At 57.3% G+C, this 458,197-nt stretch carries 505 protein-coding genes, 15 tRNA genes, 1 other RNA gene, 2 pseudogenes, 2 riboswitches and 1 other annotated feature (2 of these 526 only partly in view); of the genes and pseudogenes, 448 read left to right on the top strand and 75 right to left on the bottom strand.

Going from position 1 to position 458,197, the window contains the following annotated elements; translation table 11 throughout:
* From Q4T40_05510 to Q4T40_05530, 5 genes are all read left to right on the top strand, one after another.
* Positions 1-93, top strand: partial view of a histidine phosphatase family protein gene (locus Q4T40_05510; protein MDT8900697.1) — the 3' end only. The gene continues 519 nt to the left of window position 1, outside the view; only the last 93 of its 612 coding nucleotides appear in the window; the start codon falls outside the window, past its left edge; it ends in the stop codon at positions 91-93.
* A gap of 17 nt (positions 94-110) precedes the next feature.
* Entirely contained in the window at positions 111-542 is a 432-nt protein-coding gene (locus Q4T40_05515; GenBank protein ID MDT8900698.1) for a C-GCAxxG-C-C family protein, read from the top strand.
* Between the two features lie 159 nt (positions 543-701).
* Positions 702-1,997: an amidohydrolase gene (locus Q4T40_05520; protein ID MDT8900699.1), complete on the top strand. Its 1,296-nt coding sequence runs from the start codon at positions 702-704 to the stop codon at positions 1,995-1,997.
* Between the two features lie 236 nt (positions 1,998-2,233).
* Positions 2,234-3,016, top strand: coding sequence for an enoyl-CoA hydratase-related protein (locus Q4T40_05525; protein ID MDT8900700.1), 783 nt, complete (start codon positions 2,234-2,236; stop codon positions 3,014-3,016).
* Between the two features lie 246 nt (positions 3,017-3,262).
* Positions 3,263-3,820, top strand: a complete 558-nt coding sequence (locus Q4T40_05530; GenBank protein MDT8900701.1) for a hypothetical protein — start codon at positions 3,263-3,265, stop codon at positions 3,818-3,820.
* 52 nt (positions 3,821-3,872) lie between these two features.
* On the opposite strand, the gene Q4T40_05535 is transcribed toward Q4T40_05530, so the two are convergent.
* A complete protein-coding gene (locus tag Q4T40_05535) occupies positions 3,873-4,916 on the bottom strand; it encodes a L,D-transpeptidase (protein MDT8900702.1) in 1,044 nt (347 codons plus the stop codon).
* A 285-nt stretch (positions 4,917-5,201) separates the two neighbouring features.
* Here Q4T40_05535 and glgA point away from each other — a divergent pair.
* Positions 5,202-6,611, top strand: a pseudogene (glgA, locus tag Q4T40_05540) (glycogen synthase GlgA).
* Positions 6,612-6,627: 16 nt separating this feature from the next.
* Positions 6,628-9,153 carry a glycogen/starch/alpha-glucan phosphorylase gene (locus tag Q4T40_05545; protein ID MDT8900703.1) on the top strand — a complete coding sequence of 842 codons (2,526 nt, stop codon included), beginning with the start codon at positions 6,628-6,630 and terminating at the stop codon, positions 9,151-9,153.
* A gap of 49 nt (positions 9,154-9,202) precedes the next feature.
* On the opposite strand, the gene Q4T40_05550 is transcribed toward Q4T40_05545, so the two are convergent.
* Entirely contained in the window at positions 9,203-9,952 is a 750-nt protein-coding gene (locus Q4T40_05550) for a DUF421 domain-containing protein (GenBank protein ID MDT8900704.1), read from the bottom strand.
* Between the two features lie 160 nt (positions 9,953-10,112).
* On the opposite strand from Q4T40_05550, the gene Q4T40_05555 reads away from it, so the two are divergent.
* The 4 genes from Q4T40_05555 (at position 10,113) to Q4T40_05570 (ending at position 14,962) form a co-directional block, all read left to right on the top strand.
* The gene (locus Q4T40_05555) at positions 10,113-10,838 is read left to right on the top strand and encodes a DUF421 domain-containing protein (GenBank protein ID MDT8900705.1); all 726 of its coding nucleotides are present in this window, start codon (positions 10,113-10,115) and stop codon (positions 10,836-10,838) included.
* 8 nt (positions 10,839-10,846) lie between these two features.
* Positions 10,847-11,212 (top strand): hypothetical protein, encoded by a 366-nt coding sequence (locus Q4T40_05560; protein MDT8900706.1) that lies wholly within the window; start codon positions 10,847-10,849, stop codon positions 11,210-11,212.
* Between the two features lie 33 nt (positions 11,213-11,245).
* The gene (gene malQ, locus Q4T40_05565; protein MDT8900707.1) at positions 11,246-14,485 is read left to right on the top strand and encodes a 4-alpha-glucanotransferase; all 3,240 of its coding nucleotides are present in this window, start codon (positions 11,246-11,248) and stop codon (positions 14,483-14,485) included.
* 159 nt (positions 14,486-14,644) lie between these two features.
* Entirely contained in the window at positions 14,645-14,962 is a 318-nt protein-coding gene (locus Q4T40_05570; GenBank protein MDT8900708.1) for a carbohydrate-binding protein, read from the top strand.
* 77 nt (positions 14,963-15,039) lie between these two features.
* On the opposite strand, the gene Q4T40_05575 is transcribed toward Q4T40_05570, so the two are convergent.
* Both Q4T40_05575 and Q4T40_05580 read right to left on the bottom strand, forming a co-directional pair.
* The gene (locus tag Q4T40_05575; protein ID MDT8900709.1) at positions 15,040-16,989 is read right to left on the bottom strand and encodes a PAS domain S-box protein; all 1,950 of its coding nucleotides are present in this window, start codon (positions 16,987-16,989) and stop codon (positions 15,040-15,042) included.
* Positions 16,990-17,264: 275 nt separating this feature from the next.
* Complete coding sequence (locus tag Q4T40_05580; GenBank protein MDT8900710.1) at positions 17,265-17,399, bottom strand: hypothetical protein; 135 nt, start codon at positions 17,397-17,399, stop codon at positions 17,265-17,267.
* 122 nt (positions 17,400-17,521) lie between these two features.
* Between Q4T40_05580 and metF the strand changes: the two genes are divergently transcribed.
* From metF to Q4T40_05600, 4 genes are all read left to right on the top strand, one after another.
* Positions 17,522-18,385, top strand: coding sequence for a methylenetetrahydrofolate reductase [NAD(P)H] (gene metF, locus Q4T40_05585; protein MDT8900711.1), 864 nt, complete (start codon positions 17,522-17,524; stop codon positions 18,383-18,385).
* A 126-nt stretch (positions 18,386-18,511) separates the two neighbouring features.
* Positions 18,512-19,012, top strand: coding sequence for a DNA starvation/stationary phase protection protein (locus Q4T40_05590; protein MDT8900712.1), 501 nt, complete (start codon positions 18,512-18,514; stop codon positions 19,010-19,012).
* A 164-nt stretch (positions 19,013-19,176) separates the two neighbouring features.
* Positions 19,177-20,388, top strand: coding sequence for an HD domain-containing protein (locus Q4T40_05595; protein ID MDT8900713.1), 1,212 nt, complete (start codon positions 19,177-19,179; stop codon positions 20,386-20,388).
* 33 nt (positions 20,389-20,421) lie between these two features.
* Positions 20,422-21,600, top strand: coding sequence for a PIN domain-containing protein (locus tag Q4T40_05600; protein ID MDT8900714.1), 1,179 nt, complete (start codon positions 20,422-20,424; stop codon positions 21,598-21,600).
* Between the two features lie 604 nt (positions 21,601-22,204).
* On the opposite strand, the gene Q4T40_05605 is transcribed toward Q4T40_05600, so the two are convergent.
* The 5 genes from Q4T40_05605 to Q4T40_05625 all read right to left on the bottom strand — a co-directional run bounded on the left by Q4T40_05605 (position 22,205) and on the right by Q4T40_05625 (position 25,013).
* The gene (locus Q4T40_05605; GenBank protein MDT8900715.1) at positions 22,205-22,810 is read right to left on the bottom strand and encodes a hypothetical protein; all 606 of its coding nucleotides are present in this window, start codon (positions 22,808-22,810) and stop codon (positions 22,205-22,207) included.
* 380 nt (positions 22,811-23,190) lie between these two features.
* Positions 23,191-24,174, bottom strand: a complete 984-nt coding sequence (locus Q4T40_05610) for a hypothetical protein (protein ID MDT8900716.1) — start codon at positions 24,172-24,174, stop codon at positions 23,191-23,193.
* A 122-nt stretch (positions 24,175-24,296) separates the two neighbouring features.
* The gene (locus Q4T40_05615) at positions 24,297-24,476 is read right to left on the bottom strand and encodes a hypothetical protein (GenBank protein ID MDT8900717.1); all 180 of its coding nucleotides are present in this window, start codon (positions 24,474-24,476) and stop codon (positions 24,297-24,299) included.
* A gap of 31 nt (positions 24,477-24,507) precedes the next feature.
* On the bottom strand, positions 24,508-24,639 hold the full coding sequence (locus Q4T40_05620) for a hypothetical protein (protein MDT8900718.1): 132 nt from the start codon (positions 24,637-24,639) through the stop codon (positions 24,508-24,510).
* 116 nt (positions 24,640-24,755) lie between these two features.
* Positions 24,756-25,013, bottom strand: coding sequence for a hypothetical protein (locus tag Q4T40_05625; protein ID MDT8900719.1), 258 nt, complete (start codon positions 25,011-25,013; stop codon positions 24,756-24,758).
* 164 nt (positions 25,014-25,177) lie between these two features.
* On the opposite strand from Q4T40_05625, the gene Q4T40_05630 reads away from it, so the two are divergent.
* Genes Q4T40_05630 through Q4T40_05640 form a run of 3 tightly spaced genes read left to right on the top strand, consistent with a single transcriptional unit; the run spans position 25,178 to position 30,250 of the window.
* Positions 25,178-26,014 carry a flavodoxin family protein gene (locus tag Q4T40_05630; GenBank protein MDT8900720.1) on the top strand — a complete coding sequence of 279 codons (837 nt, stop codon included), beginning with the start codon at positions 25,178-25,180 and terminating at the stop codon, positions 26,012-26,014.
* 28 nt (positions 26,015-26,042) lie between these two features.
* Entirely contained in the window at positions 26,043-27,191 is a 1,149-nt protein-coding gene (locus Q4T40_05635; GenBank protein ID MDT8900721.1) for an exonuclease SbcCD subunit D, read from the top strand.
* Positions 27,188-30,250 carry an AAA family ATPase gene (locus tag Q4T40_05640; GenBank protein MDT8900722.1) on the top strand — a complete coding sequence of 1,021 codons (3,063 nt, stop codon included), beginning with the start codon at positions 27,188-27,190 and terminating at the stop codon, positions 30,248-30,250. Before Q4T40_05635 ends, Q4T40_05640 begins: the two co-directional genes overlap by 4 nt.
* On the opposite strand, the gene Q4T40_05645 is transcribed toward Q4T40_05640, so the two are convergent.
* Positions 30,231-31,115, bottom strand: coding sequence for a DMT family transporter (locus Q4T40_05645; GenBank protein ID MDT8900723.1), 885 nt, complete (start codon positions 31,113-31,115; stop codon positions 30,231-30,233). The two genes, Q4T40_05640 and Q4T40_05645, sit on opposite strands and share 20 nt — an antisense overlap.
* Before the next feature lie 153 nt (positions 31,116-31,268).
* Between Q4T40_05645 and Q4T40_05650 the strand changes: the two genes are divergently transcribed.
* The 11 genes from Q4T40_05650 (at position 31,269) to Q4T40_05700 (ending at position 42,394) form a co-directional block, all read left to right on the top strand.
* Entirely contained in the window at positions 31,269-31,631 is a 363-nt protein-coding gene (locus tag Q4T40_05650) for a hypothetical protein (protein MDT8900724.1), read from the top strand.
* 370 nt (positions 31,632-32,001) lie between these two features.
* The gene (locus tag Q4T40_05655; GenBank protein MDT8900725.1) at positions 32,002-33,141 is read left to right on the top strand and encodes an ATP-binding protein; all 1,140 of its coding nucleotides are present in this window, start codon (positions 32,002-32,004) and stop codon (positions 33,139-33,141) included.
* A gap of 142 nt (positions 33,142-33,283) precedes the next feature.
* Positions 33,284-34,513, top strand: coding sequence for a L,D-transpeptidase family protein (locus Q4T40_05660; protein ID MDT8900726.1), 1,230 nt, complete (start codon positions 33,284-33,286; stop codon positions 34,511-34,513).
* A 191-nt stretch (positions 34,514-34,704) separates the two neighbouring features.
* Entirely contained in the window at positions 34,705-37,329 is a 2,625-nt protein-coding gene (gene polA / locus Q4T40_05665; protein ID MDT8900727.1) for a DNA polymerase I, read from the top strand.
* 13 nt (positions 37,330-37,342) lie between these two features.
* Positions 37,343-38,167 (top strand): bifunctional DNA-formamidopyrimidine glycosylase/DNA-(apurinic or apyrimidinic site) lyase, encoded by an 825-nt coding sequence (mutM, locus tag Q4T40_05670; GenBank protein ID MDT8900728.1) that lies wholly within the window; start codon positions 37,343-37,345, stop codon positions 38,165-38,167.
* Positions 38,168-38,179: 12 nt separating this feature from the next.
* Positions 38,180-38,770 carry a dephospho-CoA kinase gene (gene coaE / locus Q4T40_05675; protein MDT8900729.1) on the top strand — a complete coding sequence of 197 codons (591 nt, stop codon included), beginning with the start codon at positions 38,180-38,182 and terminating at the stop codon, positions 38,768-38,770.
* 67 nt (positions 38,771-38,837) lie between these two features.
* Positions 38,838-39,404, top strand: a complete 567-nt coding sequence (locus tag Q4T40_05680; GenBank protein MDT8900730.1) for a lytic transglycosylase domain-containing protein — start codon at positions 38,838-38,840, stop codon at positions 39,402-39,404.
* 130 nt (positions 39,405-39,534) lie between these two features.
* Positions 39,535-41,151 (top strand): peptide ABC transporter substrate-binding protein, encoded by a 1,617-nt coding sequence (locus Q4T40_05685; GenBank protein ID MDT8900731.1) that lies wholly within the window; start codon positions 39,535-39,537, stop codon positions 41,149-41,151.
* A 77-nt stretch (positions 41,152-41,228) separates the two neighbouring features.
* Positions 41,229-41,314 (top strand) — tRNA-Leu (locus Q4T40_05690).
* Between the two features lie 26 nt (positions 41,315-41,340).
* A tRNA-Leu gene (locus Q4T40_05695) sits at positions 41,341-41,426 on the top strand.
* Positions 41,427-41,593: 167 nt separating this feature from the next.
* Complete coding sequence (locus tag Q4T40_05700) at positions 41,594-42,394, top strand: hypothetical protein (protein MDT8900732.1); 801 nt, start codon at positions 41,594-41,596, stop codon at positions 42,392-42,394.
* 21 nt (positions 42,395-42,415) lie between these two features.
* Here the strand turns inward: Q4T40_05700 and Q4T40_05705 are convergent, their stop codons facing one another.
* Together Q4T40_05705 and Q4T40_05710 are read right to left on the bottom strand one after the other, a co-directional pair.
* On the bottom strand, positions 42,416-43,084 hold the full coding sequence (locus Q4T40_05705; protein ID MDT8900733.1) for a hypothetical protein: 669 nt from the start codon (positions 43,082-43,084) through the stop codon (positions 42,416-42,418).
* Between the two features lie 63 nt (positions 43,085-43,147).
* A complete protein-coding gene (locus Q4T40_05710) occupies positions 43,148-44,380 on the bottom strand; it encodes a diguanylate cyclase (protein MDT8900734.1) in 1,233 nt (410 codons plus the stop codon).
* 18 nt (positions 44,381-44,398) lie between these two features.
* Between Q4T40_05710 and Q4T40_05715 the strand changes: the two genes are divergently transcribed.
* Complete coding sequence (locus tag Q4T40_05715; protein ID MDT8900735.1) at positions 44,399-44,566, top strand: hypothetical protein; 168 nt, start codon at positions 44,399-44,401, stop codon at positions 44,564-44,566.
* Positions 44,567-44,692: 126 nt separating this feature from the next.
* Here the strand turns inward: Q4T40_05715 and Q4T40_05720 are convergent, their stop codons facing one another.
* The 3 genes from Q4T40_05720 to Q4T40_05730 all read right to left on the bottom strand — a co-directional run bounded on the left by Q4T40_05720 (position 44,693) and on the right by Q4T40_05730 (position 47,627).
* Positions 44,693-46,261, bottom strand: a complete 1,569-nt coding sequence (locus Q4T40_05720; GenBank protein MDT8900736.1) for an IS1182 family transposase — start codon at positions 46,259-46,261, stop codon at positions 44,693-44,695.
* 74 nt (positions 46,262-46,335) lie between these two features.
* Positions 46,336-46,749, bottom strand: a complete 414-nt coding sequence (locus Q4T40_05725) for a hypothetical protein (GenBank protein ID MDT8900737.1) — start codon at positions 46,747-46,749, stop codon at positions 46,336-46,338.
* 11 nt (positions 46,750-46,760) lie between these two features.
* The gene (locus Q4T40_05730) at positions 46,761-47,627 is read right to left on the bottom strand and encodes a substrate-binding domain-containing protein (GenBank protein ID MDT8900738.1); all 867 of its coding nucleotides are present in this window, start codon (positions 47,625-47,627) and stop codon (positions 46,761-46,763) included.
* Between the two features lie 231 nt (positions 47,628-47,858).
* Here Q4T40_05730 and Q4T40_05735 point away from each other — a divergent pair, with 231 nt between their 5' ends.
* Positions 47,859-48,326 (top strand): hypothetical protein, encoded by a 468-nt coding sequence (locus tag Q4T40_05735; protein MDT8900739.1) that lies wholly within the window; start codon positions 47,859-47,861, stop codon positions 48,324-48,326.
* A gap of 58 nt (positions 48,327-48,384) precedes the next feature.
* Here the strand turns inward: Q4T40_05735 and bfr are convergent, their stop codons facing one another.
* The 3 genes from bfr to Q4T40_05750 all read right to left on the bottom strand — a co-directional run bounded on the left by bfr (position 48,385) and on the right by Q4T40_05750 (position 50,128).
* A complete protein-coding gene (bfr, locus tag Q4T40_05740; GenBank protein ID MDT8900740.1) occupies positions 48,385-48,849 on the bottom strand; it encodes a bacterioferritin in 465 nt (154 codons plus the stop codon).
* A 114-nt stretch (positions 48,850-48,963) separates the two neighbouring features.
* Positions 48,964-49,530, bottom strand: a complete 567-nt coding sequence (locus Q4T40_05745) for a hypothetical protein (GenBank protein MDT8900741.1) — start codon at positions 49,528-49,530, stop codon at positions 48,964-48,966.
* A 136-nt stretch (positions 49,531-49,666) separates the two neighbouring features.
* Positions 49,667-50,128, bottom strand: coding sequence for a hypothetical protein (locus tag Q4T40_05750; protein MDT8900742.1), 462 nt, complete (start codon positions 50,126-50,128; stop codon positions 49,667-49,669).
* 399 nt (positions 50,129-50,527) lie between these two features.
* Here Q4T40_05750 and Q4T40_05755 point away from each other — a divergent pair, with 399 nt between their 5' ends.
* On the top strand, positions 50,528-51,745 hold the full coding sequence (locus tag Q4T40_05755; protein ID MDT8900743.1) for a GGDEF domain-containing protein: 1,218 nt from the start codon (positions 50,528-50,530) through the stop codon (positions 51,743-51,745).
* Positions 51,746-51,795: 50 nt separating this feature from the next.
* On the opposite strand, the gene Q4T40_05760 is transcribed toward Q4T40_05755, so the two are convergent.
* Both Q4T40_05760 and Q4T40_05765 read right to left on the bottom strand, forming a co-directional pair.
* Entirely contained in the window at positions 51,796-52,020 is a 225-nt protein-coding gene (locus tag Q4T40_05760; GenBank protein ID MDT8900744.1) for a hypothetical protein, read from the bottom strand.
* Positions 52,021-52,175: 155 nt separating this feature from the next.
* On the bottom strand, positions 52,176-52,436 hold the full coding sequence (locus tag Q4T40_05765; GenBank protein MDT8900745.1) for a hypothetical protein: 261 nt from the start codon (positions 52,434-52,436) through the stop codon (positions 52,176-52,178).
* 254 nt (positions 52,437-52,690) lie between these two features.
* On the opposite strand from Q4T40_05765, the gene dcuC reads away from it, so the two are divergent.
* The 3 genes from dcuC to Q4T40_05780 all read left to right on the top strand — a co-directional run bounded on the left by dcuC (position 52,691) and on the right by Q4T40_05780 (position 56,377).
* Positions 52,691-53,977, top strand: a complete 1,287-nt coding sequence (dcuC, locus tag Q4T40_05770) for a C4-dicarboxylate transporter DcuC (GenBank protein ID MDT8900746.1) — start codon at positions 52,691-52,693, stop codon at positions 53,975-53,977.
* A gap of 22 nt (positions 53,978-53,999) precedes the next feature.
* Complete coding sequence (locus Q4T40_05775; protein MDT8900747.1) at positions 54,000-55,313, top strand: amidohydrolase; 1,314 nt, start codon at positions 54,000-54,002, stop codon at positions 55,311-55,313.
* Between the two features lie 200 nt (positions 55,314-55,513).
* Positions 55,514-56,377, top strand: coding sequence for a DMT family transporter (locus Q4T40_05780; GenBank protein MDT8900748.1), 864 nt, complete (start codon positions 55,514-55,516; stop codon positions 56,375-56,377).
* Between the two features lie 61 nt (positions 56,378-56,438).
* Here Q4T40_05780 and Q4T40_05785 read toward each other — a convergent pair whose 3' ends face one another.
* Positions 56,439-57,677 (bottom strand): M20 family metallopeptidase, encoded by a 1,239-nt coding sequence (locus Q4T40_05785; GenBank protein MDT8900749.1) that lies wholly within the window; start codon positions 57,675-57,677, stop codon positions 56,439-56,441.
* Positions 57,678-57,936: 259 nt separating this feature from the next.
* Between Q4T40_05785 and Q4T40_05790 the strand changes: the two genes are divergently transcribed.
* The 24 genes and pseudogenes from Q4T40_05790 to Q4T40_05905 all read left to right on the top strand — a co-directional run bounded on the left by Q4T40_05790 (position 57,937) and on the right by Q4T40_05905 (position 84,953).
* Positions 57,937-59,109, top strand: a complete 1,173-nt coding sequence (locus Q4T40_05790; GenBank protein MDT8900750.1) for a M23 family metallopeptidase — start codon at positions 57,937-57,939, stop codon at positions 59,107-59,109.
* Positions 59,110-59,201: 92 nt separating this feature from the next.
* Positions 59,202-60,008: a hypothetical protein gene (locus Q4T40_05795; GenBank protein ID MDT8900751.1), complete on the top strand. Its 807-nt coding sequence runs from the start codon at positions 59,202-59,204 to the stop codon at positions 60,006-60,008.
* 139 nt (positions 60,009-60,147) lie between these two features.
* Positions 60,148-61,494, top strand: a pseudogene (locus tag Q4T40_05800) (IS1182 family transposase).
* Positions 61,495-61,825: 331 nt separating this feature from the next.
* A complete protein-coding gene (locus Q4T40_05805; protein ID MDT8900752.1) occupies positions 61,826-62,266 on the top strand; it encodes a hypothetical protein in 441 nt (146 codons plus the stop codon).
* A gap of 24 nt (positions 62,267-62,290) precedes the next feature.
* Positions 62,291-63,175 carry a hypothetical protein gene (locus Q4T40_05810; protein MDT8900753.1) on the top strand — a complete coding sequence of 295 codons (885 nt, stop codon included), beginning with the start codon at positions 62,291-62,293 and terminating at the stop codon, positions 63,173-63,175.
* 237 nt (positions 63,176-63,412) lie between these two features.
* Positions 63,413-64,870 (top strand): hypothetical protein, encoded by a 1,458-nt coding sequence (locus Q4T40_05815; GenBank protein MDT8900754.1) that lies wholly within the window; start codon positions 63,413-63,415, stop codon positions 64,868-64,870.
* Positions 64,871-64,997: 127 nt separating this feature from the next.
* Positions 64,998-65,657 (top strand): hypothetical protein, encoded by a 660-nt coding sequence (locus Q4T40_05820; GenBank protein MDT8900755.1) that lies wholly within the window; start codon positions 64,998-65,000, stop codon positions 65,655-65,657.
* Between the two features lie 214 nt (positions 65,658-65,871).
* Positions 65,872-66,339 carry an IS200/IS605 family transposase gene (gene tnpA, locus Q4T40_05825; protein MDT8900756.1) on the top strand — a complete coding sequence of 156 codons (468 nt, stop codon included), beginning with the start codon at positions 65,872-65,874 and terminating at the stop codon, positions 66,337-66,339.
* Positions 66,340-66,674: 335 nt separating this feature from the next.
* Entirely contained in the window at positions 66,675-67,922 is a 1,248-nt protein-coding gene (locus Q4T40_05830) for a hypothetical protein (GenBank protein ID MDT8900757.1), read from the top strand.
* Positions 67,923-67,953: 31 nt separating this feature from the next.
* The gene (locus Q4T40_05835) at positions 67,954-69,027 is read left to right on the top strand and encodes a hypothetical protein (protein MDT8900758.1); all 1,074 of its coding nucleotides are present in this window, start codon (positions 67,954-67,956) and stop codon (positions 69,025-69,027) included.
* Positions 69,028-69,247: 220 nt separating this feature from the next.
* Positions 69,248-70,474, top strand: a complete 1,227-nt coding sequence (locus Q4T40_05840; protein MDT8900759.1) for a hypothetical protein — start codon at positions 69,248-69,250, stop codon at positions 70,472-70,474.
* A 115-nt stretch (positions 70,475-70,589) separates the two neighbouring features.
* Positions 70,590-71,483, top strand: a complete 894-nt coding sequence (locus Q4T40_05845) for a hypothetical protein (GenBank protein ID MDT8900760.1) — start codon at positions 70,590-70,592, stop codon at positions 71,481-71,483.
* Complete coding sequence (locus Q4T40_05850; protein MDT8900761.1) at positions 71,484-71,981, top strand: lysozyme inhibitor LprI family protein; 498 nt, start codon at positions 71,484-71,486, stop codon at positions 71,979-71,981.
* 134 nt (positions 71,982-72,115) lie between these two features.
* Positions 72,116-72,502, top strand: a complete 387-nt coding sequence (locus tag Q4T40_05855; protein ID MDT8900762.1) for a hypothetical protein — start codon at positions 72,116-72,118, stop codon at positions 72,500-72,502.
* Positions 72,492-74,057: a DUF87 domain-containing protein gene (locus Q4T40_05860; protein MDT8900763.1), complete on the top strand. Its 1,566-nt coding sequence runs from the start codon at positions 72,492-72,494 to the stop codon at positions 74,055-74,057. The genes Q4T40_05855 and Q4T40_05860 overlap by 11 nt, the downstream gene beginning before the upstream one ends.
* Positions 74,058-74,528: 471 nt before the next feature.
* On the top strand, positions 74,529-75,485 hold the full coding sequence (locus tag Q4T40_05865) for an aspartate carbamoyltransferase catalytic subunit (protein ID MDT8900764.1): 957 nt from the start codon (positions 74,529-74,531) through the stop codon (positions 75,483-75,485).
* On the top strand, positions 75,466-76,758 hold the full coding sequence (locus tag Q4T40_05870; protein MDT8900765.1) for a dihydroorotase: 1,293 nt from the start codon (positions 75,466-75,468) through the stop codon (positions 76,756-76,758). The genes Q4T40_05865 and Q4T40_05870 overlap by 20 nt, the downstream gene beginning before the upstream one ends.
* Entirely contained in the window at positions 76,755-77,819 is a 1,065-nt protein-coding gene (gene carA, locus Q4T40_05875; GenBank protein ID MDT8900766.1) for a glutamine-hydrolyzing carbamoyl-phosphate synthase small subunit, read from the top strand. The genes Q4T40_05870 and carA overlap by 4 nt, the downstream gene beginning before the upstream one ends.
* Before the next feature lie 2 nt (positions 77,820-77,821).
* A complete protein-coding gene (carB, locus tag Q4T40_05880) occupies positions 77,822-81,043 on the top strand; it encodes a carbamoyl-phosphate synthase large subunit (protein MDT8900767.1) in 3,222 nt (1,073 codons plus the stop codon).
* Positions 81,044-81,089: 46 nt separating this feature from the next.
* Positions 81,090-81,806 (top strand): dihydroorotate dehydrogenase electron transfer subunit, encoded by a 717-nt coding sequence (locus Q4T40_05885; GenBank protein ID MDT8900768.1) that lies wholly within the window; start codon positions 81,090-81,092, stop codon positions 81,804-81,806.
* Complete coding sequence (locus Q4T40_05890; protein MDT8900769.1) at positions 81,803-82,714, top strand: dihydroorotate dehydrogenase; 912 nt, start codon at positions 81,803-81,805, stop codon at positions 82,712-82,714. Before Q4T40_05885 ends, Q4T40_05890 begins: the two co-directional genes overlap by 4 nt.
* Positions 82,715-82,875: 161 nt before the next feature.
* Positions 82,876-83,589, top strand: coding sequence for an orotidine-5'-phosphate decarboxylase (gene pyrF, locus Q4T40_05895; GenBank protein ID MDT8900770.1), 714 nt, complete (start codon positions 82,876-82,878; stop codon positions 83,587-83,589).
* 1 nt (position 83,590) lies between these two features.
* Complete coding sequence (gene pyrE, locus Q4T40_05900; GenBank protein ID MDT8900771.1) at positions 83,591-84,163, top strand: orotate phosphoribosyltransferase; 573 nt, start codon at positions 83,591-83,593, stop codon at positions 84,161-84,163.
* Positions 84,164-84,314: 151 nt separating this feature from the next.
* Positions 84,315-84,953 carry a hypothetical protein gene (locus Q4T40_05905; GenBank protein MDT8900772.1) on the top strand — a complete coding sequence of 213 codons (639 nt, stop codon included), beginning with the start codon at positions 84,315-84,317 and terminating at the stop codon, positions 84,951-84,953.
* A gap of 64 nt (positions 84,954-85,017) precedes the next feature.
* Here the strand turns inward: Q4T40_05905 and Q4T40_05910 are convergent, their stop codons facing one another.
* From Q4T40_05910 to Q4T40_05920, 3 genes are all read right to left on the bottom strand, one after another.
* Positions 85,018-85,818, bottom strand: a complete 801-nt coding sequence (locus tag Q4T40_05910; GenBank protein ID MDT8900773.1) for a nitroreductase family protein — start codon at positions 85,816-85,818, stop codon at positions 85,018-85,020.
* A gap of 83 nt (positions 85,819-85,901) precedes the next feature.
* Positions 85,902-86,492 carry a TetR family transcriptional regulator C-terminal domain-containing protein gene (locus tag Q4T40_05915; protein MDT8900774.1) on the bottom strand — a complete coding sequence of 197 codons (591 nt, stop codon included), beginning with the start codon at positions 86,490-86,492 and terminating at the stop codon, positions 85,902-85,904.
* 180 nt (positions 86,493-86,672) lie between these two features.
* A complete protein-coding gene (locus Q4T40_05920; protein MDT8900775.1) occupies positions 86,673-87,086 on the bottom strand; it encodes a GNAT family N-acetyltransferase in 414 nt (137 codons plus the stop codon).
* Positions 87,087-87,321: 235 nt separating this feature from the next.
* On the opposite strand from Q4T40_05920, the gene Q4T40_05925 reads away from it, so the two are divergent.
* Positions 87,322-88,890 (top strand): IS1182 family transposase, encoded by a 1,569-nt coding sequence (locus Q4T40_05925; protein ID MDT8900776.1) that lies wholly within the window; start codon positions 87,322-87,324, stop codon positions 88,888-88,890.
* Positions 88,891-88,978: 88 nt separating this feature from the next.
* Here Q4T40_05925 and Q4T40_05930 read toward each other — a convergent pair whose 3' ends face one another.
* Together Q4T40_05930 and Q4T40_05935 are read right to left on the bottom strand one after the other, a co-directional pair.
* Positions 88,979-89,176: a hypothetical protein gene (locus tag Q4T40_05930; GenBank protein ID MDT8900777.1), complete on the bottom strand. Its 198-nt coding sequence runs from the start codon at positions 89,174-89,176 to the stop codon at positions 88,979-88,981.
* 206 nt (positions 89,177-89,382) lie between these two features.
* On the bottom strand, positions 89,383-89,997 hold the full coding sequence (locus Q4T40_05935) for a DNA-3-methyladenine glycosylase (GenBank protein MDT8900778.1): 615 nt from the start codon (positions 89,995-89,997) through the stop codon (positions 89,383-89,385).
* 202 nt (positions 89,998-90,199) lie between these two features.
* Between Q4T40_05935 and Q4T40_05940 the strand changes: the two genes are divergently transcribed.
* The 4 genes from Q4T40_05940 to Q4T40_05955 all read left to right on the top strand — a co-directional run bounded on the left by Q4T40_05940 (position 90,200) and on the right by Q4T40_05955 (position 91,230).
* Positions 90,200-90,276 (top strand) — tRNA-Asp (locus Q4T40_05940).
* Between the two features lie 3 nt (positions 90,277-90,279).
* A tRNA-Gly gene (locus Q4T40_05945) sits at positions 90,280-90,354 on the top strand.
* A 5-nt stretch (positions 90,355-90,359) separates the two neighbouring features.
* Positions 90,360-90,435, top strand: a tRNA-Trp gene (locus Q4T40_05950).
* A gap of 168 nt (positions 90,436-90,603) precedes the next feature.
* Positions 90,604-91,230, top strand: a complete 627-nt coding sequence (locus Q4T40_05955; protein MDT8900779.1) for a CBO0543 family protein — start codon at positions 90,604-90,606, stop codon at positions 91,228-91,230.
* Positions 91,231-91,258: 28 nt separating this feature from the next.
* Here Q4T40_05955 and Q4T40_05960 read toward each other — a convergent pair whose 3' ends face one another.
* Complete coding sequence (locus tag Q4T40_05960) at positions 91,259-91,714, bottom strand: CBO0543 family protein (protein ID MDT8900780.1); 456 nt, start codon at positions 91,712-91,714, stop codon at positions 91,259-91,261.
* A 198-nt stretch (positions 91,715-91,912) separates the two neighbouring features.
* Here Q4T40_05960 and Q4T40_05965 point away from each other — a divergent pair, with 198 nt between their 5' ends.
* The 4 genes from Q4T40_05965 to Q4T40_05980 all read left to right on the top strand — a co-directional run bounded on the left by Q4T40_05965 (position 91,913) and on the right by Q4T40_05980 (position 94,883).
* Positions 91,913-92,980: a hypothetical protein gene (locus Q4T40_05965; protein ID MDT8900781.1), complete on the top strand. Its 1,068-nt coding sequence runs from the start codon at positions 91,913-91,915 to the stop codon at positions 92,978-92,980.
* A 418-nt stretch (positions 92,981-93,398) separates the two neighbouring features.
* Positions 93,399-94,253: an IS3 family transposase gene (locus Q4T40_05970; GenBank protein ID MDT8900782.1), complete on the top strand. Its 855-nt coding sequence runs from the start codon at positions 93,399-93,401 to the stop codon at positions 94,251-94,253.
* Between the two features lie 221 nt (positions 94,254-94,474).
* Positions 94,475-94,690, top strand: a complete 216-nt coding sequence (locus tag Q4T40_05975; GenBank protein MDT8900783.1) for a hypothetical protein — start codon at positions 94,475-94,477, stop codon at positions 94,688-94,690.
* Positions 94,691-94,706: 16 nt separating this feature from the next.
* Complete coding sequence (locus Q4T40_05980) at positions 94,707-94,883, top strand: hypothetical protein (protein ID MDT8900784.1); 177 nt, start codon at positions 94,707-94,709, stop codon at positions 94,881-94,883.
* A 54-nt stretch (positions 94,884-94,937) separates the two neighbouring features.
* On the opposite strand, the gene Q4T40_05985 is transcribed toward Q4T40_05980, so the two are convergent.
* Both Q4T40_05985 and Q4T40_05990 read right to left on the bottom strand, forming a co-directional pair.
* Positions 94,938-96,005 (bottom strand): radical SAM protein, encoded by a 1,068-nt coding sequence (locus Q4T40_05985; protein ID MDT8900785.1) that lies wholly within the window; start codon positions 96,003-96,005, stop codon positions 94,938-94,940.
* 26 nt (positions 96,006-96,031) lie between these two features.
* The gene (locus tag Q4T40_05990; GenBank protein MDT8900786.1) at positions 96,032-96,415 is read right to left on the bottom strand and encodes a putative zinc-binding protein; all 384 of its coding nucleotides are present in this window, start codon (positions 96,413-96,415) and stop codon (positions 96,032-96,034) included.
* 121 nt (positions 96,416-96,536) lie between these two features.
* On the opposite strand from Q4T40_05990, the gene Q4T40_05995 reads away from it, so the two are divergent.
* The 4 genes from Q4T40_05995 to pheA all read left to right on the top strand — a co-directional run bounded on the left by Q4T40_05995 (position 96,537) and on the right by pheA (position 99,642).
* On the top strand, positions 96,537-97,034 hold the full coding sequence (locus tag Q4T40_05995) for a MarR family transcriptional regulator (GenBank protein MDT8900787.1): 498 nt from the start codon (positions 96,537-96,539) through the stop codon (positions 97,032-97,034).
* Between the two features lie 36 nt (positions 97,035-97,070).
* Positions 97,071-97,520 carry an Lrp/AsnC family transcriptional regulator gene (locus Q4T40_06000; protein MDT8900788.1) on the top strand — a complete coding sequence of 150 codons (450 nt, stop codon included), beginning with the start codon at positions 97,071-97,073 and terminating at the stop codon, positions 97,518-97,520.
* Between the two features lie 184 nt (positions 97,521-97,704).
* Positions 97,705-98,637 (top strand): EamA family transporter, encoded by a 933-nt coding sequence (locus Q4T40_06005; protein ID MDT8900789.1) that lies wholly within the window; start codon positions 97,705-97,707, stop codon positions 98,635-98,637.
* 120 nt (positions 98,638-98,757) lie between these two features.
* Positions 98,758-99,642, top strand: a complete 885-nt coding sequence (pheA, locus tag Q4T40_06010; GenBank protein ID MDT8900790.1) for a prephenate dehydratase — start codon at positions 98,758-98,760, stop codon at positions 99,640-99,642.
* Positions 99,643-99,686: 44 nt separating this feature from the next.
* Here pheA and Q4T40_06015 read toward each other — a convergent pair whose 3' ends face one another.
* Positions 99,687-100,577: a DMT family transporter gene (locus Q4T40_06015; protein ID MDT8900791.1), complete on the bottom strand. Its 891-nt coding sequence runs from the start codon at positions 100,575-100,577 to the stop codon at positions 99,687-99,689.
* 156 nt (positions 100,578-100,733) lie between these two features.
* Between Q4T40_06015 and Q4T40_06020 the strand changes: the two genes are divergently transcribed.
* The 3 genes from Q4T40_06020 to Q4T40_06030 are packed head-to-tail and all read left to right on the top strand — an operon-like array spanning position 100,734 to position 102,293.
* Positions 100,734-101,228: a DUF134 domain-containing protein gene (locus tag Q4T40_06020; protein ID MDT8900792.1), complete on the top strand. Its 495-nt coding sequence runs from the start codon at positions 100,734-100,736 to the stop codon at positions 101,226-101,228.
* A gap of 1 nt (position 101,229) precedes the next feature.
* Complete coding sequence (locus tag Q4T40_06025; GenBank protein ID MDT8900793.1) at positions 101,230-101,439, top strand: hypothetical protein; 210 nt, start codon at positions 101,230-101,232, stop codon at positions 101,437-101,439.
* Between the two features lie 11 nt (positions 101,440-101,450).
* Positions 101,451-102,293, top strand: a complete 843-nt coding sequence (locus Q4T40_06030; protein MDT8900794.1) for an MBL fold metallo-hydrolase — start codon at positions 101,451-101,453, stop codon at positions 102,291-102,293.
* Positions 102,294-102,658: 365 nt separating this feature from the next.
* On the opposite strand, the gene Q4T40_06035 is transcribed toward Q4T40_06030, so the two are convergent.
* Positions 102,659-103,036, bottom strand: a complete 378-nt coding sequence (locus tag Q4T40_06035) for a helix-turn-helix transcriptional regulator (protein MDT8900795.1) — start codon at positions 103,034-103,036, stop codon at positions 102,659-102,661.
* A 229-nt stretch (positions 103,037-103,265) separates the two neighbouring features.
* On the opposite strand from Q4T40_06035, the gene Q4T40_06040 reads away from it, so the two are divergent.
* From Q4T40_06040 to Q4T40_06050, 3 genes are read left to right on the top strand one after another with little or no spacing between them, the layout of a single operon-like run.
* Positions 103,266-103,493 (top strand): hypothetical protein, encoded by a 228-nt coding sequence (locus Q4T40_06040; GenBank protein ID MDT8900796.1) that lies wholly within the window; start codon positions 103,266-103,268, stop codon positions 103,491-103,493.
* Positions 103,490-103,672: a hypothetical protein gene (locus tag Q4T40_06045; protein ID MDT8900797.1), complete on the top strand. Its 183-nt coding sequence runs from the start codon at positions 103,490-103,492 to the stop codon at positions 103,670-103,672. Before Q4T40_06040 ends, Q4T40_06045 begins: the two co-directional genes overlap by 4 nt.
* Positions 103,673-103,691: 19 nt before the next feature.
* A complete protein-coding gene (locus Q4T40_06050; protein ID MDT8900798.1) occupies positions 103,692-103,823 on the top strand; it encodes a hypothetical protein in 132 nt (43 codons plus the stop codon).
* Positions 103,824-103,879: 56 nt separating this feature from the next.
* Here the strand turns inward: Q4T40_06050 and Q4T40_06055 are convergent, their stop codons facing one another.
* The gene (locus tag Q4T40_06055; GenBank protein ID MDT8900799.1) at positions 103,880-104,260 is read right to left on the bottom strand and encodes a hypothetical protein; all 381 of its coding nucleotides are present in this window, start codon (positions 104,258-104,260) and stop codon (positions 103,880-103,882) included.
* 29 nt (positions 104,261-104,289) lie between these two features.
* On the opposite strand from Q4T40_06055, the gene Q4T40_06060 reads away from it, so the two are divergent.
* On the top strand, positions 104,290-104,682 hold the full coding sequence (locus Q4T40_06060; GenBank protein ID MDT8900800.1) for a hypothetical protein: 393 nt from the start codon (positions 104,290-104,292) through the stop codon (positions 104,680-104,682).
* A gap of 128 nt (positions 104,683-104,810) precedes the next feature.
* Positions 104,811-105,683, top strand: a complete 873-nt coding sequence (locus Q4T40_06065) for an EamA family transporter (protein MDT8900801.1) — start codon at positions 104,811-104,813, stop codon at positions 105,681-105,683.
* An 82-nt stretch (positions 105,684-105,765) separates the two neighbouring features.
* On the opposite strand, the gene Q4T40_06070 is transcribed toward Q4T40_06065, so the two are convergent.
* Positions 105,766-106,359, bottom strand: a complete 594-nt coding sequence (locus Q4T40_06070; GenBank protein MDT8900802.1) for a cupin domain-containing protein — start codon at positions 106,357-106,359, stop codon at positions 105,766-105,768.
* A 172-nt stretch (positions 106,360-106,531) separates the two neighbouring features.
* Entirely contained in the window at positions 106,532-107,080 is a 549-nt protein-coding gene (locus Q4T40_06075; protein MDT8900803.1) for a hypothetical protein, read from the bottom strand.
* Between the two features lie 263 nt (positions 107,081-107,343).
* On the opposite strand from Q4T40_06075, the gene Q4T40_06080 reads away from it, so the two are divergent.
* A complete protein-coding gene (locus tag Q4T40_06080) occupies positions 107,344-107,916 on the top strand; it encodes a flavin reductase family protein (GenBank protein MDT8900804.1) in 573 nt (190 codons plus the stop codon).
* Between the two features lie 269 nt (positions 107,917-108,185).
* Here Q4T40_06080 and Q4T40_06085 read toward each other — a convergent pair whose 3' ends face one another.
* The gene (locus Q4T40_06085) at positions 108,186-109,178 is read right to left on the bottom strand and encodes a type II asparaginase (GenBank protein ID MDT8900805.1); all 993 of its coding nucleotides are present in this window, start codon (positions 109,176-109,178) and stop codon (positions 108,186-108,188) included.
* A 226-nt stretch (positions 109,179-109,404) separates the two neighbouring features.
* Positions 109,405-109,683 carry a hypothetical protein gene (locus Q4T40_06090; GenBank protein ID MDT8900806.1) on the bottom strand — a complete coding sequence of 93 codons (279 nt, stop codon included), beginning with the start codon at positions 109,681-109,683 and terminating at the stop codon, positions 109,405-109,407.
* Positions 109,684-109,848: 165 nt separating this feature from the next.
* Here Q4T40_06090 and Q4T40_06095 point away from each other — a divergent pair, with 165 nt between their 5' ends.
* Positions 109,849-110,937, top strand: a complete 1,089-nt coding sequence (locus Q4T40_06095) for a zinc-binding dehydrogenase (protein ID MDT8900807.1) — start codon at positions 109,849-109,851, stop codon at positions 110,935-110,937.
* Positions 110,938-110,956: 19 nt separating this feature from the next.
* Positions 110,957-111,805 carry a GNAT family N-acetyltransferase gene (locus Q4T40_06100; GenBank protein ID MDT8900808.1) on the top strand — a complete coding sequence of 283 codons (849 nt, stop codon included), beginning with the start codon at positions 110,957-110,959 and terminating at the stop codon, positions 111,803-111,805.
* Between the two features lie 46 nt (positions 111,806-111,851).
* Here Q4T40_06100 and Q4T40_06105 read toward each other — a convergent pair whose 3' ends face one another.
* Positions 111,852-112,178, bottom strand: a complete 327-nt coding sequence (locus tag Q4T40_06105) for a DUF1992 domain-containing protein (GenBank protein ID MDT8900809.1) — start codon at positions 112,176-112,178, stop codon at positions 111,852-111,854.
* A 270-nt stretch (positions 112,179-112,448) separates the two neighbouring features.
* Here Q4T40_06105 and Q4T40_06110 point away from each other — a divergent pair, with 270 nt between their 5' ends.
* From Q4T40_06110 to Q4T40_06120, 3 genes are all read left to right on the top strand, one after another.
* Complete coding sequence (locus Q4T40_06110; protein ID MDT8900810.1) at positions 112,449-112,718, top strand: hypothetical protein; 270 nt, start codon at positions 112,449-112,451, stop codon at positions 112,716-112,718.
* Positions 112,667-113,620 (top strand): GntR family transcriptional regulator, encoded by a 954-nt coding sequence (locus Q4T40_06115; GenBank protein ID MDT8900811.1) that lies wholly within the window; start codon positions 112,667-112,669, stop codon positions 113,618-113,620. The genes Q4T40_06110 and Q4T40_06115 overlap by 52 nt, the downstream gene beginning before the upstream one ends.
* Before the next feature lie 162 nt (positions 113,621-113,782).
* Complete coding sequence (locus tag Q4T40_06120; protein MDT8900812.1) at positions 113,783-114,112, top strand: DHCW motif cupin fold protein; 330 nt, start codon at positions 113,783-113,785, stop codon at positions 114,110-114,112.
* 54 nt (positions 114,113-114,166) lie between these two features.
* Here Q4T40_06120 and Q4T40_06125 read toward each other — a convergent pair whose 3' ends face one another.
* A complete protein-coding gene (locus Q4T40_06125) occupies positions 114,167-115,141 on the bottom strand; it encodes a zinc ABC transporter substrate-binding protein (protein MDT8900813.1) in 975 nt (324 codons plus the stop codon).
* Positions 115,142-115,160: 19 nt separating this feature from the next.
* Positions 115,161-115,589 carry a Fur family transcriptional regulator gene (locus Q4T40_06130; GenBank protein MDT8900814.1) on the bottom strand — a complete coding sequence of 143 codons (429 nt, stop codon included), beginning with the start codon at positions 115,587-115,589 and terminating at the stop codon, positions 115,161-115,163.
* Between the two features lie 198 nt (positions 115,590-115,787).
* On the opposite strand from Q4T40_06130, the gene Q4T40_06135 reads away from it, so the two are divergent.
* The 15 genes from Q4T40_06135 (at position 115,788) to Q4T40_06205 (ending at position 129,140) form a co-directional block, all read left to right on the top strand.
* On the top strand, positions 115,788-116,090 hold the full coding sequence (locus Q4T40_06135; GenBank protein ID MDT8900815.1) for a hypothetical protein: 303 nt from the start codon (positions 115,788-115,790) through the stop codon (positions 116,088-116,090).
* A gap of 43 nt (positions 116,091-116,133) precedes the next feature.
* Entirely contained in the window at positions 116,134-117,189 is a 1,056-nt protein-coding gene (locus Q4T40_06140; GenBank protein MDT8900816.1) for a hypothetical protein, read from the top strand.
* A gap of 159 nt (positions 117,190-117,348) precedes the next feature.
* Positions 117,349-118,455, top strand: coding sequence for a BMP family ABC transporter substrate-binding protein (locus Q4T40_06145; GenBank protein MDT8900817.1), 1,107 nt, complete (start codon positions 117,349-117,351; stop codon positions 118,453-118,455).
* Between the two features lie 83 nt (positions 118,456-118,538).
* Entirely contained in the window at positions 118,539-120,077 is a 1,539-nt protein-coding gene (locus tag Q4T40_06150) for an ABC transporter ATP-binding protein (GenBank protein ID MDT8900818.1), read from the top strand.
* Positions 120,061-121,140: an ABC transporter permease gene (locus Q4T40_06155; protein MDT8900819.1), complete on the top strand. Its 1,080-nt coding sequence runs from the start codon at positions 120,061-120,063 to the stop codon at positions 121,138-121,140. The genes Q4T40_06150 and Q4T40_06155 overlap by 17 nt, the downstream gene beginning before the upstream one ends.
* Positions 121,133-122,065 carry an ABC transporter permease gene (locus Q4T40_06160; protein MDT8900820.1) on the top strand — a complete coding sequence of 311 codons (933 nt, stop codon included), beginning with the start codon at positions 121,133-121,135 and terminating at the stop codon, positions 122,063-122,065. The genes Q4T40_06155 and Q4T40_06160 overlap by 8 nt, the downstream gene beginning before the upstream one ends.
* A gap of 15 nt (positions 122,066-122,080) precedes the next feature.
* The gene (locus tag Q4T40_06165; protein ID MDT8900821.1) at positions 122,081-122,650 is read left to right on the top strand and encodes a xanthine phosphoribosyltransferase; all 570 of its coding nucleotides are present in this window, start codon (positions 122,081-122,083) and stop codon (positions 122,648-122,650) included.
* 154 nt (positions 122,651-122,804) lie between these two features.
* On the top strand, positions 122,805-123,278 hold the full coding sequence (locus Q4T40_06170) for a peptidylprolyl isomerase (protein MDT8900822.1): 474 nt from the start codon (positions 122,805-122,807) through the stop codon (positions 123,276-123,278).
* A complete protein-coding gene (locus tag Q4T40_06175) occupies positions 123,268-123,555 on the top strand; it encodes a GIY-YIG nuclease family protein (GenBank protein MDT8900823.1) in 288 nt (95 codons plus the stop codon). Before Q4T40_06170 ends, Q4T40_06175 begins: the two co-directional genes overlap by 11 nt.
* 99 nt (positions 123,556-123,654) lie before the next feature.
* Entirely contained in the window at positions 123,655-124,398 is a 744-nt protein-coding gene (locus Q4T40_06180; protein ID MDT8900824.1) for a DUF169 domain-containing protein, read from the top strand.
* A 67-nt stretch (positions 124,399-124,465) separates the two neighbouring features.
* Positions 124,466-125,128 carry a lactate utilization protein gene (locus tag Q4T40_06185; protein MDT8900825.1) on the top strand — a complete coding sequence of 221 codons (663 nt, stop codon included), beginning with the start codon at positions 124,466-124,468 and terminating at the stop codon, positions 125,126-125,128.
* Between the two features lie 207 nt (positions 125,129-125,335).
* Entirely contained in the window at positions 125,336-126,148 is an 813-nt protein-coding gene (locus Q4T40_06190) for a polysaccharide deacetylase family protein (protein MDT8900826.1), read from the top strand.
* 37 nt (positions 126,149-126,185) lie between these two features.
* Entirely contained in the window at positions 126,186-127,139 is a 954-nt protein-coding gene (locus Q4T40_06195) for a phosphodiester glycosidase family protein (protein ID MDT8900827.1), read from the top strand.
* A 12-nt stretch (positions 127,140-127,151) separates the two neighbouring features.
* On the top strand, positions 127,152-128,021 hold the full coding sequence (locus tag Q4T40_06200; protein MDT8900828.1) for a hypothetical protein: 870 nt from the start codon (positions 127,152-127,154) through the stop codon (positions 128,019-128,021).
* A gap of 315 nt (positions 128,022-128,336) precedes the next feature.
* Complete coding sequence (locus Q4T40_06205) at positions 128,337-129,140, top strand: hypothetical protein (GenBank protein MDT8900829.1); 804 nt, start codon at positions 128,337-128,339, stop codon at positions 129,138-129,140.
* Positions 129,141-129,328: 188 nt separating this feature from the next.
* On the opposite strand, the gene Q4T40_06210 is transcribed toward Q4T40_06205, so the two are convergent.
* Complete coding sequence (locus Q4T40_06210) at positions 129,329-129,712, bottom strand: YkvA family protein (GenBank protein ID MDT8900830.1); 384 nt, start codon at positions 129,710-129,712, stop codon at positions 129,329-129,331.
* A 55-nt stretch (positions 129,713-129,767) separates the two neighbouring features.
* Between Q4T40_06210 and Q4T40_06215 the strand changes: the two genes are divergently transcribed.
* From Q4T40_06215 to Q4T40_06340, 26 genes are all read left to right on the top strand, one after another.
* Positions 129,768-130,247 carry a terminase small subunit gene (locus Q4T40_06215; protein MDT8900831.1) on the top strand — a complete coding sequence of 160 codons (480 nt, stop codon included), beginning with the start codon at positions 129,768-129,770 and terminating at the stop codon, positions 130,245-130,247.
* Positions 130,234-130,749 (top strand): hypothetical protein, encoded by a 516-nt coding sequence (locus Q4T40_06220; protein ID MDT8900832.1) that lies wholly within the window; start codon positions 130,234-130,236, stop codon positions 130,747-130,749. Before Q4T40_06215 ends, Q4T40_06220 begins: the two co-directional genes overlap by 14 nt.
* Complete coding sequence (locus tag Q4T40_06225; GenBank protein ID MDT8900833.1) at positions 130,740-130,886, top strand: hypothetical protein; 147 nt, start codon at positions 130,740-130,742, stop codon at positions 130,884-130,886. The genes Q4T40_06220 and Q4T40_06225 overlap by 10 nt, the downstream gene beginning before the upstream one ends.
* A 313-nt stretch (positions 130,887-131,199) precedes the next feature.
* Positions 131,200-132,015 (top strand): hypothetical protein, encoded by an 816-nt coding sequence (locus Q4T40_06230; protein MDT8900834.1) that lies wholly within the window; start codon positions 131,200-131,202, stop codon positions 132,013-132,015.
* A gap of 92 nt (positions 132,016-132,107) precedes the next feature.
* Positions 132,108-132,740: a hypothetical protein gene (locus Q4T40_06235; GenBank protein ID MDT8900835.1), complete on the top strand. Its 633-nt coding sequence runs from the start codon at positions 132,108-132,110 to the stop codon at positions 132,738-132,740.
* Positions 132,741-132,909: 169 nt separating this feature from the next.
* Entirely contained in the window at positions 132,910-133,728 is an 819-nt protein-coding gene (locus tag Q4T40_06240) for a hypothetical protein (GenBank protein ID MDT8900836.1), read from the top strand.
* Positions 133,729-133,917: 189 nt separating this feature from the next.
* The gene (locus Q4T40_06245) at positions 133,918-134,949 is read left to right on the top strand and encodes a D-Ala-D-Ala carboxypeptidase family metallohydrolase (GenBank protein ID MDT8900837.1); all 1,032 of its coding nucleotides are present in this window, start codon (positions 133,918-133,920) and stop codon (positions 134,947-134,949) included.
* Between the two features lie 264 nt (positions 134,950-135,213).
* Positions 135,214-135,885 (top strand): hypothetical protein, encoded by a 672-nt coding sequence (locus tag Q4T40_06250; GenBank protein MDT8900838.1) that lies wholly within the window; start codon positions 135,214-135,216, stop codon positions 135,883-135,885.
* Between the two features lie 252 nt (positions 135,886-136,137).
* The gene (locus Q4T40_06255) at positions 136,138-136,596 is read left to right on the top strand and encodes a hypothetical protein (protein ID MDT8900839.1); all 459 of its coding nucleotides are present in this window, start codon (positions 136,138-136,140) and stop codon (positions 136,594-136,596) included.
* Positions 136,593-137,009 (top strand): hypothetical protein, encoded by a 417-nt coding sequence (locus tag Q4T40_06260; protein MDT8900840.1) that lies wholly within the window; start codon positions 136,593-136,595, stop codon positions 137,007-137,009. Before Q4T40_06255 ends, Q4T40_06260 begins: the two co-directional genes overlap by 4 nt.
* A gap of 148 nt (positions 137,010-137,157) precedes the next feature.
* Positions 137,158-138,003: a hypothetical protein gene (locus Q4T40_06265; GenBank protein MDT8900841.1), complete on the top strand. Its 846-nt coding sequence runs from the start codon at positions 137,158-137,160 to the stop codon at positions 138,001-138,003.
* A 431-nt stretch (positions 138,004-138,434) separates the two neighbouring features.
* On the top strand, positions 138,435-139,220 hold the full coding sequence (locus tag Q4T40_06270) for a hypothetical protein (protein MDT8900842.1): 786 nt from the start codon (positions 138,435-138,437) through the stop codon (positions 139,218-139,220).
* A gap of 74 nt (positions 139,221-139,294) precedes the next feature.
* A complete protein-coding gene (locus Q4T40_06275; GenBank protein MDT8900843.1) occupies positions 139,295-140,161 on the top strand; it encodes a hypothetical protein in 867 nt (288 codons plus the stop codon).
* Positions 140,162-140,294: 133 nt separating this feature from the next.
* On the top strand, positions 140,295-142,256 hold the full coding sequence (locus Q4T40_06280) for a hypothetical protein (GenBank protein ID MDT8900844.1): 1,962 nt from the start codon (positions 140,295-140,297) through the stop codon (positions 142,254-142,256).
* Positions 142,249-142,497 (top strand): hypothetical protein, encoded by a 249-nt coding sequence (locus Q4T40_06285; GenBank protein ID MDT8900845.1) that lies wholly within the window; start codon positions 142,249-142,251, stop codon positions 142,495-142,497. The genes Q4T40_06280 and Q4T40_06285 overlap by 8 nt, the downstream gene beginning before the upstream one ends.
* Positions 142,498-142,601: 104 nt before the next feature.
* The gene (locus tag Q4T40_06290; protein ID MDT8900846.1) at positions 142,602-143,486 is read left to right on the top strand and encodes a hypothetical protein; all 885 of its coding nucleotides are present in this window, start codon (positions 142,602-142,604) and stop codon (positions 143,484-143,486) included.
* A 303-nt stretch (positions 143,487-143,789) separates the two neighbouring features.
* Positions 143,790-144,389, top strand: coding sequence for a hypothetical protein (locus Q4T40_06295; GenBank protein MDT8900847.1), 600 nt, complete (start codon positions 143,790-143,792; stop codon positions 144,387-144,389).
* A 429-nt stretch (positions 144,390-144,818) separates the two neighbouring features.
* Positions 144,819-145,064: a hypothetical protein gene (locus tag Q4T40_06300; protein MDT8900848.1), complete on the top strand. Its 246-nt coding sequence runs from the start codon at positions 144,819-144,821 to the stop codon at positions 145,062-145,064.
* Between the two features lie 97 nt (positions 145,065-145,161).
* Positions 145,162-145,374, top strand: a complete 213-nt coding sequence (locus Q4T40_06305) for a hypothetical protein (GenBank protein ID MDT8900849.1) — start codon at positions 145,162-145,164, stop codon at positions 145,372-145,374.
* Between the two features lie 104 nt (positions 145,375-145,478).
* Positions 145,479-146,699 (top strand): hypothetical protein, encoded by a 1,221-nt coding sequence (locus Q4T40_06310; GenBank protein MDT8900850.1) that lies wholly within the window; start codon positions 145,479-145,481, stop codon positions 146,697-146,699.
* Between the two features lie 60 nt (positions 146,700-146,759).
* Complete coding sequence (locus tag Q4T40_06315) at positions 146,760-147,209, top strand: hypothetical protein (GenBank protein MDT8900851.1); 450 nt, start codon at positions 146,760-146,762, stop codon at positions 147,207-147,209.
* Between the two features lie 224 nt (positions 147,210-147,433).
* A complete protein-coding gene (locus Q4T40_06320; protein ID MDT8900852.1) occupies positions 147,434-148,219 on the top strand; it encodes a hypothetical protein in 786 nt (261 codons plus the stop codon).
* Positions 148,220-148,330: 111 nt separating this feature from the next.
* Positions 148,331-148,597 (top strand): hypothetical protein, encoded by a 267-nt coding sequence (locus Q4T40_06325; protein ID MDT8900853.1) that lies wholly within the window; start codon positions 148,331-148,333, stop codon positions 148,595-148,597.
* Between the two features lie 11 nt (positions 148,598-148,608).
* Positions 148,609-148,839 carry a hypothetical protein gene (locus Q4T40_06330; protein ID MDT8900854.1) on the top strand — a complete coding sequence of 77 codons (231 nt, stop codon included), beginning with the start codon at positions 148,609-148,611 and terminating at the stop codon, positions 148,837-148,839.
* A 5-nt stretch (positions 148,840-148,844) separates the two neighbouring features.
* A complete protein-coding gene (locus Q4T40_06335; GenBank protein ID MDT8900855.1) occupies positions 148,845-149,132 on the top strand; it encodes a hypothetical protein in 288 nt (95 codons plus the stop codon).
* 15 nt (positions 149,133-149,147) lie between these two features.
* Entirely contained in the window at positions 149,148-149,663 is a 516-nt protein-coding gene (locus Q4T40_06340; protein MDT8900856.1) for a hypothetical protein, read from the top strand.
* 116 nt (positions 149,664-149,779) lie between these two features.
* On the opposite strand, the gene Q4T40_06345 is transcribed toward Q4T40_06340, so the two are convergent.
* From Q4T40_06345 to Q4T40_06355, 3 genes are read right to left on the bottom strand one after another with little or no spacing between them, the layout of a single operon-like run.
* Positions 149,780-150,577 carry an ABC transporter ATP-binding protein gene (locus tag Q4T40_06345; protein ID MDT8900857.1) on the bottom strand — a complete coding sequence of 266 codons (798 nt, stop codon included), beginning with the start codon at positions 150,575-150,577 and terminating at the stop codon, positions 149,780-149,782.
* A gap of 17 nt (positions 150,578-150,594) precedes the next feature.
* The gene (locus Q4T40_06350; protein ID MDT8900858.1) at positions 150,595-151,365 is read right to left on the bottom strand and encodes an ABC transporter permease; all 771 of its coding nucleotides are present in this window, start codon (positions 151,363-151,365) and stop codon (positions 150,595-150,597) included.
* Between the two features lie 25 nt (positions 151,366-151,390).
* Positions 151,391-152,467 carry an ABC transporter substrate-binding protein gene (locus Q4T40_06355; GenBank protein MDT8900859.1) on the bottom strand — a complete coding sequence of 359 codons (1,077 nt, stop codon included), beginning with the start codon at positions 152,465-152,467 and terminating at the stop codon, positions 151,391-151,393.
* 130 nt (positions 152,468-152,597) lie between these two features.
* On the opposite strand from Q4T40_06355, the gene Q4T40_06360 reads away from it, so the two are divergent.
* From Q4T40_06360 to Q4T40_06410, 11 genes are all read left to right on the top strand, one after another.
* Positions 152,598-153,278, top strand: coding sequence for a hypothetical protein (locus Q4T40_06360; GenBank protein ID MDT8900860.1), 681 nt, complete (start codon positions 152,598-152,600; stop codon positions 153,276-153,278).
* Positions 153,275-154,087, top strand: coding sequence for a bifunctional hydroxymethylpyrimidine kinase/phosphomethylpyrimidine kinase (gene thiD, locus Q4T40_06365; GenBank protein MDT8900861.1), 813 nt, complete (start codon positions 153,275-153,277; stop codon positions 154,085-154,087). Before Q4T40_06360 ends, thiD begins: the two co-directional genes overlap by 4 nt.
* Positions 154,088-154,295: 208 nt before the next feature.
* A tRNA-Asp gene (locus Q4T40_06370) sits at positions 154,296-154,372 on the top strand.
* Between the two features lie 14 nt (positions 154,373-154,386).
* Positions 154,387-154,462: transfer RNA gene (locus tag Q4T40_06375), tRNA-Phe, on the top strand.
* Between the two features lie 5 nt (positions 154,463-154,467).
* Positions 154,468-154,542, top strand: a tRNA-Gly gene (locus Q4T40_06380).
* Positions 154,543-154,548: 6 nt separating this feature from the next.
* Positions 154,549-154,623, top strand: a tRNA-Cys gene (locus tag Q4T40_06385).
* 34 nt (positions 154,624-154,657) lie between these two features.
* The gene (locus Q4T40_06390) at positions 154,658-155,869 is read left to right on the top strand and encodes an HD domain-containing phosphohydrolase (protein ID MDT8900862.1); all 1,212 of its coding nucleotides are present in this window, start codon (positions 154,658-154,660) and stop codon (positions 155,867-155,869) included.
* Positions 155,870-155,990: 121 nt separating this feature from the next.
* A tRNA-Leu gene (locus tag Q4T40_06395) sits at positions 155,991-156,079 on the top strand.
* A gap of 446 nt (positions 156,080-156,525) precedes the next feature.
* Positions 156,526-157,380: an IS3 family transposase gene (locus Q4T40_06400; GenBank protein ID MDT8900863.1), complete on the top strand. Its 855-nt coding sequence runs from the start codon at positions 156,526-156,528 to the stop codon at positions 157,378-157,380.
* A 254-nt stretch (positions 157,381-157,634) separates the two neighbouring features.
* The gene (locus Q4T40_06405) at positions 157,635-158,795 is read left to right on the top strand and encodes a M48 family metallopeptidase (protein MDT8900864.1); all 1,161 of its coding nucleotides are present in this window, start codon (positions 157,635-157,637) and stop codon (positions 158,793-158,795) included.
* Between the two features lie 20 nt (positions 158,796-158,815).
* A complete protein-coding gene (locus Q4T40_06410; protein ID MDT8900865.1) occupies positions 158,816-160,006 on the top strand; it encodes an ABC transporter substrate-binding protein in 1,191 nt (396 codons plus the stop codon).
* A gap of 52 nt (positions 160,007-160,058) precedes the next feature.
* Here Q4T40_06410 and Q4T40_06415 read toward each other — a convergent pair whose 3' ends face one another.
* Genes Q4T40_06415 through Q4T40_06425 form a run of 3 tightly spaced genes read right to left on the bottom strand, consistent with a single transcriptional unit; the run spans position 160,059 to position 162,458 of the window.
* The gene (locus Q4T40_06415; GenBank protein MDT8900866.1) at positions 160,059-160,256 is read right to left on the bottom strand and encodes a hypothetical protein; all 198 of its coding nucleotides are present in this window, start codon (positions 160,254-160,256) and stop codon (positions 160,059-160,061) included.
* 25 nt (positions 160,257-160,281) lie between these two features.
* The gene (locus Q4T40_06420) at positions 160,282-160,851 is read right to left on the bottom strand and encodes a DUF2284 domain-containing protein (GenBank protein MDT8900867.1); all 570 of its coding nucleotides are present in this window, start codon (positions 160,849-160,851) and stop codon (positions 160,282-160,284) included.
* 17 nt (positions 160,852-160,868) lie between these two features.
* A complete protein-coding gene (locus Q4T40_06425) occupies positions 160,869-162,458 on the bottom strand; it encodes an amidohydrolase (protein ID MDT8900868.1) in 1,590 nt (529 codons plus the stop codon).
* A 456-nt stretch (positions 162,459-162,914) separates the two neighbouring features.
* On the opposite strand from Q4T40_06425, the gene Q4T40_06430 reads away from it, so the two are divergent.
* The 11 genes from Q4T40_06430 (at position 162,915) to Q4T40_06480 (ending at position 173,085) form a co-directional block, all read left to right on the top strand.
* Entirely contained in the window at positions 162,915-164,810 is a 1,896-nt protein-coding gene (locus tag Q4T40_06430; GenBank protein MDT8900869.1) for a glutamine synthetase, read from the top strand.
* 120 nt (positions 164,811-164,930) lie between these two features.
* Positions 164,931-165,365, top strand: a complete 435-nt coding sequence (locus Q4T40_06435; GenBank protein MDT8900870.1) for an Lrp/AsnC family transcriptional regulator — start codon at positions 164,931-164,933, stop codon at positions 165,363-165,365.
* Positions 165,366-165,673: 308 nt separating this feature from the next.
* Complete coding sequence (locus Q4T40_06440) at positions 165,674-167,410, top strand: ABC transporter ATP-binding protein (GenBank protein ID MDT8900871.1); 1,737 nt, start codon at positions 165,674-165,676, stop codon at positions 167,408-167,410.
* Positions 167,407-169,179, top strand: coding sequence for an ABC transporter ATP-binding protein (locus tag Q4T40_06445; protein MDT8900872.1), 1,773 nt, complete (start codon positions 167,407-167,409; stop codon positions 169,177-169,179). The genes Q4T40_06440 and Q4T40_06445 overlap by 4 nt, the downstream gene beginning before the upstream one ends.
* Positions 169,180-169,247: 68 nt before the next feature.
* Positions 169,248-169,742 carry a ferritin family protein gene (locus Q4T40_06450; protein MDT8900873.1) on the top strand — a complete coding sequence of 165 codons (495 nt, stop codon included), beginning with the start codon at positions 169,248-169,250 and terminating at the stop codon, positions 169,740-169,742.
* Positions 169,743-169,758: 16 nt separating this feature from the next.
* Positions 169,759-170,025, top strand: a complete 267-nt coding sequence (locus Q4T40_06455; GenBank protein MDT8900874.1) for a glutathione S-transferase N-terminal domain-containing protein — start codon at positions 169,759-169,761, stop codon at positions 170,023-170,025.
* Between the two features lie 51 nt (positions 170,026-170,076).
* Positions 170,077-170,238 (top strand): hypothetical protein, encoded by a 162-nt coding sequence (locus Q4T40_06460; GenBank protein MDT8900875.1) that lies wholly within the window; start codon positions 170,077-170,079, stop codon positions 170,236-170,238.
* Between the two features lie 72 nt (positions 170,239-170,310).
* The gene (locus Q4T40_06465; protein MDT8900876.1) at positions 170,311-170,442 is read left to right on the top strand and encodes a hypothetical protein; all 132 of its coding nucleotides are present in this window, start codon (positions 170,311-170,313) and stop codon (positions 170,440-170,442) included.
* A gap of 139 nt (positions 170,443-170,581) precedes the next feature.
* Positions 170,582-171,808, top strand: coding sequence for a Zn-dependent hydrolase (locus Q4T40_06470; GenBank protein ID MDT8900877.1), 1,227 nt, complete (start codon positions 170,582-170,584; stop codon positions 171,806-171,808).
* A gap of 8 nt (positions 171,809-171,816) precedes the next feature.
* On the top strand, positions 171,817-172,533 hold the full coding sequence (locus tag Q4T40_06475) for a 2-phosphosulfolactate phosphatase (protein MDT8900878.1): 717 nt from the start codon (positions 171,817-171,819) through the stop codon (positions 172,531-172,533).
* A 93-nt stretch (positions 172,534-172,626) separates the two neighbouring features.
* Positions 172,627-173,085: a hypothetical protein gene (locus Q4T40_06480; protein MDT8900879.1), complete on the top strand. Its 459-nt coding sequence runs from the start codon at positions 172,627-172,629 to the stop codon at positions 173,083-173,085.
* 564 nt (positions 173,086-173,649) lie between these two features.
* Here the strand turns inward: Q4T40_06480 and Q4T40_06485 are convergent.
* Complete coding sequence (locus Q4T40_06485; protein ID MDT8900880.1) at positions 173,650-174,852, bottom strand: DHHA1 domain-containing protein; 1,203 nt, start codon at positions 174,850-174,852, stop codon at positions 173,650-173,652.
* A 138-nt stretch (positions 174,853-174,990) separates the two neighbouring features.
* Between Q4T40_06485 and Q4T40_06490 the strand changes: the two genes are divergently transcribed.
* The 8 genes from Q4T40_06490 (at position 174,991) to Q4T40_06525 (ending at position 179,893) form a co-directional block, all read left to right on the top strand.
* Entirely contained in the window at positions 174,991-175,701 is a 711-nt protein-coding gene (locus tag Q4T40_06490) for a L,D-transpeptidase family protein (GenBank protein MDT8900881.1), read from the top strand.
* 76 nt (positions 175,702-175,777) lie between these two features.
* A riboswitch (cyclic di-AMP (ydaO/yuaA leader) is annotated at positions 175,778-175,913 on the top strand.
* A gap of 56 nt (positions 175,914-175,969) precedes the next feature.
* Positions 175,970-176,563: a peptidoglycan-binding protein gene (locus Q4T40_06495; protein ID MDT8900882.1), complete on the top strand. Its 594-nt coding sequence runs from the start codon at positions 175,970-175,972 to the stop codon at positions 176,561-176,563.
* Between the two features lie 90 nt (positions 176,564-176,653).
* A complete protein-coding gene (locus Q4T40_06500) occupies positions 176,654-176,797 on the top strand; it encodes a hypothetical protein (GenBank protein ID MDT8900883.1) in 144 nt (47 codons plus the stop codon).
* Complete coding sequence (locus Q4T40_06505) at positions 176,794-177,222, top strand: PaaI family thioesterase (GenBank protein MDT8900884.1); 429 nt, start codon at positions 176,794-176,796, stop codon at positions 177,220-177,222. The genes Q4T40_06500 and Q4T40_06505 overlap by 4 nt, the downstream gene beginning before the upstream one ends.
* On the top strand, positions 177,194-177,982 hold the full coding sequence (locus Q4T40_06510; protein MDT8900885.1) for an alpha/beta hydrolase: 789 nt from the start codon (positions 177,194-177,196) through the stop codon (positions 177,980-177,982). Before Q4T40_06505 ends, Q4T40_06510 begins: the two co-directional genes overlap by 29 nt.
* Positions 177,983-178,042: 60 nt before the next feature.
* Positions 178,043-178,495, top strand: coding sequence for a DMT family transporter (locus Q4T40_06515; protein MDT8900886.1), 453 nt, complete (start codon positions 178,043-178,045; stop codon positions 178,493-178,495).
* A gap of 108 nt (positions 178,496-178,603) precedes the next feature.
* On the top strand, positions 178,604-179,740 hold the full coding sequence (locus Q4T40_06520) for an acyl-CoA dehydrogenase family protein (GenBank protein MDT8900887.1): 1,137 nt from the start codon (positions 178,604-178,606) through the stop codon (positions 179,738-179,740).
* Between the two features lie 76 nt (positions 179,741-179,816).
* Positions 179,817-179,893 (top strand) — tRNA-Val (locus tag Q4T40_06525).
* A 76-nt stretch (positions 179,894-179,969) separates the two neighbouring features.
* Here Q4T40_06525 and Q4T40_06530 read toward each other — a convergent pair.
* The 3 genes from Q4T40_06530 to Q4T40_06540 are packed head-to-tail and all read right to left on the bottom strand — an operon-like array spanning position 179,970 to position 181,676.
* Complete coding sequence (locus tag Q4T40_06530; GenBank protein MDT8900888.1) at positions 179,970-180,251, bottom strand: hypothetical protein; 282 nt, start codon at positions 180,249-180,251, stop codon at positions 179,970-179,972.
* 5 nt (positions 180,252-180,256) lie between these two features.
* A complete protein-coding gene (locus Q4T40_06535; GenBank protein MDT8900889.1) occupies positions 180,257-180,502 on the bottom strand; it encodes a hypothetical protein in 246 nt (81 codons plus the stop codon).
* Positions 180,489-181,676 (bottom strand): site-specific integrase, encoded by a 1,188-nt coding sequence (locus Q4T40_06540; GenBank protein MDT8900890.1) that lies wholly within the window; start codon positions 181,674-181,676, stop codon positions 180,489-180,491. Before Q4T40_06540 ends, Q4T40_06535 begins: the two co-directional genes overlap by 14 nt.
* Before the next feature lie 200 nt (positions 181,677-181,876).
* Between Q4T40_06540 and Q4T40_06545 the strand changes: the two genes are divergently transcribed.
* The 24 genes from Q4T40_06545 (at position 181,877) to Q4T40_06660 (ending at position 197,507) form a co-directional block, all read left to right on the top strand.
* Complete coding sequence (locus Q4T40_06545; protein ID MDT8900891.1) at positions 181,877-182,080, top strand: helix-turn-helix domain-containing protein; 204 nt, start codon at positions 181,877-181,879, stop codon at positions 182,078-182,080.
* Positions 182,081-182,096: 16 nt separating this feature from the next.
* Entirely contained in the window at positions 182,097-182,279 is a 183-nt protein-coding gene (locus Q4T40_06550) for a hypothetical protein (protein MDT8900892.1), read from the top strand.
* A 106-nt stretch (positions 182,280-182,385) separates the two neighbouring features.
* Complete coding sequence (locus tag Q4T40_06555) at positions 182,386-183,138, top strand: Rad52/Rad22 family DNA repair protein (GenBank protein MDT8900893.1); 753 nt, start codon at positions 182,386-182,388, stop codon at positions 183,136-183,138.
* A gap of 314 nt (positions 183,139-183,452) precedes the next feature.
* Positions 183,453-183,797, top strand: coding sequence for a hypothetical protein (locus Q4T40_06560; protein MDT8900894.1), 345 nt, complete (start codon positions 183,453-183,455; stop codon positions 183,795-183,797).
* A gap of 4 nt (positions 183,798-183,801) precedes the next feature.
* Complete coding sequence (locus Q4T40_06565) at positions 183,802-185,862, top strand: DnaB-like helicase C-terminal domain-containing protein (protein ID MDT8900895.1); 2,061 nt, start codon at positions 183,802-183,804, stop codon at positions 185,860-185,862.
* Positions 185,831-186,028 (top strand): hypothetical protein, encoded by a 198-nt coding sequence (locus Q4T40_06570; protein MDT8900896.1) that lies wholly within the window; start codon positions 185,831-185,833, stop codon positions 186,026-186,028. The genes Q4T40_06565 and Q4T40_06570 overlap by 32 nt, the downstream gene beginning before the upstream one ends.
* A gap of 110 nt (positions 186,029-186,138) precedes the next feature.
* A complete protein-coding gene (locus Q4T40_06575; protein MDT8900897.1) occupies positions 186,139-186,942 on the top strand; it encodes a PD-(D/E)XK nuclease family protein in 804 nt (267 codons plus the stop codon).
* Positions 186,939-187,601 (top strand): hypothetical protein, encoded by a 663-nt coding sequence (locus tag Q4T40_06580; GenBank protein MDT8900898.1) that lies wholly within the window; start codon positions 186,939-186,941, stop codon positions 187,599-187,601. Before Q4T40_06575 ends, Q4T40_06580 begins: the two co-directional genes overlap by 4 nt.
* A 42-nt stretch (positions 187,602-187,643) precedes the next feature.
* A complete protein-coding gene (locus tag Q4T40_06585) occupies positions 187,644-188,183 on the top strand; it encodes a hypothetical protein (protein ID MDT8900899.1) in 540 nt (179 codons plus the stop codon).
* A 120-nt stretch (positions 188,184-188,303) separates the two neighbouring features.
* A complete protein-coding gene (locus Q4T40_06590) occupies positions 188,304-188,840 on the top strand; it encodes a hypothetical protein (protein ID MDT8900900.1) in 537 nt (178 codons plus the stop codon).
* 107 nt (positions 188,841-188,947) lie between these two features.
* A complete protein-coding gene (locus Q4T40_06595; GenBank protein ID MDT8900901.1) occupies positions 188,948-189,103 on the top strand; it encodes a hypothetical protein in 156 nt (51 codons plus the stop codon).
* A 12-nt stretch (positions 189,104-189,115) separates the two neighbouring features.
* A complete protein-coding gene (locus Q4T40_06600) occupies positions 189,116-189,400 on the top strand; it encodes a hypothetical protein (GenBank protein MDT8900902.1) in 285 nt (94 codons plus the stop codon).
* On the top strand, positions 189,400-189,792 hold the full coding sequence (locus Q4T40_06605; protein MDT8900903.1) for a hypothetical protein: 393 nt from the start codon (positions 189,400-189,402) through the stop codon (positions 189,790-189,792). The genes Q4T40_06600 and Q4T40_06605 overlap by 1 nt, the downstream gene beginning before the upstream one ends.
* Positions 189,793-191,505: a ribonucleoside triphosphate reductase gene (locus tag Q4T40_06610; protein ID MDT8900904.1), complete on the top strand. Its 1,713-nt coding sequence runs from the start codon at positions 189,793-189,795 to the stop codon at positions 191,503-191,505. It abuts the gene before it with no gap.
* Positions 191,489-191,611: a hypothetical protein gene (locus Q4T40_06615; GenBank protein MDT8900905.1), complete on the top strand. Its 123-nt coding sequence runs from the start codon at positions 191,489-191,491 to the stop codon at positions 191,609-191,611. Before Q4T40_06610 ends, Q4T40_06615 begins: the two co-directional genes overlap by 17 nt.
* 2 nt (positions 191,612-191,613) lie before the next feature.
* Positions 191,614-192,192 (top strand): hypothetical protein, encoded by a 579-nt coding sequence (locus Q4T40_06620; protein MDT8900906.1) that lies wholly within the window; start codon positions 191,614-191,616, stop codon positions 192,190-192,192.
* 90 nt (positions 192,193-192,282) lie between these two features.
* Entirely contained in the window at positions 192,283-192,561 is a 279-nt protein-coding gene (locus Q4T40_06625; GenBank protein ID MDT8900907.1) for a hypothetical protein, read from the top strand.
* A 5-nt stretch (positions 192,562-192,566) separates the two neighbouring features.
* Positions 192,567-192,692 (top strand): hypothetical protein, encoded by a 126-nt coding sequence (locus Q4T40_06630; GenBank protein ID MDT8900908.1) that lies wholly within the window; start codon positions 192,567-192,569, stop codon positions 192,690-192,692.
* A 10-nt stretch (positions 192,693-192,702) separates the two neighbouring features.
* Positions 192,703-193,137 (top strand): 4Fe-4S cluster-binding domain-containing protein, encoded by a 435-nt coding sequence (locus Q4T40_06635; protein MDT8900909.1) that lies wholly within the window; start codon positions 192,703-192,705, stop codon positions 193,135-193,137.
* Positions 193,138-193,656 (top strand): hypothetical protein, encoded by a 519-nt coding sequence (locus tag Q4T40_06640; GenBank protein MDT8900910.1) that lies wholly within the window; start codon positions 193,138-193,140, stop codon positions 193,654-193,656.
* Between the two features lie 393 nt (positions 193,657-194,049).
* A complete protein-coding gene (locus Q4T40_06645; GenBank protein ID MDT8900911.1) occupies positions 194,050-194,631 on the top strand; it encodes a sigma-70 family RNA polymerase sigma factor in 582 nt (193 codons plus the stop codon).
* Complete coding sequence (locus tag Q4T40_06650) at positions 194,589-195,374, top strand: hypothetical protein (protein MDT8900912.1); 786 nt, start codon at positions 194,589-194,591, stop codon at positions 195,372-195,374. The genes Q4T40_06645 and Q4T40_06650 overlap by 43 nt, the downstream gene beginning before the upstream one ends.
* Entirely contained in the window at positions 195,319-197,244 is a 1,926-nt protein-coding gene (locus Q4T40_06655) for a DNA N-6-adenine-methyltransferase (protein MDT8900913.1), read from the top strand. Before Q4T40_06650 ends, Q4T40_06655 begins: the two co-directional genes overlap by 56 nt.
* 17 nt (positions 197,245-197,261) lie before the next feature.
* On the top strand, positions 197,262-197,507 hold the full coding sequence (locus Q4T40_06660; GenBank protein MDT8900914.1) for a hypothetical protein: 246 nt from the start codon (positions 197,262-197,264) through the stop codon (positions 197,505-197,507).
* 663 nt (positions 197,508-198,170) lie between these two features.
* Here the strand turns inward: Q4T40_06660 and Q4T40_06665 are convergent.
* The 5 genes from Q4T40_06665 to Q4T40_06685 all read right to left on the bottom strand — a co-directional run bounded on the left by Q4T40_06665 (position 198,171) and on the right by Q4T40_06685 (position 202,683).
* Complete coding sequence (locus Q4T40_06665) at positions 198,171-198,398, bottom strand: hypothetical protein (GenBank protein MDT8900915.1); 228 nt, start codon at positions 198,396-198,398, stop codon at positions 198,171-198,173.
* A 343-nt stretch (positions 198,399-198,741) separates the two neighbouring features.
* The gene (locus Q4T40_06670) at positions 198,742-199,782 is read right to left on the bottom strand and encodes a M28 family peptidase (GenBank protein MDT8900916.1); all 1,041 of its coding nucleotides are present in this window, start codon (positions 199,780-199,782) and stop codon (positions 198,742-198,744) included.
* Positions 199,783-199,785: 3 nt separating this feature from the next.
* A complete protein-coding gene (locus tag Q4T40_06675; protein MDT8900917.1) occupies positions 199,786-201,225 on the bottom strand; it encodes a hypothetical protein in 1,440 nt (479 codons plus the stop codon).
* Between the two features lie 74 nt (positions 201,226-201,299).
* Positions 201,300-202,196 carry a zincin-like metallopeptidase domain-containing protein gene (locus tag Q4T40_06680; GenBank protein ID MDT8900918.1) on the bottom strand — a complete coding sequence of 299 codons (897 nt, stop codon included), beginning with the start codon at positions 202,194-202,196 and terminating at the stop codon, positions 201,300-201,302.
* 160 nt (positions 202,197-202,356) lie between these two features.
* Complete coding sequence (locus Q4T40_06685) at positions 202,357-202,683, bottom strand: hypothetical protein (protein ID MDT8900919.1); 327 nt, start codon at positions 202,681-202,683, stop codon at positions 202,357-202,359.
* Positions 202,684-203,233: 550 nt separating this feature from the next.
* Here Q4T40_06685 and Q4T40_06690 point away from each other — a divergent pair.
* The 4 genes from Q4T40_06690 to Q4T40_06705 all read left to right on the top strand — a co-directional run bounded on the left by Q4T40_06690 (position 203,234) and on the right by Q4T40_06705 (position 205,286).
* Positions 203,234-203,659 carry a terminase small subunit gene (locus Q4T40_06690; protein MDT8900920.1) on the top strand — a complete coding sequence of 142 codons (426 nt, stop codon included), beginning with the start codon at positions 203,234-203,236 and terminating at the stop codon, positions 203,657-203,659.
* Between the two features lie 493 nt (positions 203,660-204,152).
* Positions 204,153-204,437, top strand: coding sequence for an AAA family ATPase (locus tag Q4T40_06695; GenBank protein ID MDT8900921.1), 285 nt, complete (start codon positions 204,153-204,155; stop codon positions 204,435-204,437).
* Between the two features lie 10 nt (positions 204,438-204,447).
* Positions 204,448-204,921, top strand: coding sequence for a DUF5662 family protein (locus Q4T40_06700; GenBank protein MDT8900922.1), 474 nt, complete (start codon positions 204,448-204,450; stop codon positions 204,919-204,921).
* 128 nt (positions 204,922-205,049) lie between these two features.
* Complete coding sequence (locus Q4T40_06705) at positions 205,050-205,286, top strand: hypothetical protein (protein ID MDT8900923.1); 237 nt, start codon at positions 205,050-205,052, stop codon at positions 205,284-205,286.
* 5 nt (positions 205,287-205,291) lie between these two features.
* On the opposite strand, the gene Q4T40_06710 is transcribed toward Q4T40_06705, so the two are convergent.
* A complete protein-coding gene (locus tag Q4T40_06710) occupies positions 205,292-205,573 on the bottom strand; it encodes a hypothetical protein (protein ID MDT8900924.1) in 282 nt (93 codons plus the stop codon).
* Positions 205,574-205,649: 76 nt separating this feature from the next.
* Between Q4T40_06710 and Q4T40_06715 the strand changes: the two genes are divergently transcribed.
* The 8 genes from Q4T40_06715 to Q4T40_06750 all read left to right on the top strand — a co-directional run bounded on the left by Q4T40_06715 (position 205,650) and on the right by Q4T40_06750 (position 208,017).
* Positions 205,650-205,725: transfer RNA gene (locus Q4T40_06715), tRNA-Glu, on the top strand.
* Between the two features lie 6 nt (positions 205,726-205,731).
* Positions 205,732-205,805, top strand: a tRNA-Trp gene (locus Q4T40_06720).
* A 2-nt stretch (positions 205,806-205,807) separates the two neighbouring features.
* Positions 205,808-205,882: transfer RNA gene (locus Q4T40_06725), tRNA-Thr, on the top strand.
* 3 nt (positions 205,883-205,885) lie between these two features.
* Positions 205,886-205,977 (top strand) — tRNA-Tyr (locus tag Q4T40_06730).
* A gap of 46 nt (positions 205,978-206,023) precedes the next feature.
* Positions 206,024-206,275 (top strand): hypothetical protein, encoded by a 252-nt coding sequence (locus tag Q4T40_06735; protein ID MDT8900925.1) that lies wholly within the window; start codon positions 206,024-206,026, stop codon positions 206,273-206,275.
* A complete protein-coding gene (locus tag Q4T40_06740; protein MDT8900926.1) occupies positions 206,275-206,877 on the top strand; it encodes a ferredoxin-thioredoxin reductase catalytic domain-containing protein in 603 nt (200 codons plus the stop codon). Before Q4T40_06735 ends, Q4T40_06740 begins: the two co-directional genes overlap by 1 nt.
* Positions 206,878-206,978: 101 nt before the next feature.
* The gene (locus tag Q4T40_06745) at positions 206,979-207,437 is read left to right on the top strand and encodes a hypothetical protein (GenBank protein ID MDT8900927.1); all 459 of its coding nucleotides are present in this window, start codon (positions 206,979-206,981) and stop codon (positions 207,435-207,437) included.
* Entirely contained in the window at positions 207,427-208,017 is a 591-nt protein-coding gene (locus Q4T40_06750; protein MDT8900928.1) for an MmcB family DNA repair protein, read from the top strand. Before Q4T40_06745 ends, Q4T40_06750 begins: the two co-directional genes overlap by 11 nt.
* A gap of 86 nt (positions 208,018-208,103) precedes the next feature.
* Here the strand turns inward: Q4T40_06750 and Q4T40_06755 are convergent, their stop codons facing one another.
* Positions 208,104-208,766, bottom strand: coding sequence for an outer membrane beta-barrel protein (locus Q4T40_06755; GenBank protein MDT8900929.1), 663 nt, complete (start codon positions 208,764-208,766; stop codon positions 208,104-208,106).
* 320 nt (positions 208,767-209,086) lie between these two features.
* On the opposite strand from Q4T40_06755, the gene Q4T40_06760 reads away from it, so the two are divergent.
* Complete coding sequence (locus tag Q4T40_06760; GenBank protein ID MDT8900930.1) at positions 209,087-210,532, top strand: hypothetical protein; 1,446 nt, start codon at positions 209,087-209,089, stop codon at positions 210,530-210,532.
* Between the two features lie 11 nt (positions 210,533-210,543).
* On the top strand, positions 210,544-212,775 hold the full coding sequence (locus Q4T40_06765; GenBank protein ID MDT8900931.1) for a hypothetical protein: 2,232 nt from the start codon (positions 210,544-210,546) through the stop codon (positions 212,773-212,775).
* On the opposite strand, the gene Q4T40_06770 is transcribed toward Q4T40_06765, so the two are convergent.
* Positions 212,762-212,947 carry a hypothetical protein gene (locus tag Q4T40_06770; GenBank protein ID MDT8900932.1) on the bottom strand — a complete coding sequence of 62 codons (186 nt, stop codon included), beginning with the start codon at positions 212,945-212,947 and terminating at the stop codon, positions 212,762-212,764. The two genes, Q4T40_06765 and Q4T40_06770, sit on opposite strands and share 14 nt — an antisense overlap.
* A gap of 465 nt (positions 212,948-213,412) precedes the next feature.
* Here Q4T40_06770 and Q4T40_06775 point away from each other — a divergent pair, with 465 nt between their 5' ends.
* The 25 genes from Q4T40_06775 (at position 213,413) to Q4T40_06895 (ending at position 240,572) form a co-directional block, all read left to right on the top strand.
* Positions 213,413-214,522: a hypothetical protein gene (locus tag Q4T40_06775; GenBank protein ID MDT8900933.1), complete on the top strand. Its 1,110-nt coding sequence runs from the start codon at positions 213,413-213,415 to the stop codon at positions 214,520-214,522.
* A 17-nt stretch (positions 214,523-214,539) separates the two neighbouring features.
* Entirely contained in the window at positions 214,540-215,418 is an 879-nt protein-coding gene (locus Q4T40_06780) for a DUF5309 family protein (GenBank protein MDT8900934.1), read from the top strand.
* A gap of 137 nt (positions 215,419-215,555) precedes the next feature.
* Positions 215,556-215,768, top strand: coding sequence for a hypothetical protein (locus tag Q4T40_06785; GenBank protein ID MDT8900935.1), 213 nt, complete (start codon positions 215,556-215,558; stop codon positions 215,766-215,768).
* A 13-nt stretch (positions 215,769-215,781) separates the two neighbouring features.
* Complete coding sequence (locus Q4T40_06790) at positions 215,782-216,030, top strand: hypothetical protein (GenBank protein ID MDT8900936.1); 249 nt, start codon at positions 215,782-215,784, stop codon at positions 216,028-216,030.
* A 129-nt stretch (positions 216,031-216,159) separates the two neighbouring features.
* Entirely contained in the window at positions 216,160-216,867 is a 708-nt protein-coding gene (locus Q4T40_06795) for a hypothetical protein (GenBank protein MDT8900937.1), read from the top strand.
* A complete protein-coding gene (locus Q4T40_06800) occupies positions 216,867-218,534 on the top strand; it encodes a pyocin knob domain-containing protein (protein ID MDT8900938.1) in 1,668 nt (555 codons plus the stop codon). The genes Q4T40_06795 and Q4T40_06800 overlap by 1 nt, the downstream gene beginning before the upstream one ends.
* Positions 218,535-219,228: 694 nt before the next feature.
* Positions 219,229-219,879 carry a hypothetical protein gene (locus tag Q4T40_06805; GenBank protein MDT8900939.1) on the top strand — a complete coding sequence of 217 codons (651 nt, stop codon included), beginning with the start codon at positions 219,229-219,231 and terminating at the stop codon, positions 219,877-219,879.
* Between the two features lies 1 nt (position 219,880).
* On the top strand, positions 219,881-220,462 hold the full coding sequence (locus Q4T40_06810; protein MDT8900940.1) for an SPRY domain-containing protein: 582 nt from the start codon (positions 219,881-219,883) through the stop codon (positions 220,460-220,462).
* A gap of 12 nt (positions 220,463-220,474) precedes the next feature.
* Positions 220,475-220,891 (top strand): hypothetical protein, encoded by a 417-nt coding sequence (locus Q4T40_06815; GenBank protein ID MDT8900941.1) that lies wholly within the window; start codon positions 220,475-220,477, stop codon positions 220,889-220,891.
* A gap of 61 nt (positions 220,892-220,952) precedes the next feature.
* Positions 220,953-222,311 (top strand): radical SAM protein, encoded by a 1,359-nt coding sequence (locus tag Q4T40_06820; GenBank protein MDT8900942.1) that lies wholly within the window; start codon positions 220,953-220,955, stop codon positions 222,309-222,311.
* Positions 222,295-222,834 carry a hypothetical protein gene (locus tag Q4T40_06825; GenBank protein MDT8900943.1) on the top strand — a complete coding sequence of 180 codons (540 nt, stop codon included), beginning with the start codon at positions 222,295-222,297 and terminating at the stop codon, positions 222,832-222,834. Before Q4T40_06820 ends, Q4T40_06825 begins: the two co-directional genes overlap by 17 nt.
* On the top strand, positions 222,834-224,000 hold the full coding sequence (locus Q4T40_06830) for an SPASM domain-containing protein (protein ID MDT8900944.1): 1,167 nt from the start codon (positions 222,834-222,836) through the stop codon (positions 223,998-224,000). The genes Q4T40_06825 and Q4T40_06830 overlap by 1 nt, the downstream gene beginning before the upstream one ends.
* Before the next feature lie 13 nt (positions 224,001-224,013).
* Positions 224,014-224,991 (top strand): radical SAM protein, encoded by a 978-nt coding sequence (locus tag Q4T40_06835; GenBank protein ID MDT8900945.1) that lies wholly within the window; start codon positions 224,014-224,016, stop codon positions 224,989-224,991.
* A complete protein-coding gene (locus tag Q4T40_06840; GenBank protein MDT8900946.1) occupies positions 224,991-226,106 on the top strand; it encodes a hypothetical protein in 1,116 nt (371 codons plus the stop codon). The genes Q4T40_06835 and Q4T40_06840 overlap by 1 nt, the downstream gene beginning before the upstream one ends.
* Entirely contained in the window at positions 226,106-226,543 is a 438-nt protein-coding gene (locus Q4T40_06845) for a hypothetical protein (protein ID MDT8900947.1), read from the top strand. The genes Q4T40_06840 and Q4T40_06845 overlap by 1 nt, the downstream gene beginning before the upstream one ends.
* Before the next feature lie 10 nt (positions 226,544-226,553).
* Positions 226,554-228,326 (top strand): hypothetical protein, encoded by a 1,773-nt coding sequence (locus Q4T40_06850; GenBank protein ID MDT8900948.1) that lies wholly within the window; start codon positions 226,554-226,556, stop codon positions 228,324-228,326.
* Positions 228,326-228,514 carry a hypothetical protein gene (locus tag Q4T40_06855; protein MDT8900949.1) on the top strand — a complete coding sequence of 63 codons (189 nt, stop codon included), beginning with the start codon at positions 228,326-228,328 and terminating at the stop codon, positions 228,512-228,514. The genes Q4T40_06850 and Q4T40_06855 overlap by 1 nt, the downstream gene beginning before the upstream one ends.
* Positions 228,507-228,848, top strand: coding sequence for a hypothetical protein (locus tag Q4T40_06860; protein MDT8900950.1), 342 nt, complete (start codon positions 228,507-228,509; stop codon positions 228,846-228,848). The genes Q4T40_06855 and Q4T40_06860 overlap by 8 nt, the downstream gene beginning before the upstream one ends.
* Positions 228,848-230,044 carry a Hint domain-containing protein gene (locus tag Q4T40_06865; protein MDT8900951.1) on the top strand — a complete coding sequence of 399 codons (1,197 nt, stop codon included), beginning with the start codon at positions 228,848-228,850 and terminating at the stop codon, positions 230,042-230,044. Before Q4T40_06860 ends, Q4T40_06865 begins: the two co-directional genes overlap by 1 nt.
* On the top strand, positions 230,022-231,137 hold the full coding sequence (locus Q4T40_06870) for a hypothetical protein (protein MDT8900952.1): 1,116 nt from the start codon (positions 230,022-230,024) through the stop codon (positions 231,135-231,137). The genes Q4T40_06865 and Q4T40_06870 overlap by 23 nt, the downstream gene beginning before the upstream one ends.
* A gap of 16 nt (positions 231,138-231,153) precedes the next feature.
* Positions 231,154-238,251 (top strand): D-Ala-D-Ala carboxypeptidase family metallohydrolase, encoded by a 7,098-nt coding sequence (locus tag Q4T40_06875; GenBank protein ID MDT8900953.1) that lies wholly within the window; start codon positions 231,154-231,156, stop codon positions 238,249-238,251.
* Complete coding sequence (locus tag Q4T40_06880) at positions 238,251-238,571, top strand: hypothetical protein (protein ID MDT8900954.1); 321 nt, start codon at positions 238,251-238,253, stop codon at positions 238,569-238,571. Before Q4T40_06875 ends, Q4T40_06880 begins: the two co-directional genes overlap by 1 nt.
* 284 nt (positions 238,572-238,855) lie before the next feature.
* On the top strand, positions 238,856-239,464 hold the full coding sequence (locus Q4T40_06885; GenBank protein ID MDT8900955.1) for a hypothetical protein: 609 nt from the start codon (positions 238,856-238,858) through the stop codon (positions 239,462-239,464).
* Positions 239,465-239,469: 5 nt separating this feature from the next.
* The gene (locus Q4T40_06890) at positions 239,470-239,895 is read left to right on the top strand and encodes a hypothetical protein (protein MDT8900956.1); all 426 of its coding nucleotides are present in this window, start codon (positions 239,470-239,472) and stop codon (positions 239,893-239,895) included.
* Between the two features lie 26 nt (positions 239,896-239,921).
* The gene (locus tag Q4T40_06895) at positions 239,922-240,572 is read left to right on the top strand and encodes a PhoH family protein (protein MDT8900957.1); all 651 of its coding nucleotides are present in this window, start codon (positions 239,922-239,924) and stop codon (positions 240,570-240,572) included.
* Positions 240,573-241,190: 618 nt separating this feature from the next.
* Here Q4T40_06895 and Q4T40_06900 read toward each other — a convergent pair.
* The 4 genes from Q4T40_06900 to Q4T40_06915 are packed head-to-tail and all read right to left on the bottom strand — an operon-like array spanning position 241,191 to position 242,889.
* Positions 241,191-241,595, bottom strand: coding sequence for a 3D domain-containing protein (locus Q4T40_06900; protein ID MDT8900958.1), 405 nt, complete (start codon positions 241,593-241,595; stop codon positions 241,191-241,193).
* A 54-nt stretch (positions 241,596-241,649) separates the two neighbouring features.
* Positions 241,650-242,012 (bottom strand): hypothetical protein, encoded by a 363-nt coding sequence (locus Q4T40_06905; GenBank protein MDT8900959.1) that lies wholly within the window; start codon positions 242,010-242,012, stop codon positions 241,650-241,652.
* A 2-nt stretch (positions 242,013-242,014) separates the two neighbouring features.
* Entirely contained in the window at positions 242,015-242,539 is a 525-nt protein-coding gene (locus Q4T40_06910; protein ID MDT8900960.1) for a metallophosphoesterase family protein, read from the bottom strand.
* Complete coding sequence (locus tag Q4T40_06915; GenBank protein ID MDT8900961.1) at positions 242,539-242,889, bottom strand: hypothetical protein; 351 nt, start codon at positions 242,887-242,889, stop codon at positions 242,539-242,541. The genes Q4T40_06910 and Q4T40_06915 overlap by 1 nt, the downstream gene beginning before the upstream one ends.
* Positions 242,890-243,337: 448 nt before the next feature.
* Here Q4T40_06915 and dnaE point away from each other — a divergent pair, with 448 nt between their 5' ends.
* The gene (dnaE, locus tag Q4T40_06920; protein MDT8900962.1) at positions 243,338-246,826 is read left to right on the top strand and encodes a DNA polymerase III subunit alpha; all 3,489 of its coding nucleotides are present in this window, start codon (positions 243,338-243,340) and stop codon (positions 246,824-246,826) included.
* Between the two features lie 41 nt (positions 246,827-246,867).
* Here dnaE and Q4T40_06925 read toward each other — a convergent pair whose 3' ends face one another.
* Entirely contained in the window at positions 246,868-247,278 is a 411-nt protein-coding gene (locus tag Q4T40_06925; GenBank protein ID MDT8900963.1) for a hypothetical protein, read from the bottom strand.
* Between the two features lie 650 nt (positions 247,279-247,928).
* Between Q4T40_06925 and Q4T40_06930 the strand changes: the two genes are divergently transcribed.
* From Q4T40_06930 to Q4T40_07025, 20 genes are all read left to right on the top strand, one after another.
* Positions 247,929-248,246 carry a hypothetical protein gene (locus tag Q4T40_06930; protein ID MDT8900964.1) on the top strand — a complete coding sequence of 106 codons (318 nt, stop codon included), beginning with the start codon at positions 247,929-247,931 and terminating at the stop codon, positions 248,244-248,246.
* A gap of 269 nt (positions 248,247-248,515) precedes the next feature.
* Positions 248,516-248,845 (top strand): hypothetical protein, encoded by a 330-nt coding sequence (locus Q4T40_06935; protein MDT8900965.1) that lies wholly within the window; start codon positions 248,516-248,518, stop codon positions 248,843-248,845.
* A 128-nt stretch (positions 248,846-248,973) separates the two neighbouring features.
* Positions 248,974-249,876, top strand: coding sequence for a putative sporulation protein YtxC (gene ytxC, locus Q4T40_06940; protein ID MDT8900966.1), 903 nt, complete (start codon positions 248,974-248,976; stop codon positions 249,874-249,876).
* A gap of 297 nt (positions 249,877-250,173) precedes the next feature.
* The gene (gene thrS, locus Q4T40_06945) at positions 250,174-252,084 is read left to right on the top strand and encodes a threonine--tRNA ligase (GenBank protein ID MDT8900967.1); all 1,911 of its coding nucleotides are present in this window, start codon (positions 250,174-250,176) and stop codon (positions 252,082-252,084) included.
* A gap of 68 nt (positions 252,085-252,152) precedes the next feature.
* Positions 252,153-252,274, top strand: a sequence feature (ribosomal protein L20 leader region).
* A 25-nt stretch (positions 252,275-252,299) separates the two neighbouring features.
* On the top strand, positions 252,300-252,821 hold the full coding sequence (gene infC / locus Q4T40_06950; GenBank protein MDT8900968.1) for a translation initiation factor IF-3: 522 nt from the start codon (positions 252,300-252,302) through the stop codon (positions 252,819-252,821).
* Between the two features lie 14 nt (positions 252,822-252,835).
* Complete coding sequence (gene rpmI, locus Q4T40_06955) at positions 252,836-253,033, top strand: 50S ribosomal protein L35 (protein ID MDT8900969.1); 198 nt, start codon at positions 252,836-252,838, stop codon at positions 253,031-253,033.
* Positions 253,034-253,071: 38 nt separating this feature from the next.
* On the top strand, positions 253,072-253,428 hold the full coding sequence (rplT, locus tag Q4T40_06960) for a 50S ribosomal protein L20 (protein MDT8900970.1): 357 nt from the start codon (positions 253,072-253,074) through the stop codon (positions 253,426-253,428).
* Positions 253,429-253,655: 227 nt separating this feature from the next.
* The gene (locus Q4T40_06965; protein ID MDT8900971.1) at positions 253,656-254,504 is read left to right on the top strand and encodes a class II fructose-bisphosphate aldolase family protein; all 849 of its coding nucleotides are present in this window, start codon (positions 253,656-253,658) and stop codon (positions 254,502-254,504) included.
* Between the two features lie 171 nt (positions 254,505-254,675).
* Positions 254,676-256,037 (top strand): TrkH family potassium uptake protein, encoded by a 1,362-nt coding sequence (locus tag Q4T40_06970; GenBank protein ID MDT8900972.1) that lies wholly within the window; start codon positions 254,676-254,678, stop codon positions 256,035-256,037.
* A gap of 12 nt (positions 256,038-256,049) precedes the next feature.
* A complete protein-coding gene (locus Q4T40_06975; GenBank protein ID MDT8900973.1) occupies positions 256,050-256,715 on the top strand; it encodes a TrkA family potassium uptake protein in 666 nt (221 codons plus the stop codon).
* Positions 256,712-257,524, top strand: a complete 813-nt coding sequence (locus tag Q4T40_06980) for an RNA methyltransferase (GenBank protein ID MDT8900974.1) — start codon at positions 256,712-256,714, stop codon at positions 257,522-257,524. The genes Q4T40_06975 and Q4T40_06980 overlap by 4 nt, the downstream gene beginning before the upstream one ends.
* Before the next feature lie 432 nt (positions 257,525-257,956).
* Positions 257,957-258,979, top strand: a complete 1,023-nt coding sequence (gene pheS / locus Q4T40_06985; GenBank protein MDT8900975.1) for a phenylalanine--tRNA ligase subunit alpha — start codon at positions 257,957-257,959, stop codon at positions 258,977-258,979.
* Positions 258,980-258,991: 12 nt separating this feature from the next.
* The gene (pheT, locus tag Q4T40_06990; GenBank protein MDT8900976.1) at positions 258,992-261,421 is read left to right on the top strand and encodes a phenylalanine--tRNA ligase subunit beta; all 2,430 of its coding nucleotides are present in this window, start codon (positions 258,992-258,994) and stop codon (positions 261,419-261,421) included.
* Positions 261,422-261,586: 165 nt separating this feature from the next.
* The gene (locus Q4T40_06995) at positions 261,587-262,987 is read left to right on the top strand and encodes an amino acid permease (protein MDT8900977.1); all 1,401 of its coding nucleotides are present in this window, start codon (positions 261,587-261,589) and stop codon (positions 262,985-262,987) included.
* Between the two features lie 106 nt (positions 262,988-263,093).
* Positions 263,094-263,345 (top strand): cell division protein ZapA, encoded by a 252-nt coding sequence (zapA, locus tag Q4T40_07000; GenBank protein MDT8900978.1) that lies wholly within the window; start codon positions 263,094-263,096, stop codon positions 263,343-263,345.
* Positions 263,346-263,407: 62 nt separating this feature from the next.
* Positions 263,408-264,070: a DUF421 domain-containing protein gene (locus Q4T40_07005; GenBank protein ID MDT8900979.1), complete on the top strand. Its 663-nt coding sequence runs from the start codon at positions 263,408-263,410 to the stop codon at positions 264,068-264,070.
* A 59-nt stretch (positions 264,071-264,129) separates the two neighbouring features.
* On the top strand, positions 264,130-265,047 hold the full coding sequence (locus Q4T40_07010; protein ID MDT8900980.1) for an alkaline phosphatase family protein: 918 nt from the start codon (positions 264,130-264,132) through the stop codon (positions 265,045-265,047).
* Positions 265,040-267,535 carry a DUF3656 domain-containing protein gene (locus Q4T40_07015; protein MDT8900981.1) on the top strand — a complete coding sequence of 832 codons (2,496 nt, stop codon included), beginning with the start codon at positions 265,040-265,042 and terminating at the stop codon, positions 267,533-267,535. Before Q4T40_07010 ends, Q4T40_07015 begins: the two co-directional genes overlap by 8 nt.
* A 45-nt stretch (positions 267,536-267,580) precedes the next feature.
* Complete coding sequence (locus Q4T40_07020; protein ID MDT8900982.1) at positions 267,581-269,947, top strand: endonuclease MutS2; 2,367 nt, start codon at positions 267,581-267,583, stop codon at positions 269,945-269,947.
* A gap of 18 nt (positions 269,948-269,965) precedes the next feature.
* Positions 269,966-270,493: a DUF2148 domain-containing protein gene (locus Q4T40_07025; protein MDT8900983.1), complete on the top strand. Its 528-nt coding sequence runs from the start codon at positions 269,966-269,968 to the stop codon at positions 270,491-270,493.
* A gap of 43 nt (positions 270,494-270,536) precedes the next feature.
* On the opposite strand, the gene Q4T40_07030 is transcribed toward Q4T40_07025, so the two are convergent.
* The 3 genes from Q4T40_07030 to Q4T40_07040 form a co-directional block, all read right to left on the bottom strand.
* Positions 270,537-271,721, bottom strand: a complete 1,185-nt coding sequence (locus Q4T40_07030) for a PLP-dependent aminotransferase family protein (GenBank protein MDT8900984.1) — start codon at positions 271,719-271,721, stop codon at positions 270,537-270,539.
* Between the two features lie 201 nt (positions 271,722-271,922).
* The gene (locus tag Q4T40_07035; protein MDT8900985.1) at positions 271,923-272,489 is read right to left on the bottom strand and encodes a hypothetical protein; all 567 of its coding nucleotides are present in this window, start codon (positions 272,487-272,489) and stop codon (positions 271,923-271,925) included.
* A gap of 12 nt (positions 272,490-272,501) precedes the next feature.
* The gene (locus Q4T40_07040; protein ID MDT8900986.1) at positions 272,502-272,825 is read right to left on the bottom strand and encodes a YbaB/EbfC family nucleoid-associated protein; all 324 of its coding nucleotides are present in this window, start codon (positions 272,823-272,825) and stop codon (positions 272,502-272,504) included.
* A 135-nt stretch (positions 272,826-272,960) separates the two neighbouring features.
* Here Q4T40_07040 and Q4T40_07045 point away from each other — a divergent pair, with 135 nt between their 5' ends.
* A complete protein-coding gene (locus Q4T40_07045; protein ID MDT8900987.1) occupies positions 272,961-273,305 on the top strand; it encodes a hypothetical protein in 345 nt (114 codons plus the stop codon).
* An 888-nt stretch (positions 273,306-274,193) separates the two neighbouring features.
* Here the strand turns inward: Q4T40_07045 and Q4T40_07050 are convergent.
* On the bottom strand, positions 274,194-276,323 hold the full coding sequence (locus Q4T40_07050) for a penicillin-binding protein 1A (GenBank protein ID MDT8900988.1): 2,130 nt from the start codon (positions 276,321-276,323) through the stop codon (positions 274,194-274,196).
* Between the two features lie 260 nt (positions 276,324-276,583).
* On the opposite strand from Q4T40_07050, the gene tyrS reads away from it, so the two are divergent.
* The 4 genes from tyrS (at position 276,584) to Q4T40_07070 (ending at position 280,446) form a co-directional block, all read left to right on the top strand.
* The gene (gene tyrS, locus Q4T40_07055) at positions 276,584-277,804 is read left to right on the top strand and encodes a tyrosine--tRNA ligase (GenBank protein MDT8900989.1); all 1,221 of its coding nucleotides are present in this window, start codon (positions 276,584-276,586) and stop codon (positions 277,802-277,804) included.
* A 102-nt stretch (positions 277,805-277,906) separates the two neighbouring features.
* Complete coding sequence (gene pxpB / locus Q4T40_07060; GenBank protein MDT8900990.1) at positions 277,907-278,656, top strand: 5-oxoprolinase subunit PxpB; 750 nt, start codon at positions 277,907-277,909, stop codon at positions 278,654-278,656.
* Complete coding sequence (locus Q4T40_07065) at positions 278,653-279,681, top strand: biotin-dependent carboxyltransferase family protein (protein ID MDT8900991.1); 1,029 nt, start codon at positions 278,653-278,655, stop codon at positions 279,679-279,681. The genes pxpB and Q4T40_07065 overlap by 4 nt, the downstream gene beginning before the upstream one ends.
* 3 nt (positions 279,682-279,684) lie before the next feature.
* Entirely contained in the window at positions 279,685-280,446 is a 762-nt protein-coding gene (locus Q4T40_07070) for a 5-oxoprolinase subunit PxpA (GenBank protein ID MDT8900992.1), read from the top strand.
* 72 nt (positions 280,447-280,518) lie between these two features.
* Here the strand turns inward: Q4T40_07070 and Q4T40_07075 are convergent, their stop codons facing one another.
* Positions 280,519-280,887 (bottom strand): small, acid-soluble spore protein, alpha/beta type, encoded by a 369-nt coding sequence (locus tag Q4T40_07075; protein ID MDT8900993.1) that lies wholly within the window; start codon positions 280,885-280,887, stop codon positions 280,519-280,521.
* A 143-nt stretch (positions 280,888-281,030) separates the two neighbouring features.
* On the opposite strand from Q4T40_07075, the gene yunB reads away from it, so the two are divergent.
* The 92 genes from yunB to Q4T40_07535 all read left to right on the top strand — a co-directional run bounded on the left by yunB (position 281,031) and on the right by Q4T40_07535 (position 364,351).
* Positions 281,031-281,699 carry a sporulation protein YunB gene (gene yunB, locus Q4T40_07080; protein MDT8900994.1) on the top strand — a complete coding sequence of 223 codons (669 nt, stop codon included), beginning with the start codon at positions 281,031-281,033 and terminating at the stop codon, positions 281,697-281,699.
* A 180-nt stretch (positions 281,700-281,879) separates the two neighbouring features.
* A complete protein-coding gene (locus Q4T40_07085; GenBank protein MDT8900995.1) occupies positions 281,880-283,874 on the top strand; it encodes a methyl-accepting chemotaxis protein in 1,995 nt (664 codons plus the stop codon).
* 135 nt (positions 283,875-284,009) lie between these two features.
* Complete coding sequence (locus Q4T40_07090) at positions 284,010-284,261, top strand: (2Fe-2S) ferredoxin domain-containing protein (protein MDT8900996.1); 252 nt, start codon at positions 284,010-284,012, stop codon at positions 284,259-284,261.
* Positions 284,258-285,943 carry a [Fe-Fe] hydrogenase large subunit C-terminal domain-containing protein gene (locus tag Q4T40_07095; GenBank protein MDT8900997.1) on the top strand — a complete coding sequence of 562 codons (1,686 nt, stop codon included), beginning with the start codon at positions 284,258-284,260 and terminating at the stop codon, positions 285,941-285,943. The genes Q4T40_07090 and Q4T40_07095 overlap by 4 nt, the downstream gene beginning before the upstream one ends.
* The gene (locus tag Q4T40_07100; GenBank protein MDT8900998.1) at positions 285,943-287,094 is read left to right on the top strand and encodes a SpoIIE family protein phosphatase; all 1,152 of its coding nucleotides are present in this window, start codon (positions 285,943-285,945) and stop codon (positions 287,092-287,094) included. The genes Q4T40_07095 and Q4T40_07100 overlap by 1 nt, the downstream gene beginning before the upstream one ends.
* Positions 287,095-287,108: 14 nt before the next feature.
* Positions 287,109-287,345 carry an NAD(P)H-dependent oxidoreductase subunit E gene (locus Q4T40_07105; GenBank protein ID MDT8900999.1) on the top strand — a complete coding sequence of 79 codons (237 nt, stop codon included), beginning with the start codon at positions 287,109-287,111 and terminating at the stop codon, positions 287,343-287,345.
* A 14-nt stretch (positions 287,346-287,359) separates the two neighbouring features.
* Complete coding sequence (locus Q4T40_07110) at positions 287,360-288,856, top strand: 4Fe-4S dicluster domain-containing protein (GenBank protein MDT8901000.1); 1,497 nt, start codon at positions 287,360-287,362, stop codon at positions 288,854-288,856.
* An 84-nt stretch (positions 288,857-288,940) separates the two neighbouring features.
* Positions 288,941-289,684: a YebC/PmpR family DNA-binding transcriptional regulator gene (locus Q4T40_07115; protein ID MDT8901001.1), complete on the top strand. Its 744-nt coding sequence runs from the start codon at positions 288,941-288,943 to the stop codon at positions 289,682-289,684.
* A 143-nt stretch (positions 289,685-289,827) separates the two neighbouring features.
* On the top strand, positions 289,828-290,403 hold the full coding sequence (locus Q4T40_07120) for a BofC C-terminal domain-containing protein (protein ID MDT8901002.1): 576 nt from the start codon (positions 289,828-289,830) through the stop codon (positions 290,401-290,403).
* A gap of 208 nt (positions 290,404-290,611) precedes the next feature.
* Complete coding sequence (locus Q4T40_07125) at positions 290,612-291,187, top strand: phosphate propanoyltransferase (protein ID MDT8901003.1); 576 nt, start codon at positions 290,612-290,614, stop codon at positions 291,185-291,187.
* A gap of 47 nt (positions 291,188-291,234) precedes the next feature.
* Entirely contained in the window at positions 291,235-292,305 is a 1,071-nt protein-coding gene (buk, locus tag Q4T40_07130; protein MDT8901004.1) for a butyrate kinase, read from the top strand.
* A 125-nt stretch (positions 292,306-292,430) separates the two neighbouring features.
* Positions 292,431-292,928 carry a crossover junction endodeoxyribonuclease RuvC gene (gene ruvC, locus Q4T40_07135; GenBank protein ID MDT8901005.1) on the top strand — a complete coding sequence of 166 codons (498 nt, stop codon included), beginning with the start codon at positions 292,431-292,433 and terminating at the stop codon, positions 292,926-292,928.
* Positions 292,925-293,527: a Holliday junction branch migration protein RuvA gene (gene ruvA / locus Q4T40_07140; protein ID MDT8901006.1), complete on the top strand. Its 603-nt coding sequence runs from the start codon at positions 292,925-292,927 to the stop codon at positions 293,525-293,527. The genes ruvC and ruvA overlap by 4 nt, the downstream gene beginning before the upstream one ends.
* 6 nt (positions 293,528-293,533) lie before the next feature.
* Positions 293,534-294,562 (top strand): Holliday junction branch migration DNA helicase RuvB, encoded by a 1,029-nt coding sequence (ruvB, locus tag Q4T40_07145; protein MDT8901007.1) that lies wholly within the window; start codon positions 293,534-293,536, stop codon positions 294,560-294,562.
* Between the two features lie 5 nt (positions 294,563-294,567).
* Positions 294,568-295,149 (top strand): epoxyqueuosine reductase QueH, encoded by a 582-nt coding sequence (locus Q4T40_07150; GenBank protein ID MDT8901008.1) that lies wholly within the window; start codon positions 294,568-294,570, stop codon positions 295,147-295,149.
* Entirely contained in the window at positions 295,113-295,340 is a 228-nt protein-coding gene (locus tag Q4T40_07155) for a DUF2905 domain-containing protein (GenBank protein ID MDT8901009.1), read from the top strand. Before Q4T40_07150 ends, Q4T40_07155 begins: the two co-directional genes overlap by 37 nt.
* A gap of 15 nt (positions 295,341-295,355) precedes the next feature.
* Entirely contained in the window at positions 295,356-296,678 is a 1,323-nt protein-coding gene (locus Q4T40_07160; GenBank protein MDT8901010.1) for a SpoIID/LytB domain-containing protein, read from the top strand.
* Between the two features lie 11 nt (positions 296,679-296,689).
* Complete coding sequence (queA, locus tag Q4T40_07165; GenBank protein ID MDT8901011.1) at positions 296,690-297,709, top strand: tRNA preQ1(34) S-adenosylmethionine ribosyltransferase-isomerase QueA; 1,020 nt, start codon at positions 296,690-296,692, stop codon at positions 297,707-297,709.
* 32 nt (positions 297,710-297,741) lie between these two features.
* On the top strand, positions 297,742-298,854 hold the full coding sequence (gene tgt / locus Q4T40_07170) for a tRNA guanosine(34) transglycosylase Tgt (protein MDT8901012.1): 1,113 nt from the start codon (positions 297,742-297,744) through the stop codon (positions 298,852-298,854).
* A gap of 58 nt (positions 298,855-298,912) precedes the next feature.
* Positions 298,913-299,191, top strand: a complete 279-nt coding sequence (gene yajC / locus Q4T40_07175; protein MDT8901013.1) for a preprotein translocase subunit YajC — start codon at positions 298,913-298,915, stop codon at positions 299,189-299,191.
* A 2-nt stretch (positions 299,192-299,193) separates the two neighbouring features.
* Positions 299,194-299,781: a 5-formyltetrahydrofolate cyclo-ligase gene (locus tag Q4T40_07180; GenBank protein MDT8901014.1), complete on the top strand. Its 588-nt coding sequence runs from the start codon at positions 299,194-299,196 to the stop codon at positions 299,779-299,781.
* 35 nt (positions 299,782-299,816) lie between these two features.
* Complete coding sequence (locus Q4T40_07185) at positions 299,817-300,521, top strand: PP2C family protein-serine/threonine phosphatase (protein MDT8901015.1); 705 nt, start codon at positions 299,817-299,819, stop codon at positions 300,519-300,521.
* A 12-nt stretch (positions 300,522-300,533) separates the two neighbouring features.
* Complete coding sequence (locus Q4T40_07190) at positions 300,534-300,914, top strand: hypothetical protein (GenBank protein MDT8901016.1); 381 nt, start codon at positions 300,534-300,536, stop codon at positions 300,912-300,914.
* Positions 300,874-301,539, top strand: a complete 666-nt coding sequence (locus tag Q4T40_07195) for an HD domain-containing protein (GenBank protein ID MDT8901017.1) — start codon at positions 300,874-300,876, stop codon at positions 301,537-301,539. Before Q4T40_07190 ends, Q4T40_07195 begins: the two co-directional genes overlap by 41 nt.
* A 91-nt stretch (positions 301,540-301,630) precedes the next feature.
* On the top strand, positions 301,631-302,836 hold the full coding sequence (secD, locus tag Q4T40_07200) for a protein translocase subunit SecD (GenBank protein ID MDT8901018.1): 1,206 nt from the start codon (positions 301,631-301,633) through the stop codon (positions 302,834-302,836).
* An 18-nt stretch (positions 302,837-302,854) separates the two neighbouring features.
* Positions 302,855-303,763 (top strand): protein translocase subunit SecF, encoded by a 909-nt coding sequence (gene secF, locus Q4T40_07205; protein MDT8901019.1) that lies wholly within the window; start codon positions 302,855-302,857, stop codon positions 303,761-303,763.
* A gap of 131 nt (positions 303,764-303,894) precedes the next feature.
* Entirely contained in the window at positions 303,895-304,911 is a 1,017-nt protein-coding gene (locus tag Q4T40_07210) for a hypothetical protein (GenBank protein ID MDT8901020.1), read from the top strand.
* 36 nt (positions 304,912-304,947) lie between these two features.
* The gene (locus Q4T40_07215; GenBank protein MDT8901021.1) at positions 304,948-305,415 is read left to right on the top strand and encodes a DUF456 family protein; all 468 of its coding nucleotides are present in this window, start codon (positions 304,948-304,950) and stop codon (positions 305,413-305,415) included.
* 149 nt (positions 305,416-305,564) lie between these two features.
* Entirely contained in the window at positions 305,565-306,899 is a 1,335-nt protein-coding gene (locus Q4T40_07220; GenBank protein MDT8901022.1) for a magnesium chelatase, read from the top strand.
* The gene (locus Q4T40_07225) at positions 306,892-308,646 is read left to right on the top strand and encodes a VWA domain-containing protein (protein ID MDT8901023.1); all 1,755 of its coding nucleotides are present in this window, start codon (positions 306,892-306,894) and stop codon (positions 308,644-308,646) included. The genes Q4T40_07220 and Q4T40_07225 overlap by 8 nt, the downstream gene beginning before the upstream one ends.
* A gap of 152 nt (positions 308,647-308,798) precedes the next feature.
* A complete protein-coding gene (locus tag Q4T40_07230) occupies positions 308,799-309,119 on the top strand; it encodes a LapA family protein (GenBank protein ID MDT8901024.1) in 321 nt (106 codons plus the stop codon).
* A gap of 39 nt (positions 309,120-309,158) precedes the next feature.
* Positions 309,159-311,672 (top strand): single-stranded-DNA-specific exonuclease RecJ, encoded by a 2,514-nt coding sequence (gene recJ / locus Q4T40_07235; protein MDT8901025.1) that lies wholly within the window; start codon positions 309,159-309,161, stop codon positions 311,670-311,672.
* Between the two features lie 37 nt (positions 311,673-311,709).
* Entirely contained in the window at positions 311,710-313,917 is a 2,208-nt protein-coding gene (locus tag Q4T40_07240; protein ID MDT8901026.1) for a bifunctional (p)ppGpp synthetase/guanosine-3',5'-bis(diphosphate) 3'-pyrophosphohydrolase, read from the top strand.
* A complete protein-coding gene (gene dtd / locus Q4T40_07245) occupies positions 313,914-314,363 on the top strand; it encodes a D-aminoacyl-tRNA deacylase (GenBank protein ID MDT8901027.1) in 450 nt (149 codons plus the stop codon). The genes Q4T40_07240 and dtd overlap by 4 nt, the downstream gene beginning before the upstream one ends.
* 14 nt (positions 314,364-314,377) lie before the next feature.
* Entirely contained in the window at positions 314,378-315,001 is a 624-nt protein-coding gene (locus Q4T40_07250) for an MBL fold metallo-hydrolase (GenBank protein ID MDT8901028.1), read from the top strand.
* A 157-nt stretch (positions 315,002-315,158) separates the two neighbouring features.
* Complete coding sequence (locus Q4T40_07255; GenBank protein ID MDT8901029.1) at positions 315,159-316,190, top strand: AI-2E family transporter; 1,032 nt, start codon at positions 315,159-315,161, stop codon at positions 316,188-316,190.
* 20 nt (positions 316,191-316,210) lie between these two features.
* Positions 316,211-316,660, top strand: coding sequence for a Fur family transcriptional regulator (locus Q4T40_07260; GenBank protein ID MDT8901030.1), 450 nt, complete (start codon positions 316,211-316,213; stop codon positions 316,658-316,660).
* Positions 316,650-318,161, top strand: a complete 1,512-nt coding sequence (gene hemZ, locus Q4T40_07265; GenBank protein MDT8901031.1) for a coproporphyrinogen dehydrogenase HemZ — start codon at positions 316,650-316,652, stop codon at positions 318,159-318,161. Before Q4T40_07260 ends, hemZ begins: the two co-directional genes overlap by 11 nt.
* A gap of 15 nt (positions 318,162-318,176) precedes the next feature.
* Positions 318,177-319,442 carry a histidine--tRNA ligase gene (gene hisS / locus Q4T40_07270; GenBank protein ID MDT8901032.1) on the top strand — a complete coding sequence of 422 codons (1,266 nt, stop codon included), beginning with the start codon at positions 318,177-318,179 and terminating at the stop codon, positions 319,440-319,442.
* A gap of 1 nt (position 319,443) precedes the next feature.
* A complete protein-coding gene (aspS, locus tag Q4T40_07275; protein ID MDT8901033.1) occupies positions 319,444-321,231 on the top strand; it encodes an aspartate--tRNA ligase in 1,788 nt (595 codons plus the stop codon).
* 152 nt (positions 321,232-321,383) lie between these two features.
* Positions 321,384-321,563: non-coding RNA, 6S RNA (gene ssrS / locus Q4T40_07280), on the top strand.
* Between the two features lie 310 nt (positions 321,564-321,873).
* Positions 321,874-322,911 carry a GntG family PLP-dependent aldolase gene (locus Q4T40_07285; protein ID MDT8901034.1) on the top strand — a complete coding sequence of 346 codons (1,038 nt, stop codon included), beginning with the start codon at positions 321,874-321,876 and terminating at the stop codon, positions 322,909-322,911.
* Between the two features lie 17 nt (positions 322,912-322,928).
* Complete coding sequence (locus tag Q4T40_07290; GenBank protein ID MDT8901035.1) at positions 322,929-324,251, top strand: replication-associated recombination protein A; 1,323 nt, start codon at positions 322,929-322,931, stop codon at positions 324,249-324,251.
* A gap of 158 nt (positions 324,252-324,409) precedes the next feature.
* Positions 324,410-324,832 (top strand): Rrf2 family transcriptional regulator, encoded by a 423-nt coding sequence (locus Q4T40_07295; GenBank protein ID MDT8901036.1) that lies wholly within the window; start codon positions 324,410-324,412, stop codon positions 324,830-324,832.
* Positions 324,833-324,842: 10 nt separating this feature from the next.
* Positions 324,843-326,051: a cysteine desulfurase NifS gene (gene nifS, locus Q4T40_07300; GenBank protein ID MDT8901037.1), complete on the top strand. Its 1,209-nt coding sequence runs from the start codon at positions 324,843-324,845 to the stop codon at positions 326,049-326,051.
* Positions 326,052-326,072: 21 nt separating this feature from the next.
* On the top strand, positions 326,073-326,447 hold the full coding sequence (gene nifU / locus Q4T40_07305) for a Fe-S cluster assembly scaffold protein NifU (GenBank protein MDT8901038.1): 375 nt from the start codon (positions 326,073-326,075) through the stop codon (positions 326,445-326,447).
* Between the two features lie 4 nt (positions 326,448-326,451).
* Entirely contained in the window at positions 326,452-327,540 is a 1,089-nt protein-coding gene (gene mnmA / locus Q4T40_07310) for a tRNA 2-thiouridine(34) synthase MnmA (GenBank protein ID MDT8901039.1), read from the top strand.
* A 179-nt stretch (positions 327,541-327,719) separates the two neighbouring features.
* Positions 327,720-328,244 carry a PRC-barrel domain-containing protein gene (locus tag Q4T40_07315; GenBank protein MDT8901040.1) on the top strand — a complete coding sequence of 175 codons (525 nt, stop codon included), beginning with the start codon at positions 327,720-327,722 and terminating at the stop codon, positions 328,242-328,244.
* Entirely contained in the window at positions 328,244-328,483 is a 240-nt protein-coding gene (locus tag Q4T40_07320; protein MDT8901041.1) for a hypothetical protein, read from the top strand. The genes Q4T40_07315 and Q4T40_07320 overlap by 1 nt, the downstream gene beginning before the upstream one ends.
* A gap of 207 nt (positions 328,484-328,690) precedes the next feature.
* The gene (locus Q4T40_07325; protein MDT8901042.1) at positions 328,691-329,716 is read left to right on the top strand and encodes an AI-2E family transporter; all 1,026 of its coding nucleotides are present in this window, start codon (positions 328,691-328,693) and stop codon (positions 329,714-329,716) included.
* A 177-nt stretch (positions 329,717-329,893) separates the two neighbouring features.
* Complete coding sequence (gene alaS, locus Q4T40_07330; GenBank protein MDT8901043.1) at positions 329,894-332,518, top strand: alanine--tRNA ligase; 2,625 nt, start codon at positions 329,894-329,896, stop codon at positions 332,516-332,518.
* Between the two features lie 127 nt (positions 332,519-332,645).
* Complete coding sequence (locus Q4T40_07335; GenBank protein MDT8901044.1) at positions 332,646-332,900, top strand: IreB family regulatory phosphoprotein; 255 nt, start codon at positions 332,646-332,648, stop codon at positions 332,898-332,900.
* Positions 332,901-333,845: an aldo/keto reductase gene (locus Q4T40_07340; GenBank protein ID MDT8901045.1), complete on the top strand. Its 945-nt coding sequence runs from the start codon at positions 332,901-332,903 to the stop codon at positions 333,843-333,845.
* A gap of 21 nt (positions 333,846-333,866) precedes the next feature.
* Complete coding sequence (gene ruvX / locus Q4T40_07345) at positions 333,867-334,295, top strand: Holliday junction resolvase RuvX (protein ID MDT8901046.1); 429 nt, start codon at positions 333,867-333,869, stop codon at positions 334,293-334,295.
* 55 nt (positions 334,296-334,350) lie between these two features.
* Positions 334,351-334,689 carry a DUF1292 domain-containing protein gene (locus Q4T40_07350; protein MDT8901047.1) on the top strand — a complete coding sequence of 113 codons (339 nt, stop codon included), beginning with the start codon at positions 334,351-334,353 and terminating at the stop codon, positions 334,687-334,689.
* 90 nt (positions 334,690-334,779) lie between these two features.
* Complete coding sequence (gene mltG / locus Q4T40_07355; protein MDT8901048.1) at positions 334,780-335,796, top strand: endolytic transglycosylase MltG; 1,017 nt, start codon at positions 334,780-334,782, stop codon at positions 335,794-335,796.
* A complete protein-coding gene (locus Q4T40_07360; protein MDT8901049.1) occupies positions 335,797-336,405 on the top strand; it encodes an O-methyltransferase in 609 nt (202 codons plus the stop codon). It abuts the gene before it with no gap.
* Positions 336,392-337,621, top strand: coding sequence for a U32 family peptidase (locus tag Q4T40_07365; GenBank protein ID MDT8901050.1), 1,230 nt, complete (start codon positions 336,392-336,394; stop codon positions 337,619-337,621). The genes Q4T40_07360 and Q4T40_07365 overlap by 14 nt, the downstream gene beginning before the upstream one ends.
* Positions 337,614-337,832, top strand: a complete 219-nt coding sequence (locus Q4T40_07370; GenBank protein MDT8901051.1) for a DUF4911 domain-containing protein — start codon at positions 337,614-337,616, stop codon at positions 337,830-337,832. The genes Q4T40_07365 and Q4T40_07370 overlap by 8 nt, the downstream gene beginning before the upstream one ends.
* Positions 337,833-337,966: 134 nt before the next feature.
* A complete protein-coding gene (locus Q4T40_07375; protein ID MDT8901052.1) occupies positions 337,967-339,625 on the top strand; it encodes a penicillin-binding transpeptidase domain-containing protein in 1,659 nt (552 codons plus the stop codon).
* A gap of 51 nt (positions 339,626-339,676) precedes the next feature.
* Positions 339,677-341,017: a TldD/PmbA family protein gene (locus Q4T40_07380; protein MDT8901053.1), complete on the top strand. Its 1,341-nt coding sequence runs from the start codon at positions 339,677-339,679 to the stop codon at positions 341,015-341,017.
* Positions 341,018-341,099: 82 nt separating this feature from the next.
* On the top strand, positions 341,100-341,555 hold the full coding sequence (gene aroQ / locus Q4T40_07385) for a type II 3-dehydroquinate dehydratase (GenBank protein MDT8901054.1): 456 nt from the start codon (positions 341,100-341,102) through the stop codon (positions 341,553-341,555).
* Entirely contained in the window at positions 341,552-342,610 is a 1,059-nt protein-coding gene (locus tag Q4T40_07390) for an aminopeptidase P family protein (protein ID MDT8901055.1), read from the top strand. The genes aroQ and Q4T40_07390 overlap by 4 nt, the downstream gene beginning before the upstream one ends.
* Positions 342,611-342,643: 33 nt before the next feature.
* Positions 342,644-343,201 carry an elongation factor P gene (efp, locus tag Q4T40_07395; protein ID MDT8901056.1) on the top strand — a complete coding sequence of 186 codons (558 nt, stop codon included), beginning with the start codon at positions 342,644-342,646 and terminating at the stop codon, positions 343,199-343,201.
* Positions 343,202-343,330: 129 nt separating this feature from the next.
* Entirely contained in the window at positions 343,331-343,759 is a 429-nt protein-coding gene (locus Q4T40_07400; GenBank protein ID MDT8901057.1) for an AraC family transcriptional regulator, read from the top strand.
* Between the two features lie 105 nt (positions 343,760-343,864).
* Positions 343,865-344,860, top strand: a complete 996-nt coding sequence (gene spoIIIAA / locus Q4T40_07405) for a stage III sporulation protein AA (protein MDT8901058.1) — start codon at positions 343,865-343,867, stop codon at positions 344,858-344,860.
* On the top strand, positions 344,851-345,372 hold the full coding sequence (locus tag Q4T40_07410; protein ID MDT8901059.1) for a stage III sporulation protein AB: 522 nt from the start codon (positions 344,851-344,853) through the stop codon (positions 345,370-345,372). The genes spoIIIAA and Q4T40_07410 overlap by 10 nt, the downstream gene beginning before the upstream one ends.
* A 16-nt stretch (positions 345,373-345,388) precedes the next feature.
* Positions 345,389-345,586: a stage III sporulation protein AC gene (gene spoIIIAC, locus Q4T40_07415; GenBank protein ID MDT8901060.1), complete on the top strand. Its 198-nt coding sequence runs from the start codon at positions 345,389-345,391 to the stop codon at positions 345,584-345,586.
* 9 nt (positions 345,587-345,595) lie between these two features.
* Complete coding sequence (spoIIIAD, locus tag Q4T40_07420) at positions 345,596-345,982, top strand: stage III sporulation protein AD (protein MDT8901061.1); 387 nt, start codon at positions 345,596-345,598, stop codon at positions 345,980-345,982.
* Positions 345,983-345,992: 10 nt separating this feature from the next.
* Positions 345,993-347,144 carry a stage III sporulation protein AE gene (gene spoIIIAE, locus Q4T40_07425; GenBank protein ID MDT8901062.1) on the top strand — a complete coding sequence of 384 codons (1,152 nt, stop codon included), beginning with the start codon at positions 345,993-345,995 and terminating at the stop codon, positions 347,142-347,144.
* 16 nt (positions 347,145-347,160) lie between these two features.
* Positions 347,161-347,754, top strand: coding sequence for a stage III sporulation protein AF (spoIIIAF, locus tag Q4T40_07430; GenBank protein MDT8901063.1), 594 nt, complete (start codon positions 347,161-347,163; stop codon positions 347,752-347,754).
* Positions 347,755-347,769: 15 nt separating this feature from the next.
* Entirely contained in the window at positions 347,770-348,372 is a 603-nt protein-coding gene (locus Q4T40_07435) for a hypothetical protein (protein MDT8901064.1), read from the top strand.
* Between the two features lie 12 nt (positions 348,373-348,384).
* The gene (locus tag Q4T40_07440; GenBank protein ID MDT8901065.1) at positions 348,385-348,912 is read left to right on the top strand and encodes a SpoIIIAH-like family protein; all 528 of its coding nucleotides are present in this window, start codon (positions 348,385-348,387) and stop codon (positions 348,910-348,912) included.
* A 178-nt stretch (positions 348,913-349,090) separates the two neighbouring features.
* Entirely contained in the window at positions 349,091-349,486 is a 396-nt protein-coding gene (locus Q4T40_07445) for an Asp23/Gls24 family envelope stress response protein (GenBank protein ID MDT8901066.1), read from the top strand.
* Between the two features lie 12 nt (positions 349,487-349,498).
* A complete protein-coding gene (gene amaP / locus Q4T40_07450; GenBank protein ID MDT8901067.1) occupies positions 349,499-350,038 on the top strand; it encodes an alkaline shock response membrane anchor protein AmaP in 540 nt (179 codons plus the stop codon).
* Between the two features lie 12 nt (positions 350,039-350,050).
* Entirely contained in the window at positions 350,051-350,278 is a 228-nt protein-coding gene (locus Q4T40_07455) for a DUF2273 domain-containing protein (protein ID MDT8901068.1), read from the top strand.
* A gap of 19 nt (positions 350,279-350,297) precedes the next feature.
* Positions 350,298-350,711 (top strand): transcription antitermination factor NusB, encoded by a 414-nt coding sequence (gene nusB, locus Q4T40_07460; GenBank protein MDT8901069.1) that lies wholly within the window; start codon positions 350,298-350,300, stop codon positions 350,709-350,711.
* Complete coding sequence (locus Q4T40_07465; protein ID MDT8901070.1) at positions 350,708-351,649, top strand: O-sialoglycoprotein endopeptidase; 942 nt, start codon at positions 350,708-350,710, stop codon at positions 351,647-351,649. Before nusB ends, Q4T40_07465 begins: the two co-directional genes overlap by 4 nt.
* Before the next feature lie 55 nt (positions 351,650-351,704).
* Positions 351,705-351,842 carry a hypothetical protein gene (locus tag Q4T40_07470; protein MDT8901071.1) on the top strand — a complete coding sequence of 46 codons (138 nt, stop codon included), beginning with the start codon at positions 351,705-351,707 and terminating at the stop codon, positions 351,840-351,842.
* Between the two features lie 86 nt (positions 351,843-351,928).
* Positions 351,929-353,170 carry an exodeoxyribonuclease VII large subunit gene (gene xseA, locus Q4T40_07475; GenBank protein MDT8901072.1) on the top strand — a complete coding sequence of 414 codons (1,242 nt, stop codon included), beginning with the start codon at positions 351,929-351,931 and terminating at the stop codon, positions 353,168-353,170.
* Positions 353,133-353,390: an exodeoxyribonuclease VII small subunit gene (gene xseB, locus Q4T40_07480; GenBank protein ID MDT8901073.1), complete on the top strand. Its 258-nt coding sequence runs from the start codon at positions 353,133-353,135 to the stop codon at positions 353,388-353,390. Before xseA ends, xseB begins: the two co-directional genes overlap by 38 nt.
* Entirely contained in the window at positions 353,384-354,256 is an 873-nt protein-coding gene (locus tag Q4T40_07485; protein ID MDT8901074.1) for a polyprenyl synthetase family protein, read from the top strand. Before xseB ends, Q4T40_07485 begins: the two co-directional genes overlap by 7 nt.
* 9 nt (positions 354,257-354,265) lie before the next feature.
* On the top strand, positions 354,266-354,721 hold the full coding sequence (locus tag Q4T40_07490) for a divergent PAP2 family protein (GenBank protein ID MDT8901075.1): 456 nt from the start codon (positions 354,266-354,268) through the stop codon (positions 354,719-354,721).
* Between the two features lie 81 nt (positions 354,722-354,802).
* Positions 354,803-356,689: a 1-deoxy-D-xylulose-5-phosphate synthase gene (gene dxs, locus Q4T40_07495; protein ID MDT8901076.1), complete on the top strand. Its 1,887-nt coding sequence runs from the start codon at positions 354,803-354,805 to the stop codon at positions 356,687-356,689.
* On the top strand, positions 356,689-357,495 hold the full coding sequence (locus Q4T40_07500; GenBank protein MDT8901077.1) for a TlyA family RNA methyltransferase: 807 nt from the start codon (positions 356,689-356,691) through the stop codon (positions 357,493-357,495). Before dxs ends, Q4T40_07500 begins: the two co-directional genes overlap by 1 nt.
* Positions 357,496-357,512: 17 nt before the next feature.
* On the top strand, positions 357,513-358,382 hold the full coding sequence (locus tag Q4T40_07505) for an NAD(+)/NADH kinase (protein MDT8901078.1): 870 nt from the start codon (positions 357,513-357,515) through the stop codon (positions 358,380-358,382).
* Positions 358,369-358,944 (top strand): class I SAM-dependent methyltransferase, encoded by a 576-nt coding sequence (locus Q4T40_07510; GenBank protein ID MDT8901079.1) that lies wholly within the window; start codon positions 358,369-358,371, stop codon positions 358,942-358,944. The genes Q4T40_07505 and Q4T40_07510 overlap by 14 nt, the downstream gene beginning before the upstream one ends.
* On the top strand, positions 358,941-359,390 hold the full coding sequence (gene argR / locus Q4T40_07515) for an arginine repressor (GenBank protein ID MDT8901080.1): 450 nt from the start codon (positions 358,941-358,943) through the stop codon (positions 359,388-359,390). The genes Q4T40_07510 and argR overlap by 4 nt, the downstream gene beginning before the upstream one ends.
* A gap of 26 nt (positions 359,391-359,416) precedes the next feature.
* On the top strand, positions 359,417-361,132 hold the full coding sequence (gene recN, locus Q4T40_07520) for a DNA repair protein RecN (protein MDT8901081.1): 1,716 nt from the start codon (positions 359,417-359,419) through the stop codon (positions 361,130-361,132).
* A gap of 153 nt (positions 361,133-361,285) precedes the next feature.
* The gene (gene spoIVB / locus Q4T40_07525; protein MDT8901082.1) at positions 361,286-362,653 is read left to right on the top strand and encodes a SpoIVB peptidase; all 1,368 of its coding nucleotides are present in this window, start codon (positions 361,286-361,288) and stop codon (positions 362,651-362,653) included.
* Positions 362,654-362,753: 100 nt separating this feature from the next.
* Entirely contained in the window at positions 362,754-363,524 is a 771-nt protein-coding gene (gene spo0A, locus Q4T40_07530; GenBank protein MDT8901083.1) for a sporulation transcription factor Spo0A, read from the top strand.
* A gap of 140 nt (positions 363,525-363,664) precedes the next feature.
* Complete coding sequence (locus tag Q4T40_07535; GenBank protein MDT8901084.1) at positions 363,665-364,351, top strand: hypothetical protein; 687 nt, start codon at positions 363,665-363,667, stop codon at positions 364,349-364,351.
* Positions 364,352-364,372: 21 nt separating this feature from the next.
* On the opposite strand, the gene Q4T40_07540 is transcribed toward Q4T40_07535, so the two are convergent.
* Positions 364,373-364,495 carry a hypothetical protein gene (locus Q4T40_07540; protein ID MDT8901085.1) on the bottom strand — a complete coding sequence of 41 codons (123 nt, stop codon included), beginning with the start codon at positions 364,493-364,495 and terminating at the stop codon, positions 364,373-364,375.
* A 62-nt stretch (positions 364,496-364,557) separates the two neighbouring features.
* Here Q4T40_07540 and Q4T40_07545 point away from each other — a divergent pair, with 62 nt between their 5' ends.
* From Q4T40_07545 to Q4T40_07640, 20 genes are all read left to right on the top strand, one after another.
* The gene (locus Q4T40_07545) at positions 364,558-365,091 is read left to right on the top strand and encodes an NUDIX hydrolase (protein ID MDT8901086.1); all 534 of its coding nucleotides are present in this window, start codon (positions 364,558-364,560) and stop codon (positions 365,089-365,091) included.
* A complete protein-coding gene (locus Q4T40_07550) occupies positions 365,088-366,275 on the top strand; it encodes an endonuclease Q family protein (GenBank protein ID MDT8901087.1) in 1,188 nt (395 codons plus the stop codon). The genes Q4T40_07545 and Q4T40_07550 overlap by 4 nt, the downstream gene beginning before the upstream one ends.
* A gap of 68 nt (positions 366,276-366,343) precedes the next feature.
* Positions 366,344-366,985 (top strand): stage II sporulation protein M, encoded by a 642-nt coding sequence (gene spoIIM / locus Q4T40_07555; GenBank protein ID MDT8901088.1) that lies wholly within the window; start codon positions 366,344-366,346, stop codon positions 366,983-366,985.
* A 152-nt stretch (positions 366,986-367,137) separates the two neighbouring features.
* The gene (locus tag Q4T40_07560; protein MDT8901089.1) at positions 367,138-367,344 is read left to right on the top strand and encodes a hypothetical protein; all 207 of its coding nucleotides are present in this window, start codon (positions 367,138-367,140) and stop codon (positions 367,342-367,344) included.
* Positions 367,345-367,482: 138 nt separating this feature from the next.
* Positions 367,483-368,370, top strand: a complete 888-nt coding sequence (xerD, locus tag Q4T40_07565; protein ID MDT8901090.1) for a site-specific tyrosine recombinase XerD — start codon at positions 367,483-367,485, stop codon at positions 368,368-368,370.
* A 31-nt stretch (positions 368,371-368,401) separates the two neighbouring features.
* Entirely contained in the window at positions 368,402-369,577 is a 1,176-nt protein-coding gene (locus Q4T40_07570) for a phosphopentomutase (protein ID MDT8901091.1), read from the top strand.
* Positions 369,578-369,583: 6 nt separating this feature from the next.
* Positions 369,584-370,912: a thymidine phosphorylase gene (locus Q4T40_07575; protein MDT8901092.1), complete on the top strand. Its 1,329-nt coding sequence runs from the start codon at positions 369,584-369,586 to the stop codon at positions 370,910-370,912.
* Positions 370,913-371,090: 178 nt separating this feature from the next.
* Positions 371,091-372,713 carry an oligosaccharide flippase family protein gene (locus tag Q4T40_07580; protein ID MDT8901093.1) on the top strand — a complete coding sequence of 541 codons (1,623 nt, stop codon included), beginning with the start codon at positions 371,091-371,093 and terminating at the stop codon, positions 372,711-372,713.
* 87 nt (positions 372,714-372,800) lie between these two features.
* Positions 372,801-373,979 carry a D-alanyl-D-alanine carboxypeptidase family protein gene (locus Q4T40_07585; GenBank protein MDT8901094.1) on the top strand — a complete coding sequence of 393 codons (1,179 nt, stop codon included), beginning with the start codon at positions 372,801-372,803 and terminating at the stop codon, positions 373,977-373,979.
* A gap of 137 nt (positions 373,980-374,116) precedes the next feature.
* On the top strand, positions 374,117-374,452 hold the full coding sequence (gene spoIIAA / locus Q4T40_07590) for an anti-sigma F factor antagonist (protein MDT8901095.1): 336 nt from the start codon (positions 374,117-374,119) through the stop codon (positions 374,450-374,452).
* A gap of 11 nt (positions 374,453-374,463) precedes the next feature.
* Positions 374,464-374,895: an anti-sigma F factor gene (gene spoIIAB, locus Q4T40_07595; protein MDT8901096.1), complete on the top strand. Its 432-nt coding sequence runs from the start codon at positions 374,464-374,466 to the stop codon at positions 374,893-374,895.
* Positions 374,896-374,905: 10 nt separating this feature from the next.
* Positions 374,906-375,637: a SigF/SigG family RNA polymerase sporulation sigma factor gene (locus tag Q4T40_07600; GenBank protein ID MDT8901097.1), complete on the top strand. Its 732-nt coding sequence runs from the start codon at positions 374,906-374,908 to the stop codon at positions 375,635-375,637.
* 311 nt (positions 375,638-375,948) lie between these two features.
* Entirely contained in the window at positions 375,949-376,149 is a 201-nt protein-coding gene (locus Q4T40_07605; protein MDT8901098.1) for a dodecin family protein, read from the top strand.
* Positions 376,150-376,246: 97 nt separating this feature from the next.
* Entirely contained in the window at positions 376,247-376,711 is a 465-nt protein-coding gene (gene spoVAC, locus Q4T40_07610) for a stage V sporulation protein AC (protein ID MDT8901099.1), read from the top strand.
* A gap of 12 nt (positions 376,712-376,723) precedes the next feature.
* Entirely contained in the window at positions 376,724-377,728 is a 1,005-nt protein-coding gene (gene spoVAD, locus Q4T40_07615) for a stage V sporulation protein AD (GenBank protein ID MDT8901100.1), read from the top strand.
* A gap of 28 nt (positions 377,729-377,756) precedes the next feature.
* Complete coding sequence (gene spoVAE, locus Q4T40_07620; GenBank protein ID MDT8901101.1) at positions 377,757-378,095, top strand: stage V sporulation protein AE; 339 nt, start codon at positions 377,757-377,759, stop codon at positions 378,093-378,095.
* Between the two features lie 9 nt (positions 378,096-378,104).
* Complete coding sequence (locus tag Q4T40_07625) at positions 378,105-378,494, top strand: hypothetical protein (protein MDT8901102.1); 390 nt, start codon at positions 378,105-378,107, stop codon at positions 378,492-378,494.
* Positions 378,495-378,509: 15 nt separating this feature from the next.
* Positions 378,510-379,250: a hypothetical protein gene (locus Q4T40_07630; GenBank protein MDT8901103.1), complete on the top strand. Its 741-nt coding sequence runs from the start codon at positions 378,510-378,512 to the stop codon at positions 379,248-379,250.
* Between the two features lie 9 nt (positions 379,251-379,259).
* The gene (locus Q4T40_07635) at positions 379,260-379,850 is read left to right on the top strand and encodes a stage V sporulation protein AE (protein ID MDT8901104.1); all 591 of its coding nucleotides are present in this window, start codon (positions 379,260-379,262) and stop codon (positions 379,848-379,850) included.
* Entirely contained in the window at positions 379,834-381,351 is a 1,518-nt protein-coding gene (locus tag Q4T40_07640; protein ID MDT8901105.1) for a spore germination protein, read from the top strand. The genes Q4T40_07635 and Q4T40_07640 overlap by 17 nt, the downstream gene beginning before the upstream one ends.
* 24 nt (positions 381,352-381,375) lie before the next feature.
* Here the strand turns inward: Q4T40_07640 and Q4T40_07645 are convergent, their stop codons facing one another.
* Positions 381,376-382,119, bottom strand: a complete 744-nt coding sequence (locus Q4T40_07645; protein MDT8901106.1) for a hypothetical protein — start codon at positions 382,117-382,119, stop codon at positions 381,376-381,378.
* A gap of 112 nt (positions 382,120-382,231) precedes the next feature.
* Positions 382,232-382,415: riboswitch (Lysine riboswitch) on the top strand.
* Positions 382,416-382,517: 102 nt separating this feature from the next.
* On the opposite strand from Q4T40_07645, the gene lysA reads away from it, so the two are divergent.
* From lysA to ytfJ, 8 genes are all read left to right on the top strand, one after another.
* Positions 382,518-383,852 (top strand): diaminopimelate decarboxylase, encoded by a 1,335-nt coding sequence (gene lysA / locus Q4T40_07650; GenBank protein ID MDT8901107.1) that lies wholly within the window; start codon positions 382,518-382,520, stop codon positions 383,850-383,852.
* A gap of 108 nt (positions 383,853-383,960) precedes the next feature.
* Positions 383,961-385,091, top strand: coding sequence for a hypothetical protein (locus tag Q4T40_07655; protein MDT8901108.1), 1,131 nt, complete (start codon positions 383,961-383,963; stop codon positions 385,089-385,091).
* Positions 385,091-385,711 carry a site-2 protease family protein gene (locus tag Q4T40_07660; protein MDT8901109.1) on the top strand — a complete coding sequence of 207 codons (621 nt, stop codon included), beginning with the start codon at positions 385,091-385,093 and terminating at the stop codon, positions 385,709-385,711. The genes Q4T40_07655 and Q4T40_07660 overlap by 1 nt, the downstream gene beginning before the upstream one ends.
* A gap of 16 nt (positions 385,712-385,727) precedes the next feature.
* Positions 385,728-386,714 carry a tryptophan--tRNA ligase gene (gene trpS / locus Q4T40_07665; protein ID MDT8901110.1) on the top strand — a complete coding sequence of 329 codons (987 nt, stop codon included), beginning with the start codon at positions 385,728-385,730 and terminating at the stop codon, positions 386,712-386,714.
* A gap of 3 nt (positions 386,715-386,717) precedes the next feature.
* On the top strand, positions 386,718-387,437 hold the full coding sequence (locus tag Q4T40_07670; protein MDT8901111.1) for a segregation/condensation protein A: 720 nt from the start codon (positions 386,718-386,720) through the stop codon (positions 387,435-387,437).
* Complete coding sequence (scpB, locus tag Q4T40_07675) at positions 387,437-387,985, top strand: SMC-Scp complex subunit ScpB (protein MDT8901112.1); 549 nt, start codon at positions 387,437-387,439, stop codon at positions 387,983-387,985. Before Q4T40_07670 ends, scpB begins: the two co-directional genes overlap by 1 nt.
* 72 nt (positions 387,986-388,057) lie before the next feature.
* On the top strand, positions 388,058-388,753 hold the full coding sequence (locus tag Q4T40_07680) for a DUF2953 domain-containing protein (protein MDT8901113.1): 696 nt from the start codon (positions 388,058-388,060) through the stop codon (positions 388,751-388,753).
* Positions 388,726-389,178, top strand: a complete 453-nt coding sequence (gene ytfJ, locus Q4T40_07685) for a GerW family sporulation protein (protein ID MDT8901114.1) — start codon at positions 388,726-388,728, stop codon at positions 389,176-389,178. The genes Q4T40_07680 and ytfJ overlap by 28 nt, the downstream gene beginning before the upstream one ends.
* Positions 389,179-389,272: 94 nt before the next feature.
* Here the strand turns inward: ytfJ and Q4T40_07690 are convergent, their stop codons facing one another.
* On the bottom strand, positions 389,273-389,461 hold the full coding sequence (locus tag Q4T40_07690) for a rubrerythrin family protein (GenBank protein MDT8901115.1): 189 nt from the start codon (positions 389,459-389,461) through the stop codon (positions 389,273-389,275).
* 128 nt (positions 389,462-389,589) lie between these two features.
* Here Q4T40_07690 and Q4T40_07695 point away from each other — a divergent pair, with 128 nt between their 5' ends.
* The 4 genes from Q4T40_07695 to Q4T40_07710 all read left to right on the top strand — a co-directional run bounded on the left by Q4T40_07695 (position 389,590) and on the right by Q4T40_07710 (position 393,113).
* Positions 389,590-390,732 (top strand): D-alanyl-D-alanine carboxypeptidase family protein, encoded by a 1,143-nt coding sequence (locus Q4T40_07695; GenBank protein MDT8901116.1) that lies wholly within the window; start codon positions 389,590-389,592, stop codon positions 390,730-390,732.
* 89 nt (positions 390,733-390,821) lie between these two features.
* Positions 390,822-391,412: a nucleoside recognition domain-containing protein gene (locus Q4T40_07700; GenBank protein MDT8901117.1), complete on the top strand. Its 591-nt coding sequence runs from the start codon at positions 390,822-390,824 to the stop codon at positions 391,410-391,412.
* Positions 391,413-391,466: 54 nt separating this feature from the next.
* Positions 391,467-391,958 carry a spore maturation protein gene (locus tag Q4T40_07705; protein ID MDT8901118.1) on the top strand — a complete coding sequence of 164 codons (492 nt, stop codon included), beginning with the start codon at positions 391,467-391,469 and terminating at the stop codon, positions 391,956-391,958.
* A 111-nt stretch (positions 391,959-392,069) separates the two neighbouring features.
* Positions 392,070-393,113 (top strand): FAD-dependent oxidoreductase, encoded by a 1,044-nt coding sequence (locus tag Q4T40_07710; GenBank protein ID MDT8901119.1) that lies wholly within the window; start codon positions 392,070-392,072, stop codon positions 393,111-393,113.
* A 41-nt stretch (positions 393,114-393,154) separates the two neighbouring features.
* On the opposite strand, the gene Q4T40_07715 is transcribed toward Q4T40_07710, so the two are convergent.
* A complete protein-coding gene (locus tag Q4T40_07715) occupies positions 393,155-394,621 on the bottom strand; it encodes a recombinase family protein (protein MDT8901120.1) in 1,467 nt (488 codons plus the stop codon).
* A gap of 21 nt (positions 394,622-394,642) precedes the next feature.
* Positions 394,643-395,263 carry a hypothetical protein gene (locus tag Q4T40_07720; GenBank protein MDT8901121.1) on the bottom strand — a complete coding sequence of 207 codons (621 nt, stop codon included), beginning with the start codon at positions 395,261-395,263 and terminating at the stop codon, positions 394,643-394,645.
* Positions 395,264-395,615: 352 nt separating this feature from the next.
* Between Q4T40_07720 and Q4T40_07725 the strand changes: the two genes are divergently transcribed.
* A complete protein-coding gene (locus tag Q4T40_07725; GenBank protein ID MDT8901122.1) occupies positions 395,616-395,771 on the top strand; it encodes a hypothetical protein in 156 nt (51 codons plus the stop codon).
* On the opposite strand, the gene Q4T40_07730 is transcribed toward Q4T40_07725, so the two are convergent.
* On the bottom strand, positions 395,752-396,216 hold the full coding sequence (locus Q4T40_07730) for a helix-turn-helix transcriptional regulator (protein ID MDT8901123.1): 465 nt from the start codon (positions 396,214-396,216) through the stop codon (positions 395,752-395,754). The genes Q4T40_07725 and Q4T40_07730 overlap by 20 nt on opposite strands.
* A 135-nt stretch (positions 396,217-396,351) precedes the next feature.
* Here Q4T40_07730 and Q4T40_07735 point away from each other — a divergent pair, with 135 nt between their 5' ends.
* Positions 396,352-396,585 carry a helix-turn-helix transcriptional regulator gene (locus Q4T40_07735; GenBank protein ID MDT8901124.1) on the top strand — a complete coding sequence of 78 codons (234 nt, stop codon included), beginning with the start codon at positions 396,352-396,354 and terminating at the stop codon, positions 396,583-396,585.
* On the opposite strand, the gene Q4T40_07740 is transcribed toward Q4T40_07735, so the two are convergent.
* On the bottom strand, positions 396,582-396,776 hold the full coding sequence (locus Q4T40_07740) for a hypothetical protein (protein MDT8901125.1): 195 nt from the start codon (positions 396,774-396,776) through the stop codon (positions 396,582-396,584). The two genes, Q4T40_07735 and Q4T40_07740, sit on opposite strands and share 4 nt — an antisense overlap.
* Positions 396,777-396,937: 161 nt before the next feature.
* Here Q4T40_07740 and Q4T40_07745 point away from each other — a divergent pair, with 161 nt between their 5' ends.
* The 76 genes from Q4T40_07745 to Q4T40_08120 form a co-directional block, all read left to right on the top strand.
* Entirely contained in the window at positions 396,938-397,087 is a 150-nt protein-coding gene (locus Q4T40_07745) for a hypothetical protein (GenBank protein MDT8901126.1), read from the top strand.
* A gap of 150 nt (positions 397,088-397,237) precedes the next feature.
* A complete protein-coding gene (locus Q4T40_07750; GenBank protein ID MDT8901127.1) occupies positions 397,238-397,360 on the top strand; it encodes a hypothetical protein in 123 nt (40 codons plus the stop codon).
* Complete coding sequence (locus Q4T40_07755) at positions 397,357-398,109, top strand: Bro-N domain-containing protein (protein ID MDT8901128.1); 753 nt, start codon at positions 397,357-397,359, stop codon at positions 398,107-398,109. Before Q4T40_07750 ends, Q4T40_07755 begins: the two co-directional genes overlap by 4 nt.
* A 279-nt stretch (positions 398,110-398,388) precedes the next feature.
* Positions 398,389-398,553, top strand: coding sequence for a hypothetical protein (locus tag Q4T40_07760; protein MDT8901129.1), 165 nt, complete (start codon positions 398,389-398,391; stop codon positions 398,551-398,553).
* A 91-nt stretch (positions 398,554-398,644) separates the two neighbouring features.
* On the top strand, positions 398,645-399,115 hold the full coding sequence (locus tag Q4T40_07765; protein ID MDT8901130.1) for a helix-turn-helix transcriptional regulator: 471 nt from the start codon (positions 398,645-398,647) through the stop codon (positions 399,113-399,115).
* Between the two features lie 45 nt (positions 399,116-399,160).
* Positions 399,161-399,352 (top strand): hypothetical protein, encoded by a 192-nt coding sequence (locus tag Q4T40_07770; GenBank protein ID MDT8901131.1) that lies wholly within the window; start codon positions 399,161-399,163, stop codon positions 399,350-399,352.
* Positions 399,349-399,678: a hypothetical protein gene (locus Q4T40_07775; protein ID MDT8901132.1), complete on the top strand. Its 330-nt coding sequence runs from the start codon at positions 399,349-399,351 to the stop codon at positions 399,676-399,678. Before Q4T40_07770 ends, Q4T40_07775 begins: the two co-directional genes overlap by 4 nt.
* Positions 399,675-401,657, top strand: a complete 1,983-nt coding sequence (locus Q4T40_07780) for a hypothetical protein (protein ID MDT8901133.1) — start codon at positions 399,675-399,677, stop codon at positions 401,655-401,657. Before Q4T40_07775 ends, Q4T40_07780 begins: the two co-directional genes overlap by 4 nt.
* Complete coding sequence (locus Q4T40_07785) at positions 401,658-402,728, top strand: recombinase RecT (GenBank protein MDT8901134.1); 1,071 nt, start codon at positions 401,658-401,660, stop codon at positions 402,726-402,728.
* On the top strand, positions 402,728-403,426 hold the full coding sequence (locus Q4T40_07790) for an MBL fold metallo-hydrolase (GenBank protein MDT8901135.1): 699 nt from the start codon (positions 402,728-402,730) through the stop codon (positions 403,424-403,426). Before Q4T40_07785 ends, Q4T40_07790 begins: the two co-directional genes overlap by 1 nt.
* 10 nt (positions 403,427-403,436) lie before the next feature.
* On the top strand, positions 403,437-403,619 hold the full coding sequence (locus Q4T40_07795) for a hypothetical protein (protein MDT8901136.1): 183 nt from the start codon (positions 403,437-403,439) through the stop codon (positions 403,617-403,619).
* A gap of 4 nt (positions 403,620-403,623) precedes the next feature.
* Positions 403,624-403,962 carry a hypothetical protein gene (locus Q4T40_07800; GenBank protein ID MDT8901137.1) on the top strand — a complete coding sequence of 113 codons (339 nt, stop codon included), beginning with the start codon at positions 403,624-403,626 and terminating at the stop codon, positions 403,960-403,962.
* The gene (locus tag Q4T40_07805; GenBank protein ID MDT8901138.1) at positions 403,959-404,108 is read left to right on the top strand and encodes a hypothetical protein; all 150 of its coding nucleotides are present in this window, start codon (positions 403,959-403,961) and stop codon (positions 404,106-404,108) included. Before Q4T40_07800 ends, Q4T40_07805 begins: the two co-directional genes overlap by 4 nt.
* Before the next feature lie 12 nt (positions 404,109-404,120).
* A complete protein-coding gene (locus tag Q4T40_07810) occupies positions 404,121-404,534 on the top strand; it encodes a hypothetical protein (protein MDT8901139.1) in 414 nt (137 codons plus the stop codon).
* Positions 404,535-404,808: 274 nt separating this feature from the next.
* Positions 404,809-405,342, top strand: coding sequence for a hypothetical protein (locus Q4T40_07815; GenBank protein MDT8901140.1), 534 nt, complete (start codon positions 404,809-404,811; stop codon positions 405,340-405,342).
* A complete protein-coding gene (locus Q4T40_07820; GenBank protein MDT8901141.1) occupies positions 405,343-406,137 on the top strand; it encodes a radical SAM protein in 795 nt (264 codons plus the stop codon).
* Positions 406,119-406,319 carry a hypothetical protein gene (locus tag Q4T40_07825; protein ID MDT8901142.1) on the top strand — a complete coding sequence of 67 codons (201 nt, stop codon included), beginning with the start codon at positions 406,119-406,121 and terminating at the stop codon, positions 406,317-406,319. The genes Q4T40_07820 and Q4T40_07825 overlap by 19 nt, the downstream gene beginning before the upstream one ends.
* Entirely contained in the window at positions 406,319-406,693 is a 375-nt protein-coding gene (locus tag Q4T40_07830) for a hypothetical protein (GenBank protein ID MDT8901143.1), read from the top strand. Before Q4T40_07825 ends, Q4T40_07830 begins: the two co-directional genes overlap by 1 nt.
* Positions 406,690-408,462: a DEAD/DEAH box helicase gene (locus tag Q4T40_07835; protein MDT8901144.1), complete on the top strand. Its 1,773-nt coding sequence runs from the start codon at positions 406,690-406,692 to the stop codon at positions 408,460-408,462. The genes Q4T40_07830 and Q4T40_07835 overlap by 4 nt, the downstream gene beginning before the upstream one ends.
* Positions 408,463-408,537: 75 nt before the next feature.
* Complete coding sequence (locus tag Q4T40_07840) at positions 408,538-411,081, top strand: DNA methyltransferase (GenBank protein ID MDT8901145.1); 2,544 nt, start codon at positions 408,538-408,540, stop codon at positions 411,079-411,081.
* On the top strand, positions 411,078-412,136 hold the full coding sequence (locus Q4T40_07845; GenBank protein ID MDT8901146.1) for a radical SAM protein: 1,059 nt from the start codon (positions 411,078-411,080) through the stop codon (positions 412,134-412,136). The genes Q4T40_07840 and Q4T40_07845 overlap by 4 nt, the downstream gene beginning before the upstream one ends.
* Positions 412,121-412,360 (top strand): hypothetical protein, encoded by a 240-nt coding sequence (locus tag Q4T40_07850; protein MDT8901147.1) that lies wholly within the window; start codon positions 412,121-412,123, stop codon positions 412,358-412,360. The genes Q4T40_07845 and Q4T40_07850 overlap by 16 nt, the downstream gene beginning before the upstream one ends.
* Before the next feature lie 114 nt (positions 412,361-412,474).
* Positions 412,475-413,308 carry a hypothetical protein gene (locus Q4T40_07855; GenBank protein MDT8901148.1) on the top strand — a complete coding sequence of 278 codons (834 nt, stop codon included), beginning with the start codon at positions 412,475-412,477 and terminating at the stop codon, positions 413,306-413,308.
* A complete protein-coding gene (locus Q4T40_07860) occupies positions 413,301-413,666 on the top strand; it encodes a RusA family crossover junction endodeoxyribonuclease (GenBank protein ID MDT8901149.1) in 366 nt (121 codons plus the stop codon). The genes Q4T40_07855 and Q4T40_07860 overlap by 8 nt, the downstream gene beginning before the upstream one ends.
* On the top strand, positions 413,663-414,058 hold the full coding sequence (locus Q4T40_07865; GenBank protein MDT8901150.1) for a hypothetical protein: 396 nt from the start codon (positions 413,663-413,665) through the stop codon (positions 414,056-414,058). The genes Q4T40_07860 and Q4T40_07865 overlap by 4 nt, the downstream gene beginning before the upstream one ends.
* Before the next feature lie 86 nt (positions 414,059-414,144).
* On the top strand, positions 414,145-414,348 hold the full coding sequence (locus tag Q4T40_07870) for a hypothetical protein (GenBank protein ID MDT8901151.1): 204 nt from the start codon (positions 414,145-414,147) through the stop codon (positions 414,346-414,348).
* Between the two features lie 392 nt (positions 414,349-414,740).
* Complete coding sequence (locus Q4T40_07875) at positions 414,741-415,148, top strand: ASCH domain-containing protein (GenBank protein ID MDT8901152.1); 408 nt, start codon at positions 414,741-414,743, stop codon at positions 415,146-415,148.
* Positions 415,149-415,206: 58 nt separating this feature from the next.
* On the top strand, positions 415,207-415,635 hold the full coding sequence (locus Q4T40_07880) for a hypothetical protein (GenBank protein ID MDT8901153.1): 429 nt from the start codon (positions 415,207-415,209) through the stop codon (positions 415,633-415,635).
* A gap of 160 nt (positions 415,636-415,795) precedes the next feature.
* Entirely contained in the window at positions 415,796-416,230 is a 435-nt protein-coding gene (locus Q4T40_07885; GenBank protein ID MDT8901154.1) for a GIY-YIG nuclease family protein, read from the top strand.
* Positions 416,231-416,302: 72 nt separating this feature from the next.
* Positions 416,303-416,509 carry a hypothetical protein gene (locus Q4T40_07890; GenBank protein ID MDT8901155.1) on the top strand — a complete coding sequence of 69 codons (207 nt, stop codon included), beginning with the start codon at positions 416,303-416,305 and terminating at the stop codon, positions 416,507-416,509.
* A 27-nt stretch (positions 416,510-416,536) separates the two neighbouring features.
* Positions 416,537-417,400, top strand: a complete 864-nt coding sequence (locus tag Q4T40_07895; protein MDT8901156.1) for a terminase small subunit — start codon at positions 416,537-416,539, stop codon at positions 417,398-417,400.
* Positions 417,401-417,405: 5 nt separating this feature from the next.
* The gene (locus Q4T40_07900) at positions 417,406-418,665 is read left to right on the top strand and encodes a PBSX family phage terminase large subunit (GenBank protein MDT8901157.1); all 1,260 of its coding nucleotides are present in this window, start codon (positions 417,406-417,408) and stop codon (positions 418,663-418,665) included.
* Positions 418,666-418,676: 11 nt separating this feature from the next.
* Positions 418,677-420,185, top strand: coding sequence for a phage portal protein (locus Q4T40_07905; GenBank protein ID MDT8901158.1), 1,509 nt, complete (start codon positions 418,677-418,679; stop codon positions 420,183-420,185).
* 308 nt (positions 420,186-420,493) lie between these two features.
* A complete protein-coding gene (locus Q4T40_07910; protein ID MDT8901159.1) occupies positions 420,494-421,174 on the top strand; it encodes a hypothetical protein in 681 nt (226 codons plus the stop codon).
* A complete protein-coding gene (locus Q4T40_07915) occupies positions 421,161-421,286 on the top strand; it encodes a hypothetical protein (GenBank protein MDT8901160.1) in 126 nt (41 codons plus the stop codon). Before Q4T40_07910 ends, Q4T40_07915 begins: the two co-directional genes overlap by 14 nt.
* A gap of 130 nt (positions 421,287-421,416) precedes the next feature.
* A complete protein-coding gene (locus tag Q4T40_07920) occupies positions 421,417-422,034 on the top strand; it encodes a DUF4355 domain-containing protein (GenBank protein ID MDT8901161.1) in 618 nt (205 codons plus the stop codon).
* A 25-nt stretch (positions 422,035-422,059) separates the two neighbouring features.
* A complete protein-coding gene (locus tag Q4T40_07925; protein MDT8901162.1) occupies positions 422,060-423,028 on the top strand; it encodes a phage major capsid protein in 969 nt (322 codons plus the stop codon).
* A gap of 57 nt (positions 423,029-423,085) precedes the next feature.
* The gene (locus tag Q4T40_07930; GenBank protein MDT8901163.1) at positions 423,086-424,045 is read left to right on the top strand and encodes a hypothetical protein; all 960 of its coding nucleotides are present in this window, start codon (positions 423,086-423,088) and stop codon (positions 424,043-424,045) included.
* Between the two features lie 42 nt (positions 424,046-424,087).
* Positions 424,088-424,279: a hypothetical protein gene (locus tag Q4T40_07935; GenBank protein MDT8901164.1), complete on the top strand. Its 192-nt coding sequence runs from the start codon at positions 424,088-424,090 to the stop codon at positions 424,277-424,279.
* Positions 424,276-424,602 carry a hypothetical protein gene (locus tag Q4T40_07940; protein ID MDT8901165.1) on the top strand — a complete coding sequence of 109 codons (327 nt, stop codon included), beginning with the start codon at positions 424,276-424,278 and terminating at the stop codon, positions 424,600-424,602. The genes Q4T40_07935 and Q4T40_07940 overlap by 4 nt, the downstream gene beginning before the upstream one ends.
* Positions 424,586-424,885, top strand: a complete 300-nt coding sequence (locus Q4T40_07945; protein MDT8901166.1) for a hypothetical protein — start codon at positions 424,586-424,588, stop codon at positions 424,883-424,885. Before Q4T40_07940 ends, Q4T40_07945 begins: the two co-directional genes overlap by 17 nt.
* Positions 424,873-425,265: an HK97 gp10 family phage protein gene (locus Q4T40_07950; protein ID MDT8901167.1), complete on the top strand. Its 393-nt coding sequence runs from the start codon at positions 424,873-424,875 to the stop codon at positions 425,263-425,265. Before Q4T40_07945 ends, Q4T40_07950 begins: the two co-directional genes overlap by 13 nt.
* Positions 425,262-425,621 carry a hypothetical protein gene (locus Q4T40_07955; protein MDT8901168.1) on the top strand — a complete coding sequence of 120 codons (360 nt, stop codon included), beginning with the start codon at positions 425,262-425,264 and terminating at the stop codon, positions 425,619-425,621. Before Q4T40_07950 ends, Q4T40_07955 begins: the two co-directional genes overlap by 4 nt.
* Positions 425,622-426,551: a hypothetical protein gene (locus Q4T40_07960; GenBank protein ID MDT8901169.1), complete on the top strand. Its 930-nt coding sequence runs from the start codon at positions 425,622-425,624 to the stop codon at positions 426,549-426,551. It begins immediately after the preceding gene.
* 49 nt (positions 426,552-426,600) lie between these two features.
* Positions 426,601-427,059: a hypothetical protein gene (locus Q4T40_07965; protein MDT8901170.1), complete on the top strand. Its 459-nt coding sequence runs from the start codon at positions 426,601-426,603 to the stop codon at positions 427,057-427,059.
* 194 nt (positions 427,060-427,253) lie between these two features.
* Positions 427,254-429,518, top strand: coding sequence for a phage tail tape measure protein (locus tag Q4T40_07970; protein MDT8901171.1), 2,265 nt, complete (start codon positions 427,254-427,256; stop codon positions 429,516-429,518).
* Between the two features lie 12 nt (positions 429,519-429,530).
* Complete coding sequence (locus Q4T40_07975) at positions 429,531-430,283, top strand: phage tail family protein (GenBank protein ID MDT8901172.1); 753 nt, start codon at positions 429,531-429,533, stop codon at positions 430,281-430,283.
* Positions 430,283-431,485, top strand: a complete 1,203-nt coding sequence (locus Q4T40_07980) for a hypothetical protein (protein ID MDT8901173.1) — start codon at positions 430,283-430,285, stop codon at positions 431,483-431,485. The genes Q4T40_07975 and Q4T40_07980 overlap by 1 nt, the downstream gene beginning before the upstream one ends.
* Before the next feature lie 10 nt (positions 431,486-431,495).
* Positions 431,496-433,325 (top strand): hypothetical protein, encoded by a 1,830-nt coding sequence (locus Q4T40_07985; protein MDT8901174.1) that lies wholly within the window; start codon positions 431,496-431,498, stop codon positions 433,323-433,325.
* Positions 433,325-433,852, top strand: a complete 528-nt coding sequence (locus Q4T40_07990) for a DUF4376 domain-containing protein (protein MDT8901175.1) — start codon at positions 433,325-433,327, stop codon at positions 433,850-433,852. Before Q4T40_07985 ends, Q4T40_07990 begins: the two co-directional genes overlap by 1 nt.
* Positions 433,853-433,872: 20 nt before the next feature.
* The gene (locus Q4T40_07995) at positions 433,873-434,124 is read left to right on the top strand and encodes a hypothetical protein (GenBank protein MDT8901176.1); all 252 of its coding nucleotides are present in this window, start codon (positions 433,873-433,875) and stop codon (positions 434,122-434,124) included.
* The gene (locus Q4T40_08000) at positions 434,124-434,417 is read left to right on the top strand and encodes a hypothetical protein (GenBank protein MDT8901177.1); all 294 of its coding nucleotides are present in this window, start codon (positions 434,124-434,126) and stop codon (positions 434,415-434,417) included. Before Q4T40_07995 ends, Q4T40_08000 begins: the two co-directional genes overlap by 1 nt.
* Complete coding sequence (locus Q4T40_08005) at positions 434,398-434,967, top strand: N-acetylmuramoyl-L-alanine amidase (GenBank protein ID MDT8901178.1); 570 nt, start codon at positions 434,398-434,400, stop codon at positions 434,965-434,967. The genes Q4T40_08000 and Q4T40_08005 overlap by 20 nt, the downstream gene beginning before the upstream one ends.
* Positions 434,967-435,542, top strand: a complete 576-nt coding sequence (locus tag Q4T40_08010) for a hypothetical protein (protein ID MDT8901179.1) — start codon at positions 434,967-434,969, stop codon at positions 435,540-435,542. The genes Q4T40_08005 and Q4T40_08010 overlap by 1 nt, the downstream gene beginning before the upstream one ends.
* Positions 435,543-435,603: 61 nt before the next feature.
* Positions 435,604-435,894 (top strand): hypothetical protein, encoded by a 291-nt coding sequence (locus Q4T40_08015; GenBank protein ID MDT8901180.1) that lies wholly within the window; start codon positions 435,604-435,606, stop codon positions 435,892-435,894.
* A 12-nt stretch (positions 435,895-435,906) separates the two neighbouring features.
* Positions 435,907-436,884: a hypothetical protein gene (locus Q4T40_08020; GenBank protein MDT8901181.1), complete on the top strand. Its 978-nt coding sequence runs from the start codon at positions 435,907-435,909 to the stop codon at positions 436,882-436,884.
* A gap of 20 nt (positions 436,885-436,904) precedes the next feature.
* Positions 436,905-437,636, top strand: coding sequence for a pseudouridine synthase (locus Q4T40_08025; protein MDT8901182.1), 732 nt, complete (start codon positions 436,905-436,907; stop codon positions 437,634-437,636).
* 106 nt (positions 437,637-437,742) lie between these two features.
* Positions 437,743-439,014 carry an NAD(P)/FAD-dependent oxidoreductase gene (locus Q4T40_08030; protein ID MDT8901183.1) on the top strand — a complete coding sequence of 424 codons (1,272 nt, stop codon included), beginning with the start codon at positions 437,743-437,745 and terminating at the stop codon, positions 439,012-439,014.
* Between the two features lie 33 nt (positions 439,015-439,047).
* A complete protein-coding gene (locus Q4T40_08035) occupies positions 439,048-439,575 on the top strand; it encodes a hypothetical protein (protein ID MDT8901184.1) in 528 nt (175 codons plus the stop codon).
* Positions 439,576-439,656: 81 nt separating this feature from the next.
* Positions 439,657-440,694 (top strand): 3-deoxy-7-phosphoheptulonate synthase, encoded by a 1,038-nt coding sequence (gene aroF, locus Q4T40_08040; GenBank protein ID MDT8901185.1) that lies wholly within the window; start codon positions 439,657-439,659, stop codon positions 440,692-440,694.
* The gene (gene aroA, locus Q4T40_08045; protein MDT8901186.1) at positions 440,691-441,998 is read left to right on the top strand and encodes a 3-phosphoshikimate 1-carboxyvinyltransferase; all 1,308 of its coding nucleotides are present in this window, start codon (positions 440,691-440,693) and stop codon (positions 441,996-441,998) included. Before aroF ends, aroA begins: the two co-directional genes overlap by 4 nt.
* Positions 441,995-442,672, top strand: coding sequence for a (d)CMP kinase (gene cmk, locus Q4T40_08050; GenBank protein MDT8901187.1), 678 nt, complete (start codon positions 441,995-441,997; stop codon positions 442,670-442,672). Before aroA ends, cmk begins: the two co-directional genes overlap by 4 nt.
* Positions 442,662-443,267 (top strand): lysophospholipid acyltransferase family protein, encoded by a 606-nt coding sequence (locus Q4T40_08055; protein MDT8901188.1) that lies wholly within the window; start codon positions 442,662-442,664, stop codon positions 443,265-443,267. The genes cmk and Q4T40_08055 overlap by 11 nt, the downstream gene beginning before the upstream one ends.
* A gap of 5 nt (positions 443,268-443,272) precedes the next feature.
* Positions 443,273-444,970, top strand: a complete 1,698-nt coding sequence (locus Q4T40_08060; protein ID MDT8901189.1) for a sensor histidine kinase — start codon at positions 443,273-443,275, stop codon at positions 444,968-444,970.
* Positions 444,967-445,734: a LytTR family DNA-binding domain-containing protein gene (locus tag Q4T40_08065; GenBank protein MDT8901190.1), complete on the top strand. Its 768-nt coding sequence runs from the start codon at positions 444,967-444,969 to the stop codon at positions 445,732-445,734. The genes Q4T40_08060 and Q4T40_08065 overlap by 4 nt, the downstream gene beginning before the upstream one ends.
* 237 nt (positions 445,735-445,971) lie before the next feature.
* On the top strand, positions 445,972-446,328 hold the full coding sequence (locus Q4T40_08070; GenBank protein ID MDT8901191.1) for a hypothetical protein: 357 nt from the start codon (positions 445,972-445,974) through the stop codon (positions 446,326-446,328).
* A 39-nt stretch (positions 446,329-446,367) separates the two neighbouring features.
* Positions 446,368-447,972 carry a carbon starvation protein A gene (locus Q4T40_08075; protein MDT8901192.1) on the top strand — a complete coding sequence of 535 codons (1,605 nt, stop codon included), beginning with the start codon at positions 446,368-446,370 and terminating at the stop codon, positions 447,970-447,972.
* 230 nt (positions 447,973-448,202) lie between these two features.
* Positions 448,203-448,652, top strand: coding sequence for a hypothetical protein (locus tag Q4T40_08080; protein ID MDT8901193.1), 450 nt, complete (start codon positions 448,203-448,205; stop codon positions 448,650-448,652).
* 46 nt (positions 448,653-448,698) lie between these two features.
* Positions 448,699-450,303, top strand: coding sequence for a carbon starvation protein A (locus Q4T40_08085; protein ID MDT8901194.1), 1,605 nt, complete (start codon positions 448,699-448,701; stop codon positions 450,301-450,303).
* A gap of 288 nt (positions 450,304-450,591) precedes the next feature.
* A complete protein-coding gene (locus Q4T40_08090) occupies positions 450,592-452,451 on the top strand; it encodes a carbon starvation protein A (protein MDT8901195.1) in 1,860 nt (619 codons plus the stop codon).
* Positions 452,452-452,582: 131 nt separating this feature from the next.
* Positions 452,583-454,553, top strand: coding sequence for a bifunctional 4-hydroxy-3-methylbut-2-enyl diphosphate reductase/30S ribosomal protein S1 (locus Q4T40_08095; GenBank protein ID MDT8901196.1), 1,971 nt, complete (start codon positions 452,583-452,585; stop codon positions 454,551-454,553).
* A gap of 14 nt (positions 454,554-454,567) precedes the next feature.
* Positions 454,568-455,629 carry a type 2 isopentenyl-diphosphate Delta-isomerase gene (fni, locus tag Q4T40_08100; protein MDT8901197.1) on the top strand — a complete coding sequence of 354 codons (1,062 nt, stop codon included), beginning with the start codon at positions 454,568-454,570 and terminating at the stop codon, positions 455,627-455,629.
* A gap of 117 nt (positions 455,630-455,746) precedes the next feature.
* Positions 455,747-456,499 (top strand): DUF1614 domain-containing protein, encoded by a 753-nt coding sequence (locus Q4T40_08105; GenBank protein MDT8901198.1) that lies wholly within the window; start codon positions 455,747-455,749, stop codon positions 456,497-456,499.
* On the top strand, positions 456,492-457,658 hold the full coding sequence (locus Q4T40_08110) for a stage II sporulation protein P (GenBank protein MDT8901199.1): 1,167 nt from the start codon (positions 456,492-456,494) through the stop codon (positions 457,656-457,658). The genes Q4T40_08105 and Q4T40_08110 overlap by 8 nt, the downstream gene beginning before the upstream one ends.
* The gene (locus Q4T40_08115) at positions 457,655-458,068 is read left to right on the top strand and encodes a hypothetical protein (protein ID MDT8901200.1); all 414 of its coding nucleotides are present in this window, start codon (positions 457,655-457,657) and stop codon (positions 458,066-458,068) included. Before Q4T40_08110 ends, Q4T40_08115 begins: the two co-directional genes overlap by 4 nt.
* Positions 458,065-458,197: the 5' end (the start) of a DUF3189 family protein gene (locus tag Q4T40_08120; protein MDT8901201.1), read on the top strand. 326 nt of this gene lie beyond the right edge of the window; 133 of the gene's 459 nt are visible here — the first part of the coding sequence; it begins with the start codon at positions 458,065-458,067; the stop codon falls past the right edge of the window. Before Q4T40_08115 ends, Q4T40_08120 begins: the two co-directional genes overlap by 4 nt.

Raw genomic sequence — 458,197 nt, forward strand, 5'->3', positions numbered from 1 at the left:
CTCGGCCAGGATTACGCCTGCCTCAACATCATCCAGTGCGGCGGCACCGGCTACCGGCTCAAACTCGTCAACCACCGCGACACCCGAAGCTAACAGGGGAGGGGATCACCATGGCCGACGAAATGGCCCGCATAACAAAACTGCGGGCGGAAGGCTTTCACTGCAGCCAAATCCTCATCATCCTGGGCCTCGAGCGCCAGGGCAAAACCAACCCGGACCTCGTGCGCGCCATGCACGGCCTCGCGAACGGCCTGGGCGACTGCGGCCGAATCTGCGGCGTACTCACGGGAGCGGTCTGCCTGCTCGGCCTCTACGCCGGCCGAGGCGAGCCGCAAGAACAGGAAAACCACCTCCTCAACGTCATGGCCCAGAACCTCGTGGACTGGTTCGAGGACAAATACGTCCAAGCCTACGGCGGCACCGACTGCCGCACCATCCTCAACGACGACCCCTGGAACAAAATGCTCCGTTGCCCCACGATGGTCATCGAAACCTACGCACGAGCCATGGAACTCCTCGAAGACAACGGCTTCCTCAAGTAAACACCGCGCCCGCAGGCAAGGGCCGCCGCCCCAAGAAGGCTTCCGAAAACAGCGGGAGCCTTTTTTCTCGCCCCGCGGCAGGTTTTTCCACCCCGGCGGACAAATATACAAACAACGGCCAAAAGCCTACCACACCAATTCCCGAAAGGAAGTGTCCCCATGACCGACTCCATCGCCGCCAACAAAGCCGCCGCCATCGAATGGCGCCGCGCCCTCCACCGCTGTCCCCAGCCCGCCTGGCTCGAACTCTTCGCCACCGCCTTCATCGCCGAAAAACTCGCTGCCTGGGGCTACGAAATAAAAATGGGCCGCGACATCATCCCCCCCGACAAACAATTCATGCCGCCCGACGCCGACCTACTCGCCCGGGCTTACGCCCAGGCCGTCGCCGCCGGCGCCAGCGAAAAATACCTCGCCCCCGCCAAACAAGGCCACACCGGCGTCATCGCCATCCTCAGAGGCGCCCTCCCCGGCCCCACCGTCGGCTTCCGCTTCGACATCGACGCCAACGAAACCCCCGAAACCGCCGACCCCGCCCACCGGCCCGTCCGCGAAGGCTTCGCCTCCGCCAACCCCGGTTGCGCCCACATGTGCGGCCACGACGCCCACGCCGCCATCGGCCTCCTCCTCGCCAAACACTTTGCCGACAACCGCGCCACCCTCCGCGGCACCGTCAAAATAATCTTCCAGCCCAACGAAGAAAACCTCGGCGGCGCCGCCGCCATCATCGCCAGCGGCCTCATCGACGACCTCGACTACCTCTTCAGCGGCCACATCGGCCTTGCCGTCAAAGAAACCGGCCACATCTGCCTCAACGTCCACAGCTTCATGGCCCTCAACCGCTTCGAAGTCACCTACACCGGCCGGCCCATCCACGCCGCCCTCCGCCCCGACCAGGGCAACAACGCCCTCCTCGGCTCCTGCGCCGCCATCACCAACCTCTACGCCATCGCCCGCCACGGCCTCGGCGCCAGCCGCATCAACGTCGGCTACCACACCGCCGGCACCACCTGGAACGTCATCCCCGACAAAGCCTACTTCCGCTTCGAAACCCGCGGCGTCACCAACGAAATCAACGCCTACATGGTCGAAAAAGCCCATGAAATCATCAACGGCGCCGCCCAAATGTACGGCCTCGGCGTCGAAATCAACCCCGCCGCCGTCGCCAGCGTCGCCGAAAACACCCCCGCCATGATAACCCTCGCCGAAAAAATCGCCGCCAGCCTCCCCAGCGTCAAACACATCGTCCCCTCCGTCGCCTTCAACGCCTCCGAAGACGTCACCCTCCTCATGCAGCACATCCAGGACCGCGGCGGCCAGGCCCTCGTCGCCCTCTTCGGCACCCCCGTCGGCGGCGGCCACCACAACGCCGCCTTCGACATTGACGAAGAAGTAATCCCCAACGCCGCCGAATTTCTTGCAGCAATGTATCAGGCGGTACAAGGGGACCGTTGATAAGGCCCCATCTGCGTTGCACCAGCAAGGGGTAGGCCGTCCCTCTAACCGCTAAAGCGCTAAGAGGGACGCACTTGGTCCTGCGCGTGCTTGCTAGCGTACGTTCGAGTACGCGTCGCTGCCCATGCTCGGCCCGCCTAGCATCTGGGACCTTCTGAACGGTCCCGGCAACACAAAGAAGAACGATAATAGGGGAGGGGAGACGCCCCTCTCATCCATAAAAAGGAGGCAAAAAAATGGCCAGCGAACCCGTCCTCGTCACCCGCGACGGCGGCGTCGCCACCCTCACCCTCAACCGGCCCGAAGTCTTGAACGCCCTGAACCGCGACCTCGTCGACAGCCTCGCCGCCGCCCTACGCGCCCTGGAGGCCGACCCCGCAGTTAGATGCATAATCCTCACCGGCAGCGGCAAAGCCTTCTGCGCCGGCGGCGACCTCGCCTTCCTCTCCTCCCTCGCCGACAAAATCGCCTTCCGCCGCTTCATCAAAGACACCGGCAACCTCGCCGCCCTCATCATGGGCCTCGAAAAACCCGTCATCGCCATGGTCAACGGCGTTGCCGCCGGCGCCGGCTTCAACCTCGCCCTCGCCTGCGACATCGTCATCGCCTCCCGCGCCGCCCGCTTCGCCCAAAGCTTCGCCAAAGTAGGCCTCGTCCCCGACTGCGGCGGCATGTACCTATTGCCGCGCCTCGTCGGCCCCCACAAAGCCAAAGAACTCATGTTCACCGCCGACCTCATCGACGCCGACACCGCCCTCGCCCTCGGCCTCGTAACCCGTCTCGCCGACCCTGACAGCCTCGCCGCCGTCGCCGGCGAATTCGCCGCCCGCCTCGCCGCCGCCGCCCCCGTCGCCCTCGGCTGCATGAAAAAAATCATCGGCCGCAGCTTCGACCTCGACCTCGACGCCGTCCTCGAATACGAAGCCGACCTCCAGACCGTGTGCGCCGCGACCGAAGATCATAGGGAAGGGGTACTTGCCTTCCAGCAAAAACGCCCCCCGGTGTTTTCCGGCAAATAACAGGGGAGCCGCCCTAAGCACCCATCTGCGGCGTTGCTCCTCGGCTGCCATCCTCAGCGTACGTTCGTGTACGCTTCCGGTGTCATCCTCCGGTGCGCCTTGCATCTGGGCACTTCTGAACGGCTCCGGCATTCCAGGGACAGGGGAGCGGGCACGCCCGGCGATAATTGGCGAAAAAGAGGAAATTGCCTTATTTTGTCAAAATATTAAACTAAATGGAATGCGGTTTTTAAGAGGTTAAACGGCATGAGAATCGTCAAGTGTGCGCTCCTTACCTTGCTTGTTTTATTCTGCTTCGGCGGTGTTGCCTTCGCAGAGGACGCGCTCATTGTTCACGGCAAGGACTTTGCCTTCAAAGTAACCGAGCCGTCCGGCTGGGAAGGAATAACCAACGACGCCAACCGCTACCGGGTTAACGTCTATTTCCGCATGCCCGGCTACGATTTCAACTCCTCCCCAGCCCTTATGTATATTCGGGTTCTCGCCAAGAACGGCCTCACCGTCTCCCAGCACATCCAGGCCGATATGGACGCCTTTTCCCAGAAGAAAAAAAGGATAGCCTTCGAAGCCTTTGATATCTCCAACCTCAAATACGAGCATGCTTCAAGAAAATACATTATTAACGACAATCAGATCGACTTCCTCTGCTATATCGATCCCGGTGAAAAATGGAATAACTATGTAATTCTTGCCCTAACCGCCCCCAGGGACCTGGCCGAAAAGAATTGTGACGTTTTCATCTCGCTGGTACGGTCTTTTCTTTGGGTAAGGGCTATAGAGCATAAAAGTGTAAATCAACAATAACCGGACAAAATGAAACCTGGCCGATTGGCCAGGTTTCATTTTGTCACCGCCATCATCTCAGATCGTTACCGCTAAGTTTTGCCGGCCCGTTAATCACAACCAAGCGTACTTTGTTGCCCTGGCCGATAATACGCCGGCTAAGATCTGTACCGTCAGCGTTTTGCATTCTTAGACAGCCGTGTGTAGGTAACAATTCGTGGTTTGGGGCGTATGGATCGTCTAGCCCTGTTCCGCCGCCGTGTATATCCCTGCCGCGGGGGTCGCCGGTAGTGATGTAGAATGTGCCGTACGCAGGGCCATACTTGCCGTCCGAGATTTCCGCAGACACCTCATATGTCCCAATAGGTAACGATTCTCGCGGTACGCCATTTTCATTCACTCCGGGAACGAACTTATTGCTGCCTGCCCATGAATTGACAACTGTTCCAGTCTGCCCATTAATCCAGTAAAAACGTTGATCTTCCTGACTGTAGAGGATGTAATGATCTCCGGATTCTTTGGTTTGGCCGCTGTCATCCACATCCTTATTAGTCCCGCCATCTCCGCCCTTCATATGCACCCCCGCGTCATGTCCGCTTGGTTCGTAACTATACTGAGTATACATATTATCTCGGGTGGGATGCACCGAGCTATTCTGCTCCGGAAAAGTGGTAAGCGGCTTCAGATATGGCTCAAAAATATTACCGTTGCTCTGGCTCCCCTTCAGCACCGTATCCCAATAATTGAGCGGCTCTTCCGGACGCTTCATTCCGCCACCCAACGGATTCAACATATCCGGCGCAGGTTTCTTCTGCAATCTGTACTCATCCTCCCCGTTGTCCCAACCGTTGAGATAAAACTCCTGCCCCTTGGGGATGGCGCTCTCGTCGTACGGCTGGCCGAACATGCGAAGTATCCGCGCCTTCAGGCCGGGGTCCACGGGGCGGTACACCGTCCGCAGCGGCTGCTCAGGGGGCGGCTCCCGCCTCCGGTCGGCCTCCTCCATCTTGCCGAGTTCCCACTTGATGTCGTCGTCGTCCATCCCCCTTAAATCCGGTTCATACCCCAGCGCCTTCATCCTCCTTAGATACTCTTCCTCTCTGGTTTTCGCGTTCATACTCTCTCCTCCTTGCCGTTTTCCGGCATAAAAATAAGAAAACCGCCTTTCCGGCGGTCTTCTTGACGATACCATCATATCACGCTTTTTTGTCAAACCGTCCACTAAAAGTCCACTTTTCGTCCAAAGTGGCTTTTTTGCCAAAAAAATTTTGCGTCCGGCCTATCCATCCCCGCCCATCGCGGGCTTTTTTCTTTTCCCGGCCGCATAAACATACCCGCCGGCGGCATACAATAATCCCGACGTGCCAAAAAACCACCACGAAAGAAGGGACGACAACCGCCCATGACAAACGTGCTGTTCGCCGCCGCCGAAGCCGCCCCCTTCGCCAAAAGCGGCGGTCTGGGCGAAGTCGTCGGCTCCCTGCCGGGAGCGCTCCGGCGGCTGGGTGTCGACGCCAGAGTCATCATGCCGCTGTACGCCTCCATTCCGCCCGGCCTGCGGGCCGAAATGGCCCTCATAAAAGAGACGACCGTTCCGGTCGGCTGGCGGCGGCAGTACTGCGGCCTCCTCGCCTACAGGCACCGTGACGTGCCTTTTTATTTTATCGACAACCGCTACTACTTCGACCGTCCGTACCTTTACGGCCACTACGACGAAGCCGAGCGCTACGCCTACTTCGCCCGCGCCGTCCACGCCGCCCTGCCCCACCTCGGCTTCAGGCCCGACATCATCCACTGCCACGACTGGCACGCCGGCCTCATCCCCGCCTACCGCGCCGCCCACGGCGGCACCGCCCGCACCGTCTTCACCATCCACAACCTCAAACACCAGGGCGTCTTCCCCAAAACCGTCATGGGCGACGTCGTCGACCTCGGCTGGGACCACTTCACCGCGGACGGCCTCGAATTCTACGACCAGGTCAGCTTTATGAAAGCCGGCATCGTCTACGCCGACCGCGTCACCACCGTCAGCCCCAGTTACGCCGAAGAAATCCGCCACCCCTTTCACGGCGAAATGCTCGACGGCCTCCTCAGGCGGCGGAGCGGCGACCTCACCGGCATCCTCAACGGCATCGACTGCGAAAGCTACGACCCCGCGGTCGACCCCCATATCTTCCGCCGCTACGAACCGGACGGCTGCCTGGAAGGAAAACGCGACAACAAACTCAGGCTCCAGGAAGCCCTCGGTTTGGCCGTCAGGGCCGAAACGCCGCTCGTCGCCGTCGTCGCCCGGCTCGTCCGCCAGAAAGGCTTCGACCTCATCATCCGCGTCGCCGAAGAAATCCTCGCCATGGACCTGCAGCTCGTCGTCATGGGCGACGGCGAAGACTGGTATCGAGCCTTCTTCCGGGACCTCGCCTTCCGCCATCCCGGCCAGGCCACCGTCCTCCCCTTCGACGACGCCATGTACCGCCGCATCCTCGCCGCCGCCGACCTCTTCCTCATGCCCTCCCTCTTCGAGCCCTGCGGCCTCGCCCAGCTCACCGCCATGCGCTACGGCGCCCTGCCGCTCGTCCGCGAAACCGGCGGCCTGCGCGACACCGTCCGCCCCTACAACCGCTACACCGGCGAAGGCAACGGCTTCAGCTTCGCCAACTACAACGCCCACGACATGCTCCACACCCTGCGCTGGGCGCTCTCCCACTACAGCGACCGGCCCGTCTGGCGGTCCCTCGTTAAAACCGCCATGAGCGGCGACTACGGTTGGGAACGGTCGGCGCAGCGCTACCTCGCACTATATGATCAACTCGTCGTCAAGGAGGTCGCCCATGAACATCGACAAAGAAGAATTCCAACGGCAGTACCTGGACAAAGTGGCGAAACTGCACGGCAAACCGCTCGAAGAGACCTCCGACGGCGAGAGGTACCAGGCCCTCAGCAGCCTGATCCGGGACTATATTGGCCAGCGGTGGCTGCTGTCGCGCCGCAGGCAGCGGCAGGGGAAGCAGGTCTACTACCTGTCTATTGAATTCCTCCTCGGCCGCCTCACCGACATGTACCTCATCAACCTCGGCCTTCGCGACACCGTCGCCGCCGCCTTCTTCGACCTCGGCGTCGATCTCGCCGCCATCCTCGAAAGCGAAGAAGACCCCGGCCTCGGCAACGGCGGCCTCGGGCGCCTCGCCGCCTGCTACCTCGACTCGATGGCCGCCGAAAGCCTTCCCGGCCACGGCTGCGGCCTAAGATACCGCTACGGCTTCTTCGAACAAGACTTCGTCAACGGCCGCCAGATCGAAGTCCCCGACGACTGGCTCAAAACCGGCTTCATCTACGAATTCCGCCGCTCCGACGAAGCCGTCGAAATCCGTTTCGGCGGCACCGTCACGCCTGAGCTCAACGGCAAACTCCGCTACCGTCACGAAAACTACGAATCGGTCCTGGCCGTCCCCTACGACGTCCCCGTCGTCGGCCACCTGAACGACACCGTCAACACCCTCCGCCTCTGGAGCGCCGAACCGCACCGCACCGACTTCGTCTGCTCGGCCACCAACCGCAACGACTGCCTCAAAACCATCGAATACAAAAACGACGTCGAAGCCATCACCAGCGTCCTCTATCCCGACGACTCCACCCGCGACGGCCGGGTGCTCAGGCTCAAGCAGCACTACTTCCTCACCAGCGCCAGCCTCCAGGCCATCCTCGCCGACCTCGCGCGCCGCGACATTCCCCTCACCCGTCTCAGCGACCACGTCGCCGTCCACATCAACGACACCCATCCCGCCTTAGCCGTCCCCGAACTCATGCGCCTCCTCATCGACGAGCACGGCATGGGCTGGGACGAAGCCTGGAGCCTCACAGTCGCCACCATCTCCTATACCAACCACACCATCATGCCCGAAGCCCTCGAGACCTGGCCGGTCGACCTCTTCCAGGCCTTGTTGCCGCGCATCTTCGTCATCGTCAACGAAATCAACGAACGGTTCTGCCGCGAACTGTGGCAGCGCTACCCCGGCGACTGGGACCACATCCGCGCCATGGCGGTCATCGCCGACGGCACCATCCGCATGGCCCACCTCGCCATCGCCGGCAGCCACAGCGTCAACGGCGTCGCCCAGCTCCACACCCGTATCCTCAAGGAACGGGTCATGAGCGACTTCCACCAATTCTACCCCGACAAATTCAACAACAAAACCAACGGCGTCACCCACCGCCGCTTCCTCATCAAAGCCAACCCCCAGCTCGCCGCCCTCCTCGGCGAAACCGTCGGCGAGCAATGGGTCCAGTACCCCTGCGACCTCCTCGGCCTGCTGCCCCACGCCGCCGACCCCGCCTTCCAGGACAAACTCGCCGCCATCCGTCGCTGGCACAAAAGCAAGCTGGCTGCCCAAATCCTCGACGCCACCGGCGTCAGAATCGACCCTGACTCGATCTTCGACACCCACGTCAAACGCATCCACGGCTACAAACGTCAGACCCTCAACGCCTTCCACATCATGCACCTCTACAACCGCCTCAAAGCCGACCCCGGCATGGACCTCACCCCCCGGACCTTCATCTTCGGCGGCAAAGCCGCCCCCGCCTACCGGCTCGCCAAGCTGACGATCAGATTCATCAACGCCCTCGCCGACAAAATCAACCGCGACAAAACCATTAACGACAAAATCAAAGTCGTCTTCCTCGAAAACTACAACGTCTCCCTCCTCGAAAAACTCCTCCCCGCCACCGACGTCAGCGAACAGATTCCCACCGCCAGCCGCGAAGCCTGCGGCACCGGCAACATGAAATTCATCATGAACGGCTCGGTAATCATCGGCACCCTCGACGGCGGCAACATCGAAATCAGAAACGCCGTCGGCGAGGACAACATCATCACCTTCGGCCTCACCGCCGACGAAGTCCTCAACATCTACGAGCGCGGCGGCTACAACCCCTGGGACATCTACTGCGGCGACGAACGGGTAAAGACCGTCCTCGACCAGCTTGTCAACGGCTTCCTGCCCGGCGGCCCCGACGAATACCGCCCCATCTTCGACTCCTTCCTCCACCATGGCGACCACTTCCTCGTCCTCAAGGACTTCGCCGCCTACGTCGACGCCCAGAAGGAACTCGAACGCCGTTACCGCGACCGCCGGCACTGGCTCTCGATGTCCGTCCGCAACATCGCCCACTCCGGCAAATTCTCCGGTGACCGCACCTTCACCGAATACGCCGTCGACATCTGGCGGCTGCGCCCCGAAGCCCCCGTCCGCTGCTACTGCAGCGCCGACGAAGACTTCGCCCGCGCCGAAGGCGGCTGCACCCTCTCCCGGCGTCCGGCCCTCCAGGCCACCCTCTCCAACGCCACGTACAATTAATTCTTGATAACTGAAAAAGCAAGCCGCCCTGCCGAGGGCGGCTTGCGCATCATAGCAACTTGTCCTGGTTCTTCAACCCCTCCCGTTCGCCGTCCTTCTTTTTGTCCACGTACAGCGTCCCGTCCGGCAGGCCGGCGGCCACCAGAACCTCCCGCACATCGTTGACCCCTTGCGCCGCCAGCCTCTTAAGCAGCTCCTCCTCGGTCAGGCCGGAAAACCGCAAATTTTTGCGGAGGACTTGACCGTCGACGATCAGCTCCATGCCGGCCAGCAGGGAGCCTGGCTGCGGCTTGGGGGAAATATTGATATCCTGGTTGGTCACGTTCTGAAACTGTGACTTTTTCAGGATACTCAGCGTGCCGTTCGCCTCCATCAGCGCCAGCTCGACCTGTTTGGGATCGAAAATGTTCTCGTTTCTGAGCTGCATCAGCACATCGTTGACATTATAGTAGCGCCGGCCGAGATTTTCCTCGAGAATCTTGCCGTTATGGATGACCACGATCGGCTCCCCGTCGATAATCTTGCGGGCCGGCAGACTTCTCAGCGTCAGGAGGTTGGTCGCCATCACCCACGCGCCCCAGACCGCCGTGCTCAAAATACCGTACCACATCGGACTGTCGGGGTCCATCGCGATGTTGGCGATGATCGAGCCGATCGTTATCGCGTTGACGAAGTCGAAAAAGGTGAGCTGGGAAATGTCCTTCCTTCCGAGCATACGGGTCACGAACAGCAGAAAAACGTAGCTTACACTAGTGTTGACCGTAATAATCAGGGCGATTTCCCCCGCCGACCGCTCCAAACCTATCCCCCCTACTGGTATTCTGCTTCAAAGGCCTCTCACGGGACTATTGTGAGACGCAATCGGCCGATTTATCCAGGCGAATAGGGGCCGCCGGTCGCGGGGAAGATATAACATCCTGCCGGACTCCGGCCGGAGCAAGGACACCGGGGGGTTGACAATGAACGAAGCGTTGGTCGAAATGGTCAGAGGCCTGATAGGCTTCTTTTCGCTGCTGATTTTCGCCCGCCTGCTCGGCAAGCAGCAGGTAAGCCAACTGACCTTCTTCGACTATGTCCTGGGCATCACCGTCGGCTCGACGGCCTCGTCGCTGACCACCGACCTCACCAGCCGGGCCTGGCCCCATTGGGTCGGGCTGGTAACCTGGATAGTATGCGTCCTCATCCTCCAATACATCACCCTCAAGTCTCGCTACGCCGCCAAATACATCAGCGGCGAGCCCACCATCCTCGTCATGAACGGCAACATCATGGAAGGCGCCATGCGCACCATGCGCTACCGGGCGACCGACCTTCTCGAACAGCTCAGGGAAAAGGGCGTGTTCGATCTCAGCCAGGTGGCCTACGCGGTACTGGAAACTGACGGGCAATTGTCGGTGCTGAAGAAGGCCCAGCACCAGCCGGTCACCCCCCAGGACCTCAACATGACCCCCCAGTACGGGGGAATGTGCGTCGAAATCATTTACGACGGCAAAGTGATGACCCAGAACCTCCGCGACCTCGGCAAAGACCACGGCTGGCTCCGGGCCGAGCTCGCGGCGCGCGGCTACCGGGGTCCGGAGGAAATCTTCATGCTGCTCGTCGACCCCCAGGGGCAGCTATTCATCGATCCCTACAAAGACAGGGTGAAAATAACCGACCCGGGCGATTTTCCCGGGCCGAGCTAGGAGTACTTATGATCAGATTCTTTTACTACGCCGTCCCGGTCGTGGTGCTGGTCCTGTTCGTCGCCGTCATGCAGAGCGGCCTCTACCTTAAGCTGCCCACCGGCGAAGACGACGACGTCCCGCGCTATATCCAGAAGATCGCCGCCGACGTCGGCGCCGACGACTGGGACGCCGCCCGCCAGGATGTCGAGAAACTCGACAAAGCGCACCGCATCCTCACCAAACGCATCCAGTTCAGCGTCGAACGCGACGACATCCAGGGCTTGGGCCTAAGCATCGCCAGGGCCAAGGGCATGATCGAGGCCAGAGATAAAGCAGGCACACTGTCGCAGATGTACGAAGCCTATGCCTACTGGAACGACTTTGGGAAATAGCGGCCCCAGCTAATTCATGAGCGCAGGTGAAGCATGGACAACGACTGGCTCCTCCACGATTCGCACAATCAGTTCTACCGCAGCCCTTTCGGGGCTGTTTCCTGTCGCACCCCCGTCACCCTGCGGCTCGCCGTCCGCACCCCCGACCGGCCTGACGCCGCCGTCCTCCGCCTCTGGCGGGACGCCGGGGGCGAAGAGGACATCCCCATGGCCCTGTGGCGCGAAGAAGGCGACCACAGAGTCTATCAGGCCGAAATCGTCGCCCCCGCCGACCCCGGCCTGCTGTGGTACTCCTTTGTCCTTCACCGCCACGGCCGCACCTTCCGCTACGGCAATAACTCCGCCCGCCAAGGCGGCTGCGGCCAACTCTACGACCACACCCCGGCCGCCTGGCAGATAACCGTTCACCGGCCGGGAGCCACAACGCCGCAGTGGCTCAAAGACGCCGTCATCTACCAGATCTTCGTCGACCGCTTTTATAACGGCAACCCCGGCGGCGCGATAGTGAACCCCCCGCGCAACAGCCTCATCCACCCCTACTGGGACGCCATCCCCTTCTACGTCCGCGACCCGCGCACCGGCGCAATTTTCGCCTACGACTTCTTCGGCGGCAACCTCCGCGGCGTCCTGGCCAAACTGCCCTACCTCAAGGACCTCGGCGTCACCGTCCTCTACTTCAACCCCATCTTCGAATCGCCCAGCAACCACAAATACGACACCGGCGACTACAAGGCCATCGACCCGATGTTCGGCGACAACGCCCTGTTCGCCGCCCTGTGCGCCCGCGCCGGCGAACTCGGCATGAAGGTCATCCTCGACGGCGTCTTCAGCCACACCGGCAGCGACAGCCGCTACTTCAACCGTGACGGCCGTTATCCGGAGCTTGGGGCCTACCAGTCGCGCGAATCCCCCTGCTACGACTGGTACCGCTTCAGCCGCTGGCCCGACGAATACGAATCCTGGTGGGGCATCGGCACCCTCCCCAACGTCAACGAACTCGAGCCCTCCTACGTCGACTTCATCATCGAAGGACGGGACAGCGTCGCCCGCCACTGGGCGCGGGCCGGCGTCAAAGGCTGGCGCCTCGACGTCGCCGACGAACTGCCCGACGAATTCATCCGCCGCCTGCGGGCCGTGCTCAAAGAGGAAGACCCCGACGCCGTCCTCATCGGCGAAGTATGGGAAGACGCCTCCAACAAGGAAAGCTACGGCGCCCGGCGGCGATACTTCCTCGGCGACGGCCTCGACGCCGCCACCGGCTACCCTTTCCGGGCCGTCCTCCTCGACTTCGCCCTCGGCCGCCGAGACGCGGGCGAGGTCCACGCCGCCCTCATGAGCCTGTACGAGAACTACCCCCGTGAAAACTTCTACGCCTCGATGAACCTCCTTGGCAGCCACGACGTCCCACGCGCCCTCACCCTCCTCGGCGAGGCGCCCGACCCGGAAAGAATGTCGATCATCGACCAGGCCCGCTACCGGCTGCCGCCTGCCCAGCGACGCCTGGGTCTGGCGCGCCTCAAGCTCCTCGCCCTCTTCCAGATGACCTTCCCCGGCGCCCCCTGCGTCTACTACGGCGACGAGGCCGGCATCGAAGGCTACACCGACCCCTTCAACCGCGGCACCTATCCCTGGGGAGGGGAAGACGGCGACCTCCTCGCCTGGTACCGCAAGCTCACCGCCCTCCGCCATCGCCACGCCGTCCTTCGCGGCGGCGAATGGCTGCCGCTGTATGCCCAGGGCGACGTTTACGGCTACCTCCGCCGCATCGGTCGCGGCCAGGACGCCTTCGGCCGCCCCGAAAAGGCCAACACCGCCGTCGTTCTTTTGAACCGCTCGCGTCACGAGCCCGTCCGCCTTGACCTCGACCTCGGCCACTACGCCGACGGCGAGCTCTACAACGCCCTCGCCGACTACTCGCCTGTTCCCGTTCGCGACGGTAAACTAAGCCTTGTCCTCGGTCCGCTGTCCGGCGCCCTCCTCCTCAAGCGCCGCGAAGACCCGCCCGCCTTTGCGCGGGCCGCCGGCGTCCTCCTGCACCCCACCTCGCTGCCCGGCGGCGACCTCGGCCCGTCCGCCTACCGCTTCGTCGACTGGCTGGCCGCCGCCGGCCAGAAATGGTGGCAGATACTGCCCCTGAACCCTCCCGGCCTCGGCGCGTCCCCCTACCAGAGCGCCTCGGCCTTCGCCGGCAACCCCGCCCTCATCTCGCCGGCGATCGCCGTCGACGAAGCGGGCTACCAAGCCTTTCTGGCCGAAAACGCCCTGTGGCTCGACAACTACGCCCTTTACGCCGCCCTTAAAGACCGCTTCGGCGGCCTGCCCTGGACGGAGTGGGAGCCGGGCGCGGCTGAGCGCTACGGACCGTTGCTGGCCGACGACCTCGAACGACGCCGCCGCGAACAGTACCGCTTCTTCGCCCAGTGGCGCGCCCTCAAGAACTACGCCAACGCCAAAGGCGTCAAGCTCATCGGCGACCTGCCCATCTTCGTCGCCCACGACTCGGCCGACGTGTGGGCCAACCGTCACCTCTTCCGCCTCGACGCCGCCGGCCGCCCGCTGGCCGTCGCCGGCGTCCCCCCCGACTACTTCAGCGCCACCGGCCAGCTGTGGGGCAACCCCCTCTATGACTGGGACGCCATGGCCGCCGACGGCTACCGCTGGTGGCGGGAGCGGCTCGCCCAGGCGCTCAGGCTGGCCGACGCCGTCCGCATCGATCACTTCCGAGGCTTCGAGGCCTTCTGGGCGGTACCCTACGGCGAAGCGACCGCCGAGCGGGGCGAATGGGTCAAAGGCCCCGGCGCGCCCTTTTTCGACACCCTGGAAAAGCACTTCGGCCGTCTGCCCGTCATCGCCGAAGACCTCGGCGTCATCACCCCGGCCGTCGAAAGCCTGCGCGACAAATTCGCCCTTCCCGGCATGAAGATCCTCCAGTTCGCCCTGGAGGGCGGCGACTGGCCGGACGGCGAGGACAACGCCGTCGTCTACACCGGCACCCACGACAACGACACCATCCTCGGCTGGCACCGGGCGCGCACCGGCGACAGCGACGCGGACGGCGACGTCTGCTGGCGGTACATCGAAACCGCCTACCAGGCGACCGCCTGCCTGGCGATCATCCCCCTCCAGGACATCCTCTGCATCGGCGGCGAGGCGCGCATGAACACCCCCGGCACGGTCGGCGGCGGCAACTGGGCCTGGCGCTATGAGGAAGGCGACATAACGCCGGAAACCGCCGCCAAACTGGCCGCCCTGGCGGAAAAATATGGCCGTTAACCCAATTGGCAGGAAAAAAGCATTAGTTCTGACGGCAAAATCTGGCCGGTAGCAATCCGGCCGGCGGTGGGCATACTAAATGTCAGAAGCCTGCAAGGGCGAAATGCCAGAAAAACGTACGCTAATGCCAGACAATGCCAGAAGGGGAGGATGACCGCCATGACCCGTCGCATCAACCGTAAATACGCCGCCAACGGCCTGTTGGTCCGCCCCGCCTTCCCGTCCAAAGGCGAAACCGTCCACGTCGCCTACAGCGGCCTTCTCGCCAGTAACGGCGCGGATCGGCTGTATGTCCGCTTCGGTTTCGGCGATGCCTGGGAAGGGTCGCTCGACTACAAAATGGTGCGCACCGCCAATGGCTTCTCGGCCGCCGTTCCGGTGGCCGCGGCCGATTCGCTCAACCTTTGTTTCCACGACAGCGCCGGCCACTGGGACAACAATTCCGGCGCCAACTATGCGATCGAGGTGACCCGGTGAAGAAATTACGCCGGGAACGGGAAAAGCTTCCGGATAATATCCGGAAGCTTTTCATATTTTGGAGCGGCGGAGGGCGGTTAGTCCTGGGCGATCAGGCGGGTGAAACGCTCGACGAGGTCCGGGTCGAACTGGCTGCCGGCGCAGCGTTCGATTTCGGCCAGCGCTTCAGCCGGTGGCATGGCTTTGCGGTAAGGGCGGTCGTTGGTCATGGCGTCGTAGGCGTCGGCGATGGCGAGCATGCGGCATTCGAGCGGGATTTTCGCGCCTTTGAGGCCGAGCGGGTAGCCTTTGCCGTTCCACCATTCGTGGTGTTTGAGGATCCAGTCGGCGATCGGTTCGAGGTCGGGGGTGGAGACGGCGATGCGGTGGCCGATTTCGGCGTGACTGCGCATAACCTTGAGTTCCCCCGGAGTAAGGTGATCGGGTTTGAAGAGGATATGGTCGGGAATACCGACTTTGCCGATGTCATGGAACTCGGCGAACAGGCGTAGGTCGGTGTGTTTATAGTCGGGGAAGCCGCAGGCTTTCGCCAGTCGGAGGGTGAGGTCGCGCAGGCGGGTGGCGTGACCTTCGGTTACGAAGTCGCGTACTTCGAGCGCCTTTTTGAGAGCCTGGACGACTGAGCTGCGGCTGGAGTGCTGGCTCAAAAGTTTTTCCCGGTACATGGAGTTGTCGGCTTCTTTGAACAGGCCGTTGATGCTCAGCGTGGGGCCGGTGATGGCAATGCCGACCGAGACGCAGAGAGGGATGGTCGGGTTTTTGCCGTTGTAGGCTTCGATGCCGGCGGTGATGCGTGCGCGGGCGGCGGTCAGCGAGGCTTCGTCGGCGTTGGGGAGGATGATGGCGAACTCGTCGCCGCCGATGCGGGCGACGACTTCGTTGTCGTTGAAGGGGTCGCGGATGAGCTCGGCGAGGTTGGCCAGGAGTTGGTCGCCGGCGTCGTGGCCGAGGGTGTCGTTGATGTATTTGAGGCCGTCGAGGTCGCAGATGATCAGGCCGACGGGGTGGAGGGCGGGATCGGCCAGGCGGGCCATCTCGATCTCGAAGTAGGTGCGGTTGTGAAGGCCGGTGACTGGGTCGCGGATGGCCTGGTATTTGAGCTGCTGCTCAATGCGCTTGCGGCTGGTGACGTCCCGGCAGCAGGTGACCGTTCCCAGGATATTGCCCTGTTCGTCAGCTATGCTTTTGGAGATGCTCTCCGCCCACACCCAATGGCCGGCGGCATGGCGCACCCGGTACTGGGCGCCGACCGGCGCGCCGGTGGTCAGTATTCGCCGAAAGTCGGCGTCGACGACTTCGACGTCGTCGGGGTGGATGAAGTCGACAATGCGTTTGCCGAGAACGGCGGAGGGCGGGTAACCGAGCATGGTGTGGCAGGAGGGGGTGACGAACTTGATTATGCCGGCAGGGTCGACCTGGAGGACGGTATCGAGCATGTTGTCGGTGAGGAGGCGGAGCTGCCGCTCTTTATCGGCCAGCGCTTCTTCGGCGACGGCGCGTTCGAGGATTTCCGCCTGGAGCTGACGGTTGATGTCCATCAGTTCGGCGGTACGCTGGGAAACTTCGGCTTCGAGGCCTTTCAGGAGATGTTGCCAGGCGCCTTCCAGGCTCTGGCGGTCGGCGATGTCGCGGCAGATGCCCAGGATGACTTTCTTGCCCCGGTAGTGGATCAGGTCGGCGTTGAGTTCGGTCGGTATCGTCACGCCGTTTTTCGCGACGAGGACCAGTTCTTCCCGCACGGCTTCCCCTTCCAGGAGCCTGGACCGCACGGACGGCAGCTTGGCTGCCGTTGCGGGAGTCATGATGCCTCCGGGGTAGAGGTCCGCCAGTTCCCGACGGGAGTAGCCTAGCCTTTCGCAGGCGATATCGTTGACTTCCAGGAGGACAGCCGGATTGTCTGGTCCGCGGTATTCGATGACGAAGAGGAAGTCACGGCTGGTGTGGAAGAGGAATTGGAGCAGTTGGTTATGGAACCCTGCCCGGAGCCTCGTGACTACGTGCTTGTCGGCGGCGAGTTGATGCTGCATATTTACCCCCTGAAGGCGGGATCACGCTTATGTAAATTTCCTTCGACATAAACCAACATATTCCTTTGCGGAGTTGAAAACAGAACGGGGCGGCCCAGGCCGCCCCGTGGGAGAGACTATTTTTCCTTGGGGGATTCTTTTTTCTGGGGGGATATGTCGCTCGACAGCTCGACGCGGCTGTTTTTGGCCTTGGCGTTCTGGCCGCCTGGCAGGTCCTTGAAGCCCATGTTATCACCTCCGCTATTGTCTCGTTAAAATGCGCCCGGGCCCATGCTTCAGGAAGGCTTTTTGCCGTTTTTGCCCACCCCCGCCTTGAACTGGGCCGGTTCCGGGTTGCCGGCGCCGTAGCCTTCCTGCGCGTTGGCCCTGACGGCCGCGGGGTCTTTTTCCGGGTTGCGGGGTTTTACCATTTTGCCACCTCCTCAGTTTTCCTGTTGGCGTTTTTTAGCGTAGAGCGTATTGACAAACTGACGGTCGCGGGTTATTATTCCCCTATTACATATTTATTTACAGTAGGGACGGGGGCTTTACGATGAAGATTCGCGATTTGTTTACCGGCAAGCCGGTTATTTCGTTCGAGATTTTTCCGCCCAAGCCCGATTTCCCGCTTGATACCGTTTTTGCCACGCTGGAGGAGCTGAAGGGGCTCAACCCCGCCTATATCAGCGTGACTTACGGGGCGGGGGGATCGAGTTCGGCGCGGTCGATAGAGATCGTCGATAAGGTCAAGAATCATTACGGCATGGAGACGGTGGCGCACCTGACGTGCGTGGGGGCGACGCCGGCGACGATCGACACCGTTCTCGACCGCCTGCAGGCGCTGGGGGTGGAGAATATCCTCGCGCTGCGCGGCGACCCGCCGGCAGGGGATAGCCCGTTCATACCGCCCGCGGACGGCTTTCCGTACGCCAAGGACCTTGTCAGGCATGTGCGGGGGCGCGGTTTTTTCAGCGTGGCGGCCGCGGCTTATCCCGAAGGGCATCTGGAGTGCCGCGATATCGACCAGGATGTGGAGTATCTGCGGCTGAAGGTGGAGCAGGGGGTCGATCTGCTTATTACTCAGCTATTTTTCGACAATGCGACTTTTTACGGTTTCCTGGACAAGATCAGGGGACGGGGGATTGCCTGCCCGGTGATCGCCGGCATCATGCCGGTGCTGAGCGCGTCGCAGATAAAAAGGATAACGTCGCTGTGCGGCTCGGCCATCCCGGCAAAGCTGCAGCGGCTGATGGACAAATACGGCGGCGTGCCGGCCGATATGGAGAAGGCGGGCATCGAGTACGCCTCGGAGCAGATTGTCGACCTCTTAGCGAATAAGGTGGACGGCATCCATCTATATACGATGAACAAGGCGAAGCAGACAAAGCAGATTATGGAGAATATCGGCAGGAATTAGCGAGTGGGGCGGAGGAATCCGCCCCACTTTAATGTTTGCAGGCCGGTCCGCCGCCCCACACAGATAAGAAAAAGTATGCATATTATGTAAAAGAGTATTGTCTGGATTGATGAAAGGAGCGTTATAGTGAAAGAGAACTGTTGCCCCGATGGATACTGCCCCAACGGACTCAAGCCCGAGCAGACGAGGAGAATCGTCGAAGGGCTGAATATTTACCTCGCGAACCTGAACATCCTTTATATCAAGCTGCACAATCTTCACTGGAACGTGACGGGTACGGGCTTTTTCCCGCTTCACGCAAAGACGCAGGAGCTTTATGAGGCGGTCGCGGAAAAGCTGGACGAGGCGGCGGAGAGGATAAGGGCGCTCGGCTGCGTGCCGCTGGCCTCGATGCGGGAGTATCTGGCCGCGGGGACGATATGCGAGCTGCCCGGCGACGAGTATCCGTCGCCCTTTGTGGCGAAGACAATTATCGAGGATTTTTGCACCATGCTTGAAATGGTGAGGAAGATCGAGGCGGTCGCGAGCGAAACTTCTGATCAGTGCACTGTCGGACTGCTGGCCGAGGCGATGTGCTTTTTCGAGAAGCAGATGTGGATGATGGGCGCCTATCTGACGAGGTGCTGACGCTTTTCCGGCAGACGGTCAGCATCTTATAAATAGAAATTATTGTCGAAACTCCTGCCCGAATCGTAGAATCTGGCAGGAGTTTCGTAGCTTCTCTGGGAACTATACAAATAGTTTCTCCTAGATTGTGAACTGGATTACGACATTCGCTAAAGAGGTGTAGCATGGCGAATTACTTACAACTTAGTAAAGAATTACAAGAAAAAATTAAAAATGACATTGCAGAGGATAATAAACCTAAGATCGCTTTTGAAAACAGTAAAGCCATTAGGAGAGATAATAAAAAAGATTTTAATACTATATGGCGCCCTTCATTCACGAGAGATATAGATAAAATAATGCATAGTGCATTCTATAATAGATATGCTGATAAGACGCAGGTGTTTTCATTTTATAAAAATGACGATATAACACGTAGAGCGTTGCACGTTCAGTTGGTTTCTAGGATAGCAAGAAATATTGGACAAGTATTAGGTCTTAACTTAGATTTAATTGAAGCAATTGCTCTTGGTCATGATCTTGGACACACACCTTTCGGACACGCGGGCGAAGACTTTCTTAAGGAATTGTACCTTAATAATACAGGGCGATATTTTAACCATAATGTGCATAGCGTACGAGTACTTGATGGGATTTTCCCATATAATATTAGTCTTCAAACCCTAGATGGTATTCTTTGTCATAATGGTGAATTTGAATTGAAAGAGTATCGTCCTAGCGGATTAAACGATTTTCAATCCTTTGATGCGATGTTGGAACAAGCATATTTTGATGAAACATCAATCAAAAAGATGATACCGGCGACATTAGAAGGTTGCGTTGTGCGCGTTTGCGATATGATTGCATATATAGGTAAGGATAGACAGGATGCTTTTAGAGCTAAACTTATTTCCTCAGATGCCATATTTAATCAAGGTTCGTTAGGAAAACGCAATGCAGAAATTATTAATAATCTGGTCGTAAATATTATTGAAAATAGTTATGGAAAAGATTACATAAAATTAGATGAAGAATATTATACTCAGCTTAAATTGTCTAAGAACCAGAATTATGAGGTCATATACAAAAATCCAGAGGTCAGAGAAAAATATAACAAAAGCATTAGACCCATGTTTGAGCAGATTTACCAAAAATTATTTTCCGATTTAAAGAACAATTGGAAAAAATCCGTTGTTTTTAAACATCATATTGGGTTTGTGGATAACATAAGAAAAGGTTTAAATTATAAAGCGCCATATCAAGAAGAAGAGCCAAACCAGATAGTGGTTGATTATATAGCAAGTATGACAGACGACTATTTTATTGACTTATATGATTACTTATTTCCGGAAGGCCAATATAAAGTTGATTACGTGTCTTATTTTAATGATCTCTAAGTTGATAACATAACTAGAAAAGGAGCCGCTGTTATGCGAAGTTGTTTCCCGGGTTATTTACCAAAAAGCGAGAAAGATTTTGACTTATTATGGGAGAACGGTATCTTTGTGTTCGATACTAATATCTTATTGAATATGTATAGATATAGTCGAGAAACTCAAAATGTCTTTTTTACAATATTAGATAGGATCAAAGAGAGAGTATGGCTGCCCCATCAAGTTGTAAAGGAGTTTTTTAAAAATCGCATTAAGGTTATTACGGATCAAGATAAACTATATAAAACTATTATTGATGAGATGAAGTTTGATGCGATAAAGAATCAGCTAAACCAATATAAGGATAGGCATGTTGCAATAAAAATATCTAATATATTAGAGATAATTGAAAAAACTGAGAAAGATATAAAGCGTGAATTGAACAAATCAAAGAATGAAGATATAGACTATTTGAAGAACGATGTTGTGCTGGAAAAATTACTTATATTTTTTGATGGAAGGGTCGGGAAGCCTTATAATGATGAGTCGTTGAATGGCTTATACAAAGAAGCTCAAAATAGATATAAGCATAAAATTCCACCGGGGTATAAAGATGAAGCAAAGGAAGAACCTGAAAAGTATAATGATTTTATAATTTGGTCTCAGATTATTGAATATGCAAAAGGAAATCATACAAACATAATATTAGTTACAGATGATAATAAAGAGGATTGGTGGCAGCCAAAATATGAGGGAAAAACTATAGGCCCCAGATTAGAACTATTGGACGAAGTTTATAAAAAAGCGGGAATGCATTGTCATATTTATAATACTAGAACATTTTTGGATGTCGCAAAGACAAAGTTTGTAGCCATTCTTGAAGGAACCTTGGTAGATACTGCGATAGGCGAAGTTGAGTCAGTTAATAAGAACTCCATTGCTGAATCTTCAATTAAAGACTTAAACGCTTTAGGGTATTCTTTAGAGGATATGCGGAAAATAATTAATGAGCTTCTGCGAAGTGGTAGTGGAAGTTTTAGCACAATGGATGTTGTGGAAAAGTTAACTGGCAAATATCATGTTGGTGACCCTATCAATCGAACTATTGGAGTAATATTAAGCGAATTACAAGAAGATATATTTTCTATTGTTCCAGATGGAAGAATCAGTTGTCTGGATAATAGAGGTAGAAATACTACATCGGCTTGTTGGAAACGGCCAGACAATAAAGAATGAGTTGTAAACCTATACAGTGAATATATCTGTACAGGTTTTTTCATAATATAAGCATAGCCTTTTATAATGCTCCCCTACGTCAAGGAGAATGGAGAAAACTAAGTTATGCTCCCTTCGAGTCTGTAAAATAAATTAATTTCTGATTCGGCAAAAAAGCCGCCCTGCGGAGGTTTCTTGACGATATCAATCATATCACGCTTTTTTGTCAAACAGTCCACCAAAAGTCCACTTTTCGTCTAGGTGGTGTTTATGTGAAAAAATATTTTCGAAGGAGCAACATAGGCGGCGGAGAATGCAGGCTTACTGCGCCGTTGCGGAGGTCGTTACCGCGCCGTTGGGCTCGAAGGCCGGGAACACGAACGTACGCCCGGCCATGGACGGCCGGGCGAGGAGCCATCAGTCACGGAGACTGTTGGCGACGGTACGGCTGTGTCGGCCCGAGCCTTACGGCGCGTTCGGCCGGAGCTTCGGCGCAAAGCCTGCGCTCTCCGCTAGCAAGGTAAGGCACGGTGGCGTATGGTGGACCAAATAAAAAATCCCGGACAAAGTCCGGGATTTTACTGCGATAGCTCATTTTTTGTCCTGCCGCTCGGAAAATATCTTGCTAGAGACGGCTTTCACCGTAGTACCAATAATCCTGCAACTTTATCCGTTTGCCAAATAGGTGGCCGCAGTCGTATTCCCCGAAAACGTTGTCCGAGACGTACGCAAAGCCCGCAGACATCAAGATGCCGCGGTGAGAATAGAAAAACACGGTAACACGATCAGGTACTTTGAAAACAGCGATTTCGCCGCCGGCGGACAAGTAAGAAAGCCTGTCCGGCAAAACAACTTTTCCTCGCAGATCGGTGTCTGCCAGTTCACCTGCACGCACCATCGCGACCACCTGTTCCCGGGCGACGAGATTTACGCGAAAATTCGCCTCCCTGACGAATTCACTCATCGGAGCCAACCACGCAACCGCAAAAGCCGTAGCTAATATAATCGCCGGCGCGGCAGCCATGAGCCGCTTTTCCCGAAGTTTATCCGCAAAATAGTAAACTGCCCAAAGAGCCGCCGCCCCAAAAGCCGCCCAGATTACAATCCTGACAACCGATACGGATATTGGGCCAAGCACCTCGATCATATGCCACTCCAGCACCTTGGCGCTGATTAGCACGCCACCCATTATCAGCGCCGTGCCAAACACTTGATGTCCTTTTTTCTGCATACTACCTCTCCCGAGGGTTTCCCTACTTCGTGAATATCACATCTGTCGAATATTTCGTCATGGGAATATCAATTTCCTTTATTATCCATTGAGCTCGGTGCAAGGCAAAACTCCATTGTTACCCGTAGGTTTTTCAGAAATGTTTCATTTAAGAATAAAAAAACCGCCTTTGGCGGTCTTATTTAAGACGGGGAATGCATAGGCGAGCGTTCCGGCATTGGGTGCAGCCCACTTCAAGCGGAAACGTCGGCCTTGCTAGCAGGGCAACAGCGAACCGAAAGTTCACTTTCGCGTGACCCAAACAATCCAGGCGATTTTTCGCAAGCTCATGCATGCCACCCCCGGAATTTGAATTGTTAATGGGCAGCCATTAATGAATTTTATTTGGCGGATGACGATCGTTCCGACGCGAATTCCTCGATCAGCTCGGGCAGGAGTACGAAGCCTTGCGGGAAGCGCAATACTTGGCCGTCCTTGGCCGTCACCTTCACCTGGAAGATTCCTCGCTCTATTGCGGCGACGTCGCCGAACTTCAGGCGGTGTTCAACTAGGTTTTCACCCTTTAGTATAATAGTGCCGCCTAAGACTGACATTTCAACTTCGCGAAAAACGTTCAGGAATTTAAAGAATAACCAATAACATACTCCCGCCGCCATGGCGGCAAGACTTACATTTTGCAGGCCACACAGATAACCGAGAAAAACAACCGCGGTCGAGAGGTTAACAACGAAAAAGTCAAGATTACCTCTATATAAGCAATATTTTCCCCGTGGCGCATAATTAATTTTTAGAGATTGTCCAGCTTCTCCAGGGGTTACGGTAATCATCTTGCCGTCAACCGCCCATTGGTTTAGAGTTGTTCCGGCGAGTTCGGCAAGTTCGCGGTCAGCTATTTTGCGTTGCTTTTCGCCAGTTGCCGTGGTGATTATCACGGGATCATAATCATTATCTCGATCGATACGGATAACGGACTCAAAGGGTATGAAAGACCCGTCGTCTTCCTCCAGACCGACCGTACTCACCGTGACCTTGTTAACTTTGCGCAGATACCATCCGAGAATGAACAACAGTGCTGCGATAAAAACAAGACTGCGAATCCAATCCCCTTGTTTGATTCCCGTGATAACAAGCACGATTGAAGGGAATACCCATAGCCGAGGGTGTCCCCGCACTTCGATCATCTCCCGAAAGTTGATTCCTACCGAACGTCTATTCGGCGAATGGCCGTTATTTTCCTTTTTTGCATAATAGTAGTATGGGGAGCTTGGCGGACTTAGCGGCGAAGTTCCGGGAAATAAAGGCATAAAAATAAGAAGGCCGCCTTTGGCGGTCTTCTTGACGATATCAAATGTCGGGGACGCCATTTAGCAACCGTTATTTCGTCCTTTGCCCGATTTTCCTGTTCCCGGCGTTTTTTACCAGGGTCGAGGCGCGGCTGGATTCCTGGCCGTCTTTGTCGTGCTGTTCGCCGCTGTTTTTCATGTCGTTATCCCTCGTCGCTTTCGGTGGTATTTTCCTTGGGCACGGCGGTCACTTTTTCGGTGGGCGGGAAGACGGCGGTTGCCTTGGGATTTGACAGCAGGTCGGCCTGCTTGCCGCCCCAGGGGGCGTGCTGCGGCTGTTTGCCGTCGCGGCGGTGCTTGTCGGTGATGTTGACGTCGACCATTGCGTTCACCTCCGGTGGTATTTGAGCGGGATTATGGTTCTGTTCTGTTGACGAAGTCTACGCTGGGATACAGGGTCGGGGTGGAGTTTTGTGTTTTGCGGTTGGTGGTCGTGACGGCCAGCGGGTCGTCCTGGGCTGGGGTGGCCGGATTTTTGTCGTCCATTGTCGTTCCTCCCGGCGATGTTGTGCGGAGGCGGTTCGGCCGCCTTCCGGTGTTAGTTTCCCCAGAATGCGGCGAGACATGAAAAAAACCGGCGCGCTTTGCGCCGGTTTTTGCTATTATGGGCGGCCTTTGAACATGCTTATGACGTATTGCGCGGCGAAGGTGAAGCCATACAGGAAGGCGAGCATGAGGACGGCGGGGAGAAGGCCTTCGCGCAGGAGGACGGGGAGGGCGCCGAGGGCGTAGCCGATGACGCGGAAGGCGTTGGCGTGGCGCTCGGTTTTGCAGATGGGGGTGAGGGCGGCGAGGTGGAAGAGGGCGCCGTAGATGAAGTAACGCCACCAGTAGTCGGAGGAGGGGATGAATTCCAGCATGGGGAGCCTCCTTTGGTCGGAGATGACACAATAATTGTACTATGGGTGCGGCGGGACGGGCAAGGGGACAAATGGCGGGAGGGGGACAAGGAAGAAGGCGGGGCGGGGGCGAAATAAGCGGCTAGGAACGGAAACCTGGATAGTTGAAATTGGAGGAAGAATTTATGAGGGTGTTGGCGCTTGTGGGGTCCCCCCGCAAACTTGGCAATTCGGAGATATTGGCGCGTGAGATGCTGGCGGCGCTGCCGGCGGATACGGACCGGGAGATGATCCGCCTGACGGAGCTTGATATCGGGCCGTGCCGGGCGTGCTACGCGTGTCTGCCGGCGGATAAGGGCTGCGTGATCGAGGACGATCTGGCGTTTTTGCTGGCGAGGATAAAGGCGGCGGATGCGGTGATAATCGCGGCGCCGGTGTATTTCCTCGGCGCCCATACGAGCGTGAAGGCGGTGGGCGACCGGCTGATTTCGATTTTGGCCGATAACGCCGCGTTCGCCGGCAAGCGGTGTGTGGCGGCGGTGTCGTACGGCATCCCGGGCTGGGAGGGATACGGCCGGGAGATGGTGCTGAATTTCGCCCGGTTCCTCCATCTGGAGGTGGCGGGGTGCATGCTGGTGCGGGCCGCCAGCCCGGGGGAGGCGGCGCGGCCGGAGGTGCTGGCCGAGGCGCGGGCTTTGGCCGGGAGACTTATGGGGGGCGAGGCCGAGCTGTCGCTGCCGGGGGTGCATACCTGCCGGGAGTGCGGCAGCAGCTTGCTGCAGATCGCGCCTTCGGGGGCGGTGCGGTGCGTGATGTGCGACGCCCGGGGGGAGCTTAAGGCGCAGGACGGCAAGGTGGCGATCGAGTTCGCGGCCCGCGGCCACGGGCGGTTTTCGCCGGCGGGCAAGGCGGAGCACGCGGCGCTGCTGGAGGAGATAAAGCGGCGCTATATCGCGGAGCGGGAGGAGCTTTTCCGTATCCGCAAGCCGTACGGGACCCCGGACTGGTGGGTAAGGCGATGAGGGGGCGCGGGAGCGCGGAGGTGGCGCGGTGAGGTTTTTGCATACGGCGGACTGGCATTTGGGACGCATTTTTTATAATCTTCATCTGACGGACGATCAGGCGTATGTGCTGGAGCAGTTCGTGGCGCTGGCGCGGGAGGCGAGGCCGGACGCGATCGTGATCGCGGGCGACGTGTACGACCGGGCGGTGCCGCCGCCGGAGGCGGTGAGCCTGCTGGGCGAGACGCTCTCAAGGCTGGCGCTGGACTGCAAGGTGCCGGTGATCGTGATCGCGGGCAACCACGACAGCCCGGAACGGCTGGGCTTCGGCGGGCGGGTGCTGGCGCGGCAGAGGCTGCATGTGGTGGGCCAGGTGGCTGCGGAGGCGGCGCCGGTGGCGGTGGCCGACGAGCACGGCCCGGTGTATTTCTGCCCGATTCCTTACGCCGAGCCGGCGGTGGTGCGCGAGCGGCTGGGGGTGGAGGCGGCGGGTCACGAGGCGGCGCTGACGGCGCTGACGGCGCGGGCCTGCGCGGCTGTGCCGGCCGGCGCCCGCAAGGTGGCGGTGGCGCACGCGTTCGTGACCGGCGGGGTGGCGAGCGAATCGGAGCGGCCGCTGGCGGTGGGCGCGGTGCCGACGGTGGGGGCGGCGGTGTTCGCCGGGTTCGATTATGTGGCGCTGGGGCATCTGCATCAGGCGCAGCAGGCGGGCGGGGCGCATATCCGCTACGCGGGGTCGCCGCTGAAGTATTCGTTCGCCGAGGCGGGGCACCGCAAGTCGGTGGCGCTGGTGGAGCTGGACGCGGCCGGGCAGGCGGCGGTGGAGGAGGTGGCCCTGACGCCGCGGCGGGACGTGCGCTGTGTGGAGGGTTTTTTGGAGGAGCTTATCGCCGGCGGGGCGACCGATGCGCACGCCGATGATTATATCGCGGTGAAGCTGAAGGATGCCGGGGCGCTGCTCGATCCGATGGGCAAGCTGCGCCGGGTGTATCCGAATGTGCTTCACCGTATTTTCGAGGAGCCGGCTCTGGCGGCGGCGGCCGCGACGCGGACCGACCACCGCCGCCAGAGCGAGGCGGAGTTGTTCGCGGCCTTTTTCGCCCAGGTGACGGGCCGGGGGCTGAGCGAGGCGGAGGCGGCCGCGGCCGCCGGGCTTATCGAGGCGTTCGGCCGCCGGGAGCGGGAGGTGGGGGCATGAGGCCGCTGACGATTACGATGACGGCGTTCGGCTCTTACGCCGGGACGGAGAAGGTGGATTTCGGCCGCCTGGGGGACCGGGCGCTGTTTCTTATCCACGGCCCGACGGGGGCGGGGAAGACGACGATCCTGGATGCGATGTGTTTCGCGCTGTTCGGCAGGACGAGCGGGGCGGAGCGCGACGGCCGCCAGATGCGGAGCGATTATGTGGAGCCGTCGGTGGCGACGGAGGTGACGTTCGATTTCGCGCTGGGGGCGGAGGTGTATCGCGTGCGCCGCGCGCCCGAGCAGGAGGTGCTGAAGCGGCGCGGGACGGGGACGACGAAGCTGCCGCCGGCGGCGACGCTGTGGAAGCGGACGGGGCTGGCGGACGGCGAGGCGGAGGGCGCGGTGGTGGCGAGCGACTGGCGGCGGGTGACGGAGGCGCTGGAGGGGCTGCTGGGTTTTAAGTATGAGCAGTTCCGTCAGGTGGTGGTGCTGCCGCAGGGCGAGTTCCGCCGGTTGCTGCTGGCCGATTCGGCGGAGCGGGAGAAGATTTTGGCGACGCTTTTCCGGACGGAGCTGTACCGCCGGATCGAGGAGTATTTCAAGCAGGCGGCCAAAGGGGTGGAGGAGGCGGCGCGGGAGCTGGCCCTCCGCCGCGAGTGGCTGCTGCAGGAGTCGGCGGCGGAGTCGGCGGCGGAGCTGACGGTGCGGCTGGCGGGCGATACGGCCCGGCTTTTGGCGCTGACGGCGGAGACGGCGGAGGCGCGGCGGAAGCTGCAGACGGCCCAGGAGGGGCTGGCGGCCGCCAGGCGGCTGGAGGAGCAGTTCGCCGAGCGGGAGAGGACGGAGGCCGCGTTGTCCGGGCTTGTGGCGCAGGCGGCGGCGATGGAGGCGAGGCGGGCGGAGCTAGCGGGGGCCAATCAGGCCGCGCTGCTGGCGGGTGCGTACGAGTCTTTGGCCGGACGCCGCCGGGAGGAAGAGCGGGCGGCGGCGGATTTGGCGGCGGCGGAGGCTGCTTTGGCCGGCGCGCTGGCGGCGAAGGAGGGGGCCGAGGCCGCTTATGCGGCGGAAAGGCAGCGGGAGGCGGAGCGGCAGGCTGCCGAGGCCGCCGTGGCGGAGTTGGCCGGGATGGGCGATAAATGCGCCCGGTTGAACGAGGCTGTTGCTGTTTGCGCCAGGACCGAGGAGACGGCGGCCGCGGCGGCCGTGGGCCACGAGGCGGCCAAGGCCGCGCGGGAGGCTGCGGCGGGCCGGCTGGGGGCGGCGCGGGAAGAGCGGGAGAGGCTGCTGGCCGAGGCGTATAAGGCGCCGGCTTTGGAGGGCGCCGTGAAGGAGGCGGAGCAGTTTGTCGCCAACCATGAGCAGTTGACGGCGATGCGGGGCGAGTGGCAGGCTGTGTCGCGCCGCCACGCCGCGCTCGCCGATGGGGTGGCGGGGCTGGAAAAGGAACTGGCGGTGGCCCGCGACGACTACGGGCGGCTGGAGATTCGCTGGCGGCAGGGGCAGGCGGCGCTATTGGCGCGGGAGCTGGCGCCGGGCGAAGCGTGCCCGGTGTGCGGTTCGCCGCATCACCCGGCGCCCGCACGCGGGGCGGCGGATATGCCGGAGACGGCGGCGCTGGAGGCCGAGCAGGCCAGGGTCCGCAGGCTGGAGGACGAGCTGACGGGCAGGCGGCGCGCTTTGACGGAGGCCGCCCAGGCTTTGGGCGAGGTGACGGCGCGGGGCAATAAGCTGAAGGAGCTGCTTGGGGAGCGGGCGAAGGAGAGCGGCGAAAGTCTGCGCGAGGCCGCGGACGGGCTGGCGGCGGAGCTGGAGCGGAGCCGGGCGGCCGCCGCTGATTTGGCGCGGCGCGAGCAGGAAATTCTGCTTTTGGAGAAGGAGGCCGGCGAGCGGGAAAAGGCGCTCAGGGATGCGGAGACGGCGTTTATGGAGGCCCAGGCGGCCGTACGGGAGGCGAAGGCGCTGCTGGCGGAGCGGGAGAAGGCGGTGCCGGCCGGGTTTAGGGCGCCGGGCAGCCTGGAGGCGGCGATGGAGCAGGCTGTGGCCCGCCGTGATAAGCTGGCAGCATCTTTGGAGAAGGCGCGTACGGCGGCCGAGGAGGCCGGCAGGCGGGTGGCGGCGGCGAAGGCCGCCCGCGCGGCGGCGGGCGAGGCGCTGGCGGCTGTGGGCAGTAAGCTGGGCGAGGAGCGGGAGAAGTTGGCACTGCGCTTCGCGGCGGCGGGCTTCGCCGGCGAGGAGGATTTTCTGGCGGCGGGCCGGCCGGATGAATGGCGGCGCGCGGCGGAGGATGATTTGGCCGGGTACGGCCGGGAGCTGGCGGTGGCCCGCGACCGGGCGGAAAGGGCGGCTGCTGCGGTGGAAGGCCTTGGCCGGCCGGACGTGGCGGGGGCGGAGGCGTTCGCCGCGACGTCCGGGGAGGTTTGCGACAATTTGCTGAGCGAGCAGACCAGGCTTCAGGAGGGCGTGAGGAAGCAGGAGGCCTGGCTGAAGGAGCTCGACCGCCTGGCGGCGGAGACGGCGGCGATGGAGGAGGAGTACGCGGTGCTGGGCCGGTTGGCCCAGGTGGCGAACGGGCAGAATCAGCAGCGGGTGAGTTTCCACCGCTTTGTGCTGCAGGCGCTGCTGGACGAGGTGACGGGGGTGGCGAACGCCCGGCTGAAAAAAATGAGCCGCGGGCGCTATGCGCTGCGGCGGATGGACGACCCTATTCACAGGGGGAAGGCCGGGGGGCTCGATATCGAGATCGAGGACGCGTGGACGGGGGTGGCCCGTCATGCGGCGACGCTGAGCGGGGGGGAGACTTTCCTGGCGTCGCTGGCGCTGGCCCTCGGCCTGGCGGATGTGGTGCAGGGGTTTTCGGGGGGCGTTCACCTTGACACGATTTTCGTGGACGAGGGGTTCGGGACGCTTGACCCGGAGGCTCTGGATATGGCGATGCAGGCGCTGGTGGAGCTGCAGACGGGCGGACGGCTGGTGGGGATAATTTCCCACGTGCCGGAGCTGAAGGAGCGTATCGAGGCACGGCTGGAGATCGTGCCGACCGACCGCGGCAGCACTACGCGCTGGAGCGTTTAGCGAGGAAGACGCCGGCCATGGCTACGGCGGCGCCAATGCCCTGGAGAAGGGTGATTTTTTCGCCGATGGTGAAGGCGGCGATGGTTATGGCGACGGGGGTAATCAGGTACATGTAGATCATGACCTGGTTGGCCCCGATTTTTTCTATGGCGTGGTACCAGCCGACGAGGGCGATGACGGTGACGGGGACGGCGGCGTAGAGGAGGGAGGCCCAGCCGGCCCAGGTGACGGCGGCCCAGTCGGCGGCGAGTAACTCGGGGGCGGCGAGGGCAAGGAGGACGGCGGTGCCGGCGAGGGAGGAGTGGCCGGTGACCCAGAGGGCGGAGCGGGTTTTGAGCAGAGGGGTGGCGAGGATGGGGTAGAGGCCCCAGAGGAGGCCGGCGGCAAGGGCGAGGAGGTCGCCGATGGGGGTGTGGAGGCCGAAGGCGGGGGCGCCGGGGCTTTGACTGATGACGAGGAAGAGGCCGGCGAAGGCGGTTAGGCAGCCGGCGAGCACCGGTCGGGTGAGTTTTTCCCGGCCGAGGGCGGCGCCGAGGAGGGCGGTGAAGATGGGGGATACGCCGAGGGCGAGGGAGACGGTGGCGACGGTGGTGTATTTGACGGCGGCGATGAAGGCGGTCTGGTAGAAGGCGATGCCGACGACGCCGACGAGGATGACGCGGGGCAGGGCGGCGCGGGAGAAGCGGAGGCCGCCTTCGCGGGCATGGAGGAGAAGGAGGATGAGGGGGGTGGCGATGGTGAAGCGGAGGGCGGTGAAGAGGAGGGGGGAGAATTCCCGCATGCCGAATTTGCCGATGGTGTAGTTGCCGGCCCAGATGAGGACAACCAGCCAAAGCAGTAGTTCGATGAGGAAGCTATGTCGCATTTTGTTTCTCCTGGGGCAATTTTTGGCGGCTGGGGCCCGCGATTTTTGTTGTTTCTACACGGGGGCGGGTTTTTCCTGGCGGGACGGGACGCATAACCGGAGCGGCGGCGGGTCATAATTTTTATGGACAATGACTAGAGAGGTGGGGCCGGGATGAGCATGAAGATGAGCCGGGTGCCGGTGAGCGGGGTGTTTCTCGACAGCCGCGCGCCGGCGGTGACGGGCGAGTACGAGTTTACGGTGGACTGCGGGGCGGTGTATTTCGGGGCGGTGTACGACGGCGACGGCAGCCTGCTGACGGTCGACCAGTATTTTTACAGCGAGGATTTTTCCCGCGACGATATGGAGGAGGCGCTCGATACCGCCGAGCTGATGTTCGTCGACGACCGGGATTTTCCGGCGAAGACGTATCTGCTGACGAAGGGGGAGGCCGGGAGCGAGTGGCTGCGGTTTCACGCGGTGGTGCCGGATGGGATCGATCCCGGGTATTTCAGGCAGAAGTATATCGGGGAGTAGCTTGGGGGGCTCGGCGTCGGCCGGGCCTTTTTATTATGTATTTAAGGCTCGCGGTGCGACGTTTTTTGTCGAATGGCGCGAGGGTGGCTGCATATAAAGGGGCTGCGGATGATGTAGTGCTGAAAAAAGTCGAATAATGATGAATAATATACGCATTATGTCGAATTAAAGAGGCGATAACTGGTAATTATGGCCTTGACAGATAAGGGCTTAATTGGTTTTTGCTATGATTTTCCCCGAGAGCAAATGAATTTTATGTCGTATTTTTACGAAAACTATTTCTTTGCCTTTTGCAGGAAATACAAATATTTACAAGAATGATTATCATGAATTGGACAAGCAGATGTTGCATGAGGAGGTCGACTAGTCGGTGCATTCGGCGGAGGCTTGGGACAACAAGGTTGTTTATTTGGGAAGGGAAGAGGATTACCGCGATTTTTTCGAGACCGGCAAAGCGGGAATCATGTATTTGGACGCGACGCTGCAGGTGAAGAATATCAACCGCGAGGCGGAGCGCATTTTCAGCCTGGAGCGTTCCCAGGTTTTGGGCAAGCGGGCGGAGGAGGCTTTTAGCCACTGCGGCGATAAGTTTCTGCGGGCGTTCGCCGTGTCGGAATACGAAGATTTTTATGCCGCCAACGTCATGCTGACGAAACGCGACCACACCTCGTACGTCCACGTGGACAGCCTCAAGCTGCGCGACGGCGAGGGCGGGGTGAACGGAGTCATCGTCATCGTGCAGGATATTTCGGCGATGAAGGCGACGCTCAAGCAGATCCAGACGACGCAGATGCTGATGTCGCTGGGGGAGCTGGCGGCCGGGGTCGCCCACCATGTGCGGGCGCCGCTGACGACGCTCAGCGGCTATTTGCAGATAATGATGAACAGGGTGGAGGACGACCGTTGCAGCGTGCGCCGCGAGGTGCTGGAGATGCTGCTGGGGGAAGTTTCGTACATCAATAATGTGGTCAAGGAGCTTGTGCTGTTCGCCAAGCCGCCGGTCAGCAAGGCGCCGGGGGTTAATGTTAACAGGCTGCTGGAGGAGGCGCTGCTGCTGGTCTTCAAGCAGATGGGCGGGGAGAGCGTGGCGATCGACAAGCAGCTTGCCGAGGGTTTGCCGACTTTGACCGCGGACGGTAATCTGCTGAAGCAGGCGTTGGTTAATATCCTCCAGAACGCGATGGAGGCGATGCCGGAGGAGGGGACGCTGACGCTGAGGTCGTGGCTGAACGCGGAGCTTAACATGCTGGTGGTGGGGATCGCCGATACGGGCGCAGGGGTCGGTCCGCAGCTATTGGCGCGGGTGTTCGAGCCTTTTTACACCACAAAGCTCGACCGTATGGGACTGGGCCTGCCGACCGCCCACCGGATCGTGACCGAGCACGGCGGGTTTGTCAATATCAGTTCGGATGAGAAGGTGGGCACGCGGGTGCATGTGTATCTGCCTATTTTCGATAACCGCGCGAAGCGAGTGTCCGGCGTACGTCAGCAGATCCTGAATTTGCATTAGAAGCCGAAGGGGGCAGCGGCCGGCGGGCTGCTGCGCTCTTGGCGGAGGTGCTGCGGACGGGGTTTATAGTGGTTGAAAAAGTGGAATATCGGCCAAGGGACCCTTCATATACAGTTAGTGGTCACTAACTTTTGGGGAAGGGATGCCCTTGGCTTTGTTGCGTGTATCAGCGCTGACGGCGCTGTTCGTTTTCGCCGTCCTGGCGCCGGCGGCCGCCGGGCTTAACCCCGATCTTGCGTCGCCGAGCATCGTGCTCAATCTGCCTAGCCGGACGCTGGAGTTTTACGCGGGCGGAGAGCTGGTAAAGACGTACCCGGTCGCCATCGGGAAACCGTCGACGCCATCGCCGCTCGGCAACTTCGCGATTTTCGAGAAGGAGGTGGATCCATGGTGGTTTCCTCCCCGCACGGGGGAGGTGGTTCCTTCGGGACCTCATAATCCGCTGGGCTACCGCTGGATGGGTTTCGCGCCTATGTACGGCATCCACGGCACCAACGCCCCTTGGGCGATCGGCCTGGCCGTGTCGAACGGGTGCATCCGGATGCGCGAGGCGGATGTGGAGGAGCTTTACGAGGTGGTGCCCTGCGGGACGCCGGTGAGGGTGACCTACGACCGGTTCAAGCTTCGGGTGGAAGGGACCGGGGAGGTTTCGCTGGGGGTTTATCCCGATATTTACGGTCGGCGCGAGCTGACGGCGGGCGAGGTGAGCGACGCGCTGGCGGCCCGCGGACTTGGCGGCCTGCTGACGGACGGCGAACTGGCAGCGATGATCGCCGAGGAGGCCGACCGCCAGGTGGTGTTCGCCCGCGTCCACAATGTGCGGGTGAACGGCAGGATGCTGGCGGAGCGGGCGGTGACGCTGAAGGGTGTTATGTATGTGCCGCTGTTGGCGGTGGCGGGCGCCCTGGAAGCAAAGGTGTCCTGGGACGGAGCCAACGGTATGGCGCGGGGAGCGAAGAGGGCCGTGCCGGTGGCTGTTATCGGCGACAAGGTTTACGTTGCGGCGAACGACGCCCAGGCGCTGTTCGGGGGGCAGCAGGTTTTCCGCGAGGAGGAGAACGTGCTGGCGGTAGATGTGGTGAGCTTGTTCCTGAACGGCCGGCCGCTGGCGGGCGACGTGCAGGTGGTGGAGGGCGTGCTGGCGGTGCCGGTGACGGCGGTGGCGGAGGCTGTCGGCCAGAAGGTGGCGCGGGGAGCCGACGGGTCGCTGAGCGTCCGGGGAACGAAGGTGCCGGCGTCGCTGGTAGGAGGGGAGGCGTACATCCAGCTTACTAAGGTTTACGACGTTTTCCGGGCGTACGTGTATTGGAATCAGGAGGCCAGGAGCATAGAATTAACATATCCGTTTATCGAAAGGGGCGGGAACGATTAGTTCCCGCTTTTGGTTGTGCGCCGGGATAACCGCCCCCTGGAAAGATTAAGCTGGCGGGAGAGGGAAATCTGAGAGGGATTTGTGGGAGACTAGCCAATACTATAACAGTTAAAGAAATAAAAAGACTAAAGGTTGCCGGGAAGGTCCCAAGGGGCCTTGTCGGCAGCCGTGAATTCAAGGGTGGTGGCGATATGCCCGGTAAGTTTGTGATAATCGACGGCAGCAGCCTGGTGCACCGGGCGTTTTACGCGCTGCCGCTGCTGGCTACGGCGGCCGGACAGTATACGAACGCGGCGTACGGGTTCACGACGATGCTGGTGAAGCTGCTGGCGGACGTGAAGCCGGACGCGGTGGCGGTGGCGTTCGACAAGGGCCGGGTGACGTTCAGGAACGAGCAGTACGCCGAGTACAAGGCCCAGCGCAAGGCGACGCCGACCGAGCTGGCCGAGCAGTTCCCGCTGGTGCGCGAGCTGCTGGCGGCGATGGGGATCGCGGTGCTGGAGGAGGCGGGCTTCGAGGCGGACGATATCATCGGCACGCTGGCCTGCCGGGCGGCGACGGGCGGCTATGAGGTCATCATCGTGACCGGCGACCGCGACGCGTTGCAGTTGATCGGCCCGGCGACGAAGGTGATGCTGACCCGCAAGGGGATTTCGGAGATGGCGCTGTTTGACCACGAGGCGCTGTACGCCCAGTACGGGGTGACGCCAGAGCAGGTCGTCGACCTGAAGGGCCTGATGGGGGACACGTCGGATAATATCCCCGGGGTGCCGGGGGTGGGCGAGAAGACGGCCACGAAGCTGATCGCGGAGTTCGGGTCGGTGGAGAATGTGCTGGCGAATATCGACAAGGTACCGGGGGCGAAGCTGCAGGAGAAGCTGCGCGATAACGCCGAGCTGGCGGTGCTGTCGAAGAAGCTGGCGACGATCGAGTGCAATATGCCGCTGCCGGACGCGCCTGAGGATTATACGCCGGCTCCCGATGCGGCGAAGGTGCGGGAGCTGTTTACGAAGTTCGAGTTCAAGAGCCTGCTGGCGAAGCTTGACACGATAATCCCCGGGGCCGGACCGGCGCAGGCAGCGGCACCCGCCGCGCCGCCGGCGGCCCAGGTGGCGGACAAGCCGTCGATGGTTGCGGAGCTTGTGGCCGCCGTCCGCCGCGAGGGGCTGCTGCGCTGCCACGCGGTGACGAGCGGCCAGGTGCCGGCGGTGGCGTTCGCGGGCTTGGGCGTGGCCGCGGGGGACCGCGCGGTTTTCGTGCCGGCGGGAACGGAGGGCTGGGACGAGGTGCTGGCCCTGTTGGCCGACGGAAATGTGGGCAAGATAACGTATGACGGCAAGACACTGACGAGCGCCTGCCTGGCGGCCGGGAAGCCGCTGGCGGGGCTGGCGTTCGACGTTTTTCTGGCCGCGTACCTCCTTGATCCGACGGCGAGCGATTACCCGCTGACGGGGCTGTCGGAGCGGTACCTGGGGAAGGCGGCCGCCTGGCCGGAGAAGGAGTGGCGCAGCCACCCCGACTACGCGGCCTGGGCGGCTACGGCGGCGGGAGAGCTTAAGCCGGTGCTGGACGGGCTGCTTAAGGAGACGGCCGCGGACAGGCTGTATTACGATATCGAGCTGCCGCTGGTGGAGGTGCTGGCGGTGATGGAGCAGACCGGCATCAGGGTGGATACGGACGGTCTGGCGACGATGGCGGGCGAGATCGGCCGCAAGGTGGACAGCCTGCTGGCCGATATCTACCGGATCGCCGGCGAGGAGTTCAACGTGAATTCGACCAAGCAGCTCGGCGTTATTTTGTTCGAGAAGCTGAAGCTGCCAGTGCAGAAGAAGACGAAGACGGGGTATTCGACCGACGCCGAGGTGTTGGAGAAGCTGGCCGGCGAGCACCCGCTGATCGATAAGCTGCTGGAGTACCGGATATTGACGAAGCTGAAGTCCACTTATCTGGACGGGATGGCGGCGCTGGTGAATCCGGCGAGCGGCCGGGTGCACACGAGCTTCAACCAGACGGTGACGGCGACGGGCCGCCTGTCGAGCTCCGACCCCAATCTGCAGAATATCCCGGTGCGTACCGACGCGGGCCGCAAGATCCGCGAACTGTTCGTGCCGGATGCGGGCTATGACGTGCTGCTGTCAGCCGATTATTCGCAGATCGAGCTGAGGATTCTTGCCCATATGTCGGGCGACGCCGGGCTTATCGAGGCTTTCAGGGTCGGCAAGGATATCCATACGGCGACGGCGGCCGAGGTGTTCGGGGTGAGCGAGGCCGAGGTGACGCCGCTGATGCGTTCGCGGGCCAAGGCGGTGAATTTCGGCATCGTTTACGGCATCAGCGATTACGGCCTGTCGCAGGGGCTGGGCGTAAGCCGCAAGGAGGCGGGCGAGTATATCGACAGTTATTTCGCCCGTTATCCGGGGGTGAAGCGCTATATCGACGCGATGATAGAGGATGCCCGCGAGAAGGGATATGTGACGACGCTGTTCGGGCGGCGACGCTATCTGCCGGAGATCCACAGCACGAATTTCAACCAGCGGTCGTTCGCCGAGCGGACAGCGATGAACACGCCCATCCAGGGAACGGCGGCGGATGTGATCAAGAAGGCGATGGTGGAGGTTTCCGGCCGCCTGAGGGATGCCGCCATGAAGAGTCGCGTGCTGCTGCAGGTCCACGACGAGCTGGTGCTTGAGGTGGCGTCGGCGGAGCGGGATAAGGTGGCGGAAATCGTCCGCGAGGCGATGGAGGGCACGGTGGACTTGTCGGTGCCGTTGACGACCGACGTCAAGTACGGGAAAAACTGGGCGGAAGCCAAGTAGACGGAGGATTTATATGCCGGAGATGCCGGAGGTCGAGACTATACGCCGCACGCTGACGGATAAGGTGACGGGGCGACTGATCGCTGATGTGAAGCTGCTGCTGCCGCGGCTGGTGAAGTGGCCGTCCCCGGAGGAGTTCCGGGCGGCGGTGACGGGTTCGGTCGTCACGCGGCTGGACCGCCGCGGCAAGTATCTGCTTTTTCATCTGGACAACGATAAGGTGATGGTGGTGCATCTGAGGATGACGGGGCGACTTTATCATGTCGCGCCGGGGGCGCCGCCCGACCGTTTCACGCGGGTGGTTTTCACGCTGGACGGCGGCGATGCGCTGCTGTACGCGGACAGCCGCACGCTGGGGACGCTGTATGTTTTGCCGGCGGACGAGCTGTGGCGCATTTCGGGGCTGGCAACCATGGGGCCCGAGCCGCTGTCGCCGGAGTTTACGCCGGAGTATTTCCGGGAGAGCCTGGCCGGCCGGCGGGTGACGATCAAGGGGCTGCTGCTCAATCAGAAGCTGATTGGCGGGCTGGGCAACATTTATGTGGATGAGGCGCTGGCGCTGGCGGGCATTCTACCGGAGCGGCCGGCGGCCAGCCTGACGGACGAGGAGGCGGCGCGGCTTTACGGGGCTGTGAACGCCGTCATCGCCCAGGGTATCGAGCATGGAGGGACGACTTTCCGCGATTACCGCGACGGTGCGGGCCAGAAGGGCAGCAACCAGCATCACCTGAGGGTATACGGGCGGAAGAACGAGGCGTGCAGCGTGTGCGGCACGCCAATCGCCCGCTCCGAGGTGGCCGGGCGCGGCACGCATTATTGCCCGCATTGCCAGCACTAGGAGGAGACGGGAGTGCGCGTGATCGGACTGACAGGCGGGATCGCCAGCGGCAAGAGCACGGTGAGCGGCATGCTGCGCGAGCTGGGGGCGCGGGTGATCGACGCCGACGCTATCGCCCGCGAGGTTGTGGAGCCCGGCCGGCCGGCCAGAGACGAGATCGTCGCCTGGCTGGGCCGGGATATTCTGCTGGCCGACGGTTCGCTGGACCGCAGGAAGCTCGGCGAGCTGGTGTTTGGCGACAGTAAGGCGCGGGCCGTCCTGGAGGGCATTACCCATCCGCGGATTACGGCGGCGGCGAAAGAGGCGCTGGCGGCGGCGGAGCGGGAAGGCTGCGCGGCGGCGGTGCTGGATGTGCCGCTTTTGTATGAGGCCGGCTGGGACGCGTATGTGGACGAGGTTTGGGTGGTGTACGTGGATGCGGCCACTCAGTTAAGACGTCTGATGGAGCGGGATTCCCTTACGGAGGGGCAGGCGGCGGCTCGTGTCGCCGCCCAGATGAGCCTGGAGGAGAAGGCCCGCAGGGCCGATATCGTTATCGACAACAGCGGCGCCCCGGAAAGCACCGCCGCGCAGGTGGCGGCGGCCTGGCGCCGGCCGGCGTGAGATAGGCGACATTAATCGGTGGTACTGCACATAGTTTATAAGGAGCATGGATGACGGAGTGATTGTGTTGCGCAAGACCACCCTGGCCGTGCTGGCGCTGCTCGCCGTGCTGGCGGCGGCGGCCGGCTTTATCGTGTACCAGAGCGACTGGTTCCAGCGGGAGTATATTTATCCTTTCCCTTACCGGGAAAAGGTGTTTTACTATGCGACCGAGTATGAGGTCGATCCTTTCCTGATTGCGGCCGTTATCCGCACAGAGAGCAAATTTATCGTCAACGCCCGTTCACCGAAGGGGGCGATGGGACTTATGCAGATGATGCCCGAGACGGGGCAGTGGGTGGCGAGCCAGGTGGAGCAGGAGGGGTTTTATCCCGGGATGCTCAACAACCCTGATACGAGCATCCGTTTCGGGGCGTGGTATCTGGCGTCGCTGAAGAAGGAGTTTAAGGAGAACGAGATTCTGGTGCTGGCGGCGTATAACGGCGGCCGCGGCAACGTGAGCCAGTGGATGCGCCAGCTGGGCTGGGATCGCGGTTTCCGCGACATCGACAGGATCCCGTATAAGGAGACGCGGGAGTATGTGAAGAAGGTGCTGGCGGCGAGGGAGCATTACCGCTTGCTATACGGCAGGTAACGGGGGAAGCGGTTTGTTAGGGTCGTCCGCGGCGGTGTTCCTCGGATGGCCCGCTTGGTGGAGACGATGGGGGAAGTTGTTTGGGGAGGTAGGGTTTTTGAGGTACGGGAGATTAGGGGTTGCGGTATTATTGATATTTGCGCTGCTTGCCGTGGGGTGCGGGCGCGATAAGGCGGGAAAGCCAGGGGCGCCGGAGGCGCCCGCGCCGGCGAAGATGGTGCCAGGCGGGCAGCTTATTTATGGCAGTCTGTTGGAGCCGAATACGCTTAACCCGCTGCTCTCCGATCTGGTGGCGACCGCCGAGGTGGGCAGCCTGATTTTCAGCGGCCTGGTGCAGGTGAACGATAAGGGCGAGTGGCAGGCCGATCTGGCGAGCGAGGTGCCGACGCTGCGGAACGGGGGCGTAAGCCCGGATGGTCTGACGGTGACGTATCGCCTGCGCCCGGGGGTAACCTGGCACGACGGGGCGCCTTTTACGTCCGCGGATGTGAAGTTTACGTGGGAGACGATCATGAACCGGCGGGTGAATGTGGTTTCGCGCGACGGCTATGATATGATAAGCGCGGTGGATACTCCGGACGCCAATACGGTGGTGGTGCGGTTCCGGCAGTATTACGCGCCTTACCTGACGTTGTTCACGACCATTCTTCCCCGGCATCTGCTGGCGAACGCGGAGGATATCGGCAAGGCGTCGTTTAACCGCGGGCCGGTGGGGACGGGGCCGTTCAGGTTTAAGGAGTGGCGTCTGGCGGAGGCGATCGTGCTGGAGGCCAATCCGGCGTATTTCAAGGGCCGCCCGAATCTGGACAGCATTGTTTACAAGATCATTCCGGACAGCAATATCATGCTTACCCAGCTTAAGGCGGGCGAGGTCGATATCGTGAGCAACGTGGGCATCGCCAATCTGGAGCAGGTGAAGGCGGTGGGCGGGGTCCGGGCGGTGATGACGCCGAATATGATCTGGGAGCATCTGGACTTCAATCTGGATAACGCGCTTTTCAAGGATGCGAGGGTGCGGCGGGCGGTTGCGCTGGCGCTCGACCGGCAGGCGATCGTGAATAGTGTGGTGAAGGGTGCGGCCAGCGTGGCGGTGGGCGATCAGTCGCCGCTGTCGTGGGCGTATAATCCGGTGCTGAAGCCGCCGGCCCGCGATGTTGGCGCGGCGAGGGAGCTGTTGGAGCAGGCGGGTTTCAAGCCGGGAACGGACGGGGTTTATGTCAGGGATGGACAGCGCCTGGCTTTCAATCTGGTGACGACGACGGGGAACAAGACGCGGGAGGCGGTGGCCCGCGAGGTGGCGCAGCAGCTTAAAGAGGCGGGCGTGGAGGCAACCGTTCGGCTGGTGGACGCGCCGGTGTTTTTCGGGGACGTGCTGCGATCCCGCCGTTTCGAGGCGGCGATGTTTGCCTGGGTGGCGGGGCTCGATCCCGATAACGCCAGTCTGTGGCATTCGCGCAATATCCCGTCGGCGGGCAATAGGTATCAGGGGCAGAATTACGCCGGTTGGCGCAATCCCGAGGTGGACGGCCTTATCGAACAGGGGGCGCGGCTGGTGGATGTGGAGGCGAGGAGGCAGGCGTATCTCCGTATTCAGGAGCTGATCGCGCAGGAGGCGCCGGTGATTCCGCTTTATTTCCGTTCGAATGTTGACGCGGTGCGCGATACGGTGGTAAACTATAAACCGAACCCGACCCAGGCGGGCAACCTCTGGAACGCCCGCGAGTGGGGGTTGACCAAAAAAAGGTAGTGGACAAGGTATTGACTGAGACTGGGGCTTGTGGTAAGATAATTTTGTCGCCAAAAACGGCGGCACAATGATGATACGCGGTCGTGGCGGAACGGCAGACGCGCTAGCCTCAGGAGCTAGTGGGGGCAACCTCGTGGTGGTTCAAATCCACTCGACCGCACCATCAAACCTCAATACCCTCCAAACTATGCGGTAGTGGCGGAACGGCAGACGCACCAGCTTGAGGGGCTGGCGGGGGCAACCTCGTGGTGGTTCAAATCCACTCTACCGCACCATAAGAAAGACGGAACCCGCAGGCGAATGAGCCTGCGGGTTTTTTGCGCGTGACAGGGAGGAGATAAATGCCATGTGTGGAATTTTACATATATTGTTAGCGGTCCGCGCCGGTGCTATATCAGTAGTTTTCCGGCGGCGGGCGATCAAAAGGGAACGGGGTGTTGTTGTGAGAGTTGTTTTTTCACGGGTGCTGGCCGGCGCGGCGCTGGCGGTTCTGCTGGTTATGGGGAATAATGCGGGGGCCGACGCGGCGCAGGTTACCAGGACGCTGGAGGAGAACACGCGGATAACGCCGCCGGGGGTGATTGTGGCCAAGCGGAGCGAGATTCCGATGTTCAAGAAGGGGACGGTCGTTACGCTGAACGAGTACGGCGAGGTGCTGGAGGGGACTTTGGCGGAAGACATAAGCCTACCGTACGAGACGGGTAAATCCGAGGGGGCCGCCAGGATGTCGTATACGCCGCCGACGTATATGTATGTGCCGATGTATGTCGATTCGGGGCCGCGCTACCGGATTCTGCCCTTCAAGGGCGATACGCGGGTCGTGTTCAACGACCGGGGCGAGGTTGTTTTCGGGACGATCTCCGGGGCCGCCCAAAGCATCATGCTGGATTATTCGAATCATATTCTGGTGGCCGACGGCGAGATCAGTTTTCACAAGAACGGGATGCTGGCGAGCTGTACGCTGAATGATGATAGTTTTCTGCGGCCGGCGGGCTGGCAGCAGTTGTTGAACGATAATTTCAAGGATAACGTTGCCTGTCCGGGGTATGTGGAGTTTAAGGGCAAGAAGCCGGTGAAGCTGAACGAGAAGGGTGAGGTGCTCTTTGGCACGCTGGACAAGGACACGAAGCTGCCCGGTTATAATAAGTTTGCGACAGGCGTTGTCGCCAAGCTGCTTTATGAGGCCGGCACGGAGGTGGAGCTGGACGGCAAGGGGGTTGTGGTGAAGGCGACGAAAAAGTGAGCGGGTTGTTATAGCACGGTATTATTGTTGAGTGAGGAGCGTCGTGAGACGCTGGAATTGGGGGAAGTTGCCGAATACGATCGGGTTTAGGTCGGCGCTGCCGCCGACCGCGGCGGCGGTGTTGATGCGCCAGCGCGCGTTGTGTCTGTGTCCGTCGGTCGCGTATTGGCACCAGCCGCTTGTTCCCTGCCGGTCGGAGAGGTAGAGCCATTGGTTTTCCGCTTCGCGGATTTCTTTGCGGTTGGGTGGTAGTTCGACGCCCAGCGCCTCGACGGCGATGATTTCGCCCCGGTGATATACGGCGAGGGCGTCGCCGCCGTATATGGATATGTAGCCTACCGTTTCTCCCGGTTGGAGGGTTTTCGTTCCGTCGGGGGAGGATAGGGGTTGCCTGATTGTAACGGGATGCAGACCGGGATGGGCGATGTAGCAGAGGGCGAGGAGGGTGGCTTCTTTGCCCGGGGGCAGGGTGCCGACGATTCGGCTGGCGGCGTCGCGGTCGGCATGGAGGGCTACTGGCTGGGCGGGGATGACGGTGTAGCCGGCGCCGGGCGTTTTGTCCGCCAGGAATCCGTTGTAGTACCAGAAGCCGTCGAGGGCGACCGAGGGCGGCATTTCGGTCGCCGCTGCGCCGCCTCCCAGGGGCAGCAGCAGGATGAGGACGAGCGACAGGATTGTTTTCGTTGACAAGTTGGTTCAGTCCTTTCGGCACAGTGTTAGCAGGAGGAAGGATAAAGACAGGTCCCCGTGGGCTCAGGCCCCGGGGACCGTTTTGATTTCCCGCATGCGGCGTGCGTCGGCGACGGCTGGGAGGACGCAGGAGGCGAGGATGCCGAAGACGGCGACGATGCCGGGGTCGAATTGGGTTTGGGCGTTGCGGCGGATTTCGGCGACGATGGCTGCGGGGGAGAGGGCTTTGCGGTAGGGACGGTCTTCGGCCATGGCGGCAGCGGCGTCGGCGACGGCGCAGATGCGCGCGAGGAAGGGTATCTGGGTGCCTTTGAGGCCGTAAGGGTAGCCTTCGCCGTCCCAGCGCTCGTGGTGGTAGAGGATGATTTTGTTGGCGGCGTCGAGGTGGTTGTTGTTTTTGAGGAGATCGTAGCCGAAGGTGGGATGGAGCTTGACGGCTTCGTATTCTTCGGGGGTCAGTTTGCCGGGCTTGAGCAGGAGGGAGTCGGCTATGGCGAGTTTGCCGATGTCGTGGAGGAGGGTGCCCCAGTTGAGCTGGAGAAGTTCTTGGTCGGACAGGCCCATGTTTTGGCCGATGGATATGGCGATTTTGTTGACGAGGAGGGAGTGCTGGGCGGTGTCGCTTTCATGGGTTTCGAGGACTTTGAGGAAGCTCATGAGGGTGGCGACATGGGCGGAGGGGATCTGACGGCGGGAGGCGTTTTCGAGTTCTGTGAGGAACTGGCCGATGGACTGGTTGGCGAAGGCGATGTCGGCGATGCGGATGATTTTGTCGCCGTCTTTGGTGAAGGAGTGGCCGTCGCTGATGCAGACCTGGTTGCGGCCGGCTTCTTTGGCGGCGTACATGGCGTTGTCGGCATGGTGGATCAGTTGCTCGGCGGTCATGCCGGACTTGTAGGTGACGATGCCGACGCTGACGGTGATTCGGCCGCCGGGCTGGCTGTCTTCGCCGGGGAAGCCGTGGGTGGAGACGGCCCGCTGGAGGCGGAAGGCGGCTTCGCGGGCTTCGTCCGGGCCGGCGCCGCGCATGAGGAGCAGGAATTCTTCGCCGCCGAAACGACCGAGGGTGTCGCGGTTGCCGGTGAGGCGAGCGAGTAGTTCGGCGAGCCGGCTTAGAAGGGCGTCGCCCTGAATGTGGCCGTATTTGTCGTTGTATTTTTTGAAGTAGTCGATGTCGAACATGAGGAGGGAGAAGGGGGCGCCGCCATCTGCAGCCTGGCTGATCTCGGTTTCGATCTGGTCCATCATGTAGGCGGTGTTGTAGAGGCGGGTTTTGGCGTCGCGGTTGGCGAGCAGGCGCAGGTCGTCGCAGGAGTGTTCGAGTTCGTCGACGACGCCGAAGATTTTCCGCTCGGCGGCGAGGACGATGCCCAGGGGAAAGCGGTAGATGGTGTAGGCGAGGGCGGCGCCGAGGAGGGTGAAGACGCACAGGGAGAGGAAGGAGGAGAGGAAGAGGTGATCGATGCTTTCGACGATTTCTAGGAGAGTGTTTCGAAACCCCTGTATACTGTGGCCATTGAGTACCCATCATGGTTAAAAAGGCGGCCCGTCACCTCAATTTAGGGATATGCCGGAAAGAATAACGTTTGATTCTATCCCCTATGGCCCTTACTGACCCACCAGGACCGCTGGGAGCCCGACCGATGGGCAGACTTGGTCCCGGGTAAGTGTATAGAGCCGTTTGATATTCACCACTGCTGCGGTAAACGCGACCTGAAGGAGCGTTTTGGTTCTGCCTATATATCTGGCTTGACGCATTCCTTTGCGAATCAGGTGCGCCACTTTTCGCTCCACCTTGGCCCGCTTCACGTACAGCGTTCGGAATTCTTCTGTGGCCATCTCGGCCAGAATCTCCCGCCGCCGCTCTTCCTGCGAATGCAGCTCAATCGTCTTTCCCTTGCCGTGACGGGTGCACTGGTCCCGGAACTTACAACGGTTGCAGGTCGCTTTGGGGAAAACAAACACATCAATGCCGCCCTTGCGATGCCGGACCGTGGCCGTGATTTCTCCCGCCGGACACCAGCAGATTCCTTGCCCAAAATCGATGGTAAAGTCCTGTTTGCCAAACCGTTTCTTCGGGGCGTGAGCCCCTGGCAGCGGCGCCACCGGCGTTACTTGATGTTTAGCCATCTGATCGCGGGCTTCGAGTGTGCCGTACGCGGTATCCCCGAGCAGCTTGCCAGGCTTGACGAGGGTTCCCGCCAACAAGGGATCGACCGACTCGCCATCCGGCCGGTTTCCGGCAGTGATATCGATGCCGGTAATAAGTTCACTGGCTTCGTCCATGAGAATCTGGCTCTTATGGCCGTTGAACCTGCCGCTTGAGGTTTTGTGTCCGTGCCTCATGTCCGGGTCCGTTACCGAAAGAATGCGGTCAGGAGCCACGCCCTGTTTGAGATGGATACCGGTGTCATCGGTGACAATATCCTGCTCGGTGACATTACCCAGGAGTTCCATGGCCGTCTTTTCGTCCGCCGTCAATTCGGCCCCCTTGAGCGCATCCAAGATGGCGCGACCGTCGCCGACCAACTGGCGGAGGAGCTGGGTTCTGGCTTCAGCATCATCCCACCGGATCTTCTCCTTGCCGTTTTGGCTGTAATCCAAGGACAAAGAAAGGGCGTTCAACCGGTCCCGTGCCGTACCGCCGGCATGACTGCTTACGGCGAACATCTTCTGGATGGCCTTTTTAATTAAGGTGTAGGTGTCCTGGAGAGCGCCCGCTCCCAGCACCTGGGTGGAGTCAAGAATCTGCAGTCCCCGGTCCTTCAAGATCCCCGTTTCTTTGGCGAGGCGGACAAATCGTTCAAAAACCAGCTTCTGTTGCTTATTGAGCAGCAGCCGGGTACGAAACCGGCACAGGGCCGTATGGTCGAAGCCCGTTTCGTTCAGGCCCAGACCCAGCGCTTTTTTCCAGCGCAGGTCATAGCGGGCGCGCTGTTCCGCTTCCCGATCCGAAACGTTGTCATGATACATCAACAACAGCACTTTCGACAGCAGAGCCGGAGAAACCGAAGGCCGGCCAACGGCACTGTACAGGTCGGCAAAGTCTTCTTCCCGGATGAGGCGCTCGCCCCACCGGGCAAACAGTCCGTAAATGCTATCGGGATCGACCAGCGGACCATCCAGCCACGCTTCTAAATCCAATAAGCTGGTCTGTTTATCTTGGCTTCCTAACACGGCGTTCACCTCTACAGGTAAATTCGCCGTCAGGCCTTGATTTCCCTGGTTTCAAGGGAATCTCCGGTTTGATTTCAATGGGTTTTGCAACACACTCCTAGGGTGCCGTAGACGCGGTTGTTGTATTTGATGGTGGTGCGGGTGGTCATGTCGAGGATGGCCGCCGGTCCCGGCTTGCCTTCGTAGGCGAGCCGGCCGGTGTCTGTATAGACCCGGAAGGAGACGATGGGCTCGGCTTCGGGGAAGCGGTGGGCGACTTCGACGAAGCGCGGGATGTCGTAGTACCAGAGTTCGGGGTTGTCGTGAATGGCGAGCCTGATTGTTTCGGCGAGCAGCCGGCCGCGCAGTTCGGCGGCCTGATGGCGTTCGTCGTAGCTTAGCGTAAGGTAGGTGACGGGCATGGCAACGCTGATGACGAGCCATGTCATCAGCGCGAGGATGCGCATTCGGTTGGCGAATTGTCTGGAGAAGCCGATTTTGTTTATCACGTGGTCCTCACCTATTGCGGCGGTGTGCCGCCGTTTTCGGATATGACGGCCTGACCTTCGCGCGAGGCGACGAAGGCGATGAAGGCTTTGGCGCGCTCGGTAAGGGTACCTTTGTAGATGAAGGAAAGGGGTTTGACGTAGGGGTAGCGGCCGCTTCTGATGTTGTCGTCGGTGGAAGCGACGCCGTTTATGGAGAGGGGTTTGATGCCGCCGTTGATTTTGATTTCGGTGGAGTCGGTGTGCCCGAAGGCGCCCTGTTTGGTGCGGAGGCTGTTGGCCATGTCGATGTCGTGATACATTACCTGCCAGCGTTTCTGGCTAACTGAGTCCTTTATGGCGTCGGCGAAGCCGGGTATGAGCTTGAAGAGGGTCAGGTTGGAGCTGTCGTGAAGGCCGCGAATGAGGACGATGATGGGCCGACCGTCGCTCCAGGCGGTTTTCTCGCCGCGATGGATCCTGACAATGTCGTCGAGCGTGACGTCATTGTCGGGTACGTCCGGATGGGCGGCGAAGATGATGGCCACTTTGGCGTAGGGGATTTCGTTGAGGCCGGAGGCTTTTTCACCGGCGGTGAGGGAGCGGGAGACAAGGCCGAGTTCGAGGGCGCCTTCCTGGACGGCTTTGATTGCTCCGCTGGTGCCGATGCTTTTCGGCACTTCGACAACGGTGTTGCCCGCTTTTTTATTGTAGGCGGCGGCGAGTTTTACGGTTATGGGCAGGTTGGTGCCCGAGCCGGCGACGATGAACCGCCCGGTTCCGGCCGGTTTGGCGTCAGCGGCGGGCTTGGTGGGCGACGGGCCGCTGCCCGGGCCGGAGCAGCCGGCGGCGAGGATGAGGCATAGGATGGCGGCGAGCATGGCGTTACGGGGGATGAGCATGTTCTTGCCTCCGTGTCGGGCGATATTTCGACAAATTGGGTAGATAATGAACGAACGCGCCTGTTTTCGAGTTAATTCGACGTTTTGGACGATTATCCTGCAACTGGATTAATTATCCAGGGGAGGGATGGGTCGGCGCGGCCTTGCGCTTTTTCGTCGATGGCCGCCGGGTCGTACTAAAATGCGGCTGCGGCGTATAGGATAGTGGTAAAAAACGGAGAGGTGATGGGTGTGAAAAGATTGCTGGTTGTGGCGGCGTTTGTGGCGGCGCTGGTGCTTGCGGGCGGGACGGCGCTGGCATGGCACGCGCCGGCGGAGGGGGTGCCGGCGGCTCTGCGGCAGGGGGCGGAGCGGGGGTATTTCATCTGGCACGATGGCGACGGGCTTCATCTGCGTGTTCATGCGCGGGTGTCGACGAGGCCGTTCAGCGGTTCTATCAGAACGGACGGACATTTTGCGGCGGTGCATGGCAGGAAGCTGGAGTACGGGGATCATTACCGGCTGGACAACGATAAGAAGACGATCCGTTTTCAGTTCCGCACGGCCGGAGCGATGGACGGGCTGGATTTTCGGGTGGCGGGCGGCAGCTATGTGGCGTTCACCTTGATGGTCGACGGCGCGCAGGCGAATCCGGACGGGATTTTTATCGGCCACGAGGGCTGGCGGCCATCGTCGCACCGTTTCACGCTGCGCCGGTAAAGGGCCGAGGCGCAAAAAAACTCCCGAAGCCAGAGCTTCGGGAGTTTTTTTGCGGGGGTTATATTTGGGTGGTGAGGAAGATCGGCAGGGTCATGTGGCCGACTTGGTCTTGGAGTTCCTCGATTTTGTCGATATGTTCGTCTTCGTCTTTGAGGATCGACTCAAGGATTTCCCGGGTGGCGAAGTCGTTGACTTCGCCGGCGAGCTGGATGGCGGCGTTGTAGGCGGCGATGGCTTCCGCTTCGGCGGCGTGATCGTTGGCGAGTTGTTTGGGGATGTCGGCGCCGATGTGGATGGGGTTGAGTTTGGTGACGATGGGGGTGCCTTCGAGGAAGAGAATACGGGCGATAAGCATTTCGGCGTGCTTCATTTCGCCGATAGCCCGTTTCTCGAATTGGTCGTGGAGTTTGTTGTAGCCCCAGTTGGCGCACATCTCGGAGTGGACGATGTACTGGTTGATGGCCGTCAGTTCGTCGGCGAGAAGCGAGTTGAGGGTTTCGATGAGTTTGGGATTACCTTTCATGATAAGCCCTCCTTTTCGGTGTTATATTTATACTATTATGCGGGCGACCTGGAAAAACCTCCTTGAAAAGTTTTTCTTTGGCTTTAATTTATAAATGATGTTTTTTGATAGGCGTTATTGTTGTGGTGGAGTCACCGGCTGGAGGTCGACGAGTTTCATTATCGCCATTACCTGGCGGACGGCGTTTTCGAGGGGACCGGTGTTCTTGACGACGTGGTCGGCGATCTGCCAGTTGTCGAATTCCCCGGCGGCTTTGGCGTAGTCGATTTTTGCCCGGACGGCTGCGAGGTCGCCCCCCTGCGCGATCACGCGGTCGATGACGGTGCCTTCGTCGATGAGGATGAATATCGATATAACCCGCTGACCGAGAAGTTTTTTGAGCTGCTCGAGGCCGTTGCGGTCGACGCCGACGACGGAGACGGGGTTTTTCTCGATGATGTTCAATACGTCTTTTTTGCCGAGGCCGTAAAAATGGCCCGAGTAGGCGATTTTTTCGATTAGTTCGGTTTTGGCGAAGGTGTCTTTGTCGATGAAGCGGTAGTCGACGCCGTCCTGTTCGCCGGGGCGCGGGGGGCGGGTGGTGTAGCTGACGATTTCCGGAACGCCGTATCGGGAGAGTTCTCTGGCGATGGTGGATTTGCCGCAGGCGGGCGGGCCGATAAGGGCGTAGACGATGTTCACGTGTGATCGCCTCCGTTTGTGGTTTTATCTAAAAATTCTGTATAATGCGAAGAAAATCCTTTTTAGCCGCAAAAAGGAAAGGGGAAGGCAGTCGGCCTTCCCGAAGGGGAATGGTTTTTGGAGGGGAAAAGAATCGTCAGCGCCTGTTCCACCAGGAGATGAAGAAGCTGTCGCGGTTTTCGTAGTCGGTGTTGTCATCGCGGATGAAGATGAAGGCGCCGTTGTGCATGAAGCCGATGCTGACCAGTTCGTCGGCGTCGTTGTAGAAGAATACGCCTTCGGTAACGCGATGACCGCGGTACCAGAAGCCTTCGCTATGCCGGTCGTGCCAGCGATAGGCGCGCAGGCCGGGGAAGCGGTCGTGCCAGCCGCGGTCATGGATGCGCTCCATGCGGTATCTGGCCGGCGGGTAATAATTGCGGTGCTGGTGCCAGGAGATGGTTATTTCGCTGTGGCGGGTATGATGCCAGCTGCTGTTGCGGTACTTGGCGTGGGACCAGTCGTGGTTGCGCCCGGGATGGTGTCTGGCGTCGGCGCTCGCGGTCGCCGTCAGGGATATTACCAGTACGATGAGAGACATGAGGAAAAATTTCTTCACTTTGCCGCCCCCTTTCCTTTGTTACTAATTGTAACCAGCATTTGTGACAAATTTATGACAAAGTATCGATGAGTGTAATACGATTAACATAATTTATCTTACAAATTACTGCGGCGGATGCCGATGCGCCTCTCCGCCGCAGGAGACGCGGCGGAGGGGTAAAGGGGGCGGCAGCGACGCGCCGCCGGGAGGAACCTTCTCGGGCGGGCAGGTAATTGGCCCGGTTACGCAGAAAAAATAAAGGAACAAAACAAACTTCGGGATGAAGCTTGTCACGGTGCTGGGCAGGGAAAAGGATGTTCCCGCCCGGCGCGTGGATATTGTGTTTCCTTCTTTACTGCAGAGATCGGTGTGTAGTACCGGTTGGCAGACGGTTTTTCCCGGGAGATGCGAGGATATATGAGGATTGCTAATAACCGCCGGCGGGCGGACGTGAAACGGAGCAGGTGGCGGGAGCTGGCGGGGCGGTTTTTGACCATGCCGCTGGCGCTGTTGGCGACGGCGGCGCTGGTTTTCTGGCAACGGGCGGCGCTGCCGGCGGCGGCTTCGGGGATGTTGACGATGGCTTCCTATATCCTGGCGGCGGTGGGGATGGCGCTGAGCGCCGGCTTCAACCGCAGCCGGGTTTTTGTTGTGCTGCTGCTGCTGGCGCTGGTGGAGACGGTGTTGAATCTGCCGGTTCCGGCCGGTTTCGACGCCCGACTGTATCAGGCCGCGGTTTTTTATTGCGCGGCGGTTTTGTTGCCGTTGAATATCCTGCTGGTTTCGCTGCTGGGGGAGAAAGGGCTGGTTACGCCGGCAGGGCGGGCCAGGCTGGCGGCGGTGGCTGCGGAGATTTTGGTGGCGGCGGTGCTGATCGCCTCCCAAGACAGGGACGTGGCCGCGTTCATCGGTCGCGATTCGCTGGCGTTGGCGGGGATTACGGCGTTGCCGCGAACGGCGGCGGCGCTGACCGTGGCGGCGGCCATAGTGCTGGCGCTGAAGAGAATAAGGCGCCCGGCGCCGGTGGAGGGCGCGCTTTTGTATGTGTTGCCGGCGGTGGCGGCGGCGTTCCATTTCCGCGAGCCGGCGGCGCTACCGCTTTTCTTCGCGGCTGCGGCGGCGATGCTGACGGTGGCGGCGATCCAGGATTCGTATTCGATCGCGTATCGCGACGAGCTGACGGGGCTGCCGTCGCGACGGGCGCTGCAGGAGGAACTGTCCCGGCTGGGGGACCGGTTTACGGTCGCGATGGTGGATGTCGACTTTTTCAAGAAGCTGAACGACAAATACGGCCACGACGTGGGCGACGATGTACTGCGGCTGGTGGCGGCGATGGTGATGGAGGTGCCCGGAGGCGGGCGGTCGTTCCGCTATGGGGGCGAGGAATTCGTGGTCGTGTTTCCGGGGATGGGCCTGGAGGAGGCGCGGCCATGCCTGGAGGAGGTGCGGCAGCGGATCGCGGCGCGGGCGTTCGTGGTCCGCGGCACGGGGGCGGCGAAGCGGGTTGCGGTGGCGGTGAGCATCGGGGCGGCGGAGGGCGGGGGGCGGCAAGGGACGCCGGCCGAGGCGCTGAAGAAGGCCGACGAGGCTCTGTATCGCGCGAAGGAGCAGGGACGCAACCGGGTGTGTACGTAGAAAAGCCGTTCCTAATATGGAACGGCTTTTGTCTGATAGACAGCCGCAGGCTATATTCCCGGATGGTCGAGGCGCTCGCCGACCAAAGGCTGACCGTCAAGCTCGATGTTGGAGCCGATGGTCCAGCCCTGGCCGTGGACGTGGTAGCTGTTGAGCAGGCCGCGGAGGTCGTCGGTGAAGGCGGTGATGTCGATGCCAGGGTCGGGGTAGATGACGATGTAGGCGGTGTCGGGATCGCCGATTTTGCTTTCCAGGCTGCGCTGGTCTTTGCGCATGGCGTCACATCCTTTCACCGGATATTATGGCGGGGCGGCGGGGCGGTTATTCCGGTGAAGGCGGCAAAGGGCCGGTGCCGTGCGCCGAAACGCGGGCTCGTTCGATCGTCGGATGCAGCGCGGCCTGACCGGCTAAAGGATCGACGGGCGTAGGCCTAGCCAGCGGTGGGGAGGCAGGCGCGGCGGGGATAGCAGATGTGAGTGGGGGTGCAGGACCGATAGGGGTAGCAGCGGTATGGGTAGCAGCCGTAGGGGTAGCAGCCCTGGCGGGGCCGGCATAAGGCTACGGCGCCGACGATGCCGATGGTGCCTATGGCGATGATGGGGAAGCAGCGGGGGGCGTATTCGTCAGGGTAGTTTTCACGCCATTCGTCGATTTCGGGGTCTTCCCAGAGGGGATAGGGGCGCTGGTACAAGGTAAACACCTCCTTTGCGGCGACTGTCTTTTTTTACATAATATGCTTACTTTAGGAGGGAGGTTCCGGTGCGGTTGGAATGGTCATCAATAGACTGATTTGCCGCGTAAAAGCCCAACTTTACAATCGTTTACATTATATTACATAATATGTTAGTGGATTTTGTTCGGTGCCGGGGAAGGGAGAAGAAGGAATCGCCTCGGTCCGCTTGAATATATAAGAGTTGCAAGGCCGATAAATTTAGGAGGTGTAGTATGGTCTGGCTTGGCGGATTGATTGTAATTCTTACGTTCGTGGCAATCATCAAGCGGTACGAGACAAGGATGGTACTCTTTTTGTCCGGGGTGTTGATGGCGTTGTTGTCGCAACAGCCGTGGGCGGCGTTTGCCGCTTTCCAGAAGGCGATGGTCAACGGCGGTCTGGTGCCGGTAATCTCTACGGTAATGGGTTTCGCGTTCGTGATGAAGTATACGAAGTGCGACGCGCATCTCGTTCATCTGCTGGCGGCGCCGCTGACAAAGGCGCGGGCAGTTTTAATCCCCGGCGCGGTGCTGGTGACTTTCCTGATCAATATCGCTCTGCCGAGTGCGGCGGGTTGCGCGGCGGCGGTGGGGGCGATTCTGATTCCGACGCTGATGGGCGCCGGCGTGCATCCGGCGATCGCGGCCAGCGCGGTGCTGGCCGGCACGTGGGGCAGCGCGTTCAATCCCGGCAATATGCACAATCCGTATATCGCGAAGTTGGCCAATATTTCCGATCCGATGGTGGTCATCGGCGGGCACACTACAGCGGCGCTGGCCGGGATGGTGGTGGTCGCCGTGGTGCTGACTGCGGTGGCGATGCTGCGCAAGGAGGACCGCGGCTATGAGGGCGCGGCTCTTGCCGTGGGCGGCGTGGATGATTTTAAGGTTAATATAGTTAAGGCTATTGTGCCGGTCGTTCCTTTGCTGATGCTGGTGGCGGGCAGCCTCGGCAAGCTGGTTCCCTCCGTGCCGGCTTTCAAGTTGATCCATGCCTTTACGGTGCCCGAAGCGATGATTATCGGCGTATTCCTCGGTTTCCTGGTAAATTTGCGGACCGCTACCTCGCAGGATACTTCCAAGCAATTTTTTGCCGGTATGGGCGAGGCGTACGCGAGTGTTATCGGCATTATTATCGGCGCGGCGGTGTTCAACGAGGGGATGAAGCTCATCGGCCTCACGGGCGCGCTGATCGATTTCATGAAGCATTCGGAGAGTATCGCGAAGATTGCGGCGACTTTCGGGCCGTTCATCGTGGCGGTGCTGTCCGGCTCGGGGGATGCGGCGACGCTGGCGTTCAACGGGGCGATTACGCCGCATGCCAAGCAGTTCGGTTTCGATATTCTGCCGATGGGATCGACGGCTTTCCTGACCGGCGCACTGGGACGGTCGATGTCGCCGGTGGCTGGTGCGGCGATCGTGTGCGCGGGGCTGGCCGGCATCAATCCGATGGAGATCACGCGCCGCAACTGGCCGGCGATGGTGCTGGCAGCGATCGTGGTAATGTTTATTTTGCTGTAAGCGATAAGAAAGGGGCCCGACGATGGACAGGAAGATCATCGAGTTGTCGAATAAGCTGAAGGATAAGATGATTGAACGGCGGCGCGATTTCCACCATTACGCCGAGGTGGCCTGGACGGAGTTCCGCACTGCGTCCAAGGTGGCTGAAGCGCTGACTGAGCTGGGCTATGAGGTGAAGGCCGGCGACGAGGTGATGGCGGCCGGGAGCATGATGGGCCTGCCGAGTGCCGCGGAGCTGGAGCGCCAGGCGGAGCGGGCGCTGGCCCAGGGGGCTGACCCCGCCTGGGTGGCGAAGATGAAGGGCGGCAAGACCGGTGTGGTGGGGACGATGAAGTTCGCCAAGCCGGGGCCGACGGTGGCGCTTCGTTTCGATATGGACGCCAACGACGCGGTGGAGGCGGAGGAGGACGGACACCGGCCGTACCGCGAGGGTTTCGCGTCGGTAAATAAGGGCGCGATGCACGCCTGCGCGCATGACGCTCACACGGCCGTGGGCCTGGCGGTGGCCGAGGTGCTGGCCGCGCTGAAGGGTGAGCTGCCGGGTTCGGTGAAGCTGATTTTCCAGCCGGCCGAGGAAGGGGTCCGCGGCGCGAAGGCGATGATGGACGCCGGTGTGGTGGATGACGCGGATGTAATTTTCGGCATGCATCTGGGCGTTAACCTGCGGAAGACCGGCCAGATGGCCTGCAATACTGTCGGGTTCCTGGCGACGACGAAGCTGGACGCGGCGTTCACCGGGGTGCCGGCCCACGCGGGGGCGGCGCCGGAGACGGGCAAGAACGCTCTGCTGGCGGCGGCGACGGCGGCCCTTAATCTGCACGCGATTTCCCGCCACAGCGAAGGGGCTTCGCGGGTGAACGTGGGCGTGCTGCAGGCCGGGACGGGCCGCAATGTCATTCCCGCGAACGCGGTGCTGAAGCTGGAGACGCGGGGAACGACGAGCGCGATAAACGAGTATGTGTTCGCGGAGGCGGTGCGGATCGTCAAGGCCGCGGCTGCGATGTACGATGTGAAGGTGGCTATGACCGAGATGGGCGGCGCGGCCGGCTGCGAGAGCGACGCGGCGCTGGTTGAGCGCGTGCGCGAGGTGGCTGTGCGCAGCGGGCTGTTTGCCGAGATTTTGCCGGCCGGTAATATCGGCGGCAGCGAGGATTGCACGTTTCTGATGGAGCGGGTGCAGAAGCGCGGCGGCCTGGCGGCGTATGTGATGGTCGGGACCGAACTGGCGGCCGGACATCACGATTTCCGCTTCGATATTAACGAGGAGGCGCTGCCGCTGGCGGCGGCGCTGATGGCGTGCCTGGCGGCCGATACGCTGGCGAAGCCGCTGAAGTAAGGTTTAACGAGAAAGCCGCAACTGACGTTGCGGCTTTCTCGTTCGGCTGTGAGGGGGAGAATGTTTGGCGGGGCGCAGGGTAAGGCGGCCGGGGTGTGGAAGTATATGTGAGCCGCCTGACGGGCGAAGGTAAAATGATACAGGGGTGAACGAGTCTGGACGCTAAGCGGACGAATTGCGGAATTTTCCTGCTGCTGGCCATGGTGGCTACGCTGTGGGGAGTAAATGTGATAATGATCAAGTATCTGACGAAGTTTTTTCCGCCGCTCGCGCTGGCGCCGATCCGTCTGACGCTGGCGGTGCTGCTGCTGTTTCCGGTCGTGATGTATAGGCACGGGTATCATAGGCTTTCGCGCGAGGCGTGGTTGATGGCTGGCGGGTCGGCGGTCTTCACGATTTTCCTTCACCAGACTACGATGTCGTGGGGGGTGTCGGTGACGAGCGGTACCCACGCGGCGCTCATCCTCGGATTGAGCCCGCTGTTCGTGGCGCTGCTGGCGAGCCGCCTTTTGCACGAGCCCTTTACCTGGCAGAAGGTGCTGGGGATTGTGCTGGGGTTCGGTGGGGTGGTGCTGGTGGTGGGCGGCGATACGCGGGGGACGGCGAGTCTGGCCGGCGATATGGTGATGTTCGGGTCGATGCTGGCGTTTGTGACCGGGACGCTGTTTATCAAGCGCGGCACGGCGCTGGTTTCGCCGCTGCTGGTGACGGCCTACAGTATGTTGATGGGGTCGGGCTTGCTGATTGTGCTCGGCCTGTTCGTGAATGACGCGTGGTATTACGAGGGGGCGTTTGCGCCGGCACCGGTGGCTGTGCTGCTGTTTTCGAGTTTCGTGAATACCGCTCTGGGCGCGGTATGGTGGAATATGGGGATCAAGCAGGCAGGGGCGTCGACTACGACGCTGTTCCAGAACGGCATCCCGGTGGTGGGGGTGTTTACGGCGGCGCTGTGGCTGGGCGAGGATTTGCAGTGGAATCACCTGGTGGCGCTGGTGCTGGTGCTGGCCGGGGTCAGCCTGGGAACGGGGGTAGTGAGCCTCAGCAGGGCGGAGGAAAAGGGATAGGAACGGTTATCGGGGAAAGAGGAAGGCGGGGGGAGTCCCCGCCTTTAGCTGTTTTGGCCGGTTAGTTTTGGGGCGCTTTGGTGGCCGCGAATTCGGCTTTGATTTTTTTGAGGAGTTCAGGGTCGGTTATGAGGTCGTAGCCTGACGCCGCAAGCGTTTTGGCGGCGACGACTACGGCTTCGTGGCCCGCGGGGGTGGCGCCGGCCTGGACGTAGGCCTGGGAGTGGGCGGGGGTGCCGACGGGTACGAAGGCGATGCCAAGTTCGGCGCCGGGGACGCGGAAGGTTACGGAGCCGAAGTCGGTGGAGCCGGTGCTCTGGGGCGGGGGTAGGATCTGCCTGGCGCCGGCGGCTTTGGCGTTTTCGAGGAGGAGTTCGCTGAGGCTTTCGAGGATGACTTTGTTGTCGTAGGCTTTGATTTGTTTGATGGTTACTTTGGTGCCGGTGATCATGGCCGCGCCGTTGGCGATGTTGTGGACGCGCTCGACGACGGTGTCGAGATAGCCGCGGTCGGCGCTGCGGACGTAGAAGCGGGCGGCGGCCCGCTCGGGGACGATGTTGGCGGCGGCGCCGCCGTCGGTGACGATGCCGTGGATGCGGACGTCGGAGCGGACGTGTTCGCGCAGGTATTCGATGCCGTTGAAGAGCATCATGACGCCGTCGAGGGCGCTGATGCCTTTTTCGGGCGAGGCGGCGGCGTGGGAGGCTTTGCCTTCGAAGATGAAGTCGATGAGGTTGAGGGCAAGGGATTTGGCGCCTACGGTGGTGCGGTCGCCGGGGTGGGTCATGAGGGCGACGTCGAGCCTGTCGAAGAGGCCGGCGGCGACCATGGGGAGTTTGCCGCTGGTGGTTTCTTCGGCGGGGGTGCCGTAGACGACGATGGTGGCGGGGCGGTCGCCGAGGCTTTTGGCGAGGGCGATGCCGGCGCCGACGCCGGCGGAGGCGATGATGTTGTGGCCGCAGCCGTGGCCGAGTTTGTCGAGGGCGTCGTATTCGCAGATGAAGCCGATGGTCGGGCCGCCGGTTTTGTTGACGTAGGTGGCTACGAAGGCTGTTTCGAGGCCGGCGACGCCGGTTTCAACCTTGAAGCCGTTTTGTTCGAGCGTCCGGGTGAGAAGGTTGGCGGCTTTAAATTCCTTGTTGCCGGTCTCGGGATTGTCGTGGATGAAGTCGTTGATTTCCAGGAGCTTTTGCTGCAGGGCGTCGACGTTGACGTAGACGTCCTCTTTCCCGGCAGCGAGGCATGTGCCGGCCGATAGGATAACGAGGGCCAGTGCGACGATCAGCACTTTTTTCCACACGGTCATTTCCCCCTTTTCGTGGTAAGTTTATATACATATTTTACCATTTGGATGAAGCGGGGGATAGGGGCGGGGCTGAAGTTTGCCCTAGACCAGCCAAGAAAAAATTTTTTCATTAAATCGTTTTGGACGAAAAGTGGACTTTTAGTGGACTGTTTGGGCGAAATGGTGTGATATGATGGTAGCGTGAAGAAGACCGCCAAGGGCGGTCTTCTTAATTTTACGCCGTAAAACGGCGAGGAAACGAGGAGGAGATGCCATGAGGACGAGAGAGGAAGAGTATTTGAGGAGGATGAGGGCGCTGGGGTATGAGCCGAGTCTGGCGGGGATGGACGACGGGGACATTGAGTGGGAGCTTGCGAAGATGGAGGGGGGTGACCGGCGGCGGGCGGCGGAGTGGCGGCAGCCGGTGTACCGGCCGGTTGACCCCGGGCTGAAGGCGAGGATTCTGCGCATGTTCGGCCAGCCGTATGACGAGAGCGCGATCCCCACGGGGCAGGAGTTTTATCTCAACGGCTGGGATAACGGGGAGGATGAGGAGGAATGGCCTAGAATGCGACCTGAGCCGAGGGTGTCCGCGCCGCCTGGGGGATGGAAGATGAAGCCGGATTTGCAGGGTATTACGTATGACCCGGAGACAAGGACGATTACGACTAATGAAAACGGCGGTTTCGAAATTAAAGGGTCGAAGGTGCCAGGGCAGTCACCATTATGGAAAAGCATCGGTGATATATTTTCTCCCAGCCGGGGAGATGCGTATAGGCCGCTGAGCTACACGGCAGGCGTGAATGATGGGGAGACGGGATTGCAAGAGGGTATTGGCACAGATGGAAAATATGTCTTTGAGCCGAAACTCCAGAGTAAATATCAAGAGCCGAAGCCGCCTGATACTAAGCTTCAGGATAATTTTCAATCTTTGCACAAATCGTCTCATGAAGCGGGAGCATTGTCACCCTACGGGTTGCAGAGACCAATAGCATCCGGTACGGAAGCCGGGTATATTTCGGATAGCGGTCTGGATATAAGCGCTCCAGTCTCAACTCCGGTTTTAGCTGCAGCCGGGGGAAAAGTAATTTACGCTGAGGCAGGACATACCAAATGGCAGAGACACGATCCAGCGACGGGGGAACCAATCGACACTCCTTACAGTGTGTTAATTGAACTTGATACGCCAATCACCTATAAAGATGGAAGGCAAGCGAAGTATATATGGTATACCCATATGTCTAAACTTGCCGTTGAAAAAGCAGACGGAGACGGACAGATAATCAGAATAGAGCCAGGACAGGTAATCGGTTACAGCGGGACAGCAAACGATTCTCCCCACCTACATTTTGGGGTATTGATTAACAGAGCGCAGGACGAAGGTGACTATTTTACTCCGGCCGAGGTAAGAGAGATGCTCGGAATCAAGGAACGGGACAAGTGGTAAATAGTGTGAGGACTAAAGGACTTTAGCTCTATGTATGGAATTGGTAAATATGGCTGTTATTACATCCGGAAATATCATAAGGATGTGAGGCCGTGTTTACCAAATTCCGGTCTTATTTATTGTTTTTCTTGCTAATTGCCTTATTATCTCTCGGCAGCTTAGGCCAAAGCACCGCCTTGGCCGGTGATTCATATTCCCAAAAGATCGAAGCGCTGCGGGCGGAATTGGGCGGTTACCATTCTTCGCTGCGCCCGAACGAGAGGTACGGCGTCGGCGAAAGGATAAACGCCGCCTTGCTTGCCGCCCTTCAGGAGGAAGACAGCCTGACGGCCAAGCCGGAAGATATACTCGGCGGCGGCGGACAATTCGCACTTGTTTTCGGCGATTGGGTCGGCGCGGGAGAAATACGCCACCGGCTTATAATCTTGCGCCCATACCAAATCGACATGGGCGCAATGACGACCGTTTTCGCCCAGACTCGGTCCGGCGACAAGGTGAGTATGGCGGAAAAACTGCATTTCCTGGTGCAGACAACCGCGATCGGCCAGCTTGTGTACGCCGAGATAATCGCTGCCGGGGATGGTCTTTTTGTCCCGCTTGTCGAAAAGCGCTACGGTCCCGAGCATAAATACATCAAAATATACACATGGAAACTGGCGGACGGCGGTTGGCAAGTATATTCGCGCCCGCCTGGCGCCGCGGAAAAAGGCGAATGGGCAACCCGGAACGGCCCCAAAGGCTTCGTTATTACCCATTCCTCGCTGGGCTGGAAATCGCAAAACGATTATATGATAAATGCATCGCGGGGTGAAATCGAAATACAGGCCGTGGACAAAGACAATACCCCATTCGACAGCATAACGGTACGCCTCGTCGACGGCACGTGGGTGATAAAGTAGGAAAGCTCCCGGAGAAATCCGGGAGCTCAGGCTGTCGACAAAGTATTGTCGGCAGCCCTGTTTTATGCCACGAAAGGCCCTAAGCACCCGGTTTTTGCGGTAAAATATAGGTAGAAGACAAGCGCCGGGAGTGATGAGGATGCTGAAAAAGAAAAACCGGATGGCAACCAACCAGGTCGAATTCGTCTGCATCAGTGAACTGGTTCCCGAGAATCATCTTTTGCGGGCAGTAAACGACAGCATAAACTTCGACTTTATCTACGAAGAAGTAAAAGATTTATACAGCCACAGAACCGGCAGACCTAGCATCGACCCGGTGGTCTTAATAAAGCTGCTTATGCTGCAAGTCTTGTACGTTATAAGGTCCATGCGTCAAACCATCAGCGAAGCGCAAATGAATATTGCCTACCGCTGGTTTTTGGGCTACGGCTTTCAAGAGAAGATTCCCCACTTCTCGACCTTCGGTAAAAACTACGAAAGACGCTTCAAAGAAAGCGACCTGTTTGAGAAGATATTCGTAAAAATCCTGACGGAAGCCATCGAATGCGGCTTTATCCGCGCCGACGCGGCCTTTATCGATGCCACCCATGTGAAAGCCAGCGCCAATAAGAACAAGTACATAAAGAAGATGGCGCAGCACCGGGCGCACAAGTATAAACGCGACCTGTTCATCGAGATCAATGAAGACCGCCAGGAACAGGGAAAAGAGCCCTTTGACGACGACGATAACGACCCTGGCGGCGAAGCTACTGAACAGAAAGAAGTCAAAGAAAGCACCACCGACCCGGAAAGCGGCATGTTTCATAAGGGTGATAAAGAACGCTGCTTTGCCTATACCGCCTCGGTAGCCTGTGATCGGAACAACTTTGTTCTTGGCGTCAAGGCCGCACCGGGGAATGTACATGATAGCCAGATGTTTTCCGAAATATTCGAGGATGTAGCCGAAAAGTTCGAAGAGATAGAAGCGGTTGTCGTAGACGCGGGCTACAAGACCCCCGGGGTATGCCGCGAAATCGTCAAGGCCGGCAAGCTGCCCGTCATGCCCTATAAGCGGCCGATGACCAAGAAGGGCTACTTCAAGAAATACGAATATGTCTATGACGAATTTTATGATTGCTATCTGTGCACGAACAATCAGGTGCTAAAGTACGCCACCACTAACCGGGACGGATATCGTGAGTACAAAAGCGATCCGCAGGTTTGCGCCGGATGTTCCGATCGGCTACGGTGCACGCAAAGCAAAAACCGTACTAAGGTGGTAACCCGGCATATCTGGGAAAGCTATGTGGAGATTGCCGAAGACGTCCGGCACACGCCAGATGGCCAGGACTTATACCGGATGCGGGGGCAGACCATCGAACGGGTCTTTGCCGACGCGAAAGAGAAGCATGGGATGCGCTACACGCGCCACCGGGGCTTGAGGAAAGTACAGCATTACCTCACGCTTGTTTTCGCCTGCATGAATTTAAAGAAACTGGCGATGTGGAAGAGAAAGCGGGGGATGCTGCCGCCTATTCCCACTGTTTTTCCTGCCCTGTCTTCCAAACTTAGTAAAATCTTTGCGGCATGTCTAAGCCCGCTTCCTGGCCTTGCGGCCTGAAAGCGGGCTTTGTCTACAAGCTGAGCTCCCGGAGAAATCCGGGAGCTTTTATGTAAGAGGTGCTTTCTCGGTTTCTTTCCGACGCCGGGCGGCGTCTCCGACATTGGGGCAAACCCACCGTGAAGAGCGAGGAGTGCGTGCCCGGCACGAAAGCCCATCCGGGGCCGTCGCTGCAGTGTGGGTGCCACAATGCCGGGTATCACGTTGGAGTTTCTCCGTGTCTGGAGAAAAGATGGAGGAGGGTGACCGGAGGCGAGAGGCGGAATGGCGGCAGCCGCAGCCGCTGCAGCCGATGCGGACGGTGTACCGGCCGGTGGACCCTGGGCTGAAGGCGCGGATTCTGCGCATGTTCGGCCAGCCGTACGACGAGAGCGCGATCCCCAAGGGGCAGGAGGTTTATCTCAACGGCGGGGATAACGGGGAGGGTGAGGAGGAATGGCCTAGAATGCGACCTGAGCCGAGGGTGTCCGCGCCGCCCGGGGGCTGGAAGATGAAGCCGGATTTGCATGGGATTATGTATGACCCGGCGACAAGGACGATTACGCCGAATGAAAACGGCGGATTTGAGATTAAAGGGTCGAAGGTGCCAGGGCAGTCACCATGGGCTGGTTTGTATGGTATAATGATACAAACCAGCCCGATTTTCCCTTTATTTTAGTATTTTTTTTGGGAGGGCAACCGCGTGAGGATCAACAATATCCTCGTCGTTACGATTTTTTTAATACTGGCATTACTGACCGGGGCCAGCGGAGGCATGAAAGAGGCGGTAAGTGCCGGGGTGAGCACGGTGCCGGATGCGAAAACCGGGTCGGTGGCGCAACAAGACCTCAAGAGGAATGATGAGAAGTGGCGCGCCGACAAGTCGGTAACTTGGCCGACGAAATATCAGATAATCACCGAAACATATATAACTTACAATGACACAATGGATATAGCCATTCGGTACCCGCAGATCGTCAACCTGGGCGATGAAGAGCGACAGATCAGAATCAACGACTTGATAAGAAGTGAGGCAGTACCAGGCCAGTTTCACGATTACACGGATAATAGGCTATTCACGCTACCGATCGACTTTAAAATTACCTGGCAGAGCGACAACCTGCTTAGCATCCAATACAGCGGGATGGGATACGTTAAAGGAACGCCGCACCCGAACCATTTCTTCTATACGACCAACATCGATATTGCCCAGGTGAAAAAGGTAATACTGAAGGATATTGTGCGGATAGACGAGGATTTTGTGGAGAAATTCCGGCACGAGAATATAAAAACCGTCAGCCCCCACCCCGGCGCACTGTCCGGGAAAAAGATTCTGATCGACAGTACGCCATTCAATAAGGTCGACGACACAATCAGACATTTCTACGAAGCGGACGAAGTGGACCAGAAAGGGCGACTGCCAAGCAATTATTGCTATTTTACGCCCGATTCCCTTGGCATTAGTGTGTATGCGCCTCACTTCATGGGGGGCCACGCGGAGTTCGAAATCAAGTATGAGGATATAGCAGAGAATATTAAAGCAGAGAATGCGGTGTGGAGGGACTTTTTCCCGAGGACGGGGAAGTAGTTGTCCAATAAAAACTCCAGGAGTAATCCGGGAGTTTTTCGTTTTTATTTGCTTGCTCCTAGCTCCTCGGGGGGCAAGCAAAAATATTTTATATAAAAATGCTGTTTTGGACGAAAAGTGGACTTTTAGTGGACTGTTTGGGCGAAAAGGTGTGACATGATGGTATCGTGAAGAAGACCGCCAAGGGAGCGGCCTTCTATTTTTATGCCGGAAAACGGCAAGAAGGGTGGAGTGAAGATGAACGCGAGAAACAGAGAGGATGAGTATTTGAGGAGAATGAAGGCGCTGGGGTATGAGCCGAGTTTGAATGGTATGGATGACGAGGATATTGAGTGGGAGCTTGCGAAGATGGAGGAGGGTGGCCGGAGGCGGGAGGCGGAATGGCGGCAGCCGCTGCGGACGGTGTACCGGCCGGTGGACCCTGGGCTGAGGGCGCGGATTTTGCGCATGTTCGGCCAGCCGTACGACGAGAGCGCGATCCCCAAGGGGCAGGAGTATTATCTCAACGGCTGGGACAACGGGGAGGATGAGGAGGAATGGCCTAGAATGCGACCTGAGCCGAGGGTGTCCGCGCCGCCCGGGGGCTGGAAGATGAAGCCGGATTTGCAGGGTATTACGTATGACCCGGAGACAAGGACGATTACGACTAATGAAAACGGCGGTTTCGAAATTAAAGGGTCGAAGGTGCCAGGGCAGTCACCATTATGGAAAAGCATCGGTGATATATTTTCCCCCAGCAGGGGAGGAGCGTATAGGCCGCTGAGCTACACGGCAGGCGGGAATGACGTTAACACCGGTGGGCGAGGTACGAATACGGCAGCCGCAAATCCCTACGCGGGCGGGTATGCGGACGGCGGGGCATATGGGGATATGACACTGCCGGGCGGGAATGCCAATAATCAAGGGCAAGGTACGAACACCGATCAAAATCGTCCGCCGCAGATTGCCGGCGGGGAGCATTTAGGGTATCTTAGTGCAAATGGAGAATCAAGCGGCAACCCTGGCGTTGTATCTGGAGGACAAGGCGACCCGGGCGGAAAATCTTACGGAGCGTTCCAGTTTTCGTCAAAGAACAATGTACCGACAGAATTCGTGACGTGGCTAGCTGCCAATAATCCGGACGTCCATACAAGGCTGCAGAGAGCCTATAATGCCGACGGCAAAGATTACGGCCCGGCCTTCGACGCCGAATGGCAAAAGATAGCCGCCGAGAATCCGGATGCATTTCTCAATTTGCAGTATGCGTTCACGAAGCAAAAGTATTACGACCCGGCGGTGGCGGCTATCAAGAAGGAGACGGGCTTCGATTTTGACGGCAAGAGTTATGCACTGAAAAATGTTCTATGGTCGCGAGCGGTGCACCATGGTGCAAAGGGGGCTGTGGATGTCGTTAAGAACGCTTTCAAGTATGTCGATCTAAATAACGAAGATCCAGAGGAGATTATTAAGGCGATATACAGAGAAAGCGGCAGCACGGAAAGCAAAACAGGGCCATACATTACCGAAGAAGCTATTAGGTCTTTCTTCAGTCCAGAAGAAGCAGAGGAACGCCTAAATTTCGCACGTAAGCATAATCTTATCGGCAAACCATTAAAGTATCTTGGCGCGTCGATCGATCAACTGCTCGGTGTTTGGACCCGGCTGAACATTGACGAACCGCAGGCTGCGCTCGAACTGCAGAGGAAGCACAAGTAAAAGGGGAGCATCGCTCCCCTTTTCTTTTTTTGTCGCATAATCAATTACCTGAATGCGATTTACATTATATTGCCGGAATGGTAAATTTAGTATATGCAGCGACGTTGTCATTAAGGAGTGATTTGCGGTGGCGAGGGTTGGTCTTTTTATGGTCCTATGCGTTGCAGCGGTAATGTTCGCCGGCTGCGGGACGAGGCAAGAGGCGCCGCCTGCGACGCCGGCCGAGGCACAGAAACAGAGTGGGCCTTCTGTCCCAGTGACTGCGCCGGCCGCTTGGCCAGTGTCCCCGCTTGAAAGATTTGTTATTATAGAGAGAAGAGCAGATAGTACCAAAGCATATAATTTTTATGTAGATGAGGTAGCGCAACGTTATGTGAAGACTTTGGAGGAGGCGGTCAAACATCCGGACGGGTTCCGGTGGGTATCGGCCTACCTCGACTCCAGCCGACCGGTGTATGCGGCCGAGAAGAAACGTATAGAGGAATGCTACGCCCAGGGGATAAAGCTGCGCCTCGTCGAATGCGAATTAGCCAGCTCTACCAAGAAGGGACGTATCCTCGAAGAAAAACCCTATTACATTCTGACTGAGCTAAAGGTCCATGTAAAGTACATTATGGAATACACTTATCCCGACAACTGGATAGTAAAGAGAGCGGAGCGGAAAGTGTTCACACTGGAACAGGCGTATATATCCGAGCGTAAAGAGGGCAAGAACTTCGAGCACAAAAGAGAGGTGGTAATCACTGCTATCGAAGATGATACTGAACCGCCAGGCGAGGGAAGCTAACTATATTGAGGATAAGGTGGCGAGCGAGGAGATTGTCCTCGATTAGAAAATTCCCGGAGAAATCCGGGAATTTTTCGTTTTGCGTAAGCGGCAACCACCTGCTAAGCAGGTGGTATCAAAAAGCTTATAGCTATGCGGAGGAAAGAAAAGCCTCCTTTGTTAAAATATATGCAGGTTTGCCGACCGCATAAATAACAAAGGAGGCGCATCCAAAATGGATACTCAAAGTCTATCACACAGCAAATGGCGCTGTAAATACCACATAGTTTTCGCTCCAAAATACAGAAGGCAGGTCATCTACGGCAAAATTAAGGCGGATATAGGGGTGATACTCAGAAAGCTTTGTGAGTATAAAGGGGTAGAAATACTCGAAGCCAATGCATGCCCGGACCACATCCATATGCTAGTAAGCATACCGCCCAAAATCAGTGTAGCGTATTTCGTGGGGTACTTAAAGGGCAAAAGCTCGCTTATGATATTCGATAGGCATGCGAACTTGAAATACAAGTATGGTAATCGACAATTTTGGTGTCGGGGATACTTTGTAGATACAGTAGGGCGAAATAAAGAGGCGATTGAGAAGTATATCAGGGAGCAATTGCAAGAGGATATAGTTGCCGACCAACTGAGCCTTAAAGAATTGATTGACCCGTTCACGGGTGAACCGGTAAAAAGGTCATAAAAAAGCCAGCCCCTTAAGGGGCTGACTGAGAACGCTATGCGGTTGGCAAACTTTCAGTGAGTCTTGAGACTCAGCTAGTATCATGCCCTTTCAGGGCTAACCCGAGCCACCCGTTTAACGGGTGGCTCGGTGACTTATTTTTTTGCTTGCTCCTACTCCTTGGGGGGCGAGCAAAAATATTTTATATTTAAATGCCGTTTTGGACGAAAAGTGGACTTTTAGTGGACTGTTTGGGCGAAATGGTGTGATATGATGGTATCGTGAAGGAGACCGCTGAAGGGCGGTCTTCTTAATTTTGCGCCGTTAACCCGGCGAGGAAACGAGGAGGAGAGGCCATGAGGACGAGAGAGGAAGAGTATTTGAGGAGGATGAAGGCGCTGGGGTATGAGCCGAGTTTGAATGGCATGGACGATGAGGACATCGAGTGGGAGCTTTCGAAGATGGATGAGGGCGGCCGAAGGAGGGAGGCGGAATGGCGGCAGCCGGTGTACCGGCCGGTGGACCCGGGGCTGAGGGCGCGGATTCTGCGGATGTTCGGTCAGCCGTACGACGAGAGCGCGATCCCCAAGGGGCAGGAGTTTTATCTCAACGGCTGGGATAACGGGGAGGATGAGGAGGAATGGCCTAGAATGCGACCTGAGCCGAGGGTGTCCGCGCCGCCCGGGGGATGGAAGATGAAGCCGGATTTGCATGGGAATACGTATGACCCAGAGACAAGGACGATTACGACTAATGAAAACGGCGGTTTCGAAATTAAAGGGTGGGAGCTGCCGGGGCAAAGGCCGTTTTGGAAAAACGCTGCCGATATATTTTCTCCAAGCCGGGGAGGGGCGTATAGGCCGCTGAGCTATACGTCAGGCGGGAATGACGTTAACACCGGTGGGCGAGGTGCGAATACGGCAGCCGCAAATCCCTACGCGGGCGGGTATGCGGACGGCGGGGCATATGGGGATATGACACTGCCGGAGGGTGCGCGGCAGACGATTGGCAACAGCACCGCTGGAGGAGGTACAGAGGATGCGAGTACCAACCGAGGTTTGGCAGGGTATTTGTACAAACTGGGTGAGAGGGAATCAAGCAACAACTATAAAGCTAAAAATGAATTTAGCTATCTCGGCAAGTATCAGTTGGGTGCCGCAGCGTTGATAGACGCCGGGTTTTATAACTACGGGGAAGGTGAGGAGAAAAGCGGCGAAAACCTATATAACGGGACGTGGACGGACAAGGCAAAAGCGTACGGGGTCAATTCGTACGAGGATTTTCTCAATAGCCCGGGGGCACAGGAGGAAGCTATCAGAGAGTACAACAAGAAAATCTGGGGCTATATCTGCGATGGAGGATACGATAAGTACATCGGGCAAAAAATCCACGGTGTTGAGGTTACTGCATCGGGATTATTAGCGGCGTGCCACTTAGGCGGAATTGACAGGATGCCGCAGCTTTTCGGAAAGCCAGGGCAATATAAAACGGATAAAAGAGGTGTTCCTGTCGACGGCAATGGAAAACCAATGGACCATTACTTAAGTGATATGGGAGGTCTTGATTTGACGGAACTATTGGGATATAATCCAGATAAAGAATGACAAAAATAGGAAGTTGAGCGAGGGATGTGTCGTGAAAAGGGGCATCGTCGTCGTTATTGTCATCGTGGCAATGGGAGCGGTGCTCCTTTTTGTCGCGCAGGGCATGGACAAGGCCCTTGCAGCGGCTGGGAAGCAGGAAGCCGTCGTCAACGAGGCGGCAGCTAAAAGCAAACCCGAGCTTCCAGACTACTCGGCCATTATCCGGGCTGAGTCTATGAAAATTTACGGGGATAAAATCGAGTGGCTGGTTTTTTCGACGACGGATTTCGCTGAAGAGAGAGGCTTGATAAGGAAACACTTCGCAGATAGCTTCGAAAAGGCGGAAGCGATTACGAAGCAGACTGTCCATATAGCGATAGCCAAGGCGGATCTCAACAACGATGGTAGGCAGGATTTGGTTTGGAAACTAATCCACCCGTTCTATCATGGCGCGAGCACGTCGGCAACCCTGGGGATTTCTTATTATGATGATAGCGATAGGTTGAATCATGTCGGGCATTTTGTGATCAAGGGGGCCCCGGTCGGTGTGCGGGCCAGCGATATTTCTCCATGGAAAGAACTGATAGTAGATTTAAAATTGTACAGATGGGACGGTAAAAGTTACAAGCTGATAGTCATACCGGTCGAAACATTGGCGGACGAAAAGCATTTCAAGGTGACGAAGGACGTAGACGACCGCTATACGATCAGAATTTTCGACGAGGAAAAGGAAGAAATCTACTTTGACCGACCCTTGACCAGGCCGACGGTTACGATGTACAACGACAATATCGTGCGAATCCGCAAGGTATACCACCCCGGAAACAGCAGCAGCGAGTATTATGATATCAAAGCTAAGAAACGCTCGGACATGTATGATGAAGTATTGGCCGAGAACGGCAATCGGGTCGTTTATATTTCGTTCGGGTATCGTTTAATAATACGTGATATCTTTGACGACAAGGGCTATTTTAAGGCGGTAATACGCGACTTCACCCCGTTACCGCCAGAGGAGCACCGAAAAGCGTTTCTGAAGGTGGAGTGGGAAAAGCCCGGCGCCATTGTCGTGCAGTACCTGGCCGGCCCGGAGCGCCGCGTGGTGACGGAGGAGATTGTCCTTGATTAGAAAACTCTTGTGGCGTATCGCTAATAATGAAGGAAAAGCTCCGGAGTAATCTATTTTGAAAAAAGTTTCCCACAAATGTCGTTTTGGACGAAAAGTGGACTTTTAGTGGACTGTTTGGGCGAAAAGGTGTGATATGATGGTATCGTGAAGAAGACCGCCGGAGGAGGGCGGTCTTCTTAATTTATGCCGAATAACGGCGAGAAGGCGAGGAGGAGAGGACATGAGGACGAGAGAGGAAGAGTACTTAAGGAGGATGAAGGCGCTGGGGTATGAGCCGAGTTTGAACGGCATGGATGACGAGGACATCGAGTGGGAGCTTTCGAAGATGGATGAGGGCGGCCGAAGGAGGGAGGCGGAGTGGCGGCAGCCGGTGTACCGGCCGGTGGACCCGGGGCTGAAGGCGCGGATTCTGCGCATGTTCGGCCAGCCGTACGACGAGAGCGTGATTCCCAAGGGGCAGGAGTTTTATCTCAACGGCTGGGACAACGGGGAGGACGAGGAGGAATGGCCTGCGCTGAAACCTGAACCGCGCGTGCCTGCGCCGCCCGGCAGCAGGACGATGAAGCCGGATTTGCATGGTATTACGTATGACCCGGAAACAGGGCAGATTACGCCGAATGAAAACGGCGGTTTCGAAATTAAGGGGTCGAAGGTGCCAGGGCAGTCACCATTTTGGAAAAACGTTGCCGATATTTTCTCCCCCAGCCGGGGAGGGACGTATAGGCCGCTGAGCTATACGGCAGGCGGGAATGACGTTAACACCGGCGGGCGAGGGGCGAACACGGCAGCCGCCAACCCCAACGCGGGCGGGTATGCGGACGGCGGGGCATATGGGGATATGCTTTTCGGGGTTACGGGAGTTACGCCGCAACAGCCGAAACAGTATGTTAGCGCAGACCAGCTCAAGGCATTCGGCTGGCAGAACGTTAACGATGACATGGTCAAAGACCTGAACAACGTACTGGGGAAGTACGACATAACAACTCCGGCGCGGATAAGGCATTTCCTCGCGCAGTGCGCGAAAGAGACGAATAAAGGAGAGGCCTACACCGAACTGGATTATGGAGATAAGACATACTTTGATCGGATGTATGAAGGCAGAAGAGGAATCGGAAATATATATCCAGGAGACGGCAAAAAGTTCATCGGCGGTGGGGCTATCCATATTACAGGAAGAGACGAGTATCAAGACTTCGCTGATTATGTCGGCGACCAGAAGGTAATGGAAGGCGGCGCGGAATATGTAGCGAGAAAATACCCGTGGGTTGCGGCCGGCCGGTGGTGGGAAAAGAATCGTATGAACGCGTTAGTCGACAGTCTGAGAGGAGAGGACCACGACGCAGACGTGGACAAAATAACTGACGTCGTAAACCGTTGGGATAAGGACGAGGCCCGCCAGGAAAGAAAAGATCGACATAGGGAGATTCGGGGGATAATCAAAGATTAACAAAAACCGAGCAAAATGGCAGAATATGTTTTTCGGGCTGGTTTGTATGGTATAATGATACAAACCAGCCCGATTTTCCCTTTATTTTAGTATTTTTTTTTGGGAGGGCAACCGCGTGAGGATCAACAATATCCTCGTCGTTACGATTTTTTTAATACTGGCATTACTGACCGGGGCCAGCGGAAGCATGAAAGAGGCGGTAAGTGCCGGGGTGAGCACGGTGCCTGATGTGAAGACCGGGTCGGAGGCGCAAGAAGTCCTTAAGAGGAACGATGATAAGTGGCCCGCCGACAAGTCGGTAACTTGGCCGACGGAATATCAGATAATCACTGAAACATATATAACTTACAATGACACAATGGATATAGCCATTCGGTACCCGCAGATCGTCAACCTGGGCGATGAAGAGCGACAAATCAGAATCAACGACTTGATAAGGAGCGAGGCAGTACCAGGCCAGTTTATCGATTACACGGATAAAAGGCTATTCACGCTGCCGATCGACTATAAAATTACCTGGCAGAGTGACAACCTGCTGAGCATCCAATACAGCGGGATGGGATACGTTAAAGGAACGCCGCACCCGAACCATTTCTTCTATACGACCAACATCGATATCGTCCAGGTGCAAAAGGTAAAGCTTAAGGATATTGTGCGGATAGATGAGGATTTTGTGGAGAAATTCCGGCACGAGAATATTAGAACCGTCAGTCCCCACCCCGGCGCATTGTCCGGGAAAAAGATTCTGATCGACAGCACCCCATTTAATAAGGTCGACGATACAGTCAGACATTTCTACGAAGCGGACGAAGTGGACCTGAAAGGGCGACTGCCAAGCAATTATTGTTATTTTACGCCCGATTCCCTTGGCATTAGCGTGGATGCCCCTCACTTCATGGGGGGCCACGCGGAGTTCGAAATCAAGTATGAGGATATTGCGGAGAATATAAAAGCCGAGAATGCGGTGTGGAGAGATTTTTTTCCGAGGACGAGAGCTGGGAGTATTTAAATGAGAAATACAGTTTTCCTACTGGTTTTGGTTTTGGGTTTTACTCTGCCTCTGGGCGGCGTTGCCGAGGGGTATTACACTTATGCCATGACAGGCCAATTACGAGAAACGCTTGAAAGCAATCCCCTTGACCGGGATTACAAGCGTGACATGCTCAACCCGGAGAACGGCACTACCTACGGTATGGCTGACGTTAATAAGAAATATATCAAGTTATGGGACCGGGAACTGAACGTCATTTACCAGAAGCTGCTGCTTAAACTTAACGACGAGGAGAAGGAACTGCTTATCGAAGCGCAGGTCGGGTGGCTGCAATACCATGAGAACGAACAACGCCTCACGAGCAAGGCGCTAAGCAAGAATTCCGGGACAATCTTCATCGTGCAGCAAGGCAGCGCTTACCGCTACCGGTTGCGGGAGAGAACGCTGCAACTGATGGCATATTATCACCGCCTCGGCGGCGAGGTCGAGTTCGAGTACAAGGGGAATGCGGAATAGGGAATAGGACGGACAACCTCCCGGAGTAATCCGGGAGCCTTTTGTTATATATGCGTGATTTTGTCAAAGATTAGAAAGGTATTCGACAAATTACGAAGAAGATGCAAAATATATTAATGAGGTGGTGAAATAATGTGACTAAGCCACTTAGGGTAATTTATTCTGCAATCTTCTTCTTTATTCTGGAATGTATTAACTACTATATAACAGGCGACATAAACGTTCCGACCGATAACAATTTAATTTGGTTTGAGGCAGGTTTCTTATCTCTTGTATTCGGCGTCTTTCTTATAGAACATATTCAGACAAAACCTACTGATGCAATTATTTCTGCGGTAGCCTTGTTTTTTACCACATACACACTTAAGAATCCACCTTATATAGAGTGGTGGCAAGTTCTTCAATGGTTATGTGGTATTGTTTTTTTATTATCCATTCTCCTGATGTCAATAGAAAAAAGCACCTTCGAAACGAATCCTATAATTAGAAGAGTTAGCCGTACTGCTTTATTTGATTATTAAAGATCTGGGAAGTGCAAAAATACTTTGCACTTTTGCTTTTGTCCTTGGAATACTGTCATTTGTCGAGCCAGGTAAACAAGGCGTGCCGTTAATTGGCTGGATATTTTTATTTTTAACAGTCTTAATGAAGCCTCATAATATAATCGCGGCAATCATTAATTTATGGAGTCCCAGTAATTCTACTCCAGAATACTGTGGATTTGTAACTGGCTTTGAAGGGCCTAGTGTTGTAATAATCGAGCTAAATTGCAAGGTAAATAGATCAAGCGTTATTGGCATATGCCCCGAGCCCGTATTTAATCAATCAAAAGTTCTTTATTTGGTCGTTTTACACATCTTCCAAGGGAATAATCAACTTATGGCCAGAGCAATTATTTTAGACCGGCAAGCATCATTCTGGGATGGACAGAAGTATGCTTTTATTATTAATGACGTATCTAAAGTAAAAGAATCGTATATCTACAGTAGAAGAAACGAAATAATAGGCGTTGTAGGTCGAGGCTCAGAAATAGGGAAGTTAATCGTATGTTTATATTATGATGATGGAGCCATTCAGAACCAAGACATTATCCAAGTGGATTATAGAAACAACGGTATACTTTACCAGATTGTAAATGCTGTTGACCACGAGGAGAAAGTAAGTAAAGATGTACTTGGTTATACGCAGGCTATTGCGGTTCAAGTAGGAACTTGGGATACTACAACTCACTGTTTTGAGGATTTTAACTGGGTTCCACCTATTAATAGTTTAGTTTACAAGGCCGAAGCATTTCCTGAGGGTGCTGCATGTACTTCGGCCAATGACAGCGGGCAAATGATTGTTGGAACATTTAATACCGGTCACCCAATTTTAATTGATAAAGCAGATTTAGTAACACATAACGCGGCCATTTTAGGTGTGACAGGAAGTGGTAAATCTTGTTTGGGATATTCAATTATTGAAGAGTTGATTCGTGGTGGGATAAAAGTAATATGCATAGACAATACTGGCGACTATTTGAGACACGTTCAAAAAGAAAAACCAGCACACATAATTGCTAATGACAATGAAATTGATGTATTTTTAGCCTCTCTCGATGAATTTGCCGTTGCTACTGCTACAAGTGTCAAAAGTGCACTTCTAATTATTAGAAGGACTTATGAATGGGCGCAAAGGCAATACGACCCAGCGCAGACTGAGATTATTCCCAAGGTCTGCGTAGTAATAGAAGAAGCACATTCATTAATCCCTGAATGGAACAGCACGGTGAATCCAACCGACCGTGACCTAGTAAATCAAATTAGCAAGTATGTAATGCAGGGCCGAAAGTATGGGTGCGGGGTTGTTGTCGTTACTCAAAGGACTGCAAATGTTACAAAGAGTATTTTGTCTCAGTGTAATACTATAATTTCTTTTCAAGCATTTGATAAAACAAGTAATGACTTTCTAAGCAGTTTTATGGAAGAAGAGTATATAAATAATATTTGCCGACTAAATACAGGACATGCAATAATTGCTGGAAAGGCATTAATCTCTGGAAGACCAGTTGCAATTATGACTACCAGGAGAACGTAATTTCGATATTACGTTCTATGTCCTTAGAATGAGTTGCCGGAAGGCGTTTCAAAAGCTCCAGATGCAAGGCGCACCGGAGGATGACACCGGAAGCGTACACGAACGTACGCTGAGGATGGCAGCCGAGGAGCAACACAGCAGATGGATTTTTGAGACGCCTTCCCCTGTTGACACGAATAGCCAAGGGGTGGTAGAATATTGACAATAACATATAGCCTTTAAGCTGGTCCTGTGAGACCGGGAAGGATTTTGAAGCCGAGGTTTTTGGCCTTCTTGCGTTCTCACACGCGAGGAGGCTATTGTGATAATATGGTACCTTTAAGCTGGTCCTGCGAGGCCGGAAGGGAACTATACGTGAGGTTGTGTATGGCCTTCTCGCGCCTTGGTGTGCCGAGAAGGCTTTTATTTGTCCGGCAAACGGGCGGCCTGGCTGGGTATCATAAGGGAGAGAGAACGGGAGGAGTGAGGCCGATGACGAAAAGCCAGGTTTCGCTGCGCGGCAGGGACATTCTGGAGCTGCAGGGCATGAGTGTGCCCGAGATGGAGCTGATTCTGGACACGGCCCGGGAGATGAAGAATGTTATCGACCGGGATATAAAGAAGGTGCCGACGCTGAGGGGCAAGTCGGTTGTGAATCTGTTTTTCGAGCCGAGCACCCGGACGCGCACTTCCTTCGAGCTGGCCGGCAAGTATCTGGGGGCGGACGTGGTGAATATCACGACGAGCGCTTCGAGCGTGGTGAAGGGCGAGAGCCTGAGGGACACGCTGCTGACGGTGGAGGCTATGGGGGTGGACGTGATCGTGATGCGCCACGAGGCCGAGGGGTCGTCGCACTACGCGGCCAAGGTGGTGAAGCCGGTGATCGTGAACGCCGGCGACGGGCAGCACGAGCATCCGACCCAGGGTCTTTTGGATATGTTTTCGATCAAGGAGAAGAAGGGCTCGATCGCCGGGCTGAAGGTGGCGATAATCGGCGATATCCTCCACAGCCGGGTGGCGCGCTCGAATATCTGGGCGCTTCTGAAGCTGGGGGCCGAGGTGCGGGTGGCTGGCCCGCGGACGCTGCTGCCGCGCGATATGGACAGGATGGGTGTGCAGGTGTATGACCGGGTGGAGCCGGCGCTGGAGGGGGCGGATGTGGTGAATATCCTCCGCATCCAGAAGGAGCGGCAACAGAAGGGGCTTTTCCCGACCGCCCGCGAGTACGCGCGCCTTTTCGGGATTAACAGGGCGAGGCTTGATCTGGCCAAGCCGGACGCGCTGGTTCTGCACCCCGGCCCGATGAACCGGGGCCTGGAGATCGCGCCGGATGTGGCCTATAGCGATCAGTCGGTGATCCAGGAGCAGGTGAAGAACGGCCTGGCGATAAGGATGGCGATTCTGTTCCTTGTGCTGATGGGAGGGACGAATGTTGAAACTAGTGCTTAAGGGCGGCCGGATAATCGATCCGGCGCAGAAGATCGATAAGGTCGGCGATGTGCTGATCGAGGATGGCGTGATCGCGAAGGTCGGCGGCGATATTGACGCGGCGGGGGCGGAGGTTTTCGACGCCCGCGGCCTGGTGGTGGCGCCCGGTTTTATCGATATGCACGCGCATCTTCGTGAGCCGGGCCAGGAGGCGAAGGAGGATTTCGCCTCAGGGACGCGGGCGGCGGCGGCCGGCGGTTTTACGACGGTGTGCACGATGCCGAACACGCGGCCGGCGGTGGACGACGCGGTGCTGGTTAATGGCCTGATCCGCCGCGCCGAGCTGGAAAGGCTGGTGAACGTTAAGATTATCGGCGCGGTGACGAAGGGCCAGGAGGGCAAGGAGCTGGCCGAGGTGGGCGATATGCTGCAGGCCGGTGCGGTGGCGCTATCGGACGACGGCCGCCATGTGGCGAACGCCAAGATACTGCGGACTGGTTTCGAGTACGCGGGGATGTTCGGCGGGCTGATAATCTCGCACGCCGAGGAGGCGTCGCTGGTGGAGGACGGCTTTATGCACGAGGGCGCGGTGTCGGCGATGCTGGGGCTGAAGGGCCGGCCGGCGGTGGCCGAGGATATTGCGGTGGGCCGCGATGTCATGCTGGCCGAGTATACCGGCGGGCGGCTGCATGTGGCCCATGTGAGCACGGCCGGGGCGGTGGAGCTTATCCGCCGGGCCAAGGCGCGGGGCGTTAAGGTGACTGCCGAGGCGACGCCGCACCACCTGACGCTGACCGACGAGGCGGTGATCGGCTACGACCCGGCGACGAAAGTCAACCCGCCGCTGCGGTCGCAGGAGCATGTCGATGCGCTGGTGGCCGGGCTGAAGGACGGGACGGTCGACTGCATCGCGACCGACCACGCGCCGCACGCTTTCGAGGAGAAGGATGTGGAGTTCCGCTACGCGCCGAGCGGGTTCACCGGCCTGGAGACGGCGGTGGGCGTGGTGCTGACGGGGCTTTACCATAGCGGGAAGCTGACGCTGCCTGAGGTGATCGAGAAGCTGGCGGCGGCGCCGGCGCGCGTGCTGGGCCTGGAGGCGGGCAGCCTGAAGGCCGGCGCGGCGGCGGATGTCACGGTGCTCGATCCCGCGGCCGAATGGACGGTGGACAGCGCAAAGTTTTATACGCGGGGCAAGTGCACCCCGTTTGAAGGGAAAAGGCTTAAAGGCAGGGCGGTGGCGACGATTGTCGGCGGACGCTTTGTGATGAAAGACGGGGAGGTGTGCGGATGATAGGGAAACTGATTCTGGAGGACGGCAGCGTTTTCGCCGGCGAGGTGATAAGCCGCGAGCGGGCGGTGGGCGAGGTTGTGTTCAACACGGGCATGACCGGCTACCAGGAGGTGCTGACCGATCCTTCGTATTGCGGGCAGATCGTGACGATGACGTATCCGCTGATCGGGAACTACGGGACGGCGGCGGTTTACGACCAGGCGATAAAGTCTTATGTGCGCGGGTTCGTGATCAGCGAGCTGGCCGGCGACCCGAGCAACTGGCAGGCGGAGTGCAGCCTGCCGCAGTATCTGCTGAGCCGCGGGATACCGTGCATCCATGGGGTGGATACGCGGGCGGTTACGCGCCGCATCCGCTCGGCGGGCACGATGAAGGGAATAATCGTTCCCGCGGAGGCGGGGGCGGAGGAGATAAAGGAATTGTTCGGCCGGCTGCCGGAGATCGAGGTGGTGGCCGAGGTGACGCCGAAGGAAGTGTACCGCATGCCGGCCGAGGGGCCGCGGGTGGCGGTGTTGGACTACGGTATCAAGCGCAATATATTGAATTCGCTGGCGAAGGCGGGCTGCGACCTGACGGTCTTCCCGGCCGACACGCTGGCGGCGGATATTCTGGGCCGCGATTTCGCCGGGGTGTTCCTGTCGAACGGGCCGGGCGATCCCAAGGATGTGCCGAAGTCGATCCAGACGGTGAAGGAGCTGATGGGCAAGAAGCCGATCTTCGGCATTTGCCTGGGCCATCAGCTGCTGGCGCTGGCGGCCGGGGCGGATACGTACAAGCTGAAGTTTGGCCACCGCGGCGCAAATCATCCGGTGAAGGATCTGGCGACCGGCCGGGTGTACATCACGTCGCAGAACCACGGTTATGCGGTGGATGAGGCGACGCTGGACGGCAGGGATTACGTCGTTACCCACCGGGCGGTGAACGACGGGACGATCGAGGGGATGAAGCACCGGCAGCTGCCGATCTTCTCGGTGCAGTACCACCCCGAGGCGGCGCCTGGACCGGACGACAACACATATTTGTTCGACGAGTATATGACGCTGCTGCGGAAGGAGGGGTAAGGGTGCCGAAGAATACCAAGCTGAAGAAGGTAATGGTTATCGGGTCGGGGCCGATCGTGATCGGCCAGGCGGCCGAGTTCGACTACGCCGGCACCCAGGCCTGCCGCGCCCTCAAGGACGAGGGCATCGAGGTGGTGCTGATAAATTCCAATCCGGCGACGATCATGACGGACGCGAATGTCGCCGACCGGGTGTATATCGAGCCGATCACCCCCGAGTTCGTGGCCGAGGTTATCGATAAAGAGCGGCCGGACGGGCTGCTGCCGACCCTCGGCGGCCAGGTGGGGCTGAATATGGCGGTGGAGGTGGCCAAGCGCGGCGTGCTGGACAAGTACGGCGTGGTGCTGCTGGGGACGCCGCTGGAGGCGATCCGCAAGGCCGAGGACCGCGAGCTTTTCAAGCAGACGATGGAGGAGATCGGCCAGCCGGTGCCGGAGAGTATTATCTGCGAGGATCTGGCGAGCGCGCAGGCGTTCGCGGCCGAGATCGGCTTTCCGCTCATCATCCGTCCGGCGTATACGCTGGGCGGCACGGGCGGCGGCATCGCGGCCAACGAGGCGGAGCTTAAGGATATCGTCATCCGCGGCCTGAAGCACAGCCCGATCGGGCAGGTGCTGGTGGAGCGGAGCGTGGCCGGCTGGAAGGAGATCGAGTACGAGGTGATGCGGGACGCGAACAATACCTGCATCACGGTTTGCAATATGGAGAATTTCGACCCGGTGGGCATCCACACGGGCGACAGCATCGTGGTGGCGCCGTCGCAGACGCTGACCGACTACGAGTACCAGATGCTGCGGACGGCGTCGCTGACGATCATCAGGGCGTTGGGCATCGAGGGGGGCTGCAACGTGCAGTACGCCCTCGACCCGCACAGCACGAAATACTATGTCATCGAGGTCAACCCGCGGGTCAGCCGCTCGTCGGCGCTGGCCTCGAAGGCGACGGGCTACCCGATCGCCAAGGTGGCGAGCAAGATCGCCATCGGCTACCACCTGGACGAGATCGTGAACGCGGTGACGGAGAAGACGAAGGCGTGCCATGAGCCGACGCTCGATTACTGCGTGGTGAAGTTCCCGCGCTGGCCGTTCGATAAGTTCAATTTCGCCGACCGCATTCTCGGCACGCAGATGAAGGCGACGGGCGAGGTGATGGCGATCGACCGCAGCTTCGAGGGGGCGCTCTTGAAGGCGGTCCGCTCGCTGGAGATCGGCCTTCATCGCCTCCATATCCCGGAGATCGCGGCGCTGGAGACCGAGAAGGTGCGCGAAAATCTCAAGCTGGCCAACGACGAGCGGGCGTTCGTGATCGCCGAGGCGCTGCGCCGCGGTATAAGCGTGGAGGAGATCTGCCGGGTGACGGCGATCGACCGCTGGTTTATCGATAAGATCGCCGCCATCGTGGCGATGGAGAAACGGCTGACGGAGCAGAACCTGACCGGCGAGCTGGTGGCGGCGGCCAAGAAGATGGGGTTCGCCGACCGCTCGGTCGCCGAGCTGACTGGCTGCACGGCCGACTATATCCGCCAACTGCGCAAGGACAAGGGGATCGCGCCCTGTTATAAGATGGTGGATACCTGCGCGGCCGAGTTCGAGGCGGTGACGCCTTACTATTACTCGACGTACGCCCAGGAGGACGAGGTGGCGACGACCGACCGCCGCAAGGTGATGGTGCTGGGGTCGGGTCCGATCCGCATCGGTCAGGGGATCGAGTTCGACTACTGCTCGGTCCATTCGGTGTGGGCGCTCCGCAAGATGGGCTTCGAGTCGATAATCGTGAACAATAATCCGGAGACGGTAAGCACCGACTTCGACACGTCGGACCGGCTGTATTTCGAGCCGCTGACGGCCGAGGATGTGCTGAACATCATCGATAAGGAGCAGCCGGAGGGGGTTATCGTTCAGTTCGGCGGCCAGACGGCGATCAATCTCGCCGGTCCGCTGGCCAAGGCCGGGGTGCCGATTTTCGGCACGACGGTGGGCGATATCGACCAGGCGGAGGACCGCGAGAAGTTTGACGCGCTGCTGGAGAAGCTAAATATACCGCGGCCGCGGGGCATGACGGTGACGAGCGCCGATGAGGCGGTGGCCGCCGCCGAGAAGGTGGGCTTCCCGGTGGTGGTGCGTCCGTCGTATGTGCTGGGCGGCCGGGCAATGGAGATCGTCTACAATGTCGCCGAGCTGAGGGATTATATGCGCTACGCCGTGAAGGCGTCGGCCGAGCATCCGGTGCTGGTGGACCGCTATATGATGGGCACCGAGGTGGAGGTGGACGCGATCGCCGACGGGGCTGAGGTGCTGATCCCCGGCATCATGGAGCATGTGGAGCGGGCCGGGGTGCACTCGGGCGACAGCATCGCGGTGTATCCGCCGCAGACGCTTTCGCAGGCGGTCATCGACATGATCGTCGATTACACCAACCGGCTGGCCCTCGGTCTGAAGGTGAAGGGGCTGATCAACATCCAGTACGTGGTGGTGGATGAGGTTGTGTACGTGCTGGAGGTCAACCCGCGCTCGAGCCGCACCATCCCCTTCCTGAGCAAGGTGACGAACGTGCCGATGGTCGAATTGGCGACCAAGGCGGCGATGGGGATAACGCTCAAGGAGATGGGTTACGCGGGCGGGCTGCTGCCCAACCAGGAGTACACTGCGGTGAAGGCGCCGGTGTTCTCGTTCGCCAAGATGCAGCAGGTGGATATATCGCTGGGGCCGGAGATGAAGTCGACCGGCGAGGTTATGGGGGTGGATTTCAACTACGCCCGGGCGCTTTATAAGGCGATAACCGCCGCCGGCATGAACATTCCCGCCGCCGGCACGGTGCTGTTCACCGTCGCCGACAAGGACAAGGAGGAGGCGGGCGAGCTGGCGGAAAGCTTCGCCAGCCTCGGCTACGAGCTGATCGCGACCGAGGGGACGGCCAAGTACCTACGGGGCCTGGGCCTGGAGGTCGAGACGGTCTTCAAGGTGCATGAGTCCGGCCCGAATATCATCGATCTCATCAAGGCCGGCAAGATAAATATGGTTATCAATACCCTGACCCACGGCAAGGTGCCGGAGCGGGACGGTTTCCGCATCCGCCGGGCGACGGTGGAGCACGCTATTCCCTGCCTGACGTCGATCGATACGGCCCACGAGGTGCTGCGGGTGCTGGAGGTAATGCGGGAGCGGCGGCTGGTGTATGTGCTGGCCCTCCAGGATTACGTGGGGGGAGGAGACGCACTTGTCTAAGACTGTGGCTGACGGCATCGTCATCGAGCATTTCAGCCTCGCGCCGATGATCAAACGCCTGACCCTCGGCGCGCCGGCGATCGCCAGGACGGCCCAGCCCGGCCAGTTCGTGCACGTGAGGGTGGGGGAGAGCTACCACCCGCTGCTGCGCAGGCCGCTGAGCATCGCCGAGGTGGACCGCGAGGTGGGCAATATCACGGTCATCTACCGCGTGGTCGGCAAGGGGACGGCGCTGCTGGCGTCGCTGCCGCCGGGCGAGTTCGTGGATTGCATGGGCCCGCTGGGCAACGGCTTTGATATGAATACCGAGCGGCCTTTGTTGGTGGGGGGCGGCATGGGCCTGGCGCCGCTGCTGTTCCTCGCCAAGGCGCTTTGCCCCAAGCCGGTGACGGCGCTGATGGGCGGACGCACCAAGGAGGAGCTGTGGTGGCGGAACGTTTTTCTCGGCACCTGCCGCAGCATCCACGTGACGACCGACGACGGCTCGATGGGACGCAGGGGGTTTACGATCGACCTGTTGCCCGAGCTGCTGGAGAATTGCAAGTATGACCGCATTTACGCCTGCGGCCCCCTGCGGATGATGGAGGGGGTGGCGCGGCTGGCGAGGGATAAGGGCATCCCATGCCAGATTTCGTTCGAGGATCATATGGCCTGCGGCGTGGGGGCCTGCCTGTCCTGCACGTGCGCCGGCACCGACGGCAAGCGCCGCAAGGTTTGCAGCGACGGCCCGGTGTTCTGGGCTGAGGAGGTGTTGGAGCTGTGACGCTGGCGGTGGAGATTGCGGGCATCAAGATGAAGACGCCGGTGATGACGGCGTCGGGGACGTTCGGCTCGGGGCCGGAGTACGCCGATTTCGTCGATCTGAACAAGATCGGCGCCATAGTTGTAAAGGGAACGACTCTTACGCCTCGCGACGGCAACAAAGGGCGGCGAATCGCCGAGACGCCGGCCGGGATGCTCAACTGCATCGGGCTGGAAAATCCGGGCGTGGATGAGTTCGTGAGCCGCATTCTGCCGGGTCTGGCCGCGTACGACGTGCCGATCATCGTCAATATCGCCGGCGCGACGACGGACGAGTTCGCCGAGCTGGCGAGACGGCTGAGCGTGCCGGGAGTGGCGGGCCTGGAGCTGAATATTTCCTGCCCCAACGTGAAGGAGGGCGGCATCGCTTTCGGCACCGACTGCATGAGCGCCGCCGCCGTTGTGACGGCGGTGCGCAAGAACACGGTCCTGCCGGTGATCACCAAGCTGTCGCCGAATGTGACCGATATCGTGAGCATCGCCAGGGCGGCCGAGGACGCGGGCAGCGACGCCGTTTCGCTCATCAACACGCTGCTGGGCATGTCGATCGATATCCACCGGTGGCGGCCGGAGCTGGGCAACGTGGTGGGCGGCCTGTCGGGGCCGGCGATCAAGCCGGTGGCTTTGAGGATGGTGTGGCAGGTGGCGCGGGCGGTTAAGTGCCCGGTGATCGGCCTGGGCGGCATCATGACGGCGGAGGACGCGATCGAGTTTCTGCTGGCCGGAGCGAGCGCGGTGGCGGTGGGTACCGCCAACTTCGTCAACCCGCGGGCGAGTGTGGAGATCGCCGAGGGAATCCAGGATTATCTGGTGGAGCGCGGGCTGAAAAGTGTGCGCGATATAGTCGGACGGGTTAACGATAGTATTTAGACATTTATACTGTGGCAGGCTGTTGATAGCGCCATCTGCTGCGTTGTTCCTGCGGGCGCTTGCTAGCGTACTAGCGTGTACGCTAGCAAGCGTCCTCGGAGCCGCCTTGCATCTGATCGCTCTGAACAGCCTGCGTATATAAGGGCGATGGAGTGATTAATTTGAGCGATAATCGTCTGATTGTGGCGCTTGATTTTCCCGATATGGACAAGGTCCAGAGGCTTGTGGCCGAGCTGGGCGACGCGGTGGGGCATTACAAGGTGGGGATGGAGCTTTTCTACGCCGTGGGCGGCGAGGCGGTCCGCTGCCTGCGCGCGGCCGGCAAGGAGGTCTTTCTCGACCTTAAGCTGCACGACATCCCCAACACGGTGAGCCAGAGCGCCAAGGTTTTATCCATGATGGGGGCGACGATGATTAACGTCCACGCTTCCGGCGGGCTGGCGATGATGAAAGGGGCTGCGACGGCGGCCGTGGAAACGGCGGCGACGAGCGGCCGGCCCAGGCCGAAGCTGGTCGCGGTGACGGTACTTACAAGCATGGACGAGGCCGAGTGGTCGAGGTTGAACTGCGCCCTGCCGATCAGGACCCAGGCGGTCCGGCTGGCGGAGATGGCGAAGGAGGCCGGGCTGGACGGGGTGGTGGCGTCGCCGCAGGAGGCGGCCGCTATCCGCGAGGCGTGCGGGCCGGAGTTTCTCATCGTTACGCCGGGGGTGCGACCGGCCGGCAGCGCGGTTAACGACCAGAGCCGGGTAGCTACGCCGGCCGGGGCTTTGAGGGCCGGGGCCAGCCATCTGGTGGTGGGCCGGCCGATAACCGCCGCGCCCGACCCGCGGGCGGCGGCGCTGGCGATTTTGCGGGAGATGGAGGCGGTTTGACATGGAGGAAGCTACGGTAAGGAAGCTGCTGACCGATACGGGGGCGGTCCTGGAGGGGCATTTCCTGCTGACCTCGGGGCTGCACAGTCCGCTGTACGTGGAGAAGTTCCAGGTGCTGCAGTGGCCGGAGCATACCGCCAGGATGTGCGCGGCGCTGGCCGAGAGGTTCAGGGATGCCGGGATACAGGTGGTGGTCGGGCCGGTGACGGGCGGCATCATCCTCGCCCATGAGGTGGGCAAGAATCTTGGTACGCGCGCCATTTTCACCGAGCGGGAGAATGGCAAGATGACGCTCAGGCGCGGGTTCGCCATCGCCCCCGGCGAGAAGGTGCTGGTGGTGGAGGATATCGTCACGACCGGCGGCTCGGTGCATGAGGTGCTGGAGGTGGTGAAGGAGCAGGGCGGCGAGGTCGCCGGGGTGGCGCTGCTGGTCGACCGCAGCGGCGGCAAGGCCGATTTCGGAGTGCGGACGGAGGCGCTGCTGACGCTGGAGGTACAGACGTATCAGCCCGACGCCTGCCCGCTTTGCCAGGCCGGGGTGCCGATCACCAAACGGGGCCGGACGGGAAAATAGATAATTAAATTATTATGTAGAGTGTTAAATGCGGCGGCGAGTGAATAGTTACGCTTATTCATTCGCTTTTTTATTTACATAAAATTATTTTTTCGTGCATGTTCCCGCAAGGCGGAGTATAATCAATATATCAACTTTCGGGAGGACAGGCATGAGAAGGGTATTGCTGCTGACCGCCGGTCTGCTGGCCGCCATGACCGCCACCGCTTTCGCCGCCGTCCCCGATCCGGGCATCCGGGAGGGGCAGGCGATCGTGGGGCTGTCGATGTACAATTTGGACCGGACAAGCAATATGGACGGTAATTGGGGGGACACGTTCAGGTTTTACGAAGGCTACGCTACCGTCGGCGTCGGCAAAAGGACCGCTGTTTTCGTAAACTACGGCACGACGGGCAAGACGCTACCCGACCCGGTGAGCGGCGAAACGACACGGCTGGAGACGAGCTATACCGATTACGGGCTGCAGTATTCCCTCTCGCGCCATGTCGGCCTGCTGGCCGGGTACCGTAACCTGAATGGCCGCCAGGCGACGGCGACCGATACGGCGACGGACAGTATCCGCGGGTATGTCTACGGCCTGGCGCTGCGGTACGATTTCGGCGGCGGGAAGTACAGCGCGTATTCCACCTATGTGAGGAACGACAAGGTGGAGGATTTCGTGATCGGGACGGCGTTCGCGCTGAAGAATGACATGTTTTTGGACATGAGCTATAAGCGCGTCAGGGGGTCCACCGACAGCACGACCGTGATGAAGGGGTTCGGCGCGGCCGGGGTGGGTGTCAGGTTTTAGACAGAAAAAACAGCCCTGAGGGCTGTTTTTTCTTATGGAGGGGTGGAGAAGGGAGGGGCGTTGATCAGCGCCAGTCGACGACGAGGGGGTTGCGGTCGACGAGGCGGTGGTAGCGGTACACCGGGTAGCCGCAGAAGATGGCGCCGGTAATGACCATATTCTCAGGGACGGCTAGCAGGTCGTAGATTGCGGGGTAGCCGGCGAAGGCGCACATTTCGAAGAAACCCGACCAGCAGGTGCCGAGGCCGAGGGCGGGGGCGTAGAGTTCGGCGTAGGCAAGGGAGTAGCGGGTGTTTTTTTCGCCGATGGGGAAGTTTTTGGGAGCGTAGGCGACGATGAGGTGGGGTGCGCCGCGGAAGATATCATGGCCGCCCTGCCGGTAGCGTCGGACGATATGGGCGTAGGGCTGAATCCAGGGGACGTTGTCGCGAACTTGTTCTTCCATCCAGGTTAGGGTGGCGTCGCAGAGTTTGCGCATCAGGGCGCGGTCGCTGACGACGAGGTAGGAAAGTCCCTGGGTGTTGCCGCCGGTGGGGGCGAAGCGGGCGATGTCAAGGAGCCGGAGTAGCGTTTCCTGGGGTACGGGGTCGGGTTTATAGCGGCGGACGGAGCGGCGTGACCGCAGGAACCGGGCGGCGGTGTCGGCGTCGAGGACGGGGAAGTCGCCGAGGGGGACCTGATCGGCAAGGGGGGTGAGGCTATTGTCGAGGGCGGCGTGAGGACAGGAGGCGACGCAATGGCCGCAGCGGATGCAGGCGTCTTTGTTGAGCATTTTGGGGCCGCTTTCGTCCATGCCGATTATGCTGAGAGGGCATATCTCGGCACAGATGCCGCACTTGACGCAGGCGGGGGAGATGGTAAGCATATGGACAACACGCTCCTTTGGCTGTTTTTATAATCTATGCGACACAGGTCCGTAGTAGACCGGTCGTCTAGATGCAAAAGGGTTTAGTCAAGCCGGCCGCCGAGTTCGCGGGCGGCGAAGGCGGTGAAGATTTCGAGCGGCTGCAGGGACTGGGTGGCCTGCATGCGGGTTATGGCGCCGGCCCAGGCGGCGTAGAGGAATTCGGCCATGATTTCGGGGGGCTGGAAGAGGGTGAATTCGCCGGCGGCCACGCCCTCGGCAAGGCAGGCGGCGACGGTGCGTATCCAGCCGTTCATGCCGCGCTGAAGTTCGGCGCGGATGGGCTCGCTGAGCAGGGCCATTTCGAGGGCGAGCTTGGCGAGCAGGCAGCCGTGCTGGCATTGTTTTTCGCGGAAGTATTGCTTTTCCTGGGCGAAGAAGGCGAGGAGGCGGTCTCTGGCCGGCCGGGCGCGGTCGGCGAGGACGGCGAGGTGCCGTTCGGCGTACAGGCGGATGTAGTGGTCGATGATGGCGATGCAGAAGTCTTCCTTGGAGCGGAAGTAGTAATAGAAGGACCCTTTGGGCACTTGGGCGTCGGCGAGGATTTCCTTGAGGCCGACGGCGTGGTAGCCTTTGGCCATGAAGGCTTTGGCGCCGACTTCGATCAGGTGGAGGCGTACGTCTTGTTTATCCATGATTATATATTAGACCGGTCGTCTATAAAAATCAAGGGATATTTTGCTAAATGTCTGTTTTCCGGTGCCGGGCGAGCCGCAGCGTGTGGCGAATTCGCGCCGGGTAATGCAGCGGTCGGAAAAGGAAAGTGTTGTATTAAAGTTCAAACCCGATGCTAATTCGCATCGGGTTGCCGGTGTTTAGAGCGTTTTACTCATCATATAGCCGCGGGTTTCGAAGCCGATTGCTTCGTAAAACTTGATGGCGTTGGCGTTGTCGAGGTTTACGGAGAGGTTGAGCTGGGGGCAGCCGAGGGCGACGAGGCGTTTGGCAACTTCGTCGATGAGGCGGCGGCCGACACCCTGCCCCTGGCAGGCGGGCAACACGGCGAGGTGATAGAGGTGTCCGCGGCGACCGTCAAAGGTGCCGATGGCGGTGCCGATGATTTCGCCGTCGGCGCAGGCGACGAGGGAGAGTCCGGGATTGCGCTCCAGGGTGCGGAGGAGGGAGGGTTTGTCGTCGCCGGGTCTTAGGGCCAAGCCCGCATGTTGCCAAAGTTCTAACGCCAGATCGTAATCTTCGATGTTGAAAAGCCTGATATCGATGGTGGCCATGGTTCCTCCCGACGGTGATTAGTGACTAATGCCACTATATTACACCACCGTGAGACGACAGGCAAGAAAAAAGATGGCTGCGGGTATGTCGGTTCAGCGGCTGGCCGGCAGTTTGCGGGCGGCTATTTGCAGGTCTAGGAGTGTGTTGCAAAACCCATTGAAATCAAACCGGAGATTCCCTTGAAACCAGGGAAATCAAGGCCTGACGGCGAATTTACCTGTAGAGGTGAACGCCGTGTTAGGAAGCCAAGATAAACAGACCAGCTTATTGGATTTAGAAGCGTGGCTGGATGGTCCGCTGGTCGATCCCGATAGCATTTACGGACTGTTTGCCCGGTGGGGCGAGCGCCTCATCCGGGAAGAAGACTTTGCCGACCTGTACAGTGCCGTTGGCCGGCCTTCGGTTTCTCCGGCTCTGCTGTCGAAAGTGCTGTTGTTGATGTATCATGACAACGTTTCGGATCGGGAAGCGGAACAGCGCGCCCGCTATGACCTGCGCTGGAAAAAAGCGCTGGGTCTGGGCCTGAACGAAACGGGCTTCGACCATACGGCCCTGTGCCGGTTTCGTACCCGGCTGCTGCTCAATAAGCAACAGAAGCTGGTTTTTGAACGATTTGTCCGCCTCGCCAAAGAAACGGGGATCTTGAAGGACCGGGGACTGCAGATTCTTGACTCCACCCAGGTGCTGGGAGCGGGCGCTCTCCAGGACACCTACACCTTAATTAAAAAGGCCATCCAGAAGATGTTCGCCGTAAGCAGTCATGCCGGCGGTACGGCACGGGACCGGTTGAACGCCCTTTCTTTGTCCTTGGATTACAGCCAAAACGGCAAGGAGAAGATCCGGTGGGATGATGCTGAAGCCAGAACCCAGCTCCTCCGCCAGTTGGTCGGCGACGGTCGCGCCATCTTGGATGCGCTCAAGGGGGCCGAATTGACGGCGGACGAAAAGACGGCCATGGAACTCCTGGGTAATGTCACCGAGCAGGATATTGTCACCGATGACACCGGTATCCATCTCAAACAGGGCGTGGCTCCTGACCGCATTCTTTCGGTAACGGACCCGGACATGAGGCACGGACACAAAACCTCAAGCGGCAGGTTCAACGGCCATAAGAGCCAGATTCTCATGGACGAAGCCAGTGAACTTATTACCGGCATCGATATCACTGCCGGAAACCGGCCGGATGGCGAGTCGGTCGATCCCTTGTTGGCGGGAACCCTCGTCAAGCCTGGCAAGCTGCTCGGGGATACCGCGTACGGCACACTCGAAGCCCGCGATCAGATGGCTAAACATCAAGTAACGCCGGTGGCGCCGCTGCCAGGGGCTCACGCCCCGAAGAAACGGTTTGGCAAACAGGACTTTACCATCGATTTTGGGCAAGGAATCTGCTGGTGTCCGGCGGGAGAAATCACGGCCACGGTCCGGCATCGCAAGGGCGGCATTGATGTGTTTGTTTTCCCCAAAGCGACCTGCAACCGTTGTAAGTTCCGGGACCAGTGCACCCGTCACGGCAAGGGAAAGACGATTGAGCTGCATTCGCAGGAAGAGCGGCGGCGGGAGATTCTGGCCGAGATGGCCACAGAAGAATTCCGAACGCTGTACGTGAAGCGGGCCAAGGTGGAGCGAAAAGTGGCGCACCTGATTCGCAAAGGAATGCGTCAAGCCAGATATATAGGCAGAACCAAAACGCTCCTTCAGGTCGCGTTTACCGCAGCAGTGGTGAATATCAAACGGCTCTATACACTTACCCGGGACCAAGTCTGCCCATCGGTCGGGCTCCCAGCGGTCCTGGTGGGTCAGTAAGGGCCATAGGGGATAGAATCAAACGTTATTCTTTCCGGCATATCCCTAAATTGAGGTGACGGGCCGCCTTTTTAACCATGATGGGTACTCAATGGCCACAGTATACAGGGGTTTCGAAACACTCTCCTAGGAGGGCGGTGAAGATTTCGGCGGTTATGTAATGGTACTCGTCCGGGTACCAGGTTGAGGTCAGGGTTGTTAGCCTGTCGGAGGCCAGCAGCAGTTCGCGCAGGGCGGGATCGCTGTCGACGGGGGGAGGGCAGGGAGGACGGACTTTAGTGCCCATTTCGCATCCCAATGGCGAACAGCAGGCCGCAGAATACCACGTACCAATACATCATAACCACCAACTCCTTCCGGCTTGTGTATTTATATTATCATTAATTTACAAAAATTACCATATATTCCAAATAAAAGTTTTTGTATAAGGGATTTAAGGGGAAGACAAACCCCCTTTGCCATTGGCAAAGGGGGTGACGGCGTGTCGGTCGATTATTTATTTTCCAGGCTGCGCCACAGGTACCAACTGGCGATCGAACGCCATGGCCGCCAGGGGGCGGCGATGTTTTCCATGAGTTTGGCGCCGGGCAGGGCGTCGAGGGCGTAGGAGAGCATGAACGCTTTACGTACGCCGTAGTCGCCAACGGGGAGGACATCGGGGCGATTGAGCGCGAAGATGAGGAACATGTGGGCGGTCCAGACGCCGATTCCTTTGACGCTTATTAGCTGGTCGATTATTTCCCCGTCGGGCATGGCGGCGAAGGCGGCGGGGGTGATGGCGTCGCGGCGGAAGCGGTCGGCCAGGTCGAGCATGTATTCGGCTTTGCGGCCGGAGAGGCCGAGTTCGCGCAGTTTTTCCGGCGGTGTGGCGGCAAGCTTGTCAGGTGTCGGCTCGCCGCCGTAGTAGGCTGTAAACCGGTCGTGGATGGCGTCGGCGGCTTTTACGGCGAGCTGTTGCGATACTATGGATTCGCAAAGGACGGCGAAGTAATCTTTTTTGGGGCGCAGGGCGCAGGGGCCGTAAGAGGAGATTATGGCGGCCAGGACGGGATCGCGCGCGGCCAGGTGGGTTTCGGCTTCGTGCCAGGGAGAGTGTTTTGTGGTCATGGTATACCTCACTTTTTGCTTATCCACCTCTTATTATATACCAGTTATATACCAGACGGCCAGCCGGTCAAAGCGGCGGCGCAAGTTATTGTAAACATGACCTTGCCGGCGGATGGTGGAGACAGAGGGCGCTATTTCCGCTTTTTCGGCCGCCAGATGTCTTGAAAAGTGGCCGAAAGCATGGTAATATAAGATCTCGCAAGGCCCCGTGGTGTAGTGGTCTAACATGCCGCCCTGTCACGGCGGAGATCGACGGTTCAAATCCGTTCGGGGTCGCCATTTGCGGAAGTAGCTCAGTGGTAGAGCATCGCCTTGCCAAGGCGAGGGTCGCGAGTTCGAATCTCGTTTTCCGCTCCATTCATAGGGGTATAGCTCAATTGGTAGAGTAGCGGTCTCCAAAACCGTTGGTTGTGGGTTCAAGTCCTACTGCCCCTGCCATGCCAGAAAGACACGGAAAAGGCCCTCTGTTTATACAGAGGGCCTTTTCCGTGTTGTAGCTTACGTAGTGGCTACGACCTTTTTTGACGCACATGGAAGGCGCAGATGTTCGGCATAAATTTTTTTTATCGGCAAAAGCTAATGGGAACTGAGCTTGGAGGTATTAATATGGACGCTTTTTATCATTTAGTCAACGCCACGGTTATTTCGGCAAGCATTTCCTATTATCATTGGGTTACCAAGGAGTTGTTTTCTCCTGGCTGGCTGATCATCACTATCGTTCTTGCGATAGTTTGCGTATTGTCGATTGTATTGATTGATAAGAGCAGATTGAGGGAGATTATTTTGTTCGGTTTTCTGTTGGCATTCTTGTTCGGGTATACCGACGTAATTGCAACAGAATATGGATTATGGGAATATAAAACCCGTGTTATTCCGGTGAAGTCGAGTGTTTTTCCTTTCTCGTACACTATGAACCCGATATTCCACGTTTTCGCTTATCAATACAGTGGCGACTGGCGGAGCTTTGCGGCTTTAAACACTATCGTAGCGGCTCTTTTTGCTTTCGTCGCGCATCCCCTTTTTGTTTGGGCGGATGCACTATGGCTTGGCAACTGGAACTATATCAATTCGTTTATCTATCTTGCAGCCGTACCTTTGGGTGTCAGGGCTTTTGTTATTTGGCTTGCCGATGTCGAAGCTAAACACGCAGCGGGAAGTGGCCGGACTTCTTTGTTTACTGCGCTCAACCCGGCAATGAAGTTGCTTGGCGACGAAAATGACAGGGAGAAATAACAGTATTTCGCTGTGGAGTGAACACGGTTTATAGGATTTTTTTCTGCCATAGATAGGCGAGAAAGGCGTAGATTGTAAATGCCGCCACATATGTCAAAGGGAGGTTCCAGTTTTTATATACCAAAAGGTGCGAGTAGTTTAAGGCCGCCCATTCCCAGGAGATGGTCAACCCCGATACGATGGCTATTACGACGGTATTGTAAAGAACGGACGGTTTAAGGAGGTATACAAGCATTATCGTCTTGGGAGGCATGCCAAGAAGGTCGTAAAGAAGTTCTGTCGCAGGCTTGCCGATCGTTGGCGAGGTAAAATCCCACGCTCCGAAGTGGAGGCCCAGCAGGTTGCCCGTAAAGGAAAGCCAAGAGCTGAAAATAAACAGATTTAGAAGCCGTCGCGCAGGCAAAGGTTTTCGCCAATAAAAAAATGCCGCAATGAGGGGGTGGATGAGCATATTGGCGGAGATGAGAACAATATCCATATTCATGCGGCAGTCCCCCGTAATGCCGGCAATTCGCCGCGATAGAGGTCGCTCTATATTATAGCCCAAACCCGGAGCAGTATCCCCTACGGCCGCACCCGGTCGGTCATCTGGCGGAACTTTCTGGGAAGAAGCAGGATTATTTTGTCTGTAAAGGGAATATGTGGGTGTTGGCTTTTGTTTTATTTTAAGGAGGTTGTCCGTGTGAAGAAGGTATTGGCGCTTTTGTTTGTCCTGTTGATCGGCTTTAATTCAACAGCTTTGGCGAAGCTCGGCGATTTTATCAGAGAGAACATTCATACCCCGATGTCGGTGGTCGTGTTCATGGATAAGAAGATTATTGCCGATGGCAGGGCTGTTACCGAAATGAGGGACGTGCTGAGAGAAAAGTTCCGGTATGCGAAAAGTATTGTAATATACGGGGACGACCAGGCAAAATCGCCGGAGTTCCTTGAGTTCAGCGACAAGATCAAGACGGACCCCGCAAACGAAAAGGAAATAAAATCGATAGATATCGGCGAGTTGGCCAAGTACGGGCGGGCGATAAATACTGATTATATGATTCTGGTAACGGTAGCCGACTGCAATGTGTACTGGAATTACTGGTCTGGGATCAGGGTGGACACGAGAGCGAGCGTTGCCGTTGTCGATGTGAATACGCAGCAATATATGACGTATATGAATTATTACAAGGAAGGCAGCGACGCGTTCTCAGCCGACGGCGCCAAAGCTCTGATCAAGAAGGTGGCTGCAGAGTTCAACTGGTCGCCTCCGGCCGAGAATCAGAACGCTGATAAAGAGGCAAAAGTTTTCGGGGAAAAGAAGCCTGCCGTGGTCGTGTTTTTGCCGGATGTCGTGCTTGAAAAGCCTGAGCTTGTGGAAAAGGTGAGGAAGGGTATCGCGGCAAAATTTCAGGCGAGCGATGTGCCGATCCATATCGACGACAGGAAGAAAGGCCCCGAGTTTCTGGAGTTCATCGGTAAGGTCGGAACTGACAGCGCGAAGCAGAAGACCTTTATCCTGAAAAAGGAGCGGCTGGTCGAGTATGGCAAGGTAGTGAACGCGAATCCGGTTACGGCGATCGTAATAAGCAATGTCGGCCCTGGTGACGACGATTTCAATTATCGTTTGAAGGAAGATATTTATGTCGTCGATACCGAGAGCGGCAAGTATCTTTCCAATGTCGTTTTTGATACGGTGGAGAAAAAGAAACGCCAGGAGGGAATAGAATTTCTGATGAATAAGCTGCAAGCCGAGTTTAGGCTGCCGTAACGGTTGCCGGCGGTGTGCTGAATGTGTTTTTTGCGAAGCTCTCTGGTCAATGAACTGAACCCGAAAAAACGGACATTGAGCAAAAAAGCCTCCTGTTGTAGGATAACTACGATAGGAGGTTTTGTATGTCACGGAAATGGACAGATATGCAATCGGCTGAGCGGATTATCCTGCAAATGCGACAAGATGGAAGAACCAGGCGGGAGATAGCAGATGCCTTGGGTCTTGAAAAAGTACAAATCAAGAACTGGATTAACCGGTACAATCGGAGACAGACCACCCTTCCGGCATCCCCCAAGAAGAAAGGCCGCCCCAGAAAAAGCCCGATAACTGCACACCACGCGATGGAGCTGCGGATACGGGAACTTGAAAGAGAAGTGGAACTATACCGGTCTTTTCTTCACGCTGCTGGAAGGATGTGAGAGCACAGGTTAAGTACATAGCCATAGCGCAAAATGCCGGCAAGCATCCGGTTGCGGTCATGTGTAATTTCTTTGAGGTATCAAGAAGCGGCTACTACGCGTATCTCAAACGGAAAGACCGGTCATCCGCCGAGGAGAAGTTGGCCGCCTTGATTCAAAAATGCCAGCGGCAGACTAATGGAACTTACGGTTATAGGCGTGTGGGGATATGGCTTGAGAGGCGAGGCATTAAGAAAAACCATAAGGCGGTGCTGCGCATCATGAACAAGTACGGGTTGCTGGCGCAAATCCGGCGCAGAAAAAAGTACCGGCAGATGAGCGGTCAACTGCACCGGTATCCGAATATCCTCGGCCGCGATTTCACAGCCATCAAACCTAATCAGAAATGGGTAACGGATGTTTCCTATATCCAGACGCCGCAGGGAACCTTGTATCTATCCATGATTCGCGACCTGTTTGACAACAGTATTGTCGCCTACCAGACTGGAACCGAGCAGTCGGTCAACCTGGTTCTGCGAACCGTTCGGCAAGCCAAGGCAAAAGAAGCGGTCACTGCAGAGTTGCACCTCCACAGTGACCAGGGGTTTCAATACACTTCCCAGGCATATTTCACCCTAACTCAAAATTACGGCATTACTCCGTCCATGTCAAGGCGGGGAAACTGCTATGACAACGCGCCGGCAGAAAACTTCTTCAGCATCCTTAAGACCGAGTGTATCCGGCGGCATAAGCCAAAGACGGTCGATCAGGCGCGTCAGCTTATTGATAACTACATTTTTTTCTACAACCACGAGCGTATTCAACTCAAAACAAAACTGACGCCGCTCGAAAAACGACGCCAGTTTGCGTAATCTCATCTAATCCTACGATAGGGCTTTTTATCTGTGTCCATTGGCCGGGGTTCAGTGCACAATGCAGAGGGCTTTTCGTTTTGTTATGGAGGCGTTGGCCGCTACGAGAAAAGGAAGAGTTGGGATGTTTTGGGGGAGGAAGGGAATAATAATATTATCTGTTGTAAATATATGTAAATTATGATACAATTTGGAAAAAGACAGCAAGGAATGAGTGCGGGATGCTTGATTATTTATATGCGGAGCTGTTGAGGTGGTGGACGGGGCTGTCCTTGAAGGCGACCGGCGAGGCGCTGCTTTATGCGATTGTCGCCGCGGCGCTCGTGGCGGGAGGGTATGCCTGGTTTGTTTCGCGTCGCAGGCATGGCCGCGTTAACCAGATGAGGGTTGCGCCGTTTCGTTATTTTCGGCTGCGCGCACGCGAGCGCAGGCATTGAGACGAGGGGGATCGCTGTGACGGATGCCGAGTTTCTCAGGGTGTTTTCGGCCGGGGTGGGAACAGGCTTTCTTCTGGGGATTGTCGTGGCGGGTTATGTCGCTCTGGGTTATCGGGAAAGGCGGCCCGGGGCGGCTGATAACACGATGAGGCGCCTTTACGGCGCCTGGCGCAGAAAGCGCCGTTTGACTTAGCAGGCCGTGAGGGCCTGCTAAGTTTTTCTCTAAGCCGCGAGGGAGAGCGAGGTTCTACGCCCCATACAGTTTGTAGCATGCTTTGCAGACGGGCGGCGCCTCGGGGATGGGGCGGTCAAGGCTAAAGCCGGCCCGCCGCTCGAAGCAGTCGAATATTTCTTGCGCCTGCCGGTTGGCGAGAATTTCCGGCAGCGGGGTATCGGCGGCGTTGCCTAGGGTGAGGGGACTATAGCCGCAGGGCGCTCCCCGGAACCAGAGGCTGCTGACGATATCCTGCGGCAGCGCCATCTGATGGCACGGTACGACCGTTCCGTCCGCTTTTACGAACAGCGTGGTGTGGAGCGGGTTGGCTTCGCAAACCAATATTTCGCCGCCGAGTGTGGGCGGCTCGGCCCGGAAGAAGATGCCGGCGGAGGCGGCCTGGCGGGCGGCATCAGCGACGAGGGCCTCGTCGTCCTGGCGGGGGCTGAGGAATACGGCGTCGTTTTCCAGGGCCGGCGCGGGGATGCAGTCGAGGTGGTTGGCGGTGAACTGGCCGGCGCCGAGGGTGGCGGCCAGGCGGACGGCTTCAGGCAGCTCCGCGAGGTTGCCCCGGATCATGGTGTACGATACGCCGATGGTCGGATTGCTTCGCCCCCCGGCCGCCTTGCGGGCGGCAAGGGCGGCGACGCTGCCGGCCAGGGCCGTAAAATCCGCCCCTGCGCGGTAGTGCTCGTGGGTGGCGGCGGTGGCGCCGGTGAAGGTGAAGCAGACCAGGTCAACGTCGAGCTCGCAGGCCAGCTCGATTTCACGGGGACCGAAGAGCAGGGCGTTGGTTATGAAGCCTACCTGGCGGCCGGCTTTTTTAGCCAGGGCTACCATGTCCCAGAAGCGCGGGTTGGTGAGGGGTTCGCCCCAGCCTTGAAGGAAGATCATTGCGAACAGGTCGAAATGGGGCGCGAGGCATCGCTCGTATAGATCCCACGACATGATCTCGCTTCGCCAGCCGTTAGCCATGACGGTGCGCGGGCAATAGCGGCACGAAAGCTGGCAGGCTGTCGAGACTTCGACCTGCAGACAGGCGATCCGGCGGTGTTTTGGCTGCAGCGCTTCGCCGAGCCAACCGCTGATCCGCTTCAGCATTGCCTGATATCTCCTTTCGGCAAGTCTCAGGGGGCCGCAAAGCGGGTGGCGATAGCCTTGCAGAGGTTGTCGCAGAGGTCGGGGGTAGGGGTGGTTTTGCCTTTTTCGAGACCCATCTGGGTAAGGATGACCGCCTCGGGGGTTAGGCCGATATTTTCGATCATTTTGCGGGCGCAGGCTGTTTCGCAGCCGTCGATGGTGATGACTGTGCCGGCGGCTTTGGCGGCGTCGATGAAGGGCTGGAGACCGGCACCGATGCCGGCCAGGCAGCTGGCTTTCGGGGTTGCGAAGCCGTCCTGGCGGAGTTTGCGGCTGATGCTGTCAGCGACGGCACCGACGTCGGCGCAGCCGGCGCAGGCGTAAGCAATCCGGGTCGAGCTCGCGGGGGCCTGGCATGAACACGTTGACATGGATAATTCCTCCCTGGTGATTTACTTTTTTGGTAACGGCGGGTATAATAACCATATAAATTATATTATCAATAGTTTTAAAAAACAACTATTTATTTTATCAACTGAGGTGTTTGTTTATATGGAGGACAGGGTTGCCGCCCTGCGGGACGCAGTGAAGGATTTTATCCGCAATGTGGGCCTGCTGGAGGGGAAGAAGTCGTTTTGCGCCGACTGCTCCTACGCCCAGTGCCACGCCGTGGTTGAGGTGGGAGCGCGGCCGGGAATTTCCCTCGGCGAGCTTGCCGGCAGGGTGAGGATGGATAAGAGCGCTCTCAGCAGGGTCGTGGACGATCTTGTTCGCAAGGGGTATATCACGAGGGAGCAGGATCCGGGAGACCGCCGGTATGTCAGTCTGACGCTTACGGCGGACGGGGAAGGGCTGCGCGATGAGATCGACGAGCGGTCGGGCCGTGTTTTCGCGGAGGTGCTGGCGGCAATTCCTGAAACAAAGCGCGCAGCGGTTGTCGAAGGGATGGGGCTGCTGGCGACGGCGTTCAAGAATGTACTGCCGGCGCTGAGTCAGGCGGGGAGCCGGCAGGATGTCCCCGGGGTTTCAAAACGGCGGGAAAATAGGTAGAATGTAGATGGGAAGTTTGGACGCCAGGAGGGTATTATGGACGATATCGATGTTAAGATCGTGGATATGCTGCAGCAGAATGCCCGTATCTCCAACGCCGAGATTTCCCGGAGGGTGAATATGGCGCCATCCGCTGTCCTGGAGCGGATAAAGAAGCTGGAGGAGCGCCGGGTTATCAGGGAGTACGGCGCGAGGCTCGATCCGGCTGCCGTCGGGCTTGGTCTGCTGGCGTTCGTGGCGGTGAAGGCCGATTATTGCGAGGACGACGATACGGGGCGGATGCTGGCCGCGATTCCCGGGGTGCTGGAGGTGCACAACGTGGCTGGCGACGACTGTTATCTGGTGAAGGTGCGGACAAGGGACACGGAGCATTTGGGGCGCCTTTTGCGGGAGCAGTTCCGCAATATCCCGGCGATCCGTTCGACGAAGACGACGATCGTGCTGGCGTCGGTGAAGGAGACGAACAGTCTGCCGTTGCCGGAATAAGGCGGCGAATGAAGACTTCAGCAGCAGCGCCAAAGTGGCCTGCTGCAGTTTGTTTTTAAAATCCGGTTAAAAAGAGAATTTTGTTCTTTACTATGATGATATTACAGAATATAATGCATGTAAAAGACGGAAACGGGGAAATGAGATGAACTTGTCGGCGGCGGATAGGAAGGCGGTCGCGGTTGTGGCTGCTTTATTAGCGGTTTATTTCTGCTGGGGAGGCACGTATCTGGCGATCAGGTTTGCGGTTGAGACCCTTCCGCCGTTTCTGATGGCGGGGATGCGGTTCGTGCTGGCAGGCGGGTTTATGTATGCACTGTCCCGCTGGCGGGGTACTCCCGCACCGACGGGCGGCGACTGGCTGCGGGCCGCCGGGGTGGGGATTCTTTTGCTGGCGGGGGGCAACGGAGGCGTGGTATGGGCTTCGCGGATGGTGCCGTCAAGCCTTACGGCTTTGCTGGTGGCGACGGCGCCGCTGTGGATGGTGACGCTCAACTGGCTGTGGCTGAAGGATGTGCGGCCGAGCCCGACGATATGGGCCGGGGTGGCGCTGGGATTGGTGGGCATCGGGCTGCTGGCCGGCGGCGAGAACGTTATTTTGGGGGCCAGCCCGGTTAGCCCGTTTTGGGCGTCGGTGCTGGTCGGGGCGTCTTTTTTGTGGGGCCTGGGGTCGATTGCGTCGCGCAAGCTGAGTATGCCAAGTTCGGCGGTGATGTCGACGGGGATGCAGATGCTGGGCGGCGGCGCGGTGCTGCTATTGATAGGCGCGGTAACGGGCGAAGTGGGGCAAGCGGCTGTGGCGACGGTGTCGCCGCGGTCTTTGCTGGCGTTTGGTTATCTGGTCGTATTCGGGTCGTTGGTGGGTTTCAGCGCGTATGTATGGCTGCTGCAGAACGCTCCGCCGGTGCTGACTTCGACGTATGCGTATGTGAATCCGGTGGTGGCGATGCTGCTGGGCGTCGTGCTGGGCGGCGAGGCTTTGAACGGGCGGACGGTCTTGTCGGCGGCGGTGATCGTGGTTTCGGTGATTCTTCTTACCGCCAGCCAGGTATGGAGAAAGAGGGCCGGGAAGTCTGGCGCGCAAGGCGGCGGGAAGGTGCTTCCCGGCCGGGCGTAGGAACAATGCGATATGCGCGGGGGCTCCGCATTGCACACGATGGCATATTTTTCCGGCGATGCAGGAATTCGGCCGCCTGATACATAATTAGATCGGAAAATCGGAGAGGAGAGGGATAGATTGAACAGACGGCTTTCATTATCCATTGTATTTCTCCTGGTGCTGGCGTTTGCCTTTACCGGGACGGCCGGGGCGGCGGTCAGCTACCTCGGACCGGCGGGAACTTATACGGAGGAAGCGGCTTTTCTGCATTTCGGGCAGCAGGAGACGCTGGTGCCGGCGGCGACGGTGGCCGAATCGCTGGCGATGTTGGATCGCCGCGAGTGCGATTATGCGGTGGTGCCGGTCGAGAATACGATCGGCGGGCCGGTTTATAGGTATATAGATCTGGTGGTCGCCAACAAGGGATTGCGGGTGGTCGGCGAGCTTAACCTGCCGATCAGACAGACGCTGCTGGCGCTTCCGGGGGCTGCTCTGAGCGGGGTGAAGACGGTCATGTCTCATCCTCAGGGCATCGCCCAGAGCCGTGAGTGGTTGAAGAAGAATTTGCCCGATGCCAAGCTTGTGGAGGTGTCGAGCACGGCCGAGGCCGCGAGGAAGGTGGCCGAGATGGGCGATCCCTCGGTGGCCGCCATCGCCGCGTCGCGTACGGCGGCGGTGTACAACCTGAGCATACTGGCGAACGATCTTCAGTATACGAATACGAATGTGACCCGGTTCTGGGTGGTGACGCTGAAGAAGCAGGCGGCGCCGGCGAAAGCGAAGGCGGCCGTGGTGGTCAGCGGGCCGGCGGATAAGGTGCCGGGGCTGTTGTATGATCTCGGGCGTAAGGGTTTCAAGCTGACGGCTCTGCATGACCGGCCGGCGAAGACGAGGCTGGGAGAGTATGTTTTCGTGGCTGAAGCGGCCGGCGGCAGCGCCGATGCTCTGGAGGAAGTGGTGGCCAAGCACGGGGGCGCACTTGAGATCCGGGTGCTTGGGCTGTACGAGACGAAGTCGTTTTAAAGGAAAAGACCCGCGGGGCAAAAGCCCGCGGGTCTTTGTATGTTTCACGCGCTGTCGCGGTCGGGGAGGAGTTCGCTGGCGAGCGTGCCGGCAAGGATGAGGACGCAGCCGAGGATTTGCTGCCCGGAGAGCGTTTCGCCGAGGAGGACGATGCCGGCGAGGGCGGCGAAGACAGGTTCGAGGGCGAAAATGATGGCGGTGCGGCTGGGGGTGGTGAACTGCTGGGCGGTGGTCTGGACCAGGAAGGCGAGGGCGGTGGCGGGAATGGCGGTGACGGCCAGAGCGATCAGGACGTCGGTCGTAAGCAGGGCGGGCATTGTTTCGGAGCTTGCCGCGACGAGGCCGCTCATGAGGGCGGTGGCGCCGATCTGCAGGGTGGCGAGGATTTTTGCGTCGAAGCGGGGCGCGTAGCGGCCGGTGGCGATGATGTGGAGGGCGAAGGAGATGGCGCAGAAGAAGACGAGGAGGTCGCCGTAGCTGACGGCTAGCCCGTTGTTGAGGGTGAGGAGGGCGAGGCCGGCTACGGAGAGACCGGCGCCGACGACGACCGGACGGCCGGGCAGCCGGCGGCTTGCGGCGGCGAGGCAGGGGACGAGCACTACCGCGAGGCCGGTGATGAAGCCGGCGCTGGAAGCGGTGGTGTATTGGAGGCCGGCTGTCTGAAAGGCGTAGCCGGCGAAGAGAAAGGCGCCGATGACGAGCGAGGCCCTGACGGCCGGCCAGCCGGCGGCGGCTAAGCGGCGGCGGAAGAGGAGGGCAAGGAAGAGGAAGGCGATGGCGAAGCGGATGGCGAGAAAGGTAAAGACGCCGATCGCGGCAAGGGCGCTTTTTACGGCGACGAAGGTTACACCCCAGACGAAGGCAACGGCTATCAGGGAGAGGTCGGCGGAAAGGCGCCGCCAGGCTGTGCGGGTTGAGGTAAGGGTGGTGGGCATGGCGATTCCTCCCGGATTATTTATCAAACGCATTCATTATACCTTATTTTTTGCGGGACCGGGAATGTTTGCCGAAAATAGCCGGCGGGCCTTGCCTATTTATGACAGGGGAGTTATAATAAATTGAGCATATGCCCAATTAAGGAGGTGCCTTTGGTGGCAAGGCGAAAATGCTGCGGGTTCGTTGACGAGGAGCCTGCCTGCCGACGCTTTTTGCCTGAGGGCACGGCAACGGCGGAGGTTGCAAGGGTATCCATGGAGGAGTTCGAGGCTATCCGCCTGAAGGATATGGCGGGCCTCGACCAGAACGGCTGCGCCGCCGCGATGGGGCTTTCGCGGCCGACCTTCCAGCGGATATTGCGTTCCGCCAGGCTCAAGGTGGCGACCGCGCTGGTCGCCGGACAACAGATACTATTTGAAGGGGGAAGTTATACAATGAAGAACAGGGTTTTCGAGTGCGTCGACTGCAAGCATCGCTGGGAGGAGGCGCCGTGCACGGCCGGCGGCCGCCACGGGTACGAAATCGCCTGCCCGAAATGCGGCGGAATGAAGAAGATGAAGGTGGCTGAGGACGGTACCGGCACGATGTGCGGCGGTGGTCATCACGGCCACGGTCACGGCCACGGTCACGGCTGCTGCGGAGGCCACTAGGATGCTGGAGTTCGAGCGCACGGTTACCGTACCGGGCGGCGACGCGGCGGTTAATGTTTTTGCCGATAAGGAAAAGGGTCATGTTGTTTACTTGTCGCACGCCGGCACGATGGTGGTGGTGGACGACGTCAAGGTCAGGGACGGCAGGACGAGGGCGGCCGGGTTCACTATCGCCGCCAGCAGCGGTTGCGGCGGCTGCGACGGTTGTTAGGAGGATTAGGGATGAAGGTAACGGTTGTCGTCGACAACTGTATCATGCCGAAGTCGAAGAAGCCATTCCGGGCCGAGCACGGGCTGTCGCTGCTTATCGAGACGGAGAGCGGCCGATTTCTTTTCGACACCGGGCAGAGCGAGGTGGCTGTTTATAATCTCGCTTTGCTGGGGGTCCGTCCGGCGGATTTGGATGCGATAATTCTCAGCCACGGGCATTTCGATCACACGGGCGGTTTGGCCGCCGTGCTGGTTCAGGCCGGGAAAAAACTGCCGGTGTATTGCCATCCGGGAGCTTTTGCCGATCGCTATTCGTCGTCCGGCGGGGCTGCCCGCTACGCCGGAATACCGTTCGCCCAAAAGCACCTGGTTTCGCTGGGAGCGGATTTCCGCCCGGTGGAAAAACCGACCGAGCTGGCGCCTGGATTGACGATCAGCGGCTCCATTCCTCGGGTTACGGGTTATGAGCCGGGCGACGCTTTTCTGCTGGCCGCCGGTCCCGACGGCTGTTGCAGCGGGGACCGCGATACTGTACCGGACGATATGGCGATTTTCCACGCCGGCGAGAAGGGGCTTACGGTGATAAGCGGCTGCGCCCACTCGGGGATAGTGAACGTCATCAGGCACGGTCTGGCGGTGACGGGCTGCAGCCGGTTGCACGCCATTGTCGGCGGCACTCACCTCGGCCCGGTGGAGAAAGAGCAGCAGGAAGCGACGCTGGCGGAGTTGGAAGGACTTCAGCCCGCTATCGTGGCCGCCAATCATTGTACCGGTTTTTACATGCTGGCCAGGCTGCACGGTATTTTCGGCGCGAGGTTCGTGCCGGCGTTCGTGGGCACGGTGCTCGAGGTCTAAAAGGATAACTTAGACGAACAAGGCACGCATTGTACAATGCGTGTCTTGTAATTATTTACATTTAAGATAATAACTTGTAAATATGGAAAAATAAAGGACGATAGTCCCGGATAAATAGGACTTGAGCTGGTAACCAAATTTTAGGAAAAATGTTATTATTATAACCGGAAGGAATTTTGCCTGAGTACGCAGAAGTAGAACGCATGTTCGATTTGTGCGGAGGTAGGGGGATGGAATACCGATTATGCGCATTTTCTGCAGGGGTGAAGTGGATCCGAGATCGCGAGGGGGTTTATTGGGTTAATCGCGATTACCTCGAGGAATTTCTGCTTTTATATTTCCAGGGCGAAAAGTAGTCGTAACGGCTACTTTTTGTTTCTGGCGAGGATGGCGATTATTTGCTCGAGGTCTTCGGGCGGCAGACCGCTGTCTTTGATTTTTTTGCTGAGGACGATCCAGGGGAGGTTTTCTCCGGACATGATGAATTTGAGGATGTCGTCCGGAGTGTCGGAGGGGAGGATCTCGACGGGCAGGACGACGTCGTCGAGGTAGAAGAAGTTTTTGTCTTTGATTTTGAGGCCCTGGCATAGTTTGGCGACGGTGGTTTCCCGGGGGAATTTTATGATGCCGTTTTCCAGTTCGGAGATTGTCGATTGCTTTACGCCGGTGAGTTTTTCCGTCTGGGTCATCGACAGGTTCATCGATTCCCTGACCGCCCGCAGGCGTTCACCGTGAAATTCCATAAGATTGCCTCCATAGTCGAATGAGGTAAGGATATTTGATGATATACTTCGGCTTGTTCGATGGTTAACCTTTTCGAATAAATCGATATTAATGGTGGTAATGGCTATAATATTTCGGAAAAGCCTATTGACTTTGTTCGAAAAAGTCGATATTATTTAAACAAGAGAAGGATATATTCCGGATTGGTCTATGAAAGATGGGTTGTCAAGGAATGTTTGGAGGTGGCGTGTGGCGAGGATAAGCATGTCGCTGTATGAAGAGGCTGGATTGCCGGTCGATGTTCGGGGAGAAAGGTTTTCGTTCGGCGAGGTCGTGTATTTTACGCTGGGAGGATTCGGCACATCCGACATGGTGTGCCTACATCTCAGCCCGGCGCAGGTGGAGGCGATCGGGCGCGCGGTTGCCGCTTACCAGAAGGGGCCGGCGGGCCGGGTGGAAGCGGGGCGGCGGGAATGAGGCTGGGAGACTTGCGTCTGAATCCGCCGCGGGAGCCGCGTGAGGCGGGGATGTGCAGCGGCTGCGGCGAGGCGATTCTTGCCGATGAGGAACGGTTGGTGTTCGAGAGTGGCAGGATGATCCATGCGCACCCGGATTGCAAGCTGCGGTTCGTTGATCGGATGCTGGGGTGCGGATGAGTCGGGAGGAGGGAAAGCGGTGAGGCGGTTCGTTTGCCCCGGCTGCGGCCGGGTATGGTATAGTGCTGCGTTGGCGGACGAGCCTTGTGACGCGTGCGGCGCCAGGCTGCGGGAGGTTGCCGTCGGCACAGGGGAGCGGGACGGGGAATGAGAGGCGGGAGGCCCTTTCGCGAGGCTTTGCCGGAGGAACGCTGGGCGGCTGCGGGCTTATTCCTGCGCAGTCTGGCGGCGCGACGTCAGTGCGGTCGCGTTGATACGGGGGCGTTTATCCGTGATTATCGCAGCAGGCGGATGGCGGAGGGGCAGGGGAGGGAGGATAATGATCGCTGACGACGGGGCGGAGGAGCTTTTGAGGGCGCTTTTCCAGCAGGCGCGGGATGACCTGGATTCACTCTTTGAGCGGGTGATGCTGTTGAGGAAGGCCTGTGCGCGCGGTTGCCTGGAGCAGTTTGCGGCGAGTGGCGGTTTGCCGCTGGCGACTGAGGATGAGCGGTCGGCGCTGTGGTGGTATGAGGGCCGCCGCGGGTTGCCCAGGGAGCTGGCGGCGAAGGTGGCTACGATTGTCCAGTTCCGGCGGTATTGCAGCATTTGTTGCCGACTGGCGGGGAGGGGCGAGGATGGGCGTTTGGTACAGCGATGTCGAGTTGGAGGAATTGCTGGAGAGTTACCCGGTAATCAAAGCGCAGGCGGCGGTCGAGGCGGAGGAGCTGAAACATCTTTTCCCGAACTGCACGGCCGGTTGCGACGGGCAGCCCAGAGGCGGGGAGCTGCCGGACGGGACGGGCGCATATGCGGTGAGGAGGGAGGAACGGTCACGGAATACGCGGCGGGCGAAGGCGGTCGAAATTGCCTGTGAGGCATTGACGGCCCAGGAGCGGGAGCTTGTGCGGCTGATGTATTTCGAACGGTGGGGAAGGCATCATATCAAGCTGCATCTGGGTGTGCGGCGGTCGCGTCTGTTTTATATCCGCCGCAGCGCGCTCGATAAGCTGGCGGAAATTTTGCTGTAAGCGTGGCTGGGACGGACGGCCTCTTGACAGATGCCGCCGGCGGGTTATAGACTGGTTTCGAACCGGGCCCACGCCTGAGGCGTGGGGCCCGGTTGCTTGGTGGCCGGGAGGCGGACGGAGGGGATGGCATGGGCCGGTGGGCTTGTTGGCTGATCGCGGCGGCGGCGATGCTGTGGGGTATTATCGCGGTGTTCGTCAAGGGACTGGCCGCTTACGGTTTTTCGCCCATCCAGGTGGTGGCGGTGCGGGTGGCGGTCAGCGCCGTCGGCCTTGTCGCTTATACGGCGGCGGCGGACAGGAAGGCGTTGGTTGTCAGGCCCGCGGACGGAGGCTATTTTATCGGTACAGGCATAGTTAGTATTATTTTTTTTAACTGGTGTTATTTTACGGCCATTGAGACGACTTCGGTCGGGGTGGCGGCCGTTCTTCTTTATACTGCGCCGGCGTTTGTGGCCGTTTTGTCGCGGGTGGTGTTCGGGGAGAGGATAACGGGCCGGAAGGCGGCGGCGGTGGCGGTCACTTTCGTGGGCTGCGCGCTGGTGGCGGGGCTGTTGCCCGGTTTTTCGGGCGCGGTGCGGCCGCTGGGCTTGCTCGCCGGGCTGGGGGCGGGGCTGGGGTACGCTTTGTATAGTATTTTCGGCAAGCTCGCGCTGAAGAGGTATGGGGCGCTGACGGTAACCACCTATACTTTCGTGTTCGCGGCGGCGGCGATCCTGCCGTTCAGTGGGCTATGGGACCAACGGGCGCTGTTCGCGGCCTGGCAGGTTTGGTGGTATGGCGCCGGGCTGGGGGTGGTTTCGACGGTGCTGGCTTATTTGCTGTATACTGTCGGCCTGAAGTATGTCGAGCCCGGCCGAGCGGCGGTGACGGCGACGCTCGAACCGCTGGTCGCGGCGGCGCTGGGGGCGGCTGTGTTCGGCGAGGCGCTGACAGGCTGGCAACTGGCGGGTATGGCGCTAGTGATCGCGGCGGTGGCAGGGGTGCAGGAGCGGGCGGGTTGAACTCCGGCTGCTTATGATATGATATGAGGGAACGAGCAATACAAAAGGATCGCGGCCGGAAGGCCGCGATCCTTTTTGGGGTTTAGGTGCAGCGGTTTGGTTTGGCGGGCGGGACGTCGCCATTTTGACCGTAGTAGATGGTGTTGAGAAAGCGCACCGGCCTGTCGGACAGGTTGCGGTAGAAGTGGGGCTTGTCGGCGTGGGTGTGGAGGGCGTCGCCGGTTCCGAGCCGGTAGGCGTCGCCGCCGATGGTTATTTCGATCGCGCCTTCAATGACGAAGATATATTCTTCGGTGTGGGTGGCGTGCGGGTCGGAGGCGTGGGAGGCGCTGGGTTCGAGGGTTACGAGGCATATCTCGAAGTGGTGGCCCTGCTCGAAAGGGAAGAGGGGGATGATTTTGAGGCCGGCGGCATCATCGATCATGGGGGGGATGTCGGCAGAGCGGACAACTACGACCGGAGGGCGTTTTTCGGTAATCAGTTCGCTGAAGGCAATTTTGAGGCCGAGGGCAATTTTCCACAAGGTGGCTACGGTGGGGTTGGATTCGCCGCGTTCTATTTGGCTGACCATGGCCTTGCTGACTCCCGAAAGCTCAGAGACCTTTTCGAGACTGAGGCCGCGCTGTTTGCGGATTTCCGCCAGGTTGGCGCCGATGACGGCGGAGAGGTTTTCCATGGGCGTCTCCTCCAGAGTCGTATGTTATATTGTACATATGTTTACGATAACATATGTGGGAGGCGTTGACAAGGAGGCGTTTTGCCGGCTTGCATCCGGGGCGGGGGCGAGCTGGTGGTGCTTATAAAAGGAACGGCGGCCGAAGAGCCGTCGTTCCTTTTATAAGGTCGTGTTATTTGTTCTTACCGTTGTTTTTGCCCGGTTTGCCAGGCTTGTTGTTTTTGTCGTCATTGTCGGCCTTTTTGTGATTGCCTGGCTTGTCTTCTTCTTCGATGTCGAAGCCGACCTTGATCTTGAGTTCGTCGGCGTCTTTGTTGAAATTGCCGTCGCGGAGGATCATGTCTGACTTGGCGGCTGCGCTGCGCAGTTTGACCCCGAGGGTCTTGGCGATTTTTCCCCAGCCCATTTTTTCGTCGAAACGAAGGTGGAGAATGTGGCTGACCGGATAACCGGATGCGTGAGCGAGGCTGTAGGCGAGGGCGATTTCACCGTGGCCCATGCTGCGGGTTGTTTTGAGATCATTGATTTCGTATACTGTAACTGGGATATCAAGGATACGGAAGATGAGGTTGGCCAAGGAGGCTTCGGGCGAGTTCTCGATGACGACGATGCCTGCGGCTTGAGCAACGGTGGCGGTTCCGGGGACGCCAGCGACAAGGGCGAGGAAGGCGAAGAGCATGAGCAGGGTGAGGATTTTTGTGTGGCGCAGCAGGGGAAACACCTCTCTTCCGAAGTTTGGTGGCCGGCATAAGCCAAGCCTGTCTTGGCATTAGCGTACCATTCCTTGACTGGCTAATCAAATTCTGGCTGGGAGAGAAAAACGGGTAAGAAGAAGTGAAAAAGGGCGACAGGCGTGACTGAGGCAGGTAAAAAGGATAAATATGACTGGTTAGTCAGCGGTTGGCGGGTAAGGCGCGGGAGGGAGGCGGAGGCGCGGGGCGGTGTAATTGAGCGATAGGTATAAAAACGAGGAGGTAAAGGAAAATGGCAAAGAAGAAGCTGGGCAATAGGCCGTTCCTGTATCCCTACCCGGTGGTGCTGGTGGGGACGGAGGTGGATGGCAAGGCGAATTTCCTGACGATCGCCTTCTGCGGGATCGTGAACATGAACCCGGGCATGCTGGCCATCGGCATAAACCGGGCCCACCATAGCACCAAGGGGCTGCTGGCCAACAAGGCGTTCAGCGTGAATATCCCGTCCGAGGCGATGCTGGCGGCTGCGGATTATGCGGGTATGGTGTCGGGGAGCAAGGTGGACAAGAGCGGGCTGTTCGAGGTGTTCCGCGGCGAGGTGGCCGGGGCGCCGATGATAAAGGAGTGCCCGCTGAGCATGGAGTGCAAGGTGCGGGAGGTGCTGGACCTGGGCGGCAATGATTATGTCGTAGTCGCCGAGATCGTCGAGACGCATGCCGGCGAGGAGTATCTGACTGACGGGATGCCGGACGTGACGAAGATGAAGCCGGTGGTGTTTTCGATGTTCGACAACCGCTATTGGGGCATCGGCGAGTTCCTCGGCAAGGGCTGGAGCTTGGGGAAGGATTATAAGCCGAAGGCATAGGGGAAAGTAAAGGAAAGCCGCCCGCAAGGGCGGCTTTTCGGTATTGTTGGGGCTGTTTCAAAAGAACGCGCAGGCCCGTTCAGTAGTGCCCGGATGCAAGGCGCACCGGAGGATGGCGCCACCGTTTCCTCCGCGACAATGTTTATATATGTGGTTTGCACAGGATCGTTTAACAGTATCGCGCGTACACGAACGTACGCTGAGGATGGCAGACGAGGAGCAACGCCGCAGAGGGGCTCTTATGGGCGGCCTCTTTGTTTTGCCTGAAATCAATACTCAAAGAACATGCGCTGGATTTGGGCCGGATCACTCGTCCTCGTGAGCGCGAGCATGAGGAGGACGCGGGCTTTCTGGGGGTTTAGGGTGTCGGCGGCGATGAAGCCGCAGTCGTCGTCGCAAATGGCGCTGTTGCGGGTGACGATGCCGCTGGAGACGCGGGTGCTGCGGACGACGACGGTGCCGCGGCGGGCGAGGTCGGTGAGGTTTTGGCGGGTGGCGGCGGACATGCCGCCGTTGCCGACGCCGGCGACGATGATGCCTTTGGCGCCGGCGGCCACAGCCGCGTCGGCCAAGGAGGAGTCGTTGCCGACATAGGTGTAGATGATTTCGACTTTGGGCAGGGCGACGAGGCCGGCGACGTCAAATTCGGCGGCGAAGGTGTGTTTGCGGGCCGGCCGGCGGTAGAAGTAGGGTTTGCCGGCCTGGATGTAGCCGAGGTAGCCCAGTTCGGGGGCTTTGAAGGCGTCCTGGAGGGCGGTGTTGGTTTTGGTGACGTCGCGGCTGCAGTTGATGGTGTCGTTGAGGGCGACGAGGACGCCGCAGCCGGCGGCGGCATCGTCGGCGGCGAGGGCGACGGCGTCGTAAAGGTTCATGGGGCCGTCGGTGCTGATGACGTTGGCGGGGCGGAGCGCGCCGACCATGACGACGGGTTTGGCGCTTTTGACGGTCAGGTTGAGGAAGTAGGCGGTTTCTTCCATGGTGTCGGTGCCGTGGGTGACGACGATGCCGTCGACGGCCGGCGAGGCGAGGAGGGTGTTTATGCGCGCGGCGAGGGCGAGCCAGACGGCGTGGGTCATGTCGGCGCTGTCGACCTGGGCGAGCTGCTCGCCGGTGACGGAGGCGATGTCCTGGAGGGCGGGGACTTCGGCGATGAGGGCGTCTATGGGAAGGAGGGCGGACTGGTAGCAGGCCGTGTCGGTGCTGGAGGCGGCTTTGCCGGCAATCGTTCCGCCGGTGGCGAGGATGACGATGTTCTTTTTCAAGCGGATACCTCCGAAACGGGTTTGTTGGTATGACTATTATAGCATAAAGAAAGCACAAAGAATTGTACAAAGGAAAGGCCGTTCAGAAGTGCCCAGATGCAAGGCGGACCGAGCATGCGAGCGGAGGCGTACTTTTGGCGTACGCCGAGCGAACACGCGCAGGGCCAACACAGCAGATGGGTGCTTATCAACGGCTGAAACCGGGGCTTATTAACGGCCGAAATCGCTAGGAGGGGGTGCAGGGGCGCGGCACACACCCCGGCGGCACCGTTGGCAGGCAGGTGACGGAGGGCAGGCAGGTGGTGGGGTAGAAGAGGGTTCCCGGCGCGCACACGCCTTCGGTTACCGGGCGGCACGCATGGTCGGCGCAGGGCCGGCAGCCCGGGCACATCGGCCGGCAGGTGACGAAGGGGAAGCCGACGGGGAGGGCCTGGGTGGGCGGCCTGGAGGAATGGTCCCAGTCGATGATGGCGGGGGGCTTCTTTTTACGGCGGCGTTTGGCCATGGCGATTACCTCCTGATTGAAGTGTTATCTGTTAACATTTTATGGAGCATTGGCGCGGCGTGTTCCTCGCCGACAGGCAAACCGTGAAATGCGGCGGGGCAGAAAGGGTTTATGCCGGGCAGCGCCGAAAGAAAAAAAGTAATAAGGACAAGGAGATGGTGCAAGATGATTCGCGCAGCGATTTTGGAGAAACCGCTTTCCCCGCTGGTGATCCGGGAGTTGCCGGAGCCTGAACTGGAGCAGGGGGCGGCGTGGCTGGAGACGATTTACAGCGAGGTGTGCGGCACCGACGTTCACCTGTATCACGGCCGCCTGGCGGGGGTGCCGTATCCGATAATCCCCGGCCACATCAATGTGGGGCGGATGGGGAGGATGAACGGCGAGGTCCGCGATGTGGACGGTAATGTGCTGCGGGAAGGGGATGTGGTGACGTTCCTGGATGTGCACGAGACGTGCCACGATTGCTGGTATTGCCTGGTGGCGAAGACGTCGACCCGTTGCCCGAAGCGCAAGGTGTATGGCATAACTTACGGTCTGGAAGACGGAATTCTGGGCGGTTGGAGCAATAAGATTTATCTGAAGCCGGGGGTTAAGATCGTAAAGCTGCCGGCCGGTCTCGATCCGGCGGTGTTCATCGGCGGCGGCTGCGGCTTGCCGACCGCTTTCCACGCGGTGGAGCAGGCGGGTATCAAGTTGGGCGATACGGTTGTCGTCCAGGGCAGCGGCCCGGTAGGGCTGAACGCCGCGATTCTGTCACAGCTTGTGGGGGCGATCAGGGTCATCGTGGTCGGCGGCCCGGCGCTCAGGCTCGAACTGGCGCGCGAGTTCGGCGTCGATGACGTTATCAATATAGAAGCGACGAAGGCCGAGGAGCGCGTGAAGGCTGTGCGGGAGCTTACCGGCGGCCGGGGCGCGGATGTCGTCATCGAGGCGACGGGGGCGCCGGGAGCGGTCGCCGAGGGGATGGCGATGGCCCGCGATGCCGGGACGTATGTGGTGGCCGGGCAGTATACCGACAACGGCGACGTGACGGTGAACCCGCACTGGCTGCTGAATAAAAAGCATCTGACGGTGAAGGGGATCTGGGGAATCGACCTCAGCCATTTCTACCGTTCGATTCTGGTGATGGGGAAATACCGCGGGCGGTTCGCGTGGGAGAAGATGGTTTCCCGCCATTACGGCCTGGCGGAAGCGAATAAGGCGATCGACGATGTCGAGCATTGCCGGGTGATGAAGGCGGTCATAAAGCCGTAGGATTCAAGGAGGCCGGACGATGAAGGACAAGGGGTTTGTCGTCAGGACGATGGAGCGTCACGAAGTCGAGCTGGCGGTTGAGTGGGCGGCCCGTGAGGGCTGGAACCCCGGACTGCACGATGCGGCGTGCTTTTTCGCCGCCGACCGCGAAGGGTTCCTGCTGGGGAGTCTGGACGGCGAGCCGGTGGGCTGCGTGTCGGCGGTGCGGTACGGTCATGGCTACGGGTTTTTGGGCTTTTATATCGTAGCGCCGGAGCAGCGCGGCCGCGGGCTGGGCATCCAGCTGTGGCAGGCGGCAATGGACAGGCTGGCGGGCCGCAACATCGGTCTGGACGGGGTGCTGGCGCAGCAGGACAATTACCGGAAGTCGGGCTTCAGCCTGGCGTATCGGAACGCCCGCTACGAAGGGGCGGACCTGACGGGCGGCAGAGTAAGTGATCGGGTCGTGCCGCTGGCGGAGCTGGGGCTCGCGGCGGTGGCCGATTATGACGGTGCGGTGTTCGGCGCCGACCGGGCGGCGTTCCTGCGGGCCTGGGTTGAGCAGCCGGAGGGTGTGGCGCTGGGCTTAAGGCGCGGGACCCGACTGGCCGGCTATGGCGTGCTGCGCCCCTGCCGGGTCGGGTTTAAGATCGGGCCGTTGTTCGCGGATGATGGCGAGGCGGCCGAGGAACTTTTCATCGCCCTGACGGCGCACACCCACGGGGCGCCGGTGTACCTGGACGTGCCTGAACCCAACGCCCTAGCGGGGGATCTGGTGCGTCGCCACCGGATGAAGGAGGTTTTCGCGACGGCGCGGATGTATTCGCAGCATGCTCCCGCTGTGCCGCTTGACAAGGTTTTCGGGGTGACGACTTTCGAGCTCGGCTGAACCGGAATGAAAGAAAGCGAGCCTGACCTACCGAGGTCAGGCTCGCTTATTTGCGGCGCTGTTTTTCCATGAGGATGTTGAAAATGGTGGTTTTTTCGTTGAGTTTACGGCTGATGAGGCGGCGCTGTTCGCCGGGAGGGTTATCAGCAAGCGACTGTTCGAGGGCGGTGATTTCTTTTTTGAGGTCCATTTCCACCGGCAGTTGGCCGGCGTTGCGGAGGATTTTGTAGGCGGCCCGGCGGTCGGAGGGAACGAAGGCGAGGTTTTCGGGCGGGAGGGGCTTGCCTTTGCCGGGGAGGTTGTCGAATTCGCCGTTCTCAAGTGCTGCGAGGATGCGCTGCTCGGCGAGGAGGTGGAGGATGTCGTCGCTCATTCGGCATCACCTGGGTGCTTTTATTCGTGCTTTTATCATACCGCAAAGCGGCGGGGCTGAAAATACGGCCGGACAGGGAAAATAAGGATTGACATTTGCAGAGCAAATTGTTACCATTTAACTAGATTACTATAAAAATAGTAATCTAGTTAAATGGTATTTTGTTGCGGAAGAAGGTGCGACGTGGCGAGAGAGTGTATCACCGTGCGGGCGGCGGCGAGGGCCGACATCCCGGGGATGTGGAGTCTGCTGCATTGTGAGGGCAGAAGCATGGACGAAGCGGCGATCGCCGCCGGGCTTGGGCGTTTTTATGTGCTGGCGCGGGGGGCGGAGCTTCTCGGGGTGTATTTCGCGGGGGCCGCGGCTGGCGCCGGGCAATGGTCGGCCGTGCATCCCTTATTTGGTCATGCTTTGGTGGAGGATATTATGGCCAAGGCGGTGAATGGTTTATTGCAGGATAATGAACCAAGTCGCTGCGGGGTGAAGGAATGGAGTTTCAGCTCAACAAGAAGACAGAGTTTCCCATCTATCAGCAGTTGAAAGAGCAGATCAAGTATTTCTTGCTGAACGGCGATCTGCAGCCAGGCACGAAGCTGCCGCCGCCCAAGGATTTGGCGGGATATCTGCGGATCAATAAGAATACCGTTATCGTCGCTTATAAGGAACTGGAAAAAGAGGGCGTGATCGTGACGAGGCACGGCCAGGGTACGTATGTATCGGAGGATTTGCCGCCCGATCCCGGTTTCAAACGAAAACAGGCGTTGATCGAGCTGGCGCGCGAGGCGTTGGAGCGGGCGCGCGAGCTTGGTTTCGGGGCCGAGGACCTGTTTACCGTCGTTTTCAGCCAGACGGTGCTCGGGCTGGGCTACACCCAGCCGGTGCGGGTGCTGTTCGTGGAGTGCAATTCGGTGGATGTCGGCTTTTACGTGCCGGCGCTGGAGAAGGAAATCAGGATGCCGGTGGAGGGTTGCCTGCTCGCCGACCTGGCGGACAGGATGGACGACAAGGCGGCGCCGGAGGTGGATGTGGTCGTGACGACGTTTTTCCATGTGGAGGACGTGAAGGCGATCTGCGAGCCGATGGAAAAGAAGGTGATCGCCATCATGGCCGCGCCGGAGATGTCGGTGATTCTCAGGTTGGGCCAGTTGCCGCCGGGCACGAAGCTGGGGTTCGTATGCGGTACGGAATGGAGCACCGAGGCGATGCGCGGTTCGCTGGGCGCGGCGGGGATAAGGCATATCGATTACGAATGCATCCCTTATGACGACCGGGAGGCTTTGGACAGGATGCTGGCGAGGGTGGATATCGTCGCCGGCTGCCGGTCGGTGGTGGACGAGGTGCGCAAGCTCGTGCCGGAGGGTTTGACGGTGATGGAGTTCGGCAACGTTTTGGAGCAGGGCGGGGTCGAGCTGTTGCGAAAGTTCTTGGCGGAGCGGGACTGACCGCACATAGAAGAAGAAACTGCCGTGCTGACGGCAGTTTTAGTTTTATTGGCCGGCTTTGTTCTGACGATTGGATATTAGGGGGATTTTTAATTGGTGCTTTTCCCGTGGTGTAATCCTGCTAGAATGTTATTAAAGCGAAACGCAGGGGAGGAAAGACGAATGGTGATAACGGAGGTTCCGTTTTGCACGGTCGACTGGAGCGCGGTGGAGGCGACGGAGCACCCCGGGACGACGGGGAAGGCTTTGTGGCGTACTTTCGAGATGGGCAATATCCGCGTCCGGATGGTGGAATATACTCCCGGGTATCTGGCCGACCACTGGTGTAATCGCGGCCATGTGCTGCTGGTTATGGAAGGGGAACTGGTGACCGAGCTTGACGACGGCCGGAAGTTCACGCTGCCGGCTGGGACGAGCTACCAGGTGGCGGACGGGGCCAACCCGCACCGCTCGTCGACGGCGACGGGGGCAAAGCTGTTTATCGTCGATTGAATCGATAGGAAAACCGGTATGCGTGCCGCATACCGGTTTTCGTTTCATAAAATGTCATTGGCTGAGTGCTTTTTTCAGATTGGCCAGGTTGGCGCGCATGACGCCGAGGTAGTTTTTGCCTTGTTGCACTTCCTCGGGAGTGAGGTTTTCGACCGGGTTGAGGACGAGGAGGCCGGCGCCGGTTTCGCGGGCGATGGTTTCGGCCAGCCGGGGGCTGACGATCGTTTCGAAGAAGATGTATTTTACTTGGTGCTCGCGGCAGAATTTCACCACCGAGGCCATTTTTTCGGGGGTGGGTTCGCTGTCGGGGGAGAGGCCCATGATCGGCAGCTGCTTGAGGCCGTAGCGCGCGGCCAGGTAGCCGAAGGCGGCGTGGCTGGTGACGATTTCGCGGTGGGGCAGGTTGGCGAGGGCTGCTTTGTATTCGGCGTCGAGCTTTGCCAGTTCGCGTATATAGCCGGCGGCGTTCTGCCGGTAGTAGTCGGCGTTGGCTGGGTCGGCGGCGGCAAGGGCGGCGGCGATCGCTTCGACTTCTTCCTGGGCGAGAAGCGGGTCGAGCCACATGTGGGAATCGGTATGGTGGTCATGGGTTTTGTCGCTCATGTCGCCGCTGGGGTTGTTATCGTGGCCGTGGTCGTCGTTCTTTTCTGGCTTGAGCGCCGGGATGCCCTGGCTGACGGCGATGGCTTTGGTGGCGCCGAGTGTTTCGGGGGTGAGAAGCTTGTCGATGGTTTCGAAGCCTGCGCCGTGGTAGAGGAAGAGGCGCGCCGCCCGGATGGCGACGATTTCCTTGGCGGTTGGTTCCCAGTCGTGCGGTTCGGCGCCCGGCGGGACGAGCTGGGTGAGGTCGATTTTGTCGCCGCCTACCTGGCGGGCGAACTCGTAGACAGGGTAGACGGAGGCGACGATTTTGAGTTTGACGGGCGGCGACTTTTGGGCGGGGGTGGCGGTTTTGGCGCCGCAGCCGAGGGTGATGGCAAGGATGAGGACGAGGGCGCTTATCAGGCAGTGTTTCTGGATCCGGTTCATGGTAAGCCTCCTGTTGCTGTCAGATCGCGGTACGGCAGTCGCGGCAGTACCCGTAGAATTCGAGGGAATGGGAAACGACGGTGAAGCCTTGCTCTTTCGCCTGGGCAAGTTCGTGGGGGACGATGGGGCAATAGTCGATGCAGCGGGCCTGTCCGCAGGCGAGACAGATAAGGTGGTGATGGTGGCGCTGGCCGGCGACGATTTCGAAGACGCTGCCGCCGCCGCGCCCCGGCAGGTTGATCTGGTTGACGATGCCGAGGCGGATGAGGAGGGTGAGGTTGCGGTATATGGTGTCGAGGCTGACGTCGGGAGCCTGGGTTTTGACGTGGCGGTGGATATCCTGCGCGGTGGGGAAGGGGGCGCAAGCCTCAAGCGCGGCGATGACGGCGCGGCGCTGGGGGGTGAGTTTGAAGCCTTTGCTCCTGAGAAGGTGCAAGTAGGTGTCCATGACAATTCTCCCAAATAGTAATTTTATTATTTACTATTTTACCCTGTTTATGCATTTGCCTGCAAGGACGTTTTTCGGGGCGGGGCGGGGAAGGGGCGATTTCATGCATGCCAGAAGGAATAAGGGGCGTGAATGTAGTAATTATTGGGTGTCGGATTTCGCCGGATTATCGCGAACGGACGGGAAAGCAGGGATGAGATGAGCCGGGTGCCCGAATGCCTGAGTTGGCTGTTGGTTTTCCCGTATGCTTATATTGTTTACTTTCTTGGGAATATGGTCGGCGGCAGCCCCAGGACTCCCCAGGCGGCGGCCGTTTTGTTCTGGGCCTATTTAGCCGTGTACCCTGTCGCGGTGGTTGTGTTCAACTTCGCGACGAGGCGGCTGAGAGCGCGGGGGAGAAGGAACCTGGCCCTGACGGCGAGTCTGGTGCCTTACGGAGTTCTGGCGGCGGCGTGGGTGTTGTTCGCCGCTTTTGTCGGTGCGCTTCGCAGGCTCGGCTGATGTGCGGGACCGCGTCTGGCGATTTTTTTCGGGAGAGGTTCTGATGAGTTTTCTGGCCCGTAATGAGTATCTGCTCGGCGAGATAGACTATTATCACGGGCAGGTGTGCGCACGGCTGACCGACGACCGTTGGTCGGAGAATTACCGGCAGATTTGGCGGGCCGTGTGCCTGCAGCTTTGCTGGCATGAATGCTACGATGCCGCCGGGCCGGGGGAACGGATGGTGCGTGCGTTGCTGCGCCGTACCCGCTATGGGCGTCAGTGGCCGCCGGACTGTCCGGTGCTGAACGGGCCGGTTAGCTTGTCGCGCACGGAGAGCATCGCTTGCCGGACGCTGTTCGGATTCGATCTCATTACCGACGGCTGGGGCGACTGGGAGGCGTTGGCCCGCGGTTTTTCGGAGGCGGGGGAAACGCTGCTGGTGTTGCGCCTGCTTCCGTATATGGAGTATTTGCTGGAGGTGGGGGCAGGCAACGGTTATTATTCTTTCCTCGCGGCTCAGAACGGGTTGGCGGTTACGGCTTTGGAGCCGTCGCCGCTGGAGTATAAACAGTTGCGCGCCGGGGCAGCTTTGAACGGATTTGCCGGTATCGCGGCGCCGGTCTGTTCAAGCGGCGAATCGGCTGCGGGCGGGGCTTTGTATCTTGAAGACGGCGCGCGGGTGAAGCCGCTCCAGTTGGCTGATTACCGGGCCGCCGGTTCGCTCGTCAGGCTCGCCGCGGCGGGTTTTGGTCTGGCGTTATTGAAGGGGGCGGCGGACTGGTTGGCGGCGTACGACGCTCCGGTGCTGCTGGTTGCTGCCGCGAACGGCCCGGAAGATGGCCCGAACGGGAGTGTTCCGGCGGCTGTTAGGGAGTTGGCAAGGTATGATTACGGTTTATACACGGTGAGCCGCGAGCCGGCGCATGGCGCTCCGCTGTTGGCACAGTTGGAGGCGTCCGTGCACCGTGCAGCGGGCGGCAGTTTCCTGGCGCTGCCGCCGATGGCCCAGGATCTGGCCGAGCAACTGACGAAACCTGTAGACACGAGGGTGCTGACGCCGACCGCCAGGCTGGAAAATCTGTTGTATTTCGTGAAGACTTCGTTCGAGGCGCTATAGCTGTAGAAGGGTTAGCGCTGCCGGGGGTCTGGTGTTTTTCGGGACAAAAAAATTTGTATTTTTCTCCGCTGTGAGCAGGGGGAAAGTGGCTACGTGGTGAATCGTTGTCTAGTAATGCTTTTCCATGTCGGATAACACGAACAGGAGGTCAAATCGGGAATGAAGAACAGGTACGTTATTCTGGCCGTCGCGCTGGTTTTTGCGGCCGCATTGGTGTTGGGCGGCTGTGGTGGCGGCGAGAAGAAGCCGGCTGCGCCGGCAGCTCCGGAAAAAATGAAGGTGGCGTTCGTGTACATCGGGCCGGTCGGCGACGCCGGCTGGACTTACGCTCACGAACAGGGCCGCAAGTATCTCATGGAGAAAATGCCGGATGTACAGTCAACGATTATCGAGTCCGTGCCGGAGGGGGCCGACTCGGAGCGGGTTATCACTCAGCTCGCCGAGCAGGGCCACAAGGTGATTTTCACCACCAGCTTCGGTTATATGGACCCGACGATCAATGTGGCGAAGAAATACCCCAACGTGGTGTTCATGCATTGTTCGGGCTTTAAGACGGCCAAGAACGTAGGTACTTATTTCGGCCGTATCGAAGAGGCCCGCTATCTTACCGGCATCGCCGCCGGCAAGGCCACCAAGAGCAACGTGATCGGTTATGTGGCCGCTTTCCCGATTCCGGAGGTTGTCCGCGGCATCAACGGGTTTACCCTGGGTGTCCGGTCAGTTAATCCGAATGCCAAGGTCAAGGTGATTTGGACCAATACCTGGTACGACCCGGCTAAGGAGAAGCAAGCGGCGATTTCGCTGCTTGACGCCGGCGCCGATGTTATCGCGCAGCATCAGGATACCCCCGGCCCGCAGCAGGCCGCTGAGGAGAAGGGCAAGTTCAGCGTCGGTTACAACACCGATATGAGCAAGATGGCGCCCAAGGCGGTGCTGACTTCGGCGATCTGGAACTGGGGTCCGTATTATGTCAAAGTTATCGATTCCGTCAAGAAGGGCACCTGGAAGAGCGAACAGTACTGGGGCCATATGAGCGACGGCATCGTGGATATCGCGCCTCTCGGACCGATGGTGAAGGAAGACACCAAGAAGCTGATAGCCGACGCCAAGGCCAAGATCGTGAAGGGCGAGCTGAAGATTTTCGCCGGCCCGCTCAAGGATCAGTCCGGTGCGGTTAAAGTGCCCGCCGGCCAGGTAATGTCTGACAAGGATCAGTTGGGCTGGACCTGGTTTGTTGAAGGCGTAGAGGGTACGATTCCCAAATAGAGGATAACAAATAATGCGCTTGACAGAGAGCTGGCAGGCTTTGGCCTGCCGGCGCTCTGTGTTTTAGCCAGCGGAGGAAATGCATGGTTAAGCCACTTATCACGATGCGGGGGATGGTTAAACGGTTCCCCGGCGTGCTGGCCAACGATAATGTAGATATGGATATTTATCCCGGAGAGATCCACGCTCTCCTTGGGGAGAACGGTTCGGGGAAAAGCACGCTGATGTGCTTGCTGTCGGGCTTGTACAAGCCTGACGGCGGCACGATCTGCGTGGACGGCGAGGAGAAAAGGTTCAGTTCGCCGCGCGACGCCATCGCCTGCGGAATCGGTATGGTTCACCAGCACTTTAAGCTGGTGGAGCCGTTTTCGGTGGCGGAGAATATCGCGATGAGCGGACAGCATGGCTCGTTCGTGCTTTCGACGGAGAAAATGACGGTCGATATCGCCGAGTTGGGCGATAAATACGGCTTGGCGATAAAACCGGAGGCGCGCGTGTGGCAGCTTTCGGTGGGGGAGAAGCAGCGGGTGGAGATTGTCCGCATGCTTTACCACGGCTCGCGGGTGCTGATTCTCGACGAGCCCACGGCGGTGCTGACCCCCCAGGAGGCGGCCGAGATGTTCAAGACGCTGCGGCGGATGGCGGCCGACGGTTGCGCGATCGTGTTCATCACTCATAAGCTTAATGAGGTGTATGAGCTGGCCGACCGGGTCACGGTGCTGCGGGGCGGCCGGGTGACCGGCGTGCTTGACCGGTGCCGGCTCGATACGAAGAAGTTGGTGTGGATGATGGTCGGCCGGGATGTCGTGTCTCAGTACGAGCGGGATGTTCTGCCGGAAGGCCGGCCGGTGCTGGAAGTGAAGAAGGCGGTTGCCTTCAACGATATGGGGATGTATGGGCTGAAAGACCTGTCGCTGACCGTTAACGAAGGGGAGATTTTCGGCATTGCCGGAGTCGCCGGCAACGGGCAGCGGGAACTGGCTGAGGTGGTTACCGGACTGCGCCGGGTGGCGGACGGGACGATCAGGCTGTATGACGAGGATATAACGAATTTCCGCCCGGCCGAGATGATCGCCCGCGGGGTGAGTTATGTGCCCGAGGACAGGCTGGGGGTCGGTCTGGTGCCCGAGCTGTCGGTGCTGGAGAATCTGCTGCTGAAGAGTTATCAGCAGCCGGAGTTCGCCGGCCGCTGGTTGCTGGACGGCAAGGCCATCAGGGAGCGGGCCGCCAAACTGGTTGCTGAGTATAAGGTGAAGGTGTCCAGCCTCGACCAGCCTGTGAGGATGCTTTCGGGCGGCCATCTGCAGCGTTTGCTGCTGGCGCGGGAAATCGCCGAGAAGCCGCGGCTAATGGTGGTGGTTTATCCGGCGCGGGGCCTCGACGTGGGGGCGACCGAGGCGGTTCACCGTCTGTTGCTCGATCTGAAGGCGGAGAAGACGGCCGTGTTGCTTATTTCCGAGGATCTCGACGAGATAATGAAGCTTGCCGACCGGGTCGGCGTGCTATATAACGGCCAGCTGGTGGGCGAGTTTCCGGTGGAAGAGGCGGATATCGAAAGGATCGGTCTGCTGATGGCCGGATCGGGAACGGAGGGAGGTAAGGCCGATGCTTGTCAGGTTTGAAAAGCGCCTGGCGCCTTCGCCGTTTATGACGGTGGCGGTGCCGGTCGCTTCGGTTATCTTGGCGCTGATGTTCTGCGCCGTTTTTCTGGCGATGACCGGCCGCCATCCCTTCGAGCTTTACGGCGCCATGCTGAAGGGGGCGCTGGGCTCGGCGTACGGCTTGTCGGAGACGACGGTTAAGGCGATTCCGCTGATGTTGTGCGGTCTCGGCATATCGCTGGCTTTCCGGATGCAGCTGTGGAATATCGGGGCGGAGGGGCAGTTTTACTTGGGGGCGTTTGCCGCCACGTGGGTGCCGCTGACCTTTCCGGAACTGCCGGCGTTCGTCATGCTGCCGGCAATGTTGGCGCTCGGTATGGCCGCCGGCGCGCTGTGGGCGCTCGGCCCCGCGTTCCTGCGGGTGAAATGGCGGGTCAATGAGATAATCACTACGTTGATGCTCAATTATGTGGGCATACTATTGGTCAATTATTTCGTTTACGGTCCCTGGCGCGATCCCAAGGGGTTCAATTTTCCGCTGACGGCGGAGTTTCCGCCGGCAGCGCTGTTGCCGACCTTCGGCGGCTCGCGGATCCATTTCGGTTTGCTGCTGGCGCTGGCGCTGGTGGTGCTGTTCATCGTTATTTTCCGCAACTCGCGCTGGGGCTACGAGATCAAGGTGATCGGCGCCAGCGAGCGGGCGGCGCGCTACGCGGGCATGGATATCAAGCGCAATATGCTGCTGGTGATGGCGCTGTCGGGGGCGGTTTGCGGCCTGGCGGGGATGACGGAGGTGAGCGGCATTGCCGGGCGGCTGCAGCCGGGATTGAGTCCGGGCTATGGGTATACGGCCATCATCGTGGCCTGGCTGGCGCGACTCAATCCGGTCGCCATCGTGCTGGTATCCGGGATGTTCGGCGTGCTGCAGGTAGGCGGTTATATCGTGCAGACTTTCGGTGTGCCGGCTTCGATGGTGGCGATGATCCAGGGAGCGGTACTGTTTTTCGTGATCGGCGGCGAGATGTTTGCCAATTACCGGGTTGTTTTCCCGGGTGTGAAGGGAGCGGACAAGGCGGATGGGTGAGCAGTCGATTATAATTTCCATTCTTGCGGCCGCCGTGACCGCGGGTACGCCGATCCTGTACGCGGCGCTTGGCGAGCTTCTGACCGAGCGGGCCGGTATCCTCAACCTCGGAGTCGAGGGGATAATGCTGGTCGGGGCGGTGTCGGGCTTCATCGCGGCCGTTGCCACGGGAAGCTGCTGGTGGGGACTGCTGGCGGCGATGGCGGCCGGCGGGGCGGTGGCCGCCATTCACGGGGTGCTGACGATCACTCTGCGTGCTAACCAGACGGTGAGCGGCTTGGCGTTGACGCTGTTCGGCACGGGCCTGTCGGGGTATCTGGGCAAGTCGTATATCGGTATGCCGGTGCCGCAGGCCTTCAAGGCGGTCACATTGGGTCCGCTGTCCGATATTCCGTATTTGGGAGCGATTTTGTTTAAGCATGACGTGCTGGTCTACGCCAGTTATCTGCTGGTGCCGGCGATGGCGGTTTTCATTCACCGCACGCGGCCCGGCCTGATCTTGCGGGCGATCGGCGAGAATCCGGCGGCCGCCGACGCGCTCGGGTTCAAGGTGTTTACGCTGCGTCATTTGTATGTAATCGCCGGCGGGATGCTGTGCGGCGTGGGCGGGGCGTATCTGTCGCTGGCTTACGCGCCGAGTTGGCTTGAGAATATGACGGCCGGACGGGGCTGGATCGCGGTGGCGCTGGTTGTTTTCGCTTTATGGGACCCCTGGAGGGCGCTGATCGGTTCGTATTTGTTCGGCGGCGTCGATGCGCTGGGGTTCAATCTCCAGGTGCTGGGCGTGACCGTGCCGACCTTTTTCCTCAGTATGATGCCGTACTTGTTTACCATCCTGGTGCTGACGCTGCTGATGGCCAAGAGCGGCGGCCGCGTCGTGCCGCCGGGGGCGCTGGGGTTGCCTTACAACCGCGAAGACCGATAGTTTAAGGAGAGAAAGATGCAGGAGTTGCGCGAACGGATCGTGGCCGACGGTGAGGTGATCGGCCGCGATGTCCTCAAAGTTGATTCTTTTCTCAATCATCAGATCGATCCGGCTTTTATCCAGCGGATGGGCAGGGAGATCGCCGGGCGCTTCGCGGGCGAGGGCGTGACCAAGGTGTTGACGGTGGAGGCCTCGGGCATCGCCGTGGCGGCTGCGGTCGGCCTTGCTCTCGGTGTGCCGGTGGTGTTCGCGAAGAAGAAGCAGGCTGTCACGCAGCAGGGCGATCTTTATTCGGCGGAGATTTTTTCTTTTACCCGCCGCGAGTCGGTGCATATCACCGTTGCTCCCAAGTACCTGCGGCCCGAGGATGTGGTGCTGATCGTGGACGATTTTCTGGCCCACGGCGAGGCGCTGAGCGGACTGGTGAAGATTGTGCGGCAGTCGGGGGCGAAGCTCGCCGGCGCGGGCATCGTCATCGAGAAGAGGTTCCAGCGGGGTGGCGAGGCTTTGCGGGCCGAGGGCATCAGGATCGAGTCGCTGGCCGTGATCGAGAGTATGAAAGCGGGGGTAATCACGTTCGGGTAACGGTTCCCCTGGCGCCGCCGAGGTTCTTGCGGGAGGATATACCCGGCCGGCGGCGAAGATTAGGTTGTCAGGGCGCGGTGTTCGCCGCGCCGCATGTTTGTCCGGCAGCAGGTCAATGCTAACTGGGACGCAGAGATAAGGAGGAGTTTTGTTTATGGAGAAAAATCCGACCGCGAAATTCGAGACTACTTTGGGAGATTTTACGGTGGAGTTGTTCGCCGATAAGGCGCCGGTGACGGTGGAAAACTTCGTCACGTTGGCGAAGAAGGGTTATTATGACGGGGTTATTTTTCATCGCGTCATCCCAGGGTTTATGATCCAGGGCGGCGATCCGACGGGTACGGGCAGGGGCGGCCCCGGGTACGCCATCCCGGACGAGTTTCATCCCGACCTGAAGCATGACGTTCCCGGCATTTTGTCGATGGCGAACGCAGGGCCCAATACGGGCGGGTCGCAGTTCTTCGTAACTGTGGCGGCGACGCCGTGGCTGGATAACCGCCACGCGGTGTTCGGCAAGGTGGTGGCCGGTATGGAGGTGGTGGAGAAGATCAGCACGGTGAAGCGCAACGCCAGCGACCGGCCGGTCGAACCGGTGGAGATGAAAAAGGTTACGGTTGATGGCGAGTAGCACGGCTTTCACGTATGTGATCGCGTGCGCCGACGGGACGTTTTACACCGGCTGGACGACTGATCTGGAGGCAAGGCTGGCCGCCCATAACGCCGGCGCGGGGGCGCGGTATACCCGCGGCCGGGGGCCGGTGCGGCTGGTTTACTGGGAGGAGTACGACGACCAGGGCCAGGCGCGGCGGCGCGAGTGCGAGATAAAGAAGATGGACAGACGGCGGAAGGAGGCGCTGGTCGCTTCCGGATGCCGGGCTGTGCCGGCAGGGAAAAAGCCATGTTGAGATGGCTTTTTCTTTTTTACCGGCGGGCGCTGCGGAGGGAAACGGCCGCCTGCCGGCGAATGGATGAAGCAGCGGAATTTGCGCGGAGGAGGAGGCAGGATGAAGAGTGAGATCGCGGCCCGGTTGAAGCTGCGGTATGGGCCGGTCGCCATCGTGCTTGCGGAGGAGAAGCCGGCCGGGGCGCTCGAGTTTCAGGAGGGGAAATGGGGCTGCGTGGCGGCGATGCTGACGGCTGCGGCGAAGGGGCGGCAAGCGGTGTTTGGCCGGGGTCGCCACGGCTGCCAAGGCGGCGGTGTGGGCCTGGGGTTTTGCGCCGCGTTCCCGGCTACGCCCGGCGGGTTCGATTATTTCTTGTCGATCGGCCGAGGCGAAGGCTATCCGCCGGGCGAGGGCTACAAGAAGACGCCCGAATTGGCGGCAAGTTTCAGGGAATGGCTGCCGACGACCGAAATCCCCAGCACTTATGTGGTGTTCAAGCCGCTGGAGGCGCTGGGTGAGGGCGAGGAGCCCGCGGTGGTGGTGTTCTACGCTAACGCGGATCAGTTGTCGGCGTTGGTGGTGCTGGCCAATTACGGCCGGCCGGGCGGCGACAATGTGATAAGCCCCTTTGCGGCCGGCTGCCATTCGACGTTTCTCATCCCCTGGCACGAGGGGCAACAACCAAGGCCGCGGGCGGTGGTGGGGATGACCGATATCAGCGCCCGGCCTTATATTGACGCCGATCTTTTGTCGTTCTCGGTGCCGATGGCGATGTTCCGGGAGATGGAGGCCAATATCCCGGGGAGTTTCCTCGACAGGCACGACTGGACCAAGGTGGCCGCCCGCCTGGAGAAGCAGGAATGACGAAACCGCGGGCGCTTGCCGGCTTGGAAATGGCGATTGCGATTTTATATTATAGGAGGCTGACGACATGATTGTTAAGCAGGATCAGTGGTGTCAGGATGTGGAGGGCTGGCAGCGGGAGACGCTGGGCAAGCGGGTGGTGGAGGCGCTGAAGGCCAATTGGTTCGATGCGCTGTATGTGCCTGACCGGGAGGAGGCCACTAAGTATGTTCTCGGGTACTGCGTCCCCGGCAAAGTGGTGGCTCACGGGGGTTCGGCTACGCTTACGCGGGATATGGCGATCATCGATAAGATCAAGGCGACGGGGGCGACGCTGATCGAGAACGCTTACGGCGACCCGGAGGCGATGTTCGAGGGGCGTCGCAAGCAGTTGCTGAGCGATGTTTATCTTTGTAGCGTCAACGCGCTGACGATGGACGGTTATTTGGTGAGCGTGGACGGCGCGGGCAACCGCACCGGGGCGATGACGTTCGGGCCGCGGAAGGTGATCGTGGTGGCGGGGGCCAATAAGATTTGCCCCGATCTGCCGTCTGCCTGGCAGCGGCTGGAGAAGGTGGCGGGCCCGATGAACCTGAAGCGTCTCAATGCGCCGACGCCGTGCGTGCAGACGGGTTATTGCATGGATTGCCGGGCCGACAAGCGCGGCTGCCGGATTTATACGGTGCTCAAGCGGCGCCCGATGCTGACCGATATCACGGTGGTGGTGGTCGGCGAGAATCTGGGTTTTTGATGTGTTGAAGCGCCGGCGGTGCGCCCACGATTGGCGGCGAGCCTCACCGGACGAATGGCATGGAACGGAAGCGGCCCCCGCCGGGGGCCGCTTTTGCACGATTGTTGGTATTTTGAAGAATATTATTGTCGACGCAGGTACTTTCGGCCTATGTGTAGAATCATCTAGGGGCGAAAAAACCGTATTGGTGACTATATGAAGCGATTATTGGTTATATATGTTGCGGTGGTCGCTCTGGCAGGCGTGTTTTGGCTGGGGGGCTGCGCGGCTTCCGGCGGGAAGCCGGCGGCGCCGGCCGGCGGGCAGACGGCCAAGCCTGCCGCCGCGGAACAGAACCGGAAGATGCCGCCGCCGGCCGGGGTGCCGGTGCTGATGTATCATAAGATCGGCGGTGAAAAGGGCAACGATGCCGTTATTTCCGAGGCTCTTTTCATTTCGCATATGGAGTTTCTCCATAACAACGGTTATAAGACGCTTTCCTTGGCCGAACTGGAGGCTTATCTCGACGGGCGGGCGGAGCTGCCGCCCAAGCCGGTGGTGATCACGTTCGACGACGGGTATCGCGATACGTACGAGATTGCGCTGCCGGTGCTGAAGAAGTACGGTTTAAAAAGTACGTTGTTTATTCCCGTCGCCGATGCCGACCGCCGTCTTTCCTGGGCGGAGCTGCGGGAGATGAAGGCGGCCGGGATGGAGATAGGCTCGCATAACTATTCCCACCGTGAACTGGCCGCGATGACGCCGGCCCGACAGGCTGAGGAGATCGGGCGCTCCAAGGAGGTTCTCGACCGTAACCTGGGGCAGGACAGCCGCTATTTCTGTTATCCGAACGGCAGTTACGACGCGGAGACGCTGCGGCTGTTGAAGGCGAAGGGGTTTCGGCTGGCGGTGACCATCGAGCCTGGATGGGTGAAGCGCGGCGATACCCCGCTGCTGCTTAAGAGGGTCTGGATGGGCAACGGGGTGGATCTGAAGCAGTTCGAGACCAGGCTGACCCGCGAGGATTATCCGATCATCTAGCGATAGTGCTCTTTTATTCTGGCAAAAGAGGTAAGCGATGATAAGGTTGGTACTACCGACGAACATCTATATGAGGTTTTTGGTTCTCAATCTGGCGTTTCTTATTGTGACGGGGCCGCTGGTGGTTATTTTCGGCCCGTTTGCGAATATCAAGCGGAGCGTTGTCGGGGCGATTATGACTTCCCGCCATCCCCAGTATATAACGTGGCTGTTGTCCGACCGCCAGATAAAGGATATCATCGGCGATAACACCAACCATGCAAATATAAGGCAGCAGGCGTTGAAGTTCACGAAGCGGGAGGATGACTCACTGCGCCTGATTAACATTACCGGGGGCCGTTTCAAGGGATATCTGCTGGAGGTGCCCAACCCGATGAGGGTGAAGGTGGCGACGGCGAGGGATATCCAGGAGATCGGCGATACGGTGAGCACGATCGCGCTCAGCCACAACGCCATTGCGGCGATTAACGCCGGCGGGTTTTACGATCCCGAGGGCACGGGGACGGGAAGGCTTCCGTGGGGGATAATCATTCGCGACGGTAAGTTTCTGGTGGGCGGCGATATCAAGGATAGCATCGATGTCGTGGGGCTCACGAAGAGCGGGATGCTGGTGACGGGAAATCATACGGTCGCGGAGATGAGGGCGATGAATGTCGCCGAGGCGGTCACGTTCGGGCCGTCGCTGATCATCAACGGTAAGAAACTGATTACCAAGGGCGACGGCGGCTGGGGGATCGCTCCGCGAACGGCTATCGGCCAGCGCAAGGACGGGACGCTTCTTTTCCTGGTTATCGACGGCCGACAGCCGGGGTATTCGATCGGGGCGACGCTGCTCGATGTACAGAATATCCTGTTCGAGCAGGGGGCTTATACGGCGGCCAATCTTGACGGCGGCTCAAGCGCGACGTTGTTTTACAACGGCAAGGTTATCAATAAGCCGGCCGATATGCTGGGCGAGCGCATGGTGCCGACGGCGTTTATCGTTAAATAGGGAGGGCAACGGGTGGACGAAAAGCGGCGGAAGCTCGCTATCTGGATTGTGGCGAGCCTAATTTTCCAAGGCAGCATTTATTTATATTTCGACCAGATACTGCTGGCGCCGACTTCCGCCTATGAGGTGAGCGCCGCGACTGACACCGTGGCCGGCGGCAAGGCTTATTATTCCCGTGACCGTCGTTATACGGCGATCGTGAAAGACAATAGCGTGGATATTTACATGGCGGCCCGCAAGGAACCGGTTCGCACGGTGGAGTTGAGCAACAATAAAGAGGTGTCGTTTTTCCGCTGGCTGAAAGACCGTGATCTGGCGCTGATGGCGGTGCACGAGGAAACTGGCGCTACCAGTTCGGTGACACTGACGCAGATCCATCCGCTGGGGGCGGAGCACGAACTGGCGGAGACGGTGAGCAAGCTGCCGCGGGGCAGCAAGATCGTGGATGTAGCGTTTTCCACGGCTACGAACGTGATCTATATGCAGGTGCAGGTTTCGACGAACCCGGAGCAGTATCGCGTTTACCGTACCGACGCCAACCGCGATTTGAAGAGGGTGTATCTTAATGCGAGCAAGATCGGCCGGATTGCGGTGCTGTACGACCGGGACACGCTGTTTTACGATAATATCGCCGAGGGTACGGTGACGGCGAGGCATGGGGACGGCAGTTGGGAAGTGGTTTCGCCGCCGGTGGGCAAGTACCGCCTGGTAGGGGTGGAGAATAACGTGATTTATCTCGCGCGGCTTAATGCCCAGGGGCTGGCGACGGCCATCTACACCGGCCGGCTGAAGGGAAAGTTCGCCGAGGAACGGGTGCTCGCGACGCCGATGGATGTCCGGCAGATTACGGTACAGGAGCTGGGCAAGGCGGCAGGCAAGTAAAAATCCAAGGATGCTGTTCGGGTTATTTGAAACGAAAACCCTGGCTGTTTGAGTCAGGGTTATTTTTTTCGAAGTTTTTTTACGGAAAATTGCGTTTTGGACGAAAAGTGGACTTTTAGTGGACTGTTTGGCCTAAAAGGTATGATATGATGATAGCGTGAAAAGGACCGCCGGGGGGGCGGTCTTTTCCGTTTGGCCGGGGAAACCGGCGAATATGAAGGGGGTAACGGTCGAAAATGACAAAAGGAAGAATATAGCAGATGAAGAATAAACAAAGTAACTGTTTCGGTGGACTCGTTTTGCAGGAAAGAGAGTGTGGTAAAGATGTTTTGGACTTATGTGGTGATTTTTGTAGTAGTTGTTATTGATGGTTTTTTATTTAACCGCGATACGAGGGAGGTTCGATTTTGCATATATTACGCATTCTATTACGGATTTCATTGGTATTGTTCCTTCAGGCGACGCGGTGAGATAAAAGAAGAAAGCATAAAACGCGTTTCAGGACAAGAGATAATGCGAAGCGATGTCAGAGAAATCGTCAGTTTTCCGTCTCTTTGGGGTATGCCCAGTTATTTCAGTACACAAATTTATACACAAGAAGACGCCGCGGAACCGGCGATGAAGGTTTCGCTGACAGGCAAAGGCTTAATTGCTTTGGCGGATGGCCGGCTAAACGATTGGGTTATTGATGATGAGGCTATAACGATAACCAGAAAGGTAGGTGAAGGCCGGAGAATTCTATTAACTTTTTTAGGGAGGCATTATACTCACGTTCATCTTAAGTTTGGCGTATTTGCTTTAATACCATTAGCTGCAATCAATAATATGTTAGAGATGGTTTCATTCCTATATATTATTCTGTTGTTTTTTGCGGGATGTGGTGTTGAAAGGCTGAAAGATTTCCGGAAAATAGCCGTTATCTTGGATGACATGGGGATCAGGGTGAATGAAGGTGAGGAACGGGAGCGATTTTTAGCGTATTCGGATATAGCTAAGGTGGAGAAAGGATTTATTCATACGAAGGTTACGGCTAAGAACGGCGAACTGATGCGTTTTCCAGGGGCGTGGCCGCTTTTGCCGGAACTGGTCAGAAAATTCGCGGGATTGAAAAAAGATTAATAACAAATGGTTATTATATGGTTTGTGCCAAGGCGCACAGGTGATTTTGAAGGAATGGCTAAACGGGGAGCTAAAAGACCGCCAAAATTGTAATGGCGGTCTTTGTGTTTGGTGAAGGGGGTGAGGGTATCGTAATGCGCGGGGCCGCTGGGTGAGTGACCGGGTGACGGTGTTGCGGTGAGGCGGGGTTAGGAGAGGAGGCGGAAGGCGGCGTAGGCGATCGCGAGCCAGAGGAGGAGGATGACGGCGGCGCCAAGCCAGAGTTTGGGCAGGATGCTGCCGTAAGCGGCGGCCCGGCGGCGGCATTCAGCGAGGACGGCGGGCGGGATGAGCCTGACGGCGAGGGCGATGCCGAGGGGGAGGAGGATGAGGTCGTCGAGGTAGCCGAGGACGGGGATGAAGTCGGGGATGAAGTCGACGGGGCTTAGGGTATAGCCGACGATGAGGGCGACGAGGGCTTTGGCGTACCACGGGGTGGCGGGGTGCTTGAGGGCGAAAAAGAGGGCGAGGATGTCGTCTTTGAGGAGACGGGCTTTTTGGCGGAGGGATAGTTTCCCCGGGGTATTGGTCATGGCGGAGTCCTTTCGGCGGCTTTTTTTTATTATAGCATACAAGGGGGACGAGATTTTGGCGGGCGGAAAAGGGCTGACGCATCGTCAACAGGCGTTTGTGCGGGAGTATGTGAGCAGAGGGAATGTGCTGCAGGCGGCCAGGGCGGCGGGGGTGAAGAGCCCGGAGAGCGCCGGGTACCGGATGATGCGGAATACGAAGGTGCAGGCGGCGATAGCGGAGGCGAGAAGCGGGGTGGAGGCGAAGCTAGCGGGGGAGTCGGCGAAGGCGCTGGCGATTTTGCTGAATCTGATGGAAAACGCGGAGACGGATTCGGTGAGGCTCAGAGCGGCCCAGGAGGTGCTGGATCGGGCGCGCGGCCGGCAGGGGGAGCGGCGCGACGAGGGGGAAGGAAAGCAGGGGGCGAGGATGTTGCTGGATTATTCGGATCCGGCGGCGGTGGCGGCGCGGCTGGAGGAGCTGTGGCGGCGGCGCAGGTCTGAGGGCACCGGCGAGGGAGAAACGGGGGACGGGGGCGGCGGCGATGCTGAGCGGTGAGGAATTGGCGGAGCTGGCGGTGCTGGAGGCTTTCCGTCAGTATGGGGAAGATCCGTGGCTGTTCGTGACGGAGTGCTGCCGGACGAAGGACGAGGCGGACGGGGGCAGGATAAAGAATATGCCTGACAAGGAGTATCTGCGGTATGTGACGCGGGTATGGCGGGAGGAGAGCCTGCTGGCGGTCCCGAAGAGCCGGCGGATGCTGATGACATGGCTTTTTTTGTGCCTGCATCTCTGGGCGGCGCTGACGAGGAAGAACGCGGCGATTTTTATCCAGTCGAAGAAGCAGGAGGACAGCGAGTTTTTGTTGGGGGAGGACCGGCTGATGTTCATTTACCGCCAACTGCCGCAGGAATTTCCCTGGCCGGCGCTGGAGAAGTCGATGGCGGGGAAGAGCGGCAAGGGGTACGCATATCTGCGGTTTCTAACGGGTCGTATGTGGCGGCGGTGGGGCAGGGGCCGGATCAGCTCCGTCAGTATACGGCGTCGCACGTGTATCTGACGGAGCTGGCTTTCTGGGAGTGGGCGGAGGAGACGTTCGCGTCGCTGCTGCCGACGATCCAGGGGGGCGGAAAAGTGACGGTCGATTCGAGCGCGGGGCCGGGCTTTTTCGACCGGCTTATTCACGGCGAGCTGTAACAGCGGCGAATAAAGGCGGAACGGGGGCGCGGACTGCGTTCGTTTGATCGTACGGTAAAATTTTTGGAATAAAATGCCAAAAAGGTATTGATATTCCCCAAAAACCGTGTTACAATTTACAAAAAGTGGTAAATATTACCAGATTAACATTTACAAACTTGTCGGCACCGCAAATAGCTGTGGCGCGGAAGATGTGCGAATGTCACCACAGTGCGGCGGGCTATTGATTAGGCGAGCAGAGTAACGGGAGTTTTCTCCCATAGCCTCCAGGAGCAATCCTGGGGGTCTTCTTTTTCAAAAAGGGGGAACAGGCGTGGCGAATACGGAGGTTCCGGAAGGGGTTAACCGCTGGCGGACAAAGCAGGGAGTGACGGTGGTGAGGGTTCATTATACGGCTGATCCTGCGAAGCGGACGGCGGCGTGGAAGGAGGAGCAGAAGCGGGGGATGTCGGAGGCAATGTGGGAGCGGGAGATGGAGGTCAATTTCCGGATCATGCTGGGTAAGGCGTGGTTTCCGGAGTTTCGCTACGAATTTCATGTGGCGAAAGAGAATTTGAAGCCGTTTGGCGGCAAGCCGGTTATCCGCGGCTGGGATTACGGGCTGACGCCGTGCACGGTGTTCGCCCAGTACGGGCCGAAAGGGGAACTGGTGGTGCTGGGTGAGGTGCAGAGCGTGGATTGTGGGATCACAGCTCATGCGAAGGTGGTGGAGGCGGAGAGCGCGGCGTATGCGGGGCATTCGTTCATCGATGTGGGCGACCCGGCGGGGCGGCAGCGGGCGCAGAGCGACGAGTCGACGTGTGTGGATATTTTGCGGGAACGGTTCGGGATTTATGTGCAGGACGGGCCGGTGAGTGCGGTGCGGCGGTGGGAGGCGGTGCGGCAGCGGCTGACGACGGTGACGGAGACGGGAGGGCCGATGCTGCTGGTGGACCCGCGCTGCCAGTGGCTGATCGGCGGCTTCACGGGTGGATACCGGCGGCACAAGGTAGGAGAACGGTACCTGGAGGAGCCGGAGAAGAATGAGTACAGCCATACGCAGGACGCGTTGGGGTATATCTGCGCGAGCGGCGCGGGGACGCGGCGGCGGTGGGAGGATACGGAGATTCCCCGGGCGGGGAGGATGTGAGGGCAGGGGAAGTGGTGTGATGATAGCGTGAAGAAGATCGCCGAGAGTACCGGTGGAGGCAGGCCGGGGCGGGACTGGTGAGCCGAGGTGGAGTGGATAGACAGCTAAGTGCACTGATGAAAAAGGATTGGCGGGTGGCGCCTGAACCGCTACGTAACGGAGCGATGGGACGGGAGTTCGACCCGTGGGCAAAGACATGGAAGCTAGACTGGGGTAAAGAGGGCAGGCCGGCGGAGAGGCCAAAGACGATGGAAACGATGATAACCTCTTTTCAACCAGAAGACTATAGTAATGATATCCAATTAGCGAGTGCAGTGACCCCCGCTCGTGCTTTCACCAGTTGCGGAGAGGGAGGAAAGGTACTTGCCAAGCCGATTAGTCGGGAACTTGTGAAGGAGGGTACGGAGGGGGTAAAGGAGGTAATCAAACTCAACAAATTTGGCGAGATAGCATATAAAACCGCTAAAGCGCAGGAGATTAGCCATGACGAGGCAATGGAAATAGCACGGGAAGCCCAGGCCTTGTACACGGCCTACAAAGCCGCCGATTGGGGGGTTAACGCCCTCTTGTTAAAGAAACTAAAAAAAACCTGGCCGGCATATGGGGTAAAGGAAGGTGCAGAGGAAATCTACGATGATGAAATTCATAATTACATTATTCAAACAGCGATAAATAATTACAAACTAGCAAAGAAGCCGCCAGAAGGGTCAATATTGCCACCCTAAGCTTTAGTTTTAGGAGGAGGGAGAGCAGAGAGGCTTTCTCTCCCACTGCATTTTTTTAATGGGTTGACCACTCAAAAGCATAAATTGCTTTTTGCGGGAAAAAAAGGAAATTTGGAGGATGGTGACGAATGTATGTTCGGCGAATAACTGTAAGCCGGGAGGGGAGCGCATGCTGCAAAGCTTGTGGTATCAATTATGTATCATAATATGTGTATATTGGTTTGGAACAGAAATGATATGGAATTACGAGCAGGTAGAACCGATTGTAGGGTTGTCGAAGGGCGAGTGGTTCGCGGGAGCATTGGGGGGCTTTGCACTAATCGGCGGCTCGGCATATTGGTATGTGCGGAGAGCAGGTAAAGGGATGGTAAAGGAGACCGGACTGGAGAAGGAAAACGGGCCGGTCATCCCGTTGGCATGTGTCGAGAAGATCGTGTGGGAGGGATGGGGGTTCCCGGCGATGGTGCTCTTAGCCGACGACAAGGTGAAGATGCATTTACAGGATAAGGACTTTATCAAACTTGCCGCAACAAGGCTCAATAAATGGACGATTGACGACGATGAAGTAACCGTGGCATCCGGGGAGGCGGGGCAAGACCTTCAGATAAGCTATGCTCCGCTGGGAATGTACGGCAATTTCTTTGATATAGGTAAGTGGCTTATTGTTTTTTTGCTGATGTTGAAGTTTTCCTCTGAAATGTTCGGCGGGGATACAAAATTGCTTTTTCGTGCAAGCTTAATTTGTATTCTGCCTTTTTGTATACTGCTATATTACCGCAGGATAAAAGTATCGGTAGAAGGCGACAAGGTTTTGCTGAAAAGGGGAAAGAAAGAGGAAAGCTTCAGGTTCGGCGATGTGGCCGGTATCGAAAAGGGGCTGTTTCAGGTTAAGGTAACGGCGAAGGATGGGAAAGTATTTTTCTTTCCGCGGGGGTGCATATTATTGCCCGAGATTATCGAGGAATTTGCCGGGCTTGCCGGGCGTTAAAGAGGGCGGTGTGAGAAAAAGTTTAGAAGAATTTTTGAGAAATATTTTCATTTGGACGAAAAGTGGACTTTTAGTGGACGATTTGACAAAAAAGTGTGATATGATGATAGCGTGAAGTGGACCGCCGAGGGGCGGTTTTTTGTTTTGGGGTGGCGGAGAGAGGAAACGAAACAGAGGGAGGAAGGGCGAATGGCGAGCAGGGAAGAGGAGTATATCAGGAGGATGAAGGCGCGGGGATATGTGCCGACGCTGGCGGGGATGGATGAGGAGGATATCGAGTGGGAGCTCTCCAAGATGGAAGAAGCCGAGCGGAGGCGCGAGGCGCCGTCGCAGCCGTTGAGGACGGTGTACCGGCCAGTGGATCCGGGGCTCAAAGCGCGGATACTCCGCCAATTCGGGCAGCCTTACGACGAGAGCGCGATACCCAAGGGGCAGGAGTTCTACCTCAACGGATGGGACAACGGAGATGAAGACGATACGCTGGTGGAACAGAATCGGCGGATGGAGCGTGCTCCGCTGCGTAACGGGGCGATGGGACGGGAGGAGCCCGACCCGTGGTCGAAGGCATGGAAGCTGGATTGGGGCGAAGAGGGCAGGCCAGAGGAGAAGGCGAGGACGATGGAGTGGCAATGGGGACGAGACGAGCCGGGACTGGTGAGTCGAGGTGGAGTGGATAGACCGCTAAGCTATGGACCAAGCGGACATGACATGGGAACCGGGAGTTATAAGACGAACGAGGCAGATGCCAACCCGTATGCAGGCGGATATGCAAACGGCGGTGCAGAAGGAGATATGCTGTTTGAGGTTACTGGCGTCAAGCCAATGGAGAAAGGGAAAAAGACGGCTCAAGAGCCTCCAGCAGGTGTTAAGCTATGGGCGGAAGAAAACCCCGACTGGAATAATTTGCAGCCGCAGATGAAGAATACGACAACATCTTTTGTTGGTGAGGTTAATAAGGAGTTCGGAACGAAAAAAACACCATGGATTACGTCCGGATATCGAAGTCCGGAACTCAATGCAACTCTTCCGGAGGCTTCACCAAACTCCTGGCATCTGGAGGGGCTGGCGGTAGATATTAATCTGGATGATTACACAGCAGAAGAGAGAGCAAAAATCGAGGAGATGGCGCGGAAACGTTTTGGAGAGGTATACTGGCATAGAGGTACAGGCTGGCATCTGCATATTGGTAATCCTCTAGAGCCACGGGGAGAGGCGGGCTAGGAGTTGGACCGTGCTGATCGGGATAAACGACTTATGAGGGGAAGCTCCCCCTCGTAAGCCGAAGTTGTTTTTTGGCAAAAAGAGGAGAATTAGGCGTATGCAGCGAATGAATTTTCGATAAAACCGGTATACCGGGATATGGGCTATTTGATGGCAAGAGACGGGACAGATTTTCTTTCCTATGTGATCATTTTTCGCACATGCTTATTGGGGATACAATGGTTTATGGCAGAGACGATGAGAGTCTAGTGTGAGGTGAAGGAAATGACGCTTAGGCGGATAGCCGCCATTGGCTTTCTCTCGCTTTGGGTTGTCGCCGTAGGATTGCCAGCAGGATTGTGCAAAGATGGAAGGGCAACGGAAATAGCTCCCGGTATAAAAGAAGGGATAATTGCCATTGAATGCCACCCGCAGAAGTTTACGATGCGGAGAGTGGACGGTGATCCTTATCCGTATTATACATACGTCCCACACGATGTGGAGACAGAGCGTTTCAGCGGGCCAGAGGGGACGGGGATAAGGTTCTGGATGAACCGCGGCGGCGGCGATAAGCGGTACCAGGCTTTTGCGGAGTTTTTCGTCTTTCCGCAAGGGACGACGCGGGAGCATACGAGGCAAATTATCGATGGGCTGATGAGCCGCTCCGGGTGGGACAAGCACGAGCGCGAGTACAAGGAGGAGAAGTCTTTCCCGTGGTCGCTGTATGAGATGCCGTTTACGGCGGCGTGGTATTCGATGGGCTCGAAAAGGCTTCCGATTGGGACCATCGCAGTCGGGCAACACGGCGATTTGTTTTTCGGGGTATTGTGTTACTATCGGGCTTCGTATAGTGACGGGTTCGTACCCAGGTATCTGAGGATTTTGGATGAATTGGTCTGGGCGGATACGAACGAAGGGCTTCCGAGGGTCGAGATGCAAAGGTGCTCCGGGAATTAAATATTATCAAAAAATATAGGAAATTTTTGAGAAACACTTTCAATTGGACGAAAAGTGGACTTTTAGTGGACGATTTGACAAAAATGTGTGATATGCTGATAGCGTGAAGTGGACCGCCGAGGGGCGGTTTTTTGTTTTGGGGTGGCGGATGAGCGGAAACGAAATTGAGGGAGGAAAGGCTAATGGCGGGCAGGGAAGAGGAGTATATCAGGCGGATGAAGGCCGCGGGGGTATGTGCCGACGTTGGCTGGGATGGACGAGGAGGATATCGAGTGGGAGCTCTCCAAGATGGAAGAAGCCGAGCGGAGGCGCGAGGCGCCGCCGGAGCCGTTGAGGACGGTGTACCGGCCGGCGGATCCGGGGCTCAAAGCGCGGATACTCCACCAATTCGGCCAGCCGTACGACGAAAGCGCGATACCCAAGGGGCAGGAGTTCTACCTCAATGGATGGGACAACGGAGATGAAGACGACACGCTGATGGAGAAGAATCGGTGGGAGGAGTCCGCTCCGCTGCGTAACGGGGCGATGGGACGGGAGGAGTCCGACCCATGGTCGAAGGCCTGGAAGCTGGATTGGGGCGAAGAGGGCAGGCCAGCGGAGAAGGCGAGGACGATGGAGTGGCGATGGGGGCAGGACGATGCAGGGCTATCAAGCAGAGGTGGAATGCTCTTGCGTACGGGCCAGGCAAGTTTGAGGGCGCAGTCGGAATGAAGGAGCTGAGTTATAATATCGCTGATGGTGGCAAGGAAGGTGTGCTAAAGAGAGCCGGGGCGTTGGATAAAGTTTTGGGACCAGCTGGAGAAATAATCGAAAAGAGTATCGATGTAGATCAATTTGTCAAAGAGGTGGAAGCGGAGGCGTTAAAGAACGGGGATAGCCCAGAACTGGCCAGAAAGAAAGGTATTGATGCGGCATCGAAGTATACCGCCTATTTATTGGGAGTGGGTGGAGCCGCTGTCTTGGCAGGGAGAGCGTCGGGGTACGGTCCCATTATTGCTGGAACTACGGGTACGGTTGCCGGGACATATGCTGTGAAGCCATTGATAAAAAAACACGTATTAGGAAAAAGTGGGGCCGATTATGATAGTGAAGTTGAAGAAGAACCGTTGCATGGCGGGGATTAGCCGCCGACGCGACCAAGCTAATCGGACACACGGCTTATAAGAGGCGAGCGTCCCCTTATAAGCCGCGACTAAATTATTGAAAAAAGAGGAAGTCGAGGCGAGATAGCGAATAAATGTTCGATAAAGCCGGTGTAATGGGGGTGGCGGTGTGCCGAAAAACTGGTGGACGTTACTGTTTTATGTTATAAGTTGTGTGGCGTTTTATGGTACACAACTTATATGGAACTATGATCAGGTCGGACCGGCAGCGGGATTGTCTAAAGGCGAATGGTTAGCTTGGGTGTTAGGCATTTATGTGACAATTAGCGGCTTGGTATATTGGCTAATATGGAGAGCCGGGAAAGGGACGGTGACGCAGGCCGGGTTGGAGAGAGAAAACGGGCCGGCCATTCCATTGATAAGTATAGAGCGGATCGTCAGCGAAGGCGGTGGATTCCCATCAGTGGTGTTTTTAGCCGTCGATCAAGTAAAGGTACATATAGTGGACAGGGAGCTTGTCAAGTTGGCCAAAACTAGATTAAATCAATGGACGGTTAACGGTAAGAAACTAATTGTGACACCAGGGGAGGTGGGGGCGGAACTGAAAATAAGCTATGCATTGCTGGGAAGGTACGATACGTATAGATTTGCCAGCCTGAGTACTCTGGTTATGGTTGTTTTTGTCATGGCGATATTATTCGGCCTGAAATTAGGCTGGAATACTGAGTGGCTTTTGGAAGGATGTTTAATTTACGGTTTCGTTTTTTTGATAATACCTTTGTACCGAAGGGTAAGAGTGTCGGTACTAAGCGACAGGGTTGTGCTAAAAAGGGGAAAAAAAGAGGAAAGCTTCAGGTTCGGCGATGTGGCCGGTATCGAAAAGGGGCTGTTTCAGGTTAAGGTAACGGCGAAGGATGGGAAAGTATTTTTCTTTCCGCGAGGGTGCATATTATTGCCCGAGATTATCGAGGAATTTACCGGGCTTGCTGGGCGCCGGAGAGGGCGGTCAGAGTAAAATTTCTGAAGAATTTTTGAGAAGTGTTTTCATTTGGACGAAAAGTGGACTTTTAGTGGACGATTTGACAAAAAAGTGTGATATGCTGATAGCGTGAAGAAGACCGCCGAGGGGGCGGTTTTTTGTTTTGGGTGGCGGATGAGCGGAAACGAAATTGAGGGAGGAAAGGCTGATGGCGAGCAGGGAAGAGGAGTATATCAGGCGGATGAAGGCGCGGGGGTATGGAGAATCTTTTTTGGGTTGCCGGGGCCGTTAAGAAGCCTTCAGATGCTAGGCGCACCGGAAGAATGCGCAGCGACGTGTACGCGGATGTACACTAGCAAGCGTTCTGAGGAGCAACGCCGCAGATGAGGGCTTATTAACGGCCCTTATGTATGGGCTGAACCCTTGGCGGGGATGGATGAGGAGGATATCGAGGGGAGCTCTCCAAGATGGAAGAAGCCGAGCGGAGGCGCGAGGCGCCGTCGCAGCCGTTGAGGACGGTGTACCGGCCAGTGGATCCGGGGCTCAAAGCGCGGATACTCCGCCAATTCGGGCAGCCTTACGACGAGAGCGCGATACCCAAGGGGCAGGAGTTCTACCTCAACGGATGGGACAACGGAGATGAAGACGATACGCTGGTGGAACAGAATCGGCGGATGGAGCGTGCTCCGCTGCGTAACGGGGCGATGGGACGGGAGGAGCCCGACCCGTGGTCGAAGGCATGGAAGCTGGATTGGGGCGAAGAGGGCAGGCCAGAGGAGAAGGCGAGGACGATGGAGCCTCAAACTAACACTTTCATGTATCGAGGTAAAGATAATGACCGTGACTTTAGCCAGTTTGCGAGTGGGGCTCCTGACGTTAGACAGTATACTTATGACGAGGGCTTAAAGCGCGCGGATTCCAGTGGCTCGGGAATTTGGGGAAAGGCGGCTGAGGTGGCTAAAGGAGCGATCAAACTCAACAAATTTGGCGATAAAGCCTATAATGTCGCCAAAGAGCAGGGATACGGTCACGAGGATGCAATGGAGATTGCACGGGAAGCCCAGATTATGCATGGAATTTACTTGGGAGGCGATGCATATTTAGGGAGAAGATTAAAAGGTTTTAAATATTTTATAAAAGAGGTGGGGCGAGAATTGACTGAGGACGAGCTGCAAAGGTACTTTATTGAAACGACGATAAATAACCGTAAGCTGCGACAGAATCCTCCGGAGGGATCCATATTGCCGCCCTAAGCAGTGTATTATGCGGGCAGCCTGAAGGGAAAAATTGTAATATATAGAAATGATTAATTGAGAGGGGGAAGGACATGACTCATTTAATGTTCGTTCTGCTTGTGTTGAGTATATTTGATGATACGCTGGGGTTTTCTTATGAATATGTGCTTCCACATATATCTATCCTTACCCCCGCCTACTGGCAAACCACAAAGGTTATAGCAATAGTTGCGTTCTGTCTGATTCACAACATAAAAAGCCATGAAAGAATAAAAGGGACTGTTACCGACAGGGAAATAAAAAAAGTGTATGAAAACCAAGGGGTTCCCCTGGAGGCGATTACTTCAATCAATGGGAAAATATTGTATGCTAATCTATTTTATCCGGACACGAAAGTCGCGGTTTCCGATGGATCTGATGAGATAGAGCTATGCATACATGGTAAGAGTTTGGTCCCGTTGGTAAAAACCAGATTAAATCAGTGGTCAATCACAGAGGGTTCGTTCTTGATAATACCATCGGTCGCGGATAATGCTTTCATTGAGTATCCGCTTATAGGGAGATACTTTTGGCCACTCGGTTACAAATCTATTGACTGGTATATAGTGTCAATTGCTTTAGTAGCTGAAACGGCGGTATTTGAGGATATGTACCATTTGCTACTCATACCTTTATTAGTTTTATTTGCTGTTAAATCCTTAATCTGCACAGGATTGAGGCATTTTCGGAAAGTTAAGATCCTATTAACAGAAAACAAAATAAAGATATTTAATTCCCAAGGTCTTGAAAATTCTCTGGAGCTTAGCGATGTGACGAAGATCGAAAAGGGTATTTTCCGTGTAAAGGTTATCGGAAGAAACGGCCAGGTCATTTATTTACCGCGAGGATGTTATTTGTTGCCGGAACTGATTATGGAACTGTCCGGATCGGAAAAGCCGATAAAAGAAAATAATTTTTGAGAAATGTTTTCATTTGGACGAAAAGTGGACTTTTAGTGGACGATTTGACAAAAATGTGTGATATGATGATAGCGTGAAGAAGACCGCCGAGGGGGGCGGTTTTTTGTTTTGCCGATAATGAGGAGGTGCCGGGGTGGAGACGAGGGACGAGGACCTTTTGACGAAGATCAAGGCGGATATCGAGGCGGCGAACAGGTATTACGATTCGGACGTGGAGCCGCTGCTGATCGAGCGGAACAAGATTTACCACGGGGATAAGGATTATTACCGGATGAAGTATCCCGATCTGTCGGAGGTGAGCGATCTGGTGACGACGGATCTGGCGGATATTATCGAGTGGTCGATGCCGTCTTTGATGAAGGCGTATTTCAGCGGGGCGAGCATCGTGTCGATGCGCGGCGTTACGGCCGAGGATGAGCAGCCCGCCAAGGTGATGGAGGCACTGATAAATTACCAGCTGACGAAGCTGAACAAGTTTTTCGTGGTGTGCTACGACTGGATTAAGGCGGCGCTGATGGAGAACGCGGCGGCGATAAAGTGCAGTTGGGTGAGGGAGACGAAGCGGGACAGGCGGTATGTGGAGATACTGTCGGCGGAGGAGACGGCGGCGCTGGAGGAGTCGGGCCGGGCGGAGGTGGTGAGCAAGGCGAAGGTGCCGGGGACGGACGATCTTTATAAGGTGGATTTTTGGGCGGTGAAGCTGACGAGGAACGCGCCGAAGGTGGAGAACGTGCCGGCGGCGGAGCTGAGGTTTTCACCGGACGCGACGGATCTGGACAATTGCCATTTCGTGGCTCACAGGAAGGTCGTGACGGTGGATTATCTCAGGAAGATGGAGAAGGAGGGGCTTTATAAGAATGTCGACGAGGTGGTTGAGAATCTCGGCAACGTGAGGTATACGGAGTCGGAGCGGCTGAACAACCCGGAGATAGATTTGTACGCGCGGGAGGAGGACCAGACGGCGCGCAAGCGGGTGGAGCTTTACGAGTGCTATATCAAGTATGACGCGGACGACGACCAGATGCTGGAGGACTGGATCGTGACGGTGGCCAACGAGGTGATTATCCGCAAGGAGCCAAACACGTACGGGCGGCATCCGTTTTTCGTGCTGAGCCCGGTGCGCGATCCGGGGCGGATTTGGCCGAAGAAGGGGATCGGGCAGTTCGTGAGCGAGATCCAGTCGCTGAAGACGGCTTTTCTGCGGCAGATTATCAATAATACGGCGCTGAACAACGATTTGCCGGCGTTCGTGGATGAGAACCGGGTGAATATTCTCGATGTGGTGGAGCGGCGGAAGACGATCAGGGTGACGGGGTCGCCGCGGGATGCGATTTCGTTTCCGCCGCTACAGCCGATGGCGCCATGGACGATGCAGTTTCTGGAGTATCTGGAGGGGGCGAAGGAGCAGGCGACGGGGGTGACGCGCTATAACCAGGGGTTGGATGCGAACAGTCTGAATAAGACGGCGACGGGGATTTCGATTATCCACGAGTCGAGCAACCAGCGGCTGGAACTGGTGGCTCGCATTCTGCTGGAGACGGGGCTGACGCCGTTTTTCCGGTTTTTGATTACGCTGAACCAGCGGTTTATCGATCAGCCGCAGGTGATCAGGCTGGCGAACGAGGCGCTGACGGTGCGGGGGGACGATGTGCAGGGGAATTTCGACCTGGAGATCAACGCGGCTTTGGGGGTGGGATCGAAGACGACGGAGATGCAGAATATGCAGATGCTGCTGGGGATGTATCCGCAACTGGCGCAGGCGGGGATCGTGCAGCCGGTGAATGTTTTCAACGCGGTGCGGAAGCTGCTGGAGATAATGGGTTATAAGAACGCGGGCGAGTTTATTTCGTCGCCGCCGCCGCAGGCGCCCGGCGCCGGGCTGCCGGGGCTGCCGAGCGGGCCGAGGGCGGGGGCGCAGGGAATGCCAGGGCCGGGGCAGGCCGGGCCGGGGATGCCAGGGGCGGTGCAACCGGGGACGCCGGGGTTGCCGCCGGGTCTGGGCGGGACGGGAGAGCCGGCAGGCGGTCCGGGGAATCAGCCGGCGGATGCGGAGTTTTGGCAGCGGGTGCTGCAGGGGGTAAGGCAGGGTGGATAGGGAGCAGATAGAGAGGCTGACGGGGCAGGCGGGGCTGGGGGAGGAGGCGGAGCTGACGCTACGCTGCTGCGAGCGGCTTTTCCCGGCGATGAGGGAGGAGATATACCGGCAGATGGAGGGGGAGGAGACGCCGGATTTGGCGCTCCTCAGGGCGAGGCTGCTGGTACTCAGGAGCGTGGAGGAGCGGCTGGGGGCGTATATTCGCAGCGGACGGCTGGCGCTGAAGGAGCTGGAGGGGTAGGGAAAAGGCGGGGTAATAATCCGAACGACTAAATGGATAATAAAGGATTTTTGTGTATAAACGCCGAAGTCGCTCCGCAAGAAAAATAGAGGGGAACCGCTGATGTGAAGACGCTGAAATTGATTCTGGCGGCAGTGATAGCGTATTGCTTCATCCATTTTGTCTTTCCGTTACTGTTCCTGGTAGGGGGCTTTGCCCTGGCGGAGTCCGAGGAAATAATCAAAAGCGCAGAGTCGCCGAACGGGGAATATGTCGCCGAGCTTTACCGCTTCAGCCCCGGCTTCGGGCCGTCGCCATACGAGTATTACTTGACGGTGCGGGAAAAGGGCGAGAAGCCCGATATGCGAAAGAAGCAAATAGCCGATTCCCGCAAGGAGTTCGAGTTTGCCTGGACGGGGCCGGAGGAGCTTCTCGTGACGGCACGTACAGCCAAACAATTAGGCGGAAAAGAAACATATAAAAAGGTACAGATCAGGTATGCCGCCAATATCCCGGCATGGGGCAGGTCGTTGCGGGAGGTTTATCCGGTGGCGGAGGACGTGGCGTACGGGTTGGGGGGACGAGAGATCGGGCTGGCGGATTTTGTGATGACTTTTCGCGGCCAAGAAGCTATAAGAGGCAGGAAAGGCGAAACAAGGTACGAGTTTCACGGCTGGGATATACATAGGAGCGCGTTGCTATATTCGGTGACGATAGACGGCAGAAAGAATGCAGTGGTGGGGGTGGAGAGAAAACCACGCCATGAGCAATACCGCAAAAGGGACATATGGGCGTGGCCGGATACGGGGGATTTTTTCCGCGTTTTGGAGGAGCAGGCGGGGCTGGGGAAAATAGTCAGCGGGTATGAGAATCCAGTGATGATAATAAAGTCAGATGCCGAACGGTGCGAAATAGTGATAGGCGAGGCATCGACCCCTGTCGAAGGGAGACAAACGAGGATATTCATCGACAGTGCCACCGGAAAGATAGTGCCGGGTATGGCAAAATAGCCACTGAGCTAGGAAATTATAAAGGTTGGAAAAAGGAAGCGGCACAAGCGCTTCCTTTTATGTGTCAGTATTTTTGAGGCTTGATTGTGCTTGAGAGCACTCGTTTGCTATGAATTGTAATGGATGGTGTCTGGCGCTGAAGGAGCTGGAGGGGTAGGGAACAAGAAGGCGACGTGCTTGGGATGCACGGTCGCCTGGTCTGTAAGCGGAAAGGACAGGGGGATTGTGCATGGGGAGTATCCGCGAATATCCGCCGGATTTTTGGGGGCATTATGCAAACCTGGTGCAAGGGGGCGGCGGGCTGTGTTAGGACAACTATCGGCTAAGTACGAGTCGAGCGGCGATCCGGGGGCGATTGGGCGCAATGAGGGGGACGCGGGGGGAGCGTCGTACGGGGCGTATCAGTTCGCGACGAACGCGGGGGTTCCGGAAGTGTTCGTGGGGTGGCTGGCGGAGCAGGGGTACTGGGGAGCGGCGGTGCTGGTGCAGGCGGGGGAGCCGGGGACGGAGGGGTTCGACGCGGCGTGGCGGCAGGTGGCCACGGCTGATGCGGCGGGGTTTCTGGCGGCGCAGCACGGGTATGTGGAGCAGGCGTATTATGAGCCGGCGAGGGCGGCGCTGCTGGAAACAGGGCTGGACGTAGACGCGAGGTCCGGCGCGCTGCGGCAGGTGGTGTGGTCGGCGGCGGTGCAGTACGGCCCGGGGTATGTGGGCGAGCTTTTCTGCACGGCGGCGGCGCTGGCGGGGGAGGAGCCGGACAGGGTGGATGACGCGACGATGATCGCGAATGTTTACGCGGTGCGGGCGTCGGACGAGTGGACGGCGGGGAGTCCGGTCCTCAGGCCGGCGCTTAGGGCGCGGTTCGCGGAGGAGTGCCGGGAGGCGCTGGAGATGATGGGATGAACGACTTATGAGAGTGTAATAAAGATAAGGTTGTTTAAAAGGCGAAAGGTGATGGCTGTCTAGTAGGAAATACCATAAAAGGAGGGGAATATAGGTAAGATGCCGGGGAGGTGACGTGATGCAGGATTTGGTAGCATCGTGCTTTTTTTGTTATCGATTGCCGTCAGCCTTTATATACTGTGGGTCAAAGAGGCGGCATCACAGGTTCTTGGCGTCATGACAGGATTGTGGATTCCTTTTCGGTATTTTTTTAAGAACATGAGATTAAGGTTAATTGCAGCTGTATTAATGGCGGGAGTAATCGCTCTGGCGTTAGTGAAGATTGAGGACACATTCATAAGTGTGGTTTGGGTGATAGGTATTTCTGTCGCGCTATTTTTCGAGGTGCGGGAAATAGCTCGCAAGATTAGAAAGGAGGGTTAAGGTCTGGTGCTACAGGACGAGGAGAGGTTGAGAAAAGGTCAAATTCCTGAGATGCTTGAGTTTTTGCCTGTCGCAGGCGCGCTACATCCGCACCCGGCGGTGCGCGCTACGGCATGGGTAATGGGATTAATGCGCGCAATGGGAGGCCTTTATGCAGCTACTGATAAAGGTGAAAAAGCACCTAATCAACCCGATGATTTCGGCAATTATTACGGGGTAGGTGGGATGAATAATGAAGCCAAGGCCAACTGAAAGGTGGACGAGATGACCGACCGGATTATAAAAGCAAGGTGGTATTAGATGTTGAGAAAGAAGTATAGCACCTATAACGTTAACTGAGTTTTACAAATTGGTGCTGGGGTGGCAGCGGGCGAAGGGACACAGGGGGAAGGCGGCGCGGAAGGCAGCGATGGGGCTGCCGGTGGCGACAGCGGCGAACGCGGTGCCTGCGCATGTAAGGCGGTTTAACGAGGCGGCGCTGGAAGACGGGACGCCTCTGGACGATTTGGCGATGCTGACGGCGGAGCTGGGGAGGCGGCTGCGGGATAAAAAGATAAGGTAGCAGGATAAGCGCTGAATGGGGCGCTTTTTTTAATGCCAAAACGCGGGGTAAGAGTGCGGCCCAGGCGATGGTCCGACCAAGCGGAAAGCAGTCGGAGGGAAAGGATGGAAGGTATGATGGATAAGTTCGATTTACAGTTTTTCAATGATATCGGTGAGGAGACCGGAACAACCGCAGAGGATTCCGGCGCCGGTGAGCCGGTGGAGAAGGTGGCGCTGGACGAAAATGGCGAGGTGCGGGTTTTCCGCGAGGAGGCGGAGCCTGCCGCGGAGGAAGAGGACTATGGCATTCGCGAGGATGACGGCGAGCAAGCGTATTACTCTTCCGAGGAGGTGCGGGCGACGGACTTTGACAAGCTGGATCCGGAACGGATTCCGCGGGAATTGCTGCCGTGGTACAAGTCGATGCAGGCGGGGTTTACGCGGAAGACGCAGGAGCTGGCGGCTGAAAAGCGGGCGGTGCGGGAGATTTTGGAGCAGGCCAGGGATGGCGCTCAGCCGGCCGCCCCGGAGGACGCGCACAGGGCTTATGTCCGGCAGGTGGCGGAGGCCGCGCAGGGGCAGGTGGAACGGTATTTCAACGAGGGATACGACGCGTTCAATCCTGCCCACCAGACGGCGATGGCGCTGGCGGTACAGCAGATTTACGCTGATGTGGCCCGGGTGGCGGGCCAGCAGGAGGCGATGCTGGGGCTGGAGGCGGAGCTGAGAGGGCAAGAGGCGAATTACGAGGCGATTTACGAATACGCCAAGGCGAGGGTGGCGGAGCTGCCGCATGCGGAATACGCACGGTTGCAGGAGGCTTTCGCCAGCGGAGACGTGAGGGCGTTGAGGACCTTGCTTAACGATACTATCGGCGGCAAGTATCTTAGCCCGGATACTAATCCTTACCTTAAGCAAAACTACAGCCTCGCGTCACAGAGTCTGGATAAAGATCTCAACAAAACATACGACGCCCTTAACTCGCAGTTTAACCGCAACGGCCTGTATGACTCAAGCGCCAGGTATAATGCGTTGAAACGGCAGACGGACAAGATTGCGGAGCAGAAAACAAATCTGGCGACGCAAATGTTCACCGACAACTACAATCAGGAGAGGGGCTATCAGCTTCAGGCGCTCGGTGCCCAACAGCAGGCGCTCGGCAACCTTTTAAACGCCGGGAATGTCGAGCAGCAGAGCGGCCAGAACGCCTATGACCGGGATTATCGCGAATGGCTGCGGCAGATGGGGGTTGATGACTCCAACCTCGACCGGGCGATTAATTTCGTGATGGGGGTCAAAAGCCCTGTCGAGACGCAGTCGCAGTCTAAGAGCATGGGAAAATAACGGAGTTCAGGGATACTTCGCCGGGTTGATATATCCGGCCTGTAAATGAGGAGGGACGATATGGGCGATTTGTACAAAGAGGCCGGGGGCTGGAAGGGGATCCGGAAGGATATTCTCGAACCGCTCGCGGAATACCAGAAAAGCTTGGGGATGAACACGTCGTTCACGCGGTTGTATGACGCTTATAATAAAATCCAAGGAATTCAAAAGAAACGTGAAGAAGCGGAAAAAAACGCAAAAAAACTGCCCGTGATTGGAGGCGGTGGTACGGGGCAAAATCTAACTGGCGTGAGTACGGGGACTGCAGCCGCTACCGGCGGCAAAGCAAGCGGTGGCACTGACAGAAGCTATTCTTTTAACCCTCAACAATATAATTACGGTGTTAATGACTATCACTATTACCTCGGTAGGCTCGGCGGCTACGATGTTCTTAATCGTGGACAGGGCTTGTATGGGCTGCAGCCATGGTATTCGGATAAAGCGTTGCCGTATCAGACCAGGAAGTGGTAAACTCCCATGCTTTGATCCGATACTTTGTAGTGGATTTTAGATTCAGCCGGTAGAGACAAGCTGACCAGGGGAAATGGGTTTATATGTAAAGAATATTAGGTGATAAGAAATTCTTATTGCCTTGAAGCCGGGGGAGGAACGGGTCCTCTCCCTTCATTTTTTAGAAGGAAATATATGGTCTTTGCGCGAACGTTATTCGCCAAAATATTTTAATGGAGGATGACATGTCACAAAATTATGACCTGGTGTCGTTCTTTGTTTTATACTTTATTTTTGGACCTTTAGGCTTTCTCGGCTATTTGGTTCTCAAAACAACGATCGGTTGGTATATGTGTCATCGATATCGTGCAATCATAACGCCGACCGGCATAAAATGGCTCAGAGACAAAGTGGAGGTTAATATAAGTGATATAGATATTATTAAGGCTGATTTTGAAGAAAGTGTTTTTTCGTCAAATGTCTTGAGTTTACATCTGTCAGATACCAATAAAAGTGTAAAAGCTTGTCTCGATGATCGAGAAATGGTTAAGCTGGCGCATACCAGATTAAATAAATGGGTTATCAACGGAAGCTCACTGTCAATAGAACAAGGAGGAACTGCCGGTCTATCTGTTTGTTACTCCGCTACTTCCAGAAAATACGATCTTGGGGCAAGATTATACAGTCCTGTTATGATGCTGACAATTATATTCATTGTCTTTTTTGGCATTTTTATGTTTTTTGAAAAGCTACAACTTTTATTTGTACTAATTGCTGTTTTCATTGCTTTTTTCGGTCTGGAACGTTACAAAAGAGTATCCGCGATTCTTAATGGTCACAAATTATCGTTTGGGGATGAAAATGGACAACAGCATTGCATGGCTTTGGAAGATGTAAAGGAGATAGAAAAAGACCTTTTTGCCATAAAGGTAACCGGATCGGACGGTAGGGAGTTCTTTTTCCCGCGGGCTTTTTACTACTTGCCGGAATTAATTTGCTGCTATGCAGGCAGCTCTTCAAACCGACGATAGAATTTATGGATTACTACGGCGACTGAAAGGAAACTATAAAGTCAAAAATGCAGAAAGAAGGCTAGGGATTTTCTGAAAGTCCCTGGCTTTTTTGCTAAAGGAGGCAAGGAAATGGGAGAAGCGTTTGCGATTAAAAATATTTCCGATGTTACTATGGCATTGCAAGCGGCGAACGAGGCGAAGAAGCTGGCCGACCCGCAGATCGAATTGTCGAAAAGCGGGCTGGCCAGGGATGTTATGGCGACGGGCGGCGGGGCGGGCCGCCAGGAGAATCCGAATTTCGCGGCGATCAAGCAGGTGGGGAGCGGGAAGGACGCTCCCCGCTTCGATTTTGTGCCATTCCAGGATTGGTTCAGCACGCCGCGGAGACGGCGATAGGAGGCCGGGAAATGAGCGAGGGCGATATTCAGGTGATTCTGGCGGAGCTCAAGAACATCAAGGACGACATGGCGGAAATAAAGGTGGATATCAAGGAGCGGTGCAAAAATTGCCTCAACACGGCGGTGATGGAGGAGCGGGTCACGAACCAGTGGCGGCACATCGCGTCACTGTGGGCGGTGATCGTGTTTTTGTGCGGGACGGTGGGGGGGACGGTGCTGAACCGGCTGATGGGGAGGTAATGGATATGAAGAAAGATGTGAAGAGATTTTTCGTCGGGTTGCTGTATGAGAACAACGAGCCGAGTCTTACGCGGGTGCTGTTCGCCGCGTCTTTTTTATTGGTGGCAGCAGCGATGGTGTACGACTGGGTATATGGCTGGCCGCCTTTCCTGGATTTCGCCAAGCAGGTGCTGACACTTATTCTGGGGGCAAAAACGGCGGACAAGGTGGCGACGTATATCACCAATTCGTACAAGAACAGCCCGCCCGGGGAGGCGCCGAGGGTGCCGAAAAATCCCGAGGGCGGGTGCTAGCAAAGGGGCGAGGGCATGAGTGTTATTACCATGCAGTTTTCCTGGCGGGCGGTGGCGCTCGCTTTTTTTGTCGGCGCGGTTGTAAGTGGGGCGGGGGCGGTTTGGCTGTGCCCTCCGATACAAGGTGTCACGGAAAAGGCCGCCGCACCGGTGGAGGTGCAGGCGGCGGTTGAAACGACAAAGGAAATTGTGTACGTACCCAAAGGGGTGGGGGAAAAGACTGATGTCCAGGTAGAAACGGCCAAGCCTGCGGTGACGGTGACAGTGAACGGCAAGGAGGCGGAGCTTAAAACACTGACTGATGAAAAGCAGAAATTTGAGAAGGGGAAGCTGGTCATCACCGAGGAGACACAACTGAAGCTGGAAATAAAAACCCCGCCTCCGCCCCGCTATAGCTTCGGGCTGGGGTGGGGGACGAACGGCGCGGCGATGATGGCAAGCGGGCGAATGGGCGGCGGCCCTGTGGGATGGTGGCTGTACGGCGACCGGCGGACGGCGGCGGCGGGCATAATGCTGCCGCTGGGACGGTGATTAGCGGGTGATATGCGGCATTCCAAACGGCTGTAGTTTTTGTTGTTATATTTTAATATTTATCTGTAAAATCCTGCAAAAAGGCCCGGCGCATATGCCGGGCCTTTTTGCGCGCCCTAGTGGGCAAGCTCTATTTCTTTGCCTTTTAGCACTTCGTCGCGCAGGGTGAGCCAGATGGTTTGGAAAAGCTGGTTATAGCGGAGGGTGGTGCGGATGGCGGCTATGTCGCGGGGGCGGGGGAGGTCAATATCGACGATTTTCTTGATGCGGCCGGGATGGGCGGTCATAACCATGACCCGGTCTCCGAGGCAGAGGGCTTCGTCGATGCTGTGGGTAATGAAGACGGTGGTTTTGCGGCTTTCTTCCCAGATGCGGAGTAGTTCCTGCTGGAGGAGGATGCGGTTTTGCTCGTCGAGGGCGCCGAAGGGTTCGTCCATGAGCAGTATTTCGGGGTCGTTGGCGAAGGCGCGGGCGACGCTGACTCGCTGCTTCATGCCGCCGGAGAGCTGATGGGGGTAGGCATCGGCGAAGCCGGTGAGGCCGATCATGCGGATGTAGCGGTCGGCGACGGCGAGGCGTTCTTTTTTGCCAATTCCACGTAATCTTAGTCCGTAAGCAACGTTATTTCTCACTGTCATCCAGGGAAAAACGCTCTGCTCTTGGAAGACCATCGAGTTGAGCGGCCGGCCGTTTCCGTTGGCGGTATTGATGATAACTCTGCCGCCGCTGCTGTCCTCTAAGCCGGCGAGGATTCTTAGCAGGGTGGTTTTGCCACAGCCGGAGGGGCCGACGATGCAGAAGAATTCTCCGGCGCCGATGTCGAGGCTGATGCCCCGGAGGGCGTCGACGGAGCCGCCTCTGGCGATGAAAGTCTTGTTGACGTTTCTGATTTTTATCCCGGTTCCGCAGGCCAAAGCTGGCACCTCCCGGTTCAGGTCTGTTTCCAGGGGACGACCCAGCGCTCGACGGCGTCGAGGAGCAGGGAGAAGATGTAGCCGAGGACGGATAGAACGATAAGGGCTACGAACATCTGCTCAATGTCGAACATGTCGTAGGCACGCCATATCATCCAGCCTACACCGGCCTTGGCGGCCGATAGCTCGGCGGCGACTATGAGGATGAGGGCCATGCCCATCCCTAGCTTAAGGCCGGCAAAGATCATCGGCAGGGCGCCGGGGAAGGCGACAGTAAGGTAGAAGTCCCGGCGGTTGGCCCCATAGTTTCGGGCTACGTCAAGATAAATTTTGTCGATGTTTAGAACGCCGGCCATGGTGTTGATGACGACAAGGTAAAAGACGCCGATGGCGATGGTGAAAACCTTGGAGGTTTCCCCCAGACCGAAGACGAGCAGGATAAGGGGCATGATGGCTAGCTTGGGGATGGGATATGTAGCGGCGATCATTGGTTCGACGGCCGAACGGACGAAGGGTGACAACCCCATGCTTACCCCGAGGACGATACCCGGCACGGCGCCGACGGCAAAGCCAAGGATGACCCGTTGGACGCTTACCGCGGTGTTGTAGATCAGTTCTCCCGAGAGCAGGAGAGGGACGAATGCCTGGATGATGAGGCTGGGGCTGGAAAAGAGCCTGGTGTCGATAGCATTTACACGGGCGAGAATTTCCCAGGCGAATAGCAGGGTGAGCGGCGACAGAACGGAGACGACGCGGATGAACAGGCCGCCACTAGGTAATTTTTCCATTCACGTCACCTCCTCCATCAGAAGTTTATTTATACTTTCCGAGCACGTTGAGTGCGAAATCGACGTAGTTGTTGTCGACAGCATCGGGGAGTTTGATGTCGGCTTTCAGTAGATTGCGCTGTTTATACCAGGCGAGGTCCATTTCGATGCCTTTCAGGCGTAGATAGCCGTCCGGGTTTAGGCCTACGGGGAACATTTTTTCGTACATGACGGGGTCTTTGACAACCGAGTATTTGCAGAGGATGTCGATGAGCTCCTTTTTCCCCTTGTCCTTGAAGAAGGCGTCGTTATAGTCGCGCAAGGATTTTACGTAGGCGGTCATGAAGCGGTTGGCAACGTCCGGCCGGGTGGTCATGCTTGTGCCGAATACCAGCAGGGCGGTCTGGGCATCGGGGTCATATGAGGACGGGTCTTTCCAGGGGTCGGCGAGGCCTTTGGCGACGCCCACGGCGATGAAGGGTTCGATGAGCATGGCGGCGTCGATGCTTTTGTTGCCCAGGGATACAAGCATGTCGGGGAAGGAGCGGATGACTTGCAGGTCGACATCTTTGGTGGTCATGCCGCCTTTGTTGAGAACACGGTCGAGGGCGATTTCGTCCAGCGAGGCGGTGCCTACGACGGCGATCTTGCGGCCGCGCAGGTCAGCGAAATCATTGATTTGGCCAACGAGGTCCTTGCGGATGACAAGGCGGTAGTAACCTTTACCAGGGACGTTGACGCCCTTATCGGCGACTATTTTTACGGGGATATCGCGGGACATAGCGTTGAACAGGCCTGATGCGGTTACGGTGGCTCCTACGTCAAGTTGCCCGGCCGCGAGGGCATTTATCATTTCCTGACCGGTGTTGAACTGGACTGGCTCGATTTTGATGCCCAGATCTTTGTAGTAGCCTTTAGCCATGCCGACCAGGACGCCAGCGTCGGATACGACTTGTTTCATACCGACTTTGACAATTGTTTCTTGTTGAAGCGGTACGAGCGACGGCGCCCAGGCCGGGCCTTTGGTAGCCACCCGGGCGGTTTGCGGCTGGCCGCAGCCGCCGAGTACCAGGGTTAAGGCCAAGAATACGGCCGATAGGATAACGCCTGTTTTTTTCATCATGCATAACCCTCCCATGACTCATTTTAGAATAATACACGATATTCCCCGCGGCGTTTTTTGGTTACAGCCCTTGCGGGTTTTTGATTTGTCGGCGATAATATAGCATGAAAGTAAAAAGGGAAGGTTGCCGATGAAGGAGATTATTGCCCAAGTTAATGAGTGGCCGTTCTTACGGCAGCTTCCGGCAAGGCAGGAAGAATTTTCCCTAAGTCTCGACTTATCTGAGGACGGGATGCAGTATAATATTTTTTCCTACCGGGACGCGGAGGAGCTGCGAAGCTTCTCCATCGTTTACGACCAGGCGACGAGGGATTTTCTGGCGCGGGTTGCGGTGGGGCTCAACGAGTTTTACGACGTGAGTTTCATCTGCCCTGATATCGTTTCACTGGAGAGGATTTTGACCGCCAAGCTCGTTTCCTCTCTGGTCGACTTGAGTGGTGAAAAGCAGTATGAAAGCATTTTTAGGGCCAAGAGAATCCTCGAGTGGCCGTACAGTGACCGCCTAGCCGGCGAAATAGCCGGTTTTCGTCTGTTCATCACACCGCGGCAACCGCTGAAGACGGTCAACGGCTCCTACGTTATCCTCGATTACAGTGATTTTGATACCGCCAGCAATCTCAGCATTAGCTATAACGTTTATCGCGACGAATTCTTCGGCCAGACCCGCTTACGCCGGACACCGCAAATGATCGGGACTTTTGATGCCCGAGACCTAGGTGAGCTGGCCGCTAAGCTTGACTGTGAATTGCAGCCCTCGCTGGCCGATCTTCGCTGGCGAGTTGAACAGTCGGAGGGAGAAGTCTTGTCATGAAAACAGCTCTTACGATCGCAGGGTCCGATTCCAGCGGGGGCGCCGGAATCCAGGCCGACCTGAAGACTTTTTCCGCGCTGGGCGTTTTTGGTATGAGTGTGATTACCGCTATTACGGCGCAGAATACGTGTGGTGTGACTAATATCCGCGAGTTGGATGAGGAGATAATTGCCGACCAGATTGCGGCGGTTTACGACGATATCCCGGTGGGGGCGGTTAAGGTCGGTATGTTGTCGAGTGCGGAGATAACCCGTGTTGTTGCCGGGGCTCTTGTCAAGCATGGCGCCGCGAACGTCGTCGTTGACCCAGTGATGGTAGCCAAAAGCGGCAGTCGTCTTTTAAAGGTTGAGGCTGTTGAGGCGTTGATACAGTTTTTGTTCCCTATCGCCGATGTGGTTACGCCCAATCTTCACGAGGCGGCGGAGATTGTCGGCTTTCCCGTGGGCAACCGCGCCTCTATGGAGCGTGCGGCAATCGCCATCAAGGCTATGGGGCCGAAGTACGTAGTGGTAAAAGGCGGGCATTTGCCCGGCGCTGCATGCGATCTTTTCTATGATGGCAAAGAATTCGCTTATTTGACCAATGAACGTATCGAAACAAAGCATACCCACGGGACGGGATGTACTTTTTCCTCTGCTATTGCTGCGGGACTTGCTAAACGCATGCCGGTCTTCGAAGCTGTCGCTGTCGCAAAACGTTATATTACTGTTGCCATTTCCCATGGCTTCTCGTTAGGAAAAGGAGTGGGGCCAACACATCACTTTTATGAGCTTTATTCTCAGGCTGGTGTTGTTGGCGACGGGGAGTGAAAAGGTAAGGTAAGGAACTGGTTGCCGCCGGTCAAGCTCGCTGGCGGAGGTCGCTAGGGGCTTGGGAGAGATGTCCGTTGTGCGACAACGGTATTCCGTTAAGTGTCGGCTAACCATTGACAATAATCGTGTAACATGGTATTATCCATTTTGTGTTCATTGACAGGAAAACGTGAATCATATATACTAAATAATGCGGTTTTCAAATGGCCCCGTGGTGTAGTGGTCTAACATGCCGCCCTGTCACGGCGGAGATCGTCGGTTCAAATCCGATCGGGGTCGCCATTTATATTTTCTTTGCCGCGGTAGCTCAGTTGGTAGAGCAGAGGACTGAAAATCCTCGTGTCGACGGTTCGATTCCGCCCTGCGGCACCATTTATGCGGAAGTAGCTCAGTGGTAGAGCATCGCCTTGCCAAGGCGAGGGTCGCGAGTTCGAATCTCGTTTTCCGCTCCAATTTCTGGCGGCATAGCCAAGTGGTAAGGCAGAGGTCTGCAAAACCTCTATTCCCCAGTTCGAGTCTGGGTGCCGCCTCCAAAAGTTAACCACCCTATGCAGGGTGGTTTTTAAATTGGCGTATTTCGACAACAAAATATTGTGTTTTATGCTTAATGTTTCTCTATATTGCCACGATATTATGTTTAGCTCACCTGTTTTTTATAACAATGTGGTGTATTTAGGAGGAGGCCTTTCCGTGCGGAAGCTGATATCATTTGATTTGCAACCGGGCATGGTAACTGCAGAACCGATTTTTTCCCACGATGGCAGGCAGGTTCTAGTTCCGGCCGGCAGTCAGCTGACCGAGCAGGTTATCCGCAAAATACAAAATTGGGATATACCTTTCATAATGGTTGCTGAAGCTCTGGAAGCCGAATTTCTGCCGACGCCCGTTGCCAACGACCCAGTGTTGGAGATTCTTCCGGAAATAATGGCGAAGAAGTCAATTGATTTTTCCAGCAACTTGGAAGAAACGTTGTTCAATATCACCAACTTTTTTGAAGCGGTCAGATCCGGCGGCGCATTCGAAGCGGACGAATGCCGGAAGATTGCCGCCAAGGTCGCACGTCATCTCGTTACTCCTTCTGAGGCAATTAATAAGTTGCTGTTCAGGGTGACAGTCACCCGTGAACGCGATTATCTCGAGCGTCATTCCGTATCGGTCGCGTCCCTGTCCGGGATGCTGGCATCGTGGATGGAACTGCCTCCTGCCGTAATTGAAGAGGTAGTTTTCGCCGGCCTTATTCACGATATCGGCAAGATAAAGATGCCGCGTAGTCTGATAACGGATGACAACCCAACTCCCGAACGGCAAGAAATGTTGAGGCAACATGTTCTGTTGGCTTACGAACTACTAAAGGATGTGCCCAGGTTGCCGCCGAACGTGCTAGCCGCCATAACACAGCATCACGAATACTGCGACGGCAGCGGCTATCCGCTCGCATTATCCGGCAATAGAATTGGTCAGTACGCCCGCCTTGTCACGGTAGCCAACCGTTTGTGCCATATAGTCGAAGGTTCCGGCGGACTTAACCCGTTCAATATGGTTGAGACAGTCAAAAGTGAGATGTTCACAAGACTTGATCCGACAGTGTGCGACACGTTTGTCCGCCGTATTAATGATTATTTGATGAATAATCCGGTTAAGCTCAACGACGGACGCAAAGCAAAAGTGGTTTTTTTGCCGACAATAAATCCGACTTGCCCTGTTTTGGAAGCCGAGGACGGAAGGTTTATCGACCTGACAAAAACCCACGAAGTAGCAATTGTCGGGCTTACGTTTTAGTTGCCGTATGGCAAGTTGATTCTGGGGTTCCGACCGACCTGGCGCCCTTGTCAGAAAGACCGATTTGCGATATAATAGCTATGCTGTCCCGGCAGTTGCGGCTGCCGGGATATTAATACACGCCGGAGTGGCGGAACAGGCAGACGCAACGGACTTAAAATCCGTCGGGTAGTAATACCCGTACCGGTTCGACCCCGGTCTCCGGCACCATTCAAAAACAAGAGGACTCCCAGGTTACAACCTGGGAGTCCTCTTGTTTTTGAATAACATGAGCGCGCCCCAGTAAAATGAACTGAACCCGAAAAAACGGACATTGAGCAAAAAAGCCTCCTGTTGTAGGATAACTACGATAGGAGGTTTTGTATGTCACGGAAATGGACAGATATGCAATCGGCTGAGCGGATTATCCTGCAAATGCGACAAGATGGAAGAACCAGGCGGGAGATAGCAGATGCCTTGGGTCTTGAAAAAGTACAAATCAAGAACTGGATTAACCGGTACAATCGGAGACAGACCACCCTTCCGGCATCCCCCAAGAAGAAAGGCCGCCCCAGAAAAAGCCCGATAACTGCACACCACGCGATGGAGCTGCGGATACGGGAACTTGAAAGAGAAGTGGAACTATACCGGTCTTTTCTTCACGCTGCTGGAAGGATGTGAGAGCACAGGTTAAGTACATAGCCATAGCGCAAAATGCCGGCAAGCATCCGGTTGCGGTCATGTGTAATTTCTTTGAGGTATCAAGAAGCGGCTACTACGCGTATCTCAAACGGAAAGACCGGTCATCCGCCGAGGAGAAGTTGGCCGCCTTGATTCAAAAATGCCAGCGGCAGACTAATGGAACTTACGGTTATAGGCGTGTGGGGATATGGCTTGAGAGGCGAGGCATTAAGAAAAACCATAAGGCGGTGCTGCGCATCATGAACAAGTACGGGTTGCTGGCGCAAATCCGGCGCAGAAAAAAGTACCGGCAGATGAGCGGTCAACTGCACCGGTATCCGAATATCCTCGGCCGCGATTTCACAGCCATCAAACCTAATCAGAAATGGGTAACGGATGTTTCCTATATCCAGACGCCGCAGGGAACCTTGTATCTATCCATGATTCGCGACCTGTTTGACAACAGTATTGTCGCCTACCAGACTGGAACCGAGCAGTCGGTCAACCTGGTTCTGCGAACCGTTCGGCAAGCCAAGGCAAAAGAAGCGGTCACTGCAGAGTTGCACCTCCACAGTGACCAGGGGTTTCAATACACTTCCCAGGCATATTTCACCCTAACTCAAAATTACGGCATTACTCCGTCCATGTCAAGGCGGGGAAACTGCTATGACAACGCGCCGGCAGAAAACTTCTTCAGCATCCTTAAGACCGAGTGTATCCGGCGGCATAAGCCAAAGACGGTCGATCAGGCGCGTCAGCTTATTGATAACTACATTTCTTTCTACAACCACGAGCGTATTCAACTCAAAACAAAACTGACGCCGCTCGAAAAACGACGCCAGTTTGCGTAATCTCATCTAATCCTACGATAGGGCTTTTTATCTGTGTCCATTGGCCGGGGTTCAGTGCAAAATTCCTGGGGGGGCTTTTTTTCATATTTAGCGTGGACAAACAAGGTTTGCACAATATGCAGTGACAAATCAACTAATTGCCGAAATACATATCGATATGTAGTAAATAACTCCAATATAACCATATGTTGACAAAATCGCACGTATGTTCTATAATGATTTACAGATAATGACAAGTTATACGAGGTGCCGCGATGAAAAAACTGTGCGCAACCCTCATCCTTGTCGTAATTTTCAATCTCGGTTTCGGCTTCGCATCTCCGACGCCGGCAAGGGCCGACACCTTCGACGCAATTCTCGACGTGCTGGACGCTGTAAGTACTTATGCATTAGTCCGCGAAATGATCAAGAAGACCGAATTTACCATGCAGAACCAAGTGTTCCAAGAAACTAAGCAGAATTTTGGTGTTAGCCGGGATGTGGCTGCCAATGACATGCTGCACAGGATTTTTACCCGTGTGGGCGTTGCCCCCGGTAACGAAGAGGTTTTGGCGCGGCCGCCCAGCTATTTTATTATCCCTGATGGTTCCATTAATGGATTCCGCTCAATTGGCAATGTTATCGGCATAAACTTAGGCGTTTTTCACGGACTGGGTTTCAATGAGGATATGGTTGCTTTTATCGTGACTCACGAAATCGGTCACGGCACCAAACAGCACTCCTTACGACAGATAGAAGGCGTGCTTCCGTTGAAAGTAGTCGCGCAGCTTATCGCGAAACGATATGGGGAATATATCCCGGCATATCAACTGCAGCTTGCCGGATTGGTTCTTTTGCATATCCGAAATAGCGGTTATTCCGTTCCCTTCGAGTATGAGGCCGACAATACGGGCTTCGAGTATGCCGTCAACGCCGGGTATAATCCGGGAGGAGCCGCTGCCGCCTTTGTCCGGATGAAGCTCTTTTATGAAGATAAGCCTGACCTGCTGCGAGCTTTGTTTAATCCTCGTACACATCCGACACATCAACAGCGCATCGAAAATTTTTCTTCCAAGCTTACCGCTTATTCCGGCAATAATGTCACCGTAAACGGCACCGCCGTAAATGTCAGGGGGCGACTCTTGCTTAATGCCAGGCCGATCGGGGCGCGGTTGGCTGAGGAGCGCGCTTTCCTGGTTGCCGGCAACCTTGCCCGCGTTTTCCATCAGTCGCCGCGACCGACGGAGCCGGCCACAGTAGAGTTTGGCACGCTTAAGCTGGCCGGACGGACTATCATTACACCAGTGCCCGGCGAGCCGTCAGCCGAGGAATTGCAGGCCAGATTGAATGCTGTTTTAGGGTTTCCGGCAGTCGCGCCCGGTATGCCGGCGGCTGACAAGCCCAAGCCTTTGAACTCTCACTGGATTGAATTGTAGTGTTGGAAGAGGTGAAGGGGATGAGGAAAAGTCGTTTGCATTCAAGTCTCTTTTACGGGCTGGCAGTCGTTTTAATCGGCGCCGTAACCTGCTTCTCTCCGGTCGGAGCTGCAGCGGCAGGGGCGACTAGTTCTGCCGCTGCTACCATTCGCATCGGCGGAAATTTCGACCTCAGCGGGCGTTGCGCCTATATTGGCGAGATGGTGATGAGTGGGGCCAAATTGGCTTTTAAAGAAGCCAACGATGCCGGTGGAATGATTGGCCGCAAGATCGAATTCATACCTCTCGACAACGCTTTCGACAAAGCGAAGGCGGCGGTCGTGATGAAAAGCTTGGCCGCGCGGGGAGACGTATCGGCGGTTTTAGGCTGCCTTACTGCTACTAATACATCGGCAGCCTATACAATAGCTGAACAGAACCGAATGCCTTTGATAAGCCCCTCGGCGGGAAATTATCTCTTGACAGGAAATGACGGTAAGGTGAAGGCCTACGCATTTCGGACATGCTTTCTGGATATAAAGCAAGCCGACCTTATGGCTTTATTCGCATTGGAGGACCTAGGGGCAAAAACGGCCGCAATCGTCTTTGACGATAAAGTCGATTTGTTCCGCGCCATGGCGTTTTATTTCGAGAAGAGCTTTACGGATGCCGGGGGGAAAATTGTCGCCAAGGAGCAGGTTGGCAGCAGCGGGGAAGTTTCTCAGGAAAATATCGCGCAGATTCGGCAAGCCGAACCGGAAGTGATCTTCATGCCAATGGATTATCGCGAGGGCGGGCAGGGCATACGGTGTTTGCGCGAAAGTGGCATAGGTGTTCCGCTGTTGGGGCCAGACCTGTGGTTTACGCAGCGTATTGTTGCTTACGCAGGCGAAGAAGCGCTCAACAACATCTATTACGTTAGCTATTTCGCCCCAAGTGATAAGCTCCCTAAACTAGACGCATTTATGTTTGCTTTTGCCAAGGAATTCAAACGGCCGGCCGATATATATGCGGCTATGGGCTATGAAGCGGCTGGCGTTCTTATTGAAGCAATAAAAAAGGCCGGCAGCGCCGACCCTGAAGATATCCGAACAGCTCTTGAAGGCATCGAGACGGAAGGGTTACTGGGGACAATCCGCATAGAAGCCGCCAATCATGATGTAGTGAGGCCAATGACAATAGATAGGTTCGTAGAAGGACAAGGTTTTGCTTATCGACTGTTCAAACCTTAATAGACAAAGCCACGTTCCCTGCCAGGAATGTGGCTTTCATTATATTTTCAAATCACTTCTTTTTCCAGATTTTATAGGCCTGAACCAGATAGGCTATAAAAAGTAGTGCAACTGCCACAGCGAGCCAACTGCCGCTATAAGCGACCATGCGGGTCCCGAAGACGGCGTCGAGGATATCGAGTGTTGAGCCGATGATTACGATCGCCGCGATTGCGGCAACGAGATAAAAAGGGGTCGAGCGTTTCGCCATAATTCAGCTTCCTTTCTAGCGATTATTAGTCAACGAGCAAGAGCCCGGTTAACGTGACATGGCCGGGAACGAAGCCGGACGGGAGTCCGGCGGCGGAGCAGGTTTTTTCCACGTCGATTCCCACCGCTTCCAGAGATGGTCGAGCTTCCTCCGGGCGGCGACAGGCGGCGGGAAGGTCTCTGCCGGCACAGTCAGGGCAAAGCTGGCAGTGCCCGCAGACTAATCCTACGGCCAAGCTATGGCCATAGTGAAACGCGGCTTGTTCCAAGCTAACGATGATCGTATTCAGGGCAAGTTTTTCCCGGTCGAAAACGGCGCGGTAGTCAGCGGGTTCAGACAGTCTGGTGATTTGCAGCAGAAGCGAAAAAGTGTAGCGGGAAAGGACGGCAGATGTTTCGGTCAAATCCCAAACATTAGGCGGGCACATCAGGTTGCGGCCATACTGGCCGCATTGGTTGAGCCGACATTTAAGCCTTACTCGCGGATCGACGATGATATCACGCGCCAAAAGCGGCTCGGCTTCGCAGCAGCCTTTAGCTTTGGCCGTCTCGGCCAGCGCCAGCAGGTTTTTTATCGTTTGCGCCGTCTTTGCCATTGCCGTTCCCCCCCGATTTACTTTTCGTAGATGACTCTGCCGCCGCAAACGGTGCAAACCACCTGGACGGTGGCGATTTCGTCCGGCGGTATCGTGAAGATGTCACGCGACAGAACGATAAAATCGGCCAGCATGCCGGGCGAAAGAGTACCCTTTTCATTTTCCGCGAACTCGGCAAAGGCAGCGTTGGCGGTGTAGGCTTTGACTGCCTCCTCGACAGTTATCCGTTGTTCGGGGTGCCAGGATTGACCGTCATCAAGTTTACGGGTCACGGCGGCCTGGATGCCTTCAAGGGGATTGAGGGAAGCGACCGGCCAGTCGCTTCCGAAGGCCAGCATCACGCCGGCGTCAGTCAGCGATCGGAAAGGGTAGGCAAACTTTGCTCTTTCCGGGCCAATACGCCGTTCGGCCCAGCGGCCGTCATCAATAACGTGGCTTGGTTGCACCGAGGCGATTGCCCCCAGCGCGGCGATCCTGTCAATGTCGCCGGCGCTGAGGTGTTGGGCGTGCTCGACGCGGAAGCGCCGGTCGCGTCTGCCGTTGCGTGCGGCAACTTCGGAAAAAATATTCAGGAGTATGTTGTTTGCTTTATCGCCGATGGCGTGAACGGCAGCCTGCAGGCCCGTGATGTCGGCGTCGTTAAGCTGTTCGCACAGTTCGGCCACGGGATGCATCAGCAGGCCGTTGTTGTCCGGTTCATCGTCATAGGGGGCGAAGAAGAGTGCGGTGGATGAACCGAGCGACCCGTCGACAAACGCCTTCACGCCGGAAAGCCTCAGCCAGGCATCTTGCGCTCCGGTCGGCAACGCTTTGGTCTTGACCCAGTCGGCAAGGGGCATGTGTAGACTGAGCCTGACGGTCAAAGAATGCCGTCGATGGTAGGTCTGAAAGACGTCCCAGCTTTCCCATTCTTTCCCCACCGCCATATCCTGGAGCGAGGTCACGCCAAGCGATGCGGCGAGTTCAGACGCTTTGCCGACAGCGACGAGCGATTCATCGATACTGGGCGAAGGAATCGCCTGACGGACTAATTCGAGGGCCGCATCCTTCAATATACCTGTCGGCTCTCCGGTAACGGGATGGCGCATTATCGCCCCGCCGGAAGGCTCCGGCGTACCGGCGGTTATTCCCGCGGCAGCCAGGGCAGCGCTATTGGCAAGCCCCATATGGAGATCGCTGCGGGTGACGAATACCGGCGTCGTCGGCGTAAAAGGATCGATATCTTCTTTGACCGGCAATCGCTGGTCCGCCCATTTGCTGTTATCCCAATTGCCGCCTGTAAGCCAGCGTCCCCGGGGGAGTAAACGGGAAGCGGACGCCACCATGGCGGCTAGTTCGTCGCGGTTGTTGGCGTTTCGCAGATCAGCGGCCATCAGTTGGCGTCCGCCGAGCAGGAGGTGGGCATGGCTGTCGTTGAAGCCGGGTAGAACGAGTTTACCACCAGCATTGATCACCTTCGTTCCCGTTTCAGCAAGAGAAGATATGTCCGCGTTGCTTCCCGTTGCGACGATTCTGTCGTCGCTAACGGCTATGGCTTGGCAGCGGCCTGGCGACCTAAGTCCTGTCCACACAGCGGCGTTGAGTATTATAAGGCTGACATGAGCCATAATAAACCTCCCGATCAAGTCTTCAGCTTTTAAGATATCATGTCCGTGCGGGTACAGCAATAACGCCGCAACAATTTGGGGAAAATTTTGCTGCAGCAGTATTGACAAACAACCGCGGTGAAATCTATAATAAATACAAAATTAATAACAAACAAGTCGATGAGGACTTCCTAAACTTTTTTGGGAAGTCCTTTGCGCTTTTCTCGGTCGCCGTTTTGCAGCGGCCGGACGGCGCCGAGTTTCTCGGTAATCAAGCCCGGTCAGATCGATAAAGGAGGGATAATGATGTTAGCCGGCAGCGAAGAGTTCACCCGCATGCCATTGTATTGGCAGGTCGCTTCCTTGCTGCAGTTCTGGTCAAGCGGCGATTGCGGGGAATGCCCCCCGGCCAGGGGCGGTATAATAACTTAGTGGCTAAAAGCAGTATTTTGAATTTATTGAGAGGTGGATTTCTGTATGTCGAAAGATTTGCTTTACTACATCCCGGCAGGCAAATACACCAACGGACAGTTGGTCAATCTGCTGAAAGAGCATCCCGAAATCAAGTTTGTATCATTGGTCGGCATCGATCTCGCCGGCAACGATACCGACGAAAAAATCCCTATCAATCTGTTCTTGAAAGATATCGAGAAATTCTTCCTGGGTGGAGCGGTAGAAACTGACGGATCGTCAGTCGTTCTCACCGGCGTGGCGACCCTTAACAACGCTAAGGTTGACATGCTGGTAGACCCCAACGTCAACTGGTTTATCGATTATAACTGGGACAGCGTTGACGAAGAGACCGGCAAGCCGATCGGTTCCCTGCGCATTCCCGCTTTTCTCGTTCACAATGGCCTGAGGGTCGACTCCCGCTCTGTTTTGGCGCAGAGCCTCGAGTATGTCAAAGGGGAAATCATCGGTTTGCTGAAAAAAGCCGGTAAAGTATCCGGTTTGGAGCATCTTGACCCTGCTGAAATCGACGATATAGTATTTACGGTCGGCACAGAACTCGAATTCTGGGTAAAGACGCCGGATGAGGCCGCCGAAATCGAAGAACTTTCCGCCACCCAGGTCATGCAGGAGAATTATTGGGCTCGGGCGCGCGGCCAGGCCCGCACCGCCCTCGAAGAAGCCATCCTCATGCTGGGTAAATACGGCCTCGAGCCCGAGATGGGCCACAAAGAGGTCGGTGGTCTCAAGGCTCGTATCGGCGAATCCGGCAGCCTTGCCCACGTCGTTGAGCAGATGGAAATCGACTGGCGCTTCACCAACGCCATGCAGGCCGCCGACAACGAACTCCAGGCCCGCATCCTTGTAAAAGAAGCATTCCGCAAAAACGGCCTTGAAGTAACCTTTAAGGCGAAACCCATCATCGGCGTCGCCGGCAGCGGCGAGCACACTCATGTGGGGATGGCCGCCCGCTTGAAGTCGGGTAAATTGGTAAACCTCTTCGCTCCTGGCGATATGAAAGGCGACTTTCTGAGCGCCGTCGGTTACGGCGCCATCATGGGGCTGCTCAAGAACTACGAAGTAATAAATCCTTTCGTTTCCGCCACCAATGACTCCCTCAACCGCCTTAAGCCCGGCTTTGAGGCCCCGGTTTGCATCGTTACTTCCCTCGGCCACAGCCCGGCCATTCCGTCCCGCAACCGCACCATCCTGGCCGGCCTTGTCCGCGATGTCAACAACCCGCTGGCCACCCGTTTCGAAGTCCGCGCCCCGAATCCCTTCACCAACACGTATATTGCCGTCGCCGCCTTTTACCTTGGCATGCTCGACGGTATCAAAGCCGCCGTCAGCGCCGGCAAAACCACCAAAGAACTTGAGTCCGAGCTTTCCAAAGAACCGTCGGCTGAAGGCTTCTACCTGGAAAAAGGTCGCGCCTATCGCAGCGAACACGACGTTTTCGAAGACTACACCGCCGAGGAACGGGACCGTCTCTTCAGCAAGCCGCCTGCGACCGTTTGGGAGAACATGCTGGGCATGGAAAAGTACCCGCAGAAGGTTGCAGTTCTCACCTCCGGCAACGCCTTCCGCAAGGAACTTATCGACGCTTTCGTGGCCGGGGCGCTTCTGCGCTGGCGGACAGAACTAGTTAATCGCATTATTGGCGAGAATTGCGAGTTAATTAAAGAGTGCAAGCCCCTGCATGACGCCAAAGATGAGGTTGACGAAAAAGCCTGGCAGAAAGTAAGCGCTCTTCGCAACTATCTAGCCAAAGACACAACCGCTGCCAAGAGCCTGTTCAGCCGGATCAGGGAAGCGGTGGCGAACGCAGACTATGCCGTCGCCTCGAATATGCAGATAGAGATGGCCGCAAAAATGGATGAACTTAAAGCAATGTATTGCCAGTATAAACGCAACATAATCTAAAGGTGAATTAAATCCCCCGGCCACTTAGGCCGGGGGATTTAATTATTTGCGGATTAATCACTTGAAATCGGAATAATATTAACCTAAAATGAATTATGATACTTAATAATGAGGTGGAGTATGGACAATATCGACTTGAGGATCATAGACATCCTCCAGACCGACGGGCGTATAACCATGAAGGAACTGGGCCAGCGGGTAGGATTGACTAGCCCGGCCACCATAGAACGGGTCAAGAAACTGGAAGAAAGCGGCATCATCGGCGGCTACCGGGCCGACATCGATATCGTCAAAGCCGGCCTGCCTGTCAAGGCTTTCATTCTGGTCACAATCGGCGGCTGCGCTGGAGATGCTTTGATAAACTTTTGCCGGAATCAGGCTCGGCTACTCGAGTGCCACCGCCTTGCCGGCAGCGCCTCCTATCTGATCTCCGTGGCCGTGACCGACACTGCCGAACTAGAGAAATTGCTTGATGAACTGGCGGCCTTTGGGCGCGTCGAAACCCACCTTGTGTTGTCCACGCCCTTCACCGCGGAAAAAATCAATCTTCCCTGACAATTTGTTGCCAGCAAACCCCGGAGATTGCCTCCGGGGTTTAAAAATCGGTTATTTCGCCGCCCTTTATGGGGCGGTAATTTTGGCTGTCGACATCGAAATTCTTTCCAGGCGCGATATCGCCGCGGGTGTAAATAGCCACGAAGTTCCCAGTAACCCGAAGCATATCTGTCCGTAAAAGCGAGCCTCGTCGTATACTATACATAGGCTCTCCCCGCAGACCGCGCCGCAGGAATCGCCAGGTAGCGGGCCGTATCATAATAAATTAGGCTCAATTAAAAGGCTAATCGGGATCAAAGGAGAAATACATGGATTTTTTTCGCCACAGCCATATCCTTGTCCCTTTCTTCAGGCGGCGCTGGCAATACTACGTGCTTGGCATCCTTGTACTTGTAGCCGTTGACTTACTACAGTTGGCCATACCTCGCATTACCGGAAAGGCGGTCGACCTGCTGGTCGCCGGCGACGCGGGCATCGCCAGGCTGCTGTTCGCCTTGACGGCCCTGGCCGTTATGATCGCCATTCTTCGCTATTTCTACCGGGTGCTCATTATGGGCACTACCCGCCACCTCGAATTTTATTTGCGGGAGAAACTCTTCGCCCACACTCTCCGTCTTCCCTCCGTTTACTTCGACCGCCGCGGCCCGGGGCAGGTTATGGCTCTCACCACCAACGACGTCACCGCTGTCCGCGTCGCCGTCGGCCTCGGCGCCGTTCTGCTTGTGGACGCCCTCATCATGGGGCTGGCCTCTATGTTTGTAATGGTTGAGGTGGTCAACTGGCGTCTGACTTGGCAGTCGGTTGTACCGCTGCCGTTCGTGCTGTTAGGCACCGCTCTGATGGGCCGACCGATTCACCACCGCTTCCGCACTGTCCAGGAGAAGTTCAGCCAGCTCACGGAGATGGTGCAGGAAACCTTCGCCGGCGCCAGAGTAGTAAAAGGCTTTGCGGCTGAACCTGTGGCTATCGACCGCTTTACCGTCGCCAGCCGGGAAAACGTCGCCGCCAATTTGGCCATGGCCCGCCTGCAGGCCGCATATTTCCCCGTCACCCATACTGCGCCGCTGTTCTGCTATGCGATCGCCCTTTATGGCGGTGGGCAGCTTATCGTCGGCGGAATTCTTACTGTCGGCGACCTTGTGGCCTTTCTCGGTTACCTGGGTTTGATGATCTGGCCGGTTACCGGTTTCAGTTACCTCGTCTCAACTGTTCAGCGCGGTTCGGCGTCGCTGACCCGTATCGCCGCCTTGCTGGCCGAGCCGGCCTACGAAACCGGCCTGCCGGCGCGGCCTGCCGAAATCCCCGGCAGCAGCATCGAAATACGTCGTCTGACCTTCCACTACCCGGACAGCCCCAGCCCCGCGCTCAGCGACGTCAGCTTATCCATCCCCGCGGGCGCCGTCGTCGGCTTCGTCGGGCGAACCGGCGCAGGCAAATCGACCTTGCTTAAGCTCCTGCTTCGCCTGTACGAGCCTCCTGCCGGCGCCGTCCTCATCGGCGGGCGGGATATACTCTCTCTGGACTTTCTTTCCCTGCGCCATGGGATAGGCTATGTACCGCAGGATAGCTTCCTGTTCGCCCGTACCATCGGAGAGAACATCGCCTTCGACCGCGACTACCGCCGGGACGACATTGAGAAAGCGGCCGGCCTGGCGGCGGTCAGGGAAGCAATCGACGACAAGCCTTTCGGCTTCGGTACCGTTCTCGGCGAAAGGGGCCATCGTCTGTCCGGCGGTCAGCAGCAAAGGGTGGCGATTGCCCGCGCCTTGGTAAAAGCTCCGGAAATTCTCCTCCTCGATGACGTCTTTTCCGCCCTGGATTACGAGACCCAGACCGAGCTGCTCGCCAACATGAAGGATTTCAGGGGCGGTCGAACCACCATAATAGTTTCGCAGCGGATTGCGGCGGTCAAAGACGCCGATTTCGTCGTCGTCCTGGATGAAGGAGCCGTTGTCGAACAAGGCTCGCATGCCGAACTAATCTCCCGGGGCGGACTCTACTTCAAGCTGTACGAGCAGCAACTGGTCAACGGTGAATTGTCATGAGCATGTATTATCGCGGCCGGGAATACGACACCGCTTCGTCGAATCGACTACTGGACCGGGATGTGGCGAAAGTTCTGTGGGGCTTCGCACGGCCTTTCAGGGGATTGATGGCGGTCGCACTACTCGTTATGCTTCTTGGCACAGCCGCCGACCTGGTCAGGCCATACCTTCTCAAGGTAGCCATCGACAATCAGGTACTCACCGGCGACCTGGCGGGCCTTCGCCAGACCGCGTGGCTGTACGCGGCCGCCATCGCCGCCGGCATGGTTTTTTCCTGGGGCCAGACCATCCTTCTCCAGTACATCGGCCAGAAAATAATCTTTGATGTCCGGCAAAAGGTGTTTCGGCAGCTCATCTATATGCGCTACACCGATATAGAGGGCCAGCCTGTGGGGCGCATCGTCACGAGGGTCACCAACGACACCGACGCCATCAAAGATCTTTATACCGATGTGCTTGTCGCCTTCGCGAGCGACCTGTTGGTACTTATCGGCATTATTGCCGTAATGCTCGCCATTGACTGGCGATTGGCACTGGTTTCGTTCACCGTCATCCCGGTTATGGTCATAGTTGCCGCCCTCTACCAAAGGTACGCCCGGCAGGCATACCGCCTGGTCCGGGAAAAAACAGCCGCCATCAACAGCTTCCTGCAGGAAAACTTCAACGGCATCAGCGTAGTCAAGGCGTTTGCCCGTTTCCCGCGCAGCGAGGCGGAATACGATACGGTCAACCACGAATACTTGGCAGCCGGCCTGAAAGAAATGCGTACTTTTGCCCTTTTCCGGCCATTCGTCGACCTTGTCTATACGCTGGCCGTCGTTCTCCTTTTATGGTACGGCAACTGGCAAAGCACCTTAGGGGGCGTTGAGATCGGCGTAGTTGCCGCGTTTCTGCGTTATATGGAGAAGTTCTTCTGGCCAATCAGAGACCTGGCCGAGAAATACAGCCTGTTGCAGTCTGCCCTGGCGGCGGCCGAAAGGGTCTATGAAATGCTGGCGACCGAGCGGCCTGCCGAAGAACCTGTAGAGAGAAATCCCCACCCCCAAGTCAAAGGTGAAATAACCTTCGAAGATGTATGGTTTGCCTACGAAGAGCCGCGCTGGGTGCTCTGCGGCCTGTCCTTCTCAGTGGCCGCCGGCGAATTCATAGGTATCGCCGGCCTTTCAGGCTCGGGCAAGACCACGGTTATCAACCTCCTGCTTCGCCTGTACCAGCCGCAGCGGGGCAGGATACTGGTCGACGGCGTCGATATACTCAATATTCCGCTTGACGTTCTCCGGCGAACAGTTGGCGTGGTTTTTCAGGACGTTCACCTGTTTAACGGCACAGTCGCAGAGAACATCAGCCTGTTCGACCCGCAGGTTTCCCGCAGCGATATCATCGCCGCCGCCACCGCCGCAAACTGCCATGGATTCATTACCAAGCTCCCGCTGGGTTATGATACGCCGATCGGCTATCAGGGAGCGATGATCTCGGTAGGGCAACGTCAGTTGCTTTCTCTCGCCAGGATGCTTGCCTGCCGCGCAGACGTGCTCGTACTGGATGAAGCAACCTCCAATATCGACGGTGAGACCGAGGCTCTCATCCATGGCGCCCTCGCCCGTATCGCCAAACAGCGTACCATGATCGTCGTCGCCCATCGCCTTTCCACCATCCGGGACGCCGACAGCATCTTTGTCCTCCATCGAGGCGTGATCGCCGAGGCGGGCACCCACGATCAGCTTGTCGCCGGCCGTGGACTGTACTGGCGCCTTTACAACAGTCAGTGACATATCAAGGAGGAATACGTTGCCGCCGCAAGGAATATAATACCAAAACATATTAGGAGTGATATGGTATGGCCAACATGTTCAGCGATCTTGAAGGGGTACGCATCGCCATGGCGATGGAGGCCCGCGGCCGGGACTTTTATCAGCAGGCTTACCAGCTAACACCTAACCCGACACACAAAGAATTGTTCCTGTGGCTTAAAAATGAGGAAATACATCATTTGACCAGGTTTACCGCTCTTTTCGAAATGCTTGAAAACCGCAAAGAGGCCCATTCGGCCGAATACCTTTTCGACACTGATACTTCCCGCTACCTTACGGTTATCGCCGAAGAGCACGTTTTTCCCAAACCAAACGACGCCGGTGAGCAATTCGCCGGGCTGACAAGCGTGCAGGCGATCCTGCAGGCAGCCTTGCAGGCGGAGAAAGACTCCGTGCTGTTCTATGATGAATTGGCCGCAAAGGCGAAGTTCCCCGAGGCAAGGGATGTTTTCCGCCTCCTGAAAGGAGAAGAACAGGCTCACGTTGTGAAAATACGCGAAATGGTCGACGCCTGGGCGTGACGAAGGAGGAGTCGTAATGGAAGCGAGACTTGTATTGTATAACCTCCATGCCTGTCCGGAGTGTCAGAGCATCAGGGAAAAACTCGCCGAGCTTGAGCTGACTTACGTGTGTGTTAATGTCAGTCCGTCGAAGGCCAAGCGTACCCAGGTCTTTGAGCTTACCGGCCAGTATTCGGTGCCGGTACTGGTGGACGGCGACACGATTCTCACCTCTGCGGACAACATTCTGGAGCATCTTGTGGAAAAGTATGCCCACAACGTGATCAAACCCGTAAAGTACTGACGTTTCCGGCGCTGCCCGCCCCGCATATCATGTTAGCGGGAGGGATGCGCGATGACTAGACGGCGCCGGCGCCGCAAATGTCCGATCGAAAAAGGGATTAAGATCATCTGCCCCCACTGCGGCGCCATCGTAGTCGTTCCTATGTGCAAGGCTGTCAACGGCGAACAAATAAATTGTTCGAAATGCCAGCAGGATTTTGTCTTTGGGGCTTAGGAACAGCTTGAATTATTCGCCAAATACTGTAAAATTATTTTAGGGACGAACTTCTGAATAGGGGGATGGGCGATGCCTAGGGGGCCCAGCAAGCGCGGCTATCACAAGCAGGATATGCAGAAGGTGAACCGTACCGCCCTTGTCGTCGGAGGTATTGCTGCAGCCGTTCTTTTGTTGGTGATGGTTGTTTCCTTCATCAGGTGATTTTTCAGCCCAAGCGCCGCATGGCGCTTATTTTTTGAAAGATGGGGGAGGATACGGATGCCCCTGCCTATGAACACCAATTAAGCTTACTGGCTACGATAGCAATAGAAAAACAGCGGACAAAAATAATTTAGGAGGTATGGCCGTGGACAGAGAATGGGTTTTGGCCACAATCGCAGAATTGGCCGGCTTCAGCGAGGGAGGTCCTGGAATTACGCGCCTGGCTTTCAGCGACGAAGACCGCCGGGCCGGAGAATACATTCAGGAACTAATGAGGCAGGCGGGCCTTACCGTGCGCCGCGATACATTCGGCAATATTATCGGGCGGCTGGACGGCGCGCTGCCGGGAGCGCCCGCTGTGGCCACCGGATCACACCTCGACACCGTTCCCGAAGGAGGCCGCTTCGACGGCGTCCTGGGGGTCGTCGGCGGCCTTGCGGCCATCCGGCGCTTGGCAAAACAAGGACCGCTCACCCATCCTCTGGAACTCATCGTATTCATGGCGGAAGAATCCAGCCGCTTCGGCTTCGCCACTATGGGCAGCAAAGCGATGACCGGGCTCGTAAATCCCGCCTGGGCGAAAGCCAAAGATCATGCCGGTATAAGCTTTGCCGACGCCCTCGGACGACAGGGCCTCAACTTGGCTGACGCACGGTCCTCTTTCCGCCCGCGGGACGAACTCAAAGCCTTTATCGAGCTGCATATCGAACAGGGACCGGTTCTCGAAAGGACCGGAAAAACGATCGGCATCGTCGAAGCAATCGCCGCCCCCACCCGACTAAAGATCATCGTCGAGGGAATGGCGGGGCACTCGGGAACGACGCCGATGGATGACCGTCAGGACGCCCTGGTGAGCGCGGCGATGATAATCCTCGCGGTGCAGGAGATTGCCATGGAGCAGCACCATCGGGGCACCGTAGGGACGGTGGGCGTAATTCGCAACCATCCCAACGTAATGAACGTTATCCCTGGACGGGTCGAGATGGGTGTCGACATCCGCGGCGTCGACCACGACAGCATAATTGAAACCATCCAGGATATCAAGGACGCCGTCAGCACCATCGCCGACGGGCAGGAAACGCCGGTGGCCATCGAGGTGGTTACCGCCGACAAACCGGTGCCTATGAACAACGAAATCATTGAGACGATCGAATCCGTCTGCGGCCAGCTCGACATGCCCTACAGGCTGATGAACAGCGGCGCGGGGCACGACGCCATGAACATGGCCGCCATAACCTCCACAGGGATGATCTTCATCCCCTGCCGGGGCGGTGTCAGTCACAACCCCGCCGAGGATTCCGCCCCTGACGATATTATGAAAGGCATTGACGTCCTTACGGCCACCATCCGCCAACTCGCCAAGTAGGTGCTTGCATGACAATTGATGTATACTTTACTCCCCAGGACTATATAGCCAGGCCGCCGTCAGGTGAATGCGCCGTCGCCGTCCTCGATATCTTCCGGGCGACGACGTCGATGGTCACCGCCTTCGCCAACGGCTCTCGCCGCATTATACCCGTAAAGACGGTAGAAGAGGCCCTCGCTCTCAAGAAACGGCATCCGGGGGGGCTGCTGGCGGGTGAGCGTCAGGCACGCCCCATAGCGGGCTTCGATCTCGGCAACTCGCCCTTCGAATACAATCGGTCCGCGGTGGACGGCAAGACAATAATCATGACCACCACGAACGGCACGACCGCTTTGAAGACGGCCGAACAGGCGACAAAAGTCTACATAGGCGCGTTTGTCAACGCCGCTGCCCTCTGCCGGATACTCTCCTCGTTATCGTCCGATATCGTTATTCTCTGCGCCGGTACCCGTGGGCAGCTGACCATCGAGGACGCTTTGTGCGCCGGGCTGCTGGCCGATAGGCTCGCCGGCCGCGGCGACCTGAGCGATGCCGCGGTTGCCGCCCTGGCGATATACAACGATTACCGCACCGACCTTGTCCGGCGGACTTCTTTGGGAACCCATGCCAGGTATCTCGCCGCGATCGGCTATGGCGCAGATATCGATTATTGCCTGCGGCAAGATCTTTTTGACATTGTCCCCGTATTTCAAAACGGCGAAGTAACAGACCCGGCCGCTACTTAGCGGCCGGGTCTTTCTTCAGGTAAATATTTCGCCTTTAGTTTACGTAATGTACGTGATAAAATGAAGGCTGAGCAACATGGAAAGGGGATGTCTATGAGGAAAATCATTATCATGGCCATGCTCGCCATGGCTATCGGCGTCTCTTCGCCCCTGATGCCCGTAGCGCACGCAGCAACCGCCAACGATGTGCTCGCGCAGATAATGGCTCAGAACCCAAAAGCCGCCCAGGTACAGGAACTGCTTGCCCTCAAGCAGGACATAGAGCAAGGCGGCCGTGGTGCGATTGTCAGCCGTGTGACTCAAGCCGCCCTTGACCGGGTTGGCCAGGGAGAACTGGCCGGGCTGGTGGGCTCCGCCGCAAACGGCGGGGAATTCCGGGCCGCGGTGGAAACAGCCGTGAGGCAGGAAGTGACAGCTCAGCTGGCAGCAAAATTCGGTCCTTACGAGGATAGTCTCAACCTACTCGCCACGCTTCTGCAGAACGCCGGACTGATTCCCCAAACAGTCCGCGATAGCAACAGCCTGGCGGCAGGCGGGCAAATCCTGCAGTAACACACAAACAGACATTCGCGGTTTACAGGTGTTGGATCGCCAGGCGGTAAGACGGCATGGCCGGCTTGCCGCTACATAAAGACAAAATTAACCGGCTTGGCCGGTTTTTTTACTAGGAACGGGAGCATACAACGCCGAATCCGCACCCGCCGCTCCGCCCCCCGTCCAGTACGAGAAGGGCTTGGAGCTTTCAGTCGCCCCGGTTTTGTCGGCGTTAAGACGGGCTTCGTGATCGGCTTTTCCACCGCCCTGATAGTTTAGGTCTATATCGGTCAGGTGCTGGCCAGGCAGATTGACCTGAGGGAGTTCTATTTTCGGGCATGGTTTGCGGGGCTCTCGGCGCTGTAATGGATGTCGCCATCTCGATAGCGTCAGCCCTCTATGAGGTGAAAGCAATCCGGCCGGATATCGACAGGAAAAGTCTCTTCCTGACCGGCATGAATGTTGATCGTCACCGAAATCGCCCGCGCGCTCACCGGCAGCATCGGCCTCATCTGCGTCATCCCGCTGACCGCTCTGCTAACAGCCTTCCTTATGCGCGGCCAGTAGCGGCGATATATCCGGTTATTTGCAGACGTCCGCGCGGGCCGCCCGCAGGGCATCTTCCAGTTTGTCGCTCCAGTTTCCGCCGCCCTGCGCCCAACTGGCGGTCCCGCCGCCGTTGCCGCCCATAACCGCAAGCGTCTGCTTCAGCAGCTTGCCCATATCGGCCGGGGTGCCGGGAGTGCAGGCGAAGACGAAATGAGCTTTGCCGAGTTCGGCACTGCCGGTCGCCAGCAATACGACGGCGCGGCCGCGGGCCAGCACCGCCCTGGCGAGATCCGCCAATTCGGCCGCCGTGGCGTCCGGGATGACAGAAACCGCCAGCTTTAAGTCAGAGAGCATGTCAGCTTTTTCGTACAACTCGCCGGCCTGATGGCCGGCGAGTTCCCGTTTCGCAGCCTGCAACTGGCGGCTCAGAGTCTCAGTCTTGCCCAACTGGCGTTCTACCGCCGCCGGGACCTCTTCTACAGGCACGGAAAAACGGACCGAGAGGTCGCGGGTCACCGCGCTGTTGAGCCGGTAGTCTTCTAAGGCCCGGCCGCCGCACACGAAGTCGACCCGGACAATCCCGGCCTTTCGTTCCCAGGAGCGAAGCTTGATCAGACCGATTTCGCCGCTGGCCGCAACATGCGTTCCGCCGCAGGGGCAACAGTCCACCCCCGTTACGCTGACCAGCCTGATTTTGGCGTAGTCTTTCGCCGGTTGTTTACGGAGAGGAAATGAGGCGAGGTCGCCGCCGGTGACGAATTCACTCTTTACCGGCAGATTCGCGAATACGAACGCGTTGGCCGCCGATTCCGCAGTCGCCGCTTGCTCGCCGGTCAGCGCTCCCATGGTGACGTCGATGTATACCGCTTCGTCGCCGAGATGGAACCCGACATTCTCCCCGCCGAAGAGGTCGGAAAAAACCGCCGACAGGATGTGCTCGCCACTGTGCTGCTGCATATGGTCGAAGCGCCGCGCCCAGTCCAGGCGTCCCAGGACCGTTTCCCCATTCGGCCTGGCTGCGGTGACATGCACGATCAAGCCGTTATCCTCCGACACCGCCAGCACAGGGATATCGTTCAACCATCCGGTGTCGTAAGGCTGGCCGCCGCCCTCGGGGTAAAAGGCTGTCCGGTCGAGGACGACGCCAAATTTGCCATCAGGCAGGGAGTGAAGATCCTGTACCTTTGCTGTGAACTCTTTTTGATAAGGATTGGTATAATATAACTTTTCGGTCACCGGTGCTCTTACCTCCGATCTGCGTGTACAAACTCATTATACCCGACCCCGGCGGAGCTGGCAAAAGACGCCTGCAGGGATATCACCGGCAGGCGTTACATATATTTGACCAGACAGAGCTGGGAGGGGGAGAGGCGGTTGCTTACCGCATTAAGGGGCAGGGGGTCCCGCGTATTTTTAAGTGTTGCCCTGCTGGCTTTTTTTGGGCTGCTTACCGGCCTGGCCGGCTTCGAATATTGGGACGAGCGGGAACTGGCGGTCGCTCCCGGCCAGCCGCAAACACGGCCTGAAGGAAGGATAACCCTGGTAGTGAATGTACCTGCCCGCTACCTCGAAGTGCTCAACGACGGCAAACAATACAAGAAATACCGTATCGCCGTTGGACGTTCCGACACCCCATCGCCGTTCGGCGAATGGATCGTGACCTGGAAGGCATATCACTCCGGAGACATTTTCGGCACCAGATTCCTGGGCCTCAATGTACCGTGGGGAGGCTATGGTATCCACGGCACTAACAGGCCGTGGTCGATAGGTCAGTTTGCCAGCAAGGGCTGCATCCGTATGCGGAACAGAGACATTGAGGAATTGTTCGAATGGGTGCCTGTCGGCACCCCTGTGCGCATCGAAGGCAGCAGGATTCGTATCGCGCGCCCGCTGCGCTACACCGCGGCCGGCCCTGACGTTGTCATGCTGCAGATGCGGCTGCGCAGAACGGGTTATTATGAAGGACGGGCCGACGGACTATTCAGTCGGGAAATTGAGGTGGCCTTGAAAAGGTTCCAGCACGACAAGGGTCTCAAGCCCACCGGAATCGCCGATCGCAAAACCTTGGAACTGCTCGGGCTTTAACTGATCTGGCGGTAATGCCGCGGCAGCGTCACAGCACATTTTTCGCAAAAAAGATGATTTTGCCGTCTTATGTCGAATATATTTCATGCCGAATCCTAACCGGTAGGGGAAAACCGACACAGACACAGGGGTGAATCCGCACCAGCGGAAGGGCGTCTAATCCTCTTCGCCCGAACCCGACAGCTAATCCCCGAGGCATATTGGCCCTATTGCACTGCTCCAGTCACCGGGGCAGACGCTTTGGCCACTCAACAAGAGGGGTGAATGGATGAAAAAAGTGTATATCGCAGCCGTGCTGGCGGTGCTGTTGTTGGTCAACGCCACCGTGCTGGCGGCTGTTGCGCCGACGGCGGACAAGCTCCTCAGGGAGGGCGCGCGCGGCGAGAACGTGAAGATGGTCCAGAAGCTGCTGGCCGATACCGGCTATTACGCAGGGCAGATCGATGGCATCTTCGGCGGCGCTACCCTGGAGGCGGTCAGAAGATTTCAGACTTATAACGGTCTGAAGGCGGACGGCGTAGTCGGCAAGGAAACCATTGCCTTTCTCCAGCGTGAGCGGACCAGCGCCACTCCCAACCGCTACAGCCGCGAACTGACGATGACCGCTACCGCCTACACCTCTGAGGATGACGGCAACGGCAGCCACACCTACCGCGGCAACGAGCTCCGGAGAGGTCTGGCCGCGGTTGATCCCCGGGTTATCCCGCTCGGCACGCGGTTATTCATCAAAGGCTACGGTTATGCAATCGCCGACGATATCGGCGGCGCCATCAAAGGCAACAAAATCGACCTGGCGTTTGAAAACCGGGCCGAGGCCCTCCAGTTCGGCGTACAGAAAGTTACAGTCTATATTCTCGATTAAAAAGCAGGTTTAACCTGCTCTTTTTTCGTAGAAAATGTAAAGTGCTGGCGGTGGCGTATATCATACAAAACTATCCGGAAGGAGAATTCGATGTACGAAGTAACTTACATCGGCCTGGCAGTTAAAGATTCCGACCGGTCCGGCCGTTTTTGCCGGGATGTGCTCGGCTGGACCTTGTTTTTCGCCGGCCCGGACGGGGAGAGACAGGAACTAATCCAGGAGGCGGCGTTGTGACAGACAGAATCGATGTACTCAAAGAAAAATTGCAGAATCTTTACAAGCGCAATCCGTTCGTCGGGCTTCTGAAAATGAAGGTGGAGGATGTCAAGGAAGGGGAAGCGACGCTTTCCATGCCGATCGTCCAAGCAATTCATGGCAACCTGTTCGGGATGGCGCACGGCGGGGCCACCGCATCACTGGCCGATACGGCTATGGGGTTGGTCTGTATTTCCCTTGGCAAGAAGGTCGTTACCCTGGACTTAAACATCAACTACATTTATGGCGCCACTGACGGAGAGACAGTGACCGCCGTGGCGAAGGTCGTGCACAACGGCCGGCAAACCGTTGTTGTGGAGGCGGAGCATCGCGATACGGCCGGTAGACTTTTGGCGAAAGCGAGGGGGACCTTCTTTGTCGTCGGTAGCATTGAACTCGGGTAAACCGCGGGAACTAATGATACCGACGGCGGTGGGCAACCTGAACGCCGCCTTGTACCCTCCTGAGGGCAGCCGCCGCGATTACACCGTTATATTCTGTCACGGTTTCCGGGGCTCCAAAGAAGGGGGCGGCAGGGCTTCTTCACTGGCTGCCAGGGTGGCGGGGCTTGGTTTTGCCGCCCTGTTGTTCGATTTCACACCGCTCAGCATGCTTTCCGCCCAGGTCGGTGAACTGCGGGCGGTAGTGGACTACTGCCGTCATGAGGTCGGCAGGCAAGTGATTCTTTTCGGCCGCAGCATGGGCGGCAGCGCCGCCCTGGCAGTTGCCGCCGCCGACAAGTTCATCGGCGGTCTCTGCCTGTGGGCCACACCGTTCGATCTCCACGAGACTTTCCGCCTCTCCCTGGGGGATGGGTATAATCGTTTGCTGGACGGCGAGCCGGTCAGCATCGCCGACGAGTTCGGTGAGCTCCGCCTTTCCCCGTCTTTCCTCCACGATTTCGACCGTTTCGATCTCCTGGCGTGCGCAACGCAGGTCAGTGGCCGGCCGCTTCTCGTGGTGCACGGAGAAAATGACGAAATCGTTCCCTGTCGACAGGCCGCCGTAATATTCGGACAGGCGGGTGAGCCCAAAAGCATGGCCGTTATACCGGGAGCCGACCACCGCTTCCTTCACGGCCACGGTCAAGCGTCAGCGGCGGTGCTCGCTTGGCTTGCGGCCAGTTTTCCGGTCGGCGCGACGGATAAGCCAAGCTGCATATAATCGCGAAATGGGCTTATACTACCCAGGAAAGTAGTCTGCTTGACAAGGGAGGCTAGCCCTTTGGACTTGGTACCCGCCCATTTGCTGCCGCTGCTCTTGGCGCTTGTGTCCGGCGTGCTGATGGCTGTGCAGGGTTCGCTCAATACTGCGCTGAGCAAGACAGTCGGCCTGTGGGAAGCGACGTTCGTCGTTCATGCCGTCGGGACGCTAGTCTTGCTTGTCGTTTTGTACCTCCTCAAAATGGGGCAGGGCGATTTAGGCGCTTTGCCACAGGCGCCGTGGTATTCTTATCTCGGAGGGGTAATCAGCGTTTTCATCATCTATCTGGTGGCCGCCAGCATCCCCCGCGTGGGCGTTGCAAACGCCACCACCGCCATCATCGTCGGTCAGGTGCTGACCGCCGTTATAATCGACCACGTAGGAGGCTTTGGGTTGCAGAAGATACCCTGCGGCTGGAACCAGGTCGCCGGGTTGGCTCTCCTGGCGGTTGGGGCAAAGCTGCTGCTGAAATAGATTTTCCTTCACAAAAAAAATAATATAAGGTATACTTATTTTTAGGGTTTTTGGCCCGCCATCATAGGTATATTTTGCCACGCCGAATCTTAACAAGGAGGATAAGTAATGGATTTTAACTTTACTCCCGACCAGCTTGCCCTCAAGAAGATGGCTCAGGAAGTAGTTGCCAAAGAGATTACTCCCTACGCCCTTGAGATGGACCACAACGGGAAAATGCGGCCTGGTCTGCTCGAAAAGCTCGACGAAGCCGGTCTCGTTGGCCTGGTCGTGCCGGAAGAATTCGACGGTCCGGGGCTTGATGCGGTCACTATCGCCCTCATCTACGAAGAACTCGGCAAAGGATGCGCCGGCGTAGCCACCAGTGTCGCCGCCAATGCCCTGGCCTCATATCCTGTCATTCTCATGGGTACCGATGCGCAAAAAAAGCACTACTTTGATATCATCAACAGCGGAAAACTAGCGGCGTTTGCCCTTACCGAGCCGGGCGCCGGTTCCGACGCCGGCGCGGTAGCCACCACCGCTGTAAAGGACGGCGACGACCACTATATTCTCAACGGCACCAAATGCTTCATCACCAACGGGGGTATCGCCGACGTCTTCGTCATCTTCGCCAACGCCCGCAAATCGGCCGGCATCCGAGGCCTGACCGCCTTCATCGTCGACCGCGGCACCCCTGGGTTCTCGGTTGGCAAAGAAGAAGAAAAGATGGGCATCCGCGCCTCCAACACCTGCGAACTCATTCTCGACAACGTTCGTATACCCACCACCAATCGCCTTGGCAGAGAAGGCGAAGGCTTCAAAATAGCCATGAAAACCCTTGATGCCGCCCGCCCGCTGGTCGGGGCCGTATCGGTCGGCATTGCCCAGGCAGCTTTCGACGCCGCCGTAAAATACTCCAAAGAACGCGAGCAGTTCGGCAAGCCTATCGCCTCCTTTCAACTTGTACAGGCAATGCTCGCCGACATGGCCATCGCCGTAGAAACGGCGCGGCTTCTGGTTTACAAAGCCTGCTGGCTCAAAGACCAGAACCTGCCGTTCGCCAAAGAGGCGGCCATGGCAAAATGCTACGCGGCCGACGTCGCAATGAAAGTCACCACCGACGCTGTTCAGGTTCTCGGCGGCTACGGCTATATCAAGGAATATCCCACCGAGAAATACATGCGTGACGCCAAAATCATGCAGATATATGAAGGCACCAACCAGATCCAGCGTCTTGTAATTGCCAACCAGATATTGTATTAACCAGCCCCCTTGACAAGTCTTGTTTACGGTAATATAATGTTTCTTGCGGCAGTTGATATGGCTGCCGCAAAAATATGGGGTTATAGCTCAGTTGGTTAGAGCGCCTCGTTGACATCGAGGAGGCCAGCGGTTCGAGTCCGTTTAACCCCACCATAAGAAAAATCAAGGCTCCGAGGCATTTCGCCCGGAGCCTTTTTCTTGTCTTTTACCCCAACCTTACCCCTACTGACTATTTTTCTTGTTTGGGCGGAGACTGGCGGATATCAAACTCTAAATCCAAGGCCAGAGTCTCAATCTCACCGCCTATGACGGTGTCGGGAGGGGAGTTCACGATGAGTTGAGCCAACCTTAGAGCCTTCTCAATTACCCCATCATTTGGGGTGGAAGTTGGGGTGGATTTTTGGTTGGCTTTCGTTAGTTCTTGAGCTATTACCGTAAGTGCGGCGGCGATCTGTGGAACATGCCTGTCGTAAAAACGCTGCCCCATCTTAGTTTCGTGAAACTGTGGCATACTGATTACCCCCTGTCCATAATAAAATGGTCTATTGTACTTGAACCCATTACCGTCACACTACCTTGGTCGATGCACCACCGCACCGATTCTTCCCTATCCTTGTCAAAGTCACCGGAGTTAAAAAGCTTGGATTCCGATGACTTGCCGCCGTTCTCGTAAGTGATGACAGTAGCCTCGATCCCACGATAGGTAGTGGTATCCGGCTCATCATATCTGGCGGTGATAAAGCCTGTCTTAATCGGCCCCATTCTTCTTATCCTTCTCGCTTACCTTCTGTACTAAGTCTACCACATTTTGGACGGCGGCGCGTTGCCTTCTGGCGGAAGCTTTCACATACCGCCTAGTTGATCTGTAGTCTTTGTGGCGAAGTCTCTCCTGTACGGTGAACGAGTCGGCGCCGGATTCCATCATCAGATAGCCATGGGTATGCCGCATGTCGTGAAAGCGTGTTCCATCAAGCCCCGCATCCACCGCCGTGTCGGCAACCATCTTGGTAAACCACCGTGGCGATACCGGCGTTGAAGGATTCTTAGTGGAAGGGAAGAGGTGAATGCTATTCGGAAAAACTTCGGCGTGCCATTTGAGGTAGTCTTGAATGACGGTGCATTGGCTATCGGTCAAGAGTACCGGATTGTAGGATGTTTCGTTTTTTAGACCCTTCTTGACACCCTTGCCGTTGACGGTTCCAAAAGCTTCTCTCGGCCTAATCATCTTCCGGCGAGTATCGATGTCGCTCTTTCTGAGTCCTAAGACCTCGCCCCGGCGGAAGCCGCAGGTAGAACCTAACCACAGAGCCATTGCTAAACGCCTATCCGGCTTCCGTTCCTTTACGCCTTTGTTGGGCGGTAGCAGGCGCTTCTTGGCGTGGTCGAGAAGACTCTGGAGGTCTTCCAATTCCAGCGGGTTAGACTTCTCATGGTCAGGCTTGTCCTTCGGCAACTTGATCTTTTTGCGGGATCGGGCGGGGTTTCGTGCGATGAGTTGGTCTTCGACGGCGATGTCCAGTACCGAGGCGACCAAAGTCTTCGCCATCCTCACGGTGTAGGGGGCATAGTCATTGTTCTTCTCGTTGATGAAATTTTGGATGGTTGTTTCGTTGATGTCGCTGACCTTCATGCCGCCGAAATATGGTAATATATGCTTGTTGAATAGGTAAAGATACTGAGATTTAGTGGCATCGGCGACAGGGTCAAGTCCAAACGGCTTCCAATTTTCGTAAACCTCAGAAAAACAGACCTTGCTTGGTTCTATGTAAGTGCCACGATTGATTTCAGCTAAAATTTTCGACAATTTCTGGTTGACCTCTTGTCGCGTTTTACCATATACTGATTTTCGCTCACCGCTTTTTGTGGTATACCGCCCTTCCCATGATCCATCCTTGCGCTTGCGGATGGAACCTTCATTCTGGCCCCTTTTACCCATGTCAGAACCTCCTTGATACAGCTTATGTGTTAATAATAACACCAAACGTATCAAATGACAATGGGCCGGTTCGAAATAGAACTTTTGAACCTAAAGTCCTATTGACAGAACATGTGTTCGTAGTCTATACTATTCTCAGAAAAGGTTATGACTGAACATGACCCTTATAAACCATGTCTGAAACGGACGGAGGTGATGCTATGATTGTGGACAACCTCGCCGAGGTTCGGCGACTAACCTACACGGTTACTGAACTCACCCAGGTACTTGGCGTGTCATATCCCACGGCGAGGAAACAGGTGCTTGAGTGGAAAAAAACGAAAAAGGTTCCTGTACGCAAGGTGGGTCGTGAATGGCGTATCCCAAAAGAGAGCGTTCACGCTTGGCTGAGAGGAACCGGCTAAAAGGGGAGAAAATTGCTTGACTAAGTTTGACAAACCCTACCTCATTTTGTACCCCCCCATGACCGCAGTCCTATTGAACAAGTCGTGGGATAATGTAGCCACAGTCGAAGAAGTAAACGCTCTCACCGCCGAATGGAAAGGCGTACAGGAAGACATGCTCCCTGTTGTGATACATATCCCCGTTCCCATCACGGCTTAAATCGGTTATCCTGTGGAGAGGAGAAGGCCGATTGTAAGGTGTCGGTCTTTTTCTATACCCATGTGAACCGATTTTAGTATCAAACAAATCTCAAGGAGGATTAGTAGTGTCCAAAGCAGAAACCCTTAAAAGGCTCACCGCACCGTTCTCGCCGAAGGATATTGAGTGGCGGATTATGCGGAGAACCAAGGACGGCACAAAAGCTGCCGTTATGCCTTTCGTCGATGCCAGAACTCTGGAAGAGCGGCTAGATGCAGTCGTGGGACCGGACAACTGGTCGGCACAGTACAGCCCCGTCGATATGGGCGTAATCACCATCGACACCAAGAACGGCCCCAAGGAAGTTGACGCAAAAGGTTTTCTCTGCACCATCACCATCCGCATCAATGCGGGTGAGAACCTCATCGTCCGCACCAACGGAGCCGGATGCACCGACATCGAACCCATCAAGGGCGGCATTACTCAAGCCTTCCGGCGTGCGTGTTCTTCCATCGGTATGGGTCGTTACCTGTACGACCTTCCGGACTTCTGGGTTCCGGTTGACCAGTACGGCAAGTTCACCCCTCCGCAACTCCCCGCTTGGGCTTTGCCTTCGGCTACGCCTGCACCCGCCGCAGCGGCTCCCGATATCGAAGATGACGGCGAACCGGATGAGGACTTCGACGGTAGCGAACCCATCGATGATGACGGCTCCAACGATAACGATCCGCTCATCGACTTCGGCGTAAACCGTGGCAAACGGTTTTCCGAACTGACCGGACGGTATGTGCAATGGCTTGCCAGCACCTGGACTCCGCAACCAGGCAATGCTCTGCACGAACATATCAAACAACTGGCGGTTCAAAGAGTAGCCAACTAATAGGCGGAGCCGGGGTTCAATGCCCCGGCTCTCTCTATACTTAGTATTATATTATATATAATATATATTATATATATATTAATTAATACTTAAAGAGAATTATATATGTCTTTAATAATACTGATAATTATCAGTATATATAAATCTTAGTATTCGTAATCCTAAAGGATTACTCATACTAAGATGGTGTTTCTCACCGCCAAAAGTTTTAACGGTTAAGAGAAACGAATGGCGGTTCAAATGAACCTTGACACGAATCACCGCCGAGTGCTAAACTGGATGTACAGACCGAACACATGTACGGAGGTGAGCCAATGACGTTGGACGAGTTCATGCAACTACCGCCTAACCTACAACTAGATAGGGCGGTGAAGTTGTTCATCGAGGTCTGTACGGCGGAACCCCTATTCCTACCGACCAAGAAAATCAATCCTGTTTACTTCCGCATTCGCAACTATATGGCAAGCCAGAAGGTGTCTCCGGTATCGGTATGGGAGTTCCTCCAGACATGGGAGCCTGGCTCCTTGATTTCAGTCGGCGAATTGATGGTACTGGCCAGAGACTTCCAGAACGCCAAGCGGTTCAGAGAGGGGGTGCAGAAAACCAAGCAGGCCGACATCAAAGAGTACGACCAATACCATCTAGACATGTTGAGGTGACAAAGTGGGCAACATTGCCGAAGTAATCATCGCCAAGGTCGATCCGGTGGAGTACCTTACCTATAACTACGGAGTCAAGTTCCGCAAAGAGCCACGGTCATACCGCTCCCAATGTCCGGTGCATGACGGCTCCAGAGGCGACAGCTTCTCCGTACTGGGGAATAGGCTTACTTGCTTCGCCTGCGGCTTCTACGGCAACATTATCGACGCGGTGGCGGAGATAGAGGGCATCGACCAAACCTCCGCCATCGAGAAACTGGCAAACGAACTGAATCTGCCGATAGGTAGCTACGAGGAGTTCCAACGTCAGAAGACGCTTGCCGAACAGAATAAGGCCAAGCTTGCCAAGTACCGCCGAGGAATCACCCCCTACAAGGACTATCTCAATGGGGACAGATCGATATCGGATGAAACCATCGAGGCTTTGCAACTGGGCGGCGACATCGATGGAATCATCATCCCCCTCATCAATTTGCAAGGCCAAGTGGTGGCTTTCGCCAGGCGGAACATGAACTACAAGGCCAAGGGGCAACCGAAGTACACCAACACCCGCAATAACGAACTGTACGAGAAAGCCGAGTTCCTCTACAACTTCAACAGGGCGTTGAAGGAGATGAGGAAGCAACGTAGGGTTTACGTCTGCGAGGGCTACTTCGATGCGGCGGCAGCCGACCAACAAGGACTTCCCTGTGTGGCCTATGCCTCTGCCGACCTGACCAGAGGCCACATCAAGGCTTTGAACGAAAGGGCAGAAGACCTATATCCCCAGTTTACCTTCTTTCTGGCGCCGGATAACGACGAAGAAGGTCAGAAGCGTATCCCCCGGATGCGTGACAAGTTCCGCCAATTGGCTCCGAGAGCCAACGTCAGGGTGGTGCTACTGCCGGAGGGTATCAAGGATTTTAACGATGCCCATCACGCCGGAATCCAGATCGGTGAGCTGCCAACCGAACCCCTTGACCTCTATGTACTAAAAAAGATAGTTAGTGACTGTCAGGGCGAGGACGAGGAATTCACAGCCGCCAAGGAGTTCATGTCCACGGTGACCAACGAAATCGTCAAGGCCGAATGCGCGAAGTACCTGTCGCATAAGTGGCAACGCCAAGAGGACACGGTGCAGGGGTGGCTACAGGCCAAGTCCAACGACGATGACATGGCGAAGAGGTTTAAGGAACCGGAAGCCGCTATCGATGACCTCCTTGCCCTCTACGCATCCGGAGCCATGACTCTGGGATGGGAAACCATCGACTGGGGAGCCAACTCCTTCTATAAGACCGAGGTAATCATCCTAGCGGCACGCCCTGGCGTAGCGAAGACATGGATAGCATGTATGGTGGCCTTGCATCTGGCGATCCGCGAGAAGAAGCGTGGCATATTCTTTAGCCTTGAGATGTCTGCCGGGAGCCTCTATAACCGAATGGTGGCTATTTTCCTTGGCAAGCCGATGTGGGAAGTTGAAAAACTAGTCAAGGAGAAAGACCCAACGGTACTAAATATAAAGGCGGCTTTGGAGAGTCGGCTCTATGTGGTGGATGACAACGACATCAACGTAGAGATGATGGACAAGATTATCGCCTACGCTAACCAACGGAAGTTTGATGAGCCGTGCGATTTCGTGGTCATCGACTACATGCAATTTATTAAGGGTTGTTCCAAGTACGATATTTTGGCGGAGGAAACCAAGGCTCTCAAGCCGCTTGCCAAGAAGAACAAGTTATTGGTCATCGCCCTCTCCCAAATCTCACGCCAAGGCCGAGACTACGAGAGGCCGACCATGGAGATGCTCAAGGGGGCCGGTGAACTGGAACAGACTGGAGACACAGTTGGTGGCCTCTGGGTTCCCGGTAACAATCCGGAACTGTCCGATGCGGAGCAGAAGAAGTTGGACGGCATCATTATGTTCGGCTTCCTCAAGCACCGCAGGGGCGCCAGAATCCGTGACGTAGCCCTCCGGTTCGATACCGCCACTACACGCATCGTAGAGGTCAAGGAGCAAGCCGAGGTAGTAGTACAGAAGAAGAGGAGGACGCAAAATGCCAAACCTAAAGATTCCGCTCAAAGCTAAAACCCCGTTACTGTTTATCTGCTACGCCCTGTGTATCACCATGATGGTCGTGGCGTTCATGGAGGTAATGACCAAGGATTATGGCTCCGCCTTATTTAGTGCCTTGGGAGCCGTGGGTTGGGGATGGGCTTGGCCTAGCATCATCGAAGAACTCTCGGAAAAATAATCGAATATGTGTTCGATTTTTTTACCCAAACCTATTGTAATTCGTATCAAATGATGCTATACTAGGGTTAGTGAAATACTATATTAGACGAAAGGAGGTTCACCCAAGAGTTGATAACCCACCTATCACCTTCCACGGTGCAGTCTTACCGGAAGTGTGGTAGACTCGTGTATTACCGGAAAATCATGGGACTCCCTGACACAACCGTATATGCGGCTACTGCCTACGGAACGGCTATCCACCGATCCATCGAAACTCTCCTCCGTGAGAAGAAGATGGGCTTCATCCCCTCAGTAGACGAAGTTATCCACCTATTTGACCAAGAACTCCGTGGCCTAGCCGACACTATTACGGTCTGGGGCGAAGACACCAAAGAACACCTGTTTGAACAGGGCGCGGCCTCACTTGATGAGTTCTGCAAGAAATGGTTGCCTCGTATCGCCCCGGCGGAGATCGAGAAGGAGTTCATGGTTCGAAGGGAAGGCCGGATGCCCATCAAGTGCATCGCAGACTGTGTAGATACCAACGATGCGGTCTGGGACTGGAAGACCGGACGAGGATTCACAGGTACTGCCAATTCGGCGGAGTATGGACTAAATATGGCTACATACGCCAAAGCCTTCTACGATGAACACGGCTACTTCCCCAAGTCCATCCGGATTCTACGCACCAAGTGGAACGGTAAACTCAACCAGGCGACCCGCAAGAAAAAGTGGTATCACTCCTCATGGGAAATGGATGAACTGGTCATCCCTCCGGAAAGCATCCCCTATTACATGGGACTCTACGACGAAACAGAAAAGGGTATTGCAGCCGGAGTCTTCCTACCCATCTCCGATGGAGGTGGCCTGTGTAAGAATTGCTCCTATCGAGGCAACCCCTGTGATGTCCACATCGTGGAGGTAGGCAAATGACCCAGTTACCTTCGCCCCAACTCAAGATAGGCTTGATAGGCCGGATATGCTCCGGTAAGGACACGGTAGGGGAGGTTCTCATCAAGACCCTCGGCTACCAGAGGTTCGCCTTCGGTGACCCGATCCGCTCCGTCTATCAAGTATATCTAGACGGTGGATGGCAACCTGCCTTCGAACTCCTCTGCCTCTATTCCGACACCATAGCAAGATTCACCACCACCGCCACCACCTTTAAGGACATCGCCAACAGTTCACCGACTCGGCGTGAGTTCCTCCAGAAGGTGGGGACATGGGCAAGGCAGCTTGACGATGACATCTGGGTTCGCACCACCTTCCGCCAACTCCCTTATTTAGTACAGGGTTATGGCGTGGGTGCGGTCTGTACCGATGTCCGCCGCCGCAGGGAGTACGAAGTCCTTCGGGACGCAGGTTTCAAGTTCATCCATGTCACCGCCCCGGAAGCCATACGCCGTGAGCGTATGCTTGCCAGAGATGCGTCCGCCGACACCTCGGTATTTGGACATGTCTCGGAACAGGAAATCGATGAAATCGGCAAGATGGCACACGCCACCGTCGAGAACGACGAAGGCAAGGCCAAGCTACTGACCGCCACCTTCGAAGCCATCGACACAATCCGGCAGTCTTTTTTTACCCCCTAGTGATACTAAAAAAGAATCAAATGAATCTAAGGAGGAATCAGAATGAAAGACAATCTCGTACAGTTCCCCATCCAGGTAGCCAAATCCGACCTCGCCCTCGGCGACAAAGTCCGCGCCACCGCCATTCCGTCCGATATCAAGGATGAGGAAGACCTGGCGAAGTTCTTCGGTCAGATCATCGGCAAAGAAGGCTATGTCGCCCACCTCATCGACGGCAGCGACCGTGTTGTCATCGACTTCGGCGGCACTCGCGGAACCCCCGGCCATGTCGCCATGTCGCCGGATGAGTTCAAACTCGTCGCCAAGGGTGACGGCAAGGTCTTCGACTGGGGACGTAAGTGGAAGATGGAAGAGATCGCCGTCCTCGCCTCGATCCCGCAGGATGTTCTCGCTGAGAACCCGATGGCGGAAATGCTCAAGGGCATCCCTGTCAAGGTTATCAAGTCTGGCCTGCCCGACCACGACTACCAAGTGGTCCTGCCCCTCGGCCTCGGTCATGTCTGCGTGAACGAAGACAACCTCGTTACGCCGGATGACTTCAAGGCCCAGAAGGCCGTTGCTGTCGCCCCTAACCTTCACTAGGAGGTGGGGGAGATAGAGTGTGAAGTCTTTAGCAACTGCCAAAACAGAGTCCTCTGTTGGCGTTGCGACGATTACGCCCTCTACTATCCCCTTGACAAAAAGATTAAATGCCCTCGCCAAGTGAGGGTCAAAGAAGAGCGAAAGCAAGCGAAAAAAGAGAAGAAGCAAACCTCCGCATCCAAGCGCGGCAGAGCCAATCGCAACGCAGGGAAAAGGGCGGAGAAGGGTCTTGAAAACCTCTTGACCAGTTGGGGCTATGAGTGTCGCCGGGTTCCATTGTCTGGAGCATTAAAAGGGTTAAACCTTGTTGGATGCTTGGATGACAAGCTATCCGGCGACCTTCGCCTAACTGTCGGGGGTAAAGAGTTCAAGATCGAGTCAAAGAAGAGGGCAGACCTAAACACCTATTACAGGATGGTCGAAGAAACAGGTCCATTCGTTATCGATGGCTTTTGTATCGTGATGGGTGAGCAGAACTTCGAATTCCTGCTAAATGGTGCAAGGCTTTCGCCGGATACCGTACTACCCGACAAACGGTTCAAGCGGCTCCATGACTGGTTCGACCAAGACGGTAGCGACATTGTCGCTATGAAGTCCAACCACCGCCAATGGCTGTTCGCCATCACACTAAATAAAGCGAAGGAGTTAGCAACATGACCAAGCCCGAAGTGCCGGAAGCCATCCAGCCGTATGTGACTTAGTTCACCGACCTCTGCAAGAAGATTGGGGACGGCGCAGGTATCCCCGATGTAATCGTCGCTCTGATGATTACTAACGCCGCAGAGGCTCTGGAAGACCTCCTCAACGACTACGCCGAAGGCGACGAGGCCAAGGAGCAGGACATCATCGATGCTCTCAAAACCTGTATTCGCGGCGCCCACGTTGCCGCCCAGATCGATAACCAATTCCCGCCGAACTAGGAGGAAAGAACATTGTTAGCCTTCCAAAGTGAAAAGGACAATCGCATCGTAATTCCCGGCATGGGTACTTTGGAAATCGGCTCGTACACCGACAAAGCAGAGAAGGAAGTCTTCGCCATCTACTTCGAGGACACTTCCAAACGCCGGAAACGTACTGGCGGCGAAGACGGCGGTACTCAAGAGGTTGACCAACGCTATCTATTAGCTAGAAAGGCCACCTTTGCCGAAGCCCAAGAAGCCATGCGGAACATCGCCAACGAGATGCGTGAGACTGGCAAAGTCATCAAGGTGATGTAATGGATTACGGAGAAATCCGTGAAGCTTATCTGTCCCTCCCAGATAACGACCTGTATGGGGCTTACATTCTCAAAACGCAGGCCGTTACCTTACAGGAGACTTTCGAATCCGAACTAGCCCAAATCCGCCACATGGCAAACGACTTCAAGGTCGATGTGGACTTCACACAGGCCAGGCGGTCCAAGGAACTGGCTCCGGATAAAGTCAACGAGGGGGAACGCCTGTCCAAGCAAGACGAGCAAGTCTTGCAGGCCAAGCGGAACTACAACCAAGCACTTCTCGCCGTAGAACTCAAAGAAGCACAGGTCAGGTTCCTTGAAAAGGTATACTTCGACTGCCGTGCCTTACTTGCCAGAGGGGAGAAGAAAATCCATTCAGACCGGAGTGAGTGATTGTTGCAGAAGACTCGCAAACTCATCTGGGACTACATCAAGAAATCCTCATGGCGTGTGAAGGAAAACGCAAATATGACCTTTAGCCATTCCGGAATGGTAGGCTTCGTGGCGAACTACTGCATCTCCGACTTCGTCCTCGCCGAAGTCCTACCGCCGGAAGCGGCGGAAGCCCACACCGAAGGTTATATCCACATCCACGACCTGTCCGGAGGGACGCAGGACTACTGCATGGGCATCGCCCTGGATTCCCTCCTGTACAAGGGTCTGGAGGATGGGGAAGTTCCCAGACACTTCCTCTCCGCCATGGGCATTATGATGAACGCCCTGTACACCATCTCCCAAGAGGTGGCCGGAGCTGTGGCCTTCAATGCGGTAGACGCATTAATGGCTCCGTACATCAAGAAAGACAAACTCAGTTACGACTGGGTGAAGCAAATCATCCAGACCATCATCTACAGTATCAATGTCAAGGGTAGAATCGGCTTCCAAGCACCGTTCTGCAACTTCCAGTTGGACATCACCGTCCCCAAGCGGCTCAAAGACCAGACGGTGGTCATCGACGGCGAGGTAATGCCGTTTACTTACGGCGACTGCCAAGCGGAGATGGACATGTTCAACAAGGCTCTGCTTGAGGTGATGATGGAAGCACGCCGTGTCCTCTCCTTTCCGGTCATCAACATCGGCGTGACCCGCGACTTCGATTGGGATTCGCCTCTCGCCGAAACCATCTTCCGGGCTGTCGGCTCCATGGGTCAACCCACTATAAATAACTATGTTAGTGGAGAGTACGACCCCGACTCCGTGAAGAGCATGTGTTGCTCCCTCCGCCTAGATATGACTAAATTATTCAAACAAGCCGGTGGACAGTTCGGCAGCGGAGATAACACCGGATCGATAGGCGTGGTGACCATCAACATGCCGATGCTTGCGGCGGAGGCCGCAGGGGACAAGGCCAAGCTGTTCGACCTCATCGACCACTACATGGACATCGCCGACATCGCCCTGACTGAGAAGCGCGGCTTTATCGAGATGATGATGAAGAACGGTATGTTCCCCTACCTCAAGCGGTTCGTCGATGACTTCTCCAATTTCTTCTCGACTATCGGGGTTATCGGCCTCAATGAGATGTGCCTAAATATGGGGTTGCCGGATATCAGTCACGATGAGTCGGTTCTCTTCGTGGAAGAGGTTATGGACCACATGAACTCCAGACTGGTTCACTACCAAGAGATGCGAAAGACTTTCTACGGTTCGTATCGCGGCGTGGTGTACAATCTGGAGTTGGTTCCCGGCGAAGGTGCTACCTACCGCCTAGCCAAGCACATGAAGAAGAAGTACCCCAACGCCCACACCGCCAATGGCACAGGCGGCATGTACTTAACCAGGGGATGCTGGCTCCCTGCCGACAAACAATTTTCGCTACGCTTCTCTGCTCAACACCAGAGCAGGCTCCAGAAGTTATTTAGCGGGGGTGCGAACTGGCAATGGCACTTTGGTCAAGTCATTCACGACTGGAGAGCCGTCAGGGACATTATCTACAAACTGGTCAACGAAACGGAGTTGCCGTTCATATCCCTCTCGCCAGTCATCGCCGTCTGCCCGATCTGCGGCAAGCTTCAAGATGACAGGCAATGGTGTGAACACGAACTCACGCCGGAGCAAATCGCCGAACTTCGGCAAAGGGGGATTGAGATTGATGAAACCCGCTAAAGGATTTTATTTCTGGGAACTGGTTCGCTTCAATATCGGCCGGGACTACGACCCTAAGTTAGTAGGCATGGTGGGCAAAATCCACCGCCAGTACGCAGGGGTGTAACCATGAGAATCTTCAATACGCAGGTTTACGGACTTCGTGAGAGCCTCATCCGTTCCGGTTATCCGATGTCTACCGAGATTCCGGACATGATGGAAGCTATCGCCCAGGCGGACTGGGTGAATGTCAACGACAGGGCATCGCGGCTTGGACAGTCCACGCCCGGCTCCGGTCACGACTGCTTCCTCAAGGGCATCCGTGTTCAATGCGATATCGAAGCGCCGTCCTACTGGTGGCCCCAGTTCCAACGCTATCACTTCGCCGACATCATATCGTCGCAGAGCAAGATGCACAGAATAACCAAGTTCGATATCTCCTCCCAATGCACCGAGGATGTCCACCCGATGGCAATCGCCCTCGCCGAAGACCATATTGCTAAATATATCAGGGGCGAGATAACCATCGACCAGATGATGGCGAATATCCCCATGGGTTTGCAGCTCACCGCCGGAATTGACCTCAGTTACCTGCAAATCAAGACGATGTGCAGGCAGAGGGACGCTCACAGACTGGAGATGTGGAGGATATTCAAAGCATGGGCAAACACCCTACCGATGGCAAGGATGTTAGGCGTGGTAGTGTAGGCAAATGCCTACGGTGCGGCGCCGAAACGATGCCGGAGGCCAGTCAATGCACGAACTGTGGTCAAATTCTAGCTAGGAGGTTCAAGAAGCGTGACCTTTCACGAAAGAGTATCCATGTATGCGGATATCTGCGGCAAAGCGATGAGCGAAGCCATGGACAAAAATTTCACCGAAGCCAAAAGCGTTGATCCTTTCGAATTCTTCTGCGGCATGGTGATAGCCATGGATATCTTCCGCAAACAGGTTCTGGGCGGACAGGAAAACCCCCTCAATCTTGTATCCAAAGTCAATGAGGCGGTCTTCACCATCCTTCTCGCCGATATGGCAAAGGGCGGCAAGGTGGTAGTTAGTGAGGCCGAAGGGGGGTAAAAGCCGTGAAGCAGAAAGTGCAGGTGCGAACTGAACGTTATCTCCGGTGTGTGGGCTACTACGCCAAGGAATCGTCCCTCAACGAGGGCAAGCGCCAGGAGTTCGCAGATCGCCAACCCTTCGTAAGCTAGGAGGGGTGCTATGAGGTTAGCGGGGGTTGTGCCAGAGGTTGTGACTTGCTATCCTGCCATGGCTACGGAAGTGTTCTTCCAAGGTTGCGACAGGGGGTGCAAGGACTGCCACAATCCCTCCCTCCTCCCCTTCGATGGGGGAGAGGAGTGGGGCATCGAGCAGGTAGTCAACGCCATCGATGACTGGTCTGGGGTAATATCTCTGACAGGCGGTGATCCCCTTCGCCAAGGGGCCGACTGCAAAGCATTGGCACTTCGGCTCCGCGAGTGCTACCCAGGCAAGCAACTGTGGCTTTTCACCGGAGAGGTTCCGGAGCGGCTACCACTATGGGTTTACCGGGTCTTCGACGTTATCAAGACCGGTCCCTATATATATTATTTAGCAACAGGAGGCTTCCCGGCCTCATCAAACCAACAACTTTTGCAAAGGGGTGTCCACTATTAGATGGAGCCTATAAAAGTCGTAGTCAAGAAGAACCAGGACAAAGCCGTCCTACCGGAGTACGCCACTGATGGTGCGGCCTGCTTCGACCTCGTGGCAGCGGAGACTGTGGTAATACCGCCGGGGGAAACCAAGAAGATAACCACCGGACTCATCTTTGAAGTTCCGGCAGGGCATGTGATGCGTGTCTATCCCAGAAGTGGGGTATCCCTCAAAACCCCCTTGCGGTTAGCCAACTCGGTTGGCATCATCGACTCCGACTACCGTGGCGAGGTAGCCATCCTTCTGACTAACACCGCCTCACGGAGCCAACACTTCTCCCATTGTGTCTACGCCATCGACGGTTCCGAACTCTCCTATGGCCCTTACGGCGGCATCCCCTATGACCAGACCTACGTCATCCGGGCGGGGGAACGCATCGCACAGGGTGAGATTATACCTCTGCCGAGGGTAGAATTCGTAGAGAACGAACCATCCGCCACCAAGCGTGGCAAGAAAGGCTTCGGCTCTACGGGTACATGATACACATCTTCCTCGTTGATTATGGCGACGAGGGACACTACTACAGATTCCTGACAAAGGGCGATAAAGAGCGGATAGAGCAATACCTTCGGCAATTCTCCAACGATGTAAGATTCGTCGATACGAAAGCAGAAGACAAGAAAACGCCCAGAAAAGGCAAAGCAATCCCAGGCGGCTTCATCCTCAAGGTTACTTATGGCTATGACAAGTGCGACACGTTTAGTTCGCGCAAGTCGAAAGCGGACCCGGATGTGAGACACCATGCCATATGACCGGATTGAGGCAATCCTAACCGAGGTGAAGGAGGGGCGGTTGTCGGAAGCATCCGCCGTCCGCCGTCTGGAAGCTATCTATGAACTGGATGAAGAAGATCAGAGTAGGCGGCAACGCCAAGTGGCTGAGAAGGTAGCCCCCCATATTCGGCTATATTCCGCCTCTCCGGAGGAGGTATTGCTGGAGAAGGAACGCCTCGCCACCATCGCGGAGTTTTACCACAACTTCAAGGAGCATCTATCGGAACGCTACCAGACCCTACTAGACTTATATATAGTGAGCGGTTGGAGCCTTGCCAAGGTAGCGGACGAGATGGGCATTGAGAGACAGACCGTCAACAGTTACTTGCAAAAAATCCAGAAAAAATTCCGGAAATGGGCTTACAAAGACCCCAAAAAAATCCCTTATATATGGGGGGACATTTACGACTCCCTTCAAGGTAGGGTTCGTGAAGTGTATCATACCTCCACCTCCAAGCCTCCGGGGCTACCGTTTGAAAGTGCTATGAAGGTGGAGAGTGCAGGATGGTACACCACGAAACAATATGGGCAACGCAAAACCATCTACGGAACAAAGACGGAATGTCGGTTGCAGGAATACTTCCGGAGCCGTTTCGGAGATGACATCACAACCTGCCCATTACTATGTGGGAGGGTTAGATGTACAAGCACCATGAAGACGCTCTCAATGCCATCACCGTAATCAAGCGTGTGGATGCGGATGAAGTAAGAGTTATCGACCTGGCGGATATACATTACGGCGCACTAGCGTGCCTCAAGACTAAATTAATTAATTTAGTGCAGAGGATACTGGCGATTCCCAACCTGTTCGTCATCATCGGCGGTGATTCCACCGAGTCCGCAAATACCGTTTCAAGGTCTAGCCTCTACGACGAGGCTTGCCACGGTAGCGACCAGATTCTTCAACTCCGCGAAATACTTAAACCTCTGGCGGATGCCAAGCGGATATTGTTCGTCCGTTCCGGCAACCACGGAATGAAGAGAGCCAAAGCCACCAACGGCATACCGCCGGAACAGATGCTTGCAGCTCTCCTCGATGTGCCGTTCTTCCGAGGCGGCGGCATCGTGATACTGAACGCCCGAAAGAACCAATACATCATCGCCACATGGCATACCGGAAAGGCTCCGGCAAGATTTGCGTGGCTACAGACCAACGTCAACTTCTTTGAGCATAAGCACGATGTAGGGCAGAGAACGGTTCTCTTCGCCACGCCCAACCGCCTGACCAAGCAATGGCTAGTGAGGCCGACCATAAACGTACAGACCTCCAGCTTTCTGGGATGGGCCGGTTACGCCATGGACGAGGGATACGCACCCTTGCCGAACCATGTACCTGTCGCCGTGTTTAGCGGACGCAAAGAGGACTGGGATGTCTACGTTCTGGATGACATCCGGTTACTTGAACGTAGCCTTGGTATGCCCTAAAGGCACGGAAGAAGCATCGTTTGATGCGCGAAGAGAATCAAGAAAGGACGCTTGTATGAGCATTAACCAGGGATTGTTTTCTTCTGCGACAGACGAATGGGCAACGCCCCAAGACCTTTTTGACCAACTAGATAAGGAGTTTGGCTTTGAGGTCGATGTCTGCGCCCTTCCCCATAATGCCAAGTGCGCTAAATATTACAGCCCTGAGATGGACGGTCTTTCTCAAACTTGGCGTGGGGTTTGTTGGATGAATCCGCCCTATGGCAGAACAATCGGACAATGGGTGAAAAAAGCTTACGAATCCAGTCTGTATGGAGCAACGGTGGTTTGCCTTCTGCCAGCGAGAACAGATACCAGTTGGTGGCACGACTACTGTATGAAAGGCGAAATAAGGCTAATCCGTGGGCGGCTAAAGTTCGGCAATAGCAAGAATAGCGCCCCATTCCCAAGTGCCATAGTGATTTTCCGCCCGAAACCATCGCCAGTTCCTAAACTTAAACGACTAAAGCTTGGCTCCCTGTTCGACGGGATCGCCGCGTTCCCTTTCGCTGCCAGGATGTACGGAATCGAATCTGTCTGGGCAAGCGAGATAGGGCCTTTCCCCATTAAGGTCACATCCTTCTGGTTCCCCGATATGAAGCACCTTGGCGATATAACTAAAGTTAGTGGGTACGACATCGAGCCTGTCGATATCATCACTTTCGGCAGTCCCTGCCAAGACCTCTCCATCGCCGGAGAGCGGAAGGGTCTTGATGGTGAACGTTCCGGCCTGTTCATGGAGGCCATTCGCATTATCCGAGAAATGAGGGAAGCGACGAATGGCGTATATCCAAGAATCATTGTTTGGGAGAATGTCCCCGGAGCCTTTAGCAGTAACAAGGGTAGAGACTTCCAAGCCGTTATCGAGGAAATCCTCGAATGTCCGGTTCCTCTTCCTCGATCTGGACGATGGGAACCAAGCGGAATGGTCGTCCGGAGAGGGCGCTCTCTTGCGTGGAGGGTTCTCGATGCCCAATATTGGGGAGTCCCCCAAAGACGTAAGAGAATCTTTCTTGTCGCAGATTTTGGAGGTCAATCCGCACCCCAAATACTATTTGAGTGGGCAGGCTTGCAGGGGGATTCTGAATCGTGCCAATGCCAGGGGCAAGCAGATACCGGATTTACTCCGCCAAGCTTTGGAGCAACAGGCACAGAACCCATAACCTTTAGCGTGGGCAATCTCGTCCGCCGCGCCGATGCAGACCCCGACGATAGCGGAATCGTGAAGACGCTCCGCAGCGACATGGGCGACCAACATCCCTGTCTGGTGGAGCCGTCCTTACTAGATATATCTAGTACCTACCGAATCTCTTACGCCATGCAGTCATTCGGAGAATACAAGCAATCGGAGCAGGCATCCTCTCTCAAGCAAAGGGACTACAAGGACGCAACCGACCTTGTCTTCGAATGGCACAACCAGGATAGCCGTATCACAGGCCCCATCGATGTCGCCTGCACCCTCAACACCAACGCCAACGGCAGGGAGGGGCATCTGGTAGCCATACCGATTACGGACAAGGCAACTAGATATAAGGGCGGCGGCCCGACCCGCAACAACGATGGCTCTGGCAACGGTCTGGGCATAGGCAAGGATGGCGACCCATCGCCAACCCTCACCGCCAACGATAAGCATTCGGTATTCGACGGCTACTACCGTGTCCGCCGCCTGACTCCTCTGGAGTGTGAAAGATTACAGGGATTCCCAGATGGGTGGACGGACATGGGCAGCGACACCGCCAGGTATAAAGCACTAGGCAATAGCGTGGCAGTACCGTGTGTCCGGTTCCTGATGTGCCAGATACGCCGCTTCCTCGCCATGCCGATTCACTAAATATAGCGGAGGACAACATGGTCTATATTGTGCTGAGTAGCAATGGTATTTACGGCGGCTACACCGACGAGGCCAGAGCCAAAGCCGTGATGGAACGGTTCAACGACGATGAACTGTACATCGCACGGAAGAAGAATCCTGACACGCCGATGTTCCACACCAACATCGTAGACGAATCCTTTGTCTACGTCTACGAGGACGAGATGTTCGTGGAAAAGATTCGGGACGAGAGGTATTACGAAGACCCGAACAAGATGGAGTAGGACGCGGAGCCTCGATGAAACCGAAACTGGAATCGTTGAGGCTCTCCTCTTACTAACTATATAAGTCTTTAATTCTTTATAAAGAAAAATCTTTATAAAGAATTAAAGACTTATGCAACTCAAGGTTTTCATGTTTGCTAGATATATATATTTAGAATTAGGACTTGCCTGCCTGGCTGATCGCAGCAGCTCGATCCGGGGCGAAGGTCAAAAGCCCCAATGCTAAATACATGTATATCGTATCATTTGACACGCCACCAGAATCAATTGGAGCCTGTCTGCCTTGAGAAGGGGTATGGGGGTATAGGTTGATACCCAAGCCGTATAAAAAACGCCCACAGGGCGAATATGGAGGTCACAGGATATGAAACCGAAGAGGATTGAACTGGACAGACTAGCCGGATGTAAAGGATGCACGAAAATCTGCCAATGGAGAACTGCCTGTGCCGTCAAGACCAAAGATGATTCCGCCATGCTTTATAGGTGCAATAGCCAGAGGATAGAGTCGTGAACGTCTACGTCTGGATATGTCCGAAGTGTGGACGCAAGGTAGAGATGCTAGTCAAAACCCATGGGTGTGTCTGCAAGTGCGGCAGAGCCATGGAAGAGGCAAAAAAAATAAGCCCCCACGCCGAAGCGTGAGGGCTATTTCTTTGGCTTTCTCTAGTGGATAACTACCTCTTGGAGTTCCATACCGATACCATGGGTATATCCCCAGTCCTTCACTGATTCAAGGTTAGAGGATATTTCGTTATGTACTGCCTTGCGAACCTCATACGCCAAGTCCTGTTGCCGAATAAGCATCTCCTTTGGGGTGAGTTCCTCATCCTCGGCATCGACAAGGAAAATGCAGGTGACTGGTAGGGTGACCTTGATTTTAACTTTCGCCATGGTCAATTCCCCCTTGTTATGATTATAACCGCCATCTGGTGAACGCACAACCCATAGAGCAGAACCAGGGTGGCTATCTCAATCACCCTAGCCATTAGCAACTCTTCTCCGGTCTACGAAGGTGCAACCGCAACCAAGAACGGCAGAAGTGGAGCCGTCATTGTAGGTCAGGACAGAGGCGAAGGAATATTTCTTTCCACACCGCAAGCACTTGCATTCTTTCTGGTAAAGCTTGGCCTTGACTATCTTTCTCATTGTGACCTCCAATCACAAAGGGAGCCTTGCGGCCCCCTTTGCTAAATATAATATATTTAGTTTTAGCCGATCTATCGGATCTGAATTGCTACTTCACCGACATGATGGCTTGGTAGCAATTGTTGCAGATATCCGGATACAGGGTGGAGGCATCTCCTACAGGGTATTCGCCGCCGCATTCTTGGCAGATGAAGGTGACAATCTCGTTGTCATTTTCCCATGTGTCCTCGCCTGTGCAGATGATGCAATACCCTTTGGTGCTAGGTATCTTCGACTCGTTGTATTCGGTCAACGCGCAATGGCAGGTTTTGCAGTATGACTTGACTATGGTCTGGCCTTTGGGTTTTCTGCCAGTCGATGTTGAAGGGAAGTATGAACCACGCCGCCGTGATGATCTCGTATCCCAGTCATAGTCTTTGTAGTATCCGCCGTATCCGCCGCCGTAATATCCGCCGACATACTTGAATACCTCGGCAGGCGGCGTGCGAAGCATTTCCTTGATCTTGGAGATGCAATCCCTCATGTGGAACAGGTTGATATATTCCTGCTTAGTGTGGGCTTCATAGTAGCCGATTGAAAGGTTGACTCCGGATATCCCCCATGAAGGGCATAGGGTCGAGATATCGGAGAAGGAACCATAGGCTTCCATCCATCCGAAAGTCTTGACATACTTGTGAAATTCCTCGTTACGGTCAGAGTAGAATACGCAATCGTTCTTGCCTTTACGGTCTAGTTCGATGATGTACTTCACATCCGGAGCCTTGGGCATTGCTTTGACAACCGCCCTAGCACCTTTGCACCCGCTTTCCTCATCGGTGCAGAAGAGTAGGTGCGGCTTGTAGCAGGAGATTTCAAGCATGGCGTATACGCCACACCTGTCATCTCCGCCGATCCCTTGGGGCGACCATAGAACGCCTTGCTTCTTATCGTGAAAGATATCCTTGGGCTTGCCGTAGTGTACCGTGTCAAGGTGAGAAACAAGGAGGATGGGGACATCCCCCTTGGCATAGATAAAATCATCATTGGCGGTTACTTCGTAGCCTCTGGCCTCAAGGACTTTGGGGATGAGGGTCAGGAGTTCCTTTTGGCTCGATTTTAGGATACCTTCGAAGGTGATGGATTTTGTCATGGCTTATGCCCTCCTCGCTTGATTTAGTGCTTCGCCGTAGCAGGTGCGGCAATAGTTAGCACCGTTGTACTGGTAGGTTTGGCTTCTGCGGTGGATTACGCGACAGGTCTTGCAGATACGGTAATTGGCGTTGCGGCATTTTTTGCAAACGCCATCAAGCGTGGTGGACATGGATTCCGGCATGTGCCATTCGTGGCAATCGCGGCATTGTCTGGCGCCGGACTGTTGAAGGCAATGCGGACACATCCGGACACGACTACCATCCTCGCGGCGGATATACACCAAGCGGTTTTCGCTAGTGGATTGGCCGCAATTTGGGCAGGAGCAACGATTCCGGCAATCGCTACAAAGGAAAGAACCTCCGTTTGACACGTTATTTACACCGCAGATGGGGCATTTCGGGGATGTGCCGACATGAATCTTCGCAGGTTCTTGCAGGGCAGGCCGCATCCGCACGCCGTAATGATTTCCCGACTGGCCGCGATATTGCCATCCGGACTGTACGTCATGGTAGTGGGTGGAGCCTCTGCCGCCCTCGTAGGTTTCGTGCAGGTTATTTTGTTGCTTAGTGACCATCCATTGGATGGGCTTGCCGTTGATTTTGCGGAACAGAGCCTGTACCATTTTGCGAACCTCTTTGTTGAGTACAGGGTTTTCGGTGGGATATTCACGGCTAAATATAGCCGTTTGACTGGGGATATCGATATAGACCATCTGCCGCCATTGTTTGGAATTCCACTTGAATTCCTTGCCGTTGTGCAGATAGGCGACTTCTTTGCCGTTATAGGCATAGGCGACCATAGACACCTTGTCCGCCATGTAGGAAAGCACACCACCTTGATACATTCCGCCTATACGGTGGCAGGACTGCCAGTCATTCTGGTTATAGGACATCGTCAGGTAGTCAATCGGGTCTATAGATAAGACCACCTTTCCGGTGGCCTTGAATTTTTGGACTATTTCCGACCAGACAAGGTCGAAGGCATCGCGGATACCTCTTTCTTTGCCACGCAGGACATATGTGCCGGAATCCGGCAGGAGGGACTTGAGAACCGCACCAAGCTTTTGGCCTTTGTTGTACCGTTGCAATCCCATTTCGGTGGCCTGTTCTTGGGTGAAATTACTGGTATTCTTGGGGATATCGGTATAGTCACCTTCATAGCCGTAGTCGCTAGGGTTAATGACTTTACGCAGAGCCTGAAATACCGGAGAGGGAAACAGAGGGTTAAAATCGCGGATGTACTGGTCAACGACCGCGACAACATCTTCGCGGCTAGGTGTTACAACCAATTCCTTCTCGACTTTCAAGCCGCCAAGCAGATTGTACAGGTCGGCCTTGTTCTCTTGCCATTGGGCAAGCAGGGCATTAGGGGAATCCGGCTTGTGCCGCGTGAACGCTTGAATTACCTGTTCATAGCGTTCTTTCTGTTCTTGCGTGTACATGGTTAACCTCCTTCGTTTTTTGTGCCGCCAGGGCGGCTGCCAGGGACGAGGGAGGACTAGCTATATATATTTAACTAATCCTCGCTAATCTCCACATCATCTTCGAGGGCATCCATCGACAGGATGTAACGGACGGCCTTTTCGGCTTGAGCGGTGGCAAGCACCATCGCCCTCGGGTCATTACGCAGGTATTGGAGCCAATGTTGGATATAGGCGACAGAGTTGTCCATGGTGCGCCTAAAATCCATGCCGCACATAGCTACAAGCATTGACGCGCCAATTTCGGCAACTAATTCTTCCCTGCTATACGGGTCAGTCCCAAAGGCCGGATTATCCGCTACTGTCGGTCTGTTAAGCCGTGCCGCGTGGCCTGTGCTATGCACGAGTTGATGGAATAGGGTGGAATGGTAAGATTCAGGATTACGGAAATTGCTAGGAGAGGCTATTTGGACACGGTCAAGGGATGGAGAATAATCTGCATCGCCTCTGCCGTGTTGTATGGTCGGCTTGTTAGCCATGAGCCGCACGACATCCGCCGCTATCAAGCTAGGCCGAACATTCCGGACTACCTCGCCGCCTGTCCATCTTAACTCTAGGCCGGTGGTCTGTGTCTCGATGTTGAAGACTGTGTAATAACGCAGGTACGGCGTTCTGACGGTCCTTTGCGTGCCGTCTTCCTCGGTCACGGTGCGGGGGATAATCTTCCAGTAGACCACGGTAGTACCTTTGGCACCTTTGTTCACTCTGCCGCCTGCCTGCGAAATGGCCTTGAAAGTGGCGTATTCGCCTGCATCAAGCAGAATGCGGTTAATGCCGTTATACGGCTTGCCGGATACCCATGAAACCGCCTGTTGATGAGAGCCGCCGGAGAGCGACCACGGCTTACGCCATGGTAGGGTATTGGTTGACATCCGGCGTTGAATCTCATCCGAAACCATTTTGAACACGAAATCTTTGTCGCTTACCGCCATTGTTGTCCCTCCTCAAATTTTTGAGATTTTACCAGAGCCAGAGCCATGAAACCAAACATGCCAAAGATACCAAGCAGACCATAGAGCCAATCCAATCGCATCACCTCCCTTATTTAGGACACCAAAAAACCCATGACCGCTTTAGTCATGGGCTTGCGTGCTATCCTAAATTGTCTTCGTGTTCCCTAGCGATTTTTTCGACGTAGTACCAGACCATTAGAGCCTTAAAGGTGTCGATATCGTCAATCATATCCGAGCGGCGGAATTCCGCTACCATTGCACAGACGTTTTTATATCCTATCGCCTCCGCATCTTCATAAGCGGCATCCCATATTTCCTTTTCGAACCTGTTGAAAAGCTTTACCATGTCGCTATTGTAAGTAATGCCATAATAACCGCAGTCCGCCCCATGGCTTGCTATGTCGGAAAGACTATCCTTGAGATTCGCCATAATCCACGCCCTCATGGTTTTCGCCCTAATAATCATGTTTCTGCCCCCTAAAATTTATTTGGACGGCCAAGCCGCCCCACCATCACTAGATATAAAAATCTAGTAATCGTGGGAGGGCTTGAATCAAGGGATACCGGAATCTGACTACCATTTCTCGCGCATGGGCTTCGCTCCGTCCGTCCCTTGTCCGCCTATAGCGTCCATCCGTTTGGCTACCGAATGGCGGCGGCTTGCTGCGGCAGGAGTATCGTTTGATACTGTAGCCGTGTGTTGTGGGCATATGTCAAGGTGCTGCCGTATCACCTCCCTGTCTATTGAACCGTTAACCGGGTCAGTCGGTACGGCTAAATAATATATTTAATCCGCTTGGCGTGTCAAGTGATACGAATAAAAAATAGGACTTTAGTCCCGGTGAGATAGGACTTTAGTCCTGGCCTGCGTGCAGTAGGTCGAGCGGCGGGGAGATGGAGAATTTCCCTACCGCAGAGTGTCTCTATGTACTATGGGGATATATCCAATAGAGAGATAAGACAATACAGTCATGTAATGCTAAATATATATCTAGCTAGAAAGGAGGTAACACGATATGCCTAAAGACCTAACACCAAAACAAGAGAAATTCGTAGAAGCATATATAGAGCATGGCAATGCAACAGAAGCAGTAATACAGGCGGGATATGATGTCAAAGACAGAACAGTAGCAAAGGCAGTAGGATGTGAAAACCTTACCAAGCCTTACCTTTCCAGAGAAGTAGAAAGAAGAAAAGAAGAATTATTGGAAAAAATGAGGTATCATGCTATTGATGCCTTAAATTGTTTAGTTGATACGATAAACGACGATGCTGCCCCCAGAGCCGTGCGAGTGCAGGCTAGTCGTGACCTTCTAGACCGCGTGGGACTTGGTGCGGAACAGAATATAAACATTACTGGGAGTCTATCCCATCACCATATAGCTAGTGTTCTTGACCGTGCTAGAGGTGTTATTGCAGAACGCCAACAGGGCAGGGAATAGTGGTAACGTAGGGGTATGATAGGCCACGAACCTGCATGATTACTGATATAATCGCCTCGTCGTCCATCAAGTGGCGTGTCGCGCATACCATTAAAATGCAGGCAGGCAGGTGGGTGGACGTAGGCGGACGGCGGGTGTGATCGAGCAGGCAGGCCCCCGGGGGTGTTCGCCTGGACGGCCCCGCGCCCTCGCGGCGCACGCGGTTCCAATCGTGGGTTATATCCCATTTTAAGGTTCCTTTTAAACCTTCACCTTGGTAGGATTTTTTTTCAATGGGTTCCTATAGTGATTTTTAGTCCCATGGGTGGGTAGGTATTTTTTTCAACTGGTTCCATCTGGGTTCCCATATGGTTCCAATAGGAGGAGATTATGAATATAGAAAATCCGTTGCATCTCGGTAGCCTAATCATTATGGTTGGGTTCCCATTAAGCGGTAAAAGTACATTGGCAAGAAAGTGTGCCGAGGCACAAAAGAAGGTTGCCATTGTTTGTAGTGATGGTTCGTACCCTATTGAAAGAGGGTTATACGGTTATAGTCGATGCCACCAATACTACTGTTGAACGCCGTAAGATGTGGAGGGCAATGGCGAAGGAGTTTAATCAAAAGCTAGTTATGTTTTTGGTGGATACGCCTGCGAGTGTATGCCACGAAAGAAACAATGAGTTGCAGCGGCTTGATCCCAAGATTATCGATAGGATGTCTTCTCAATATGAAGTCCCCACCCTCGATGAGGGTCTTATTTTTACCCAAGAGTTTGTCGAGAAATATCTTGGTTGAGGAGGTAAATATGACCAAACACTTTAGATACTTATGGTATGTTCTAAGGCATAAATGGTACGTCTTTATCGAGTGTTGCAAAATGGGGATACCTTGGCGGGGCGTTGTTCACGATCTGAGTAAGTTCTCCCCCACTGAGTGGTTTCCATATGTCGAAACGTTCTACGGCGATAAACCATCACCGAGAGATTCAACTGGAGCCTATGACCCTAGTAAGGTCGGAGGCTCTTTTGATTTGGCGTGGCTACATCACCAACATTGCAATCCGCATCATTGGCAATGGTGGGTATTGCGCGGCGACCAGGATGCACAGAAGATACTGCCGATGCCAGACCAATATCGCAAGGAGATGCTTTGTGATTGGCGCGGAGCTGGTAGGGCGCAGGGCAAACCGGACACCAAGGCTTGGTATCTAACTAACAAAGATAAGATGGTTCTTCATCCCGACACTAGGTCGTGGATTGAGCAACAGTTGGATTTATAAAAAAAATAGACTTCCGTGGAAAATTTCTCCTTGACTTGTTGAACCGTTTGAAGTATCATAAGATACAGAAACAGGTTCAAATGAAACGGGAGGAGAAATGCCACATGAAGTACAGAGAGAAAATGATATTGTTGGTCGATGGTGATATCCGTCACGACGATATCGACATGGTCACCATGATGTGCGTTGACCGCATCGAAAATGCGTACAAGCAGGTGACTGGTAAGGAGATCGAGTTGAATCCCAAGGTTCTCGACATCGAAGTCGGTGTTGGCCTTGACCTCAACTCCAAGATGCAGGTCATCCAGGTGATCGCCGAGTACGACCCTGCGGGAGTATGTGCAAAGTGTGGTGCTTGCCGATGATTCAGTTAGGCCAGAAGGGCAGAGACAAGATAACCGGCTTTGAGGGTATCATCACCGCCAGAGTCCAGTACCTTTATGGTTGCGACCAGTATGGACTGGCTCCGGCTGCCGTGGAAGGCAAGATCGGCGATACCCAGTTCTTCGATGAAGGCCGGATCGAGATCATCGGCCGGGGCATTCTGCCGGAGGAAGTACAGGTTCAAAAACCCGGCGGTGTCCAAAGGGATTGTCCTAGATAAGTAACTGGGGCGGCGTGATGGGAACACGCTGAAATAGTTCTCTGCCATTGGGTGATACTTCTCGGAAGTCTCTGCCGATGGGTGATAGCGAAGCCGGTTCGAATCCGGCCCCCAATATTCACATGGCGCATTGGTCAAGTGGCTAAGATAACAGACTTTCAATCTGTGGTCGGTGGGTTCGACTCCCCCATGCGTCACCAAATTCTAGGCCGGTGGTGAAATGGTATCACGGCAGTCTCCAAAACTGCAATTCTAGGTTCAATTCCTAGTCGGTTTGCCAACGCCACCATAGCATAATGATAGTGTCTCTGCCTTGTAAGCAGGTGGATGTAGGTTTAAGTCCTACTGGTGGCTCCAACTGGGCGAGAGCCGAATATTGGTTAAGTCGGCGCGGACTGTAAATCCGTAGTCTGCTAGACAGGGTGGTGGTTCAATTCCATCCTCGCCCACCAAGAAAATTACCGCCCTTCGGGGCGGTTGTTTTATAAGGAGGTAACCATGAATAGGGACTGGTTTTATCCGAAGCTTGTTTACATCGCCGAACAGTATCTACATACGAAGCTTATTTTCTTCGGTCCGGACTTAGAGGACTTTTCCTTCAACGAGTGCGGCGAGAACAAGTGGTTACCGTCCATCTGTCTGGTTACCACCGACAGTGAAGCCCATAAGCGATTACTGGTCATCGGTATACCCTGCATCCTCCGGAAGTTCGGAGGGGCGTGCATTACATTCACAATAGGAGGTAAGTAATGGACGAACACAAGAAGATTGTACTTGAAGGACTAACTAGGAACGAGAAGATGTTCGGCAAACGGTATTGCCCCTGCAAGCTTGCCCACACCGATGACAACGTCTGCCCCTGTAAGGAATACAGGGAAGAAGGTCATTGCCATTGCGGCCTATTCGAAGACAAGCTACCGAAGGTGGTCAATGTCGCCAAGTCGCATTACGGTCTTTGTCAACGATGCGTCTTCGATCCTCGACATGATACCCATTGCGTGCCTTGCACCATGGGTGAATGCTTCGTATCGGTCAGACCCGACCACAGACCGTCAGAACTTCGCCGGATCGCAAGGGAGGATGTGCAGGGCGACTTCGATGTAGGGGTGGTGGTTCCCATGGGGCTTGGTTCTTTGGAATCGGATTCCTATCCATCGCCATCTTCTTCGCCGCAGCCTTCTTCGGATTCAGAAGACTTTAGTTTTGGAGGTGGTTCCGGTGGTGGGGGTGGTGCATCTCGTGGATGGGACACGGATACTACCGATAGAAGTACTATGGAATCCAGTCCCTCGTTTGATTCCTGCGACTCCGGAAGTAGTTTCGACTCCGGCAGCTCCAACTCTGACTATTAAATGTAAGGATTGCCCTTATAAACCAAAAGCGTACCAGGGCATGGAAAGCTACTAAGATTGTTATGCGTGTCAATCAATAGAAGAGATGAGAGGATAAGACAATGGCGATTATAGGTTGGTATTACCTCCATATTAATGGGGATTTAATTTATAAGCGTGAGTTGGGGGATACAGCGGCAGATATCCGCGAAAGCGATATGGCACGAATGTTGTGGCCTATAGACCCCACAAACCGCGCAACTGCTTGGAGAATCCTTGTTGAGGCACTTGCACTAGGAGCCAATAGACAAAGAATCAATGATTTGGTGGAAAAGTGGGGTTGTAACAACAAAGATGCCCATAACTATGCAGATTATTGTGGTCTAAATCTTTTTCAAGATGGCAACTCCTGGTGTGCTACTCGTCAAGATTTTATCAACCTTCAAGAATCGCCATCCGGATTCGGAGATACATGCCTTGAGGCAATGGCAGACCTATGTAAATCATTAGGTTATAGGCCAAGCAAAATGTGGGGCGCCTCATTTGAAGACTTGGTAAGGGGTAACATTGGTGGACAATAAAAATCCAATGACAGAATCTGATGTAATTCGGGCATTAGCTAGGTATTGTAGAGATCGCAAATTCAGATTTTTTGCCCATGTCAAGGATGGTAGCTATTACAACCGCCAACAAAGGATACTTGATGGGTTTGTGGTTAAAGAACGACAGTTCTTAAACCCAGTCACCGAGGGCTTTGAGGTAAAAGTAAGCCGAAGCGATTTTCTCCGGGACGATAAGTGGCAAGAGTATCTGCCGGTCTGCACATCTTTCTATTTTGTGGTTCCAGAAGGAATGGTAACTACTGATGAAGTTCCCGAAGGTATAGGGTTGATCTACTGCAATGAGCGCGGAATATTAACAATCATCAAAAAGGCGCGTCGGCGGGATTTGGATCAGGCAAGGCTTTTTGAGATTTTCAAGTATCTAGTGTATAACCGAACCTACTCAGAAACTGAGAAGGTTAAGGCAGCCGCTAGAAAAGTTCGCAGGGCTGAACGAGGCTTGGAAGAGGCTCAGAAAACAATAAAGAACTGGCGTGACAGATACTATGATGTTAGCAATGAGTTACATACGCTCAAGCGGACACTCCAACGTCACTAACTATCAACTAACTAACTATAGTTAGTATATATTTAGTAAGGAGAAGATAAAAAGAAAACCTCCCGCAAGGGAGGTTTTCTTTATGCCTAGAATTTGACGTTCAATCCGAAGCCGAAGCCTTTGACATCGTAGTCGAACTTGGGAGTCAGATTGTCCAGTTCAAGCTTGTTTACCTTGACTCCACGGTAACTGACATTGAACTCGGCGTTTTCCCAGACCTTGGTGGATAGGCCGACTTCCCAGTTGAAGAGGTCGGAGCCTGCACCGATGGAGGCGTATCCTGTGAGGTTGTTACCCAGAGGAGCCTTGCCGATCAGACCAACCTGCACCTTGTTCTTGTTTTTACCGCCGTAGGTGGTAGCACCTTCTTCGATGGTCAACTTCGATTGGGTGAAGCCGATGTAGGCCGCGAGGTTCTTGTCCAAAGTGTAGAGGATGTTGGCCTCTTTGAAGTAGGCTTTGTCGGTTTCAGGGTTGCCGCCCTGGTTTGTCCAAGTCTTGCCTGTCGTATCCCATTGACGGTACTGGATGCCCCACTTATCGGCTATCCCTATTGTTACGCCGAAGTCGAGGTTGCCTTTACCTTTGGGATCGACACTACCGCTATCGTTGGACAGTTTCATCGACGGGCCGGTGCGGTATGTAAGGTCGATTCCAACCTTACCCGGAGCCAGATCGGTGACAGGACTTGCGAAGGCGGTTACTGAGAAGACAAGCAGAAAGACCATGGAAAGAATCACTTTTTTCATCTACTGAACCCCTTTCTTTGTTTTGATTACATCCGCATCAGCGAACGTATCAATTGATTCATTTACAGTATACAGCGACACAAATGTCGATGTCAAACTAAAAATTTCCTTTTGGAGGTAATTATGCCGATTTATGAGTTTCAATGTACTGAATGTGGCAGAGTGTTTGACATGCTTTGCAAAGTAAACACGGATGATGACAAGCAAGTTAAGTGCGTCTGCGGCGGCGAAGCCAAGAAGACTATGGGTTCATATAAGGCAATCGCCCATAGACTCCCCAATGGTCACCATGCCGCCAAGGGGTATTAGGGGTGTAATATGTGACCGTATTTGACGAACAAAGGATGGTTGATGAAGCCGTAGCTGCCATGGAACTAGCCATGGAGTCTGTGGTAAACTTCCGCCGGATATACCTGCCGGGTGTCGATGAGCGACCTCCGGCTTTTTTTCATTATGAGTGGGATAGGATTCTGCTTCACGGCAACAAGCACTTCGCCATTGAAGCCTTCCGCGAGTGCGGAAAGTCATCGATTATTCGGGCGTTCCTGCTTCACCGACTGATGTTCCCCACGTTGGCCTGCGACTATATCATCCTCATCCTTGCTACTCAGAGGAAAGCCTCACAACGGCTCAAGGAGATAGCGGACGAATACCTGTCCAATCCCATCTTCAAGCACAACCTCATCGAGGTCAAAGAGCAAAGCCAGAACGCCTTCTGCGTTTTGGTCAAAGACCTTTGGGGTAATCCGATTGAAATCCGCCTTGAAGCCTACGGCAAGGGAGCGTCGATTCGCGGCGCCGTCTACAAAGACAAGCGTCCCCGCCTTTTGATTCTCGACGATCCCCAGGATACTGAGGATGCCAAGTCGGATACCGTACAAGACAATGACTGGGAATGGTTCCTCTCCGATGTCAAGTTCCTCGGCGAGAACTGTCGTATCTTCGTCATTGGCAACAACCTTGGCGCGGCCTGCCTCATCGAGCAAATCTTCCTCAACAAAGATAGGCTAGGCTTCGAAACCAAACGGATACCGATAATGAAGGACGGCGTGCCTACCTGGCCGGAGCGGCATAGCATCGAGAACATCCTCGCAGAACGCACCGCCTATGAGGAAATGGGCAAGATCGATGTGTGGTTCCGCGAGAAGATGTGCGAAGCGATAGCCCCCGGAAGCCAGATATTCCGCGAGGACATGATAAAGTTCTACGACCCAAAGAAGATTAACCTCGGCGAACTCTCCATCTACATCACCATTGACCTCGCCATCTCCCAGAGGAAAGAGGCAGACAACACGGTCATCCTCGTGACCGGAGTCAACTCCCAGAACCATTGGTTCGTCATCGACGGAGCCGTAGGCCACTTCTCGCCTACAGAAACTATCGAGCATATCTTCCGCCTAGTCTCTAGGTACGGTATCAAGATAGTCGGTCTGGAGAAGGTCGGCTACCAGGCCGCTCTGGAAGACTTCATCAATAAGGAGATGCAGGAACGGAACATCTGGTTCCGTGTCGAACCCCTCAGAGCAGAGGGTAAAAAAGAAGAACGTATCCGGATGCTCCAACCAAGGTTTACGGTAGGAACCATATGGTTCTCGCCGACTTTACCTTGGTTTAATATTTTCAAGGCCGAATTCCTGTCCTTCCCCAAGGGGCTTCACGACGATGTCCTTGACACCTTGGCCTATGTGGAGCAAATAGCCAAAGCACCGTCGAGGTCGGCGGTAAAACGTAAGCCAGGGTCAATCCCCTTGGCAGGAAGTATGTAGGAGGTGAGTTAGTGGGAATTGAGATTAAGCTAAAGCCGAAGAAGCTTCAAGAGTTATCGGACAATCTCGATAAGGAACTCAAGGAACTGGAAGACCAGTACGAAACTGATATCGAGGGGCCACTCATTCGGCGGCGGCAACTGTACGAGGCCGATCAGAACTACTACAAGCAAAAGTACCCGAAGTTGTCCCCCATCTCTGACCTGACGGCAAGTGATGTGCAGGATACTATCGAATGGGCACTCCCCAGTCTGATGCGGATCATGTTCCAGTCGGACGATGTCATCGCCCTCCGTGGTACGAATGTCGAAAACGACAAGAACGCCAAGGTACACCAAGACCTCATCAATTTCCAACTGCAACGCCACGCCAATGGATTCCTGTTGTTCTATGACTGGTTCAAAGCAGCTCTCATGGATAACGTGGGCATCCTCAAGGCTTGGTGGGAACGTGACGAGGACATTGAATTGTTTGAGGTTACCGCCGACGAAGGCCAGTTGATGCAATGGAGAGCCGATACCAAGTACCGGGTGGTGAAAGCCGAACAGGTTGCCCCCGGTATTTTTACTGTCCAATATCAACTTATCAAGAAGGTCAACAAAAACCAACCGGAGTTCGCCGTCATCTCTCCGGCAGAGTTCCGCTATGATGGCAAGGCCAAGAACATCAACGAGGCCAAGCTTGTAGCCCAGAGGATGGTTGTTACCGCCGACTGGCTCCGCCGCCGCGAGAAGGAAGGTACTATCGAGAACCTTGCCAAGGCTCTCAAGGATTACGGTACTGGTGAAACCAAGAAGCGGACGAACCTTGAAACCTATCTTCTGTCCGCCACTATCGACAACGATACGCCGGATACAGAGGAAGCTAAGAAGGAGTATGTCTACTATGAGTGCTTCTGGGAAACGGACGTAGACGGCGATGGTCTTTTGGAGAAGGTTATCGTCGGTAAGGTCGGCAAGACCATTGTCCGCCTTGAGAATAACACGCTAGGCCGACATCCGTTCTTTGTTATCTCGCCGATCCGTGAGCCGTACCGTGTGTGGGCGAAGCGCGGCCTATGCGACCTCATCGGTGAGATTCAAGACCTCAAGACCGCCTTATTTAGGCAGGCGGTATACAATATCGCCCTAGCCAACGATAAGCAGGCGTTCATTAACGTGGATGTCATGCTTGACGAGAATGAGTTCATTGAAGGCCGCAAGGCGGTTCGTGTCTCCGGCAACCCCAAGGATGCCGTGTACTGGATGCCGCATGAAACCATTGAAGGCATCGTCTTCCAGTTCGTAGAGCTGGCGGATGCCCTCAAGGAGAACCGGACCGGTATCACCCGCTATAACCAAGGGATGCAGGCCGATACCTTAAACAAGACCGCGACCGGGATTAGCCGCATCATGGACGCAAGCCAACAAAGGCTTGAAATGATTTTGCGGATGTTTCTGGAGACTGGTGTCAAGGACTTGTTCCGATTCCTCATTTCTCTGAACCAGAAGTTCATTGACCAAGCCACAGTTATCCGTATCGCCGATCAGACTCTGACCATCACTCCGGATGACCTCCGTGGCGAGATTGATATTGTCGTTAATGCTGCCCTTGCCCTTGGTTCCAAGGAGGCACGAATGGAGAAACTCCAGACTTTGCTTGCCTCGTACCAACAGGCAATTCCGGCAGGCATTGCGAGTGTCAAACACGCCGCATTCGTCTTCGGCAAGATGGTAGAGGAGATGGGCTATAAGAATCTGCCCGACTTCTGTTTTTCGCCGGATGAAGCACAGGCCAACTTTGAACAACAACAAGAGGCCGCGGCCCAGGGGGCGCAACAACAGGCGGAAATGCAGATGCAGGTTGAGCAGATGAAGGTTCAGATGCAAGGCCAAATCCAGTTGGAATTGGAGAAGATGCGTCTGCAAGCCCAAGCGGAGATCGAGATGGCTAAACAGAAATTCCAACTTGAAATGGAGATGATTAAGCAAAGAGGAAACCTTGAAGGCAAAATCGTGGATGCAGAGATCGCCGCATCCACCGCCCAACCTACCCAACCCAAAACTGAGGAAAGGGGACCCTCGGTAAGTATTTCTTACCGCGACCTCCCTGCGAGTGGTAAGGTGCAGGCCGCAAGCGAGGCTAACATCACCATCTCTGAGGAGGAAGTAAAGGCCAATGACCAACAGTCAAGACAGGCAAGCACGCCTAATGGAAGTGTATCAAAGGGGACTAGCGGCGGAAACCGCCCTAGCGTACCTTGATGATTACTTCGCCAAAGAGCGTGCCAGGGTAATCAAGGTCATGCTTGACGCAGAAGACGCAGACCTCCCCGCTTGCCGCAAGGTGGTCAAGGAAATTGACCGCATCGAAAAAGATATGCTTCTTCATATTAGGCAGGCCGGAGAAGCCATTGAGGAGTTGAGGAGAAATCAAGCCTAAACAGAAGACCTCCGATAGGATTCCGCTCCGCTATGCAGGCTTCGACTACACTATCATCCTGGAGCCGAATCCGCACCGTGATGTGGCTTGTTACGGCTATTTTGATGCCGATGACCTTGAAATCCGCATCAATACAAACTTCAAAGTGCCGTGGCAGGCAGTAACCCTGTGGCACGAACTCCTGCATATGGTTATCCACCATATGGCGATACCTGTGCCGGATAAAATCTTGGAAGAGGTTGTCGATAAGTTGGCACATGGATTGTTCCAACTCTTCAACGACAACCCGCATATCCGTTCGCTCATGTTTCCAAGGGGGAAGTAGTAGTCAGTCTCTTCCCCCACAAAGCAAGCTAGTAAGCTAGGAACACCCGGTGAACTCCGGACTCCGATGCTACTAGCTATATTTATTTAGCAGGGAACACCCGGTAACCACCCCGGACTCCCAAGGAGGAAAACATGGATATCAACAAATTCGACCTGCAACTTTTCAATGACGGTGAAGGCAATGATGGTACACCCGTAGATGGTGGTCAGGCGCAGGCCACCGACAACTCGGACACCGCCAGTTCCGTAAGCACCGCAGAAGAACTGTTGAATGGGCCGGAGGCATTCGTTATCGACGAGCAAGGGAACTTCAAATGGCTTACCGGAAAGGAAGCCGAAGAAGCCCTCAAGTCGAAACAGTCTACCCCTGCCGCAACCTCTGACACCGAAGGCTCTACGCCTAATCCGGCTGCCGCCGAAGAACAACCCTCCGGGGACTCTGACGGCACGGCAGACGCGGGCGACCAGAACCTCGTCACGGTCAAGGTTGACGGTCAGGAGGTAAAGGTTCCTCTTGAGGAAGCCCTCCGTGGCTATATCCGCCAAGAGAAATTCACTCGTGAGATGCAGAAACTCGCGGAGGAACGGAAGCAGATCGAGTCGATGCGGCAAAAACCCCCGCAGACCGAAAACCCCCCGGCAGGCGACAAGCCTAATCCCTTCGAGCAGAATGCAACTGACGATGTCCCCCCGATTGACAAAGTCAACTTCGCTGATTTCCGCCAGACCAACGACTACATCACTAAGCGTGCCATTGCCGAAGCCAAGAAGGAACTTGGCGTAGACCAACTCTTAGAGGTTGAATTCTCCCATATTGCCGCCTTCCAACAGGCGCGTGATAAGGTGGCTCAAGAAGTCAGCCAGTACATCGACAGAGGCCGGAGTCTCAACAACCTTGAACGGGAATTGAGAGCCGAAGAGCCTGCTTTCGATGAGGTCTTTGAGTTTGCTATGTCCAAGGCCGACAAGCTTCCCCACAATGAGTATGTGGCGATTCAGAATGCGTTCAATACTGGCGACACCGCCACTATCCGTAAGTACTTTATGGATAGCCGCAAGGAGTATTACGCAAAACTGACTGGGGTTCCCACCACGCCCAAGCCTGTAGCCGTGGCACGAGGCGGAGAGAAGGATGCGTTGACTGAGTCGAGCAAGCCGAAAAAAGCCGACCCGACAGACCTTCGCGGAATGACCGCAGAAGAGCAACGCAAGTGGCTCATGGATAATGTCGGCGGCTTCTAATCAAGGAGTGACAAAGCATGGCTTCTCGTACTTACGAAACCGTAGGTCTGATTGAGGATATCTCCGATGTCCTGACCAACATCAGCCCCAAAGACACCCCCTACTACAGCATGTTCTCCAAAGGTGAAGCCACCGGAATGGAACATAGCTGGCTCACCGACTCCCTGCGTGCGCCCGGTGCCAATAAGCACGCCGAAGATGCCGACCTGGCCGCTGCCGCCGCGACTCCTCGCGTCAAGCTGACCAATAGCGTGCAAATCTTCCAGTCCGGTTACTGGGTAACCGAATCGCAGCAAGCCGTCCTCAAGGCCGCAGTAAAGGACGAACTCGGTCTGCAAATGCAGAAGTGTATGAAGGAACTGGCCTTGGACGTTGAGTGGGCGTATGTCAACCAGAACACCCGCGCCACTTCCGCCCAATCCACGGTTGGTCAACTCGGCGGCGTGCGGATGTTCAACGATGTCAATGTGATTGACAACGAAGGTACTCCCCGCGCCTTCGAAGAGGCTCTCGTGAATGACGCTATGGAAGCCCAATGGAAGAAGGGCGGCAACGCCGACTTCCTGTTCTGCTCCGGCAAGAACAAACGGACTCTGAGCGGCTTCACCGCCGGGACTACCAAGAACCGCGACATGACCGACAAGAAACTGGTGAACGTCATCGAAGTCTACGAAAGCGATTTCGGGACTGTTCGTACTATGGCTCACCGCCTGTACGATAACACCAGGATCGACATCCTCCAGACCGACCTGTTCCGCACCTGCTACCTCATCCCCTTCAAGCAGACCCCGCTGCCGAAGGACTCTCTCAAAATCGGCAAGAACATCAACGGTCAACTCACCCTTGAGTGCCGTACCAAAGATGCTCACGCCGCGATCATCGACCTCCAAGCCTAGTAAAGGAGATGGGGAGGGTCTATTCCCTCCCCTAACTTTGCATCATGTTCAAACAAACGCTATTTAGTGACCCATCTGACCGTACCATTCACCTCATTTCCAAAGTCGGAGATGAGGAATACAATGAGGTCTTGGACATGTTCCGCGAGAGGAGTCTGCAAGATAAGTTTCCCCTTGAGAAGACTGGCGCCCATAAGTTAGTGGCGGTACTGGATTTCTATGAGTTCCTCTGGAACCCACTCCTCCGCCAATGGGATATGCTCCTACGCAAAGGCGAAGTCCGTGAGGCCAGGAAGTATCTGAGGAGATATCTTGAGGAGCGTAACAAGGCCAAGTTCGCAAATATCTAGGGAGGTGAAATAGTTGATTCAGTTCACCAAGATTGTCAACGGCACGATTACTGCCAATACCCTCGACGGTGGTAACAAAATCACCTATATGGAGGGCGATTATGGTGTGGAATACGCTAACGGTCCGGCTCTGCCTACGGATGCCAAGCCTGGCGATATCATCTTCACCAAGAATACCAAAGCCGGTGAGATTGACGTATACCGCAAGGTTGAATACACCGGAGCAGGGTTCGTCTATACCAAACTGACTGCCGCTTCGTAGTCAGTTGGTGTAACCCTGTAGGAGGTGATATGGATGAAATTCAAGCGCCGTCGGTAATTTAGATAAGCGGAAGGTGAGGGGAGTGGCTCAATACCACTCCCCAATTTTTCTGCGTTGGAGGTGCAATGATTGAAAGGCAAACAAGTCATCGACACCATAAGCCTTATCGTCAAGAGGCAAGACCTTGACCGGTCCCTTGCCCTGTTTTTCGTAAATAGTATCACCAAGGACATCTTTCGTAGCACTTTCTGCTACAAGATGGTTTCCTATGTGACAGAACTCACCCCTGTCAATGGGGATGTCACAGTACCAAGGCTTAAAGACCCCCGGTATGTCGAGTTCAATCTTGACGGTCAAAAGACCTACTTAAAGCGGCTACAATCGTTTGAGCAGGTATTCTCCATATTTGGTGAGGTATCGCTTCTAGAGCCATACACCTTCGGCGTGCCGGAGTACTACATTGTGACAGAGTTTGGCATCAAGCTTTACCCCATTCCTACCGAAGGCCAAGTATCGGTATTCGGAGAGTTCTATCCGCAAGACCTCAAAGACGATGAGATTTCGGAGAATGTCTTCTCTGTGGAGATTCCCAATGTGCTTGTCTATCTGGCGGCATCCGAATACTTTGATATGCTTGGTGAACCAGATAAGGCAAAATATTGGAGAGAAAAGGGTGCAGCCCTTATGCAGAACTACTTCTCCCTTCTCAAACGTCAGAATACAAACAACACCGAAATGATGAACCGTGATCCTTGGGGCAACCTCGGCTATGACCGTGGCCTTGTACCAAGGACTTCCGGCATCACAATGGATGTTATAGATGGAGGTGAATGGTAATGGGTATTAGAATACGCCTTTTCCGTGGCAAAGAGGCGACCATACCCAAGCTTATGGTGGGTGAGCTGGCATTCACCACTGACACCAATAAACTTCTCTTAGGCACGGATGCAGGCAACCAAAGTTTCGCAACTGTCGTTCTGAATAACCATGTGCTAGATGCGATGGCCCACCCCGCTACCTCCATTACGATGCAGGCGGTATCCGGCCTACTGGCGACCAACGTGCAAGGCGGCTTCTCCGAAATAATGGGGATAATCAACAACCATCTGAATGACACCGATAATCCCCACGATGTGACCGTTGAACAGATAGGAGCGGAAACGCCGGAAGGTACTACCGAAAAAATCAATGATGCTATTGCCACTTTCGTGGAGTCTTTCGGTATCGGCGGAGATGCGGCTCCTCTCATCGGCGCCGATCTGAATGTGGCGGGGGCGACTGGCCTTTACTTCTGTTCCGGATGCACTAATACGCCTAGCGGGAAAGATGGCTATCTCATCAATGTGAAAAGGGCAACGGTGGGATACGACATCCAATTGTTCCTCAACGTCGATGGGACTGGTTATTTCTTCCGCTACATGGTAGCCAACACTTGGGGAGACTGGAATCAAGTTGCTACCATGGAGGATGTCATTAAGAGTGGGCAGGACGTAAGCGCCTCCGACATCAACAACCTTGGCGACAACGTAGGCTTCTTCTACGGTAGTGGGATGACTAATGCACCGGATAGTGGTTCGTGGTTCATTTATCAGAACTCGGTAGCCGATGGAGCCAACAAGGAGCAGACCGCAACCTCTTTCGCCGATGGTAAGACTTATAAGAGGGTCAAAACCGCAGGCGTATGGGGTGGTTGGAGATTTTCTCCGACCCTTAATGAACCCACGGAAGCGGAGCAGGGCAAGTTCCTTCGTGGAGACATGACTTGGCAGACCATTACTCCTGGTTCGATGTTGACCCTTGCCCACATGGCAAGCCCCCTCAACACCGCCCTTACCGATTACGATGTTTTGGCGAAGGCAAGTTTCCACGCCGAAGCGTCGAGGTTCAAGCCGACTATCAAGGTGCTTGTCTCCGAGAAGGGTAATGGTAATGTCAAGGTGGATGTGACCGATGGGACCAACACGGTGACGGCGGAAATGTTGAACAAGAACAACGCCAATTATGCCACCCAGACCGTAGACATCGACTGCTCCACCCTGCTTGACAACGCCGTCTGGACGGTAGTGCTATCCGGTAGGGCGGTGTCTGGTGAGTATGTAGTAAGCCGCCTCCTCGTGCAGGGTGTCCCTGCGGATGCGCTTGCCGATCTACCGCTTATCACTCAAACCCCCAACATGTCTGTGAACATGTCCTCACTAACTAAACTAGATATACGCAAGTTCCCTGTGAACATGGCGTATGACACGGCTTGTAAGTTGAGGGTTGTTGCCAAGGTGAGTCTCGATCCGGGAACCACCGCCGCCCTTGTGAAGTTCATTGCGACCTCTACGGATGGCACGCAGACCAGTATCCTCGACACCACCCTCTCCTACGATGCGAGTGGCATTCAGACCGCCCTTCTTGACTTCCCCAATGTTATTGCCCCTACGGTGAGCGTGGAGGTGCAGGGAGCCACTAACGGTAGCTTCCGTCTGGAGCATTGGGAAGTAAGGTTGGTGGTATAGATGCCCCTAGTAAATAGGTGGCCCCTCCTTTCCATTTTGAATGGGGGAGATGTCACTAGGGACATTATTGGAGGGTTAACCCTTACTAATTCCGGTGGAGTAACAATGGATTCAAGGGGTGCTTACTTTAACGGTTCCTCTTACCTTGGAACGGCTAGTAAGACTGTTCCCGCTAATTTTAGTATGTCCATCTGGGTTCGCCCCATTAGTTGGGGAAACGCCACCTTCTTCGCAACATGTGATAGTGGTGGAACCAATGCCACGATATATGGCATTTATGCCTCTGCCGGTAGTGTAAACTACTATGCGGGTTCAGCCGCTCACACATCCGAAGTAAGCGGGTGGAGTTCAAACATACTTACTCCCGAATTACTTACATTAGAAACAGTAGTGTGTAATACTTCCACTCCTACTCTAACGGGTTATCGTAATGGGGTTCAAGTAGCATCTGTGACATATGGTGGCGGGGGTGCGTCTTATCCTCTCGCCATTGGGCGACTTGGGGCTTATGCAGGATATTACTTCAATGGGTATCTCCAAGACGCTAGAATCTATGATACTTCCCTGAGTCCGAATGAAGTTATAGACCTGTACCGCAGGGGGCCAAACGACATCTATAACGTGTCGAGATATCACAAGAGTGGAATATATCTGCCTGCCTTGGCACGCAACGGTGGGTTCGGGAGGTGAGTCAGTGAAAAAGGTAGTTATCCCCACGAACTACATGGACCCCCGGTGGTACACCAGTCCCAACCATGTGAATGGTAGCTTCGGTTCTGACGGGACAAAGATACTGGTCACTTCCTTTGGGGGAGACAATGGAGACTGGCACGGCCCCGGCATTAAGATGAACCTCTCAGAGAAGATACCTCTCTGGCGCGACTTCTACATCATGTTTAGAGCCGCCATGACCGTTCAGACATCGTCAGGATATCTCAGTTCCAGTACCGTTGCCCTTATGAGCCAAGCGACCGTCCCCTTTAGGATGCAATGTTACGATGGTAACGCCGATGGGACAACTTCCTACACCTATGTCGATGGGCCGACTGGACATGTGCTTACTGACTCTACTAGCGGTGTCACCGCCGCCCGGACGGTTGAGTATCAAAATATCGGTGGAATATTGACGATTAGGCACAATGGTAGTCTACTCTATGCCGGAAACTATGCGCCGGGGTTTCAACAGTATCTTGACGCGATAGACATGTACACCTATCAGTACACCACTTACAGTACCTACCAATGTACCCTAGAGGCTTTTGAGTATTGGTACACCCCAGAGCCGCGCCGGGGGCCGACGATTTATTTGCCTGCAACCTACAAGGCATCGATGGGGAGGTGGTAGGATGGCGCAGATAATCCGACCCAACCTATGGAGCCAGGCAAAGTCAATCGGCTCGGTTACTATTACAAAGGACCAGGTGTACTACATCCAAGGTCAGCAAGCCCTCGCCGAGATGGGGAAGACCTCGGGGAAGTGGTTCTTCGAGGTCCAGTGGGTCACGGGTAGTGTAGCCGCCTTGGTCGCTGGAGTCTCCTGTCTCGGCTTCTCAGACTACAGGGGATGGTACGCCAATACCGGACAGCGAGTGTCTCCGAGTACCGGCTATCAAAACTGGGAGGGGACTGGGTACACTTACGGCGACTACATCGGCGTGGCTGTGGACCTCAATGAAGGGACCATTGGCTTCTACCGAAATGGAGTCTTCCGGGGGACCGCCTTCACTGACCTCAAGACTATGGTGGGGCTCATGTACCCCGGAGTGTGGGCGGGTGGTACAGGGAACTACACCATCAAGATAAACTCCGGCGCTCCGGGTAACACCTTCCAGTATCCTGCCCCATCCGGGTATAAACCATGGTGCATCGCAGGGGAGAATAACAATGCCCCATCCATGTACTTACCCAAAACCTATCGCAAACTTTAAGGAGGTACGAGCATGGCTCAACTTGTAAACAACCAGACCCAACTCCTCAATGTCAACCTGACTGGCACGACTAACACCGCCGTGTGTGGTCTACAGAACGGCTCTGAGGTGATTGTAGACCTTCGTGAGGCTATCTCCGGCGAACTCCAGATTAAGTTCGCCACCACGACTGGCGGCGCTTCGAACACCATTCGCGTGTTTGTCCAGCCGTCCTACAATGGGGTTGACTTCGTAGATCGCAACATCTCCCTCATGCGCGAAGTCGGCACTATCGTATGTCCCAACGACACGGCAGATCATATCGCAAGCTTGAACCTCACCGCTGACATGGTGGGGTATTCTTATGCCAAGGTCTGCTTCTACGCCAACGCCGCTTCGAATGTCACGGTCATCAAGGATGCCCGTTTCATCACCAGAGTTCCGGCGTAGTGAGATTGGCTCCGGCTTCGTCCGGAGCCTTTCCCCTTTATTTAGTAAAGAGGGTGATTTTTTGAAGCCATTCCGCGAGGTTTATAATTGCGATTCAGTCACTATCAATGTGACGAACCAATGTAACCTTCGATGCACTTACTGTTTTGAAAAAGACCGCCCAGACGGCATGATTACGCCAGAGAACATCTGTAAGGTCATGGACATCGTCTACAACCGACTAGATGGCGACAGGGTCTTCATGGTGAACTTGTTTGGCGGAGAGCCTCTCCTCAACTGGGAAGCTATCAAGGCTCTCATCCTCCACATCGACAAGATGCACTATGTCGCTAGGGTTGGTATCACGACGAACCTGACCATCCTCACCGAAGAGATGATTCAGATGTTCGATGACTACGGTGTGGTTCTTCTGGTGTCGATGGACGGCACGAAGAAGGCTCACGACACAGGTCGCTGCGGAACCTACGATATCGTCAAGGAGAATCTCCTGCGGCTTAAAGATCGTGGCCTAGCCCATGCTGTTGAGGTTAGGATGACCGTCACGCCGGAGAATGTTAGGGAACTCCACCAGGGTGTCTGCGAAGTCATGGATATGGGCTTTGACCATATCGTCCCCTGTCTGGCTACGGACTGCGAGTGGGATGACGAGGCCAAGGGTGTATTAGCTCAAGAGTTTGAGATGGTTGTCCAGACCTACCTCAAAGTCCTGTACGACCACACGAGCAAGAGAAATGTCGGCATCAAGACGGTTGACGATTACCTCTATTCGAACCTTGTGCCGTTTACGCCGGATAGGCTCCGGTGCGCCATAGGAACTAATCGGTGGTGTGCGATAGGCGTTGACGGAGAGGTAATGCCGTGCCACCAATTCCATACGAATCAAGCCTTCTCCGACTTTAGCATTGGCAACATCTTTGAGGGGGTAGATGATACCCTTATCGCCGATCCGCCGGAGTTTACCGTGCAGGAGAAGTGCCAAGGATGTATCGCCATGTCCGTCTGCAAGGGAGGTTGCCAAGCACAGAACTTCTCCACCACAGGGGACTTTGGGGACGCTACCGATGCCTACTGTGAGACTTCGAAGATAATGGCAGGCATAGTGAAGAGATACCAGAAGGCGATAGTCGATTCGCCGAATCCTCGTTCCCGCCGTCTGGTTCAACTGAGGGAGAACCTCAAACTCAAGCACTACTTCGACACGGTGGTCATGGAGACTAACATTCTGTCACCGGATTTCCCTGTCAGAATGGCTCACTTCCAGAGCCAGTTAAAGCAGATGGAGAAAATCATCCTGCCTTCGTTTTGGATTTACTTCGTCTTGAAACTGTACCCGGTTGGGGCAATGATTGGGGGTGAAGATATTGGCAAGCCGTGGGTCGAAAGTCCAGTACACGTTGCAGAATGTGGACGAGAATACTAAGCCTACTGTTGATTACCTCCAGAAACTCTGTGATGTCATCGTCCTCAACACGAAGGAATATCTCGGTGTAGCAGCGGTGTGGAGCAATCCGGAGCATTACGGTAATCCCGATTACCGCCTGCCGACTCCTACCGGAACCTACGCCACCTTCGTGAACAATGTGACCGCTCTCAAGGCCACCATCAAGGCAGGCGACCATGTCACGCCCAACTTTATCAACGCCCTCGTTGGCTACCAGACAACTCTCGATGCCAATGTGAAGACCTTGTTCACCGGAGATACCTTCACCGACATGGTTCCGCTTCCGGCGGTTGATGAGCCTTTCAAGGGGCCGGTACTGAACGCCATCGTCCAGAACCTCAACATCATCAGTAATAACTTTGACCAAGTGAATGGTTGGTGGAATAGCAACGACTACTGTGCCAGGACATGTCAGGTAGCCTGCCAGTCCAGTTGCCAGATTGCTTGTCAGGGGTGCTATAGCGGAACCTGCCACGTCCAGAACTGTGGTGGGTGGTCGTAATGTTTTCCGCGATCCACGAGATAACCTTCAAGATTTCCTCCTACTGCAACCTCGACTGTGTCTACTGCTTTCAGACCAGGGACAGCAAAACCCAGGACGTACCTTTTACTAAATATATATATTTAGTTAAGTTCATGGAGCAGCTCCCCCTGGCTGATCGGGTCGAGATCAAAATAACGGGCGGGGAATCTTCCCTCTTTATCGAGCAGATACGCCATGCCTATCGGCAACTCAAGAAGATTGAGCGCACAAGGGAAGTTAAGTTGTGGTTCACGACTATCTCCAATGGAACGAACATCGAGGGCATATTGGGCTTGATGAATGAGGGAGTCCTAGATGCGGAAGGTTGTAAGATATCCTGGGACGGAATCCATTCCGCCTCTAAGAGCCGCAAACCCAAGAATCCCGCCTATGATGACGAGTTCTTCAAGGAGAGGATTCGAACCTTGGGGTGTTCAAAGTGGAGAGATAAGGTCTTGGTTCGAATCGCCGTCACACCTGACACGGTGGATGACCTATACGCCAGTTTCCGGTTCGCCCTCGACTGTGGGTGTTCGAAACTGGAGTACTACTTCCTCACCGACTGTGACGAGTACCGGAATCCTGAGTTCGCCTCAAAGTTTGCGGAGCAACTTCGGCTAATTGCCGCGGACCATGCGGAGAATCCGTTCAACTGGTTCAACTGGGACACCTTGGCCTTCACCGAATTGGTGCTACCCAAGGATAACCGGACGAAGCTTCGTTCAATCGGTTGCCGCCATCTAGGCCGCTCACTATATATAGCGGCGAATGGGGATGTCTATCCGTGCGGATTCTTCGTTCCGGATAGCCAGTTCGGCTACTGCCAGTACAAGCTTGGTAACATCGAGGATGGCTTCAAACGCGAAACGGTGGAGGAGTTCGTCACCGAGTATATGAAGCAACCGATGTGCGATTACCAGTACTGTGACAACCTGCATTGCTTCGAATGTCCTGCCCTTACTAAATATAGGACTGGGCATATGAACCATAAACTCTGCCAAGCCTGCACATTGAGGGATATCGAGCGGCAAGTCTTCGCCGAGTTCCCTGGAAAGGTGGACGTAGAACAGACCAAGCGGATATTCGATTTCAGCAAGGACTGGGGGATATCCACCGACAATGTGAGGGTTCCGTATGTGGAATAAAGAAGCGTATCTGATGCTTACCGAATCCTGTCCTAGCAGGTGTACTTACTGCTATATCAAGGATAGGGACGGCAATAGCGAGATGACGATGGACACGGTAGACAGGATTATCGCCGAGCATAATCCCTACCGTGTCATTTTCTTTGGCGGAGAACCGATGCTAAAGCCTCGCTTGATGGAGGAAATTCTCCAGAAGTACCACGGCAGCCGGAAGTTTCAGATAGTGACCTCTGGCCTCGTCAATATGGATTACCTCAAATACTTTCAACGCCGCTATCCTCTTGACGAGATACAGGTATCTTGGGATGGGGATGGGGTTCATTCCCGGCCGCTTGGCGACTTGGCATTGAGAAACATTTTGGATCTTTCTAGAACCTCCTCGCTGGATATCAAATGCGTCCTCAACGATGCGAATATCAAAGACATGGCGGTGATCCACCGCAGATTCACCGACCTTCAAAAGGAAGGTATCAATGGTGAGTTTGTTATCGCCCACAGGCCAGACACCTCCGAAGACTTCGTCAGGGAGTTCCGGCGCCAACTACCGAACTGTCTTGAGGTCGAGGGGAAGACCTACCAGGAGTTCCTGACCAAGATACAGGCGGTAATCAATAGGGATGAGGGATTCTGTTCCTGCGATGCAGGCCAGTACCTCGTATTCCGCCCTAACGGAGAGAAGCACCATTGCACCATCCTCTCCCAACATAAATATTTCTCAGTCGAAGAACTAACCCAACCTTGCACACATCCGGATTGTCGCCAATGCGACATCCGTTTTTTATGTGATGGGGGGTGTCGCTATGAACGATATGCAGTCTTCGGCGACGATTGGCAAGGTATGTATCTTCCGCAGACTTGTTCTCTGAATCGTGCTTACCATGAGGTCATAACGGAGTGGCTTCACAATCTATCGCCAGCATATCGGCACAAACTCAACGGCACACTTCTCCGTTACAGGCATTTCAAAAACCAGTACATGGGGGTGAATTGATGAACAACTTTCTACCGGAAAGAATCTACAAACGGCTCAAGGACTCTCCGGCCTACCAAGCGATAGACGCGAAGGTCAACTCCGTCAAGTATGCGCGATTAGATATAGCCTGGTTCGTCATCGAAGACGATGTGGTGAAGGGGATGCTTGCCGCCGAACTCAATGATCTTGAGCGGCAGATAGCCCACATGGACGGTGATATGGCTCTCATGTTCCACGCCATGCACACCCACAACGCTGATGAACTCAAGAGGCTTCTCTCTACAGCCAAGGACAAAGAACTCCGGTTGATGATATACCAAGAGTTGTACTCCTTCATGGAAGATGACTTCGAAGTGTGGATGAAAAAGTTCCTCGATGAGTTCGACTTCGACCCCAATTTGTCCGCTAAGATGTTCCTTGAGTGGTTCCAATTCTATATGTACTTCTACCGGAAGAACCTCAAATGGGATACCGCCATGGCGGCGGACTTCTTCCTAGCGGTGGAGAAGGCCAAGGCGAAGGTGTCTCCCTTTGTGAGTCCCGACATTCTCAACCATATGACGGTAAGGCAGTACGCCGAGTTCACTGGAGACATTGTAAGACTGGCTCCAAGTCCCGATAAAGCTTTGGAGCAAATCCGTTCCGTAGAACTCCGACTTCCGTACTTCCAGTACGAGGCGGTAAGCTACCACATCATGGACTTGATGGATCGGTTGTTCGACATCTACTTCTGGGCAAGGGATTTTGAGAGCTGCTTTAGGGTGGCCTTGAACCTCAACACCTATATGAACTATGGTCTTGCCAACAAGGAGCAACTCCTCCGGGGCATCAATTTCTACGACTTCAACTACGCCCTGCCGCTTCTGATGCTTATCTATAAGTGGCGGAAAATCTACGAGGTCGTACCTAACCTTGGCCTTGGGTTTGAGAACCTGACGGTCATGGAGAAGAAGGCCACGAAGGATGATGTGTCCACCATTGACCTCCTCAAGGAGAAGTATGGCGTACAAGTCTTCCGCGAGGACGTACACCGGGCCAATGAAGAGAAGATGCGTAGGCAAGTCAAGACAATAGTCCAAGGCAACATAGAGGCTCTCAGAGCCTTTAATCTTTATTTAGGGGTGACTAAATAATGCCGTTTCCCGATATAGACCACTCCCTACCGAAAGGCAATCAGAAAGGTAGTATTCTCGATGACTCGATCCGCGAAACCCGGCTCTGGGCGAAGACGGTATTCGGTCTAATTTCCGGCTTCCCCGACATTGAAGCCATAATCCTTCCTGTGTGGGATTCGGCCTCGCGGCCTGTTGGCGCCCTCAAGGAGAACCTTGTCGGCTACAATGAGGAACTCAAGCAACTGGAAACCGTGCAGAATGGTGCGTGGACTCCTTTGGCGCTTGTCGTCGAAGATACTGAGAAGGTTAGTGGCATCCGGATTACCATCGGCACTACCGCCCCCACATCTCCGCAGATTGACAAAGAACTGTGGTTCGATACCGGAGAACGGATTACCAAGGTCTTCACGGTCAATGGTTGGATAAAATTCAGCGGCGTATACCTCCAGTCGTAGGTGATGTGAATTGGCGGACTTAAAGAAAGTCGTAATGAACCCTGACGGCGGTGTCATCAAGAACCAACCGAAGTCCATTATCCCAGACAATTCGTGGGTTGATGCGATGAATGTCCGCTTTCGGCAGGGTAGTGTCCAGAGGGTTGAGGGTTGGATGGGATTCCAGAACCTCCAACTCGATAGCAGGGTGATGTGGATAGACAATCTCTATGTCACTAGCGATTACAACGCCGCCTGGCTCATGTTCCATAGCGTCAATAGGATTTACTTCTACGACGATTCCGAGAGGACTCTGGTGGATATCACCAACGAACCCTTTTCCAATGGGCCTGACGGTTACACGATGGCGGAGAATATCAACGACTGGTATGTCTTCACTAATCTCGTTGACAACATCCAATACTGGGATGGAACGATGGAGAAAGTTGAAAAGCTACCCGGTCTATGGGACCCTTCGCAATGGCTACCGAATCACGACTATGTCGAAGGTGACCATTGCCGTCCCACCAACGCCAATCTCAACGGTCTGATGTACCGTTGTAAGGTTACAGGGACTTCCGGCGAAACTGAACCGCCCTGGCCAACCTCTGGCGGTATCAATGACGGTACTGCCAGGTGGGAGATGGTGGGTGGCTACGGTTTAGAAGGTGGCGGCGTAGACTGTCGAGCCAAGTGTATGCTAAATTACAACGGCTTCCTCATCCTTGGGCATACCGTCGAAGATGGTATAAACTACCCGCAACGTGTCCGGTGGAGCCAATGGAATAATTGCACCATATGGCACAACAATGAGGACGGCTCCGGTCAGGCCGGATATGCTGATCTGACGGAAGGTGTTGACTGGGTGCAGTCTATCAAGCCTCTTGGAGCCTACATCGTAGTGTACAAGGAGCGTTCCATACAGGTTGTTTCCTATGTCGGCGGCGACCTCATCTGGGACAGGCGACCTGCGATTATCGGTACTGGCTTGATTTCTCCTTACGCCCTCGTGGACTTGGGCGATGAGCATATCTTCGTTGGGCCGGATAACATCTATAGCTTCGACCTTATCGAACCCAAAGTGGCGGGTGATGCGATAGCGAAGGAGTTCTTCCGCATCCTCATTCCTGACAAGTCGAACCAAATCCGTGGCTTCTTCGTTGAAGAGGTTCCGGAGGTCTGGTTCGCTTTTCATTCTATCAACAATGAAGCCGCTATTAATGGAGACTCCAACGCCCCCTTTGACATGGCTCTGGTGTACAATACCGATACCAAAGCGTGGTCGTTGCGCGAGATGCCCATGGTCTGCTTCGGCTATTACAACAAGCAGGATACTACGACCATCGACGATATCGACGTTGAGATTGATGCTATGGACTGGGCCATTGATACCAGTACCAAACTCCAGAATGCCCCTATCAACATCTGCGGCGACGAGACTGGGAAGTTATATTTCTTCGACGGTCAGAGCAGGAACAATGTTGACTACGAGGCATGGGCGGTATCCAAGTACTTCGACATGGATAAGCCGGAACTGATGAAGAGGGTTAAGCGGATACAGGTTATGACTTCAAGGGAGGGCGACTACAACCTTGAAATCTATCTTGGAGCCGCCAATAGTTCCGACGATGAGCCGACTTGGTACGGGCCGTTCAACATGAATCTCTCCAAACTCTATCCACCGTGGGTCGATATGGATATCACCGCACGCTACTTTTCAGTCAAGTTCCGGACGGCACACCGCAATGAGCCTTTCACGATAACAGGATATATCATTTACTACGAAGAACGGGGTGATATCTAGTGGCGATAAATATCAACACAGTAGCACGCCCTCCGATTCTGCCAACTAGCATTGATGACGATGGGCGCCTGTTCATCAAAGGACTCAAAGACTATCTCAATCGTCTTTCTCTTGTCGTTGAGCAACTCACCGATGCGGTAAGGGAGATTGATAGCCGACTGGAGAAATTGGAGCATCCCGATGCCTAGTGCCATCCAGTTCGTAGAAATGGCAAAGGACTATGTCAAAAGGACGAAGGGAGAAACGACACTTTTCGAACTTTGTGACATGGCGACCAACAACGAGGTCTACATGGATGATAAGGGGTTCTTCATTTATTCGGTCTACCGTGACGAGTTCTGGTGTCACTACATCTACGCCAAGAAGGTAGGGGACATCGATCATCTCATCAAAATAGGAGAGGAAATAGCCAGAGCCTTGGGTGCTAGGGTGGTTAAAGTTTTAACCCCCTACCCCAAGGCTATCGAAAAACGGTACGGCTACAAACCGACCCAAACTCTTATGGTTAAGGAGGTAAGGTAATGGGCGACCCTTTCAGCAAAAAGACTTCTAGTACTTCCCATACCGAACCGTTTACTGGCAAGATGGCGGGGGAATATAATCAACTCCTCCAGACTGCCAAAAGTAGGTTCAATAACAACCCATTCGCATCTGACCTTTCCAACTTGGGCGCTTGGCAAAGGGATACCTCCGGTGTCCAACAGTCCAGAGCCTATCTAAATAATCTAACTAACAATCCGTTTATCGCTAGTTGGGCATCCGGTCAGTACGCCGATCCTACGCAAGACCCCACCACCATGGCGGCGTATCGGATGGGCATGAATGATATCCGGAAAAGCTTCGGTGGCATGATGGATCAGACCAACTCCACCTTCGCAGGCAGGGGCTTCGGCAACAGCTCGATGCGGCTCAATAGCCTCACCAAGCAGGCACAGGATGTCTCTGACCAACAGAGCAGGTTCTCCACCCAGTTCATGTCACAGGCCAAGAAGGACAATATGGACTACACCTTCAAAGCCAACGAACTCCAGAATCAATGGTATCAGTTCCTGCGTCAACAGGGTCTGGATGAAACCCAACTCTCCGCCGACGAGTACAACCGTCAGTTGGAACTCTTTAAGCAGAGGGTTGGTCTGGATGACAAGACTTTCATGGAATACGCTTCCGCCGTCGAGATGGGCAAGAACCCCACAACTACCGCCGAACAGACGGAGTCTGGTGGTTGGGGTGGCTCCGTGCTTGGCGCCCTGGCAGGTTTCTATGGAGCCAAGGCAGGCAAGACCGCCAAAGCCGGTACTACTACTTGCTTCATAGCGGGTACGATGGTAGCCACGCCGGAGGGCGACAAAGCCATCGAAGACCTTGTGCCTGGCGACATCGTCTACGGCGTTGACATGGAAGAGGTGGAAGTCGAAAAAATCTTCACTTCGATGGCCGAAGCCGTCACCATGGTCACAAATGACGGCGGCGTAACCTGCACTAAGGAGCAACTCTTCTTCACCGATAAGGGTGTCTTCACCACCGTGGAAGCATTGAAAGTCGGTGACAAGATAGCCAACATCAACGGCGGGTATTCCATCGTGGAAGCCATTGTGCCGCACGGCAACGACATTGTCTACGATATCAACGTCGATACCAGAGAGAACGTCTTCTACGTCAATGGCTTACTAACTATAGGTTTCGGAGGTGAACCGGATGAGTGGGTGGAACTGGGGTAGTGATTTCGTTCAAGGCTACGGCATAACCTCCGACATTGTCCGGAAGGCACAGAACGACGAGTGGACGAGGGGGCTACAGGTAGGCTCCGGCAAGGTTCTTAGTAGAGCCGCCCAAATCCTAGCCGAAAACCAGGGGGCCGTTGGTGCAGATGGCAAGCCTGTCGCACCGATTACGACTGGTCAGTTGTTCAACCAACTGGTCAAGGAGGGTTTCGATCCTGCTCATATCGGTCAAGCCTTCACCCAAGCGGAAGCGATGTACAAGGGTAACACCGCCGACCTCAAACGGAATTCCTACATGAAGTCCGCAGACACCATGCCTGCGGAAGGGTCTTCCCCCTCCGCCTTCGGTCAATGGTATACTAAGTCCAGAATGGGAGCCGGAGATGCTCCGGATATGTCGGGTGTTCTTCTTGCTGCGCCGTCCTATCAACAGAAGGATACGAATCTGGGCAACAAAGTCCAGACTACAACCTTCGACACCCACAAAGGTGCAGATCAACCTGGCGGCATAAATAATCCTACCGTCACGACCAAAGACCTGACCAAGGTCGGCGAGATGAAGGTTGGTTCGAAAGGCTTCGTCTACGAATATAGTCCTCAAGGCGTAAGGACTGTCGCCACTTACGATGACCCCGAATATCGTGCAGCGGTGCAAGAGGCCAAGAAGAACAACGAATGGCTCCGCTATGAAGGCAACTACAAGAGCCTGCTAGATAAGCATACCGAATGGGTGAAAAACAATCCGGATGCGGATGAGTGGGATTCCCCGCATTATAACATGCTTCTTTCGATGGAGAAGAGTATGGAGAGAATCCAACCGGGTTCGTCTGGTGGCTATGCCCATAGCAAGATTTATAGTCCAGACGCGCTCGACAACTACCTCCAGAAGAGGGTCTGGGAATCCCTTGGAAAGGTCAATAGTAGAGGTGATCGCAACAAACAGTTCGATGACCTTATTGCCCCAGGCAGCAAGTTCAACCAGAACGTGGTGCAGATGCTTTTGGTTAAGCACAAAGGCGACCGCCTAGCAGCCGCCCAAGAATATGACAATATCGTAAAGTCGGTAAAAACTGAAATCAACAAGTGGTAATCACGGAGGTGTATCCATGGCAGGATTAAGTCCCGAAGCAATGAGGGCTTTTGGATTGACCGAAGACGATATAATATCGCAAGCCTCGCAGGGTGGAAAATTAAACCAAGATGACCCAAGGTTTGCCGGATTGAGCAACGAGGCGAGGGCAGCTTTCGGTCTTCCGCCCCGCGCCGCAGGTTCTCAACCTGCTACGACCACCTCGACTCAACAGCCCATCATCAATACGCAGGATGGCACTGTATCCTATCCCGGTCAGGAAACTGGAATGGTAAGTTCCATAAAGAAGGGTTGGGCAAGTGGTAGCCGCAATGTCCGCCTGGCCGAGATTGGTTGGGAGCAGATGCTTGATGCTTTCAAGACCGGACAATGGTCTACCAAGGGAGAAGACGAGGCCAAGCTAATTGAGGAGGATATCAAAAAGAATCCTGACCCAGAAGGATTCGACCCCCTCCACTACGCCTCTCAACAAGTAGCCAACTGGAAACTGGTGGCGAAAGGTGCTACTGAAAGGGGCGGTCAAGCCGCATTTGTTCTGGGTGCGGCTGGCGCCCCTATTGCAGGCGTAGGCGCGGTTCCCGGCCTTGTCGGCGGTAGTATCTTCGGTGGTAGGGTTGGTGCGGCAGAAGGTATGGCTATCCTTGAGGGTGGTCAGGCTTTTCGTGAATTTTCCCAACTGACCGGTCCCAACGGTGAGCGTGTCGATCCGACGAAAGCCGCCGCAATGGCTCTCGCGGTTGGCGCCGCAAACGCGGGACTTGAATACACCTCCTTGAAGTACCTTGCCAAACTCATCCCCGGTGGCGACAAGATTCTTGGCTCACTTGGCGAGAAGGAATTCAAGGATATCGCCGCAGGTGGCAAGAAGGCGGTAATGAAGGAGATTGCCAAACGGTATCTGGGTGCGGTAGTGGCGGAAAACGTCACCGAACAGTTACAGAACCAGACCGTGAACGCCGCAGAAGCTTATCTCCGGAAAGTAACTGGTTTGCCCGGTTTCGACACTGGAAAACTGATTCCGGAAGCCATCCAGACCGCCAACGCTACCACGCAGGCGGTAGGTACGCTAGGTATCCCCGGCGTAGCTATCTCCGGTGTTCATGGTATGCGGCAAGTCAAGAAACAGGATATGGCTAACCCCAATCCTGTACTAGATAATGTGACTGACTATACGGAGTCTCCACTCAAGTTCTCCGAAGCCAACAACCCCAACTGGGATAACGTGGATGCAGTCCACAAGGATGCTACCGCCGCCTTCTGGCCTATCTTCGGTAGGCTTGGACTTAACGTAGAGATTTCCTCTGGCTACCGCGACGAGGAACGCAACCGCGCCGTAGGCGGTGTAGAAGGTTCCAATCACACAAAAGGTCTTGCCGTAGACTTCGTCCTCACCGACGAGAACGGCAAGGAGCTGCAAGCAGGCGACCCAAGGGTAGACCAACTGATAGCCGCCGCCAAAGAGCAAGGTTGGCAGGAAGTCCTCTTCCATGATAGTGGGAGTGGGCTTCATTTGCATCTGGGCAATTTCCAAGGTCAAGTTCGTCCGTCCCTCAAGGGCGATGGAAAAACTGTAGCCTTCAACCCCAACGGTGAGCAGGCAGAGGTCAAAGACTTGACTCCGGATGCAGGCAAGGTTGTTGGCGGAGATATCCGTTCCAGAATCTCTGAACTGGTCAACGCCGGAGCTTACGAAGAGGCCAAGGGGCTTGCCAACCAGTTCGGTATGACCGATGTAGTCAACGCCATCGATGAATTTGTTGCCAAGCAACAGATGCAGGCCACGGATACCATCACCCTCGCCAAGGCCGCGAGGGGAGAGGTCAATGCCGAAGTCCTCAAGGCAGGTAAGCAATCGGTAGAAGATGCCCAGTTCGACCCCACTAAATATAAGGGTAAGGTGGATATCGAACAGGCAGCCGAACCGACTGTGAACAACCTTCCTCCGTTCTCTGCCAAGGCCGCAGACGCAGGCATCTCTCTGGGTAACACCAAAGTAATCCCCAGAGCTGGCAACGTCGAGCAGATTGCCAAGGAGCAACAAGGCCAACAGGCCACGGCGAAGCCCATCAAACCAAACGCCAAGCCTAACGAGGTCAACGCCCAAGAGGTTCTTGACAAGATGAAGCCGGATGGTGTCACCAAAGACAACGCCCACCAGTTCATGGCGAAGGCCGCGAGGGCATTGGAAACCGCTGCCAAGAATGGTATTGTTCCTGATGCGGTTCTCTCCCACGCCAAGCAACTGGCAGGCTTCTTTGGTCAACGGCAGGATGTCACCCCTGAGTACAGTTCGGCTCTCAAAGCCTTCGGTAAGATGATTGACAGGGTAGAGGCTACCAACATTGAACGTCGGATGGAGTCCACCAATAGGGAAGGTCAGGCTTCGTTCCAGACCGTGGAGGAAATCCTCGCCAAGATGAGGCCGGAAGGTGTTACCAAGGCCAATGCAGGGGAGTATGTCTCCAAGGTCAATAACGTTCTCGCGGAAGAGGCCAAGGGTGGCAAAGTCGCCCAAGAGGTTCTCGACCACGCTAAACGGGCGGCGGAGTTCTTTGGTCGGTCCATCACCGACAAGGCGCACCAACGCTCACTAAATAAACTAAATAATACGATTAGCAGGGTTGAAAAGGCCAACAGGTTCTCGCCCATTACCCAAGGAGAGCGCAACACCTTCACCGCCCAGAGAGCCGTGGAACAGGGAGCCATTGATCCGGCGACTGGAGCAGTCGTGAACGACCTGTTCGGTAGAGGTGCGAACAACGCAGAAGTAGCCCATTTGGGTGATCTTAACAAAGCCTCGCAGGACATTATTGACAAACTCCGTGGACAACATCCTTCTCTTGACCAGGATAAAACCAGAGGGGTAGCGACCTTCTATTCCTCCTTGAAGAAGACCATAGTCGGCCTCTTCAAGCATGGCAATCCTTGGACGGCGGCTCACGAATACGCCCATTCCTACTGGAATCTCCTGTCCGACAAGGAGCGGATGGCGTACCGCAAATATGCGGATGCCACTAGGGCGGCATGGGTTGAACATACCGGACTAAAATATGAGAGTGCAGATTATCACGCCGAGAGGTTCGCAGATGAATTCTCGGCGTATTATTTTGAGAATCTTGAGGACACCAGACCCAACATCATCAACCGCATCTTCGCCAAGATGAAGGAAGTCTTCGATGCCATCCTGACTCTCGTCCGCGCCCATCAGGCAACCAGAGAGAATCCGATGTACGAGAAGAACGCCAAGCCCCTGTTCGACGAGGCTCTCAAAGAGGCCAGAGAACCTGGCTCCCGGGCGACCCGACTGGAAGCCGAAAAGCAGGCCAATGAGAAACCTGCCCAACAGACCACGGAGGATGTCTCGTACTCCCAGACCATCGAGGATAATGTCCGCCCTGCCCTCGGCAACGGCTTCCATTCTCAACTAATTAATATAGTTAGTAAGATGAACTTCAAAGCCATGCCGCCTGCCGATCTAAAAAATTATCTGGCAGCGAGGGTTAAAGCCGATGAACTGAAATGGTCTGGTATTAACGTCTGGCTCGATAACTTCAAAGGCAAGGTCACCAAGGACGAGGTAATGGATTACCTCAACACCGAGGGTAACCTTGGCCTGCAAATTGTCGAGATGAACGAAGACGATATCAACCGTTACAATCTAGCCGCCCAAGAACGATTCGGCCTTTCCTACGAAGACCTTCCGGAATCCTTTAAGGAGTCCATCAACGAAGACTTCGATGGACACCCGCCTCGTTCTCCCCAATTCTCTAAATATACCGTAGGGGGCGGCACGAATCACCGTGAGGTTATGTTGTCCCTTCCTGCAAAGGCATCTGGCACACCCACGGAAATCGACTGGATGGCTTTCGTCCGTGGTCAGATTACCGAGGAGCAGGTTCAAGGCCAACTCGATGCCAATGAGAGAGAGGCCAAGAAGAACTACACGGTTCCTATCGCCCATCAGTACGAACAGACAGAGGCCGATGTCAACCGTGTCGTTCACATCCGTGTTAATGACCGTGTAGTTGGCGGCAAGCGTGTCCTGTTCGTAGAGGAAATCCAATCCGACTGGGCGCAAGCAGGACGAAAGCAAGGCTTCGTTCCGGAGGGAGAAGTCCCGGACGGTCCGTGGCTCGATTCCACCGACAAGTGGCTCACTCTTGCCATCAAACAGATTGCTAAGATGGCGGCAGACGGTAACTACGATGTGGTGGCCGTAGCAACTGGCAAGCAGAACGCCAACCATTATAGCCTCAAAGAGGCCAAGGGCATGGAAACCTTCTACGACAAAATCATCCCCACCAACCTGTCCAAGTTCCTCAAGCAATTCGATGTCAAGCCGACCAAGATTGATATCGGCTATGGGGCGCAGATTGGCTTTGAGATGAACGACAAAATCCGCAATGTTGCCGCACACGAAGGCTTTTCGATGTTCCAACCCTCTGGTCAGAATCTAAACCCTCAGAGCCAAGCCAACTCCCTCAAGGATGTCAAGGCCATCGAGTTCGGCGCCAGATCGCTTGATATGGAAGCCAACCGCAACACTGTGCAGAAGTTGGTCAACGCAGGGTGGGTTAGAACCGACCATCCGGACGGCAGGGTTACGATAACTCGCGGTAATCCCCAGAAGCACCATATCCGCACACTAAATATAGACGGTATGGTGCGGAAGAAGTCCGAAACCTCCGGTGACGGCTTCTTCAAGATGATGCGTGATATGTACGACCACCTCCAGTACGAGATGGTTGACACCATCTATCCCATTATCTCCGAAACCAGGGGAACCGCCCTTGAGGACATGGGCAAGAAGATGTATCGCAAGGCATGGCTTGCTATCCGTGGCTCTCATTCCAAGGCGTTTGGGTATCTGTCCTTCGGCGATACCTATACCTATGAGGACGAGAACGGCGTAAGTCATACTGTTGATGTCCGCCCCTTCCAAGAAATCCTCAAGGAGATTCCCAAGGCCGACCTAGATGATTTTGAAGAGTACATCATTGCCAAGCGTGTCAACGAATTGGCGGGGCGGGGTATTGAGCAGAAGATGTCGTGGGATGAGGCACGTAATATCATCCGCCGCACCGATGCCCAACATCCGGAATGGGCAGCTCTCCAGAAGCAACTGGTCGATGTCAACAACGGTGTCCTCTACAAGTTGATGAATGCTGGAGTTATTTCCAAGGAGTCGTTCAATCACTATGTGAATACGCACAAGGAGTATACGCCATTCGTCAAGAATGTCGAGGACTTCAACCTTGATGACTTCGTGAAGCACATCAACGATGGTAGTATGGTTAACCTTCCGGCTCCGGTCAAGAAAATGAAGGGTGGCAAGCAGGACATCAAGTCTCCCATGCAGGAGATTGTTGCCCGAACCTTCCGCCTCATCGACATGGCGGAGCGGAACGAAGTGGGTAAGATGCTGATCCCTATGGCTCACAACCAGTCTGTATCCGACTTCGCCCACGAAGTACCGGAGGACTATAAAGGTCGTGAGGGTGTCGTGTCCGTCTGGGATAATGGACAGAAGCGATACTTCCAAGTGACTTCGGCGATGAATGATGCCCTCAAGGTATTCAACGAAAAGCAGGCAGGTTTCATCTTCAAGATGGCTCAGATGCCTAGCCGTTGGCTCCGTTGGGGCGCCACTATCACGCCGACCTTCATGTTCACCAACGCCGTCCGTGACACGGTTACCGCCTGGTTCTTCTCTCAACACGGCTTCCTGCCGATCTACGACACCATCCGTGGCCTCGCCCATGTAATCGGCAAGACGCAACTGTACGAAGAGTGGATAAAAGACGGTGGGGCTTTCGGTGGGCAAATCAATGAGATTCAAGACATCATGCGCTTCGGCGTAATGAGGGAAGTCAAGAATTTCTCCGACAAGAACATCTTCCAAAAGCTTGTCACCCCCCTCACTTGGACGAATGATGTTCTGGCTGCCATGTCCCAAGCAGTAGACCAAGCTACTCGTGTGGCGGAATATGACCTCACACGGCGTGGCTACGGTGGTGTGATCGACCGCCTGACCACCTCCAAGGCTCTCAGGAATGACCAAGAGGCTAGGGACGAAGCTGCCCTTGCTTCTCGTGACATCTCCGTAGACTTCAACCGGATGGGTGAGGAAGGCCGGAGAATCAACCAATATATCGCGTTCTTCAATGTCGGTATCCAATCCACTGACAAGATGATGCGTGAAGCCGCCATCAACCCTGTGAACTTCGCCGTCAAGTCCGCCATGCTTATCGGTTTCTCGACCATGCTTATGGCGTTGTACGGTGATGACAAGAAACTCCGCGAGGAAGACCAAGGAACCAAAGACTTGTTCTGGCTCATCCCCATGGGTGGCAAGATTGTCAGGATTCCGAAGCCGCCTGGTTGGGGTGTCTTTGTCACAGGTATGGCAGAGAGGTTCATGGATTGGATGAAGAACAAGCATCCCACCGACTGGGCAGACCTTGCCAAGATGGCGGCAGATGCTTTCACCCCTAGCTACCTACCCAACATCTTCCAGATTCTCATCGGACAGTTCGCGGAATACGACATGTTCCGGCAACGCCGCATCGTCACCGACTTCGATAAAATGAAACCTGCGTTCCAACAGTATAGTGCAAACACTTCCGAATGGGCTAAGTGGCTTGCGCAATCTGAGGTAGGCCGCAGGTTAGACTGGAGTCCGAAGAAGATTGACTGGATGGCAGGCGCTTTGTTCGGTAGCGTGGGTAGAGAAGTCATGCACAGTAAGGACAAGTTCTCCGACATTAGGCCGAAGGCTGAAATGACGGAAGTCTTACCTATACTGTCCTCGCTTATCCGCACGCCCTTCGGTTCTTCCCAGTCTCTCCAAGACTTTATGGATCGCCGTAAAGAACTGGAGAAAATGAAGAAGGAAGTCGATGCCGGAGTTCGGAAGCCCAAAGACTTCCCGACCGCCGAATACCAGAAGATGCAGAACGCCAACAAGGTCATTGTCTCCTACGAGAAAGCCATGACCAAACTCATGGAAGACAAGAAAATGTCTCCTCAGATGAAGCGTGAGAAGGTTGACCAACTGAGAAATAAGATTGTCGAGACTACCGAAAAAGCCATGGGTTGGGGGGTGAAACGGTAGTGGAGAAATGCGAACTGCATGGAATTTTAGAGGAGCAAATCAAAAGGCATGAAGATGATCTCCGTGAACTAGCGATAATCCCAATGCAAATCAAGCACATGGTTGAACGGATTGATGAGGTATGCACTCTCATCAAGTCCGGCTCTTTCGTAAGCAGGGAGGTCTTCGACTCCAAAGTCGTTGACCTCCTTAATCGTATCGACACCCTACACAGGGAGAATAGTACGATGAGAGACACCTTGATGAAGGTCTGGATTGGGATTTTCTTCGCCGTACTATCTGGACTGGGGGCGATTGTCCTTGCTTTACTCACTAAATAAATATTTAGCGAGTCTGTTTTACGATGGGGAGGGGAAACCCTCCCTTTCCAATTTCGCCTGCATCTATACCCTCGCCCTGGTCACCATCTGTCTGATCTACGATGCTGTCCATGGGTGGCCTGCGGCGGTAGACCTCGCCAAGATACTTCTTCCTGCCATATTGGGTATCCGGACGGTGGGCTACGGGGCGACCTACATGGCGGATAGCCTGTGGAACTCTCCGAGGTATCAGAGGTCAAACACTATCGCACCGCCTAGCGGTACTAATCCAAGGGGTGATGTAAATGGAACTGGGCCGACTGTCGGCTAAATATGAGAGCCGGGGAAATCCCGGCACGGTCAGTTCTGGGAGAGGTGACGCAGGTGGCGTTTCCTTCGGCGTTTATCAGTTCTCTTGGAATTATGGCGTAGCGCAGAACTTCGCCGTCAAGTTTGCCGATAGATACCCTGACCTTGCCAACAACGTCGAGAACCTCGATGCGTTCTGTGATGCGTGGAGAGCCTATGCGAATGCCAATCCGGAAGGATTCGCCACAGCCCAGTACGAGTACGCACTAGATATGTACTATGTACCCGCTATATCTAAGTTAGCGGAGGCGGGGTGGCATATCGAGAAGCACCACCCAGTCATGCAGGATGTGGTCTGGAGCCGTGTCATTCAATACGGTCTGGGCTATCTTGTCGAGATGTGGGAGACTGCGTGTCGTATCATGGGTTATCCAAACCTGTCCTATATTGATGCCGCGAACTTCGATGCCGACCTTGTGAAGACCATCTACCTCAAGGTCTGCCGCACGCCGGAGTGGACCGGCGGTTCGCCATCGTTGAGGCCGGGTCTTTATTCCAGATTCGAAAACGAATGTGCCGATGCCCTTGCCGCCATCGGTGCTTAATGGAGATGGTAACCATTGACCGTAAGATTATTGCTGGCTTGCTTATTGCTTTGCTTGTTGTGGGTGGCTACGCCTGGTACTTGCGAAGCGGCACAGCAGACGTACACGATAACGGCGGAACAACTCAACAGATTCGAGCAAGTGAAGAACGACTTGAAAAGAGAATTGTCGATCTTGAAGCAGAATGCCAATCTCTCCGCGATTCAATTAATCGAAGCCGACAAGAAGTTGAAGAACTTAGAGGAATCATTAGCGGCCTCTCAGACCTCAATAGAGAATCTACAGAGGCTATTGACCGAAGTGAGGATCGAGTTAGAGAACTTGAAGACATTATCCGCCAAGTACGAGAAGGAAACCAAGGCGGAGATAGCCAGTCTCAAGTTCCAGAGGACGGTTCTGATAGCCGCCCTAATCGTAGTAGCAGCCGCTAAATAATTCTATCTAGGAGGAATCCCTTTTGGCGAAGCGTCTACCTGGGGACCAACCGAACCCTCCCCATTTGAAGGCATATATCCGTGACCTACTAAATATAGAGAAACGACTGGTCATCTGCGCGGGATTGCCCTCAACTGGTAAGACGAAAAAGGCTATCGAATGCGGTATGGAGTTGGTCAGGCGGGGTCATTTCGAAAAGGTTGTCTACATTCGCCCCTACCTTGACCTGCGTTGCGGATTTCTCCCCGGCACGCTTGAGGAAAAGATGAGTCCCTACACGATACAGGCGGAGTCCTATGGTGAAGCTTGCACCCAGAGGAAGTTCTCCGAGATGAGGGATAAGGTGGAGGTATGTCCCACCGATGTTCTCCAGGGCCGCAGATTCTCTCGCTGCTTCGTAATAATCGATGAATCCCAGAACATCCATGAATCCGAAGCCTTCACCATCCTGTCTAGGATGGGCGAGGAGTGTAAGTATGTGGTAATAGGCGATGTTCATCCTGGCCAAGCGAACAAAAAGATAGGCCGCAAGAACCTGTTGTCCTACTGCCTCAATAAGTTCCCCAATGACGAGGATATTGCCTCTCACACCTTCTACGAGAAGGAACATATCCTTGGCGATCCGTTCACCAAGAAGGTTATATCTCTTCTGTTGGATGACTTCGCCGCATAAGAACGCCCCCTGCAAAGGGGGCTTCTTTTTTGTTTATACGGTTTTGAGTTTGCCGAGCCAACCACCCTCTACCTTCTCGACTTGGTAAACCGCAGGCAGGTTGATCTTGAGACTCTGCAACTTGGCGAGGGCGGTTCCTGCTGAAAAATCCCGGCATTGCGACTTCGACAGAACCTTCGGCTTGAAGGATTGACCCTCTACAATGAGAATCTCCTTGCCGTCTTGAGTCATGCCAAAGTCAATGGTGTGGGGCAACTCTTTATGCTATGATTACGCGACCCGTCCTGTGAATCTTCACCAGAGGAACAGAACAACGAGACTGTTTTGGCTTAAAGAATTCAAATCTTTCCTTCATTTTCTATAACCTCCATTTTGTTGACTGGCGAGTCACATCACAAAGGATAACATAACCGGAATTTTTAGTCAGCAAGAAGAAATATCCGGGTTTTGTTGATAAAGAAAAAGCGTCCCAACGGACGCTCATAAGATTACTTCGATATCTTTTTCATTACCGGACAGGTCATGCACTTAGACACCGTAGCACGGCAAGTCTTGCAATCCTTGGGTTGAACGGTTGACCTCGCACAAGAATATTTCCGACTACATTCCGGACAGGGTCTAACGCACATTCTCTCCATCTCCCATCTCAATAACTTGTACTTCAACCTGTTTCCGTCCGAACCGATAGGCATCAGCTCTGCTAGGCATCCAGATATCGAATCGGCGTTGGTATCCGCCACCGAATCTGTCCGCCACAACATAGTGTCTGCCCTCAATCACTACCCTTGTTCCGAATGGCAAGTCATCACAGGCCACCATTCCGTCTTCCGCCGGAAGTCCAGATGCGGTTATCCCATCATCCTTGCCGCATTCCTCTATAGAACTTGTATACGCCGTAACCGTTGCGACATATGTAGCGACAGGGGAGGGGGGAGTTTCAACCTCCTCGATGTAGCCAATCCCTTCCGCCAAGGGTTGGGTGAGCCACAGGGTTATGATGATACTGAGCAAAGCCAGTCTCATCTTTCGACCTCCTCTCGATACGAGAAACCCCCAGTAAGTCTGGGGGTTTTCTATTTATTGAATTAACGCTTCGTACTGGGTCAGGAGAGCGGCGGCTTCGGAGTCCATTGAAGCCAGATGGCGGAAAGCGGTGAGTTCGTCCACGGCTTTCCGGCGTGCCTCTAGCTTTTTACGGAGAGCCGCCAGTTGCTTGTCCCTCTCCAGTCGAGCCTTGTGGGCGGTCGTGTCTACTTTATCGATTACCCACTTGGTGGCCTTGGTATCGTCGGTATAGCCGACAACCTTGCCGATGAGCATTCCGTTGATGGTGTCTACGACCACCACATCGCCCTTCTGGAGGTCGGCGATGTCAGTTTTGAAGTCGTAAAGCTTGCCGTTGTAGGAGTTGATGTCCACCTGCACATACAGAGTTTTCATTTTCATTCTCCTTTCATTCGATTGTTGAATTTGGCTACTAACTTCTCGATGACAACTGGCTTATAGCCCTCCAACTCCGGAGAGTAGAGGATGTGCCTGCCGTCCGCACCAAACTTCCGATACTCCTCTTCGTAACTCAGTACATCGTCATAGCCGAGATTATGTAGGTGACCGTGGATGTTTACCGAGAAGTGGGCGACTTCGATAGGCTTGTGGGTCAGGATGGCGTTGCCCACGGCGATTGCCGTGCAGACCATGTCGAACCCAAGTTCCATAAACCGTGTGTCACTCCAAGCATCGTGGTTGCCGCGAACCAGTACCTTCTTGCCCTTGATACCGGAGAGGATATCTCTCAGACTATCTTGACTTCCGAAGGTCACATCGCCCAGATGATAGAGGATGTCATCCTCGCCCATAATCGACTGGAGGCTTGCGATCAGAAGTTCGGTATGGTTCGTCGGCCTACCACAGTACTTGGCGATGTTGTCATGGTAGAAGTGGGTGTCTGCGATGATAAACCTCTTCATTACCCCTCATCTCCAAACAACAGTTTTTCGACCAAGTCCCAGTTCGGCCCACCGGGATTCCGGTCATCGATGTACATGTCCGCACCGATCTTGCGGGTGTCAGGCCAACAGGCAAGTTTCTCCGCAGAGTTCTCGTTGAAGTAGTGGACGGTGATTCCATTCTCCTTGAGAAACTGTTTGGCGGCATCGAGATATACCCCGACACGGCAGGTGTTTAATATCACTATGCCGCCCTGTGCCGCAAACCTGTTGATGATCTCTTTTGCTTTGGGGATTAGCTTGCCGATTCCAGGCCAATCCTCTTCGGCTATCGTACCGTCGAAATCTACTGCAATGACTTGATATCGCATATCTCTGCTCCGCCGACGATAACCAATTTGTTTACGCCAATTTCCCTGAGTGTTCGTTCACAGTTGCCGCAGGCATAGGTGTGTCCCATAAGGTATGCCGTACCCCCTTGTCCCCACAACGCTCCGGCCTGTTTAGCGGCAACCACTTCCGCATGACCGACCTGTTGGCAGACAGAGATACACTTCTCATATCCTTCTCCGGACTTGCGAGGGCATATCTTCTGTGGGTTCAAACAGAGATTCTCTCCCACCGATATCACCTCGCCATTGGGCGACTCAATAACGCAAACGACTCGTCGCTTGGCGCATGGGCCATAAACCCTCATCATCGACCTCCTTTCTGCGACCATTTTAACACGACAAACGTATCAAGTCAAGGGTAAATTATATTGTAATCGTATCATAAATGCAGTATAATAGAATCAGTCAAAACGAAAGGAGATTCACCTTGAACGTAAACCACCATTCGCATACCACATTCTCCCTCATGGATGCTACCTTGTTGCCGGAAGCATTCGCAAAGCGGCTCAAGGAATTGGGTCAGGACACTATGTGCGTCACCGACCATGGAACAATGTCAGGAGTGTGGGAATGCTACAAAGCCGCCAAGAAGGAAGAACTCAAGTTCGTGCCTGGGGTCGAACTGTACTTCGCCGAACACGCTTCGGTGAAGACCGATGAATATTGGCACATCCTCTTCTTGGCGAAAGATGCGGAAGGGTATAAAAAACTCATGGCGCTTGAAACCCAAGCCCATGAGCATTTCTACCGCAAACCGCGAATTGACTGGTCTATGATTGAGGGGAAGGACATGTCAGGTATCATCTGCACCACCGCCTGTATCGGTGGTCTACTCCGGAGGGCGGATGCGGAGGAATGTCTCCTCCGGCTCAAAGCAGTCTTCGGTGATGATTTGTATGTCGAGCTGCACATCTTCCAAACGGACGAGCAGAGGGAACACAACCACCGGATACTGGCCTTGGCACAAAAGCATGGCGTGAAGATTATTCCTGCTGTCGATGCCCACTACCTAAACCAAGAAGATGCCGCCATCCACCGCCTCTGGAAAGGTATCGACCAGGATTCGGATTACTTCCCCACCGATGACTTCTTTCTCCACTCCGAGCAGCAGGTGATCGAGAAACTGGCCTATCTAGATATAAATATAATTAGAGAGGCTATCGCAAACCAGGACATTATGCTTGCCGGGTGCAACGTCGAGATGGAAGAGGGTGGAAGACACTATCCGGCCTACCCAACTGAGGATGCCAGACGAACGGTGGAGGATATTGTCTTCGCCGGTTCTGTAACTGAGGAAGAGCGGCTCCGCCTTATACACGAACTAAATATACTGGAGAAGGTGGACTTCCTCAACTACTTCCTCATCGTCTATGACTTCATCAACTGGTGCAGACGTAACGACATAAGAGTGGGCAAGGGAAGGGGTTCCGTAGGCGGTAGCATGGTAGCCTACAAGATGGGACTGACCGGACTTAATCCCATGAAGTATGGTTTGATGTTTGAAAGGTTCGCCCACGACCAGAGGGTTGCGGCGCCGGATATCGACACCGACATCCCCCAATCCAAGCGGGGCGAGGTCATATCGTACATAGAAAGCCGCTACGGTTCCGTATACCACGTTCGCACCTTCAATTACCTTGGCGATAAGGGGGCCTTGCAGAGGGCCGGTCAGGCTCTCAAAATTCCTCCGGCCTACATTGACAAGTTGTCCAAGCAAATCACCTCCCTAGATGACCTACTGCCCAATGATCCGGCCATCCCTAACTATAAAGAATTAGTTAGGGTAGCTAAAGCCTTCGTCGGCCTTATCCAGAACTATGGCGTTCACGCATCCGCCATTCTGGTCTTCCCAGAGAACCCCACGCGGTGGACCCCCATCGAACGGCAGATTGACTCGCAGACCAGAGAGGAACGCTTCGTCTGTGCCTACGACTTCGAAGACCTTGAGGCCAGAGGACTCCTCAAATTGGATGTCTTGGGGCTTCGCACATTGGACGTTATTGACAACGCCGTCAAGGAGTCCTATGATCCAGAACTAAATATAGACGAACTACCGGATACCGATCCGGCCACATTCGACCTCCTGTGCAAGGGGCAAACCGCAGGTGTGTTCCAGTTGGAATCGGAAGGTATGACGGAAGTCGTGGAAGATATCGAGCCTCGCTGCTTTGAAGACCTTATTCCCCTAGTGGCTCTTTATCGCCCTGGTCCTAAAGAGTCAGGGATGTTGGCAGAGTTTATTCGTCGCCGTAAGGGTGGTTGGCAACCCGCAGGAACATCTTTATGGGCGCAGATAGAGGGGAAGGTACTGGGCGAAACCTTCGGCGTTCTAGTATACCAGGAACAGGTAATGGAGATAGCCAAACAGTTCTTTGGGTATACTCTTGCAGAAGCAGACATGCTCCGGCGTGCCATCGGCAAGAAGAAGGCATCGGAGATGGAGAGGATAATCAACGACCTTATTGAAAAAGGGGGGCAGTATCCTCCGAAGGAAGTCAAGTTCGTCGTAGATGCCATCTCCAAGTTCGCCGATTATGGCTTCAACAAATGCTTGTCTGGCGACGAAAAAATCTATCGTGACCAAAACGGAAAATTCTCACCAACCATATCGGAAATGTTCCGTATTAAAAACGATAAGGAATATGCGGAACAGACTGGACATTTAGCCCTACACAAAAAATACAAAAGAGGGGGATATGGATATGGATTATCGATAGGGGAAGACGGTAGATTAAGGCAAAATAAAATCGTCAATATTACCCCATCTGGCACAAGACCAGTTTTCTCCGTGCGGACAGAATCCGGTAAGAGTGTTGTCGCTACAGGGAACCATAAATTCCCCACCCCAAACGGCGAGGTACTCTTAGAAGATTTGCGGGTTGGAGATTTATTGTATGTCCACAATGGGTGTGAAGTTTCTCCCCTTCGGAAGTACAACTTCGGCATTCCCACGCACCTAGAAAAAATTGTGTCTATAACTTTTTGTGGAACAAAAGAGACATACGATGTTGAGATGGCCGACCCATATCACAACTTTGTTACTGGCGACAAAATTGTCGTATGTAACTCCCACGCAGCGACCTACGCCTACACCTCCTACCAGACTGCCTACCTTAAGGCTAACTACCCTCACGAGTTCTATATGGCTCTACTAAATAGTGTCATAGGAAACCAGGAGAAGACCATCCAATATGTCTACGATGCCAAGCAATTCGGTATTCCTATCACCACTCCCAAGATGGGGATAGCAAAGAATACTTGGGTTATCCTCCCAGATGGAACTTTGATGGCAGGGTTTTCCACTATCAAGGGCGTAGGCTCTGGGGACTTCACCTCTCACAAGAACATAGCGGAATTTATCAAACTCAATCCCAAACTTCCTAGAGATAAGTTGACCGCCCTCATTAAGGCGGGTGTCTTTGAAGAAAGCAGGGGAGAATGTCTCGCCTATCTCTCCTACATCAAGGATACCCTCCCTAAATATGAGGAGGCACTTGAGAAGATAGCATACTGGGAAGAACAGAAGGATGGTAAGAGGAAGGAGAACATGCTATCCGACTGGAAGAAGAAAGCTGCTCTCTATTCCACCACGCCTAGCGAACCTATTGAGATCGATGACACCGAAGCAGAGATGGAGGTTCTAGGGTTCTCTAACAAAGATATATTAGACAACTATGAACTCCACGGTTCCAATGGTGTTACCTCTATAGCGGGGGTTGTAATGAAAGTGAAGAAGCACAAAACTAAGAAGGGCAAACCTATGATGTTCGTAGACATTAGAGGAAGGTCTGGAAAGAGAAGTTTGGTCTTCTTCAATCAAGGAGAAATAGAGGAAGGCAAGGTCTACATGTTTCAACTAGGAAGGGACAATGTCATCAATACCTTTCGCAGATGCAATAAGAAAGCCGGAGCCTAATCAGCTCCGGCCTCTTTCTATGTGCGTCATAATAAGAAAGATTATACCTGTTCAGTAAGTTGCTTGTTCATTCTAGAAAGTTCTTTCTCCATAAACGCCTTACGAATCCATTCTGCATTCTGAGGATTCACTACAAATTCTTGTAACTCTAATGATAAGTGATTGATTAAGTCATACTTGCCTGCTATTCTATTCTTATCAGCACCCAATGCAGTAACGAATGCTTCTATGTATCCTTCTAGTCTCTCTATAGTATCCAAACCTTTGAAGAGTCTGTGAATAATAGGTTGTGCAATACCTGTTCTTTTAGCTAGTTCATGTGTAGACCAACCCATACTTTGACACGCTTGATGAATCTTCTTAAAGATATCATTAATCATTGAACTCCCCATTCCTTTCCTCACATTAAGAATTATGTCTCCTAACGTGTCTCTTGATTCTAAATGTATCATTGTGTGATTCTCCTGTCAATAGTATTATGCCCCTTTCATAATAGAATTAACCATATTTATCCAAATTTAATTCGAAATATATAATGACAATTTGAATGAAGTATCAGAACAATGAGACAAGACTGAGAATACTATGAGAGGAAGATTGGAAAAAGAGGAGAGGAAGAGGTTCAGAGGAGGATGGGGTACTACCCCAACTATACCCCCACGCCGATTACTTTATCTTACTTTAAGTTATCAAGTTTTTCTATTTGAGAGTTGTCTGACACTTGAAACGAATCGCCTAGAATAGGTATAGATACTGTATTCGTATCATATTATGCCCAATTCGGGTCATTTAATACTTCTCCAGATTGACATCGAGGAGGCCAGCGGTTCGAGTCCGTTTAACCCCACCACCCAAAATCCCTCCGGGTAATACCGGAGGGATTTTTTTGTTATTCGTCAAAGCCCTCCCTAGGGTGAACCGGAAGGGACAGGTGTACCGATTAGTGTACCGAAACGTTCAATTCGTATGACTGAATGACCGCAAAAACCTATGATCTGGTAAGCGAGAGGCTTGGCATGTTTATTGCAATTACATCATCAGGTTAATTAGGAACGCCGGTTAAAGAACATACCGGCCTAATGAGACTACAGGAAGTGATACGATGACCCGGACAAATAATGGTCCGCGTTTTAAGAGACGGCCCGCCGCGCTATCGTCTGGATCAACATATGAAGCCGACAAGGCGCTGGCTATCGAGCACGAGCGGCGTAAAGTAGGCGAACTTTCCATTGCCGACCTTAACGTTCCGGACACGATCGTTCGTATCGCAAGACTTGAGCAAATGATCATCGAATATATGCGAATGACCTGTAACATGAAAGCGCGCCGGGCTAAAGACAAAGACGAAAGCTGCCCAAGCGCGCGTTCAGATTCACCGTTACCTGAATCGGATGGCGGTTCGGAGGGGCCGCACCCGTAAAATATTACCCTGATCCACCAAAGAGCAAGTCTTCGGAAGAAGGAAAGGAGTAAACTGACTCGAATATACATGATACGCCAAAAGCGGGTTCACGTAATTATTAAAGAATCGGCTGGCGGGCAAGAATAGATAATGTTCGCGGCACAGCGCATGAAAACAGCGATAAAATCGAGACGGTGTGCACCTTATCCCGTCAACGGGGCTGTGGCGGGCATGGACAACTTCGCATGATAAAATACTGATAGCTTCTCTATAGGCGGTGGCAGCGCGTGTACAGTTTCCCTTTGTCAGACACGGAAGAGATAATAAAGAAGGGCCATGCCAGTCTCCACTTAGAAGACAGCGCGTTTACGGGGGCCTTTTACCTGACCAGTGAGCGCCTGGTATTCGTGGGTTATGTAATGGACATCACCAGGAAGTACATGGAGGAAGTGCCTCTTGACCAAGTGAAAGGGGTCCGCGGCGAAAAAACCTTTTATATCATACCCAACGTATTGGGGGTTTCGACCATTGCGGGGAAAAAATTGAAAATCATCGTCGATCCGGGTGCTCGTGACGCTTGGCTCAAGGCCATCGACGAGCAACTGAAAAAATTATGACTGCTTCCGAAGGCGGTTATTGGAGCAATCCTCAGGGGTTGCTTTTTTATTTTGCTTGTGCGGTCGCATGCGGCGTCGTATGCCTTCATCGCGGAGCACATATAATAACAGCGAAGGGAGTGAGAAACGTGAAGATACTCTCTCTTGGCTTAAGCGGTTCTCCCGATGAAATACGGACCAGGCTGCAGCAGGACTGCCGCACCTTGGCGCGGGATGGATTCCGTGTGGCGGTCGACGAGAGCAGCAAAGGAAATTATACCTTCCTGGGTTGTAACATCGCCGAAGGGGAGCTTTCCTTTCGTAATTACGAACACGTAAAAAACTCGCTTAAAACCTTTGTCGCCCAAATGCTTGCGGAGTACATCGTCTCCCATGAGGAGAAAACCCTGATCCGCAGAATCATCAACCACAACTATTGTTATTTTGGCGACCAGGAGCGCGCCGCTATCTACGATAACGCGCTGAAACTCCTTGAGGAACCCGGCGGCGATTTCGGCTATACCGACCGCCGCAACCGGATTCTCGCCAAGATCAAGGAATACTTCGATATCCATCACGAGCTGGTGCTGGATGGCTTCCTGTCGTTTCGGCTCAAGGACTACCGCGACCGTTTGACGGAAGTTGTAGACAAGGCCGTAGACGAATACATGCTTGACATGGAGTACAAGGAGTTCATCAGGGTCCTCCGATACTTCGTCGATGTTCAGGAAGCCCAGGTGGACGAAGTCCATATATTCTTTGGGGATGGCGACACCTTCAAGATCCGGGATGCCCGCGGACGGAACATTCATAATCAATGCGTGGAGCCCCTGATAATGAGGAACGAGGAAATCAACTACGAGGACCTGTTGATCAGCGCTCTGATAACGATCGCGCCCCAGAACGTGATGCTGCACTTCTCATCCGAACTGGGAAAAAATCACGCTGCTGTGGAAACCATCCAGAACGTCTTTGCCGGACGGGTCGGCATCTGCCGGGGCTGCAGCCTTTGTTTAAACGATGTTGGTTTCCCCGAATCGGAGAGGAATTGACAGCCGGTTGCAAACTGGCTATAATAACCTTAATAAAATACTGTCAACAGTGATGCGGAGGACAAGACGGCAGCTACGGAAGTCGCAGAGAAAAGGTGCCTTGGCTGAAAGCTCCTTTACTGACACCTGCTGTTACCCCCTCCAAACTGCAAGGCCGAACAAAGTAAGCCGCGCCGGGTTATGCCCGTTATTTCATTGCACAAGCTGGGCTTAATGCCAATCAGGGTGGAACCGCGGGTAAACCCCCGTCCCTAAAGGACGGGGGTTTTATATTTTTTCTAGGGAAGGGGTATTAGAGTGAATACAGTTAAAATTACCCTGAAGAACGGAGCGGTAAGGGAAGCGTCCGCAGGGATATCATTGCAGGAAGTGGCGGAATCGATAAGCCGCAATCTCGGCAAAAGCGCTCTTGCCGCCAAACTGGACGGCGTGACCGTCGACCTTCGGCACAAAATACAACGAGATGCCCAGGTTGAGTTTCTTACCTTCGAGGATACTGAGGGCAAAGAAGCGCTCCGTCACAGCGCTTCGCATATCCTTGCCCAGGCGGTCAAGAGGCTGTTTGGGAATGTCAAGCTGGGCATCGGTCCCGCGATTGCCAACGGCTTTTATTACGACATCGACACCGCCCATACTTTTGTACCTGAAGACCTTGATAAAATCCAGGCGGAGATGGAAAAGATCGTCAAGGAAGATCTACCCATCGAGCGCATGGAAACAAGCCGGGAAGAGGCGCTCCGGCTTTTCGGCGAAATGGGCGAAACCTACAAGCAGGAACTTATCCGCGATCTGCCTGAAGATGTGACCATATCCCTCTATAAACAGGGCGAATTCGTCGATTTGTGCGCCGGGCCTCATGTGCCTTCCACCGGGCGCGTTAAGGCGATTAAGCTGCAAAGCCTGGCCGGAGCATATTGGCGGGGCGACCAGCATAATAAAATGCTCCAACGCATCTACGGCACCGCTTTCGAAAAGAAAAGCGACCTTGACGACTACCTGACAATGCTCGAAGAGGCGGCCAAGCGGGACCACCGCAAAATCGGCCGCGAACTCGACCTTTTCAGCATTCAGGATGAGGGCCCGGGCTTTCCCTTCTTTCACCCTAAAGGCATGATCATCCGCAACGAGCTTGAAAGCTTTTGGCGCCGTCTGCACGTAAAATACGGTTATCAGGAAATCAAGACACCGATCATTCTCCACCAAAAGCTCTGGCAACAGTCGGGCCATTGGGACCACTACCGCAACAACATGTACTTCACCACCATCGACGACGAGGGCTATGCCGTCAAACCCATGAACTGTCCGGGCGGCATTCTCATTTACCGTTCGCAGCACCATAGTTACCGCGAGTTCCCCCTGCGCACCTGCGAACTGGGTCTCGTCCATCGTCATGAACTGAGCGGCGCCCTTCACGGGCTGATGCGCGTGCGCAGCTTTACCCAGGACGACGCCCACATCTTCATGCTGCCATCCCAGATCAAGGCGGAAATCAAGGGCGTAATCGACCTTTTCAACACCATCTACGGTACTTTCGGTATGAGTTATCACGCCGAGCTCAGCACCAAGCCCGAAAAAGCCATGGGTTCGGATGAAGTTTGGGAAGAAGCCACCATCGCCCTTCGCGACGCTCTCGAGGAGTATGGCATGCCGTACAAGGTCAATCCCGGCGACGGCGCTTTCTACGGTCCGAAGATCGATTTCCATCTCCGCGATTCCATCGGCCGGACCTGGCAGTGCGGCACGATCCAGCTCGATATGCAGATGCCGGAAAAATTCGATCTTACTTTTATCGGCGAAGACGGCCAGAAACACCGCCCGGTAATGATCCATCGCACCTGCTACGGCAGCATCGAACGGTTTATCGGCATCCTTATCGAGCACTATGCGGGCGCTTTCCCTGTATGGCTCGCCCCCGTTCAGGTCAAAATCCTGCCGATAACCGACCGCCAGCTTGAATACGCCCAAGCCCTCGCGGACCAGATGAAGGCCAAGGATATCCGCGTCGAAATCGACGACCGCAACGAGAAGATCGGCTACAAGATTCGCGAAGGACAGATGGAGAAGGTCCCCTACATGCTGATTATCGGCGATAAGGAGAAGGAAGCGGACACTGTCGCCGTCCGCCAGCGGGGCAAAGGCGACATCGGCACCATGCCGGCGACAGACTTCATCGCCAGCGTGCTGGACGAGATTGCCGCCAAAGCGTAATATTTCCCGCAAATTTGCTTGACTTTACCGGACCATAATGCTAAGATTACTAGGTAAACTTAATACTCTTTCTAAAGTAGAAGCCATCCGCTTCTCACCTTACAACGCTCAGCTGTTCGTAAGGTCCAGGCAACAGCGTGTCTATTGCTTTTTATGCGGGTGGTTATGCCATCCGCTTTTTGTTAATTTGCGTATAATTTAGGAGGTGTGCCGCGATTAGTAAGGATAACCTTCGAATCAACGAAGAAATCCGCGCCAGAGAAGTAAGAGTTGTAACCGCCAACAACGAGCAATTAGGGGTCATGATGCTTCGGGAAGCTTTGCGCATTGCCGCCGAATCCCAGCTTGACCTGGTGGAAGTCGCGCCTCTCGCCAAGCCGCCGGTTTGCCGGATCATGGATTACGGCAAGTACAAGTACGAGCAGCAGAAGCGCGAGAAGGAAACCAAGAAAAAGCAGAAGATCGTCACCATCAAGGAAGTCAAAGTTCGTCCCAACATCGAGGACCACGATTTTCAAGTAAAACTGAAGAACGCTCAGCGCTTCCTCCAGGATGGCGATAAAGTAAAGGCGACCGTCATGTTCAGGGGCCGCGAACTTTCCCACCCTGAGCTTGGTCGCCAGGTACTAATCCGAATGGCGGGCGAACTTAAGGATATCGCCAACGTCGAACGCGACGCCAAACTGGAAGGCAAGAATATGATAATGATTTTCGCGGCCAAACAGCAACAACACTAAGGGGGAGACTGACAATGCCGAAAATTAAAACTCGCAGAAGCGCCGCCAAACGTTTTAAGATTACCGGCAGCGGCGAATTCAAGCGCGCCAAAGCTTACAAGAGCCACATCCTGGAGAAGAAGTCCCCGGCCCGCAAGCGCAACCTGCGCAAAGCAGGCCTTATCAGCAAAGCCGACCACGATCGCGTAACCAAGATGCTTCCTTACGCCTAACAACTAATAGTTTTAGATTTTGAATGGGGGTATAAAACATGCCACGGGTTAAAAAAGGCGTGACTGCACATAGAAGGCACAAGAAGATCCTGAAACTCGCCAAAGGCTATCGGGGATCAAAGAGCAAGCTTTTCAAAAAAGCCAATGAAACGGTAATGAAGGCTCTTTACTACGCCCGTCGCGACCGCCGGGCCAAGAAAGGCGAATTTCGCCGTCTCTGGATCGCCCGGATCAACGCCGCCGCCCGCCTCAACGGCATTTCCTACAGCCAATTGATGAGCGGTCTGAAAACCGCGGGTGTCCAGGTCAACCGCAAAATCCTCGCCGACCTCGCCATCAACGACAGCGGCGCATTCACCAAACTGGTCGATACCGCCAAAGCTGCCAAGCAGTGACAACGCGACCCCGGACAATGTCCGGGGTTTTTGTTTTATCGATAATACATTTTTTACAGCGGGTTACTGCTAAAAGCTGCATAACTGGGGCGATAACTGGATACAATGGGGGCAAACATTTCTCGGCAAATTTTTTAGAACATTCCGAAGGTTTTTTCATCGGGCAGCGCGAATATCATATAATACAATCAGCCTTTATTCAGCAATTCGTAAGGGAGGAGTTTAACTTGAGCTTGGTAACTATGCGGGAACTGCTGCAGGACGCCAGGAAAAGGAAGTATGCCGTCGGCGGATTCAACGTATTCAACTTCGAAACACTAAGCGCGGTAATGGAAGTAGCTGAAGAACTCAAAACCCCCCTGGTCCTCGGTATTCCCGAACGCCTCTTCAAGTTCGTCGACGTAGACACCTTGAGCGCCGCCATGGTCCGGGCCGCTCAGAAAGCGTCGGTGCCCGTCGCCTTGCATTTGGATCACGGCCACACCTATGAAGGGGTGCTGAAAGCCATCCGCTGGGGCTTCACTTCCGTGATGTTCGACGGATCGGCGCTGCCGTTGGCCGAAAACCTCAAGCGAACTAAAGATATCACCCGCATAGCCCATACTCTCGGTATTTCCGTCGAGGGTGAACTGGGCTATGTTGGTTTTAACGATAGTAAAACGGATATCAAAGAGGACAACATCGTCACCCCCGACATAGCCGCCGAATTCGTGGACAAAACGAAAATCGACGCCCTGGCAGTGGCGGTGGGCAATAATCATGGCGCTTACCGCGGCAGCCCCAAGCTAAACTTTTCGCGGCTCAGCGAACTGAACCAGGCGGTTAACGTGCCCTTGGTCATGCATGGCGGATCGCGGCTCAGCCGGGAAGAATACCGCAATTCCATCGTATCCGGCATATCAAAGATTAATATCGCCACCGACATGTCACAGGCCGCGTCGGACACGCTCAAGGCAGAATTACTCAAAAGTCCGAACGCCAACTACATCCACCTTATGACGGTGGTAAAGAAAGGCGTCAAAGATTCGGTCCGCAAATACATGCTCGCCTTCGAGTGCATTTCCAAAGCGGTGTAAAATTGAGAAACCAGACACCCGCCGGGCAACGGCGGGTGTACCTTTTTCCCCGGTGGGCTAAATCCGGCAAATCCGCTAATAAATCGCGGTGGACAACGGAAAAATGTAAGTATATAATAAGTCCGTCGCAATAGGATTCCATTAATTGCCGGAGAAGAGAAGGAAGTAATGATGACTGTGCGTGAGACCGTAGCGGACCTTATTGATATATCCCAGTGGAAACTCACTCCGTATCAGATCCTGGCGGCGGGCTTTGCCGGGCTTATTGTCGTTGGCGCGGTGCTTCTGGCCACCCCTTGGGCTTCGGCCGTTGAAAAACCGCTCCCGTTCATCGATGCGCTTTTCACGGCGACTTCGGCCGTTTGCGTCACAGGCCTGGTTGTGGTCGACACCGGCACACGGTTCTCGCTATTCGGCCAAACGGTAATAATCGTGCTCATTCAGGCGGGCGGGCTCGGCATAATGACGATGGCCACTCTTATGGCTCTGCTGATGGGCAAGAGGATCAACCTCCGCGAACGGCTCATTATACAGGAGGCAATGAACCAGTTGACCGTCGCCGGCGTAGTGCGCCTGACTCTCTACATTATCAAGGTTACCCTGTTGATCGAATTTGTCGCCGGCTCGGTACTGGCGGTCCGCTTATACCAGGACTATGGCGCCAAGGGCGTCTACTTCGGCTACTGGCACGCCGTCTCCGCCTTTTGCAACGCCGGCTTTGACCTTTTCGGCGAGTTCAGCAGTCTGACAAGTTACGTAGACGACCCGATCGTCAACCTCATCGTCTCTGCCCTCATCATTTGCGGGGGAATCGGGTTTAGCGTCATGGCCGACGTTTGGGAGCGCCGCCATTTTCGCGACTACTCACTTCACAGCAAGCTTGTTCTTCTCGTAACAGCCTTTCTTATCACTTTAGGCGCTATCGTAATTTTCGCATTCGAGTTCGATAACCCGGCAACACTCGGCAATTTGTCGTGGAACGGAAAAATCCTCGCCAGCTACTTTCAGTCGGTGACGGCCCGCACCGCGGGCTTTAACACTACGCCGATCGGCGAGATGAAGGACGCTACCCTGTTCTTCATCGTGACCATGATGTTCATCGGCGCCTCCCCCGGCTCCACCGGCGGCGGTATAAAAACAACCACGGCCGGAATTCTTGCCGCCGCCATCTGGGCGCTTATCCGCGGCAGGGAAGATGTGGAAATATTTTCGCGTAGCGTGCCCAGGGCGACGATATACAAGGCGTTTGCCCTCGTATTTATCGCGGTGCTGATGGTTATTGTAGTGACCATGATACTCAGTATCACCGAGACAGCCCCCTTCCTCAACATTCTTTTCGAAGTCGTATCGGCGTTCGGGACGGTCGGGCTAAGTACCGGTATTACACCCGGACTTTCCGCCGCCGGAAAACTGTGCATCATGCTAATGATGTTCGCCGGCCGGGTCGGCCCGATAACCGTCGTCCTGGCGCTGGCCCTCAGGCAGCGCAAAGCAATGGTCAAATATCCCGAAGGCAAAGTAATAATAGGGTAGAGGTGACCGTCTATGGGCAAGAAGGACAAAAAACAGTTCGCGATCATCGGCCTGGGGCGATTCGGGTCGAGCGTCGCCCTATCGCTTTCCAAGGCAGGATATGATGTGCTCGCTATCGATTCCGACGAAGAACGGGTTCAGAAGTTCAGCGACGAGGTCACCCACGTTGTACGGGCGGACACCACTGACGAAGCCTCGCTGAAAGCATTGGGCATCCGCAATTTCGACACCGTTGTCGTCGCCATCGGTGAAGATATCCAGGCAAACGTACTAACGACACTGCTGCTCAAGGAAATCGGCGTGCCCCACATCGTCGCCAAAGCCCGCAACGAACTACATGGCAAAATGCTCGAAAAAATAGGCGCCGACAGAGTGATTTACCCTGAACGGGATATGGGGATGAGGGTCGCGCACAGCCTTGTTTCCGCCAATGTCCTCGATTATATTGAACTGTCCCCCAACCTAAGCCTCGTCGAAGTTGCGGCTCCGCAGGCCCTTCTTGGGCGCAGCCTGGCCGAAGCCAATCTCAGAGCCCGTTATGGCGTGAACGTCGTTGCCATCAAGCGCGGGGAACAGATTATCGTGCCGCCTCTCCCCAGTGAAAAAATCAATGACAAGGATATCATGATCGTCGTGGGCACCAATGATGGCGTGCAGAAACTGGAGGAATTGGAATGACCGAATCGATCGCCAGCGCTGGTAATCAGCTGGTGAAAACGGTTGCCTCCTTGCGACAGAAAAAATATCGCGACGAACTAGGCCTTTTTACTGTGGAGGGCGTCCGGCTGGCGGAAGAAACCGTTGCCGCCGGCTGGTTGGTCGACACCTGTGTTTTTACCGCCGCCGCGGAGGCAGATCCCCGTGCGGCCAAACTGATCGGCGTCTTACAGGAAAGACAGTGCCGGCTGGTTCGGGTTCCCGACCATTTATACGCTAAAATTTCCGATACCCGGGAGCCGCAAGGGATTATGCTAGTTACCCCTAAGCGCGCCGCCGCTTTTGACGACATCTTATCCCGGATGGCTAAGCCGATCATCGCCGTTCTGGACGGCGTTCAGGACCCGGGAAACGCGGGGACGGTCATTCGCGCCGCCGATGCCGCCGGCTGCAGCGGGGTGGTGATGCTGAAAGGCTGTGTGGACCTCTACGCCGGAAAAACAGTACGGGCCACCATGGGATCGCTTTTTCACCTGCCGGTCGTAGCGGGAATGGCCAGCGAGGAATTGATCCGCCTCCTTGCCGCTGCAGGCATTCCCCTGATCGCCACGGATCTCTCCGGAGCCACAGTCTACTCCGCCGCCGACCTGTCCGGGCCTGCGGCCATCGTATTCGGCAACGAGGGCGCAGGAGTCGGCGCGGAGCTTCTTGCCTGCGCCGCAGAACGGATTGTCGTTCCCATTTACGGCAAGGCCGAATCGCTGAACGTCGCGACCGCGGCGGCGGTGATCCTCTACGAAGCGGCCCGCCAGCGCCTGTCAACCTTGTAATTTCCGGGCTGATATGCTATAATACGTTTTAGCAATGACCTGTAATTTCCATGACGTCAGAGAGGGTGTGGTCCTGTTGCTGGTGACCGCCGATTTCTTCTGGAGAATGTTCGAAGCCACCGGTTCCATTGCTGCGTATTTACTCTATAAGCGACTGATGATCCAATAGAGTGACTGCCATGACGGAGAGAGTACGCCGGGTTCGTTTCCACAGGGAGGATGCCGCCAGAGACTGAGAGCGGCGCCGCAAGCGGACGGCCGAAGTTCACTCCCGAGCATCCGCGCTGAAGAGGCTCTCTTGCGTAGGCCGGACGGTTTTTCCCCGTTACAGGAAAAGCGAGGATACTATTAGGGTGGTACCGCGGAAGCAAAGCTTTCGCCCCTTGGGGCGAAAGCTTTTTTTATTTGTAATCACGAACAATGGAGGTAAGTATGGAACAACAACTCAGAGGACTCCGGCAGGCGGCTTTCGCAGAGATCCCCCAGGCGGGCAGCGTCGAAGCTCTTAACGACCTCCGCGTCAGGTACCTCGGGAAAAAAGGCAGCCTCACGGCCATCCTGCGCGGCGTCGGCAGTCTCGGTCCAGACGAACGGCCGCGGATCGGTCAGCTTGTCAACGAGCTAAGGGCCGAACTGGAATCACTCATCCATGATAAGGCCGAAGAGCTGAAAAAAGTCGAGCTGGCCAGCAAGATCGCCGCCGCCAGGCTTGATGTCACCCTGCCCGGTCGGCGGCCCGCATCCGGGCACAAGCATCCCTTGACGCTGACCCTCGAAAGAATAAAATCAGTATTTATGCGCATGGGTTTCGATATCGTCGAAGGGCCGGAAGTAGAAACCGACTACTTCAACTTTGAGGCCCTCAACCTGCCCCCAGACCACCCGGCCCGCGACATGCAGGACACCTTCTACATCACCAGGGACATTCTCCTCAGAACCCACACCTCGCCGGTCGAAGCCCGCACCATGCAAAGCGTCCAGCCTAATTCGCCCGTGCGGATAATTTCCCCCGGCAAGGTTTACCGGGTCGACTACGACGCCACCCACTCGCCCGTCTTCCACCAGGTCGAGGGACTTGTCATCGACAAGGGGATCAGTTTTGCCGACCTTAAGGGCACCCTGGAGCAGTTCGCCAAGGAGATCTTCGGCAGCAGCGTCAAGCTCCGCTTCAGGCCGAGTTTCTTCCCCTTCACCGAACCGAGCGCCGAAGTCGACATTTCCTGCGTAATGTGCGCCGGCCGCGGTTGCCGCACCTGCAAAGGCACAGGCTGGCTGGAAATCCTCGGTTCGGGTATGACCCATCCCCGCGTGCTGGAAATGAGCAATTTCGATCCCGACCAGGTCAGCGGCTTTGCCTTCGGAATGGGCGTGGAGCGTATAGCTATGCTGGTGTACGGCATCGACGACCTCAGGCTTTTCTACGATAACGACATGCGCTTCCTGGCGCAGTTTTAAGGGGGATACGCCATGCGCACCTCGATCAACTGGCTCAAAGACTATGTTGACTTTTCCGAAACGCCAGAAAAACTCGCCGACATGATGACCATGGCCGGCATACCGGTGGAAAATATCGAATTTCGCGGCGAAGGCCTGGCGAAGGTCGTCGCCGGGCGCATCGTCGAACTGACAGCTCACCCCAACGCCGACAAGCTCCTGGTCTGCAAGGTGGACATCGGTGACACCAAGGTGACCATCGTCACCGGCGCCACCAACCTCAAAAGCGGCGACATCGTCCCGGTAGCCCTCGCCGGCGCCAAACTGGCCGGCGGGCTGGAAATCGGCGCCGCTAATTTCCGCGGCATAGAATCCCAGGGTATGCTCTGTTCGGCCGATGAACTCGGCATGGACGCCAAGATAGTCCCCCCCGAACTGCGCGACGGCATCTATATACTGCCTGCCGATACCAAGCCCGGCGAGGACGCCCTCGCCGTCCTGGGCCTCGACGACGTCGTGCTGGAGTTCGAACTGACCCCCAACCGGGCCGATTGCTTCAATACCCTCGGCTTGGCCCGCGAGGTGGCTGCGCTGACCGGGGGAACTCTCAAAAAGCCCATGCTCACGCTCAAGGAAGAAAGCGCCGGAAAGGCCAGCGATCTCGCGTCCATCACCATCGAAGAACCGTCCTTGTGCGCCCGCTTCGCCGGCCGCATTCTTCAGAACGTCAAGATCGGCCCCTCGCCCGCCTGGCTACAGCGCCGCGTTCAGGCAGCCGGCATGCGGCCGATCAGCAATGTCGTCGACGTCACCAACTTCGTCATGATGGAGCTCGGCCAGCCGATGCACGCTTACGATTACAACCTGCTCGCCAAGCACCGCATCATCGTCAGGCGGGCCAACCCCGGCGAACGCCTCACCACCCTCGACGGCGTCAAGCGGGAACTTAACCCCGACATGCTCGTTATCGCCGATGAAGTGCAAGCGGTCGGTCTCGCCGGCGTAATGGGCGGGTTGGCCACAGAAGTAACCAACGCTACCCGGACCGTCCTCCTGGAAGCCGCTTCTTTCAACGGCGCCAGCGTCCGGCGCACCTCCAAAGCGCTTGGCCTGCGCTCGGAAGCATCCAGCCGGTTCGAGCGCGGCATCAACACCGCCGACGTTATCCGCGCCCTCGACAGGGCCGCCCAATTGCTAGAGGAAATGGGCGCCTGCACAGTATGTCCGGGGATTATCGATACCTACCCCGACATCCAACTGCCCCGGCAGATTTCCGTAACCCCCGCCCAGATCAACGCCCGTCTCGGCGTCGATCTGGCGGCAGCCAAGATGGTCGACATCCTTCGCCGGCTGGAATTCGATGTCGACGCCCAGCCTGACAAGCTTCTCATCACCGTGCCCACCTGGCGGGGCGACGTCAGCAGGCCGGCCGACATCAGCGAGGAAATAGCCCGCATTTGGGGTTATGACAATATTCCGGCCACCACCCCCTTCGGCAACGCCAAGGCCGGAAGCCAGAGCTACACCCAGACGATCGCCGACCGCAGCAAAGACATCCTTACCGGTCTCGGTTTCAGCGAGATCATCACCTTCAGTTTCACCCATCCCGCGGTATTCGACAAGCTAGGCCTGCCGGACGACAGCGAACTCCGCAAAGTAATCCCGCTTCTCAATCCCATCACCGATGACTTCCCGGCCATGAAGACCACGCTCATGGGCGGCGTCCTGCAAACGGTGGCCGGCAATCTGTCCCGCAAGAACGACGACCTGAAACTTTACGAACTTGGCGCTGTATACCGGCCCCACAATCTTCCGCTGACGGAACTGCCAGACGAGCCGCCGATGCTATGCGGCGCCCTGTGCGGCAAACGGACCGACCTCGCCTGGAACCAGCCGCGTGAGACGGTCGACTTTTACGACGCCAAAGGGGCGGTTGAAGTACTGCTGGACAAACTCGGCGTAACCGGTTACGAAGTGCAGGCAGGCGAATACTACGCGATGCATCCCGGCAAGACCGCGCTGTTCGTAAAAGGCGGCGAACTCCTGGGAGCGGTGGGGGAGGTTCACCCCCAGGTCCTCGACGCCTTCGGCATCGGACGTGAGATGTTCGTCTTCGATTTTGATGTAGCGCGCCTCGTCAAACACTCCGCTCTCATCGGCGCCTACCGGCCGCTCCCTCGTTTCCCGGCCATCGCCCGCGATCTGGCCGTCGTTCTTCCCCAAGGCGTGACCGCAGCCCAGGCGTCGGAAGCCATCGCCGCCAGCGGCGGCGAATTGCTCGCCGGCATCCGTCTTTTTGACATGTACACCGGCGAACAGGTGCCGGCTGGTGCGAAAAGCCTCGCGTTCGCCTTGACCTTCCAGGCCACCGACCGCACGCTGACCGACGACGAAGTCGACGGCTACTACAACGGCATCGTCGCCCATCTGGAAAAAACCTTGGCGGCGAAGCTGCGGGTATAGTCTTGTCTCTCACCCGGTTTCCTTGAGCAGAATAAAGGCAGCATTGAAAGATGTCTCCGCCAGTAGGAAATATTGCCCACGGCCCGTATTATCGGCGTTGCCTGAGCAATACTACTGTCGGGGGCATCCTTTTGCCTTAATCACTGCCAAAGAGGGGGAGAGCTTCTGGACATATTCCGCACCAAAGACATCAGCACCATTAAAGAAGGGGCCGCCAGGCAAAAACTAAAAAAGACCCTGGGGGCGACCGACCTCATACTTTTAGGCATCGGCTGCATAATCGGCACAGGCATCTTCGTGCTCACCGGGGTGGCGGCCGCCCAGCATGCCGGTCCGGGGATCATGCTTTCCTTCGTCCTTTCCGGGCTCGCGTGCGCCTTCGCCGCCCTCGCGTACGCCGAATTAGCGGCCATCGTCCCCATTGCCGGCAGCGCTTACACCTATTCTTACGCCGCCCTCGGCGAAATCGTCGCCTGGATTGTCGGCTGGAATCTCGTTCTTGAATACTCGGTCGGCTCAAGCGCTGTCGCCGCCGGCTGGTCGGGATATGTTACCGGCCTCCTCAAGGCGGCGGGCGTCGAGTTGCCCAAGGCACTCACCGCTGTCCCCGCCGAAGGCGGCGTCGTCAATCTGCCGGCCATCTTCATCTCCATCTTCCTCAGCTTCCTTCTCGTGCGCGGCACCAAAGAAAGCGCGTCCTTGAACAGGGTGCTCGTCATCGTGAAACTGGCAGCCGTTTTCATATTTATCGCCCTGGCCGGCCCGAAAGTCAACCCTGCCAACTGGTCGCCGCTGATGCCCTTCGGGTTTGGCGGCGTCGCCACGGGTGCGGCCCTGATCTTCTTTGCCTACATCGGATTCGACGCTGTCGCCACCACCGCCGAGGAATGCAAAAACCCCAACCGCGACCTGCCCATCGGCATCATCGGCTCGCTTGTCATCTGCACCATCCTCTACATCGTCGTTTCCGCCGTCCTTACCGGCGTTGTATCCTACACGCAGCTCAACAACGCCGAGCCCGTGGCTTACGCCTTGAGGGCCATCGGCTACAACTTCGGCTCCGCCCTCGTCGGCACAGGGGCCATCGCCGGCATAACGACGGTGCTGCTCGTTCTGATGTACGGCCAGACCCGCATCTTCTTCGCCATGTCCCGCGACGGGCTCATCCCCAAAGGTATCTGCGCCGTGCATCCCACCTACGGTACCCCACACATTATCACGGTCGTCGCCGGCATCGCCGTCGCCCTCATAGCCGGCTTTACTCCCATCGGCGTCATCGCCGAACTCACCAACATCGGCACCTTGTTCGCCTTCGTGCTTTCGGCCGTCGGCGTGCTTGTCCTCCGCCGCACCAAACCGGAAATACCCCGTCCTTTTCGCTGCCCGGCAGTCGGTGTTGTCGCTCCTCTGGCTGTAATCTCCTGCGGGTATCTTATGTACAATCTGCCCTATGAAACATGGGTCCGTTTCGTAATCTGGACCGCCATCGGCTTTGCCGTTTACTTCGTTTACGGTCACCGCAACAGCGTACTCGGACGTTACGGCAATCAACTGCCCAACGAATAGCTGGTGCATTAGGCGGCCTTTGGGCTGCCTTTTCCATGCGGCAGGAAATAACAGGGCGGAGGGAGAAATATATATTGACAGAAGTCGCGTGAAGCAGGGTGATGACATGGGTATGAAGAAGCACAAAGTCACGGTGGAAATATATGGCGACAACTACCCCGTCAAGGGCGACGCCGAGCCGGAACGCATCATGAAGGTCGCCGCCCTTCTCGATGAGCGCATGCGCGAGACCGCCTTCATAAATCCCCGGATGTCCAAGGCCATGGTCGCCATCCTGACGGCGCTCAACATCACCGACGAATATCTGCGCCTCCAAAACGACTACCAGCAACTGCTTAAGATGTTGAACGACAAGTAGGGTGCCCGTATACCACTCCCAGCCGCGGTCAATAATATCACCAGCGGAGGGAGTGATTTGCGATGGATTACGAGGTTCCAGGCCAAATATTGTTAAGGATGGCGGCTATCTTTGCCGTGGCCCTTATTGTCGTCCGCATCATGGGCAACCGCGCCGTTGGCCAGCTTTCGCCCTTTGATTTTGTACTCCTGGTAGGCATTGGAGATATTGTCGCCAACGTTGCCCTGGCTCAAAACGAAAGCCTGCTTATCGGCGTTGAGGGTCTTGTCGGCCTGCTGGTTCTCCAGCAACTGCTTGCCCGCCTGGCGCTAAAAAACAAACTTCTGCGCAAATGGTTCGAAGGAACGCCCGTAGAAGTTATCGAGAACGGCCGCATTCTTGAGCAGAATCTGATCAAAACTCAGTTCAATTACGACGATCTCCGTCAGGAACTTCACAAGCAAGGGATGGACTTTTCCAACCTCAAAGATATCAAGCTGGCTCGTCTCGAAAGCTGCGGCGACTTTTCGGTCATAAAATCGCCCGAACTGGAGCCGCTAACCCGTCGTGACCTGGACAACTTCATCCGTAGCCTTTCCGAAAACCCGCTCAGCCCGGCAGGGACCGGATGGGCCAAAATAGAACAACTGACTGCCGACGTGAGGGTTCTGGCCGAGTATGTCAAAAGCCGGCCGCCCGGTGACCTGACAAGGGAAACCGCACCCCCGGAGCAGACGCTCCACTAAAGAAGGGCCTACCCTTCTTCTTTTATTTTTCTGCTGAAGATTGGAGAATCTTTTCTGCGATGCGAAGAGTTCTGCTCATATTTATTGACGGCCTTGGATTGGGGGAAAACGATCCTGACACAAACCCCCTTGTCCGTTTCGATCCGCCTTTTTTCCGCGCTCTTTTCGGTAAACCGCTTACTAAAGACATTGGCCTCGTCCTCGGCGACGAAGTATGCCTTGTGCCCACGGACGCGTCCTTGGGAGTGCCCGGCCTGCCGCAGAGCGCAACCGGGCAGACCGCTATTTTTACCGGCGTTAACGCGCCGCGGCGGATGGGGTGCCATATCCTCGGTTTCCCCGGCCCGGCACTGGCGGAGATAATCGCCGCGCACGGCCTGCCGGGCGAATTGGCTGCCGCCGGCTTTAGCGTGACCTCGGCCAATATGTACACCGCCGACTACATGGAACTGGTGGCCCGCCGCAAGCGGCGTCATTCCGTAACCACCCTCTCTATCCTTGGTGCCGGCGCTGACCTTCGTTCCCTGTCCGACATGGCCGCCGGCGAGGCGGTGTACCAGGACATCACCAACGAAATGCTGCCGAAGTTTGGAGTGGAGGGCGTGCCGACCGTCAGCTCCGTCGAAGCCGGTTTCCGGTTAGCGGCCCTTGCCGGTCGCCATGACTTTACCATGTTCGAGTACTTTCAGACCGATCGTCAGGGCCACAAGCACGACTGGACAGAAGCGGCGAAAATCGTCGCCACTCTTGACGGTTTTCTCGCCGCAGTCCATCGGGCGGCCAAGGATATCCTGGTGGTAATTACCAGTGACCACGGCAACTTCGAGGATTTTACCACCAAGACCCATACCCTCAACTCCATACCCACCATCCTGTTCGGGCCGGATTGCCGGCAGGTCGCCGTCGGCATCGGCAACCTCACCGACATCAAACCCGGCATTATCTCCTACCTAAAAGAAGGTGAAGTAAATGGTTGAACTTCTCGCCCCCGCCGGCAACGCCGAAGCTTTCGCCGCCGCCCTGAGCAGCGGTGCCGACGCCGTCTATCTTGGCGGGCGGCAGTTCGGCGCCCGCGCGTATGCCGCCAACTTCAGCGACGAGGAACTGGCCGCGACGGTGCGAACCGCTCATCTCATGGGTGTCGCCGTATACGTGACCGTCAATACCCTCGTCGACAACAGCGAAATTCCGGCTCTCGCCGATTATTTGCGCCACCTGTACGAAATCGGCGTAGACGCCGCCATCGTCCAGGATATCGGCGTGGTCGCCGTGGCCCGTCGCGTCGTTCCCGGCCTGCCCCTGCACGCCAGCACCCAGATGACGGTACACAACCTGGCCGGGGTCGAAGCCCTCGCCGGTTTGGGGATAAGCCGCGTCGTACTGGCGCGGGAACTTTCCCTGGACGCCATCCGCCATATATGCGCGCACGCTCCCGTCGAAATCGAAACCTTTATCCACGGCGCCCTCTGCATCTCCTACTCCGGCCAATGCTTGATGTCCAGCATGATCGGCGGCCGCAGCGGCAATCGCGGGCGTTGCGCCCAGCCGTGCCGCCTGCCCTACAACCTCGTCGACGCGGGGGGAAGGGACGCGCTCGCCGGCCGGGACGCCGGGGAATATCTCCTGAGCCCTAAAGACTTCAATACCATCGAGCATATACCCGACCTCATCGATGCCGGGGTGGTCTCCTTCAAAATCGAGGGCCGCATGAAGCGGGCCGAGTACGTCGCCGTCGTCGTCGACAGCTACCGCAGGGCCATCGACGCCTGCCTCGCCGACAGGAGCGGCTTCGCCGTTCCCGACCAGGACCAGAAGAATATGGCGCAGACATTCAACCGCGGCTTTACCTCCGCCTACCTGTTTGGCAAACAGGGGCGGGAAATAATGAGCGACCGCCGCCCCAACAACCGCGGCGTCCGGATCGGTCGCGTCATCGGCTACGATCCGCGCAATAAGACGGCGCAGATCAAACTCGACGAACCGCTCGCAGTCGGCGACATAGTCGAGTTTTGGGTTAAAGTCGGCGGCCGGTCGAGCGCCACAGTAACAAGCATAAACGTCGACGGGCGCCCGGTCGCCGTCGCGCCGCCTTTGGCTGTCGCCTCCATCCCCGTGGATGGGGCAGTCCGGCCCGGCGACCGCGTTTTCAAAACGTTCGATGCCGCCCTCATGGAAAAAGCGCGCGCCGCGTTCGGCGGCGGTATATTGCGCCGCGTGCCGGTCGACGCCGTTGCGGAGGCGGGGGAGGGGCGGCCGCTGACGGTAACGCTCACCGACGACGACGGCAACAGCGGGAGCGGCCGGACTTCTTTCCTGGCGGAAAAAGCCGTCAAACGGCCCCTTACCGAAGAAACGCTCGCCGCCCAGATCGGGCGTCTGGGCACGACTGTTTTCGCCCTCCGCCGCCTCGACAGCCGCATTGAGGGCGAAGTCATGGTTCCGCTCAGCGAACTCAACGAAGCGCGACGCCAGGCTGTCGAGGAACTGGAAGCCGCGCGCCTCGCCCGTTATTCCCGACCGTCATTGTCGGCGAAGGCCCCCGATCTCGCCATTTTCCTTCCCGGCCCGCGGCGCGACCACGCCCGCAAACCGGCCCTGACAGTCAACACCGACACCGTTGATAAGGCCGCCGCCGCCGCCGCTAGCGGCGCGGACATAATCATGTTCGGCGGCGAAAGCTTTGCCGGCCGGGCGCCCACTCCCGACGATTACCGACGTGTGGTGGCAATGGCCCGTGAACGCGGTCTCGCCGTCATCTTGAGCACGCCCCGCATAGTCCAGGACTGGCAGTGGCCTGCATTGGAAGCCGACCTGGACCTCTTCCGGAGCCTCGCTCCCGACGCCGTAGCCGCCGCCAATCTGGGCACTCTCCACCGCCTGAGCCGGGACAATGGTCTCGCCGTCCATGCCGACTGGCCGCTCAACATATACAACAGCGCCGCCCTCCGCGTCTTTGCCGCGAAGGGGCTCGCCAGCCTCACCCTTTCCCCCGAACTCACCTTCGGGCAAGTCGAGGAACTTGCCGCCGAGCCGAATATCGCCATCGAATGTATCGTCCACGGCCGTCTCACCCTCATGATTTCTGAATACTGCGTCATGGGTAGCTACCTCGGCGGCCTCCACGCAGGCGTCTGCACGAAGCCCTGCCTGAAAGGCCGCTACCTGCTCAAAGACAGGCTGGGCGAGACTTTCCCCGTTGCCGGCGATCAGTTTTGCCGCATGCATATTCTCAATGCCAAAGAACTCAGCATGCTGCCCCATGTGCCCCGCCTGGCCCGCTCCGGCGTGGCCCGTCTCCGTATCGAAGGCAAGGCGTCCGCGGCCGACGACCTGGCCAGGACGACCCGCCTGTACCGCGAACTGCTGGACCGGGGCGAGGACCATCCCCTGCTGGCCGGCGACGGCATAAAGGCGGTGGAACACCAGGATATTACCCGTGGACACTATTTCAGGGGAGTGCTATAACCCGCTATAAACAGAGAACCCAGGACGATAGAGGAGAAAAAGCCGATGGATTCATCCGTTCTGACGACACTTGAATTTCATAAAATTCGCGCCATGCTGGCCGCGGCCGCCGGCTCGGTCATGGGGCGGGAGGTGGCGGAGAGCCTCGTGCCGGTCAGTGACGCCGCCGAAGTGCAATGGCGGCTCGACGAGACCCAGGAAGCGTTCGACCTCCTGGCTGCCGCCGCCGTAGTGCCCCTCGGCGGCATTCGCGACATCCGCGAACTGCTTTACAGGGCTGAGCGGGGCTCCAGCCTCGAACCGCCCGACTTCGTGGCGATCGCCGGCACCCTGTACGCCGCCCGCCGCATGAAGCAATTCTTCGCCGACCTTACCAACCCGGCTCCCCGCCTGGAGGAAACGGCGGCGGCGATTGGCGCCTTCCGCGGCCTCGAAAACGCCATCGAAGACACTGTCACCGATCAGGGCGCCGTCCTCGACAGCGCCAGCCCCGAACTCGGCCGCATCCGTCGGGAAATCCGCATAACGCAAAGCCGGGTTAAAGAAAAACTCGATCATATCGTCCATTCCGGCGAATTCCAGAAGCTGCTCCAGGACGCGATCGTAACCATCCGCGGCGACCGTTACGTAATCCCGGTCAAGCAGGAGTACCGGCACGCCTTCCCCGGCATAGTACACGACCAGTCCGCCAGCGGCGCAACTGTTTTCATCGAGCCGATGAGCGTCGTCAACCTCAACAACGACCTCAAACAGCTCATGGCTGCCGAAGTCAACGAGGTCGAGCGCATCCTGCGTTACCTCACGGCCCAGGTTGCCGCCGTCGCCGAACCGCTGCTCGAAACCTGCCGGGCCCTCGGCCGGATCGACTTCGCGTTCGCCAAGGCCCGCCTCGCCCTAAATATGCAAGCCGTCCGCCCGGCACTAAACACCGCGGGCTACGTCAATCTCCGCCGTGCCCGCCATCCGCTTATACCCGCAGAGATCGTCGTCCCCATCGACGTGTATGTCGGCAAGGCTTTCCGGGTGCTCGTCATTACCGGCCCCAACACCGGCGGAAAAACCGTAACCCTCAAAACGGTCGGGCTTTTCGCTCTCATGACCCAGGCCGGCCTCTTCATTCCGGCCGCCTCGCAGTCCGAGATGCCAGTATTCGCCAACGTCTACGCCGACATCGGCGACGAGCAGAGCATCGAACAAAGCCTCAGCACCTTTTCCGCCCATATGACCAACCTCGTCCGCATCCTTGGCCTTGTCGACGCCGATGATCTTGTGCTAATCGATGAAATCGGCGCCGGAACAGACCCGGACGAAGGGGCCGCCCTGGCCATGTCCATTCTCGAACACCTTCATCGCCGCGGCACCCGCGTCATCGCCACCACCCACTACAGCGAACTGAAAACCTTTGCCTACGCCAGACATGGAATCGAAAACGCCAGCGTAGAATTTGACATACAGACCCTGAGGCCCACCTACCGACTACAGATCGGCACCCCGGGCAGCAGCAAGGCGTTTTTAATCTCCCAGCGCCTCGGACTGGACGCCGCCATCGTCGCCCGGGCCCAAGAACTCATCGATGAGGACTACGCCGAGTTCGACAAAGTTCTTACCGATCTCGAAGAACAAAAACGCCTGTTCGCCGAGCGCCAGGAAGAGGTCCGCCTTCTGCAGCGCGAAGGTGAAGAACTGAGCAGGAGCCTGGCAAAAGAGAAAGCAGCGCTGGCGGACAAAAAGAAGCAGCTTATCGACAAGGCTCAGGCCGAAGCCGAACGGGTGCTGCGGCAGGCCAGATTGGAAGCAGAAGCAGTAATCGCCGAACTTAAAGCCCAATTCGCTTCGGAAACCATGAGGGAACGACAGCAGGCCATCGACGGGGCCCGCCGCCGGCTCGCATCCGGACTTAGCGCGGTGAGGGCCCTCGGCGACGAGGACGGCGAGCATGATCTGGGCACGCCTGCCACCGCGGATTCCCTTGTGCCTGGGGCGAAAGTATACGTGAGCACCCTTGGGCAAAAAGGCACAGTCTTAGCCGTTGCCGGCGATGAAGTCACCGTTCAGCTGGGCATAATGAAGCTCAACGTGCCGCTGGCAAGCTGCCGGCTGGCTGAAACGGCACCCACCCAGAAGGAGAGCCGCGGGCGTAGCGGGGTCGATATCGCCAAGGTCCAGCAGGCAACCCGCGAAATCGATATCCGCGGCCAGACGGTGGAGGAAGCGGAAGCTATTCTGGACAAATATATCGACGACGCCATCCTTGCCGGACTCGGCGAAATCATCGTCATTCACGGCAAAGGCACTGGGGCGCTCAAAAAGGGCGTCAGAGCCTACCTCAAGGCACACCGGGCCGTGAGAGAAAGCCGCATCGGTGAAATCGGCGAGGGCGGCGACGGTGTTACGGTCGCGAAACTGAAGTAACCGGAATGGGGGAGAGGAATGATAACCAGGAGCCAGGAAATCGAAGAGCGCGCCGGCGAACTGATCGCCGACCTCATGTGCGTGGCTGCTCGTACCGCCCCAAAAGCTAAGGGTGTCGACAACCTCGTTGTCATGATGGTTAAGGCGCGGGAAAAGGACCAATTGGCCGAGGAAATGAGGAAAATCGCTAAAAGCAGCGGAGCGCAGTTCTTCGAACGGGACGCAGGCTGCCTCGACAAAGCGGTCGCGGTCATCCTTCTCGGGCAAAAAGCAAAACCGTTGGGGGTTGCTCCCTGCGGCTATTGCGGCTACGGCAACTGCGCCGGGTGTGCGCAGCACGACGGTCTGTGCGCCATAAGCATCGGCGATCTTGGCATCGCCATAGGCTCGGCGGTCTCCATCGCCGCTCTCCATCACATCGACAACCGGGTTATGTTCTCCGCCGGCAAAGCCGCCCTTAACCTCGGCCTTTTCCCGGAAGACGTCACAATCGCCTACGGAATACCGCTGAGCATATCGGGGAAGAGCCCCTTCTTCGACCGATAACGGCTAAATAAGAGCGAGGTGTGGATCGATCCACACCTCGCTCTTATTTATACTCCTTGATAACCTGAGCCATTCGCCCGATCCCTTCGCAGATCCGTTCCTCCGGCATGTTGGAAAAGTTGAGCCTCAGCGTGTTATCTATCTGATTGTTTGGGAAGAAAGGATCACCAGGTACGAAAGCCACGTTGCGTTCAAGGCACCTTTTTAGCAGCTCGACCGATTTGTAGCCAGCCGGCAATTCCACCCAGGTGAACAAGCCGCCCTGAGGATAAGTGTGCCTTACGTCAGCCGGGAAAAGGGCGTCAATGGACCCTAGCATTGCATCGCGGCGGCGGCGGTAAACCTCGATAATCTTTTGAACGTGGGCGTCGATATCGAACAGCTCCAAATATTTTGCGATCTCCTGCTGGCTTATTGAAGACGTATGCAGGTCGGCCCCTTGCTTGATAAGAACAAGCTTCTCGAAAAAGTTTTCCGCCGCCGCAATCCAGCCAATCCTCATTCCCGGGCAGAAAATTTTCGAGAAAGTGCTGACGAAGATTACCAGACCTTTAGCATCGAAAGACTTAATCGACGGCGGTATTACGCCTTCGAAACGCAACTCTCCGTAAGGGTTATCTTCGACAACCGGTATCTCGAACTCCTGAATCAGTTCGGCGAATTGTCGCCGTCGTTCCACAGACCAGGTTCTGCCAGTGGGATTTTGAAAATCGGGAATAACATAAATCAGCTTTACTCGCCCGGTCGAACGAAGAATCTTCGCCAACTCCTCGATAACCATCCCGTCGTCGTCGGTTGGCACCTCGATAAATTTTGGCAGATAGGTGCGGAAGGCGCTTATGGCGGCCAGGTAAGTAGGACTCTCGCACAGCACAACGTCGCCGGCGTCCAGAAAAAGTTTACCGACAAAATCAAGCGCCTGCTGCGAACCGCTCGTAATGAGAATATTCTCAGGAGCGGTCTTTACGGCGAATTTAGCCTCGATTCTTCGCGAAATATGCCGGCGTAGCGGTTCGTACCCTTCGGTAGTCGAATATTGCAGCGCCTGGCTGCCTGACTCGTCGAGCACCCGAATTGCCGCCTGTTTAAGCTCCTCGACAGGAAACACCTCCGGGGCGGGCAAGCCACCCGCAAAGGAAATAACCTCCGGCCTGACTGTGATTTTGAGAATCTCGCGAATCTCGGACGCTTTCAGAAGCTCCACCCTGGAGGCAAAAGCCACTCCCATATAACCTCATCCTCTCACGGCTTATTATTATACATATGGTACTCTACCGCGAGAGCATCGTAAATATCCAATTCTCTAATAGTAATACATTATTGGATATTGTTGACATATTAGGCGCATTGGCAATATCCAATATTCAAAACCCATTTTTACGGGAAAAGGAAAAAAGATGTGGAGCTAGCCCACACCTTCCCGCCCGGTTCAAAAAGTGCTTTTCCAGTTTAAATACCTTCCCGGTCCCTTCTTATCGCCCTCGCCAGTTTCAGGGGGGATCTGGCGGTCGTCCGGCGCTTCGGTGGAAGTCATCGTAGCGGCGGTAGGGGGTACGACTCGCTTTTCCTCGCCCTTATCGCCCTTGTCGGCGGTTTTATCCTGCTTGGCGGACTCCTGTTTGGACTGTTCGCCCTTATCGCCCATATTGTTGAGCAACCCCATGATTGTGCCAATCGTGGCAGGATTAAGTTTCGACTTCACCTGAGGGCTGTTTAGAAGCGGCAGGAGGGAGACCAGCGCTTCCGGCCCAAGACCGCCGCCCTCCCCCTTGGTAAGATCGCCGAGCAGTTTATGCAATGGATTGGCATTGGCGCCAGGCGCGGGGCTCGCCTGCGCGGCACGCTGCTGACCGTGGCCGAGGATCGATACCAGGCAGATCAACGACAAAACGGGTATGAGAGACTCGTAGCCCGCGCCGTCGTTAACGGCCGCGTCGATCATCCGCGCCACTGATTGCAGCAGAGAGCCGGGCCTTTCTACCGGTTCGTTGGCCATAAAAACTCCTCCTTAAAACAACCCGGGAATGCTCGGCAGGTTAAGGTCGCCGGCTAACTTGCCCATCGCGGCTTGATGCATCTCCCGGGACTTGGCCAAAGCGCTGTTGATCGTGGCCACAAGTAAATCCTGAAGTAAAACGGTGTTATCGGCTTCCAGATATTTTCCGTTAAGTTCGATGGCCAAAATCGTCTGTTGGCCGTTAACCACCACCTTGACCACATCACCGCTCGATACTTCGATCCGTTCGGACTTGAGCTGTTCCTCCGCCTGGCTGACATTTTGCTGAACCTTTTTCACCATTTCCATGACATTGCCAAACTGCTCCCACACCATCTTTCACCTCCACAAAACTCTAACCTAGCTTATGCGTTGTCCGCCGTCATGTGTGTGTCCACGAAATTTGCGGGACCGTTCGCCTGCGCCCGACATATATTAAACTAGAAAAAAACGCTGCGGGAGGAGTAAACAATGCGCGGCCAGCGAAAAGATAAACGAAACAGGACGGTTCAGCCTCCGCGGGACGTCGAGGGAGACGACGCGGTGAAACTGGCAAAGCCGGTTTCAAAAAACAAACCCTTGAGAATGCTCAAAAGGATCGTCAGCAATCCCGACTTCGGCTATCAGTGCATGGTTGTGCTGCTGGGGCTTACCCAGAACAATGTTTCCATGGACCGGCGCATCGACACAATGTCCTCATCGATCGAGACTCTCCGCAACATAACCGGAGTACTCACCAACGCCACCCAATCCCTCAAAACGGCGGCGGAGGCGCCCAGGCAGATCAGGCGCCTGGTAAAACCGGGAGACGGCTAAATCGACACATGGGTAACACTTTCGAATTCAAATCCATATATTGAAGTAGAAGGGCGGCCGGTACCTGAAGGTACTGAACCCACTTCCCTGGCGCCGCCCTTAATAACGACATGCTAAGGGGGAAAGAACGAATGGCTAGAGGCTTTTGCGGTGGCGGCAACAGTACATTTGTTGTGATTATTATCATCATCATCCTGCTCCTGTTCTTCTTCGATGACGAAAGCGTCAGCATCTGAACCATACTTACCGGCCCAGGAACACGCGCCAGCGTGTTCCTATTATTTTGCCGCTGCGGTAACCGCCATTAGGCGAAATCCATATACTAAACTGAAGGGACCACAGTAATAGACCTGACCCGATAACTAGGAGGGAGGATTGATCATGGGTCGTAACTTTGGATGCTGCGGCGGCGGCAGCGGGTCGATTGTGATCATAATCATCATAATCATCCTGCTCCTGTTGTTCTTGGAGGATGATGTAACCACCATCTAGCCTAAATATTTCCCCATAAAGGAACACGCGGGTCAGCGTGTTCCTAAATTTTCTCGGCAGGGTTACCGATGAACAGCAAACGCCATATATTAGACTAAAAGAGGTTCCATATTAACCTGACAGTAGACGAGGAAGGAGGAGTTTGAATGGGTCGCGGATTTTTCGGCGGCTGCGGCGGTGGCAGTGGAGTCGTGGTGATCATCATCATAATCATCCTGCTCCTGTTCTTCTTAGAGGATGACTTCAGCAACACCATCTAACAACATACTTACCACAGGAACACGCCGGCGCGTGTTCCTATCGTTTGGCTCTTTCAGGAGGAATGCAGCCGGGTTTTAATAATCTATATGCTGCCGTCGGCAAAAAAAACACGCGCGATGTGCGCGTGTTTTTGCTTTAATTCTTATGCCGCAGCTCCGGTTTCACCGGTGCGGCGGGCTGGACGGGCGGAGCGGGGACGGCGGGTTTGTTGGCGGCGGGCGGCGGGGGCAGAGTCCGTCCGCCGTCCGCCGGAGCGGGTTTATCTTCGCTTATATTTTCCGGAGCCGGTTTCCTGGGTTTAGGTTGCGTGCCTTCGATAAATATTTCGCTTTGGGCATCTTTGTTCTTCGGATCGGCCAGGCTGCCATCCTTGGGGGAGACGGATGCAGACACGATCCCGCTTGGCCGCGCGAAATCGCTCACCGGTTTTTTTTCAAGAGCGGCCATCATAAAGTCATGCCATATCGTCGCGGGAATATCGCCACCGGTAACGCCGTTCAAATACTCCGGAGTATCGAAGCCCATCCAGACGGCCGCGACGATGTCCGGGGTGAAACCGACAAACCAGGCATCCTTGTAATCGCTCGTCGTTCCGGTTTTGCCAGCCGCCGGCCTGCCGATATTGGCGCCTCCGCCTGTGCCGCGGGTAATGACGCCTCGCATCATATCGGTCAAAAGATAGGCGCTCCGTTCATTAACGACCGCCTTCGCCTGCGGGCGATGCTGGTCCAGTACTCGGCCGGCCCTGTCCACCACCCTGAGAATGGCCGTCGGTTCGACCCTCACCCCGCCGTTGGCCAGTACGCCGTATGCGCTGGCGAGTTCCAGAGGAGTGACGCCCCGTGTCAGGCCGCCGAGAGCCATCGCCAGGTTTACATCGTTTACCGGCCCGCGGGTAACCAACGTAGTAATCCCCATTTGCTGGGCATAATAGAGCGGTTTTTCGGGTCCCACCTGGTGGGCGAGTTTAACCGCGACTACGTTGAGTGAATTTTCGAGCGCCGTGCGCAACGTTACCCGGCCACGGAACCTATGGTCGTAATTGGTCGGCGAATAATTGCCGAATGTTACCGGTTTGTCCTCGACAATGGTCGCCGGCGTCATTCCGCTCTCGATTGCGGCCAGGTAAACGAACGGCTTGAAAGCCGATCCTGGCTGGCGTTCGGCCAACACAGCGCGGTTAAACTGATCGGTGCCGCGGCCTCCCACCATCGCCTTGATCTGACCGTTACGCGGATCGATGGCTACAAGAGCGCCCTGCGGCTCTTTGTTGCCTTTGGCGTCGGTGCGGTAGGTCGGCAGTTTGCCCATCGCCTTTTCCGCCGCCTGCTGCATACTAAGATCGAGGGAAGTATAAACCTTCAGGCCGTCCTTGTATACGGCATCAGCGCCGTACTTATCGATAAGCAACTGTGTGACGTAATCGACGAAATACGATGCCTGGCCGCCGCTGCCGGGGGATCGCGACGCGAGTTTAAGTTCAGCCGACTTGGCCTTGTTTGCCGTATCGCGGGAAACGTAATTGTATTTTACCATCTGATCGAGAACGACGCTTTGTCGCTCTTTCGCCGCCTTGAGATTGTTGAGCGGCGAATAATAGTTCGGGCTCTTGGGAATGCCGGCAAGCAAAGCGCATTCAGCCAAATTGAGATTTTCCACATTCTTGCCGAAATAAACCCAGGCCGCTGCCTGGACCCCGTAGGCTCCCTGGCCGAAATAAATCTGATTCAGGTACAGTTCGAGAATCTCCGCCTTGGTATACTGGCGTTCGATCTGAACCGCCAGCACAGCTTCCTGAATCTTGCGTTTAAGAGTCTGTTCCTGGGAGAGCAGGGCGTTTCTCGCCAACTGCTGGGTAATCGTGCTGCCGCCTTCCGAAACCCCGCCGCCGACGATATTGGCGAAAACTGCCCTGAGGATGGCCCGGGGGTCTACGCCGATATGCTGGTAAAAGCGGGCGTCCTCGGTGGCGACGAAGGCGTTCTGCAAGTCTTTGGGCATCTTGCTCAACGGAACGGGGAGCCGGTTTTCCACCGAATGAATAGTGGTGATAAGCCGGCCATTGATATCGAATATCTGGGAAGAGGCGGCCGGGCGGATCTCGCCGTTGAGGCTGGGCATTGTATGGATGCTTGCTGTCAGGAACCCGAGGCCGGCGCCGGTGATCATAACGATAAAAACAATAATTGCAATGGCGGCGACGGTCAGCCACCGGCCCGTGGAGCGGCGGCTATTTCCTGCTTTATGGCTGGAGTCGGTGCTCATGGAGACCTCCTTATCCGGCGATTTCCTAACTATTATACCATAACGGCGCGATCAGTCCAGTCCCGGCTAATTTGCAATTTCGCCGCATATATGCTATAATGCGCCTTGAAGAATCCCAAAATAAGGCAAAATGACGTTTAATCCAATTTATTTTAATTACACGCGAAGCCGGGGAAATCCTGCGCGACAGCGCACGAAAAGCTTGACAATCACTGCCTTGGCGCATGTTCCAGTTAATCCGACGGAGGGATGACAACCAGATGTCAGTTTACGAAGTGCTCAGCGAACGCGGCTTTATCCAGCAAGTCACCCACGAAGAAGAAGTTCGTGAACTGCTTGCCAAGGAAAAGATCACCTTTTACATCGGCTTCGATCCGACCGCCGACAGCCTGCATGTCGGCCATTTTCTCGGCATGATGGTGATGGCGCATATGCAAAGGGCCGGACATCGCCCCATTTGCCTAATCGGCGGCGGTACCACCATGGTCGGCGATCCCAGCGGCAAAACCGACATGCGCAAAATGATGACCAGGGAAGAAATCGATGCCAATGGCGAACTGTTCAAGAAACAAATGCAGCGCTTCCTCGATTTTTCCAACGACCGGGCTCTCATGATCAACAATGCCGACTGGCTGCTTAAGCTCAACTATGTCAAGTTTCTGCGCGACATCGGCGTCCATTTCTCGGTCAACCGCATGCTCACCGCCGAATGCTACCGCAACCGCCTGGAAAAGGGCCTGACCTTCCTCGAATTCAACTACATGCTGATGCAGGCGTACGACTTCCTCGAACTAAACCGCCAGACCGGCTGCGTTATGCAGATGGGCGGCGACGACCAGTGGTCCAACATCCTCGCCGGCGCCGACCTCATCCGCCGCAAGGAAGGGAAACCTGCCTATGGCCTTACCTTTACCCTCTTAACTACCAGCGACGGCCGGAAAATGGGCAAAACCGAAAAAGGGGCCCTCTGGCTCGACCCTGAGAAAACTCCGCCGTACGACTTCTATCAGTATTGGCGCAACATCGACGACGCCGACGTTGGCAAATGCCTGGCCCTGTTAACCTTCCTCCCCATGGACGAAGTGCGCCGCCTGGGGGCGCTAAGGGACAGCGAAATCAACATCGCCAAAAAAACCCTTGCATATGAGGTTACCAAATTAATCCACGGCCAGGACGAGGCCGACAAAGCCAGGCAGGCGGCCGAAGCGCTCTTTGCCGGCGGCGGGTCGCTGGACAACGTGCCTACAACCGTCCTGTCTCCAGCCGACATAAGCAACAAGCGGCTGATCGAAATCCTGCCCGTCACCGGCCTCGCCGCATCGTTGGGCGAAGGGCGGCGGCTGATTGCCGGCGGCGGACTGTATATCGGCGAGGAGAAAGTCGAAGACCCCAACATGATCCTCGACCTTGCCGCCTTCAAGGACAATAGCCTGCTGCTGCGTAAGGGCAAGAAGACCTATCACAGGATAATCATACAATGACGGACCGCAAGGTCCGTTTTCTTTTGCTCCGCCGGGGCAGGAATTGCCGTCGGTAACGGGGAAAAATAATTAATCAGCATACATGCCAACAGGGGTGTTTTCATGGACGAAATACGCTTCTTGGACGCCGGTGAGCAAGGCCTGGTGGTCGAATTCGGCGCCCGCATCGATCCCGGCATCAACCGCCGCGTCCACAACGCGGCGACGCTCATCGCCGCCGCTCGCATACCCGGCATCCTGGAAGTGGTGCCAACCTACCGATCGCTGCTCATCTATTTCGACCCGCTGGCGATCTCCCGCCGGCAGCTTGCCGAAAGTGTCCGCCTGTTGCTTGAGGACACAGGCGGCGAAGCGCAGACCGTGACCGCCAGGGTGGTCGAGATTCCCGTCGCCTACGGCGGCGAACACGGCCCCGACCTGGCGTTCGTCGCCAGCCACACGGGCCTTTCGCCCGAAGAAGTCGTCGCTATCCACACTTCCGTGCCTTACCTCGTCTACATGCTCGGCTTTACTCCCGGATTTCCGTATTTGGGAGGGATGTCGGAACGCATCGCCGCCCCGCGCCTTGAGCAGCCACGCACGGCCATCCCCGGCGGCTCGGTGGGTATTGCCGGAACGCAGACGGGTATCTATCCCGTCGCAAGCCCCGGCGGCTGGCGGATTATCGGCCGCACTCCCGTAAAATTATTCGCTCCGGGAGCCGCGGACCCATTCCTTTTTGCCGCAGGCGACTACCTCCAGTTCAAAGCCGTCTCCGCCGCCGACTACGCCGCCATTGCCGAGCAAGTCGCGTCCGGCGTCTACGAGCCGGTTGTACGGAGCGCTACTGATAAAGGTGGTGACGCCCGATGATCACCATTGTTTCCGCCGGCTTGTTCACCACCGTGCAAGATGCCGGTCGCTGGGGCTTTCAGGCTTACGGCGTACCGGTCGCCGGCGCAATGGACCGCTATGCCTATAACCTGGCCAACATTCTCGCCGGCAATCCTCCGGGAACGGCGTGCCTCGAAATGACCGTCACCGGCGACACGATAAGGTTCGAAACCGACGCCTACATCGCGATCTGCGGCGCCGACATGCAGCCGGCGCTCGACGGTAAAGCGGCGGCCACATGGTCGGCCTTCCCGGTGACCGCAGGCAGCACCCTTTCCTGTGGCTATGCAGTCCGCGGTTGCCGTACCTACCTGGCTGTACGCGGCGGTATCGACGTTCCGGTCGTGCTGGGCAGCAGGTCCACCTATACCAGGGCTGCGATCGGCGGCTTGGAAGGCCGGAAACTCAAGGTCGGCGACAAGCTCGCCATCGGCAATAGCGGCCCGAGCGACTCCCGGCCCTTACACTTGCCTGGCGAGTATAAACCCGCTGCCGTCTCAGGCGAAATAACCCTGCGCGTACTACCTGGCCCCCAACAGGACCATTTCACCATGGCGGGGATCGAGACCTTGTTCTCTTCCCCCTACACCATCACCGACGAAGCCGATCGCATGGGTTGCCGCCTGGAAGGCCTGAAGATAGAGCATGCTGATAAGGCCGACATTGTTTCCGACGCCTTGCCTCAGGGCGCGATCCAGGTGCCGGGGCACGGTATGCCCATAATCATGATGGCCGACCGGCAGACAACCGGCGGTTACACGAAAATAGGCACCGTTATCGGCCCTGATCTGGCGCTGCTTGCCCAGGCCAAACCCGGAGACACCGTCCGCCTTAAGCGATGCTCGGACGAGGAAGCGGTCGCTGTCCTCAGGAAGGAACGGGAATTATACGAGGCGGCAAGCGCCTGGCGCGCCTCCGCGCTGAGCAGGGAGCAGGGACCCGTCCGCCGCTTCACCATGACCGTCAACGGTCAAAGCTATGACATAGAAGTACGGGAGGTATAACACATGACAAGAATTGACCTCAACTGCGACATGGGGGAAAGCTACGGCGTTTACACCCTGGGATTCGACCAGGATGCCATGCCTCACGTCACCTCCATCAACGTGGCCTGCGGATTTCACGCCTCGGACCCGGTCAATATGATGAAAACCGTAAAACTTGCCAAGAAATACGGCGTCGCCGTCGGCGCCCACCCCTCCTTTCCCGACCTGGTGGGCTTCGGACGCCGGGTAATGGCCGCTTCGCTGGAAGAAATCAAAGCCGACGTCACTTATCAGATCGGGGCGTTATGGGCGTTTTGCCTTGCCGAAGGCGTCAAAATGCAGCATGTCAAAGTGCACGGCGCCTTGTACAACGTCGCCGAAAAAGACCTGTCCGTAGCGACGGCCATAGCCGAAGCCATCAAGGCCGTCGACCCCGACCTTTACATGCTTTGCCTCGCAAACTCGTCCATGGTTACCGGCGCCAAAAACGCCGGCGTCAAATATGTCGAAGAAGCTTTCGCCGACCGGGCTTACACCGCCCAGGGCAACCTCGTGTCGAGGAAACAGGAGGGCGCGGTCATCCATGACGTAGACGCAGTGGCCGAGAGGGTCCTGTCGATGGTTAAAACCGGCTCGGTGACTGCCATCGACGGCGCGAAAGTCCCTATCAACGCTCAGACCATCTGCGTTCACGGCGACACCCCCGGCGCCGTGGCGATGATAAAGAGAATCCGGGAGAAGCTTGATCATGCCGGAGTAACGGTCAAAGCCTTCGGCCAATAAGCCCAAACAAAAAAAGCCGCCTCGGCTTTTTTTGTTTGGGCCGCAAACTGCGGCCTATGTTGCCCGGCCCGGTCAGCGGCCCCTGGAGCTGGCGTCCACCGCTTCTTTATCAGTGGCTTCGTCAGCCACCGGCGCCATCTGCGACTCGGCCATGGCAATAAGCTCCTTCACCATCTGGCCGCCGATACGGCCGCCCACCTTGCCGCCAATCTTGCCGACCTCGCCGGTCGTCATATTCTCCCAGCCCTCAGCATCGATCTTGTCTTTAAGACCGAGAGCCTCGGCCGCTTCCCACTTTTTTTTGTCGAGCGCAGCCTCGTAATTGCCGGCGGAAATCTCCGTGTCCATATTACGGCCAAGCGTTTCGTTGGCCACCTCCATTTTGAGCTTATCCAGTTCCTGTTTGGCTTTCGGCTCCAGAATCTCGTCCCTGCCGGTCACAAAAGCACCTCCTCTGTCGCTTATCGATAATAGTATTTCCGTCTCAGGACAAGAAAAACTGCCATATTTTTGGCGTCACAGACACACAAGGCTTGTCAGCCGAGTATATATAGTAAGCGACATTATTCCGGGAGGGGAGAACGATGCGGTTCTCCGTGCGGGAACGACGACGGCTGCCGGGCGTGGCGGTGGCGATCACCACCTTGCTTATGCTTGTCGTCTCATTATTCTGGACCGTCGAAACCCACCTCAAGCCAACCCTCATGGCTATTGCCGAGGCCAAGGCCATCCAGGTCGCCACCCAAACGATAAACAATGTTGTCAACGAAAAAGTCAGCCAACACATCGACCCGCAGACTTTAGTTAACATAAAGCTTGACAGCCGCGGCCGGGTTGTCTTCATCCAGCCCAACACAATGGAGTTCAACCGACTGGCCGCAGATACGACCATCAAGGTACAGGAGGCACTCAAGCAGATAACCGATGAGAAGGTGTACATTCCGGTGGGTCAGGTGCTGGGCAGTCAACTGCTCGCAAGCTGGGGACCGCCCATCGTCGTGACCATCATCCCTATCGGCACCGTCCAGGTAAAAGTCGTCGACAAATTCGAGCAGGCCGGGATCAACCAGACCCGCCACATGGTTTACCTGTTCGCCACCACCCATGTTCGCATCGTCGTGCCGCTGGTCAGTTCCACCGTAAGCGTCAACACCCAGGTTCCGATCGCCGAATACGTAGTAGTCGGCGAAGTGCCCAGCACCTACGTCCAGTTTCCCTTCCCGCTTCCGAGTGAAGCCAACGGCAGCCCCTGAAGACGCGAGAATGCCAACGCCCGCCATCCGGTGGGCGTTTTTACCTTTTTTTTAAAAAAAAGGGCGAAATTTGCAGGAAAAACGAGCTATTTCAAGAATATTATGTTAAATGTATATTTGCCTGGGAATACGACGCGCCCCAGGCATCGATTTTGCGATTTTATTTTGAGGAGTGGTCATATGGCCATTATGGGAAAACAAACCGACGGGGGCATGGACATGAAAAAGAAGCTGATGCTGCTTTTCGTACTGATTGCCGCCATCCCGTTAGTGCTCTCAGCCATGGTATCCTCCTACTTCAGCAACCAGGCTCTGGTTCACGGCGTCTATAACCACAACCAGTTGGTGGCAACCACGCTGTCGAAGGAAATCGACGCGATGCTCGAAGCTAAAATAAAAGTGCTTGCCATAGCCGCCAACAGCCCTGAGATCATCTCGATGGACATCGCCCGACAACTGCCGGCCATGCGCAAGATCGCCGATCAGTACCAAGACATGACGGGGCTTATCGTCGCCCTTCCCAGCGGCGTCCAGACGGTGCGTACCGTAGGAAAGCTGGGCAACATTTCCGACCGGGCCTACTTCAAAGAACTGATGAAGGGTGGAGTCGCCGCCGTAGTCTCCGATGTGCTCATCGCCAAAGGCACAGGCAAGGCCTCCGTCATTCTCGCCGTTCCCATTTTCGACAGCGGCAAGAAGACTACCCTGGGCGTCCTGCTTGGCGTCGTCGACCTCGACCACCTCAGCAACTACATCATGCAAACCACGATCGGCGCCACCGGTTATGCCTTCATCGTCGACCATAAAGGCATCATTGTCGCCCACCCGAACCAGAAGCTCGTCAAAGAAATGGCCGATCTCAGCGCCCTGGAGCCTGTCAAAGCCGCTCTCTCCGGACAGGCAGGGGTTTCGACCTACGAATATGAAGGCGCAAAAAAACTGGCCGGCTATAGCTTCGTGCCGAAGGCCAAATGGGGCGTGATCGCCCAACAGCCTCTGGATGAAGCCATGGCTGGCGTCGTCAAAATTCGCAACACCGGAATAGCCTTTACCCTCGGCGGCATCCTGTTGGCTGCGCTTGCCGGACTATTCGCCGCCGGTTTCCTGACCAGGCCGATAAGAGAAATGGTCGCCGCGACTGACCGCCTCGCCGCCGGCGACCTGACCGTAAAAGTCAACGTCACGGCCCGCGACGAACTCGGGCAACTTGCCCAAGCCTTCAATACCATGGTCGACAACCTTCAAAACCTGATTCGCGGAGTAATGAACACCGCCGATCAGGTGGCCGCCTCGGCCCAGGAGCTTTCCGCCACCTCGGTGCAAGCTGAGCGCGCAATCAACCAGATAGCTGCCTCTGTAACCGACTTCGCACAGGGAGCCCACAACCAGACCGAAGAAATTGAGAAAACCTTGCACACTGCCGACCAACTTACGGGAGCCTCCCGGGCCGTGGCGGAAAAAGCCCGCACAGCCTCGGAACTGTCGGGAGAAATGGCCAGCGCGGCCACAACGGGCGGCGGAGCGGCACAGACTGCAGTCGACAAAATGATCGAAATAAAAGAAGTTACCACCGCCACCGGCGAAGTAGTAACCGGCCTCGGCGAAAAGAGCCAGCAAATCGGCCAGATTCTCGACGTCATCAGTGAAATTGCCGGCCAGACCAACCTTCTCGCCCTCAACGCCGCCATCGAAGCGGCGCGGGCCGGCGAGCAGGGACGCGGCTTCGCCGTCGTCGCCGAGGAAGTCCGCAAACTCGCGGAACAGTCCCAGGAAGCGGCTCAGCAAATCGCCCTGATAGTGCGTGAAATACAGGTCCAGACCGATCAGGCCATCGGAGCCATGAACAGCGGCAACGCCAAGGTCAACGAAGGGGTAGGGGTAGTGCAGACCGCCGGCGAAGCCCTCCAGAACATCCTTGGCAAAGTGACCGGTAGCGTCGACATGATCGAAGCGATCAGCACCGCCGCCAAAGAGCAGGCCGAAGGCATGCAGGCCATGGTACAGGGAACCGAACAGGTAGCCGTCATCGCTCGCCAGTCCAGTGCCAACGCCGAGACGACCGCCGCGGCCACCGAAGAAATAACCGCCTCTATGGAGGAAATAGCCGGGGCCGCCAATTCCCTTGCCACCCTAGCGGGTGAGCTGCAAGCGCTAGTCACCAGATTCCGAATCTAAGACAGCAGACTGCGAGAGCCGGAAAGTCCTTCCGGCTCTATTTGTTGCGAAAAAACATTGTCACCACCGTGCTTTTGGAGTAGAATAAATAGTAGAAAAACAAAGTGAAATATTTCACAATTGCTAGGAGACGCCATGACCAAAATCGCGATATGTATCGGCAGCGCCTGCCACTTGCGGGGAGCCCACGGTGTCCTGGGCGCATTCAGTGCGCTCCTTGAAAAATACCGACTATCCGCCGAAATAGATCTTGAGGGCAATTTTTGCCAGGGGCGCTGTACCGAGGGCGTGGTCATAAAAATCGACGGTGAAATCATCACACATGTCTCACAGGAGAATGTTTTCGCCATTTTCCAGGAAAAAGTGCTAAAAGAGGGAAAGCAATGAAAACGATCACAACGCAAAAAGCCAATTGCCGCGATTGCCACCGCTGCATGCGTTCGTGTCCCGTTAAAGCTGTCGGTATCGTCGACGGACAGGCCCGCCTCATCGACGAAAAGTGCGTGCAGTGCGGGCGCTGTGTCGTAGAATGCCCGCAGGGCGCCAAGCAGGTTGCCAGCCATGTGGCGGCCGTCAAAGACGCGATCCTGGCCGGCCGCTTTGTCGTCATAAGCCTTGCGCCGTCCTTTGTCGCCGCCTTTCCTGAATACACCCTGCCGCAACTGACGGCAAAGCTGGGCGGTCTCGGCATCAGCCTTGTCGAAGAAACGGCGGTAGGCGCCGAAGAAGTTTCGCGGTTTTACAGCAACTTGCTCACGACCGCGGATAAACCGATCATTTCCGCCTGCTGCCCGGTCGTCGTCAACGTCGTGACCAAATACTACCCCGACCTCATCGGCAACCTGGCGCCGGTCGATTCGCCGATGCTCGTCCACGCCAAAATGCTCAAACAGCGCCTCGGCGACGACGCCTACGTAGTCTTTGCCGGCCCCTGCATCGCCAAACTGGCCGAGAGCCGGGACCCCGAGAGCCTGGTCGACGCCGCCATCACCTTCCGCCAGCTCCGCGAATGGCTGGCCGAAGAGAATAAATGCGACCTCGTCCCCCCGGCAACGTCGGTAGCGGCGCCCGGGCCGGTGCGTTACTATCCCATCGCCGGCGGCATCCTGAAATCCTTTGTCCGCAGCGAATCCACCGCTACCGACATCATCGCCATCGACGGCCTCGAAAACTGTCTGGAAGTCCTGGCCGCCCTGCGCAAAGGCGAGATAGCCCCCCGCTTTATCGAGGCGCTCGCCTGTTCCGGCGGCTGCATCAACGGGCCGGCCAGCGGCTGCGCCGACTCCGTGCCCGCCAAAAGGCTCAAGGTGGCCGAATTCGCCGTCGCAGGTTCCGCCCGCCACCATAAAAGCCCCCCCGGTCTCGACTTTTCCCGCCGCCACACCCTGGCGCCCGTCCGGGAATACATGCCCCCTGAAAGCCGCATTCGTGAAGTCCTGCGACAAACCGGCAAATACAGCAAAGAGGACGAAAAGAACTGCGGGGCGTGCGGCTTCAACTCCTGCCGCGACAAAGCCATCGCCGTATGCCAGGGACTCACCGAAATCGATACCTGTGTTCCCTATATGCGGTCGAAGGCCGAATCGCTGGCCAACTTCATCGTCCAGCATTCCCTCAACGCCATCATTGTCATCGACAGTAAAATGATCGTTCAGGAATTCAACCCGGCGGCGGAAAAGATGCTCAACCGCCAACAGGAACTCATCAAGGGCGGCAAACTGGGCGAAGTGCTCGATTGCCGCGAAATCAGCGCGGCGATCGTCAGAGGGGAAAAACTAACCGACCGGCGGGTGAACATCGCCGGCGGCACGATCGTCAACGAGACGATCATCCCCGTGCCGGAGCACGACCTGGTCATAGTAGTCCTCACCGATATCACCGCCCAGGAAAAGAACGCCCGCGAACTCGAACAGATGAAACTGCAAACAGTCGAAAAAGCCACGGAAATTATCAACAAGCAAATGCACGTGGCCCAGGAAATCGCCGGGCTACTGGGCGAAACCACGGCCGAAACCAAGGCTGCCCTGCTTGAACTCGTAAGCCTGCTGAAAGCGAAGGGCAAAAACTGATGAACCGGCTATACCCGGAAATCGCCGTCGCCCAGATTTCCAAAGCCGGCGAGGAACTCTGCGGCGACAAAGTGGAAGTTGCCCGCACCGAAGCAGCCACCACCGTCGTCATCTCCGACGGACTGGGCAGCGGCGTCAAGGCCAACATCCTCGCCACCCTCACCACGAAAATCGCCTCCTCGCTGCTCAAAAGGAATGTCCCCATCACCGAAGTAGTTCCCACCATAACCGAAACGTTGCCCGTCTGCCGGGAGAGAAAAATCGCCTACTCAACCCTCCAGATTATCAAACTTCTGCCGGACTGCATGGCGACAGTAGTCGAATTCGACAGCCCGACCACCTTCCTCTTCAGGGGCGGACAAGTCGTGCCCTTTCCCACCGAAGCCAGAAACATCGGCGGCAAAGCCATTCGTGAAGGCAGGCTGCTCCTCGGCGAAGGCGACATCATCGTCGCTGTCAGTGACGGCGTAATCCACGCCGGCATCGGCGGCCTCCTCAAGCTTGGCTGGGACTGGCCGGGGATCTCCGCCGAACTGGCTGCGCACTGTTCACCGTCTGACGACGCCGAACAAATCGCCGAACACATTCTCGGCTGCTGCAACGGCTATTATCTCGGACAGCCGGGCGACGACTCAACCGTCGTCGTAATCAAGCTGCGCCGTCCCCGCAACCTGACCCTCTTCACCGGGCCGCCCGCCAACCGCGATATGGATGAACAAGTCGTAAAAAGGCTTATGGGCGGCGAGGGAAAAAAAGTCATCGCCGGCGGCACCACCGCCAACATCGTAAGCCGTGTTCTCGGGCTCCCCGTGACCGTCGATCTCGACTACCAGGACCCCGAGATTCCCCCCATCGCCAAAATCGGCAACCTCGATCTGGTTACCGAAGGAGTGCTCACCCTCACCGCCGCCATCGGCCGCCTCCACGACATCCGCAAACTGCGCGCCTCTACCCGCCGTGACGGCGCCACCCTGCTGGCCCGCCTGCTGTACGAGGCCGACCGGATCGACATATTGGCGGGGACCGCGGTCAACCCGGCCCATCAAAACCCCAATTTCCCCGCCCAGATAAACATCAAAGCCCAAGTTCTCGCCAACCTGCGCAACGCCCTGGAAGACCTCGGCAAACGCGTTACGGTGGAATGGGTGTAAACAAGGAGGAGAACGTGTCGACCCTGCGCATTGAAGTTTGCCTGGGAACCTCGTGTCATCTCATGGGCGCCCAGGATATAATCGACGCCATCGAGAATTTGCCGCCCGATAAAAGGAGCAAGATCGACCTGCGCGGCGTCACCTGCCTAAAGACCTGCCGCAAAGGCCCCAACGCAAGAGTCAACGGAATCATTCTGTCCGAAATCACCCCCGAACGAATCCTGACAGTAATCGAAGATAACTTGGCCTAAAACAGGAGGAACAAATGCAAGTCAGCGAAGTAACCAAAATCCGCCGGAAAGTGCTGGCCGAAGTAAGCCGTATGGCACTGGAAGGGGATTTGGTGGAAAATATAGCCGATATTCTGAGCACCGTAGTTTCCGAGGACGGCCCCCGCTACCGCTGCTGCGTCCATAAAGAACGAGCCGTACTCAAAGACCGTATCAACATGGCCCTCAGCCAGCCGATCGGCACACCGCTGACAGAGGCGGCCGGGCGGGCGCTGGCCGGCGAACGCGCCGACCTGCCGGCGGTCAATCTGTTGCCCGAAGCGTGCGACCGCTGCCCCATCGACAAATTCCTAGTCACTGACGCCTGTCGCAATTGCCTGGCCCACAACTGCATCGCCAGTTGCCCGAAAAAAGCCATCATGGTGGTTCAAAACCGCGCCTATATCGACAAAACCGCCTGCATCGAATGCGGCATGTGCAAGCGTTCCTGCGCCTACGGCGCCATCATCGAAATCAGTCGGCCCTGCGAACGGGCCTGCGACCTGAAAGCCATCGTCGCCGGCAGCGACCGGCGGGCGGTAATTGATTACGACAAATGCGTGCAGTGCGGCGCCTGCAAAGTCGCCTGCCCCTTCGGCGCCATCAGCGAACGCTCGGATATCGTCCAACTCATCCAGCGGATCAAAGCCGGTCATAGCGTATACGCCCTTCTTGCCCCGGCCTTCATCGGCCAGTTCGGCCCGAAGGTCAGGCCCGAGCAGATCGTCGGCGCCATCGGCCGGCTCGGCTTCCACAGCGTGCGGGAAGTGGCCCTGGGCGCCGATGCGGTCGCGCTTGCCGAAGCGGGTGAATTTGCTCGCGCCGTTCCCGCCGAACAACCCTACCTGACAACCTCCTGCTGCCCCGCCTTCGTCGCCATGGTGGAAAAGCACCTGCCTGACGCCGGCGAACGGGTCTCGACAACCGTTTCGCCCATGGTCGCGGCGGCTAAAACGGTAAAAGAGGAAGATCCGTCGGCAACGGTAGTATTCATCGGCCCGTGTGTCGCCAAGAAAGCGGAAGCCCGGCGTTACCCCGACCTCATCGACTTTGTCCTCACCTTCGAAGAACTGGCCGCCATGTTCGTCGGCGCAGGCCTCAACGTCGCCGAAATCGAAGCCGGCGCGCACATCAGCGTAGCCTCGCGCGACGGTATCGGCTTCGCCCGGGCGGGCGGCGTCACCCAGGCTGTTTGCGACACCGTCGCAAAGCTGGCGCCGGGCGCCGAACTTAAACCCCAGCGGGCCGAAGGGCTTGCCGACTGCCTCGACATGCTCTCTAAAATGCAACGGGGCTCCCTTGATGCCAACTTCCTCGAAGCCATGGCCTGCACGGGCGGCTGCGTCGGCGGACCCGGCACCATGGCCGACCCGCGCCTCACCGCCAAGCTCTTAGAACTCTATGCCGCCGCCGCCCAGGTCGCCGCCGCCCCTGACAACCCAGCCGCAAAGGCGGAAAACGATCTTCACCGCCGCAAAAATAGCGCCGGCTGAAACAAGATTGGCCCGCCGCTCTTCTCAAAGCGGCCCTCTTATGCTAAAATATAGCCTGACTTAACTAAGTGAGAGGGGAACGGTATGTCAGGACACTCCAAATGGGCTAATATAAAACACCGTAAAGGCAAAATGGACGCCATCCGCGGTAAGATAACCACCAAAATCAGCCGCGAGATAACCGTCGCCGCCCGGGCGGGAGGCGCCGACCCGGCCGGAAACATGAGGCTGAAGCTCGCCCTTCAAAAAGCCAAGGAAAACAACGTACCCAAGGATAACATTCAGCGGGCCATTCAAAAGGGCATCGGCAACCTTGACGGCGGCAATTACGAGGAGATAGTATACGAGGGCTACGGCCCCGGCGGTGTTGCCGTACTCCTCGAAATAATGACCGACAATCGCAACCGCACCGCCGCCGACATCCGCCACCTGTTCGCCAAACACGGCGGCAACCTCGGCGAGGCCGGGTGCGTCTCATGGATGTTCGACAAGAAGGGACTCTTTCTTGTCGACAAAGCCGGCGTAAACGAGGAAGACCTGATGCTCATCGCCCTAGAGGCTGGCGCCGATGACATCAAGAGCGACGACGAACAGTATGAAATAACCACCGCCCCGGACGATTGGGAACAAGTCCGTACCGCGTTGGAGGCCGCCAAGGTACAAACCGCCTCCGCCCAGATCACCATGGTTCCCCAGACCACCGTCGAACTTGCCGGCGATGACGCCGTTAAAATGCTCAAACTCATGGACGCCCTCGAAGAACACGACGATGTCCAGGAAGTGTACGCCAACTTCGACATTCCCGATGACATGATGGGTGAAGAATAACAACCAACCTCCCCCTTTGCAGGCGGGAGGTTTTTTATCGAATCCGCATACACCGTCGCCGGCAGGGCGATTTCGTCAAAATATGTATAATTATTCCCTCTTCTGGCAATAATGTAGGCATCACGTTCCAGGGAGGGTTTTTCATGTCGCCCTTACCGCCCAAAGTATTGCGTCGCATCCTGCTGGTCGCGGGTATCTTAGCCGTCGGGGCCGCATTCGCCGCAGCTTACACCAGCGGCCTTCTGCCCGGGCCTGGCAAGGAAGACCGCGTGCGGGACACCGAAGTGGCCAAACAGGACACGAAGATCAAAGTCGCCGCCAATACCGATTTCACACAAAAGATAACCTACCTCAAATGCGGCGACGAAGAGACGTTCCATACCAAGCCGGCCGACAACCTTATCGGTCTCACCGCCGCCCAGATTCAGAAAGTATACGCCGGCTGGACAATGGAGAAATTCGATACCAAAGAAGTCGTGCTGTCGCTAAAAGTCGACAGCTATTGCCGCGAACACGCCAACAACATGTTCATCGGCGTCAAGGACGGGTATGTCGCCGTCTATTCCGGACGACCGGGACCCCGGGCCATCATCCGCGAAGTCACCAAAATCCCTGTTAGAAATCTATCCGCCGACGACATCGAGGAACTCAAGCGCGGAATGGTCGTCAAATCCCGGGAAGAACTACTGCGCACCCTCGAAGGGATGCATGCCCAATAAACTAACATTTGGAACCTAGCGCAGGTCGCGAGCCTGCGCTCTTTTTTTATTTTCTGCTGCCAACCAACGGCGGACTGACGACATTGTATTCATAATACATCTTCATGGCGGCAGGAAAACTGACAAATTTTATAGAAATTATAATTTGTTCTGCAAACAAGAACGGCGTTCGGCAGATGGAAACAAAGTTATCGAGGAGTGTTTATTGATGCCGGGAAAACTTGTCCCTGTCGGGATCTCGGCCCGGCACGTCCATGTATGCCAAGAACATCTGGATGTGCTTTTCGGGGTCGGGCACAAGCTTACGCCCTATAAGGATTTATACCAGATCGGCTACTACGCGGCTGAAGAGACCGTAGACCTGGTAACTGCCAAAGGAACCCTCAAAAAGGTCCGCATCCTGGGTCCGGAACGTAAGACGTCCCAGGTGGAGATTTCACGCAGTGACGCCCTCAAGCTGGGCATATCGGTACCAGTACGCGATTCCGGCGACCTTGACGGTTCCCCGCCCATTACCCTGGTTGGTCCCCGCGGGTCGGTTACCTTGCCGAAGGGGGTCATCGCCGCCTGGCGGCATATCCACATGGACCCGGCGGACGCCGCCGCTTTCGGCGTAAAAGACCGCGCCTATGTAAGGGTCAAATGCCTCAACGCGACCCGCCCGCTTATCTTTGAGAACGTGTTGGTCAGAGTGCTGGAAGGCTGGCTGCTGGAAATGCATCTCGACACCGATGAAGCCAACGCCGCCATGCTGAATAACGGCGACCGCGTGGAAATACTGTAGTTTCCCGCCGTTAGCCCAACAGAACTTTTCGAGGAGTGTAGCAAGCTATGACCGAGAAAATATTGGCGATAAACCCCGGTTCGACCTCGACAAAAATCGCCGTATACGCTGATTGCCGTGAAATCCTCACCGAAAACCTCAGCCACAGCGCCGAAGAGCTGGCCGTTTTCGCCGACATCATGGCCCAGGCGCCTTATCGTTTGGCTAAGATACGAGAAATCCTCAAACATAACGGACTTAGCCTGAGAGACTTCGCCGCCGTCGTCGGCCGCGGCGGCTTGCTCAAGCCTATGCTGAGCGGCACTTACACCGTCAACCAGGCGATGCTCGACGACCTTAAAAACGCCCGTTACGGCGCGCACGCCTCCAACCTCGGCGCGATACTCGCCGACCAGCTGGCCGCCGAGGCGTCCATCCCGGCCTATATCGTCGATCCGGTCGTTGTCGACGAACTCGACGACATCGCCCGGATCACCGGCCGGCCGGAGATTATCAAAAAGAGCGTCTTCCACGCCCTCAACCAGAAGGCCACCGCCAAACGGTTCGCCCAAAGCATCGGCCGGAAGTACGAGGACCTCAACCTTGTCGTCGCCCACCTCGGCGGCGGCATATCGGTAGGCTGTCACCGCCAGGGGCGGGTGGTCGAGGTCAACAACGCCCTCGACGGCGAAGGGCCTTTTACCCCTGAAAGGGCGGGCACGGTCCAGGCGGGTCAGTTCGTCGAATTCGTGCTGGCGAGCAAGCTCGGAAAAGGCGAAGTATCGAAACTCCTGGCCGGCAAAGGCGGCTTGGTCGCCTGCCTGGGCACCAACGACGCCCGGGAGGTCGAAAAGCGCATCAAATCCGGGGACAAAGAGGCCGAAACCGTCTACAACGCGATGATATACCAGGTAGCCCGCTACATCGCCGCCGCGGCCGTACCGGTATGCGGAAAAGTCGACCATATCATCCTGACCGGCGGCATCGCCTACTCGGATTATCTTACCGCCAAAATCAGGGAGTATGTCGCCTTCATCGCTCCGGTCACCGTCCTGCCGGGCGAGAACGAGCTTCAGGCGCTGGCCGAAGGAGCCCTGCGCGTGCTAAGCGGCGAAGAGCAACCAAGAGAATACCGGTGAAAAACCAGCTCCGCCCATCCCTGTCGTCGCACGGGGGTGGGCTTTTCGTCGTTGTCGCCGCCGGTTCGCATGGAGGAATAAGGTTTCCGCCTGTCGAATATCCGTTTGACGAAGGAGGGCGAGATATGCTCGTTATCGGCATCGACCCAGGAACCGCCATCTGCGGCTGGGGAGTGGTCAGGCAGGAAGGCAGCCGCATCAAGGCTATCGCTTACGGAGCCGCCCAGACCAGCCCCACCCTTGACACCGCCACCCGTCTCGCCGCCGTATTTAACGCCATCGATGCGCTCATCAAGGAGCACCGTCCTGACGTCGTCGGCGTCGAACAGCTCTTCTTCAACAAGAACGTCACCACGGCAATGACCGTCGGCCAAGCGCGCGGCGTCATCCTGCTCGCGGCCGCGCTCAACGGCGTCGCCGTCGCCGAGTGTACTCCCCTGCAGGTCAAGCAAGCCGTCGTCGGCTACGGCAAAGCCACCAAGGAACAAGTAATCTACATGACCCAAAAACTCCTTTGCCTGCCGGCCAAGCCCCATCCCGACGACGTGGCCGACGCCCTGGCGGTGGCTATCTGCACCGCTCACACCAGCACCTTGAGCAAAATGAGGGACAACAAGCGATGATCGGTTATCTGAAAGGCACCGTCACCCATCTGTATAACGAACACTGCTTCCTTGACGTCCAAGGGGTCGGCTACCGCGTATTCATCCCCGCCTCCACCAGGCAGCAACTCGCCGCAGGCTCAGCCGTCACCCTTTTCACCCACCTCAACGTTCGCGAAGACGCTATGCTGTTGTATGGGTTTATCACAACCGACGAATACGAACTTTTCCAGCACCTCATCACGATAACCGGCGTGGGTCCCAAGGTCGCTTTAGGCGTGCTGTCCGCCATCAGTCCAGCCGAATTCCGCGCTGCCGTCAGCCAGAAAAACGCCGCCCTGCTCACCCGCATCCCCGGCATCGGCAAGAAAACGGCCGAGCGCCTAATCCTTGAGCTCAAAGACAAGCTCGGCCTGCCGGAAGGTTTCTCCCCCGTAGCCGGCAAAGCCGGCCTGGCGGCGGAAATTCCTCAGGACGCCCGCCAGGAAGCGGCTCAGGCGCTGGTCGCTTTGGGCTACAGCCAGAGCGAGGTCGGCTCCGTCCTCCAGAGAATAGAAAGCGACGGCCAAAGCGCCGAAGAAATGATAAAGCTAGCCCTCAAAGAGTTCGCCAGGAGGTAGCCCCGTATGGAAGAAGACAGAATCGTCGCCGGCGGCGCACAGGACGCCGACACCTGGCAGTTCAGCCTGCGCCCCAAGAGGCTTAACGAATACATCGGTCAGGACCAGGTCAAACAGAATCTCGCCGTATTCATTCAGGCCGCGGCTTCCCGCGGCGAGGCGCTCGACCACGTTCTGCTCTACGGGCCGCCGGGCCTCGGAAAAACCACCCTCGCCGGCATCATCGCCAACGAACTCGGCGCCGGCTTCAGGGTCACCTCCGGGCCGGCCGTCGAGCGCCCCGGCGACCTTGCCGCCCTGCTTACCAACCTCGCCGACCGGGACGTCCTCTTCATCGACGAGATACACCGGCTGCCGCGCGGCGTCGAGGAAATTCTCTACACCGCGATGGAAGACTACGCCCTTGACATAATCATCGGCAAAGGCCCCAGCGCCCGCTCCATCCGCCTCGACCTGCCCCGGTTCACCCTCGTCGGCGCCACCACCAGGGCCGGGGCGCTCGGCGCGCCGCTCCGCGACCGGTTCGGCGTCGTCTGCCGTCTGGAATACTACGAGCAGCAGCACCTCGAATGCATTATAAAACGGGCCGCGGAAATACTGAACATTGCCGTTGATGACCGAGGCTCCCAGGAGATCGCCCGTCGCTCCCGCGGCACCCCCCGGGTGGCCAACCGTCTCCTCAAAAGGGTGCGAGATTTTGCCCAGGTAGCGGCCGACGGCGTCATCACCCAGGAGGTCGCCGACCAGGCCCTGGCCATGCTCGAGGTCGACAGCCGCGGTCTCGATAAGACCGACCGGCGGCTGCTCACCACCATCATCGCCATGTTCGGCGGCGGACCGGTGGGCGTGGAGACGCTCGCCGCCGCCATCAGCGAAGAAACCGCCACCATTGAGGACGTGTACGAGCCCTTCCTTATGCAGCTCGGCCTTCTGAGCCGCACCCCCCGCGGACGGGTTGTCACCCCCGCGGCTTACGACCATGTCGGCATCGCCTACAAGGGCGATAACGGCGAAAAACAAGCGAAACTCTGGTGAAAAAGATGAAAATGCTGCTCCACCTCTGCTGCGGCCCCTGCGCCGCTTTCCCTGTCCGCCACCTGCGCGAGGCGGGACACGAAATCGTCGGCTACTTCTACAATCCCAATATTCACCCTTATAAGGAGTTTGTCCGCCGTCTCGACACCAGCAAGGAATTTGCCGCCAAGGTCGGCCTTGACCTCGCGGTGGACGCCGCTTACACCCTCGAAGACTACCTTGCCGGAGCGCTGGCCGCCGGCGGCGACCGCTGCCGCGCCTGCTATGAGCTGCGCCTCAGGCAGGCCGCCCGCTACGCGAAAGAAAACGGCTTCGACTGCTTCACCACCACCCTGCTCGTAAGTCCCTACCAGCGCCACGAGACTATCAGGGAAGTCGGCGAAGCCGTCGCGGCCGAGGAAAACGTGCCATTTTGCTACATAGACTTCCGGCCCGGCTGGCCGGAAGGAGTGCGGATAAGCAAGGAACTGGAACTTTACCGCCAACCATATTGCGGCTGCATCTTCAGCGAACGGGACCGCTACTGCAAACCGCGGAAGGAGGAGCGCCAATGCCCGCAGGATTCGACTCCCTCGGAAAAACCCTGATGATCTTTGGCGCCGTCCTCCTCATCGCCGGGGCCGTGCTTCACTTCGGCGGCAAAATACCCTGGCTGGGAAGGCTGCCGGGCGACATCCACGTCGAACGGGAAAACTTCAGCTTCTATTTTCCGATCGTAACGTCAATCCTTCTGAGCATCGTCCTGACCATCGTCATTAATCTGTTCACCCGCCGTTAGGCTAAAGGAGTGTATATGCGCAAAGCAATCCTTATCCTGGGGCTGCTGCTGCTCGCCATGCTGCCCGCAGCCCCCGCCAAGGCCGGACAAGCCTCTCCGCCGACCGTCAGGGTCGGCTTATGGGCCAACCAGACAAGCATCATCCTTTCCGCCGCCGACGGCTTCTCCCTGGCCGACACCGACAGCAAGGAACTCCTGGGCAGTTACCGGGCCAAGGAGAAAGTCATGATAACCTTCGGGGCTTCGGGGATCGCCGTCAACGGACGGCCGGTCGCAGCGCGCGCGCTGACCGCATTTTTGCCGGCGAAATCCGTCGCCGGCATCGAAGTAAACAGGCGCGAGTACAGGGGGACGGTCAGCATCCGACGCACCGCCGGCAAGAACGGCCTGACCGTGGTCAATACCCTGTCGCTGGAGGAATATGTCTACGGCATCATCGCCCGCGAGATATCCCCCGCCTGGCCGGCGGAGGCGGTCAAAGCCCAGGCGGTTGCCGCTCGCACCTACGCTCTCAATAGTCTCGGCAAACACAAGGACGACGGCTATGACGTCTGCGCCACCACCCACTGCCAGGTCTACGGCGGCAAAACCGCCGAGGACGCCCGTGCCACCAAGGCGGTCGACGACACCCGCGGCCTTGTCGTTACCTACAAAGGAGAACCCGTTCCAGCCTACTTCCATGGCAGCGGGGGCGGCTTCACCGAAAACAGCGAAAACGTCTGGGGTGGCTTCCATCCGGCCCTGCGCGGCGTCGCCGACTATGATCAGGGATCGCCTCACTATCGCTGGGAGAAACAAATGAGCCTGAAAGAGGTTGAGACTGCCCTCGAAAGCGCCGGCATCATGGTAGGCAGCCTACAGGCCATCGAATTGTCGCCGCTGACCAAGCCGCCGGTAAGCAGCCGAGACCGGGGCGTTTCCGGACGGGTCAAAGATATCCGGCTGGTCGGCAGCTCCGGCAGCACGGTCGTAAGCGGCACCAAGCTGCGCACAGTCCTCGGCCTCAACAGCACCCTGTTCGACATCAAAGTAACCCTGCCGGCCAAAAAGGCGGTTGAATTCGAGATAACCGACAGCTACGGCGACCGGGACACGAAAACCGTGCCGATCAGCGTAAAGCCCCTGCCCGACAAATCGGACAACCCCGATATCCGGCGCGTGAGCGGCCGGGCCAACGAGACCATTGTCTTCACAGGCTTCGGGTGGGGTCACGGCATCGGGTTGTCCCAGTGGGGAGCCAGAGCCATGGCCGAAAAGGCCCCTGCTGGCGACACCGCATATTTCCGCACGATATTGAAACACTACTACACAGGCGTAGAGATAAGCAAACTCTACTGAGGAGCCCCTTGATGCAGCTATCCGATTTTGACTACCACCTGCCAGAAGAATTGATTGCCCAGCATCCCGCCGAAATCAGGGACCAATCGCGTCTCCTGGTGCTGGGCAGGGAAAACGGCTCCGTATCGCACCGCCGTTTCTACGATTTGCCTGCATACCTGATTCCCGGCGACACGCTGGTATTCAACGACACGCGGGTAATTCCCGCCCGCCTCGTCGGCACCAAGGCCGATACCGGCGGTAAAGTGGAGGTATTTCTCCTCAACCGGTTGGCTGACGACCGGTGGGAAACCCTCGTCAGGCCGGGCCGAAAGCTCCGGCCCGGGACGGTGGTAAGCTTCGGCGACGACCTGAGCGGTGAAATACTTGCTGTTACCGACTTTGGCGGACGTGTCGTCCGCTTTAGTTTTAGCGGCATCTTCGAAGAGGTGCTCGACAGGCTGGGGGAGACGCCGCTGCCGCCGTATATACACGAGCAGCTCAAGGACAAGGAGCGCTACCAGACAGTATATTCGCGGGAGCGCGGCTCGGCGGCCGCCCCCACGGCGGGCTTGCATTTCACTGACAAATTACTGTCATCTCTGGCAGAAAAATCTATCAATATGGCCTTTATCACCCTCCACGTCGGCCTCGGCACCTTCAGGCCGGTAAGCACGGAGAATATCCTCGACCATAAGATGCACCGCGAATACTACTCCATCCCGCCGGCGGCGGCCGACACTGTCAACCGCGCCAAAGAACGCGGCGGCCGGATCATAGCCGTCGGCACGACCGCGGTCAGGACGCTGGAAACGGTCGCCAGGGACGGGCGGATCGAAGCCGGCGGCGGCTGGACCGATATTTTCATCTATCCAGGCTATCGCTTCAAAATGGTCGATGCGCTGCTCACTAACTTTCACCTGCCGAAATCGACCCTGCTGATGCTCGTCAGCGCCCTCGCCGGACGGGAGAACGTCCTGGCCGCCTACCGCGAAGCGGTGGCTGAGCGATATCGGTTTTTCAGTTTCGGCGACGCTATGCTCATCATTTGATTAATTTGATTAATATAGGGAGAGGTTCCCCGATGGCAGTAACTTTCGAATTGATAAAAAGATGCCCGGCTACGGGCGCGCGGGCCGGACGCCTTTACACCCCCCACGGCGTATTCGATACCCCGATTTTCATGCCGGTCGGCACCCAGGCCACCGTCAAAGCCATGTCGCCCCACGAACTGGCCGTCATGGGCGCCGGCATAATCCTCAGCAACACCTACCATTTGTTTTTGCGGCCAGGCCACGATCTGGTCGCCGAGGCCGGCGGCCTCCACACCTTCATGCAATGGGACCGCGGCATCCTTACCGACAGCGGCGGTTTCCAGGTTTTCAGCCTCGGTCCGCTGCGCAAGATCAGCGAGGAGGGTGTGGCCTTCCGGTCCCATATCGACGGCTCGAAGCAATTCCTGTCGCCCGAGAAAGCGACCGAGGTTCAGATGGCCCTTGGCGCGGATATAATCATGGCCTTTGACGAGTGCATGCCCTACCCGGCCGACCACGCCTACGCGAAGGCGTCCACGGACAGGACCACCCGTTGGGCGGAGCGCTGCCTGAAGACCCACAACCGTAAGGATCAGGCGCTGTTCGGTATCGTCCAGGGCGGGATGCACAGGGATCTGAGGGCGATGAGCGCCCGCGATCTCGTCAGCATGGGATTTCCCGGCTACGGAATCGGCGGGCTGAGCGTCGGCGAGCCCAAACCGCTGATGTACGAGATGCTGGAGGAGACCGTTCCGTTGTTGCCGGCCGACAAACCGCGCTATCTGATGGGGGTGGGCACGCCCGATTGCCTGGTGGAGGGCGTCATGCGCGGCGTCGATATGTTCGACTGTGTTTTTCCCACCCGCGTGGCCCGCAACGGGACCGTCATGACCAGCCGCGGCCGCCTGGTGCTGAAAAACGCCGAGTACGCCCGCGACTTCCGGCCGATCGACCCGGACTGCGGTTGTTATACCTGCAGCAACTTCTCGCGCGCCTATATCCGCCATCTTCTCAAAGCCGAGGAGATATTCGGCTTGAGGCTTACCACCACCCACAACTTGCATTTTCTTATCCAGTTCATGCGCGATATGCGCAAGGCGATAATCGACGACAGCTTCCTTTCCTTCCGGGAAGAGTTTTGGTCTAAATACCCGACCCCTTAGAGGATTTAAGGGAAAGGTGCAGAATATAACGGGAGGACAAAACGGGAGGTGAGTTGGCATGGAGTTTCTTTCGCCGGAAATTTTGCAATGGGCGCCTTTTATAATCATGATCGTTATCTTCTACTTCCTGTTCTACAGGCCGCAGAAGAAGGAACAGAAAAAACGCTCCGACATGCTCGGCAGCATGAAGAAGGGCGACCGCGTCGTCACCATCGGAGGTATTCACGGCACCATCACCGGTTTCAGCGACGATACCGTCACCATCAGAGTTGCGGAAAAAGTCGAGCTTGATTTCAACCGCGCCGCGGTGGCATCGGTAAAGAACAAGGCTGAATAGCCATGTCCTCCAGGAAGGAAGCCAAACAGCGGCTGCGCCGGGAAATGCTCGCCATACGGCGCAGCCTTTCTGCTGAGGAGATTGAAAAGGGGAGCGAGGCCATCGCTGCCTATTTTTGTGCGTGGCCCGAATATCGGTCAGCCGAAGTAGTCATGTTTTTTCTCGCGATGGCCGACGAGCCGCAGACGGTCGCGCTCATTGAAGACGCCTGGCGGGCGGGCAAAAAAGTGGCGGTCCCGCAGATGGGCGAGGTTTACGGCTTCATGGAGGCTGCGGCCCTTGACGGTTGGGACAACCTCGTGACCGGCCGCCTCGGGCTCAAGGCTCCCGATCCGGCGAAAACCCGGCTCATCGACCCGGCCGCCATCGAGCTTATCGTCGTTCCCGGGGTGGCGTTCGATGCTACCGGCCGCCGCTTAGGCATGGGGGCGGGCTATTACGACCGTTTCCTGCCGCGGGCCTCTCAGGCCCGTCGCATGGGGCTCGCCTGGTCGGCCCAGTTAGTGGCGGAGGTTCCCGCCGACGAGCACGACGTACGGATGGATTATCTCTTGACGGAAAACGGCTTTTGGCCCTTGTCGGGCGGCTAGCACCGCCGCGGCGTCCGTCTTGCGGGGGTTGCACCATGGAGATTCGGATCGGTATCGCTAAAGCCAATAAATACGCGGTCGCCGAATGCGGCGACAGTTTCGAGGTGGCAGAACGACCACGGGGTGGTATTTCTGCCATTTTGGCTGACGGACAGGGCAGCGGCAAGGCGGCCAAGCAGACGAGCAGCCTTGTGGTCAACCGGGCGGCATCCCTGATTGCCGAGGGAGTGAGGGACGGGGCGGTGGCCAGAACGGTCCACGACTACCTGTACGCCATGAAGGACGGGAGGGTATCGTCCACCCTCACCATTCTCAGCGCCGATTACGACGCCCAGACGCTGCTGTTTTCCCGCAACTCCAACTGCCCGGTGCTGGTGAAGACCGAATTCGGCATAACCGTTTATGACGAAGATGTTCCTTCTATCGGTGTGCACAAATATATGAAGCCGCTGATGAATCAAGTCCCCCTCGAAGTGGGCACAATTCTGGTATCTTATACCGACGGTATCCAGGCGGCCGGCCGCAAGCGCGGCAATGCCGTCGATCATGGCCGTATTCTCAGGCTTCTCGAAGACAACGGTCCCGGCGATGTGGAGTTTATCGCCGAAAACATTCTGGAATATGCCCTGACGCTTGACGATTACCGCCCCGGCGACGACATGACTGTCGTGGTCATGGGCGTTTCCGACCGTGATTCGACCCATAGGATTCAGCGGTTCAGCGTCTCATTTCCATACTGAGCGGGTGATAAGATGCGGATTGTCGTGGTAGGGCCGTGCGCCAGCGGCAAGACGACCCTGGTCAACCGCCTGCAGGAGTTGGGCTTCGACGCCCACAACGTCGCCCAGGAACACTCGGGGATAAAGTCGTTGTGGCGTAAGAAGAATCCCGATGTGGTGGTGATGCTCGACGCGTCGCTGCCGGTTATCCGCCGGCGGCGCGCCGTGCCCTGGGGGGAAGAGAGATTGGCCGCGCAGCGCGAACGCCTGCGGGACGCCAGGGAACATGCCACTTTACACATCCAGACCGATCCACTGTCGCGGGAAGAAGTAGTTGGCCGGGTTTTGGACCATATTGCGGGGAGAGCGGATAATGGCAGCGATAACGGTAGCGGATCTGAAGCAAGACCATGAGGTCGGGGTCTATCTGGCCTGCAGCACCGAGTATCTGTGCCGGCTCGGGTTCACCGAGCACGGCGGGCGGCACGCCACGCTCGTTTCCGAGCGGGCCCGCCGCATTCTCGCCGAACTCGGTTACGGGGAGCGCGACTGCGAACTTGCCGCTATCGCCGGGTACCTCCACGACATCGCCAACCTCGTCAACCGTTATAACCACGGCGGTACGGGGGCGGTGATGGCTTACGGCATCCTCAGCCGCTTCGGCATGGCGCCGGAGGAAATCGCCCTTGTCGTTTCGGCGATCGGCAACCATGAGGAGGAACGTGGCAACGCCATCAACCATGTGGCGTCGGCCCTCATCATCGCCGATAAGTCGGACGTTCACCGTTCGCGGGTGACCCACACCGATTTCGCCAAATTCGAAATCCACGACAGAGTCAACTACGCGGCCGAGGACAGCCGCCTCAACATCGACCGGGAAGCAGGCGAGATCACCCTGGAACTGGCCATCGACACGGCCATCTGCCCGGTTATGGAGTATTTCGAAATTTTCCTGGCCCGCATGGTCATGTGCCGGCGGGCGGCCGATTTTTTAAGTTCTCGGTTCGGATTGGTCATCAACGGCAACAGACTGCTCTAGAGTCCTTTGCCTCACTGGATTCATTGACAGCGGACAGGCCGTGAAGATATAATTAAATTTGTGCAAAAGAACATGATAGGGGGAAAAATCCTTGAGATGGGGTAATCTGACCACCTTCACGGTGGTCGTATTGGCCATTTTACTTGTTTTCGGCTTCTACATCTCGCCTCTGGTGACATCCGTGAAACAAGGCCTCGACCTGCAGGGCGGAACGCATGTCGTGATGGAGGCGGTCGATACGCCGGACGCTCAGGTTAACGAAGACGCCATGCAACGGGTTATGAAGGTGATGGAGCGGCGCGTCAACGAGCTCGGTCTCACCGAGCCGATCATCCAGCGTCAGGGCGAGCGCCGCATCATTATCGAGCTGCCGGGGGTCAAGGATCCCGAGGGAGCTATCTCTTTGATCGGCAAAACGGCGCTACTCGAGTTCAAAAATGAAGCCGGGACAACCGTCCTCACCGGCAAGGATCTCAAGGACGCCAAGGCCCAGATAACTCAGGGCAGCCGCAACGATGTCGCCATCGAGTTCACCGACGAGGGCGGCAAGCTATTCGCCGACCTGACAGCCAAAAACGTCGGCAAGCATATCGCCATCACCCTTGACAATCAGGTTCTCACCAATCCTGTCGTCCAGGAGGCCATTCCCAGCGGCAAGGCGGTCATCACCGGCCAGCGCACCATAGAAGAGGCGCAGAACCTCGCTATTCTCCTCCGTTCCGGCGCATTGCCGGTCAAGATGAACATCATCGAGACGCGCACAGTCGGTCCGACCCTTGGCCAGGATTCCAAAGACAAGAGCAAGGTCGCCTTTATGATCAGTATTGCCGCCATCGTCGTGTTCATGATTCTTTTCTACCGACTGGCGGGTGTGGTCGCCAACATCACTTTGATGCTGTACGTCCTGCTGCTGCTTGTCGCTCTCAAGATGCTCAACGCTACGTTGACGCTTCCCGGCATCGCCGGCATCATTCTGTCGATGGGCATGGCTGTTGACGCCAACGTGCTTATTTTCGAACGATTCAAGGAAGAATACCGCGGCGGCAAGACATTGCGGGCCGCCATGGACGCCGGTTTCAACCGGGCACTGTTGACTATCGTCGACTCCAACGTTACTACCCTGCTGGCGGCCGCCATCCTCTTCTTCCTCGGCTCCGGTCCGATCAAGGGCTTCGCCATCACCCTCGGCCTGGGCATTCTGCTCAGCATGTTCACGGCCATAACGGTCACCAAATATCTGCTCAAGTCGCTGATGAACGCCAACCTGTTCAAGAGCGGCAAAACATTCGGGGCTTAGGGGGTGGGGAAGATGACAGTGAAATTCGATTTTATCGGCAAACGCTACTGGTGGTTCGCGCTATCCGCTCTCTTCATGCTCCCCGGCCTCATTTCCATGGCCATCCAAGGGTTCAATCTCGGCATCGATTTTACGGGCGGCACGCTTCTTGATCTCAAGTTCGCCCAGCCGGTTTCCGTGGCCCAGGTACGCGACGTCATGAAGGATTACAACCTTGAGGGAAGCACCATCCAGTTGGCGACCGGCGCGCAGGGCGAGACCGCGAACAGTGTTTTCATCCGCACGCACGTGCTGGAAGAGAATGAGCGGACTGCCGTTCTGAACGGCCTGAAACAGAAGGTCGGGGCTTTTGAAGTGCTCCGCATCGAAAAAGTGGGCGCCGTTATCGGGTCCGAACTGACCAAGCAGGCGGTCATTGCCCTGGTTGTTTCCTGGCTGCTGATAATCGCCTATATCTCTTTCCGGTTCGAGTTCAAGTTCGGCATTTCGGCCATCATCGCCCTTATCCACGACGTTGTCGTCGTGCTGGGCATTTTTTCCCTGTTCCGGCTGGAGGTGGATGCCGCGTTCGTGGCGGCAATGCTGACTATTGTCGGCTACTCGATTAATGATACCATCGTCATTTTCGACCGCATCCGCGAGAACCTTAAGTCCCACCGCAAGTCGGAGAGCTTCCAGGATCTCGTCAACCGCAGCATCTGGCAGACGATGACCCGTTCGATCTACACCGTTGTGACCGTGCTGTTCTGTTCGCTGGCGCTGTATTTCTTCGGCGGCGAGACGACCAGGAATTTTGCCCTCGCACTGACCGTCGGCTTTGTCAGCGGTGCGTACTCCTCGGTTTGCAACGCCAGCCCGATATGGGTGACGCTGAAAGAGATGTCCGAGCGCCACCGCGTCGAGACCAAGATAAAAGGTTCAAAATAACTGGTACGCCACTTAGCCCGGGATTTCCCGGGCTTTTTCTTTTTGTGTCGGGGGCGGCGTAATAGGCGGCCGCCGTTGCACCAAGCGGAGGGTAAGGCAATATCATATTAGGAGCAAAAGGTGGTGAGGCTATGTGGATGCTACTGCCGGCGCTGTCTCTGGCGATTGTCCATATTGCCGGCGACAACGCCGGCGTGGTCCCGGACGCAGCCGCCCGGGCGGGCGCGGGGATATGTCTGACGGTCGTGCTGGCTTACCTCGTATTCGGTGCCGGGCTGACGGGTCTCGCCGCCTGGATAGGGGCCCGCGCCGGTGTAGAGTTGGCTGTCGTCGTCCGCCGGCTGTTCGGGGCATCTGGCAAAAGGTTATTTGGCGCAATTACCCTGGGCATTTCTATTCCGGCAAGCGCCCTTACGGGGGGATATTTCGCCGCCCTGCTGGTGCGCGACCTGACAGGGCTGCCGCTTACGGCGGCAACGCCTTTATGTCTGGCGTTTTTTGCCCTGATGGCTGCCGGTTACTTGCCGGAGTTGCTGATATTTGCCAATTATTGTTCCCTGCTACTGGTGCCGGCGGTTATCCTTCTCTTTGTGTTATCCGGTGGGTATGCACCGCTGCTGAACCCGTTGCCGATGACGGAAATTGACTGGCCGCTGGCCATGGCGCTATTGGGCTACAACGCGGGAGGGATGCGTCCCGCGTTGGCCGCGGAAACGGCCGCCTGCCTGGCCCGGCGGGGCGGCCGGGCCGTATGGCTTACAGTGGCCGCCAAACTTCTCGAAGGTGTGCTGACAGTCGCCATGGTCTATATCGTGATCGCCGCAGGCGTAGCCGGACCGATGTCGCTGACAGCCGCGGCCGCATGCGTTTTCGGCCCTGCGGGCGGGCGGATTTTTGCCGGCGTGCTGTTGTGCACCTTTGTCACGACGATGGTTCCCGCAATGGTGGTGAACGGTCGCCACCTTGCCTGCTGTACCGGAATAGCCACCCGTTCAGCGGTGGCGGCGGCGGCGTTCGTCGTTTACCTGGCAACCTTCCTCTCCTACGGCGCGATGCTGACGATTATGGCGTGGATGGCGGGAGCTACGAGTCTCTTTATCGGTTACACGGCCTATAAGGTACATAAAAACGGGGTCAATCAGCAATAATCTAGTTAAACACGCCGCAAAAGAGGGGCCCTGGAATTGTTGGTACTGAAAATCGCCGTCATCCTCGGGATGCTTGCCGGCCTTACGTTAACCCTAATGCCCCGTCTGCCGGGCACGCTGTTTATCCTGGGCGCCGCCATCGTTTACCTGTGGGTGGCCGGCGCGACCGCGCCTCCGTGGATCATGGCGGCGCTTGTCGTGCTGTCGTTCACCGCCGAGGTGGGAGGCCGGCTGCTGCGGATTTTTCTTACCCGCCGCTACTCGTTGTCGCGGGTCTTCTGTGTGAGCAGTTCGGTCGGCAATATCGGCGGTATCCTGGCTGCCGACGCTTTGCTCGGTCCTGTTCTCGGTCTGCTGGCGTGGGAGTTTTTTGCCGGTAAAACGCTGGCGCCCCGCTGGGATGTGGTGGCGCGCGTGCTATTGCGCCTGGCGGCTGTGGCGACGCTGCGCTTCGGATGCGGGCTGCTGATGGTTGTGCTCGTGCTTGTTTATATTATGGGGTGATTATTACGGCCCGCTATAGCCAAGGTGGCGTCCGGCTTGGTAAAAGGACCGGCGGCCCGCAATCGCGGGCCGCCGATTTTCGTGCCCTGCTCCGGGTAGGGCCGGGGTCCGCGGGGTACAATACTACAAACAGGCGGGGGGCGAGAATAATGTACAACAGGTTGGTCCGTCACAACGGCAACAATGATCTTTTCCGGGCGGTAGAGCTGTCGGCGGCGGCGCTGACTAGCCGTCATCCCTTCCACCTTCATGCCGAGGGCCTGCGCGGGACGGGCAAGACGACCATCCTGAGGGCCGCGGCCAGTCAATTGCCGCCGATCGTCCGCGTGCGGGGCTGCGTCTACAACTGCCACCCGGCGTGGCCGCATTGCCCGGAGCACAAAGGGCTGGACGCGGCGGCCATCGAACGGATCGGCCGGGAGATAGTGCCCTGCCCGTTTTTGGAAATATCCCAGTCGGCGAAAGTCGGCACGGTGCTCGGCAGCATCGACTTGGCCAGGCTTGTCGACCGCCGCCGGCCGGCTGCCGCCCTGCTGCCCGGAACGATTCTCCAGGCTCACCGCGGGGTCGTTTTTATCGATGAAGTCAATCGCCTGGCTGACACTGGGCCGGAGTTGGTCGATGTCCTCCTCGACGTGATGGGTACGAAGCCCGGTCGGGTGCAAGTCGAGGAAACGGGCCTGCCGGTCGTGGAGATGCCGGTGGAGGTGACGGTGTGGGCGGCGTCAAACCCTGACGAGGAGCCGGGGGCGCTCGCCCAGGTGCGAAGGCAACTGGCCGACAGGTTCGATCTGGTGGTGAATATGGGCCGGCCGAGCGAATATCGCGCGGTGACGGCGATGCTGGCAAAGCGGGAGGGAGAGGCGTCCCAGGTGGCGGGTGCGGCCGGTTTCAGGCTGGGGGACTTCCGGGGCGCGGAAGTTGGCGATGAACTGCGAACAGTGTTGGCGTCAATATATATCGATTTCAATCTGGAAAGCCTGCGGGCGATCGAGGGATTGGAGACCGCCGCCCGCCTGGCGGCTATTCAAGCCGGCCGGCGCAAGGTTCTGACAGAGGATGTGGCGCTTGTGGCGCCGCTGGTGCTCGGACACCGCACCGATAACGCCACACTCGCCGGTATTCTTAAATACCTTCAGGCGCTCGACGGCAAGCGGGAGGCCGCGATCGAGGCTGTTGAACCCGGCAAACCGCAGGCTAAAGCGCGGACTGAGCCCACGGAGGCCGGCGGTGCGACTTCCAGATGGGGAAGGTGGTGGGAAGAATTTAGGCGTCGGCTGGCTGCAGGCCGTCCGAAGCGGGAAGCTGCGGAAGGCAGCGGCGCCGCCCAGGGAACGACGGGTGGGGGGGCGGCGTCCACGGCAAGCGGTATCGCCGACCCGACGCATGCCGTTATCGTCGCCCCACCCTGCGCCGCTGTGCCTTTGAGCGAGTTGCCGGCGGATAAATACGTAGGCGGCGAGGACAGCAACAGCCATGTCTGAGGCGAAACTTGATTACAACGCCGGCTTTTTCACCGAGCTCGACGGTCCGGCAGCTCTTTTGCAGACGCTGTTCAGGGACAACAAGGGGGCGAGGATCGGCCAGAGTACGGTGGCAAGCCGCAAGATGCATACCGTCGATGCGGCAAAACCGGAAACGGTTACCATCCTGACGAATGTCGACGCCGGAAAGGCTTTCTACAACCGGCAAAACGCCGACGAAGTTTTTCATCTCGATGTTTTCCACCAATGCGGCCGGGTCGATCATCGTCAGGTGGCGTCCAGGCTGCGTCAGGCGATCGAGGTGTACGGTTTTCATAGCCATATTTACGCCAGCCATCATTTGGGGTTCAAGGCAGGCAGCTACGCGGTCAGCGCCGATCTCGTGGATGTACAGACCGGGACCGGCGGCGGCCGAATAACCGGGAGCCTGAGCTACGGCCAGAAGCTTTCCCTGCGGCGGGCCCACGAGAACCACGTGCATATCACGGCTATGCTGCCCGGCGACCATGCCGCCAGCCTGTTTTACCTCGTTCTGGCGGCGGAGGACGCCATCCGGGCCGCGGGACTTGAACTGCGGCGCAATGAGAGGATCGTTTACGGCCGGGGTGGCGGCAACGGCGACCTTTCTCCCTACTGTGACCAGTCGGACTCTTTTTTGCGTCAGAAGGGGGGCGCCGCATCGGCTGCTGCGCAGCGGCACCAGTATCTTCAGGATGCCACCGATCTGATCGAAGAATTCGATACCGTGCAGGATGTAAGGGATATTCTCGAGGAGGCGGACGGTGGGGCGGGGGAACAGAAACTGCTGCAGTCGCTGGCGCGCCGGGGGAGCGGCGAACAGGCGCTCCGGCGGCTCGAACACCAGGGAATTGTGACCGTCGAGGGCGGGAAGGTCCGTCTAACCGAATACGGAAAAGGCTTTAAGGTTTATCTCGATAGGCACCTGCCGGAAATCGAGGCTTATTTGCGCCGGGCTTTCAGGCTCTTCAGGCCGCCGGCGTGGCGCCCGGGGCGGAGCAAACTGCTGGCGGAGGGTCAGGGAGGTATCGGGCCGAGGCAGCTTAAAATGCGCGACGGGAGTGCTCCGGCAGGTGAGCTGGCCGTGGCGGAGACGGTTAACGCCGCGGCCAGAAGGAGTGTTGAAACGGTCGGCGGCGGTCTGGAAATAAGCGCCGAGGATTTGCGGGAATTTGTGCGGAAACGGCGGCAGAAGGCCGAGCTTTGCCTGGTGGTCGATGCCAGCGCCAGTATGACCGGGCAGCGCCTCAGGGCGGCGAAGTTTTTGGCCAGGCACTTATTGCTTTCCACGCCGGACCGCCTATCGATCATCGCTTTCCAGGAGGATTCGGCCAAGCTCGTTCTGCCGCTGACGCGCGATTGGCAGCTTGTCGAGAATAGCCTGAGGGGGATCAGGTCCTACGGTTCGACGCCTCTGGCGGGCGCTCTGACCGCTTGCCTCGCTTACTTGCATGATGCCAATGTGCGTAACCCGTTGATTATTCTTATCACCGACGGTATTCCTACGGTGGCTGATCACTCCCGCGATCCGCTTGCCGATTCTTTGGAGGCGGCGGCAGCGATCAGGCAATCCGGCTACGGTTTTGCCTGTATAGGCCTGAAACCGCACCGCAGCTTTCTCGCGCAGCTGGCCGAGCGGGCCGGGGGCAGTCTGTATGTTATGGAGGAGCTCGAAAAGCATGCGATGGTGAATGCGGCATGGTGCGAACGCGCGGGTCGCGTCCTGTGACGCGCCTGTCGGCAGCCCGCGCCGCTTACGGCGCATTTTAAGGGGGATAACGCGGGGCGGCCCGCGTTATTGTTTTTTCCGCTACTGAAAGGTATTATCATTGGTTGGCGAGAATATAGAACCTAAGTAAATTTACCTGGGGTGGTGGAATAATGCTATCTTTGGTACTGGCGCTTGTTTTTGCTTTACTTGTAGCAGTGTTTGCCATCCAGAACTCCCTCCCGGTTACGGTTGCTTTTCTTGCCTGGAGTTTTCAGACTTCACTCGTCCTTGTTATCCTCGGGGCGGCGATCTTCGGGGCGCTGGCCGTGGTTTCGCTGGCTGTACCCATGCAGGTCAGGGCTCGGTGGGATTTAACGAAGGCGCTGCATCGCCAGGGGGAACTGGAGGCAGAGGCGAAAACGCTGCAGGAACGGCTGGACCGGGAGTCGGGCAAGGAGTCGGCCGAAGGAGAAGGCAAGGGCGGTATGTAGCGGTTTACCGCCGTAACGGGCGGTGCGGTTGGAGGAAGTATGGCGAAACCAGGAAAGATATGGCGGGTCGTGCCGGCGCGCGACGAGTTGGCCGCGCGTTTGGCGCGCAATCTCGGCGTGTCGCCGGTGGTCGCCCAGGTGCTCGTGAACCGCGGTATCAGCGATGAAGCCGAGGCCCGGTTGTTTTTGCGCGGCGGCCGCGAGACGCTGCCTGATCCGTTTCTCATGCTGGGAATGGAGGCGGCGGTCGTACGGATAAGGGCTGCTGTCGACGCTGGCGAGAAGATAACGGTTTACGGCGATTACGATGTGGACGGGGTGACGGCCACGGCGCTGCTTTACCGCGTACTGACGCGGCTGGGGGGTGCGGTGGATTATTATATTCCCGAACGCCAGAACGAGGGTTACGGCCTTAACGCTACGGCGTTGGAGATGTTGTACCAGTCGGGCACCAGGCTCTTGGTCACGGTGGATTGCGGCATCAGCGCGGCAGCCGAGGTGGCGGCGCTGGCCGGCAGAATGGATATCATCGTCACCGACCATCACCAGCCGCCGGAGGTTTTGCCGCCGGCCCTCGCCGTTCTTAATCCCAAACAGAGAGGGTGCCCTTACCCTGAGAAGAACTTGGCCGGGGTGGGGGTGGCCTTCAAGCTTTGTCAGGGGCTCTGGCGGCGTTATAAGGACGACGAGGCCGGGCTAGACGGTTATCTCGACCTTGTGGCGGTCGGTACGGTCGCCGATATCGTGCCTCTGACGGGTGAGAATCGCGTGCTGGTAAAGCTGGGGCTGTCCCAACTGGCCGTAACGGCCAATGTGGGCCTCCGGGCGATTATGTCAGTCGCCGGTTTGCCGGCTGATAAAATGGATACCGGCAGGGTGGGATTCGGCATCGCGCCGCGCCTGAACGCGGCAGGACGCCTGGGTCACGCGGCGGCCGGGGTGGAACTGCTGATCACTGACGACAGCGCCCGGGCGGCTGAGCTGGCTACCGAGCTCGACGCCGAGAACAGCCGCCGCCAGGCGGTGGAGAAGGAGTTGCTGGCCGCGGCGGAAGGCGTGCTGGCCGGCGCAGATCCCGCCGCGCAGAAGGTGCTGGTGCTGGCGGGCGAAAACTGGCATTCCGGGGTTATCGGCATTGTGGCCTCACGCCTGGTGGATAGGTACTATCGCCCGGTTGTCATGATCAGCGTCCGTGACGGGATTGGCAAGGGTTCGTGCCGCAGCATCCCCGGTTTCGATATTTACCGCGCCCTCGAACAGTGCGCCGATCTGCTCGTTCAGTTCGGCGGTCATCAGTTCGCGGCCGGTCTCACCATCGAGGCCGCTAATATTGACGCTTTAAGGGACAGGCTCTCTGATATCGCCGCGGCGACTCTAACCGCCGCCGATTATCAACCGGTGCTTGATATTGATGCCTGCGTCGCTTTGTCCGAGATCGACGCCGCATTTCTGCAGCAGTTGGCCGCCCTTGCCCCTCATGGGACGGGCAATCCCAGCCCGGTCTTCGTCTGCGAGGAGCTTGCGGTTACGGAGGTGCGGCCGGTGGGGCAGGAGGGGCGTCACCTTAAGCTCAGGGTCAGGCGGGAGCGTGTCAACGGAGATGTTATCGGCTGGGATTTGGGTGGACTTGCCGCCCGCCTCGACGGCGACGCGACCATCGACCTGGCCTTTGTGCCCGAGTTCAATGAATGGCGGGGGCAGCGCACCATTCAGCTCAAAGCTAATGATGTCCGCGTGCGGCCGACGGCGCCCGAGCAGGTGAGGCTGATCGACGCCCGCGGTGAGGATAAGGAGGCTTACCTGGCGAAGGTTTTGCCGGACAGTTTGAAGACATTGGTAGTGGTAAACGACCGCCGCGAAGCGGTGTTGCTCGCCCGCAGGCTTAGCAGGCTGTCGGCGGCCGTCGCGGGCGTGGGCTGCTGGCATCCGGCTATGGGAGCCGGCCGTGAAGGGCGGCTGCGCCGCCGGTTCGCAGCCGGCGGGTTGCAGGTGCTGGTGGCGGCCGGGGATTACGGCGGCGAAGACGACGGTATCGCCGACATAATCTTTTATAAGCCGCCGCTGACGAAGGCGGTGCTCGGCGCTTATTGCCGTCTGGCCGCCGCCCAGAGCGGGCCGGTCGGGCTGCATTTCGCCTATGGCGCCGCCGACCGGCGTGATTCAGGTGCCTTGGTGGAAGAACTGTTCCCAGACCGCAAGCAGGTCGGGTGGGTATACCTTACCCTGCGGGAGACCGCCGGACCGGATGGCCGCGTAAGCTTGCCGCCGCGACTGCTGGGCCGCGCCGTCGCCGCGAGGAGCGGCAGGGTCGCGAGTCCGGCGGGGGTTGAGGCCTGTGTAGCCGTGCTTGCCGAAATAGGCCTGGCACGGTACGATGGTACTAATGCGGGCAAGATTGTTATGTCGCCTGTACCGGATCGGAAGCTGGACCTGGAATGCTCGGCCGCGTTTCGCGCCGGGGTCGCCGCCAGGCGGGAATACGCCGCATTCGTCGCCCGCCTGCTCGGCTCGCCGCTGACGGAGCTGTGGAAGTTGGCGACAGACGGGGAATAATCTATAGCAAGCAACGTGTCGGGGAGGAGGTGTACTCTTGAGCAGTGAACCGGCGGTCGGCATCAGGGATCTGATCGGCCAAATCAAGACATATCTGCCGGAAGAAGCGGCTGCGCCGGTCGAACGGGCGTATCGCTTCGCCCAGGCCGCCCACGAGGGGCAGAAACGGGTCTCTGGGGAGGAATATATCTCCCATCCTCTGGGGGTCGCTAAAATCCTTGCCGACCTCCAGCTCGACGCCGTCACCATCAGCGCCGCCCTTCTCCACGATGTCGTCGAGGATACCGTGGTGACAGCCGAGGAGCTGGAAAAGCAGTTCGGCAAGGAAGTGGCCATGCTGGTCGACGGAGTCACCAAGCTGAGTCGCATCGAGTACAAATCCAAGGAAGAACAGCAACTTGAAAACTACCGCAAGATGTTCCTGGCTATGGCCAAGGACATCCGCGTGGTGCTGATAAAACTCGCCGACCGTCTGCACAATATGCGGACACTTAAGTTCATGCCGACCGAGAAGCAGCGGGAAACGGCCCGGGAGACGCTGGAGATATTTGCCCCCCTGGCTCACCGGCTGGGTATTTTCCGCGTCAAATGGGAGCTTGAGGACCTGGCTTTCCGCTATCTTGAACCGGATAACTATTACAAGCTTGTCGACGAAGTCAAGCAGAAGCGGGCCGAACGCGAGGAGATGATCGGCGAGGCTGTCGTGCTGTTGCGCGAGCGCCTGGAAGCGATGGGGATCAAGGCCGAGATCCAGGGACGGCCGAAGAACTTTTACAGCATCTTCAAAAAGATGCAGAAAGATCATAAAGACCTCGGCGAAATATACGACCTGTCGGCGGTCCGCGTCGTCGTCGACAACGTCAAGGACTGCTACGGCGCCCTCGGCATCGTCCATACCCTTTGGAAGCCTCTGCCGTACCGGTTCAAGGATTTCATCGCCATGCCCAAATCCAACCTCTACCAGTCGCTGCATACCACCGTCATCGGCCCTTCAGGGCAGCCGCTGGAAATCCAGATCAGGACCTGGGAAATGCACCGTATCTCCGAATACGGCATTGCCGCCCACTGGCGCTACAAGGAAGGCGGCAAAAGCGCCGACAAGGATTACGAACAGAAGCTGTCATGGCTGCGGCAGCTACTCGAATGGCAGCAGGATCTGCGGGATCCGCGGGAATTCATGGAGACCGTCAGGCTCGATGTCCTTACCGACGAAGTCTTCGTGTTCACTCCCCGGGGCGACGTCATCGATCTGCCGGCAGGCTCCAATCCCATCGATTTCGCCTACCGCGTCCACACCGAAGTCGGCCACCGCTGCACCGGTGCGCGGGTCAACAATAAGATGGTGCCGTTGGAGACGAAGCTCAACAACGGCGACATCGTCGAGATCATCACCAGCAAGCAGGCCGGCGGCCCCAGCCGCGACTGGCTGAATATCGTCGCCTCCTCGGACACGAAAAACAAAATCCGCCAGTGGTTCAAGAAGGAAAAGCGCGAGGAGAACATCGCCAAGGGCCGCGAAATGCTCGAAAGAGAGAGCAAGCGGCTGGGTTACGAAATATCCGAGTTGACTAAAAGCGACCGGCTTGAGGATTTGGCCAGGAAGCTCAACTGGGGCAGCGCGGAAGATCTGGTGGCCGCCCTCGGCTACGGCGGGCAATCGCTGCCGGGGGTAATGACCAAGCTTGTCGAGGCTTACCGCAAGGCACAGCGGTCCGCCGCCCCCGCCGACCTAGCCACGATCGTCGCCGAGGTAAAACCGAAAAAGACCAAGAGCAAGTCGAGCCACGGCATCCTCGTCAAGGGCGAGGCCGGGGTGATGGTGCGGCTGGCCCGCTGCTGCAACCCCGTGCCGGGCGACGAGATCGTCGGCTACATCACCCGCGGCCGAGGCGTGTCCGTGCACCGCACCGATTGTCCCAACCTCCTCGGCAGCCGCGAGGAATTCGAGCGGATGATCGAGGTTGAATGGGACATCGTTCCCGACAGCCTCTATCGCGTGCCGGTGGAGATCTCCTGCGTCGACCGCGCCGGAGTCTTGTCCGAGATACTGATGATGACGTCCGAAGCCAAAATCAACGTCAGCTCGGTCAACGCCAAAACCCACAAGAACAAGCTGGCCACCATTTATCTCAGTTTGGAGATTGGCAGCCTCAGCCAGTTGGAGAATATAATGAACAAGATGCGCAAGGTCAAGGATGTTTACAGCGTCCAGCGCGCCGCCCCGATAGCTGGAGGGGCGCCGTGAGGGCGGTCGTGCAGCGCACCGACGCTGCGTCGGTGACGGTCGACGGCCGTCAGGTAGGAGCCGCGGGCCGCGGCCTCACAGTATTTCTCGGCGTCGGCGGCGGCGACGGTGAAACGGACGCCCGCTACCTGGCGGAAAAAATTGTAAATTTGCGCATTTTTCCCGACGATCAGGGTAAAATGAATCTATCTCTCCGCGATGTGGGCGGTGAACTGCTGGTCATTTCGCAGTTCACTCTTTACGGCGACTGCCGCAAAGGACGGCGGCCTGGGTTCGACGCCGCCGCGCCGCCGGCCGTCGCCCAGGAGCTGTATGAAAGATTCATCGCCGTCTGCCGGGAGGCCGGCATCAAAACCGCGAGCGGCCAGTTCCAGGCCGACATGGTCGTTAAACTTGAAAACCATGGGCCGGTTACTATGCTGTTAGACAGCAGCCGTCTGTTTTAAGGAGGAGGAATAACATGAAGATTGTCAAACTGGAAGTCGGCAGCCTCGGCACAAACTGCTACATCGTATTCACCGAGGAAACCAGGGAAGCGGCGGTAATCGATCCCGGCGGCAGTGTGGCGGAGATTCTCGGCGTCGTCGGGAAGGAGAAGCTTACTGTCAAGTATATTATCAATACCCATGGCCATGCCGATCACGTTCTCGGTAACATGCGCCTGAAAGAGGCGACCGGCGCTCCCATCCTCATCCATGAGGCTGATGCCGATATGCTGACAAGCGGGCAGCTCAATTTATCGGCCTGGATAGGCGGCAGCGTGTCCTGCGGCCCCGCCGACACCCTGCTCAAGGAAGGCGACGTCATAAAAGTCGGCCAGGGCCTCGAACTGGCCGTCATTCACACTCCCGGCCATACGCCGGGCTGCATCTGCCTGAAGACCGACGGTGTTCTGTTCAGCGGCGACACACTGTTCGCCGAGTCGATCGGCCGTACCGATTTCCCCGGCGGCTCTTACAGCCAGCTGATCAACAACGTCAAGGAAAAGCTCCTTATTCTCGACGACAGCGTAAAAGTTTATCCCGGCCACGGGCCGGAGACGAGCATCGGTCGGGAGCGGAAGATGAATCCCTTTATCCAATAACGATTTTGGAGATGCGGGTGCCCAAGGTACCCCGAATGCAAGGCCAGAGGATGCGCGCAGGCGCGCTTCGCACGTACGCCGAGCGCAGCATCCGAAGAGCATCGCCGCAGTTGGGCTTTTCGGACACCCGAAAAAGAGCGGCTTGGAGTGATTCCTTGTGTCCAAACCGTACTTCATCTGGCTAAAGTTAGTCGTTGTACTGGCGGCCTTCTATCTACTAAGCAAGGTCACGCCAATATACCTGCCGATTATCCTCGCCATTGTGTTCGCGTTTATTATCAATCCGCTGGCCAGCCGCCTAGCGCGCCTGCGGGCCGGCAGCCGTTTCCTTATGCCGCACGGCCTGGCGGTAGCTTTGGCTATCGCCGTCGCCATCGGCGTGCTGACGGCGGTGATAAGCTTTATCTTTTCCCCGTTCGTGAGCGAGTTCAACCGCCTGATCGTCAATTTGCCTGCGCTGATTCAGAAAATCCAGGCGCTCACCGGGCGGCTTGAGGAACAGGCCAACTCGATAAGTCTGCCCGCCAACATCAGGCTGATTATCGACCAGATATTGTCGAGCGCGGCCTCTTACGCCGTCACGCTGGGACGGCGCGTCCTGGGTGCCACCGTAGGCTTCGCGTCCAAGGTGGTGGAACTGGTGGTTGTTCCGGTGCTTACTTATTATTTCCTCAAGGACTGGCGCGCGCTCAAATCATCGGCGATCGAAGCACTGCCGCCCGATTGGCGCGACAGGGGCCGCGTAATCATCGAGGAGATGGGGGCGACGGTAAGCGGCTATATTCGCGGGCAGGCCGTCGTCAGCGTTTTGATGGGCTTTCTCGCCTTCGTCGGCATGTACTTCCTTGGGGTCGACTATCCGCTCGTTTTCGGGCTGCTGGCCGCGCTCACCGAAACTATCCCGATCGTCGGTCCGATTATCGGCGCCGCCCCGGCGGTATTTCTGGCCTATCTCGCCACTCCCGAACTGGCGGCGAAGGTTATCATCTTTTTCCTGGTGATCCACCAACTCGAAAATCACATCATCGTTCCCAAGATAATGGGCAAGTCGATCGATCTGCACCCGGTGACGGTCATTATCAGTCTGCTTATCGGCGGCCAGCTCATGGGGGTCGTGGGCATGATCCTGGCGGTCCCGGCGGCGGCGCTGCTGAAAGTGCTCTACAGGCATCTGTGGCGGTATGAGTGAAGGGGGAAGGGGTTGATCTTATGAGCATAACCATGGCCGAGCTCAGGCAGAAGTTCCGCGACCGCCAGTACAAACTGACATCGCAGCGCCAGACCATCCTTCAGGCTTTTCTGGACCATCCCGACCGTCACCTATCGGCCGAGGACGTTTATACCATCGTCCGCAAGCAGTCGCCGGAAATCGGCCTGGCGACCGTTTACCGCACCCTGGAACTGTTCAACGAGCTCGATATAGTCCAGCGGCTCGATTTCGGCGATGGCCGGCAGCGCTATGAGATTAACGAGACGAGCACCCCCCATCACCACCATCATCTTATTTGCCTCAGCTGCGGCAAGGTGAAGGAATTCGGCGACGACTTGCTGGAGACGCTGGAATCGGCGATCGCCAAACGAAGCAAATTTGCCATCGTCGACCATCAGCTGAAATTCTACGGCTATTGTCAGGAGTGCCAAAAGAGACGTGAAGGTTAACGGGTATTACTTGCCGGCTGCCGATGACGGTCTGGCGGGCGCGGTGGCCGACGCCGCCACGCTGTTCTCCATTCCCGCCGCCGGCGTTTTGGCCGGCGGCGATATTGACGCCCTTCTTCCCGCGGACGCCGTATTTATCCGTAACACGGTGACAGGCGGTGCGGACAAGGCAGTCGTTACCGAGGTGTTTTTCCGGCGCGAAGACGGTGCCCTGGGCTGCCACACCAGGCGGGCGAGGGAGGGGGACGAGGAGGCGGCGGCGGCCGCCCAGCGACTCGTCCGCCTTAATCTGCTCGCTATCCTGAAGCTAATTACCGGGCGCAACCCGGGTCCTTGGGGCATCCTCCGCGGCGTGCGGCCGATAAAGATCGTCCATCGCCTGCTGGACAACGGACTCAGCCTCGGGCAAGCCGCCGACCGGCTGGCGGCCGACTACGCCGTCGAGCCGGACAAGGCCCGTCTTATCGCCGCGATCGGCCTTAGACAGCGCCCCTTCCTGCATTCGGGCCGGGAAGGCCGGCGGCTGGTGAGCGTATACGTCGGTGTACCCTACTGCCCATCGCGGTGTCTGTACTGTTCCTTTCCCGCTAACGTATTGCCTGCCGACCATGCAAAGGTGGCGGCTTTTTTAAGTGCCCTGGAGACCGATATCGCGGCCGCCGCTGATCTTATCGCCCGCCGGGGACTGGCGGCCGAGACGGTGTATATCGGCGGCGGCACTCCGACCAGCCTCGGCGACGCCGACTTCGCCCGGCTGCTAGAGAAGGTGCGCGGAGCGTTCGTAAGCGCCGCCACGCGCGAGTTTACGGTTGAGGCCGGGCGCCCCGACTGCATCACCGACAACAAGGTTTCTGCCATGGCTACGTCGGGGGTTACGCGGGTAAGCGTCAATCCGCAGACGATGCAGGAAAAAACCTTAAAACTTATTGGACGAAACCATACCGTCCGCGATATAATAGTAATGTTTAGGAAAATACGCTCTGCGGGCATCCCGATTATTAACATGGACATAATCGCCGGCCTGCCGGAAGAAACAGAGCGGGATATGGCCGCGACCATGGCGGACATTGCCGCGCTGGCGCCCGACAACATCACGGTCCACACTTTGGCGATCAAGCGGGGCTCGCGTCTTGCCGCCGGCTGCGACGGTGTGGCGCTGCCGGACGAGCGCACCACCGCCGCCATGATGGCCATCGCCGCCGATGGGGCCCGGGCCATGGGGCAGTTACCTTATTACCTTTACCGCCAGAAATATATGACCGGCAACCTGGAAAACGTGGGCTACGCCCTCCCGGGCGCCGAATGCATCTACAACATCCAGATAATCGAGGAGCGGCAGACGATCATCGGCGTAGGACCGGCGGCCGCCACCAAGGCCGTCGCCGCCGACTACCGCCTCGACAGCTGCTACAATCCCAAAGACGTCGCTACCTATATCGCCAACATCGACCACTACATACGGCGGCGGGAGGAACTCCTCGCCGCGCTGTTCAGCCGCTAAGGAGGAAAGGACAACATGGAGATTTCCGCGCCGCGGGGCACGAAAGATATAATGCCGGACAGCAGCAGCCACTGGCAGTACGTGGAGAGGACGGCCCGCGAAGTGTGCCGGGCTTATGGCTACCGCGAGATCCGTACGCCGGTATTCGAGCATACCGAGCTATTTCTGCGGGGCATCGGCGAGACGACCGACATTGTTCAGAAGGAAATGTACACCTTCACCGACAAGGGCGGCCGGAGCATCACCCTGCGGCCGGAGAACACCGCCGGCACTGTCCGCGCCTACCTTGAACACAAGCTTTACGGCGAAAGCCAGCCGTCCAAGCTGTACTATATCGGCCCGATGTTCCGCTATGACAAGCCCCAGGCCGGCCGTTTCCGCCAGTTTCACCAGTTCGGCATTGAGGCGATCGGCTCCCCCGGCCCGATCGTCGATGCCGAGATTATCCTGGCGGCGGTCGAGTTTTTCACCCGGCTGGGCCTCAAGGATCTTAATCTGTTTATCAATTCGGTCGGCTGCCCCAAATGCCGCCCGGTCTACCGCGCCAAAATCCAGGATGCTTTGAGGGGGAGCCTCGGCGAGTTCTGCGAGGACTGCCGCTCCCGTTTCGACCGCAATCCGATGCGCATTCTCGACTGCAAGAACGAAAAGTGCCAGCAGCTTTCCAAGGACGCGCCCCGGCTGGCCGACTGCCTGTGCGACGAGTGCCGCGACCACTTCGCCGGCCTCCAGACGGTGCTGACCGCCGCAGGTGTCGATTATCAGCTCAACCCGCGGTTGGTGCGCGGCCTCGACTACTACACCAAGACGGCCTTTGAAATCCAGTACCCGCCGCTGGGCGCCCAGAGCGCCGTGTGCGGCGGCGGCCGCTACGACGGGCTGATCGAGGAGATCGGCGGCAGCCCAACCCCCGCCATCGGCTATGCCATCGGTCTGGAGAGGGTGATCCTGGCCTTGGAAAAGCAGGGCTTGCTGCCGTCAACCGAGACGGGAATCGCCGTTTTCGTGGCGGCGTTCGACGACAAGACGCGCGTGCAGGCTTTCAAATTGGCTGCCGAGCTCAGGAAGGCCGGCCTTGCCTGCGAGATGGACTACCTCGGGCGCGGCCTCAAGGCCCAGCTAAAACAGGCCAACCGTTATCCGGCCCGCTTCGTGGCCATCATCGGCGAAGAAGAGGCGGCCCAGAACAAAGTCGCGCTAAAGAACATGCAGACCGGCGAGCAGCAACTTGTCGACGCCGGTCAGGTGGAACAGAAGATACGCGCGGAGATGGAGGATTAACATGGACTCGCTTCTTGGATTGAAACGCACCCATAGCTGTGGTGAACTGACAAAGCAACACGCCGGCCAGGAGGTCGTGCTATGCGGCTGGATGGCCCGCCGCCGCGACCACGGCGGCCTGATTTTCGTCGACCTCAGGGATCGCTCGGGCATGGTGCAACTGGTTTTTTCGCCCGACACCGAGCCTGCCGCTTTCCGCAAGGCTGAGACCGTGCGCACCGAGTACGTGCTGGCCGTTCGCGGCACCGTTCGCATGCGCGATGCCGACACCGTTAACGCCAACATGGCCACCGGCGAAATCGAAATAGCAGGCGCCGAACTGCGTATCCTCAACGCCGCCAAGACGCCGCCGTTCTATATTCAGGACGATGTCGACGTGGACGAGGTCCTTAAGCTAAAATACCGTTACCTCGACCTGCGCCGGCCGGAGATGCAGCGCAATCTCATCCTCCGCCACCGCGTCGCCAAGCTGATGCGCGACTTCCTCGATCGGCAGGGCTTTATCGAGGTCGAGACGCCGATGCTGACTAAAAGCACCCCGGAGGGCGCGCGGGATTACCTGGTGCCCAGCCGGGTCAACCCCGGCAAGTTCTACGCCCTGCCTCAGTCGCCGCAGATATTCAAGCAAATCTTGATGGTGTCTGGCTTCGAACGTTATTTTCAGATCGCCCGCTGCTTCCGCGACGAGGATCTGCGCGCCGACCGTCAGCCGGAGTTTACGCAGCTCGACATCGAGATGTCCTTCGTCGATCGCGAGGAAGTGCTGACCACGATGGAGAACATGGTCGCCTATCTTTTCAGGGAAGCCATCGGGGCCGACGTGCCGACCCCTTTCCCGCGGCTCGGCTACGACGAAGCGATGGACAAGTACGGTTCGGACAAGCCTGATCTGAGATTCGGCATGGAAATGATCGACCTCACCGACGCGGTGCGCGGTTCTGATTTCAAGGTGTTCGAGAACGTCCTCGCCGCCGGCGGCAAGGTTAAAGCTATCAACGTGAAGGGCTACGCCGCCATTGCGCGCCGCGAGCTTGACGGCCTGGTCGAATACGTCGGCCAGTACGGCGGCAAAGGGCTGGCCTGGATGTGTTATACGGGCGAGGGCATAAAGTCGCAGATCACCAAATTCTTCAGCGAAACGACGATCGCCAAGGTCACGGCCGCAGCCGGCGCCGAGGAGGGCGACCTGCTGCTCATCATGGCCGATGCGCCCGCGGTTCTCAATCCCGCGCTCGGTCAGCTCCGGCTTGAGATGGCTCGCCGGCAAAATCTCATCGACGCCAACAAACTGGCCTTCGCCTGGGTCATCGATTTCCCGATGTTTGAATACGACCCGGAAGAAAAGCGGTGGGTGGCCATGCACCACCCGTTTACCTCGCCCCGCGACGAGGATGTCGATTATCTCGCCAGCGATCCCGGCCGCATCAGGGCCAAGGCTTACGATATGGTCCTCAACGGCACCGAGCTGGGCGGCGGCAGCATCCGTATCTACCAGCGCGATCTGCAGGAAAAGGTCTTCAAGGCTATCGGCCTTTCGGACGAGGAAGCGACGGAGCAGTTCGGCTTTTTATTGGAAGCGTTCGAATACGGCACGCCTCCCCACGGCGGCATCGCCTTCGGCCTCGACCGGATGGTGATGCTGATGGCGGGACGGCCTTCGATCCGCGACGTCATCGCTTTTCCCAAGACACAAAGCGCGACCGACCTCATGTCCCAGGCGCCTTCGGCGGTTTCGCCCCGGCAGCTCAAGGACCTCGCCATCAAGCTGGACACGGTGATAAAGAAATAAAGCGAAGCGGCTCGGATAACCCAGGGCGACGGCAATGATCGCCATCACTGGCAGAATATCCCGGCCGCTTTTCCCTTGCTTTTCGCCGGCAAGTTTGCTAATATAAAGACGGAATCCGCTAATAACGGAAAAGTCAAAAAATTATTGTGTAATAAGCCCTGCTGTGTGCGTGGAAAGCCTATGTTTTGAGCCAACACATTTACTGCGGGAGCCCGGACTCTGTTTGTGGCGTGTATGCCCCTGATCGTTTGGGGACACATAAAGCAGGCAGGAGGGCACCCACCTGCTGAGGCAGGTTCAAAACAGGGGCGAAACGGCATGGTGGGGATTATTATGCTCAGCCGGCACTAATGTGCGGGCTTTTTGTTTTCGCAGGCAGGAAAAGCCCGGGGCGACGGGGAATCCGTTCGGTAAAAGGGAGGGAAGCCGATGAAGGATTTTCTGCGCAGCCTCTGCAGTCCCTGAATACTGATGTGGGTGCTGGTGGCACTCTTAGTCCTGGTTCCGCTGTTGTTGAGATAACGACCGTTGCCGTCGCAAGCAGGCGCCGCCTTACTGGCGGCGTTTTTTGTTTGGCTGTCATAGGATTTTTGCCTTTCGACCAGAATTAATACAGGAATAACGTTTTGTAGGAGTGATCACGTGCGAACAGTCGATTTGCGCAGCGATACCGTGACGATGCCGACCGAGGAGATGAGACAGGCCATGTTCCGGGCCGAGGTGGGCGACGACGTATATCGCGAGGACCCTACCGTAATGGCTTTGGAGGAACTGGGAGCGGCGATGATGGGCAAGGAAGCCGGGCTTTTCCTCACCAGCGGGACGATGGGCAATCAGGTGGCGGCGATGGCCCACACCAAGAAGAGCGACGAGATAATCTGCGAGATGGAATCGCATATTTATTATTACGAGGTCGCCGGTTTGGCCTGCCTCGCCGGCGCCCAGGTTCGTCCGGTCATAGGCGACCGCGGCGTAATGACCGCCGCAGCCATCCGCGGAGCCATCCGCCCCATCGACATACACGCCCCCGAAACCGCCCTTATCTGCGTAGAAAATACCCATAACCGGGCCGGCGGCACCTGTTACCCCCTGGGCGAACTCGCCGCCATCCGCAGGCTGGCCGACGAGTTCCATATCCCGGTACATATGGACGGGGCCCGCATCTTTAACGCGGCGGTCGCGCAGGGCGTAGCCGTCGCGGAGATCGCTCAACATGCCGATACCGTGCAATTCTGTCTTTCCAAGGGACTGGCCGCGCCGGTGGGGTCGCTGCTGGTCGGTACACGCCCCTACATCGAAAAGGCCCGCCGCTTCCGCAAGATGCTCGGCGGCGGCATGCGTCAGGCCGGTATCGTCGCCGCGGCCGGCATCGTCGCCCTGAAAACGATGGTCGACCGTCTTGCGGAGGATCATACCAACGCCCGGTTGCTTGGCGAGGCGATCGCCGCCAGCGGCTATGTGATCGATATGAGCACGGTGCAGACCAATATCGTTATTTTTTCGACGGACGGCCTCAAGACCGATGCTCCCGCGTTTGTCGCCATGCTCAAGGACCGTGGCATAAAGGCCAACGCCTTTGGCGAACGGCGGGTGCGGATGGTTACCCATTTCGGCGTCGACCGCGCCGATATCGATTACACCGTCGATGTTCTGGCCAAGCTGAAGCAAGAATGTAGCTGAAAGAAGGACTTTTCATTATGAGCCTTTTCGAGGAACAGGACAGCGGGCCGGAGCTTGCGGCGCCGCTGGCGGTGAGGATGCGCCCGCTTACGCTGGCGGAATTCGTCGGCCAGGCCGATCTTATCGCCCCCGGGCGGTTTCTTCGCCGCATGATCGATGCCGACACCGTGCCGTCCATGATCCTCTTCGGGCCGCCGGGCACGGGCAAAACCACCCTAGCTCATATCATCGCCCGCGAGACGGACGCCCAGTTCGAGCAGCTCAACGCTGTCTCGGCGGGGGTGGCCGACATCCGCAGGATTATCGACGCTGCCCAGAAAAGGTTGCGGCTGCTGCGGCAGCGCACCATCCTGTTCGTCGACGAGATTCACCGCTTTTCCAAATCGCAGCAGGATGTTCTGTTGCCTTTTGTGGAGAACGGCACCGTCACGCTGATCGGCGCCACGACCGAGAATCCGTATTTTGAAGTGAATTCGCCGCTGTTGTCGCGGGCAAGGGTGTTTCGCCTCCTGCCGCTCGGCCCCGACGAGGTGGTCGCTATCCTCGCCGCCGCGCTGGCTGACGAGGAACGCGGCCTGGGCGGAACGGGCATCACTTGCGCTCCGGCTGTTTTAGCCGCCATCGCCGATTTCACCGGCGGCGACGCCCGTGTAGCCCTCAACCTGCTGGAGCAGGCTGCGGCGATGGCGACTGGCGACGGCCCGCGGGAAATAACCCTGGAGCTCCTCAAGTCAATCGCCGGCGAGCGGGTCATCGGCTATGACAAGAAAGGCGACACGCATTACGACGTGGCGTCGGCTTTTATAAAGAGCATGCGCGGTTCCGACCCCGACGCCGCCCTTCATTATCTCGCCCGCATGCTCGAAGCCGGTGAGGATGTGAAGTTCATTGCCCGCCGGATTGTCATCTGTGCTGCCGAGGATGTCGGCAACGCCGATCCGCAGGCACTGGTGGTGGCGACCGCGGCCATGCACGCCGTGCAGTTCATCGGCCTGCCCGAAGCCCGCATTCCCCTCGCACAGGCGGTAGTCTATATAGCCGCCGCCCCCAAAAGCAATGCCGCGTATGTGGCTGTCGACCAGGCAATGGCCGACGTGCGGGAAAAAGAAGGCGGCCGCGTGCCGCTTCACCTGCGGGACGCCAGTTATAAAGGCGCCAAGCTGTGGGGGCACGGCCAGGACTATAAATATCCGCACAATTTTCCCGGCGCTTACGTGTCTCAGCAGTATCTTCCGGACGAATTGAAAGAATACGTTTATTACCGGCCGACCGACCAGGGATTTGAGGCCGAGATCGCGCGCAGGCTGCGCGAGCGGGGCAATGCGCGGCCGGCGAAATGACAAGGCCGCCGTGGTCGAGAAGGGCTTTTTGCGTCCGGAATAAATCCGAGTCGGCGGGTCAAAAATAATAGCGCATCGTCTTTACAACCCGACCTTTTTCTGGTATATTGAATCTAAACAAATCCTATCGTAATACTCGGAAAAGCGGGTGATTCAAAGTGAAGCTGTCCACCAAAGGGCGTTATGGCGTATCCGCTATGTTCGATTTGGCTCTTCACCACGGACAGGGGCCGATTTCCCTTAAAAGCGTCGCTCAGCGCCAGGGGATTTCCGAGCACTATCTCGAACAGCTTATGGGAACGTTGCGAAAGGCCGGCTATGTCAAAAGCGTGCGCGGCGCCCAGGGGGGCTATACTCTGACAAAGTCTCCGGAAGAGATTACCGTGGGCGATATCATCAGGATAATGGAGGGGCCGACCGCACCGGTCGACTGCCTGCTGGCCGACACCGCTGACAATAAATATTGTGCCCGAGCCGGGAACTGCGTGACGCGGGGCGTTTGGGCGAAAGTGCGCGACAGCATCGATGCGGTGCTAGATTCGATTACCCTCGCCGACTTGGCGAATGAAGACAAAGCATAGGAGTGATAGCATGAAACGCATTTACTTCGATCATTCGGCCACAACCCCCGTCGACAAGGAAGCGGCAGCGGCGGTGCTGGAATACATGACCGAAAAATTCGGCAACGCATCGAGCATTCATAGTTTCGGCCGCGAAGCCCGCAAAGCGGTGGATGAGGCTCGCGAAAAGGTGGCCAAACTCATCGGGGCGACCGCCAACGAAATCTTCTTCACCAGCGGCGGCACCGAGGCCGACAACCTCGCCATCAAAGGTGTTGCGTTCGCCAACCGCAAGAAAGGCAATCATATAATCACCTCGGCTATCGAGCATCACGCGGTGCTCCATACCTGCGAGTATCTCGAGAAGCACGGCTTTACGGTGACCTACCTGCCAGTGGACGAATACGGCATGGTGAGTGTCGAAGAGCTTCAGAAAGCCATCACCGACAAAACCATCCTTATTTCCATCATGATGGCCAATAACGAAGTCGGCACCATCCAGCCGGTGCAGGAAATTGGCAGGATCGCTCGCGAAAAAGGCATTTACTTTCATACCGACGCCGTGCAGGCGGTAGGTAATTATCCTATAAACGTCCAAGAAATGAACATCGACATGTTGGCGCTGTCCGGCCATAAATTCCATGCCCCCAAAGGCATCGGCGCCCTTTATATCAGGAAAGGGGTACGCATCGAGGCGGTTCAGCACGGCGGCGGCCACGAGCGCAACATGCGGGCGGGCACCGAAAATGTCCCCGGCATCGTCGGCCTCGGCAAAGCAGCGGAAATTGCCAAGCGGGATATGGCCCAGAAGGTCACTTATCTTGCCAAACTTCGCGATAGGATAATCAACGAGGTCATGACGAAGGTTCCCCATGTCAAGCTGAACGGCCACCCGACTGAGCGTCTTCCCGGCAATGTCAACTTCAGCTTCCTCTTTATCGAGGGTGAATCGTTGCTTCTTAACCTTGACCTCAAAGGCATCGCCGCCTCCAGCGGTTCGGCCTGTACCTCCGGGTCGCTCGACCCGTCGCACGTGCTTTTGGCGATGGGACTTACCCACGAGGTGGCCCACGGGTCGTTGCGCGTTACCCTTGGCCGCGGCAACACCGCCGAAGAGGTGGAATACTTCCTCCAGGTACTGCCGGAAATAATCGACAGGCTGCGCGCCATGTCGCCGCTGTTCGGCGAGAGCGCCAAAACGGTGGTCAACAATCCGTGCAACGAATGCCACATGCATTAATGATAAGATAGGGGAGATACCATGTATACGGAAAAAGTTATGGACCATTTCACCAATCCGCGCAACGTCGGCGAAATCAAGGAAGCCAGCGGAATCGGCGAAGTGGGCAACGCCAAATGCGGCGACATCATGCGCATATACCTGAAGGTCGATGACAACGACGTCATCACCGACGTCAAATTCAAGACCTTCGGCTGCGGCGCGGCGATTGCCACCAGCAGCATGGTCACCGAGATGGTGAAAGGCAAAAAGCTTTCCGAGGCCCTGGAGATATCCAACCAGGCGGTCGCCGAGGCCCTGGGCGGATTGCCGCCGGCCAAGATGCACTGTTCAAATCTGGCGGCCGATGCCCTGCACCACGCCATTAAGGATTACATCGACAAAAAAGGAAAGTGATAGTGTGACGGCTAAACCGAAAGTGGTCGTCGCCATGAGCGGAGGGGTGGACAGTTCTTTGACTGCCGCCCTTCTCGTGCACCAGGGCTACGACGTAATCGGCGCAACTATGCAGATTTGGGACAATGAGCGCGAAGACGCCGACGAACGGGGCTGCTGTTCGCTGTCGGCGGTGGCTGATGCGCGTCGGGTCGCCGACAGGCTGGGCATTCCTTATTATGTGCTCAATTTTCGCGCCCTTTTCCAGGAGACGGTTGTCGACTATTTTATCGCCGAATACGCCGCCGGCCGCACTCCTAACCCCTGCATCGCCTGCAACCGTTACGTCAAGTTCGAAGGCCTGCTGAAAAAGGCGCTGGCCTTGGGGGCGGAGTATGTCGCCACCGGCCATTACGCCCGTATCGGCTACGACGGAACAAGGAAGCGGTTTCTGCTTCGCAAGGGCGTGGACTCGACCAAGGACCAGTCTTATGCGCTTTATCACCTCAACCAGCATACTCTCAGGCATTTCCTCATGCCGTTGGGTGAATATACCAAGGTGGAAACCCGCCGGATGGCCCGCGAGATCGGCCTCGCCGTCGCCGACAAGCCTGACAGCCAGGAGATCTGTTTCGTACCTGACGACGATTATCAGCGGTTTCTCGCCGAGAAAGCTCCCGGCAGCCTCAGGCCCGGGGATATTGTTGACACGCACGGCCGGATTCTTGGCCGGCACAAAGGCCTGCCGTTATACACCGTCGGCCAGCGCAAGGGCTTGGGCATTGCGGCCGGCCGACCGCTTTACGTCGTCGCTCTCGATACAGACCGAAACCAGGTAATCGTCGGCGATGACGACGACGTTTTCGCCAGTGAACTGATCGCCGGCGATCTAAACTACATCGCCTTCGACGACTTATCCGCCCCGCTGGCGGCGGCGGTCAAGATTCGTTACAGCGCCCGCGAGGCTCCGGCGATTATTACGCCGTTCACCGACGGCCAGGTGCGGATTCGGTTCGAAACTCCCCAGCGGGCCATAACCCCCGGACAGTCGGTCGTTTTTTACGACGGGGACATCGTTTTGGGCGGCGGCATTATCGGCAAAGTTGTGGGGTAATGGGATAAAAAACGGGATATTCGGACAATATGCCTCTATAAGGAAAAACCAAACTAACAGTGTTGCTCTGCAGGCCGCGGAAAAGTTCGCCGGAACTTTTCCGCGGCCTTCTTAAATAAAAGGCGGCGAATCCGGCCATAATACTAGTGCAATCTGTTTCGACGGAAAGGCTGGCCTGTATGCAGAAACTGCGGCGATTGCTCGGCCTGCCGGTGCTGGAGATCGAAAATGGCACCCAGATTGGCGAAGTCCAGGAAGTGGTCCTGAATATCGGGCAGGCGGCCGTCACCGGGATAGTGATCGCCGAGCCGACCTGGTTCAGCCACGAAAGAGGCATCTTCTTCGCCGACCTTTACAGCATCGGGCGCGACGCCGTGACCGTCAGGAGCGCGGCTGCGGTGCGGGATTTTTCCGCTGCCATGGCCGTCGCCGAGGTTAACACGTTATCGGTGTTATGCGATAAGGAAATCTACACCGAGACGGGGGACTATCTCGGAGTGATGACCGATGTTTCCTGGGAGCCGGCGACGGGGGAAATCCGCTTCTATGAGCTGTCGGACGGACTTATCACCGATTTCCTCTGCGGTCGTTTGATTATGCCGCTGCCGCCGGCCCAGGTGGTAGGCAAGGACAGGCTGATCGTGCCGGAAGCGATGATCGAGCTGCTCCAGACAGCAAATCACGATCCGGGTGGTGTGTGTTAATGGTGACTTGCCCTGTGTGCGCCAAGCGCGCGGTCGGCAAGGTCGGAGCAGATCAGTACTACTGCTGGGACTGTTGCGTGGAGTTTGTCGTCCGTGGTCCCCGCGTGACTATCTTCAACGTCGAGCCTGACGGCAGTCTGACACTGTACGCCGACCCCTCGGCCGGGGGCGTAAATTTAGTGATGCAAGAGGGGGGATATGATGCGCAGCAAATTCATGCACGGGTTAATCTGGGGTAGCGTTGTCGGAACCGTACTAGGCGCCATCATGAGTCCCATGTTGAGACCGCAGAGGAAACCGCTGATGGAACGGAGCGCCGAGGCTCTCGGGCACACTACGCGTGATCTGATGCGGGAAGCCCGTCGGGCCAGAAAAAGGATTATGAAGAAACTTGATTAAGTGAAGGGGAGACCGCCCGGTCTCCCCTTCACTATGAGGTGAGACAAGTGGTGATAACGCGGACGACGATACGGGCCGCACTGCTACTGTTTTTCGCCCTGCTGGCCGCATATTTCCTATGGTTGGTGCGCGGCGGCCTTTATCCTTTCATTATTGCATTTTTTCTTGCCTATTTGCTCAACCCGGCGGTGGGGTACCTTGAGGGCAAAGGCATAAAGCGGGTTTGGGCAATCGCCTGGGTGTACGTCCTGCTGTTCGCGTGCCTGTTTGTGGTCGGTAGCTGGCTAATCCCGGTGCTGATTCGTGAATTGGAAGGTTTTGGCCAGGAATTGCCCGCGATGATAGCCAAGGGTGAAGAACTGGTCGTCGCCCTTCAGTCGCAATATCAGCAGTCCGCGCTGCCCCACTCGCTGCGCGCCGCTCTCGACAACGGCCTCACCACCCTCCAGGCGTCGCTGCAGTCGTTCGTCGCCGGCATTGTCGGCGGCATCATGCATATGCTAACTCACTTCATCGGTCTGGCGATAAGCCCGGTACTCGCTTTTTATCTCCTCCACGACTGGCATGAGCTGAGCGCGGCCGTACTCCGCACGCTGCCTGCCCGGTGGCGTCACGAAACTGTCCTCATCCTCCGTGACGTAGACGGCGTGCTGTCGGGAGTAATCCGTGGCCAGGTGACGGTAGCTATCATCGTCGGTATTCTCGTCAGCACGGGGCTCTATCTCCTCGATGTCCGTTACGCCCTCATCATCGGCATCCTCGCCGGCGCGCTCGATATAATCCCTTATTTCGGAGCCTTCATCGGCGCCACCCCGGCGGTCACCGTGGCGCTGCTGACATCGCCGCTGCTGGCCTTCAAAGTCGGGCTGCTCTTTTTCGTCATCCATCAGTTGGAGGGGACGGTCATCGGCCCTAAAATCCTTGGCGACAACATCGGGCTCCACCCCCTGTCTGTGATCATGTTCCTCTTTATCGGCGAGGAGTTGGGCGGGCTGATGGGCATGCTGCTAGGCGTGCCGGCCGGAGCGGTGGGAAAGGTGCTGCTAAGCCATCTGTTTCGTATCCTGATATGAGAACAGGGGAAGATTGGCTGCTGCGTAGCCTACGATTCAGCATCCTGTTCCTCCTGGGTAGTATTTGGCAATCCGTTCCGCCGTCTAATGGCGACTGTCGGCATCGTAGACGGATTCATTGACATTAAAGTCCAAATTATGTATAATTCCAAGAGAATGTTTGCCTAATTGTGGAGGTTGATAAACTTGACCGGAAATGAACTGCGCAAGAAATTCCTGCAGTTTTTCGCCAGTAAAGATCATCTCGTTCTTCCCAGCTACCCGCTCGTTCCCGAGAACGACCCGACTCTGCTGTTAATCGGCGCCGGCATGGCGCCGTTCAAGCCCTTCTTCACCGGCAAGATGAAGCCTCCCCACCTGCGGATCGCCACCAGCCAGAAGTGCGTGCGTACCGGCGATATAGAAAATGTCGGCCGTACCGCCAGGCATCACACCTTCTTCGAAATGCTCGGCAATTTCTCCTTCGGCGACTACTTCAAGAAGGACGCTATCGCCTGGGGGTGGGAGTTCGTAACCAAGGAACTCGGCCTTCACCCCGACAAGCTGTGGGTCACCATCCACACCAAGGACGATGAAGCCTTCGAAATCTGGCGCGACGATATCAGCGTGCCGGTTGAGCGCATTGTCCGCATGGAGGACAACTTCTGGGAAATCGGCCCCGGCCCCTGCGGTCCCTGCTCGGAGATTTACGTAGACCTCGGGCCGGAACGCGGCTGCGGCAAGCCGGATTGCGCCGTCGGCTGCAACTGCGACCGTTACCTGGAAATCTGGAATCTTGTCTTCACCCAGTTCGACCGCGACGAAGCCGGCAACTACACGCCGCTCGCCAAGAAAAACATCGATACCGGCGCCGGCCTCGAACGCATCGCGTCGGTGCTGCAGAATAAAAAGTCCAATTTCGAGACCGATCTGCTTTTCCCGATCATTGAGCACATGGAAAAAGTAGCCGGTGTCAAGTACGGCGCCTCGGCGCATACCGACGTATCCCTCAAGGTCATCGCCGACCACGGCCGCAGCATGGTGGTCATGATCGGCGACGGCATCCTGCCTGCCAACGAAGGCCGCGGCTACGTGCTTCGCCGCATCCTCCGCCGGGCCGTCCGCCACGGACGCCTGATGGGGGTCGACAAACCCTTTCTCACCGCGATCGTCGATGTCGTGGCGGATATTTTCGCCGAGCCTTATCCCGATATTGGCGAAAAGCGGGCCTATATCAAGAAAGTCATCCAGATGGAGGAAGACCGCTTCGGCGCCACCCTTCTCCAGGGACTCGACCTTCTCAACAAGCACATCGATGAGCTGAAGGCGGCCGGCGGTAAAACTCTCGACGGCGCGTCGGCCTTTCGTCTCTACGATACCTTCGGCTTCCCGTGGGAGCTGACCGAGGAAATCCTGTCCGAAAACGGCATGTCGATGGACAAGACCGCTTTCGATGACGCTATGAACCAGCAGCGGGAGCGGGCCCGCGCCGCCCGCAGCGAAAACGCCCGTATCGACCTGCCCGATCTGACCGGCGTAATCAACGCGCCCGTGGTCCAAGACCCGTGCGCCGATACTGCCAAGATCGTCGTCATCCTCAAGGACGGCAAGGTCCTCGCCGAAGCTAACGACGGCGAAGAGGCGGCCGTTATCTTGAACGTCACCCCCTTCTACGCCGAAAGCGGCGGCCAGGTCGGCGACGCCGGCGTTGTCGCCGGACCCTTGGGAAAGATGCGGGTCAGCACGGCCCAGAAGCTGCCTGACGGCACCGTCTACCATGTCGGCTATATCGAGGAAGGAACGCTCAAGACAGGCGATACCGTAAAGGTAGCGGTTGAAATGCCCCGCCACCTTGCAACCGCCCGCAACCATACCGCGACCCATCTTCTCCACGCCGCCCTCAAGCAGGTCGTCGGCAGTCACGTGAACCAGGCCGGTTCGTTGGTTGGTTCCGACAGACTGCGGTTCGATTTTACCCATTTCGCCCCGGTAACTGAACCGGAACTTGCCGAGGTCGAAAGGCTGGTCAACCAGGCCATCCTCGACAACATCCCGGTCGCGGCCATCGAAACCACCCAGGACCTAGCCAGGGACATGGGGGCGGTGGCGCTGTTCGGCGAAAAATACGGCCATAAGGTGAGGGTAGTCGTCGCCGGCGACTTCAGCAAGGAACTGTGCGGCGGCAGTCACGTGGGCAGCACGGCAGAAATAGCCCTGTTCAAGATCGTCAGCGAAGCCAGCGTCGGCTCCGGCCTGCGTCGTATCGAGGCGGTTACCGGCGGCGGCGCGCTTGAATACATCAACAGCCGCGAACGCATTCTCACCGCTGCTGCGGCAGCCCTCAAAACCAGGCCGGAGGAGCTGGCCGGCAAGGTGGAGGCTCTGGCCGCGGAAATCAAGGAAGTGGAACGCGAACTTGCCAAGGCCAACGTTGAGAAGGCGAAGGGAGAAGTCCAGCGTCTGGCGGATAATCCGGTCACGATCGGCGGCTGCCAGGTAATCAGCGCCGAGGTTGCCATTCCCGACATCGAAGGCCTGCGCAACCTCGCCGACATGCTGCGCGACAAGCTGGCCGGCAAGGCGGGCGTAATCGTGCTCGGCGCCAAACAAGGCGACAAGGTGAGTCTCGTGGCTACGGCCACTCCCCAGGCTGTCGGTCTTGGCGCACACGCCGGCAACATCGTAAAGGCGGCGGCGGCGGTGGCCGGCGGCGGCGGCGGCGGTCGCCCGGACATGGCCCAGGCCGGCGGCAAGCTGCCCGAGAAACTGGCGGATGCGCTGAAAGCCGCCGAAACTGCGCTCGAAGGCCAGATTAAAAAATAAGCTTTCAGGGGCGGGCCGCAGGGATAGGCCCGCCCGTGATTTATTTTCCGCCCACACAGGAAATAAATAGGCAGAGTAGAATATAATGGTATAGCACGGGAAATACTAATGGGGAGGAGGGTGTCCCATGGCCAATCCGTCTGAGCAGACGATGATGTTCAAAGTCGACAGCGAGGAGAAAAACGCTGCCGTCATCATCAACTCCGTATACGAGGCGTTGAGGGAGAAAGGTTACAACCCGATCAACCAACTGGTAGGATACCTTCTGTCAGGAGACCCGACCTACATAACCAGCTACAAGAATGCCCGCACGCTGATCCGTAAGCTCGAGCGGGACGAATTGCTCGAAGAACTGGTCAAGGCCTACCTGGAAAAGAAGTAGATGGAGTACCGCGTTCTCGGCAACACGGGCCTTTTGGTGTCGCGTCTGTGCTTCGGGGCGCTGACCATCGGTCCATTGCAGGCAAAATTGCCTCTGCAGAGCGGCGCCGCCGTTATCCGGGCGGCCCTGGACGCAGGGGTTAATTTTATTGACACCGCCGAACTCTACGGCACCTACCCTTATATCAAGGCCGCTATTCGCGGCGCGACCGACGTTATCGTGGCTTCAAAATCCTACGCCTACACCTATGACGACATGCGTCGCAGCGTGGAAGAGGCCTGCCGGGCGATCGGCCGCGACTATATCGACATTTTCCTGCTGCACGAGCAGCCCAGCCGCCTGACTTTAAAAGGCCATGCCGATGCCCTGGCCTACCTGACGGACGCCAAGCGTCAGGGGACGATAAGAGCGGCGGGAGTTTCCACCCATACTGTCGAGGTAGCGCGGGCGGCGGCGGAAATGGCCGCGGTCGACGTCATCCACCCTTTGTTCAATAGGCGCGGCGTCGGGATAATGGACGGCACGGCGGAAGACATGGCCGCCGCTGTCGCCGCCGCGGCTGCGGCCGGCAAAGGCGTCTACACCATGAAAGCGCTGGGCGGAGGCCACCTCATCAAGGACGCGGCGGCGGCGCTTTCCTGGGTGCTCGCTTCTCCAGGCGTTTGTTCCGTAGCGGTGGGGATGCAGTCGACCGATGAGGTGGCGTATAACTGTGCGTTGGTCAAGGGGACAAGTCCTGACCGGGAAATCGCTGGTCGCCTTGCGGGACGCACGCGGCGGCTGTTGATCGAAGACTGGTGCGCAGGCTGCGGGCGGTGCGCGGACAAGTGTCCGGCCGGCGCTTTGCGCCTCAGGGACGGTCGGATCGCGGTCGACCCGGCGAAATGCCTTTGTTGCGGCTATTGCGGAGCACACTGTCCCGAGTTTTGTTTAAAAATAATATAGAATAGATAATTGGGAGCCATTATGCGCATACTAGCACTTGATGTCGGCGAAAGGACGATCGGCGTGGCCGTGAGCGACGAACTGGGGCTTACCGCCCAGGGGCTGGAGGTCATCCGGCGCACTTCACCCGCGGCCGACTTCCGCCGCCTCGCCGAACTTGTCGCCGCTTACAAGGTCGATACCTTCCTCATCGGTTTGCCAAAGAATATGAACGGCACAATTGGACCGCGGGGCGAGTCGACCCAGCGCTTCGCCGCCGAAATAGCGGCCGCTTTTCCGTCATGCGGTGTCAAGCTGTGGGATGAGCGCCTGTCGACGGTGGCGGCGGAACGGTCGCTGATCGAGGCCGACGTCAGCCGCCGCCGGCGGCGCGAGGTGATTGACAAGATGGCGGCGGTGTTTATTCTCCAGGGTTATCTCGACAGTAAGCCGGCCCAGAAACTTCCTTGACAGGCTATTTCTTCTGGGCTACAATTACAGTGACATAAGGAAATGAGGTGACGAAATGGCTGATTTTGAAAATGACGACATGGAAATGGAAGAAGAACCCGTAGTCGTGATGACCGACGAAGAGGGCAATGAATATTATTACCGCGAAGAAGTAATCATCCCCGTGGGCGACAAAAAGTTCGCCATCCTGGTGCCGATCAGCATCGACGAGGACGAGGAAGAAGAGTGCGGCTGCGGCTGCTGCTGCGAGGATGAGGAAACCGACGTTTATATCGCCCGTATCGATATTGACGAGAACGGCGAGGAAATTTACGTCGATCCCACCGACGCAGAATTCGACGAAGTCCGTCAGGCTTACGAAGACCTGCTGGCGGAAGAGGAAGACGAAGCATAATCGAACTGACCTGCTGCAATGGAGCCATAAACGGCTTCATTTTTTTTGCCCTGCTGTGTATAATATACCTTGCAAGTGAGGTGATCTTAAATGCTGCAGTTGGACAAGCAGATACACAAGTGGCTTATAGCAATTGTTATTGCCGGCGTGTTCGTCCTGGCGGCCGGTAGCGCCGTTTACAGCCTCGCCAGGCCGGTTAACGCCTCCGCCGGCGACGCCATAATGGTCGTCGTCAAGCCGGGGATGGCTACCCAGGCCATTGGCGAGCTTTTACACGACAAAGGGCTGATAAAGAATGTGCTGATTTTCCGGGTCATGGCCAAAATGGAAGGAATGGAAGGCAGCCTTCAGGCGGGGGAGTACTCCTTTAGCAAGGCGATGACGGTCAGGGAAATCATCGGCAAGCTGGTGCGGGGCGAAACCGCGTATAGACAGTTCACCATTCCCGAAGGGTTCACCATCGACCAAATCGCCGCCCTTCTGGAAAAAAACAAACTGGCGTCGGCGGCCAAATACAAGGCTGTTGCCGCCGGCTACGCTCCGTATGATTATATACGCCCGGCCGCGAACGTGAAGTATCAGGCCGAAGGGTTCGTATTCCCCGATACCTACCGCGTCGCGGCCGGCACCAGCGAAGCACAGTTGGTCAAGATGATGATGTCCCAGTTCGACAGCCAGTTCACGCCGACTATGCGTGAGCGCGCGGCTGAGCTAGGACTGTCGGTGCGGGAAGTGGTCATTTTGGCCTCTTTGGTCGAAAAGGAAGCTCAGCTGGCTGCGGAACGGCCGGTCATCGCCGGCGTGTTTCTCCGGCGGCTGAAGCTCGGAATGCCGCTGCAGTCGTGCGCCACCATCCAGTATATCCTCGGTTACCCGAAGCCCGAGTTGACGGTGCAGGATACCGAAATTCCCTCTCCTTACAATACCTACCAGAACATGGGCCTGCCGCCCGGTCCGATTGCCAGCCCGGGGCTGGCGTCCATAAAGGCGGTGCTTTATCCGGCCGATACCGAGTATCTGTACTTTTTCGCGAATAAAGACGGCAGCCACGTATTCAGCCGAACGTACGAAGAGCACCTGGCGGCCATCAACCGGGACGACTCTTAGGTGGACGACCTGCTACGGTCTATGGAGGAATACGCCGCTTTGCGGACCATCCCGGTCATCGGGCGCGACGGCGCGGCGCTGCTGGCCGCCACGGTGGCGGAAGCCGGCCCGAGGACAATCCTCGAGATCGGCACAGCCATCGGCTATTCGACACTGCTGATGGCTGAGCGCGCGCCGAACGATGCGGTGATCACCACCATCGAAGTCGATGCCGAACGGGCTGCCGCTGCGGCGGCTTTTTTCCGCCGCTCCCGCCACGCCGGCCGTATCGATCTGCTGGTGGGCGATGCGGCCGCTATCCTTCCCGTGCTGGGAGGGACATACGATTTTCTGTTCATCGACGCCGCCAAAGCCCATTATCTCGATTACCTGGCCAAGGCAATGGACAAGCTCCGGCCCGGAGCGGTCGTTTTCGCCGACAACGTTTATTTCTACGGCCTGGTGACGGCCGAGCGGCCGCCGCGCCGCATGCGGACGCTCGTAAAGAGGATGCGGGCTTATCTTGATTTCGTAAACAGCGATGCCCGGTTTGCTACGACCGTTCATCCGATCGGCGACGGCATCGCCATTTCCCGCTTTCAGGGGGACGACACCAATGCGCATTCCTGAACTTTTAGCACCCGCCGGCAATCTGGAGAAGCTCCGCGTCGCCCTTGCCTATGGCGCCGACGCCGTATATTTCGGCGGCAAAAGCTTTGGCCTCAGGGCGTTTTCCGACAACTTCGGCGACGAGGAATTGGCGGCCGCCGTGGCCGTCGCCCATGAAGCCGGCAAAAAGGCGTATGTTACCGTCAACATTTTTCCCCATAACGAGGACCTGCCGGCCCTGCCCGTCTATATAGCGCTGCTGAGGGACATCGGCGCCGACGCGGTGATAGTATCCGATCCGGGCGTTTACCGGATCGTCCGCCAGGTCGCTCCCGAACTTCCAATCCACATCAGCACTCAGGCCAACACTACCAATTGGTCGGCAGCCTTGTTCTGGCAGGAGTTGGGCGCCCGCAGGATCGTGCTGGCCCGCGAAGTATCCCTGGCCGATGTCAGGCTGATCCGTGAACGGACCGCTATTGAACTGGAAGCCTTCGTCCACGGCGCCATGTGCATTTCATATTCGGGCCGTTGCCTGTTGAGCAACTATTTCACCGGCCGCGACGCTAACCGGGGCGAATGCGCCCAGGCCTGCCGCTGGCGCTACCATGTGGTCGAGGAAACGCGCCCGGGCCAGTATTTCCCGGTCACCGAGGACGAACGCGGCACTTATTTGTTTAACTCCCGCGACCTGTGCCTGCTGCCTCACATCCCCGCAATGATTGACAGCGGGCTGAGCAGCTTCAAGATCGAAGGCAGGATGAAAAGCGTCCACTATGTCGCGACCGTCGTCAAGGTATACCGCGAGGCCCTCGACGCCTATGCCGCCGACCCACGGCGCTACGATGTACGGGAGGAATGGCTGGCTGAGCTTGCCGCCATATCCCACCGGCCGTACACCACCGGTTTTGCGTTCGGAAAAACTGGCCCCGGGGATCAGCTATATGGCGGCGGCACCTATAAACAGAGCCACGATTTCGTGGGGCTGGTGAGGGGGTATGATCCGGTCCGCGGTCTGGCGGCGGTGGAGCAGCGCAACAACATGAAGGTGGGCGAAGAGATCGAGGTTCTTTTGCCTCAGGGAAAAAGCTTCCGGCAGCATATCGACGCCATGTTCGACGCCGAGGGCAATCCGATCGAGGTTGCTCCCCACCCGCAGCAGCTTGTCTACATCCCTGCGGAGCGACCGGTGGTAGAGTTCGCTATGCTGCGGCGAAAGGGGAGAGGGGATGTTTGACGCCGGGACGATTTACATCCGCGTCGAGCCGCGTGACGTTAACTTCGTCAACCGGATAATGGAGGGGCACGAATATCTCGGCGTCGTAACGACGGTCGACAAAGCGCGCGGTATCTTGGCCGTGCGGGCCACCACCGATACCGCGGCGGCGGCGCGGGCTATCCTCGGACGCCTGCCGGTCCTGGTCGAATTCCTCGAAAAGCCCGAATAATTCCAATAAATGCAACAAGTCCCCCGGCGCATTGCCGGGGGATTTGTTGCGCCGAGTCGGTCCTCTGCCGCGGGGACGTTTTAAGCAGGCAACAAATGGAGAAACTAAAAGCAGATCAACTTTCGAGGTGGCTCATGATATCCAGCAAAAGGATTTTTGGCCTCGCAGTTATGTTTTCGATCATTTGTTGCCTGCTTGCAGGCCGCCTCGTCTATCTTCACCTTGTCGCCGGTCCGCGCCTGGCTATCCAAAGCCTCGGCAGCCGCATCCAGGAGGTGCCGGTCGATGTGGACCGGGGTGAGATCCTAGACCGCAACGGCGTACCGCTTACCAACACCGCCCAGCATTTCAGCCTGGCGGTGTTTCCTACCCATATAGCCGATGTTCGGCGGGCAACGGCAGAACTAGCCGAACTGACCGGCTTCGACGCCGCGAAAATCGCAGCCCGTATCGATCGCGACGGGCGGCCGTTCAAGCTGAAAACCGATATGGACGCCATGAGCGCCAGGAAGGTCAATGCCCGCCATATACCCGGCGTGATGGCGGTTGCCGAGAAGGTTCGCTATGGTTACAGCTCGCTGGCCGCGCATGTGGTCGGTTATATAAACGCTGCGGACAATCGCGGCGTCAGCGGCATCGAAGGCATGTACGACGATATTCTCCGCGGCGGTCAGCCCACTTATCTGGTTGCGGTAGTCGACGCCGGCCAGCAGTTGATTCCCGGTCTCGGCTATAAAAGGTTGAGGCTGGCGGACGGCGGGGGACCCAGTCACGTTGTTCTCACCATCGATAGCAGGACGCAAAAAATCGTCGAGAAAGTGATGGACGAAAATATCGTTAAAGGGGCGGTAGTCGTCATGCGTCCGGGGACGGGCGAGCTACTGGCGATGGCCTCCAGGCCCGGTTTCGACGCCAACAACCTCGGCGAATACCTCGGCAGGGGGACGGCGCCGCTTTTGAACAGAGCGGTGGCGGCCTATCAGCCGGGCTCGGTGTTCAAGCTCGTGGTGGCTTCAGCCGCTCTCGAGGAGGGGGTCGTTAGCCCGAACGATCAATTCTATGATCCCGGATATATCGATATTAACGGCCTGAGGTTCAAGGGCTGGGACTTCGAGCAGGGCGGACGCGGTAAACTATCTTTTGCCGAAGCGATGGCTTATTCCAGCAATCCAGTGCTGATCCAGGTCGGGACAAAGCTTGGGGCGGCCAAGCTGATTGATTATGCCGACAGGCTCGGGTTCGGACACAAAACGAAACTGGAGTTCGACGGCGAAGCGGACGGCAACCTGCCAACTCCGGACAGCGTTTATCCGGGCGACCTCGCCAACCTCGCCATTGGGCAGGGGACGCTCGAAGCCACGCCGCTGCAAATAGCCTGCATGGTAGCCACCATCGTCAACGACGGCGTCGCTGTCGATCCGTATATTGTCAGTCGGCTGACAGCCGCCGACGGCACGATCGTCAAAAGTTTTCCCGCTTCGCGCGGCCATCGCGTACTTTCCCGGCGGACGGCAGGCCAACTGCGGACGATGATGCAAGCCGTCACGCGCGTCGGTACGGGGCAGGAGGCATATGTCGAAGGGTTCGGCAGCGCGGGCAAGACGGGGACGGCGGAAACGGGCCGTTCTGGCCCGGCCGGCAGGAGCGTCAACCACGCCTGGTTTGCAGGGTACGCGCCTCTTGATAATCCCCGGTATGTCGTGGTAGTATTTGTAGAAGATGGCATGTCGGGCGGCGACGTCGCCGCTCCCATCTTCCGGGAGATAACCGCGCGGATTCTGGCAGGCGGCTGACCGTGTATGCCGTCCTGCGGAAAGCGGATAATAAGGTTAACGGAGGTTACCGTGGATAATCTGGAGCAAGCCCGTCAAGCGGTGCGCGAGGCCATCAGGCAGGGCGCGCACGCCGCCGAAGCATACCTGCTCGACTCCCAATCACTGCTCGTCGAAGTCGCCGACCAGGCGGTCGAAACCCTTAAATTCGCCAACGACACCGGTCTTGGCGTGCGAGTCTTCGCCCGCGACGGCCGGGTGGGCTTCGCCTTCGCCACCGACATCTCGACAGCGTCGCTGGCTGAGACGGCTAGGCAGGCGATCGCCAACAGCCGCATCACCTTTCCGGACACATACAATACGCTGCCGGCGTCTGCCGGCAATATACCGTCGTTGCGTCTTCTCGACCCGGCGATCGGCGCCGCCGCGGTCGAGCGGAAAATCGAACTCGCCAAAGGGGTGGAGGCTGCTGCTCGCCGGAGGGACGGCCGGGTGAAGCGCACGGAACGCTGCGTTTACGAGGATGCCGAATACGGCGTTGCCCTCGCCAACTCGAATGAACTGGCCGTTTCCTATCGCTCCGGCTACTGCGGGTTGTACGGCGTGGTCCTGGCGGAAGACGGCGGCGACGTGCAGACTGGCATGGGGCTGAGCTATTCCCGGGACTTCGCCGCTCTCGACCCTGAAGAAGTTGGCCGGGAGGCAGCCCGTGAGGCCTGTCTCCTTCTGGGGGCGAAAGAAATCGGCACAGTCAAGGCTGCCATTGTCCTGCCGCCATATGTGGCCACCAATTTCCTCGCGGTTCTTGTTCCCGCCCTGAGCGCGGACGCCGTGCAGAAGGGACGTTCGCTCTTTCGCGACAGCGTCGGCAAAAAAGTGGCCTCGCCCTTCATCACCCTTGTGGACGACGGAAGGCTGGACGGCGGTGTCGCCACTTCGCCGGTCGACGGCGAGGGGGTGCTGACCGGGAGGACCGAACTTATCACAAGCGGCGTTCTGCAGGGGTTTCTCCATAACACTTACACCGCCGGGCGGGTCGGCGCCGCCAGCACCGGCAACGGCGTCCGCCATTCGTTCAGGGGGATGCCGGAGGTCGGCCCGACCAATATCTTTTTCGCCAAGGGTGAAACCCCTCGTGACGAATTGATCGGCGGCGTTAAGGAAGGGCTTTACATCACCAGCGTGATGGGCATGCACACCGCCAACCCGATCTCCGGCGATTTCTCGGTGGGCGCGGCCGGCGTATGGATCAGGGACGGACAGTTTACGCAGCCGGTGCGGGGGGTGGCGATCGCCGGCAATATTCTCGACTTCCTCGGCGAGGTGGATGCCGTCGGCGACGATTTGCGGTTTTTCGGTTCCCAGGGGGCTCCGACGCTAAGAATTGACAAAATAACCATCAGCGGAGCTTGAGCGCCGAGCAAAAGCTAGGCAAGTTCGGATAATTGTGGTAAAATATCTGAGTTAGCATGCATAGCGGACGGAGGATTGATGTATGAATAACGTCAGACCGCGGGTGCTCGTCATCCATGGGCCCAACCTCAATCTGCTCGGTCGCCGAGAACCCAACGTCTACGGCTCGCTGTCGCTGGACGAAATCGACCGTCGCCTGCGGGAAAAGGCGGGCGCGCTCGGCCTTGATCTGGAGATCGTTCAGACCAATCACGAGGGTGTCATGGTCGAGACCATCCAGAAAGCCATGCAGGGTTATGCCGGCATCGTTATCAACCCCGCCGCTTTCACCCACTACAGCATAGCCGTCCGCGACGCGCTCGCGGCCGTATCCGTGCCGTCCGTAGAGGTTCATTTATCCAACATCTACACCAGGGAGGAGTTTCGCCGTCATTCGGTCGTCGCCCCGGTAGTGGACGGGCAGATCAGCGGCCTGGGGCCGCTGGGCTACCTGCTCGCGCTGGAAGCTGTCGCCGCGATGGCTGGCGAAGAGAAATGACCAATCGTCTGCATTCTTTACGCACTTATATCGCCACGGAGGGCTTGGCGGCGGTTATCGTCGCCAAACCGGAAAATAGGCGCTATTTCAGCGGCTTCACCGGTTCGTCCGGCCTGCTGCTCGTCAGCGCTGACGCAGCCAAGTTGATAACCGACTTTCGCTATATCGTGCAGGCCGGGCGCGAGGCGCCCGACTTTGCCGTCGTCCGCCACGGCAGCGACCTTTATGAAACGCTGGCCGCGGAAATAAAAAGTTTAGGCGACGGAAAGGTCGGCTTCGAAAGCGACTTCACCACCTGGGACGTCTGCCAGAAACTGAACGGGATCATAGCCCAGCCGACCCCGGTGCGACTGGACAAGCTGCGGATGGTTAAGGACGAAGCCGAACTGGCCGCGCTCCGTATAGCGGTCAGTCTGGCCGACGACGCCTTCGACAACATCCTCGGCTATCTTCGGCCGGGAATCAGTGAACGTGACGTTGCCCTCGAGCTGGAGTTCTTCATGCGGAAAAACGGCGCTGAAAAGGTCGCCTTCGATACAATTGTCGCCTCCGGGCCGCGATCAGCCCTGCCCCACGGGCGGGCCAGCGACCGGACGATTGCCGCCGGCGATTTCGTCACCATGGACTTCGGAGCTGTGTATCAGGGCTATCATTCCGACATCACCCGCACTGTAGTTGTCGGCAAAGCGTCGGCAAGGCAGCGTGAAATATACGATCTTGTGCTTGCCGCCCAACTGGCCGGGCTTGACGCCGTGACCGCCGGCAAGACCGGTCGCGAAGTGGACGCCGTAGCTCGCAAAGTTATCGGTGACGCTGGTTTTGCGGATAAATTCGGCCACGGCCTCGGTCACGGCGTGGGGCTCGAAATCCACGAGGAACCGCGCTTGTCGCCATCCGGCGGCGAGGTGTTGGCCGCCAACATGACGGTCACGGTCGAGCCGGGAGTATACTTCCCCGACTGGGGCGGCGTCAGGATCGAAGACACTGTGGTTGTTACCGCCGGCGGCGCGCAGGTGCTGACGGCGAGCAGCAAGGAATTCATACAGATAAGCTAGTGGACCGAAGACTAGTATATTGGAGGTTATGCAATGATTTCGAGCAACGATTTCCGTACCGGCGTGACCATCGAACTTGAGGGCGGCGTCTGGCAAGTCGTCGACTTCCAGCATGTCAAACCCGGCAAGGGCTCGGCTTTTGTCCGCACCAAGCTTAAAAACGTCAAAACGGGCGCCGTCGTAGAACGCACCTTCAACGCCGGGGAGAAAGTGCCCCGCGCCCATCTTGACCAGCGCCAGATGCAGTACCTCTACGAAAGCGACGGGTCCTACAACTTCATGGACAACGAAACCTACGAGCAGATCGCCCTCAGCAACGAACAACTGGGCGACGCCACGCGTTTCCTTAAGGAAAACATGAGCATAGGTGTCCTCTTTTTCCAGGGCGTCGTCATCGGTATCGACATGCCCAACTCGGTCGAACTGGAAGTGGTCGAGACCGACCCCGGCATCCGCGGCGACACCGCTACCGGCGGCACCAAACCCGCCAAACTCGAGACCGGCTATGTCGTAAAAGTGCCGCTGTTCATCAATATCGGCGACGTACTCAGGATTGATACCCGATCCGGCGACTACATAGAACGCGCTTAAATACGGCGGAGGCTGCCATTCTGGCAGCCTCCGGTTATTTTGTACTCCCGACCTCCCCAAGTAATGTTTTCGCGCGATAGTGGCAATACTACCACTAGCGCCGTTAATAGCCAAAAGAGGGGGGTAATCATGGGCAATATAAAGGAAAAAGTTGCTTATTTGCAAGGACTAACCAAGGGACTGAACGTCAGCGGCCAATCTTCGGAAGGTAAACTGCTGCTCAACATGGTCGACGTGCTGCAAGACATGGCTGAGGAAATCGATTGCCTGCACTCCGGGCAGGAGGACCTGGAAAATTACGTAGAAACCATCGACGAAGACCTTACCGACCTCGAAGAGGAGGTATTCGAGGACATCCACGATATCGAGACTGTGGAAGTGGATTGCCCCAACTGCCATGAGACCGTGGCCTTCGAATCGGACCTTCTCAACGAGGACGATATGGTCGAGGTCACCTGTCCCAACTGTGGCGAGGTGGTTTACGACAATACGCTCGAGTTTGCCGACGCCGCGGAAGAGGACATCGTCTACCGGCGAAGCATCCATCCTGGCGTGTAACAACCGATAAAGACAAAAAATCCCGGCTGACCGGGATTTTTGCTTTTATGGCATAAAGTAGTTTTACCGCCAATATCTATGTAAAGAGAAAGGCGGGACAAAGATATGTCCTATTGCGCAGTACTTGCCAAAACCCTCTTTCCGATGCTCGCCCCAACGGTGGCCGCCGTTCTCCGCGCCGTTTCGCCGGCGCTGCTGGACAAGGCCGGCGAAGTGCGTGTCAGGGCCGGTAAGCCGCTGCTCGTCGTTACGGGCGACGGAGACGTTTTTCTCGACGCAGCCGGCCGGCCGTCCCAGCCGGCGAAAGCGTACATCGTCAGCGGCGAGGACGTGGCCAAAACCTTGCAGATTGTCAGCCGCAACTCGCTGTACGCCTGTGAAGAGGAACTGCGCCAGGGGTTCATTACGGTGGCCGGAGGCCATCGCATCGGCATCGCGGGTCAGGCCGTGATGACAGAGGGGGAACTGAAGTCCCTTAAGAACATCGGCTCCCTCAATATCCGCCTGTCCAGGGAAGTGCGCGGCGCAGCCGACGCCGTGATGCCATACGCGGTTTCCGGGCCCCGCCGCGTTATGAGCAGCCTTGTGATTTCGCCGCCCCGGTGCGGGAAAACCACCCTGCTCAGGGATATGGCCAGGCAATTGAGCGCCGGCGTTGCCAGCCTCGGCTTCGCCGGCGTACAGGTCGGGATTGTCGACGAACGCTCGGAGCTGGCGGCATGTCGGGATGGCGTGCCAACGGCCGATCTTGGTCCGCGGATCGATGTGCTCGACGGCTGCCCGAAAGCGGTGGGGATGCTGATGCTTATCCGGTCGATGGCGCCGCAGGTCATAATCACCGACGAACTCGGCCGTGAGGCAGACGCCGCCGCCGTGCTCGAGGCCGGACGCGCCGGCGTGGCCGTCATCGCCAGCGCGCATGGCAAGGATGTAGCCGACATCGCCGCTCGCCCTTTCGTCGGCGAGCTGATTGCCGGCCGGGTTTTCGACCGTTACATAGTTCTCGGCGACAAGCCCGCTGTCGGCGTTATTCAAGAGATTGCCGCCGGCGGCGGAGAGGTAATTTATCGCCGGTCCGGAGGTATTAAGGCATGTGGGTAAAGCTGCTGGGAAGCGCTATGGTTATCGTCGCCGGTACCGGCATTGGCTTCGCCGCGGCCTGGCGCTACAGCGAGCGGCCGCGGCAGATCGGGCATCTGATAAGTTGCCTGACCGCTCTGAGCTCGTATGTCAATTACGCAGCCTTGCCGCTGGCAGAGGCTCTGTCCCGCGCCGCCGGCGGACTGAACAGCCCGGTGGGGGATTTTCTGCGGCGTACAGCGGCTAACATGGCAGCCCGCAACTGGCTTTCGCCGCGCGAAGCACTGGAGGAGGCGCTGGCCGAGGAAGGGCGCCGGCTTGCCTGGGAGCGGCCTGAACGGGAGACGCTGCTGCTCTTCGGCGCCAACCTCGGCGCAACCGGTCGCGAGGAACAGCAGAAATACCTGGCGATGGTGCTGGAAGAACTGCGGAGAATCGAGCACGAGGCTCTGCGGTCGAGGGATCAGAACGTAAAAATGTACCGGTACCTGGGTATCTGCGGCGGACTCGCCACGGCGATACTGCTCGTCTGAGAAAGGAGCATCGGCGATGAATCTCGATCTATTGTTCAAGATAGCGGGGGTGGGGATACTCATTTCCGTCTTCCATACCGCCCTCAAGCAGGCGGGCAAGGAGGACATGGCCCATCTCTGCACCCTGGCTGGTTTTACGATCGTGCTATTCTGGGTGGTCCAGCTTCTCGGCCAGCTGTTCACCACCGTGCAGACCGTGTTCAAGCTTTTCTAGGAGGCTGGCATGGAAATAATCCAGATCGTCGGCCTGGGCTTCATCGTCACCCTCCTTATTCTGATTATCCGCGGCCAGCGGCCGGAGATAGCCGTGCAGATCAGCATCACCCTGGCGACGGTCATTTTTCTCCTTGTGCTGGCCAAAATCGAAGTTGTGCTCAACCTTTTCCGCGACCTGGCTGACAAGGCCAGCGTAAGCCAGATGTACCTCAACACAATCCTGAAAATTATCGGCATCGCCTATATAACCGAATTCGGCGCCCAGGTATGCCGCGACGCGGGCGAAGGGGCGGTGGCAGGCAAGATCGAATTCGCCGGCAAGGTGCTTGTCATGGTCCTGGCCGTTCCTATCATAGCCCTGGTGCTGGAAACGATTGTCCGACTCATTCCCTGAGGTGGCTGCGATGAGAAGCTTATTGACGGTGGCGCTCATATTGCTTTTCCTTACGTCGCCGGTCTTTGCCGCCCCCGGGGACGCCGCCGGGGAATTGGCCGAAGCCCTGTCCCTCGACGATGTCAATCGCTTCATCGTGAAAATCAACCGCGAGCTAAACGAGGATATCCCGCTCCTGACCGGGGAAACGATCCGCGGGATCGCCGCCCGCGGCTTCTCATTGGACTGGGAGAGCATCAAGCGGGCGGTCGCGGCGCGCCTTTTCAAGGAACTGGCCGCCAACGCCCACCTGATGGGCAAATTGCTCTTTCTAGCCGTGCTCTGCGCCCTTCTGCAGAACCTGCAGAACTCGTTCGAGCACTCGACCGTTTCACTGCTCGCCTACAGTATCTGCTATATCTTTCTGGCTGTCATCGCCCTGACCGCCTTCTATAACGCCATAACGCTGGCGCGGGACACGGTAGGCAATATGGTCGGCTTCATGGAAGCGCTCCTGCCCCTGCTCATTTCACTGCTGGCCGGGGTCGGCGCCGTTACCACCGCGGCGCTGTTCACCCCCCTGATGCTGTTCGTCGTGGGCACGGTCAGCATCGTCGTAAAAGATGTGGTCTTGCCGCTTTTTTTTCTGGCAGCCGTGCTCCAATGCGTCAACTTTCTTTCTAACAAGTACCAGGTCACCAATCTGTGCGGCCTCTTCCGTCAAGGCGGCATGGCGGTGCTGGGGCTCACTCTTGTCGTTTTCGTCGGCGTCATCACCGTGCAGGGCGTCGCCGGCGGCGTCGCCGACGGCGTTGCCCTGCGCACCGCCAAATACGCGACCGCTACCTTCATCCCGGTTGTCGGCAAAATGTTCGCTGACACGGTGGAATTGGTCATGGGGGCGTCCTTGCTGCTGAAGAACGCTATCGGCCTGTTCGGTATAGCGACCGTGTTGACCCTTTGCGCCCTGCCGCTGATAAAACTGGTGTCGCTGATCGTTGTTATAAAGCTGGCCGGGGCGCTTGTCCAGCCGATGGGCGACGAAAAAATGGCCAAATGCCTCGACGGCATGGGCGATAACCTGATGCTTGTTTTCGGCGGCGTGCTGGCGGTAGCGGTAATGTTTTTCCTGACGATCACGATGATCGTCGGCGTTGGCAGCGTCACGATGATGCTGAGGTAAGGAAAGGGGTATAACCTTGCTGTCTGCACTAACCGACTGGGTCAGAAACATCATCATGGTCGTCCTGTTCGCCACCTTCCTCGAACTGCTCCTGCCGTCGAGCGGCATGCAGCGGTTCGTGCGGGTAATAATGGGGATGCTCATCCTGCTTGCCATCCTCGGTCCGGCCGTCGATATCCTCCAAAGCCGCATCACTCCGGAAATGCCTGCGTTCGCCGGACAAAGCGACCCGGCCGCCGACCGGGTCACTAGCGGTGCGGAAGCCGTCGTCCGCGCCCGCGACCGGCTGGCGGCAGAATACTATCGTAAGGACCTGGCCCGGCAGATCCGGGCGGTGGTGGCCGGCATCGACGGCGTCGCCGACGCACGGGTGGCGGTCGAGCTTGAGCAGGGCGAGGGAGGGCGGGCCGGAGCCCTTGGCAAAGTTAGAATCTTCGTATCACCCGGATTGACCTCCGCCGACCGGAAAGTGGCGAAAATTACCGTCGGGAAAGAAGACGGGGCGCATATGGGCGAGCTTAGACCGGCTTTGCGCGAAAGAATCGTCCGCACAGTGTCGGAGCTTTATCAACTGCCGGTGTCGCATATCGATGTAACGAAGATGAATTAGGAGGGAGGCCTGACGATGAGCGTTATAGGAGAATTCGTAACGACTACGAAGAGAATATGGCCGGCCAGGTTGGTGAGGGAGGGGGTCCTGAGCCCCCGCCTGCTGCTGCTCGGAGTTATCGGCGTACTTCTCCTGGCTTTCGGCAGCCTCTACGAAGCTCAGCCGGCAAAGCCCAGGCAGGCTGTCCCGACCGAACCGGCAAGGAGCGTCATGGTGCCCCGCAGCTACGAAGAAGCGTTGGAAGCCAAACTCGCCAACCTGCTCTCTCAGGTCAAGGGCGCCGGCGCGGTCGCCGTCAGCGTTACGCTGGAAAGCGGCATTACCCAGGAATACGCCCGCAACACCGTCCGGGAAAGCCGAACCGTCCAGGAACGCGATAATTCGGGAGGCGTACGTACGACGACCGAAAGCAAGGAAAGCAATCAGGTGCTGCTCGGCCGCGACAACGGCGTCGACCGTCCGGTGATGGTGCGGGAAACGAAGCCGGCGGTGAAGGGGGTGCTGGTTATCGCCGAGGGAGCGGGCGACTCGCTGGTGAAAGCCAATCTTACCAAAGCGGTGGAAGCCGGCCTCGGTCTTCCGTCCTATAAGATTACCGTACTGCCGCAGAGAAAGTGAGGTGAGGCCTCTATGAGAGTATTGCTGGTCAGGAAAGCGGGGCGCCTGTTGACGGCGGTTGTCGGCGTCGTAGTCGTCCTGGCGGTCGTAGCCGCGATGTTTGCCTACGGGCGGGAATACCGCAGCGCCAGGGTCGACCGTTCCAACGCCATGCAGGTTATCAGGCCGGTCCCCGAACAGATCGCCCCCGCCGTAAGCGATTTTTACACCGAATACCGCCTGGAGCGCGACCGGGTGAGGAGCGAACGTTCCGACCTGTTGCGCGAGGCGCTGAAAAACGCCAAAACGGAAGAGTCGCGGCAAAAAGCTCAGGACGCCGTACTTAAGCTTGTGCTGGAAAAGCAACGGGAGTCGGAGATGGAGAATCTCATTAAAGCTAAAGGCTTTGCCGACGCGTTGGTTTTTGTCCGCGACAACGCCGTCAGCGCAGTGGTCAAGACCCACACGCTCAACCGTGATGAAGTGATGCAGGTAGCTGACGTGATTGGCCGCGTGAGCGGCGCGAAGCCGGAAGACATAACAATAAGCGCTAAACCGTGATCCAGAAGCTGTCCCGCCGGGACAGCTTTTGTGCGTATTGTTTTCCGGGTTTCGCTAAGTCCTTTCCGCGCACATATATTTGCTAAGAAGCGGAAAAGTCTGGTATAATAATTCACAGTTATAATGCGTCGTGAAAACCAATATAATTGTTGTAATAAGGGAGAAAGGGAGAGCGGCGATGGAAAAGAAGCTCGAGAGGACTGAGCATAACGACGTCGGCTCGATACGGATCGCCGACGAGGTCGTGGGCATAATCGCCGGCATGGCGGCGACGGAAGTTCCCGGAGTGGCTGGCATGAGCGGCGGCCTGGTGGGCGGCATCGCCGAAATGCTCGGCAAACGCAACCTGTCAAAAGGCGTCAAGGTGGAAGTAGGCGAACGCGAAGCCGCCGTAGACCTGTTCATAATCGTTGAGTACGGGGTGCGAATTCCCGATGTGGCTCTCCAGGTTCAGGAAAACGTGAAACGGGCCATAGAATCGATGACCGGACTCGATGTCGTGGAGGTCAACATCCACGTTCAGGGGGTCGGGTTCGCCCCGGACGTCAAGGACGAAGACGTCCGCGTCCGCTAGAAAGGAGTAATTATGGGGATCTTTGACCGGATCATCCTTTCCATCTACACCTTGCTGCTCGCCTTCCTGTCGCTGGGCGTGATCATCATTTCGCTCCGTCTCGTTTCTTTGGAGCAGTTATGGACAAGCATTTCGCTCATCTACGGTCAGTGGGAGGCCGGAATGGTGGCCGCCGTTTTCCTGCTGGTCAGCATTAGGCTGCTGCTGGCAGGGTTGCGCTCACGCGGCAGAGGCAACACCATCATCCACCACAACGAAATGGGCGATATCCATATCGCGCTCAAAGCGGTGGAAAACTTGGTCGAAAAGGCGGCCCGCCAGGTGCGCGGCGTCAGAGGCGTCAAAGTGGTGGCCAATCACTCGGCGGGGGGGCTCAAGCTACGGATTAAAGCCGTCATCAGCCCCGAGGGCAATATTCCGAGCGTTACCGCCGAGATCCAGCAACGGGTGAGCGACTATATCAAGCGAACTGTCGGCGTGGATTTGGCTGACATGCACATTTTCGTCGAAAACATATCCAATGACTTCAAATCCAAGCATCGGGTGGAATAGGGGGCGGGCTTGATGGACCGCAAGCTGATTGAGGAAATCTGGCAGCATCACAGCGGGAAGGTCGTCGGTTCGACGATTGGCTTCGCCCTTGGCGTCCTGATAATCATTTTCGGTTTCTTTCAGACTATCTTTGTCCTGCTGTGCGTGACCGCCGGCTACATAGTCGGCAAACGCATTGATGAAAAAGAAGATATCATGGACATATTGGACAAGCTATTACCGCCGGGATACCACAGGTAAAAGAAGCGGGGGACGAAGCATGAGCCGCAGGAAGGCCAGGGAAATGGCCCTGCAGACACTATATCAACTAGATTTCAACGCCACTGAACCGGAACAGGCGCTTGCCACTGCCGTCGAAGAGGCTGGCGAGCCGGACGCCAAAACCATGGATTACGCCTGGGCGCTGGTTAGCGGCGCGAATGCCAACAGGACCGCCATTGACGAGATAATCGCCGGCGCGTCGACCGAATGGAAGCTTGACCGGATGGCCAGTGTCGACCGTAACATCGCCCGCATCGCCATTTACGAGATGCGGTTCGGCAGCGAGCCGCTTACCCCAAACGTCGTCATCAACGAGGCGGTGGAGCTTGCCAAGACTTTCGGCACCGAGGAATCCAGTCGTTTCGTCAATGGCATTCTCGGTTCGCTGGTCAAGAAAAAGGGTGCGACATGAAGCTCGTGCTCGGTATCGACACCAGCTGCTACACGACGTCCGTAGCCCTGATGGGCGAAGACGGCTGCCTGGTGGCCGACGAGCGCCGCCTGTTGAGCGTCAGAGCCGGGGGCCGGGGGCTGGCGCAGTCGGAAATGGTTTATCAGCATACCCGGCGTCTGCCCGAGCTTTTCGCAGCAGCCGCCGCCAAAGCCGGCGGTCCGCTAAAATTGACGGCCGTCGCCGCATCCACTCTGCCCCGGTCGCTTCCTGAATCATATATGCCGGCTTTTCTTGTAGGGGCGGGCTATGCCCGGGTCGTCGCCGCGGCACAGGCCGTGCCTTTTATTTCTCTGAGCCATCAGGAGGGACACATCCTAGCCGGCGCCTGGTCCGCCGGCGGACCGTCCGAGGAGCGGTACCTGGCTGTCCACGCGTCTGGCGGCACGACCGAGATCGTGCTCGTAGTGCGCGAGGCAGCCGGGCTAAAGGTTGAAGCTCTCGGCGGCACGTGCGACATCGCCGCCGGGCAGTTAATCGACCGCGTCGGCGTGGCTCTCGGCCTGCCGTTTCCGGCCGGCCCCCGCCTCGAAGAGCTCGCCCTGGAGGGTCAGGCTGCGCCGGCTTCCCTGCCGGTGGCGGCCAGGGGCCTGAGGCTGAGCTTTGCCGGCCCCGAAACCCACGCGCAGCGGCTGCTTGCCAGGGGGGAAGCCCCGGCCGCCGTCGCCGCCGGTATCCAGGCCTGCGTCGCTGAATCGCTGCTCGGGCTGTGCCGGGCGGCGGTTGACGCCACCGGCGCCGGCGCCGTCCTGTTCGTCGGCGGCGTACTGGCGAACGCCTTCATCCGTGGCCGTATAACAACAGTCCTGGGAGCGGCCGGCCTCAGCCTGTACTTCCCCGAACCGCGCTACAGCGGCGACAACGCCGTCGGCGCGGCTTGCCGGGCCAGGTTTCGCTAGCACCACTTTCGCCGACGCGGCATATGATAAACTAACATATGCGGAGGTGGCGGCGATGCTGGTCTACATCATCGGTGGCGCGGTTATCGGGGCGGTCATCGGTCACTTGGTCCCGCCGGGTTCGATATTCTGGTTCGCGGTCGGCGCTGTCAGCGGCGCACTCGTGCAGCGGTACTGGGGCCGCAGATTCTGACGGTCCGCGCCAGGCATTTTTTTTTGCGCGGCTAAATTTATATTTAGTTAATTTCTCAAGGCATAAAGACTGGCAGGGTGATGTTGTTGAATATACTCAGCGTAGGGGCGGTCACCCGCTACATAAAGGCGCTGTTCGAGCAGGACGGTACGCTCGCGAACGTGATGGTGCGCGGCGAAATATCAAATTTCAAGCGCCACTATTCCGGTCATTGTTACTTTACCCTCAAGGACAGCGACGCGACCCTGCGGGCGGTTATGTTCCGCGGCCGAGCCCAATTGCTGCGGTTCGAGCCCAAGGACGGGCTTAAGGTCATTGCCGGCGGGCAGATATCGGTCTTCGAGCGGGACGGCCAATACCAGCTTTATGTGGATCAGCTTATTCCCGAGGGAGTAGGCGAGTTGAGCCTCGCCTTTGCCCAGCTTAAGGACAAGCTCGCCGCCGAAGGGCTGTTCGAAGAAAGCCGCAAGCGGCCGCTCCCGCTGTTGCCGCGGACCGTGGGCATCGTAACTTCGCCGACAGGGGCGGCGGTGCGCGACATTATAACCGTGGCAAAACGCCGGCATCCCGGTGTCAGGCTCATCCTGGTGCCGGTTCAGGTCCAGGGACCGGAGGCTCCGGCCCAGATCGCCCGGGCGATAGAAATACTGAACAGGCTGCGGCAGACCGAGGTCATCGTTGTCGGCCGCGGCGGCGGCAGTATTGAGGAGCTGTGGGCGTTTAACGACGAAAGCGTCGTAAGGGCGATTGCCGCCTCCGAACTGCCGGTGGTATCGGCGGTCGGCCACCAGACGGATTACACCCTCGCCGACTTCGCCGCCGACCGGCGGGCGGCCACGCCTTCACAAGCGGCCGAACTGGTGGTGCCCGACGTCCGGGAATTGGACAAGTATGTGAGAACGCTCAGGGCCATGCTCGAGACCCACGCCCGCGCCCTGGTGGCCGGAAGGCGGCGCCGTCTCGACCTGTGCCTGGCCAGCAGATTGTTCGAACGCCCCGAGCGTCTTTTCGCCGAAAAGCGGCAGACGATCGATATATTAATCCAGCGCCTCCAGCAAGCGCTTAAAACGATAGTGACGACAAAACAGCACGACCTCAAGGTGGCGGCGGAGAAACTGACGATGCTCAACCCGCTGGCGGTGCTGGCCCGTGGCTACAGCATCACCCGCACTCCCGAAGGCCAGGTGGTGCGCCGGGCTGATTCGGTCGAGGCCGGCCAGTTTCTTGAGGTGGTGCTGGGCCTTGGGCGGCTGGACGTGCAAGTAATATGGGCTGAGGAGGAATACGACGGTGCGAAAAAAGGCCCGCGAACAGGACGTATGTTTTGAGGATGCGTTAGGCAAATTAGAATCAATAGTGAAAGAACTGGAAAAAGGGGAGTTGCCGCTGGAAGATGCCCTGGGCATGTTCGCCGAGGGGGTCGGCCTGTCGCAGATATGTCTGACCAAGCTCAACGCCGCCGAACAGGCTGTCGATAAAATCGTCCGCGAGGAAAAAGGACAGCTAAACGAATATCCGCTCAAGGTGGAGGAGGGCGAGAAATGCTGAAGGAGTACTGTCGCCGCCAAATCGAGCTGATCGACCGGGCCCTCGACGGGATGCTCCCCCAGGCATACCCGCCCGCCATATACGAGGCTATGCGCTACAGCCTGTTTGCCGGCGGCAAGAGGCTGCGCCCCATCCTCCTGATGGCGGCGGCCGACGCGGCCGGGGGCGATGGGCGGAAATACCTCCACGTCGCCGGCGGATTGGAAATGATCCATACATATTCGCTCATCCACGACGATCTGCCGGCGATGGACAACGACGACTACCGCCGGGGAAAACTCACCAACCACAAAGTGTTCGGCGACGGCATGGCCATTCTTGCCGGCGACGGCCTCCTGACCGCCGCCTTCGAAACCATGCTGGCCCAACCCGGGGTCGATCCCGCGGCCTTGGTGACTGTCGTGCGTGAAGTGGCTGTGGCCGCAGGCGCCGCCGGCATGGTCGGCGGTCAGGCGGTGGACCTTCAGGCAGCCGGGCGGGAGGTCGACGGCGAAACGCTCAGGTACATGCATCGAGCCAAAACGGGGGCGCTCTTCCGGGCCGCCATCCGTTCCGGCGCTGTCCTGGCCGGCGCGCCCGGGGATAAGCTCGCCGCGTTGACGGAGTATGCCGAACAGTTCGGGCTCGCCTTCCAGATAACCGACGACATCCTCGACGTGACCGGCGACGAGGCCAAGATCGGCAAACCGGTGGGCAGCGACGAGAAGAACTGCAAATCGACTTATGTCTCGCTCTACTCGCTTGCCGGCGCCCGGGATATGGCCGCAGCCGCCGTTTCGGCCGCGCTTGCCTCCCTGGAGGGCTTCGGGAGCGAGGCCGCGGTGCTGAGGGAGTTCGTCAACTATCTTCTTACCAGGGACAGTTAAGGTGGTGCTATGGCAGAATTGCTCGCAGCGGTGGGGAAAAACGTCGTTCTGATGTCGGCCCTGACCGCCTGGTTTTTGGCCCAGGTGCTGAAAACCCTCACCTCGTACTGGAAACATCGTAGGTTCAGAGCGGAAAGACTGGTCGGCGCCGGCGGGATGCCGAGTTCCCATACTTCGCTTGTCGTCGGGCTGGCTTCGGCGGTGGCGCTGCACGACGGCGTCACGTCGGCCCTGTTCGCCGTCAGCATTGTGCTGGCGGGCATCGTCATGTACGATGCCGCCGGCGTGCGCCGGGCCGCCGGCAAGCAGGCGAAGGTAATCAATAAACTCGTCCGCGAGATGCGGGTTGAGCATACGATTAAAGAGACGCGCTTGAAGGAACTCCTCGGCCATACGCCGCTCGAAGTAATGGCCGGCGCGTTCCTCGGCTTTTTCGTCGCCTTCCTTTTCCACAGATTTTTCTGATGCCAACATGTCATTTTATGTTATAATAATAAAGTGGCATGATTAATTATGCGCGTTTATTCGGAAAGAGAGGTACTGCGGTTGGACGGCATACTTGACACGATAGGCGGGCCCGCAGATCTGAAAAGACTTACATTGCCGCAACTGGAAAAGCTCGCCGGAGAAATCCGCGGGCTTCTTATACATACAGTCGCCCAGACCGGAGGGCACCTGGCGCCCAATCTCGGCGTCGTCGAACTTACCCTCGCTCTCCATCAGGTGTTCGACAGCCCGCGGGACAAGATAATATGGGACGTCGGCCATCAGGCGTATGTCCATAAAATCCTCACCGGTCGTCGGCAGCGGTTCGGCAGCCTCCGCCAGATGGGCGGCATCAGCGGCTTCCCGAAAAGGGAGGAGAACGAACACGATATTTTTGGCACCGGCCACTCGTCTACTTCGATTTCCGCCGCTCTCGGCGTGGCGCTCGCCAGGGACATCAACAAGGAGCATTACAATGTCGTGGCCGTCATCGGCGACGGCTCGCTCACCGGCGGGCAAGCTTATGAGGCCCTCAATTACGCCGGTCATCTCGAACGTGACCTGACCGTAATCTTAAATGACAATGAAATGTCCATCGACCGCAACGTCGGCGCGATGTCCGGATATTTATCCAAGCTCCGCACCGACCCGACATACTATCGTATGAAGCACGACGTCGAATATCTCCTCAAGCGCATTCCCGCAATCGGCGAAAGGGTCGCCAATACGGTCGAAAGGCTCAAAGACGGTCTCAAATACCTTGTTGTGCCGGGAATGCTCTTCGAGGAACTTGGCTTCACCTATATCGGGCCGATCGACGGGCACGACCTCGTCTCGCTGACCGATGTGCTGCAAAAGAGCAAGCACATGAAGGGCCCGGTGCTCATTCATGTCATAACTCGCAAAGGCAAAGGCTATGCCCCGGCGGAGTGCAACGCCGACAAGTTTCATGGCGTCGGCCCCTTCTGCGTCGAATCGGGGGAAGTCATCAAGAACGGCTGCAACCCCGCCTACACGGCCGTTTTCGGCGATGCCCTGGTTGAAATCGCTGAAAGCGACCAGGACATTGTCGCCATAACCGCCGCCATGCCTGAAGGGACCGGCCTTAAAAAATTCGCCGCCCGCTTCCCGGGCCGCTTCTTTGACGTAGGCATTGCCGAGCCGCATGCCGTGACCATGGCCGCCGGCCTTGCCGCCGAAGGCAAAAAGCCGGTCGTGGCCATTTACTCCACATTTGTCCAACGAGCGTACGACCAGGTGATTCACGACATCTGCCTGCAGAAGCTGCCAGTGGTGCTCGCCATCGACCGAGCCGGCATCGTCGGCGAGGACGGCCCCACCCATCAGGGCGTTTTCGACTACTCATTCCTTCGCCACATCCCCAACCTTACCGTCATGGCTCCCAAGGATGAAAACGAGCTGCGCCATATGCTTTATACCGCCGTAAACATGTCCGCGCCGGTCGTCATCCGCTACCCGCGCGGCAGCGGCCTCGGCGTCGACACAACCGAGCCATACCGCAAGCTCGACCTTGGCCGCGCTGAAGAACTGCGCGCCGGGAAAGATGTCGTTCTGCTGGCGGCCGGTGTTATGGCCGCACCCTGCCTGGCGGCCAGCGACCTCCTGGCGCGGCACGGCATCCGGGCCGGCGTTGTCAACGCCCGCTACATCAAGCCCCTCGATGAGCAGCTTATCCGCAAGCTGGCGCGTGAAGTAGGGGTCATCGTGACCGTTGAAGACAATATTCTAGCCGGCGGCTTCGGCTCCGCCGTACTCGAATACGTTAACGCCGAAAACCTTAACTGGGTAAAAGTATTCCGGGTGGGCCTCCCCGACAAGTTCATCGAACACGGCTCACGCGCCCAACTCCTCGCAAAATACGGCCTCACCGGCGAAGGTATCGCCGCGGTCGTCGCCCAATATATGCAACGGTTCGGGGTGCGATGATGGGCAAGGAGCGCCTCGATGCCCTTGTCGTGCAAAAAGGCCTGGCAGCCAGCCGGGAACGGGCCAAAGCCATGATAATGGCCGGGCAGGTTTATGTCGATGGCAGGAAAACCGACAAGGCGGGCACGCTCGTGCCGGAGGCCGCGGTCGTAACCGTCAGCGGGCGCGACCTCGCCTACGTAAGCCGCGGCGGGCTGAAACTCGCCAAAGCGCTCGAAGTTTTCGGCATCGAGCTTACCGGCAGAATCATGGCCGACATCGGCGCTTCCACCGGCGGTTTCACCGACTGCGCCCTCCAGAACGGGGCGGCCAGGGTTTACGCCATCGACGTGGGTTATGGCCAATTGGCCTGGTCACTCAGAACCGACCCGCGGGTCGTCAACATGGAGCGCACCAACATCCGCGACGTAACGCCGGCGGACATCGGTGAGCCGCTGACGTTCGCCGCCGTCGACGTAGCCTTTATCTCGCTCGACAAAGTATTGCCGGTTTTAAGGACGCTGCTCGCGCCGGCGGGCGAGGCGATAACGCTCGTCAAGCCGCAATTCGAGGCCGGGCGGGAAAAAGTCGGCAAGCGCGGTGTCGTCAAAGATGCCGCCGTCCACCGCGAAGTCATATCGCGTATTATCGCCGTTGCCCGCGATCTCGGCTTTCTTCCCGCCGGTCTGACCTATTCGCCGGTAAAGGGGCCGGAAGGCAACATTGAATATCTCTTATACTTGAAAACTGCCGCCGAAGGCGCAGGGATAAGCGACGACGCCGTCGACGAGACGGTGGCCGAGGCCCACGCCGTTTTGCGCGGATAAATAGGGAGGGGAAGGCCGTGCTGACTGTCGGCATATTCCCGAACACCAGGAAGGAAAGCGTCGGCACCGTGCTCGACTGGCTGGTCCGGCACTTCAAGGAAAGCAACATCCGCACCCTTCTGCCCACGGACGCGGCCCGGGAGATGAATTGTCCCGAGTTCGGCTGCGGGAAAGAGGAGTTTAAGGAACAGATCGACCTCGCCATCGCTCTGGGAGGCGACGGCACGCTCATCAGCGCCGCCCGCGAAGTCGCTCCGGCCGGCGTCCCGGTCTGCGGCGTCAACCTGGGCCAACTGGGCTTTCTAACCGAAGTCGAGCTGCCTGATCTCGCCCCGGCTATCGATCGCCTCATCCGCGGCGACTATTTCGTCGAAGAACGCCTGATGCTGGACGCCATCGTCCGCCGCGATGGCCAGGATCTGTTCATCTCCTCGGCTGTCAACGACATCGTTGTCACCAAAGGCGGCTTTTCCCGTCTTGTCAGGCTGAAAGTCTATCTCGACAACGCCCTTACCGCCCGTTACCCGGCCGACGGTCTGATTGTCGCCACCCCGACCGGTTCCACCGGCTACTCGCTGTCGGCCGGCGGCCCGGTGGTCAATCCCAACCTCAAGGTCATTCTTCTGACCCCCATCTGCCCCCACACCCTCCATGCCCGCTCGCTGGTCGTATCGGAAAAGGAAGAGATTAAAATCGCCATGCAGGCTACCCACGACGACATCGTCCTGACCGCCGACGGCCAGACGGTCTACGACCTGAGGACCGACGACGTCGTTATTGTCAGGCGCGCCCCCTGCCGGGCGAGATTCGCCCGTCTCGGCGGCCAGAGCTATTCCCAGACGCTGCGCAGCAAGCTCTGGCGGGACGACGACAATGACAATTGCTAACGCGTTATCCATGGCCCGCCAGCTGTTGCAGGACAAGCTGTCCGCCGCGCGGACGGTGGTGGACGCCACCGCCGGCAACGGGCGCGATACCCTTTTCCTGGCGGCAAACACTCCTGCCGACGCGGTTGTCTGGGCCTTCGACCTCCAGCAGGAAGCGCTTGACGCCACCGCCCGGCGCCTGACCGAACACGGGATGACCGGCAAGTGCCACTTAATCCGCGACTGCCACAGCCGGGTAGCCGACTACGTGACTGGCCCGATCGACGCCGCCATGTTCAACCTCGGCTACCGCCCGGGCGGCGACCACGGCTTCACCACCCGCGCCGAAACAACCGTCGCCGCCCTCGGTTCGATAACAAGCCTTCTGGCGACCGGCGGCATTGTAACAATCGTCGCTTACCCCGGTCACGGCGCCGGCGAACAGGAAAACACCGCTGTGGCCGATTTTCTGGCCGCCCTTCCCCAGGCAGTTTTCACGGCGGCCGCCTGGAGGATGCTCAACCAGCGTAACCGGCCGCCCATCCTGTACATAATCGGGAAGAAAGGAAGTGAGTCGGTATGAAGGCTGCGCGTCACGCCCGCATAAAAGAGATCATCGATAACCAGGTTATCGAGACCCAGGAAGAATTGGCCGAAGCGTTACGAAAAAAGGGCATCGAGGTGACCCAGGCCACCGTATCCCGCGATATCAAGGAACTGATGCTCATCAAAGTCCCCACCGGCGACGGTCAATACCGTTACGCTTTCCCGCCCGAACAGAACCTCGTCTTTTCCCAGGCCCGCCTTGAGCGCGCCTTCCAGGATTCGGTCGTCGGCATGGACCACAGCCTGAACATTATTGTCATCAAAACGGTGCCCGGACTCGCCCAGGCGGTCGCATTCGCGGTCGACAGCACCAAGTGGCCGGAAATCATCGGCACGGTGGGCGGCGACGACACAGTGTTCATCGTCGTCAAGCCCCCGGAAGCGGCGGCCGGCGTTCTGGCCAGGTTCCGCGCCCTGCTCTGAAGACATGACAGGGGAGGAGGCTCTTCATGCTGAAAACCCTTTCGGTTACCAATTTTGCTCTCATCGAGCAGGCCAGCGTCGAATTCGCCGGCGGGCTCAACATCCTCACCGGCGAAACGGGGGCCGGCAAATCCATCCTCGTAGACGCCCTCAGCACCCTGCTCGGCAGCAGGGCGGAGCGTGACGCCATACGCAGCGGCTGCGACTCCTTCAGAGTCGAGGCCGTCTTCGACGTGGCCGCCAACGCCAATGTCCGCGCCATCCTCGACGATCAAGGCATACCTCTGGAGGACGGCTCCACCCTGATAATCAGTCGCTATCTTTCGCGGCAAGGAAAAACCGCCATCCTTGCGAATGGCTGCCACGTCACCGTTGGTGTGTTGCGCCGTCTCGGCGACGAACTCGTCGATATGCACGGACAGCACGAACACCAGGCCCTACTCAGGCCCGAGGCCCATCTGGCGTTAGTCGACTCTTTCCTGCCCGGCGGCCGGGAAAAGCTCGCTCACTACCGCGGTCTGTACGATGCCTGGAGCGAACTCGGCGCCGCGCTCGCCCGCACTGAGACCGATTCGCGCGAACGCGCCCAGCGCCTCGACATGCTAACCTGGCAGACCCAGGAAATAGCCGCCGCCGCTCTCAAGGACGGCGAAGAAGAAGAACTTGCCCGCGAAATCAGGCTGCTAGGCAACGCCGAGAAGATAATCGGCGCCGTAAGTCGGGCTTACGGCCTGCTTTCCGAAGGAGGAAGAGGATCGGGCGGCGCCCTGTCGGACCTCGCCGAGTGCCGCAAGGAACTAGAATCCGCTGCCCGCTTCGACCCCGCGCTGGCCGCGAGACTGGAAACGATCAGCGAGGCTATCTACCAACTCGAAGACATCGCCGCGGAACTGCGCGACTACCGGGAAAGCGTCGACTTCGATCCGGGACGTCTGACCAGGCTGCAGGAGCGGATGGACGCCATTCACACCCTGAAACGGAAATACGGCGCCAGTATCGCCGCTATCCTTGAATACTACCGCCAGGCGACGGCCGAGCTGGCCGACATCGCCAACTATGAGGAACGCCTTGCCGCGCTCGGCGCCCAGCGGGCCGCCGCGGAACAGGAACTGGCTCAGGCAGCCGCAGAACTCGACAGGCTGCGCCGCGAAGCTGCCGCCGAGATCGCCGGCAAGGTCCGCGACCATCTTGTCGATCTTGGCATGCCCCAAGCTGCTCTCGCCATTGAAGTCAGGACGGCGGCGCGCTTTACACCCACCGGCATCAACGAGGTTGCCGTACTGTTTTCGGCCAATCCCGGCGAAGAGCCCAAACCGTTGGCTAAGGTAGCCTCGGGAGGCGAACTTTCCCGCATCGCTCTGGCGTTTAAGACGGTTGCCGCCAGTGCGGACGGCGTCGGCACGATGATCTTCGACGAAGTAGACGCCGGCATCGGCGGTCAGACTGCCAGAATGGTCGCCGAGAAGATCGCCCTCGTCGCCGGCGACAAGCAAGTCCTCTGCGTCACTCATCTTCCCCAGGTTGCCGCAATGGCCGACCGGCATTTGGCAGTCGCGAAGATGGTCAATGGCGACCGCACGAACACAGTTATCAGAATACTTGACGATGACGCCCATCTCCAGGAGGTAACCCGGATGATCTCCGGCGACAATATAACCAGGGCGGCTCTGGATAATGCCGCGGAAATGATAACGGCAGCGAAGTATCGTAAAGAAATATGGAAAAATAAAGCGCAAGCGTAAGCTTGCGCGATTTATTTTTAATAAACGATTAATTATGACTCAATAAGACAATATATGCTACATATTCCGGAATAATCCCCGAAAAAATCGGGTAACTTTACAGTGCGGGTAAAGTTGCTCCCGAAATAAAAAGATTCGGGGTGATGACGGAAGATGTCAGGCAAAAATCGCCGTTCTGCGTTCGGCTTGCTGCTTGCCGTGCTGATTGTCGCATTCTCCTTTTCGCCCCCGTTTCGCGATATCTACCAACTTCCGCCACATATGCGCATTATCGAAGGAGAGACCGCCAGCCTCAATGTCGCCTTTCCATGGACAATGACGGTCAACCAGGAGCAGGCCGTAAGGGTCCGTTCCACCCACGGTTTCTCCCGCCCGGTAGCGCTGGAGCCGGTGAGTCTGGGCAAGGCGACGCTCGAATTCAAGCTGCTGGGGCTGATTCCGGTCCGTACAGTGCAGGTCGACGTACTACCGCCGATCAAACTGGTGCCAGGAGGCCACTCCATCGGCGTAGTCCTCCATTCACAGGGCGTCATCATCGTCGGACATTCACCCGTAGCCGGGCCGGACGGCAGCCGCTCCCCCGCGAAAGAAGCGGGAATCGCGATCGGCGATGTCATCCTCAGTATTAACGGCACTCCCGTACAAAGCGACAGTCAGTTGGCGGAGGTTATCGACGCCAGCGGCCGCGAGAACCGGGCGGTCAGTCTCCTGGTAAAGCGCGGCGCTGCTAGTTTCGAAATATCGCTTCGGCCGGTTTTTTGCCAGGACACCCGACGATATCGCATCGGCCTGTTCGTGCGCGACAGCGCTGCCGGCGTCGGCACGCTTACCTTCTATGAGCCGCAGACCAATACCTACGGCGCCCTCGGCCACGTCATCACCGACAGCGACACCAACCAGCCCATTGACTGCAACCAGGGAAAAATCGTCCTAGCCACGGTATCAGGAATACAACACGGGCGGCGGGGCCACCCGGGTGAAAAAATCGGCGTCTTTATCGAAGAAGACCAGATACTCGGCACCATCGAGAAAAATACCCCTTTCGGCATTTACGGACAATTATCAGCGTACCCGCCGCAGGAGAAGTACGGAAACGGTATTCCCGTCGCTTCCATGAGCCAGGTTCGACTGGGGGCGGCGGAACTGCTAACCGTCATCGACGGCCAGAAGATCGAGCAGTTTGCCATCGAAATCCAGAAAATTAACCTCCAGGAAACTCCAGAAGGCAAAGGTCTTGTCATAAAGGTCACCGACCCCCGCTTACTTGAGCGAACAGGCGGCATTGTCCAGGGCATGAGCGGCAGTCCGATCCTCCAGAATGGCAAAATCATCGGCGCCGTTACGCACGTCTTCGTCCACGATCCGACGCGCGGTTATGGGTGCTTCGTCGACTGGATGCTGATGGAGAGCGGCCTCATTCCACGTCGGGAAAAGCAGACGGCCAGAAAGCTATTCACGCTTTCTGGCCGTTTTTCGTTCTCCGGTCCGTCAATAATAAGTTTTTTTCCGATATCCGCATAAAAAATCTCAAAAATTTGGATTTTATTTCCAGTCAAGGAAGGATATGCCGCAGATATGTCGAATTGTATTTTCCAGAAAACTGGGCAGGGAGGATTTGTTGATGATAAGAGAGGCAATAAAGGTGGCTATCGCTGATGACAACCGCGATTTCGCCGACATTATGCAGGAATGCCTGAGTCAACAGCAGGATATTAACCTTGTTGGGGTCGCATACAACGGGGAGGAAGTCCTGGCTCTTATTGACGAGAAAAAGCCTGATGTCGTTATTCTGGACATCATTATGCCACACCTCGACGGCATCGGCGTGCTGGAACGCATCAGCACTATGAGTGGCAAACGTCCCAAGGTAATTATGCTGACGGCACTTGGCCAGGAGAACATAACCCAGCGGGTGGTTGAGCTGGGCGCCGATTACTACATTTTGAAGCCGTTCAATATGGACGTACTGATCAACCGTGTCCGCCAACTGGCCAACGCCATCACCTCCCAGCGTCCCGCCGCCACCCAGTCGATCAAGGCGCGGCCTCTAGACGTCGAGGTAACCAACATTATCCGCGAAATCGGCATCCCGGCCCATATAAAAGGCTACCAGTATCTCCGCGACGCCATAATGATGATCATCAACGAGATAGAACTTCTCGGCGCGGTCACCAAAGTCCTCTACCCGATGATCGCCGAGAAGTATTCCACCACCCCCAGCAGGGTGGAGCGGGCTATCCGCCACGCCATCGAAGTCGCCTGGAGCCGCGGCAACATGGATATGATCAACCGCCTGTTCGGTTATACCGTCAAACTCGAGAAAGGCAAACCCACCAACTCCGAATTTATGGCGATGATCGCCGACAAACTCCGGATGGAGATGCGTGCGTGACGCGCATAGTATACGCCCCGTGCTTCCTTCGATACGAAGCGCGGGGTTTATATTTTTCAGGCAGGATTTTTCATCCTGGAAAGGAATAAACTATGTGAACAACCGTCCGCGGCGTTTCCGCGGGCAGAACGGAGCTGAAGATGCAGACTAACACCGAACTTCTGGCGCAAGGACCGAGGATAAAAGTATTCGTCGGCGAATTCGGCAGCGGCAAGACGGAGCTGGCGGTTAACTACGCCATCCAGCTTAGGCAGCTCGGGCATCAGACGGCCGTGGTCGACATCGATCTCGTCAAACCCTATTTTCGGACCCGCGAAAACCGCGCCCTGCTCGAGGAACGCGGCGTGACCGTCGTCGCCCCCGACCGCAGACTGGCCCACTCCGACTTGCCGATAATGCCGGAAGACCTTACAAGGGTTCTTTACCAACAAGAATACCAGGTCGTGATGGATGTCGGCGGTGGCGAATCGGCCATCGTTCTTGGTCAACTCAACCGGAAATTCAACGATAATCCCTATCAGGCGTGGCTGGTCGTCAATACCCGCCGTCCGTTCACCAACACAGCCACCGCCGTTGTGGACGTTTGCCGCCGCATCGAGCAGGTCTCGCGGCTGACGGTGTCGGGCATCGTCAGCAACACCAATCTTGCCGGCGAAACCACTGTCGCCCAAATCCGCGAAGGTCTGGCCGTCGCCGAAGAAGCCGCGGGCATCATCGGCGTGCCGATCAAATGGGTGGTAGCCCCCGAATGGCTCGCCGACGAAGTGAAAACTGATTACCCGTTATTCGTGCTCAAGCCGTACACCCATTACCCCTGGATGGAGTAAAAAGCCATCTGCGTCATTCCTTTACCGCAGGCTGTCTCTTCGGTACCCGACCGGCGGGTGCGAGGCAAGCAGCGCCAGGAAACGGCGGAAATCACCCACCTTGCCGGAAAAATAAAGACCGTTCACGGTTATAACGATATGCATGGCTGTCCCTCCCTTTGGCGTAATATATGCCTAGGGAGGGAGAATAATGCTTGGAGGTATTCATGTCCAGACTTACCGAACACCGGTTAGCGTCCGAAATCGTTTATAACGGAAAAATATTGACGGTTCGCCACGACCGTGTCCGCCTGCCGGACGGCCGGGAAGCCACCCGCGATGTCGTCGGGCACCCCGGGGCGGTGGCCGTTGTGCCCATTACCGCGACCGGCGAGATTGTTCTCGTCCGCCAGTACCGCTATCCCGTCGCCAAGGAGCTTCTAGAGGTGCCGGCCGGCAAACTGGACAAAGGAGAACAGCCCGAGGATTGCGCCCGCCGCGAGCTTGAGGAGGAGACAGGCTACCGCGCCGGCCGCTTGGAGCACCTGGCCACTTTTTATACCGCTCCCGGCTTTACCGACGAAATCATGCATCTCTACCTGGCGCGCGACCTTAGCCCGACGGCGCAAAACACCGACGGCGACGAATTCATCGACATCGAATACTACACAGCCTCACAGGTAAAAAAACTCCTCGCCGATAAAGAGATAATCGATGCCAAAACCATAATCGGCCTTCTGATGGCCGGTCTCGGGCGATGAAAAATTTCTTCGCGGATTTCCATGTCCACGTGGGCCTCAGCGAAAGCGGCCGCTGGGTCAAAATCCCCACTTCGGCTCGTCTGACCCTCCGCAACATCCTCGCCGAGGCGGCGGAACGCAAAGGTCTGCAAATCGTCGGCGTCGTTGACGCCCTTTCGCCGCTCGTCCGCGACGATTTCGCCCTGCTTTCCGCAGAAGGCCTGCTCGTCCTCGACAGTCAGGGCGGCTATCGTTACGATGATCGGCTTACCCTCCTGCTCGGGGCGGAAATCGAGACAAGCGAGCCTGACGGCGGCTCGGCCCATACGCTCGTTTTCCTGCCCGACATCGGACTGATGGCCGACTTTTCCGCTACGATGAGCCGGCACATCCGCAACATTCACATGAGTTCACAGAACGCCCACATGCCCCTGGCCGAGCTCGTGCGCATCGCCGCGCCCTTTGGCGCGCTCATCGTCGTCGCCCACGCCTTTACGCCCCACAAGGGCCTGTACGGCAGCTGCACCGCCCGCATGGCCAATATCCTCGGTGAACGGGAGATGGCGGCGATCGGCGCGGTCGAACTCGGCCTGAGCGCAGACAGCTCACTCGCCGACCGCATCGGCGAGCTGGCGTCTTTTACCTTTATAACCAATTCCGACGCCCATTCCCTCGACAAAATCGCCCGCGAATACAACCTGCTCACTCTCGGAGCAGCCACCTTCCAGGAATGCGCCTGGGCTTTCGCCCGTCGTGAGGGCAGGGCGGTGGCGGCCAACTTCGGTCTTGACCCGCGCCTGGGAAAATACCACCGGACATTCTGCGGCCACTGCGATTATTTCGACCCGGCCGGAGCTCCGTTCACCGACGCTTGTCCGCGCTGCGGCAGCAGCAAAATCGTCCGTGGCGTCTTCGACCGCATCGACGACATCGCCGACTGGCCCGAACCCCGTCACCCGGACCATCGGCCTCCTTACCGCCACCAGGTACCCCTAAGCTTTATCCCCGGCGTGGGCGGCAAAGCGCTCGACAAACTGCTGGCCGCCTTCGGGTCGGAAATGAACGTGCTCCACAACGTGGACGCCGCCGCGCTCAGGGAAGTGGTAGGCGCCAAGGCTGCCGCCGCCATTATCGCCGCCCGCGCCGGCGAAGCGGCCATAACCGCCGGTGGCGGCGGCATATACGGCAAGCTGACGAAAAATTAGTGGGACAGAGGGTATAACGCTCCCCTGCCTGGCATACATTTTAGCAGGTGTAGTCGGGAGGAAGGCGCATGGTGGGAAATTTCCGTCAGAATATGAATGAGTATTTCCGCGCCAACATCGTCGCCTACTTTTTCATGATCCTGATTTTCGTTATCGGCGTCGCTGTCGGCGCGTTGGCCGTCAAAGCGCTGCCTGAAGACCAGAAGCTGGAGCTCATCGGCTACCTGAAAGTATTCTTCCAGGGCCTTGTTCAGAGCCCGGGCGTGGTCGACACGCCCGCCCTGTTCAGCACCGTTGCCCTGAGCAGCGTCAAGACCATCGGCCTTATCTGGCTGCTTGGCTTCACGGTTGTCGGCATACCCTTCGTCCTGTTCATCATTTTCACCCGCGGCTTCGTTATCGGCTTTACCGTCGGCTTCCTCATCAACGAATACATCATGAAAGGCCTGGCATTCGCCTTGGCGTCAGTATTGCCGCACAACTTCTTCGCCGTTCCCGCCCTGTTGGCCGCGGGTGTTGCGGCGACCTCCTTCTCCATGATGCTGGTGAGGCGGAAGCAGCGGGCCAAGGTCAATATCCTGTACGAATCGGTGGGTTACACCGTTTTCTGCCTGTTAATGCTCGCGCTGATGCTGGCAGCCGCCGTAATCGAAGTATACATTTCGCCGGTTTTCATGAAGCTTGTCGCCGGGCTGCTGCTGAAACAATAGTCGCTCCGGCGAATAAGAATGCCTCCTCCGCGCCGTCGGCCCGCCCGGCGGTTTTGTTTTTCCGCCGTTATTAATTTACATTGTCGGGAATATCCAAAACCAAATGTGAATAAGTATGATATTAAGTTAAGCCGCGGAAAGAGGTGGGGGAGATGATTGTCGGCATCTCGTGGCGCATCGTCTCCCGGCGCGTTAAGGCTGCGCTAAAGGCGATGGCCCTGGTAGTCATGGTTTTTTATGTGTTGTCGAAGCTATTGGGGTTTTTGTGGCAATTTAACCAGCCGCTACCCAAGATACGGGATGACCATTATTTGGAAAAACCGCTGCGGGTAATATCAGATTATGTTAAGGTAATTTAGTTTACGAAAAAAATAAGAAAATCTATTATTTTCGACAGGAAAAGAAAGGAAAACGGGCATCTGATGTTGAATAATACCACCCACTGTTAGATTGCGCGTCAGGATCGGAAATTTTGCCAAGAGAAAAAGGTGATTGGAATGGAAGGTTACGTAAACGAGTTTATTCAATATCTGGCGGTGGAAAGGGGGCTGGCCCAGAACACCCTGGAGTCTTACGGCCGAGACCTCCGGCAGTTTCAGGCCTACCTGCACAACGGGCAGCTGGACTTTATAAAGGACTCAAACCGTAGCACCATTCTCGCCTATCTGAACAACCTGCAAACAAAGGGCAGGGCTGTTTCGACTATTTCGCGCAATCTCGCCGCCATCAAATCCTTTTACCAGTATCTTGTCAGGGAGCGCTACCTCGAGAAGGATCCCGCCGCCCATCTCGAGTCGCCTAAATTAGAGAAAAAACTCCCCAAAATTCTATCCATTTCCGAGGTGGAAGAACTTCTCAAGCAGCCCAACACCTTCCTGCCCACCGGGCTGAGGGACAAGGCCATGCTGGAGCTTCTCTACGCTACCGGCATCAGGGTTTCCGAGCTCATCTCGCTGAATATCTCCGACATAAACCTGGACATGGGGTATATCAAGTGCTACGGCAAAGGCGCCAAGGAGCGGATCGTGCCGCTCGGCTCCATCGCCGCCAAATGCGTTCAGGAGTACATAAGCAAGGGCCGGCCCAAGTTGGTCCGTACGTACGAGGAGGCCGCCCTGTTCGTCAACCACCACGGCAACAGATTGACCCGGCAGGGCTTCTGGAAGATAATCAAAAAATACGCTCAGGAAGCAACGATCAACAAGGAGATCACCCCGCACACCCTGCGGCACTCCTTTGCCACCCATCTGCTGGAGAACGGCGCCGACCTGCGTTCGGTGCAGGAGATGCTCGGCCACGCCGACATCTCCACAACCCAGATTTACACCCATGTCACTAAGAACCGCCTCAAAGAAGTGTATGACAAGGCTCACCCCCGCGCATGATAAAATCAAAGCCTAAGGTGGGGATACAGAGTTGTTTGTACGCATCATTATCGTCGTAATGGACAGTGTCGGCGCCGGCGCGTTGCCTGACGCCGCAGAATACGGTGACCTCGGGGCCGATACCCTGGGTAACATAGCCCGCTGTCACGGCGGGCTTTTTTTGCCGACCCTGGCTTCGTTAGGGCTTGGTTGCATACATCCCCTGGACGGGGTTGAACCTGCCGGCCGGCCGTTGGCCAGCTACGGCAAGATGGCCGAGGTATCGAAAGGCAAGGATACCACCAGTGGCCACTGGGAGATGGCCGGTTGTCCGCTTTTCCGGCCCTTCCCTGTTTACCCTCACGGTTTCCCGGCCGAGGTCGTCGATTCCATCGAAGCCCTTACCGGACGCAAGGTCATCGGCAACAAGGCCGCCTCCGGTACAGAAATCATCGCCGAGCTGGGCGAAGAACACCTAAAGACAGGCGCTCTCATCGTCTATACCTCGGCTGACAGCGTTCTACAGATAGCCGCCCACGAAGACATCGTGCCGGTGGACAAGCTGGGGGCGATTGCTCGTCGTATCAGGGACGAAATCTGCCGCGGCGAACACGCCGTAGGCCGGGTTATCATCCGGCCCTTTATCGGCGTCCCGGGCCGCTTCGTGCGCACCGCCAACCGCCACGACTACAGCCTGGAGCCGCCTGCGCCGACAGTGCTCGACCGCCTGAAGGCAGCCGGCCGCATGACGATCGGAGTCGGAAAAATCGGCGACATCTTCGCCGGTCGCGGCCTCACCGACTCCCACCCCACGAAATCGAACGACCATGGCATGGCCACTCTTGAAACCCTAGTGCGCCAAGAACGGCGCGAAGGGCTTATCTTCGCCAACCTGGTCGAATTCGATAGTGTCTACGGCCACCGTAACGACTGCCACGGGTACGCCCGTGCCCTCGAGAGGCTGGACGGACAGCTTGCCCTCCTGCTACCGCTTCTGGACGACCGCGACCTGTTGGTAATTACCGCCGACCATGGCTGCGACCCGACGGTCGCCGGCACCGACCATACCCGCGAGTACGTGCCGCTCCTCGCCTATGCCAGTGGACGGCCCGGCCGCAGTCTCGGTGTCAGGGCCACCTTCGCCGATCTGGCGGCGACGGTGGCGGAGAACTTTGCCCTTAAGCCTCTGCCGTACGGCACGAGCTTTTTGGGCGAGATAACGGGGTGACCATACGTGCGCATCGTAGATACCATCCTTGATAAACGCGACGGCCGCGAGTTGTCCGCCGCGGTGATAAACGAGCTGATCGCCTCATACACCGCCGGAGAGATACCCGATTACCAAATGGCCGCCTTCCTGATGGCCGTATACTTTCGCGGCATGACCGCGGCGGAAACCGCAGCCCTCACGCTCGCCATGGCCAAATCCGGGGCCACCGTCGACCTCGGCGCCGTGCCCGGCGTCAAGGTCGACAAACACAGCACGGGCGGGGTCGCGGACACCACCACCCTTGTGCTTGCGCCGCTGGTGGCGGCCGCCGGCGTGCCGGTGGCGAAAATGTCCGGGCGCGGCCTCGGTTTCACCGGCGGAACCATCGACAAACTTGAGGCTATCCCCGGTTTCCGCACCGCCCTCAGCAGCGAGGAATTTCTCGCCAACCTTGGCCGCATCGGCGTGGCCATCACCGGCCAGACCGCCGACATCGCCCCGGCCGACGGCAAGCTTTACGCCCTCCGTGACGTCACCGCCACCATCGAAAGCATACCCCTAATTGCTTCATCGGTCATGAGCAAAAAGATCGCCGCCGGCGCCGACAAGATACTCCTCGACGTAAAAACCGGCAGCGGCGCCTTCATGAAGACGCCCGAACAAGCCTTCAAACTGGCGGAAACCATGGTCGGCATCGGGACGCTGGTCGGCCGCGAAACCATGGCCGTCATCTCCACGATGCACGAGCCGCTGGGCCTTGCGGTCGGCAACAGCCTGGAAGTCGCCGAAGCCATCGACATCTTGAGCGGTGCCGGCGGCGCTCCCGAACTGCGGGAGATATGCCTGACCCTTGGCGCCCATATGCTCGTAATGGCCGGGAAAGCCGCCGACTTCGCCGCCGGCTACCGCAAGCTGCAAGAGCTTCTCGACGGCAAGGAGGCGCTGGCGAAATTCGCCGCCCTCGTGGCCGCCCAGGGAGGCAACCCCGACGTCGTCGCCAACCGTGCCCTCCTGCCGCTGGCCGCCATCCGCCACATTGTCGCGAGTCCGGCGGGCGGCTTCGTGCAGTCCGTCGATGCCGCCCGCATCGGCTATGCCGCTATGATCCTCGGCGCGGGCCGCGAGTACAAGGGCCAGCAAATCGACCTCGGAGCAGGGCTAGTCATGCACTGCCGCCTCGGCGACAAGCTCGCGCTAGGCCAGCCGCTGGCCACCCTCTACACCGCAGACCCGACCAAAATACCGTCAGCCGAGGCCGCCATCTCCGCCGCGATTACCATCGGGCCGGACAAGGCCGCCAGACCGGAGCTTATCCTCGGTACTGTCACCGCCGCCGGTATAAACATGGTATAAATGTGAAAACGACAAAAGCCTGCCGAAGCCGTCGCTTGAAGATAGCGGCGGTTTTTTTGCGCCTTGCCTCGGGCGAAGCCGCCTGGCGATATTCAGCCATTTTCCGGTTATCCTAACACCAGACAGCGCAGGGTAGGTACCAGTGTACAAGCAAAGCCATTTTGGAGGGCGGGAAAGCATGGCCCACAAACGGTCGGGGCAGGTTATTCTAAAAGGCACGCTCATGCTGACAACGGCGGGCATCATTGTGAAAATCATCGGCTCACTCAACTGGGTCATTCTCTCACGCGTCCTCGGCGGCGAAGGTATGGGCCTTTATCAAATGGCCTACCCGCTATATCTCCTGGCGTTGAGCGTATCCTCCGCCGGCATCCCCGTGGCCGTATCGATAATCACCGCCGAGCGGGTCGCCGAACTTGACTACCGGGGCGCCCGGCGTATTTTCCGGGTGGCGGCCTGGTTGCTTGCAGCGACCGGCGCCCTTTTCAGCCTGCTGATGTATTTTAGCGCCGCCTGGTTGATAGAGGAGCGATACATCCGTGACGCCCGGGCTTACTATTCGCTCGTCGCCCTGGCTCCAGCCATTTGGCTGGTCACCCTCCTCGCCGCCTTTCGCGGCTATCTCCAGGGCTGGCAGATCATGACCCCGACCGCCCTGTCCCAGGTCGGCGAACAGGTGCTTAGGGTCGTCACCATGCTGGCCTTCGCCACCTTCCTCGCACCGCGGGGAGTGGAGTACGCCGCCGCCGGGGCCACCTTCGGCGCTACGCCGGGGGCGCTGGCCGGCCTGATCGTCATGCTATTTTTTTACTGGCGGCATCGCGCGAAGCTTTCACAGGAGGCTACTGTATGCACGGAAAAGACGATCCCGGTTGCCGGGATAATCCGCCGCATCCTCGCTCTGTCGCTGCCTATTTCCGCCTCCGGCCTCATGCTGCCGGTGGTTGCCAACCTTGATCTCCTTATCGTTCCCAGAAGGCTGGAGGCGGCCGGCTACTCAGTGGCGGCGGCCACGGAACAGTTCGGCTACCTTACCGGCATGGCCGTGCCGCTTGCCGGCCTAGCCACCGTGCTAACCGGCGCTCTCGCCACCAGCATCGTCCCGGCCATTTCCGATGCCTGCGCCCGCCGGGACAGCGACCGGTTGCGCAGGCGCACCGCAGCAGCCTTCCGCCTCGCCAACACCGTCACGGTCCCGGCCGCGGCAGGCGTATACATACTTGCCGAGCCGCTGACCACGATGCTGTATCACGCGCCGGGGGCCGCGGCGGCGGTCGAGACACTCGCCTTCAGTATCCTCTTTCTCGGCATCCACCAGGTGTCCACCGGGATATTACAAGGGATGGGACGCACCCTTATTCCCGCCGTCAACATGGTTATCGCGGCCACTATCAAGGTTGGCCTGAACTGGACCCTCACCGCCGTGCCCGGTCTTGGGATCACCGGAGCGGCCTGGGCGACGGTGGCCGATACAATCCTCGCGGCATTGCTTAACATGTACTTTATCAGGCTGTATACCGGCTTCAGCCTCGACCTCAGGGCTTTGCTGAAAAGCGTACTCTCGGCCGCCGCGATGGGAACGGCCGTATATGGGACCCATCGCTTCCTGGCCGCTGCGGCGCACAGCAACTCACTGGCCACGGCGGCCGCCATCGTCGTCGGCATCGGAGTTTACGGCCTGTTCATGTTAACCGTGGGCGGCATCAGAGCAACGGACATAAAAATGGTGCCGCTGATCGGTGAAAATCTGCTGAAAATACTCGTCGCTTTTCGTCTGCTTAAGCACAACAGCGCCGGCTGACGACGCGTGATGCTTTCAATTACCAAGTGTAAGGGCAAATTCTCCTGGACACGCTAGCAACAAAAGCGAAAAAGGGGTGTACATTCTATGAGGCGACAGCGACCTGCGGCCATTTTAACCCTCCTGTTATTCATAGCTGCCATTATCTTAGGCCCCTGTCAAGCGGCAGCCGCCCCCGCGCCCAAGGCACCGTCCCGCGCCCCGGTGGAAACCACGGCGGTATCGGCAATTCTCATGGACGCCAACGGCAACATCCTCTACGAAAAAGACCCACACAAGCAGTTGCCGCCGGCCAGCGTAACCAAAATAATGACCTTATTATTGGGAATCGAAGCAGTAGAACAGGGTCGCCTCAAGCTTACCGACCAGATTCACACGAGTGAAAACGCCTGGCGCCAGGGGGGCTCGCAGATCTGGCTTGAGCCCGGGGAAGCGATGACCGCCAAAGAAATCCTCATCGCCGTGGCGGTCGTGAGCGCCAACGATGCGGCCGTAGCCCTTATGGAGCACATCTACGGCAGCGAAGCAGCCGCCGTAGACGCCATGAACCGCCGGGCCGAGGAACTCGGTCTCAAGAATACCCGCTTCGCAAACGTCAACGGACTGCCGGCCCCCGGCCACTACATGAGTGCGCACGACGCCGCCGTAATCGCCGTGGAAGCCGTCAAGCATCCGCTTTACTTGGAATTTTGCGGCATCAAGGAATACTGGCTGCGCGACGGCAAGAACTGGCTCGTGAATACCAACAAGCTGTTGTGGTGGTATAAAGGCGGCGACGGACTCAAAACAGGGTGGACGGAAGAAGCCAAATACTGTTTTGTGGGTACCGCAAAGCGCGACAGCCTCCGCCTAATCGGCGTCGTATTCGCCACTCCCGAACCCCGCTCGCATCTGCGGGAAAGCATGAAATTAATGGATTGGGGCTTCGCCAATTACAGCGCCGTACCGATTGTTGACAAAGGCGCGGCTGTCGATCGTCTGCGGGTAAGCAAGGGCACTGAGCGCGAGGTTTCCCTGGTCGCAAAAGAAGAACTTAACCTCACATTGCCCAAAGGACAGCAGAAAAACCTCCAGAAGCAGGTTCTCAGCGACGGCAGCCTCAAGGCGCCGGTGGAGGCCGGGCAGAAATGCGGCGAATTGGTGGTTCTCAAAGACGGCAAAGAGATTGGCAAAGTCGACCTCGTCGCCGAAAAGGCGGTCGCCAAAGCCGGTTTCTTCCGGATAATGCAGGATATGTTCGACACCCTGTTCAACCTCGCGAAATAAAGCTTCCCAGCTATGCGGGCCGTGTGCCCGCGTTTTTTTTGTCCTGATAAACTATCGGTAAAATTCACGACCTTTGCAGGAAAATTTTTCCTAATAGCGAATTATCGATATGAATGTGGCAAGCGGGAGGTAGGAATTTGAATATCAGCACTCAAGTAAAACAAGGCATTCTCGTCGTAAGGGTAGAAGGAGAGCTTGACATGCATGTCGCCGGCGAGTTCCGGCAGAAGATCGACGAAGCCCTTGACGCCGGCGACGTACGCCACGTCGTCCTCAGCCTCAAAGGGGTGACCTTTGTCGATAGTTCCGGCTTGGGAGCCATCCTCGGCCGCTATAAGAAAATCAGCGCCAACGGCGGGCTACTGCTGGCGGCCAACGTAAGGCCCCAGGTCAACAGGGTCTTTGAGTTGTCAGGGTTGCTGAAGATAATCAGGACATTCGGCACCGAGGCCGAAGCCCTGAATAGTCTGTGAGGAGGGCAACCATGGCGAGCAAGAACGAGATCAGAATGTCGTTCCCCAGTAACAGCGAAAACGTCGGCATTGCCCGGATAACCGCCGCCGCTTTTGCCTCGCAGCTCGATCTGACCATAAGCGATATCGAGGAAATTAAGGTCGCTGTTTCCGAAGCGATAACCAATGCCGTCATCCACGGCTATGGGGCCGGGGAGGGGGAGATAGAATTCACCCTCATGCTTGACGGCGACCGGCTGGAATTTGTCGTTGCCGACCACGGCAAGGGTATCGCCGACATCGAACAGGCCAGGCAGCCCTCATTTTCCACCGATCCGGACAGAATGGGCCTCGGTTTCGTCTTCATGGAATCTTTTATGGACGAAGTAGTTGTCGAATCAGCCGTCGGCACAGGCACAACCGTCAGGATGGTAAAAAGATTAGCCGCCCAGCCGGCTCATTAGGCGGGCGACCATGTTTGACGACAAGGAGATCGGCGTTCTGTTAGAGAAAGCCCAGGCAGGCGACCAGGGCGCCAAAGAACTGATCGTCGAAAAGAACCTCAACCTCGTGCGCAGCATCGTCCATCGTTTCACCGGGCGCGGGTACGAATGGGACGATCTTTTCCAAATCGGCTGCATCGGACTTATCAAAGCTGTCGAGCGCTTTGATCCGGCCTTTGGCGTCAAGTTCTCCACCTACGCAGTGCCGATGATTATCGGCGAAATTCGCCGCTTCATCCGTGACGACAGCCCGGTTAAAGTAAGCCGGCCGCTCAAAGAGCTTGCCTATCGGGTCCACCGTGTCCAGGAGAAGCTGCAGGGAAATCTCGGCCGCGAGCCGACCATCATAGAAGTGGCCGAAGAGCTCGCCCTTTCGCCCCAGGAGATCGCCGAAGCGCTCGAAGCCGTTCAGCCGCCCGCCTCTCTTTACGATCAGACCTTTTTCGAAGGCGGCGACCCCATCCGGCGCATGGATCAGATCGGTTCCGACCCCGGCCACGATGTCGTAGCGATCGATAATCTGGCGTTGAGGGAAATATTGTCCCGGCTGCCGCCGCGCGAACGCACGGTAATCAGGATGAGATTCTTTGAAGATAAGACCCAGTCGGAAATCGCCCGCCTTATCGGTCTTTCCCAGGTACAGGTATCACGGATAGAAAAGCAGGCCCTTAGATTAATCAAAGAATACCTCCAGACTTCCTGATAAATGGAGGTCTTATTTTTTTGCCTGGACGCGGCATACTAACCAAGAGGTGAAGAGCATGGTCAGCGCCAAGCGATGGTGGGTCGCCCTGCTGGTGGTTGCGCTGCTCGCGGCCGGAAGCGCAGCGGCGTGGGTATACCACTTTCGACCTTTACCCCGGACGCCGGCGCGAGCCCGCCAAGTCATGATCATGGATCATGCTGGTTACTTCGTCCAAATCCATCGAAACCTTAAACATTGAGGCATAAAACGGAGAAAAGGGAGCAGACTATGGACCGTAGCACACAATCAAACAACAAGGAGGCAAAATAATGGGTGTCGTAAAAGTCATCGAGCTCGTCGGCACTTCACGTCAGAATTGGACTGACGCTGTCGACAACGCCGTCAGCGAGGCGTCGAAAACCATCGACGACATACTGGGCGTAGAAGTGACCAATTTCACCGCCAACATCGATAGCGGCCGCATCGCCGAATACAAAGCAGATGTAAAAATCGCCTTCCACGTCCACTAATCGCATATCTGAAGGGTGCCGCAAGGCACTCTTTCATTTTTGGCGGAACGCATTAATTGCCCTATTGCCGGCAAGAATATATCAGGAGGTGAGCGACGTGCCCGTCAGCGACGGCAGGCAGGGACAGCAGGAATTTCAGAAATGGTACCAGGACCGCTACAATCAGGTCAAGCCCAAGCCGCCCATTCTCAAAAACGCCCTGTGGGCATTCGTGGTAGGCGGCCTTATTTGTACCCTGGGACAAGTCATCCAGACCTACTTCATCGGCCTCGGCTTATCGCAGAAAGAAGCGGCGGGGCCTACATCAGCTGTGCTTATCTTCCTGGCGGCCCTCTTTACCGGTCTTGGCATCTACGATGAGTTGGGCCGAAAAGCGGGCGCGGGTTCGATAGTTCCCATCACCGGCTTCGCCAATTCGATCGTCGCCCCCGCCATGGAGTACAAGCGGGAAGGCTATGTATTCGGTGTCGGGGCGAAAATGTTCACCATTGCCGGGCCGGTGATCGTCTACGGTCTCTTAACGGCCGTCGTCGTAGGACTGATATACTGGGCATTTCACTAGGGAGGGCAATACTTGAACAAGAAGAGCGGCAAGCAGACGATAGCCTACGCCGCCCCGCCCTTTCTGGTCTCGGCGGCCGCAGTCGCCGGACCGATGGAAGAGCAGGGGCTGCTGGGCGGACAGTATGACAGAATCCTTGAGGACAATCTTGCCGGTCAGGATAGCTGGGAAAAAACCGAATCCCTGATGCTGGAATTGGCTTTAAACACGGCTGTCAACAAAATGGGCGGCGCCTTGGACGACATCGACTTTATTCTTGCCGGCGACCTTCTCAATCAGCTCATGTCGTCCCACTTCGCCGCTCGCAGCCTGGGCCGCCCTTTCCTCGGCCTGTACGGCGCCTGTTCGACAATGGCCGAGAGTATGCTGCTCGGCGCGGTGCTCGTCGACGGCGGTTTCGCTTCCATGGTCGCGGCAGCGGTATCGAGCCATCACGACGCCGCCGAACGGCAGTACCGCTATCCCACCGAGCTCGGGGTGCAGCGTCCTCCGGCGGCGCAGTGGACGGTGACCGGCGCCGGGGCTGTCGTCCTCTCGCGGGAAGGCAACGGTCCGAGAGTCACGGCAGCAACTGTCGGCAAAGTGGTGGACGCCGGGCTGAAGGATCCGAACGCCATGGGACCGGCTATGGCGCCCGCCGCCGCCGACACGCTCTGGCAGCATCTGCAGGACACCGGCAGACAGCCCAATTACTACGACATCATCCTGACCGGCGATCTCGGCCAAATCGGCAAAACCCTGCTCATCCAGCTTATGCAGGAAAAGGGCGTTGACATCGCCGCGAATTACGAAGACTGCGGGCTGATGATCTACAAAGAGGAACAGGACCCTCACGCCGGCGCCAGCGGGTGCGCCAGTTCAGCGCTCGTTTTGTGCGGCCATGCTTTTCCGCTGCTCGTCGCCGGGCGGCTGAAACGCATCCTGCTCATCGGCACAGGCAGTCTTCACAGCCCCACCTCATACCAGCAGAAGGAAACACTCCCAGCCATCGCCCATGCCGTGGCCATAGAAGCATAGAGGAGGAGAAAAATTGCAGGCATATGTAATGGCCTTTGTCATCGGCGGCTTGATTTGCGTAATCGGCCAGCTTCTGATGGATCTCACCCCGCTTACCCCTGCTCATGTTCTCGTATTATTCGTCGTGATCGGCGGTATAATGAGCGGCCTCGGCCTTTATCAGCCTCTCGTCGAAATGGGGGGAGCCGGGGCGACCGTTCCCTTGCCGGGTTTCGGCCATGCTTTGGTCAGCGGCACCGTCGAAGAAATCAATAAATCCGGTCTGACTGGCGTCTTCAGCGGCGCCCTGAAAGCCTCGGCCTTTGGAATAACTGCGGCCGTAGTCTTTGGACTGCTGGCCGCCGTAACCTTCAACCCCCGGGGATAGGAGAAGGCAATGCTGTCCGTAGATTTCGCCGGCTTGATACTTACCGTCTGCCTAACTGGTCTTCGTTACCCGCTCTGTGTCCTCGGCGCCGCCGTTATCCACGATCTGGGGGCTGTACTCACCGCCCTCGTGTTTCAGGGGCGCGTCGATTCCGTTATCGCCGCCGGCGCTTTTGGCACAGCGTCCGTAAGCGGCGTCAAGGCAGGCGTGCCGGCCGTAATGGTGGCCCTGGGCGGGTCGTTGGTAAACTACCTTGTCGGCGCCAGCTTTGCCGGAGCGGCGTGGGAAAAGAACTCCCGGCTGCTCAACCCCGGAGCGGTGCTAAAGCAGCCCTTCGCTGTAATAAACCTGCGGCTCGCGGTCCTCTCAGCCATCGTAGCCCTCTGGCAGTTTATCTGAATGCGGGGAGATGCAATGATGAGAAGTTCGGCACGGAGGTCCGGCGGTCAGTATGGACGCCGGCGTGATGAAGAATACGCACAAGATCAAGAAGACCCCAGGCAGGATTCGAGCCGGGGTAAGAACGCCGACAACCTGATAGCCGACATGGCTAAAGGGTTCGTTGAGGCCCAGGCCAAGTTTGCCGGTTCCCCTGACGGCGGACCAAACCGGGAGATGCTCGCCATGCTGTCAAAAATCAGCGACCAGCTCTCGCAATTGCAAAAATCGGCCGACGGCCAGCAAGGAGCGCAGCAAGGCCAATCCTGCCAGCAAATGCAGCAAAGCCAGGGGCACAGCCAGGGAAGTCGGTCGATTCAGCAAGGCGCAGGGCAGGGCCAGGGGAATCAGCAGATACAACAAAGCGCGGGGCAGGGCCAGGGGAATCAACAGCAAAGCGCCGGCCAGAAGCAAAGCGGGCAACAAGAGGAGCTTAGCACCCTTTTCAGCAGTCTGCTGACCGGTAAAAAAACAGGCGACGGCAGCGAGCAGGTCGGGCAAAACAGCGACAGACAAGCGGGCGGGCAGTCGGCCGGCGGCGAAAAAACCTCTTCGGCCCAGACGGCCGCGCAGGCGCTCGCCCAAGCCCAGTACGAATTAGCCAACGAGCTTGAAGCCAGCCTGAACAAACTCAAGCAAGTCATCAGCGAGAGCGAAAAACTGGCCGATAGAATCAGCAACCTGCTCGGTCAGGAAAACGACTCACAAGGAACATGAGGTGAAATATTGGCAGCTAAAGTCAGAATTATAATCGTAACCGACGGCGACCGCTGCGCCCAGCATGTCGTGGAAAACATCGCCACCGATCTTGGCCTGCGGTGCATCTCCGCCTCAGCAGGCAACCCGACCCCGATCAGCGGGCAGGAAATCGTCGAACTGGTCAAAACCGTTCCCCATGATCCGGTGCTGGTCATGTTCGATGACCGCGGACGACGCGACAAAGGCAAGGGGGAAACAGCCATGGAGTATGTCGCCTCCCACCCTGACATAGAAGTCCTCGGGGCGGTGGCTGTAGCCTCCAACACCACCGGCATCCGGGGCGTCGCCGCCGATGCCAGCGTCAGCGGCGAAGGGGTGGTGGTCGACAATGCCGTCGATAAATACGGTCAGGAAAAAACGACTGGCCGTGATCGCACGATCATCAACGGCGACACCGTCGACGTACTCAACGCGGTTGATGTGCCTGTCATCATCGGCGTAGGCGACATCGGCAAGATGGACAAGGCGGACGACATCCGCCGCGGCGCCCCGGTGACGCGAAAAGCCATCGAGGAAATTTTAAAACGGAGCGGCGTCAGTTATGCAGGAAAGCCGTAAAATCGACGGCGACATCGATAAAAACATCAATTATCTCAAAGACCTTCTCGGCGTCGGCGAAACCTTCGACATCGTATTCCGCGAGTTCAAGATCGGCCGTCGGCGGGCGGCCACCTTCTCCATAAACGGAATGACCAATGACGTAGTTCTCAGCAACGTTTACCAAGCAATTTTGACCTGTCACCCTGAGGAACTCAGCATCAATACCCTCAATAAAGTCTTTTACCAGCGCCTGCCCCATTCGCAGGTAAAGCTGCTCGACAACATGAACGACAGCCTTGTCAGCCTCCTCTCGGGAGAAATGCTGCTTTTCATCGAAGGCGAGGAACAAGTCGTCGTAATCGACGCCCGGTCCTATCCAGCGCGCTCGCCGTCGGAATCCAACATCGAGAAAGTGACCAGAGGCTCACGCGACTCCTTCGTCGAAACAATCCCGTTCAACACCGCCCTCATCCGCCGCCGCCTCCGCGACGCCAACCTCCGCTTTGAAATCGTCAAAATTGGCGCCAGGTCAAAAACCGACGTCGCCATCTGCTATATCAAGGACATCACCAATCCCGGACTGGTCGACACTGTCAAGGAAAGGCTCAACGCGATCGCCATCGACGGCGTGCCGATGGCGGAGAAAGCAGTCGAGGAATTCATCGTCCACGGCAGCAAGTGGAATCCCTTGCCCAAGGTCCGCTACACCGAACGCCCCGACGTCGCCGCAGTCCATATGCTCGAAGGCCACGTATGCCTGATTGTGGACACCTCTCCCAGTATCATAATCCTGCCTACCACCTTCTGGCACCACGTCCAGCACGCCGAAGAATTCCGCCAGAACATGACCGCAGGCACATTCTTGCGCATTGTGCGTCTGGGGGCGGTACTGCTCTCACTGCTGCTGCCGCCTCTCTGGCTCTCCTTCGCCCTGCAGCCGCGGCTGTTGCCGGAAACCCTCTCTTTCCTGGGACCACGCGACCCCGGCATCATTCCTCTAGGCATCCAGTTCCTGCTGGCCGAATTTGGCGTCGAGATGGTCCGCATGGCCACCGTCCACGTTCCCTCCGCCCAGGCAACCGCTCTGGGCTTCATCGGCGCCTTCATGCTCGGCGAATTCGCCAGCCGCGTCGGACTGTTCGGCAACGAAGCCATCTTTTACATCGCCGTCGCCACCGTCGGCACATTCGCCACCCCCAGCTTCGAACTGGCCATGGCCGTCAGGCTGTTCCGCATCTTCCTCCTCCTGCTCGTTATCGCCTTTAAACTCCCCGGCCTATTAGGCGGCCTCGTCATCATCCTGCTTATCGCGGCGACGACCAAATCCTTCGGTGTTCCCTATCTATGGCCGGCCGTGCCGTTTAACTACAAAGCGATGAAGGACGTCATATTCCGCTTGCCGCTCCCCAGCAAGCTGATGCGGCCGGCAATCCTTAAGCCCCAAGACCCTGACCGCCTCGAAGACAACCGGACCGGGCGACGAAGCGGCGCAAAACGAAAGAACAGGGACGAAGACTAGAAAAAACCCGCCATTGGCGGGTTTTCACTTGCCGCGATAATACTCGCGGATTTTGCCCAGACTTGTATTCAGGCTGGTTACCTGCTCCTCGGCAGATCCCTGGCTTTCGGCATTGACAGCGTCCTTGAGCTGCTTAACATGCGAATGGGTGATCGTAACCGGGCCTAGGACACCCAATTTTTCCATCGTAGGCTTGGCTTTGTTCCAGGTATCCTCGAGACCTTTGACCTTAGACGCAGCCTTGCTCCAGTTCTTGTCCGCCACGTAAAAGCTTACGCTGCGGACGGCGTTGCCTACGGCGATCAAATCGGCGACCGGGGATAGTTTATACGACTTGCCTACTTCGCTAACGCTGCCCATGAACTTGTTCAGGTTCTCGTACGAGGCCGTTATCTTCTTGTCCATGATGCTTGTCACCAGTTTGCCGATCGCCTCATCGGCGTCCTTAACGCCCTTTTTGTCGCCTACCGCCGCTTTGGTTTGCTGCCAGGCAGCCTGGAGATTGTAAAGCCCGGACTCCGCCTCCTGCCAGTTTTCTTTGTTTATTCCCTCAAACACCGTGCCGGCGATCGCTTCCAGATCGTAAAGCAGGGCAGGGGCGGAGACGAAGCGCTCCATTACGGGCGGGTTGGGCTTGACGTCTTCCGGTTTGCCGGCCGGGCCGATATCCGGCTTTTTCGCCGGCCCCGCCAGTCCGCAGCCTGCCAGAACGGCCCCGAGCAAAAGCGCGGAAACGACTCTGGCGGCCAATGTCTTAAAATGCCGCAAATGCAACCCTCCTTTTCTCCATAGCTTGTACGCCGGACGGAGACTTTATTCTTCGTCCGGGGATATTGACACCGTCCGGCGTATATACTAAAATTAAACCAATCAAATACCCGTGTTGTATAGAGGTGCGGGCTGTTATCAGTACTTGCGGAGAGCTGGCCGAAGCGATGAACCGCAGGGAAAGGAATACCCGCCGAAGCCGTGTTTTTTGGCCAAAAACCCGGTTGGGCTTGTAGCTGAACAAGCGCAAGACTGTCATCCGGCGTATCCGCGCCGGGTGGAGCGCTATCTCACCGGCAATATTGTCTTTATTCGGAAGACGCGCGGCTGTGAGGTAGCTTACAGCCGCTTTTGTATTTTGTATCCGAAATTCCGTCAACACCGAAAGGAGATACCTCATGAACCTTCACGGCACCATGCGCATCAACCAGGCCGGCCATCTGGAAATCGGCGGCTGCGACACAGTTGAACTTGCCCGTCAGTTCGGAACTCCCCTCTATGTCATGGATGAGGCCCTGTTGCGCGAAAACTGCCGCGCTTACGTTGAATCGTTTCAGAAGCACTACCCTAACGCGGAAGTTATATACGCCAGTAAAGTCTTTTCCACCATGGCAATGTGCAGGCTGGTGGCCGAAGAAGGCATGGGTCTCGACGTTGTCTCCGGCGGCGAACTTTACACCGCCCTGGCCAGCGGATTCCCGGCGAACCGCATCTACTTTCACGGCAACAATAAATCGCCCGAGGAACTGGAAATGGCCCTCGAAGCCCGCGTCGGCCGCTATGTCGTCGACAACTTTTCGGAGCTTGATCTCCTGAACGAACTGGCCCGCCAGCGTAAAACCAAAGCCAAAATACTCATCAGGGTATCGCCCGGTATAGATGCTCACACCCATCATTACATCAAAACCGGCATGATCGACTCCAAATTCGGTCTTGCTATCGCCAACGGCCAGGCGCTGATGGGCGCCGAAAAGGCTCTCGGTATGAAAAACCTTGAGTTTAAAGGCATCCACTGCCATATCGGTTCGCAGATATTCGACCTTAATTCCTACAAAGAAGCGGCCGCCACCATGATGGCCTTCGTAAAAGAGATCAAAACCAAAACCGGCTACGCCTGCGAGGAACTTAACCTCGGCGGCGGCCTGGGAATCTACTACACCGAAGGCGACTCACCCCAGCCGATCGGCGAGCTCGTTGCCCTCATGACCAAAACGGTTCGGGAAGCGGCTACCGCCAACAACCTGCCTCTGCCGAAGATCATCGTCGAGCCCGGACGCTCGATCGTCGGCGAAGCAGGCGTCACCCTCTACACCGTCGGTTCGGTCAAAGACATCCCGGGAATCCGTAAATATGTGGCCGTCGACGGCGGCATGACCGACAATCCGCGCCCCGCCCTCTACCAGGCCAAATACGAAGCCGCCCTCGCCAACAAAATGAACGTTCCCGGCGAAGAAACCGTCTCCATAGCCGGCAAATGCTGTGAATCAGGCGACATGCTCATCTGGGACATCGAACTGCCCCCGACCGTTCCCGGCGATATTCTCGTCGTAACTTCCACCGGCGCCTATAACTATTCCATGGCCAGCAACTACAACCGCAACCGCCGACCGGCCGTAGTCTTCGCCTGCGGCGGCAAGGCCGAACTGGTCGTAAGGCGGGAAAGCTACGAAGACCTCATCCGCAACGATCTTGTCCCCGAGCGGATGCAGAACAAGGTCGCCTGCCTGGCCTAAAAAATACTTGCCACACGGGACCCGGCCTAAACCGGGTCCTAATATTTTGCATAGGCCGGTTTTTCTAGTATAATTTAGAAGTGAAGTCTTAAAGCGGGGGACAACGCCATGAACCACGACCCTGCTTCACTGCTCGTCTGCCATCCCCGGGCGCCCCTCCTGGACGCCATCGGCAGACGCTGTGCGGAGGCCGGCTTTCGCGCGGCCGCCGTCGGCGGGTTTGTCCGCGACCTGCTGCTGGGCATAATAAGCCAGGATATCGACATCGTCGTCGAAGGCGACGCCATCTTCTGCGCCAAACTGCTGGCCGCACGCCTGGGCGGCGCCGTCGTCAAAACCTCCCGTTTCGGCACCGCCGTTGTCATGGTGGGCGGCACCCGCCTCGACCTGGCGATGGCCCGGACGGAAAGCTACTCCCGGCCGGGAGCGTTGCCGGAGGTAAGCCCCGGCACGCTTGCCGACGACCTGTGGCGGCGCGACTTCACCGTCAATGCCATCGCCCTCGACATCGGTCCCGGTTACTTCGGCCGCCTGATCGACGAAGTAGGGGGGAGGAAGGACCTCACCGCGAGAACCATCCGCATCCTCCACGCCGGCAGCTTCAGCGACGACCCGACGCGCATGCTGCGCGCCGTCCGCCTGGCCCATCGTCTACGGTTTTCCTTTGCCGACCCCACCGCCGCCCGCCTGCGGGAAGCGGTCTGCAACCGTAACTGGCTGACCGTCGGCTCCCACCGCCTGGGCCGGGAAGTCCGGCTGCTCTTTCGGGAAAACGACTTGCCCGGCCTATTTCGAAGCCTCGACCGGTGGGGGATGTTCCGGCCCATTTTTGCGACCGTGCCGACCGCAGCCAAGCTTGACGCCCTGGCGCGCATCGATGAGGCAGTTGCCAGCCTGGCGCTCTTGGGTCACCGATGCGACCGCACGGCGGTCGCGGCCCTCATTATCGGCGGTCGGGCCGGCTTCTGGCTCCAGTGCGAGAGCGGCTTAGAAACACCTGACAGACTACGCGCCGTCAGTGGCGCGCTAGCCTCGCCGGGGGCCGGCGACCGCCTGCACGTCATGCTCGCCGATATTCCCCCGGCGATGCTTGCCTATCTTTGGATAATGTGCCAAAATGAAGAGGAACGGTTTAGGCTTCAATCAGCCCTGGCCGGAATAAGCCGCCCGCGTCCTTCCATGGGCGGGAGGGCGAGTTTTGACAGCCTGTCGTCTGAACCGCATAAGGAGGATAATTAGTGTTTGGCTTTGACCCCGATATGGTATTTCGCATTCCCGCCCTGCTCATAGCCCTCACCGTGCACGAGTACGCTCACGCCCGCGCCGCCGTGTCCCTCGGCGACCCCACGCCGCGCTACGCCGGGCGGCTGACCCTCAACCCCATTCCCCATCTCGACCCCATCGGCCTCATCATGCTGTGGCTGTTTCGCTTCGGCTGGGCCAAGCCCGTGCCCATCAACCCTTTCAACCTCAGAAACGGCCGCTGGGGCATCATGACCGTGTCGCTCGCCGGCCCGGGTGCCAACATAGTCATGGCATTCGTCAGCGCCGTCGTGTTCGGCGTCGTCGCCAAACTGAACCTCGGCAATATCGAGATATACAAGGTCATTCAGTGGACCTACACCTACAACCTTATCCTCGCCGTATTCAATCTCATCCCCGTGCCGCCGCTTGACGGCTCGCAGATAGTCTCCAGCTTCCTGCCGCCCCGCCAGGCCGATGCCTACGAGCGCATCGCACCTTACGGGCCGTTCATCCTCATGGCGCTTGTCTACCTCGGCGTCGTCGGCGCCTTCATCTACCCCGTCGAAGCCTTTATCGGCCGCATCATCTCCGCCATCGTAGCGCTTATCGTATAGGAGGAACAGAAAAACCATGAGCAAAGGTCGTATCTTCAGCGGCATGCAGCCGTCTGGCAAATTTCACCTCGGCAACTACCTCGGGGCGTTGGAAAACTGGGTCAAGCTCCAGTACGACTACGACTGCGTCTTCTCGATCGTCGACTGGCACGCCCTCACCTCGATGTACGAGGACACCAGCAAAATCCCCGAGAACATACACGAAATGGCTCTCGACTGGCTGAGCGGCGGCCTTGACCCCGAGCGCAACATCATCTTCGTCCAGTCCCACGTCAAAGAGCACGCCGAACTCCACCTGCTGCTCTCCATGATGACCCCGCTCTCCTGGCTGGAACGGGTGCCCAGCTACAAGGACAAGCTCCAGCAGCTCGGCGCCATCGGCAAAGAAATCAACACTTACGGCTTTCTCGGCTATCCCGAGCTGCAGACCGCCGATATAATCCTCTACAAAGCCGACACCGTGCCCGTCGGCGAGGACCAGATCCCCCACGTCGAACTCGCGCGGGAAATCGTCCGCCGCTTCAACGGGTTCTACGGCCCCGTATTTCCCGAGCCCCAGGTAAGGCTCAGCCAGGCAGCCGTGCTGCCGGGTATCGACGGCCGCAAGATGAGCAAATCCTACGGCAACGAAATCCCTTACGCCGCGCCCCCGGAAGAGCTCAAAGCCAGAGTAAGGATGATGGTCACCGACCCGCAGCGCGTAAAGAAAACCGATCCCGGCGACCCCGCGGTCTGCACCGTCTACACCTTCCACAAGCTGTTCAACAAGGAAGTAATTGAAGACATCGGCGGCAAATGCCGTACCGCCTGCATCGGCTGCGTCGACTGCAAAAAACTCCTCGCCGAGCGGATGTCCGCCAGCCTCGCCGATATCCATGCCCGGAGGGCTACCCTCGAAGCAAACCCCGGCCGGGTAAAAGAAATCCTCGCCTTCGGCGCGGAAAGAGCCCGCAAAGTCGCCGCCGCCACCATGGAGGAAGTCCGCGCCGCCATGCGGCTCTAGGCTATGAGCACCGCCGAGTATAAAATCAAACTCGAAGCCTTCGAGGGCCCCCTGGCCCTGCTGATGCACCTTATCGATAAAAACCAAATTGACATTTACGACATCCCCATCGCCGTCGTCACCGAACAATACCTCGCCTACATCCGGACTATGGAGCAATTCAACATCGACGTCGCCAGCGAATTTCTCGTCATGGCCGCCACGCTGCTGCAGATAAAATCCCGCATGCTGCTGCCCAAGCCCCCGGCCGCCGAACTGCCGGCCGAAGAAGATCCCCGCCAGGAACTCGTGCAGCGCCTTCTGGAATACCGGCGCTTTAAGCAGGCCGCCGCCACTCTTGAAGAAATGCTGCGGGAGAGGGAGCAGTACATCTCCCGGCCACCGGGCCACTTCGCCACCAAGATCGTCCTTCCCGAAGGCCTCAAGATCGACGACCTCATTGAAGCCTTCGCCGCCGTATGGGAAAGCGCCGTCGACGAATTCGCCTTCATCGCCCGCGAGGAAATCAGCATCCAGGACAAAATGCAGGACATCCTCCTACTACTCAGAAAACAGGGCGGGCGGATCGAGTTTGCCCAGACGCTCATCCGCAGCGGCTCGCGCACCGAAATGGTTACAGCCTTCCTGGCCTTGCTGGAACTCATTCGCCTGAAGCGCGTCCAAATAGAACAGGAACGGAACTTCGGGCCTATCTACCTTAGCTTGGGAGAGGTCGTGCACTGATGTTCTACAGTCATCTAAAAGGCCACATCGAGGCACTGCTGTTTGCGAACGGCAACCCGGTGCCCGCCGACAAGCTCGCCCAGATGCTCGACATCGACGCCGAAAACGTCGCCGCGCTCGTTGCCGAGCTCAAACACGACATGGCCGCCACCGACCGCGGGCTGACCATCCTTGACGTGGCCGGCGGCTATCAGCTATGCAGCAAGCCCGAACTTTCGCCGATCATCGAAAAACTGGTCGAGGTTCAGGAAGCGCGCATGTCGCTCGCCGCGATGGAAACGCTCGCCATCATCGCCTTCAAGCAGCCGGTCACCAAACTGGAGATCGAACATATCCGCGGCGTCAAGGTCGACGGCGTCGTAAATACCCTGGTCGAAAGGGGCTTAATCAAAGAAGTAGGCCGTAAGGAAGCTATCGGCCGGCCCATTCTCTACGGCACCACCGACGATTTCCTCAAATGCTTCGGCCTTGCCAGCCTCGACGACTTGCCCGACCTGGCCGAACTGCTGGCGGTCGATAATCCCGATCTTCCCGAACATGATGAATAAACTCCAGCCGCCCGCGCATGCGGGCGGTTTATTTTTGCCACAATAGTACTGCGCATGAGGGGAGGGATGAAGGTGGAGACTTGGCTGGCGGTATGGCTGGCATCCACAATGCTCTTTGTAATCGTGGCGCGCCTGAAGCTGTTCATCAGCCTGGCCTATCGCCGCCGCGGCGAAGACGACCGCCTCGCCATCGACGTCTATGCTCTCAGAAAAATCGTCAACTATCACCTCGAAGTCCCCCTTGCCCGTATCAGCAGCCGCGACGGCCTGCCGTGGCCGGAAGCGGTCGTCGACACCCCGGACGGTCAAACGGAAACACACGCCGGCGCCGAGCAGCGGTATGTCCGCAACACCTGGAAAATCTTCCGCCACCACCCCCGGCATTGGCACCGCCTGATGAAGCAGTTTCGCTATTACACCCGGATATATAAGCAACTTGCGGCATTCGTCCTCGCGACCGTAACCTGCGAAAAACTTTCCTGGCGGACGAAACTCGGCACCGGCGACGCCGCCCTCACCGGCGTTACCGCCGGCCTGGCATGGCAGATGAAGGCACAGGTCTACGCCTTTATGCAAAAACGTCTCAAAAGCGTCGCCCGGCCGGTGTTCCGGGTATCGCCGCTCTACGCCAGGGAAGGCGTCGAAATCGAACTGGAGTGTATATTCAGCATCCGCCTGGGCAATGTTATAAACGCGATAACGACAGCTATCCAGCAGTTGGGAAGGGGGGACGACAGGCAGTGGAAGAACACCCGATCCAAAGTCTGATGAAAACGGCCATGGAAAGCATCAAGGGGATGGTAGACGTCAACACCATCGTCGGCGACGCTGTGGAAACATCGGACGGCACGGTAATCATCCCGATTTCGCGCGTCACCTTCGGTTTTGCCGCCGGCGGCGGCGACTTCGAAACCGAAGAAGCCATAAACCGCGAAGGACATCCCTTCGGCGGCGGCAGCGGCGCCGGGGTCAGCGTTAAACCGGTGGGCTTCCTGGTATGCTCGCCGGTCAACGGCATAAGATTCATGCCGGTGGAAGGCAACCAGATATATGACCGGCTCATCGACATGGTGCCGCAGGCGCTCACAAAAATTCAGGAAATCATGCGTAGCCGCGATGCGCAGGACAATCTCGATGAACTGGCCGAGACGGCCGAAACCCAGGGCGCCAGCCAGCAACAGAGCGGCATGTAGGTATTTCGGCGTGCTTACGACGGTGTCTACACCCATAACCCATACAAAAAACCGCACATAACAGTGCGGTTTTTTCGCATATACATCTACTGCCTTAATGCAAGCCGGCCAGTTTATCCTTGATCTGGTTGGCGTGCAACGCTTCCGCTTCGGCAAAATGGCGATACATCTTCGAGACATCGGGGTTGTTGATCTGTTCGGCAAAAGTCTGATAATCCCGTACCAATTCCTGCTTCTGGGTAAGAGTCGTGCGTAAGGCCGTCTTGACGTCAAGCATTTCCATGCTTTCACCTCCTTAAACTGCTTTTATTATGTCCTCGGTGTGGTGCAAAAATGTATGACGGCTTTGACGGGCGGGGAAAACATAGTTATAATAGTTATTGTCTGTGATTACTAACCTGCGAGGTCACAATGAAAAAAACGGCGTTCATCGCGCTGATATTGTTTTTGTTCACCACAACCGCGACAGCCTGGGGAGCTCCGGCGGAGCCTTCCATTACCGCAAAATCGGCTATCGTAATCGAAGCATCCACAGGCAGGATCATTTATGCCAAGGCGGCGGCCGACCGACGCCCGCCCGCCAGTACGACGAAAATGATGACCTTGATTGTCGCCCTGGAACACGGCAAACTCGATGATATCGTCACCGCCAGCCCCAAAGCCTCCGCAACCGAAGGCTCGACGATGTGGCTCGCTCCGGGCGAACAGCTTAAACTCGGCGACCTGCTCTACGGCATGATGCTCGTGTCCGGCAACGACGCCACCGTCGCCGTCGCCGAACACATATCAGGCTCGCTCGACAAGTTCGCCCGTCTGATGACCGAAAAGGCCCACGCCATCGGCGCCATCAACACCAACTTTACGAACTCCAGCGGTCTGCCCGACCCCAAACACTACTCGACCGCCGCAGACCTGGCCCGCATCGCCGCCTACGGCTACAAAAACCCGCTCTTTTCAAAGATCGTCGGCACCAAGCACATTGTCGTGCCCTGGCCCGGCAAAGACCACGACCGCGACCTTTACAACGAGAACAAGCTTCTTTGGCAATACGAGGGCGGCAACGGCGTCAAGACCGGCTACACCGACGAAGCCGGCCGCTGCCTGGTTTCTGGCGCGAAACGAAAAGACATCCAGCTTGTAGCCGTTGTCCTCGACGGCGACCGGATGTGGGAAGACTCAATAAAACTCCTCGACTATGGCTTTAGCCGCACGCAGCCGGTCAAGATGTTCGGTCAGGGCGACATCATGAAAACGGTCAAAGTGATCGACGGCAAGAAGGAGCAAGTCAGGCTCGTCGCCGCCAGCGCCCTTTCCGTCCCGGCCCTGGCGGGCGACCGGGAAGGCTTCTCCACAGTGATCGAAGCCCCCGATCGCATCGACGCGCCCGTGGTCGCCGGCCAGAAACTGGGCACGGTCAAAACCTTTTACCGCAACACCGAAATAGCGTCCGTCGACCTGCTGGCCACTGAACAAATCGAACGCAAATCGTTCTTCAGCCTGCTGTGGGGGTCACTCTGGAGCTTTTTCACCTTCATCGTCCGCAACCTCGCCTGATCAAACGAATTTCAGCCGCCCCGGGGCGGCTTTTCCCGTTCTAGCCGGTTTGGTTTGCTCATACTTTCCTCATAAGGAGGGGAAGACGTATGATAAACCTCATCTGGCTGCTGCTGCTGGCTGGCGGTATAGTATACGCCGGGTTCACGGGCAGAATCGAAGTGATTACCCCAAGTGTTATATCAGCGGCGGAGAACGCGGTCACCCTGGCTTTTAAACTCACCGGGGTGATGTGCCTGTGGCTGGGGATGATGAAAATCGCCGAAAGGGCGGGGCTGGTGCGGGTGATGTCCATCATAATCGGCCCAGTCATCCGCAGAATCTTTCCCAGCGTGCCGCCGAACCATCCGGCCATGGGAGCGATCGTCATGACCGTAAGCGCCAACATGCTGGGACTGGGCAACGCCGCCACCCCGTTGGGCATAAAGGCCATCCAGGAACTGCAGAAACTCAGCCGCGACCGCGATACAGCCACGCCGGCGATGTGCACCCTCCTGGCGCTATGCACCACCGGCGTCACCCTCGTGCCGGCAACCGTCATCGCCCTGCGGGCCGCCGCCGGTTCCGTCGACCCTGCGGAAATAGTCGGCGCCACGCTCGCTGTAAGCTTCACCGCCGCCGCCGCCGCCCTGACCGTGGACCGCATCTTCCGGGCGGCCTGTGGCGGCCGGGTCCGCTGAACCGCCGTGTTCGCCCTGATTTGTGAAATACTCTCCGCCTGGGCGATTCCGCTGGTGCTCCTCCTTATCCCTCTGGCCGGCTACCTCCGCCGGGTAAGAGTATACGAAGCCTTTGTCGAAGGAGCGGCCGAGGGCTTCCAGACAGCAGTGCGGATAATGCCCTTTCTGGTGGCGATGCTGGTTGCAGTTGGCGTCTTCCGCGCCTCCGGCGCCCTCGAAGACTGTGTCGCCCTTCTCAAGCCGCTCCTTGCCTTCATCGGCGTTCCGCCGGAACTCGTGCCGCTCGCCGTTATGCGCCCACTGTCCGGGACCGGCGCCCTCGGCTTGACCACCGAGCTATTGGCCAGTGAAGGTCCCGACTCGCTCATCGGCCGGACAGCCTCCACAATCCTTGGCAGCACCGACACCACCTTCTACATCCTTACCGTCTACTTCGGCGCCGCCGGTATCCGCAACCCGCGGTACGCGGTTTTCGTCGGCCTTACCGGCGACATAACCGGTTTTTTCATGTCGATTTATATCTGCAAACTGCTTTTTGGCCCATAAAGGAGGCGGCGGGATACCCGCAGCCTCCTTTCCTTTTTCCCCCACCCAGTGGCACATCGGCCGCCCGGGAATACACTGTAATGTGAAAACGATGATAATGGGGGGACTGCGATGGTCAGAGTAGTGGTCGCCGGCGGCGGCTGGGCCGGGTGCGCGGCGGCCTTGGCCGCGGCCAAGGCCGGTGCGCAGGTGCAGCTTCTGGAGCGTACCGACATGCTCCTGGGCACGGGCCTGGTAGGTGGCATATACCGCAACAACGGGCGTTACACCGCCGCCGAGGAAGCGACGGCCATGGGGGGCGGCGATCTTTTTGTCGCCATGGACGCCAACGCCCGGCACCGGGGCATAAGTTTTCCCGGCCACAGCCACGCCTCGCTCTACGATGTCAGCGCCATGGAGCCGTTGGTCAAAAAGGTGCTGGTCAACTACGGGATAACCGTACGTACGACAACCAGGGTTATGGACGTGCTCAAATACGGCCGTACAATCCAGGCTCTGGTGATCGACAGCGGCGAGGTCGTCAAAGGCGACGTATTCGTAGACACCACAGGCACGGCCGGGCCGATGGGCAACTGCCTCAAATACGGCAACGGCTGCGCCATGTGCATCCTGCGCTGTCCTTCCTTCGGTCCCCGGGTAAGCGTTTCGGCCCGCGCCCAGGTCAAAGAGATAATGGGTCTGAAGGCGGACGGCACATATGGCGCCATGAGCGGCTCCTGCAAACTCAACAAAGATTCGCTCAGCGCGGAAATCCGCGAGCGGCTTGAAAGGGAGGGCGCGGTCGTTATACCGATGCCGGAGCACCTCGTAAAAAGCACCTCGCTCGGCCGCAAAGCGTGTTCGCAGTATGCCATCCCCGAATACGCCGCCAATCTGGTCCTGCTCGACACCGGTCACGCCAAACTCATGACCTCCTTCTTCCCGCTCGAAGAACTGCGCACCGTCCCAGGACTTGAAAACGCCCGCTACGAAGACCCCTACGCCGGCGGACAGGGAAATTCCGTCCGCTACCTGGGCATCGCCCCCTGCGGCAACAACCTGAAAGTCGACGCCGTCGACAACCTGTTTTGCGGCGGCGAAAAAGCCGGCATCTTCGTAGGCCATACCGAGGCGATCGTTACCGGTCTGCTTGCCGGGCACAACGCCGTAACGTAATGCCCTACTTGATATGCCTCCACTCCGGGCGGACATGCAGACTATACTACCCCTAATTCAATATCTATCCGGTCGTCTTTGTAGACCTTCACGCTTTTTATCATTCCGAGTACAATCGCCCGGCGCTCCTCATCTGAGGCGTCATGCCAGTTGGCGTCGAAGTTCTGCATGGCTGTGATTAGCTCGGTCACGGTTGTTTCCCTGACCCGCGCTTCCTCGCCTTTCTCCTCACATTCGGCCAATTGCTTTTCAAGGATCTGGCGTCGATCGCGGAGCGTATCTACCCGTGCGTTCAGTTCCTCGATCTTCATATTAGGGCTACTCTCGAATACTGAATACCATCTATCGAGCTTCTTATTGATGCCGTCCAGCTCCCGACGCACCTTATCGGCCACCTTGGAGGTCGCCATGATCTCTTCTGGCCGCAGTAGCTCCTCGGCCTTCTTTCGCTGTAGGCGCTCATTTTGGCTGTACTGACGGAGCTGATGTACGACATAGTCGTCGATATAGTCTACTCGCTTATAGCCGCAGCGGCAGGATATATTTTTAATCATCGCTTTGCAGCTGGCGTCCTGGGAGTAGCAGACGTAATAAGCGGCCTTGCCCTTCTTGTACTTGATATTCTTCCAGACCCGCTTTATTCGCATCCGGGCGCCGCACTCTCCGCAGTAGATGATGCCGGTCAGAAGACCGCCACGGAATTCGGGCGCATAGTTCGAGCGTGCCGCTCTCAGCTTCTGAGCGGCCGTCCAATCCTCCTCAGAGACGATGGCCGGGTGCTTACCCTTAAACAGCTTTTCACCGTGTTTGACAAGCCCTGCGAAGAATGGATTAGCTATCATTTGCCTGACTGTGGTCCGGCCCCATATCTCGGAATCTGCCGGGACGGGCACTTTTCGGCTCGTTAGGTCGTCGGCCAGGCCCTGGTAGCCCATGCCGCCATGCAGATATTCGCGGAAGATCCACCGGATAACCTCCGCCTCTATCTCATCCAGTGACAGCTCTCTTGTCGTCGGATCCTGTTTATACCCGTAGGGGATGGGGCCGCCCATAAACCGACCCTGCTCGGCGGCCTCTTTCTTCGCGGCCGTGACGCGCTCGATGATCGTCTCGCGCTCGAGCTGCGCAAAGACGGCCATAATCGACACCATTGCCCGCCCCATAGCGGTCGAGGTATCAAGGTTCTCAGTGACGCTGGCAATGTCGATGGAATTGGCGAGGAACACATCCTCTATGAGGTAGAGCACGTCCTTCTGCCGGCGGCTGAGGCGGTCAAGCTTCCACACGAGCACCATGTCGAATTTTTTGGCCTTGGCGTCCTTGATGAGGCGCTGGATGCCCGGACGGTCTAGGTTTTTGCCGGAGTAGCCGTCGTCGATGTAGAAGTCGTGAATGTTCCACTGTTTAGCTTTGCAATAGGCCATTGTCGCCGACTTCTGGAAGGGGATGGAGATGTCTGAGCGGGACTGTTCTGGTGTCGATACGCGGATCATTATGGCGACGTTCATTGCTGCCTCCTGGTGGTGGGGTTATTCGGCGGGCTTTGGAACTACCAGCGGTATGTCGACCCTTGAATTGAACTCGTCGAGGGCTTTGCCGATGGCCTCTTTTCTGGCCTTCTCCCAACTTGGAGCGCCGCCAAAGAGAGCGGGAACGGAGCTGCTGCCCCCTTTTTCGATAATGTCGAGATCATATAGCGACTTATCGTTTGCCACGTCGACCACGCGACCCCGCAGTAACATTTCTTGTTTCACCGACACTGACAGGCCGCCCCCGCCGACATTGCTTGTGGCCGGCTCGAATGCCAGATATACAACATAATCGTAACGGTATTCTCTCCCGAAGCCGACGAGGAAGTCTTTGTTGAACTGCGAGAGACTAATCACGCGATGCCGTTCTGCGTATTCGCGGGCCTGGGTGGCAACAACATCGCCGATATATTGTTTATACTTATCGGGAGTTAATTTCTGCTCCATCTTTTCGATAATGAATTGTCTGATGTCCTTCGACTGGTAAGGTTGAGGAATGGAGGTAATAACCGCTACTGATGGGCGGGAGACCCCGAGCTTATCGTATATTGTGGCCGGGGACGTAAAGGCGACAGAAGAAAGGAGCGCGATGGCCAAAATGGAGCAGAGCAGTCTACGCATAATCATCCTCCTCATAATAAAACACGGCCTGTCCTGTGCCGTGTCGAATGCTGTAATAGGACAATTGTCCCTTAAAAATAGGTATTAGTTACTGTCAGAATCAGCAGGTATTTTTTGGCTATGTGTCTAACTTTTTATATACTTGCATAGCTTTCCTGCCAGCCGGAGGGCTGGCTGTTGTCGTCTTATGGCACGGTGACGGCGCGGAGCCGTCTCGGAGGAGCGTGATGTTGATGAGGGCATACAAAATGTAGTAGGGGAATATGTCGAAAGGTTAACGTCTGGTTACAGCAGGATTTATGTTTCTGATCGGAGAAATACCAAACAAACGTTCGACGCGCGGAGGGCTGTTATGAATTTAGTAGATAAATACAGTCAAAAGCAATCTGATAATACTTCTAGTCGCAGCAAGAAAAAAATCAACGAAAAAGTACTGAGTGAGGCCAGAGTTAAAGCAGCTGTGGATGCACTAATAAATATGACTAGTATTATTTACAGATCTGAATAAATGAGCGGAAAATTACTTTAAAAGCTTCTTGCTTTTCGGGCGAGAGGCTTTTATATATTTGGTAAAACATTTCTAAATCTTCGTCAGGCTTTTCTATATTAAGTCTCTGTGTTTTAACTAAATATGGAATAAATGATTCTTTTACCTCGCCCAATACATTAAGGACGAGGTTTTTTTCGTTTTCGGGGAGATTTCTGTCATTAATTTCCTCCATGATCTGCTCATAAGCAAGGTAACAGTCGCGTTCAAATTCATCAAAGAAAAAAATAGACATCGAAATCCCTAGCTCATCACAAATCCGCTCTAATAAATCCAGAGAAGGCTTGGTAGTTCCGCTGATAATTTTAGATATCTGAGACGGAACAACGCCAACCCTTAATGCAAGTGCCCGGCCCGATTTGCCTTGAGCGTCAAGCACTTGTTTTAAACGACGACCTACATCCATGGCACACCTCGCAGGTGAATTGTATTCACAAGTTGAGTGTATCAGAATTATGGCGATAAAAAAATAGTGAAAATAAGGAACAATATGTTGACATTGTGAATTTAAGGAACTATACTATAGCCAGGAGGTGTGAAAATGAAGAACATAGGACGGAGAATAAAATTCATCAGACGCAATAAAAAAATCACACAGGAAAACCTTGCCATTGCTTCTGGTGTTAAGCGGGCTATGATAGCCAAAATCGAAACCGGCGTCAGCATCGGCTCGGTTGAAACTTTAAATAAAATTGCTACAGCTCTCGGCGTTACCGTGGCCGAGCTTATCGACGAGCAGGCGGCCACGAGCGAACCGCCCACTCCGGCCGCCTAATCTTCCTTCACGTCAGGCAACTTCGACACATCGATCTTGCCGTGCTTCTTCTCCCACTGCTCAATATGCTCGATGAGGGCGTAACAAATTTCCTGGTTGCGATACCTGCGGTTTTTCCCGGCAATGTAGCCCAGCTTCTTGATGTAATCGTTTTCGATTCTGACGGTTAATTTTGGAAGCCTGTCCCCCATAAGAAGCCCTCCTTGCCGGTAGTAATTTTAGCGTAACAAATGAAGGGCAAAAAGCCCAGAAACGGGGACCGAGTGACGGTTCACAGCAGTCGCGGAGACGGCACAATGACACAGGCAAGCGGACAATCCGTAGGCGCATAGACTGTAACGAGGTGAGCGGTATGGCAAAGGCCAAGGAAAAACAATTGTCGCCTGAAGGTGAGGCCAGACTGTTGGCTGTCTATGGAGTAATTGGCAGGATCGCCCTGCGGAGGCTGCAACGCGAAAAGGCTGAGCAGGAGAAGAAGGACGAACAGCGACCGGCCGGTTAGCCGGCCTGCGATGGAGGTGGACAGGCATGCAGGCATTATTCGCGGCCATCGATTCCGGCAGATACGACGCCCTTATCGTGTTCGTGGCAGTCGCTCTGCTGCTGCTGTGGAGGCTGCACCGGGAGAATAACGAGTGAGGAGGCGAGAGCATTGAAAACGTACACCTGCCCGAAGCATGGCAGCGTCGGCAAACAAAACGCCTACACCGCCCGCAAGCATACGAAATGCTGCATCTGCCACCGGAAGGTTCGAGTGGAGGAGGGGGAACGGTGAACGAGCTACGGCTGGTTAAGTCCGAATCCTTCGGCACTGTCAAATGCGACTTCTACCATGGCGACGACGCCATCTGTATGACCTCGGAGCAGTTGGGACAGGCCCTCGGGTACGCCGACCCCCAGAAGGCGATCAGCAACCTGGCGAACCGAAACATGTACCTCAATGCGCCGGAGTTTTCGGGATTCCTCAACTTGAGGACACCCGGAGGAATGCAGTTAACCCGCGTATTCACTGAGGACGGCATATACGAGGTGGCCATGCTGGCCCGCACGGACCAGGCCAACGCCTTCCGCGCGTGGGTAAGGTCGGTGATAAAGTCCATCCGCAGGACCGGCGCCTATGCTGTGCAGGAAATGTCGCAGCTTGAAATCCTCGCCCAGGCCACGCAGGCGCTGGTGAAGCAGGAACGGATGCTCAGGCAGCAGCAGGAGCAGATCGAAACCCTCGGGCACCGCATCAACAGCCTTGATGCCGCCAACATCGACGGCGACCGACGGCAGCGGCTGGAGAAGATGGTCAAGCGGTACGCCTGGCAGCAGGGCCTTATCTACAGCGTAGCCTGGCATCACTTCGACGACGCATTCAACACAGCCTACCGCGTCAACCTGACCGCCCGGCGGGAGAACTACTGCAAGAAAAACGGCCTGAAGGCCATCACGCGGCCCGAGTATCTGGAGGCGGCCGGCCTGATCGAGGACGCTATCCGGGTGGCGGATAAGATGCTGAACAAGGAACAAGCGGGATAAGAAGGGAGGTTGCCACCCACGCGCCGCCGCTGCGGATACCCTAACTGCCGGCCCCGTAAGCCTGGCACCGCAAAAAAGGCGGCTACAGTACCTAATTTTAGAACCGGGAGTGATTCAAGTGTCCAAGGCCAAGAAGTGCGCCCACTGCGGGCGGCCGTTACGCAGCCAAAATTACCACTACATGTGGGACAACCGCCAGAAAAAGGTCATTCCGGTCTGCAGAGACGATCGCAGCTGTCAGGCACCTTACCTGACACTGCAGAAGAAGGAGGCGTGATCATGGGAAAGGTGCTTCAACTTGCCGGGCAACGCTCCATCGGCTTGTTAGCCAGCATGGTGGCCAGGTGGAGGCGGCAGCGCCGCCGGCGGAATGAAATGCAGGTGAAGCGCGTCACCCACGAAGGCTGCTTCGCTGAATTCTTCGCCCGGGGCGGCCAGTGGTGAAAAAAGCAGCCTGCCCTTGAGGAGGACAGGCCGGGAGTTGGGAGAGGGTTTGACCTCACTTTAAGTTTAGCACCGAAAGGAGGTGAATTACATGCAGTGCTCGTTCGGGAAACTGTGCGCGAAGGCCAGAGATGACGCCGGATTTACCCAGGAATCGGCAGAGCCGCTTCTGCTGGTCAGTGTACGGTCCATAAGTGACTACGAGCGCGGCGTGACGCCGGTCCCCGAGGATGTCGTGCTGAGAATGATGGACGCCTATCACGCCAGGTGGCTGGGGTACGCCTACCTGCAGCAGACGAACAGGGTGGGGCAGGCGATACTTCCGGCGATCACGGTCGACCGCCACTTCGCCCAGAGCATCCTGAACCTTCGGGTGGAGATGAAGCATGTCGGCGCCGTCCAGGATGAAATCGACGAGATCGGCATGGACGGCCACGTCGACCACCACGAACATCCGCGCTGGTTAATGTGCGCCAAGGAACTTCACGAGCTTGCCGGCACACTGTTCGCAGTGCTGCTGTCGCCCCTACACAAAGAAAAAGACCGCTCAAGAGCGGCCTAACGAAATGTCCTACCACAATTCTATACGGAAAGGATTGAATAGTCAATGAACATCATCCCAGAAATTGATTTCAGAGCGCTGCCGACCATGATGCTCTACTGTATCGCCGATGAATACAAGCGGCTGGCGCTAGACTGCGAGGAGCCCCGCTTCCTCGTCAAGGCGAAGGCACTGGAGACACTGGCCGGGCAGCGAGAGTTTGGCTCGGCTACGCTGGAAATGGAGGTGTGCGCATGACCATCGAGCAGTTGAGCGAAAAAATCATGGCCTTGGCGGCTGAGTGCGAGGCTCTGACAGGCAGCGCCAGCATTGTGACCGACAGCACCACAGGCCCCTACGTTCAAATGTTCTCCAGCCGCGCCGCGTGCGTGGACACCTTCGTAGGGATTGACGCACCAATGAACGTGGAGCAGCATTCCGAGAACTACTACAAAGCGTCCAAAACAATCGGCGGCGTCGAGTATTTCATGATATTCCAAGCCGATGAATTAGGGCTGCCGCAGGCTGACGCGACTGAGGCTGTGAGCCGGTATTTCGAGGGGAAAGGTGGCAAGGCGGCATGAGACTTCTCAAACTGCGCCTTCGCAACTTCAAAGGCGTCCGAGACTTCACCCTCGACGCCAACGGCGACAGCGTCGACGTCCTGGGTGACAACGCCACCGGCAAGACCACGCTGGCCGACGCGCAGAGCTGGCTGCTGTTCGGCAAGGATACCGCCAACAAAACCGACTTCGGCATCAAAACCCGCGACGCCGCCGGCAACGAACTCCACAACCTCGAGCATGAGGTCGAGGGCATCTACGACCTCGGCGGCGGCCGGACGCTGGCGCTGCGCAAGGTCTACAAAGAGAATTGGACGCAGAAACGCGGCAGCCTGGCCCGCGAACACACCGGCCACACCACCGACCACTACATTGACGGCGTGCCGGTGTCCAAACGGGACTATGACGCCCGCATCGGCCAGATACTCAATGAGGACGTATTCCGGCTCCTTACCAACCCGGCCCATTTCTGCGAGATTATTCACTGGACCGAGCGCCGGAAGATCCTGCTCGACATCTGCGGCGACATCAGCGACGCCGAGGTCATCGCATCGGATAAGCAGCTGGCCAAGCTGCCCGACATACTCAACGGCCGCAAGCTGGACGACCACCGCAAGGTGCTGGCCGCCCGGCGCGCCGAGATCAACCGCGAACTGCAGAACATCCCCGTCCGGGTCGACGAGATCACCCGCGGGCTGCCCAACGTCGACGGCATCGACGAGGCCGCGACGAAGGCCGAACTGGCGGCGCTGCAGGCGCAACTGTCTGAGAAGCAGCAGGAGCTCGTCCGGGCCCAGGGCGGCGGCGAAGTCGCCGAGCAGCGGGCGAAGCTGGCCGAAGTGCAGGCCAAGATCACCGAGATCACGGCCGCTCACCGGGCCGCCACCAGCGACAAGATCCACGCCAAGAAGCTGGAACTGGACACCATCAGCCGCCAGATGTCCGGCATCCAGGCAGACATCGACGGTAAGGCCCGGTCAATGCAGGCGAACACCGCCGCCATCGCCGACATGGAGGCCAAGCTGCCCCTCCTGCGCCAGCAATGGCAGGAGATCAACGCCCGCCAGTTCGAGTTCAATGGCGCGACCGTCTGCCCGACCTGCGAGCAGCCCCTACCGATGGAACGGCTGCAGGAAGCCCGCGACAAGGCTGAGGCGCAGTTTAACCTCGACAAGGCCACGCAGCTGGAGGCGAACGTCGCCACCGGCCGGCAGACCAAGGCCGCCCTCGACGAGGCCAAGGCCGCGAATGAGCGCCTGCAGGCCGACATCGACAGCATAGAGGCGGCCAAGGCTTCGCTTGCCGAGAAGATCGGCATCCTGCAGTCCGAGATCGACGCCATCACCGCCACAGCCACCGACCTGTCCGCCAACCCTGACTACGTCGCCGCGCTCAGGGAGCGCACGGCCATCGAGGACAAGATCGCCAAGCTCACCACCGACCGCGCCGGCCAGCTCGCCGAGATCAAAACCTCCATCGAAACCCGCGAGAAGGCCATCCGGGCGCTCAACGGCAACTTCGCCGCCATCGAGCAGAGCGCACAGGGACGCAAGCGCATAGCTGAGCTGGAGGCCCAGGAGAAGGCGCTCGCCGCCGAGTTCGAGCAGCTTGAGGGCGAAAACTTCCTCTGCGAAACCTTCTTGAAGGCGCAGGCCAACCTGCTCGAAAAGCGCATCAACAGCAAATTCAAGGTCGCCCGCTTCCGGATGTTCAACCAGCTGGTCAACGGCGGCATCGAACCCTGCTGCGAACCCCTCGGCCCCGGTGGCGTGCCGTACAGCAGCGGCCTGAACAACGCCGCGCGCATCAATGTCGGCCTGGACATCATCAACACCCTGGCCGCTCACTACGGCTTTGAGGCGCCGATCTTCGTCGACAATGCCGAGGCCGTCACCCAACTGACCGAAACCACCGCCCAGGTCATCCGCCTGGTCGTCAGCGAGCCCGACAAGGCGCTGCGGGTGGTAGGAGCCCAAACACTCTTTAAGGAGGCTAGTTAAATGGCTGAAAACAAAAACGCCGTCGAAAAGGCGGAAAAATCGATGTCCGCGCGCTTCATGGAAATGGTGTTCAACGAGTTTACCAGCGGCGTCGGCGAGCTGTCTCTGACCGATTCGCAGCGGCGCCTGGCGCAAAACTACTTCATCGTTCTGGATTCCGCGCTTAAGACGGCGGAAGAGAAGCGCGTCAAGGGCAACGCCGGAAAAGAAGACAGGTATAAAAACAACCTGCCTTATACCTGGGCGAACGTCGACCTCGAAACGCTTTCCCGCAACGTCGTCTCCGCTGCCCGCATGGGCCTCGACCCGCTGCAAAAAAACCACATCAACATGGTCCCGTTCAAAAACAACGCCATCCAGAAATACGGTATCGGCTTCATCGACGGCTACCGCGGGCTGGAGGTCAAAGCCACCAAATACGGTCTGGACGTTCCCGTCGCCGTGATCGTAGAGGTTGTCTATTCGACCGACACCTTCAAGCCGATAAAGAAAGACCTCCGCAACAACGTCGAGTCGTTTGAGTTCGAAGTCAACAATGCCTTCGACCGCGGGGAAATCATCGGCGGCTTCTACTACCTCGTTTACTCCGACCAGACCAAAAACCGGCTTGTCGTTATGAGCAAAAAAGAGATCGAGAAGCGCAAGCCGGCCCATGCCTCCGTCGAGTTCTGGGGCGGCGAGAAGGACGTCTGGGAAAACGGCAAAAAGGTCGGCAAGGAGAAGGTCGAGGGCTGGTATGAGCAGATGGTCTATAAGACGCTTTACCGGGCCGCCTACGGCAGCATAACGGTCGACAGCACGAAGATCGACGCCGACTACATGCGACTGGCCCAGGCTGAGAAATCTTTCAGCGAAGGCAAAATCGAGGACGAGATCGCCGAGCACGCCAACAGTCAGACCCTCGACATCGCAGCCGAGGTCATGCCGCCGGATTCCGGTGAGCCCATCGGCGACGCCAATGGCCCGAGCACACCGGCGCCCGCCGCCAAGGCCAACGTCACCGAGCACCCCGCCGCCAAGGCCCAGCAGACCACCCTCGCCCCCACCGGCACCGACGGCCCCGGATACTGATGGACATCGATATCCTCGCCAGCAGCAGCGCCGGCAACGCCTATCGCGTCAGTGACGGCAAGACCGGCCTCCTGCTGGACTGCGGCCTCGCCTGGCGGGAGATTCAGCGGATCCTGCACTTTCAGACATCGGCGCTCGCCGGTATCCTGCTCACCCATGAGCACGGTGACCACGCAAAGGCCGCCAGGGACGCCGCGAAGGCGGGGCTGGACATCTTCTCCGGGCAGGGCACATTCGACGCTCTGGCGCTGTCAGGGCACCGCTGCCACCCCGCCAAAGCCCGGCACCAGTTCCGCCTCGGCACCTTCACCGTGCTGCCATTCGATACCGTCCACGACGCGGCCGAGCCCCTGGGCTTCCTTCTGGCCAGCGGCGACGAGAAGCTGGTCTACCTGACCGACACGGCCTACAGCCGCTATATGTTCCCTGGATTAACCCATATACTCGTCGAGGCCAACTACAGCGACGACATTCTGCGGGAGCGCGTCGAGAGCGGGGAGGTGGATGTGGCCATGAAAAGCCGCCTGCTACGGTCGCACATGTCATTGCAGACCTGTAAAGAGTTCCTGCTGGCCAATGATTTATCGCAGGTCGAGGCCATTTATCTGATTCACCTGAGCAACGGCAACAGCGACGCCGCCCGCTTCAAGCGCGAGGTACAGGCGGCGACAGGAAAGCCCGTCTACGTGGCGGGATAGGAGGTAGGCCATGCCTGACCGCTGCCGCCGCTGTGGCCGCTACAAGCGTCCCTCCTTCGACGAGCTCTGCCCCCGCTGCCGGCGGCGTCACGGCCGGGCCATAGCCTTCGACTTGTTCCGGCCGGCGTTTGAGCCGGGAATAAGCGCGCTGGAGCGCCACCGGCGAATCAATGAGATTCTTGGATTGAGGTGAAAAAATGACTAGATACCTGAAGGATACCATTCAAGATTTACCGCCCCTGCCCGTCGACGGATTAACTCAGGAGCAAATGAACAGGGCCAAAAAAACGGTAGCCATTACCGTTGAAGTCGACGGACAGAAATACAAAGAGGAGTATGACACCACCCGCGGCTTCGTTCTCTTTATTGACAGGGAGGACACGGACGGCGTCCCGGTTACTCAAAACAGGGCACTAGCCACTGACCTTATGATGATAAAGAGTCTGATCTCGATTATGACAATGATGGAGAACTCTTTCCCGATGTTTGGCCTTCTGAGCAGCGAAATCCGTAAAGCGTTGCTGAGGCGGTCATGAGCGGCAAAGTAATCGACCTGGCCGCCTGGCTGGCGAACAGCCACATGATCGACGGGCGGCGCCGGCAGATCAGCGCGCGGACCATACGGATCGTAAAGACGAAGCAGCTGCTCACCGGCGGCCGGCCGGGCGGGGACTGCGCATAAGGAGGTTTTTTCTTGGATTCAGATTTCAAATATACGCTCATCGTCAGCCAATTCTACCACTCTTACCACATGTTTATCGTCAAGTTTGATACCGAGATGTTTTTAGCAAAGGCAAAACTTCTGACGGAAGACTTGGAGAGCTATAAAAGGGTATCTGACGAGAAGAGAGATTATCGTTACGGCGACCTCGATTATTACAAGGACAGCAAAATTCGTCGCCGCTATAACGTCAACGACCAAGGAGACATCTACTTTATCAACCATACGCTTTTGGACGATTGCTTGAGCGATTCGAATTATTACCGAGATGAGAGCAAAAAAGCATCTCGTGGTTATACCCGAGTTTTAATTAAGGAGCGCATTTATGAACACCACAACTACGGTACGGTAAAAGCGCTCGTGCAAAAGCACTTCGAAATTGCCTAATCACCGAACCCCATGAAGAAAGCCGAGGTGGTGCCTATGCGCCGCCCGCCCGGTTGAAAACGGATACACCTCGCCTGACGGCCGGGAACACGACAAAGGCGGCTAGATAATCAGTAACCTCATACTGTTACAGGGGCCAGATGGGGGCCATTACGGCCCCCGGCCCGCTCCTCGAATCTGATTTTGGGAGATGAGAGATATGAAAAAGAAGGCCAAACGAAATAAGCCGCGGAAACCCTGCGGCTTTTGCTGTGCCCGGAAGGGGGCGCGGTAGATGGCAAGTCGTTCAGTGGTAAAGCCTATTCCTGAGCTCAACATGTCAAAGGTGATCGCCGCGCTTCGGGGCCATCAAGTTGGCCTATATAGTGGCGACGATGGAATAAACCTTGTAACCAACACGCAGATCATGCTTGTGCTGAGTGACGACGAGCTATGGCACGTTCAGGCGTCACTGCGGCTCCGCGAGGTAAATGGGTGGTATTATCCCGGCAATCAGCGCCCGCACAAAGACTTCCCCGAGAGTGCCCGCGGCATAATCGCAAGTGCCATCAATGCCCAAAATGTTACTCTCGAACTGACCGGATTGACAGAGCATAATGACAAAGCTTACCTTGCCCGCGACGGCGGGTATGTCCTGATAGACCAAAAGTACATCGACATTTTCAACGTCATCAAGACAGCAGAGCAGCAGGCCGACAACCCCAACAGCACTGTTCTTATCAACGGTAAGCACCTTATCTGCCCAATCGTGGGCATAGTTAGCAAGTATTTATTGCCTCTTCAAGCTAGACAACGGGAGGCGGTATAAATGGACCCCTTCACCCGCGAACGCGCCGGCACCGGCGTTGACGAATGGGCCAAGCATCGCTACAACATCGGCCGCGGCTGCAGCCACAACTGCGCCTATTGCTACGCCCGGGCCGACGCCGTCGACCGATGGAAGCGCATCCGGCCGGAGGACTGGACAACCGAGCGCATCAACCAGGCGGCCGTCGACAAGCGCTGGTATAGCAAAGCCGACGACGTAATCATGTTTCCCACCACCCACGACATTACGTCGATCTACCTGGAGTCGGCCGTCATTGCCCTCAGTCGCATGCTCGCCGCTGGCAATGATGTCCTGATCGTCAGCAAACCTCACCTCGATTGCATCGAGCGGCTCTGCGCGGAGCTTACCGATTACCGCCGGCAAATACTTTTCCGATTCACCATCGGCAGCATGGACGCCGACACCTGCGCACTATGGGAGCCGGGGGCGCCGCCGCCGGAGGAGCGCATTAAATCACTTTTGTTTGCCAGAGCAGCCGGCTTCAACACCTCCGTCTCTATCGAGCCAAACCTGGGCGGCGTACTCAATGCTGTCAGCGTTGTTGAGGCAGTCGATATTTACGTCACCCACGACATCTGGATCGGCAAGATGAACAAGATCGACCAGCGGGTAAAGGAGCAGAGCCCGGAGCTGGCCGAGGCCATCGCTCGGCTGAAGGTCGCCCAGAACGACACCAATACGATGCTGCTCTATCACTGCCTGCGCCAGAACCCGAAGGTAGCCTGGAAGGACAGCATCCGGGAAGTGGTGGCGAGATGTTCGGTACCCCAATAACGCAGCGGCAGGTCCGCTCCTGCCGCGTCTGGGCCGCCGATGGAGAAGAAGCCTGGCGCAAGATTGCCGCTATGCTCAAAGATGAGGGCCTGACGCCTGTGCAGCCGCCGCGGGTGCGGGAGCTGGCGGTAGAGTTGGAGGGCCTGATCTGGTGGGAGTGCCAGGCATTATGCGAGGGGTGATGATGATGACAATAGACGAAGTAGCCGCAGCCCTGCGCCGCCTTCGCGTCCCCAAGATCATTGACGAATACAAGTTGCAGTCCATGGTGGCGGACGTCCTACGAGAGGCCGGATTGCCTGCGGAGAAGGAATATCGCCTCGGCCCCCGGAGCCGCATCGACTTCCTCGTCGAAGGCGGTATCGGGGTGGAAGTTAAGAAAGGCAAGCCGCCCAAGCTCGCGGTGATCGCCCAGATTGAACGCTACGCCGCCTGCCATCAGATAACAGGCATCATCCTTATCGTAGAGCAACTGATCCACGACGTACCCAAAGAGATTAGCGGCAAGCCCTGCCTGCTGATCGCACTCAATAAATTATGGGGTATCGCTTTATGACCGTTCCGCAATACCTGCAGTTCCCCTCTGAAGCCGAGTATTATTACGGCACCCTGACCTTCAACGAACGAAAACAGGACTGGGAAATAGAAGGGGAGCCCTGCGTCATCGAAATCGCGCAGCGCCTCTTTCCCGGCTCCAAAACCTATGACCGCACCCGCGTCCGCTTCCGCACCAACCGGCGCACCAACGGCGACCTTAACTGGCTGATGCTCCGCTACCCTCTCCGAATCGCCGATGAAGCGAAGTGGCGGCAGACGTATGAGGAAACCGTCCAGCATGTCCTAAAGCGGGAGGCCATCAACAAGGCCCCGACGAAGGTCACGCCCCCGCCGGCATTTACCGGGACGCTCAGGGAGTACCAGAAGGAAAGCTTGGCCCACCTGATGCACAACCGGCGAACACTCGACGCTGACGAGATGGGCCTGGGCAAGACGCCGATCGCGCTGGCGTTCCTCTCAGCGGTGAACGCCTGGCCGGCCCTGATTGTCGTTCCTCCGCACCTTATTCTGGGGTGGCTCGACAAGATTGCCCAATTCCTCGACCTCCCGCCGTCGATAGGGCAGGCGCCAACATTGTTTAGCAAGGGCAAGGCAGTACCCCCGTTCGTCCATGTCATCAAGGGACTGAAACCCTACGACCTGCCGACTGCTGACATCTACATCATGCACTACCTCATCCTGCGAGGCTGGAAGAACGAACTGCCGGAATACGGCTTCAAGACGGTGATCTTCGACGAGATCCAGGAGCTCCGGCACCGGCAAACGGAGAAATACTCCGCCGCCTCGCTGGTGGCGGACAAGGCCGAGAATGTCATAGGATTATCCGGTACCCCGATTTACGGCCGCGGCGGCCAGATATGGAACGTCATGAACATCATCGACTTCCATTGCCTCTCGGACTGGGAGAGCTTTTCGAGAACATGGTGCTATGGCTACGACGGCGATATCGTCACCGATCCGGCTAACCTCGGCGACTACCTAAAGCGCGAGGGCCTGATGATCCGCCACACCAAGGCCGACGTTCTCGGCGAGCTGCCGCCTAAGCGTCGAGTGGTTGAGCCTATCGAATCCGATCAGGCCGTATTCAGCAACCTGATACGCGAAGCCGTCGAGAAGGCCCAAGGTTACGACGCCATCAAGGACATGCTGGAGAAGGGCAGAGTGAAGAGGGAGATCGAGGGAGCGGCCCGTATGGCTACCGGAATAGCCAAGGCTTCCGCCGTCTGCGCTTTCGTCAGGATGCTGCTGGAGGCCGGGGAAAAAGTGCTGTTGTTCGCCTACCATCACGCGGTGTTCGACATCTACATGGAGGAGCTGCGGGAATTCCGTCCGGGCAAGATCACCGGCCAGGAAGATGCCGCCGCTAAGAATGAGGCGGTGGAGATGTTTAAGAGCGGCATGACGCCCCTCTGCTGTATATCTCTCCGGACGGCGGCCGGCCTCGACGGCCTCCAGGTCGCAACCAGCGTCGTATTCGGAGAGCTGGACTGGTCGCCGGCGATCCACTCCCAATGCGAGGACCGTGCCCACCGCATCGGGCAGGAAAACTCCATCCTCTGCTATTACCTCGTTAGCGAGGACGGCTCCGACGAGACTATCCAGGAGGCTCTGGGGCTTAAGACGGAGCAATTCCTCGGCCTCATGGGAGACAAGGCGGAGACCGAAGAGGACCGCGCTATAGCCCAGACGGTGGCCACACAGCACATGAGTAATCTGGTCGAGAAGATCAAGGCTATCAAGCTGAACAAAGTTAAAAGCCCGGCATAAAGCCGGGCCGGTGTAGGGGCCAAGAGGATGTGGCAGAAGGTCCCCTCGGTATAGTATATGCTTTCGGGGTGAGATATGAACTATCAGCAATTTTTACTCGACAAAATGGAGCTCGCCAAAGACAGCGGCTTCGACATATCGATCGACGACATCAACCCCGCGCTAAAGCCCCACCAGCGGGAGGCCGTCAGGTGGGCCATTAGGGGAGGACGCCGGGCGCTGTTCGAATCCTTCGGCCTGGGCAAGACGGTCCAGGAACTTGAATGGTGCCGGATCATCATCGCCAAAGAGGGAGGCAAGGCCCTGATAGTCCTCCCCCTGGGCGTGAAGCAGGAATTCACCCGCGACGCCGTGCAGCTGCTCGGCATGGATCCTCCGCAATACGTCCGGACGATGGCCGAAGTCGCCGCGGCTGAAGCCGACATCCTTATTACCAACTACGAACGGGTAAGGGACGGCGATATCGACCCCATGTATTTCACCGCCACCTCCCTCGACGAAGCCTCTGTCCTCCGGAGCTACGGCAGCAAGACCTATCAGACCTTCCTCGACAAGTTCAAGGGCGTCCGGTATAAACTTCTCGCCACGGCCACGCCGGCGCCCAACCGCTACAAGGAGCTCATCCACTACGCTGGATACCTGGAGATCATGGACACCGGCCAGGCCCTGACGAGATTCTTCCAGCGCGACAGCACCAAGGCCAACAATCTGACCCTCTACCCGCACAAGGAAAACGAATTCTGGCTGTGGCTTTCGAGCTGGGCCATGTTCATCACCTCGCCCTCCGACCTCGGTTTCGACGACACCGGCTACGTACTGCCGCCGCTCAAAATCAACTACCACGAGATCCCTGTCAACCACTCCGCCGGCCTCACCGAAAAGGACGGCCAGGTCAAGCTCCTGCGGGATGCAGCTGTTTCCCTGGCCGACGCCGCCCGGGAAAAGCGCGACAGCATCAATGCCAGGGTGGCGAAGATGGCCGAGATCGTCAACAAGGATCCCGATGATAGCTTCATCCTGTGGCATGATCTCGAGGATGAGCGACACGCCATCAAAAAAGCCCTGCCCGCCGCGGTCGATATCTACGGCAGCCAAGACTACGACATCCGCGAGCAGCGGGTAATCGACTTCAGTGACGGCAAGATCAGGCTATTCGCCACTAAAAAAGAGCTTTCCGGCCAGGGCTGCAACTTCCAGCGCCACTGCCACAGAGCCATCTTCATCGGCATCGACTACGAATTCAACGACTTTATCCAGGCTATCCACCGCATCTACCGCTTCCTCCAGACGGAGCAGGTTGTCATCGACATCATCTACACCGAGAGTGAGCAGCAGATATTGAAAGTCCTGCTCGAAAAATGGCGGCAGCATGACGAGATGGTCGCTAAGATGACCGCCATAATCAAAAAACACGGCCTGTCCAGCACCTCATTGGCAGACAAAATGGCCAGGTCAATCGGAGTTGAGAGAGTGGAAGTCAAGGGCAAGCACTTCACCGTCACCAATAACGACTGCATCCTCGAAACTGAACGGATGACAGCTGACACCATCGACATGATCGTCACGTCCATCCCCTTCAGCAACCATTACGAATACACTCCATCCTACAACGACTTCGGCCACAACAAGGATAACGAGAAGTTTTTCGAGCAGATGGACTTTTTAACCCCTAACCTCCTCCGGATACTGAAGCCCGGTCGGATCGCCGCCATCCACGTCAAGGACCGTATCCTGTTCGGCAACGCCACCGGCACGGGCATGCCCACCGTCGACCCCTTCAGCGACCTCACCGTCGCCCACTTCCTCCGTCACGGCTTCCAGTACATGGGCAGAATCACCGTCGTCACCGACGTGGTGAGGGAGAATAACCAGACCTACCGCCTCGGCTGGTCGGAGCAGTGCAAAGACGGCTCGAAGATGGGTGTCGGCTGCCCGGAGTATATTCTGCTCTTCCGTAAGCTCCCCAGCGACACCTCGAAGGCCTACGCCGATACGCCGGTGGCAAAGTCCAAGGATGAATATACCAGGGCCCAGTGGCAAATTGACGCCCACGGATATTGGCGGTCATCGGGCGACCGGCTCATCAGCAAGGACGAACTGGCCGCGCTGCCCGTCGATAACCTCCAGGCCGTCTACCGAAAATACTCGAGGGAAAGCGTCTACGATTACCACCAGCACGTCGCCCTGGCGAAGAAGCTCGACAAGGACGGTAAACTGCCGGCAAGCTTCATGGTGGTCGCCCCCGGATCCTGGACGGATGGAGTATGGGACGATATCAACCGCATGAAGACGCTCAACACGAAGCAGTCGCAGAAGCGTAGGGAAATGCACGTCTGCCCGCTGCAGCTTGATATAGTCGAGCGGCTGATAAACAGGTACAGTAACCCCGGCGAGGTAGTATTCGACCCGTTCGGGGGGATCATGACGGTCCCCATGACGGCCGTGAAACTTGGCCGCTATGGACAAGCCTGCGAACTCAACAGCGACTATTTCAGGGACGGCCTGGGATACATGCAGGTGGCCGAGGCAATGAGGGACGCGCCGACGCTGTTTGACTTCATCGACGAGGGCATGGGGCACGCGATGCGCCTCGACGGAGTGAAAGGGGAGGCGGGATGATGAACCGTTACAAAGCTCTACACCTATTCTGCGGCTCTGACGGCCGGCGGGGTATGGGTGAGGGAGGAGCGGGAGATATGCGCGTCGCTCTCATCCAAGTAGACGGCAAACTGCCTAACCTTGCGCTCATGAAACTGAGCGCATACCACAAGGCCCGCGGCGACGACGTAATCCTCTACCGCAACCCCGACGACTATCTACTCGGCCAAGACCTCTTTTACCCCATCGACAAGGCCTACGCAGCAGTGATTTTCGATGATTCGGTAAAGAAACGCTCACTGCGGCTGGCGAAGCAGCTGGCAGCCGCCGGCGTCGAAGTCGGTGGCACCGGCTGGAGCCTGGAGAAAACCCTGCCGACCGAGATCGAGGCCTTACCCGCAGACTATGACCTCTACGGCATCACCTACGGCTTCGGCTTCACCTCCCGCGGCTGCATCCGCTCCTGCCCCTTCTGCGTCGTCCCCAAGAAGGAAGGCACTATCAGGCACGTCGCCTGGCCGTCCGAGATCGCGAACCCCAAGTCAAAGGCATTGGTGCTGCTCGATAACAACTTCCTTGCCTCGCCGCTGTGGCGCGATAAGGGCCAGCAGATCATCGACAACGGCTACAAGGTGGACTTCACCCAGGGCCTCGACATCCGCCTTGTCACCGACGAAGCCGCCGACTACATAGCCAAAATGAAGCACGGCCGGCGCATCCACTTCGCTTTTGACCACATCAGCGATGAGCAGATCGTCCGTAGCGGGATCGAGAAGCTGTTGGCCAGAGGCCTCAAAGGCGACGACCTCTCCTTCTACGTCCTCACCAATTTCAACAGCACTCACGAAGATGACCGCCGGCGAATCGACATCCTCGACGAATACGGCGCCAACCCCTTCATTATGGTCTTCGACAAGCGGAAAGCGCCGGAGATCACACGGCGCCTGGCACTCTGGTGCAATAAATACTGGTCGAAGAAGGCCTGCCGGTTCGAGGACTTCGACCGCAAGGCATACCGGCAGAAGAAGCGCCTCGATTATCAACCCGGGGAGGGAGAGATATGCGCTACATCATAGCCCTGGTCATCGCCCTGCTCGCGGCCCAGGCATACACCTACAGTCTGGCCGCCGACGCACGGGCCGAGAACGCCGCCCTGCGCCGCGAACTCAACCGCGAGCTGCACAACGTCAAAGGCCATCTGCATGATCAGGCGCAGACGATACAGCACCTGACGCACCCGGCGACGATGCACCGGCGCACGATTGATTGGCTATATGGGCAGGGTGAGTTTAAGAAGTGAAATTTTTTCGAAATCCGTACAGTTTTTTTGGCAATCGGCCTCATGCGCGGGCTACAATGGAAGGCAAACATGAGAGGGCGGCCGCCGTGGTCGCCCTGGTGGGAGTGGGAGAGCATGCCGAATCGGATTATCAAAGAGAGTATCTGCACCAGCGACAACCTCGATGAACTATCACCAGAAGAGGAGCGATTCTTCTTTCGGCTGATAGTCAACTGTGACGACTACGGGCGCATCGACGCGCGGCCCGCCATTTTACGCAGCAAGTGTTTCCCGTTGAAAGTCGATGAGATCGAGCTCGTCGACGTTGTCCAATGGGTAAGCTCCCTCTGCGCCCAGGAACTATGCTATGTTTACCTTGCGCACGGCCGTCCGTACCTTCAGATTACCACATGGAAAAACCATCAACAGGTGCGCGCGGCCAAGAGCAAATACCCCGACCCCCACGACCCAAATTCAGAGGTTATTACACTTGATATCATTTGCAATCATTTGATATCAAGTGATGACAAATGTCCCCGTAATCGTATTCGTAATCGAGAATCGAAAAACGTTCTTCTTAGTATGGGAGATAATACCCGCTCTGTGGATATTGTGGATAAGTCAAAGCCTGAACCAACAACAGAGCAGGCTGAACCTGAAGCGGAAGGCTCTGTCGATGTTGTGGATAAGTCGGGGGGAGAGCCGGGGAGTGCTGATTTCATGGCCTTTTGGGGCGTTTATCCTAACCGGGCGCACATGACGAAGGCTATAGAGGCTTACGAGAATGCGGTCGCCGCCGGTGAGTCGCCGCAGGCCCTTATGCTCGCTGCCCGTGGATATGCTCGGCACGTTCGGAATAAGCGGTTGGCTACCGCCGACATTACGGAGCCGGATGTGTTTATCGCGGAGGGTATATGGATGGTGTACGCGCCTGTGAGGCGAGCGGTAGGAGGTGATGGGTTTGGATAAGGCAGTGATTATCGTCCCCGGTATCCCGCCGAGTATAAATCGCTGGAGCCGACTTCACTGGACGAAGCAACGGATCATAAAAAACGAGTGGCGGATCATCGTCTGGGTGTCGGCATACATGGCAAAGGCGACTAAATTGCGGCTGGAGCGGGCGAGGGTGCGAATAACTTACTATTTCGCCACACATCGCCGGCGCGATAAAGACAATTATGCGCCGAAGATGCTGATGGACGGGCTGGTCAAAGCCGGGGTGCTGGTGGACGACAACCAGGACAGACTTGACCTTGACTGGGGCTTTGCGCAAGGGAGCCCGGAGCGGACTGAGATTGTGATCGAGGAGATCGGGAGGGTGGTGTGAGGGTGATTGACCGGGAAATGATTCATCTGGCGCTGGAGAACGCCAGGCAGACGATAACTCTTAGTCCGGTACCGCCGGAGAAGTGGCCATACCGGCCGGCGGGGCTGAAGGAAGTATGGCGTAACCAAAAATATCTTGTCCAGGTATTCGACGAGCCCGGCGGGGTGGAGCGCCTTTCGGTGGTTAGGTCGATACGGACGGCCGGAGAATGGGCGGACGGCATCCCATGGGAGGAACTGCAGCAGCTGAAGCGTGAGTGCGGCCGCGGGGACCGCTGGGCGGTGGAGATGTATCCGGCGGACAGCGATGTGGTGAATGTGGCAAATATGCGGCATCTGTGGGTGCTACCGGCGCCGCCGATGGTCGGGTGGAGGAAAGGCGTTTCGTATTAAGTGTAAATCCACTATGTAAACATACATGCGCTGCGCCGGGCTAATCAATGCTAACTCCCGCGCGCGTGAGGAGAGGAGTGACCATCATGAGCCGAAAACCAATCCCCGATGAAGAGCAGGCCAAACGAGAGCAAGCCTGGCTCGACAGCCTCTGTGACGATCATGCCGGCCAGCGCGTCGGCCTACTCGGCGCATCGTACCGGCAGTGGCGGCAGAGGCAAATGGACATGCCCAGCAACGCCGGGATATGCCCGGTGTGTGCGGCGGCGAGGAAGAGGAGGTCGGGGTAGGTGGCCATTGAATATTTAGCCCAGCCTAAAGGGTCAAACCTCTGCGGGCAGACGTCGGTCGCCATGCTGGCCGGCATTACGCTAGAAGAAAGCGTCCGGGTCTTTGGCACCAAGGGCGTTACCACGACGCGACAGGTCGTCGATGCCCTTCGAAGACTGGGCGTTAGCTGCGGTGACAAGCTTTGCCGAATTACCCGTCGCTGCGGTCTGCCGGCGTACTCTTGCATCGTCAGCACTCGTATCAGGTGGGATGGCAGGGCCTGGGGACATTGGGCTGTATGGCACAATGGTCGATTTTACGACCCCGGCTTCGGAATTATTGACAACTACCCGCCACATATACGAATCGCATCGTTTTTGCCGGGCGGAAATACGCGGGAGGAGGACACACCGTGAAAGCACTAACTTTGTGGGAGCCCTGGGCCTCGCTGATCGCCCTGGGCGCGAAGAGGATCGAGACGCGCAGCTGGCCGACGAACTACCGGGGGCCGATCGCGATTCATGCGGCGAAGAGCCGGAAGTTTTGGGGGTTAGTTGCCCAGGAGCCTTTTACTTCGGCGGCGACCCAGCCAACGATATTCCATCCCGGCTGCGTCATCGCCATCGCCGACCTGGTCGCCTGCATCGAAATGACGCCCCAGAACATCGCCATGGTCGACGAGCCCGAGCGCAGCTTCGGCCACTATGAGCCCGGCCGCTTCATGTGGCTGCTGGCGAACGTGCGGCGGATCGACCCGGTACCGGCGACCGGCCGGCAGCGGATATGGGAGTGGGAGGGGCCTATTAACTTCATAGCCTAGACAAAAGGGGCGGCTGTGACCGCCCCATCGGCACGTTATTTTGTGGGAGGGATTGGCCTTGATTAAGCGTATTTGCGGTACCTGTCTGCATTACAGCCCGAAATACCCGAACGAATTGGATTGCCATAACCAGCGCTGCATTACCCGCATAGACCGGCCCGAATGGAAGCCCAGGGCGATCACCTGCACGATCTGCGATACGGCCATGATCTACTACGACCACGAATACTTCGAGTGCCCCGACTGCGGCAGCCAATTCTGGCCCTTTGTGGAGGCGATATCGACAAAGAAGGTCGTTCGCCAGGAGTTCGAGAAGGGGCTGGAGTGCGCACGCAGCATGGAAGTAGGCAACCCTGCTATACATGTAAAATCGAAGGTATGCGGAGGTAGCAAGAGCAAACGGAAGAAAAATAAGAACGTTTTACAAAAGAAACCTACATCGGCGATATATAACGAACTATGCGCGAGCAAGGCGAAAAAATCCTAAAAGTTGCAATTTAGCCTAAAACCAAATACAATAAGCGTGAGAAGTGCTGGCTATACAGGTTAACATAATTTTAAGGGTTGGTTAGCTACCGTAAAAGGACAAAGGTGCCTGAACACCATTGTCCTTTCCCATTAGTTTAATCTTTCAGGAGGTTAAGCACATGGAAAAGTCGGAATTGTTGGCTTTGAGTAGGCCGATTGTCAAAGAAGACCTTTTGCAGAGCATTATTTATTTCCTGTTCAAAGGCGACGAAGTTGTATATGTCGGGCAGTCGAAGCATGGCGTGTCTAGGGTTTTTGCCCATATACACCAATCGCCCGGAGACTATAAAAAGTCGTTTGATAGATTCACGATCACACCTTGTGAAGAGAGCGAATTAAACAATCTTGAAGCGTTCTATGTCTTGAAATTCAAGCCCAAATACAACAAAGTCTTCCCGAAGTCGGACAAGTACGTAAATGCCTTTCACTATCTGCAAAAGAGCGAGATCGACAAGATGATCGCCGCAGGCTGTGACTATGTCAGAATTGAGCCGGGTGTCTACATGTCGATTACTGATCTTGAACATTATTACGCCCAAATCAAGGCAGTGTAGATTGCTGCCTAAACGAGAGACCCGCCGCGAGCGGGTCTTTTTTCATGCCCAAAACCGGAGGAGGTGGCCACTGTGCCGACCGTCGAATGCAAGCTCACCGACTGCCGTAGACACGGCCGCGAAATATGCATTGCCAAGCGCATCAGCATTGACGGCTGCGGCCTGGTCGAATGCTATGATCCGGTACCGCGCTCGTCGATCGTGCACGGGCCTTTCCTGAATGACTGCCGCCGGCGTCATGGCAAGTGGCAGCAGAACCGGGGAAATGTCCTAAAATAGGGGAGGCTCTGGCAAAATGAGGTGGTGATGGTGGCCAGTACACATACGCTCGCGGAGCGCGACTATATCCTCGGCATGAGCTACCAGGCCATCGCCGAGAAGCACAACGTCACGATAAACACGGTGAAGTCCTGGAAGGTCCGCTATAAGTGGGAGCGGGACAAGCCGGTCAAAGGCCAAAAAAAAACCGCACACAGCGCACACAAAGTAAAAAGTGTGCACACCTCGGAGAAAGGTGCGCAACCCCCCGAGGAGGAGCTGTCCGAACAGGAGCAGCTTTTTTGCTATCATTACGTCCGCACATGGAACGCTACCCAGGCGTATCTCAAGGCCGGATATAGCTGCAACAAGGCTGCTGCAAAGGTATCTGCCTGCCGGATGCTTCAGCGTCCGTTCGTGAGAGCCGAGGTCGACCGGCTGAGGGAACTATTCCGCATGGATATCCACGTCGACATACAAGACTTCCTCGCCTTCTGCATGAAGGTCGTCGGCGCCGATGTTGGCGACATGCTGACCTTCGGGCAGAAGGAAGTGCCGGTCATCGGCATGTATGGCCCGATTGAACTCAAGGACGAGGATACCGGCGCGAAAACCACACTCATGCAGACAATCAACTTCGTCGACCTAGCCGACAGCGAGCAGCTCGACACCTCCATCATCCAGGAGGTCAAGCAGGGAAAAGACGGCATCAGCGTCAAGCTCGCGGATAAGAAGTGGGCATGGGAGCAGCTGGCCAAATACTTCGACTGGCTGCCGGATAAGTGGCAGAGGTCGGTCGAGGATCGACGCCTGGCACTTGAAGAGCGTAAGGTCGCGGCGATGGAGAAAGGTACCGGCGTGGGCAACGGCCCGGCCGGCGTCCAGATCGTCGACGACATCCCGAGGCGGTGACCGGCATGGAAGTAATCGAGCAGTACCGGCTCACCGACATTATCGCCCCCAGCTTCTACGACGCACACCACGACATCAAGGACGGCTGCCATGTTCATTACTGGTTCAAGGGCGGCCGTGGCAGCACCAAGTCGACCTTCGTCAGCGCCGAGATCATCCTCGGCATGATGCGCGACCCCATGGCAAACGCCCTGGCGCTGCGCAAGGTCAAGGACACGCTCAAAGACAGCGTCTTCGAGCAGTTGACCTGGGCGATAGAGAAGCTGGGTGTTAGCGACTACTGGCATATCAAATACAGCCCGCTGGAGATGACCTACACCCCGACCGGGCAAAAGATACTCTTTCGTGGCGCCGACAAGCCGAAGAAGATAAAGTCGGCCAAGGTGTCCAAGGGCTACTTCAAATACGTCTGGTTCGAAGAGCTCGACGAGTTCGCCGGGATGGAGGAGATTCGCCTGATAATCCAGTCGCTCATGCGCGGCGGCGAACAGTTCTGCATCTTCTACAGCTACAACCCGCCGAAATCGGTGCGCAACTGGGTTAACGAGGAAGTCGCAGTAGCCCGGCCGGACAGGCTGGTGCATCACAGCAGCTACGTCGACGTGCCGAGGGAATGGCTCGGCGTGCAGTTCATCCTCGAGGCTGAGCACCTGAAGGCGGTCAACCCGAAGGCCTACGACCACGAATACGGCGGCGAGGTCACCGGTACCGGCGGCGAGGTGTTCGCGAACGTCAAGCTCAGGCCCATCACCGACGAGGAGATTGCCACCTTTGACAGGATCCGGCGCGGCATTGACTGGGGCTATGCCATCGACCCCTTCTGTTATGGGGAAATGCACTTCGACCGCACGCACCGGCGCCTATATATCTACGACGAGATTTATCTGGTCAATCTCAGCAACCGAAAGGCTGCGGAGATGATCAAGAAGAAAAACCCGCTCAATCGGCCGATCACCTGCGATAGCGCCGAGCCGAAGTCCATCGCCGACATGAAAGACCACGGCCTCCGCGTCAAGGGAGCCCGGAAGGGGCCCGACAGCGTCGAATACGGCATCAAGTTCCTGCAGGACCTCGAGCTTATCGTCATCGACCCGGAGCGCTGCCCAAACACGGCGCGCGAATTCATGAACTATGAGCTGGAGAAGGACGCCAACGGCAACTTCAAGGCCGAATTCCCCGATAAAGACAACCACAGCATCGACATGGCCCGCTACGCGCTCGAGGATGACATGAAGCGCGTCAGACCGCCCATGAGCGTATACTAGGAGGTGATACCTTGGACCCTATCGCCAAATCCTTTGCCGAGTGGCTGAAAAACGAAGAAGAAGCCCGCATGCAGTATTACGAGAAGTGCCAGGCCTACTTCGACGGCGTGCACCCGCTCAAGGTACCGGAGAAATACCGGGCCATTATCCAGCAGGCCTACGGCATCAAGGTCAACTACTGCGCGCCGGTCGTCGAGGCCCCGGTGGCCAGGCTCAAGATCGAGGGTATCACCTGTGAGGACAAGAAGGTGTCCGAGGCGCTGACGAAGGTCTGGAAATACAACCGGATGGACGCCAAGGCCACAAAACTGCACCGCAACGCTATCAAGAAGGGCGACGCTTTCGCCCAGGTATGGCCGCACTTCCCTCCGGGCAGCGCCGTGCCGGACAGGTACGAGATCAAATTCCTCAGCCCTGACAACATCCTGCCGATTTACTCCACCGACGACGCCGAAAGCCTGACGATGGTCCGCAAGCAGTGGATTTCGTTCGACGACCAAGGCCAGCCGGTGGCGCATAAATGGCTGTTTTACCCCGACCGCATCGAGCGCTGGCACTGCCCGCTCAACAAGAGCGTCACCACTATGACGCTCAACGACTTCGCCCGGCTCAACTGGCAAGACGGTGAGCCCGACGGCTTCCCCCCGGTGCTGCCGAACCCTTACGGATACATCCCCATCATCCACTTCCGCAACCGCGAAGACGACAACCCCTTCGGCACCAGCGAGCTCCATGACGCCATGACTATTCAGGACGGCATCAACAAGCTCGTCATCGACCTGATTCGGACGGCCGACTTCCAGGCGTTCAAGCAGCGCTATGTCGTCGGCGTGGAGGAAGAGGAGATCCCGGTCAATCCCGAAAGCGGCCGGCGCGAGCTCTCCAGCAACCCCGGCGACGTGTGGCGCTTCCCCGGCGCCGCCGCCGGCGACCAGGAGGTCACAGTCGGCGAGCTTGCCGAGCAGAATCCTGACGGCATCCTAAAGGCCATCAACGACCTAGTCGACCATCTCTGCGCCGTCACCCGCACGCCGCGCACTGCCCTCCAGGAAAGCGAGGGCACCGCCTCCAGCGGGTTCGCGCTGTCGAAGGTCGAGGCCCCGCTGATCGACAAGGTCAAGGAGAAGCAGACCAGCTTCGGCAACTCCTACGAGGATATCAATCGCCTGCTCATCGCCCAGATGCAGTATCATGGCGACCTTCCGAAGGGCGAGATACCCGACACCGAAATCCTCTGGGCCGCCCTGGAGGCTGCCAGCCCCCAAGACAAGCTCTTCGACGTGCAGCGCCGGCAGATACTGAAGCAGAACAAAGTCATCTCCGCCAAACAATGGGCCATCGAAGAGGGCTACTCCGAGGAGGAGATCGCCGCCATGCAGGCCGACATCCAGAAGGACACCGACGACGACACGGCCGCGCTGCTGGGGCACGCCTTCGACAATAACCCCTTCGGCAAACAGGACGGCCCGGGCGGGAAGCAAGGGCCTAATGGAGGAAATGGCGACGGCGATGGAGAATAATACCAGACTGACCGTAGAGGCAAGGGGGTGATACCATCGATCCGACAAAACTCACTCCATCCGACCGGCTGAAGCAGCTGCAAGAAGCTCGTGGCCCTGACATCCTCGTCGAACGCAAACGCTACGAGGCGCTGCTCAAAAGCCTCGACCCCAAGATAAAGACAGCGCTGTCCGACTACCTCGCTAAGCTGCAGGCCCAGGTCGAAGCCGGCGAATATACCCAGGCGAGCGCAGCTGAACTGCTCAAGCACACGAAAAAGCTCGAGCGCGACCTGAAGCTCATCACCCGGGGGAGCACCGTGATTGCGGTGGACTTCGCAAAAAAAGCAAAGGCCGCTGAGTACGCGCCGTATCTGGCGAGTATGCAGCGGCTTCTCTCTGCCCGCGGGCTGCCGGCTGCCACAATCAGCGAGATGACCAACCTGCAGCGGCTCGTCCCGATGTTCGGCGGCGGTCTCGACCAGAAGATCATCGACGGCGTCTGGAATAAGGTGTGGCCGGACGCGCTCACCGTCGACGACAGGATCCGGCTGCTCAGTCAGCGGGCCCTGAAGTTCAGCGAAGCAACGATAAAGCAGGGCATCCGCGAGGGCAAGAGCGCCTGGAATATCATGCAGGAACTGCGCGGCCATTTCGAGGTCGAAGGTCTCGAACGCAAGGCCGCGTTTCGTTTGACCGCCCACACCACGAATATGGTGTACCACACCGCCCAGGCCGAGATCAGCATCCAGGCGAACTTCGTCATGGGCATCCGCATCGTCCGCGGCATGTACGGCGACGCCGACCCGACCTGCGACATCTGTGACGAGCACGGCGGGCAGGACTTCAAGGAATACTACAAGGACGACTTCGGCGGCCGGAGCTACGACCTCTACGTCATGGCCAACGCGCCTGCCTATCATGTCAATTGTAACTGCGGCGTCGAGGACATCACCGAAGACGCCGCCACCTTCATCCAGAGAGCGAGGGAAGAGAATGGCAAGCGATAAGACTATCGCCGACCACTTCGCGGATATGGAGCGCAAGATCGCGACGGCGACAGCTGCCGACCTGGCTCTGAAGCCCTCGCAAATAGGCAACGCGAAAGAGGTGGATGATTGATGCGCAAACGCCTCTAACTTCATACCTACCGACCGCCCGAAGGGGCGGTTTTTTCATGCCCAAAACGCGGTGAACGGCGTTAAACTCTGCCGCGGAATATGGCCGACGGGCCTTAAACGGGAGGAGACACATGCTCATCAAACTTTATCGACTGTTCAATATGCCCCACTTCGACGCCAATGGTGGCGCCGGCGGAGGGGGAGACGGCGGCGGGGCCGGCGGTGACGGCGGCAACGGCGGCGGTAATGGTAACGGCGGCCAAGGAAACGCCGGCGGAGGCAAGACCTTCAGCCAGGAAGATGTCGACGCGATCATCGCCAAGCGGCTGGCCAGGGCCGAAAAAGACTTCGCCACCAAGATGGAGGAGGAGCGCAAAAAGGCCAGCCTTAGCGAGACCGAAAAGCTCAAAGCCGAAAAAGAAGAGGCCGACAAGAAGGGCAAGGCTGCCATCGAGGCGGCCAATCAGCGGCTTGTCACTGCTGAGGCTAAGGTCCAGGCGGCGGCGCTCGGCGTCCATCCGGACAAGATCACCCACGTCCTTAAACTGGCCGACCTTTCCGGCGCCGACGTCAACGACAAGGGCGAGGTCAACGTCAAAGTGGTCAAACAGGCCATCGAGGCCGTACTCAAAGACCTGCCGGAACTCAAAGCCGGCGGCCAGGGCGGGGCAAACCTGGGCGGCAACCCGAACTTCAAGGGCACCGCCCGAGACATGAACAGCTTTATCAGACGCGCCGCAGGGCGCTAATTCAATTTCAAGGAGGTATTTCGATATGTCCAAATTCAAGTTCGACATGCAGCTTTTCGCCTACAACGACAAAATCGCCCGCACCGATGTCAACATCCCGGAGGAGGTATCCAAGGAGATCCTCCAGGACATCCCCAAAGCATCGCTGATGATGCAGCTGATGCGCAAGCTGCCGAACATGGCCCGCGGCGTGGCCAAACTGCCGGTGCTGTCCACCCTGCCCAACGCCTACTTCGTGAACCCGACCGACACCGGCCACAAGCAGACCACCAAACAAGCGTGGGAAAATGTCTCGATCACCGCCGAAGAGATAGCCTGCATCGTCCCCATCCCCGAGGCGGTCCTCGACGACGCCGACTACGACATCTGGGGCGAAGTCAAGCCCCGCATCGTCGAAGCCTTCGGCGCGCTGTTCGACGCTGCCGTCATGTTCGGCACCAACAAGCCGGCCAGCTGGCCGAACGGCATCGTCACTCAGGCCATCGCCGCCGGCCATACCGTCACCATCGGCACCGGCGACGACATCGCTGACGACATCGGCGGCGACGGCGGTGTAATGTCGCTGATTGAGGCCGACGGCTTCTCCGTCAACGGCTTTGCCGCAGCTTCCACCGTCAAAGCGAAACTGCGCGGCCTGCGCGCGAGCACCGGCGAGCTCATCTTCCAGCCCAGCCTGCAGGCGGGGACTCCGTCCACCCTGTACGGCTCGCCCATCGTCTACGACGAAAACGGCGCCTGGAACGACGCTGTCGCCCTGATGGTCGCCGGCGACTTCCGTCAGGCTCTGTACGCCATCCGCCAGGACATGACGTACAAGATCCTCGACCAGGCCGTCATCACCGACGCCGACGGCGTCATCCAGTACAACCTCGCGCAGCAGGACATGGTAGCCCTCCGCTGCGTCATGCGCCTCGGCTGGGTGCTGCCGAACCCGGTCACCCGGAAGAACACCAACAAGGCCACCCGTTGCGCCTTCGGCGTACTCGCTCCCTGAGTAACGGGCCGGCACTAGCCTGCCGGCCTTCAATTTTTCGATAAGGAGGTCCGTAATATGAGCCTTTACCCGTTCAACCCGAAACTCCACCAGAAGATTCAGGGCGAAGACGGCACTACCCCCTGCGACCAGGCTTTCATCGCCCACTACAACGCCGAGCCGGCCGCCGAGGACACCGACGGCATCCATGCTGCCATAGCCTGCACCACGCCGGCTATCAGCGCCACCTGCGTCGTCAAGGCCGCCAGCGCCGAGACCGACATCCTTACTACCACGGCCCCGGCCGCTATCGGCGCCGCTGCCAATGCCCTGAGCATCCTGCTCGTCACCGCCGAAGATGATACCCTGGCTGTCACCGCCGAAGGCGCGGTCATTACCATCGCGCTGGCCAAGACCACGGCCGCGAAAAATGCTGCCGCGCTCATCCAGGCTGCTATCCGGTTGCTCGAAGAGGTCGACGGCGTTGACGTGAGCGCGTTCACCTGCGCGGCCGGCGGCAACTGGGACACGGCGGCTGTGGCCACCGGCGAAGAAGAAGCCGTCGCGTTCGAAGGCGGGCAGACGGCGGCGGCCGATGTGGTCACCACCAACATCACCAACCCCGACGTGCCGCGCAACATCACCGCCACGGCCGGGGGCACCGCCGGCGACATCGGCGCCGTTGCGGTAACCATCGAGGGCACCAACGCCGCAGGTGAGGTCATTTCCGAAACACTGCCGGCGTTTACCGCCAACACGGCCGCCACGAAGGCCGGCAATAAGGCGTTCAAGACCGTCACTAAGATCACCACCCCGGCCCATGACGGTACCGGCGCCACCACGGCGATCGGCTGGGGCAGCAAGCTCGGCCTGGTCCATAAGTTGGCGCATAACACGGTGCTGGCAGCCTACATCGACAACACCATCGAAGACACTGCGCCGACAGTCGCCGTGTCCGCTACCGCCCTGGAGAGCAACACGGTCACTCTGGCCAGCACGCTCGACGGCGACCCGGTCGACGTCTACTACATGGTTTAGGGGGAGGCCTGCGGGCCTCTCTCGTGATAAGGAGGTGCAGCCGTGAAAGTCGAGCTGCTGAAACCTACTTTCTGGAACGGCAAGCCGCGTTATGTCGGTGACGGCCTCGATGTGGAGCAGGCCGTCGGCCGCCGCTGGGTGGCGCGGGGCATTGCCAGCGCCGTTGAATCCGTGTCAGACACACCGCCGCCGCCCGCCACCTCCTCGCCGCCGGCGAAAAGGAGACGGAAATGACAGCCGCTGAAGCCCTCGCCACAATGAAGCGCAAATGCCTGGTGCTGGCCGAGGTATTCACCGACCCCCAGCTGACAGGCTTTCTCGACGACCACCGCACTGGCGCCGGCACGGATGACGACCCCTACGTCTACGACGTGCGCCGCTCCATTTACGACGCCCTGACCTCGGCCGCCACCGTCGAGCACAACAGCTTCAGCCGCGGCGGTGTCAGTATCAGCCGCACCGACTTCCTGAGGCTGCGGAGGCAGTTCGCGACGGCCGGCACCATTTCGGCGGTTCGCACCGTGGAGGAGCTGAGCGACGATGCGCTTCCCGAATAGCCGCGCACTGACAGTGCTCGACCCGGTAGAATCGACGAACGAGATGCAGGAGATCGTCGTCACCTACCCCGGCCCCGGGGCGACCATCCAGGGCGAGATATGGCCGCTCAAGGTCAATGCCAGCCGCGGCATCATGGGCGTGACCGACACATCGACACACCAGCTGTTCACCACCGGCCAGGTCGCCCAGAATCAGCAGGTAGTCGACGGCGCCGCCGCCTACCTCGTGCAGTACGTCGCCGAGTGGGGGACGCACCGGGAGGCGGTCCTATGCCCGATGTAGAGGTCAAAGTCGAAGGCTTCAGCGACCTGCTGCGCAACATCAAAGCATTCGGCAGCGCTGCCGAGGCTGGCGCCGTGGCCGCCATGGCCACCGTGACCGGGGAGATCGCCGAATACGCACAGGCCAACCACTCCTTCCAGAACCGGACCGGCAACCTCGAGGCGTCAATCCACCCGCTTCCGGTGGAGAAGGAAGGGGAGCAGATCGTCGGCGCCGTCAAGGCGGGCATGGAGTACGCTGCACACGTCGAGTTCGGCACGTCCCGCAGCGCGCCGTATCCGTATCTGGTACCGGCGGTCGAGGCCAATAAGCAGAACCTGCTCGATACGACAGCCGCCGCGCTGAAGCGGGCCGAGCATGTGGTGGAGGTGCGGAAGTGAAGCAAATCAAAATCGACATCGGCGCTGCCCTTGCGGCCAAGACAGCCACTCTCGGCAAGGTCTACCCGGGCTGGCCGCCGGCGAATGCGACGTACCCCTGCGCCGCCTTCTACCGCGTAGCCGGGCAGCGACGTAAAATCGGCGGAGTATTCGCCGACACCGACGAGCTCTATTCCGTCGACTGCTTTGCCAAGACGCAGACGGAGACGGAAAACATGGAGCTCGCTGTCGACGAGGCCATGGAGACTATGCCGTATGCCGTCACCTGTGAGCACGGCCCGGACCTCTACGAGGAGGAGGCCAAGGTTTTTCACAAGATTTTGCGATATCGCATCAAGTCCAAAGGAGGGATATAGATGACGATGACCAAGGAGGTCAAAATAATCGGCGTAAAGACGCTGAAGATCGCGCCGATTACCACCAATACCGAAGCCGCGGCTATGGTCTACGGCACGCTGGTCGACGTACCGGGGCCGAAATCCATCAGCGCCAGCCGCAAGGTCGACACCAAGACGGCCACCGGCGGCGGCCGCACGCTCGGCCGCTACATCAAATTCACCGAGTACGAGTTGAAATTTGAGAACGCGAAGATCCCGCTCGACGTACTCAAAGCCATCAATGGCGGCACCATCGCATCCTACACCATCCCGAAGCAGGCCGAAAGCATCGAGGTCACCGCCGGGGCGACTGACGCAGGCGACACCGTCTACACCGTCACCGCCGCCGGAATGACCAACAGCCCGAAAGACGTGACTGTAGCAGTCTTAGCCACCGACGACACAGAAGCAGAAGTCGCAGCCAAAATGCGCACCGCCTTCGCCGCTGATGCCGACGTCGGGGCCTTCTTCGATGTCGCTGCCGGCACGAGTGCCACTGTCCTGCTCACCGCGAAGACGGCTGCGGTCAATGACCCGACAATGAAAATCGCCCTGAAAAGCGCGGCCAGCACCGGCGTCACCGCAGCGGCTTCCGTCCATGCGGCAACTCCGCGCGAGGTGCATGCCTACTACGAAACCGGCGACGATATCCTCGGCGCATATTTCCTGCTCGAGTACGTGCCGGAGAAGGTCGATGAAAGCGGCGTCGCCGATACTCACCGCACCTTCTTCTGTGTGAACGGCACGCTGGAGGTCATGGAGAAGGAGAGCGACTACGCCACCTGCTCCTTCACCGGCTCGGCCATCGCCGCCAACGGCTACGTCACCATCAACTCCGTCCAGGTCAATCACCCGATAACGGCCCTGTTCGTCAACAGCGTCGCCGTCGACATCCAAGTACCCGCGTAACGAAGGGAGGGGCCGCATCAGGCCCCTCATAATTTTGAGGAGGGTTATTGTGGACCTTCAAGAGCTTTTCCCCAAGGAAGCGAAAGTCGCCATCGGGGGCAAAGAGTACAGCCTGCGATTCTCCCCGCGCGGCCTGCGTTATCTCGAACAGCAGTACAAGGACAAGGAACTGCCCGGGATAACCGAGGGGCAGAAACCCGTCAAAATGAAAGACGCGATCGCCATCATCGTATACTTCCTCGCCAAGGCTCAATTCGGGCTTACTATCGACGAAGTCTATCACCTGCTCTTCGCCGGGCTGGCCCACACCAAGGCGTTCCCCGACTTCGACGACTTCCTCGACGTGCTTGACGAGCACCACACCCGCGAATATGCCAACCAGATCACAATAGCCCTGGCACTGGCCTACTATACCCCTGAACAGATCAAGAAGGTCGAGGTCATGGCCGAACGGGCGAAGGCGGATGACAGCTCAAAAAACGCCGGCGAACCCGCAACAAGGCAATAGATTGGGGCGGGTTCTACGCATTCTGCCGCCAGACTTGCGGCATGACCGACGACGAATTTCTCGACGAGACAACCCCGCGTCGCATCATGACGCTATGGATAGGGCGCCAGGAGATGGACGGCGCCGAAACGGAATATGACGACGACATTTAGCCGCCTCCGGGAGGTTTTTATACGCGCAAAGGTGGTGAGCTCATGGCTGATACCGAAGTTGGCAGCTTGATAGTCCGAGTAAGGACCGACCTTACCGACACGTTGAAGCAGCTCGACGCATTCGATAAACAGGCGAAAACGACCGAATCCGGCGTCACAAAGGCCATGGGCAAGGTCAGCACCGCGCTCACCGCCGGTTCGGCGGCCTTAGGTGTATTCGCCGCCGCCGCGGTAAAAAATGCCATGGCATGGGGCACGGCCGTCGACGACCTGAGCGATAAAACCGGCCTTGCCGGCGAGAAGGCCAGCGAACTGCTTGTCGTTGCCCAGCGCGTCAACATCGGCACCGAAGAGGCGAGCATGATGTTCGCCCGCCTTGCCCGCAGTGCCTATACAGCCGCTCAGGCGCAGGAATCACTGACAGCCGAAAACAGAACCACGGTCGATGCGTTCACCGCGCTGAATATCGCCGTCACCAACGCCGACGGCACCATGAAAGATACCGCAACGCTGTTCGGCGAGGTCAAGGATAAAATCGCCGACATGCCTGACGGCCTACAAAAGACAGCGCTGGAGATGGAGCTTTTCGGCCGCTCCGGGGCAAAGATGCACGACCTGCTGAATATGTCCAGCCAGGAAATGCAGGAGGTCACCAAACAGGCCCGCGCCATGGGACTTATCCTGTCCACCGAGCAGGCGGCGGCGTGGGAGCGTTTCGAGCGCGAGATCAACACCGCCAAGCAAAGCATGGCGGCCGTCGGAATCAGCATTGGCAACACTATGCTGCCATCGTTGAAAAGCCTGCTGGACATGGTAACAGCCGCAACAAGGGCTTTTATCGGATGGTCGGATGCCAACAAAGGTCTTTCCGACGGGCTTATCCAACTTGCGGCCGGCGCCGGGACGGCCTTGGTAGCGGTCAGGGGGCTTGCTCTCCTCGCGGGCGCGGCTGTAAGCCCATGGGTAGCACTCGCCGCAGCAATCGCCGGAGCCACCATCGCCATCACCAACTTTTCCAACAAGAACGTCGACTGGGTTCTCGGCCCGGACGGCACAATGGTCCCGATTCCGAAAGGTCTTTCCTCGCCTAGCCAGGGCATGGGCGACCTGCGTCAATCCACCCGGGCAGGTGATTATGCGAATCCAGCCGCGGGCGGCGGCCCTCCGATAGCCGGCACTGGCGGCGCCGGCGACACCAAGACCGCGCTACAGGAATACCTCGACCAGATGAACAAGGTCCTGCAGGTCGAGGAGCAGCGCTACCAACTGACCGGCGACGCCGAGGCATACAAGCAGGTGTTGCTCGCACAATATGACGGCCTGGAGAATGTGGTCGCCGGTACCGACGAAGTCATTGACAAGGAAAGCGCCCTGAACTCGCTCAAACTCCGCGCCATCGACCTCGTGAACGAGGAAGCCCGGGCGCAGCGCCAGGCCGACGACGCCATCCAGCGAAGCCTTGAGGAGCGCCGCCAGGGAGCTGAGCGACTATTCGAGGAACAGAAGAAGCAGGTTGTCGACCTTGTCAAAGAGCAAATCGACGCCGCCAAGAAAACGCAGAACGCCTGGCAGGATGTCTTTGTCGGCATCCTTTCCGGCGACGGGTTCAGTAACATAGGCCGCACCCTACAGCGCGAAGCCGCCACGTGGCTGGTCAAGGGCGAATCTCCCTTGTTCGGCAGCCGGAACAAGAAGGAGCCGGCCAGCGTCGAAGGCTTCACCGACGAGCAGAACAAGGCGCTGAATGGCTTCCTTGGGACCATCAACGCAGGCACCAGCGCCATGACTATTCTGAATGGTATCACCACCATCCTCGGCATGACCACAAAACCGGCCGAGGCGGCGACGACGGCGGCGGCTACCGGCGCAAAGGCGGCGGAAACAGGCACTGTTATATCTTCCGCGGCTGCGAAAACGGCCGAAACAGCGGCCACTGTGACGGCAACAGCGTCCATTGTTGCGATGACAACTGCGGCGGTTGCTGCTACGGCGGCTATGGCGGCGATGGCGGCTTCCGGTGGCGGGAGTTTTCTATTCGGGCTCTTTGAGAAGGGCGGCATCGTCCCTTCGGCGGCTCGCGGCATGATAACTCCGAACGTACCCGGCGGCATCCCGGCGATACTGCATAAAAAGGAAATGGTGCTGCCGTCCCAGATCAGCGACTTTATCATGAACACCATGGCCGACGTCAACCAGGCAAAACGGCGCCGGGCGGGAGACATCAATATTATCGTCAACGAAGCCAAAAACATGAACGTCGACCAGTTGGCGCGAAAGCTCGGCCGCAAGATCAACAATAGGCTGTAGGAGGTGGGTTTAGTGAGCCTCGTACTTGACAAAAACGGCAATCAATATACTTTGCCCACCTGGCTAGTTCTAGACGGGGAGCCGTTTAGCATTCGCCGCGACACCGTTAACAAGGCATTCGGCCACGGCTCCATTATGACCGCTGACGGCAAAGTCACCGAGAGGGAACTGGTACTGAGGACGGAAGAGGCCAGCGAGCTCTTCGCCACCCGAGCAGCTTATGAGGCGGCCGTGCGGGCGCTTACCACGGCCCTCATGCGTGGCCCGCAGAAGCTCGTCGTCGACGGACTGTACTTCTACAACATCGAAACGCTGGCCGACTTCGACAACCCCTTCGTCAACGGCTGGGCCAGCAAGATGAGCGAATTTGAAATACCCCTGCTTGCGACTGACCCGTTCAAGTACGCTCTTACCGAGACGACGGTCACCGAGGAGATCACCGAATCGCCGACCACATTCACGGTCACCAATGCCGGGCTTGAAGTATCCCCGGTCATCACCATCACGGCCGCCGCCACCAATTCCAGCATGTCGCTGGTCAACACCTCCGACGGCAGCCGAACGATGGGCTACACCGATACCCTCTTCACGAGCGGCGCGTCTGTCGTCTTTGACGGCGTCGAGGGCACGGTTAAGCGGGGCGCCGTCAACACCATCAATAACTTCGGCGGATCGTGGCTGCGGCTGCTGGCCGGCGCCAACTCCCTGACCTATACCGGGGCGGCCTGCACCATCAGCCTTGCCTACCGTGAGAGGTGGCTGTAATGAACATGATGTTCGGCCGCTGGCCGTTCGGGAGGTTTATCTATAACGGCAGAGCCGGCATGATCTCTGGGGCGGTCATTAATTACCCGCTTCAAGAGTCCGGCTTTGCGGCGAAGATATACGACCAGGCCGGCCAAAAGCTCGCCGAATATGGCGATACCATCCAGAACAATATCCTCACGGAAATCGAATTCGAGCTCGACGAAAACGGCTGTGCCGCTCTGACGCTGGTTTTCAGCAAAAAGCCGGCCATCGACATTCTATATAACTATCGCGTCGACATCCACCTGTTCGGCGATCCTGACCCCTGGTACTCCGGATACATCACCAGGATCCCGCTGCCGGGCACCACGGAACAGCAATTCACCTACGAAGGCTACGGTTTCTATAAGCAGCTCGACAATACCCTCGTCGACGCTACTTACCAAAACACCGAAATCAGCGCCATCGTCAAAACCATCATGACCTCTTACGTCGTGCCCGACACCGACATCGTCTACAAGTCCAGCAAGATAGTGGCAGTCGGCTATACTGTAAACGGTATAGCCTTCGAGGACGCCACGGCAAAAGAGGCGCTTGAGCAGCTGGCGGAATACGCCGGCAACTACGTCGTCGGCGTGGACGAGCGGCGCGAGCTATTCTTTAAGCCTGTCAGCACGGCGATTGCCGAGGACAGTCGCTTTTGGGTTGGCTGGGACGCTCACTCCTTCAAGCCCGAGGAAACCCTGGACGATGTCAAAAACTACCTCATCGTAAAAGGCAGCGTCCTCCAGGTCGACGGCACGTACGTACTGTATTCCAACTACGACGCCGACAGCATCACCGACTATGGTCTGCGGAAAGCCGTGCTGACGCTCCCTTCGGCGCTGACTACGGCCGACGCGCAGCGATGGGGTGACAATCAACTTGACAAGCTGAAAACTCCACCCCAGGCAGCTGAAGTGGAAAATATCAAGGTCAAACAGCGGCTTATCAAAGCTTATGGCAAAGCCAGGGTAACTTCCTGGGACGGCAAGCATGTCTACGACCTGCCGATCACACGGGTAATATACCGGGTATCGGCGGAAGACGGTATCAGCTGCGGGCTGTCGCTAGGGCCGGCGTCCACACAGAGCCTCGACGAGTTTATCGCCAAGCTGGTCCGCGACATCAAAAACGCCGAGGCAGTCCAGTCGCTTATCAACAAGAACCTGAGCAGCTAGGAGGGAGAGCATGCGGCCGGTAGATTACCGATATAACCAATTCACCGACACCAGCACCGCCGTCGCCATCACCGGCGAGGAGCACCGTATCCCCAGCACAAGCCCGTTCACCATAAAACTGCGGGAAGTGCCGGTCAAGGCCGATACGTCTACGCTCTCGATGCGAATCTTCGACATCCTAACGGCCGCAATCACATCGGCCGGTGCGACGAGCATCACGGTGAAAAATGGCGCATGGTTCGCGAACGGCAAAATCTTGACCATCGACAGCGAGCAGCTGCAGGTCACGGCGGATCCGTCAGGCAACACCTTGACCGTCTCCCGAGGCTACGGCGGCACCACCGCGACAACCCATGTATGGGGCGCCAAAGTTTACATTGAAGACAGCATGGAGGAGGTGGCGGCCACTCCCAACGCAGGACAATATTTCCCCGACTACTACACCGAGGCCGACGGCGACAGTAACTGGAGCAGCGGCGAGATTCTTGTCGACGAAGCTGATGCCGGGAAAACGGTATCGGTGAATTATACCGGAAAGGGAGCGCCGATAGACGCCCGGTCTGTGGCCATCAGTATCCCCGATCATATCGTCGAAGGGCTGACCATCGAAGCCGGGAGCGGCCTAGTGCCCGTAGTTAAAGCCGGCAAGGCGTGGGCTGGAAATGAGCTTGTCGAGATGGGCGAAGACTTCCCTCTTGCCGTCCAGGCGCGGCGGGCGGCGTTGGTGTATCTGGGAACTAACGGCATCCCAAACGTTATCAAAGCCACTCCTCCTGCTGCAGACGCCGGCACCGTATACCGATGGGATCTTTCGAACTGGGACGGATCAAGCCAAATCTCGTCGACTGTAGGTTCAAATAATCTAATTCCCAATGGCGGACTGACGCGAGAGGTCGGATGGTTCGGCGACTATGTCATCAAAAGCAACGGATCCACAGGATATCTTGTAAGCGCAAACAGTACCGATTTCCCCACCGGGGGAAGCGCGAAAGAAATCGTTTGCACATTTATTCCAAGGTCATCCACAGCTGGTAACCACTGGGTATGGGTGTACGGGAACACGCAGCTTTTGGGATTGGCGTTTGCTTCGTTAAAGCTTTATCTGTACATTAACGCCTCTTGGATTGATACCGGCTACGTCATGGAGCTTGACAAAAAATATAAAGTATCCGTGCAAAATGATAATACCGCCGTTGCCATGCTCGTTAATGGCGAAAAAGTGTTCACTACTACAGCAGCTGTCGCGGTCGACGCCGGCAACCTATATGCGTTTAGATCGTTGGGGGCAGAATTCGGCAACCTGGCTATGGATTATATCGAAATGCGGAACGCCATCCGCACCGATGCACAGAATGCCGCTCTTAGCAACGCTTTATTGCTGCCGTACCGATACTACGCAGATCCTGCAAAACCTGAATTTACCGACATCCGCTCCATTATTCCCGCGAGTTCCACTTCCCTGGGACGTATCCGTACGGATGACACTGGTGTTATCGAAATCCGGCGCGACTATCAAGACGGAGTTCGTGAGGGAATTTCGGGCGGGAATCGGTCTGTGTTCCTCGGTTGGCAAGCTTTCAGTGGATCAGTTACCTTATCATGGGTCAATCCGTTCGGCACCCGAAAAGTAAAGGCCCGTTATGTTTTTGCAACAAATACAAGCGGACAGCACGAATCACCAGTTCAATCTTCTGATTCCAGCGTTTCAAAAGGGGTGCTATATGTTCCGACGGTAGCGAACCCGCTGAGAATTTTCACACAGGCAAGCGGTGTAGTTCAGTTAGCTTCTACCTGGCAGACGAGCGGGTGTCTTGGTTGTTACGTGGAGGTGGAGGAATAATGATTTTTGCAATATTCGCTGATCCGACTCCTGGCCAGGAAAACGTCCCAGGCAACTGCATCTGGGGGCCATCAACATTACCGCCTTGGGGTAGCGGATGGAAACACCCTGACACATGGCCGGCCGGCTTGCGGGACGACCTGCCCGACGATTGGCGGCCAACGCCGGCGCTTGATGCGCTTAAGGCGGCGAAGTGGGAGGCGGTCAAGGCTGAGCGTGATCGGCGAGAAGCCGGCGGCTTCGAGTATCTGGGAAACATCTTCGACTCCGACCCGACAAGCGTTATCCGCCTCACCGTCGCCGTCGCCGCCGCGAGGAGCGCGATCAGCGCGGGACAAACCGGCCTCTCGTTTGCGTGGACGTTGCAGGACAATACAGTCGCCACGCTAAGCGTCGACGAGTTTATTGGGCTGCCGCTGGCGCTGGCGGCCAATGCAAACGACCTCCATCAACACGCCCGGGTGCTTCGGGAGCGGATCTACGCCGCAACGACGGCCGAGGAAATCCAGGCGATACCTGATTGGTAGAGAATGAAAGGGGTGGGAGAGTGGGCCAGGATGAATTCCAGCACCAAGTGCTGCAACGTCTGACGGCAATTGAGACAAACGGCCGTTATTTTAAAGAGGGGCTGGAGGCGATTGCGCAGCACAGCGAGCGAATCACCGCTGTTGAGGCCAGCGCCAAATCGGCCCACAGACGGATCGACGGGATATGCGCCGCTGCCGGTCTTGTTGGCGCGGCAGCCGGGTGGGTGGCAAACTTCATCACCTCGCTCTGGCCGAAAGGCGGCGGACATTGATGATTACCTTCCTTAAAAGCCTGCTCTACGAGTATGGGGAGCCGTCTTTGACACGGCTTCTTACGCTTTATAGCTGGCTTCTCTGCCAGTGGGCCATCCACCAGGCGTTCTATTCCGGCAAGGTGTTCACTCCGGAACAGTGGCAAATTCTCTACGCGCTCATCACCGGCAGCCTGGGCGGCGGAATCGGCCTTCCGATGGCCAACAAATTTTATAATAGCCGGTACAACACTCCCCAGAGCGGGTATATGACCAAAGCGGGAGGTGGATACAGTGATAACCTCAGACAATAGGATACTCGTTATCGATCCTGGCCACGGCGGTTACAACGATTACGGCACGTATGACGGCGGCGCGGTCGGCCCTAGCGGCCTCCACGAGGCAGACGTGGCGCTTGGTATAAGCGGCTACCTGCGCAACATGGCCGAAGCGGCTGGCTGGCAGGTGCTGATGACCCGCATCGATCAGAACGGCTCATACTATCTTACCCCTCGGGCGCAGATGGCTAACGACGCCGGCGCTGCTCTTTTCATCAGCGTCCATTGCAACGCCGCCGAAAATACCCAGGCCCAGGGCGCGGAGGTATGGGTATCCCGCAACGCATCACAGGCCAGCATCGACTTGGCGGCAGCTATCCAGCAGAATCTTGCCGGTATGGGTCTATGGGACCGCGGCGTTAAGGCCGCTGACTTCACCGTCCTGACGGCGACAGCTATGCCGGCGGTGCTGGTGGAAACCGCGTTTATATCCAATCCCCATGAGGAGCAGCTGCTGGCCGAGCGGCAGGAGGCATTTGCTGCGGCCATCTGGCGGGGGATTATATCATGGGCGGGGGTAGCATAATGGACCGCATCAAAAAGTACATCCTCGCCGCCCTGCTGGTGGCCATTTTCCTCGCCGCCGCCGTCTGGGCGTACAACCACTGGCACCAGCCGCAGCCGGTCTACATGCCCCAGCACCAGGCCGAGACGCCGCAGGGCATCGAGGCGGCTGCGAACAACGCCGGGATGCATATCAGTCCCGGCCAGGCTCAGGAGGTCTCCCAGGCCGTCCAGGAGGCGACGACGCGGCCGCCCGACCAGATTATCCAGACTACCGGCGCGGGCATGCCCCATGCGCTGTCCAGCGTCCAGGGCGGGGCGCAACTGCAGATTGTCACGGATCCGTCGAAGCCGGACCAGAAACCGGACAAGCCAACCGCCGATCAGCCGGTCAACCTGAACGTCTACAATATCAAGGTATACCCGAAGCACCTGCTGGAAGTGACCGCATACCAGAACGCCGCCGACGTGGCCTATATGACGCGGGTGACGGTGTTCAAGCGCACCGGCTACCTCGGGCCGGTGGTGAGCTACGACGCTGATCGGGCGGGGAGCAAGGTGAGGGTGGGCGTGCGCTTATCAGTGCCGTTAGACTAATATTTAATGTAGAAAGCCTCTGGCCACACGGTCAGAGGCTTTTTTGCTTTAATTTGTTATAATGCTTGTCAGAACAACATCAGCATATCAATATGGGCAGTACCCCGTCCGCCACTGTCTCGACATGCCCTATCTTGAATTGCCGCGCTCGATCGCCTCGGGCGACATCATCGCCTTCGTCCACGACCAGATGGTTACCAAGGATGGTTTGCGCTTACGTTATACGTTTTCCGGCTCGGTCTACTTCGAACGGATGAAAGCCATCGGACTTTACTCCGCCGACAGGGGCGAAATAAGCGACCGGGTAGCAAAAGCCGGTCTCACAGACATCTACAGTCAATGCCTGGTGTAAGGGGGGAGACGAATGAAACGAAAACTGACAGCCAGCTGCATCGACATCAACTCACCCTACTGCCCCTGCCTGCTCGCCGAAACCAACCACTGCGTATTCTGCAGCCACCTGAAAGGTCTTCCGGTCTGCGACTGCAACTGGAACGGGGTCTGTATACTATACGAACAGCGGTGGCAGCCTAAAAACGGCATTTGGCGCGGCGATAAACCACCGCAGAGGGTTGAAGTGGACAGTGAAATAACCCGCAAGGAGCAGATCGCGGACAACACCTACCTGCTGGAGTTCGGCGTCAGCGCCGGCCTGGCGGCCGAACTCGGCAAAACGGGAGCGTTCGTCTTCCTGCGCCTCCCCGAAGATCCGCAGTACTACCATTTTCCCGTGGGTGTCATGAAAGTCAGCGGCGGCGCCGTACAAGTAGTCGTCGAGGCGGTCGGGCCGAAATCGACCCGCCTGATCGACTCTGCTGCGAAAGAGCTGACGGTCCGCGGTCCATATTACAACGGAGTGCTCGGACAGCCATGGATTGACAATATCACCTGTGGTACAATATTGTTGGTGGCGGGCGGCATGGGGCAGCCTCCCGCCCTGCCGATCGCCGCCCGTCTCGCGGCGAACAAGAACAGCGTCATCGCCCTGCTGGCCCCCGGGAAAATAGGCCGCATTTTCATCGCCAGCGAACTTAAAGAATTGGGTGTCGTCGTTCACGAAGTCGACTCCCTGCGGCGGACCGGCAGCGGCCTGCTGGGCAACTGGCTTACCGACGAAGAAACGCGCCCCGACCTGATCGTCAGCGCCGGACCGGACGAACAGCATCACGGCGTGATCGCCGCCATGCAAGCGGCGGGCGTCAACATCCCGATGGCCGCCACCAACAACGCCACCCTGTGCTGCGGTGAAGGCATCTGCGGCAGCTGCGAGCGCGAAACCAACGACGACCACCGTATCCGCCTCTGCAAGGTGCAGACCGAATTCAGCCAACTGGCTCCGTAAAGGGACAACGAGGAGGGGCTATGCCCGAGAGACTGCAAAAAATCATCAGCCAGGCGGGAATAGCCTCCCGTCGCCACGCCGAGGAACTCATAACCGCCGGCCGGGTTACCGTCAACGGCCGGGTGGTCGCCGAACTCGGCGCCAAAGTGGAGCCGGGAAGGGATATCGTCGCCGTTGACGGACAGACGATAGCCGGCGAGGAAAAGTACTATCTTCTGCTTAACAAACCCAGGGGTGTGGTAACTACCCTCAGCGATCCGCGGGGCCGGAAAACGGTGGCCGAACTTATTGCCGACGTTCCCGCCCGCCTTTATCCGGTGGGCAGACTCGACTACAACACCGAAGGCCTCCTGCTGCTTACCAACGACGGCCGGTTAACCCACGCCCTCACCCATCCCAGCCACGAAATCGACAAGACATACGTCGCCTCCGTAGCCGGCCGGCCAACCGAGGAAAAACTTGACCGGCTGCGGATCGGCATCACCCTTGAAGACGGCGTTACCGCCCCGGCTAAGGTCAGACTTACCGGCTACGACCCGGTCGCCGACACCGCCACCCTTGCCATCGTTATCCATGAAGGGCGCAACCGGCAGATCAGGAGGATGTGCGCAGCCATCGGTCACCCCGTTGTCAAGCTCAAACGCACTGAATTCGCTTTTTTGAATCTGGCGGGAATCCGCCGCGGCCGCTATCGGCACCTTGAGACGTCGGAAATCGCCGCCCTCAAGCAACTTGCCGGGATAGCCCCTTAGCAAGCGTTGTCCCCTCAGCTCGGCGGTCTGCGCCTAAAACGCGCCCGCAGAGCTATTTTCATACAGCCGCATACTGGAATATAGTGGTAAAGAACGGAGAGCGACGATGAAGAAAAAAGTCCTCGTCATAGGCGGCGGCGCCGCCGGCCTGATGGCAGCCGCCAGCGCCGCCGAACACGGCGCGGCGATAACCTTGCTCGAAAAAATGCCCGCCGTCGGACGGAAAATCCTCATAACCGGCAAAGGCCGCTGCAACGTCACCAACATCGCCGACATCAAAACCATCATCGAGAATATGCCCGGCAACGGCCCCTTCCTCTATAGCGCCCTCGCCGCCTTCTCCAACAGCGACCTGATGGCCTGGCTCGAAAAGCGCGGGGTACCGCTCAAAACCGAACGGGGCGGACGCGTATTCCCGGTCAGTGACCGGGCCGGGGATATTGTGGCCGCCTTCAGCCGCGCCCTTGACGACCTCGGCGTTTCCGTGGTGACCGGGCAAGCGGTGCGCGAAATCCGCGTCTCCGCCGGGCACGCCTGCGGAGCCGTCACCGCCGACGGACGCGAGTGGCCGGCCGAAGCCGTCGTCCTCGCCACAGGGGGTGCCTCATACCCCGGTACCGGTTCCAGCGGCGACGGCTACCGGATCGCCGCCGCCCTGGGCCATGAAATCGCCCCCCTCCGGCCGTCGCTCGTTCCGCTGGAAGTCGCCGAAGACTGGGTCGCCGACCTGCAGGGGTTGGCCCTCAGAAATGTCACCGTAACCGCCAGCGTCGGCGGCCGTAACCTCGCCGCCGAGTTCGGCGAATTGCTGTTCACCCACTTCGGCCTTTCCGGCCCCGTTATCCTTTCCCTCTCAAACCCAGTCGCGGCGGCCATCCGCGCCGGCACGGGCGGGGGAGAGGTCCTCATCGCCATCGACCTCAAGCCGGCTCTCAGCGTCGAAACTTTGGACAAGCGGCTCCAGCGCGACTTCACAAAATTTGCCCGCAAACAATTCAAAAACTCGCTTGGCGACCTCCTGCCCGCTAGGCTTACAGACGTAATCGTCGATCTTAGCCACATCGACCCCGATAAGCCGGTCCATCAGATCACCAAAGAAGAACGGGGCCGGCTGGTTACCCTGCTCAAGCAACTAACCTTCGCGATTACCGGCACCCGGCCGCTGGCGGAAGCGATCGTTACCGCCGGTGGCATACGCACAAAAGAGATCAATCCCTCTACTATGGAATCGCGCCTTGTCGCCGGACTCTATTTTGCCGGGGAAGTCATCGACATCGACGGCTATACCGGCGGGTTCAATCTTCAGGCGGCCTTCTCGACCGGCTATGTCGCCGGTCGGTCCGCGGGTGCGGATAATGTGGAAAACAATAACAGATAATATAGCCATCCCGCCCCCCAGGGAGGCTATAACGTGCGTCGCCGGAAAAAATACAACCCCTTCGAAAGCCTGGAAACCTTTCTGATCCGCCTGGCGGCCTCTTGCGTTATCGCGCTCGTGGCCGTTCAGGTGCTGGTTTATCACGACGCGCCCCGGCGCTACCTGTCGCGGGTCGACAGATTAGAGGGCGACCCCGTCACCTGGCAAACGCCGCTAGTCGCCGGGCGGCCCCTAGTAATCAGCGAAAATGCGCCGGTCGCCAGTCGCATCAACATGCTGCGGGAGCACAGACTCATCGTCATCCGTATCGTCCAGCCCGCAGCCGCAGATGATGTCTACCCTGTCGTCAACGGCGAACGAGCCGGCAACTTCAAGAATGGCGAAGCCGCCGTCACCGTCTACGACGGCGACTACCTCGAAATCGACGCCAGCCGGCTGCCCGCCGCGGGGCGTTTCGTCGTCACCGTACCCGGCGGGGGACTCATAGCGCCGCTTGACGGCCTCGTCGTCGAAGGGCGGGGGGCGGCGGTGCCGATCGGCAAAGTCAAATTCAAACATTAGCGCAATATTGGAGGAAAATGGCGGCAGGGCGCGAAAATAATAAAGTTATTCATAAAGAGCCACATTCGCCGGAGGTTACCGATGATCATCGTCATGAACGCTCCCACGCCGGAGCAGACAAACCGCGTCCTTGACAAAATCAGGCATTGCGGCCTCGAACCGCACTGCCTCGTCGGCCGCGACAAAACAATAATCACCACTGTCGGCGACACCGAGCCAGAGCGCGGCGAACAGTTCGAACGCCTTGCCGGCGTCGAGCGCGTCGTCTCAGTAAATACGCCTTACAAGCTGGCCAGCCGGCAGTTTCACGCCCATAACAGCGTCGTCGCCGTAAACGATGTCCGCTTCGGCGCCGAAGCCGTGCCCGTGATCGCCGGCCCCTGCGCCGTCGAAAGCTACGAGCAGTTCCGCGAAACGGCGCTCGCGGCCAAAGACGCCGGCGCGGCGATGCTGCGGGGCGGCGCCTTCAAACCGCGTACCTCGCCCTACAGTTTTCAGGGCCTCGAAAACGAAGGCCTCAAGATTATGCAGGCCGTCGGCCGCGAAGTCGGCCTGCCGGTTGTAACCGAAGTCACCGATCCCCGCGCGGTCGGCCTCGTGTCCGAATTCGCCGATATGCTGCAGATCGGCGCCCGCAATATGCAGAATTTCGCCCTGCTTAAGGAAGTGGCGCTGGCCGGCCGGCCGGTGCTGCTGAAACGGGGTGTCGCCGCCACCATCGAGGAATGGCTCATGGCAGCGGAATACCTGCTCTCCGGCGGCAGCAGCGAAGTCGTTCTCTGCGAGCGCGGTATCCGAACCTACGAAAATTACACTCGCAACACCCTCGACCTGTCGGCTGTGCCGCTTGTCAAGCATCTCAGCCACCTTCCGGTTGTCGTCGATCCCAGCCACGGAACAGGCAACTGGCGACTCGTCGGCCCGATGGCACGGGCGGCGGTCGCCGCAGGCGCCGACGGTTTGATAATCGAAATCCACCCCTGGCCCGAAGAAGCGATGTCCGACGGTCCCCAGTCCCTCACCCTGGCCAATTTCCGCCAGCTGACCCGCGAACTCGCCAAGGTGGCGGCTGCCGTCGGCCGGACCATCAACCACGGAAAGGGTGGAGCACAGCGATGAAAGAAGTAGTAAAACCCGCCAGGAAACTGGCGGGGGAAATAGCCGTTCCCGGCGACAAATCCATTTCTCACCGTAGCGTCATGCTTGCCGGACTGGCCGACAGCCCGGTCACAATCTGTAATTTCCTCGCCTCCGCCGACTGTCTTTCCACCGTCGCCTGCATGCAAGCCTTGGGCGTCAAAGTAGATCGGCCGGGTGAAGACGAGCTTGCGATATTGGGCAATGGTCTCTACGGTTTAAGCGAACCGGAGGAAGTTCTCGATGCCGGCAACTCCGGCACCACCATCAGGCTGCTGACCGGCATCCTCGCCGGCCAGCCCTTCTTCAGCGTTCTTTCCGGGGACGGGTCTCTCCGCCGCCGCCCCATGGCCCGCGTCATCACCCCTTTGTCCAAAATGGGCTGCCGCATATACGGGCGTGAAGGGTCCCGCTACGCTCCCCTGGCCATCGTTCCCGCCGACGGCATCCACGGCATCGACTACACCATGCCGGTAGCTAGCGCCCAAGTCAAATCCGCCCTGCTGTTCGCCGGCATGTTCGCCGACGGTCCCACCCGCATAACAGAACCGTATATCTCCCGCGACCACAGTGAGCGCATGCTCCAAACCTTCGGCGCGAAAGTCACTCGCAGCGGCCTCATCGTTAAAATCGCGCCGGTGCAGGAACTATCCGCCCCCCGAACCATCGACGTCCCCGGCGATATAAGCTCGGCGGCTTTCTGGCTAGTCGCCGCCACCATCATACCCGGCAGCCGCCTCCGCCTGACCAATGTCGGCATCAATCCAACCCGCACCGGCATCATCGACATCCTCCGGCGGATGGGCGCCGACATCGAGATAACCAACCAGCGTCAGGCCGGCGAAGAGCCGGTGGCCGACCTCGTCGTCTCCGCGGCCGAACTGAGCGGCACCACAGTGGAAGGAGAGATCATCCCGCGGCTCATCGACGAGATCCCCGTCCTGGCCGTCGCCGCCTTGTTCGCTAAAGGCCGGACAGTCATCAGCGGCGCCGAAGAACTGCGCGTCAAGGAGACCGACCGGCTCAAGGCGATTACCCTCGAACTCGCTAAAATGGGCGCGCGAATCGAAGAAACGGTCGACGGGCTTATCATCGACGGACCACAGCGACTTGAAGCCGCCGTCTGCCAATCCCACGACGACCATCGCATGGCCATGGCCCTTGCCATCGCCGGCCTGGCAGCCGGCGGAGTCGAAATAGAAGAGGCCGCCTGCGTGGCCATATCATATCCTCGCTTCTTTGCGCACATCGCGGCACTTCAGGAAGCAGCCGGAGGCTCCCGATGAAAAAACTCATCATCGCCATCGACGGCCCGGCAGGAGCGGGCAAAAGCACCGTCGCCAGGCTTGTTGCCGAACGCCTCGGCTACACCTACATCGACACCGGCGCCATGTACCGTGCCGTCACCTGGGATACCATGCGGCGCGGCATCCCCGCGGAAAATGCCGAAAAAGTCGCCGCCGTAGCCCGCGCCATCAACCTTCACCTCGCCACCGTCGCCGGCAAAACCCTCGTCAAAGTGGACGACACCGACATCACCGACGCCATTCGAACCCCGGAAGTATCCCGCCAGGTGGCGGAGATATCGAAGAACGGCGGCGTGCGCGAAGCCATGGTCCACCTCCAGCGGCAAATGGCCGGCCTCGGCGGCGTCGTCATGGATGGCCGCGACATCGGCACACATGTCTTGCCCGGCGCAGACATAAAGATATTCTTAACAGCGTCCATTGCCGAACGGGCTCTACGCCGCTGGCGCGAACTGACCGACAAGGGTTTGGCCGTCGACCTGGCGGAACTTCGGGCGGAAATCGCCTGCCGCGACAAAGCCGACTGCGAACGGGAAATCGCCCCGCTAGTCCAGGCCGCCGATGCGGCCTTGGTCGACACAACCGATCTCACCATCCCCCAGGCGGTGGAAAAAATACTTGAGCTTTGCGAGGCGAGGACCAGTGTTTTATAGCCTCCTGCGGTGCCTAGTGCGGGCCATCCTCTACACATTCTTCCGTTTCCGCGTCAACGGCATCGAAAACATCCCCCCCGCCGGCGGCGTGATTATCGCCCCCAACCACATCAGTAACTTCGACCCGCCCGTCATCGGCTGCGCCCTGCCTGACAGCCGCCGAATCCGCTTTATGGCCAAGACCCAGCTTTTTCGAAACCCGGTCGTCCGTTGGGTGGTCACCGCCCTGGGCGCTTTTCCCGTCCGCCGCGGCATGGCCGACCGTACCGCCATCCGCACCGCTCTTGCCCTCCTCGAACAAGGTGAAACGGTCGGCATCTTTCCGGAGGGGACCCGCAGTAAAACCGGCGCCCTTGGACGCGCTGAGCCCGGCCTCGGCATGATAGCCGTCAAAGCCGGCGTTCCCGTAGTGCCGGTGGCGGTAACCGGCACTAACAAATTTTTCCGCAATGGCCAAATATTCCCGCGGTTCACGGTCTCTTTCGCCGCCCCGATAATCGTACCCCCCGGCAGGTCAGACAAGGAAGCCGTCGAATATATAAACGAACAAGTAATCGGCGAGATAGCCAGGATACTGGCTAAAGAAGGAGGCTGAATGCCGTGCAGGACAATCTGTCGATAGTGCTTGTACAGCGCATAGCCATAATTGCCGTCGTCGCCTACGTCTTTTCCCATACCAGAGCCTTTCGCCTCATGTTCAAAGAACAGAGCACATACCGCGAACAAGCCGTCCTCATAATATTCTTTTCCTCGATCTCCATCGCCGGTACCTATCTCGGTATTCCGCTCGACGACGCCATCGCCAACGTCCGCGACACCGGCACCGTCGTCGCCGGCCTGCTCGGCGGCCCCCTCGTAGGCACCGTCACCGGCCTGATCGCCGGCATTCACCGCATAACCCTCGGCGGCTTTACCGGCGAAGCCTGCGGCGTTGCCACCATCGTCGGCGGCATCATCTCCGGCTACATCCATCACCGCATGCGGCCCAAAACACCTGACTGGATCGTGGGCGTCGTTACCGGCGTAGCGGTCATTCTCTTCAGCATGGGCCTCATTATTTACATGAGCAAACCCTATCCTGCCGCCAGGGCCCTCGCTGCCAACGTCGCTTTGCCCATGTCGCTCGCCAACGCCATCGGCATATCCGTATTCATGATCATCATCCACAACGCCCGCGAACATCAGACCCGCATCGGCGCCCTTCAGACCCACAAAGCCCTGCGGATCGCGAACGCGGCCCTGCCATACTTCCGCCAGGGTCTCAACCAGGTTTCGGCGGAAAAAGTGGCCACAACCATCCGCGGCATGACCTCGGCGGCGGCTGTTGCCATCACAAACCGCGAACGGGTCCTCGCCCACGTCGGACTCGGCGAAGACCACCACCTTCCCGCAAACCTCCTCATGACCAACGCCACCAAATCCTGCCTCGAAACCGGCCAGGTCACCGTTGCCCAGCGCGCCAGCGAGATCGGCTGTTGCGAAGAAGGGTGCCCCCTAAAATCCGCCGTCGTCGTCCCGCTCCACTGCCGCGACGAAATCGTCGGCACCCTCAAGCTATACTACGCCCGCGAGGAAGCTATGACCGCCCTCGACATCGAATTCGCCCAGGGCCTGGGACAAATATTCTGCACCCAGCTCGAACTCGCAAACCTCGAAAAGATGGCCGAGCTGGCCGCCAAGGCCGAATTGAAGGCCCTGCGCGCCCAGATAAACCCTCATTTCCTCTTCAACGCCCTCAACACCATCGTATCCCTCTGCCGCACCAACCCCGAAGAGGCGCGCAGCCTCATCATCGAGCTCAGCGACTTCTTCCGCCGCAGCCTCAAAACATCGCGCGATTTCGTCACCCTCAAAGAAGAACTCGAGCACGTCGAATCCTACCTCACGCTCGAAAAAGCTCGGTTTGGGCCGCGGCTCACCATTGTCAGGACCATCGACGACGAAGCCCTCAACGTCCAGATACCCACCTTCACCATCCAACCGTTGGTCGAGAACGCCGTTAAACACGGCCTGCTTGCCCAGGAAACGGGGGGGACGGTCAACATAACCGCCCGCCGCAACGGCAATTCCGTCGATATCGTCATCGCCGACGACGGGGCCGGCATCTCCCGCTCCACCCTCGCCCAGGTACTCGTAACCGGCTTCGGCAAAGGGGCCGGCGTCGGCCTGTCCAACGTAAACGAGCGGCTGAAAAACATCTACGGCCCGAAGCACGCGCTCGTCATCGAAAGCGTGGAAGGGCAGGGGACCACAGTCAGCCTCAGCATACCCGCCACCGCCAGGGGGGTGGTCGCATGACGGCAGCCATCATCCGCGCCATGGTCATCGACGACGAAGAACCGGCCCGCAGTGAACTCCGTTACCTCCTCGAACAACACCCCGACGTTTGCATCGTTTACGAAACCGGCACCTTCCAGGACGCTCTCGCCGCCCTTCGCCAGACCAGACCTCATCTAGTCTTTCTTGATATCGAAATGCCGGGTATGAACGGCATCATCCTCGCCGAGAAAATTCAGGAAATCCTTCAGCCCCTGATCGTATTCGCCACCGCCCACGAGGAATTCGCGCACAAAGCCTTCGAACTCAACGCCGCCGACTACCTGCTCAAACCGTTCGCCCCCAAACGCGTCGCCCAATGCATCGAAAAAGTGCGTTCCCTGCTCAGCACCCGCGCCCCCGTCCCGGTCATCGGCAAAACCGGCGGCGATTTACCCCACCCCGGCGCGTGCCGGCAAAAGCTCGCCATCGAGCAGAACGGCAAAGCCCAAATCATCAACACCGCCGACATAATTGCCGCCACCAGCTCAGAAGGCCAGATAACGATCTACTGCGCCGCCAAAACCTATCAAGTCAACATGACCCTTCAGGATCTTCAGGCTAGGCTTGACGAAAGCCAGTTCTTCCGCAGCCATCGCGGTTACCTTGTCAACATCGAAAAAATCCGCGAAGTCATCCCCTGGTTCAACGGCACCTACAACCTCGTCATGGACGGCCTGGCGAGCGTAGAAATTCCCGTAAGCCGCCAACAGGCGCCTAAATTGAAAAAAATGTTCGGATTGTAAGAAAAGCATTTCATCCGATGAAATGTGCATTTCATCGGTATTTTTTTGCCGTTTATCGGGATAAACTTGCTGATCGGCCTTTAAGAAAGTTATTATAATTATGTAAATAAACTAACAATTTATATTACAACTATGAGGTGGAAGATGGAAAAAACTGTTCAGGACCGTTTGGTTGACCTTCCCGTGTTTTGGCAGGAAGTAGGTTTCGAACCTTGGTCCTGGAACGGGTTTGAGGGAATGAAACGCCGCGTTACCTTCAGGAAAGGCTCGCTGCTCGGCGAAGTCGCCCGCTACTACGCGGACGACTATATCGTCTGGCCTTTGCCGGCTCCTGGCGGCGATAAAACGATCCTCGAAAAGTGGCGGCCGGCGGACGAGGTAATGAGCCACCGCGTTCTCCTTCTTGACGGCCGGGCAAGCGGCAAGCCGCACAAAAAATACTTTCTCCTCGGTTTCCGGGGGTGGGTCGAGGTACTGTCATATCGTCTGGGCGACCCTGACGTGGACGGTTTTCACGACCTCATTTTCCTTGTGAATAAAGCCCGGGAATATGTTCTTAAGGCGGAAGGGGGGGAGCAGGTAAAACAAGAGTAAGGCGATCAATTCTTGTAGAGAGGTGATTTTCAAGTGTTAATGACGTTATTCCTCATCGCCGTTGTCATTTTCGTCGTGGCCTACAAAACTTACGGGGCCTATCAGAAAAAAATCTACGAACTTGACGACACCCGGGAAACTCCGGCCCAATGCATGTTCGACGGAATGGACTACTGTCCGGCCCATCCGGCGGTGCTCCTGGGGCACCACTTCTCGTCCATCGCCGGCGCCGGCCCGATCGTCGGTCCGATCGCCGCATCCGCGATGTTCGGCTGGCTGCCCGCCTACATCTGGGTCCTCATTGGCTCGGTGTTCTTCGGCGGCGTCCACGATATGGGCGCGGTAGTGGCCTCCATCAGGCACCGCGGCATGTCCATCGGCGAGGTCGTTTCCCAATGGATAGGCAAGAAAGGCAAGCGCCTGTTCCTGTGCTTCACCTGGCTGGCGCTCACCCTTGTCATTGCCGTCTTCCTCGAACTGGCGGCCCAGACCTTTGCCGCCGACCCCGCCGTCGCCTTCTCCGGCATTTTATACATTTTACTGGCGATGATCTTCGGCGTCGCCATCTACCGCTTCGGCATTTCCCTCAAAGTGGCGTCCATCATCATGGTGCCGATTATCCTCGGAGCGGTCTTCTTCGGTTCTTACAACCCCTGGGTCCAGTCCGCTTTCAAACTGGGCATCGACACCTGGCGCTGGATCCTCGTCGTCTACATCTTCGGCGCCTCCGTCCTGCCGGTATGGCTTCTCCTGCAGCCCCGCGACTATCTGGCCTCTTATCTGCTCTACTTCTCGCTCTTCATCGGCGCTGTCGGCATGCTGTTCGGTTCCCAGTTCGACATCAAACTGCCCGCATTCAAGGGCTTCACCAACGCCGGCGGCGAATTCCTCTGGCCGTTGCTGTTCGTAACCGTGGCCTGCGGCGCCATCTCCGGCTTCCACTCCCTCGTAGGCAGCGGCACCACATCGAAACAGCTTCGCAGAGAGAGTGACGCTGTCGCTATCGGCTACGGCTCGATGCTTGTGGAAGGCCTCGTGGCCGTCATCGCCATCGGCACCATCATGATCGCCGGCGGGATGCTCAAAGGCGGCCCCACCGTCGTATACGGCGCCGGCCTCGGCAAATTCTCCGCCCTCATCGGCATCGACCCCCGGGTCGGCACCTCGCTCGGCCTGCTGGCCCTCAACTCCTTCATTCTCACCTCGCTTGACACCGCGACCCGTCTGGCGCGCTACCAGCTTCAGGAGTTCTTCGACATGAAGCTCGACCGCTACACCGCCACCGCCATCGGCGTCGCCGTGGCCATCGGCCTGATCTTCTGGAAGACCGGCAACACGCCGGCCTGGAAGCTCATCTGGCCGGTGTTCGGCGCCTCCAACCAGCTCGTCGCCGCGCTGTCGCTCATGACAATCGGCGTCTGGGTGATGAAAGGGCTCAAGAAATCGGCCAACTTCGTCATGATCCCGATGGTATTCATGCTCGTCACCACTGTTGCCGCCCTGTTCCTGCTCATCAAGGCCAACCTGACCAACCCCATCATCTGCGGCATCAGCGTCCTGCTCCTCGTGCTGTCCATCCTGCTCGTCAAAGAAACGTGGTCTGTGCTGTCGAAGAAAGACGAGATACCTACTAAGCAAGCCTAAACCTTCAAGTTCCAAGGCGACAAGAACGGAAGTTTTTATCGCCAGCGGCGAAATCTGAAAGAAGTATTTCAACCGGTGAATTTTGTAATTCACCGGCTTTTTTTTGCTATTAAATGGGAATAACTTGCACTTTGATCTTTTGGAAAGTTATACTAAAAGCGGGATTTACAAATAATGAAAAAATCCGCATAGATAAATAACAGAATATTCTCTACAATACGAGGTGGGCAATGGACAAAAGCGGCGCCAAGCGGTTGGCCGATCTTCATCAACTGTGGCAGGAAGTGGGTTTCGAGCCCTGGACTTGGAACGGACTGGAGGGAATGAAACGCCGTGTTACCTTCCGGAAAGGCTCGCTGCTTGGCGAAGTCGCCCGCTACTACGCGGACGACCACATCGTCTGGCCGGCGCCGGTCCCTGGCGCCGAGAAAATGATCCTCGAAAAATGGCGGCCGGCGGACGAGGTAATGAGCCACCGCTTCCTCCTCCTCGACGACCAGGCAAGCGGCAAGCCGCAGAAAAAATATTTCTTCCTCGGCTTCCGGGGCTGGCTTGAAGTACTCGTACATCGGCCGGGCGACCCGGAAGTCGAAAACTTCCGCGATCTCGTCTTCCTTGTCAACAAAGCCTGGCAATATGCAGAAAGGCAGAAAGGGGGGGAGGCCGGCGGTATTACATGACGCGGCTGACCAAATATAACAAAAAAAGGGGTGATTTCAAGTGTTAATGACGTTATTCCTTATCGCCGTTGTCGTTTTCGTCGTGGCCTACAAAACTTACGGGGCCTATCAGAAAAAAATCTACGAACTTGACGACACCCGGGAAACTCCGGCCCAATGCATGTTCGACGGAATGGACTACTGTCCGGCCCATCCGGCGGTGCTCCTGGGGCACCACTTCTCGTCCATCGCCGGCGCCGGCCCGATCGTCGGTCCGATCGCCGCATCCGCGATGTTCGGCTGGCTGCCCGCCTACATCTGGGTGCTAGTCGGCTCGGTGTTCTTCGGCGGCGTCCACGACATGGGCGCGGTCGTGGCCTCCATCAGGCACCGCGGGTTGTCCATCGGTGAGGTCGTTTCCCAATGGATAGGCAAAAAAGGCAAGCGCCTGTTCCTGTGCTTCACCTGGCTGGCGCTCACCCTTGTCATCGCCGTCTTCCTCGAACTGGCGGCCCAGACCTTTGCTGCCGACCCCGCCGTCGCTTTCTCCGGCATTTTATACATTTTCTTGGCTATGATTTTCGGCGTCGCCATCTACCGTTACGGAGTCTCCCTCAAAGTAGCGTCCGTCATCATGGTGCCGATTATCCTCGGAGCGGTCTTCTTCGGTTCTTACAACCCCTGGGTCCAGTCCGCTTTCAAAATGGGTATCGACACCTGGCGCTGGATTCTCGTCGTCTATATCTTCGCAGCCTCCGTCCTGCCGGTATGGCTTCTCCTGCAGCCCCGCGACTATCTGGCCTCTTATCTGCTCTACTTCTCGCTCTTCATCGGCGCTGTCGGCATGCTGTTCGGTTCCCAGTTCGACGTCAAGCTGCCTGCTTTCACCGGCTTCACCAACGCTGGCGGCGAGTTCCTCTGGCCGTTGCTGTTCGTAACCGTGGCCTGCGGCGCCATCTCCGGCTTCCATGCCCTGGTTGGCAGCGGCACCACGGCTAAACAGCTCCGCAAAGAGAGCGACGCCGTCCTCATCGGCTATGGCTCGATGCTCACCGAAGGCCTCGTGGCCGTCATCGCCATCGGCACCATCATGATCGCCGGCGGGATGCTCAAAGGCGGCCCCACCGTCGTATACGGCGCCGGCCTCGGCAAATTCTCCGCCCTCATCGGCATCGACCCCCGGGTTGGCACCTCGCTCGGCCTGCTGGCCCTCAACTCCTTCATCCTCACCTCGCTCGACACCGCGACCCGTCTGGCGCGCTACCAGCTTCAGGAGTTCTTCGACATGAAACTCGACCGCTACACCGCCACCGCCATCGGCGTCGCCGTGGCCATGGGCCTGATCTTCTGGAAGACCGGCAACAAGCCTGTCTGGCTCCTTATCTGGCCGGTATTCGGCGCCTCCAACCAGCTCGTCGCCGCGCTGTCGCTCATGACCGTAGGCGTCTGGGTGATGAAAGGGCTCAAGAAATCGGCCAACTTCGTCATGATCCCGATGGTATTCATGCTCGTCACCACTGTTGCCGCCCTGTTCCTGCTCATCAAGGCCAACCTGACCAACCCCATCATCTGCGGCATCAGCGTCCTGCTCCTCGTGCTGGCGGTCCTGCTCGTCAAAGAGACGTGGTCCGTCCTGTCGAAGAAGGACCAGACACCGACTACCCCCGCCTAAAACAACCGGGTACCCGAAAACCGCTGCGAAGGCAGCGGTTTTCGGCATTTTCCGGAAAAACTCCGCGGAGACCGTTTAAAGCGGAACCGACACCGTTCGGATGGCAAATAGTACAATTGATGATAAACATATTGTCGTGCGATAAATCCACAGTTATACTTTGTGTAGCAAGAAAGCATTAAAGCGTCGCGTAAAAGGAGGAGGAGGCCAGTCATCGTTAGCGCCGTGGTTAACTGTATCTGCATTTAAAGCCTCAGACTACAAGGAGGAAAAGTTAACGTGGAAAAGATCAACTCGATCTGGCTGCTCATCGCGGCAGCCTGTGCCTTCGTACTAGCGTATCGCTACTACGGCGCCTTCATCGCCGCGAAGGTGCTCATGCTCAACGATGCCAACGTCACGCCGTCCCATCGCTGCAACGACGGTCGCGAGTATGTGCCGACCAACAAATGGGTCTTATTCGGTCATCATTTTGCCGCCATCGCCGGCGCCGGCCCGCTTGTGGGTCCGGTGCTCGCCTCCCAGTACGGCTGGGGGCCCGGCTTCGCCTGGATTCTGCTGGGCTCGATCTTTGCCGGCGCCGTCCACGACTTTATCATACTCTTCGCGTCGGTGCGTCACAACGGCCAGGGCCTGGCTACCATCGCCCGCAAAGAGGTCGGCCCCATCACCGGCTTCACCACCTCGATCGCCATCCTCTTCATCATCGTCCTCGCCATGGCCGGCCTGGGCATCGTCGTCGTCTTCGCGATGATGAAAAACCCATGGGGCGCCTTCACCCTCTTCATGACCATCCCCATCGCCATCGTCATCGGCCTCTACATGTTCAAAATCGCCCCCGGCTCGATCCGCTCGGGATCAGTCGTCGGCTTCCTGCTCGTCCTCGGCGCCGTCTTTGCCGGTCACTGGGTAATGCCTGGACAGGCCTGGGGAGGACTGGCCCCCTACTTCACCCTCACCCGCGAGCAGGTCTCCATCGCCCTGCCGGTTTACGGCTTCATCGCCGCCGTCCTGCCGGTATGGCTGCTCCTCGCCCCGCGCGATTATCTCAGCTCCTATATGAAGATCGGCACCGTCCTCGCGCTGGCACTCGGCATCCTCATCGTCCAGCCGACCGTCAACATGCCGATCACCACCCCCTTCACCGCCGGCGGCGGCCCCATCATCCCCGGCCCCGTCTGGCCGTTCGTCTTCATCACCATCGCCTGCGGCGCTATCTCCGGCTTCCACGCCCTCATCAGCTCGGGCACCACGCCCAAGATGATCGAGATGGAAAGCCAGGCCATGTTCATCGGCTACGGCAGCATGCTTGTTGAAGGCTTCGTTGCAATGATGGCCCTGATTTCCGCCGTCGTAATGTATCCCGGCGACTTCTTCGCCATCAATACCCTTGCCCCCGTTTACGCCAAGGTGCAGGCCATCTTCCCGACCGTCGAGATCAAACAACTTGAGGAACTCGTCGGCATCCAGGTCATGCATCGCCCCGGCGGCGCCGTTTCCTTAGCCGTCGGCATGGCCCACATCTTCTCGAGCATCGGCGGCATGAAGAGCCTCATGAGCTACTGGTACCAGTTCGCTCTCATGTTCGAGGCCCTCTTCATCCTCACAACCATCGACGCCGGCACCCGCGTAGGCCGATACATCCTCCAGGACGTTCTCGGCACCTATGTCTACCCGCCTCTCAAGGAAACCGGCTGGTGGCCCGGCATCTTCTTTACCGGCGCCCTCGTAAGCCTAAGCTGGGGCTACCTCCTCTACACCGGCAACGTAAGCACCATCTGGCCGATGTTTGGGGTCGCAAATCAGCTTCTGGCTGTCATCGCCCTGGCCCTCGGCACAACCATCATCCTCAAACTTGCCAAAAACAAGACCTATGCCTTGATTACCATCGCGCCGCTGGCTTTCCTGTCCGTCACCGTAATTTCGGCCGGCGCCATGAACATCGGCAACTACCTCAAACTGGGAACCTTCAATGGCAACCTCATGGCGGCCCTCAGCATCGTTCTCATCGTCATGGTCGCCATTATCATTCTCGACTCCCTCCGCGTTTGGCTGCGTCTCTTCGGCACCGCCAAGCCGGAAGGCATGAACACCGATACTCCGGTTGTATGTCAGTTCGGCGAAACGCGGCCCAATATCCCCAGCTAAATAAAATTAGAGAAGAAGGTCTGCGTCGACGGCGCGGACCTTCTTCTTTGATAATTAAAATCTGCCGGGAAAAGGAATTATATTAAAAGTGGACGAATACCAATAAAAAACCATTCCCCTGGAGGCCAATCGTGAAGATCCTGCTTGCCGAACACCGCGGCTTCTGCTACGGCGTCGAGCGGGCCGTCGCCATGGCCCGCGGCTGTGCCGACCGGCCGGGCAAAGCCGCCACCCTCGGCCCCATCATCCACAACCCCCAGCTTGTCGCCCGGCTGGCAGCCGAGGGCGTCGGCACCGTCGACAACCTCGACGACATAAAAGGGGACACCGTTATCATCCGCTCTCACGGCGCCCCTCCGGAAACTTATCGCCAGGCGGCCGCCAAAAACCTCACCGTCGTCGACGCCACCTGCCCCCACGTCAGAAAGGCCCAGACGGCTGCCCGCGATCTCCGGGAAAAAGGCTACAGAGTGGCCGTGGTGGGGGAGAGGGGTCACCCCGAAGTTAACAGCATCGTCGCCTGGGCAGGCGACGGCACGGTCGTCATCGAAACCGAGGAAGAAGCGGCCGGCTTGCCGGCGGTTCCGCGCCTGGGAATAGTATCCCAGACCACCTTTCCGCCCGGCCGGTTCGACGGCATCGTCGACATCCTGAAAACCGGAGCCGCCGACATCCAGGTGAACAAAACCATCTGCACCGCCACCGAACAGCGCCAGCAGGCGGCCGTGGACCTTGCGGCCCGCGTGGACGTCATGGTAGTCGTCGGCGGGCGCGGCAGCGCCAACACCACCCGCCTCGCCCAACTATGCCAAGAGGCAGGCAGCAGGGTGTATCACATAGAAACAGCAGCTGAACTGGACCCCGAGTGGTTCAGGGGAGCGGAGGCGGCTGGCATAACCGCCGGCGCATCCACCCCCGAATGGGTTATTGAGGAGGTATATCGGAAAATGCAAGAGTTCGATCAAGCAATGGAGCAAGAAATCCGCCAGATTGAGAAGGGCAGCATCGTCAAAGGGAAAGTGGTAAGGGTCAGCGACGACGAAGTATTCGTCGACATCGGCTATAAAGCCGAAGGCGTCATCCCGCTCGCCGAGCTCGCCTTCCCGCAGCCCGCCAAAGCGGAAGAAGCCGTCAAAGAAGGCGACGAAATCGACGTCTGCGTCCTCGACGACGACAGCAGCGAAGGAGCCATTAAACTCTCCAAAGTCCGCGCCGACAGCGTCATCGCCTGGGATAAACTGGAAAATGCCCAAAATTCACATCAACCGGTCGAAGGTAAAGTAACTGAAGCTGTGAAAGGCGGTCTATCGGTGGCCGTTTTCGGCGTGCGGGGCTTTATTCCCGCCTCCCAGGCCGACTTGCGGTATGTCGAGGACCTCAGTATATTTGCCGGACAGACCCTTTCTGTTTTGCCGATCGAAGTAGACAGGGAGAAAAAGCGGGTCGTTCTTTCCCGGCGCGCCGTTCTCGAGGAAGAGCGCCGCCGCAGCGAAGCGGAAGCCTTCGCCCGCTTCCAGCCCGGACAGACCGTCCACGGCACGGTTCGCCGCCTCGCCGACTTCGGCGCCTTCGTGGATATTGGCGGCGTCGACGGGCTGATCCATATCTCCGACCTTTCCTGGCACAGGGTCAAAACAGCCTCTGAAATCGTCAACGTCGGCGACGAAGTCGATGTCGTCATCCTGAAGCTCGACCCGGCGACCAGGAAAATTTCCCTCAGTCTCAAGGCCTCGCAGCGCGATCCCTGGTTCGACGTCGCCGAAACCCTCGTCGTCGGCAGCGTTGTCGCCGGCAAAGTAACCAAAACTTCCAAATTCGGCGCCTTCGTCGAAGTAGCCCCGGGCGTCGAAGGCCTTGTCCATATTTCCGAACTCGACGACCGCCGGGTCGAAAAGGCTGAAGAAGTGGTAACCGCCGGCCAGGAAGTCAACGTCAAAATTCTCGGCGTGGACAAAAAGGCCAAGCGCATTTCCCTCAGCATCGCCCAGGCCAAGCAAGATCGCGACCGGGCAGAATACAGCCACTACATCCAAGACAGCGGCAAGGGGCTGGGCTTCACCATCGGCGACAAGCTCGGCCATCTCTTCAAACGAGAAGACTGAAGGGTTGTGGACGTGTGCGCCAATCGCGCAAACTCGACCATCTCAAATATTCCCTTGCACTTACTGACGGACCTGCGGCAAACGGGTTCGCCGATTTCTCCCTCGTCCACAACTGTCTGCCGGGGCTGGCTTTTTCGACCATCGAGCTGGCCACGACAGTCGCCGGCGTCTCCCTGCGCCATCCCGTAATCATCAACGCCATCACCGGCGGCGCCGCCGACGTCACCGCCATCAACGCGCAGCTCGCCGAGCTGGCCAGGAGAACCGGCGCCGCCATGGCCGTCGGCTCCCAGTACGCCGCTCTCGAAAACCCGGCGGTAAGCGAATCCTATCAGGTCGTCCGTTCCGTCAATCCCGACGGCGTACTGTTCGCCAATCTCGGCGCCCATGCCACCCCGGACCAGGCTGTCCGGGCTGTGTCTATGATCGGTGCCGACGCCATCCAGATTCATCTCAACGCCGCCCAGGAACTCGCCATGCCCGAAGGCGACCGCGACTTCGGCGGCTACCTCGAAAACATCGCCGCCATAGTAGCTGTCAGCCCAGTACCCGTCATCGTCAAAGAAGTCGGTTCCGGTGTCGCCCGCGAGCAGGCCACCGCTCTCGTGGCTGCCGGCGTAAAAGCTATCGATACCGGCGGCGCGGGAGGCACAAACTTCGTCGCCATCGAAGCTGCCCGCGGTTCGGCTGAGTTGCCGGCCGAAACCCTCGCCTGGGGGATACCGACCGCCGTCAGCGCCGTTGAAGTTGTTTCCGTTCTCCCTCCATCCGTCGACCTCATAGTATCCGGCGGCATTCGCAGCCCTCTGGACGCCGTCAAAGCCCTGGCCCTCGGCGGGCGGGCAGTCGCCATCGCCACCCCGGCCATCAGGTTGCTGCGGGAAAGAGGCCTGCGCGAAGCCGTCGCCTGGTTCGAATCGTTCCTTAGCGAGATCCGCCGCTACATGCTGCTAGTCGGGGCGGGGGAAATCGCCAACCTTGCGGACGTCCCGGTGGTTATAACCGGCAAGAGCAGGGAATGGCTAACCCAAAGAGGAATCGACACCACATGTTTTGCCCGCCGCACCCGGTGTTAGTATAATCGCCTGCCATAAAAGCATGGTCTCCGGACCATGCTTTTGCATGTTTATCCTCCGCCCAGGGCAAGCTAAATGCGTATCGCCATCATCCTGGATGTGAGGTGAAAAACCACAATGAGTTTGCCGGTAGGAATGATACTGCTCCTCGTTGTCGGCGTGTTGGTCTATTTCGGTCTGGCCCAGCGCCTGCTCGACCGCATGCGGCTCACCGACAAGCAAGCCCTGCTCTTCATCGGCGCCATAGTAGTCGGCAGCTTCGTAGACATTCCACTGATGCGCGCCCCCTCCGAACTGAGCGTCAATCTTGGCGGCGCCCTGATCCCCGCGGTCTTCTCGCTCTGGCTGTTGGCAACCGCCGACGAAACGGCCGAAAGGGTGCGGGCGATAATTGCCAGTGTTCTCGTTGCCGGAGCGGTCATGCTTGGTTCCCTGTACCTTCCCTATGAGCCGGAAAATATGTTCCTTGACCCCAAACTAATCTACGGCATCGCCGCCGGCCTCATCGCCTACATTGCCGGCCGCTCCCGCCGCGCCGCGTTCATCGGCGGGATACTAGGCATAATCCTTAGCGACATCGCCCACTTCGTCACCATAACCCGCGCTGGTATTCCGGGCACCACCGCCATCGGCGGGGCAGGGGCGTTCGATGTCGTCATCATTGCCGGCCTTGTTGGCGTAATGGTGGCCGAACTGGTCGGCGAAACGCGCGAACGGCTGCAGGGCGGACCTGTTCTCGGCCCCAACCGCCCCGAAGGACTCTACGAATTCAGCAAAGAGCTGGGGCACCACGGCAAGCACAAGAAGGATAAATCGCTCACAGCTTCCCAAAAAACCGAACAGCAGGACGGGGGGGAAGACCGTGAATAGGTTGGTACTCGTCGCGGCAATTGTTATCGGTTGCCTTGTCATGGTTCCCGCCCAGGCGCATGAGCGTAACGACGGCGGCTACTACACCATCGTCGACGAACTCGGAAGGCCTGTATTCATGACCGGCTGGAAAGTCAACGTCGGCGACCAGTGTCTTACTACTGACAACAAACGTTACGAAGTAACCGGCATCAGCGGCGACACCGCCCACGCCAAATTTATCGGCGAGGTCAACCTCAGCGCCTACGCGCCTTCCGCCCCCGTGCGCAACCATGCCTTCGCCGTCCATCTCGCCCCCAGGGTCGCCAGCGCCCAGGGCAATAAAGTCGCCATCTACCACACCCACTCCGACGAATCGTACGTCCCTACCGACGGCAAGGAAAGCATCCTCGGCAACGGCGGCATCTTCAAAGTGGGCCAGGCCTTCGGCGAAGCCCTCAAAGCCCAGGGCTTGCAACCCATCATCTCCAACGCAAAGCACGACCCGCATGACAACATGGCCTATGAGCGTTCCCGCCGCACCGTAGCCGATCTACTCAAACAACAGCCGGCGGCCGTCTTCGACGTCCACCGCGACGCCCTGCCAGCCGAAGGCTACGCCACCAAAATCAACGGCCAGGAGATGACAAAAGTTCAATTGGTCGTCGGCAAGTACGGGCCGACCGGCAAACAAATTGAAGATTACGCCCTCAAGATCAAGGCTGCCGCCGACCAGAAGCATCCCGGCCTGATCAAAGGCATATTCTTCGCCAAGGGCGGAGACTACAACCAGGATCTCCACCCGCGTTCCATGCTGCTTGAAGTTGGCTCCCACACCAACAGCCGTGCAGAGGCCGAGAAAGGCATCGCCCTGTTTGCCGACGCCATACCCGCCGTCTTGGGGCAGACAGGAGGGCAACCCGGTACGCCCGCCGGCGCCACCGGCCTGGGTACTCAGCAAGCCGGCCCTTCAGGCGCCAGTAAGTCGATCGGCTGGATCGTCGCCCTGCTTGTAATAGGCGTCATTGCCTTCCTGTTCATCAGCACCGGTGGCGTCAAAGAAGCCGGCGCAAAGCTTAAGCGCTTCACCACCACCGAATTCGCCAACTTCCTCGGACCGAAAATCGGGCGCAAACAGCGGCGGGACGACCGGGACGACGAAGGCGACGATTCCCGATGAACGTCATCTATCACGCGCGGCGGCCATTTTTGCCACAACTGGCCTGCGCCCTTCACCTCGGCCTTGAAAATGAGGCCGAGCCTTTTTTGCCCGAGAGCCGCGCTCACGACTGGCAGGCGGAACCCCTCCTGATCGCCGGCCCTGACGCAACCGGCGCCACCGTATGCTGCCTTGCGCATGGGCGCTACCGCGGGCTGTATCGCCGGGCGCTAGCCGGAATGGCGGGCATCTTCACCTTTTCCCTCGCCTGGGTCGACCTCGATCAGGCAATCGCCGCCTGCAGCTTCGCGACCAGAGGCCGCGTTTTCCTGGCCGACCACTGGCCGGCTGTATTCGGGCATCGTTTTCGGCCGCGCATCATCGCCGCCCTGCGCTCCAGCCTGCTCACCCACCGGGAGGACTGCCCGTGAACATCGTCTACTACTGTTTTGCCGGCGCCCACGCTTCCGTCGTCGCCAGCGCCATCCACTGCGGTCTCCTGCCGGTAGAGCATGTGCCCACTTACGACGAGTTTGTAGCCCTTCCGTACTATGACCGGA

The sequence above is a fragment of the Selenomonadales bacterium 4137-cl genome, assembly GCA_032334055.1.
Taxonomy (GTDB): Bacteria; Bacillota; Negativicutes; order Sporomusales; family UBA7701; genus Anaeroselena; species Anaeroselena agilis.

Coding starts and splice junctions, on each gene's coding strand:
- Q4T40_07110 (MDT8901000.1), top strand. CDS start 287,360: ATGCAAGTCAGCGAAGTAACCAAAATCCGCCGGAAAGTGCTGGCCGAA.
- Q4T40_07600 (MDT8901097.1), top strand. CDS start 374,906: ATGTTTGACGACAAGGAGATCGGCGTTCTGTTAGAGAAAGCCCAGGCA.
- Q4T40_07400 (MDT8901057.1), top strand. CDS start 343,331: ATGGGCAATATAAAGGAAAAAGTTGCTTATTTGCAAGGACTAACCAAG.
- Q4T40_07805 (MDT8901138.1), top strand. CDS start 403,959: ATGAGCGGCAAAGTAATCGACCTGGCCGCCTGGCTGGCGAACAGCCAC.
- Q4T40_06360 (MDT8900860.1), top strand. CDS start 152,598: ATGAAGGAGATTATTGCCCAAGTTAATGAGTGGCCGTTCTTACGGCAG.
- Q4T40_07775 (MDT8901132.1), top strand. CDS start 399,349: ATGACCATCGAGCAGTTGAGCGAAAAAATCATGGCCTTGGCGGCTGAG.
- Q4T40_05790 (MDT8900750.1), top strand. CDS start 57,937: ATGAGGACGAGAGAGGAAGAGTATTTGAGGAGGATGAGGGCGCTGGGG.
- Q4T40_06500 (MDT8900883.1), top strand. CDS start 176,654: ATGTACGAAGTAACTTACATCGGCCTGGCAGTTAAAGATTCCGACCGG.
- Q4T40_07445 (MDT8901066.1), top strand. CDS start 349,091: ATGGAAAAGAAGCTCGAGAGGACTGAGCATAACGACGTCGGCTCGATA.
- argR (MDT8901080.1), top strand. CDS start 358,941: ATGAAGGCTGCGCGTCACGCCCGCATAAAAGAGATCATCGATAACCAG.
- Q4T40_06845 (MDT8900947.1), top strand. CDS start 226,106: ATGCCGTTTCCCGATATAGACCACTCCCTACCGAAAGGCAATCAGAAA.
- Q4T40_06560 (MDT8900894.1), top strand. CDS start 183,453: ATGACGTTGGACGAGTTCATGCAACTACCGCCTAACCTACAACTAGAT.
- aroA (MDT8901186.1), top strand. CDS start 440,691: ATGAAAGAAGTAGTAAAACCCGCCAGGAAACTGGCGGGGGAAATAGCC.
- Q4T40_08020 (MDT8901181.1), top strand. CDS start 435,907: ATGAAACGAAAACTGACAGCCAGCTGCATCGACATCAACTCACCCTAC.
- Q4T40_07950 (MDT8901167.1), top strand. CDS start 424,873: ATGCCCGATGTAGAGGTCAAAGTCGAAGGCTTCAGCGACCTGCTGCGC.
- Q4T40_06975 (MDT8900973.1), top strand. CDS start 256,050: ATGGGCAAGAAGGACAAAAAACAGTTCGCGATCATCGGCCTGGGGCGA.
- Q4T40_06015 (MDT8900791.1), bottom strand. CDS start 100,577: ATGCCCACCACCCTTACCTCAACCCGCACAGCCTGGCGGCGCCTTTCC.
- Q4T40_06025 (MDT8900793.1), top strand. CDS start 101,230: ATGCTGGAGTTCGAGCGCACGGTTACCGTACCGGGCGGCGACGCGGCG.
- Q4T40_06160 (MDT8900820.1), top strand. CDS start 121,133: ATGGGTGAGCAGTCGATTATAATTTCCATTCTTGCGGCCGCCGTGACC.
- scpB (MDT8901112.1), top strand. CDS start 387,437: ATGTTCTACAGTCATCTAAAAGGCCACATCGAGGCACTGCTGTTTGCG.
- Q4T40_05570 (MDT8900708.1), top strand. CDS start 14,645: ATGACCCGTCGCATCAACCGTAAATACGCCGCCAACGGCCTGTTGGTC.
- lysA (MDT8901107.1), top strand. CDS start 382,518: ATGAACCTTCACGGCACCATGCGCATCAACCAGGCCGGCCATCTGGAA.
- Q4T40_05730 (MDT8900738.1), bottom strand. CDS start 47,627: ATGCTCATCCCCCGTAACGCCATGCTCGCCGCCATCCTATGCCTCATC.
- ruvA (MDT8901006.1), top strand. CDS start 292,925: ATGATCGGTTATCTGAAAGGCACCGTCACCCATCTGTATAACGAACAC.
- Q4T40_06520 (MDT8900887.1), top strand. CDS start 178,604: ATGGATTTTAACTTTACTCCCGACCAGCTTGCCCTCAAGAAGATGGCT.
- pheT (MDT8900976.1), top strand. CDS start 258,992: ATGCGCACCTCGATCAACTGGCTCAAAGACTATGTTGACTTTTCCGAA.
- Q4T40_07715 (MDT8901120.1), bottom strand. CDS start 394,621: ATGAACGTCGCCATAATGATCCGCGTATCGACACCAGAACAGTCCCGC.
- Q4T40_07435 (MDT8901064.1), top strand. CDS start 347,770: ATGAGCGTTATAGGAGAATTCGTAACGACTACGAAGAGAATATGGCCG.
- Q4T40_06635 (MDT8900909.1), top strand. CDS start 192,703: ATGAGGTTAGCGGGGGTTGTGCCAGAGGTTGTGACTTGCTATCCTGCC.
- Q4T40_07790 (MDT8901135.1), top strand. CDS start 402,728: ATGGACATCGATATCCTCGCCAGCAGCAGCGCCGGCAACGCCTATCGC.
- Q4T40_07795 (MDT8901136.1), top strand. CDS start 403,437: ATGCCTGACCGCTGCCGCCGCTGTGGCCGCTACAAGCGTCCCTCCTTC.
- Q4T40_06665 (MDT8900915.1), bottom strand. CDS start 198,398: ATGGCGAAAGTTAAAATCAAGGTCACCCTACCAGTCACCTGCATTTTC.
- Q4T40_05920 (MDT8900775.1), bottom strand. CDS start 87,086: ATGGCCACCATCGATATCAGGCTTTTCAACATCGAAGATTACGATCTG.
- Q4T40_06835 (MDT8900945.1), top strand. CDS start 224,014: ATGCTTACCGAATCCTGTCCTAGCAGGTGTACTTACTGCTATATCAAG.
- Q4T40_07725 (MDT8901122.1), top strand. CDS start 395,616: ATGAATTTAGTAGATAAATACAGTCAAAAGCAATCTGATAATACTTCT.
- Q4T40_07800 (MDT8901137.1), top strand. CDS start 403,624: ATGACTAGATACCTGAAGGATACCATTCAAGATTTACCGCCCCTGCCC.
- Q4T40_06155 (MDT8900819.1), top strand. CDS start 120,061: ATGCTTGTCAGGTTTGAAAAGCGCCTGGCGCCTTCGCCGTTTATGACG.
- Q4T40_06655 (MDT8900913.1), top strand. CDS start 195,319: ATGTCTACGTTCTGGATGACATCCGGTTACTTGAACGTAGCCTTGGTA.
- Q4T40_06425 (MDT8900868.1), bottom strand. CDS start 162,458: ATGGCTCATGTCAGCCTTATAATACTCAACGCCGCTGTGTGGACAGGA.
- Q4T40_06350 (MDT8900858.1), bottom strand. CDS start 151,365: ATGGAAAAATTACCTAGTGGCGGCCTGTTCATCCGCGTCGTCTCCGTT.
- Q4T40_05840 (MDT8900759.1), top strand. CDS start 69,248: ATGAGGACGAGAGAGGAAGAGTACTTAAGGAGGATGAAGGCGCTGGGG.
- mutM (MDT8900728.1), top strand. CDS start 37,343: ATGCCGGAGATGCCGGAGGTCGAGACTATACGCCGCACGCTGACGGAT.
- aspS (MDT8901033.1), top strand. CDS start 319,444: ATGGACTCGCTTCTTGGATTGAAACGCACCCATAGCTGTGGTGAACTG.
- Q4T40_07625 (MDT8901102.1), top strand. CDS start 378,105: ATGCTGTCCGTAGATTTCGCCGGCTTGATACTTACCGTCTGCCTAACT.
- efp (MDT8901056.1), top strand. CDS start 342,644: ATGATTTCGAGCAACGATTTCCGTACCGGCGTGACCATCGAACTTGAG.
- Q4T40_07365 (MDT8901050.1), top strand. CDS start 336,392: ATGCGCATTCCTGAACTTTTAGCACCCGCCGGCAATCTGGAGAAGCTC.
- Q4T40_06670 (MDT8900916.1), bottom strand. CDS start 199,782: ATGACAAAATCCATCACCTTCGAAGGTATCCTAAAATCGAGCCAAAAG.
- Q4T40_05520 (MDT8900699.1), top strand. CDS start 702: ATGACCGACTCCATCGCCGCCAACAAAGCCGCCGCCATCGAATGGCGC.
- Q4T40_06315 (MDT8900851.1), top strand. CDS start 146,760: ATGGGCGATTTGTACAAAGAGGCCGGGGGCTGGAAGGGGATCCGGAAG.
- dcuC (MDT8900746.1), top strand. CDS start 52,691: ATGGTCTGGCTTGGCGGATTGATTGTAATTCTTACGTTCGTGGCAATC.
- Q4T40_06165 (MDT8900821.1), top strand. CDS start 122,081: ATGCAGGAGTTGCGCGAACGGATCGTGGCCGACGGTGAGGTGATCGGC.
- Q4T40_07230 (MDT8901024.1), top strand. CDS start 308,799: ATGCTATCTTTGGTACTGGCGCTTGTTTTTGCTTTACTTGTAGCAGTG.
- Q4T40_08070 (MDT8901191.1), top strand. CDS start 445,972: ATGAAACGCCGCGTTACCTTCAGGAAAGGCTCGCTGCTCGGCGAAGTC.
- Q4T40_07720 (MDT8901121.1), bottom strand. CDS start 395,263: ATGCGTAGACTGCTCTGCTCCATTTTGGCCATCGCGCTCCTTTCTTCT.
- Q4T40_05905 (MDT8900772.1), top strand. CDS start 84,315: ATGAGAAGGGTATTGCTGCTGACCGCCGGTCTGCTGGCCGCCATGACC.
- Q4T40_06065 (MDT8900801.1), top strand. CDS start 104,811: ATGGGCCGGTGGGCTTGTTGGCTGATCGCGGCGGCGGCGATGCTGTGG.
- Q4T40_06440 (MDT8900871.1), top strand. CDS start 165,674: ATGGATTTTTTTCGCCACAGCCATATCCTTGTCCCTTTCTTCAGGCGG.
- Q4T40_05525 (MDT8900700.1), top strand. CDS start 2,234: ATGGCCAGCGAACCCGTCCTCGTCACCCGCGACGGCGGCGTCGCCACC.
- Q4T40_08080 (MDT8901193.1), top strand. CDS start 448,203: ATGGACAAAAGCGGCGCCAAGCGGTTGGCCGATCTTCATCAACTGTGG.
- Q4T40_06870 (MDT8900952.1), top strand. CDS start 230,022: ATGAGTGGGTGGAACTGGGGTAGTGATTTCGTTCAAGGCTACGGCATA.
- Q4T40_05815 (MDT8900754.1), top strand. CDS start 63,413: ATGAACGCGAGAAACAGAGAGGATGAGTATTTGAGGAGAATGAAGGCG.
- Q4T40_06325 (MDT8900853.1), top strand. CDS start 148,331: ATGGGAGAAGCGTTTGCGATTAAAAATATTTCCGATGTTACTATGGCA.
- pxpB (MDT8900990.1), top strand. CDS start 277,907: ATGGACGAAATACGCTTCTTGGACGCCGGTGAGCAAGGCCTGGTGGTC.
- ruvB (MDT8901007.1), top strand. CDS start 293,534: ATGGAAGAAGACAGAATCGTCGCCGGCGGCGCACAGGACGCCGACACC.
- Q4T40_08075 (MDT8901192.1), top strand. CDS start 446,368: ATGACGTTATTCCTCATCGCCGTTGTCATTTTCGTCGTGGCCTACAAA.
- Q4T40_06970 (MDT8900972.1), top strand. CDS start 254,676: ATGACTGTGCGTGAGACCGTAGCGGACCTTATTGATATATCCCAGTGG.
- Q4T40_06355 (MDT8900859.1), bottom strand. CDS start 152,467: ATGATGAAAAAAACAGGCGTTATCCTATCGGCCGTATTCTTGGCCTTA.
- Q4T40_07760 (MDT8901129.1), top strand. CDS start 398,389: ATGGGAAAGGTGCTTCAACTTGCCGGGCAACGCTCCATCGGCTTGTTA.
- Q4T40_05760 (MDT8900744.1), bottom strand. CDS start 52,020: ATGCGCAAAGACCAGCGCAGCCTGGAAAGCAAAATCGGCGATCCCGAC.
- Q4T40_07845 (MDT8901146.1), top strand. CDS start 411,078: ATGATGAACCGTTACAAAGCTCTACACCTATTCTGCGGCTCTGACGGC.
- Q4T40_06320 (MDT8900852.1), top strand. CDS start 147,434: ATGTCACAAAATTATGACCTGGTGTCGTTCTTTGTTTTATACTTTATT.
- carA (MDT8900766.1), top strand. CDS start 76,755: ATGATAGGGAAACTGATTCTGGAGGACGGCAGCGTTTTCGCCGGCGAG.
- Q4T40_07410 (MDT8901059.1), top strand. CDS start 344,851: ATGTGGGTAAAGCTGCTGGGAAGCGCTATGGTTATCGTCGCCGGTACC.
- Q4T40_07545 (MDT8901086.1), top strand. CDS start 364,558: ATGTCCAGACTTACCGAACACCGGTTAGCGTCCGAAATCGTTTATAAC.
- Q4T40_06045 (MDT8900797.1), top strand. CDS start 103,490: ATGAGGCTGGGAGACTTGCGTCTGAATCCGCCGCGGGAGCCGCGTGAG.
- Q4T40_06675 (MDT8900917.1), bottom strand. CDS start 201,225: ATGTACACGCAAGAACAGAAAGAACGCTATGAACAGGTAATTCAAGCG.
- Q4T40_06830 (MDT8900944.1), top strand. CDS start 222,834: ATGTTTTCCGCGATCCACGAGATAACCTTCAAGATTTCCTCCTACTGC.
- spoIIIAE (MDT8901062.1), top strand. CDS start 345,993: ATGAGAAGCTTATTGACGGTGGCGCTCATATTGCTTTTCCTTACGTCG.
- Q4T40_07490 (MDT8901075.1), top strand. CDS start 354,266: ATGGCAGAATTGCTCGCAGCGGTGGGGAAAAACGTCGTTCTGATGTCG.
- Q4T40_07025 (MDT8900983.1), top strand. CDS start 269,966: ATGATAACCAGGAGCCAGGAAATCGAAGAGCGCGCCGGCGAACTGATC.
- Q4T40_07960 (MDT8901169.1), top strand. CDS start 425,622: ATGACGATGACCAAGGAGGTCAAAATAATCGGCGTAAAGACGCTGAAG.
- Q4T40_07770 (MDT8901131.1), top strand. CDS start 399,161: ATGAACATCATCCCAGAAATTGATTTCAGAGCGCTGCCGACCATGATG.
- Q4T40_07560 (MDT8901089.1), top strand. CDS start 367,138: ATGATTGTCGGCATCTCGTGGCGCATCGTCTCCCGGCGCGTTAAGGCT.
- Q4T40_07885 (MDT8901154.1), top strand. CDS start 415,796: ATGGAAAAGTCGGAATTGTTGGCTTTGAGTAGGCCGATTGTCAAAGAA.
- Q4T40_07335 (MDT8901044.1), top strand. CDS start 332,646: ATGGCCAATCCGTCTGAGCAGACGATGATGTTCAAAGTCGACAGCGAG.
- trpS (MDT8901110.1), top strand. CDS start 385,728: ATGAGCAAAGGTCGTATCTTCAGCGGCATGCAGCCGTCTGGCAAATTT.
- Q4T40_07670 (MDT8901111.1), top strand. CDS start 386,718: ATGAGCACCGCCGAGTATAAAATCAAACTCGAAGCCTTCGAGGGCCCC.
- Q4T40_05575 (MDT8900709.1), bottom strand. CDS start 16,989: ATGCAGCATCAACTCGCCGCCGACAAGCACGTAGTCACGAGGCTCCGG.
- Q4T40_06330 (MDT8900854.1), top strand. CDS start 148,609: ATGAGCGAGGGCGATATTCAGGTGATTCTGGCGGAGCTCAAGAACATC.
- Q4T40_06100 (MDT8900808.1), top strand. CDS start 110,957: ATGAAGGACAAGGGGTTTGTCGTCAGGACGATGGAGCGTCACGAAGTC.
- Q4T40_07375 (MDT8901052.1), top strand. CDS start 337,967: ATGATATCCAGCAAAAGGATTTTTGGCCTCGCAGTTATGTTTTCGATC.
- Q4T40_07150 (MDT8901008.1), top strand. CDS start 294,568: ATGAAAATGCTGCTCCACCTCTGCTGCGGCCCCTGCGCCGCTTTCCCT.
- Q4T40_07160 (MDT8901010.1), top strand. CDS start 295,356: ATGCGCAAAGCAATCCTTATCCTGGGGCTGCTGCTGCTCGCCATGCTG.
- cmk (MDT8901187.1), top strand. CDS start 441,995: ATGAAAAAACTCATCATCGCCATCGACGGCCCGGCAGGAGCGGGCAAA.
- Q4T40_07605 (MDT8901098.1), top strand. CDS start 375,949: ATGGGTGTCGTAAAAGTCATCGAGCTCGTCGGCACTTCACGTCAGAAT.
- Q4T40_06700 (MDT8900922.1), top strand. CDS start 204,448: ATGACCAAACACTTTAGATACTTATGGTATGTTCTAAGGCATAAATGG.
- Q4T40_07990 (MDT8901175.1), top strand. CDS start 433,325: ATGATTTTTGCAATATTCGCTGATCCGACTCCTGGCCAGGAAAACGTC.
- Q4T40_06460 (MDT8900875.1), top strand. CDS start 170,077: ATGACTAGACGGCGCCGGCGCCGCAAATGTCCGATCGAAAAAGGGATT.
- Q4T40_07640 (MDT8901105.1), top strand. CDS start 379,834: ATGCAGGAAAGCCGTAAAATCGACGGCGACATCGATAAAAACATCAAT.
- tyrS (MDT8900989.1), top strand. CDS start 276,584: ATGTCAGTTTACGAAGTGCTCAGCGAACGCGGCTTTATCCAGCAAGTC.
- Q4T40_06465 (MDT8900876.1), top strand. CDS start 170,311: ATGCCTAGGGGGCCCAGCAAGCGCGGCTATCACAAGCAGGATATGCAG.
- xerD (MDT8901090.1), top strand. CDS start 367,483: ATGGAAGGTTACGTAAACGAGTTTATTCAATATCTGGCGGTGGAAAGG.
- Q4T40_06140 (MDT8900816.1), top strand. CDS start 116,134: ATGAGTTTTCTGGCCCGTAATGAGTATCTGCTCGGCGAGATAGACTAT.
- recJ (MDT8901025.1), top strand. CDS start 309,159: ATGGCGAAACCAGGAAAGATATGGCGGGTCGTGCCGGCGCGCGACGAG.
- Q4T40_06240 (MDT8900836.1), top strand. CDS start 132,910: ATGCTGCAAAGCTTGTGGTATCAATTATGTATCATAATATGTGTATAT.
- Q4T40_07700 (MDT8901117.1), top strand. CDS start 390,822: ATGATAAACCTCATCTGGCTGCTGCTGCTGGCTGGCGGTATAGTATAC.
- Q4T40_07035 (MDT8900985.1), bottom strand. CDS start 272,489: ATGGCCAACGAACCGGTAGAAAGGCCCGGCTCTCTGCTGCAATCAGTG.
- Q4T40_05910 (MDT8900773.1), bottom strand. CDS start 85,818: ATGCTTACCATCTCCCCCGCCTGCGTCAAGTGCGGCATCTGTGCCGAG.
- Q4T40_07090 (MDT8900996.1), top strand. CDS start 284,010: ATGACCAAAATCGCGATATGTATCGGCAGCGCCTGCCACTTGCGGGGA.
- Q4T40_05660 (MDT8900726.1), top strand. CDS start 33,284: ATGCCCTTGGCTTTGTTGCGTGTATCAGCGCTGACGGCGCTGTTCGTT.
- Q4T40_06055 (MDT8900799.1), bottom strand. CDS start 104,260: ATGCTGCAATACCGCCGGAACTGGACAATCGTAGCCACCTTCGCCGCC.
- Q4T40_05755 (MDT8900743.1), top strand. CDS start 50,528: ATGAGGATTGCTAATAACCGCCGGCGGGCGGACGTGAAACGGAGCAGG.
- Q4T40_05645 (MDT8900723.1), bottom strand. CDS start 31,115: ATGCGACATAGCTTCCTCATCGAACTACTGCTTTGGCTGGTTGTCCTC.
- Q4T40_07260 (MDT8901030.1), top strand. CDS start 316,211: ATGAGCATAACCATGGCCGAGCTCAGGCAGAAGTTCCGCGACCGCCAG.
- Q4T40_06115 (MDT8900811.1), top strand. CDS start 112,667: ATGGAGTTTCAGCTCAACAAGAAGACAGAGTTTCCCATCTATCAGCAG.
- nifS (MDT8901037.1), top strand. CDS start 324,843: ATGAAACGCATTTACTTCGATCATTCGGCCACAACCCCCGTCGACAAG.
- Q4T40_06105 (MDT8900809.1), bottom strand. CDS start 112,178: ATGAGCGACGACATCCTCCACCTCCTCGCCGAGCAGCGCATCCTCGCA.
- Q4T40_07115 (MDT8901001.1), top strand. CDS start 288,941: ATGTCAGGACACTCCAAATGGGCTAATATAAAACACCGTAAAGGCAAA.
- Q4T40_07830 (MDT8901143.1), top strand. CDS start 406,319: ATGATGATGACAATAGACGAAGTAGCCGCAGCCCTGCGCCGCCTTCGC.
- Q4T40_05850 (MDT8900761.1), top strand. CDS start 71,484: ATGAGAAATACAGTTTTCCTACTGGTTTTGGTTTTGGGTTTTACTCTG.
- Q4T40_07550 (MDT8901087.1), top strand. CDS start 365,088: ATGAAAAATTTCTTCGCGGATTTCCATGTCCACGTGGGCCTCAGCGAA.
- thiD (MDT8900861.1), top strand. CDS start 153,275: ATGAAAACAGCTCTTACGATCGCAGGGTCCGATTCCAGCGGGGGCGCC.
- Q4T40_06745 (MDT8900927.1), top strand. CDS start 206,979: ATGGCGATTATAGGTTGGTATTACCTCCATATTAATGGGGATTTAATT.
- Q4T40_06660 (MDT8900914.1), top strand. CDS start 197,262: ATGGTCTATATTGTGCTGAGTAGCAATGGTATTTACGGCGGCTACACC.
- Q4T40_08105 (MDT8901198.1), top strand. CDS start 455,747: ATGAGTTTGCCGGTAGGAATGATACTGCTCCTCGTTGTCGGCGTGTTG.
- aroQ (MDT8901054.1), top strand. CDS start 341,100: ATGAATAACGTCAGACCGCGGGTGCTCGTCATCCATGGGCCCAACCTC.
- Q4T40_05870 (MDT8900765.1), top strand. CDS start 75,466: ATGTTGAAACTAGTGCTTAAGGGCGGCCGGATAATCGATCCGGCGCAG.
- Q4T40_06405 (MDT8900864.1), top strand. CDS start 157,635: ATGAAAAAACTGTGCGCAACCCTCATCCTTGTCGTAATTTTCAATCTC.
- Q4T40_05530 (MDT8900701.1), top strand. CDS start 3,263: ATGAGAATCGTCAAGTGTGCGCTCCTTACCTTGCTTGTTTTATTCTGC.
- Q4T40_06865 (MDT8900951.1), top strand. CDS start 228,848: ATGGGCGACCCTTTCAGCAAAAAGACTTCTAGTACTTCCCATACCGAA.
- Q4T40_07510 (MDT8901079.1), top strand. CDS start 358,369: ATGACAATTGCTAACGCGTTATCCATGGCCCGCCAGCTGTTGCAGGAC.
- Q4T40_06605 (MDT8900903.1), top strand. CDS start 189,400: ATGGATTACGGAGAAATCCGTGAAGCTTATCTGTCCCTCCCAGATAAC.
- Q4T40_06650 (MDT8900912.1), top strand. CDS start 194,589: ATGTACAAGCACCATGAAGACGCTCTCAATGCCATCACCGTAATCAAG.
- Q4T40_06810 (MDT8900940.1), top strand. CDS start 219,881: ATGGCGCAGATAATCCGACCCAACCTATGGAGCCAGGCAAAGTCAATC.
- spoIIAB (MDT8901096.1), top strand. CDS start 374,464: ATGGCGAGCAAGAACGAGATCAGAATGTCGTTCCCCAGTAACAGCGAA.
- buk (MDT8901004.1), top strand. CDS start 291,235: ATGACCGAGAAAATATTGGCGATAAACCCCGGTTCGACCTCGACAAAA.
- Q4T40_07320 (MDT8901041.1), top strand. CDS start 328,244: ATGGTGACTTGCCCTGTGTGCGCCAAGCGCGCGGTCGGCAAGGTCGGA.
- Q4T40_07085 (MDT8900995.1), top strand. CDS start 281,880: ATGGCCATTATGGGAAAACAAACCGACGGGGGCATGGACATGAAAAAG.
- Q4T40_06530 (MDT8900888.1), bottom strand. CDS start 180,251: ATGCCACAGTTTCACGAAACTAAGATGGGGCAGCGTTTTTACGACAGG.
- Q4T40_05650 (MDT8900724.1), top strand. CDS start 31,269: ATGAGCATGAAGATGAGCCGGGTGCCGGTGAGCGGGGTGTTTCTCGAC.
- Q4T40_07840 (MDT8901145.1), top strand. CDS start 408,538: ATGAACTATCAGCAATTTTTACTCGACAAAATGGAGCTCGCCAAAGAC.
- Q4T40_06780 (MDT8900934.1), top strand. CDS start 214,540: ATGGCTTCTCGTACTTACGAAACCGTAGGTCTGATTGAGGATATCTCC.
- Q4T40_07180 (MDT8901014.1), top strand. CDS start 299,194: ATGTCCTCCAGGAAGGAAGCCAAACAGCGGCTGCGCCGGGAAATGCTC.
- Q4T40_06185 (MDT8900825.1), top strand. CDS start 124,466: ATGATTGTTAAGCAGGATCAGTGGTGTCAGGATGTGGAGGGCTGGCAG.
- Q4T40_05775 (MDT8900747.1), top strand. CDS start 54,000: ATGGACAGGAAGATCATCGAGTTGTCGAATAAGCTGAAGGATAAGATG.
- Q4T40_06470 (MDT8900877.1), top strand. CDS start 170,582: ATGGCCGTGGACAGAGAATGGGTTTTGGCCACAATCGCAGAATTGGCC.
- Q4T40_07045 (MDT8900987.1), top strand. CDS start 272,961: ATGCGCGGCCAGCGAAAAGATAAACGAAACAGGACGGTTCAGCCTCCG.
- Q4T40_05640 (MDT8900722.1), top strand. CDS start 27,188: ATGAGGCCGCTGACGATTACGATGACGGCGTTCGGCTCTTACGCCGGG.
- amaP (MDT8901067.1), top strand. CDS start 349,499: ATGGGGATCTTTGACCGGATCATCCTTTCCATCTACACCTTGCTGCTC.
- Q4T40_06195 (MDT8900827.1), top strand. CDS start 126,186: ATGATAAGGTTGGTACTACCGACGAACATCTATATGAGGTTTTTGGTT.
- Q4T40_06245 (MDT8900837.1), top strand. CDS start 133,918: ATGGCGAGCAGGGAAGAGGAGTATATCAGGAGGATGAAGGCGCGGGGA.
- Q4T40_06035 (MDT8900795.1), bottom strand. CDS start 103,036: ATGGAATTTCACGGTGAACGCCTGCGGGCGGTCAGGGAATCGATGAAC.
- Q4T40_06815 (MDT8900941.1), top strand. CDS start 220,475: ATGGCTCAACTTGTAAACAACCAGACCCAACTCCTCAATGTCAACCTG.
- Q4T40_06250 (MDT8900838.1), top strand. CDS start 135,214: ATGACGCTTAGGCGGATAGCCGCCATTGGCTTTCTCTCGCTTTGGGTT.
- Q4T40_07820 (MDT8901141.1), top strand. CDS start 405,343: ATGGACCCCTTCACCCGCGAACGCGCCGGCACCGGCGTTGACGAATGG.
- ruvX (MDT8901046.1), top strand. CDS start 333,867: ATGCGCATACTAGCACTTGATGTCGGCGAAAGGACGATCGGCGTGGCC.
- Q4T40_07855 (MDT8901148.1), top strand. CDS start 412,475: ATGCCGAATCGGATTATCAAAGAGAGTATCTGCACCAGCGACAACCTC.
- Q4T40_07540 (MDT8901085.1), bottom strand. CDS start 364,495: ATGCATATCGTTATAACCGTGAACGGTCTTTATTTTTCCGGCAAGGTG.
- Q4T40_05830 (MDT8900757.1), top strand. CDS start 66,675: ATGAGGACGAGAGAGGAAGAGTATTTGAGGAGGATGAAGGCGCTGGGG.
- zapA (MDT8900978.1), top strand. CDS start 263,094: ATGGGTATGAAGAAGCACAAAGTCACGGTGGAAATATATGGCGACAAC.
- Q4T40_06875 (MDT8900953.1), top strand. CDS start 231,154: ATGGCAGGATTAAGTCCCGAAGCAATGAGGGCTTTTGGATTGACCGAA.
- Q4T40_07065 (MDT8900991.1), top strand. CDS start 278,653: ATGATCACCATTGTTTCCGCCGGCTTGTTCACCACCGTGCAAGATGCC.
- Q4T40_06415 (MDT8900866.1), bottom strand. CDS start 160,256: ATGGCGAAACGCTCGACCCCTTTTTATCTCGTTGCCGCAATCGCGGCG.
- Q4T40_07050 (MDT8900988.1), bottom strand. CDS start 276,323: ATGAGCACCGACTCCAGCCATAAAGCAGGAAATAGCCGCCGCTCCACG.
- rplT (MDT8900970.1), top strand. CDS start 253,072: ATGCCACGGGTTAAAAAAGGCGTGACTGCACATAGAAGGCACAAGAAG.
- Q4T40_06755 (MDT8900929.1), bottom strand. CDS start 208,766: ATGAAAAAAGTGATTCTTTCCATGGTCTTTCTGCTTGTCTTCTCAGTA.
- Q4T40_07780 (MDT8901133.1), top strand. CDS start 399,675: ATGAGACTTCTCAAACTGCGCCTTCGCAACTTCAAAGGCGTCCGAGAC.
- Q4T40_05610 (MDT8900716.1), bottom strand. CDS start 24,174: ATGGCGTCCCCGACATTTGATATCGTCAAGAAGACCGCCAAAGGCGGC.
- Q4T40_05555 (MDT8900705.1), top strand. CDS start 10,113: ATGAACGAAGCGTTGGTCGAAATGGTCAGAGGCCTGATAGGCTTCTTT.
- Q4T40_07870 (MDT8901151.1), top strand. CDS start 414,145: ATGAGCCGAAAACCAATCCCCGATGAAGAGCAGGCCAAACGAGAGCAA.
- Q4T40_07040 (MDT8900986.1), bottom strand. CDS start 272,825: ATGGTGTGGGAGCAGTTTGGCAATGTCATGGAAATGGTGAAAAAGGTT.
- Q4T40_05955 (MDT8900779.1), top strand. CDS start 90,604: ATGGACGCTTTTTATCATTTAGTCAACGCCACGGTTATTTCGGCAAGC.
- spo0A (MDT8901083.1), top strand. CDS start 362,754: ATGATAAGAGAGGCAATAAAGGTGGCTATCGCTGATGACAACCGCGAT.
- Q4T40_07970 (MDT8901171.1), top strand. CDS start 427,254: ATGGCTGATACCGAAGTTGGCAGCTTGATAGTCCGAGTAAGGACCGAC.
- Q4T40_06260 (MDT8900840.1), top strand. CDS start 136,593: ATGAAGGAGCTGAGTTATAATATCGCTGATGGTGGCAAGGAAGGTGTG.
- Q4T40_07190 (MDT8901016.1), top strand. CDS start 300,534: ATGCGGATTGTCGTGGTAGGGCCGTGCGCCAGCGGCAAGACGACCCTG.
- Q4T40_07005 (MDT8900979.1), top strand. CDS start 263,408: ATGGATTACGAGGTTCCAGGCCAAATATTGTTAAGGATGGCGGCTATC.
- Q4T40_06785 (MDT8900935.1), top strand. CDS start 215,556: ATGTTCCGCGAGAGGAGTCTGCAAGATAAGTTTCCCCTTGAGAAGACT.
- Q4T40_08015 (MDT8901180.1), top strand. CDS start 435,604: ATGCTTGTCAGAACAACATCAGCATATCAATATGGGCAGTACCCCGTC.
- Q4T40_06735 (MDT8900925.1), top strand. CDS start 206,024: ATGAATAGGGACTGGTTTTATCCGAAGCTTGTTTACATCGCCGAACAG.
- Q4T40_07900 (MDT8901157.1), top strand. CDS start 417,406: ATGGAAGTAATCGAGCAGTACCGGCTCACCGACATTATCGCCCCCAGC.
- Q4T40_06910 (MDT8900960.1), bottom strand. CDS start 242,539: ATGAAGAGGTTTATCATCGCAGACACCCACTTCTACCATGACAACATC.
- Q4T40_07655 (MDT8901108.1), top strand. CDS start 383,961: ATGAACCACGACCCTGCTTCACTGCTCGTCTGCCATCCCCGGGCGCCC.
- Q4T40_06495 (MDT8900882.1), top strand. CDS start 175,970: ATGAAAAAAGTGTATATCGCAGCCGTGCTGGCGGTGCTGTTGTTGGTC.
- rpmI (MDT8900969.1), top strand. CDS start 252,836: ATGCCGAAAATTAAAACTCGCAGAAGCGCCGCCAAACGTTTTAAGATT.
- Q4T40_07825 (MDT8901142.1), top strand. CDS start 406,119: ATGTTCGGTACCCCAATAACGCAGCGGCAGGTCCGCTCCTGCCGCGTC.
- Q4T40_05545 (MDT8900703.1), top strand. CDS start 6,628: ATGAACATCGACAAAGAAGAATTCCAACGGCAGTACCTGGACAAAGTG.
- Q4T40_07580 (MDT8901093.1), top strand. CDS start 371,091: ATGGCCCACAAACGGTCGGGGCAGGTTATTCTAAAAGGCACGCTCATG.
- Q4T40_07500 (MDT8901077.1), top strand. CDS start 356,689: ATGGGCAAGGAGCGCCTCGATGCCCTTGTCGTGCAAAAAGGCCTGGCA.
- nifU (MDT8901038.1), top strand. CDS start 326,073: ATGTATACGGAAAAAGTTATGGACCATTTCACCAATCCGCGCAACGTC.
- Q4T40_06340 (MDT8900856.1), top strand. CDS start 149,148: ATGAGTGTTATTACCATGCAGTTTTCCTGGCGGGCGGTGGCGCTCGCT.
- Q4T40_05975 (MDT8900783.1), top strand. CDS start 94,475: ATGCTTGATTATTTATATGCGGAGCTGTTGAGGTGGTGGACGGGGCTG.
- Q4T40_08115 (MDT8901200.1), top strand. CDS start 457,655: ATGAACGTCATCTATCACGCGCGGCGGCCATTTTTGCCACAACTGGCC.
- Q4T40_07455 (MDT8901068.1), top strand. CDS start 350,051: ATGGACCGCAAGCTGATTGAGGAAATCTGGCAGCATCACAGCGGGAAG.
- Q4T40_07210 (MDT8901020.1), top strand. CDS start 303,895: ATGTGGATGCTACTGCCGGCGCTGTCTCTGGCGATTGTCCATATTGCC.
- Q4T40_07940 (MDT8901165.1), top strand. CDS start 424,276: ATGACAGCCGCTGAAGCCCTCGCCACAATGAAGCGCAAATGCCTGGTG.
- Q4T40_06710 (MDT8900924.1), bottom strand. CDS start 205,573: ATGGCAGAGAACTATTTCAGCGTGTTCCCATCACGCCGCCCCAGTTAC.
- spoVAE (MDT8901101.1), top strand. CDS start 377,757: ATGGCCTTTGTCATCGGCGGCTTGATTTGCGTAATCGGCCAGCTTCTG.
- Q4T40_07920 (MDT8901161.1), top strand. CDS start 421,417: ATGCTCATCAAACTTTATCGACTGTTCAATATGCCCCACTTCGACGCC.
- Q4T40_07020 (MDT8900982.1), top strand. CDS start 267,581: ATGGATTCATCCGTTCTGACGACACTTGAATTTCATAAAATTCGCGCC.
- Q4T40_05915 (MDT8900774.1), bottom strand. CDS start 86,492: ATGGATAAACAAGACGTACGCCTCCACCTGATCGAAGTCGGCGCCAAA.
- Q4T40_07895 (MDT8901156.1), top strand. CDS start 416,537: ATGGTGGCCAGTACACATACGCTCGCGGAGCGCGACTATATCCTCGGC.
- Q4T40_06740 (MDT8900926.1), top strand. CDS start 206,275: ATGGACGAACACAAGAAGATTGTACTTGAAGGACTAACTAGGAACGAG.
- Q4T40_05985 (MDT8900785.1), bottom strand. CDS start 96,005: ATGCTGAAGCGGATCAGCGGTTGGCTCGGCGAAGCGCTGCAGCCAAAA.
- Q4T40_07470 (MDT8901071.1), top strand. CDS start 351,705: ATGCTGGTCTACATCATCGGTGGCGCGGTTATCGGGGCGGTCATCGGT.
- Q4T40_07100 (MDT8900998.1), top strand. CDS start 285,943: ATGAACCGGCTATACCCGGAAATCGCCGTCGCCCAGATTTCCAAAGCC.
- Q4T40_06030 (MDT8900794.1), top strand. CDS start 101,451: ATGAAGGTAACGGTTGTCGTCGACAACTGTATCATGCCGAAGTCGAAG.
- Q4T40_07945 (MDT8901166.1), top strand. CDS start 424,586: ATGCGCTTCCCGAATAGCCGCGCACTGACAGTGCTCGACCCGGTAGAA.
- Q4T40_07095 (MDT8900997.1), top strand. CDS start 284,258: ATGAAAACGATCACAACGCAAAAAGCCAATTGCCGCGATTGCCACCGC.
- pheS (MDT8900975.1), top strand. CDS start 257,957: ATGGAACAACAACTCAGAGGACTCCGGCAGGCGGCTTTCGCAGAGATC.
- Q4T40_06410 (MDT8900865.1), top strand. CDS start 158,816: ATGAGGAAAAGTCGTTTGCATTCAAGTCTCTTTTACGGGCTGGCAGTC.
- Q4T40_06310 (MDT8900850.1), top strand. CDS start 145,479: ATGGAAGGTATGATGGATAAGTTCGATTTACAGTTTTTCAATGATATC.
- Q4T40_06775 (MDT8900933.1), top strand. CDS start 213,413: ATGGATATCAACAAATTCGACCTGCAACTTTTCAATGACGGTGAAGGC.
- Q4T40_07070 (MDT8900992.1), top strand. CDS start 279,685: ATGACAAGAATTGACCTCAACTGCGACATGGGGGAAAGCTACGGCGTT.
- Q4T40_07120 (MDT8901002.1), top strand. CDS start 289,828: ATGTCGCCCTTACCGCCCAAAGTATTGCGTCGCATCCTGCTGGTCGCG.
- queA (MDT8901011.1), top strand. CDS start 296,690: ATGCAGCTATCCGATTTTGACTACCACCTGCCAGAAGAATTGATTGCC.
- Q4T40_06885 (MDT8900955.1), top strand. CDS start 238,856: ATGGAACTGGGCCGACTGTCGGCTAAATATGAGAGCCGGGGAAATCCC.
- Q4T40_06060 (MDT8900800.1), top strand. CDS start 104,290: ATGGGCGTTTGGTACAGCGATGTCGAGTTGGAGGAATTGCTGGAGAGT.
- Q4T40_07485 (MDT8901074.1), top strand. CDS start 353,384: ATGCTGAAGGAGTACTGTCGCCGCCAAATCGAGCTGATCGACCGGGCC.
- Q4T40_06110 (MDT8900810.1), top strand. CDS start 112,449: ATGGACGAAGCGGCGATCGCCGCCGGGCTTGGGCGTTTTTATGTGCTG.
- Q4T40_05600 (MDT8900714.1), top strand. CDS start 20,422: ATGCGAAGTTGTTTCCCGGGTTATTTACCAAAAAGCGAGAAAGATTTT.
- Q4T40_06540 (MDT8900890.1), bottom strand. CDS start 181,676: ATGGGTAAAAGGGGCCAGAATGAAGGTTCCATCCGCAAGCGCAAGGAT.
- Q4T40_06925 (MDT8900963.1), bottom strand. CDS start 247,278: ATGATACATTTAGAATCAAGAGACACGTTAGGAGACATAATTCTTAAT.
- Q4T40_07630 (MDT8901103.1), top strand. CDS start 378,510: ATGATGAGAAGTTCGGCACGGAGGTCCGGCGGTCAGTATGGACGCCGG.
- ruvC (MDT8901005.1), top strand. CDS start 292,431: ATGCTCGTTATCGGCATCGACCCAGGAACCGCCATCTGCGGCTGGGGA.
- Q4T40_05990 (MDT8900786.1), bottom strand. CDS start 96,415: ATGTCAACGTGTTCATGCCAGGCCCCCGCGAGCTCGACCCGGATTGCT.
- Q4T40_05780 (MDT8900748.1), top strand. CDS start 55,514: ATGGTGGCTACGCTGTGGGGAGTAAATGTGATAATGATCAAGTATCTG.
- Q4T40_05885 (MDT8900768.1), top strand. CDS start 81,090: ATGATCAAACGCCTGACCCTCGGCGCGCCGGCGATCGCCAGGACGGCC.
- Q4T40_07695 (MDT8901116.1), top strand. CDS start 389,590: ATGAAAAAAACGGCGTTCATCGCGCTGATATTGTTTTTGTTCACCACA.
- spoIIIAC (MDT8901060.1), top strand. CDS start 345,389: ATGAATCTCGATCTATTGTTCAAGATAGCGGGGGTGGGGATACTCATT.
- Q4T40_06455 (MDT8900874.1), top strand. CDS start 169,759: ATGGAAGCGAGACTTGTATTGTATAACCTCCATGCCTGTCCGGAGTGT.
- yajC (MDT8901013.1), top strand. CDS start 298,913: ATGGAGTTTCTTTCGCCGGAAATTTTGCAATGGGCGCCTTTTATAATC.
- Q4T40_06620 (MDT8900906.1), top strand. CDS start 191,614: ATGAGAATCTTCAATACGCAGGTTTACGGACTTCGTGAGAGCCTCATC.
- Q4T40_05960 (MDT8900780.1), bottom strand. CDS start 91,714: ATGAATATGGATATTGTTCTCATCTCCGCCAATATGCTCATCCACCCC.
- spoIIM (MDT8901088.1), top strand. CDS start 366,344: ATGGTGGGAAATTTCCGTCAGAATATGAATGAGTATTTCCGCGCCAAC.
- Q4T40_07010 (MDT8900980.1), top strand. CDS start 264,130: ATGCGAAGAGTTCTGCTCATATTTATTGACGGCCTTGGATTGGGGGAA.
- Q4T40_06860 (MDT8900950.1), top strand. CDS start 228,507: ATGCCTAGTGCCATCCAGTTCGTAGAAATGGCAAAGGACTATGTCAAA.
- Q4T40_07125 (MDT8901003.1), top strand. CDS start 290,612: ATGCCGGGAAAACTTGTCCCTGTCGGGATCTCGGCCCGGCACGTCCAT.
- Q4T40_07340 (MDT8901045.1), top strand. CDS start 332,901: ATGGAGTACCGCGTTCTCGGCAACACGGGCCTTTTGGTGTCGCGTCTG.
- Q4T40_05615 (MDT8900717.1), bottom strand. CDS start 24,476: ATGGTCGACGTCAACATCACCGACAAGCACCGCCGCGACGGCAAACAG.
- Q4T40_06430 (MDT8900869.1), top strand. CDS start 162,915: ATGTCGAAAGATTTGCTTTACTACATCCCGGCAGGCAAATACACCAAC.
- Q4T40_05620 (MDT8900718.1), bottom strand. CDS start 24,639: ATGGACGACAAAAATCCGGCCACCCCAGCCCAGGACGACCCGCTGGCC.
- Q4T40_06585 (MDT8900899.1), top strand. CDS start 187,644: ATGAAAGACAATCTCGTACAGTTCCCCATCCAGGTAGCCAAATCCGAC.
- Q4T40_06595 (MDT8900901.1), top strand. CDS start 188,948: ATGATTACTAACGCCGCAGAGGCTCTGGAAGACCTCCTCAACGACTAC.
- Q4T40_06135 (MDT8900815.1), top strand. CDS start 115,788: ATGAGCCGGGTGCCCGAATGCCTGAGTTGGCTGTTGGTTTTCCCGTAT.
- Q4T40_07585 (MDT8901094.1), top strand. CDS start 372,801: ATGAGGCGACAGCGACCTGCGGCCATTTTAACCCTCCTGTTATTCATA.
- Q4T40_07350 (MDT8901047.1), top strand. CDS start 334,351: ATGGCTGATTTTGAAAATGACGACATGGAAATGGAAGAAGAACCCGTA.
- Q4T40_06420 (MDT8900867.1), bottom strand. CDS start 160,851: ATGGCAAAGACGGCGCAAACGATAAAAAACCTGCTGGCGCTGGCCGAG.
- Q4T40_07740 (MDT8901125.1), bottom strand. CDS start 396,776: ATGGGGGACAGGCTTCCAAAATTAACCGTCAGAATCGAAAACGATTAC.
- Q4T40_07835 (MDT8901144.1), top strand. CDS start 406,690: ATGACCGTTCCGCAATACCTGCAGTTCCCCTCTGAAGCCGAGTATTAT.
- Q4T40_08000 (MDT8901177.1), top strand. CDS start 434,124: ATGATTACCTTCCTTAAAAGCCTGCTCTACGAGTATGGGGAGCCGTCT.
- Q4T40_06445 (MDT8900872.1), top strand. CDS start 167,407: ATGAGCATGTATTATCGCGGCCGGGAATACGACACCGCTTCGTCGAAT.
- Q4T40_07370 (MDT8901051.1), top strand. CDS start 337,614: ATGTTTGACGCCGGGACGATTTACATCCGCGTCGAGCCGCGTGACGTT.
- Q4T40_05995 (MDT8900787.1), top strand. CDS start 96,537: ATGGAGGACAGGGTTGCCGCCCTGCGGGACGCAGTGAAGGATTTTATC.
- Q4T40_07985 (MDT8901174.1), top strand. CDS start 431,496: ATGCGGCCGGTAGATTACCGATATAACCAATTCACCGACACCAGCACC.
- recN (MDT8901081.1), top strand. CDS start 359,417: ATGCTGAAAACCCTTTCGGTTACCAATTTTGCTCTCATCGAGCAGGCC.
- Q4T40_07465 (MDT8901070.1), top strand. CDS start 350,708: ATGAAGCTCGTGCTCGGTATCGACACCAGCTGCTACACGACGTCCGTA.
- Q4T40_07745 (MDT8901126.1), top strand. CDS start 396,938: ATGGCAAAGGCCAAGGAAAAACAATTGTCGCCTGAAGGTGAGGCCAGA.
- aroF (MDT8901185.1), top strand. CDS start 439,657: ATGATCATCGTCATGAACGCTCCCACGCCGGAGCAGACAAACCGCGTC.
- yunB (MDT8900994.1), top strand. CDS start 281,031: ATGCGGTTCTCCGTGCGGGAACGACGACGGCTGCCGGGCGTGGCGGTG.
- Q4T40_07925 (MDT8901162.1), top strand. CDS start 422,060: ATGTCCAAATTCAAGTTCGACATGCAGCTTTTCGCCTACAACGACAAA.
- spoIIIAA (MDT8901058.1), top strand. CDS start 343,865: ATGTCCTATTGCGCAGTACTTGCCAAAACCCTCTTTCCGATGCTCGCC.
- Q4T40_06130 (MDT8900814.1), bottom strand. CDS start 115,589: ATGGACACCTACTTGCACCTTCTCAGGAGCAAAGGCTTCAAACTCACC.
- Q4T40_06120 (MDT8900812.1), top strand. CDS start 113,783: ATGGTGATAACGGAGGTTCCGTTTTGCACGGTCGACTGGAGCGCGGTG.
- Q4T40_06640 (MDT8900910.1), top strand. CDS start 193,138: ATGGAGCCTATAAAAGTCGTAGTCAAGAAGAACCAGGACAAAGCCGTC.
- Q4T40_08065 (MDT8901190.1), top strand. CDS start 444,967: ATGACGGCAGCCATCATCCGCGCCATGGTCATCGACGACGAAGAACCG.
- Q4T40_06535 (MDT8900889.1), bottom strand. CDS start 180,502: ATGGGGCCGATTAAGACAGGCTTTATCACCGCCAGATATGATGAGCCG.
- Q4T40_07195 (MDT8901017.1), top strand. CDS start 300,874: ATGGCAGCGATAACGGTAGCGGATCTGAAGCAAGACCATGAGGTCGGG.
- Q4T40_06480 (MDT8900879.1), top strand. CDS start 172,627: ATGAGGAAAATCATTATCATGGCCATGCTCGCCATGGCTATCGGCGTC.
- Q4T40_06125 (MDT8900813.1), bottom strand. CDS start 115,141: ATGAACCGGATCCAGAAACACTGCCTGATAAGCGCCCTCGTCCTCATC.
- Q4T40_07735 (MDT8901124.1), top strand. CDS start 396,352: ATGAAGAACATAGGACGGAGAATAAAATTCATCAGACGCAATAAAAAA.
- Q4T40_08085 (MDT8901194.1), top strand. CDS start 448,699: ATGACGTTATTCCTTATCGCCGTTGTCGTTTTCGTCGTGGCCTACAAA.
- mltG (MDT8901048.1), top strand. CDS start 334,780: ATGCTGCAGTTGGACAAGCAGATACACAAGTGGCTTATAGCAATTGTT.
- Q4T40_07315 (MDT8901040.1), top strand. CDS start 327,720: ATGCAGAAACTGCGGCGATTGCTCGGCCTGCCGGTGCTGGAGATCGAA.
- Q4T40_06980 (MDT8900974.1), top strand. CDS start 256,712: ATGACCGAATCGATCGCCAGCGCTGGTAATCAGCTGGTGAAAACGGTT.
- Q4T40_07710 (MDT8901119.1), top strand. CDS start 392,070: ATGGTCAGAGTAGTGGTCGCCGGCGGCGGCTGGGCCGGGTGCGCGGCG.
- Q4T40_05935 (MDT8900778.1), bottom strand. CDS start 89,997: ATGACCACAAAACACTCTCCCTGGCACGAAGCCGAAACCCACCTGGCC.
- Q4T40_05605 (MDT8900715.1), bottom strand. CDS start 22,810: ATGCAGAAAAAAGGACATCAAGTGTTTGGCACGGCGCTGATAATGGGT.
- Q4T40_06915 (MDT8900961.1), bottom strand. CDS start 242,889: ATGCGATATCAAGTCATTGCAGTAGATTTCGACGGTACGATAGCCGAA.
- Q4T40_06275 (MDT8900843.1), top strand. CDS start 139,295: ATGACTCATTTAATGTTCGTTCTGCTTGTGTTGAGTATATTTGATGAT.
- Q4T40_05560 (MDT8900706.1), top strand. CDS start 10,847: ATGATCAGATTCTTTTACTACGCCGTCCCGGTCGTGGTGCTGGTCCTG.
- polA (MDT8900727.1), top strand. CDS start 34,705: ATGCCCGGTAAGTTTGTGATAATCGACGGCAGCAGCCTGGTGCACCGG.
- Q4T40_06090 (MDT8900806.1), bottom strand. CDS start 109,683: ATGGCCAAACGCCGCCGTAAAAAGAAGCCCCCCGCCATCATCGACTGG.
- Q4T40_05630 (MDT8900720.1), top strand. CDS start 25,178: ATGAGGGTGTTGGCGCTTGTGGGGTCCCCCCGCAAACTTGGCAATTCG.
- Q4T40_07390 (MDT8901055.1), top strand. CDS start 341,552: ATGACCAATCGTCTGCATTCTTTACGCACTTATATCGCCACGGAGGGC.
- Q4T40_07440 (MDT8901065.1), top strand. CDS start 348,385: ATGAGAGTATTGCTGGTCAGGAAAGCGGGGCGCCTGTTGACGGCGGTT.
- Q4T40_08025 (MDT8901182.1), top strand. CDS start 436,905: ATGCCCGAGAGACTGCAAAAAATCATCAGCCAGGCGGGAATAGCCTCC.
- Q4T40_06840 (MDT8900946.1), top strand. CDS start 224,991: ATGAACAACTTTCTACCGGAAAGAATCTACAAACGGCTCAAGGACTCT.
- Q4T40_07225 (MDT8901023.1), top strand. CDS start 306,892: ATGTCTGAGGCGAAACTTGATTACAACGCCGGCTTTTTCACCGAGCTC.
- Q4T40_06095 (MDT8900807.1), top strand. CDS start 109,849: ATGATTCGCGCAGCGATTTTGGAGAAACCGCTTTCCCCGCTGGTGATC.
- hisS (MDT8901032.1), top strand. CDS start 318,177: ATGGAGATTTCCGCGCCGCGGGGCACGAAAGATATAATGCCGGACAGC.
- Q4T40_07850 (MDT8901147.1), top strand. CDS start 412,121: ATGCGCTACATCATAGCCCTGGTCATCGCCCTGCTCGCGGCCCAGGCA.
- Q4T40_06905 (MDT8900959.1), bottom strand. CDS start 242,012: ATGAAAACTCTGTATGTGCAGGTGGACATCAACTCCTACAACGGCAAG.
- Q4T40_06690 (MDT8900920.1), top strand. CDS start 203,234: ATGCCTAAAGACCTAACACCAAAACAAGAGAAATTCGTAGAAGCATAT.
- tgt (MDT8901012.1), top strand. CDS start 297,742: ATGGCAGTAACTTTCGAATTGATAAAAAGATGCCCGGCTACGGGCGCG.
- Q4T40_05580 (MDT8900710.1), bottom strand. CDS start 17,399: ATGGTAAAACCCCGCAACCCGGAAAAAGACCCCGCGGCCGTCAGGGCC.
- Q4T40_07730 (MDT8901123.1), bottom strand. CDS start 396,216: ATGGATGTAGGTCGTCGTTTAAAACAAGTGCTTGACGCTCAAGGCAAA.
- Q4T40_06145 (MDT8900817.1), top strand. CDS start 117,349: ATGAAGAACAGGTACGTTATTCTGGCCGTCGCGCTGGTTTTTGCGGCC.
- Q4T40_07915 (MDT8901160.1), top strand. CDS start 421,161: ATGGCAAGCGATAAGACTATCGCCGACCACTTCGCGGATATGGAGCGC.
- Q4T40_06180 (MDT8900824.1), top strand. CDS start 123,655: ATGAAGAGTGAGATCGCGGCCCGGTTGAAGCTGCGGTATGGGCCGGTC.
- Q4T40_07030 (MDT8900984.1), bottom strand. CDS start 271,721: ATGGGAGTGGCTTTTGCCTCCAGGGTGGAGCTTCTGAAAGCGTCCGAG.
- Q4T40_07250 (MDT8901028.1), top strand. CDS start 314,378: ATGAAGATTGTCAAACTGGAAGTCGGCAGCCTCGGCACAAACTGCTAC.
- Q4T40_07690 (MDT8901115.1), bottom strand. CDS start 389,461: ATGGAAATGCTTGACGTCAAGACGGCCTTACGCACGACTCTTACCCAG.
- Q4T40_06450 (MDT8900873.1), top strand. CDS start 169,248: ATGGCCAACATGTTCAGCGATCTTGAAGGGGTACGCATCGCCATGGCG.
- Q4T40_06685 (MDT8900919.1), bottom strand. CDS start 202,683: ATGATTATTAGGGCGAAAACCATGAGGGCGTGGATTATGGCGAATCTC.
- Q4T40_07535 (MDT8901084.1), top strand. CDS start 363,665: ATGCAGACTAACACCGAACTTCTGGCGCAAGGACCGAGGATAAAAGTA.
- Q4T40_06220 (MDT8900832.1), top strand. CDS start 130,234: ATGCTGAGCGGTGAGGAATTGGCGGAGCTGGCGGTGCTGGAGGCTTTC.
- Q4T40_05595 (MDT8900713.1), top strand. CDS start 19,177: ATGGCGAATTACTTACAACTTAGTAAAGAATTACAAGAAAAAATTAAA.
- Q4T40_06170 (MDT8900822.1), top strand. CDS start 122,805: ATGGAGAAAAATCCGACCGCGAAATTCGAGACTACTTTGGGAGATTTT.
- Q4T40_08030 (MDT8901183.1), top strand. CDS start 437,743: ATGAAGAAAAAAGTCCTCGTCATAGGCGGCGGCGCCGCCGGCCTGATG.
- nusB (MDT8901069.1), top strand. CDS start 350,298: ATGAGCCGCAGGAAGGCCAGGGAAATGGCCCTGCAGACACTATATCAA.
- Q4T40_07765 (MDT8901130.1), top strand. CDS start 398,645: ATGCAGTGCTCGTTCGGGAAACTGTGCGCGAAGGCCAGAGATGACGCC.
- Q4T40_06900 (MDT8900958.1), bottom strand. CDS start 241,595: ATGAGACTGGCTTTGCTCAGTATCATCATAACCCTGTGGCTCACCCAA.
- Q4T40_06435 (MDT8900870.1), top strand. CDS start 164,931: ATGGACAATATCGACTTGAGGATCATAGACATCCTCCAGACCGACGGG.
- Q4T40_05535 (MDT8900702.1), bottom strand. CDS start 4,916: ATGAACGCGAAAACCAGAGAGGAAGAGTATCTAAGGAGGATGAAGGCG.
- Q4T40_06930 (MDT8900964.1), top strand. CDS start 247,929: ATGACCCGGACAAATAATGGTCCGCGTTTTAAGAGACGGCCCGCCGCG.
- Q4T40_06255 (MDT8900839.1), top strand. CDS start 136,138: ATGGACGAGGAGGATATCGAGTGGGAGCTCTCCAAGATGGAAGAAGCC.
- Q4T40_06150 (MDT8900818.1), top strand. CDS start 118,539: ATGGTTAAGCCACTTATCACGATGCGGGGGATGGTTAAACGGTTCCCC.
- Q4T40_06080 (MDT8900804.1), top strand. CDS start 107,344: ATGGCAAAGAAGAAGCTGGGCAATAGGCCGTTCCTGTATCCCTACCCG.
- Q4T40_07815 (MDT8901140.1), top strand. CDS start 404,809: ATGGCAAGTCGTTCAGTGGTAAAGCCTATTCCTGAGCTCAACATGTCA.
- metF (MDT8900711.1), top strand. CDS start 17,522: ATGAAGATTCGCGATTTGTTTACCGGCAAGCCGGTTATTTCGTTCGAG.
- spoIIIAD (MDT8901061.1), top strand. CDS start 345,596: ATGGAAATAATCCAGATCGTCGGCCTGGGCTTCATCGTCACCCTCCTT.
- bfr (MDT8900740.1), bottom strand. CDS start 48,849: ATGAAAGGTAATCCCAAACTCATCGAAACCCTCAACTCGCTTCTCGCC.
- tnpA (MDT8900756.1), top strand. CDS start 65,872: ATGGATACTCAAAGTCTATCACACAGCAAATGGCGCTGTAAATACCAC.
- spoIVB (MDT8901082.1), top strand. CDS start 361,286: ATGTCAGGCAAAAATCGCCGTTCTGCGTTCGGCTTGCTGCTTGCCGTG.
- Q4T40_07980 (MDT8901173.1), top strand. CDS start 430,283: ATGAACATGATGTTCGGCCGCTGGCCGTTCGGGAGGTTTATCTATAAC.
- Q4T40_07155 (MDT8901009.1), top strand. CDS start 295,113: ATGCCCGCAGGATTCGACTCCCTCGGAAAAACCCTGATGATCTTTGGC.
- Q4T40_05865 (MDT8900764.1), top strand. CDS start 74,529: ATGACGAAAAGCCAGGTTTCGCTGCGCGGCAGGGACATTCTGGAGCTG.
- pyrE (MDT8900771.1), top strand. CDS start 83,591: ATGGAGGAAGCTACGGTAAGGAAGCTGCTGACCGATACGGGGGCGGTC.
- Q4T40_07185 (MDT8901015.1), top strand. CDS start 299,817: ATGGAGATTCGGATCGGTATCGCTAAAGCCAATAAATACGCGGTCGCC.
- Q4T40_06335 (MDT8900855.1), top strand. CDS start 148,845: ATGAAGAAAGATGTGAAGAGATTTTTCGTCGGGTTGCTGTATGAGAAC.
- Q4T40_08010 (MDT8901179.1), top strand. CDS start 434,967: ATGGACCGCATCAAAAAGTACATCCTCGCCGCCCTGCTGGTGGCCATT.
- Q4T40_07930 (MDT8901163.1), top strand. CDS start 423,086: ATGAGCCTTTACCCGTTCAACCCGAAACTCCACCAGAAGATTCAGGGC.
- Q4T40_07290 (MDT8901035.1), top strand. CDS start 322,929: ATGAGCCTTTTCGAGGAACAGGACAGCGGGCCGGAGCTTGCGGCGCCG.
- Q4T40_06800 (MDT8900938.1), top strand. CDS start 216,867: ATGGGTATTAGAATACGCCTTTTCCGTGGCAAAGAGGCGACCATACCC.
- Q4T40_07015 (MDT8900981.1), top strand. CDS start 265,040: ATGGTTGAACTTCTCGCCCCCGCCGGCAACGCCGAAGCTTTCGCCGCC.
- Q4T40_06210 (MDT8900830.1), bottom strand. CDS start 129,712: ATGACCAATACCCCGGGGAAACTATCCCTCCGCCAAAAAGCCCGTCTC.
- Q4T40_06680 (MDT8900918.1), bottom strand. CDS start 202,196: ATGGCGGTAAGCGACAAAGATTTCGTGTTCAAAATGGTTTCGGATGAG.
- Q4T40_06545 (MDT8900891.1), top strand. CDS start 181,877: ATGATTGTGGACAACCTCGCCGAGGTTCGGCGACTAACCTACACGGTT.
- Q4T40_05515 (MDT8900698.1), top strand. CDS start 111: ATGGCCGACGAAATGGCCCGCATAACAAAACTGCGGGCGGAAGGCTTT.
- Q4T40_07785 (MDT8901134.1), top strand. CDS start 401,658: ATGGCTGAAAACAAAAACGCCGTCGAAAAGGCGGAAAAATCGATGTCC.
- Q4T40_05625 (MDT8900719.1), bottom strand. CDS start 25,013: ATGCTGGAATTCATCCCCTCCTCCGACTACTGGTGGCGTTACTTCATC.
- Q4T40_06270 (MDT8900842.1), top strand. CDS start 138,435: ATGGAAGAAGCCGAGCGGAGGCGCGAGGCGCCGTCGCAGCCGTTGAGG.
- Q4T40_06475 (MDT8900878.1), top strand. CDS start 171,817: ATGACAATTGATGTATACTTTACTCCCCAGGACTATATAGCCAGGCCG.
- Q4T40_06890 (MDT8900956.1), top strand. CDS start 239,470: ATGGTAACCATTGACCGTAAGATTATTGCTGGCTTGCTTATTGCTTTG.
- malQ (MDT8900707.1), top strand. CDS start 11,246: ATGGACAACGACTGGCTCCTCCACGATTCGCACAATCAGTTCTACCGC.
- Q4T40_06000 (MDT8900788.1), top strand. CDS start 97,071: ATGGACGATATCGATGTTAAGATCGTGGATATGCTGCAGCAGAATGCC.
- Q4T40_07220 (MDT8901022.1), top strand. CDS start 305,565: ATGTACAACAGGTTGGTCCGTCACAACGGCAACAATGATCTTTTCCGG.
- Q4T40_06570 (MDT8900896.1), top strand. CDS start 185,831: ATGCCAAACCTAAAGATTCCGCTCAAAGCTAAAACCCCGTTACTGTTT.
- Q4T40_06070 (MDT8900802.1), bottom strand. CDS start 106,359: ATGGAAAACCTCTCCGCCGTCATCGGCGCCAACCTGGCGGAAATCCGC.
- Q4T40_05930 (MDT8900777.1), bottom strand. CDS start 89,176: ATGGGCACTAAAGTCCGTCCTCCCTGCCCTCCCCCCGTCGACAGCGAT.
- Q4T40_06175 (MDT8900823.1), top strand. CDS start 123,268: ATGGCGAGTAGCACGGCTTTCACGTATGTGATCGCGTGCGCCGACGGG.
- Q4T40_06580 (MDT8900898.1), top strand. CDS start 186,939: ATGACCCAGTTACCTTCGCCCCAACTCAAGATAGGCTTGATAGGCCGG.